The organism is Paraflavitalea sp. (genome assembly GCF_059502485.1).
In genome coordinates this window covers 173015-634387 of sequence record NZ_JCACET010000008.1, presented here as the reverse complement: position 1 = coordinate 634387, position 461373 = coordinate 173015, and the positions used below count along the sequence as shown (strand labels likewise).

391 protein-coding genes and 4 tRNA genes (2 of these 395 only partly in view) are annotated in these 461373 nt (G+C 46.6%); 224 read left to right on the top strand and 171 right to left on the bottom strand.

Translation table 11 applies throughout. From position 1 onward, the window contains the following. From AC5JBY_RS05355 to AC5JBY_RS05345, 3 genes are all read right to left on the bottom strand, one after another. Window positions 1–1021, bottom strand: the start of a protein-coding gene (locus AC5JBY_RS05355; protein WP_495903530.1) for a family 78 glycoside hydrolase catalytic domain. It extends 1709 nt beyond the left edge of the window; the window shows 1021 of its 2730 coding nt (coding positions 1–1021); it begins with the start codon at window positions 1019–1021; its stop codon lies beyond the left edge, outside the window. Between the two features lie 110 nt (window positions 1022–1131). Then, window positions 1132–1620, bottom strand: coding sequence for a hypothetical protein (locus tag AC5JBY_RS05350; protein ID WP_495903529.1), 489 nt, complete (start codon window positions 1618–1620; stop codon window positions 1132–1134). Between the two features lie 31 nt (window positions 1621–1651). Next, the gene (locus AC5JBY_RS05345; RefSeq protein WP_495903528.1) at window positions 1652–2107 is read right to left on the bottom strand and encodes a protein-disulfide reductase DsbD domain-containing protein; all 456 of its coding nucleotides are present in this window, start codon (window positions 2105–2107) and stop codon (window positions 1652–1654) included. Window positions 2108–2497: 390 nt separating this feature from the next. Between AC5JBY_RS05345 and AC5JBY_RS05340 the strand changes: the two genes are divergently transcribed. Then, entirely contained in the window at window positions 2498–3478 is a 981-nt protein-coding gene (locus tag AC5JBY_RS05340; protein ID WP_495903527.1) for a GlxA family transcriptional regulator, read from the top strand. On the opposite strand, the gene AC5JBY_RS05335 is transcribed toward AC5JBY_RS05340, so the two are convergent. The 4 genes from AC5JBY_RS05335 to AC5JBY_RS05320 all read right to left on the bottom strand — a co-directional run bounded on the left by AC5JBY_RS05335 (window position 3471) and on the right by AC5JBY_RS05320 (window position 8548). Beyond that, window positions 3471–4517, bottom strand: coding sequence for an LLM class flavin-dependent oxidoreductase (locus tag AC5JBY_RS05335; RefSeq protein WP_495903526.1), 1047 nt, complete (start codon window positions 4515–4517; stop codon window positions 3471–3473). The genes AC5JBY_RS05340 and AC5JBY_RS05335 overlap by 8 nt on opposite strands. Window positions 4518–4735: 218 nt before the next feature. Continuing rightward, window positions 4736–5128, bottom strand: a complete 393-nt coding sequence (locus tag AC5JBY_RS05330; RefSeq protein WP_495903525.1) for a helix-turn-helix domain-containing protein — start codon at window positions 5126–5128, stop codon at window positions 4736–4738. A gap of 143 nt (window positions 5129–5271) precedes the next feature. Next, window positions 5272–7833 (bottom strand): ABC transporter permease, encoded by a 2562-nt coding sequence (locus AC5JBY_RS05325; protein ID WP_495903524.1) that lies wholly within the window; start codon window positions 7831–7833, stop codon window positions 5272–5274. A gap of 31 nt (window positions 7834–7864) precedes the next feature. Beyond that, window positions 7865–8548 carry an ABC transporter ATP-binding protein gene (locus AC5JBY_RS05320; protein WP_495903523.1) on the bottom strand — a complete coding sequence of 228 codons (684 nt, stop codon included), beginning with the start codon at window positions 8546–8548 and terminating at the stop codon, window positions 7865–7867. Between the two features lie 172 nt (window positions 8549–8720). Here AC5JBY_RS05320 and AC5JBY_RS05315 point away from each other — a divergent pair, with 172 nt between their 5' ends. The 4 genes from AC5JBY_RS05315 to AC5JBY_RS05300 all read left to right on the top strand — a co-directional run bounded on the left by AC5JBY_RS05315 (window position 8721) and on the right by AC5JBY_RS05300 (window position 15068). After that, window positions 8721–9413 (top strand): arylesterase, encoded by a 693-nt coding sequence (locus AC5JBY_RS05315; protein ID WP_495903522.1) that lies wholly within the window; start codon window positions 8721–8723, stop codon window positions 9411–9413. A 186-nt stretch (window positions 9414–9599) separates the two neighbouring features. Next, entirely contained in the window at window positions 9600–11075 is a 1476-nt protein-coding gene (locus tag AC5JBY_RS05310) for a DUF3375 domain-containing protein (RefSeq protein WP_495903521.1), read from the top strand. Beyond that, complete coding sequence (locus AC5JBY_RS05305) at window positions 11072–11653, top strand: DUF4194 domain-containing protein (RefSeq protein ID WP_495903520.1); 582 nt, start codon at window positions 11072–11074, stop codon at window positions 11651–11653. The genes AC5JBY_RS05310 and AC5JBY_RS05305 overlap by 4 nt, the downstream gene beginning before the upstream one ends. Then, window positions 11637–15068: an ATP-binding protein gene (locus AC5JBY_RS05300; RefSeq protein WP_495903519.1), complete on the top strand. Its 3432-nt coding sequence runs from the start codon at window positions 11637–11639 to the stop codon at window positions 15066–15068. The genes AC5JBY_RS05305 and AC5JBY_RS05300 overlap by 17 nt, the downstream gene beginning before the upstream one ends. Before the next feature lie 134 nt (window positions 15069–15202). On the opposite strand, the gene AC5JBY_RS05295 is transcribed toward AC5JBY_RS05300, so the two are convergent. Continuing rightward, window positions 15203–16606 (bottom strand): DNA recombination protein RmuC, encoded by a 1404-nt coding sequence (locus tag AC5JBY_RS05295; protein WP_495903518.1) that lies wholly within the window; start codon window positions 16604–16606, stop codon window positions 15203–15205. A gap of 88 nt (window positions 16607–16694) precedes the next feature. On the opposite strand from AC5JBY_RS05295, the gene AC5JBY_RS05290 reads away from it, so the two are divergent. From AC5JBY_RS05290 to AC5JBY_RS05270, 5 genes are all read left to right on the top strand, one after another. Next, the gene (locus tag AC5JBY_RS05290; RefSeq protein ID WP_495903517.1) at window positions 16695–17594 is read left to right on the top strand and encodes a LytR/AlgR family response regulator transcription factor; all 900 of its coding nucleotides are present in this window, start codon (window positions 16695–16697) and stop codon (window positions 17592–17594) included. Between the two features lie 182 nt (window positions 17595–17776). Continuing rightward, window positions 17777–18580 carry an alpha/beta hydrolase gene (locus tag AC5JBY_RS05285; RefSeq protein ID WP_495903516.1) on the top strand — a complete coding sequence of 268 codons (804 nt, stop codon included), beginning with the start codon at window positions 17777–17779 and terminating at the stop codon, window positions 18578–18580. A gap of 396 nt (window positions 18581–18976) precedes the next feature. Next, window positions 18977–19049: transfer RNA gene (locus AC5JBY_RS05280), tRNA-Leu, on the top strand. 7 nt (window positions 19050–19056) lie between these two features. Then, a tRNA-Cys gene (locus tag AC5JBY_RS05275) sits at window positions 19057–19132 on the top strand. Between the two features lie 39 nt (window positions 19133–19171). Then, window positions 19172–19262: transfer RNA gene (locus AC5JBY_RS05270), tRNA-Ser, on the top strand. A 116-nt stretch (window positions 19263–19378) separates the two neighbouring features. On the opposite strand, the gene AC5JBY_RS05265 is transcribed toward AC5JBY_RS05270, so the two are convergent. From AC5JBY_RS05265 to AC5JBY_RS05255, 3 genes are all read right to left on the bottom strand, one after another. Beyond that, complete coding sequence (locus AC5JBY_RS05265) at window positions 19379–20344, bottom strand: tetratricopeptide repeat protein (protein WP_495903515.1); 966 nt, start codon at window positions 20342–20344, stop codon at window positions 19379–19381. Window positions 20345–20422: 78 nt separating this feature from the next. After that, complete coding sequence (locus AC5JBY_RS05260; RefSeq protein WP_495903514.1) at window positions 20423–20584, bottom strand: hypothetical protein; 162 nt, start codon at window positions 20582–20584, stop codon at window positions 20423–20425. 49 nt (window positions 20585–20633) lie between these two features. Continuing rightward, window positions 20634–21194, bottom strand: a complete 561-nt coding sequence (locus AC5JBY_RS05255; protein ID WP_495903513.1) for a DUF6934 family protein — start codon at window positions 21192–21194, stop codon at window positions 20634–20636. 109 nt (window positions 21195–21303) lie between these two features. Here AC5JBY_RS05255 and AC5JBY_RS05250 point away from each other — a divergent pair, with 109 nt between their 5' ends. Genes AC5JBY_RS05250 through AC5JBY_RS05230 form a run of 5 tightly spaced genes read left to right on the top strand, consistent with a single transcriptional unit; the run spans window position 21304 to window position 28537 of the window. Further along, window positions 21304–22608: an SWIM zinc finger family protein gene (locus AC5JBY_RS05250; RefSeq protein WP_495903512.1), complete on the top strand. Its 1305-nt coding sequence runs from the start codon at window positions 21304–21306 to the stop codon at window positions 22606–22608. 5 nt (window positions 22609–22613) lie between these two features. Beyond that, complete coding sequence (locus AC5JBY_RS05245) at window positions 22614–24101, top strand: DUF5691 domain-containing protein (RefSeq protein ID WP_495903511.1); 1488 nt, start codon at window positions 22614–22616, stop codon at window positions 24099–24101. 4 nt (window positions 24102–24105) lie between these two features. Beyond that, window positions 24106–25182, top strand: a complete 1077-nt coding sequence (locus AC5JBY_RS05240) for an ATP-binding protein (protein ID WP_495903510.1) — start codon at window positions 24106–24108, stop codon at window positions 25180–25182. Between the two features lie 26 nt (window positions 25183–25208). Then, window positions 25209–27401, top strand: a complete 2193-nt coding sequence (locus AC5JBY_RS05235) for a DUF5682 family protein (protein WP_495903509.1) — start codon at window positions 25209–25211, stop codon at window positions 27399–27401. Next, on the top strand, window positions 27398–28537 hold the full coding sequence (locus tag AC5JBY_RS05230; RefSeq protein WP_495903508.1) for a VWA domain-containing protein: 1140 nt from the start codon (window positions 27398–27400) through the stop codon (window positions 28535–28537). Before AC5JBY_RS05235 ends, AC5JBY_RS05230 begins: the two co-directional genes overlap by 4 nt. A gap of 111 nt (window positions 28538–28648) precedes the next feature. Here the strand turns inward: AC5JBY_RS05230 and AC5JBY_RS05225 are convergent, their stop codons facing one another. Together AC5JBY_RS05225 and AC5JBY_RS05220 are read right to left on the bottom strand one after the other, a co-directional pair. Next, window positions 28649–29245, bottom strand: a complete 597-nt coding sequence (locus AC5JBY_RS05225; protein ID WP_495903507.1) for a hypothetical protein — start codon at window positions 29243–29245, stop codon at window positions 28649–28651. A 216-nt stretch (window positions 29246–29461) separates the two neighbouring features. Then, window positions 29462–29833 (bottom strand): hypothetical protein, encoded by a 372-nt coding sequence (locus AC5JBY_RS05220; protein WP_495903506.1) that lies wholly within the window; start codon window positions 29831–29833, stop codon window positions 29462–29464. A 324-nt stretch (window positions 29834–30157) separates the two neighbouring features. Between AC5JBY_RS05220 and AC5JBY_RS05215 the strand changes: the two genes are divergently transcribed. Both AC5JBY_RS05215 and AC5JBY_RS05210 read left to right on the top strand, forming a co-directional pair. Further along, entirely contained in the window at window positions 30158–30994 is an 837-nt protein-coding gene (locus tag AC5JBY_RS05215) for a protein NO VEIN domain-containing protein (RefSeq protein ID WP_495903505.1), read from the top strand. Window positions 30995–31397: 403 nt separating this feature from the next. After that, window positions 31398–31982, top strand: coding sequence for a hypothetical protein (locus tag AC5JBY_RS05210; RefSeq protein WP_495903504.1), 585 nt, complete (start codon window positions 31398–31400; stop codon window positions 31980–31982). Between the two features lie 221 nt (window positions 31983–32203). Here AC5JBY_RS05210 and AC5JBY_RS05205 read toward each other — a convergent pair whose 3' ends face one another. The 4 genes from AC5JBY_RS05205 to AC5JBY_RS05190 form a co-directional block, all read right to left on the bottom strand. After that, window positions 32204–32680, bottom strand: coding sequence for a hypothetical protein (locus AC5JBY_RS05205; RefSeq protein ID WP_495903503.1), 477 nt, complete (start codon window positions 32678–32680; stop codon window positions 32204–32206). An 80-nt stretch (window positions 32681–32760) separates the two neighbouring features. Further along, window positions 32761–33108, bottom strand: coding sequence for a DUF3127 domain-containing protein (locus AC5JBY_RS05200; RefSeq protein ID WP_495903502.1), 348 nt, complete (start codon window positions 33106–33108; stop codon window positions 32761–32763). A gap of 109 nt (window positions 33109–33217) precedes the next feature. After that, window positions 33218–34048, bottom strand: coding sequence for a DUF6159 family protein (locus tag AC5JBY_RS05195; RefSeq protein WP_495903501.1), 831 nt, complete (start codon window positions 34046–34048; stop codon window positions 33218–33220). Between the two features lie 828 nt (window positions 34049–34876). Further along, a complete protein-coding gene (locus AC5JBY_RS05190; RefSeq protein ID WP_495903500.1) occupies window positions 34877–35461 on the bottom strand; it encodes a peptidylprolyl isomerase in 585 nt (194 codons plus the stop codon). Between the two features lie 208 nt (window positions 35462–35669). On the opposite strand from AC5JBY_RS05190, the gene AC5JBY_RS05185 reads away from it, so the two are divergent. Continuing rightward, a complete protein-coding gene (locus tag AC5JBY_RS05185; RefSeq protein WP_495903499.1) occupies window positions 35670–37295 on the top strand; it encodes a L,D-transpeptidase family protein in 1626 nt (541 codons plus the stop codon). On the opposite strand, the gene AC5JBY_RS05180 is transcribed toward AC5JBY_RS05185, so the two are convergent. Continuing rightward, the gene (locus AC5JBY_RS05180; protein ID WP_495903498.1) at window positions 37296–38078 is read right to left on the bottom strand and encodes a murein L,D-transpeptidase catalytic domain family protein; all 783 of its coding nucleotides are present in this window, start codon (window positions 38076–38078) and stop codon (window positions 37296–37298) included. 687 nt (window positions 38079–38765) lie between these two features. Here AC5JBY_RS05180 and AC5JBY_RS05175 point away from each other — a divergent pair. Both AC5JBY_RS05175 and AC5JBY_RS05170 read left to right on the top strand, forming a co-directional pair. Beyond that, entirely contained in the window at window positions 38766–40073 is a 1308-nt protein-coding gene (locus AC5JBY_RS05175; protein ID WP_495903497.1) for a patatin-like phospholipase family protein, read from the top strand. 159 nt (window positions 40074–40232) lie between these two features. Beyond that, window positions 40233–41306: a DUF4421 domain-containing protein gene (locus AC5JBY_RS05170; RefSeq protein ID WP_495903496.1), complete on the top strand. Its 1074-nt coding sequence runs from the start codon at window positions 40233–40235 to the stop codon at window positions 41304–41306. A gap of 74 nt (window positions 41307–41380) precedes the next feature. Here the strand turns inward: AC5JBY_RS05170 and AC5JBY_RS05165 are convergent, their stop codons facing one another. Together AC5JBY_RS05165 and AC5JBY_RS05160 are read right to left on the bottom strand one after the other, a co-directional pair. Then, the gene (locus tag AC5JBY_RS05165) at window positions 41381–41740 is read right to left on the bottom strand and encodes a hypothetical protein (protein WP_495903495.1); all 360 of its coding nucleotides are present in this window, start codon (window positions 41738–41740) and stop codon (window positions 41381–41383) included. Window positions 41741–41979: 239 nt separating this feature from the next. Then, the gene (locus AC5JBY_RS05160; protein WP_495903494.1) at window positions 41980–42582 is read right to left on the bottom strand and encodes a hypothetical protein; all 603 of its coding nucleotides are present in this window, start codon (window positions 42580–42582) and stop codon (window positions 41980–41982) included. Between the two features lie 255 nt (window positions 42583–42837). On the opposite strand from AC5JBY_RS05160, the gene AC5JBY_RS05155 reads away from it, so the two are divergent. Further along, window positions 42838–43428 (top strand): transposase, encoded by a 591-nt coding sequence (locus tag AC5JBY_RS05155; RefSeq protein WP_495903493.1) that lies wholly within the window; start codon window positions 42838–42840, stop codon window positions 43426–43428. A gap of 203 nt (window positions 43429–43631) precedes the next feature. Here the strand turns inward: AC5JBY_RS05155 and AC5JBY_RS05150 are convergent, their stop codons facing one another. Continuing rightward, window positions 43632–43988, bottom strand: coding sequence for an arsenate reductase family protein (locus AC5JBY_RS05150; protein ID WP_495903492.1), 357 nt, complete (start codon window positions 43986–43988; stop codon window positions 43632–43634). A gap of 158 nt (window positions 43989–44146) precedes the next feature. Here AC5JBY_RS05150 and AC5JBY_RS05145 point away from each other — a divergent pair, with 158 nt between their 5' ends. From AC5JBY_RS05145 to AC5JBY_RS05130, 4 genes are all read left to right on the top strand, one after another. Next, window positions 44147–44629 carry an RNA polymerase sigma factor gene (locus AC5JBY_RS05145; protein ID WP_495903491.1) on the top strand — a complete coding sequence of 161 codons (483 nt, stop codon included), beginning with the start codon at window positions 44147–44149 and terminating at the stop codon, window positions 44627–44629. Beyond that, window positions 44616–45287 (top strand): hypothetical protein, encoded by a 672-nt coding sequence (locus AC5JBY_RS05140; RefSeq protein WP_495903490.1) that lies wholly within the window; start codon window positions 44616–44618, stop codon window positions 45285–45287. Before AC5JBY_RS05145 ends, AC5JBY_RS05140 begins: the two co-directional genes overlap by 14 nt. A 99-nt stretch (window positions 45288–45386) precedes the next feature. Further along, complete coding sequence (locus AC5JBY_RS05135; RefSeq protein WP_495903489.1) at window positions 45387–46253, top strand: sugar phosphate isomerase/epimerase family protein; 867 nt, start codon at window positions 45387–45389, stop codon at window positions 46251–46253. A gap of 113 nt (window positions 46254–46366) precedes the next feature. Further along, complete coding sequence (locus AC5JBY_RS05130) at window positions 46367–47698, top strand: Gfo/Idh/MocA family protein (protein ID WP_495903488.1); 1332 nt, start codon at window positions 46367–46369, stop codon at window positions 47696–47698. A 73-nt stretch (window positions 47699–47771) separates the two neighbouring features. Here the strand turns inward: AC5JBY_RS05130 and AC5JBY_RS05125 are convergent, their stop codons facing one another. The 5 genes from AC5JBY_RS05125 to AC5JBY_RS05105 form a co-directional block, all read right to left on the bottom strand. After that, window positions 47772–48560: a 3-keto-disaccharide hydrolase gene (locus tag AC5JBY_RS05125; RefSeq protein WP_495903487.1), complete on the bottom strand. Its 789-nt coding sequence runs from the start codon at window positions 48558–48560 to the stop codon at window positions 47772–47774. Between the two features lie 263 nt (window positions 48561–48823). Further along, window positions 48824–49561, bottom strand: coding sequence for a 3-keto-disaccharide hydrolase (locus AC5JBY_RS05120; RefSeq protein ID WP_495903486.1), 738 nt, complete (start codon window positions 49559–49561; stop codon window positions 48824–48826). 320 nt (window positions 49562–49881) lie between these two features. Next, window positions 49882–50262, bottom strand: a complete 381-nt coding sequence (locus AC5JBY_RS05115) for a c-type cytochrome (RefSeq protein WP_495903485.1) — start codon at window positions 50260–50262, stop codon at window positions 49882–49884. A gap of 50 nt (window positions 50263–50312) precedes the next feature. Then, a complete protein-coding gene (locus AC5JBY_RS05110) occupies window positions 50313–51365 on the bottom strand; it encodes a sugar phosphate isomerase/epimerase family protein (RefSeq protein WP_495903484.1) in 1053 nt (350 codons plus the stop codon). Window positions 51366–51388: 23 nt separating this feature from the next. Beyond that, complete coding sequence (locus AC5JBY_RS05105; protein WP_495903483.1) at window positions 51389–52555, bottom strand: Gfo/Idh/MocA family protein; 1167 nt, start codon at window positions 52553–52555, stop codon at window positions 51389–51391. A gap of 278 nt (window positions 52556–52833) precedes the next feature. On the opposite strand from AC5JBY_RS05105, the gene AC5JBY_RS05100 reads away from it, so the two are divergent. The 7 genes from AC5JBY_RS05100 to AC5JBY_RS05070 all read left to right on the top strand — a co-directional run bounded on the left by AC5JBY_RS05100 (window position 52834) and on the right by AC5JBY_RS05070 (window position 60730). Beyond that, on the top strand, window positions 52834–54117 hold the full coding sequence (locus tag AC5JBY_RS05100; RefSeq protein ID WP_495903482.1) for an MFS transporter: 1284 nt from the start codon (window positions 52834–52836) through the stop codon (window positions 54115–54117). Between the two features lie 75 nt (window positions 54118–54192). Further along, on the top strand, window positions 54193–55089 hold the full coding sequence (locus AC5JBY_RS05095; protein WP_495903481.1) for a hydroxypyruvate isomerase family protein: 897 nt from the start codon (window positions 54193–54195) through the stop codon (window positions 55087–55089). Window positions 55090–55202: 113 nt separating this feature from the next. Continuing rightward, complete coding sequence (locus AC5JBY_RS05090; RefSeq protein ID WP_495903480.1) at window positions 55203–56882, top strand: GMC oxidoreductase; 1680 nt, start codon at window positions 55203–55205, stop codon at window positions 56880–56882. Between the two features lie 22 nt (window positions 56883–56904). Continuing rightward, window positions 56905–58620, top strand: a complete 1716-nt coding sequence (locus AC5JBY_RS05085; RefSeq protein ID WP_495903479.1) for a GMC oxidoreductase — start codon at window positions 56905–56907, stop codon at window positions 58618–58620. Between the two features lie 25 nt (window positions 58621–58645). After that, window positions 58646–59218 carry a gluconate 2-dehydrogenase subunit 3 family protein gene (locus tag AC5JBY_RS05080; protein ID WP_495903478.1) on the top strand — a complete coding sequence of 191 codons (573 nt, stop codon included), beginning with the start codon at window positions 58646–58648 and terminating at the stop codon, window positions 59216–59218. 99 nt (window positions 59219–59317) lie between these two features. Further along, on the top strand, window positions 59318–60181 hold the full coding sequence (locus AC5JBY_RS05075; protein WP_495903477.1) for a TIM barrel protein: 864 nt from the start codon (window positions 59318–59320) through the stop codon (window positions 60179–60181). Window positions 60182–60301: 120 nt separating this feature from the next. After that, window positions 60302–60730 carry a YybH family protein gene (locus AC5JBY_RS05070; RefSeq protein WP_495903476.1) on the top strand — a complete coding sequence of 143 codons (429 nt, stop codon included), beginning with the start codon at window positions 60302–60304 and terminating at the stop codon, window positions 60728–60730. Window positions 60731–60736: 6 nt separating this feature from the next. Here AC5JBY_RS05070 and AC5JBY_RS05065 read toward each other — a convergent pair whose 3' ends face one another. The 3 genes from AC5JBY_RS05065 to AC5JBY_RS05055 are packed head-to-tail and all read right to left on the bottom strand — an operon-like array spanning window position 60737 to window position 63856. Next, a complete protein-coding gene (locus AC5JBY_RS05065; RefSeq protein WP_495903475.1) occupies window positions 60737–60973 on the bottom strand; it encodes a hypothetical protein in 237 nt (78 codons plus the stop codon). A gap of 18 nt (window positions 60974–60991) precedes the next feature. Next, the gene (locus AC5JBY_RS05060; protein WP_495903474.1) at window positions 60992–61795 is read right to left on the bottom strand and encodes a glycoside hydrolase family 25 protein; all 804 of its coding nucleotides are present in this window, start codon (window positions 61793–61795) and stop codon (window positions 60992–60994) included. A 54-nt stretch (window positions 61796–61849) separates the two neighbouring features. Beyond that, on the bottom strand, window positions 61850–63856 hold the full coding sequence (locus AC5JBY_RS05055; protein WP_495903473.1) for a M1 family metallopeptidase: 2007 nt from the start codon (window positions 63854–63856) through the stop codon (window positions 61850–61852). Window positions 63857–63971: 115 nt separating this feature from the next. Between AC5JBY_RS05055 and AC5JBY_RS05050 the strand changes: the two genes are divergently transcribed. From AC5JBY_RS05050 to AC5JBY_RS05035, 4 genes are all read left to right on the top strand, one after another. Continuing rightward, window positions 63972–65003, top strand: a complete 1032-nt coding sequence (locus AC5JBY_RS05050; RefSeq protein ID WP_495903472.1) for a radical SAM/SPASM domain-containing protein — start codon at window positions 63972–63974, stop codon at window positions 65001–65003. 123 nt (window positions 65004–65126) lie between these two features. Beyond that, window positions 65127–65573: a MarR family winged helix-turn-helix transcriptional regulator gene (locus AC5JBY_RS05045; RefSeq protein WP_495903471.1), complete on the top strand. Its 447-nt coding sequence runs from the start codon at window positions 65127–65129 to the stop codon at window positions 65571–65573. A gap of 12 nt (window positions 65574–65585) precedes the next feature. Then, window positions 65586–67133 (top strand): glycoside hydrolase family 10-like protein, encoded by a 1548-nt coding sequence (locus AC5JBY_RS05040; RefSeq protein ID WP_495903470.1) that lies wholly within the window; start codon window positions 65586–65588, stop codon window positions 67131–67133. Window positions 67134–67196: 63 nt separating this feature from the next. Then, a complete protein-coding gene (locus AC5JBY_RS05035) occupies window positions 67197–68414 on the top strand; it encodes a DegT/DnrJ/EryC1/StrS family aminotransferase (RefSeq protein WP_495903469.1) in 1218 nt (405 codons plus the stop codon). Window positions 68415–68523: 109 nt separating this feature from the next. Here AC5JBY_RS05035 and AC5JBY_RS05030 read toward each other — a convergent pair whose 3' ends face one another. Next, entirely contained in the window at window positions 68524–68871 is a 348-nt protein-coding gene (locus tag AC5JBY_RS05030; protein ID WP_495903468.1) for a hypothetical protein, read from the bottom strand. 152 nt (window positions 68872–69023) lie between these two features. Between AC5JBY_RS05030 and rpoN the strand changes: the two genes are divergently transcribed. Together rpoN and AC5JBY_RS05020 are read left to right on the top strand one after the other, a co-directional pair. Beyond that, window positions 69024–70511 (top strand): RNA polymerase factor sigma-54, encoded by a 1488-nt coding sequence (gene rpoN, locus AC5JBY_RS05025; RefSeq protein ID WP_495903467.1) that lies wholly within the window; start codon window positions 69024–69026, stop codon window positions 70509–70511. Further along, window positions 70511–71185 carry a hypothetical protein gene (locus tag AC5JBY_RS05020; RefSeq protein ID WP_495903466.1) on the top strand — a complete coding sequence of 225 codons (675 nt, stop codon included), beginning with the start codon at window positions 70511–70513 and terminating at the stop codon, window positions 71183–71185. The genes rpoN and AC5JBY_RS05020 overlap by 1 nt, the downstream gene beginning before the upstream one ends. An 80-nt stretch (window positions 71186–71265) precedes the next feature. On the opposite strand, the gene AC5JBY_RS05015 is transcribed toward AC5JBY_RS05020, so the two are convergent. The 3 genes from AC5JBY_RS05015 to AC5JBY_RS05005 all read right to left on the bottom strand — a co-directional run bounded on the left by AC5JBY_RS05015 (window position 71266) and on the right by AC5JBY_RS05005 (window position 74728). Beyond that, window positions 71266–72039 (bottom strand): murein L,D-transpeptidase catalytic domain family protein, encoded by a 774-nt coding sequence (locus AC5JBY_RS05015; protein ID WP_495903465.1) that lies wholly within the window; start codon window positions 72037–72039, stop codon window positions 71266–71268. Between the two features lie 90 nt (window positions 72040–72129). Further along, entirely contained in the window at window positions 72130–73167 is a 1038-nt protein-coding gene (locus tag AC5JBY_RS05010; RefSeq protein WP_495903464.1) for an AI-2E family transporter, read from the bottom strand. Between the two features lie 169 nt (window positions 73168–73336). Continuing rightward, the gene (locus AC5JBY_RS05005; RefSeq protein ID WP_495903463.1) at window positions 73337–74728 is read right to left on the bottom strand and encodes an MATE family efflux transporter; all 1392 of its coding nucleotides are present in this window, start codon (window positions 74726–74728) and stop codon (window positions 73337–73339) included. 297 nt (window positions 74729–75025) lie between these two features. Between AC5JBY_RS05005 and AC5JBY_RS05000 the strand changes: the two genes are divergently transcribed. The 7 genes from AC5JBY_RS05000 (at window position 75026) to AC5JBY_RS04970 (ending at window position 83645) form a co-directional block, all read left to right on the top strand. After that, window positions 75026–76273 (top strand): efflux RND transporter periplasmic adaptor subunit, encoded by a 1248-nt coding sequence (locus AC5JBY_RS05000; protein WP_495903462.1) that lies wholly within the window; start codon window positions 75026–75028, stop codon window positions 76271–76273. 9 nt (window positions 76274–76282) lie between these two features. Further along, the gene (locus AC5JBY_RS04995; RefSeq protein ID WP_495903461.1) at window positions 76283–77746 is read left to right on the top strand and encodes a TolC family protein; all 1464 of its coding nucleotides are present in this window, start codon (window positions 76283–76285) and stop codon (window positions 77744–77746) included. A gap of 24 nt (window positions 77747–77770) precedes the next feature. Beyond that, window positions 77771–78436 carry an ABC transporter ATP-binding protein gene (locus tag AC5JBY_RS04990; RefSeq protein ID WP_495903460.1) on the top strand — a complete coding sequence of 222 codons (666 nt, stop codon included), beginning with the start codon at window positions 77771–77773 and terminating at the stop codon, window positions 78434–78436. A 68-nt stretch (window positions 78437–78504) separates the two neighbouring features. After that, window positions 78505–79740: an ABC transporter permease gene (locus AC5JBY_RS04985; RefSeq protein ID WP_495903459.1), complete on the top strand. Its 1236-nt coding sequence runs from the start codon at window positions 78505–78507 to the stop codon at window positions 79738–79740. Between the two features lie 32 nt (window positions 79741–79772). Next, a complete protein-coding gene (locus AC5JBY_RS04980) occupies window positions 79773–80954 on the top strand; it encodes an ABC transporter permease (protein ID WP_495903458.1) in 1182 nt (393 codons plus the stop codon). Window positions 80955–81001: 47 nt separating this feature from the next. Continuing rightward, window positions 81002–82375, top strand: coding sequence for a sigma-54-dependent transcriptional regulator (locus AC5JBY_RS04975; RefSeq protein ID WP_495903457.1), 1374 nt, complete (start codon window positions 81002–81004; stop codon window positions 82373–82375). Beyond that, window positions 82359–83645, top strand: a complete 1287-nt coding sequence (locus tag AC5JBY_RS04970) for a sensor histidine kinase (RefSeq protein WP_495903456.1) — start codon at window positions 82359–82361, stop codon at window positions 83643–83645. The genes AC5JBY_RS04975 and AC5JBY_RS04970 overlap by 17 nt, the downstream gene beginning before the upstream one ends. A 199-nt stretch (window positions 83646–83844) precedes the next feature. Here the strand turns inward: AC5JBY_RS04970 and AC5JBY_RS04965 are convergent, their stop codons facing one another. The 5 genes from AC5JBY_RS04965 to AC5JBY_RS04945 form a co-directional block, all read right to left on the bottom strand. Then, window positions 83845–86991: an AsmA family protein gene (locus tag AC5JBY_RS04965; protein ID WP_495903455.1), complete on the bottom strand. Its 3147-nt coding sequence runs from the start codon at window positions 86989–86991 to the stop codon at window positions 83845–83847. Between the two features lie 167 nt (window positions 86992–87158). Then, window positions 87159–87593, bottom strand: a complete 435-nt coding sequence (locus tag AC5JBY_RS04960; RefSeq protein ID WP_495903454.1) for a BP74-related protein — start codon at window positions 87591–87593, stop codon at window positions 87159–87161. A 72-nt stretch (window positions 87594–87665) separates the two neighbouring features. Next, window positions 87666–88391: a head GIN domain-containing protein gene (locus AC5JBY_RS04955; protein WP_495903453.1), complete on the bottom strand. Its 726-nt coding sequence runs from the start codon at window positions 88389–88391 to the stop codon at window positions 87666–87668. Between the two features lie 156 nt (window positions 88392–88547). Next, complete coding sequence (locus AC5JBY_RS04950; protein ID WP_495903452.1) at window positions 88548–89420, bottom strand: DUF4249 family protein; 873 nt, start codon at window positions 89418–89420, stop codon at window positions 88548–88550. A gap of 12 nt (window positions 89421–89432) precedes the next feature. Continuing rightward, entirely contained in the window at window positions 89433–91811 is a 2379-nt protein-coding gene (locus AC5JBY_RS04945) for a TonB-dependent receptor (RefSeq protein ID WP_495903451.1), read from the bottom strand. Between the two features lie 300 nt (window positions 91812–92111). Between AC5JBY_RS04945 and AC5JBY_RS04940 the strand changes: the two genes are divergently transcribed. Together AC5JBY_RS04940 and AC5JBY_RS04935 are read left to right on the top strand one after the other, a co-directional pair. Beyond that, window positions 92112–93020, top strand: a complete 909-nt coding sequence (locus AC5JBY_RS04940) for a DMT family transporter (RefSeq protein ID WP_495903450.1) — start codon at window positions 92112–92114, stop codon at window positions 93018–93020. 146 nt (window positions 93021–93166) lie between these two features. Further along, window positions 93167–94234: a sensor histidine kinase gene (locus AC5JBY_RS04935; RefSeq protein ID WP_495903449.1), complete on the top strand. Its 1068-nt coding sequence runs from the start codon at window positions 93167–93169 to the stop codon at window positions 94232–94234. A 1-nt stretch (window position 94235) separates the two neighbouring features. Here AC5JBY_RS04935 and AC5JBY_RS04930 read toward each other — a convergent pair whose 3' ends face one another. Next, window positions 94236–94727 carry an acyl-CoA thioesterase gene (locus AC5JBY_RS04930; protein ID WP_495903448.1) on the bottom strand — a complete coding sequence of 164 codons (492 nt, stop codon included), beginning with the start codon at window positions 94725–94727 and terminating at the stop codon, window positions 94236–94238. A gap of 65 nt (window positions 94728–94792) precedes the next feature. Next, entirely contained in the window at window positions 94793–95392 is a 600-nt protein-coding gene (locus AC5JBY_RS04925; protein ID WP_495903447.1) for a TetR/AcrR family transcriptional regulator, read from the bottom strand. A 270-nt stretch (window positions 95393–95662) separates the two neighbouring features. On the opposite strand from AC5JBY_RS04925, the gene AC5JBY_RS04920 reads away from it, so the two are divergent. After that, complete coding sequence (locus AC5JBY_RS04920; protein ID WP_495903446.1) at window positions 95663–96496, top strand: endonuclease/exonuclease/phosphatase family protein; 834 nt, start codon at window positions 95663–95665, stop codon at window positions 96494–96496. A gap of 102 nt (window positions 96497–96598) precedes the next feature. On the opposite strand, the gene AC5JBY_RS04915 is transcribed toward AC5JBY_RS04920, so the two are convergent. Then, a complete protein-coding gene (locus AC5JBY_RS04915) occupies window positions 96599–99508 on the bottom strand; it encodes a DEAD/DEAH box helicase (protein WP_495903445.1) in 2910 nt (969 codons plus the stop codon). A 144-nt stretch (window positions 99509–99652) separates the two neighbouring features. Between AC5JBY_RS04915 and AC5JBY_RS04910 the strand changes: the two genes are divergently transcribed. Then, window positions 99653–99868 carry a CsbD family protein gene (locus tag AC5JBY_RS04910; RefSeq protein ID WP_495903444.1) on the top strand — a complete coding sequence of 72 codons (216 nt, stop codon included), beginning with the start codon at window positions 99653–99655 and terminating at the stop codon, window positions 99866–99868. Here AC5JBY_RS04910 and AC5JBY_RS04905 read toward each other — a convergent pair. Further along, window positions 99865–100101, bottom strand: a complete 237-nt coding sequence (locus tag AC5JBY_RS04905; RefSeq protein ID WP_495903443.1) for a DUF3820 family protein — start codon at window positions 100099–100101, stop codon at window positions 99865–99867. The two genes, AC5JBY_RS04910 and AC5JBY_RS04905, sit on opposite strands and share 4 nt — an antisense overlap. Before the next feature lie 117 nt (window positions 100102–100218). Here AC5JBY_RS04905 and AC5JBY_RS04900 point away from each other — a divergent pair, with 117 nt between their 5' ends. Next, window positions 100219–100401 carry a hypothetical protein gene (locus AC5JBY_RS04900; RefSeq protein ID WP_495903442.1) on the top strand — a complete coding sequence of 61 codons (183 nt, stop codon included), beginning with the start codon at window positions 100219–100221 and terminating at the stop codon, window positions 100399–100401. A gap of 61 nt (window positions 100402–100462) precedes the next feature. Here AC5JBY_RS04900 and AC5JBY_RS04895 read toward each other — a convergent pair whose 3' ends face one another. Then, the gene (locus AC5JBY_RS04895; RefSeq protein ID WP_495903441.1) at window positions 100463–101491 is read right to left on the bottom strand and encodes an LLM class flavin-dependent oxidoreductase; all 1029 of its coding nucleotides are present in this window, start codon (window positions 101489–101491) and stop codon (window positions 100463–100465) included. A gap of 116 nt (window positions 101492–101607) precedes the next feature. On the opposite strand from AC5JBY_RS04895, the gene AC5JBY_RS04890 reads away from it, so the two are divergent. Together AC5JBY_RS04890 and AC5JBY_RS04885 are read left to right on the top strand one after the other, a co-directional pair. Then, window positions 101608–102765 carry a sensor histidine kinase gene (locus AC5JBY_RS04890; RefSeq protein WP_495903440.1) on the top strand — a complete coding sequence of 386 codons (1158 nt, stop codon included), beginning with the start codon at window positions 101608–101610 and terminating at the stop codon, window positions 102763–102765. Further along, entirely contained in the window at window positions 102758–103492 is a 735-nt protein-coding gene (locus AC5JBY_RS04885) for a LytR/AlgR family response regulator transcription factor (RefSeq protein ID WP_495903439.1), read from the top strand. The genes AC5JBY_RS04890 and AC5JBY_RS04885 overlap by 8 nt, the downstream gene beginning before the upstream one ends. A 363-nt stretch (window positions 103493–103855) precedes the next feature. On the opposite strand, the gene AC5JBY_RS04880 is transcribed toward AC5JBY_RS04885, so the two are convergent. Next, window positions 103856–104644: a hypothetical protein gene (locus tag AC5JBY_RS04880; protein ID WP_495903438.1), complete on the bottom strand. Its 789-nt coding sequence runs from the start codon at window positions 104642–104644 to the stop codon at window positions 103856–103858. A 238-nt stretch (window positions 104645–104882) separates the two neighbouring features. Next, window positions 104883–107294: an ATP-dependent helicase gene (locus AC5JBY_RS04875; protein WP_495903437.1), complete on the bottom strand. Its 2412-nt coding sequence runs from the start codon at window positions 107292–107294 to the stop codon at window positions 104883–104885. A gap of 268 nt (window positions 107295–107562) precedes the next feature. On the opposite strand from AC5JBY_RS04875, the gene AC5JBY_RS04870 reads away from it, so the two are divergent. Continuing rightward, window positions 107563–109797: a helix-turn-helix domain-containing protein gene (locus tag AC5JBY_RS04870; protein ID WP_495903436.1), complete on the top strand. Its 2235-nt coding sequence runs from the start codon at window positions 107563–107565 to the stop codon at window positions 109795–109797. 7 nt (window positions 109798–109804) lie between these two features. Here AC5JBY_RS04870 and AC5JBY_RS04865 read toward each other — a convergent pair whose 3' ends face one another. After that, window positions 109805–110281: an META domain-containing protein gene (locus AC5JBY_RS04865; protein WP_495903435.1), complete on the bottom strand. Its 477-nt coding sequence runs from the start codon at window positions 110279–110281 to the stop codon at window positions 109805–109807. 123 nt (window positions 110282–110404) lie between these two features. Then, window positions 110405–110575 (bottom strand): hypothetical protein, encoded by a 171-nt coding sequence (locus AC5JBY_RS04860; protein ID WP_495903434.1) that lies wholly within the window; start codon window positions 110573–110575, stop codon window positions 110405–110407. A 267-nt stretch (window positions 110576–110842) separates the two neighbouring features. Here AC5JBY_RS04860 and AC5JBY_RS04855 point away from each other — a divergent pair, with 267 nt between their 5' ends. From AC5JBY_RS04855 to AC5JBY_RS04845, 3 genes are all read left to right on the top strand, one after another. Next, window positions 110843–112435: a Na+/H+ antiporter gene (locus AC5JBY_RS04855; protein ID WP_495903433.1), complete on the top strand. Its 1593-nt coding sequence runs from the start codon at window positions 110843–110845 to the stop codon at window positions 112433–112435. Window positions 112436–112533: 98 nt separating this feature from the next. Continuing rightward, window positions 112534–113403 (top strand): helix-turn-helix domain-containing protein, encoded by an 870-nt coding sequence (locus AC5JBY_RS04850; protein WP_495903432.1) that lies wholly within the window; start codon window positions 112534–112536, stop codon window positions 113401–113403. A gap of 29 nt (window positions 113404–113432) precedes the next feature. Then, window positions 113433–113582 (top strand): hypothetical protein, encoded by a 150-nt coding sequence (locus AC5JBY_RS04845; RefSeq protein WP_495903431.1) that lies wholly within the window; start codon window positions 113433–113435, stop codon window positions 113580–113582. Here AC5JBY_RS04845 and AC5JBY_RS04840 read toward each other — a convergent pair. After that, window positions 113579–116017 carry an outer membrane beta-barrel protein gene (locus AC5JBY_RS04840; protein WP_495903430.1) on the bottom strand — a complete coding sequence of 813 codons (2439 nt, stop codon included), beginning with the start codon at window positions 116015–116017 and terminating at the stop codon, window positions 113579–113581. The genes AC5JBY_RS04845 and AC5JBY_RS04840 overlap by 4 nt on opposite strands. A gap of 308 nt (window positions 116018–116325) precedes the next feature. Here AC5JBY_RS04840 and AC5JBY_RS04835 point away from each other — a divergent pair, with 308 nt between their 5' ends. Both AC5JBY_RS04835 and AC5JBY_RS04830 read left to right on the top strand, forming a co-directional pair. After that, window positions 116326–116763 carry a hypothetical protein gene (locus AC5JBY_RS04835; protein WP_495903429.1) on the top strand — a complete coding sequence of 146 codons (438 nt, stop codon included), beginning with the start codon at window positions 116326–116328 and terminating at the stop codon, window positions 116761–116763. 161 nt (window positions 116764–116924) lie between these two features. Further along, window positions 116925–117620 carry an alpha/beta fold hydrolase gene (locus tag AC5JBY_RS04830; protein ID WP_495903428.1) on the top strand — a complete coding sequence of 232 codons (696 nt, stop codon included), beginning with the start codon at window positions 116925–116927 and terminating at the stop codon, window positions 117618–117620. Window positions 117621–117714: 94 nt separating this feature from the next. On the opposite strand, the gene AC5JBY_RS04825 is transcribed toward AC5JBY_RS04830, so the two are convergent. Next, entirely contained in the window at window positions 117715–118596 is an 882-nt protein-coding gene (locus tag AC5JBY_RS04825) for an OmpA family protein (protein ID WP_495903427.1), read from the bottom strand. Window positions 118597–118885: 289 nt separating this feature from the next. On the opposite strand from AC5JBY_RS04825, the gene AC5JBY_RS04820 reads away from it, so the two are divergent. After that, window positions 118886–120478 carry a M1 family metallopeptidase gene (locus tag AC5JBY_RS04820; protein ID WP_495903426.1) on the top strand — a complete coding sequence of 531 codons (1593 nt, stop codon included), beginning with the start codon at window positions 118886–118888 and terminating at the stop codon, window positions 120476–120478. 310 nt (window positions 120479–120788) lie between these two features. Continuing rightward, window positions 120789–121808 carry a recombinase RecA gene (recA, locus tag AC5JBY_RS04815; protein ID WP_495903425.1) on the top strand — a complete coding sequence of 340 codons (1020 nt, stop codon included), beginning with the start codon at window positions 120789–120791 and terminating at the stop codon, window positions 121806–121808. Window positions 121809–122421: 613 nt separating this feature from the next. Here the strand turns inward: recA and AC5JBY_RS04810 are convergent. After that, window positions 122422–123045, bottom strand: a complete 624-nt coding sequence (locus AC5JBY_RS04810) for a T9SS type A sorting domain-containing protein (RefSeq protein WP_495903424.1) — start codon at window positions 123043–123045, stop codon at window positions 122422–122424. Between the two features lie 169 nt (window positions 123046–123214). Here AC5JBY_RS04810 and AC5JBY_RS04805 point away from each other — a divergent pair, with 169 nt between their 5' ends. The 3 genes from AC5JBY_RS04805 (at window position 123215) to polA (ending at window position 128957) form a co-directional block, all read left to right on the top strand. Then, the gene (locus tag AC5JBY_RS04805) at window positions 123215–123676 is read left to right on the top strand and encodes a methylglyoxal synthase (protein WP_495903423.1); all 462 of its coding nucleotides are present in this window, start codon (window positions 123215–123217) and stop codon (window positions 123674–123676) included. Window positions 123677–123749: 73 nt separating this feature from the next. Beyond that, window positions 123750–125798, top strand: coding sequence for an excinuclease ABC subunit UvrB (gene uvrB, locus AC5JBY_RS04800; RefSeq protein WP_495903422.1), 2049 nt, complete (start codon window positions 123750–123752; stop codon window positions 125796–125798). Window positions 125799–126083: 285 nt separating this feature from the next. Then, window positions 126084–128957, top strand: coding sequence for a DNA polymerase I (gene polA, locus AC5JBY_RS04795; RefSeq protein ID WP_495903421.1), 2874 nt, complete (start codon window positions 126084–126086; stop codon window positions 128955–128957). A 136-nt stretch (window positions 128958–129093) separates the two neighbouring features. Here polA and AC5JBY_RS04790 read toward each other — a convergent pair whose 3' ends face one another. After that, window positions 129094–129507, bottom strand: a complete 414-nt coding sequence (locus tag AC5JBY_RS04790) for a hypothetical protein (protein ID WP_495903420.1) — start codon at window positions 129505–129507, stop codon at window positions 129094–129096. 84 nt (window positions 129508–129591) lie between these two features. After that, window positions 129592–132009, bottom strand: coding sequence for a mechanosensitive ion channel family protein (locus AC5JBY_RS04785; protein ID WP_495903419.1), 2418 nt, complete (start codon window positions 132007–132009; stop codon window positions 129592–129594). A 210-nt stretch (window positions 132010–132219) separates the two neighbouring features. Here AC5JBY_RS04785 and AC5JBY_RS04780 point away from each other — a divergent pair, with 210 nt between their 5' ends. The 6 genes from AC5JBY_RS04780 (at window position 132220) to AC5JBY_RS04755 (ending at window position 135879) form a co-directional block, all read left to right on the top strand. After that, window positions 132220–132453: a hypothetical protein gene (locus AC5JBY_RS04780; RefSeq protein ID WP_495903418.1), complete on the top strand. Its 234-nt coding sequence runs from the start codon at window positions 132220–132222 to the stop codon at window positions 132451–132453. Continuing rightward, window positions 132447–132752, top strand: a complete 306-nt coding sequence (locus AC5JBY_RS04775; protein WP_495903417.1) for a type II toxin-antitoxin system RelE/ParE family toxin — start codon at window positions 132447–132449, stop codon at window positions 132750–132752. The genes AC5JBY_RS04780 and AC5JBY_RS04775 overlap by 7 nt, the downstream gene beginning before the upstream one ends. Before the next feature lie 124 nt (window positions 132753–132876). Then, complete coding sequence (locus tag AC5JBY_RS04770; RefSeq protein ID WP_495903416.1) at window positions 132877–133380, top strand: asparaginase domain-containing protein; 504 nt, start codon at window positions 132877–132879, stop codon at window positions 133378–133380. 119 nt (window positions 133381–133499) lie between these two features. Next, entirely contained in the window at window positions 133500–133778 is a 279-nt protein-coding gene (locus AC5JBY_RS04765; RefSeq protein WP_495903415.1) for a hypothetical protein, read from the top strand. Between the two features lie 38 nt (window positions 133779–133816). Further along, a complete protein-coding gene (locus AC5JBY_RS04760; protein WP_495903414.1) occupies window positions 133817–134248 on the top strand; it encodes a hypothetical protein in 432 nt (143 codons plus the stop codon). Between the two features lie 311 nt (window positions 134249–134559). Next, window positions 134560–135879 carry a DEAD/DEAH box helicase gene (locus AC5JBY_RS04755; RefSeq protein ID WP_495903413.1) on the top strand — a complete coding sequence of 440 codons (1320 nt, stop codon included), beginning with the start codon at window positions 134560–134562 and terminating at the stop codon, window positions 135877–135879. Between the two features lie 34 nt (window positions 135880–135913). Here the strand turns inward: AC5JBY_RS04755 and AC5JBY_RS04750 are convergent, their stop codons facing one another. After that, complete coding sequence (locus tag AC5JBY_RS04750; protein ID WP_495903412.1) at window positions 135914–137671, bottom strand: ABC transporter ATP-binding protein; 1758 nt, start codon at window positions 137669–137671, stop codon at window positions 135914–135916. A gap of 316 nt (window positions 137672–137987) precedes the next feature. On the opposite strand from AC5JBY_RS04750, the gene AC5JBY_RS04745 reads away from it, so the two are divergent. Then, window positions 137988–139406 carry a serine hydrolase domain-containing protein gene (locus AC5JBY_RS04745; protein WP_495903411.1) on the top strand — a complete coding sequence of 473 codons (1419 nt, stop codon included), beginning with the start codon at window positions 137988–137990 and terminating at the stop codon, window positions 139404–139406. A 5-nt stretch (window positions 139407–139411) separates the two neighbouring features. Here the strand turns inward: AC5JBY_RS04745 and AC5JBY_RS04740 are convergent, their stop codons facing one another. The 4 genes from AC5JBY_RS04740 to AC5JBY_RS04725 form a co-directional block, all read right to left on the bottom strand. Then, a complete protein-coding gene (locus tag AC5JBY_RS04740; RefSeq protein ID WP_495903410.1) occupies window positions 139412–139693 on the bottom strand; it encodes a hypothetical protein in 282 nt (93 codons plus the stop codon). 33 nt (window positions 139694–139726) lie between these two features. Then, window positions 139727–140194 carry a hypothetical protein gene (locus tag AC5JBY_RS04735; RefSeq protein ID WP_495903409.1) on the bottom strand — a complete coding sequence of 156 codons (468 nt, stop codon included), beginning with the start codon at window positions 140192–140194 and terminating at the stop codon, window positions 139727–139729. Window positions 140195–140256: 62 nt separating this feature from the next. After that, entirely contained in the window at window positions 140257–140481 is a 225-nt protein-coding gene (locus AC5JBY_RS04730; RefSeq protein WP_495903408.1) for a CDGSH iron-sulfur domain-containing protein, read from the bottom strand. Window positions 140482–140568: 87 nt separating this feature from the next. After that, window positions 140569–141675 (bottom strand): sensor histidine kinase, encoded by a 1107-nt coding sequence (locus AC5JBY_RS04725; RefSeq protein ID WP_495903407.1) that lies wholly within the window; start codon window positions 141673–141675, stop codon window positions 140569–140571. A gap of 215 nt (window positions 141676–141890) precedes the next feature. Here AC5JBY_RS04725 and AC5JBY_RS04720 point away from each other — a divergent pair, with 215 nt between their 5' ends. The 10 genes from AC5JBY_RS04720 to AC5JBY_RS04675 all read left to right on the top strand — a co-directional run bounded on the left by AC5JBY_RS04720 (window position 141891) and on the right by AC5JBY_RS04675 (window position 152237). Further along, window positions 141891–142487 (top strand): DinB family protein, encoded by a 597-nt coding sequence (locus AC5JBY_RS04720; RefSeq protein WP_495903406.1) that lies wholly within the window; start codon window positions 141891–141893, stop codon window positions 142485–142487. Window positions 142488–142509: 22 nt separating this feature from the next. Continuing rightward, window positions 142510–143583 (top strand): winged helix DNA-binding domain-containing protein, encoded by a 1074-nt coding sequence (locus tag AC5JBY_RS04715; protein WP_495903405.1) that lies wholly within the window; start codon window positions 142510–142512, stop codon window positions 143581–143583. Window positions 143584–143602: 19 nt separating this feature from the next. Next, window positions 143603–144295 carry an NUDIX hydrolase gene (locus tag AC5JBY_RS04710; protein ID WP_495903404.1) on the top strand — a complete coding sequence of 231 codons (693 nt, stop codon included), beginning with the start codon at window positions 143603–143605 and terminating at the stop codon, window positions 144293–144295. A gap of 499 nt (window positions 144296–144794) precedes the next feature. Further along, window positions 144795–145709: an NUDIX domain-containing protein gene (locus tag AC5JBY_RS04705; RefSeq protein WP_495903403.1), complete on the top strand. Its 915-nt coding sequence runs from the start codon at window positions 144795–144797 to the stop codon at window positions 145707–145709. 41 nt (window positions 145710–145750) lie between these two features. After that, window positions 145751–147193 (top strand): nicotinate phosphoribosyltransferase, encoded by a 1443-nt coding sequence (locus AC5JBY_RS04700; protein WP_495903402.1) that lies wholly within the window; start codon window positions 145751–145753, stop codon window positions 147191–147193. A gap of 59 nt (window positions 147194–147252) precedes the next feature. Continuing rightward, window positions 147253–147801, top strand: a complete 549-nt coding sequence (gene ybiA / locus AC5JBY_RS04695) for a riboflavin biosynthesis intermediates N-glycosidase (RefSeq protein ID WP_495903401.1) — start codon at window positions 147253–147255, stop codon at window positions 147799–147801. Window positions 147802–147826: 25 nt separating this feature from the next. After that, on the top strand, window positions 147827–148654 hold the full coding sequence (locus AC5JBY_RS04690; protein ID WP_495903400.1) for a TIGR02452 family protein: 828 nt from the start codon (window positions 147827–147829) through the stop codon (window positions 148652–148654). 38 nt (window positions 148655–148692) lie between these two features. Beyond that, window positions 148693–150687 carry a TonB-dependent receptor gene (locus AC5JBY_RS04685; RefSeq protein ID WP_495903399.1) on the top strand — a complete coding sequence of 665 codons (1995 nt, stop codon included), beginning with the start codon at window positions 148693–148695 and terminating at the stop codon, window positions 150685–150687. 12 nt (window positions 150688–150699) lie between these two features. Next, window positions 150700–151692, top strand: a complete 993-nt coding sequence (locus AC5JBY_RS04680; protein WP_495903398.1) for an AAA family ATPase — start codon at window positions 150700–150702, stop codon at window positions 151690–151692. Next, the gene (locus tag AC5JBY_RS04675) at window positions 151689–152237 is read left to right on the top strand and encodes an RNA 2'-phosphotransferase (protein WP_495903397.1); all 549 of its coding nucleotides are present in this window, start codon (window positions 151689–151691) and stop codon (window positions 152235–152237) included. The genes AC5JBY_RS04680 and AC5JBY_RS04675 overlap by 4 nt, the downstream gene beginning before the upstream one ends. Window positions 152238–152301: 64 nt before the next feature. Here the strand turns inward: AC5JBY_RS04675 and AC5JBY_RS04670 are convergent, their stop codons facing one another. Beyond that, window positions 152302–152556 carry a hypothetical protein gene (locus tag AC5JBY_RS04670; RefSeq protein ID WP_495903396.1) on the bottom strand — a complete coding sequence of 85 codons (255 nt, stop codon included), beginning with the start codon at window positions 152554–152556 and terminating at the stop codon, window positions 152302–152304. Between the two features lie 246 nt (window positions 152557–152802). Here AC5JBY_RS04670 and AC5JBY_RS04665 point away from each other — a divergent pair, with 246 nt between their 5' ends. Both AC5JBY_RS04665 and AC5JBY_RS04660 read left to right on the top strand, forming a co-directional pair. Beyond that, window positions 152803–154446 carry a M28 family peptidase gene (locus tag AC5JBY_RS04665; protein WP_495903395.1) on the top strand — a complete coding sequence of 548 codons (1644 nt, stop codon included), beginning with the start codon at window positions 152803–152805 and terminating at the stop codon, window positions 154444–154446. Between the two features lie 233 nt (window positions 154447–154679). Next, a complete protein-coding gene (locus AC5JBY_RS04660) occupies window positions 154680–155246 on the top strand; it encodes a hypothetical protein (RefSeq protein ID WP_495903394.1) in 567 nt (188 codons plus the stop codon). Here AC5JBY_RS04660 and AC5JBY_RS04655 read toward each other — a convergent pair. The 5 genes from AC5JBY_RS04655 to AC5JBY_RS04635 form a co-directional block, all read right to left on the bottom strand. Beyond that, complete coding sequence (locus AC5JBY_RS04655; RefSeq protein WP_495903393.1) at window positions 155233–155502, bottom strand: hypothetical protein; 270 nt, start codon at window positions 155500–155502, stop codon at window positions 155233–155235. The two genes, AC5JBY_RS04660 and AC5JBY_RS04655, sit on opposite strands and share 14 nt — an antisense overlap. An 85-nt stretch (window positions 155503–155587) precedes the next feature. Further along, window positions 155588–156100, bottom strand: coding sequence for a hypothetical protein (locus AC5JBY_RS04650; protein WP_495903392.1), 513 nt, complete (start codon window positions 156098–156100; stop codon window positions 155588–155590). A 48-nt stretch (window positions 156101–156148) separates the two neighbouring features. After that, the gene (locus tag AC5JBY_RS04645) at window positions 156149–156637 is read right to left on the bottom strand and encodes a regulatory protein RecX (protein WP_495903391.1); all 489 of its coding nucleotides are present in this window, start codon (window positions 156635–156637) and stop codon (window positions 156149–156151) included. Window positions 156638–156661: 24 nt separating this feature from the next. Next, on the bottom strand, window positions 156662–157765 hold the full coding sequence (locus tag AC5JBY_RS04640) for a trypsin-like peptidase domain-containing protein (protein ID WP_495903390.1): 1104 nt from the start codon (window positions 157763–157765) through the stop codon (window positions 156662–156664). A 62-nt stretch (window positions 157766–157827) separates the two neighbouring features. Next, window positions 157828–159138 (bottom strand): type III secretion system chaperone family protein, encoded by a 1311-nt coding sequence (locus AC5JBY_RS04635; protein WP_495903389.1) that lies wholly within the window; start codon window positions 159136–159138, stop codon window positions 157828–157830. Between the two features lie 176 nt (window positions 159139–159314). Here AC5JBY_RS04635 and AC5JBY_RS04630 point away from each other — a divergent pair, with 176 nt between their 5' ends. The 3 genes from AC5JBY_RS04630 to AC5JBY_RS04620 are packed head-to-tail and all read left to right on the top strand — an operon-like array spanning window position 159315 to window position 162692. Beyond that, the gene (locus AC5JBY_RS04630; RefSeq protein ID WP_495903388.1) at window positions 159315–160091 is read left to right on the top strand and encodes an inositol monophosphatase family protein; all 777 of its coding nucleotides are present in this window, start codon (window positions 159315–159317) and stop codon (window positions 160089–160091) included. Window positions 160092–160127: 36 nt separating this feature from the next. Further along, the gene (gene thiL, locus AC5JBY_RS04625) at window positions 160128–161162 is read left to right on the top strand and encodes a thiamine-phosphate kinase (protein WP_495903387.1); all 1035 of its coding nucleotides are present in this window, start codon (window positions 160128–160130) and stop codon (window positions 161160–161162) included. Window positions 161163–161180: 18 nt separating this feature from the next. Then, window positions 161181–162692, top strand: coding sequence for a S41 family peptidase (locus tag AC5JBY_RS04620; protein WP_495903386.1), 1512 nt, complete (start codon window positions 161181–161183; stop codon window positions 162690–162692). Between the two features lie 10 nt (window positions 162693–162702). Here the strand turns inward: AC5JBY_RS04620 and nagA are convergent, their stop codons facing one another. Both nagA and AC5JBY_RS04610 read right to left on the bottom strand, forming a co-directional pair. After that, window positions 162703–163800, bottom strand: coding sequence for an N-acetylglucosamine-6-phosphate deacetylase (gene nagA / locus AC5JBY_RS04615; protein WP_495903385.1), 1098 nt, complete (start codon window positions 163798–163800; stop codon window positions 162703–162705). Between the two features lie 7 nt (window positions 163801–163807). Further along, the gene (locus tag AC5JBY_RS04610; RefSeq protein ID WP_495903384.1) at window positions 163808–164617 is read right to left on the bottom strand and encodes an amidohydrolase; all 810 of its coding nucleotides are present in this window, start codon (window positions 164615–164617) and stop codon (window positions 163808–163810) included. Between the two features lie 110 nt (window positions 164618–164727). Between AC5JBY_RS04610 and AC5JBY_RS04605 the strand changes: the two genes are divergently transcribed. Continuing rightward, window positions 164728–165279 (top strand): cupin domain-containing protein, encoded by a 552-nt coding sequence (locus AC5JBY_RS04605; RefSeq protein ID WP_495903383.1) that lies wholly within the window; start codon window positions 164728–164730, stop codon window positions 165277–165279. A gap of 95 nt (window positions 165280–165374) precedes the next feature. Here AC5JBY_RS04605 and AC5JBY_RS04600 read toward each other — a convergent pair whose 3' ends face one another. Further along, complete coding sequence (locus tag AC5JBY_RS04600; RefSeq protein ID WP_495903382.1) at window positions 165375–168080, bottom strand: MGH1-like glycoside hydrolase domain-containing protein; 2706 nt, start codon at window positions 168078–168080, stop codon at window positions 165375–165377. Window positions 168081–168744: 664 nt separating this feature from the next. Here AC5JBY_RS04600 and AC5JBY_RS04595 point away from each other — a divergent pair. The 4 genes from AC5JBY_RS04595 to AC5JBY_RS04580 all read left to right on the top strand — a co-directional run bounded on the left by AC5JBY_RS04595 (window position 168745) and on the right by AC5JBY_RS04580 (window position 173848). Next, window positions 168745–171822 carry a ligand-binding sensor domain-containing protein gene (locus AC5JBY_RS04595; protein WP_495903381.1) on the top strand — a complete coding sequence of 1026 codons (3078 nt, stop codon included), beginning with the start codon at window positions 168745–168747 and terminating at the stop codon, window positions 171820–171822. A gap of 58 nt (window positions 171823–171880) precedes the next feature. Beyond that, window positions 171881–172513: a response regulator gene (locus AC5JBY_RS04590; RefSeq protein ID WP_495903380.1), complete on the top strand. Its 633-nt coding sequence runs from the start codon at window positions 171881–171883 to the stop codon at window positions 172511–172513. A gap of 127 nt (window positions 172514–172640) precedes the next feature. After that, window positions 172641–173480, top strand: a complete 840-nt coding sequence (locus AC5JBY_RS04585; protein ID WP_495903379.1) for a hypothetical protein — start codon at window positions 172641–172643, stop codon at window positions 173478–173480. Window positions 173481–173596: 116 nt separating this feature from the next. After that, window positions 173597–173848 (top strand): hypothetical protein, encoded by a 252-nt coding sequence (locus AC5JBY_RS04580; protein WP_495903378.1) that lies wholly within the window; start codon window positions 173597–173599, stop codon window positions 173846–173848. A 90-nt stretch (window positions 173849–173938) separates the two neighbouring features. Here AC5JBY_RS04580 and AC5JBY_RS04575 read toward each other — a convergent pair whose 3' ends face one another. From AC5JBY_RS04575 to AC5JBY_RS04560, 4 genes are all read right to left on the bottom strand, one after another. Continuing rightward, the gene (locus AC5JBY_RS04575; RefSeq protein WP_495903377.1) at window positions 173939–175210 is read right to left on the bottom strand and encodes a chromate transporter; all 1272 of its coding nucleotides are present in this window, start codon (window positions 175208–175210) and stop codon (window positions 173939–173941) included. A 26-nt stretch (window positions 175211–175236) separates the two neighbouring features. Then, window positions 175237–176145: a serine hydrolase gene (locus AC5JBY_RS04570; RefSeq protein ID WP_495903376.1), complete on the bottom strand. Its 909-nt coding sequence runs from the start codon at window positions 176143–176145 to the stop codon at window positions 175237–175239. A gap of 132 nt (window positions 176146–176277) precedes the next feature. After that, window positions 176278–176853: a nicotinate (nicotinamide) nucleotide adenylyltransferase gene (nadD, locus tag AC5JBY_RS04565; protein WP_495903375.1), complete on the bottom strand. Its 576-nt coding sequence runs from the start codon at window positions 176851–176853 to the stop codon at window positions 176278–176280. A gap of 25 nt (window positions 176854–176878) precedes the next feature. Then, entirely contained in the window at window positions 176879–177106 is a 228-nt protein-coding gene (locus AC5JBY_RS04560) for a FeoA family protein (RefSeq protein ID WP_495903374.1), read from the bottom strand. 144 nt (window positions 177107–177250) lie between these two features. On the opposite strand from AC5JBY_RS04560, the gene ybeY reads away from it, so the two are divergent. Both ybeY and mnmG read left to right on the top strand, forming a co-directional pair. Continuing rightward, on the top strand, window positions 177251–177691 hold the full coding sequence (gene ybeY, locus AC5JBY_RS04555) for an rRNA maturation RNase YbeY (RefSeq protein WP_495903373.1): 441 nt from the start codon (window positions 177251–177253) through the stop codon (window positions 177689–177691). A 1522-nt stretch (window positions 177692–179213) separates the two neighbouring features. Continuing rightward, window positions 179214–181076 (top strand): tRNA uridine-5-carboxymethylaminomethyl(34) synthesis enzyme MnmG, encoded by a 1863-nt coding sequence (gene mnmG, locus AC5JBY_RS04550; protein WP_495903372.1) that lies wholly within the window; start codon window positions 179214–179216, stop codon window positions 181074–181076. A 77-nt stretch (window positions 181077–181153) separates the two neighbouring features. Here the strand turns inward: mnmG and AC5JBY_RS04545 are convergent, their stop codons facing one another. Together AC5JBY_RS04545 and nadA are read right to left on the bottom strand one after the other, a co-directional pair. Beyond that, window positions 181154–181627, bottom strand: a complete 474-nt coding sequence (locus AC5JBY_RS04545) for a GAF domain-containing protein (protein ID WP_495903371.1) — start codon at window positions 181625–181627, stop codon at window positions 181154–181156. Between the two features lie 30 nt (window positions 181628–181657). Further along, on the bottom strand, window positions 181658–182668 hold the full coding sequence (gene nadA / locus AC5JBY_RS04540) for a quinolinate synthase NadA (protein WP_495903370.1): 1011 nt from the start codon (window positions 182666–182668) through the stop codon (window positions 181658–181660). Window positions 182669–183826: 1158 nt separating this feature from the next. Between nadA and AC5JBY_RS04535 the strand changes: the two genes are divergently transcribed. The 4 genes from AC5JBY_RS04535 to cydB all read left to right on the top strand — a co-directional run bounded on the left by AC5JBY_RS04535 (window position 183827) and on the right by cydB (window position 189170). Further along, window positions 183827–185953: a peptidylprolyl isomerase gene (locus tag AC5JBY_RS04535; RefSeq protein ID WP_495903369.1), complete on the top strand. Its 2127-nt coding sequence runs from the start codon at window positions 183827–183829 to the stop codon at window positions 185951–185953. A 139-nt stretch (window positions 185954–186092) separates the two neighbouring features. Then, the gene (locus tag AC5JBY_RS04530) at window positions 186093–186599 is read left to right on the top strand and encodes a DUF2480 family protein (protein ID WP_495903368.1); all 507 of its coding nucleotides are present in this window, start codon (window positions 186093–186095) and stop codon (window positions 186597–186599) included. Between the two features lie 146 nt (window positions 186600–186745). After that, a complete protein-coding gene (locus tag AC5JBY_RS04525; protein WP_495903367.1) occupies window positions 186746–188125 on the top strand; it encodes a cytochrome ubiquinol oxidase subunit I in 1380 nt (459 codons plus the stop codon). A 10-nt stretch (window positions 188126–188135) separates the two neighbouring features. Beyond that, window positions 188136–189170: a cytochrome d ubiquinol oxidase subunit II gene (cydB, locus tag AC5JBY_RS04520; RefSeq protein WP_495903366.1), complete on the top strand. Its 1035-nt coding sequence runs from the start codon at window positions 188136–188138 to the stop codon at window positions 189168–189170. On the opposite strand, the gene AC5JBY_RS04515 is transcribed toward cydB, so the two are convergent. From AC5JBY_RS04515 to dnaN, 9 genes are all read right to left on the bottom strand, one after another. After that, the gene (locus AC5JBY_RS04515; RefSeq protein ID WP_495903365.1) at window positions 189171–190172 is read right to left on the bottom strand and encodes a sugar phosphate isomerase/epimerase family protein; all 1002 of its coding nucleotides are present in this window, start codon (window positions 190170–190172) and stop codon (window positions 189171–189173) included. Window positions 190173–190234: 62 nt separating this feature from the next. Further along, a complete protein-coding gene (gene corA, locus AC5JBY_RS04510; RefSeq protein WP_495903364.1) occupies window positions 190235–191338 on the bottom strand; it encodes a magnesium/cobalt transporter CorA in 1104 nt (367 codons plus the stop codon). 91 nt (window positions 191339–191429) lie between these two features. Then, window positions 191430–191993, bottom strand: coding sequence for a hypothetical protein (locus AC5JBY_RS04505; RefSeq protein WP_495903363.1), 564 nt, complete (start codon window positions 191991–191993; stop codon window positions 191430–191432). A 150-nt stretch (window positions 191994–192143) separates the two neighbouring features. Beyond that, window positions 192144–193217, bottom strand: a complete 1074-nt coding sequence (locus tag AC5JBY_RS04500) for an iron-containing alcohol dehydrogenase family protein (RefSeq protein ID WP_495903362.1) — start codon at window positions 193215–193217, stop codon at window positions 192144–192146. 551 nt (window positions 193218–193768) lie between these two features. Next, complete coding sequence (locus AC5JBY_RS04495) at window positions 193769–194683, bottom strand: ROK family protein (RefSeq protein WP_495903361.1); 915 nt, start codon at window positions 194681–194683, stop codon at window positions 193769–193771. 17 nt (window positions 194684–194700) lie between these two features. Next, complete coding sequence (kdsB, locus tag AC5JBY_RS04490; RefSeq protein WP_495903360.1) at window positions 194701–195420, bottom strand: 3-deoxy-manno-octulosonate cytidylyltransferase; 720 nt, start codon at window positions 195418–195420, stop codon at window positions 194701–194703. Window positions 195421–195464: 44 nt separating this feature from the next. Then, entirely contained in the window at window positions 195465–196547 is a 1083-nt protein-coding gene (locus tag AC5JBY_RS04485) for a serine hydrolase domain-containing protein (RefSeq protein ID WP_495903359.1), read from the bottom strand. Window positions 196548–196599: 52 nt separating this feature from the next. Beyond that, window positions 196600–197439 carry a sterol desaturase family protein gene (locus AC5JBY_RS04480; protein WP_495903358.1) on the bottom strand — a complete coding sequence of 280 codons (840 nt, stop codon included), beginning with the start codon at window positions 197437–197439 and terminating at the stop codon, window positions 196600–196602. Window positions 197440–197605: 166 nt separating this feature from the next. Beyond that, window positions 197606–198721, bottom strand: a complete 1116-nt coding sequence (gene dnaN, locus AC5JBY_RS04475; protein WP_495903357.1) for a DNA polymerase III subunit beta — start codon at window positions 198719–198721, stop codon at window positions 197606–197608. Between the two features lie 120 nt (window positions 198722–198841). On the opposite strand from dnaN, the gene AC5JBY_RS04470 reads away from it, so the two are divergent. From AC5JBY_RS04470 to mtgA, 5 genes are all read left to right on the top strand, one after another. Further along, window positions 198842–200008 (top strand): glycosyltransferase family 2 protein, encoded by a 1167-nt coding sequence (locus tag AC5JBY_RS04470; RefSeq protein WP_495903356.1) that lies wholly within the window; start codon window positions 198842–198844, stop codon window positions 200006–200008. 163 nt (window positions 200009–200171) lie between these two features. Then, window positions 200172–201698, top strand: coding sequence for a GH3 family acyl-acid amido synthetase (locus AC5JBY_RS04465; protein WP_495903355.1), 1527 nt, complete (start codon window positions 200172–200174; stop codon window positions 201696–201698). Between the two features lie 125 nt (window positions 201699–201823). After that, window positions 201824–202462, top strand: a complete 639-nt coding sequence (locus tag AC5JBY_RS04460; protein WP_495903354.1) for a LysE family translocator — start codon at window positions 201824–201826, stop codon at window positions 202460–202462. A gap of 105 nt (window positions 202463–202567) precedes the next feature. Next, a complete protein-coding gene (locus AC5JBY_RS04455; protein ID WP_495903353.1) occupies window positions 202568–203167 on the top strand; it encodes a hypothetical protein in 600 nt (199 codons plus the stop codon). A 74-nt stretch (window positions 203168–203241) separates the two neighbouring features. Beyond that, entirely contained in the window at window positions 203242–203946 is a 705-nt protein-coding gene (gene mtgA / locus AC5JBY_RS04450) for a monofunctional biosynthetic peptidoglycan transglycosylase (protein ID WP_495903352.1), read from the top strand. 6 nt (window positions 203947–203952) lie between these two features. Here mtgA and AC5JBY_RS04445 read toward each other — a convergent pair whose 3' ends face one another. The 6 genes from AC5JBY_RS04445 to AC5JBY_RS04420 all read right to left on the bottom strand — a co-directional run bounded on the left by AC5JBY_RS04445 (window position 203953) and on the right by AC5JBY_RS04420 (window position 208584). Further along, window positions 203953–205620: an ArnT family glycosyltransferase gene (locus AC5JBY_RS04445; RefSeq protein ID WP_495903351.1), complete on the bottom strand. Its 1668-nt coding sequence runs from the start codon at window positions 205618–205620 to the stop codon at window positions 203953–203955. Window positions 205621–205657: 37 nt separating this feature from the next. Then, window positions 205658–206200 (bottom strand): AAA family ATPase, encoded by a 543-nt coding sequence (locus AC5JBY_RS04440; protein WP_495903350.1) that lies wholly within the window; start codon window positions 206198–206200, stop codon window positions 205658–205660. Window positions 206201–206230: 30 nt separating this feature from the next. Next, on the bottom strand, window positions 206231–206872 hold the full coding sequence (pnuC, locus tag AC5JBY_RS04435; protein ID WP_495903349.1) for a nicotinamide riboside transporter PnuC: 642 nt from the start codon (window positions 206870–206872) through the stop codon (window positions 206231–206233). An 8-nt stretch (window positions 206873–206880) separates the two neighbouring features. After that, complete coding sequence (locus AC5JBY_RS04430) at window positions 206881–207408, bottom strand: SRPBCC family protein (RefSeq protein WP_495903348.1); 528 nt, start codon at window positions 207406–207408, stop codon at window positions 206881–206883. A 114-nt stretch (window positions 207409–207522) separates the two neighbouring features. Further along, window positions 207523–208119 carry a NifU family protein gene (locus AC5JBY_RS04425; protein ID WP_119052538.1) on the bottom strand — a complete coding sequence of 199 codons (597 nt, stop codon included), beginning with the start codon at window positions 208117–208119 and terminating at the stop codon, window positions 207523–207525. A 72-nt stretch (window positions 208120–208191) separates the two neighbouring features. Continuing rightward, window positions 208192–208584: a MerC domain-containing protein gene (locus AC5JBY_RS04420; RefSeq protein WP_495903347.1), complete on the bottom strand. Its 393-nt coding sequence runs from the start codon at window positions 208582–208584 to the stop codon at window positions 208192–208194. A 127-nt stretch (window positions 208585–208711) separates the two neighbouring features. Here AC5JBY_RS04420 and AC5JBY_RS04415 point away from each other — a divergent pair, with 127 nt between their 5' ends. Then, the gene (locus tag AC5JBY_RS04415; protein ID WP_495903346.1) at window positions 208712–209362 is read left to right on the top strand and encodes an SCO family protein; all 651 of its coding nucleotides are present in this window, start codon (window positions 208712–208714) and stop codon (window positions 209360–209362) included. A 31-nt stretch (window positions 209363–209393) separates the two neighbouring features. Continuing rightward, complete coding sequence (locus AC5JBY_RS04410) at window positions 209394–209813, top strand: Fur family transcriptional regulator (RefSeq protein WP_495903345.1); 420 nt, start codon at window positions 209394–209396, stop codon at window positions 209811–209813. Between the two features lie 279 nt (window positions 209814–210092). On the opposite strand, the gene AC5JBY_RS04405 is transcribed toward AC5JBY_RS04410, so the two are convergent. Further along, window positions 210093–211817, bottom strand: a complete 1725-nt coding sequence (locus AC5JBY_RS04405) for a M3 family oligoendopeptidase (protein ID WP_495903344.1) — start codon at window positions 211815–211817, stop codon at window positions 210093–210095. An 87-nt stretch (window positions 211818–211904) separates the two neighbouring features. Further along, window positions 211905–212534 carry a DUF5606 family protein gene (locus AC5JBY_RS04400; RefSeq protein ID WP_495903343.1) on the bottom strand — a complete coding sequence of 210 codons (630 nt, stop codon included), beginning with the start codon at window positions 212532–212534 and terminating at the stop codon, window positions 211905–211907. Window positions 212535–212777: 243 nt separating this feature from the next. Between AC5JBY_RS04400 and AC5JBY_RS04395 the strand changes: the two genes are divergently transcribed. Next, window positions 212778–213191 carry a hypothetical protein gene (locus AC5JBY_RS04395; protein ID WP_495903342.1) on the top strand — a complete coding sequence of 138 codons (414 nt, stop codon included), beginning with the start codon at window positions 212778–212780 and terminating at the stop codon, window positions 213189–213191. Between the two features lie 55 nt (window positions 213192–213246). Here the strand turns inward: AC5JBY_RS04395 and AC5JBY_RS04390 are convergent, their stop codons facing one another. Both AC5JBY_RS04390 and AC5JBY_RS04385 read right to left on the bottom strand, forming a co-directional pair. Continuing rightward, window positions 213247–214002: a LytR/AlgR family response regulator transcription factor gene (locus AC5JBY_RS04390; protein ID WP_495903341.1), complete on the bottom strand. Its 756-nt coding sequence runs from the start codon at window positions 214000–214002 to the stop codon at window positions 213247–213249. A 1-nt stretch (window position 214003) separates the two neighbouring features. Further along, window positions 214004–215080 carry a sensor histidine kinase gene (locus AC5JBY_RS04385; RefSeq protein ID WP_495903340.1) on the bottom strand — a complete coding sequence of 359 codons (1077 nt, stop codon included), beginning with the start codon at window positions 215078–215080 and terminating at the stop codon, window positions 214004–214006. Window positions 215081–215173: 93 nt separating this feature from the next. On the opposite strand from AC5JBY_RS04385, the gene AC5JBY_RS04380 reads away from it, so the two are divergent. Next, window positions 215174–215596 carry a DUF1761 domain-containing protein gene (locus AC5JBY_RS04380; RefSeq protein ID WP_495903339.1) on the top strand — a complete coding sequence of 141 codons (423 nt, stop codon included), beginning with the start codon at window positions 215174–215176 and terminating at the stop codon, window positions 215594–215596. Window positions 215597–215679: 83 nt separating this feature from the next. Here AC5JBY_RS04380 and AC5JBY_RS04375 read toward each other — a convergent pair whose 3' ends face one another. The 3 genes from AC5JBY_RS04375 to AC5JBY_RS04365 form a co-directional block, all read right to left on the bottom strand. After that, a complete protein-coding gene (locus AC5JBY_RS04375; protein WP_495903338.1) occupies window positions 215680–216342 on the bottom strand; it encodes a DUF1579 domain-containing protein in 663 nt (220 codons plus the stop codon). Window positions 216343–216489: 147 nt separating this feature from the next. Next, the gene (locus tag AC5JBY_RS04370) at window positions 216490–217581 is read right to left on the bottom strand and encodes an amidohydrolase family protein (protein WP_495903337.1); all 1092 of its coding nucleotides are present in this window, start codon (window positions 217579–217581) and stop codon (window positions 216490–216492) included. Window positions 217582–217723: 142 nt separating this feature from the next. Continuing rightward, window positions 217724–218377 carry a DsbA family protein gene (locus AC5JBY_RS04365; RefSeq protein WP_495903336.1) on the bottom strand — a complete coding sequence of 218 codons (654 nt, stop codon included), beginning with the start codon at window positions 218375–218377 and terminating at the stop codon, window positions 217724–217726. 322 nt (window positions 218378–218699) lie between these two features. Here AC5JBY_RS04365 and AC5JBY_RS04360 point away from each other — a divergent pair, with 322 nt between their 5' ends. From AC5JBY_RS04360 to AC5JBY_RS04350, 3 genes are all read left to right on the top strand, one after another. After that, window positions 218700–220349, top strand: coding sequence for a phage tail-like protein (locus AC5JBY_RS04360; protein ID WP_495903335.1), 1650 nt, complete (start codon window positions 218700–218702; stop codon window positions 220347–220349). Between the two features lie 26 nt (window positions 220350–220375). Beyond that, window positions 220376–222763 carry a beta strand repeat-containing protein gene (locus AC5JBY_RS04355; RefSeq protein ID WP_495903334.1) on the top strand — a complete coding sequence of 796 codons (2388 nt, stop codon included), beginning with the start codon at window positions 220376–220378 and terminating at the stop codon, window positions 222761–222763. A gap of 171 nt (window positions 222764–222934) precedes the next feature. Continuing rightward, the gene (locus AC5JBY_RS04350) at window positions 222935–224401 is read left to right on the top strand and encodes a T9SS type A sorting domain-containing protein (RefSeq protein ID WP_495903333.1); all 1467 of its coding nucleotides are present in this window, start codon (window positions 222935–222937) and stop codon (window positions 224399–224401) included. Window positions 224402–224563: 162 nt separating this feature from the next. Here the strand turns inward: AC5JBY_RS04350 and AC5JBY_RS04345 are convergent, their stop codons facing one another. Then, window positions 224564–224755, bottom strand: coding sequence for a YtxH domain-containing protein (locus tag AC5JBY_RS04345; RefSeq protein WP_495903332.1), 192 nt, complete (start codon window positions 224753–224755; stop codon window positions 224564–224566). Window positions 224756–224884: 129 nt separating this feature from the next. Further along, on the bottom strand, window positions 224885–227407 hold the full coding sequence (locus tag AC5JBY_RS04340) for a hypothetical protein (RefSeq protein WP_495903331.1): 2523 nt from the start codon (window positions 227405–227407) through the stop codon (window positions 224885–224887). 522 nt (window positions 227408–227929) lie between these two features. Between AC5JBY_RS04340 and AC5JBY_RS04335 the strand changes: the two genes are divergently transcribed. Next, on the top strand, window positions 227930–228718 hold the full coding sequence (locus AC5JBY_RS04335) for a hypothetical protein (RefSeq protein ID WP_495903330.1): 789 nt from the start codon (window positions 227930–227932) through the stop codon (window positions 228716–228718). Window positions 228719–228796: 78 nt separating this feature from the next. Here the strand turns inward: AC5JBY_RS04335 and AC5JBY_RS04330 are convergent, their stop codons facing one another. After that, window positions 228797–230194, bottom strand: coding sequence for an aminopeptidase P family protein (locus AC5JBY_RS04330; protein ID WP_495903329.1), 1398 nt, complete (start codon window positions 230192–230194; stop codon window positions 228797–228799). A gap of 107 nt (window positions 230195–230301) precedes the next feature. On the opposite strand from AC5JBY_RS04330, the gene AC5JBY_RS04325 reads away from it, so the two are divergent. Continuing rightward, on the top strand, window positions 230302–232428 hold the full coding sequence (locus AC5JBY_RS04325; RefSeq protein ID WP_495903328.1) for an alkaline phosphatase family protein: 2127 nt from the start codon (window positions 230302–230304) through the stop codon (window positions 232426–232428). A 104-nt stretch (window positions 232429–232532) separates the two neighbouring features. Here the strand turns inward: AC5JBY_RS04325 and AC5JBY_RS04320 are convergent, their stop codons facing one another. Genes AC5JBY_RS04320 through AC5JBY_RS04310 form a run of 3 tightly spaced genes read right to left on the bottom strand, consistent with a single transcriptional unit; the run spans window position 232533 to window position 238015 of the window. Beyond that, complete coding sequence (locus AC5JBY_RS04320; RefSeq protein ID WP_495903327.1) at window positions 232533–233060, bottom strand: hypothetical protein; 528 nt, start codon at window positions 233058–233060, stop codon at window positions 232533–232535. Between the two features lie 30 nt (window positions 233061–233090). Continuing rightward, window positions 233091–234767, bottom strand: coding sequence for a SusD/RagB family nutrient-binding outer membrane lipoprotein (locus tag AC5JBY_RS04315; protein ID WP_495903326.1), 1677 nt, complete (start codon window positions 234765–234767; stop codon window positions 233091–233093). Window positions 234768–234787: 20 nt separating this feature from the next. Next, window positions 234788–238015: a SusC/RagA family TonB-linked outer membrane protein gene (locus AC5JBY_RS04310; RefSeq protein WP_495903325.1), complete on the bottom strand. Its 3228-nt coding sequence runs from the start codon at window positions 238013–238015 to the stop codon at window positions 234788–234790. A gap of 487 nt (window positions 238016–238502) precedes the next feature. Between AC5JBY_RS04310 and AC5JBY_RS04305 the strand changes: the two genes are divergently transcribed. The 4 genes from AC5JBY_RS04305 (at window position 238503) to AC5JBY_RS04290 (ending at window position 247322) form a co-directional block, all read left to right on the top strand. Next, complete coding sequence (locus AC5JBY_RS04305) at window positions 238503–239702, top strand: exo-beta-N-acetylmuramidase NamZ family protein (RefSeq protein ID WP_495903324.1); 1200 nt, start codon at window positions 238503–238505, stop codon at window positions 239700–239702. A 48-nt stretch (window positions 239703–239750) separates the two neighbouring features. Continuing rightward, window positions 239751–241556: a 7TM diverse intracellular signaling domain-containing protein gene (locus AC5JBY_RS04300; RefSeq protein ID WP_495903323.1), complete on the top strand. Its 1806-nt coding sequence runs from the start codon at window positions 239751–239753 to the stop codon at window positions 241554–241556. A 118-nt stretch (window positions 241557–241674) separates the two neighbouring features. Continuing rightward, entirely contained in the window at window positions 241675–245919 is a 4245-nt protein-coding gene (locus AC5JBY_RS04295) for an FG-GAP-like repeat-containing protein (RefSeq protein ID WP_495903322.1), read from the top strand. 170 nt (window positions 245920–246089) lie between these two features. Next, window positions 246090–247322 (top strand): RCC1 domain-containing protein, encoded by a 1233-nt coding sequence (locus AC5JBY_RS04290; RefSeq protein ID WP_495903321.1) that lies wholly within the window; start codon window positions 246090–246092, stop codon window positions 247320–247322. A 688-nt stretch (window positions 247323–248010) separates the two neighbouring features. Here AC5JBY_RS04290 and AC5JBY_RS04285 read toward each other — a convergent pair. The 7 genes from AC5JBY_RS04285 to recQ all read right to left on the bottom strand — a co-directional run bounded on the left by AC5JBY_RS04285 (window position 248011) and on the right by recQ (window position 257331). Next, on the bottom strand, window positions 248011–250134 hold the full coding sequence (locus tag AC5JBY_RS04285) for a Z1 domain-containing protein (RefSeq protein ID WP_495903320.1): 2124 nt from the start codon (window positions 250132–250134) through the stop codon (window positions 248011–248013). 130 nt (window positions 250135–250264) lie between these two features. Then, window positions 250265–250696 (bottom strand): very short patch repair endonuclease, encoded by a 432-nt coding sequence (locus tag AC5JBY_RS04280; protein WP_495903319.1) that lies wholly within the window; start codon window positions 250694–250696, stop codon window positions 250265–250267. Further along, a complete protein-coding gene (locus AC5JBY_RS04275; RefSeq protein ID WP_495903318.1) occupies window positions 250668–252674 on the bottom strand; it encodes a BbrUII/HgiDII family restriction enzyme in 2007 nt (668 codons plus the stop codon). Before AC5JBY_RS04275 ends, AC5JBY_RS04280 begins: the two co-directional genes overlap by 29 nt. After that, entirely contained in the window at window positions 252671–253729 is a 1059-nt protein-coding gene (locus AC5JBY_RS04270) for a DNA cytosine methyltransferase (RefSeq protein WP_495903317.1), read from the bottom strand. The genes AC5JBY_RS04275 and AC5JBY_RS04270 overlap by 4 nt, the downstream gene beginning before the upstream one ends. 291 nt (window positions 253730–254020) lie before the next feature. Continuing rightward, a tRNA-Phe gene (locus tag AC5JBY_RS04265) sits at window positions 254021–254093 on the bottom strand. Window positions 254094–254180: 87 nt separating this feature from the next. Further along, window positions 254181–254975 (bottom strand): DUF3050 domain-containing protein, encoded by a 795-nt coding sequence (locus AC5JBY_RS04260; RefSeq protein WP_495903316.1) that lies wholly within the window; start codon window positions 254973–254975, stop codon window positions 254181–254183. Window positions 254976–255033: 58 nt separating this feature from the next. Then, window positions 255034–257331, bottom strand: coding sequence for a DNA helicase RecQ (recQ, locus tag AC5JBY_RS04255; protein ID WP_495903315.1), 2298 nt, complete (start codon window positions 257329–257331; stop codon window positions 255034–255036). Window positions 257332–257811: 480 nt separating this feature from the next. Here recQ and AC5JBY_RS04250 point away from each other — a divergent pair, with 480 nt between their 5' ends. The 5 genes from AC5JBY_RS04250 to AC5JBY_RS04230 all read left to right on the top strand — a co-directional run bounded on the left by AC5JBY_RS04250 (window position 257812) and on the right by AC5JBY_RS04230 (window position 262306). Continuing rightward, window positions 257812–258792, top strand: a complete 981-nt coding sequence (locus AC5JBY_RS04250) for a KpsF/GutQ family sugar-phosphate isomerase (protein ID WP_495903314.1) — start codon at window positions 257812–257814, stop codon at window positions 258790–258792. 9 nt (window positions 258793–258801) lie between these two features. Beyond that, a complete protein-coding gene (locus tag AC5JBY_RS04245) occupies window positions 258802–259911 on the top strand; it encodes a mannose-1-phosphate guanylyltransferase (RefSeq protein ID WP_495903313.1) in 1110 nt (369 codons plus the stop codon). Between the two features lie 67 nt (window positions 259912–259978). Further along, window positions 259979–260695: a 3'-5' exonuclease gene (locus AC5JBY_RS04240; RefSeq protein WP_495903312.1), complete on the top strand. Its 717-nt coding sequence runs from the start codon at window positions 259979–259981 to the stop codon at window positions 260693–260695. A 17-nt stretch (window positions 260696–260712) separates the two neighbouring features. Then, window positions 260713–261105: a RidA family protein gene (locus AC5JBY_RS04235; RefSeq protein ID WP_495903311.1), complete on the top strand. Its 393-nt coding sequence runs from the start codon at window positions 260713–260715 to the stop codon at window positions 261103–261105. Between the two features lie 49 nt (window positions 261106–261154). Then, window positions 261155–262306, top strand: a complete 1152-nt coding sequence (locus AC5JBY_RS04230) for a methionine aminotransferase (protein ID WP_495903310.1) — start codon at window positions 261155–261157, stop codon at window positions 262304–262306. A gap of 12 nt (window positions 262307–262318) precedes the next feature. Here the strand turns inward: AC5JBY_RS04230 and AC5JBY_RS04225 are convergent, their stop codons facing one another. Beyond that, window positions 262319–263902 carry a hypothetical protein gene (locus AC5JBY_RS04225; protein ID WP_495903309.1) on the bottom strand — a complete coding sequence of 528 codons (1584 nt, stop codon included), beginning with the start codon at window positions 263900–263902 and terminating at the stop codon, window positions 262319–262321. Window positions 263903–264396: 494 nt separating this feature from the next. Here AC5JBY_RS04225 and AC5JBY_RS04220 point away from each other — a divergent pair, with 494 nt between their 5' ends. The 3 genes from AC5JBY_RS04220 (at window position 264397) to AC5JBY_RS04210 (ending at window position 267139) form a co-directional block, all read left to right on the top strand. Next, complete coding sequence (locus tag AC5JBY_RS04220; RefSeq protein WP_495903308.1) at window positions 264397–264888, top strand: GNAT family N-acetyltransferase; 492 nt, start codon at window positions 264397–264399, stop codon at window positions 264886–264888. A 90-nt stretch (window positions 264889–264978) separates the two neighbouring features. Continuing rightward, on the top strand, window positions 264979–265593 hold the full coding sequence (locus AC5JBY_RS04215; RefSeq protein ID WP_495903307.1) for an HAD family hydrolase: 615 nt from the start codon (window positions 264979–264981) through the stop codon (window positions 265591–265593). A gap of 400 nt (window positions 265594–265993) precedes the next feature. After that, window positions 265994–267139 (top strand): hypothetical protein, encoded by a 1146-nt coding sequence (locus AC5JBY_RS04210; protein WP_495903306.1) that lies wholly within the window; start codon window positions 265994–265996, stop codon window positions 267137–267139. Between the two features lie 126 nt (window positions 267140–267265). On the opposite strand, the gene AC5JBY_RS04205 is transcribed toward AC5JBY_RS04210, so the two are convergent. The 3 genes from AC5JBY_RS04205 to AC5JBY_RS04195 all read right to left on the bottom strand — a co-directional run bounded on the left by AC5JBY_RS04205 (window position 267266) and on the right by AC5JBY_RS04195 (window position 271296). Beyond that, a complete protein-coding gene (locus AC5JBY_RS04205; protein WP_495903305.1) occupies window positions 267266–267874 on the bottom strand; it encodes a hypothetical protein in 609 nt (202 codons plus the stop codon). 118 nt (window positions 267875–267992) lie between these two features. Next, the gene (gene feoB / locus AC5JBY_RS04200) at window positions 267993–270113 is read right to left on the bottom strand and encodes a ferrous iron transport protein B (protein ID WP_495903304.1); all 2121 of its coding nucleotides are present in this window, start codon (window positions 270111–270113) and stop codon (window positions 267993–267995) included. A 199-nt stretch (window positions 270114–270312) separates the two neighbouring features. Continuing rightward, on the bottom strand, window positions 270313–271296 hold the full coding sequence (locus AC5JBY_RS04195) for a 2-hydroxyacid dehydrogenase (RefSeq protein ID WP_495903303.1): 984 nt from the start codon (window positions 271294–271296) through the stop codon (window positions 270313–270315). A gap of 150 nt (window positions 271297–271446) precedes the next feature. Between AC5JBY_RS04195 and asnS the strand changes: the two genes are divergently transcribed. From asnS to rho, 13 genes are all read left to right on the top strand, one after another. After that, a complete protein-coding gene (gene asnS / locus AC5JBY_RS04190) occupies window positions 271447–272883 on the top strand; it encodes an asparagine--tRNA ligase (RefSeq protein WP_495903302.1) in 1437 nt (478 codons plus the stop codon). Between the two features lie 104 nt (window positions 272884–272987). Continuing rightward, window positions 272988–273545 (top strand): ExbD/TolR family protein, encoded by a 558-nt coding sequence (locus AC5JBY_RS04185; protein ID WP_495903301.1) that lies wholly within the window; start codon window positions 272988–272990, stop codon window positions 273543–273545. Between the two features lie 127 nt (window positions 273546–273672). Beyond that, a complete protein-coding gene (locus AC5JBY_RS04180; protein WP_495903300.1) occupies window positions 273673–274617 on the top strand; it encodes an isopenicillin N synthase family dioxygenase in 945 nt (314 codons plus the stop codon). A 259-nt stretch (window positions 274618–274876) separates the two neighbouring features. Next, window positions 274877–275296 carry a hypothetical protein gene (locus AC5JBY_RS04175; protein WP_495903299.1) on the top strand — a complete coding sequence of 140 codons (420 nt, stop codon included), beginning with the start codon at window positions 274877–274879 and terminating at the stop codon, window positions 275294–275296. A 51-nt stretch (window positions 275297–275347) separates the two neighbouring features. Next, window positions 275348–275938 (top strand): penicillin-binding protein activator LpoB, encoded by a 591-nt coding sequence (locus tag AC5JBY_RS04170; RefSeq protein WP_495903298.1) that lies wholly within the window; start codon window positions 275348–275350, stop codon window positions 275936–275938. A 43-nt stretch (window positions 275939–275981) separates the two neighbouring features. Then, a complete protein-coding gene (locus AC5JBY_RS04165) occupies window positions 275982–277397 on the top strand; it encodes a COG3014 family protein (protein WP_495903297.1) in 1416 nt (471 codons plus the stop codon). A 370-nt stretch (window positions 277398–277767) separates the two neighbouring features. Continuing rightward, complete coding sequence (locus AC5JBY_RS04160; RefSeq protein ID WP_495903296.1) at window positions 277768–278190, top strand: PadR family transcriptional regulator; 423 nt, start codon at window positions 277768–277770, stop codon at window positions 278188–278190. After that, window positions 278187–280466, top strand: coding sequence for a PspC domain-containing protein (locus AC5JBY_RS04155; protein WP_495903295.1), 2280 nt, complete (start codon window positions 278187–278189; stop codon window positions 280464–280466). The genes AC5JBY_RS04160 and AC5JBY_RS04155 overlap by 4 nt, the downstream gene beginning before the upstream one ends. 165 nt (window positions 280467–280631) lie before the next feature. Next, complete coding sequence (locus AC5JBY_RS04150; protein ID WP_495903294.1) at window positions 280632–281471, top strand: hypothetical protein; 840 nt, start codon at window positions 280632–280634, stop codon at window positions 281469–281471. Window positions 281472–281548: 77 nt separating this feature from the next. Next, complete coding sequence (gene gcvT / locus AC5JBY_RS04145) at window positions 281549–282634, top strand: glycine cleavage system aminomethyltransferase GcvT (protein WP_495903293.1); 1086 nt, start codon at window positions 281549–281551, stop codon at window positions 282632–282634. A 118-nt stretch (window positions 282635–282752) separates the two neighbouring features. Continuing rightward, window positions 282753–283229, top strand: coding sequence for an SRPBCC family protein (locus tag AC5JBY_RS04140; protein WP_495903292.1), 477 nt, complete (start codon window positions 282753–282755; stop codon window positions 283227–283229). Between the two features lie 88 nt (window positions 283230–283317). Further along, on the top strand, window positions 283318–284061 hold the full coding sequence (locus AC5JBY_RS04135; RefSeq protein ID WP_495903291.1) for a 2-phosphosulfolactate phosphatase: 744 nt from the start codon (window positions 283318–283320) through the stop codon (window positions 284059–284061). Between the two features lie 335 nt (window positions 284062–284396). Next, window positions 284397–286094 (top strand): transcription termination factor Rho, encoded by a 1698-nt coding sequence (gene rho / locus AC5JBY_RS04130; protein WP_495903290.1) that lies wholly within the window; start codon window positions 284397–284399, stop codon window positions 286092–286094. 79 nt (window positions 286095–286173) lie between these two features. Here rho and AC5JBY_RS04125 read toward each other — a convergent pair whose 3' ends face one another. Next, window positions 286174–286875 (bottom strand): hypothetical protein, encoded by a 702-nt coding sequence (locus AC5JBY_RS04125; RefSeq protein WP_495903289.1) that lies wholly within the window; start codon window positions 286873–286875, stop codon window positions 286174–286176. 150 nt (window positions 286876–287025) lie between these two features. On the opposite strand from AC5JBY_RS04125, the gene AC5JBY_RS04120 reads away from it, so the two are divergent. Next, window positions 287026–287727, top strand: coding sequence for a hypothetical protein (locus tag AC5JBY_RS04120; RefSeq protein ID WP_495903288.1), 702 nt, complete (start codon window positions 287026–287028; stop codon window positions 287725–287727). Window position 287728: 1 nt separating this feature from the next. Here the strand turns inward: AC5JBY_RS04120 and AC5JBY_RS04115 are convergent, their stop codons facing one another. The 4 genes from AC5JBY_RS04115 to AC5JBY_RS04100 all read right to left on the bottom strand — a co-directional run bounded on the left by AC5JBY_RS04115 (window position 287729) and on the right by AC5JBY_RS04100 (window position 291449). Further along, window positions 287729–288883: a hypothetical protein gene (locus AC5JBY_RS04115; RefSeq protein WP_495903287.1), complete on the bottom strand. Its 1155-nt coding sequence runs from the start codon at window positions 288881–288883 to the stop codon at window positions 287729–287731. 93 nt (window positions 288884–288976) lie between these two features. Further along, a complete protein-coding gene (locus AC5JBY_RS04110) occupies window positions 288977–289219 on the bottom strand; it encodes a 4a-hydroxytetrahydrobiopterin dehydratase (protein WP_495903286.1) in 243 nt (80 codons plus the stop codon). 79 nt (window positions 289220–289298) lie between these two features. Continuing rightward, window positions 289299–289733, bottom strand: a complete 435-nt coding sequence (locus AC5JBY_RS04105) for an IPExxxVDY family protein (RefSeq protein WP_495903285.1) — start codon at window positions 289731–289733, stop codon at window positions 289299–289301. Between the two features lie 54 nt (window positions 289734–289787). Beyond that, the gene (locus AC5JBY_RS04100) at window positions 289788–291449 is read right to left on the bottom strand and encodes a M20/M25/M40 family metallo-hydrolase (protein WP_495903284.1); all 1662 of its coding nucleotides are present in this window, start codon (window positions 291447–291449) and stop codon (window positions 289788–289790) included. Window positions 291450–291826: 377 nt separating this feature from the next. Between AC5JBY_RS04100 and AC5JBY_RS04095 the strand changes: the two genes are divergently transcribed. Next, entirely contained in the window at window positions 291827–295612 is a 3786-nt protein-coding gene (locus AC5JBY_RS04095) for a DEAD/DEAH box helicase (RefSeq protein ID WP_495903283.1), read from the top strand. Between the two features lie 260 nt (window positions 295613–295872). Beyond that, window positions 295873–298860: an outer membrane beta-barrel protein gene (locus tag AC5JBY_RS04090; RefSeq protein ID WP_495903282.1), complete on the top strand. Its 2988-nt coding sequence runs from the start codon at window positions 295873–295875 to the stop codon at window positions 298858–298860. A 223-nt stretch (window positions 298861–299083) separates the two neighbouring features. Here the strand turns inward: AC5JBY_RS04090 and AC5JBY_RS04085 are convergent, their stop codons facing one another. Then, window positions 299084–299254, bottom strand: coding sequence for a hypothetical protein (locus AC5JBY_RS04085; RefSeq protein WP_495903281.1), 171 nt, complete (start codon window positions 299252–299254; stop codon window positions 299084–299086). 145 nt (window positions 299255–299399) lie between these two features. Here AC5JBY_RS04085 and AC5JBY_RS04080 point away from each other — a divergent pair, with 145 nt between their 5' ends. Together AC5JBY_RS04080 and AC5JBY_RS04075 are read left to right on the top strand one after the other, a co-directional pair. Then, window positions 299400–299957 (top strand): hypothetical protein, encoded by a 558-nt coding sequence (locus AC5JBY_RS04080; RefSeq protein WP_495903280.1) that lies wholly within the window; start codon window positions 299400–299402, stop codon window positions 299955–299957. Between the two features lie 101 nt (window positions 299958–300058). Then, window positions 300059–302875, top strand: coding sequence for an outer membrane beta-barrel protein (locus tag AC5JBY_RS04075; RefSeq protein ID WP_495903279.1), 2817 nt, complete (start codon window positions 300059–300061; stop codon window positions 302873–302875). A gap of 213 nt (window positions 302876–303088) precedes the next feature. Here AC5JBY_RS04075 and AC5JBY_RS04070 read toward each other — a convergent pair whose 3' ends face one another. Then, window positions 303089–303916: a GLPGLI family protein gene (locus AC5JBY_RS04070; protein WP_495903278.1), complete on the bottom strand. Its 828-nt coding sequence runs from the start codon at window positions 303914–303916 to the stop codon at window positions 303089–303091. A 127-nt stretch (window positions 303917–304043) separates the two neighbouring features. Between AC5JBY_RS04070 and AC5JBY_RS04065 the strand changes: the two genes are divergently transcribed. Both AC5JBY_RS04065 and AC5JBY_RS04060 read left to right on the top strand, forming a co-directional pair. Further along, window positions 304044–305531, top strand: a complete 1488-nt coding sequence (locus tag AC5JBY_RS04065; RefSeq protein ID WP_495903277.1) for a sensor histidine kinase — start codon at window positions 304044–304046, stop codon at window positions 305529–305531. Further along, window positions 305528–306220, top strand: a complete 693-nt coding sequence (locus AC5JBY_RS04060) for a response regulator transcription factor (RefSeq protein ID WP_495903276.1) — start codon at window positions 305528–305530, stop codon at window positions 306218–306220. Before AC5JBY_RS04065 ends, AC5JBY_RS04060 begins: the two co-directional genes overlap by 4 nt. Window positions 306221–306247: 27 nt before the next feature. Here the strand turns inward: AC5JBY_RS04060 and AC5JBY_RS04055 are convergent, their stop codons facing one another. Then, window positions 306248–306562, bottom strand: a complete 315-nt coding sequence (locus tag AC5JBY_RS04055; RefSeq protein WP_495903275.1) for a hypothetical protein — start codon at window positions 306560–306562, stop codon at window positions 306248–306250. Window positions 306563–306881: 319 nt separating this feature from the next. Here AC5JBY_RS04055 and AC5JBY_RS04050 point away from each other — a divergent pair, with 319 nt between their 5' ends. Both AC5JBY_RS04050 and AC5JBY_RS04045 read left to right on the top strand, forming a co-directional pair. Further along, on the top strand, window positions 306882–307607 hold the full coding sequence (locus AC5JBY_RS04050; protein ID WP_495903274.1) for a DUF6088 family protein: 726 nt from the start codon (window positions 306882–306884) through the stop codon (window positions 307605–307607). Then, window positions 307604–308593: a nucleotidyl transferase AbiEii/AbiGii toxin family protein gene (locus tag AC5JBY_RS04045; protein ID WP_495903273.1), complete on the top strand. Its 990-nt coding sequence runs from the start codon at window positions 307604–307606 to the stop codon at window positions 308591–308593. The genes AC5JBY_RS04050 and AC5JBY_RS04045 overlap by 4 nt, the downstream gene beginning before the upstream one ends. Window positions 308594–308634: 41 nt before the next feature. Here the strand turns inward: AC5JBY_RS04045 and AC5JBY_RS04040 are convergent, their stop codons facing one another. The 3 genes from AC5JBY_RS04040 to mqnC all read right to left on the bottom strand — a co-directional run bounded on the left by AC5JBY_RS04040 (window position 308635) and on the right by mqnC (window position 315436). Then, complete coding sequence (locus AC5JBY_RS04040) at window positions 308635–312999, bottom strand: response regulator (protein WP_495903272.1); 4365 nt, start codon at window positions 312997–312999, stop codon at window positions 308635–308637. A 132-nt stretch (window positions 313000–313131) separates the two neighbouring features. Then, window positions 313132–314271, bottom strand: coding sequence for a hypothetical protein (locus tag AC5JBY_RS04035; RefSeq protein WP_495903271.1), 1140 nt, complete (start codon window positions 314269–314271; stop codon window positions 313132–313134). A 40-nt stretch (window positions 314272–314311) separates the two neighbouring features. Beyond that, window positions 314312–315436: a cyclic dehypoxanthinyl futalosine synthase gene (mqnC, locus tag AC5JBY_RS04030; RefSeq protein WP_495903270.1), complete on the bottom strand. Its 1125-nt coding sequence runs from the start codon at window positions 315434–315436 to the stop codon at window positions 314312–314314. Between the two features lie 195 nt (window positions 315437–315631). On the opposite strand from mqnC, the gene AC5JBY_RS04025 reads away from it, so the two are divergent. From AC5JBY_RS04025 to AC5JBY_RS04000, 6 genes are all read left to right on the top strand, one after another. Continuing rightward, window positions 315632–316834: an aspartyl protease family protein gene (locus tag AC5JBY_RS04025; protein WP_495903269.1), complete on the top strand. Its 1203-nt coding sequence runs from the start codon at window positions 315632–315634 to the stop codon at window positions 316832–316834. 129 nt (window positions 316835–316963) lie between these two features. After that, complete coding sequence (locus tag AC5JBY_RS04020; RefSeq protein ID WP_495903268.1) at window positions 316964–318202, top strand: M16 family metallopeptidase; 1239 nt, start codon at window positions 316964–316966, stop codon at window positions 318200–318202. Window positions 318203–318301: 99 nt separating this feature from the next. Further along, window positions 318302–319588 carry a M16 family metallopeptidase gene (locus tag AC5JBY_RS04015; RefSeq protein WP_495903267.1) on the top strand — a complete coding sequence of 429 codons (1287 nt, stop codon included), beginning with the start codon at window positions 318302–318304 and terminating at the stop codon, window positions 319586–319588. 45 nt (window positions 319589–319633) lie between these two features. Then, window positions 319634–319990, top strand: coding sequence for a phage holin family protein (locus AC5JBY_RS04010; protein ID WP_495903266.1), 357 nt, complete (start codon window positions 319634–319636; stop codon window positions 319988–319990). A gap of 596 nt (window positions 319991–320586) precedes the next feature. Next, a complete protein-coding gene (locus tag AC5JBY_RS04005) occupies window positions 320587–323622 on the top strand; it encodes a SusC/RagA family TonB-linked outer membrane protein (protein ID WP_495903265.1) in 3036 nt (1011 codons plus the stop codon). A gap of 19 nt (window positions 323623–323641) precedes the next feature. After that, window positions 323642–325192: a RagB/SusD family nutrient uptake outer membrane protein gene (locus tag AC5JBY_RS04000; protein ID WP_495903264.1), complete on the top strand. Its 1551-nt coding sequence runs from the start codon at window positions 323642–323644 to the stop codon at window positions 325190–325192. Between the two features lie 58 nt (window positions 325193–325250). Here the strand turns inward: AC5JBY_RS04000 and AC5JBY_RS03995 are convergent, their stop codons facing one another. Beyond that, on the bottom strand, window positions 325251–325997 hold the full coding sequence (locus AC5JBY_RS03995; RefSeq protein WP_495903263.1) for a hypothetical protein: 747 nt from the start codon (window positions 325995–325997) through the stop codon (window positions 325251–325253). 57 nt (window positions 325998–326054) lie between these two features. On the opposite strand from AC5JBY_RS03995, the gene AC5JBY_RS03990 reads away from it, so the two are divergent. Both AC5JBY_RS03990 and AC5JBY_RS03985 read left to right on the top strand, forming a co-directional pair. Continuing rightward, complete coding sequence (locus tag AC5JBY_RS03990) at window positions 326055–328070, top strand: alpha-ketoacid dehydrogenase subunit alpha/beta (protein WP_495903262.1); 2016 nt, start codon at window positions 326055–326057, stop codon at window positions 328068–328070. Between the two features lie 113 nt (window positions 328071–328183). After that, the gene (locus tag AC5JBY_RS03985; RefSeq protein ID WP_495903261.1) at window positions 328184–334054 is read left to right on the top strand and encodes an alpha-2-macroglobulin family protein; all 5871 of its coding nucleotides are present in this window, start codon (window positions 328184–328186) and stop codon (window positions 334052–334054) included. A 66-nt stretch (window positions 334055–334120) separates the two neighbouring features. Here AC5JBY_RS03985 and AC5JBY_RS03980 read toward each other — a convergent pair whose 3' ends face one another. From AC5JBY_RS03980 to AC5JBY_RS03970, 3 genes are all read right to left on the bottom strand, one after another. Then, a complete protein-coding gene (locus tag AC5JBY_RS03980; protein WP_495903260.1) occupies window positions 334121–335695 on the bottom strand; it encodes an N-acyl-D-amino-acid deacylase family protein in 1575 nt (524 codons plus the stop codon). A gap of 82 nt (window positions 335696–335777) precedes the next feature. Then, window positions 335778–337952 carry a penicillin acylase family protein gene (locus AC5JBY_RS03975; RefSeq protein WP_495903259.1) on the bottom strand — a complete coding sequence of 725 codons (2175 nt, stop codon included), beginning with the start codon at window positions 337950–337952 and terminating at the stop codon, window positions 335778–335780. Window positions 337953–337961: 9 nt separating this feature from the next. Further along, a complete protein-coding gene (locus tag AC5JBY_RS03970) occupies window positions 337962–339176 on the bottom strand; it encodes a dipeptidase (protein WP_495903258.1) in 1215 nt (404 codons plus the stop codon). Window positions 339177–339223: 47 nt separating this feature from the next. Between AC5JBY_RS03970 and AC5JBY_RS03965 the strand changes: the two genes are divergently transcribed. Both AC5JBY_RS03965 and AC5JBY_RS03960 read left to right on the top strand, forming a co-directional pair. Then, window positions 339224–339712 carry a GNAT family N-acetyltransferase gene (locus AC5JBY_RS03965; RefSeq protein WP_495903257.1) on the top strand — a complete coding sequence of 163 codons (489 nt, stop codon included), beginning with the start codon at window positions 339224–339226 and terminating at the stop codon, window positions 339710–339712. Window positions 339713–339742: 30 nt separating this feature from the next. Further along, complete coding sequence (locus AC5JBY_RS03960) at window positions 339743–341143, top strand: S41 family peptidase (protein ID WP_495903256.1); 1401 nt, start codon at window positions 339743–339745, stop codon at window positions 341141–341143. A 96-nt stretch (window positions 341144–341239) separates the two neighbouring features. Here the strand turns inward: AC5JBY_RS03960 and AC5JBY_RS03955 are convergent, their stop codons facing one another. Continuing rightward, window positions 341240–341428 carry a CsbD family protein gene (locus AC5JBY_RS03955; RefSeq protein WP_495903255.1) on the bottom strand — a complete coding sequence of 63 codons (189 nt, stop codon included), beginning with the start codon at window positions 341426–341428 and terminating at the stop codon, window positions 341240–341242. A 191-nt stretch (window positions 341429–341619) separates the two neighbouring features. On the opposite strand from AC5JBY_RS03955, the gene AC5JBY_RS03950 reads away from it, so the two are divergent. Next, window positions 341620–343098: an FAD-binding oxidoreductase gene (locus AC5JBY_RS03950; RefSeq protein ID WP_495903254.1), complete on the top strand. Its 1479-nt coding sequence runs from the start codon at window positions 341620–341622 to the stop codon at window positions 343096–343098. A 9-nt stretch (window positions 343099–343107) separates the two neighbouring features. Here AC5JBY_RS03950 and AC5JBY_RS03945 read toward each other — a convergent pair whose 3' ends face one another. From AC5JBY_RS03945 to purN, 6 genes are all read right to left on the bottom strand, one after another. Next, window positions 343108–345297 carry a penicillin acylase family protein gene (locus AC5JBY_RS03945; RefSeq protein WP_495903253.1) on the bottom strand — a complete coding sequence of 730 codons (2190 nt, stop codon included), beginning with the start codon at window positions 345295–345297 and terminating at the stop codon, window positions 343108–343110. Window positions 345298–346421: 1124 nt separating this feature from the next. After that, window positions 346422–346967, bottom strand: coding sequence for a DUF8685 domain-containing protein (locus AC5JBY_RS03940; RefSeq protein WP_495903252.1), 546 nt, complete (start codon window positions 346965–346967; stop codon window positions 346422–346424). A 57-nt stretch (window positions 346968–347024) separates the two neighbouring features. Next, complete coding sequence (locus tag AC5JBY_RS03935) at window positions 347025–348548, bottom strand: serine hydrolase (RefSeq protein ID WP_495903251.1); 1524 nt, start codon at window positions 348546–348548, stop codon at window positions 347025–347027. A 28-nt stretch (window positions 348549–348576) separates the two neighbouring features. Next, window positions 348577–349872: a serine hydrolase domain-containing protein gene (locus AC5JBY_RS03930; protein WP_495903250.1), complete on the bottom strand. Its 1296-nt coding sequence runs from the start codon at window positions 349870–349872 to the stop codon at window positions 348577–348579. A gap of 38 nt (window positions 349873–349910) precedes the next feature. Next, the gene (locus tag AC5JBY_RS03925; protein WP_495903249.1) at window positions 349911–350579 is read right to left on the bottom strand and encodes a hypothetical protein; all 669 of its coding nucleotides are present in this window, start codon (window positions 350577–350579) and stop codon (window positions 349911–349913) included. A 163-nt stretch (window positions 350580–350742) separates the two neighbouring features. Then, window positions 350743–351690, bottom strand: a complete 948-nt coding sequence (gene purN / locus AC5JBY_RS03920; protein ID WP_495903248.1) for a phosphoribosylglycinamide formyltransferase — start codon at window positions 351688–351690, stop codon at window positions 350743–350745. 384 nt (window positions 351691–352074) lie between these two features. Between purN and AC5JBY_RS03915 the strand changes: the two genes are divergently transcribed. From AC5JBY_RS03915 to AC5JBY_RS03845, 15 genes are all read left to right on the top strand, one after another. Further along, window positions 352075–353340 (top strand): c-type cytochrome, encoded by a 1266-nt coding sequence (locus tag AC5JBY_RS03915; RefSeq protein WP_495903247.1) that lies wholly within the window; start codon window positions 352075–352077, stop codon window positions 353338–353340. Window positions 353341–353462: 122 nt separating this feature from the next. Further along, a complete protein-coding gene (locus tag AC5JBY_RS03910; protein WP_495903246.1) occupies window positions 353463–356651 on the top strand; it encodes a TAT-variant-translocated molybdopterin oxidoreductase in 3189 nt (1062 codons plus the stop codon). Window positions 356652–356742: 91 nt separating this feature from the next. Next, entirely contained in the window at window positions 356743–358191 is a 1449-nt protein-coding gene (nrfD, locus tag AC5JBY_RS03905) for an NrfD/PsrC family molybdoenzyme membrane anchor subunit (RefSeq protein ID WP_495903245.1), read from the top strand. A gap of 23 nt (window positions 358192–358214) precedes the next feature. Then, window positions 358215–358802, top strand: coding sequence for a DUF3341 domain-containing protein (locus tag AC5JBY_RS03900; protein WP_495903244.1), 588 nt, complete (start codon window positions 358215–358217; stop codon window positions 358800–358802). A 17-nt stretch (window positions 358803–358819) separates the two neighbouring features. Further along, the gene (locus tag AC5JBY_RS03895; RefSeq protein WP_495903243.1) at window positions 358820–359473 is read left to right on the top strand and encodes a c-type cytochrome; all 654 of its coding nucleotides are present in this window, start codon (window positions 358820–358822) and stop codon (window positions 359471–359473) included. Between the two features lie 35 nt (window positions 359474–359508). Then, window positions 359509–360744, top strand: a complete 1236-nt coding sequence (locus AC5JBY_RS03890; RefSeq protein WP_495903242.1) for a quinol:cytochrome C oxidoreductase — start codon at window positions 359509–359511, stop codon at window positions 360742–360744. 67 nt (window positions 360745–360811) lie between these two features. Further along, on the top strand, window positions 360812–361954 hold the full coding sequence (locus tag AC5JBY_RS03885) for a cytochrome c oxidase subunit II (RefSeq protein WP_495903241.1): 1143 nt from the start codon (window positions 360812–360814) through the stop codon (window positions 361952–361954). 55 nt (window positions 361955–362009) lie between these two features. Then, window positions 362010–363830 (top strand): cytochrome c oxidase subunit I, encoded by a 1821-nt coding sequence (locus tag AC5JBY_RS03880; protein ID WP_495903240.1) that lies wholly within the window; start codon window positions 362010–362012, stop codon window positions 363828–363830. Window positions 363831–363850: 20 nt separating this feature from the next. After that, entirely contained in the window at window positions 363851–364753 is a 903-nt protein-coding gene (gene cyoE, locus AC5JBY_RS03875) for a heme o synthase (protein ID WP_495903239.1), read from the top strand. A 69-nt stretch (window positions 364754–364822) separates the two neighbouring features. Next, window positions 364823–365389: a cytochrome c oxidase subunit 3 gene (locus AC5JBY_RS03870; RefSeq protein ID WP_495903238.1), complete on the top strand. Its 567-nt coding sequence runs from the start codon at window positions 364823–364825 to the stop codon at window positions 365387–365389. A 32-nt stretch (window positions 365390–365421) separates the two neighbouring features. Continuing rightward, on the top strand, window positions 365422–366096 hold the full coding sequence (locus AC5JBY_RS03865; protein ID WP_495903237.1) for a cytochrome c oxidase subunit 3: 675 nt from the start codon (window positions 365422–365424) through the stop codon (window positions 366094–366096). Window positions 366097–366137: 41 nt separating this feature from the next. Next, entirely contained in the window at window positions 366138–366602 is a 465-nt protein-coding gene (locus AC5JBY_RS03860; protein WP_495903236.1) for a cytochrome C oxidase subunit IV family protein, read from the top strand. 133 nt (window positions 366603–366735) lie between these two features. Further along, entirely contained in the window at window positions 366736–367548 is an 813-nt protein-coding gene (locus AC5JBY_RS03855) for an SCO family protein (protein ID WP_495903235.1), read from the top strand. Window position 367549: 1 nt separating this feature from the next. Continuing rightward, window positions 367550–368131 carry a DUF420 domain-containing protein gene (locus AC5JBY_RS03850; protein ID WP_495903234.1) on the top strand — a complete coding sequence of 194 codons (582 nt, stop codon included), beginning with the start codon at window positions 367550–367552 and terminating at the stop codon, window positions 368129–368131. Window positions 368132–368156: 25 nt separating this feature from the next. Beyond that, window positions 368157–368627, top strand: a complete 471-nt coding sequence (locus AC5JBY_RS03845; protein ID WP_495903233.1) for a hypothetical protein — start codon at window positions 368157–368159, stop codon at window positions 368625–368627. A gap of 1 nt (window position 368628) precedes the next feature. Here the strand turns inward: AC5JBY_RS03845 and AC5JBY_RS03840 are convergent, their stop codons facing one another. From AC5JBY_RS03840 to AC5JBY_RS03825, 4 genes are all read right to left on the bottom strand, one after another. Continuing rightward, the gene (locus AC5JBY_RS03840; RefSeq protein ID WP_495903232.1) at window positions 368629–369033 is read right to left on the bottom strand and encodes an MGMT family protein; all 405 of its coding nucleotides are present in this window, start codon (window positions 369031–369033) and stop codon (window positions 368629–368631) included. After that, window positions 369008–369217, bottom strand: a complete 210-nt coding sequence (locus AC5JBY_RS03835; RefSeq protein ID WP_495903231.1) for a C1orf53 family protein — start codon at window positions 369215–369217, stop codon at window positions 369008–369010. Before AC5JBY_RS03835 ends, AC5JBY_RS03840 begins: the two co-directional genes overlap by 26 nt. Then, the gene (trmB, locus tag AC5JBY_RS03830) at window positions 369189–369902 is read right to left on the bottom strand and encodes a tRNA (guanosine(46)-N7)-methyltransferase TrmB (protein WP_495903230.1); all 714 of its coding nucleotides are present in this window, start codon (window positions 369900–369902) and stop codon (window positions 369189–369191) included. The genes AC5JBY_RS03835 and trmB overlap by 29 nt, the downstream gene beginning before the upstream one ends. Window positions 369903–370003: 101 nt before the next feature. Then, on the bottom strand, window positions 370004–370762 hold the full coding sequence (locus AC5JBY_RS03825; protein ID WP_495903229.1) for a hypothetical protein: 759 nt from the start codon (window positions 370760–370762) through the stop codon (window positions 370004–370006). A gap of 671 nt (window positions 370763–371433) precedes the next feature. Here AC5JBY_RS03825 and AC5JBY_RS03820 point away from each other — a divergent pair. Both AC5JBY_RS03820 and AC5JBY_RS03815 read left to right on the top strand, forming a co-directional pair. Then, window positions 371434–371901: an Lrp/AsnC ligand binding domain-containing protein gene (locus AC5JBY_RS03820; RefSeq protein ID WP_495903228.1), complete on the top strand. Its 468-nt coding sequence runs from the start codon at window positions 371434–371436 to the stop codon at window positions 371899–371901. Between the two features lie 97 nt (window positions 371902–371998). Then, complete coding sequence (locus AC5JBY_RS03815) at window positions 371999–372418, top strand: hypothetical protein (protein ID WP_495903227.1); 420 nt, start codon at window positions 371999–372001, stop codon at window positions 372416–372418. Between the two features lie 55 nt (window positions 372419–372473). Here AC5JBY_RS03815 and AC5JBY_RS03810 read toward each other — a convergent pair whose 3' ends face one another. The 4 genes from AC5JBY_RS03810 to AC5JBY_RS03795 all read right to left on the bottom strand — a co-directional run bounded on the left by AC5JBY_RS03810 (window position 372474) and on the right by AC5JBY_RS03795 (window position 376918). Continuing rightward, window positions 372474–373571: an ABC transporter permease gene (locus AC5JBY_RS03810; RefSeq protein ID WP_495903226.1), complete on the bottom strand. Its 1098-nt coding sequence runs from the start codon at window positions 373569–373571 to the stop codon at window positions 372474–372476. A 24-nt stretch (window positions 373572–373595) separates the two neighbouring features. Further along, a complete protein-coding gene (locus AC5JBY_RS03805) occupies window positions 373596–374750 on the bottom strand; it encodes a glycosyltransferase (RefSeq protein WP_495903225.1) in 1155 nt (384 codons plus the stop codon). A 4-nt stretch (window positions 374751–374754) separates the two neighbouring features. Further along, on the bottom strand, window positions 374755–375570 hold the full coding sequence (locus tag AC5JBY_RS03800; protein ID WP_495903224.1) for an alpha/beta fold hydrolase: 816 nt from the start codon (window positions 375568–375570) through the stop codon (window positions 374755–374757). Between the two features lie 100 nt (window positions 375571–375670). Next, window positions 375671–376918 carry an SGNH/GDSL hydrolase family protein gene (locus tag AC5JBY_RS03795; protein ID WP_495903223.1) on the bottom strand — a complete coding sequence of 416 codons (1248 nt, stop codon included), beginning with the start codon at window positions 376916–376918 and terminating at the stop codon, window positions 375671–375673. 218 nt (window positions 376919–377136) lie between these two features. Between AC5JBY_RS03795 and AC5JBY_RS03790 the strand changes: the two genes are divergently transcribed. The 5 genes from AC5JBY_RS03790 to AC5JBY_RS03770 all read left to right on the top strand — a co-directional run bounded on the left by AC5JBY_RS03790 (window position 377137) and on the right by AC5JBY_RS03770 (window position 381601). Next, the gene (locus AC5JBY_RS03790; RefSeq protein ID WP_495903222.1) at window positions 377137–377577 is read left to right on the top strand and encodes a MarR family winged helix-turn-helix transcriptional regulator; all 441 of its coding nucleotides are present in this window, start codon (window positions 377137–377139) and stop codon (window positions 377575–377577) included. 32 nt (window positions 377578–377609) lie between these two features. Next, window positions 377610–379403 (top strand): acyl-CoA dehydrogenase FadE, encoded by a 1794-nt coding sequence (locus AC5JBY_RS03785; protein ID WP_495903221.1) that lies wholly within the window; start codon window positions 377610–377612, stop codon window positions 379401–379403. A 181-nt stretch (window positions 379404–379584) separates the two neighbouring features. Beyond that, the gene (locus AC5JBY_RS03780) at window positions 379585–380766 is read left to right on the top strand and encodes an N-acetylmuramoyl-L-alanine amidase (protein WP_495903220.1); all 1182 of its coding nucleotides are present in this window, start codon (window positions 379585–379587) and stop codon (window positions 380764–380766) included. Between the two features lie 17 nt (window positions 380767–380783). Next, window positions 380784–381194 (top strand): Dabb family protein, encoded by a 411-nt coding sequence (locus tag AC5JBY_RS03775; protein ID WP_495903219.1) that lies wholly within the window; start codon window positions 380784–380786, stop codon window positions 381192–381194. Next, window positions 381191–381601, top strand: a complete 411-nt coding sequence (locus AC5JBY_RS03770) for a DUF2251 domain-containing protein (protein ID WP_495903218.1) — start codon at window positions 381191–381193, stop codon at window positions 381599–381601. Before AC5JBY_RS03775 ends, AC5JBY_RS03770 begins: the two co-directional genes overlap by 4 nt. A 59-nt stretch (window positions 381602–381660) precedes the next feature. Here AC5JBY_RS03770 and pgl read toward each other — a convergent pair whose 3' ends face one another. The 4 genes from pgl to AC5JBY_RS03750 form a co-directional block, all read right to left on the bottom strand. Next, complete coding sequence (gene pgl / locus AC5JBY_RS03765) at window positions 381661–382383, bottom strand: 6-phosphogluconolactonase (protein ID WP_495903217.1); 723 nt, start codon at window positions 382381–382383, stop codon at window positions 381661–381663. 30 nt (window positions 382384–382413) lie between these two features. Continuing rightward, on the bottom strand, window positions 382414–383955 hold the full coding sequence (gene zwf / locus AC5JBY_RS03760; protein ID WP_495903216.1) for a glucose-6-phosphate dehydrogenase: 1542 nt from the start codon (window positions 383953–383955) through the stop codon (window positions 382414–382416). A 36-nt stretch (window positions 383956–383991) separates the two neighbouring features. After that, window positions 383992–385407: an NADP-dependent phosphogluconate dehydrogenase gene (gnd, locus tag AC5JBY_RS03755; protein WP_495903215.1), complete on the bottom strand. Its 1416-nt coding sequence runs from the start codon at window positions 385405–385407 to the stop codon at window positions 383992–383994. Window positions 385408–385564: 157 nt separating this feature from the next. Beyond that, a complete protein-coding gene (locus AC5JBY_RS03750; RefSeq protein WP_495903214.1) occupies window positions 385565–385975 on the bottom strand; it encodes a c-type cytochrome in 411 nt (136 codons plus the stop codon). A gap of 292 nt (window positions 385976–386267) precedes the next feature. Here AC5JBY_RS03750 and rbp point away from each other — a divergent pair, with 292 nt between their 5' ends. The 3 genes from rbp to AC5JBY_RS03735 all read left to right on the top strand — a co-directional run bounded on the left by rbp (window position 386268) and on the right by AC5JBY_RS03735 (window position 388444). Continuing rightward, the gene (rbp, locus tag AC5JBY_RS03745) at window positions 386268–386570 is read left to right on the top strand and encodes an RNA-binding regulator (protein WP_495903213.1); all 303 of its coding nucleotides are present in this window, start codon (window positions 386268–386270) and stop codon (window positions 386568–386570) included. A 90-nt stretch (window positions 386571–386660) separates the two neighbouring features. Further along, window positions 386661–387032: a YccF domain-containing protein gene (locus AC5JBY_RS03740; protein WP_495903212.1), complete on the top strand. Its 372-nt coding sequence runs from the start codon at window positions 386661–386663 to the stop codon at window positions 387030–387032. A gap of 143 nt (window positions 387033–387175) precedes the next feature. Beyond that, on the top strand, window positions 387176–388444 hold the full coding sequence (locus AC5JBY_RS03735) for a M23 family metallopeptidase (protein ID WP_495903211.1): 1269 nt from the start codon (window positions 387176–387178) through the stop codon (window positions 388442–388444). Window positions 388445–388448: 4 nt separating this feature from the next. Here the strand turns inward: AC5JBY_RS03735 and AC5JBY_RS03730 are convergent, their stop codons facing one another. Continuing rightward, window positions 388449–389258 carry a hypothetical protein gene (locus tag AC5JBY_RS03730; RefSeq protein ID WP_495903210.1) on the bottom strand — a complete coding sequence of 270 codons (810 nt, stop codon included), beginning with the start codon at window positions 389256–389258 and terminating at the stop codon, window positions 388449–388451. Window positions 389259–389292: 34 nt separating this feature from the next. Continuing rightward, window positions 389293–391443 carry a S9 family peptidase gene (locus AC5JBY_RS03725; RefSeq protein WP_495903209.1) on the bottom strand — a complete coding sequence of 717 codons (2151 nt, stop codon included), beginning with the start codon at window positions 391441–391443 and terminating at the stop codon, window positions 389293–389295. 134 nt (window positions 391444–391577) lie between these two features. Here AC5JBY_RS03725 and AC5JBY_RS03720 point away from each other — a divergent pair, with 134 nt between their 5' ends. Beyond that, window positions 391578–391925, top strand: coding sequence for a carboxymuconolactone decarboxylase family protein (locus AC5JBY_RS03720; protein ID WP_495903208.1), 348 nt, complete (start codon window positions 391578–391580; stop codon window positions 391923–391925). A gap of 69 nt (window positions 391926–391994) precedes the next feature. Next, on the top strand, window positions 391995–393026 hold the full coding sequence (locus AC5JBY_RS03715; protein WP_495903207.1) for a 2-oxoacid:ferredoxin oxidoreductase subunit beta: 1032 nt from the start codon (window positions 391995–391997) through the stop codon (window positions 393024–393026). 951 nt (window positions 393027–393977) lie between these two features. On the opposite strand, the gene AC5JBY_RS03710 is transcribed toward AC5JBY_RS03715, so the two are convergent. Beyond that, entirely contained in the window at window positions 393978–394868 is an 891-nt protein-coding gene (locus tag AC5JBY_RS03710; RefSeq protein WP_495903206.1) for a cupin-like domain-containing protein, read from the bottom strand. 162 nt (window positions 394869–395030) lie between these two features. Here AC5JBY_RS03710 and AC5JBY_RS03705 point away from each other — a divergent pair, with 162 nt between their 5' ends. Continuing rightward, on the top strand, window positions 395031–395642 hold the full coding sequence (locus AC5JBY_RS03705) for an L-threonylcarbamoyladenylate synthase (protein WP_495903205.1): 612 nt from the start codon (window positions 395031–395033) through the stop codon (window positions 395640–395642). A 37-nt stretch (window positions 395643–395679) separates the two neighbouring features. After that, a complete protein-coding gene (locus AC5JBY_RS03700; protein WP_495903204.1) occupies window positions 395680–396291 on the top strand; it encodes a GNAT family N-acetyltransferase in 612 nt (203 codons plus the stop codon). A 223-nt stretch (window positions 396292–396514) separates the two neighbouring features. On the opposite strand, the gene AC5JBY_RS03695 is transcribed toward AC5JBY_RS03700, so the two are convergent. Next, window positions 396515–396829: a hypothetical protein gene (locus AC5JBY_RS03695; protein WP_495903203.1), complete on the bottom strand. Its 315-nt coding sequence runs from the start codon at window positions 396827–396829 to the stop codon at window positions 396515–396517. 96 nt (window positions 396830–396925) lie between these two features. Then, entirely contained in the window at window positions 396926–397543 is a 618-nt protein-coding gene (gene rnhB / locus AC5JBY_RS03690; protein ID WP_495903202.1) for a ribonuclease HII, read from the bottom strand. A gap of 190 nt (window positions 397544–397733) precedes the next feature. On the opposite strand from rnhB, the gene AC5JBY_RS03685 reads away from it, so the two are divergent. The 5 genes from AC5JBY_RS03685 to AC5JBY_RS03665 all read left to right on the top strand — a co-directional run bounded on the left by AC5JBY_RS03685 (window position 397734) and on the right by AC5JBY_RS03665 (window position 404056). Continuing rightward, entirely contained in the window at window positions 397734–398540 is an 807-nt protein-coding gene (locus tag AC5JBY_RS03685) for a sulfite exporter TauE/SafE family protein (protein WP_495903201.1), read from the top strand. A gap of 340 nt (window positions 398541–398880) precedes the next feature. Next, on the top strand, window positions 398881–399579 hold the full coding sequence (locus AC5JBY_RS03680; protein ID WP_495903200.1) for a twin-arginine translocation signal domain-containing protein: 699 nt from the start codon (window positions 398881–398883) through the stop codon (window positions 399577–399579). Between the two features lie 26 nt (window positions 399580–399605). Continuing rightward, window positions 399606–400595 carry a c-type cytochrome gene (locus tag AC5JBY_RS03675; RefSeq protein WP_495903199.1) on the top strand — a complete coding sequence of 330 codons (990 nt, stop codon included), beginning with the start codon at window positions 399606–399608 and terminating at the stop codon, window positions 400593–400595. A gap of 30 nt (window positions 400596–400625) precedes the next feature. Continuing rightward, window positions 400626–401753: a COX15/CtaA family protein gene (locus AC5JBY_RS03670; protein ID WP_495903198.1), complete on the top strand. Its 1128-nt coding sequence runs from the start codon at window positions 400626–400628 to the stop codon at window positions 401751–401753. 59 nt (window positions 401754–401812) lie between these two features. Beyond that, the gene (locus AC5JBY_RS03665; RefSeq protein ID WP_495903197.1) at window positions 401813–404056 is read left to right on the top strand and encodes a patatin-like phospholipase family protein; all 2244 of its coding nucleotides are present in this window, start codon (window positions 401813–401815) and stop codon (window positions 404054–404056) included. A gap of 63 nt (window positions 404057–404119) precedes the next feature. Here AC5JBY_RS03665 and AC5JBY_RS03660 read toward each other — a convergent pair whose 3' ends face one another. Then, window positions 404120–405016, bottom strand: coding sequence for a diacylglycerol/lipid kinase family protein (locus AC5JBY_RS03660; protein ID WP_495903196.1), 897 nt, complete (start codon window positions 405014–405016; stop codon window positions 404120–404122). Between the two features lie 143 nt (window positions 405017–405159). Between AC5JBY_RS03660 and AC5JBY_RS03655 the strand changes: the two genes are divergently transcribed. Then, window positions 405160–406449, top strand: a complete 1290-nt coding sequence (locus AC5JBY_RS03655; protein ID WP_495903195.1) for a hypothetical protein — start codon at window positions 405160–405162, stop codon at window positions 406447–406449. A gap of 131 nt (window positions 406450–406580) precedes the next feature. After that, entirely contained in the window at window positions 406581–407018 is a 438-nt protein-coding gene (locus tag AC5JBY_RS03650; RefSeq protein ID WP_495903194.1) for a nuclear transport factor 2 family protein, read from the top strand. Here the strand turns inward: AC5JBY_RS03650 and AC5JBY_RS03645 are convergent, their stop codons facing one another. From AC5JBY_RS03645 to AC5JBY_RS03635, 3 genes are all read right to left on the bottom strand, one after another. Beyond that, window positions 407019–408812, bottom strand: a complete 1794-nt coding sequence (locus AC5JBY_RS03645; protein WP_495903193.1) for an alpha-amylase family protein — start codon at window positions 408810–408812, stop codon at window positions 407019–407021. A gap of 35 nt (window positions 408813–408847) precedes the next feature. Then, a complete protein-coding gene (locus AC5JBY_RS03640) occupies window positions 408848–409897 on the bottom strand; it encodes a 3-oxoacyl-ACP synthase III family protein (protein ID WP_495903192.1) in 1050 nt (349 codons plus the stop codon). 392 nt (window positions 409898–410289) lie between these two features. Further along, window positions 410290–411291: an alpha/beta hydrolase gene (locus AC5JBY_RS03635; protein ID WP_495903191.1), complete on the bottom strand. Its 1002-nt coding sequence runs from the start codon at window positions 411289–411291 to the stop codon at window positions 410290–410292. 324 nt (window positions 411292–411615) lie between these two features. Between AC5JBY_RS03635 and typA the strand changes: the two genes are divergently transcribed. Then, window positions 411616–413430, top strand: coding sequence for a translational GTPase TypA (gene typA / locus AC5JBY_RS03630; protein ID WP_495903190.1), 1815 nt, complete (start codon window positions 411616–411618; stop codon window positions 413428–413430). A 99-nt stretch (window positions 413431–413529) separates the two neighbouring features. Here the strand turns inward: typA and AC5JBY_RS03625 are convergent, their stop codons facing one another. After that, a complete protein-coding gene (locus AC5JBY_RS03625) occupies window positions 413530–413862 on the bottom strand; it encodes a hypothetical protein (RefSeq protein WP_495903189.1) in 333 nt (110 codons plus the stop codon). 202 nt (window positions 413863–414064) lie between these two features. Here AC5JBY_RS03625 and AC5JBY_RS03620 point away from each other — a divergent pair, with 202 nt between their 5' ends. Continuing rightward, window positions 414065–414331: a hypothetical protein gene (locus AC5JBY_RS03620; RefSeq protein WP_495903188.1), complete on the top strand. Its 267-nt coding sequence runs from the start codon at window positions 414065–414067 to the stop codon at window positions 414329–414331. Between the two features lie 73 nt (window positions 414332–414404). Here the strand turns inward: AC5JBY_RS03620 and AC5JBY_RS03615 are convergent, their stop codons facing one another. After that, a complete protein-coding gene (locus AC5JBY_RS03615) occupies window positions 414405–414569 on the bottom strand; it encodes a hypothetical protein (RefSeq protein ID WP_495903187.1) in 165 nt (54 codons plus the stop codon). Next, complete coding sequence (locus AC5JBY_RS03610; protein ID WP_495903186.1) at window positions 414566–415090, bottom strand: hypothetical protein; 525 nt, start codon at window positions 415088–415090, stop codon at window positions 414566–414568. The genes AC5JBY_RS03615 and AC5JBY_RS03610 overlap by 4 nt, the downstream gene beginning before the upstream one ends. 124 nt (window positions 415091–415214) lie before the next feature. Between AC5JBY_RS03610 and AC5JBY_RS03605 the strand changes: the two genes are divergently transcribed. Next, on the top strand, window positions 415215–416078 hold the full coding sequence (locus tag AC5JBY_RS03605; RefSeq protein WP_495903185.1) for an RDD family protein: 864 nt from the start codon (window positions 415215–415217) through the stop codon (window positions 416076–416078). 15 nt (window positions 416079–416093) lie between these two features. Here AC5JBY_RS03605 and AC5JBY_RS03600 read toward each other — a convergent pair whose 3' ends face one another. Continuing rightward, window positions 416094–417380 (bottom strand): histidine kinase, encoded by a 1287-nt coding sequence (locus AC5JBY_RS03600; RefSeq protein WP_495903184.1) that lies wholly within the window; start codon window positions 417378–417380, stop codon window positions 416094–416096. Window positions 417381–417708: 328 nt separating this feature from the next. Here AC5JBY_RS03600 and AC5JBY_RS03595 point away from each other — a divergent pair, with 328 nt between their 5' ends. The 6 genes from AC5JBY_RS03595 to AC5JBY_RS03570 all read left to right on the top strand — a co-directional run bounded on the left by AC5JBY_RS03595 (window position 417709) and on the right by AC5JBY_RS03570 (window position 426085). Then, window positions 417709–420723, top strand: a complete 3015-nt coding sequence (locus tag AC5JBY_RS03595; RefSeq protein WP_495903183.1) for a two-component regulator propeller domain-containing protein — start codon at window positions 417709–417711, stop codon at window positions 420721–420723. 48 nt (window positions 420724–420771) lie between these two features. Beyond that, window positions 420772–421521 carry a LytR/AlgR family response regulator transcription factor gene (locus AC5JBY_RS03590; RefSeq protein WP_495903182.1) on the top strand — a complete coding sequence of 250 codons (750 nt, stop codon included), beginning with the start codon at window positions 420772–420774 and terminating at the stop codon, window positions 421519–421521. Window positions 421522–422173: 652 nt separating this feature from the next. After that, window positions 422174–422620, top strand: a complete 447-nt coding sequence (locus tag AC5JBY_RS03585) for a hypothetical protein (RefSeq protein WP_495903181.1) — start codon at window positions 422174–422176, stop codon at window positions 422618–422620. A gap of 176 nt (window positions 422621–422796) precedes the next feature. After that, the gene (locus tag AC5JBY_RS03580; protein ID WP_495903180.1) at window positions 422797–423189 is read left to right on the top strand and encodes a hypothetical protein; all 393 of its coding nucleotides are present in this window, start codon (window positions 422797–422799) and stop codon (window positions 423187–423189) included. Between the two features lie 202 nt (window positions 423190–423391). Next, window positions 423392–423610: a hypothetical protein gene (locus AC5JBY_RS03575; protein ID WP_495903179.1), complete on the top strand. Its 219-nt coding sequence runs from the start codon at window positions 423392–423394 to the stop codon at window positions 423608–423610. A gap of 57 nt (window positions 423611–423667) precedes the next feature. Continuing rightward, complete coding sequence (locus AC5JBY_RS03570; RefSeq protein WP_495903178.1) at window positions 423668–426085, top strand: zinc-dependent metalloprotease; 2418 nt, start codon at window positions 423668–423670, stop codon at window positions 426083–426085. Here the strand turns inward: AC5JBY_RS03570 and murA are convergent, their stop codons facing one another. Both murA and AC5JBY_RS03560 read right to left on the bottom strand, forming a co-directional pair. Then, window positions 426086–427390 (bottom strand): UDP-N-acetylglucosamine 1-carboxyvinyltransferase, encoded by a 1305-nt coding sequence (gene murA, locus AC5JBY_RS03565; RefSeq protein ID WP_495903177.1) that lies wholly within the window; start codon window positions 427388–427390, stop codon window positions 426086–426088. A 105-nt stretch (window positions 427391–427495) separates the two neighbouring features. Further along, a complete protein-coding gene (locus tag AC5JBY_RS03560) occupies window positions 427496–428230 on the bottom strand; it encodes a DUF4290 domain-containing protein (protein ID WP_495903176.1) in 735 nt (244 codons plus the stop codon). Between the two features lie 210 nt (window positions 428231–428440). Here AC5JBY_RS03560 and gldC point away from each other — a divergent pair, with 210 nt between their 5' ends. The 17 genes from gldC (at window position 428441) to yidD (ending at window position 443026) form a co-directional block, all read left to right on the top strand. Further along, on the top strand, window positions 428441–428788 hold the full coding sequence (gene gldC, locus AC5JBY_RS03555; RefSeq protein ID WP_495903175.1) for a gliding motility protein GldC: 348 nt from the start codon (window positions 428441–428443) through the stop codon (window positions 428786–428788). 10 nt (window positions 428789–428798) lie between these two features. After that, window positions 428799–429251: a GatB/YqeY domain-containing protein gene (locus AC5JBY_RS03550; protein ID WP_495903174.1), complete on the top strand. Its 453-nt coding sequence runs from the start codon at window positions 428799–428801 to the stop codon at window positions 429249–429251. Then, complete coding sequence (locus tag AC5JBY_RS03545) at window positions 429251–429790, top strand: CvpA family protein (RefSeq protein ID WP_495903173.1); 540 nt, start codon at window positions 429251–429253, stop codon at window positions 429788–429790. The genes AC5JBY_RS03550 and AC5JBY_RS03545 overlap by 1 nt, the downstream gene beginning before the upstream one ends. A gap of 154 nt (window positions 429791–429944) precedes the next feature. Next, window positions 429945–430721 carry an alpha/beta fold hydrolase gene (locus tag AC5JBY_RS03540; RefSeq protein WP_495903172.1) on the top strand — a complete coding sequence of 259 codons (777 nt, stop codon included), beginning with the start codon at window positions 429945–429947 and terminating at the stop codon, window positions 430719–430721. A 158-nt stretch (window positions 430722–430879) separates the two neighbouring features. Continuing rightward, window positions 430880–431539 carry a CBS domain-containing protein gene (locus tag AC5JBY_RS03535; protein ID WP_495903171.1) on the top strand — a complete coding sequence of 220 codons (660 nt, stop codon included), beginning with the start codon at window positions 430880–430882 and terminating at the stop codon, window positions 431537–431539. A 77-nt stretch (window positions 431540–431616) separates the two neighbouring features. Continuing rightward, entirely contained in the window at window positions 431617–433056 is a 1440-nt protein-coding gene (locus AC5JBY_RS03530) for a POTRA domain-containing protein (RefSeq protein WP_495903170.1), read from the top strand. Between the two features lie 91 nt (window positions 433057–433147). Beyond that, window positions 433148–434026, top strand: coding sequence for an NAD kinase (locus AC5JBY_RS03525; protein ID WP_495903169.1), 879 nt, complete (start codon window positions 433148–433150; stop codon window positions 434024–434026). Window positions 434027–434096: 70 nt separating this feature from the next. Further along, on the top strand, window positions 434097–434963 hold the full coding sequence (porG, locus tag AC5JBY_RS03520; protein WP_495903168.1) for a type IX secretion system protein PorG: 867 nt from the start codon (window positions 434097–434099) through the stop codon (window positions 434961–434963). 158 nt (window positions 434964–435121) lie between these two features. Next, window positions 435122–435883 (top strand): undecaprenyl pyrophosphate synthase, encoded by a 762-nt coding sequence (gene uppS, locus AC5JBY_RS03515; RefSeq protein WP_495903167.1) that lies wholly within the window; start codon window positions 435122–435124, stop codon window positions 435881–435883. 111 nt (window positions 435884–435994) lie between these two features. After that, complete coding sequence (locus AC5JBY_RS03510) at window positions 435995–438724, top strand: BamA/OMP85 family outer membrane protein (protein WP_495903166.1); 2730 nt, start codon at window positions 435995–435997, stop codon at window positions 438722–438724. A 24-nt stretch (window positions 438725–438748) separates the two neighbouring features. Then, the gene (locus AC5JBY_RS03505; protein WP_495903165.1) at window positions 438749–439261 is read left to right on the top strand and encodes an OmpH/Skp family outer membrane protein; all 513 of its coding nucleotides are present in this window, start codon (window positions 438749–438751) and stop codon (window positions 439259–439261) included. A gap of 123 nt (window positions 439262–439384) precedes the next feature. Continuing rightward, the gene (locus tag AC5JBY_RS03500; protein ID WP_495903164.1) at window positions 439385–439942 is read left to right on the top strand and encodes an OmpH/Skp family outer membrane protein; all 558 of its coding nucleotides are present in this window, start codon (window positions 439385–439387) and stop codon (window positions 439940–439942) included. Between the two features lie 99 nt (window positions 439943–440041). Next, a complete protein-coding gene (murI, locus tag AC5JBY_RS03495; protein WP_495903163.1) occupies window positions 440042–440866 on the top strand; it encodes a glutamate racemase in 825 nt (274 codons plus the stop codon). A 123-nt stretch (window positions 440867–440989) separates the two neighbouring features. Next, complete coding sequence (locus AC5JBY_RS03490; RefSeq protein WP_495903162.1) at window positions 440990–441907, top strand: Riean_0653 family protein; 918 nt, start codon at window positions 440990–440992, stop codon at window positions 441905–441907. 222 nt (window positions 441908–442129) lie between these two features. Beyond that, window positions 442130–442285 (top strand): 50S ribosomal protein L34, encoded by a 156-nt coding sequence (gene rpmH / locus AC5JBY_RS03485; RefSeq protein WP_026309617.1) that lies wholly within the window; start codon window positions 442130–442132, stop codon window positions 442283–442285. Between the two features lie 116 nt (window positions 442286–442401). Continuing rightward, a complete protein-coding gene (locus AC5JBY_RS03480) occupies window positions 442402–442818 on the top strand; it encodes a ribonuclease P protein component (RefSeq protein WP_495903161.1) in 417 nt (138 codons plus the stop codon). Next, window positions 442793–443026 (top strand): membrane protein insertion efficiency factor YidD, encoded by a 234-nt coding sequence (yidD, locus tag AC5JBY_RS03475; protein ID WP_495903160.1) that lies wholly within the window; start codon window positions 442793–442795, stop codon window positions 443024–443026. Before AC5JBY_RS03480 ends, yidD begins: the two co-directional genes overlap by 26 nt. A gap of 55 nt (window positions 443027–443081) precedes the next feature. Here the strand turns inward: yidD and AC5JBY_RS03470 are convergent, their stop codons facing one another. Further along, window positions 443082–443699 (bottom strand): hypothetical protein, encoded by a 618-nt coding sequence (locus tag AC5JBY_RS03470; RefSeq protein ID WP_495903159.1) that lies wholly within the window; start codon window positions 443697–443699, stop codon window positions 443082–443084. Between the two features lie 85 nt (window positions 443700–443784). Beyond that, window positions 443785–444393, bottom strand: coding sequence for a superoxide dismutase (locus AC5JBY_RS03465; protein WP_495903158.1), 609 nt, complete (start codon window positions 444391–444393; stop codon window positions 443785–443787). Window positions 444394–444602: 209 nt separating this feature from the next. On the opposite strand from AC5JBY_RS03465, the gene AC5JBY_RS03460 reads away from it, so the two are divergent. Further along, window positions 444603–445328 carry a 3-keto-disaccharide hydrolase gene (locus AC5JBY_RS03460; protein ID WP_495903157.1) on the top strand — a complete coding sequence of 242 codons (726 nt, stop codon included), beginning with the start codon at window positions 444603–444605 and terminating at the stop codon, window positions 445326–445328. Between the two features lie 80 nt (window positions 445329–445408). Here the strand turns inward: AC5JBY_RS03460 and AC5JBY_RS03455 are convergent, their stop codons facing one another. Together AC5JBY_RS03455 and AC5JBY_RS03450 are read right to left on the bottom strand one after the other, a co-directional pair. Further along, window positions 445409–445846: a nucleoside deaminase gene (locus tag AC5JBY_RS03455; RefSeq protein ID WP_495903156.1), complete on the bottom strand. Its 438-nt coding sequence runs from the start codon at window positions 445844–445846 to the stop codon at window positions 445409–445411. Between the two features lie 52 nt (window positions 445847–445898). Further along, a complete protein-coding gene (locus tag AC5JBY_RS03450; protein WP_495903155.1) occupies window positions 445899–446279 on the bottom strand; it encodes a helix-turn-helix domain-containing protein in 381 nt (126 codons plus the stop codon). A gap of 353 nt (window positions 446280–446632) precedes the next feature. Here AC5JBY_RS03450 and AC5JBY_RS03445 point away from each other — a divergent pair, with 353 nt between their 5' ends. The 3 genes from AC5JBY_RS03445 (at window position 446633) to AC5JBY_RS03435 (ending at window position 448937) form a co-directional block, all read left to right on the top strand. Then, window positions 446633–446938 (top strand): hypothetical protein, encoded by a 306-nt coding sequence (locus AC5JBY_RS03445; RefSeq protein WP_495903154.1) that lies wholly within the window; start codon window positions 446633–446635, stop codon window positions 446936–446938. Window positions 446939–446970: 32 nt separating this feature from the next. Continuing rightward, complete coding sequence (locus tag AC5JBY_RS03440; protein ID WP_495903153.1) at window positions 446971–447987, top strand: fumarylacetoacetate hydrolase family protein; 1017 nt, start codon at window positions 446971–446973, stop codon at window positions 447985–447987. Window positions 447988–448055: 68 nt separating this feature from the next. Next, on the top strand, window positions 448056–448937 hold the full coding sequence (locus tag AC5JBY_RS03435; RefSeq protein ID WP_495903152.1) for a flavin reductase family protein: 882 nt from the start codon (window positions 448056–448058) through the stop codon (window positions 448935–448937). 46 nt (window positions 448938–448983) lie between these two features. Here AC5JBY_RS03435 and AC5JBY_RS03430 read toward each other — a convergent pair whose 3' ends face one another. Then, complete coding sequence (locus tag AC5JBY_RS03430) at window positions 448984–450474, bottom strand: PH domain-containing protein (protein ID WP_495903151.1); 1491 nt, start codon at window positions 450472–450474, stop codon at window positions 448984–448986. Then, a complete protein-coding gene (locus AC5JBY_RS03425) occupies window positions 450452–450988 on the bottom strand; it encodes a PH domain-containing protein (protein ID WP_495903150.1) in 537 nt (178 codons plus the stop codon). Before AC5JBY_RS03425 ends, AC5JBY_RS03430 begins: the two co-directional genes overlap by 23 nt. A gap of 158 nt (window positions 450989–451146) precedes the next feature. Here AC5JBY_RS03425 and lysS point away from each other — a divergent pair, with 158 nt between their 5' ends. Beyond that, complete coding sequence (gene lysS, locus AC5JBY_RS03420; RefSeq protein ID WP_495903149.1) at window positions 451147–452667, top strand: lysine--tRNA ligase; 1521 nt, start codon at window positions 451147–451149, stop codon at window positions 452665–452667. On the opposite strand, the gene AC5JBY_RS03415 is transcribed toward lysS, so the two are convergent. The 5 genes from AC5JBY_RS03415 to AC5JBY_RS03395 form a co-directional block, all read right to left on the bottom strand. After that, window positions 452664–453485, bottom strand: a complete 822-nt coding sequence (locus AC5JBY_RS03415) for an SDR family oxidoreductase (protein ID WP_495903148.1) — start codon at window positions 453483–453485, stop codon at window positions 452664–452666. The two genes, lysS and AC5JBY_RS03415, sit on opposite strands and share 4 nt — an antisense overlap. Before the next feature lie 811 nt (window positions 453486–454296). Continuing rightward, window positions 454297–455610 carry a TolC family protein gene (locus AC5JBY_RS03410; RefSeq protein WP_495903147.1) on the bottom strand — a complete coding sequence of 438 codons (1314 nt, stop codon included), beginning with the start codon at window positions 455608–455610 and terminating at the stop codon, window positions 454297–454299. Between the two features lie 48 nt (window positions 455611–455658). Continuing rightward, complete coding sequence (locus tag AC5JBY_RS03405; protein WP_495903146.1) at window positions 455659–457245, bottom strand: DHA2 family efflux MFS transporter permease subunit; 1587 nt, start codon at window positions 457243–457245, stop codon at window positions 455659–455661. 126 nt (window positions 457246–457371) lie between these two features. Beyond that, window positions 457372–458427 (bottom strand): HlyD family secretion protein, encoded by a 1056-nt coding sequence (locus tag AC5JBY_RS03400; RefSeq protein WP_495903145.1) that lies wholly within the window; start codon window positions 458425–458427, stop codon window positions 457372–457374. A gap of 19 nt (window positions 458428–458446) precedes the next feature. Beyond that, entirely contained in the window at window positions 458447–459079 is a 633-nt protein-coding gene (locus tag AC5JBY_RS03395) for a TetR/AcrR family transcriptional regulator (RefSeq protein WP_495903144.1), read from the bottom strand. A 387-nt stretch (window positions 459080–459466) separates the two neighbouring features. Here AC5JBY_RS03395 and AC5JBY_RS03390 point away from each other — a divergent pair, with 387 nt between their 5' ends. Together AC5JBY_RS03390 and AC5JBY_RS03385 are read left to right on the top strand one after the other, a co-directional pair. Then, window positions 459467–461101 (top strand): hypothetical protein, encoded by a 1635-nt coding sequence (locus tag AC5JBY_RS03390; RefSeq protein WP_495903143.1) that lies wholly within the window; start codon window positions 459467–459469, stop codon window positions 461099–461101. Window positions 461102–461364: 263 nt separating this feature from the next. Then, a protein-coding gene (locus AC5JBY_RS03385) for a porin family protein (RefSeq protein ID WP_495903142.1) crosses the window boundary here: on the top strand, window positions 461365–461373 show its 5' portion. Its footprint extends 552 nt past the window's final position; 9 of the gene's 561 nt are visible here — the first part of the coding sequence; its start codon is at window positions 461365–461367; its stop codon lies off the right edge, out of view.

The following is a 461373-nucleotide window of genomic DNA, read 5'->3' as shown; positions in this document are numbered from 1 at the left end:
GCACCGGCTTAAAGGTTTCATGTTTCTTCACCAGTTCGTTGTAGGTGGCCACCAGCACATCTTTAGAGAAATCGGCTTTCTTTACACCACTCCATGTTTTATCGTCGTAGCCGGCAATAGCCCACCCTTTCTTTTCCTGCCGGGCGTCGATGGTTTCTCCATGATAAATTTCGGAATAGCGGATAGCTCCGGTGGAAGACTTCCAGCTTTCGTCGGTTATGATGTTTTCAGTAGAGCCATCGGTGTAAGTAATGTTCAGTTGAAACAGCAGGGCGATATCTTTTCCATACAGGTCTTTGCGTCCTTCCCATACCAGGTTGCCCCGGTACCAGCCATTGGCAAGGGTTACGCCGATAGCATTGCTGCCGGTTTTCACCAGATCGGTTACGTCGTACACCTGGTATTGTAAGCGTTTGTTATAACTCGTCCAGCCCGGTGTGAGGTAGGCATCTCCCACTTTCTTTCCGTTGATCTGTGCTTCGTACAGGCCATGTGCTGTGACGTAGGCCATTGCCGATTTGATCTTTTTCTTACTGTTGAACTCTTTGCGAAATAATGGGGAAGCCCGGAGGTTGTCTTCTTCGAAGCCCGGCACAATCCATTGGGCAGACCAGTCGGCCGATTTTAACAGGCCCATTTGCCAGAAGGCGGGTGTACTCCAGGCTGAAGCCTGCCCGGCATTGTCCCATACCCGCACCTGCCAATAGTAGCGCTTGCCGGAACTTAACGCTTCGCCATTGTAGGGAACGAGGATAGATTGATCGGAAGTGACTTTACCTGTAGTCCAGGAACTCTTACCGCGAGCAAGTTCTTTGGGATCGCTGCCTACTCTTAATTCATAGGCTGTTTGCAACACATTCCTTTTGGGAGAAACCAGCTGCCAGCTAAAGTGAGGCTTTGTGATGTCGAGGCCAATGGGGTTGCTTAGGTTTTCGGTGGCGAGGTTTTGTACCTGTACTTGCGCCATAGACAATGAGATACCAGCTGCAAATGCAGTAATAACGGCAATGAATTTCTTCATATAGCTTGTAATGTTCTTAAGTTAGCAAAATCTTAGCAAAGCATTGATTTCGAATATACAGAGCCTGTACAAGCTGGCTATCCTGCCGTGTCCTGCATTCGCTGATGTGTTTACAGGATATTTTTCAACTCTTCCTTTAACGCTGCTATGGCTTCAGCGTATCTGGCATGGCTCTTCAGTGTTTTGGCCGAAGGGTCGGCTTTGAGGATCTTACGTAATATGTTGGGATGTTCTATGCCTTCCGGAGTTACTTTATAAGCATCGATGATCAGCCGGGGCTTATTTTCGTCCTGGTGGGTATGAATGTCGAATACATGGTTGTTGGTCCGGAACCTCTCTGTACGGATCAATATCATATTCAGGCTTTTCTCTCGCCCTCCACCCGTTACTATTTGAATAACCTCCACCGTTATCTCCTTATTTGAAGCTTTGTCCAGTGGTGGCAGCTTCGCTTGCTTTGGGGCTGTTGCTTTCTTAACAGGCGTGGCTTTCTTTGGAGTAGATACTTTTTTACTTGTAGCAGGCTTCTTTTTAGCAACTGGTTTCTTTTTAGCAGTTGCTTTTTTCTTTGGTGCTGCTTTCTTTTTTCGTGGGGGCATACGCTGATTATGAAAGTAAAGTTAAGATGGTTTAAAGAACGGGAATATCGAACTCCACTGTTTTATCGGGCAGGCATCGTGTATCGTTGCAGGCGATGTAGGTGATTGATCCACGCAGGTTTGTTTTTACGGCTGCTTTCAGGGAGAATTTCTGCACAAACTCCAACTTGTCGCTATACTGATACTGTATAATGCCCAGGTTTTTATCCTCGTATTTTTCTTTCTTCCCTATTTCAGCAGCCTTGCCATTAATAATGATCAGCGGATTTTTTGTAAAGCTGATCTCGGTAGGTGCTGCTATTGCTTCTTTGGGTTGTATCTGCGAATAGATATGCCAGGGTGCATCGATGGCTGTCACTATATGCAGTTCATAGCTTTTATCTGCCAGTTTCTTTACTTCAAACTTCACGTGCACCGGGTCTTGCTGAGCATGGATATTCAGCGCAACTACTATCAGCAACAGCAATGAAAGGCATTTTTTAATCATATAAGGGGTTGTTTATGGGGGTCTTTTTTAGAGCGAATAGGCTTCGGAAAATGACTTCCTAAATATAATCATTAGCCGCATGTTTTTCGGTAAACGGCTTGATCTTTCAACGATTGCTTCAAACAGTACGAAATACCTGAAGTCTATGCAATGCACAGATTCTCAATTGTTTCTTTTCGAAAATAAATCTTCCGGAAATGTGAACCTTTTGCCAAATCTATTCAACCCATATGTGAACCATGTGTCAGGGATGTGTCTGTCATTGGTAAACACCCCCGTTTGACACATGGTTGGCACATGCCTGACACATGGAAGAACGAGAGAAGGGGGTGAAAGCGACTTTGTTGCAGGAAGCATACAATCAGCAATGTGAATTCTTAATTTTAGCGTATGAAATACATTTCTGTTTTGATTCCTGAGGGGGATATCAGCCTGAGTAATGTGGAGGGCATACACCACATTTTCGCAGAGGTGAACAAAGCTTATGCACGTGCCGGGAAGGCGCCTGCTTTCTCTTTTCAACTGGTGGGCAAGCAACGGAGTAATCTGATGAAGGAGGACTTTTTCAGTGTTCATACCAAATTCCTGATCACGGAAGATTTCAAAACCGATCTGCTGATCATTCCTGCATTGCATGGCGATATTTTCAAAAGCATGGAGGTCAACAAGGGGCTTTTGCCCTGGATTGTAGGTCAATATTCGAAGGGGGCTGAGATCATGAGTTTGTGCACCGGGGCTTTCCTGCTGGCTTCTACCGGCTTGTTATCGGGTCATAGTTGTGCTACGCACTGGATCCACGCCAATGATTTCAGGGAACGTTTCCCGGATGTGAACATGGTGGATGATAAGATCATGACTGATGAGAGTGGTATTTATACCAGTGGCGCGGCTTATTCTTACCTCAACCTGATCCTGTATTATATCGAGAAGCATACCACCCGTGATATGGCCATTTTGATCGCCAAGATTTTTGCGTTGGATATGGGCCGCACGAGCCAATCGCAGTTCATCATTTTCCAGGGCTACAAGCACCACAATGATGAGAGTATCCTGAAGGCGCAGGAGTTTATTGAAAGCAACTACCAGGAGAAGATCTCTGTAGACGAGATCGCTACTCACGTTGCTCTGGGTAGAAGGAACTTTGAGCGACGCTTCAAGACGGCTACTTCCAACTCTGTTTTTGAATACATGCAGCGGGTGAAGGTAGAGGTTGCCAAGAAGCAACTGGAAAGCGGCCGGAAAACCGTGAATGAGGTAATGTATGAAACCGGCTACACCGATATCAAGGCTTTCCGCGATGTATTCAAAAAGGTAGTGGGCATGTCGCCGGGTGAATACCGGGACAAGTACAATCGCGCCGTCGCTATTTAACCAGCTTTGGGGCTAACTCCTTTCTTACCACCGGAGCTACTTGTGTACCGAACAGTTCTATGGCGCGCATGACCTGTTTGTGTGGCACCGGGCCTACGCTCATCTGCGCCAGGAAGCGGGTATTTTGAAACAGCTCATACTGGTATAGTATCTTATCAATGATTTGTTGGGGGCTTCCTACCAGGAGGGGACCGCGCGGGCTGCGCATGGCTTCAAACTGTTCGCGGGATAAAGGAGGCCAACCACGCTCACGTCCAATGCGGGTCATAATTGCTGCATAGGAAGGATAGAATTGGTCAGCGGCCTGCTGGCTATCGTCTGCAATAAATACATGGGAGTTGATGCCTACCTGCAGTGAATCCAGGTCATGGCCGGCTTGTTTTGCCGTGTTACGATACAGCTGAATAAGTGGTGCAAAGCGGTGGGGCTCGCCGCCAATGATGGCCAGCGCCAGGGGCACTCCCAACTTACCGGCTCTTGCAATAGATTCGGGTGTGCCGCCTACAGCTATCCAAATGGGTAACTTCTGCTGATGAGGGCGTGGGTAAACGCCGAGGTTATTGATAGCCGGACGATGTTTCCCTTTCCAGGTAATCTTTTCGTTTTCGTTCAGCCTCAATAACAGCTCGAGCTTTTCGGAATATAATTCATCGTAATCTTTCAGGTCGTATCCAAAGAGTGGGAATGATTCTATGAAGGAGCCGCGGCCTGCCATGATCTCGGCACGACCGCCCGATATCAGATCAACAGTGGCGAAGTCCTGGAACACGCGCACGGGATCGTCGGAGCTTAATACTGTAACAGCACTGGTGAGTCTTATTCTTTTTGTTCTTGCTGCTGCGGCCGCCAGCACAACGGCGGGTGATGAAACGAGGTATTCCACCCGATGGTGCTCGCCTACTGCAAATACATCCAATCCCACCTGCTCGGTCAACTCTATTTCTTCCATGAGGTCCTGCATGCGTTGGTGGGCACTGATCACTTTTCCTGTCACCGGATCGGGCATGTGGTCTACGAATGTGCAAATACCTAATTCCATATTGTTTGTTTTGACTGCTGCAAAGTTCAGTGTTATAACAATAACAAGTTCATTTGAGTGAGGCGGTGGGTGGTATACTACGGGGAACCGAGAGGAAGTTTAGCCGGAAAGACGAAAAGGCGGCAAGAGCCGTCTTCGACGGTAATCGGGTAAATAACAAATGGAGTCCCGAGAGACTCCACTTGTTTGTTTTTAACTATAAGCCGACGATAAACTCGTTATTCCTGCATCATGGGCCTGGCCATTTGCTGATGTTGTTTGATCAGCTGTGCCCGGTATTGCGAAGGGGTCATTCCTTCAAATGCTTTGAACCATTTGGTAAAGTTTGAAGGGTCGTAGGTAAGTATCTGTGCTACGTCTGCCACTGCATACTGCGTATCCTGCAGCAGGTCTTTGGCGATGACCAATATCTTCTTCTCAAAGAAATAACACGGATGCTTGCCGGTATGTTCTTTAATGACGTTGCTAAAGTGGCCGGGATGTATAAACAGCTGCTTTGCAAAGTCTCTCAATTCGAACATAATATCTGTCCTTCCCTCTACGATGTCTTTTAAATGCTCATCGATGAGGGTAAGGTAGTTTTGAAAGATCTCTTCATTGCGGCTGATCATATTGGCGGCCTTTCTATTATTAACGAATGAGTATGGTTTTTGTTCGTTCTGAGTTCCAATCGCCGCATGAAGGCATTGATTGTTAACGTGCTATCCTTTTGCAGGGTGAGCCGCCCTTTGAGGGCGACCCACCCTGCAAAAACTTACACTTCCCTTCTCAGTACCTCTAGCGGTGGCCTGTTGACCACGCTGCGGCTATTGAAAATGCCGATGAGAATGGTAAGCAGGGAGATGGCGACGAACAGGATGGCTACAGGCCACCAGTCGGGCGAAAAGCTTGTTTTGAAACTATAGCGTGCCAGTGCCCAGCTACCTACAAGAGACAACAGGATGCCGGTGGCTGCTGCCAGCGCACCGAGGAAAAAATATTCCAGTGCTGTAATGATGAGTATCTGCCGGCGGCTACCGCCCAGTGTGCGCAGTAATACGCTTTCCTGCATGCGCTGGTATTTGCTGATGAGTACGGATGCGATGAGAACAATTAATCCGGTAATGATGCTAAAGCCAGCCATGAAGCGTATTACAAATCCTATTTGACTGAGTACATCATCCAACACTTTCAGGATGAGGTGGAGATCAATGATCGAGATGTTGGGATAGTTGCGCACTACTGTTTGCTGGAACCGTGCAGACACTTCCGGAGAAGGCACACGTGTGATGAGCACGTGGAATTTTGGTGCAGGTTCCAATACGCCCGGCGGGAATACTACCCGGAAGTTGGTTTGTACGCGCTGCCAGTCAACCTTTCGCATACTTCCTACTACTGTTGGCACCAATGCGCCCTGCACGTTGAAGAGTATGCTGTCGCCCATTTTCACATTGATGCGCTGGGCGTATTGTTCTTCCATTGAAATGGGAACTATGTCGCCGGGGTATTTAACACGCGGTGATAATTTTCCGGCAGTGAGCTTTTCGGAATCGGTGAGTGAGTCGCGGTAAGTGACCCGGAATTCCCATTCGAATGCACGTTCGGATATTTTGGAGTTGGTATCTTTCTTTACATCGGCTGCTGTTTTTCCATTGATGGCTTCGATGCGCATGGTTACGATGGGCACCTGCTGCAGGATGGGTAGCTGGAAGTTCTTTGCCAACTGGGTAACGGAATCTTTCTGGCTGTTTTGGATATCGAACAGCACCATGTTGGGCTGGCTACCGCTTCCGGTTAAGCTAACCCGGTTGATGAGTATCGTTTGGATAAAGTACAAGGTGCTGATGAACAGGGCGCCCAGGCCAATCGTCGTAATGAGGGTGAGGGTTTGGTTGTTGGGGCGATAGAGGTTAGCAAATCCTTGTCGCCACAGGTAACTCCACGAAGCAGGAAAGAAGCGACGAACCAGGAACATCAGCAGGCGTGCGATGCCTGCCAGTATGAGGAACGCGAGGAGTATGCTCACTGTAAAGATCATGGCCTGTATCCAGCTATGTACCTGCCACCACGTAAACACTATTACGAATGCCAGGATCAGCAGGTATACCAACCACCTGAACGGATCACGGAAGGAGCGGGCAGGTTCTAAGGATAAGCGCAATGTGTAGAGGGGTGATACTTTGCGCACAGAAAGCAGCGGCAGCAAGCCAAAGAGTGCGGCAATGATTGCTCCGAGGGCAATGCCTTTTCCAATGGATGGCCAGGATATGCCGGCTGTTATTTCAATGGGCAGAAAATCTTTCAGTACGGATGGGAGTACTTGTTGTATCAACGTGCCCAGTATAGCACCGAAGATGGCACCAATGGTACCAATGCCCACAATCTGGATCAGGTAGATCAGGAATGCCTGCACGGAGTTAACGCCCAGGCAACGCAGGATAGCAATGGAGCTGATCTTCTCTCTGATGTAAATATGAATGGCGCTCGCTACACCAATGCAGCCCAGCAACAGGGCTATAAAACTGATGAGGGTAAGGAACTCATTCACGTCTTCGAATGAGCGGCCCGTGTTTCTTTTTCTTTCTTCTACGGTATCGAAGTCGAGTCCTGCTTTTTCTAATCTCGGCTCTAAGTCTTTTACAACATCGGCCACTTGTGATGACTCGTTGAATTTATAATAGAAGTTGACGCCTACGCGACTGCCTTTTTGTACCAGTCCGGTTTGGTCGAGGTATTTGAGTGGGATGTATACCGGTGGGGCTACTGTGGTGGAGAGCCCTGTGCGGCCGGGTGCTTTGTTGAGCACGCCAGCGATGGCAAAGGTTACATCACCAACCTGGATAGAATCGCCTACCTGTGCATTGAATTGCAGCATCAATGTTTTATCGACCAATGCCTGCTGCGCCAAGCGGAATCCTTTGCCTGCCGCTACCGGCGTTGTTTCCAATGCTCCATAATAAGGGAAGTCGCCCTGCAGTGCGCGCACTTGCACCAGACGGGTGCCGCCACTTTTGGAGAAGTAGATCATAGAAGCGAACGTGCGCTCTTCTGATCGCTGGTCTCCCAGTGAATCTAACAGGGGGCGCATCTTTGGATTGACCGGCTTATTGCTTTCCACAACAAGGTCGGCGCCTACCAGGGTTTGGGCCTGCTTGTCGATATCCTTGCGCACGTTATCGCCCAATGAAAAGGTAGCTACCAAGGCGGCTATGCCCAATATGATGGATGATACAAACAGGAAGAGGCGGGAGCGGTTGCGGCGGCTATCACGCCAGGCCATAAGGAGGAGCCACCGGAAATTAAGTTTCTTCTTATAGATAAATCTGTCCCTATCCATTAGCTGTGTTTCAAGATTCTGTCAATGCTGATTAGTTGTTCCGTTCGTCTCCTACCAGGTGGCCGCCTTTGATCCTGATGATGCGCTTTGTTTGGGCGGCCAATTCGAGGTTGTGGGTAACGATGATGAGGGTGGTGCCGGCTTCCTGGTTCAAGTCGAATAGGAGCTTGATAACCTTATCGCTGGTCTCTGCATCGAGGTTGCCAGTGGGCTCATCGGCAAAGAGTATGCGGGGTGCATTGGAAAAAGCGCGGGCCAGTGATACGCGCTGTTGCTCGCCGCCCGACAATTGCATTGGGTAATGGTGTACCCGGTCGGCCAGACCTACTTTGTCCAGCAGCTCCATGGCGCGTGGACGTATATTCTTTTCGCCTCTCAGCTCCAATGGTACCATTACGTTTTCCAATGCTGTAAGCGTGGGCAGCAATTGAAAGTTCTGGAAGATGAACCCTACATAGCGGTTACGGACCTGTGCCCGTTCGTCTTCGCTCAATTCGTTGAGCCGGATGTTATTGAGCTCTACGGCGCCACTGCTGGCACGATCGAGCCCGGCGCAAAGGCCCAACAGGGTTGTCTTTCCACTGCCGGAAGGTCCAACGATCGACAGGGTGGAACCTGCTTCTACTGAAAAGTTGATGTCATTGAGGACATGCAGGGTGTGTCCACCTCCCTGATAAGTTTTGCTTAAATTCCGGATATTCAGAATAGTCTCCATAAGTTTGTTTAGTCGTGCCGATCATTGTTATATTACCATTACCGGCACAGAATTTACAGGCATTGTTGTTGAAGGCTCGTGGTTCACCACTTCCTTGAAAATACACCATTAAACGAACATAAAAAGGCGCTACATGTTTAACGGAACTATAAATCGTGCATCAAATATTTATATGCTGAAAATATTGCTGATAAGCGGCATCGTGAGCGTGCTGGCATTAACGGGTTGCAAAGACAATTCTTCCTCCAAAGACAATGGTGCTACTACTGCCGATAAGAAAGCGGCGGCTGATTCTTCTACTGTAGCTACTGACTCGGCTAAACATATTGTGTTTTTTGGCAATAGTCTTACTGCCGGTTATGGCATCGATCCTACGGAGGCTTTCCCGGCTGTGATCCAGGAAAAGATAGACTCGCTGAAGTTGCCTTACAAGGTGGTGAATGCCGGCTTGAGTGGTGAAACTACTGCAGGTGGTAAAGGTCGTATCGACTGGTTGCTGCAACAGCCGCTTGACATTTTCGTGTTGGAGCTGGGTGGTAATGATGGGCTTCGTGGCATACCCGTGAGTGAGACTGGTAAGAACTTACAGGAGATCATTGACCGCGTGAAAGCAAAATATCCTCAAGCCAGGATCATATTGGCTGGCATGCAGGTGCCTCCCAATATGGGCAGCAAGTATGCCGGTGAGTTCAGGGCTGTATTCAAGTCGCTGGCTGATAAGAATAATGTTGCCTTGATCCCTTTCCTGCTGGAAGGTGTAGGTGGCAACCCGGAACTTAACCAGGCTGATGGTATTCACCCCACTGCCAAAGGCGCCCGGATTGTGGCGGAGAATGTTTGGCAAGTGTTGAATGGGATGCTTTAAATAGGATTCAAGCCAGAGGCTTGAAAATAGGCGTCACCAGCCGGAGGCTGGCGACTTAGAGCCGCCGGACGGTTACACAGTCATATTTCTTTTTCCCCACTGGTATAAGCATATAATCCACATTTGGCCGGAAGTGATCGCTGAGCCGAATACATGCTTAGATTTGTCGTTACACCATTTTGTGGAATGACGCATCCGTTTTTTACTTACCAGAAGTTTATTAAGGATACTGTGGCGCTGAAATTGTTGCGAACGGGCAATGCGGCATTGATCCTCAGCTTCTTACATACTGCCTTCAGGGACGCTGATAAGATCTACATCAGCAGTGCTGACCTCACCCAGCACCTCGCCAATTACCTACAGGAGATCGATTATACCGACGCCGACCAGGAAACGGCCGTCCGGGAGCTGGGTTATTCGTATGAAGACAAGGCCCGGAATTATATCAACCGCTGGACGGATGAGGCCTATTTGCACAATTTTATCGACGATAGCAGTAAGCAGGTAATGTACCAGCTAAGCCGCCATACGGCCAAGGCTTTCCAGATGTATGATCTTTTGCAGGAACGGGAATTCGTGGGTACGGAAAGCAAGTTTGAAGACTTGTTCCAAAAACTGCAGGCGCTGGTAACAAACAGTAACAGTAATCCCGATGAGCGCATTCTGCAACTGGAAAAGGAGAAGAAGGAGCTGCAGCAACAGATCAATGAAATTAAACGCAGTAATACTGCTTCCACTTTTGAAGGCTACCAGGTAAAAAGCCGTTGGGAAGAGATCGTGCGACTCAGCAATGAACTGACCGGTGATTTCAAAGAAGTAGAAGACAATTTCAAGAATATATATCGACAGATCAGCCTGGAGCATGCTGATGCCAAACTGACCAAGGGGCAATTGTTGAAGCTCACCTTCGATGCGCTCGATGAACTGCGTAATAATGATCAGGGCAAGAGTTTTTATGCTTTCTGGATGTTCCTGATGAATGATGAAAAGCAGGAGGAATTAAACTTACTGACTGATGCCGTGTACCGGGTGTTGGAAACACACCAGGTTACTACTGAACATCAGAGCTTGCGCAAGTTGAAGACGCGCCTGCATTATGCTGCCAAGAAGGTATTGGACACCAATGAACTGCTTGGTTATAAGCTAAGCCGCATTGTTGCTGAAAAGGAACAGGCTGACCGGCGGGCTTTGAAAGAAACTTTGCAGCAGGTGTTTCAGGCAGCTATTCAGCGTATCGAGAAGCCGGGATCTGAACGGGAGTTTTATATCACTGTTGATGACCGGGCAGATATCAAGATGCCGCTGGAAAGAAAACCGGGAGAGAAACCAGTGGAAAGTAAGTTTGACGCTGTTCCAAAAGCTGCCTCTATGCAATTGGATGCAGCTACCGCTCTTTCGGGTTTGTATAATGACGAGCAGATCGATAAAGGCATGTTGTTGAAGAACATTCAGAGCTTACTGAAGAAGCAATCGCAGGTGAGCCTGAAGGAAGTGGTGGAAGCCTACCCGCTCAAGAAAGGGCTTGCTGAATTGCTGGCTTATATTACGTTGATCCAACAATATGATAAACACGCTGTGAACGAGGGGGCTACTGAAGATATTTTGTTTGACCAGTCGCAGCGGAAACATTTACGCTTACCTCAAATTATTTTTAATAAATGAGTGTGACATTGCTACCATACGCGAAAGCGATCGTGCAGTTGCTGAGGGGTCCGGTGTACAGTGATGACCAGGAATACTGGAATAATTTGCTAAAATACCAGATAGAAATTACGCAGCATTTCAATGGGCTGGGGCTCGACACCGTGATCCAGAAAGAGGATGGTTATGCTTTTATTCGTCAGGTTGAGCTGGATGACAGGGGTTCTACGATTGGCCTCATCAGCCGCCGCCCGCTGACGTATGAAGTGAGCTTGTTGTGTGTGCTGCTGCGCAAGCTGCTGGATGATTTCGAGATCAGCAATACGGAGAATAAACGTTTTTACCTGAAGCGTAAGCAACTGCGTGCCGAGCTGGAAACGTTTTTCAAGGAAAAGAGTAATAAGGTGAAGTTGCTCAAGGACCTGGACAGTTATATCAACCAGGTGCTGGACCTGGGCTATATCAAGATAACAGAGAGTGATGCCCAATACCGGGACGAGGACACGTTTGAAGTGCGCACGATCATCAAAGCTCGTTTTAGTAATGATGTGTGCCTGGATTTTTTAAATCAACTGAAAGAAGATGCTAAGTCTGTTTAGTACTGATAGCAGCAAGGCTGGTTTTCGATTGCACAAGATGCAGTTGTACAACTGGGGAACTTTCGACGGGGTGGTGTATACCATCAGCCCGGAGGGAGAGAACAGTTTGTTGACTGGCGCCAATGGTAGTGGTAAGACCACGCTTGTGCACTCGATGCTGACGTTGCTGGCGGCGGAGCGCCGGATGCGGTCTTTTAACCAAAGTGCGGAAGGAAAGACCAAGAATGAACGTAGTGAGGAAAGCTATGTGCTGGGTGAGTATGGTGAGGAGACCGATAGTGATACGGGTATTCAGACAGCCCAGCGGCTGCGCAATGATAAATCGAAGACGTATTCTATTGTTCTTGGCACTTTCAAAAATGAGGACCGGTTTGTGACGCTTGTTCAATGCCGCTGGTTCAACGGTGGTGAGCTGAAGAAGAGCTTCATGATCGCCCATGCCGAGCTGACTATAGAGGAAGACTTCCGGCACTTCGATGCGCAGGGCAACTGGAAGAAAGTGTTGCGACAACGCTTTCCCAAGCGCGGCAGCAAGGAACTGATCGAGTTCTTCGACGGTCCCAAGGAATACAGCCAGAAGGTGCGGCATTACTTCGGGATGCGGAGTGAGAAGGCGCAGATGTTGTTCAACCAAACGATCAGCTTGAAGATCCTCGGTAGCCTGGATGACTTTATCCGCAACCAAATGCTGGAGGAGAATGACATGGAGCTTGAGTTCATCAACCTGAAGGAGCAGTTTAAAACGTTGAGTGATACGCACACGGCTATCGAAAAAACCGTGAAACAGATAGAGCTGCTGTTGCCTGTTCAGGACTTATTCCTGAAAGAACAGGAGCTCAGCAAGCAATCCAAGTATTACGAGAACCTGCAACAGATACAACCGTATTACTTTTCTTCCCTGGAAAGTAAGCTACTGACAGAAGTAATTGAAGAGACCAACCTGCAACTCGGTGCTGCGAAGAAGAAGAAACAAGAGTTGGAGCAGGATATCGCTAATACGGATGAACGCGAACGGAAGATCGACAGTGATATCCGCAACAGTGATATCGGACGGCAGATAGCTGATCTTGAAAACCAGCTTCGTCAATTGGAGGTAAAGAAGAGGCAACAGCAGGAGCAAAGTGATAAGCTGAATGAATGGTTGCGCGGTGCCGGTTATGGCATTCAGCCTTCCAAGCTGGAACTGGAGCGCTACCAGGAAAAATCGACGCAACAGCTGTCTTCCCTGGACAATGAAATTGCTATTGCACGACGTAATCAGTTTAAATCGGAAAACGTGCTGCTGGCGCAGCAACAGGAATATGATCTGCTCGAAAAGGAGATCGATGTTTTGCGTCAACAAAAGAATAATATTACGGGCAGAGTAGCGCAGATCAGGGCGGAAATCCTGGAGCATTGTGGCGCTTCGGCTGACGAGATCCCTTTCATCGGTGAACTGATCCAGGTGTTGCCGGAGGAAAGTAAATGGGAGCCTGCGCTGGAAAACCTGTTGCATGGCTTTGCGTTGCGGCTCATTATCCCTACCAAGTATTATCAACAGGCTACCAGCTTCATCAATGAGAATGACCTGCGTGGCCGCGTTGTATATCATCACTATCATAAGGATGAAGGTCTTGGCCGCATGATGAAGGCGGATAAGGAAAGCATCCTGCACAAGCTGGAGATCAAAGAGGATTCTCCTTATGGCAACTGGGTGTATGAGCAACTGCTGCAGTCGTACAACTATGCGGCTGTTCAAAATGTGAAGTTGCTGCAGCAGTACGACCGGGCCATAACCGTGCAGGGTCTTACGAAGAATAAACACCGGCATGAGAAGAATGATAGTCCGGAGGCCAAGCGACGTCAGCAATATGTATTGGGCTGGGACAATACGCCCAAGATCAAATCACTGGTGAAAGACCTGGCGGAGATCGAAAAGCAAATCGACGAGAGTAAGCGGCAGGTCAAGAAACTGGAAGCAGCCATTAAAGAGGTGGAGCAAAAGCAAAAGACGCTCGGGCAAATTCTCGGTGTCAAGGACTTTGAGGCGATCGACTGGAAAGCTACTACTACCACTATTCAGCAAGTGACCAAGCAACTGCAAGACCTGCAGAAGGGTAATAAAGCGCTCGATGCTCTACGCAAGCAACAGCAGGTGCTCCGGGAAGAATTACGGCAGCTGCGTCAGGAAAACGAAAGGCTGACTGAGAAGTCAGGTGGATTGAAGCAACAGGTTGATGCCTGGAATCTTTCTGTGCAGCGTGCTACTGATATTCAACGTCGCTATGCTGGTGCCGATGTGGAAGCGCACCTTCCGCTGATAGAGCATTATGTAAAGGAAGAAATCGATTATACCATCGACCTCGACGTGTTGGAAAAGGTGCAGAACCAAATCCGCACTTCTATCCGCAAAAAGGTAGATGTTTATGGTGGCGATGTAAATACTACGGTTCGTCACCTGGAGCAAGCGATGCGTAAGTTCAAGAACCCGGATGATGCGGCGCTGCATCAACGGTTTCCCGATTGGAAGAATGATACTTTCTCTCTCAGTGAAGGGGCCGAGTTTGTGATGGAATATGTTGTATTGCTCAACAGGTTGCAACAAGAGGAGCTAAAAGATCAACGGCAACGTTTCAAGAAGTACCTGAATGAGGAGATGATCAACCGGATGAGTAGTTTCAAAGAGAACCTCGATGCGGAAGCAGCCAAGATCAAAGACAATATCGGCAAGCTAAACCAGGCATTGAAGAGTATCACTTACCGGCAGAACCCTCAAACGTTTATTCAGCTCGACTGTAAAGAGGACCTGAACCAACAGATCAAAGACTTCAAGTATCAACTCAATAATTGGAAGCCCAACCTCGCCGAGTATCAACGAACGCAGGATGACAGTATCCTTGAAAATAGCTTCATCAAAATCCAGCAACTGCTGGATGACCTTACCAAGCAAGAGAACTGGCGCCGGGAAGTGTTGGATGTAAGGAACTGGCTGAAGTTTACGGCAAAGGAAATCAAGGCTGAAGACAAGCAAACGGTCCACCGTAGTTATACTGGTACGGAAAAGCTAAGTGGTGGTGAGCAGGCACAGCTTACTTATACCATTCTTGGTTCTGCTATTGCCTATCAGTTTGGCATTCATAGTGAAGGTTATGAAACGCGCTCTTTCCGGTTCATTTGTGTGGATGAAGCGTTCAGTCGCCAGGATGAGGAGAAGGCGCGCTACCTGATGGACTTATGCCGGCAGCTGCACTTGCAATTGATGGTGGTTTCTCCTGCCAAGGCTGATGAGGTGAAGATTGTAGAGCCGTATATTTCCAAGGTGCATTTTGTGTATCGCAGGAATCACCGGGATAGTGTGGTATACGACATGAGTATTATGCAGTTTCAGAAGGACCGGGAGAAGTTTATGAGCAAGAAAAAGGTTGCCGAGGCATAGTTGGGCTAAAGCCCAATAGATATTGGATCCTTGTATCCCGGCCCTAAAGGGACCGGGCAATTCCTTTTACTTCGAAATCCTCTGCTTCACAAACAGGTTACGCATTTGACCTGACACATTATTAAATAAGGAGATTACTCTTCGCTCTGATCTTCGGGGGTTGAATCGATCACGCCGCCGAGGAGGGTGGTGGATTGGTCAGCGGGGAGCTCCTGGACGTTGCGAAGCTTTCTTTCGATGGCGCGGGAGCGGGTGCTGGCCTGATCGATGACATTGCTGGCTTCCTGTAGTTTCTTCTGTGTCTTTTCCAATATACCGCCAAAGTTGCCAAACTCCGTTTTGACTGCGCCTAATAGCTGCCATACTTCACTGGACCTTTTCTCGATTGCGAGGGTGCGGAAGCCCATCTGGAAACTGTTTAGTATTGCCGATAAAGTGGTGGGGCCGGTTATGATGATCTTGTATTCTCTTTGCAAAGACTCGAACAATCCCGGTGTGCGCAACACTTCTGCATACAGACTTTCAAATGGCAGGAACAGTATCGCGAAGTCTGTCGTATTGGGTGGGTCAATGTATTTGGAGGAGATATCGAAGGCGCATTTCTTTAATCCCTTGATAAAGTTGCTGCGGTGTTCTTCAATGGCTTCAGGTATTGCTTTTTCGTAAGCGTCTGTTAGTAGTTCAAAATCTTCCTTCGGAAACTTTGAGTCAACCGGCAGCCACAGTGCTTTCTGGTTATCGCCTTTGGCAGGCAGCTTAACTGCAAACTCCACCAAGGCATTGGAGCCTTCTTTTGTCTTTACGTTCTTGGCATACTGATCAGGGGTAAGGATGTGATCGAGAATACTTTCCAACTGGTATTCGCCCAGCACACCACGGGTTTTTACATTGCTTAATACACGTTTGAGATCGCCTACGCCGGTAGCCAACTGCTGCATATCGCCCAATCCTTTGTGTACTGCTTCCAGTCTTTCGCTCACCAGCTTAAAGGATTCACCCAGGCGACTTTCCAAAGTCTTTTGTAGTTTCTCATCTACTGTGGCGCGCATTTCGTCCAGCTTCTTTTCGTTGCCGGATTGGAGGTCTGTTATTTTCTTTTCCAGTGTTTCTCTTAGTTGGTCCAATCGCTGCGAGGTCGCTGTATTTTGGTCGGCCTGTTTATTGAGGAGTGCAAAGAAGTTTTCTTTTTGCGTGGTGTTGAAATCGGTAAGTGATTTCGAAAAGGCTTCGAGCTGTTCTTTCTGGCGGGCGGCGCTTTCTTTGGTGATGCCTGATAATTGTTCGCCAAAGGCTTGTAATGCTCTCGAGAGTTCTGCGCGGGTATCTCTGTTAACGGTATTAGCTTCTGCTCTGTTGATGCTGATCTCCGATTTCACGGCAGCTTCTATGCGGCTGACTTCGTTGGCCACGCCATCTACTTTGTAGCGGATATCTGTTAGCTGGCTGTTATCTTTTGCCCCCGATATTTTTACCAGGAGCATGGTTATAATGATCAGCAGCAGGATCGCTACTGCGAGGAGTATATAGGTTATTGTCATGGCGGTATCTGTTAAGCGGTACGATATTACGTGTTTTAGTGGGATAATTTTTTTGTGGTAATTGGTGCGAGTCGTTAAAATTGCAGTGATGAGTTATCTACTTTCTTTGTTCAATAAGCCGTATCCGTTGCCCGAGAGCAGGGGCAGCCAGCTTAAGGTGGCTACCCTACTCAGTGTGGTGGTGTTTTTGTTCTTATTCTTGTTTAAACCTTTTAACCAACATGAGAATACGATCCAGGCTTTGACCACTGGCCTGGTGGGTGGCGTGACCGTCTTCGTCGTCATCCTTTTCCACTTCTTTGTTTTGTTTCCGCTGTTTCCCCGTTTTTTCCGGGAGGAGGGGTGGACTGTTGGGCGGGAGCTATTGTGGACTTTGTTTATTATCATCACCATTGCCCTGGCTAATATGGGAGTGATCGCTATATGGGGTTCTTTCTCGTTCAGCTGGCGGAATGTATTGCTTGTGACTTTCGATACGGCTGTGGTGGGCATGGCACCGGCCGCGGTAAGTATTATGATCAACCAGGCCCGGCTGTTGCGGCGATACCGGAAGTCGGCCAATACGCTTACGCAGGTGCTGCACCAGGAGGCGCCTGTCGTCTCCTCTGTTGTTGTCCCTGTTGTTGCCGAGCCGGCATTGATTACGCTGACGGCGGAGAATGGAAAGGAACCCGTGACCGTGTCTCCGGATCAGTTGCTGGCGATCACTTCGGCCGACAATTATTGTAAGTTATATATTATGTCTTCGGGTCAATTGAAGGCCGTGATCCTGCGCAGCAGCCTAAAAAGGCTGGAGGGTTTATTGGATGGCCGCGCGCAGTTTTGGCGCTGCCACCGGACGGCCATCGTGAACCTGGCGGCTATCTCAGCCGTAAGTGGGACAGCTCAGGGGTACCGGCTTCACCTGGAATCGATGGATGAAACCATCCCCGTATCGAGGAGCCTGAATGCCGAGCTGCGGGAAAAACTGCAGTCTATTGTTCCCTGATCGCTTACAACATGCAGCCATTCGCCCCAGCACTCGACTAAATCGTAATCATTTGATAGTGAATCGTTCCATTCACCCCAAAGGGCATGCAAGTGGCCCCATGCATTTGGCAAAGGGTAGTTGCAGGGTGTAGTTTTACACCGGCGATTATGCCTCCCCTTTTACAAACTATCAAATTAAATATGAAAAAGTCTTTATTCTTCCTGCCGCTGTTTTTGATGATCTGCCTGGTATCTGTTGCCCAGTTTGATGACAAGTTCTATTTCCCGTCCAAGAACGTAAGGCCTATTGACAGTACGCTACACGCAGAATCTTTTACACTGCGCACTGATACTGTTTCCCTAACAGGTGTGTTCCTTACGCCGGCCGGTAAGCCCAAGGCTACTGTTTTATTCTTTCATGGTGCTGGTGGCAACATCTCTTCTTATTTATATATGATGCGGCCATTGGTGGATGCTGGCTACCAGGTTTTGATGACCGACTTCCGGGGTTATGGAAAAAGTACCGGTACTCCTACTCACGTGAATATTGGCAAAGACGGGCAGCTGTTCTTCGATTATTTGTTGAACCGGAAAGAAGTGACTGGTACCCGCGTGATCGTGTTCGGCGCTTCGATCGGTACGCAGATCGCGACGAAGATTGCGCGTGATAACGTGGGCAAAGTGGATGGGCTGGTATTAGAAGGTGCGATGGCTTCTTTCACTGATATTGCTATGCACTATGCCCCCAAGGAACAGCATGCCATGCTCAAACAGGTTATCGTGAGCCCTTACGGTGCAAAAACTGATGTTGCACAAATTGGTAAAGCTCCTTTGTTGATGGTCCATAGTAAAGATGACAAGGAGGCGCCTATCGATCAGGCGGAGGTTGTTTATAATGCTGCTACTGGTGTCAAGTCGTTTTGGTATTGTGGTGGTGGTCATCTGGAAGGCATGAAAGTAAATGCTGCGGAGTATGTGAAGCGGATCGATCAATTGCTGAAATGATATTCTAACAGGGTCGTGTATATGATCTTTGATAATTTTTCTGTAATTATTTATGCTTCTTCTTTGTTAGTTGATTTCTTTTATTACTTTTGTGACATGATTCGCAATAACACATATTCACTGTCCCTCTCGCTCAGTTGCTATAGTAGCAGCCTGAAGGGCAGTTGTATGTATGCGCATCTTCAACCAAGTAAGTAAGCACATTACATAAACACATTAAAGCCCTTCAGGATCAATACCTGAAGGGCTTTTTGCTTTAGGATTACTTTGACGCTTAAGCGCCGAAGCAGATATGTCATGTCAAGATGAAACACCATTTAGAATGCAAGCCGGAGGCTTGCAAATAGGCTCACTCGCCAGAGGCGAGCGAGTATTGGAAGCGGATGTGTCATGTTCAGCCCTTTAGCCCAACGGAAGAGGCGACTGTCTTAGGAACAGTGTAGTGTGGGTTCGAATCCCACAGGGGCTACTACTATGAGCAAGTACCCAATGTTGTCAGCGGGATTGGTCTGCAAAACCAATTTAACACGGGTTTGATTCCCGTCTTGCTCTCCTGGAAGGTTAGCATAACTGGTAATAATAATTGTTAATGGAGAGCAGGCAGATATTGGTTTGCTGCGGCATCCTGCTAAGATGTTCCATGCCGAAAGGTGTGGTGAAGGTTCGATTCCTTCGTTCTCCGCTTACGTAGTGTTTGTTTTATAATGGGGTGTCGGTAACGATGGAGGCGTTACGGCAGACTGTAAATCTGCTACATTAGAAACACAGAGCGTTCGAATCGCTCACGCCCCACTTGAATTATTGTACTCTTGATGTGTTAACGGGTGCGGTACAATGCTTCTTTACCAATTCTTCGACTGCGTCGCCATATTGCTCAGTGAAGCCCAGCTTCAATGCTTTTTGAAAATCTGAGCAGGCTTCTTTGTTCTTTTTAAGGGCGAGGTATACTTCTCCCCTGTTTTTAAAGGCATAGGAATTGCCTGGTAATTGCTGAATGGAGTTGTTAATATCTTCCAGTGCACCATCAAAATCGTTGAGCTTAAGTTTTATGTACCCACGGTTATTCAAGGCGTATGCTTCATTGGGTTTGAAGGATAGTAATTTATTGCTGATCGCCAGTGCATTTTTGTAATCACCCAGTTCGGAATATAGAAAAGCAAGGTTACCGTATCCTCCTTCAAAGGTGGAATCCAGCTTTATTACTTTCTCCAGGTGTGCAATGGCTTCTTTGGGTCTGCCAACATCTGGCAATAGGGCGCCGAGGTTTACCAATGCGGCTATGCTGGAAGGGTTTAATTTCAATACGGCTTCAAAGTCTTCTACTGCTCCGGCAGCATTTTTCATTTGGTGTTTTGTCTGTCCCCTGTTGACCAGGATCGCTTCTTTGTGGTCGGCGGAATCCGTGCAACGAAGGGCCAGGTTATAATCTTTCAGCGCGTAATCGTAATAATCCAGTCGTGAGAAAAGATCGGCGCGGCGCAAGTAGCCTAACCAGTACCTGGGGTTAGCCTTTATGCAGCTTGTATAATCACGGATGGCACTTTCATAATCTTTTATCTCCTGGTAGGCTAATCCCCGTAACTGGTATGCCTCGGCGTTGGAAGTATCGGCTTTCAATACTGTTGTGTACATATTGATGGCCTTGCCGTAGTTTCTTGCTTCGATGTAGCTGGACGCACTGTCCAACATCTTCTGGTAATTCTGGGCGGTTGCTTGTGCTGCAATGATAAAAAGGCAAATCAGGGTGGGTATGGTCTTTTTCATATCGTATCGGTCTTGGGGTTAGTTACCCCATAAAAAAACCCGCTTTTGGCGGGTTTATTGTGTGGAATATATCGTTGGCTATGCTTCTTTCAATAATTTCATGAAAAGGGCTGCCTGCTCTTTGGTTTTTATTACCTGGTGCAGGGAGGAACTTACCGCTACTCTGGCTTCGGCTTTTTTACCGCTTGTCTTCGCTTTTTTGGTAAGCGCCGCCACTTTACGTTCGATTGTCTTTTCCATGATCATCAAATTTACGTTCTTTTTCTGGTTTTTTGAATACCTTCCGGCGTTACTGCTTCAGGTTGAAAATGAAGTAGTTGTACATCTCATCCTGTGATATCTGCGCTCCTTTTTCTATTCGGAAGGGATAGGGCATAATATCTTCAAAATCAAACGGGTTGTCGTACTGGGTCTTTCCAAAGCGGGTGATCCGTACGAAGTATTTAACGCCAAACATGCGGAAATGCTGATTGAGGTAGCTAAAATTTCTTTGGAGGGCCCGGTAGTAGAAGTATGCGCGGGCATTGTCTGAGCCATCGATGCCCAGGTAATGGTCGGGGTTGGTTTTCAGGTAAGCCAGGGCGGAGAACAAGATGGTAGAAAACACTTTTGAATAATCTGTATGTGTGAGCTCGGCCTTATCGTCAATCTTTCCTTTTGCGTTTTGGGGTCCAAAGGACAGGTTGTATACGTTGGGAAGCAGGGCATGTGACTGGTTGCTGATCTTAACGAGTAAGGGCAGGGAGCGACCGCTGTCCAGTTTTGTTTTGAATGTGCTGACGCGCAGGTCTGGTGATATATTGTCTATGTCATAGAGGTTATTGAAATCTATTTTGGGCGATGCGGCCATAGTTAAAGGTTTTGGTAAGCGTGGTGTGCAAAATATAGAATTATTAAATTTTGAGGGGTATTTATCTTAGTCCCTCTTTTACATAACTTCCCTTTTTAAATTATATCTCTTGCAGTTATCCGAAGAACAGGTTTTGGCTTTAGCTCCTGACGAATCATCCAAGAAATCTGGTAAGGACTTATCGAATCCCAACAAGTGGGTGAGTAAAGGCGCCAGTGACATTGCGCTGTGGGGCGAATGCCAGGGCAGTGGCAGTAAGCCGTATCAGACTCAGGTAGACCTCTCCAATATTGCTTTTAAATGTTCTTGTCCCAGTAGAAAGTTTCCTTGCAAGCATGGGATTGGTTTATTGTTATTGTATGCCCGACAACCGGGTAGTTTTTCTGTTGGAGAACCTCCCAACTGGGTAACTGAATGGTTGGGCAAGCGGACTGAAAAGCAGGAGAAGCAAGCGGAGAAGAAGGACAAGCCTGTTGATGAAGCTGCTCAGGCCAAACGGCAGCAGGCACGGCAACAGAAGGTGAGTGATGGCATCCAGGAGTTGTTGTTGTGGATGAAGGATATTATCCGGAGTGGGTTGTTGAACATCCCTGAAAAGGGGGCTGCCTATTTCGAAACAATATCGCGCCGCATGGTGGATGCACAGGCGCCCGGGCTCTCCAATATGGTAAAGGGGTTGGGTGAAATCAATTTTTACCGGGAAGGCTGGCAATCTGATTTCCTCGATCAGCTGGTGCGGATCTACCTCGTCATTTCTGGCTATACTCATGTCGATCAACTGCCTGAAGACCTTCAGCAAGACTTACGTACGTCTATTGGTTTTACGCAAAACCAAGAGGTGCTAAAAGAGCAAGCCGGTGTTCTGGATACCTGGCTCGTCATGGGCAAACAAACTACCGAGGAGGATAATATTACTGTTGAAAGGAACTGGTTGTATGGCATCAATTCCAATGCTTACGCGCTCGTGTTACAGTTTCTCGTACGTGGCCAGGCGGCTACTTCTTTATCTTTAACGCCGGGCTTGTTTATCGAGGCTGAACTTGTGTATTATCCTTCTGTCGTTCCTCTGCGGGCTATTATTAAAAAGCAGATCAACTCTTCATCTACTTCGTCTTATAAAAGCTTTTCCAACTGGCAGGAGGTAGTAGCCGCTGAGACGCATTTCAGCAGTCGGCTGCCTTTTAGAAGTGAGCGTCCTTATATTATCGAGCAGGTAAGGCCTGTTCAATTTAACCAGCAATGGTGGCTACAAGACTCTTCGAATGAATTAATGTTGATCGAATCTGATTTCAGGAATATATGGAAGTTGCTGTCTTTAAGTGGAGGGGCTTTCCTGAACATGGCTGTGATCGGCAAAGAGAAATCGTTCTTACCGATTGGGGTATGGCATAATAACGTGTATAAATTTTTATAGGTTGTATGGAATGGTGGCATGATCTATTAAATTCTGCTTTGCTGGGTACTGAAAAGAAGCAAGCTTCTGCTGAACGGCTACCGGCCGACCTGTCGGATGCAGCTACGCTGGTGATGGAAGGTAAGGGTGCAGATAAGGAAGAACAGTTTTTGCAATTGGCTGCTCTGGCGTTCAACTATCGTCAGTGCGGTGTATTGCCGCTACAAAAAGAGCCGGTAAGCATACCTGAAGCAGAACCGGAAGAGCTTTCTTATTGCTCTTCTTTTTCTATGCAGGTATTGAAGGATATCCTGGACCAAGAGAGTATTCCACTGCTCGCCTTGTGGCTGCAGCAATGTGCGCATAAGCAACTGGTGATACAACCAGATCTGCTGCCTGTTGTGTTATCGCTGGGCGTGCAACACAAGTATTTGCAGCCGCTGCTGGGTATGTGTTGTGGTAAACGTGGGGCCTGGTTAAGTCGCTTTAATTCCGATTGGGATTTTTCTATTGCGGCTTCTGATGATGAAATCTGGCAAACCGGCTCTCTCGAACAGCGGAAAGCCGTTTTGCAAAAGGTACGGGCTACTCATCCCGCTCAAGCGAGGGAATGGCTGCAACAGACGTGGCCCCAGGAGGATGCCAATACCAAGGCTGCGCTTCTTCCTTTTCTATCTAATAATATTAGTGATGACGATATTCCTTTTCTTGAAGGTTTAGCTACGGAGAAGGGTAAAAAGGTGAAGGAAGAAGGGATGCGGTTGCTGAAGTTAATTCCTGGCTCTGCTATTATTCAACAATACTGGCAGGTGGTTCGGCAGTCTGTTGTTTTGAAAGAAAAGAAATCTTTACTGGGCAAGGCAAAGTCTTATCTGCATATTCAATTGTCTGACGTTCCTGAGGAGGTCTTTAAATCTGGTATTGAAAAGCTCAGTAATCAAAAAGATACTTCTGATGAAGCGTTTATTCTTTATCAATTGATCGATTTTATTCCTCCGCACTTTTGGGAGTCGCATTTCAATCTTGCTCCTGATAAAATAATTGATCTGTTCCTGGAAAGTGATGAAGCTTCGAGGTATTTGCCTGCTATCGGCATGGCTACCGGAAGGTTTAAGAACGCTGCGTGGGCACCTTTGTTCATGGGGGATAACAACCGGTTTTATACTGATATCCTGCCATTGTTGTCGAAGGGGGATCGCGAAGCTTATGTTTTACATCACTTCGGTCGCGTGGGTGATATGGCCGTTAATCTTCTCACTAAAGAAGATGTTGAATGGAGTATGGCGCTTACCCGCCGGGTGATCGAGCATACTGCCAAGAATCCTTATCAATTCAACCGGGGGTTCTATAATCAACATATTCATTTGCTGCCCGTGGGTATTGCTACTGAATTGAAGAACTATAAGGCCGACGAAAGTTATAATCAATCTGCCTGGGATGGTATCAGTAGTTATGTTGTTTCCTTATTGCACTTAAAGTCTCAATTGTTTCAATCTTTTAACGATTTAAAATAATATCATGTCTGCTATTTTACGCCAGCACGCCGAAGAGCTGTTTGCCCAGGAACTGGAAGAATTACAAAAACAGGAGAGCGGAAAGCGGCCAGCCAACTGGAAGCTGACGCCTGCGTCTGTGGTTACTTATCTTACCGGAGGCAAGCTGAAGAATGGTTTTGAGGTAACGCCCAAGTATATCGGTAATAAACGCCTGATGGAGATTGCCGTGGCGACGCTTACTACTGACAGGGCTTTGTTGTTGTATGGGCTGCCTGGCACTGCTAAAAGCTGGGTAAGTGAGCACCTGGCTGCGGCTATCAGTGGCGACTCGGCCATGATCATACAGGGTACTGCAGGCACCAGTGAGGAAGCGATCCGCTACGGCTGGAACTATGCCAAGTTGCTGGCTGAAGGGCCTACTGATAAGGCTGTGGTGGAAACGCCTATGATGCGTGGCATGAAAGAGGGAAAGATCGTACGAATTGAGGAGTTGACGCGGATAGGCGCCGACGTTCAGGATACGCTCATCACTATTCTTTCTGAAAAGATGCTTCCTATTCCTGAATTGAATAAATCGGTACAAGCGGTTAAGGGTTTTAATGTGATCGCTACTGCCAATAACCGGGATAAGGGTGTGAACGAATTGTCGAGCGCGCTCAAGCGCCGTTTCAATACCGTGATCCTGCCCGTGCCTGATTCTATAGAGGAGGAGATCGACATTGTGAAACGCCGGGTAGAAAGTTTTGAAAAGGTCATGGAGTTGCCGGCTGAGCCTCCTGCGCTGCAAGAGATCAGACGGATCGTGACCATCTTCCGCGAGCTGCGTAATGGTGTGACGATGGATGGTAAAACCAAGATCAAGACGCCGAGTGGTACGCTTAGTACTGCTGAAGCTATTTCTGTTGTGAATAGTGGTCTGGCCATGGCTGCCTATTTTGGCGATGGTCAGTTGAAGGCTGCCGATCTTGCGGCGGGCATTGTGGGCTCTGTGATAAAAGACCCTGTGCAGGATAAGCTCGTGTGGCAGGAATACCTGGAGACTGTGGTGAAGCCGCGGGAGGAGTGGAAAGATATCTATCGTGCGTGTCGGGAATTGTAAAATGTTCAACTTAGGAGTTTCTTATTATGGGTGTTCATATTCTTGGTATAAGGCATCATGGACCTGGTTCTGCTAAAAATGTAAAGGCTTTCCTGGAGGAGGTGAAGCCTGACATCGTGTTGGTGGAAGGTCCGCCGGAGGCGGATGGGTTACTATCATGGGCCAATCATACCGGGCTTACGCCGCCTGTGGCTATCCTGGTTTATCAACCTGATGATCCGCAGCAGGCTTCTTTTTATCCGTTTGCTGAATTTTCTCCTGAGTGGCAGGCGATTCAATATGCGCGTGCTCAACATATTCATGTTCGTTTTATAGATCTGCCTGCGGCGCATCAATTTGCCCTGGAAAAGGAAAAGCCAAGGGAGGCGGTTGTAAAGGACCCTGTTGGTTATCTCGCTGAAGCTGCTGGCTATAGTGATGGTGAGAAATGGTGGGAGCATATGTTTGAGCACCGTCAGGATTCTGAACAGGTGTTTGAAGCGGTGTCTGAAGCTATGCAGGTGTTGAGGGAGTCATTGCCTGTGCAGGAGGATCAACGGGAATTGTTTCGCGAAGCGTGGATGCGTAAATGCATCCGACAAGCTGAGAAGGAAATGTTTCACACCATCGCGGTGATCTGTGGCGCCTGGCATGCTCCGGCTTTGCAATCTATGCCTAAGCAAAAGGAGGATAATGATCTGCTGAAGGGGTTGCCGAAGGTAAAAGTGGAATGTACCTGGGTTCCCTGGACTTATAGTCGTTTGAGTTTTTTCAGTGGTTATGGTGCAGGGATCCATTCGCCCGGTTGGTATGACCACGTGTGGACGCACCCAGCTGATGATGGTACGCGGTGGATGGCCAAGGTGGCGCAACTGTTCCGTTCGAAAGATATGGATACATCTGTGGCGCATGTGATCGAGGCGGTGCGGTTGGCAGAATCGCTGGCTTCGCTGCGGAACCTGCCGAAGGCAGGGTTGGAGGAGCTGAATGAGGCCACCTGGAGTGTGCTGTGTAATGGTGAAAGTGTTTTGCTGCAATTGATCCATAATGAACTGATCGTAAGTAACCGGATCGGTGTGGTGCCGGAGGAAATTCCCAAGCCGCCGCTGCAGTTGGATATTGAAAAGCTGCAGAAGCGTTTGCGCTTACCGGCTACTGCCGACTGGAAGGATTATGTGCTGGACCTGCGTAAGGATACGGACCTGGAGCGCAGTATTTTTCTGCACCGGCTGCAATTGCTGGAGATCCATTGGGGTGAGCAACAGGGTGTTTCTGGTAAAGGCACTTTTAAAGAAGCGTGGCGCCTGCAATGGGAGCCTGAATTATCGATCCGCATTATTGAAAAGGGTAATTGGGGTAATACGGTAGCGGAAGCAGCCGAAAAGTTTGCTTTGGAAAAAGGCCGGTCTGCCGACTCGCTAACCGCCGTGTGCGAATTGCTTGAGAAGGCTATTCCGGCAGAGGTAGATAAAGCTGTTGCCGGCCTGATCGACCGGATCAACAACCTTGCAGCAGCGAGTGGTGATGTGCTGCAGCTTATGGTGGTAGTGCCTTCGCTGGTAAGTATTTCCCGATATGGCAACGTTCGTAAAACTGATAGTGAGCTGGTGCTTGGTATTGTGGACGGTATGATCACGCGTATTTGTGTGAGCCTGCCTGCGGCCACTACCAGTGTGAATGAAGACGCTGCGCAGGAATTGTTGGAGCTATTTTTTAAGTTGAATGATGCCGTGAATTTGTTGCAGCAACCTGGTATTTCTGCTCAATGGCATCAATCGTTGCAAATAATCGCTGCTTCGCTGAATAGTTCTCCGGCGATCCGCGGCTATGCCACACGCCTGCTCGCTGATCATAAATTGCTGGAGGGTGAAGAGCTGAGTAAGGCCTTCAGCTATGCGCTGTCAGTAGCTAATGCGCCTGATGTTGCAGCTGCCTGGCTGGAGGGTTTTTTAAAGGGTAGTGGCACCATCTTGCTGATCGACCAAGGGCTCTGGAGCCTCATAGATAGCTGGGTTGCTTCTTTGCAGGCTAATGTATTTACACAGGTTTTACCGCTATTGCGCAGAACGTTTGCCAACTTTTCTCAACCTGAACGAAGGAAGCTGGGTGAGAAAGTAAAGTCTGGCTCTACCGGTAATGCATCTCCTGTGGCTGTAACTGGTATAGATGCTGAAAGGGCGAAGCAGGGTATTCCTGTTGTTCTGCAATTATTAAATCTCTCTCAAACTACGCATGCATGACGAATGAAGGGCATATTCGCAAGTGGCGCCTGATATTGGGTGGCCAACAGAATGACGGCACCGGGTTTTCTTTGCAAGACCAGGATGTGTTTATCGACAAGGCGCTGGAGGCGTTGTATGATAATGACCGCAAGGGGTCGCTGGGGCCTTCTTCGCCCAACGTGGCGCGCTGGCTGGGTGATATCCGTTCTTTCTTTCCTTCGAGTGTGGTGCAGGTGATGCAGCAGGATGCGATGAAGCGACTGAACCTGACGCAAATGTTGTTTGAGAAGGAGATGCTGGAAAATGTTGAACCCGACGTTCACCTGGTTGCAACTTTGATGACACTTAGCCGGGTGATCCCTGATAAAACCAAAGACACTGCCCGGCAGGTGGTGCGTAAGGTGGTGGATGAATTGTTGCGCAAACTGGCGCAGCCTACTCAGCAGGCTATTGTGGGCAGCCTAAACAGAAGTGCCCGCAATAACCGACCGCGTCATCACGAGATCAATTGGCCTGTTACTATTCAGAAAAACCTAAAGCATTATCAGCCTGATTATAAAACGATCATTCCCGAGCGGAAGATTGGCTATGGCCGTAAACGGTCTTCGCTAAAGGATGTGGTGCTATGCCTGGATCAGAGTGGTTCTATGGGGTCTTCGGTTGTTTACTCTGGCATCTTTGGCTCCGTGATGGCCTCTATCCCTGCTATCAAAACCAAGATGGTAGTCTTCGATACTGCAGTGGCTGATCTTACGGAAGAACTGACCGACCCGGTAGAGCTGTTGTTTGGTGTGCAACTGGGTGGGGGTACTGATATCAATGCTGCGCTCACTTATTGTAAGCAGATCATTACAAAGCCGCAGGATACGGTTTTGGTGCTCATCACCGACTTGTATGAAGGTGGTAATGAGGCAGAGATGCGCAAACGGGCTACAGAGCTGGTAGCGGCTGGCGTGCAGGTTGTGGTGTTGCTGGCGCTGAGTGATGATGGTGCTCCTGCTTATGATCATCAAAATGCTCAATTCCTTTCTAATTTAGGTATTCCTGTTTTTGCCTGTACGCCGGATAAGTTTCCAGACCTGATGGCTGCAGCTTTGAGCAAGCAAGATGTGGGGATGTGGGCTGCGCGGGAAGACCTTGTTCTAAAGAAATAATTTGCCGGGAAGGCTGGAAGGCGAGATGTATTTGTTTTTAGCTACTGCTTTCTCCCAGCTATAGAATTCAAATGCCCACTCGCTCGAGGTGGGCATTTGCGTTATTGGGATCTATTTCCCGGCTATTACTGCTTTTTCTGCTTCTTTACTGATGGCTGCTTTGTGTAGCACCAGTTTTTCTCCTGCTGTGTCGAAGGAGACTTCTATCCAGCCATTGTATCGTTTGTTGTCTTTTACGATCTGAATGGCGAGGTATTGGTGGTGCACTTGTTTCCAAGCTCCTTCCCAATATGGGCTACCGGTTTCAGGCGTGTTCTTGAGCGCCATTTCTACCTGTGATACCTGGTACCATTCATGTCCGGGATAGGCGCCTACCGGAATGGTTTCGCCCAGGTTAAAAGCGTGAGAGGTATTGGCATCATTAATCAACATGTTGCTGTGAATATAGGAACCTGCAAAGAACAGTACTTCGTCTTCTTTCTCGATAGGGTCTCCAATGTACCAGGTGGCAAAGCCAATGTCGGCTGAGCCGTCTTTGTCGAGGTCTATTACTTTTCCTTGCTGGAACTTGAGTTCCTGGTTTTGCAGATCGGTATAGATCATTTCCGGTTGTTGGTCTCCGGGTTGTTTAGGTGATTTGAGGGCATTATCCTTCTTGCACGCGGCCAACGATGCGAGGGCCAGCGCCATAACATACACTTGCTTCATGGCTATATTTTATGCAATTAACAACCGTGGGGTGGGTGTTCGTTGCACGCCATGTATGGGGTGGCAAAAATTAGGAATGAGTTGGGAAATGGAAGCTGAAAACTGGCCGTAGCGAGTGAAAAACGGTCTAGCGGCTGGTCGTAAAGGGGAGCATAGGGAAAGCAGAAGTACGAAAATGTATAGAGTAGCATTTTCGTACTTCCGGTTCCGTTTGTATTATTCTTCTTCTGTTTGCTCGGTTTCGGGCTCAGCAGAAGGCAGCGGCACCGGGTTCTTGGTCTTGTTAACTATTTGCAACACAAACTTGGGGGTGAGGGTAACCTCGTAGGTGTTGTGCTTGAAAAGGTATTTGGTATCGTTGTTTTCGAGCAATACCGTAACGAGGTCTCTCGCGAGCTGGGAACTGCCGATGGTGTTGGCGGCTTTACCTTCCTCGAACAGGATGGTGAACTTATAACCAGCCTTACGGGCAATGCCCAGCTTCTCAAAATCGATGCGATTGAGGGTTAGATCCTGATTGTCCGTGATGGACTTTTTCAGCAGTATCTTAATGATCGGCAGGTACTTAGCCCATACTTGTGTGTACATCTATTCGTTGTTTTTACTTGTTTCGTATGCCTGGCAGGCTCGTTTTGGTGCGGTTCGGTGCTTAGAAATTTCCAATAAGATAAAGTGCAGTTACTGCAAAGTTGCGTATAAATACGATGAAAATCAATGGAGCAGGAGAAATATTTATTTGTAAGTGGGCACAATACAGAGAATTGCTCAGTAAAAGAGATGATTTTGGCGCTTACAGGCATGATAAATACCTTTTAAAGAAAGAGTACTGATCGGAGGACTCCTGGCCAAAATGCGAGGTTTTTGCTACTTTGCTTCGTATCGCAACCAATTTTTCCTTTAACAGGAACCGATATGGATTGGACTAAAAGAGAAGTACAGCTCATTGTAGCGGATTATTTTAGCATGCTGCAAAAGGAGCTTTCGCAAGTTAAGTATAGTAAAACAGAGCACCGCAACGCTTTACGTCCTCTGTTGGAAAACAGATCGGACGGCTCAATAGAATTTAAGCACCAAAATATTAGTGCAGTTTTGCTAAAAATGGAATTGCCTTTTATTAAGGGTTATAAACCTATGCCCAATTTTCAAGGCATATTATCTGAAGAAGTGGCTCGCTATATCAGAAGCCATCTATTCGTTCTGGAAAAACAGTTCCAACAGTTTGCAGATGAATCTGCCATATCAAAGCCATATCAATCTATAAATTTTGAAAAGGCTGTAGGTGAAGAGCCGACACAATTAGAATTAAAGGAGCCTACATCTACCTATCGCCGTCGCCCTATAAAAATTAATTATTTAGAAAAAGAGCAAAATAATCGTTTGCTTGGCGAAGGGGGTGAAAAGTTTGTGTTTGAATATGAGCGTTGGCGCCTTGTAACAGTTGGTAAGGCAATTTTAGCTGAGGAAGTCAAATGGGTATCTAAGGAATCGGGTGATGGGCTGGGTTATGATATTCTTTCAAAAAATGAAGATGGGTCAGATAAGTATATTGAAGTAAAAACTACTAAGCTTTCAAAAGAAAGTCCTTTCTATGTGACACGGGGTGAATTAGACTTTGCTGCTGAAAATTTCAATAATTTTTTCTTGTATAGGGTCTACAACTTTGCTACAACCCCTCAATTCTTTGTGAAGCAAGGAAAGTACGAGGACTTCTGCAAGCTACAGCCTGTTACATTTATAGGTCGCTTTTGAAGTCGCCATAACGTAATACACCAATCGATTTCAGCCGTAGGGGTGATTGTATATCAAAGAATTTATTTGTTTTACTGAATCTAACCTGCCATTTTATCAGTATATTTAGGTAGTCATTTTAAACCTCTTTCAAGTATTGAGAACTGACGCCGGCACATATCATCTCTTTTCTCTCCGGAACGCTTCCGGTAGCCTTTGGGGCGCCTTGAAATAGCGTCCGCTTACTTGCGGTTTACTTTCAGTTTACTTGCGGTTTACTTACGCCTTACTCGTAGCCATCTTTATCTGTGGTCCATCCATGGTTTATCTACGGCTTATCCCCGGAGTTAGCATTACAGAAATTGTGGGTTGAATAACTAATCTGGCTTAACATTCCCTTGTACTCCAAGTCAACGAAAGGCTATTGCCTGCCAACATGGCACTTCTTTTTTTGTGTATCTTTAAAGAATATACCCCGAATACCTCCACGATGAAAAGATTCATCCTTTTGTTGTCAGCCCTGCTTCCGGCAGTTTTGCTACTGGCGCAAGCAGATAGCTCTGTTTATAATCCTTCCGGGGGTAAGGCTGGCATTGCCGATGTTGCTGACTCAGACCCCGGCTTATTTATGGTTATGATGATTTTCTTAATAGGTTTCCTGGTTGCCGTTATTGCCTGTTTAGCATTGGCAGCTGTCCTGGCGCTTTTTATTTTTTTGTTGACCGCCGCTGGCATTGTGTCTTTCTCGATTTTTATGGCCTGGTACCGGCGATCTATCTATTCCGGGGTCAAATGGTTTATATACCTTTCTTTCTGTTTTGCCGGTATGGCGGGTACTGCTTTCGTGTGCCTATTAGCGAATGGGTTTGGCAATGCCAGTTATTCTTTGAAAACGATGTTGTCCTGGGGCATTCCAATCGGGGTAGTCGGTGGCCTGGTAGGAGGATGGACCTTGCTCACTGTTTCCAAGATATTATTAAGGCATTTTTTTGTGAAAGATAACGTGTAAAAGCATTTGCTTCGATAGGGCCAAAGGCCCTGGAATAGGGCTGCGAGACTACAAGTCTCGCAGAGCTGCGAAAAAGATGTGGCGTAAGCTCCCCGTTTACTCAATGGGCACCGATTAAACACTCCTATATCGTTGTAACCCTTATCTTTGGATTAATAAAGCCAAGGCTATAGGAAAGCGGCGATATAGGGGGCGACGTGCGAAAGCTATGTTGCCCCTTCTTATTTCATCAATTTCTCCACTTCCCGCTTGTAATCGTATTGTTCGTCTTCGTGCATGGTTTTGAGGGCAGCGTTCACTTTTTTGAGCTGGCTGTGGTACAGGTTGTCCATGGCGGTGCTTTTGCGGAAGTTGATGCCTGCTCCCTGCAGCAGGGTGCAGAAGTGTATGAGCAATTCTACTTCGGCCAATTTGCTACCGGTAAAGCGGATGTGTTTGTTGGCAATGCGGAGGGTTTTGCGGATCGTTTTTTTGGCCAGGAAAATCTGGGATGTATTGAGGGCTTCGAAGGCTTCATCCATCTGCTGTTTTACCACGGTAATGTATGCGGGCAGGTCATGGGCCTCAAATAAGAGGTAGGTGAGCAGCTCTTTGTTCTCTTTCTTGAATTTGGAGAGGCGTAAGCATAGTTCTACCAATTGTTTGACGGGCAGTTGTTGTAGTTCATCTTTCAGTTCGTGTACTGTAGCTGCTTTCATGATTGAGCGAATCTAAATAAAATACCGGCTATAACGTGTGTGTGTTATAGCCGGTATTTTTATGGTGTGCTTGTGTGATCTTAGAATGGCAGGTCATCATCTGCTCCACTGGGAACGTTGTGGAAGGTGGGAGCTGGCTCGGAGGCTGGTGCACCGCCGGCTTTGTTTCCTGCTACGATTTTCCAGGCTTTTACGTCTGTGTACCAGCGGCCATTGAACTCACGGCTTTCTACATCGAATGATACGGTAACCTGTGCGCCAGGTACTACTCCGCTCATGTCGATTTTATCACCCCATACTGCTATACAAACCTTTTTAGGGTATGTATCGGCTGTTTCCAGGATGAAGTCTTGTTTTTTCCACGTTCCGTTTTTGCCCTGTCCTGTTTGCAGTGGCAACATCTGTAAGATCTTTCCGCTGATATCCATAAGTGATTTTGGGCAAATTTAAGGAAATGGCCGGTTGGGTTATGATTATTTTGTACACACAAAAGCCGGTCTTGTGACCGGCTTTTGCATATTCTTTTGTATGTGGTAATTATGATTTGTATACGAACAGGTTCTCAACAAACTGGTCGTTGAAATGCTGTACCGGATCGCCATTGATCTTGTGGTAAATGGCGCTGATAAAGATGGTTTGTGCAGCGCTCAGGATCGCCATCACGACAAAGGCGCTTAACAGCCCTAATGCAACGCCTACTGCAGGATGAATGGCCAATCCCAGTACAAATAATGGGATCGATATACACAGAATGGCGAGTACCTGGATCACGGTAAAGTTGAAAGTAGCAGCAGCGCTTTCGCCCCATTGTTCTTTCATAATGCCTGCGGAGCGTTTGAATGCGCCGAGCGGGCCGAGGTTTTCGTAAGCGATCACCGGTACTACAAAGAAGGTTGTTACGCTCCAGGCTATTCCGAGGAGACCAATGATAATTCTTCCTAACCAGCCTGTGTTTTCTTGTATGTATCTTAAAAGGGTGCCTACTGTAGCGGCAAATAAGGCCCAGGAGAAGATGGCCCCAATGCGGCTAATGCTAAAGTCGATGCCTTTGCGCAGGGTAACTTCTTCGCCACGGAAATAGAGTCGCGTACAATGTGTAAGCGCTACGTTGAAAAACACGACTACAAAGTAGTTGATGAGGTAGTAGCCAAGCAGGGACACGATGTAAACCCAATCGTCGAATTGTTCAAGGCCATAGGTATCCCAACCGGCGAGGCCAAACATGACCAGGAAGAATGATCCCATGATGAGTATCATGGATATTCCTGAAAGGATGGGAAAGAGAATAAGTTGTTTATTTTCCTTCAGTACTTTAAAGCTGTTCATGGAAATCTGCCAGCCATTGGACAAGCGTGTGAAGAATGACATATAGTGGTTTATTTAAGGGTGTACGATTATTCCAATATACGACATTCATTCACGATTTCCAATATGCGCAGGAAGCGCATGAGGGGTTAGCTTTTAGGTATTAGCCTTTAGCTTTTGTAGCGGCGATGTATTCGGCCAGGGTTACCCCATGACAGCTCGTACATGACTGAATAGGTCAAGTTATTTGGCGGTTAGCGCCACTCAATCGCGGAAGACAAAACAATCCATGTGTAAGGGGCAATCGATTACCGGAGTATAGCGTACCAGCTATGTGTGTTTTGGCAGCTTATGTGTTTGTGTAGAATCCCGCAGGACTTAGTTAAAAAAAAATGGTCACCTGTAGAAACAGACGACCTCTAACGATTGCTTGCCATATGAAAAAACGTAATGATCTAATTTGAGTGGTAGCCTCTTGCTACCGTTCTTAAGCTTTTCTTATCCTCTTTTCTTTTTCTTCTCTGCTTACCTATCGTCTCCGTTTCTGATGTAAAAGTACAGCGACTTTTGTTGCGGTGTAAATCAAGTTTTTGGCATTTTAATGATCTCTAAGGTCTTAAAGAAAATATAAAACCCTCTGCCAGTAAGGGTTTCAGCCATTTTTGCCCCTCATGCCCAACGGTTTTTTGACTATAAATAATAATAATTTGCTATTTATTGAGCCCAGAGCATATTTTGCTCTCTCAGGGAGTTTACCGAAGAGAATGTCTTTATGAATTATTAATTAAATAATTGCTTATTAATGAATTGTAAATCCAAAAATGATCTTCATGATTAAACTCAATTGCATTATGATTTATTAGCATTTGTTAAAAATGCTTATTTCCCTTCCTATAATTTTTTTATGCTATAAATAGGAACAGGGGGGTCAAAGCGCTGTTCATCCTCGGGCATATTGTAAATCCGGCGTACTATGTCCATGCCTTTTACGACCTTGCCGAAGGCGGCATAGCCTTGTTTGTCGGGGTTGTTTTCGCCACCGAAGTCGAAACCGGGTTGGTCGCCTATGCAGATGAAGAATTCCGTGTTGGCCGTGCCGGGCTCCAGGCGGGCGAGGGAGATGACGCCATCTTTATGAAGAATTTTTGTTTGTTCCGTGGTCTCATGGGGTATTCCAGGCAGTTCGGGCCTTTTTTTACCATATAGTCCACCTTGTATCAGTTCGGCCTTGGGTGCATTGGATGGCTGGTTATCGGCATTGAGCACGCGGTAAAAGCTTCCGTCTTTATAATATCCTGCTTCGATGTAGGACAGGAAAGCGGCTACAGATTTTGGCGCCTGATCGGGATAGAGCTCTATTTCGATGTCGCCTATTTTGGTTTCGATCTCAACGTGGGGGTTCTTGTATTTGTTGGAGGAGCAGGCGGCGAGTAGTATCGAGAGTGCTACAAATATGTATCTGAAAGTTTTAGGCATTATAGCTGGTTTTGTGTCGATTTTAATCGTCCTTAAAGCAAAGCCAGAGGCTTTGAAATAGGCGTCACCAGCCAGAGGCTGGCGACTGAGGTGCAAATTAGGGAAGTTCTGTTTTATGTAGCGGGTTCACCACAGCTATATTGAGCTTATATAATTGAAAATCATAGTGGAATAGCTGGAGGCATGTGTTTTGAATGCGGGAGTGGGTATGCATAAACAACTTTTTGTATTAACCGCCACCGTACTTTTTTTTGCTGCCTGTAGTGATGAGCCCGGGCAGCAAGGTGGTACCGCCCGCGTCGATAACAACCTCACTCCACGGAATTATAGTATTTCCAAAGCGAATTCTTATAGTGATCTTTTCCTTGACAGCATGTCTATGGAGGCTTTTATTGCCGAGCAAAAGCTCAATGACACTTTAAGCTCAGGCATGCGCAACTTTTATAATGCGCGTAATTATCAATATGCCTGGTTTGCAAGTGACGGAATTACGGAACAAGCGCTTGCTTTCCGAAACTTGTATGATTATACCAAGGATAGTGGCACTACGAGGAAAGCGCTTGACCGGCGCCTTGAAAGCCTGATGGCCGATGATAGCTTGCATGTCACATCTGGTGATGCAAGCATCCGTAAAACGGAGTTGTTGCTTACCTGGCGTTATGTGAATTATGTTTGGGACAGGTATGATGGTAAGAAGGCACGCGCTTCAGCTCTGGAAGCTTTGCTGCCAACTAAAAAGCAATCCGTGATGGAACTGGCCAAGGCTGAGCTCGACATCAAGGATGTTCCGAATGATAATTACAAGGCTTTGCAGCAGCAGCTGGGTAATTATGTGGCGATAGCAGAAAAAGGTGGCTGGTCGAGTATTCCTGCTTCCAAGAAAAAACTAAAGCAAGGCAGTATCGATACAGTTGTTGTGTTTATTAAAAAGAGATTGCAAGCCTCCGGACAGTTTGCTACAGCCGATACCAGCAAGGTCTTCAATGATGAATTGGTGAAGGCTATTAAGGTTGTTCAATCCAATTATGGTTTTACTGCGGATGGGGTTGTATCTCCTACGCTGATCAAAGAGCTGAATGTTCCTGTATCGAAGCGGATCGAGCAGTTGCTGGTAAACCTGGAACGCATGCGCTGGATGCCCGCAGAGCCTTCAGGGAATCTGATCTGGGTAAATATTCCTGCTTTTAAGTTGTATGTTCAGGATGGTACTAATCAATTATTCAATATGGATGTGGTGGTTGGTAAAGAGGGGCATAGTACTGTTATGTTTTCCGGCAGTCTGAACCAAGTTGTGTTCAGTCCCTACTGGAATGTTCCAGAGAATATTGTGAAGAAAGAAATCCTTCCTTCTATTGAAAAGAATTCCAATTACCTGGCTGAAAACAATATGGAGATCACGGGTGAGGAAGAAGGTGTGCCTGTTATTCGCCAGCGGCCTGGTGATAAGAATCAACTGGGTAAGATCAAGTTCCTTTTCCCCAATAGTTTCAATATTTACTTTCATGATACGCCTTACAAGGAGTTATTTAACCGGGATAAACGTGCTTTCAGTCATGGCTGCATCCGGCTGCGTGAGCCGGTAAAGCTGGCTGAATACCTGCTGGTGAATCAGCCGCAGTGGACGCCTGAGAAGATCGACAGCGCCATGAACAGTGGCAAGGAAAAGTATGTCCGGGTGAAAGACCCTGTTCCCGTGCTCATTTATTATTATACGGCCTGGGTTGATGGCAATAAGCAGCTTCAATTCAGGGACGATATTTATGGTCACGATGAAAAGCTGGGGCGTAAATTATTTATGCCTGGCACTGTTGATGAGACTTTAGCTAAGCAATGATTAGCTGATGGTGTCGGTGGTGATGGAATCGGTAGCCATTAGTGTGCGCATCTGCATCAATATTTTGGATTGGGCCAGGTAGTGCTGGTCGTTTCCATAGATAAACATACAGCTGCCGTTCTTGATGGTATTGATGATGGCTTTAGTAAGCCGCGCAGGTATAGCGGGACAACCGAGGCTGCGGCCAACATAGCCTTTTATGGCAATTACTTTTTCACTTACATAGGCTGATCCATGCATCACAATTTTGCGCATGAACGCGTTGTCGTTAATACCTTCTTCCATTCCATCGAGCTTCAATGAATATCCGTTCGATCCACGGTAGGTATCTCCTGTAACATAAAAGCCCAGGCTACTTTGATTGCTTTCGGGCCTGTTAGAGAAATGGGTAGCCATGTCGGTTCCGGAATTCCTACCGTGTGACACGTATGTATTGTAGATCAATTTACCCGTTTTCATATCAATAATGAACAGGCGTTTTTGGGAGGAGGGGATACTAAAATCTGCAATGGTGAGGTATCGTGTGTTATTGAGTTCGCCTGATTGCTGCAAACTATTGTAGCCTTGCATAGCGTATAAGAATGCTTCGCGTGAAAGCTTCAGTGTGTCCAATCGAAGGCTATCGTATAATACTGTTTTGCTCACTGGCCTGGGGTCTGCTACCGGAGTTGCCTCTTTTACAACGGGTTTAGCAACGCCTGTAAAGGCTGTGGTTCCCCATACTACTGTTACGCATCCAATCAATGCTACTAAAAAAATAAATGGTTTTGCTTTCGGCTGCATGGATTTCAAGTGTGATTTATGATGAATTGTTTCGTTTGTCTTCTGCATAAGACGTTCTGCAGCGCTGATTGGTTCGCCCTGGTGGCGTGTTAAACAAACTTTAACAGCTTGTGCTTATGTGTGCTAAGTAGTATTCATTACTGTAATACAAATGTTCGTTTGTGTAGTGAGCAGATATAGCGTTGCGCGCTGTCTAATGCAGGTATTTGTTCTACAGTTTGTATTTCGTGTTTGTGTAGAATAATCGCCCGTTATTATTCAGCAGGTGCTGTCATAAATTTTAATTACCTGATTTTCAGTAAAGGCTCCTTTTGTAATTATTTGGCATGAATTTTACAATGCATATAGTACAATCGAACGGTGATTTCCCAGGAAAAAAGTCAACTACTTGAAAAAGGAGTCGATTAACGAAAGGGAATAAGCGTTCATGAAAAGTGTATTCCCTACGGAGTGCACTTTTCGCTTTTATATAGTTCTCCAACTGTTTGTTTAATCTTTGTTAGACTTCTGCGCGATCATGCTAACATTATAAACTAATTGACTATAACTCACTCATTTGTGGTATGCAGGCATTTAAAGATTAAGTAATTATACTATTGCCGGTGTTTTAAAAAAGCGTCAGTTTAGCAGGGCCGTTTGTTTCCTTGCACCGCATATCTGTCATTGTAACATAATTGAATAAAGCTTATGGCTGTTGAAAAAAAATTAGGTCTATCCTTATCGGGTGGAGGATATCGCGCTGCTGCTTTTCACCTGGGCACTTTGCGGAAGCTGCATGAGATGGGCATTTTGGAACGTGTCGATGTGATGAGCACTATTTCAGGGGGATCTATTACTGGTGCTTATTATTGTTTGAATAATAAAGATTTTGATGCTTTCGAGAAGTATATGTTTGAGGCATTAGGATCTAAGAATGTGATCAAGCAAGTGTTTCTTTCTTTTACTTTCATCAGGACATTGTTGTTCCTATTGCTTTTCCTGGTGCCAGCGATCTATGTTTTGTTTACTTCTTATGCATGGTTATCGCTCATTCTGATTGGCTTGATGTTGTATTTATTCGTGCGTTTTCAATTTGCTATATTTCCGGTGAGCAAAGAAGTGGAGCGGGCTTATGATAAATTCTTTTATCAGCAGGCTACCTTATCAAAGTTATCCAACAAGCCGCTACTGGCGATTGGCTCTACCAATTTACAGACTTCACGTCCGTTTACTTTTTCCCGGTTGAAAATGGAAGACTCGTCATATGCTTATATGGAATCTCCTGTGCGGTTCAAGAACGATGATTTCCCCATTGCTCGTGCTGTGATGGCTTCTTCCTGTGTTCCTTTTGCTTTTACGCCTGTTCATATCGACAAGCAGTTTTATGTGAACCCCGAGGATATTCTGCGTGTAAATCCTCAATTGGTGGATGGGGGTGTTTATGATAACCAGGGTATCCAGAAGATCACACAAAAGGGCAGCATGTATGGTTGTGATATTATCATTACCAGTGATGCGGGCGATAAGTTGCCTTTTGAAGGGTCGTATAATAACCTGGTGATCTTACTGATCCGGACCATGGATGTGTTTATGGAAAGGATCAAGAAATTCCAGATGATCGAAGATATTTATGGCAACGCTGCCACCGAGAAACGGCAGATCGCGTATTTATCGTTGGGATGGAACCTGGAGCAATGTATTCCCGGGTTTATCAATAACCTGGCTGATGGGAAAATCACAGAGGAGGTTATCGAGGCGCATCAATTCAAGCCTGAGTGGGTGGCCGACCCTAACCGGTATCGCAGGGAGCTTACTACCTATCTTGAAAACGAAGTGGATTATAAAACCATCCTGCAACGTAATCTAAAACCACCTCAACTTACCATCGCCCGTAATGTGGGTACCAACCTGACTCCTTTATCCAAAGAGGAGCTCACTTATCTTGCTATACAGGCTGCCAACCTCACAGAATTACAGGTAAGGTTGTATTGTCCTACGCTGGTATCGCCTGTGTAATTGGAGTCCTTTCGCTTCGTTAGCAGATTTCTCACCCTGTATACTGGTTGTGGAGACAGGTACGTACGGCAGGGTTCGAAATGACAACGTAAAAATAGCCGGGCAGTAATATTGCATGTACTTGTTATATTTCAATCTAAAAATGGATATTGCAGGTTTATGCAACGACAGGCGGACGATTTAGTAGCAAAGCTGCTCCCGGGTATTCAAGGAGCTATTCTTACTGCATTTTTATGTATTTCCTCTTCCTTCAAGGGCTGGGCGCAGGCTGATACATCAAAAAAGTTTGACCGGGCTTTTTATGAGTCGTACACTGACCTGATCACTTCCCGGGTTTATTTTTCTCAGAAATATACATCCTTACGTATCCGTGGTTCGGAGCGTATCAGGGACCTTCAATATCGCCCTAATACTACGCTGAATTTTGGTGTGGGCGCCACTTATGGCTGGTTTACGTTGAACCTTGCTTATGGCTTCGATTTTTTAAACCGTAGGGATGAGTCGAAGGGTAAGACGCGCTACCTGGACCTGCAATCTCATATTTATACCCGCAAGATGAGCATTGACGTGTTTGGTCAATTGTACAAGGGGTTTTATGCTTTTCCCAAAAGGCTTGTTCCGCAAAATGAAGATGGGTGGTATACGAGGCCAGATGTCAAGATGCGGCATTTTGGAGCGGCGGCTTATTATATTTACAATTGGAAAAGGTTTTCGCTACGGGCTGCTACGCTGCAGAATGAATGGCAGAAAAGGTCTGCAGGAAGTCTGTTAATCGGTGCAGAATTTTATTACGGTACCAACAGGGGTGATAGTGCGTTGGTGCCGGGGGCATTGGCTGATATGTATGAAGCTGCCGGTGTGACCAAGATGCGTTATTTCGATATTGGCCCGGGCGTGGGTTATGCTTATACTGTTGTTGTGAAAGAGCATTTTTACGGTACCGGAGGTCTTACTGTAAGTTTTCCTTTCAGTTTTCAAAAGCAATGGTATGATGACGAATCTGATCACCGTGTTTCTATAAGCCCTGACTTGCTTTACCGTGTCGGGGTTGGTTATAATAGTGATCGCATGAATTTTAGTGTAATATGGGTAAACAGCAGTGTTCAAACTAAAGGGGATAAGGGTTCATATGCCATCCGCACTGGTAATGTGCGCCTCAATGCTGCTTACCGGCTGGCTCCCGGACCTAAGCTGAAGCGTAAGTTGAAATTCTTCGAGGTGGCGGCTCCATAAAGAGGAACCCCTCCCAGGGAACTGGAAGGGGTAATGATAACATGCATATATGAGATTTTGTCATCATTTTCTTTTTAGTTCTTTATTGCGTTGACCACCCATCCCTCATTTTCTTTTGTCTGCTTTTGTTTTTCCCAGGCTACCACGGCGGTCTCCAATACGCTTTTGAGGTTCATTTTTACTTTTCTTCTTTGCAGTTTTAATACTACTCCTTCCACTTTCTCTTTGTATACTTCTACGTGGTCGTTATTGTAGAAATGGATCGTGTATTGTTTGGGAACGTTTACATTGGATTCTACTACCCAATATCCTTTTCCCGACACATAGCGTGGTACAATGGGGCCTCCTGTGGGTTGATCATCTTGTGCAAATACTGCAACGTGCATCATCATCAAGCAGATGATCGCGATTAATTGACTGGCTCTTTTTTTCATGTCTATACTTTTTCTTGTAACGAATGTTGTAACAGGCATAAAGTTATTCGCTATAAATGCGGAGAAAACACAAAGTGGATTAACTGGGTGTGTTGTGTGACAGATGCACGGAAATGGTTTCCTAAGTGTAAAATCGTCGACGAATGTCGTTAGTCGATGGGTTGAGCTGTTATAAAGAAAACGGGTGAGCCGCTTTGGAGCGACTCACCCGTATTTACGCAAGTTGTCTTTTGTTTATACTATTCAAGTTCTTTGAGCCAGGCCTGTGCTTCTTCGCGGGCGGCTTGTATTACTGCTTTGCCGGCACGGAAGCACATTTTCCATTCGCCGCTTTTTGATTCGTACTCGGGGTTGGCAAACATGCTACCGTTGAGCTGTGCATCAAAATCTACTGTAGCTGAGATATCCAGAAATGCTTTGAGTCGTTGTTTGATCAACTCCTTGCTATCGGAAGGATACTTTTTTTCATCGTCGGCTTTGTTGAGTTGTTTGTCAACAGCATTGTCGATCATCTTCATCGGATTGGGTATGCCCAATTTTCTTTTTTGTCTGTATCCAAGGCGTTCATTTCTCCACTTCGTGTACTTCTTCTGAAATTCGGGGGTCTTTGAATACTCCTTTGCGAACTTGATCAACTGCCGTGTGCCTGCTACTCTCATTTCTACCGGCAGTGATTTTGCTTTTTTCAGTACCTCGTAAGAGGTTGAAATGGCACCTCCTCCAAATGAGGAAACGACGTTTTCTTTGGCATCGTCTTCTGAGACGCTGAGGTCTTCAAAAATGTTTGTTACGGTGGCGGCCATTAATGCTATGGCCAGCACCAATACGCTAATTGTTTTCATGGCTAAAATGTTGTTACCAGGTTAATTTTTTAATCCGGGTTGGTTATTTTTTACTCTGCAAACGTATCGGATCGGGCAGGACTTTACAATCGCACAAACATGTGAAAAATGCTGTCTTAGCGCCAAAAAATGGATTATATGTGATTAAGGGCTCGTTTTCCGGTAGTTAACCGGGCCGTAGAACGGAACGGTATTTGTAATTTTATATTCGCAATTCTAACTGGTTATCCGGATCATTGTTAAAATCGAGCCACTATGAAGGAAGATATCAACAGTGCAACCAACCAGCAAGCCTGCCACTATATTACTTTCAATACGGTGGATTGGATAGACGTGTTTGTCAAACCTATCTACAAGCAGATCATTACTCAAACGCTGAATGAGTTTATTACTCACAAGGGGCTTACTGTTCATGCCTGGTGCCTCATGTCGAACCATCTACATTTACTGTTGCAAGCCAAGGATGGTACTGGTTTATTTATGATCGAGCGGGATTTTAAGAAGATCACTGCCACGCGTATTTTGGAGGCCATCGAGTTGGAACCTGAGTTGCGTCGTGAATGGATGTTGTGGCGTTTTGAGCATTGCACACAGAGTTTAAAGAGGATCGAGAAATACCAGGTGTGGCAAAGTTGCAGCAATCCTGAGTTTGTAGATTTCAAGCAGCCTTTCAAGGTGCGAGAGCACCTGAGTTATATTCATGAGAATCCTGTTCGTGACAAGATCGTTTTCCTGCCGGAGGAATATGTGTACAGCTCTGCCGGGGATTATGCCGGGCGGAAGGGGCCTGTGCAGGTAAAGCTGATCGACATGGAGGGATTGATCAGGGGACTGATTAAGAGTTGAGTGGTGAGTGAACTTTTGCGTCGATAGGAATTGGGCTAAAGCCCAATGTGGGCATTTGATCTTTGTGTCCCGGCCCTAAAGGGACCGGGCAATTCCTTCTGCTTCGCCCCCCTCTGCTTCGCAAGCAGATTTCTCACTGCGCCGTTACTGCATACTACTTTACAGTTGCGAATGGCTTCGTTCGAAATGACAAAACCGAGCGTTTACTTTTTGATAGCGGTTTTGAGGGCCTGGACGGTCTTTTTATCGTTGCCGACAAATATTTTGTCTTTGAGGATGGTAACGGGGCGTTTGAGGAAGGTGTATTCTTCCAGGATGAGGTCACGGTAGTCGTTTTCTGTCAACTTTTTATCTTTCAATCCCATCTCCTTGTATTTGAGGGCGCGGCGGCTAAAGAGGGCTTCGTAGCTTCCGGCCATTTTCTTCATCTCCTCTAATTGGGCGGTTGTTATCTTCTCTGTTTTAATATCCTGCATGGCAATTCCTGCCTTGTCGACCCCGGTTTCTTTGATGATGGCCTGGCAAGTGGTGCAATTGGCGAGATGATACATTTTTTCCATGGGTCGCAAGTTAACTGATTGGTTTCAAAAGTGGTATGTATTGGTTGGTTAAACAGATGTTGGAACTGTAATATTTTCCGACATTCGCCGACCAATTAGTATCTTTTCGCTAAAACCACCCATAGTTGCAGTCCAAGCCTGACCAAAATGAATTTATTGTGTTAGTAAATCAACACAGGGGCATGTTGTACAAAGTATGTAACCTGTATTGTTCATCGGAGTACGATAAGCAGGATCTTTTCCAGGAGATCGTGATCCAATTGTGGAAGGCTTATCCACGATTCAGGGGCGACTCCAAGTTTGGCACCTGGCTTTACCGTATTGCGTTGAACACGGCTATCTCGGATCTGCGCAAACAAAAGAAGCATATTCAGAGTGTAGAACCAGACCAGCTGCCAACGGAGATTCAGGATATTCAGTATAATAAGGAAAGGGAAGAAAAATTACAGCAAATGTACCGAGCTATTCACCAGCTCCCTGAAATTGAAAGGGGTATTGTGATGCTGTACCTGGAAGACAAGAGTTATGAAGAGATGGAAGAGATCCTGGGTATCAATCAGAATAACCTACGGGTAAAGATGAACCGGATCAAGGAAAAATTACGTAAACTCACTAAAGTTGTTGAACATGGATTTGGATAACCTCAAAGAGATCTGGAAGGACCTGGACGAGAAGGATTTCCATCCTGGAAAGGGAGAGGGAATGCGGCCTGTTGTGGCTAATCATGAGGAGGAGATTGCTGCCATCCTGCGCAAACGTTCTCAAAATCCGATTGCGAAGATCAAGCGCAACCTGGGCTGGGAGCTGGCTTTGATCCTTGTGTTGTATACGTTGTCTATGGCTTATTACTTTATTGCCTGGCATGGGCAGTATTGGGAAATCTCCGTCTTGCTGGGCATTATCGGCGCTTCTTTCGTTGTATATTATTTCCGCAAGAATAAGTTGTTGAACGAAATGCAGGCGGTGGATAGTGAGGTTAAGCTGAACCTGAAGAAGCGGCTGCATACTTTGGAGAAATACACTCGCTTTTACTCTGTATCGGGTATGGTGCTCACTCCTTCTGCTTATTTTGTAGCCGGCCTGATCGTTTTATTCAAGACTCCTCCCCGCTCCGATGATAAAATGCCTCCTATGTTTACGCATATCACAGGGCACGACTATTTCGTTTTGTTTACTGTATCTGGTGTTGCCCTGGCGATTGGCAGTTATTTCCTGAATATCTGGTATGTGAACAGGTTGTATGGCAGGCATATCAATAAGCTGAAGAACTTATTGAATCAGATTGAGGACGAAGGATAGGTCTTTTTATCTCTATTTCGAGGAGTGGCTGTTAAAATAATCCTGCTTTCGGATTGTGGTAGTATTTTTTAGTAATTTGAGCATCTTAATATTAATACGATGCCTGCTACCCGTCGCGATTTTATAAAACAATCTTCTCTACTTGCTGCTGGTTTTTTCCTCCCTACAGAAGATCTTTTCAAAAAGAAGCCCGTAGGTGTTCAGTTATATACGCTCCGCAATGAAATTGGCAAAGACCCCAAAGGCACTCTCGCCAGGGTGGCTCAATTGGGTTATAAACAGGTTGAAACTTTTGGTTATGGCAACCGGAAGTGGTTCAATCTCTCTCCTGCTGAATTATCTGCTGTTTTAAAACAGAATGGTCTTACCTCTCCAAGCGGACACACTTATCCCGGCAGCTTTTTCCTGAAGGGTGGTTGGGAAGATGAGTGGAAAAAGGCTGTAGAAGACTCCAAAACACTTGGCCAGGAGTTTATTACCATTCCCTGGCTGGAAGAGGCTTACCGTAAGGACCCCGATAATTATAAAAAGATTGCCGAAGGCCTGAACAAGGCAGGCACTATGGCCAAAGATGGCGGCCTGAAACTGGCTTATCACAATCACGACTTCGAGTTTACCGCTCTTGATGGCCAATCTGGTTTTGATATTCTCTCTAAAAATACCGACGCCAAGCTGGTTCAGTTTGAACTGGACTTGTATTGGGCCGTAAAGGCAGGCCATGACCCGGTAAAGTTGTTTGAAGCTCACCCCGGCCGGTTCTGCATGTGGCATGTGAAGGACATGGACAATACGGACAAGAAGTTCTTTACTGAAGTGGGAAGTGGTGTGATAGACTTTAAGCGCATTTTCAAGAACGCGAAGTTGAGTGGTATGAAATATTTCTTTGTGGAGCAGGATCAATGTCCTGGTTCACCTTTCGATAGTATTGCGAAGAGTATTACCTACCTGAATGGGAAGATACTTTGAGACCAGCAATCGGCAGTGCGTTTGCTTCGATAGCAGATTTCTCACTCCGCTTCGCTGCGTTCGAAATGACAACATGGACTTTATAAACCTACCTTTTAATAAAACCACCGATTATGAGCCATCGCAGAAAGTTTCTGCAGCAAACGGCAGCCCTGGTTACGGGCGCCACTGTATTGTCGTCTTTCGATTCTCGTCCTTTCACCATATTCCGCAACCGCATTTCTCCGGCCGACCAGCTTAATATTGGCGCTATTGGCATCAATGGTATGGGTTGGTCTAATGTGAATGCAGCCTTAAAGGTGCCAGGTGTAAATCTTGTAGCTATCTGTGATGTTGATTCGAATGTGATAGATAAGCGCAAGGCTGACCTTGTGAAAATGAATATCGATGTTTCAAAGGTGTCGGTCTATTCTGATTACCGCAAGTTGCTGGAGCAAAAGGATATCGATGCTGTAATTATCGGTACGCCGGACCACTGGCATGCGTTGCAGATGATCCATGCCTGTGAGGCTGGTAAAGATGTTTATGTTGAAAAGCCCGTGGGCAACTCGATTGCTGAATGCAGGATCATGGTAGCTGCTCAACAGCGTTATAATAAGGTAGTGCAAGCTGGTCAATGGCAACGGAGTCAGCAGCATTTCCGCGATGCTGTTGATTTTGTGCATAGTGGTCAGCTTGGCAATATCCGTACGGTGAAGGTATGGTGCTACCAGGGCTGGATGCGTCCTGAACCTGTGCGCGCTGATAGCGCGCCGCCTGCTGGTGTAGATTATGCTGCCTGGCTTGGGCCTGCAGCAACCCGTCCTTTTAATGCCAGCCGCTTTCATTTTCATTTCCGCTGGTTCTGGGATTATGCCGGTGGCCTAATGACTGACTGGGGTGTTCACCTGCTGGATTATGCGTTGCTCGGCATGAAGGCTCCTACGCCTAAAACTATTGCAGCGCTGGGTGGTAAGTTTGCCTACCCTGACCTGTATGAAGAAACGCCTGATACGCTGACTACTTTATATGAATTTGATGGCTTCAATCTCGTATGGGATTCGGCCATGGGTATTGACAATGGTTCTTATGGCCGTGATCACGGTATTGCTTTCATCGGCAATAATGGTACACTGGTATTAAGTCGTGGTGGCTGGGAAGTGCTCGAAGAAAGGCAGAGCAAGAACAAGGTTTCCAAGCCAATGGTAAAGCCTTCTGATAATGGATTGAATAAGCACTGGGAAAACTTCGTTGAAGTAGTGAAATCGCGGAAGCTGGATGATCTGCATTGTTCTATTCAAGCGGGCGCCCACGTGGCAACGGTAGCTCAGATGGGTAATATTGCTTTCCGTACTGGTCAGAAGCTAACCTGGGATAAGAGTAAAGAGGCGTTTACGGATAGTAAGATCAATAAGGAATACCTGATGAAGGAATATCATAATGGGTATAAGTTGCCGAAGGTGTAGTGACAGGACTATCTTATAAAGAAAATGGGTGAGCCACCTTTGGAAGGTGGCTCACCCATTTTCTTTAAGTATGTTATTTCAGTCTTTTGATCTTTATGTTGCGGTACCAAACGGGATCGCCGTGGTCCTGGAGGGCAATGCGGCCTGATGTGAAGGAGCCGAATGTTTTCCATTCTTTGAATTTGCTCCCGGCAATCATTTTGCGCCAGTTATCGTCCCACATTTTAGTAGATAGTACTTTAACTCCATTAAGGAAGAATTCGAGGGTGCTGTCTTTGGCAATGATCTCTGCCTGGTTCCATTCTCCAATTGCTTTAACAGTTTCCGGCGAACTGGTAATAAGATCATAGAGATCACCGGCACGGTGTTTAATGATCTTACCATCTTTGTGGCCGTTATTGTCCAGCACCTGCATTTCGGGGCCTGAGTGATAGGTCTTTTCTATTTTAGGATCTTCTTTTACATAGAACATCACGCCGCTGTTTCCTGCTGTATCTACTTTCCAATCGAGCTTGAGGTGGAAGTTATCGTATTCTTCATCGGTAACGAGATCGCCTCCGCCTACAGTTTTGTCGTCTTTCTTCTGTGCGGGATCGAGGTGGAGGGTGCCTTCTACCACTTTCCAGGCAGAGCCATCGGACAGGGTTTTGAATACATGCCAGTTCTTTTTGGACGTGCCGTCGAAGAGCAGCTGCCAGCCTTCGGCCTGCTCGGTAACGGTGAGGCTATTGTCTTGAGGTGGTGTAATTGGTGTTGCGGCCACGGTGTCTTTTTTTGAAGGATCAGTAGTAGCTGTTTGTTCGTTTGAATTACAGGCACTAAAAACTGAGGCCAAGAGGCTTACAGCAAGCAGGAATCGCATAATGTAGATTTTTTTGTGTATTCAAGATACATGTTTGGTATTAATTTTTAATGGGTGAGATTACTAATTTCTCTCCTACCGTTTGCTTCGAAAGCAGATTTCTCACTCCGCTATCGCTCCGTTCGAAATGACAAACAAGGGAAGATCCGTTCGAAATGACAAAAAAGGGATGACTCGTTCGAAATGACAGAAGGGATTTATAAAAGCAAACGGCTGCTCCTTGTGGGGAACAGCCGCTCGATTGTTGTATTATCTTTCCTCTTTTAGAGGTTTTTAACCTTGATGTTGCGGAAGTATACTTTGTTGCCGTGGTCCTGCAATACGATGTGACCTTTTTTGAAGGCTCCGAAGTCGGGCGTATTCTTGAATTTGCTTTGTGCTTTCATCGCTTCCCAATTGGCATCCCACATGGTGGTGGAAACTACTTTAACGCCATTTTGATAAAGATCCAGCTTTCCTTTGTTGAGTACAATCTCTACTTCATTCCACTGTCCGATAGGGCGTACATTTTCTGGTTGTGCGGTGATGAAGTCATACAGGTCAGCAGCACGGTGCTTGATGTTTTTAGCATCGGGGTGCCTGTCGTTGTCGATGATCTGCATTTCGGGACCTGTGATGTATGCGTAACGGTATTTCAAATCTTCACGGGCGAGGAAGATGATGCCACTGTTTCCGCCTTCGGTGAGTTTCCATTCCAGCTTGAGGTGAAAGTTCTCAAATGAGTCGGTAGTGATCAGTTCACCGGAACCTTCTCCTCTTGGCCCACGGGCTGCTGGTTCATAATAAAGTGTACCAGAATCTACCTTCCAGGCAGAACCGTCGGTACGGTTGTTAAAAATATGCCAGCCATTTTTGGTGGTACCGTCGAACAGGAGTTGCCAACCTTCTTTCTTTTCTGCTGTAGAAAGGGTATTGAGGGCTGCGGTTCCGGTAGTTTTTTTAGAGGAGCTGCAAGCAATGGCGCTGGATAATATCAACAGATAGCAAAACCGTTTGAGCATTGGAAAAAATTTGGGTTCAAGGTAAGGGAAAAAATGAATATTCTTTTATTATTACTTGTTCTTTTTTGCTTTTGAGCGGCATGAGCGTCTATGGTGCTTTTTTTCTCGTTCTTCGCTTTGCGAGTTGGCGCCTACGGCGCTTTGCTTGCTTCGCACTTTTACGTTGATAGGGCCAAAGGCCCTGGAATAGGGCTGCGAGGCTGCAAGCCTCGCAGAACAAAATAGACGAAATAAAACAGGTTTTGCTATAGGCTGGTGCGGGACCGGCGTATAGCAAAACCTGCAAGTGTTTTCGAGCCTATTGAAACTGTCGAAGCTGATTATTTTTTAAGTGCCAGGATGGCTTTCACCATCTCTGTAGCATCTTCTTTGCTCAATGTGGGGTGGGGTGTCATAGGCACTGCGCCCCATACGCCTGAACCGCCAGCGATAATCTTATTTACCAATGTATCGATGTTGGCTTGTGTTGCTTCATATTTAGCAGCTACGTCGGAATAGGCTGGCCCGATGTTCTTCTCAGTCATCTTGTGGCAAGTGGTGCAGTCGTTGGTAGCAATGAGTTCGAGTCCTTTGGTGTTGTCAACAGCCAAAACATCGGGTTTCTTCTCTTCCTTTTTTTCTTCTGTAGCAGGCTTCTGCTCTCCACCACCGCAGGCTGCGATAGAACCGGTGATCAGGAAAGCCACTATCAACTTTTTCATCTGTATATTTTTTATTTATGACAATCAGGTGACGGAACGGCCGCAATTTACTACAAACCTAATACGGAACGATTAAATTTTTCGTCGCTGCCGGTACCTGCAAAATCATCGAATGCTTTTTCTGTCACCCGGATGATGTGGTCTTTAATGAATGGCGCGCCTTCTTTGGCTCCGTCTTCGGGGTGTTTGATGCAGCACTCCCATTCCATGACAGCCCAGCCTGCATAGTCGTAGGCTGTGAGCTTGCTGAATATGGACTTGAAGTCCACTTGTCCATCGCCCAGGGAACGGAAGCGGCCAGCGCGGTTGATCCAAGACTGGTATCCTCCGTAAACGCCCTGCTTGCCGGTGGGATTAAATTCAGCATCTTTTACGTGGAACATGCGGATGCGCTCGTGGTAGTTGTCGATGTATTCCAGGTAATCGAGGCACTGCAATACGAAGTGGGAAGGATCGTAGAGCAGGCAGGCTCTTGCATGGTTGTTGGTATGTTCCAGGAACATTTCGTAGGAAATACCGTCATGCAGGTCTTCACCGGGATGTATTTCGTAGCAGAGGTCTACTCCGCACTCATCGAAATGGTTGAGGATAGGCAGCCAGCGGTTGGCCAACTCTTTGAATCCTGTTTCTACCAATCCGGCAGGACGCTGTGGCCAGGGATATACCGTAGGCCATAAAAGGGCACCGCTAAAAGTAGCGTGTGCGTTCAGCCCCAGATTTTGAGATGCTTTCGCTGCCCATTTAAGTTGTTGTACGGCCCATTCGGTCCTTGCTTTAGGATTATTGCGTACTGATTCGGGCGCAAATCCGTCAAACAGGGTATCGTAAGCAGGGTGCACGGCCACCAGCTGTCCTTGTAAGTGGGTGGACAGTTCGGTGATCTGCATGCCGGCTGCTTCTATTTTTCCTTTGTATTCGTCGGCGAAGGTTTTGCTTTCGGCCACTTTTTGGAGGTCGATGCAGCGGCTATCCCAGGTGGGAATTTGTACGCCTACAAACCCAAGGCCTTTTGCCCATTTGCAAATGGTATCAAGGGAGTTGAATGGCGCTTTATCGCCCATGAACTGGGCGAGGAATATGCCGGGTCCTTTTATTGTCTTCATATAGCTTATTAATTAGCCTGGAGTTATACTTTAAATTCTGTCCATTTAACGGTAGAGGCGCTGCTTTCTACCACGTTGTCGATGAAGGCCATACCGCGGATGCCTTCTTCCACACGAGGGAAGTCGAGCATTTCTTTGGTTGCCTCTTTGCCATCGATGCGGGCTGTGAGGGTGAGCGCGAAGTTGCGGTAGATGTTACCGAATGCTTCGAGGTATCCTTCGGGGTGACCGCCGGGCGTGCGGCAGTTGTGGGTGGCATAGCTGGACAGGCGATCGGTGTATCCCGCTCCTGCGCGCAGTATCTGTGTAGGCGCATCGAGCCATTTTACCAACAGGGTGTTGGGTTCGTGCTGTGCCCATTCGATGCCTCCTTTTTCTCCATAGATGCGAATCTTCAGTGCATTTTCTTCTCCTGCTGCTACTTGTGAAGCCATCAACACACCGGCAGCGCCGTTGTCGAATTTCAGGAGCACGTTGCCATCATCGTCCAATGCACGACCAAGTACCATAACGTTGAGGTCAGCGCAAAGGTGGGTGATCTTCAATCCTGTAATATATTCTGCCAGATGTGCAGCATGGGTACCAATGTCGCCCATGCAACCACTCTTTCCTGATTTTTTGGGGTCTGTTCTCCAAGCGGCCTGGGCATTGCCTTCTCTTTCGCTGAGTTTGCTGAGCCAGCCTTGTGGGTATTCAACCCACACTTTCCTGATCTTTCCAAACTCGCCGCCTTGTACCATGGCACGGGCTTGTTTTACGAGTGGGTATCCTGAATAGGTATGCGTAAGTGCGAGTATGAGTCCTGTTTCGTCGACTTTCTTTTTAAGTTGCTTGGCTTCATCGAGTGTGAATGTGATGGGCTTTTCGATGACTACATGGAAACCATGATCGAGGGCCATCATTGCTGGTGCAAAGTGTGCAAAGTTGGGTGTAACGATGGTGATGAAATCGATGCGCTTGTCGGCCGGCATCTGACTTTCTTTCTTGATCATGTCCTCATAGTTGAGGTATATGCGATCTTCGGGCAGGAAGAGCATTTTGCCTGAATCGACTGCTATTTCAGGATTGATGCTAAGCGCTCCTGCTGCGAGTTCTATGAGTCCGTCCATATTGGCTGCAATGCGGTGAATGGCACCAATGAAGGCATCTTTTCCTCCGCCAACCATTCCCATTCGAAGTTTTCTGTTCATGTAAAAATGATTAGAAAGTATTATAAATTATTGAAAGAACAATGTGATTTAAAAATAAAAAATTTACATTTACGACCGTATATTGAAAATCGTTCAATGCTTTTATAACGGGTGCTAAAGGTAAGCAGGTTATAATCAGTTTTGCAAATTAATAGAAGATTAATAAATATAAGCCAAGCGCTGTAAGTCGCGAGCTATGTCGTTTGAGCAGATTCTGCTCAATTTCAATGTTAAGGTGGATATCCTAACGATATTATAAATAAAAAACACTCCTTGCCATGCAATCAACCATCCAACGTGGTCAATTATTCTGGGCCAGTTGTTTAGCCCTTTTGGTAACATCATTGTCTTTCGGTATTCGTGCAGGTCTTTTAAATACCTGGGGTGAGCAGTTTCAATTAAATGCTGAACAAATCGCTACTATTGCTGCAACTGCTTTCTGGGGTTTCCCTTTAGCTGTTGTGATTGGTGGTATGGTCGTAGATGCTATCGGCATGAAGCGGTTGCTGGTACTGGCCTTTGTATTTCACCTGGCTGGTATCCTTCTTACCATTTTTGCTTCAGGCTACTGGAGCCTGTTTATTTCAACTCTTCTTATTGGCATTGCCAATGGTACTGTGGAAGCGGCTTGTAATCCACTGGTTACCTCTTTGTATCCCGACAATAAGACTACGAAGCTGAATCACTTCCACTTGTGGTTCCCTGGTGGTATTGTAATTGGCACTTTGATTTCCTACTTTTTTGGCAAGGCTGGTTTAAACTGGCAGATCCAAGTAGGTATGATGTTGCTCCCGACAATAGCTTACGGCTATCTGTTCTCAAGGTTAAAGTTTCCTGTTACTGAACGTGTGGCTTCCGGTGTTTCCACTGGTGAAATGTATCGTTCGCTGGGGAATCCGCTTTTCATTTTTATGTTTATCTGCATGTTTGGCACTGCGATCACTGAGTTATTTACCGGTCAGTGGATCGATCTGTTGTTAAAAAATGTTACTGATAATCCGATTCTGATACTGGCTGTATCAACTGGTGTAATGGTATTGGGCCGCGGTTTGGCTGAGCCCGTTGTGCACCGATTGTCGCCTCAGGGTGTATTGCTTATTTCAGCTATCCTGGCCGCTGCTGGTATTTATTTACTTGGTCACACGACAGGTAATATGGTATTTGTAGGTGCTCTTGTTTTCGGTATGGGGGTTTGTTATTTCTGGCCAACGATGCTTGGTTTTGTGGCGGAAAACCTGCCTAAGACTGGTGCTGTGGGCTTGAACCTGATGGGTGGTGCGGGCATGTTTGCCGTATCAATTTATATGATATTCATGGGTGGTTATTATGATAAACTGGTAGCCGAAAAATTACCTGCGGGTGCCGTGCTAGCTGATTACAATGCCGCTCCTGCTGGTTCTGAAATGGCCAATGCTCTTGGCGAAGCAAAGAAGGCTGCGGGTCCTGGGGTGCTGGATGCAACGCTCATCATTCCCATCGTGCTGACTGTTGCTTTTGCGGGTCTGCTTATTTATATGCGCGGCAGAAAGAAGCCTCAGCAACTGACTGTGGCTGGCGCTTAATGACGCATATGTTAATGATGTGTTTTTAAGGACTTATGTGGTAACATTTTCGTACATTCAATATCAACGTTTCTCATGTCTAACAACCAATCACGCCGGCTTGCCTTAAAGAATATTGTGGCGGGAACTGCAGCCCTCGGCACTACCGGTATGTTATCTTCTTTTACAGCTTGTGACGACGAGTCTAAATCTATCACTTTGAAAGGAAATATTAATCACTCTGTATGCCGTTGGTGCTACAGCAGTATTCCCCTGGAAGAATTTGCTGCAGCGTCTAAAAAGATGGGTATTGTAGCTATTGACCTTGTTGGTCCTAAAGACTGGCCTGTATTGCAAAAGTATGGCTTGTACTCCTCCATGTGTAATGGGGCTGAGATCAACCTGGTTGACGGGTTCAACGACAAGAAGTTCCACGCTCAGCTGATCAAGAATTATTCTGAAATGATCCCGCTGGTAGCTAAGGCTGGTTATAAGCAACTGATCTGTTTTAGTGGCAACCGCCGTGGCATCGATGATGAGACTGGTTGGAACAATTGCGCGGAAGGCTTAAAGCAATTGATGAGCCTCGCTGAACAGCATAAGGTAACGCTCGTAATGGAACTATTGAACAGTAAAGTGAATCACAAAGATTATCAGTGTGATAAAACTGCCTGGGGTGTAGAGCTTTGCAAGCGCATCGGTTCTGAAAACTTCAAATTGCTGTACGACATTTATCATATGCAGATCGATGAGGGTGACGTGATCGCCACGATCCGCAGCAGTCATCAATATATTTCTCATTACCACACTGGTGGTGTTCCCGGCCGTCATGAGATCGACGATACACAGGAGCTCTATTATCCTGCTATCATGAAGGCTATTCTTGCTACCGGCTTCAAGGGCTATGTGGCGCAAGAGTTCATCCCCGACCGTAAAACGAATGAAGAAAGGTTGGCTTCGCTGGAGAAGGCAATCAGCATTTGTGATGTGTAGGACGGCAATCGTGAATCGGCAATCGGCAGTGCTTTTGCTTCGCAGACAAGAATTACTGTGAGGGATTAGGGTACTGCAGCTAACGAACGACAAACATTTAAACTTCGAATATTATGGCAGAGAATGCATACGACGCAATCGTCGTGGGTAGTGGTATTAGTGGTGGTTGGGCGGCGAAAGAGCTTACCGAGAAGGGATTGAAAGTTTTGTTGCTGGAGCGGGGTAATGATATCGAACATATTAAAGGTTATGTAAACGCCAATAAAGATCCCTGGGAGTTTCCTCACCGGGGCGGTAAGACTCAGGAGATGATCAAGGATTATCCTGTGCTCAACCGGGACTACCCACTGAATGAAACGAACCTGGATTACTGGACCAATGAAAAGGATTGTCCGTATACAGAAACCAAACGTTTCGATTGGTTTCGTGGGTACCATGTAGGTGGTCGTTCGCTGATGTGGGGAAGGCAGAGTTACCGCTGGAGTGACTTTGATTTTGAAGCGAATGGTAAAGAGGGTATCGCCATCGACTGGCCTATTCGTTATAAAGATATTGCGCCGTGGTACGACTACGTTGAAAAATTTGCAGGCATCAGCGGTAATAAGGATGGTATTCCACAGTTGCCAGATGGACAGTTTCAGCGTCCTATGGACCTGAACTGCGTGGAAAAGGATGTAGCTGCACGTCTTAAAGAGCATTATAAAGGTCAGCGACTGCTGACCATTGGCCGTGTAGCCAATCTTACAGAGAAATTACCTGGCCGTACCAATTGCCAGTACCGTAATAAGTGCTGGCTGGGCTGTCCGTTCGGTGCCTACTTCAGCACACAATCTTCTACGCTGCCAGCAGCAAGGGCTACCGGCAACCTGACGTTAAAGGAGTTCTCCATTGTAAACAGGGTCTTGTATAATAAGGATACCAAGAAGGCAACGGGAGTAGAGGTAATAGATGCTACGACCAATAAAACCATCGAATATACTGCCAAGGTGATCTTCCTCTGTGCTTCGGCCATGAACAGCACCTGGGTATTGTTCAATTCTGCTACTGATATCTGGCCTGGTGGTTTGGGCAGCAGCAGTGGCGAGCTTGGTCATAACCTGATGGACCACCACTTCCGTATTGGAGCTTCTGGCACGGTAGAGGGTTATGATGACAAGTATTATTTTGGCCGGCGCCCTACGGGCTTTTATGTTCCGCGTTTCCGCAATCTCTTTGGTGAAAAAAGGGATTACCTGCGTGGTTTTGGTTACCAGGGAGCGGCCAGCCGCTCAGGATGGAGCCGCAATGTGGCTGAGTTGAATATTGGTGTTGACCTGAAAGAAGCGTTGACCGAGCCCGGTCCCTGGACGATTGGCATGACAGCTTTTGGAGAAACGTTGCCTTACCATGATAATAAGATAACGCTGAATAAGAATGTGAAGGATAAATGGGGTCTGCCCGTGTTGGATGTAGACGCCGAGATCAAGGAGAATGAGAAGAAGATGCAGAAGGATATGGAACAAGATGGTGTGGAGATGCTGGAAGCTGCCGGCGTAAAGCAGGTAAAGGGCTTCAAAAGTGATTATGCGCTGGGCATGGGTATCCATGAAATGGGTACTGCACGTATGGGCAAGGATCCAAAGACTTCTGTATTGAATGCGCACAACCAGGTGTGGGATTGCAAGAACGTGTTTGTTACTGATGGGGCTTGTATGACCTCTGCCGCCTGTGTGAATCCTTCGCTTACTTATATGGCGCTGACGGCGAGGGCCGTAGACTTTGCAGTAAGTGAACTGAAGAAAGGCAACTTATAACTTCTTTATACTTTTTTAATCTATGCCCGGGGATTCAACGAACGTTAACATTAACAACAAGGCCACTGCCCAAAACACCTATGACGCAATAGTAGTGGGTAGTGGTATCAGCGGCGGCTGGGCCGCGAAAGAGCTTTGTGAGAAGGGTCTTAAAACGCTGCTCCTGGAAAGGGGCAGGGACGTGGTGCACATCAAGGATTATACAGATACTGATAAGGCTCCGTGGGAATTGCCTCACCACAATAATCTTACGCAGGAGGATCGAAAAAATAGTCCTATTCAGAGTAAGTGTTATGCTTTTAACGAGGTATCGAAGAAGTTCTTTGTAAATGATATTGAGAATCCTTACAACCAGGTAAAGCCTTTTAACTGGATCCGGGGTTATCACGTTGGTGGCCGTTCTTTAATGTGGGGCCGCCAGAGTTACCGGTGGAGTGATATTGATTTTTCTTCCAATGCCAAGGATGGTTTCGGAACCGACTGGCCCATCCGCTATAAGGATCTTGAACCGTGGTACAGTTATGTAGAACGGTTTGCCGGCATTAGTGGTAACAAGGATGGACTGATGCAATTGCCAGACGGCGAGTTTCAGCCAGCAATGGAGATGAACTGTGTAGAGAAGCATGTGGCTGCCCGGATCAAAGAAAAGTTCAACGGCCGCGCCATGATCATTGGCCGCACGGCGAACCATACCGCTAAGGTAGGAGACCGTGGTCCCTGTCAATACAGGAGCCGCTGTCATGAGGGTTGTCCGTTCAGTGGTTATTTCAGCAGTAACGCTGCTACGCTGCCTGCAGCAAAAAAAACCGGCAATCTGACTTTACGGCCTTTCTCGATCGTATTGGAAGTGATCTATGATAAGGACACTAAGCGCGCCAAGGGTGTGCGTATCATGGATGCTGAAACCATGAAGACGGAAGAGTATTATGCCAAGATCGTTTTTCTGAATGCTTCGACGCTCGGCACAGCCTCTATATTGCTGAACTCTGTGTCGGATGCATTCCCGAATGGTTTGGGCAATACCAGTGAGCAGGTAGGACATAACCTGATGGACCACCATTATGGTATTGGCGCCCGTGGCGATATTGAAGGTTTTGAAGACAAGTATTTCTTTGGCCGCCGGCCGAATGGTATTTATATCCCGCGCTTCCGCAATATCAATGAAGACAGCAAGCGTACGGATTATGTGCGTGGCTTTGGGTATCAGGGTGGCGCCAGCCGTGGACGTGTAAATTCGCATGATGGCATCGGCACTGAATTAAAGGAAAGTTTGCTGGAACCAGGCGAATGGTCGATGAGCATGGGTTCGTGGGGTGAGCACCTGCCTTACTACGATAATAAGGTGACACTGAATAAAGACAAGAAGGATAAGTGGGGACTTCCCACGCTGGATATCGATTGTGAGTTCAAGGAGAATGAGATGAAGATGCGTGAAGACATGAAGGCCAGTGCCGTGGAAATGTTGGAAGCTGTAGGGGCCAAGAATGTAAAGCCTTTTGATAATATGCCGCCTCCGGGTTTTTGTATCCATGAAATGGGAACTGCCCGGATGGGTCGCGATCCTAAGACTTCGGTGCTGAACAAGTGGAACCAGATGCACGATGTAAAGAATGTGTTCATCACGGATGGATCGGCCATGGCTTCTTCGGCTTGTCAGAATCCTTCGCTCACTTATATGGCGCTGACTGCGCGGGCAGCAGACTTTGCGGTGGGTGAATTGAAGAAAGGGAATTTATAATTGTACATTATTAAATTAAAATAATATGAACAGAAGAGAAGCTGTATCGAGGGTAGCCCTGTTGTTGGGCGGCACCGTGATCGGGGCTGAGTTTTTTCTGTCGGGTTGTAAGGCCAGTGATGATAAGATCACGACTTCGCTGGACTTCAAGCCAACTGATATTGCCTACCTGGATGAAATAGCTGAGACTATTATTCCTACCACCAATACTCCTGGTGCGAAGGCTGCCGGCGTGGGAACGTTCATGACCGTAATGGTGAAGGACTGTTATGATGAGAAGAACCAGAAGATATTCCTGGAAGGTATGTCGAAGCTGGATGAGTTGTGCCACAAGACGCATGACAAGTCTTTTATGGGTGCTACAGCTGAGCAGCGCAAGGCTGTGCTGATCGTTCTGGACAACGAGCAAAAGGAATACAACAAGAATAAAAAGAAGGATGATCCAGCACATTACTTCACGCAAATGAAGCAATTGACGTTGCTGGGTTATTTCACTTCCAAGATCGGTGCTACGGAAGCATTGCGCTACGAGGCGATCCCCGGCCGCTATGATGGCTGTATGCCGTATAAGAAGGGAGACAAGGCCTGGGCGACGTAGGAGGAATTAGCCGTTAGCTATTAGGAGTTAGCTGTTGGCTGTCGCTAATGGCTTTGTGATAAAATACTTATTCTTTTAATTTACAACTTTCGTTATTCTATGAGTTATAACCGGAGACAGTTTTTGAAGACAGGTGGTGTGTTGGCATCTGCGATGGCCATGGGTTCTGCAACCGACCTTTTTGCAGCCAATAAACCACTGAAGCAGTTTGGCCTGCAATTGTACACGTTGCGTGAGGATATGCCTAAAGACCCTCAGGGTGTTTTAAAGCAGGTAGCAGCTTTTGGCTATAAGCAGATTGAGGGCTATGAAGGTCCGAAGGGTATTTACTGGGGCATGTCGAATAAGGAGTTCAAAAAGTTTGCTGATGGACTTGGCATTACTATGATCTCCACGCATTGTGATATCAATAAAAACTTTGAGCAGAAGGCTGCCGAGGCCGCCGAGATTGGTATGAAGTACCTGATCTGTCCTTATATCGGACCTCAGAAGACGCTTGATGATTATAAACGTTATGCAGACCAGTTCAATAAGTGTGGTGATGTGTGCAAGAAGAACGGAATCCGTTTTGCTTATCATAACCACGGTTATACTTTCACAGCGCTCGATGGTGTGATGCCTCAGGATACGCTGATGCAAAACACAAACGCTGATACAGTAGATTATGAAATGGATATTTACTGGGTGGCCACGCCGGGTGAAGATCCCATTGCGTGGTTGAAGAAGTATCCTAAACGCTTCCGCCTATGCCACGTGAAGGACAGGATGAAGGGCGCCGATCCGAAAGAGCATGATGCTTCTGTAGACCTGGGTAAGGGTTCGCTTGATTTCAGCAAAATCCTGAAGGAAGCACAAAAGCTGGGCATGCAATATTATGTTGTAGAGCAGGAGCGCTATGAGGGCACTACGCCGCTGAAAGCTGCGGAAGTAGATGCGGCTTATATGAAGAAGTTGAGCATTTGACGGCAATCGACAGTCGGCAATCGGCAATGCGTTTGCTTCGAAAATAAATACAGGCCTTCCCGGATTGAGGGAAGGTCTTTCCATTTGTAAACAACGTATCTTTCAGCTACAATCTTCGTTATGAGAAATCTCCTGCTTTTATCCTTTATTGCTTTTTTACTGCCGATGGTTACGTTGGCTCAATCTGCTGATGAAAAGGCTGTGCGTCAAATTCTGCACGAACAAACGGAAGCCTGGAATAAGGGCGACCTGGTGACTTTTATGAAGGGGTATTGGGAAAATGACTCGCTGATGTTCGTAGGCAAGAATGGGGTTACGTATGGCTACCAGAATACGCTCAATAACTATAAGAAGAATTACAATGGCCCGGACCAGATGGGTACGTTGACTTTTAACCTGATCAAGGTGGACCAAATAAGTAAGGATTACTTTTTCGTAGTGGGTAAGTGGAACCTCAAACGTAATGCCGGTGATATCAGTGGTCATTACAACCTGTTGTTCCGCAAGATCAAGGGCAAATGGGTGATTGTGGCCGATCACAGTAGCTAAGTAATCTTATCCGTGGGGGAATTTCTTTTTCCAAATTCGGACATTGATCCAGATGAGCGCCGACAGGCTGCTAACCATCCATACGTAGAACAGCATATTTCCAATGGTCACGCTTTTCTCAGGCACCATCAAGCCTGTATAAGTGCCGATACCTAAATTACTAACCAGCCATACCAGGCCCAGGGATAGTGACCATACTACCCGCCTCAGGAAATCCCGTGGATCGTCTTGTGCATAAGGCATGGGATAAAATTACTTTTTTTAGTTGATGAGCAGGCTTTTGAATTCGGTGGAGTCGCCATTGAATACATTGAAGTCCACTTTATACAGGATGCCGTTTACATGGCCCTGCTCACTGTGTTGCCAGAAATGCCAATCGCGATAGATGCGGGGTTTTTCTTTTTGCAGGTAATGGGCCACCCAAAGTGGGTAGTGGTCAAATTCATCTTTCAGTACCTGCTTATAGAAATCGACGTTGGTGTAGATGATGGGTTTTATGCCGTAGTAGTTCTCTACTGTTTCCAACCATTCTTTTACCCGCTGGCGCAGTTTATCGCCTTTTACGCCATAGGTCTGCTCCACATCGAGCACCGGCGGCAGGTCGCCCGGCAAGAGTTCAACTGTAGAGATAAAGTTTTCGGCTTGTGTTTTACCGCTTTTGGTAGCTATAAAGAAGTGGTAGGCTCCGCGTGTGACGCCTGCTTCTTTTGACTTTTTCCAGTTGCGCTTGAAGAGACGGTCTTCATTTCCATTGCCTTCGGTGGCTTTGATAAAGGCAAAGCCAATCTGCACGTCTTCTACCTGCATGCCTTTCACGCTTTCCCAATCGACTACTTCCTGGTATTTGGAAACGTCGATGCCGTGTATGCCATAGTTGGTGGGTATTTCTATTCCGAAAGCCTGGTAACGTACAAAGTGGGCTCTGCGGGCAATCCACCATTCGTATAGCTGAAAACCGAGCATTACCAATATACCCGTGAGTACAAGGGTGATGAGTATTTTCCAACCGATATTTCTTTTTTTATTCTCTGCCATGCCCGCGGTTGCAAATATAGTTGTCAGCATTTCTTTTTCGATGGATTATTCCGTTGGAGAAATGATAAATGTGTGTGAACAATCTCAGCGCATGATTTTGTGGGTAACCTCTATGCTTTTTTCGCTTTTCAGCCTGAGGTAATAGATGCCCCGGGCAAGCTGCTGCAGGGGAATGTCGAGCTGTTCGTTGCGTCCCGGCATGTCAATCTCTTTCCGGTACACCAACTGGCCGATGCTATTGAATAAGCGGAGGGATAGCTTTTTATCGGTCGGGTTGATCAGTGAAATAAAAAGTCTGTCCGGGGCAGGATTGGGATATATTTTCAGTTGGTTGACTGTTATGTTCCCGGTTTCTTTTTGGGAAGTATTTCCTTTTGTCACCAACCGCAGGTTAGGGTCTATGAGGACCGTATCGGCGGCAAAGCCTACATTGACGGAAAACTCCTGCCCACTGTATTGGTGATTGACAACAACGGTTGTGTCGCGTGTAGCATTTTTAAATTTGATGGCCACCGGCATATCGTAAAAGGAAACGGAGGGATGGGAAGTGGTTTGCTTTAGTTTGACGGTAGCCCAATTGTTCAGGTTCTGGCTCCAGGTGAGCTGGTAGCTGGGATGTCCTTCTCCATAGACCCATTTGTTGAAAAAGTTGTCGAGGTTTTTACCGCTTACCGCCGTCATTACTCTTTTAAGATCGGCAGTACGGGCATAACCGTATTTAACTGCAGGGTCGTCGAGATAGGTGCGGATGCCTTTGAAGAAAGTAGAATCGCCCAATACCCAACGCAGCATGTGTGCTACCATGCCTCCTTTATTGTAAGTGAGGCGACCACTGAATAGCCGGGTGAAATCCGTTGTGTCGGAGACCCACACCGACCCATCCGGAACATTGGTGATACTTGTTATGAGGTTGGCAAGTTGTGTAGGGTAATATTCAGGGGCATAAAGCTCACTGTGGACCAGTTCTACGAAGGTTGCAAACCCCTCATTGAGCCAGAGATCCTGCCAGCTACCACAGGTAACTTTATCTCCAAACCACTGATGACCCAATTCGTGGGCTACCAATCCTTCCCAGCGGGCTGTAATAAAGCTGTTGGTTTGGTGTTCCATTCCTCCTCCCAGCCCCCATTGGGTTTGGCAATACTGTTCCAGGTGAAAGGGGTAAAGACCAAATAGCTCTGAAAATTTGGGAAGGCATCTTTTTACCTGTGCTGTGGCTGGTTTATAATAGTCTACATCGAATGTAAAGGAGTACATCAATAGCGGCATCTGGCGGTTGCCCAGTTGAACACTGTCTTTTGCAATGGCATATTTTGTAATGGCGAGCGCCACCAGGTAGGTGGCTATGGGATACCGGTGTTTGAAGTAGCTGGTCGTCTGGCCTGCTGCTGTTTCTTCCTTAATCAGTAAGCCGTTTGAAGAGCTTGTATAGCCTTCGGGAATGGTAACGTTGATATCAATCGAGTCGGCTTTATCGTTGAGCCCATTCTTGCAGGGCCACCAACCAGCGGCTCCATAGGGCTCCGAGAGTGTCCATATACCATAGGCTCCCCGGTGGAAGCCCTGGAAAAAGTTACCAAACCCATGGGAGACGGGAACTCCCTGGTAAAAAATGGTTACAGAATCCTTCTGGTTGGCACTGATGGTAGCGGGCCATTTAATGATGAGCCCGTTATCGGCCGATTGGTAGAAGTTTATTTTAGTATTGTGGTATTTAACGCTGTCGACAGTAAGGGTATTAACCAGGTCGAGTGTTATACTATCGGAAGCCGACCGGGTGGTGAAGTGAGGGGTAATATTGCCGTTGATGTACCTAACTTCGGGACTCAGCTTCCAGTTGCACTGATAGTAGTGGATGTCGAAGTTGTTGGAGGCTACGGAAAAGGCTGCAGTACCATCTGCTCCCTGCGCATCGAGTCGTCGTTGCAGGGATTGTTTTTCGTATTGGGCTATATCGTATGTCGATTGTGGTCCCCATTGATTGGAGGCTGCAGGCGTCTGTGCTTGCGCGAAAGGGGTAGCCAACAGGAAAAGTATGTATAATTTTTTCATAGTGATGGTGGATAATGCCGAACTGTTGTTCCGGGTCATTTTGTACAATTTACTGTTTTTCACCCGGTGAGCGTCCAACAATACCCTAATTTTAAACGTTACGGCATATAAAACATTGCACATTAGGGAAGTACCCCTAATTTTATATTAGCAAATGCCCTCATTTAACTGGCACGATAGTATTAATTTAATATCCAAGCTTACTTTTCGCCGCATGTGGAATGCGGGTAAGGTATTGAGTAGCTACTACTTAAGTAAGTGGACGCGTAAGCCTGTTCAATGGGGATACCCCGTATCTATTTCTTTTGAACCTACGACATCCTGTAATCTCCGTTGCCCGGAATGTCCCAGCGGCCTGCGGGCTTTTACCCGTCCAACGGGCATGCTGCAAAAGAATTTTTTCCGGGACACGATTGACCAGCTTTCGGGTGACCTGTTATACCTTATCTTTTATTTTCAGGGTGAGCCTTATCTGAATCCTGATTTCCTGGACATGGTAAAGTATGCTTCGCAAAAAGGCATCTATACCGCCACTTCTACCAATGCGCATTACCTGAATGACGCCAATGCCCGCAGAACAGTGGAGAGCGGTCTCGACCGGCTGATCATTTCCATCGATGGCACTACGCAGGAGGTGTATCAGCAATATCGTGTAGGAGGCAAGCTGGAAAAGGTGTTGGCGGGCGCACGGAACATCATGAAGTGGAAAAAGGAGCTAAAAAGCAAAACGCCTTTTGTATTTTTCCAGTTCCTGGTGGTGAAGCCCAATGAGCACCAGATCGAGGATGTAAAGCGATTGGCGGCAGAGATCGGCGTGGATGATGTGCGTTTCAAGACTGCCCAGGTGTATGATTATGAGCAGGACCCCAATCAGCTGATCCCTACGCTGGACAAATACAGCCGCTACCGCCGGAATGAGGAAGGGGAGTTCGAGTTCAAGAACTCATTGCAGAATCACTGCTGGCGATTGTGGCATGCCACGGTGATCAGCTGGGACGGGCTGGTGGTTCCCTGTTGTTTTGATAAGGATGCCCAGCATACCTTGGGCGACCTGAAAGGAAAGCCTTTTAAAGAAGTATGGCATAGTGATGAATATGTAAACTTCCGCCGGCAAATTTTACAAAGCCGCAAGAATATAGATATCTGCGCCAATTGTAGTGAAGGCACGAAAGTGTGGAGTGAATAAGGCAAGGTTTTAGCTGTTAGGCGTTAGCCTTTGGCTGCTATTGCAGCAAGTAATTGTTTTTAGTTCCTACCCTATTAACGCTTCGAATGATTTGTACTTTTAGAACCCAACTACTGACGCAATATGAGTTTAGAAAATGATATTCAACAGGCGAAGTTTCGCAATGAGCACCACAAGGTATCGGTGAATCTCATTTATACGTGTAACTGGCTGATGGAAAAACACAAGCATCTTTTTGAAAAGGCTGATATTACTCCTCAGCAGTTCAATATCCTGCGCATTTTACGTGGTGCAGGCACTCCTTTATCGACTTTGCAGATACGGCAACGGATGCTGGACAAGATGAGTGATACCAGCCGGATCGTGGACAGGTTGGTAAAAAAGGAATTAGTTGTTAAAGTTATCTGTAAAACGGATCGCAGGCTGGTAGATGTGACAATATCTGAGAAAGGATTGAGTTTATTAGATAAAATGGACGGTTGTAATGAAGAGATGGACGCTTCGGTTGGAAGCCTTACGCATGAAGAGGCCATTGCATTGAACCGGCTGCTGGATAAAATGAGAGGTTAGTTAATCCGAATTATGAAACATTACTTTTTGACTTTTGCTGCCTGCCTTTGGGCATCCGTTACCGCTTTTTCACAACCCGTTTATGAGTTCAGGGGTGCATGGATAGCTACTGTAGACAATATCGACTGGCCCAGCCGGGGCAACTATAATACTGAAAAGCAAAAGGCTGAATTCATCGCTCAGCTGGATATGCACAAGCGGAATGGCCTCAATGCCATGATCGTGCAGATAAGGCCTGCTACTGATGCTTTTTATCCATCTCCATATGAGCCATGGAGCCAATGGCTTACCGGCAAGCAGGGCAAAGCGCCTGCGCCTTACTATGATCCTTTACAGTTCATGATCGAGGAAACGCACAAGCGTGGCATGGAATTCCATGCCTGGTGTAATCCTTACCGGGCAGAGTTCAGCATCGGCAAATCGTCTATTGCTGCCAACCATGTGACCAAACTGCATCCCGAATGGTTCGTGGCTTATGGTCGTACACGTTATTTTGATCCCGGCAATAAAGAGGCGCAGCAGTTTGTGGTGAAGGTGATCCGCGATGTAGTGCGCCGCTATAATATCGATGCTATTCATTTCGATGATTACTTTTATCCTTACCGCATTGCCGGAAAGGAGTTTCCCGATAATAAGAGCTTTACGAAGTATGGCAACGGCATGGATAGGGAAGAATGGCGCCGGAGCAATGTAGATTCCATTATCGTGATGCTGAGCCGGGCCATCAAGGAAGAAAAGAAGTATTGCCGGTTTGGTATTTCGCCTTTCGGGGTTTGGCGTAATCAACGTGATGATCCGGAAGGAAGCGCCACTACTGCCGGCGTGACGAATTATGATGATCTGTATGCTGATATTTTGTTGTGGCTGGAAAACGGCTGGATCGATTATGTAGCGCCTCAATTGTATTGGGAGTTTGGTCACAGAGCGGCTCCGTTTGAAATATTGCTGGACTGGTGGAGCAAGCACACGTATGGCAGGCATTGCTATATCGGGCTGGCGCCTTACCGTGCTAACAGTAATGCTGCCTGGCGCGACAAGTCGATGCTGACGCGGCAGATCGCAGAGATACGTCAGTATCCCGAAGTGCAGGGTGCTATTTATTTCAGCAGCACGTCGTTTGTGAACAATCCCAATGGCTGGAGTGATAGTCTCCGGTTGAATTATTATAAAGAGCCTGCTTTAATTCCCGGAATGAGCTGGATCGATTCGCTGCGACCCGTGGCGCCTGTGGTAAAATCTTTCACAGTCGTTGACAGTTCTACTTTCGATATCACCGTGGTGAAGTCGGAACTGGAAAAAAGGCCTATCAATGGTTTCAAGGCTTACTTAAGTGCCGAGACCACGTCAGCTTTCATCAATTTTTACAATGCCAAGCCCATCGATGTAAAGCCGGGCACAGAATCCTGCGTATTTCGCATACAGCTGCCAGCCAATAAAAAATATGCACGCATTTTCCTGACTACACAAGACGATGCAGGCAATGAAAGTCTACCGTATGCCGACTGGCCTTTGCCACTGCATTTCGAAAAGCTGGAAAACGAAGCCTGGATCGTGCGGTAGAGTAGTATTGTTTACCTTTGCGGGCAGATCCAATTCTTATTTCTGAAATTATAAATTAGTTATATGCCTGGTTTTGAATTATTTGGCGCATCCGAGCGCAAGCATGTGAATGATGTAATGGAAACGGGTATCCTGATGCGGTACGGTTTCGATGGTCCACGTAAGGGTATCTGGAAAGCAAAGGAACTGGAGCAGGCTATCTGCTCAGTATTCGGCTCCAAATATGCGCAACTGGTTTCCAGTGGTACCGCCGCTCTCACCACTGCCTTGAGTGCGTTGGGCGTGGGCTATAGCGATGAGGTGATCATGCCTTCGTTTACGTTTGTGGCGAGCTTTGAAGCTGTGTTGAGTGTAGGCGCAGTGCCCGTGATGGTAGATGTTGATGATACGCTGACGCTGGACCCTGCGGCTGTTCGCAAGGCTATTACGCCTAATACCAAATGTATTATGCCAGTGCACATGTGCGGCAGCATGGCCGACCTCGATGCGCTGCAAGCTATCTGCAAGGAACACAAGTTAATCCTGTTAGAAGATGCCTGTCAAAGCATCGGCGCTCAATATAAAGGGAAATACCTCGGTACTATCGGTGATGCCGGCACTTTTTCTTTTGATTTCGTAAAAACAATCACCTGTGCCGAAGGTGGTGTAGTGCTGACTAATCGTGAAAGTGTATATACTGACAGTGACGGTTATAGTGATCACGGCCACGATCACAAGGGTGTTGACCGTGGTGCTGACCTGCATCCTTTTATTGGCTACAACTACCGTATTTCTGAATTGCATGCTGCAGTGGGTCTGGCCCAGGTGGAAAGGCTGCAAGAGTTTCTTTCTATCCAACGTAAGAATCATGCTGCACTGAAAGCTATTTTATCTCAGGTGCCTGAGATCAGCTTCCGCCGCATTCCCGATCCTTCAGGTGATAGCTGCACATTCCTCAGCTGGTTTCTGCCTACGCATGAGATCACAGAGGCTGTAGTGAATGAACTGAAGGCTCAAAATATACTGGCGGGTAACTTTTACTGGTTCAATAACAACTGGCATTATATCCGCAAATGGGATCACCTGAAGCAGTCTATTACTTTGAATGCCCTGCATCCCGATCTGAAGGCTGCTGTGATCCATCACGCCAATAAAGACTTTTCTGCCAGCGACGCCATCATGAGCCGCTGCATCTCTACTGCCATGAGCCTGCTTTGGACGCCTGAGCAGATCAAGGAAAAGGGAGACAAGATCGTGAGTGCGGTGAGGAAGGTGCTTGCTGCGCAAAAGGCGACAGTGTAAGGTATGTGAGCTGTGAGAAGTGAAACGTGAGACATTTGATTTAGAGCAAATTACTTAGCTATATAATCAAGAGATGGTGAATAGTCTTTGGGAAGGCTGTTCACCATTTTTATTTGCCTTCGAGGGTATTGCAATCTTTCAGAGAGCCGAGGCGGAAACGTAGTGGCAGGCCGGCCGCTTTTTCGAAATGGAGTTCCTGCCGGCAAAAGAAGCCAAAGTTTTGTGTGTAGAAGTTGTTGCTGATGGTGGACGTTGCTCCGGGCAGTTTCGGTGGCCATAAGGGCTGTACCGCATTTTTTGATGTAAGCCAGGCTATGGTATCGGATGGGAGCGTTAATTTGTTAAAATGTAATGTTCTGGTGGCATACCAGGGCCGGGGGTTGGCCGCCAAAACCAGCCCTGGCACTGCAATTGATGGTGGCTGTGCGAGTTTTTGCTGCGCCTGCAAGTTTAACATTTGAAAAGAAAATGCCAGTGCAACAATAATTTTATAAAATCGTTGGTTCACGTTCATTACTTTTGTACTTAAATTTACGGCCTGATTTTTGTGGTTGCCGCCGATTTTCCAAATTTTCTGGCTCTGAAGCGGTAAAAAACCCCTGACGAACAATGGCATTGAGTCAAAGCTTACAGCAAAAGTTATTACAAAAGTTGTCCCCTCAGCAGATTCAGTTGATGAAGCTGCTGCAGGTGCCTACTGCCAACCTGGAGGAGCGGATCAAAGAGGAGCTGGAGGAAAACCCTGCGCTTGAAGTTTCGGACGAAGATCATGATGATCAGTTTGATAATGAAACAAAGGACGAGTTCGAAAGTTCAGAGGACGATTTTGAGCCAGATGGAAGTGAAGAGGAATACGACAATATCGATATCAGCGAATATGTGGGTGATGATGACGGGGAGATCGCCGAGTATAAGATGAAGGACGACAATTATCCCGAAGTGGACGATAATAAGGTTGTTCCTTACCGGATCGAGACGTCTTTTCACGAGCATCTCCTGGAGCAGTTGGGCATGTTGAAGCTGGATGACCGGCAGCGGCGGATAGCCGAACAGATCGTTGGTAGTATCGATGATGACGGATACCTGCGCCGCGAGGCTTCTGCCATCGTGGATGACCTGGCTTTCCGGCAAAATATCGATAGTAATGAGCATGAAGTGGAAAGTGTGATCAGGCTGATACAGCAATTCGATCCAGCCGGCGTGGGCGCCCGCAACCTGCAGGAGTGTTTGTTGCTTCAATTGAACCGGCAAAAGGTCCTTGGCAAGAAGGTGGACACCGCCATAGACGTGCTCTCCAACTACTTCGACGAGTTTACCAAGAAGCACTACGATAAGATACAACGGGGACTGAACCTGAGTGATGAAGGCCTGAAAGAGGTAATCGGTCATATCATCCGTCTTACGCCCAAGCCTGGCGGCAATCATGGCGATATCAACAAGGCCGAGAGCTATGTGGTGCCCGACTTCTTCATTTTCAATAATGGGGGTAAGCTGGAACTGACCCTCAACTCCAAGAATGCGCCCGACCTCCGCATCAGCGAAGGCTACCGGGATATGCTGAAAGAATATGACAGAGGAAGCAAGAAGGACAAGCGGCAGAAGGAAGCGGTGATCTTCATCAAGCAAAAGATAGACGCGGCCAAATGGTTCATCGATGCCATCAAGCAACGGCAGCATACGCTGACGAGTGTGATGGAAACCATCATGGACTATCAGCACGACTTCTTCCTGACCGGTGATGAAACGACTCTGCGTCCCATGATCCTGAAGGACATCGCTGAACGTACCGGGCTGGACATCTCCACCGTAAGCCGGGTAGCCAACAGCAAGTTTGTACAAACAGAGTTTGGGACGTACCGGCTGAAGTTCTTCTTCAGCGAATCGCTCAGCACCGATAGTGGTGAAGAGGTAAGTACCCGTGAGGTGAAGAAGATCCTGAGCGACCTGATCGAGGGGGAAAGCAAAAAGAAACCGCTGAGTGATGAAAAGTTAACTGATATGCTCCAGGAAAAAGGCTATAATATTGCACGTAGAACGGTAGCCAAGTACCGGGAGCAGTTGAATATTCCCGTTGCGAGGTTGCGTAAAGAATTATAATGGAAAATATTATTGCCCAACAGCCTTCTCTGAACGGGGGAGCACATTTCCGGCAGCCAGCCATCGTGCGCTTTCTCGCTCACCTGTTCTCATATGTATTTCACCCGGTATTGATCGCTTCGTATGTAACTGCCTTCCTGGTATTTTTACATCCCCTGGCTTTTGCCGGTTATGATTTCCGGGACAGGTTCCTGGTGCTGGCGGCAGTATTTTTCAGCAGCACTTTCTTACCGGCTTTCTCTGTTTTCCTGATGGAAAGGCTGGGTTTTGTTTCTTCTATTTTCCTGCGTACGCAGCGTGAACGGATCATTCCTTATGCGGCTGCTATTATCTTCTACTTCTGGATCTGGTATGTTTTCCGCAATCAACATAGAACACCTATCTTCTTCGTACAATTTTTATTGGGCACCTTCCTCGGCGTATGCGGCGCCTGGATGTGGAATATCCGTCAAAAGGTAAGCATGCACGCTACTGCCGTGGGTGGTATGGTGATGTTCTTTTTATTGCAGATACTGACCGGAAAGGAAGTAACCGGACAATACTTTGCAGTGGCGCTGTTGATCGCCGGTATTGTTTGTACCTCCCGCCTGATCGTCAGTGATCATAGCCGCCAAGAAATATATGTGGGATTTTTTACCGGTGTAGCAGCCCAGGTAGTGGCCTGGTGGATATAAAAAGAAAAGCCCAACCATAGGGTACGAACCTATATTGAGCTTTCCCGCCTTCAAACCATCTGAAGTTTACTTGTCCAATCTTAGCCGTTCAATATGTTGGACTTTGTCAGATAGTATTTTGTAGGATGGTAGATGAACATACATGAACCTCCTTTGATTGTTTCTATAACCTGATCTAATTCATTTACCGGAACAGCAGGACACCCGAGGCTGTTGCCTAAAAACGGGTTTTGCTTCAACCATCGTTTTCCCACATAATTAGAACTGTGGATGACAATCCTGCGTTCAAACGCCTTATCATTAATTCCCTGTTCAAGACCATCTATATTGAGGGAAAGCCCATTTGCTCCCTGGTAGGTATTGCGTGTAATATAAAATCCGAGGCTGCTTTTAAAAGATTCCGGTTTGTTGGAGAAAGACCGGGCAAACTCTTTGCCTGACCGTTTTCCGTGGGCAACGTAGGTGTTGACCAATAAGCGCTTGTGGGCAAGGTCGATCACGTACAGCCTTTTCTTGCGGGATGACTGGCTGAAATCGCAAATAGAGAGTACACTATCATTCGGCAGCACTTCTTCCTGCGTGAGCTTTTTATATCCCTTCAAGGCGTATTCAAGTGCTTCTTTTTGAAGTCCCAGCTGCTGAAGGTGCAGACTGTCGTATAAAAAATCCACCTCTTCCCTGAACATCTCGTCCGTGGACTTAACTACTGTATGTTGTGGTGATGTATAAAGTATTAAAACTGTGTGGCTTGGAACGCCGGCCTTCTCTTTATTATTACCCGACATAAATACCGGGCACATGGCAAAAATGCATAATAATAAGCCTGTGAGTATAGATTGTAATGGGCGATGCATGGTTGCAGGGTTACGGATACATAGTCATTTACCGTTTTATAAACGGTGGGCAGGATGAAAATAGTATGAAGGATTTTCCCCACCCCAGGGTCATTTTGTCCGAACGTCGTTGGGATCAACCTTTTGGCCAAACTCGCTGGCGTAAATCTTGATCATAAGCAAGAAAAGGGAGATCAAAATGGGGCCGAAGATGAGGCCAATGAACCCAAACATGCTGACACCGATAATGACCCCAAAGACAGTGATCAGGGGGTGCACATCGCCCAGCTTTTTCTGTAGCCAGAAGCGAGCAACATTATCCGACACTCCTATTACTCCAAATCCATATATGAGCATAATGACGCCTTTACCGTTGTCGCCAGCAGCAAAAAATAGCAAGCTTACAGGAATATAGGCTACCGCAGCCCCTACCACGGGCAACATGGCGGCAATGCAGGTGATCACAAACCAAAATATTGGCTCCTGCACGCCTAAAATCACATAGCCTACCAGGCCGATTAAGCCTTGTATCAATGCAATCAGCGGAATGCCAATGGCATTGGAGTTGACCAGAAGGTTAAGGTCGCGGCGTAATAAAAGGATATTCTCGTCTTTAAGTGGCACCCATTCGTAGAAATGGGATTCCATTTTGCGCCCGTCCACCAACATGAAGAATAATATAAAATACATGATCAGGATGGTCGTAAGGGTATCGAAAGTGGCGCCCAATATCTTCGGGAGTGTTTCGGCGCCTATGGTAGAGATCCGCCGAATGTTCTCATCGGTCAGGATGTCTATATTGTATCTTTTCTCATATGTACTGATGAAGTTCTGAATAGAGGTCAGGATGTCGGAGGAATGCTCGATGGCAAATGCTATCCGGGAAGTCATCATATTGGCCAATATCAATATGGGCACCATGATGACGAGGAAGGAGGTCAGCATGAGCAACGCGGCTGCCAGGTTCTTGTTCCATTTGTATTTGCCCTGGAGAATGAACATGTATTTGCGCATAAGCACATACAGGGTGTAGGAACCAAGGAAAGCAGGGATAAAGGTTTTGAGGTGTATGAACAGGACTACGCCGATAAAAATAATGGTGATCAGGATTAGTATCTGGCGGATAGCGTTATTAGAGATCGAATTCATAATATAGTTTCTGGTTTCCTGTTTTTGGTTGTTTCGTGTTTTGACTGAAGTAGCAAGGTTGTTGTTTTTGCTGGTTTTCAGCCATTACCCCCATTAGCAAGTTCTTAAATTTACTCAACAGGCTGCACTTTGGCGAACTAAAAACAAAAAACCAGAAACTATCAACTGCTTATATTTTCACTTTTTTCCAGGCTCCGCGCCGGAAGATGATCACACCGGCAATACTTATGCCCGCCTCCGCAGTGAGTATGGCGATGAAAACACCGGTAGGTCCCCAGTTGAGCGTGATGGCCAGCAGGTAAGCTACCGGAATCTGGAACAGCCAGAAGCCAAAGAAGTTGATGAAGGTGGGGGTCTTTGTATCCCCGGCACCATTGAAGGCGCTCGTAACCACCATTCCTACTCCATAGAATATGTAGCCAAGGCTAACAATATGTATCGCTTCTGTGGCAATTTTTACTACGCCGGCATCTTTATTCATGAAAGCCGTAATGTAATCGGACGTGAACAGGAACAGGATTATGACCAGTCCCATAAAGATGGCGTTGTACTTGGCCGTTTTCCAAACCGATTGCTCGGCCCGCTCGGGTTGCTGGGCACCCAGGTTCTGTCCTACCAGTGTTGCGGCCGCATTGCTCATGCCCCAGGCCGGCAACAGGAAGAACATCAATATGCGGATGGCCAACCCATAGCCGGCTACCGCATCATCTCCAAAACGAGTGATCAACCGGGCCAGGAACATCCAGCTGGCTGAAGCAATGAAAAACTGCAGGAATCCCACCCAGGAGATATCGAACAGCGTCTTAAAAATGCCCAAATCGAGCTTAAAATGCTCTCTTTTGATGCGAATTATACCTTTTCCCTTGAATAAATGATATAATTGATAGGAAACGCCTATTCCCCGGCCAATGGTGGTGGCGATGGCTGCACCCGTCAATCCGTAATAGTGGATCAGGATGGGGCATAGAATAATGTTGCACCCGTTGGCAATCCACAGGGACCACATGGCAATGACTGCATTGCCTGCGCCGCGGAAGATACCGTTGATCAGGAAGAGCAGCATGATCACTACCGAGCCGCCAAACATAATGCGGGTGTAGGGTGTGCCCCATGCGATCACTTCTGCCGAGCCGCCCATCATTTGGAGAATGTAGGGGGCACAAAAGGCACCTGCCACGCTGATCACCAATGTGATAATCAATGCGAGGTTGATGGCCTGGGCTCCTGATTTAGCGGCCAGATTCATATCTTTTTCACCCACGCGGCGGGCTACTACAGCCGTGGCGCCCATGCTGAGGGCAATGGCTACCGAGTATATGATGGTGAGTACGGATTCTGTCAATACTACTGTCGATACTGCCTGCCGGGGGTGTTCGGTTCGGCCTAAAAAGAAAATGTCTACTACTGCGAAGACACTTTCCAACATCATTTCAAGGATCATGGGAATGGCGAGCATCAATACTCCTTTCCGGATGCTGCCTTGTGTAAAATCCTGGTGTTCTCCTTTCAGCGCCTGTTTAATAAATGTAAATACAGACGTTTTGCTGGTTGTTTGATTCATGGCGTAATACTCCTTTCTGAGTTGAATGAATATAATAAATATAGCTGTGAAGACCGCCGTAAGAGCGGACAAAGGGGGTAGTGCAATAAGTTCGCTGCTTACTTAAGCGAGGTTTTCGGCGAACGTGGAGACTATCATATTACAATGGAGTTGAGAAAATCAAAAGTAGAGAAAATCGATCAAAATGTCCGGAATCGGGCATTTTTCATTTTGCGTTTTTTGATAACGCCGTGATTATAAGCTTAATGCGATTGGTACATGGCTTGAAATACTATTGTCCAAACTGAAAGTAAAGCCATGGATAGTGCCATTTCCCCTACCATTCTTCGACAACGTAAAAGAAAGATCATCGGCTGGGTTATTGTTATCACGATCGCCCTCGCGGGCGGCATATGGCTATTGCGCCACTCCCTGTCTTCCACTGTTAAACGCTCAGCTATCACTACTGCCGTGGTGGAAAAAGGCGATGTGGAGAACACCATTCCGGCTACCGGCGAAATTCTGCCCGAGTTTGAAGAAGTGATTACCAGTCCCATCAATGCTGTGATCAAAAATGTGCTGCTGGATGCCGGTACCCCCGTGAAAACCGGCCAATCGGTATTGGAGCTCGACAAAGAGTTTACGCGCATCGAACTGGAAAAGCTGAAGTTTCAACTGGAGCTGAAGCAAAACAACATCAGCCGGTTGAAGCTGCAACTCGACAAAAGCTTTTATGACCTGCAAGCGAACGACTCCATCAAGCAATTACGGATCAACAGTCTTGAAGCCGCCGTGCAAGATGCCAAGCGGCTGTACAAAGCCGGCGGTGGTACACGAGAAGAAGTAGAACAAGCCGAACTGAACCTGAGGGTGGCCCAACTGGAAAAACGCCAGCTGGAGCATGAGATCAAAAACAAACAGATGACCATGCGCACCGACATGCGGGAGTCGGAGATCGGTGCACACATTCAACGCAAAGACCTGGACGAACTGGAGCGCAAACTGGTGCAGGCTGATATTGTAGCTAACCGTAACGGGGTTATTACCTGGGTCAATAAAAACATTGGCTCCAAGATCAATGAAGGAGAATCACTGGTAAAGGTAGCCGACCTCGGCAGTTACAAGATCGTGGGCACTATTTCCGATGCCTTTGCCGAACAAGTGCATACCGGCATGCCTGTAATAGCCCGCATCAATGATTCGCTGCTAAAGGGAGTCGTGATGAATATCCATCCAGCTGTTCAAAACAATATTCTCTCTTTCGATGTGCAGCTTGATAACCGCAATAGCAAGTTGCTGCGTCCGAATATGAAGCTCGATATCTTCCTTGTAACGGCTGTGAGCAAGGCCACCATGCGTATTGCCAATGGCCCTGCATTCAAAGGCGGCGCCGCGCAAGACATTTTTGTGGTGCAAAATGGTAAGGCTACCCGTCGTACTGCGCAGGTAGGGTTATCCAATTTCGACTATGTGGAGCTGAAAGACCAGGCAGCGCCGGGCGAAACGGTCATCATTTCGGATATGAGCCAATACAAACATGTTAAGGAAATCACCATCAAAGACTAAGCGGCATTTATGAACAGGACATTTTATACAGGCATTGTACTTACATCATTGTGTTGCCGGTCGATGGCTCAGTCAACTACAGACACTTTGCGGCTCAATCTGCCGCAGGTGGTGGAGATGGCAAAAAACCAGTCTATTGCCGCCAAGCAGGCAGCCACACTGAAAGAGAATCGGTACTGGCTTTGGCGCACGTATCAATCCAATTACAAACCTCAACTGGTATTGGATGGCAGGCTGCCGGGTTATAGCAGAACCTATCAGGAGATATTGCAACCGAATGGCACGATCGATTTTCAACCGGTAAGGAATAATAACTCCTCATTAAATCTATCGCTGGAACAGAGTATTGCGCAAACTGGTGGAACCATCTTTGGTACTACACAACTGCAACGCTTCGATGATTTTGACCGGAAGAATACTTTGTACAACAGTGTTCCGTATGCATTGGGTTATGCCCAACCTTTGTTCAGGTTCAATAACCTGAAATGGGATAAGCGCATCGAGCCGCTGAAATACCAGGAGAGCCGGCAGGAGTATATCGAATCCATGGAGCAGATCTCTATCAGGGCAACAAGCTATTTCTTTGACCTGCTGCTGGCGCAGGTAAATCTGCAGATCGCTGAAACGAACCTCAATAATACCACCAATATTCTTCGCATTGCCAATGAGAAGTTTGAGCTGGGCAAAGTGTCGCGCAATGAGATCCTGCAATTGCAGCTGGAGTTGTTGAAGTCGCAGAAGTCGGTGGCCAGCGCACGCCGTGAGATGGAGATAGCCGTGCTGAACCTGCGCGCTTATTCAGGGCTGCCCGGTAATGAAAAGATAGCGCTCGACCTGCCCGGCCATGCCATCAAGCTGAAAGTAACAGCCGACCAGGTATTGACCGAAGCTTTTGCCAACCGCTCTGATGCCATCTCTTTTCAACGTAAAGTGATAGAGGCGAAGCGGGATGTTGCCAAGGCCAAGGGTGATAATAGCTTGAATGCTACGCTTACTGCCCAGCTGGGTTTTTCCAATAGCGCTCTTAATTTGCCCAATGTCTACAAATCACCCAAAAACCAACAGCAGCTCCAACTCGTATTTGATATCCCTATTCTCGACTGGGGCCGGTCACGCTCGCGGTTAAAGACTGCACAAGCCAACCAAAAGTTTGTGGAATATGAAGTGGAGCAGGCGCAGCAGGTTTTTAAACAGGAGATATTCACACAGGTAACTTTGTTCGACATGATGCAGGATCAGTTATCGCTCACCGCACAGGCAGACAGCATCGCTTCGGAAAAATACCAGATTGCGCGGGAGCGGTATGTGTTGGGCCATTTAAGTATTACCGACTTAAGTATTGCTTTCCAGGAGAAAGACCAGGCCAAGCGTGATTATGTTTTCGCTTTACGTGACTTGTGGGGGGCTTATTACCAACTGCGTTACCTTTCGCTGTATGACTTTGAGAAGAATGAAAAGATCATTTATAAATAATTTTAAACCAGATAATACAACCGTATGATACAATTACAAAACATTGAAAAAGTATACCACACCAGCACCGTGGAAACGCTGGCGCTGAATAATGTGAACCTCACTATTCAGAAAGGAGAGTTCCTGTCCATCATGGGTCCTTCGGGCTGCGGTAAAAGCACCCTGCTCAATATCATGGGACTGCTCGACGCACCGACTAAAGGTGAAGTAAAAATAGGCAATGAGTCTACTGTCAACTTATCCGACAAACAGATGGCGCATTTCAGGAATAAGAAGCTGGGCTTCATTTTCCAGAGTTATCACCTTATCAATGACCTGAAAGTGCTGGACAATGTAGAGCTGCCTTTATTATACCGCAACAGTTCGGCCAAGGAAAGAACGCAGCTGGCAAAGGCGGCCCTGGAGAAAGTGGGGCTCAGCAACCGCATGAAGCATTTCCCTACGCAGCTTTCCGGTGGTCAGAAGCAAAGGGTGGCCATTGCGCGTGCCATTGTAGGTGAGCCTGAAATTATTCTCGCCGATGAGCCTACCGGTAACCTTGACAGTGCTATGGGTAATGAGATCATGGATATTCTGCTGGAGCTGAACAGCCGGGATAAGTCGACGATTGTGATGGTAACGCACGATGAGAACATGGCGCGGAAGACGCACCGGCTGGTGAGGTTGTTTGATGGATCACAAGTAAGCTAAGAATAGCTACAAGCCAATTTCTACTTGAAGTATAAGCCTATAAAGATTAACAAGTACAACAACTCCTTATGTTAAAGAATTATTTTAAAATAGCTATTGCAGTGCTGAAGCGGCGTAAATTCTTTACGTTCATCAGCTTGTTTGGCATCAGCTTTACGCTGACGATCCTGATCGTGCTGACGGCCTTCCTGGATCACCTGATCAGTCCGCAATATCCTGACACCAAACGTAACCGCTCTTTGTATATTACCGTGGCGCAAATGGAGGATGACAAGAAAGGTTATTATAGTAATGGGCCATTGAGTTATTATTTCCTCGATAAGTATGTTCACAGCCTGAAGACGCCTGAAAAGGTAGCCATCTCTTCCATCTTTACACCAACGAATACGTATGTGAACAACAAGAAACTGGTGATCAATGTGAAGTATACCAACGTCGAGTTTTGGGATGTGCATGATTTCGCATTTCTGGAAGGAAGGTCTTATACAGACCAGGAGATCACCAATGGGGATCGCGTGGCTGTTATTACCGAAAAAACAAAGCTGGCTTATTTCGGGGAAGCAAGTGCCGTTGGCAAATACATCGAAACTGACAACGTGAAATACCGCGTGGCTGGTGTGGTGAAGAATGTACCTATCACCATTCTGTTTTCTTATGGCGATATGTTTTTGCCTTATACGCTCGCCAAAACCGACCGTAACAATAAAGAGTATAGCGGCATGTATACCGGTATGATCCTGGCCAAATCCAAGGCAGACCTGCCACGCATTCAGGAAGAATATCGACAGGTAGTTGCCAAGGTGCCCCTGGAAGGTAAAGAGTACAATAAGTTTTACAGTAATGCAGATACCTACCTAGCCAGCTTTACGCGTACTATGTTTGGCAAAGAGCAGGACTCGGGCAAAAGCAAGTTCATCATGTGGGTAGGCATTTTTGCTTTGTTCTTCATGCTGCTGCCTACGCTGAACCTCATCAATATCAACATCAGCCGCATTATGGAACGATCTTCTGAGATTGGCGTACGCAAGGCATTTGGCGCTTCGTCCAAAACACTGGTGTATCAGTTTATCATCGAGAATATCATTCTCACATTGATCGGCGGCATACTGGGCATCGTATTCTCTGTTATTATTCTCGCGGTGATCAACAACAGTGAGCTGTTACCTAATGTCATCTTAACAGTGAATATTACTGTATTGGCGTGGGCTTTGTTGATCTGCCTGGTATTTGGGTTGTTCTCAGGCGTGTACCCAGCCTGGCGCATGTCGAGGCTGCAAGTGGTTGCAGCGCTCAAAGCGCAATAGTATTTTATTTATCATTTTTCAATTGTCCTGATATGTTGAAGCATTTGTTCAAGCTGATCTGGAATAAAAAGAAACAGAATTTCGTGCTGATGCTGGAAATACTGGTTTCCTTCCTCGTGATCTTTGCGGTATTCACGATGGTGGTTTATTACTATAAGAATTACCGCAAGCCGATAAACTTCGAATATGAGAACGTGTGGGCTATACAGTACCAAACGGAGGAAAGGCCGGGACGCGATGATTCCCTGATGATGTTTCATGATGCGCTCCGCAACCAGTTAAAAGCGATGCCAGAGATAGAAGCGGTAAGTTTTACCAGTCATAATATCCCTTTTGCAATGAGCTCATCGCAAAACAGTGCCGAGTATGAGGGGGTAAGGGCTACCGGGGTCAATGATTATACGGCAGAGGATGATTACGACAAGGTATTGGGTCTTACCATGCAATCGGGCCGGTGGTTTTCGAAAGCAGATGCCGGCCAGAAATACAAGCCGGTAGTGATCAATGAGTCATTAAAAGAAAAACTGTTTGGCAACAAAGAAGCGATAGGAAAGCTGCTTAATAAGGAGTCGGCCAATCCATTTAAGGTTATTGGCGTTGTCAACGACATCAAAGACAAGGGTGATTATAAGTCATCAGGGTATGGCATGTACCGGAAAGCGGATACGAGTGCCTATCACTGGATGCGGGTGATGCTGGTAAAGGTGAGCCCGAAGGTCAATACAGCTTTCGAAGGTCGTCTGTACAGATCGCTGTCGAGCTATTTAAAGAATGCCACCATAGAAATAGAGCACCTCAGCGAGAAGCGTACGTCCATGAATAATTTTACGCTGATTCCTATGATCATCCTGATGATCGTTGCCGGCTTCCTCGTACTGAATGTGGCGCTTGGCCTGTTTGGGGTGTTGTGGTATAATATCAACCGGCGAAGGAGTGAGATCGGATTGCGTAGAGCTATTGGGGCTACCGGACAATCTATTTCCCGTCAACTGGTGAGCGAAGCGCTGATCCTTTCTACCATTGCGTTGATCGTCGGTTGCTTTTTCGCTGTACAGTTTCCATTAATGCATGTGTTTGATATGGAGACAGGGGTATACCTCACGGCTATAGGTTTATCGATATTGTTTATTTATGTGTTGGTCATGATCTGTTCTTTTTATCCGGGCAAGCAGGCTGCGACTATTTACCCGGCTGTGGCATTGCATGAGGATTAGGAAACAGAGTGCTCAAATACCCCTAACTTGAAACTTTTTACGGGCGTATGATCTTAATTATAGATGATGATATTGCGGTAAGGACCTCGTTGTTGTTGCTACTGGAACAGCAAGGGTTTGCTACTGCTGCTGCGGATTCGCCCGTCGCGGCAGTAGCCATATTGAAGCAACAGGCGCCTTCGCTAATCATCCTTGACCTTAACTTTTCTATCGACACTTCAGGAGACGAGGGCATGTTGATGCTGCAGCAGATCCGGAAGATGCACCCGGCCGTGCCCGTTATCCTGATCACCGGCTGGGCCACCATCGAGCTGGCTGTGAAAGGCATGAAGCTGGGGGCTAATGACTTTATCAACAAGCCGTGGAGTAATGATCACCTGCTTCAATCGGTCAATACTTTGCTGAACCTGCAGGAAAAGAAGTCAGAACACTTGAGCCGGAAGAAACTGGACAGCCTCTACAACTTTCAACATATCATTGGCGAAGACGCGGCCATGCTGGATATACTCGAAACCATCGGGCGGGTAGCCGGCACTGATGCCTCTGTGCTGATCACCGGCGAAAGCGGCACCGGCAAAGAGCTGATTGCAGAGAGTGTGCACCAGAACAGCCTGCGGAGCAATAAGCCGTTTGTGAAGGTGAACCTTGGCGGCATCTCTACTTCCCTGTTCGACAGTGAGATGTTTGGCCATGTGCGTGGCGCTTTTACAGATGCACGTTTTGACCGTACCGGCCGCTTCGAGCTGGCTAATAAGGGGACTATTTTTCTGGACGAGATCGGCGACCTTGACCCGAGCAGCCAGGTAAAGCTGCTAAGGGTGTTGCAGGACAGAACTTATGAGGTGTTGGGCAGCAGCCGTACCAAAACAGTGGACGTGCGGGTGGTATGTGCTACCAACCGGCTGCTGGCTGAGATGGTGAGCAAAGGGAGTTTCCGGGAAGACCTTTTGTACCGTATTAATCTCATCACCATCCATCTGCCCGCTCTAAGGGAGCGGCCGGGCGATATTCCTTTGCTGGTAAACTTTTTCGTGAACAACCTCCGCGAGATCTATAACCGCCCCAGCCTGCAGGTGAGCCGGGAAGCGATGCGCTGGCTACAGCAACTTCCCTTGCCCGGCAACATACGTCAGTTGAAAAACCTGGTGGAACGGTCGGTGCTGGTAAGTAAAAAGGATTACCTTGATGTAGAAGATTTTCAATCACAACTGGAAACCTCACCGCGGCAAAAGGGTAATATCGAATTGCCGGAAGTTGGCAGTATTACCCTGGAGGATCTGGAGATAAAGATGATCCGCAAAGCGATGGAGTTCCACAAAGGGCGTATTACCCGTGTGGCCAAAGCATTGGGCATTACGCGCAGCGCCTTGTACAGGCGGCTGGAGAAATACAATATTCCTTACGATGAGACTTCGGACTAAATACATCCTGTTTGTTGGTATTATTCACCTGGTTACGCTGGCTCTTACGTTCATTATTTTCGAGGATAACAAGGTTTTGTTCATTGCATCGGAGGTGCTGGTGCTTGCTTCGATTGTTGTGGCCTGGCGCCTGTACCGGCAACTACTCAGTCCGCTCAAAACATTGATGCAGGGGGTGGATGCTATCCGCGACCGGGACTTCAATGTAAAATTCCTTGCTACCGGTAAATACGAAATGGACCAGCTCATAAATGTTTATAATGCTATGATCGATGAATTGAGGAACGAGCGCACCAGGCAGGAGCAGCAGCATTTTTTCCTGGAAAAGCTGATCAACACTTCTCCTACGGGTATTATCATACTGGATTATGATGAATGTATCCACCAGCTGAACCCAAAGGCATTGCAACAGCTTGGTCTCGAAGAAAAGGATCTGCTGGGCAAGCCAGTTCATGCCATCTTCCACCCCGTATTGCAAGAGATCAGCAGGTTGTCGTCCGGAGAAAGCAGAACGCTTACTGTAAATGGGATAGAGACGTATAAGTTGCAGAAGTCGCATTTTATAGATCGTGGCTTTGCGCGGTATTTCATCATGCTGGAAGAACTGACGGTGGAAATACTCGCTGCGGAAAAGAAGGCGTATGGAAAAGTGATCCGTATGATGGCGCATGAAGTAAATAATACAGTAGGGCCGGTAAACTCCATTTTACAATCTACGCTTCACGCGCATGAGAATAGCCCCACTATCAGCAATGCTTTGCAGGTAGCCATCGACCGCAACCAGAACCTGAACTTGTTCATGCGCAATTTTGCAGACATCGTACGGCTGCCGGAACCACAGAAGAAACCTACTGACCTTCATCAGTTGTTGCACAATACCAGTAAGCTGATGGAGCTGAAGGCCGGAGAGAAGAAGATCGACTTCCAGTTTGACCTGTCGCCAACTCCTATAGATATTTTTGCAGACACTTTACAGCTTGAACAGGCGCTGATCAATATCATCAAGAATGCCATGGAGGCAATTCTGGAGCAAGGGACTATTACTTTCATTACCCGCGCACTTCCCCGGGAACTCATCATCCGCGATAATGGTAAAGGCATTGCGCCTAATATTGCCGATCAGCTGTTCTCTCCTTTCTTCAGTACTAAAAGAGATGGACAGGGAATTGGGCTTACGCTTACAAGGGAGATATTACTGAATCATGGTTATGATTTTTCACTCCGGACTGTTGAGGCTGGTGTGACAGAGTTTAGTATCAGGTTTGAATAGAGACGGCAATCGTGAATCGGCAGTCGGCAGTGCGTTTGCTTCGACTTTCTTTTGCTTCGACAGCAGATTTCTCACTACGCCGTTACTTCCTGCTTTTTTAAATCTCTAATGGCTTCGTTCGAAATGACAAGAAGGAGGATCACTTTTCGAAATGAAAAGATAGTCGTGCATTTGAAATGATACACAAATGTGTTTTGTTTTACAATGCGTCGCTTTCCGCTTCTTCTTTGTCTTCGGTTTGTTCGAGTTCGCCGTTCTTCCCGCGGCGTAAGCGCACTACCGGTTTTTCCTGTGTGCCGGTTACGTTTACAGGAATACCAAGGATACCTAAAGGAGGAAGACCTATTCGCAGCTTCAGATTCAGCTTTCCATCGAAGCTGGTTTGTCCTTCAAAGCGCAGCCTGAAAGGGGGTACGCGCATCCGCGTGCGCTCTACCGTGATCAGGTTGTTATTGATAGAAGACTTGATATCTACTTTAGCCAGGTCGGGATTGTCGATCTCTTTGTTTGTCTCTTTGCTTACCACACTCAACAGCTTCCATCCTTTCATTTTTACTTTCTTTACAGAGAGTGTGCCGCCGCCTTTTAAGGAGGGGTACACAGGGCTCATGTTCTCATCCAGCCGACCGGCAAGTTGGTAGTCGAGAGAGATAATACCCTCAGCTTTAGCGGCAGCCGGTACCAGGTCGTGAAACAATTGTACCTGGTTGTAGGCTTTCTTCACATCAAATTCTTTCGCCTCGATATGATAGTCGAACACTGCTTTGCGGGGTGTGAGACTTTTGTAACTTCCATTCATGACCACTGGCGCATCGACCAACTGGAAGCCGGTTTCTTTTAGTTTGATGGCTCCGCTGTCGATCGTTACCTGTCCTTTGAAGTCTTTGAGGTCTATGCCGTTGTAGTGTACTTTACGGGCATCGGCTTTAAAAGTGATGGCCAGGTCGGTGGGCACCATTACCACACCCGTAGTTGCAGGCGCAGCTACACTATTACCAGCCGGGGCAGCATCTTTGTTGTCAGCAAAGGCCATAAACTCATCTACCAGCAGGTAGTTGGTGTTCATATCAAACTGTCCTTTCAGTGGTGTGCCGCGCTCCATCATGTAGTTGATCACATTGGAGAGGTATCCATTGAGCGTAGCCTCGCTTTTGCCGTAGGTTACTTTAAAGGCGTCGAACCACATCTTATCCTGCTTGAACCTGAACACTCCCGAACGGATCAAAAAGGGAGCAGGGAAGAGATCGGCATTCAGTGTTACATCACGCAACTTCATGGTGCCGGAATTGAACAACCGGTCATAGTGGCCTGTAGTGGCGTCGCTTTGCAAACCGCGCAAGGCCAGGTTGGTCTCGATAAATCCTTTCAGGTCGTAGCCCTGGCGGGCAAACACCCGGTATATTTTACCGACGTCCAGTGTTCCCTTGGAAGCAATGTTGTATTTAAGGTTGTCGAAGTTTTGCAGGTCGGCTTTTACAAAGAAGGGCTGTCCTTCAAACTGGAAAGATACCGGCGTGATCTGTACGGCCAGGTCTTTCATAGAGCCCTGGCGGCTGGTGACCACTGCGCTCACTTGTATATGTTCAAGCGGAGCGGGATAATATTTCGTTTGAATGCTGCCGTCTTTTACACTGAAAGTGGCCTGCGTTACCGGGAAGAGTTTCTTAGCAGGGTTGTACTTGCCACTGGTTTGTACATCGATATTCAGGTTACCGGCCAGGTTCATGCTGTCCAGTGGATAAAAGTTCTTGATATCTCCCAGGTTGAAAACGCTTTGCAGCTGCGCGTTGATGGGAAAGTCTTTGCTATTCTCAATCTTCAAGAAGCCTTTGATGAAATTGTTCAATACGGAAGCATTGATTTGCTCCAATGACAGGCTGGTGTTTTTATAATTGTGATCGGGACAGGATGCGTTGAGGTCGAAGCTTATGTTGTCTACTGATTGTGGCAGAGAACTGTATTTAAAATATCCATTGGCCAGTGAGGATCGAATAGAGAATTTGGGAATGCTGCTAATTACCGTATCGGCGCCTCTTACTCCTTTAGGCACTACTGATGTAGCATACTTTCCTTCAGCCAATAAATGAACTGTGTATTTTCCTTTCAGGTCAAATGTCTGAAGACCGAAAGCCTTATCCCATTTCTCCAGGTCCATCTCACTATTTACTTTGGCATATACGTCTGGTGCACTCAATCCTTTCAGGCGAATGACTGAACTAAAGTAATCTTTATCGATGTTGAAGAAAATGGAATCGACGGTCAACTGCAAGCTATCAGGGTTCAGCTGTGGCAGCTTCGATTGCAGGTTCAGGAACAGGTTGGTGACCGGCGATGGCGAAGCAGCATGTGCCACATAGCCATTTCTAATCTTCACATTCAGGGCCAGGTCGGGCATTACGCTGCTGTCGGCAATGTATTTTCCTTTCAGCGTGGCATCTATATCACCAAATCCTTTTACATCTGTTTTGTCAAGCCATTGATTGATCTCGGGAGGCAGGCCGGTGAGGATATCGTGGAGATCGCTTTCTTTCGATTTGAGCGTGAAGTCCATGTCGTAGCCATTACTCAGAAACTCAAACTTACCATTGAAGCGGAGCGGCAGCTTATTAATGGTAAGATCATTCTGCTCAAAGAAGAGGGCCAGCGAATTGGTGTTGATCTTGGTGATCAGTTTAGCATTAATCTTTTTGGAAACTACGTAGGGCTGGTTGTCGTAATAGAAATCCAGTGAATCCACCTGCATGTTTGTGTGCAGGTCAAAGATCGCTTTGCTCAGATCGCCGGTGCCTTCATAGAAAAGTCCTTTCATATTAAGCGCCATCGGAATGGACTGGTCGTTATAGACCAACTGACTTTTCTCGATCAGTATCTTCTCAATCTTCAATGCTACACTGGATGTGTCAACCGTTTTGGCTGTATTATTGGATTTGGATTGATATATGTTGTAGTTGGCGTGGCCTTCTTTATCGACCTGTATGTTGATGTTGGCGTTGGTGAGGAATATTTTGTCGATGCTGGTTTGGCTGGTGAACAGGCTCAAAACGTCTACTCCTAATGAAACTTCTTCCGATTCTACCAGGGTTGCTTTTTCAAACGGGACAGAACCTTTTACGGACAGATCATATAAAGTAAGTGTGAGGGCGGGAAAGTGGCGAAAGAAAGAGAGGCGTGCCCTGGAGAAATCAAGCTCGGCGTTGATGCTGCTCCTCGCCCACTCCTTGATCTTGGTAGAAACAAATCCCGGAAAAATATAGGGTAACAGGAACATCAGCAGCAGGGCAATGCCAAAGGAAAGGCCACTCAGTTTCAAGAGTTTAACGGTTATCCTTTTGAAGGACGATGACATAACAAGGTATTTAGGTGTGCGCGGGTACTATCTCCGGTTCAAAAGTACGATACCGGTACCGGTTATGCCGACTACAGTGGGAATATTTTTATTATGTGTTGGGCACCCTCATGGCCAACACAGAATAACCTTTTGACCAGGGGTGCCCAACACTTAAGAATAGTTTTTCATCGAATCTCACGTTTCACATAGGAGCCCCAGGGGGCAAACCTCTTCATCGTATTTTGCCAATAGCTTTTGTTCAGGTCGAGATCGGTATAGGCCCTGCCATCATATATCTCCACACTCAGGCTGGCAAAGAACCAATCTTTTTCATCGAAGTGCCAGGAAAAGGAATGGGAGCCATTTTTATTGTATCCACCATCTCCTGCTATTAACGCTCCGTTCAAATGGCTTCTTTTATCAACAGACAACAGCAATTGTTGTTCAATCTGATTTATCAACGCCGGATTGGATGTTGCTACTATAAAAGAACTGTCTCTCCAATCGGATGGCGTATGTTTCATGCCCACTTCAAAATAACGCAGTGTTCCTTCTTTATCTTTCTTACAGGAAGTAAATGCCAGTAACACAATAGGAATCAAATACATCATTGCTCTCATACACTAAGGTTTGTATTATTGACAGTTCCCGGAAAGGAGCCGTTGCACCTTAGTGTGGCTTTAGCATTTCCTTTATTGCACTTTCTTCACTGAACCGGAGCCAGAGATATGTGTGCTTATGGAAGGGGTTCCTTTATAATACACTGAGCCGCTTCCGGAAATATGCGCCTCCAGATGATTGGCAACGGTAGCTTTGATATTGCCTGAACCGCTGATATGGGTTTCTATGTCCTTGAAAGCGACTCCCAGCATTTCAATGCCACCGCTGCCACTTATGTTCAGGCCACCATTATTGGCTGTTCCCGTATTTACCTGTATGTTACCTGATCCTGATATATAAGCATCTATCTTACCTGTTACGTTCACTTCTGCCAGTGTGATAGATCCGGAACCACTCAAGCCCAACCACAACAAGGGGGATTGCAAAGCGCTGGAGCTGCTGATGTCTCCTGAGCCGCTTATGCCCAGGCTGTTGAATAATGGTGCACTCACTCTGATAATGATCCTGTCATGATTTCCTAACCGCTTGTCGTTGTCGAACTTGATGCGCAGCTCGTCGCCCGATATATTCGTGCGTATCATGTCAAGGATATTTTGCTGGGCGTCGATGGTCAGCTTAAAGCCCGGCTCCTGGGTTACGTACAGAATGGCTGGAATGTTCAGCGATACTTTTGTAAAATTTGCAACAGTTCTTGACTGATTAACTGATGGCCCTTCTCCGTTTATTTTCTTTCTGCAAGAAGTGGCGAACAACAACAGCGACAAGGCGCTCAGCACGAGGAAACTTCTCTTTTTCATGTTTTTGTTTTTTTAGGCTATACTTAAATGAATCTTTATGTCTGTCTTTCCTGGCCAGTAGAGGTAACACCTTCCCATTCTACGCGAGCAAAAAGGTGTCACCTCCCCTTAAACCCTTCGACAGGCTCAGGGTGACAGCTTAATTCAATGATATTGTTATTGAATTGTTTTCGACAATTCGGTTTCGGCTACTGTTCCAAACCAGCCATAGATCTTCGTTTGGCTGCTGGCTTGTTTGTTAAAGATGTTGGAGGGTACGTTCTGTAAAACTTCGGCGAATAAACCTCCGCTGTACAACTGGTCAATAAGCTGGTCGAGGAAGTCGTACGTAGGCTTGCTCATGGAGCGGATCATGACTTTTACCACATCTCCTTTCTGGTAGGGATGCTCTTCGGAAGTGATGCCTTCGCGGAATGGTTCAATAAAAATGTAACCATCAGAAGCGTCTTCATAAAAAGAAGCATCGATCGCCACCATTTCTGTTACATGGTAGTTGAGCGAGCCGTTTTTATAGGTGCGTATCCAGGAATAATCGGTACCACCGGGCAAGTCTTTTGCATGCATTTCGGCATAGTAACCTACTTTTTCATCTCCTTCTATATCGTCTTCTCCACGATATTCTACTGATATGGAATCGATCTTTGTAACACGTTTCAACACATCAGTGGCTTCAAACTGCTGGCCATCCCAGTTGATGGTGAGTTTATAAGTATGGCCAATGATACCAATGGCGGCGGCTCCTGCATCGTATTGATAGGCGCCATTTTGATACGTAAAGTTGTACGTTTTGTTATCTGTGACATCGGTAACAACGATCTGTGCGCCGCTAATGGTTTCCGGTTCTTTATTCTCCAGGTAATTGACAGCACGCAGAAATTTGATCGTTTGCTTGCCGGGTTTGTCGGTAATCCATGCATCTACATATGGCAGCTTTGCTCCATCGGGCAGTTTGATGTCTACTACTTTTTCGCAGGACGAAAAGGTGTACAGGGCTATGAGGGCAACTATATATAATCGATAATTTTTCATTGCTAATACTTTTTAGAATTTAAAGTTCCAGGTAATGGAAGGGATGATAGAACCCAGGATCGATAGTTTCACTGCTTCTTTCTTTTGGGGCTCATCTTTGTTTTGCTGGAAGTAAATGGTGTAAGCGTTTTGACGGGCGTACACGTTATAGATACCAAACACCCATTCCTGTTTGAACTTCCTGTCCTGACGGCCTTTCATTGTCGCGGATATATCCAGGCGGTGGTAAGCGGGCAGTCTGTAATTGTTTCGCTTTTCAGTACTGTTGTAAGGGATTGGAATGCCTTGAATATCGAGGCGCACATCCGGGAATGTTGCCGGAGTACCAGAACCGAGGTTGAACGTGGCAGAGAAGTCCCACTTCTTATTGTGTGAATAAGTCAGTGCTGCATTTACCACATGGGTACGATCGTAGCGGCTGAGGTACCATTCGCCCTTGCTGATGCCGGGTGTTTTCCTTTCAGACCTTGACAGGGTATAGTTTACCCATCCCTGCCACTTGCCGGTCTCTTTCTTCACTTCCAGCTCCAGTCCCCATGATCTACCTTTACCAGTCATCAGATCGGCTTCTACTAGCTGGTTGAGCTCGAGGTTGGCATTGTCTATATAATCTAATACATCGTCCATCTTTTTATAGAACACTTCTGCGGAGAACTCCACCGGCAGTCCATCAGGAATGGTAACAACTCCTGCTGATACCTGATCGGTAACAGATGGCTTGATGTTGTTGGTGCTGGGGAAATACAGGTCAACCGGTGTGGGCGATGCTGTATTCGACAGCAGGTGCAGGTATTGTGAGCTGCGGGCATAGCCGGCCTTGATAAATGTATTCTTCTTCAACTCATATCGTACAGAAAGGCGGGGTTCGATGAAGCTCCAGGACTCGACAGCTTTTTTGCTGGTCACTTCTTCTTCGCGATCGAGTGGTTTACGCACATTGGCGGTAGTGTCGCGGAAGTAATAAACAGTCGTGTTGCCCAGATAAGCGTAACGATTAAGCCTTACGCCACCCTGTATCTGAAATTTGCGGGTGAGCTTCCAGGTATCTTCGACATGGGCGGCCATTTCGGAGCCATATCTTCTCTTGAGCAGGATCTCATTCTTCACGCCTTCGCTTTCTGCTTCTCCTTTACCGGGATAAAAGTTGTAGTACGTTACATTTACACCCGTTTTCAACTGGTGTTTATTATTAATAAACCAGGTAAGTGTGGGTTTTACTCCGTAGGTTTGAATGTTTGAATTCCAATCATACTTTTCACTCACATCATCATTGGTAGAGGAACTGAAGAATAGTTTGTAATCATATTTTGAATAGAATACGCTGGTATTCAGGAACAGCTTTGGCGTAAACAGGTGGTTCCAGCGGAAGGTGCCGGTGGTATTGCCCCATTCGAAACCAGCTTCGCTACCAAAGCCAAACACATCACGTCCGAAGTAGCCACTGAGGTAAATGGTGTTCTTGTCATTGATCTCCAGGTTTCCTTTGGCAGTAAGATCATAGAAGTATAATTTATTATCGCGGTCTTCTGCTTTCAAGAAAGGTTTTGACAAAACGTCGATGTAAGAGCGGCGACCAGCTATAATAAATGATGATTTGTCTTTTTGAATAGGGCCTTCTATAGACATACGGCTGAAGATAGTACTGATACCGCCATTCACGGAAAGCTTCTGGTTATTGCCTTCTTTCATACGAATATCCAGCACAGAAGATGTGCGGCCACCATACTCAGCCGGGAAGGCACTTTTGTACAGGGTCACGTTCTTTACCGCATCTGGATTGAATACAGAGAAGAAGCCCAGCAGGTGTGAGGAGTTGTAAACGGGGGCCTCGTCCATGATAATGAGGTTTTCGTCTACATTACCACCACGTACATTGAATCCGGATGCGCCTTCACCTACGGAGGTGATGCCTGGCAACGTCAACAGAGCTTTCACTACATCGGGCTCGCCCATAAAGGCAGGAATCTTTTTGATCTGCCCCATGCTCAGCTGTTGTATGCCCAGTGCCACGGTATTGGTTCTGCGCAATCTTTTCTCACCAGTTACCACCACCTGATCCATTTCAGCAGCGGCTGTTTGCATGGTCACTTCCAGTGTTTTGCTGGCAGTGAGATCGATCTCTGTTTTATAAATACTATATCCGGTATAGCTTACATTGACTGTGTATTTGCCTGCGGGAAGGGTAACGGAAAAATAACCATAGGAATTGCTTTGAACGGTAGCGCCTACAGGGCTCACCGTAATGGTGGCATTGATCAACACTTCGCCACTGCCTGCGTCGCGCACATAGCCGCTGATGGTCAGTGGTTTTCCTCCCTGTGCTTGCATGGCTACATGAAAAGTTAGCAGGGTGAGGAATAAGGATAAAAAGCGAATGGTGGAACGTAACATACGAGATTTTTGTTTGGAGTATTGACAACGAGAGAATCTCTTACCCCTACGTTGCATATACTATTTAGAAAATATTAACAAAGATGTTTTGAAATAGCAGCGAATGAACGAAGTAAGCGGCGCAAAAGTATATCATAGCTTATATAAGAATAAAGGGGCATCACATGCAAACCACATTATAAGTCTCTCCTCTCATCATATAGTTAATGATTTGATGTTTGGCCATTACAGTGTTATTTTTGCGGCCGCTCTTATAGCGTTCTTAACCTCCTGTTATATCAGGGATCAAAACATATTTGTGTGACAGAACAAGAAGTGTCATTGAAGGCTGATCAGTCAAAAGCTATTCTGCTGTTTTTTGCCGGTCTGGGTTTCGCGGTATTGTGGCCCTCTGCTTCTACGGCGACCAAAATAGGGCTACTTTCTGCACAGCCATTCGTTATTTGTATTGCGCGTTTCTTCCTGGCAGGGGGAATTATGTTATTGATTACGCACGGTATCATGCGTAAACGCCTGCCGCAGGGTAAGGAATGGAAGCAGATCGCTATTTATGGGTTATTGAATGTTTCTATCTACCTCGGTGTTTATATCGTAGCTATGCGGGAGGTTTCTGCAGGTTTGGGTGCACTGGCCATCGCAACGAACCCGGTAATCATCAGCCTCATGTCTACCCTGCTGTTCCGCCAGCGTCTGAAGCCTGTTATCATTGGCAGTTTGCTATTGTGCAGCGCTGGTGTAGTGCTGGCCGCCTGGCCATTGATGCATAATAGTATGGCTACTCCTTTTGGCATCAGCCTGCTGATGAGCAGCATGCTCGTTTACTCGGCAGGTACCTTGTACTTTTCACGCCAGCAGTGGAGCGATCTTCATATCTTAACTATCAATGGATGGCAAACGTTACTGGGCGGCATCTTTCTTCTTCCTGTAGCGATCTTTACTTATGAGCCTGCAAAAAATGTGTGGGACATTCATTTCCTTGGCGGTGTATTGTGGCTAGCGATCCCGGTATCTATTGGCGCCGTACAGCTTTGGCTGTATCTGTTGCGGGATAATGCCGTGAAAGCTTCTTTCTGGTTGTTCCTCTGCCCCATATTCGGTTATATTATTGCCAATGTGATGGTGAATGAGCCTATCGGCTTGTATGCTATCGTAGGGATGGTGCTGGTAATTGCCGGTCTTTATCTCGTGCAAAGGAGCAAGCGGGCGTAATGCCTCGTTTTCAACTACATGTATACCCCTAAAAGGGCATTAGCAGTTTATTCTATATTTCTTTAATTTTATATGCTTCTACGTGCGACTCTGGCAGTAGCACAACAAATGCCTGTTCTATGCAAATTGCTCCCAACTCTGTGACAATGGATCTCAAATGGCAGGAGAGTGAAACGTGGTTTCGCTCGCTGATCGAGAACAGCACGGATATTATTATCGTGATCGACAATACCGGCAATATCGTATATGGCAGCCCCTCGATAGAAAAACACTTTGGCACCGCACTGACCGAGCTTACCGGCGCCAGCGCTTTCGATTATATTTATCCTGATGACATACCGGAGCTGACAGAGAAGTTTTTTGAAGTATTAAACAGTCCCGGAGTATCTATCCCTGTTCAATCCCGGGCTTATGCCAAGGATAACCGGATGATCTGGGTGGAAGGGATCGTCACCAATATGCTCGCAACGGAAGGGGTGAATGGCATCGTGTGTAATTTCCGGGATGTAAGTGAGCGGAAGAATACGGAGCGGCTGATCGAGGAATCGGAAGTATTGCGCCACCAGTTAATGGAGGAAAAGATCAACAGGCAGAAGGAGATCATGCAGGCGGCTATCGAAGCGCAGGAAAGAGAAAGGGCCCATATTGGCCGGGAACTGCACGACAACGTGAAGCAGTTATTAAGTACTGCCAAGGTGTGCCTGGAATATGGGAGAGAGAATGTGGCGGCAGAACATCATATGATCCGGCGTGCAGAAGACATGATCTGCACCGCTATTGCGGAACTCAGGGAATTGTCGAAGTCGCTCATCCAGGCATATGAGCGGGAAATCGGGCTGCAGCTTTCTATCGAGAACCTGCTGGAAAGTGTTCGCATCGGTGGCCGCTTCAATGTCTGGGTCAACTTCTCTCTACCTGATGAAAACAAGCTGGACGATAAGTTCAAGATGGCCTTGTTCCGCATCATCCAAGAACAGCTCAACAATATCCTCACACACGCAGAAGCAACAAATATCACTATTACGATACATCAGCAGGATAGTACGTTAAGCCTTAGCGTGGAAGATGACGGTAAGGGCTTCGACGTTCACCAAAAACGCATGGGCATCGGCATCACCAATATTATCAACCGGGCTGAAATATTCAGTGGGCAGGTCGATATCCATTCGGCACCCAGCCAGGGATGCCGCCTCCAGGTAAACTTCACTATATAGATCAGGCTGCCGCAGCGCCTGTCTTCAACTCGGCCTGTAATTGTTTTACTCTTTCAGACAGACCGGCTGCGAGATCAACCGTGTGCAGGTCCATGATACGGGCCAGCTCCATAAACTCGGGTGTATGGTTCTTCCGTTTCCCAGTTTGTGGGTCGATACAGGTGAAGTTGGTCCACATTACGGCCTTGAGGGATTGCTTTTTTTCGTCGTACATCAGCATTTCTACCAGCAGGTAGGCTTCGGTCAACTCGATAAGCCGTGAAACGATCGTTACCTGTTCATTGTAATAAGCGGGCCGGAGGTATTGGATCTCGTGGGTCTTTACCACCCAGGCAAGTCCCTGCCGGTGAAATTGGGGAAGGCTAACCTGGTAAAACTGGCCCAAATGATCCTCCCGGGCATTGAGCATGTAGTCGATATACCGTGCATTGTTAAGGTGGCCAAGCGGGTCGCAGTCATTGAAACGTACCCGGTAAGTGCTTTGTAATTCCATGGTTGATACTTGTATTTGAGTTGTTATTTTAGACCGATTGGTCTTTTTATGGGCAAAAAAAATTCTTATTCCAGGATATAGCGGTCTTTCATATACTCTTTCAGGTTGTCCAGCATGCGGTTCAGCATCGACACATCGTCCGACACTTTTGCCATCATAATCCCGCCTTCGATCTGCGCGTAAATGATCTCTGCTTCCTTTTTTATGTCGATTTCGGGCTTTATTTCGCCATTATCGACCCCTTTTTTCAAGATTCTTTGTAAAGAATGGAGCATTTCCAACAAGGCTTCTCTGGCTTTCTTTTTCAGGAAAGGGTAGCTGTCGTCAGCATCCAAGCCTGTATTCATGAGCGGACAGCCGCCTTCAATGGGTGGGTTTACGGTGTAGTTCCGGTAATACTGTAAAATGGCGTACAACTTTTCTATGGCTGTTTTCTTTGGCCCGACCCGCGCACCGATGTCTTCTTTCAGACGCTGGTAGGAATATTCGAAGGCTGCGGCCGCAATCTCATCTTTGTTTTTAAAGTTGCCGTACAGGCCACCTTTGGCCAGGCCCGTTGCTTCCATGATGTCGTTCATGGAGGTGCCGGCATAGCCCCGCTTATTGAAAAGCGGCGCCGCTTTTTCAATAATATACTCCCGTGTCTTCTCTGCTTTGGTAGCCATGGGGACAAAATTAGACCGATTGGTCTAATTTGGCAAGTATTTTTTTCCCTCCTTTTTCAGAGGTGACACCTTCGTTTGCGTCGCCGGCGAAAGGTGTCACCTCTTAGCGATCTTCGTGTGGCGGGCTTATTCCAAGTGGTTAACAATGATTTAATCCCCTGACCAATACCGGATGACCGGGTATAGGCTGTTAAGTTCACAGGTTGCGTTATGTTTGCACTGTTCTATTAACTATCAACTGATTAACTAATTTCTCAAGCTTAGACGCTCATGAAACGCATCTATTCAATCATCTGCCTGGTGGTATTATTTACCGCAGCATCGCATGCACAGGATATTCGCATCGCTACTTACAATGTTCGTTATGACAACAAAGGGGACAGTAGTAATCTTTGGGTAAACCGCTATCCCGTTATCAAAGCGCTGGTAAGCTTCCATGATTTCGACATTTTTGGTACGCAGGAAGCGTTACGCCATCAAATTGACAGTCTCAGCGCCAACCTGCCCGAGTATGCCTGGTATGGTTTGGGACGTGATGACGGTCAGGCTAAGGGTGAGCACTCTGCCATCTTTTACAAGAAAGACAAATACAAGCTGCTGGGCAAGGGTGATTTCTGGCTGTCAGAAACTCCGGAAAAGCCCGGACCTGGTTGGGATGCTCGTCTTAACAGGATCTGCTCCTGGGTTCAGCTGCAGGATGTGAAGAGCAAAAAGAAGTTCTATGTTTTCAACGTGCATTACGATCATCAGGGGGTAAAGGCACGCCAGGAAAGCAGCAAGCTCATTCTGGAAAAGATCAAGACGATTGCCGGCGCTAACCCCGCTCTCCTGACAGGCGACTTCAATGGCAATCACGGCAGCGAATGGTATAAACTTATTGCTAATTCAAATGTGCTGTTCGACACCTACAGACTGGTGAAATCACCCTACGCCAACAACGGTTCTTTCAATAGCTTCAGGGTGCCGAGCAGTACTGATATCATCGATCACATTTTTGTGACCAAACAATTTTCTGTGAAGAGGTGGGGTATCCTTACCGATAGCTATTTCGGTAAATATCCTTCGGATCACTTCCCGATCGTGGCGGATGTGACGTTGAAATAGTGAGGAGTGAGGAGCGTTTGCTTGGCATACGACTGAACTGTATTCATGATTAGAGGTGACACCTTTTGGAAAGGTGTCACCTCTAATCATTAGTAGGATGTATTAGCTGAACAGGAAGTCCACGTCTTCGGCGGTCATGTTCTTCACAAAGCCGGTATCTTCCGTGATCAGTTCTTCTGCGAGGGCTTTTTTGCGTTGCTGCAGTGCCAGTATCTTTTCTTCGACTGAGTCTTTACAGATCATTTTGTAAGCAAATACTTTGTTTTGCTGGCCGATGCGGTGTGTACGATCAATGGCCTGTTGCTCGGCAGCAGGGTTCCACCAGGGATCGACGAGGTATACATAGTCGGCGGCGGTAAGGGTTAAGCCCACGCCACCTGCTTTGAGACTGATGAGGAATACCGGCAAGTTTTCATCTGTCTGGAATTGCTCTACCAGCCCCTGTCTATCAATAGCCTTGGTGCTGCCATCGAGGTAGAGGAAGGGAATGCCGCGCTCTTTCATGGCGTTGGCAATCAGCTGGAGCATACCGGTGAACTGAGAAAACACCAATGCTTTGTGGCGGCCCGTATTGTTCTCTATCTCGCGCAGCAATTCTTCCAGCTTCACTGATTCATCGGTATAGTTGTTATTACCACCGTTGAGCAACTTAGGGGCGTTGCATACCTGGCGCAAACGGGTCAGGCCTTCCAACACCAATATCGTATTGCTGCCCATACCTTCCTGCTGAATGCGTTCCAGCAGGTTCTCCCGGTAATAGTTCTTGATCTCATCGTATACACGGCGCTGCTCTTCGCCCATTTCGCACCAGAGGGTAATCTCTGTTTTGGCCGGTAGGTCTTTGGCTACCTGCTCTTTTGTCCTGCGCAAGAGGAAGGGATAGATCAGTTTGCGCAGTTGCCGGGTTTTCTCTGCATCGCCGTATTTATCAACCGGCACTGCAAAGTTTGTTTTAAAGAAGTTGTGGCTGCCCAGGAGGCCGGGATTTGCGAACTGCATTTGGGCGTATAGATCGAATGTATTGTTTTGGATAGGCGTACCGCTGAGGATAAGCCGGTTGCGGCTTTGCAGTTGCATCATGGCGGCAGCAACCTGTGAAGAAGGGTTCTTGATCACCTGGCTTTCATCGAGGACGATGTAGCCAAAGGTAAATTCCCTGATCGTTTCTATATCGTTCCGCACACTGCCGTAGCTGCTTATGATGATGTCATAATTTTTCCAGTCTGCCGATTTTCTTTCGCTGCCGTGGTAGATAAAGTATTTCAACTCCGGCGCAAATTTCTTTAGCTCATTTTCCCAATTGTACATGAGTGAGGTGGGACAAATCACCAGGTGTGTTTCGTCCGGGTATTTCTCATGTACATGTTGCAGGAAAGAAATTGTTTGCAGGGTTTTACCAAGACCCATGTCATCGGCGAGGCAGCCGCCCCACTGCATTTCATCGAGCATGCAGAACCAGTTAAAGCCAGCCTGCTGGTAATCGCGCAACGTGGCCCTGATGGCGGAAGGGACAGCAAAGGCGTTGGGTGTTTGCTGCAGACGCTCCCATTTCTGACGGCTCGTTTCTACATTGCCCTGCACTGTGAGCTGACCATTCTTCGCGAGGTCTTCTGTGAGTGTCCAGTGTAGTTTGGATAAACGCAATCTATCTTTTTCGATCTCTCCCATCTGCAACAGCAATCCAAACTGTGCCTGCCATTCTTCCGGTATCTCGCCTAATGTTCCATCTTTCAGCAGTACAAAGGGTTGCTTGTTCTGTATTGCTTTCTGCAGTTCCAGCAGTGAGATCGTCTGATCGCCGTAGGAAATATGCACTGTAAGATCGAACCAGTCGATGCTCTTGCCTTTTTGTATAAACTCAATCACAGGTGGATTGGCATTGTAGCGGAAGTGCTCCATGGACTCCATGCCATAAACTGGTATATTGCGATCATTGAGTTTCCGGTAGAACTTTACAAACCACTGGCTCTTTTCTGCATCGGCAAAGGGCAGGTAGAAGTAGCCGTTGTTCTGCTGGCTAAACTTCTTGTGCTGCGCCTGTATAAAATCGAGTGTTTCTTTTTCTGTGTTGAAATCCTTTACAATGCTGTAGCGGCCTTCGGGTGTATTGATCTCTTCTGTGGCTGCAGTGGCGTTGTCCAACTCAAAATCGCCGTACTGCCAGCGTGCGCGGATCATGAGGAAGCTGCGGTTCAGTTCGCTGAGGTGTATGCGGCATTGTGGGGAAACGGCAATTGTTTCCAGCTTTTGCAGCATGGTGCGGTCTACCGGGTATTGTTGTTCCAATACCGGCAACTGCTTTTGTATAAAGCTTTCTTCGCCTGTAGCGGGAATATCCAAATAACCTTCGGGATATCGTTCTACCAGTGCTGCATCTTCAGGGCGCAGCAGGAAGAATTCATTCTTATCGCGCAGCAGGAAACCGTGACGTTTGAAATCGGTGAGAGAGTATAAATAGTCATTGATCTTTACTTGTACCAACATGCGCATTACTTCGGCTGGCGTGCGAATCAATTGCAGGGAGATAACCGGGCTGTAGTTGCTGACGCTTCCGGGCTTCACCACTTTGGTCGTGCTCAGCATTTCATCGGGTGCTTCGTAGTACCATTTCAGCAGGGAGGAAAAGGGCTTTACATCCTGGAGCGCCTGGTAGAAATAGCGGAACATTTTGTGCCGCACGAAGGTGTCCTGATCAACGCCGGTGATGGCGTCTTCCTGGTAGCGCTGTTGCCATTTCTCCTGTTCCTGTTTTGCCGAGATTCCGGTAAGTTGTTTCAGGATGCCTTGTAGCACATAGGGTGTAGGCCGGAGGCCTTTGACCGCTACTTTATCCAGCAAGGGTTGCTTAGTGATGCTTTGGGGTTGTTTGGGATCTTTGAGCGCAACGGCTTCCACATAAAAACCCACGTGTTTGCGGGGGTCCAAGTTCAGGAGCAACCCGGAAATTTCCAGTGGTTTCTTGTATTGTTCGGTGATAATGATCGTCTTCTGTGCCGGCTTTTGATTCTCCATATCCGCCGCAATTTGATAAAAACTTTCTGATGGGACAAGGATGGGTTATGCACATTGGGTGCAACGGTGTCAGCTTTCAGGCATTTGCTATTAGCGATTGAAAAACAGCCAATTGGGTGGCCTGGGGATTGCATACAAGATTGTATGGAAACAACTAAACTTACCTTACACGCTTCCTGGGAGGAAGTAAAGGAAAAAATCAAGGAGCGGAACATTGGTCTTACCGATGAAGATCTTGTTTATGAGCCCGGCCAGGAGGATGCTTTGCTGGAAAAGTTGGCCAAGAAGATGAAGAGAAGTAAGGAGGAGGTGAAACAGTTTATTGAGAGTATTTCTTACAACAAGGATGTGGCATCTTAATGTTTTTTCTTCAAGGGTTCCAGCAGGTATACAAGGCCGTTTAGCCTGATCTCGTACATCGTTTGCAGCAGCATACCCAGCTTGCCTTTGGGGAAGCCTTTGCGCTGGAACCATTCGAGGTAAGAAACGGGCAGATCGCACAGTATTGTGTCTTTGTATTTACCGAAAGGCATTTTCATGGTTACCAGTTGTATCAACAGTTCTCCGTTGGGTTGCAGTGCCTCTGTATGCATGTTTTGCAGGTGTTAAATATTTTAGAATCATACTACAGGTGTCAAAAAATATCTGAACCAAATCCACGTTGTTGTTGTATAATTTATTAGTTTACAATAACAACAAGTTTTTATAGTATGAGTAAGTCAAAATCCAAGAAGGGTAAATCGCCTAATAAGGCGCAACCTCTTTCCGGCATGGTGGTCAAAAGTACATCATCATCCGGTCAATCAAAAGGATCTTCCATGATCCCCAGCAAGACATTTACTTCCGGTAAAAAGGGTGGTAACGCAAATACCACTCCGAGGAAGGCAGGATAAAAATAAAAACAGGAAACGGGAATGTACTATTCCTGTTTCCTGTTCTTGTATTCAGTTATACTCAGGCGAATTGCCGGGTTTGTCTTTCAGCCAGTTCAAAAATCTCCGAGAACAGTTCATAGCTACGGAATCTATCTTCCGCCTCTTCTGCAAATGTAGCGATCACCACTTCTTCCACATCGAACTCAGCAGCCAGCGCGGTTACTTTTTCTTTTACCACATCAGGCGTACCAACGATCATGCGGGCCCGGTTGAATAGTACACGTTGCCATTCAGCTGGTGTATAATTGTAGGCTTTTGCAATTTCATATGTGGGTATATCATTGAACTTACCTTTTTCAAAACTCAGCAGGCGGTAATCCATCACGGCCTGTACTTCTTCCACCTTCCGCTCATTATCGGAGCAAAAGGCAAAGATGCCCACATTGGCTTTGGGAGTAGCCAACGCCTCTGAGGGTTGAAAACGTTTCCTGTAATTCGCTACGGCTGAAGCTCCGCCAACCGGATTGATGAATTGCGCATAGGACAGGGCCATGCCCGCATGGGCTGCGAGGTAGCCGCTCTCTCCGCTGGAGGTAAGCATCCACAGTTCCGGTACCGTATCGATCGTGGGTATTGCTTTCACCATGCCTTCTGCATTGCCTTCGCCGGGTGTTTCGGTCAGGAAATCCTGGAGGTCCCTGATCTGCCGGATATATTCCTGCGGATCAAAGGAGTTGGAAGGGTTGAGCAGGCGTGCCGAAACACGGTCGCCACCGGGCGCCCGGCCTAATCCTAAATCAATGCGATTGGGATAAAGTGCTTCGAGGAGGCGGAAGTTCTCGGCCACTTTCATGGCGCTGTGGTTGGGCAGCATAATGCCTCCGGAACCAAAGCGGATATAATTGGTTTCGCTCGCGAGGCGGGCGATCAATATTTCGGGTGCGGCCATCGCCAAGGTAGCGGAATTATGGTGTTCCGACAGCCAGTAGCGGGTATATCCCAGGCGATCTGCCAGACGGGCCAGTTGTACGGACTCCTGCAGGGATTCTACCGCGTTGCTGCCGCGGCGGATGGGGGTTTGATCTAATACACTTAATTGCAATGACATAGTAGGTAAATAACAGCTGAGGACTAAAAATGTTTGTCGACTAAAAGGACGTTTATGGCGACGCGGAGATGGCTCGTCGGTAAAAGCCGGCGTATCTTTAGGGTGTAAGTGTGTATATGAATAAATATCCCTTCATATTTTCCAATGAGCCCAGGTACCGTATCAGGCGTCACGTGGCGTTCTGGCTGTTCTGGTGGATATTTCAGGGATTTCTATATGCTTTTACGCCTGCGCGGTTTGGTCTTACTTATATTCAACGGCTTCCGGTATCGCTGGTCGAGTCGGCCGTCTTCTTAGTGGCTCATATTTTCTTATCGTATACGTTGATGTATTTCGTGTTGCCACGATACCTTTTAAAAAACAGGTACCTGCTCACGGGCTTCTGGGTATTGGTTGCTTTCCTTGTTACTGCAGCCATCTCGTCGCTTCTGTCTATGTTTGTACTCGGCCCTGTCTTGCGTTTTGTATTTCCATTCTGGGCTGATTTTAAACTTCCAGATAGCCGGTATCCTTTTTTCCTGGGTTTGCTGGCAGGTTTACGAGGTGGCATCACCATTGGTGGCCTTGCGGCGGCGATCAAATTGATGAAGCATTGGTATATCAAAGAGCAACGTAACCTGCAATTGCAGAAGGAGAATGCAGAGTCGCAGCTGCAATTGTTGAAGGCGCAGGTGCATCCGCATTTCTTATTTAATACACTGAACAATATTTACTCTCATACGCAGGGTGTGGCACCGGTAGCTTCACAATTGGTGATGGGTCTTTCGGACATGCTGCGCTTCATGCTGTATGAATGTAACCAGCCTCTGGTGCCGTTGTCCAAAGAGCTTACACTCATCAGGGACTATATTACGCTGGAGAAAATACGGTATGATGAGCAGTTCGATATTCATCTCGATTTTCCAACCGAAACCAACAACCTGCATATAGCGCCTTTGTTGTTGTTGCCACTGGTAGAAAACTGTTTTAAGCATGGCACCAGCAATATGCTGGAGCAACCCTGGCTGTCGATGCAGGTAAGCCTGAAAGAAGATGTGATGGAGGTGCGGCTTATGAATGGTAAGCCTAAAGAGCCCAATGATCAACAAGCTTCTTTCGGGATTGGTATTCATAATGTTCGTAAGCGTCTGGAATTACTATACCCCGGCAAGCATGTGTTGAAGATCATGAACGAGGAAGAGGTTTTTGTGGTGAACTTGTCGTTGCAATTGGAAAGACTTAACACAACGCGCAAGAAGGAAGAGCCTACTTTTGTATTGACAACGCATGACTGAGTTAAAGACCATACGATGCCTTATCGTAGATGATGAGCCGCCGGCCCGCGAGGTGATCAGGCGGTATGTACAAGATGTTCCCACTCTTCAATTGGTTGGGGAATGCTCCAATGCCGTACAGGCACTGGCGGCTTTGCAACAACAAGCAGTTGATCTTATTTTTCTCGATATCAGGATGCCTCAGCTGGATGGCACTACCTTCTTAAAAACACTCAAGAATCCTCCCAAAGTTATTTTCACTACAGCTTATCCGGAATACGCGCTTGAAGGTTATGAGCTGGACGTAGTGGATTATTTGCTGAAGCCGGTCCGCTTCGACCGGTTCCTGAAAGCAGTTAACAAGGCGTTTCCGTTGGGAAGTCAGCAGACAGATACAGTTGCAGCTTTTGTGGCATCGCCTATTCCGGAAGAAAAGAAGAATGAATCTTTTGTTTATTTCCGTGCCGACCGCAAGATGCAGAAGGTAATGTTGCATGAAATTTTGTACATCGAAAGCATGAAGGATTATGTGAAGATCGTTACTTCCGGCGGTGTGATCATTACCAAGCAATCTATCACTTCCGTAGAGGCGATGTTATCGGAAAAGCTATTTGTACGCACGCATCGTTCTTTCATTGTTGCTATCGATAAGATACGCTCCTACACTAACGAGCTTATTGAGATTGACAAAGCAGAAATTCCTATTGGTAAGTTGTATAGGAATGGGGTAATGAAGATGTTGGGTTGAGGGTGCCAACTTCCCTGCTGTTTTTGGTGAAAACTGCACTTTTTAGTCAACTCCACTATTTGAATACACTATCTATACTTCTGACATAGCGTTGACATACTTCTGCTATACTACAGCCCTACACCCGGTCTTTCGCCATTCGCTGTGAAATTTCTTTTTTGTCACTTCTGCTGTCTGATTGTCATCAATAGTGTCGTTAATCAAATGTAGTGCTAACAGTCAATGGGTGCAACAGTGGGGAGGGCGAAAGCCTGCCAAGTAGGATAAATCGGGACAACTTATCCCTTTCAGGAATTTCGATACTTTTCAGGACAACATTTTACTTAGTCTGGCCGCTTGAGCGGCCTGACTAAATAATCGTTCTTAACCAATTTCTTCTTGCAGTAATAACGCAGTACAGGCATTGGCCAGTAGCAGCCTTTCTTCTGCACTTGTTTTTCCCAGGAACACCATGCCTTTATCGATCAAGGAAACAGCGGCTATTGCTCTGCCGGAGGCATCACGAAATTCAAATCCGAGATTTGCCAAGGCGGTGCCTGTCTTTCCGTTTTTCTCCATCTGGGTAACGGGCACTATTGTGTAATATTTGTCTTTGCTAAGCGTAAGCATGCCAGTATATGTCTTACTGCGGGCATGTGCGGCCTGGTTGTCGATCAGCATTTCCCAGGGACGATCGTTGTCTTTGGTATAGATCTGTACGTAGTAGGTGCTTTCGGACCAGCCGGCAAGGCCCAACAGGTCCATTCCAATGTTCAAAATGCTGTTATCATATTTGCCGATGCTCAGGTCTTTGGCGTTGAACCTGGTGACGCAATATGTCTGGCTGTTTTGTTTTCCATCGGAGAGTTCAAAGCGGATCGTTTGCTTGCGTTTTATGTATTCTATGGAAATGAGGTTTTCGAACTGGGCTGCAGTGGGGCCTACTTTTCCAATACCGAAACCAGAAGAACCGCCTTTCGTCCAGGAGCGCTTGATGTCGGTTGTATAGTATTCACCAAAGCTCATTTTTTGTTTGATGAGTATTCCCTGCCGTCCCGCAACGGTGTATTCATCATGTTCCTGTTTTAAGGAATCGCTCACTGCCATCTTAAAAGGAGTGCAACTTGCCAGCATAGCTGTTCCAATCGCCACTGCCCACATTGCTTTTGTCATAACACGAGGGTTTTTATTTTATGACAACGAAATTAGGCTGGCGTGTTACGGCGGGCAATCGCATGTTTATGTGGTCGGGCGTGATTTAACAAGTTCTTTCGAAACACGAATTGGGGCGAATTACACGAATTAAAAGACAAAGGGTGAGCCGCCTTTGAAAGGCGACCCACCCTTTGGACTCAAAACAAAAGGGAGCCGTTGACGACTCCCTTTCTTTATATTATCTTATTAGTATAGCCTATTGAATGATGCGCAGCTTGGCGTAGTTCAGCATGATTTTCTTTTCTCCGTTCAGCTCGAATTTCACGGTGGCTACAGGATTGTGTGCAGAGCCTTCCATCTTGGTGACCACACCAAAACCAAATTTCTGGTGTTCTACTTTTTGGCCTTCCTGCAGGCTGGAAGTATCGCTTGCCACGAAATCAGGACTGGGTACATGGTCTACTGATTTATTTTGTGGCTTAGGTGTTACATATGAAGGAACTGCAGGCTTCTTTGAGGGCGGCGCGCCATATTTCTTTTCAGCATCGGCAGCTGATTGTCTGCCGCCACCAGCACCCCAACCTCCACCGTTCATGCGGTCGAAAGCGCTGGTGTTGTTACGATTTGACAATCCCTGGTTCCTGAATCCTCCACCGGCATAGCTGCGATCGAGATAATCTTCGGGCAGCTCATCGAGAAACCGGCTGGGCTCATTTTGTACCAACGATCCAAAACGATAGCGTGTATTGGCATAAGTGATCCACAGTCTTTGCTTGGCGCGTGTGATCACCACATAAAAGAGGCGACGTTCTTCTTCCAACTCTTCCCGGGTGTTAACTGCCAATCCGTTTGGAAATAGCATTTCTTCCAGGCCCGCAGCAAACACGCAACCAAACTCCAGCCCCTTAGCGGCGTGGATGGTCATCAACTTCACGGTATCTGCATTGGGGTCTTTATCATCAGCATCTGTGAGCAGGGTGATCTGCTGCAGGTAAGCACCCAACGTAATTTCACCCGTACCGGCTGCCTCGTTTTCAGAAGTCTCCAGCATGGTGCCTTCTTCATCGATCTGGGCCAGCTGTTGCTGCGTATCTACCCATTCTTTAATGGAGTTCAATAACTCCTGGATATTCTCGTATCGCGCAACACCTTCGGTGCTTTTATCGTTGAACAGTTCTTTTACAATGTTGGTCTGCTTGCCCACATGCACTGCTACTTCGTACGCGTTTTTAACCTTAAGCATGCTGGCAAAGCTCTGGATCATGACTACGAAGTTCTCAATGGACTCCAGTGTATTGCCTTTAAAGCCTGCTTCGTTTGCTCTCACCAGTACTTCCCACATGGAGACATTGTTCTGATTGGCAAACAACACAGCTTTATCAACAGTGGTTTTACCAATGCCCCGCGCCGGGAAGTTGATGATGCGCTTCAGGGCTTCTTCATCTCTTGGGTTGACAATGATGCGCAGGTAAGCTACAAAGTCCTTGATCTCTTTACGGCTGTAGAAGCTCGTCCCGCCAAACATCGTGTAGGGTATGTTCATCCGGCGCAGCGCTTCTTCAAATGCACGGCTTTGTGCGTTGGTACGGTACAGGATTGCAAAGTCGCGGTTATTGTAATGGTTCCGCAGTTTTTGTTCCTGTATGGTATCTGCCACATATTTTCCTTCATCGTTATCAGTCATGGTGCGTACCAGCCTGATCTTTTCTCCTTCTTTGTTATCTGTCCACAGGGATTTAGGAATCTGTCCCTTGTTATTTTTAATTACTTCGTTGGCAACGTTGAGGATGCTTTTGGAGCTGCGGTAGTTTTGCTCCAGCATTACCACATGGGCGTCGTCATAGTCTTTTTGAAACTGGAGGATGTTCTGAATGGTAGCGCCACGGAAGCTATAGATACTTTGTGCATCATCGCCCACCACGCAGACGTTTTCATTCATAGCGCCCAGCAGTTTGATGATCTCATACTGGGCTGGGTTGGTATCCTGGTACTCATCGATCAGGATGTATTTAAACTTACGCTGATACTTGCTCAGTGATTCCGGAAATCCTTTCAGCAGCTCATAGAACTTCAGCAGCAGGTCGTCGAAGTCCATGGCGCCGTTCTTGAAGCAACGCTTTACATATGCATCATAAATCTGGGCAATAGCGGGACGGTTACTACGCAGGTCTTCCTGCTGGATGGCGTAATCGTTAGCGTATTCCACCGGTCCTACCAGGGCGTTCTTGGCACTGGAGATGCGGTTATAAACCGTGGAGGGTTTATAAAGCTTATCGTCGAGGTTCATTTCATTAACGACCGTCTTGACCACGCTTTTCGCATCGTCTGTATCATAAATGGTAAAGCTATTGGGATAGCCCATGAGGTGTGCTTCGCTGCGCAGGATACGGGCAAACACGCTATGAAAGGTTCCTACATATAGGTTCCGGGCCTCGGAGTTGCCGAGGATCTTTTCAATCCGCTCTTTCATTTCCTTGGCGGCCTTGTTGGTAAAGGTGAGGGCCAGGATATTAAATGCGTCCACGCCTGAGTTCATGAGGTGGGCGATGCGGGTGGTAAGTACTTTGGTTTTTCCACTGCCGGCGCCAGCCACAATCATCAACGGGCCTTTGAGGTGCATGACAGCTTCGCGCTGCCGCTCGTTCAACTCTTTTAAATAGTCTTGCATAATTGATTAATAACCACCCGGAACGGGTTGGTCAAGCCTGCAATTTACGTTATACCGGGGGATTAGGAGGGGACGGGGAAAACTTATTAAAAGATGGGTGACTGGTCACAGATTGTGACCTTTGAAATTCCTTTCACTTTTTTCGAGCCAAAGGCCCGGGAATAGGGCTGCGAGGCTGCAAGCCCTCGCAGAGCGAGCGTTCTTAAAGATTAACCGTTTTACGGATAAAAGGGAGGTGATGGGGTCATATTGACTAAATTGCGCTGGTATGTCGGGTACAGATATTTCGAATGAATATTTTCAGCTTGCGGCGCAGTTTGTGAATCAAACGAACCGTCATCTTTTTCTGACAGGAAAGGCAGGAACCGGTAAAACGACTTTCCTGCGGTATATCCAGCAGAACAGTGCGAAAAAGATGGCTATTGTAGCTCCTACCGGTGTGGCAGCCATCAATGCAGGAGGTGTGACCATGCACTCTTTTTTCCAATTGCCTTTTGGTCCTTTCATTCCCGTGAAACAAAGCGGCTGGAACAATTCTTCTACAGAGGTTACCGATCAACATAGCTTATTCAAGAATATCCGCTTCAATAATGCCAAGCGTGAATTGCTGCGCGAGCTGGAGTTGCTGATCATCGATGAGGTAAGTATGGTGCGGGCCGATATGCTCGATGCTATCGACACCATCCTTCGCCACTTCCGCCGGCAACCGCTGGTTCCTTTTGGCGGGGTGCAGGTATTGTATATTGGTGACCTTTTTCAATTACCGCCTGTAGTGAATAACAACGAATGGGACGGTATTTTACGGCATCATTACAACAGTCCTTTTTTCTTTGATGCGCAGGTGGTCAAGGAAGCGCCGCCTGTATACCTTGAACTGAAAAAGATATACCGGCAGAATGAGGCTGCGTTTATCGAGATCCTGAATAACCTGCGTAATAATATTGCGGGCGAGGATGATCTTTATGAGCTGCACAAGCATTATTATCCCGGCTTCATGCCCGACGAGGATGATCATTACATCACACTTACTTCGCATAATTATAAGGCTGACAAAATCAATCAGTATCAGCTGGCCCGACTGCAAGGGGAGATATATGAATTCAAGGGAGAGGTTAAAGGGGAGTTCAATGAAAAGGCTTTGCCCGCTGAAATGTCTCTTTTACTGAAGGTTGGCGCTCAGGTCATGTTTATCAAGAATGATAAGGGTGAGTTCAGGCGTTATTACAATGGTAAGCTGGCTACTATTCAAGCTATCTCAAAAGACAAGATAACTGTTTCGTTTCCGGGTGAAGACGTTGAACTGGAGATTGAAAAGGAGACCTGGAAAAATATCCGTTACAATTACGATAGAGAAAAGGACCGCATCGAGGAGGAGGAGCTGGGGACTTTTAAGCAATATCCCATCAGGCTGGCATGGGCCATCACTATTCATAAGAGCCAGGGGCTTACTTTTCAAAAGGCTATCATCGACGCAGGCGAGTCATTTGCGCCGGGGCAGGTATATGTAGCGCTGAGCCGGCTCACTTCTATGGAAGGGATGATCCTTTATTCACGTATTCAACCTCACTGTATCAGTACCGATGAGCGCGTAATTGCTTTTACTCAATCGGAACTGGCCGCAGATGTATTGCAACAGCAATTACAGGAGGAAAGAAAAGCGTTCTTAGGTCGCTTTATCGTTCAGTGCTTCGATTGGACAAAGCTGACTGCTGCCTGGGATACTCATTTTGAAGGGTATGAAGAAAGGCAGATCCCTGAAAAGAATGCTGCCGTGGCCTGGGCCAGGACTATGCTGGGTAAGGTAAATGATCAACAAGCAATAGCCGGTAAGTTTACCCCTCAGTTGGAGCAGCTTGTTACGACTGCAGAAACCGATGGTTACGTAGCTCTGCAACAACGATTGCAGGCTGCCACGGGTTATTTTCTTAAAAACCTCGAGGAAACTGATGGATTGCTTCAGCAACATATCGAGGAGGTGAAGGTGAAGCAGAAGGTAAAGAAATATGTGAAGGAGTTACAAGAGTTGAAACTACTATTCCAAAGGAAAAGACTTTTACTGCAACAGGCCATACAAATAGCCGATGCCCAAGTAAAAGGAGTTAAGGCTGATGACTTGCTGCAAATAGTGGAAAGCCAACGGAAAGAAGCCGGAGAGGTAAATGAGGAAACAACAACATCGATAAGCAAGCCTAAAAAAGGAGAGACCAAGTTCATTAGCCTGCAATTATATAAAGAGGGAAAAAGTATTGGGGATATAGCCACACAAAGAGGAATGTCTCAAGGGACTATTGAAGGCCACCTTGCGCATTTCATACCTACCGGCGAAATAGATATCAAGGACCTTGTTCCGGAACATAAAATGGTAGCTATCCTGAAGGCGCTGGAAGAAATTGGTGGCAATGCCCTATCTCCTATAAAAGGAAAATTAGGAGATGCTTTCTCTTATGGAGAAATAAGGATTGTGATCCAATACCGTAACTGGTTGCAAAGAGAAAAGGTATAAGTCTTTGTTAAGTGCCTTTGCTTATAGGCCCATGGTATGGTTTTCTTGTCCACCGTGACAACTCGGTTTGGTTGAACATCAACACCAATACACTATCTTCTCGCTTATATCTGTTGGTACTAAGTAGTGTTTTCAGAAAAGCTGGTTCATTATAACCCGGGCATGCCATTTTGGTCAGCATGATGCGTTCGCTAATCGTCAGGCTGCTATCTGTGCGTTTGAAAGAACCATTCATGCGGTTGCATCCCGTGTGGCCAGTGAAAGTTCCTTTTGCTACGTTGAATTTTATGGTTGGATACTTTCCCGCGGCCGTATCGGAAGCCAGTACCGGCAGCAGGAACCATTCTCCATTAAGGGCTGTATCGGCGGGGGTATATACAGCTTTACCCGTAAAATCATGTTCTTTGGTGGCCTGCCTGTTCCATTCTACTCCGCCTGCCAGCAGCGAACAGGCCACCATTCCTGTTAAAAGGATGTTTTGCATACTGGTAATTTTTTATAGTTACGACATTGTGAAACCTAAAAAGGATGGCACAATAAAATCGTGCCATCCTACTCTACACAATCTAACCAACACGTTAGTTATTCCTTAATAAATCCTGGAGATCTATTGATTTTGCGCGCTATCCGGCTTTGCCGTTGTAACACTATCAGGTTGTGCATTGTTGTTTATGGAACTACTATCAGTAGTCGGCTGGTCACCAGCAGGCTCTGGTGTTCCGCAAGACGCTGCTACCAACAGGCCAACAACGCCGAATGTGATTAATATCTTTTTCATAAAATGTGCTTTGAGTGTTTTTCAAATAGTTTCCAATACTTTCTCAATAACTTTGCCACGCGGTTTCATTATTAACGTCTTTCACTTTAAACCTACTTACTATTAGTACATTAGGTGCGTCGACTTTAATTTTCCTATAAGTATGATTTTTAAGAAATTGTAGTTCTTGTTCTACAGGAAGGGATTGTTGGGGTTGATTGACCCTACATGGGTTTATTAAAATATTCTAAATTGATCTGTAATCGTTAATTCCATTAACTGTTCTCTATGCTCCAAGACAACCTGCTGCTTATTATTTCGCTTCTGCTGGTGGTTTCCATGTTGACCATGCTCAGTGAAAAACTGCGTATATCTTATCCCATATTGCTTGTGATTGCCGGTTTGGGTATCGGGTTTATTCCCGGTGTTCCTGCCATCACGCTGGAGCCTGATCTTGTGTTTATTATTTTTCTGCCTCCGTTGTTATATGCCGCGGCCTGGAATACTTCCTGGAATGACTTCTGGCGGTTCCGGCGGCCTATTGGTTTATTGGCTTTTGGATTGGTAATATTTACTGCTACGGCTGTTGCGTTTGTTTCCAATGCGCTTATTCCCGGCTTTACGCTTAGTATGGGATTTTTATTAGGGGGTATTATTTCTCCGCCGGATGCCATTGCAGCCACCAGTGTATTGCAACAACTGAAGGTGCCTAAAAGAATAACTGCCATATTGGAAGGGGAAAGCCTTATCAATGATGCTTCGAGCTTGATCGTATTCCGTTTTGCCCTTGTTGCTATTACAACAGGTCAATTCGTTTTGTGGAAAGCGGGGGTTGACTTTTTACTGGTAGCGGTGATGGGTACCATTATCGGACTGGCTATTGCTCATATCGTTTATCTCATTCACCGGTTCTTGCCCACTACGCCCAGTATCGATACGGCCATTACGCTTATCTCTCCTTACCTGATGTACATCGCTGCGGAGCATTTTCATTTCTCCGGAGTACTGGCAGTAGTAACCGGCGGTCTGTTTCTTTCTTTCCGCTCGCACGAAGTGTTTTCTTATAATACCCGGATACAGGCGGTGAGTGTGTGGGAAACGCTTGTGTTCCTGCTGAATGGTGTCGTATTCATCATGATCGGGCTGGAGCTGCCTTATATCATCAAGGAGCTGGGGGAAAATTCTATTTGGGATGCCATCAAGTATGCTGTGGTGATCAGTATTGTAACGATCATCATCCGTGTTGTGTGGGTATTTCCTGGGGCTTATATTCCCCGCGCGCTCAGTAGAAAAATAAGAGAGAAAGAGCCCCGGCCTGATTGGAAGTCAGTTTTTATTGTGGCCTGGAGCGGTATGCGGGGTGTGGTTTCTTTGGCTTCTGCGCTGGCTGTTCCCATTACCATGAGCAATGGTCAGGCATTCCCTAACCGCAACCTCATCTTGTTCATCACTTTTGTGGTGATTCTTTTTACGCTCGTATTGCAGGGATTGAGTCTTCCGCTATTAATACGTCTCCTTAAGATTGAAGAACCAGAGTCGGAGGCGCATCATGAGCATGCTATCCGGTTAAGGCTGGCTACTGCCGTTCTGGAGCTGTTGAATAAATCTTATGCGGAGGAGTCTGGCACTATTGAAGCTTTTGTAAGGTTGAAAGAGCGTTATGCGCGGATGGCTGATATTGCCAGCAGCAGACTAAAAGAGGATGAGAAAACGCAGCTCAGCGGCTCGTTTGTACCCAAATACCGGCAGATGCTGCTGGAGGCTGTGCAGGTGCGCAGGGCCGAACTGAGCAAAATGGCCCGTACTAAAGAATTTCCGGATGAGATGCTGCGTAAAAGGGAGGCAGAACTGGACCTGGAAGAAGCGCGCCTGAGAAAATAAGTGCAGTCTAACCGGTTATACTATCCTATTGCTGATCATCTTTTTCCCGGATGGGGGTAAAGTGTAATTGCTATAGTTTTATGTGATACGATGTTTCTGTGCAGCATGTAGAATTTTTCCATAAGGATCATTTTGAGAACAACTATCACCGCACGCCTGCCCCGGCTGCCTTGAGTCATTTCATCGATTTCATCTGGGAAACGGACTTTGGTCATTTATGGCAAACTTATCCGGGCGGTTTTTCGGATGCACTGTTCCCCAATATTGGTTATACCTACCTCGTTAATCTTGGTACTCCTTTCGTGATGCAGGTTGCTGATCAGTCCTTCGATATGAAATCGGACGGGTTTCTGCCCCGGCACCGAAGTATTGAATGTTATCACCGGCCAGGTAATCAATTGTTTGGCATCAAGTTTAAAATATCGCCGGTGCTGTTCCTGAAGAAGGTCAATTTTGCAGAGTACCGCGAGTATATTTTCCCGCTCAGCTATCTTGTAGATCAATCGCTCATCGATGCTATTAAAGCTGCCGGCTCGTTTGATGAAAGGGTAAGGATCATCAGCAACTATTACCAGCCTATTGTGCAGGAACATGCAGGTTCCCTGCAGGAAGTACATATCGTTACTGAGATCCTTGACCGGTGTTTTAGGGATAATGATTTTAAGACTACCATTGAAACGCTGGCGCAACAATACAAGGTCTCCACCCGCACGCTACAGCGTTATTTTGAAAGGGCTACCAGTATCAGCAGTAAAAATGCCTTACAGATCATGCGCATCCGTAAAGCGGCAGCGCATGTAGCCAGCTCTCCCGATACGTTTCATTATTCCATTTATGGCTACTACGACCATAGTCATTTTTATAAGCACCTGAAACAGTTCCTTCAAAAGGGCACTTTGCAAAACCTCCAGCCCCACTTGCAATTGTTGCAGTCTTTACACAAAAAGCCCCGCACGGACGGCATGTAAATTGTGCGCGCATATCCTAAACCAGTGGTATGATACGCAAACTAAAATCCGGTGAATACCGCATTTATTCCCGCAAAAAAGACCCAAAGACAAACAGGCGTCGCAACCTGGGAACGTTTGACAGTCTCGATGCGGCCAAGAAACACGAACGGGAAATTCAATACTTTAAAAAGAATTAACTCCCTGCTCTTCTTCTTTCTTCTTCTGAAGCGGTAGACCTTCTTCTTGCCGCTGTTACTGTGTTTTTGCCAAAGCGGTACGTGAATGACAGGTTGGCCACTCTGGACTCACGCTTCGCATGCCAGTGTTCAATGTAATTGCTGAACTCAACTACAGCGCGTGGCAGGTTGGTCCAGAATATATCGGTTACATTCAAGCGGATAGTGCCTTTCTTATTCATCACTGTTTTCTGCACGCCGGGTGATACCTGCCATTGAGGATCAAGTTTCATGAAGCCATATTGTCCACCAGTGTTTACACTCGCATTTAATTCCAAGGTCCATCCTTTGGGCAGGGTGAATGTATTGTTGGTACTGATGTTGGCAGCCGGACGGCCATTATCCAGGGTTGTATTGGCCAGGTTGCCGTTGTAATGGCCGTAATAGAGGTTGGCGTTGTTGATTGCATTCCACCATTTGGTAAAACGGAAAGGTGCAGCTACCGTTAGCCCGTAATAGCTGTAGCTATTGAGGTTTACCGGTATCTGCACCGTCACTTTGTCTTCCGTTTCACTGGGTCTGATGACCACAGTGGTGTTCTGTTTTGTATGACTATACGCAAGTGTGAAACTGAGTTGTTTTACTGTATAACTTAATTCGTAGGACCAGGTGAGCTGGGGTTTAAGGTATGGGTTGCCGGAACTGTAGGTGCTTGGGTCCAGGAAAAAGCGGAAGGGGTTCAGCTCAGAATAATTAGGGCGGTCGATGCGCCTGCTCACTGAAATACCCAGGGCTTTTTCTGCAGCCAATTTGTACGTCATGAAAACGCTGGGGAATATCTGCAGGTATGACGAGTCGAAACCGATGTTATTTACCTGCTGAAGGCCTTCCATATTTGTTTGCTCTGCACGCAGCCCAGCCATCAGAGATATCTTCTTAAACTCCTTATTAAAGTTTATATACAGTGCGTTGTTGTTTTCTTTATAGTTGAAGCGGTTGCTCTTTGAAGAGTCGTATTGTGGTGTGTTATTGCTTACGTCATAGAATACTACATCATTATCTGTTTCTACAAAGCTGGTTTTGAAACCGGCTTCGAGGCGCGTGGTTTTGTTGAGCGGATGGGTATAATCTGTTTTTACCGTAGCGATCGTGATCTTCCCTTCCTGATCTCCGGTTAGTTTGTACTCCGGCTTGATCGATTGTCCTCCTAAAGAATAGAACCCTGTAATAAAGCGGGAGTCGGAGTTGTTGTTGAATATGCCATAATCCACATCGGCAGTTAGCTCACGGCCAGTGCTGTCGAAAGTGTATTTATAATTGATGTTTCCCAATGCATTCTTAAAGCGGGTCTTTTCTGTGGTGTTGGTGATGAAGCTTGATTCCGGGTCTTTAACATTGTTCAGTACCAGTGAGCGGTTGTTGTTGGAACGGTTCAGGTTGGTGAGTGTCCCATTCAGTACAAAACCAATGATCGACTTTTTATTGGGGAAGAAATCTGCGCCGAACCTTGCTGTATTGGTGTTGATGGGAATCTTCATGTAGTTGTCCTGGTCGTAGGCTCCATCGTAATTACCATCTTTAAAGAACTCTCTTTTGAGCATCAGGTGGTTCAGGTTTTTACGGTACCCGTAATTGTAGCTGCCGAACAGGTTTACTTTTTTATTGCGGTAGTTGAAAGTGGCGCCCGTATTGGCTTTGGGAAAAACGCCCTGTCCGTAACCTGCAGTAAGGGTACCATTGACTCCTAAACGCTGGTCTTTTTTCATCCTGATATCTATGATGCCCGAGTTGCCAGCAGCATCATAGCGGGCAGAAGGATTGGTGATTATGTCGATGCGTTCAATGCTGTTGGATGGCAGGCTGCGTAGCATGTTGATGAGATCGGCGCCTGACATGGGTGTGATCTTTCCATCAATCATAATGATGACACCCTGCCGCCCCCGCAGGCTGATGATATCGTTGGGGTCTATTAACACACCGGGTGAGCGCTCCAGCACATCTAATGCGGAGCTGCCCACGTTGACAATGCTATTGTCAACATTCACCACGATGCGGTCGCTCAGTTTTTGTATAAAGGGTTTGCGGGCCGTTACTGTCACTTCTTTCATTTGTGCAGCAGTAGCGGGCGTGAGGGAAACCGCCGGCAAATTGATCTCCGGCTTTTCGGCTGTCAGGGTTAGGGGCTGTGTGAAGTGCTTCGCATAGTTTATCATGGTTATTCTCAGTAGATAAGCGCCGGTTGGGATATTATCCAACTCTGCCAATCCATCTTTACTCGTGATGGCTGCTTTTACCAATGTTGAGTCTTTGCTTTTTAGCAACTCTACTGTAGCGTTTTCCAATCCCTGTTGCGCTTCATTGAATACCTTAATCGTGATCTTACCACGCTGGCCATTTTGGGCCATTGCAGTTATCACCGCCAAAAAACTCACCATCGCCAGGATCAATTTGCGCATGCTTAGCAATTAAGGGAAGCAAATATTCAGATAAAACGAATGGCTTCGTAGGACTTCTATACAGGCTGCGAAAGGGAGGCTTTAAATGGCCGGAAAAGGGAAAGGGGTTGTCGTTTTTTTACATCGGGGAAGCTACGAAGGCGGAAGGGATATAGGCTTTGGCAAACACCCTTTTCGAATGTTTCGCACTTATAAAGTGCTAAAAATTAAACAGAATGAGGAGTTTTTGTGATTACAGCGTAACATGGATTACCATTCATTTCATCAACCAATCCGGCGAAATCAAGGGTCCGGGCAAAACAATTTTTATGAAACAGCGCTTTTTAGTCTTGTTACTCGTAGCCTCTCTGGGAACTATTACCACACAGGCTCAACTTCCGAAGGTGTCTAAACCTAATATCGGCAACCTGCTTACTCAATTTGCGGGTGCTTTGAAGCCAACTTCTTTCCTGGGAAGCTGGGCAAGTGGCGGCAAAACCGACTGGCTGAGTACAGCTTCAAAAGTTGTCGACGCTGCCGGCGCTGCTAAAAGTGTTTCTTCGCTTGCCGGTTTCATCAAGCCTGATATGTTCAAAAGCGGCTTCAGTGTGGACGGCCTGCTAAAAACAGCTAACACCGTGAGTACTCTTTCCAGTGCGGCCGGTTTACTGAAGAATCTTGAAGGCGGCCTGAAGCCTGAGGCGCTTGTAAGCGGTTGGGCATCCAAGCGTCCCGGCTGGCTCAGCGCATTGAATCTCCTGAAATAATTAGTTCCTTCAGATCAGGGTGAGCCGTCCCGTCAACGGACGGGAAGGGCGACCCACCCTTCAACAACGCTTCGACGAGCTCAGCGTGGCAATTTAATCCGTACTCTTTTTCATTTTTGCTCTCCGGTTCCTGTCCCGTCCTCCTTTGCTATCTTTATTTTATGCAACATATTTTGTTACTGCATGGCGCTATTGGCGCCAAGGATCAATTGCTGTCATTAGAAGAAAGTCTCGCCGATGATTTTTATGTCCACCGCATCAACTTCAGCGGGCATGGTGGAGAGCCGATGCCGGATAAACCCTGGTCAATCCAACTGTTTGCGCAACAAGTACTGGCTTATATCAACAGTTATGTGCCTGCGGGTGAGCCTGTATACTTGTTTGGCTATAGTATGGGCGGCTATGTGGGTATGTATATCAACCGGCACCATCCGGGAACGCTGGTGAAGTGTATCACGCTGGCCACCAAGTTCCATTGGGATGAACAGGGTGCAGCCAAAGAGGTGCAGATGCTCAATCCTGAAACGATACTTAAAAAGATACCGGCTTTCGCTGCGCAACTGGAAAAGCGGCATACGCCACATGACTGGAAGGTTGTTCTTGAAAACACCGCCAGCCTATTGCTGGCTATGGGAAAGAATAATCCTTTGAAGCCGGAGGATTATGAACAGATCACCACGCCTTGTCTGCTATTGTTGGGCGACCGCGATAAGATGGTGACGCTCGATGAAACTGTGGGTGTATACAAAAAGTTACCGACTGCTCAATTGGGTGTGTTACCGGCAGCGGGTCATGCGCTTGAACAAGTTGATATAAAGTTGTTGAGCTCGCTGATAAAAAAGTTTGTGCAAGCTTAGTATAAGATAGAAACAAAAATGGTGGGTCTATCAATGAAAACGGGTGAGCCGCCTTTGGAAGGCGACCCACCCGTTTTTATTTAGAAAGAAATAACTATTTCTTGGTTTCGAGCAGTTTAAAGAACTGATCCAGTTGTGGCAGAACAACGATTCTTGTACGACGGTTAGTCGCTTTGCTTTCCGGAGAGTCATTAGGTGTCAGCGGAGAGTACTCACCACGACCGGCAGCAGACATCTTCGCAGGATCCAGACCGTATTGGTTTTGCAGGATTCTCACTACAGAGGTTGCACGCTTAACGCTCAAATCCCAGTTGTCGAGCAGTTGACCACCGCCTTTGTAAGGCACGTTGTCTGTATGGCCTTCTACCATGAATTCGATGTCAGGCTGATTTTTCAACACGGTAGCTACTTTACCGAGTACAACTTTGGCCTGGTCTGTTACATCAAATTTGCCGCTCTTGAACAACAGCTTATCGGAGATATCGATGTATACTACACCTTTATCAACTTTGATGTTGATGTCTTTGTCATCGAGGTTGCCGATGGCGCCTTTCAGGTTCATCACCAGGGCCATGTTTAAAGAATCTTTACGCGCCATTTGTTGTTGCAAAGTCTGGATGTAAGAATCTTTGGCACCAATGTTTTCCATTGATTTCTTGATGCTTTCAGCTTGTGAACTGGAGATTACAGAAAGGTCTTGTAATTGCTTTAATGCCTGGGTATTGTTTTCTTTCAGGTAAGCGAGTTGTTTGTTGAGGGCATCGATCTCAGCCTGGAGGGCAGCTTTTCTGCGGCCTTCTTCTGCTTTTTGGTCTTCGCAAGATCTCAGCTCTGCCTGTAATTTGGCAACGGCGCCGGATAAAGAGTCTTTCAGTTGAGTGTACCTTGTTTGTTCTGCTTTAAATTTTTTGGTGCTGACGCAGGAAAACAGCACGACAGGGGTTAATGCTACTAACAGAACGTGTCTGAACTTCATATAAATTGGGTTTTTAATTGATTAATTAGCAATCTTTCACACATAACATTCATACCTCATAACAGTAGTGTATGCAAGTAGTGTGCCTGATAAAGGGGTTCAAAGGTATAATATCATGATAAAATACCTATGAACGATTAAAGTGCTCTTTCATTTTAAGGTCTTTTTAAGATTTTTTTAATAAATCTGCACTAATCACTAATGTATATCCAATAAGGAAAAGGCACAAACTACGCAAACCCTTATCAGACGGGGCTATAAAAATATTACCTTACTGCAAAACCTTTCTATGCGTTCGATCATTTGTACCTCATTTGCCTTCATTTTTACCATTTATAGTGTGGCTGCTCAAAGTATACTATCGGGTGGAGTATTGAAACCTGAACAAGCCAATATGGATGTAAGGCATTATACTGTTGCGCTAACTGTTGACCCACGCGAACAGTCTATTGATGGCAATACAACCATTAACGTTGTATTGAAGCAGCCAACTTCTGTTTTATTATTTGACTTGTTGAATTCTTTTAAAGTGAGCAAGGTGTGGGTGAATAATAAAGAGGCTGCGTTTGCTCATGAGAAAGACCTGATCAATGTTACATTGCCTGCTGCGCTCTCTGGTACAGCCACTGTAAAGGTTCAATATGCGGGAAAGCCTCGTGTAGCCGTAAGACCTCCATGGGATGGCGGGTTTCAATGGGCCAAGGATTCGACGGGTAATGACTGGATCGCTATTAGCTGTCAGATGGAGGGCGCCAAGATCTATTTCCCTTGTAAGGATCATCCATCTGACGAACCTAATGAGGGGGCGGACCTCATTATCACAGTTCCCAAAGGTCTTGTTGTAGCCGGGCCTGGATTGTTGCAAAAGGTTACTCATAAGAAAAGTCAATCTACCTATCACTGGAAAACGAATTACACGATCAACAATTACAGTATTCTTTTCAATATAGGAAAGTACAAAGTGGTAACCCGTCCTTATACTACTGTCAATGGTAATAAGGTTCCTATAGAGTTTTACGTATTAGAAGAGCATGTTGACAAGGCTGCTCATCATCTTGAGGTTTTTGAACGGAGTATCCGCATGCAGGAGAAATATTTTGGTGAATATCCCTGGGTAAAGGAGAAGATCGCTATTGCTGAAACGCCTCACCTGGGTATGGAGCATCAATCTATGAATGCGTATGGCAATAAATTTAAATATGCGAAAGTAGGTGGAGAGGATTTCGACTGGCTGGTACATCATGAGTTTGGTCATGAATGGTGGGGTAATAAGGTGACTGGCAAAGACTGGGGTGATATGTGGGTGCAGGAAGGCATCTGCAGTTTTGGCGATGTATTGTTCTTACGGGAAGCGGAAGGTGAGGCTTCTTATCTCAAGCGGATGCAGGATTTTGGCCGGCATACTCAAAATCAAAAGCCGGTGGTGCTGGGCACCAATATCAATTCGGACGATGCGTATCATGGCGATATTTATGGCAAGGGGGCTTTCTTTATGCACACTTTGCGTTACGTGACTGGTGACGAGTTCTTTTTCCCGGCTATTAAAAAGTTTGTGACTGACGCCCGGTATACTTATGATAACCTGGTAACGACGGATGATGTGGAACAGTTTTTCAGCCGGGAGTCGGGTACCAATCTGAAGCCGCTGTTTGATCTCTATTTACGCACTACCAAGAAGCTGGAAATCCAGGTAACCAGAACAGGTGATATTAATTATAATATTAAATTATTAAACTATGATGGAGTGTTACCGCTGGACATTACTACCAGTGGGGGCACTAAAAGGCAAATGATCAGTAATAAGGGTGACACGCTGGTAAGCCAGTCTTTGCCTGTGGTGGATGAAAAGGGGTTCTATCTCAAGCGTGTTATTTACGAGTAGTAGGAAACCCTCAGACGCCTGGTGGTTAGAATTACCACAAAGTGGTATTGCCGGGTTTCTGAATTTGCAGTCCCTTTGTGCCATGGTTTTCAACCATCGCCTTTTCCTGAATTAGTTCTAAAATTTCCACCCACGGTAGTTTTCTGCTGTGGTCTCCCCGCTACGAACACCTTGGTAGCGGGTTTTTTTTTGCCCCTTTTTGGCAGGCACCAAAATAATTAGCTAAGATTTGCTAATAAAATTAGTGTTGATAAGATAATTTCCCCTACATTTGACATTCGATTAATTTGAATACTAAAATCAACCCATTATGTCTACAAATAACGAAAAACTCAAAGCGCTGAAGCTGACGATTGACAAAATTGAAAAGGACTTCGGCAAAGGAAGTGTGATGATGATGAATGAAAAGTCTACTGAGCCTACGGAGATAGTATCCTCGGGTTCTATTGGATTGGATTCTGCGCTGGGAGTAGGCGGCTTTCCCAAAGGCCGTATTGTAGAGATATATGGGCCTGAGTCTTCCGGTAAAACCACTATCGCTATCCACGCTATCGCGGAAGCACAGAAAAAAGGCGGCATGTGCGCTATTATCGATGCGGAGCATGCTTTTGACAGTGGCTACGCGCAAAAGCTGGGTGTGGATGTAGATAATCTGCTGATCTCTCAGCCTGATTATGGTGAGCAGGCGCTGGAAATTGCCGACCGCCTGATCTTATCCGGCGCACTCGATGTAGTGGTAATCGACTCTGTTGCCGCCCTGGTGCCTAAAGGTGAGCTGGAAGGTGAAATGGGTGACAGCAAAATGGGTCTCCAGGCAAGGTTGATGTCACAGGCGCTTCGTAAGCTGACGGCTACTATCAATAAAACAAATACCATTTGCATCTTTATCAACCAGCTTCGTGAGAAGATCGGTGTGATGTTTGGTAATCCAGAAACGACTACCGGTGGTAATGCACTTAAGTTCTACGCATCTATCCGCCTCGATATCCGCCGTATGGCTCAGATCAAGGATGGTGATGAAGCAATCGGTAACCGTGTAAAGGTGAAAGTAGTAAAGAATAAAGTAGCTCCTCCTTTCCGTGCAGCTGAGTTCGATATCGTATTTGGAGAAGGTATTTCCAAAACAGGTGAGATACTGGATATGGGTGTTGAGCTGGGCGTGGTACAAAAGAGTGGCAGCTGGTTTAGCTACAATGGCGACAAACTGGGCCAGGGACGTGATGCTGTTAAGAAGTTATTGCAGGACAATCCTGAACTCTCCAATGAGATTGAAGGAAAGATCCGCGCGAAAATAAAAGAAATGCAAACCGGTGCTGCACCCACTGCATAAACTTTGTTATAGTAAGTGAATACTAAGGGGTTAGTAAATGAAAGGTCCTGATTCTTCAGGACCTTTTTTATTTAGTTGTGATGATCCTTCTCTTTAGACCAGGGTGAGCCGCCTTTGCGCGGCATTGGCAATGCTGCAGGGCGACCCGCCCCTCAATTAAGCTACAGGGAGACAGTTTAATTCAACGGCATTGGCCATAACTCCTTTGTCTTACCTGGTTGCATTATTATCAGTGGGGGTTCTTTGAATCGATCTCTGGGGAAGTGCTTATTGGCTTTGTTGCTTTGCCTGGTGGAGTAGTTCTTTTAATCGATATCCGGGGACGGACATGCTTAGTGGTTTTGCTTTCCAAAAGTAGCAGAAATAAAAAAGGGGTCTGAATAGACATTCAACCCCGCTTTAAAATCCAATATCCTATGAAAAACCGAGGTAAAAATAAGGGTGAATTTTGACATGTGCAATACCATTTTGTGGTTATAGTAAAAATACTCTGTGAAAGAAGTAATAACTCGGATAAAAGGGGACATAATTCCCCGTAATAAGGGATAACACTTTCCAACTTTTTAATATACAGGGGGAAAACTGACCTGGCTAACTGATATACTACCGGTTGTTAGTTTTTAAGGAGCCTTTCCTGGGTGGTAATGCCTGTCGTAAGATTACTAATTCTGAGAATGTACATACCCTTTTCGAGGGATGCTACATTGAGGGTTTGCAGACCCTGCAGCTTGTTGTGGGTAAGGCGAACTTTTCCGTTTTGATCTACTACCTGCACATCGAGGAGGAACTCAGAGCGGATGATCAGGATATTATCTACAGGATTAGGATAGAACCTGAAAGTTATATCTCCGGCGATAATGGCGGGAATCGTTTTAGAGTATTGAGTGGCGCCCTGTTTACCGGCAAAACGGACACGGTATACGTTGCGTCCTTTGGCTGGCGCATCATCGATCCATTCGTACCAAAGACCGGAAGATGATTGTTTAAGTACAGAGATCGTTTCAAAGTCACGGCCGTTGCAGCTACGTTCTACCGCCACGAACTCAGCAGTATTGCTGTTTACCATTCGCCAGTTGAGGATGACTTTTGAGCTTTCTTTGATAGCTGCTACCAGGTCGGTGAGGTAGATTGCTGAATCAGGAACGGTGGTAGCCGTTTCTTCCGGAGGGGCTCCGGCTGAGCTATCCTGCGCAACGACACAAAAGTGTGTGCACAGGCTTACCAAGCATATCAGCAAACCTTTGTACATAGAATTTAATGGGAACTTAAATGGGAAATAGTTATTAACAATTACTGTGCCCGAATGTGGAAAACGCGATATCGCACTGAAAATTATTCCTCTTACGTTAAAGTTTCTTCAAAATCACTTTACCTTTTCAGGCCAAAACCTTTAATACAATAAAGCTATGTCGACAACAAGGCGAATTGATGCCCGTAAGCGGATCGCGCTGGTAGCGCATGATAATAAGAAGAAGGACCTCATTGACTGGGCAGAATTCAACAAGGTTGTGTTAGCCAAACATGAACTGATTGCAACCGGCACTACCGGCAAGCTGCTGGAAGAGAAGTTGGACAGACCAGTCAAGAAGTTGTTGAGTGGACCGCTGGGTGGTGATCAACAAATAGGCGCCCTTATAGCAGTTGGCGAGATCGATGTCATGATCTTTTTCTGGGACCCCATGGAAGCGCAGCCTCATGATAGTGATGTAAAGGCTTTGCTGCGGGTGGCTATTGCCTGGAATTGTATTGTAGCCTGTGACCGATCGACGGCTGATTTTGTATTGACGTCTCCGCTGATGCAAACTGACTATGCTGCTACGCTCACTGATTATACTGATTATCTGAAGAGGAGGATTGAGAATAAATAAGTTGATAGTCAATTGCTTACTGCATTGGAATAATGCCAACTTATGTGCACGATAATTGTTATAGTTAAACTATATGCCTTTTAATTTACACGCGCCTTTTCCTCCGGCCGGAGATCAGCCGGAAGCCATCCGGCAACTGACTGAAGGAGTTCTGAACGGTGAAAAGCACCAAACCCTGCTTGGGGTTACGGGCAGTGGTAAAACGTTTACCATCGCCAATGTGATCCAGCAGGTTCAACGTCCTACACTGGTCCTTACGCATAACAAAACGCTGGTGGCTCAATTGTATGGGGAGTTCAAGCAGTTTTTCCCCGAGAATGCTGTTGGCTACTTCGTCAGTTACTATGATTACTACCAGCCTGAAGCTTATTTGCCTGTCAGCGATACTTATATTGAAAAAGATCTCAGCATCAATGAGGAGCTTGATAAGCTGCGCCTGCATGCCACTACCGAGTTGCTGAGTGGCCGCAGGGATATTATTGTGGTGGCCAGTGTGAGCTGTATTTATGGTATCGGTAATCCTGCCGAGTTTGAAAATGGTATTATACGTATTCACCAGGGGCAGGTCCTTTCGCGCCAGGGATTCCTACACGGACTCGTCAATGCTCTTTATATAAGAAGTCAGACTGATTTTACACGCGGATCATTCCGGGTTAAGGGTGATACCGTGGATATCAACCTTCCTTATATGGACTGGGGATACCGGGTAACTTTCTTTGGTGATGAGATCGAGAGTATTGAAACGCTGGAGATCTCCAGTGGTAAGCGGATCGGGATGGTGGATAATGCCGCCATCTTCCCGGCTAACCTGTACCTGGCGCCAAAAGACATGATCCAAGAGATTCTACATGAGATACAGGACGAGTGTGGAGCGCAGGTGGATTATTTCAAGCAAAATGGTAAGTATATAGAAGCTCAACGCCTCAGCGAACGGGTGAATTATGATGTTGAGATGATCCGGGAGCTCGGTTATTGTAACGGGGTGGAGAACTATTCCCGTTTCTTCGATAGGCGCGTGCCTGGTACAAGGCCTTTCTGTTTATTGGATTACTTCCCTAAGGATTTTCTGTGTGTGATCGATGAGAGTCACCAAACGATTCCGCAGATCAGCGGTATGTATGGTGGTGACCGGAGCCGCAAGCTTATCCTGGTGGACTTTGGTTTCCGTCTTCCTTCTGCACTGGATAACCGTCCGTTGAACTTTCATGAGTTTGAACAGATCGTAGATCAGAGTATATATGTGTCGGCTACGCCGGGAGATTATGAGCTGGACAGGAGTGAGGGTATTGTTGTAGAGCAAGTGGTGAGACCTACCGGCCTGCTGGACCCTCCTATTGAAATAAGGCCCAGTGTGAACCAGATCGACGACCTACTCGATGAAATAGATAAGCGTGTGACCAAGGGTGATCGTGTGCTGGTGACCACGCTTACCAAGCGGATGGCCGAAGAGATGGACAAGTACCTGCACCGCATCAATATCAAATCGAAGTATATCCATAGTGAGGTGGATACGCTGGAGCGGGTTGAAATTCTGCGCCAGCTGCGGCTCGGAGAGATCGACGTGCTCGTGGGTGTGAACCTGCTACGGGAAGGTCTCGATCTTCCGGAGGTTTCCCTCGTAGCTATTCTCGATGCAGATAAGGAAGGGTTTCTGCGTAATGAAAAGTCGCTGACACAAACGGCTGGCCGTGCCGCCCGTAACGTTGATGGTCTGGTGATCTTTTATGCCGATACCATGACTGAAAGTATGCAGCGTACTATCGACGAAACTACCCGCCGCCGGGAAAAGCAAGTGGCTTTCAACATCGCTAATAATATTACACCCCGTACTGTTACCAAGTCCAAGGAACAGGTGTTTGCTCAAACATCGGTTCTGGATATTAAGGGTTATGACACCAACAATCCGTATGCAATCGCGCCGGATGGAGAGCTGGTAGTTCATGCTGCGGCAGAAGAGCAGGCGGTTTATCAAACTATTCCTCAGCTTGAGAAGGCTATTGGTAAAACCAAGAAGGAAATGGAGAAAGCTGCCCGCGATCTCGACTTCATGGAAGCTGCCAGGCTGCGGGATGAAATGTTTGGTATGCAGAAGAAGCTGGAGGAGTTGAAGGGAGCTAAGTAAGTCGGGAGTCTTTAGTTCAGAGTCGGGAGTCTTTTGCTTTGGTGGCGTTTACTTCGATGGCGTTTACTTCGCAAGCAGATTTCTCACTTCGCCGTTACTGCATAAATAATTCAAGTTGCTACTGGCTCCGTTCGAAATGACAGAAGAGGGAATTGGCTTCGATTGGTCTAGCTACTTTGGGTGGCCTGACGGCAGTGTAGATATGCCTCTATTTTGTCGCAAAACACCCGCAGAAACAGGGCATTTTTCCGCTTCAGATGTGACCATTGTTGTTAACTTAGCAGCATGAGTCAAAAAGTATTTCTTCTCGACGCTTATGCGCTGGTATTCCGCGCTTATTATGCGCTGATTCGTAATCCCCGTATTACTTCCAAAGGAAAGAACACGAATGCGCAGTTCGGTTTCATCAATACGTTACTTGATCTGCTCAATAATCAGAAGCCTTCGCACATGGCAGTGGCTTTCGATACGCATGCTCCTACAGAAAGGCATACGGAATTTGCCGATTACAAGGCTAACCGGCAGGAAGCGCCCGAGGACCTGACTGCTTCTATTCCCGATATCAAACGTATTATCCGCGGCTTCAACATCCCCATTGTTGAGCTGGATGGTTATGAAGCTGATGACGTTATTGGTACCTTAAGCAAGCAAGCCGCTAAAGAGGGCTTTGATGTGTACATGGTAACGCCTGACAAGGATTATGGTCAACTGGTAGACGATAAGGTTAAAATCTATAAGCCCGGTTATCAAGGAGGGGATGCAGAAATACTCGGTGTCAAAGAGGTGTGTGAGAAATGGAATATCAAGGAGGTGCACCAGGTGATCGACATATTGGGTTTAATGGGTGACGCTGTTGATAATATTCCTGGTATTGCCGGCGTGGGTGAGAAAACTGCCGCCAAGCTGCTTAATGAATATGGTACGCTTGAAAATGTATTGAATAACGCAGATAAGATCAAAGGTGCGCTTGGTGAGAAGGTTCGTAATGGCAAGAATGCTGCTATCCTTTCCAAGAAGCTCGCCACTATCATTACCGATGTACCTGTAGCTTTTCATGCTGAAGACTTCCGGGTAAAGGAAATGAACCGGGAGCTGTTGCGTGAGGTGTTTATGGAACTGGAATTTAAAACAGTAGCTAAAAGAGTACTCGGAGAAGAAATTTCCATCACAGGAGCTAAGCCGACTGCTCCGGAAGGGGTGCAGACTGATCTGTTTGGGAATGTGGTGGAGAGCAAGAAGAAGAATACAGAATACAGAATTCAGAATCCAGAAGTAGGTGCAGAAGGCTCGAGCGATGGTGAAAGGGTAGAGAGTGGTGAGGCTATTGTAGCTGGCAAAACTATTCATAATACACCTCATAAATACATTGCCATTACCGGCGAAGATGCTATAAAAATACTGGTGAAGGAATTGTTGGAGCAGCCGGAAATATGTTTTGATACTGAAACGACCGGTATCGATGCGAATGATGCGGATATGGTGGGAATGAGTTTTTCTTATACGCCGGGTGAGGCTTATTATGTTCCTGTACCTACGGGTGATGTTGATGGAACGAAGGCTATTCTGAAGCAGTTCGAAAAGCTCTTCAATAAAACAACGGATATAACCTGGGTAGGTCAAAACCTGAAGTACGATATGCTCGTGCTTAAATGGTATGGTTACGAGTTGAAGGGTAACACTTTCGATACCATGCTTGCGCACTATGTGATCGAGCCGGATGGCAAGCGCAGCATGGATATCATGAGTGCCCAGTATTTAGGTTATGAACCAATTCACATCGACGAGCTTATCGGCAAGAAGGGAAAGAACCAGGGTAATATGCGTGACGTGGCGCTGGACAAGATCACTGAGTATGCCGCTGAAGATGCTGATATTACGCTGCAACTGAAACAGGTATTTGCACCACAGCTGAAGAGTAAAGATGTAGAGCGCGTTTTCCATGAAGTAGAAAACCCACTGGTGAAGGTGCTGACCGATATGGAGTTTGAAGGGGTAAAGGTAGATGTGAACTTTTTGAAGGATTATTCCACTCAGCTCGAGAAAGAAGCTAAGCAGGCTGAAGAAAATGTGTACCAGCAAGCGGGTTTAAAGTTCAATCTTGCTTCGCCCAAACAGTTGGGAGAGGTGTTATTTGAAAAGCTGCAACTTGATCCTAAAGCTAAAAAGACCAAGACTGGTCAATATGCTACGGGTGAAGATGTGCTGCTGAAGCTGGCCAGTCAAAATAAGATCGTAGACGATATTCTTGCGTTCCGGGAGTTGACGAAGCTGAAGTCGACTTATGTGGATGCGCTGCCCGAAATGATCAATCGTAAGACAGGCAGGGTGCATACATCTTATGCACAGGCTGTAGCTGTTACTGGTCGTTTGTCCAGCAATAATCCTAATCTGCAAAACATCCCTGTAAGGACAGAAAGGGGCAAAGAAATCCGTAAGGCTTTTATTCCGCGGGATAGTAACCATATTCTGCTGTCTGCAGATTACTCGCAAATAGAATTGCGCATAGTGGCTGCTATCAGTGGCGACCCGGCCATGTGTGATGCCTTCAAGAATGCTAAAGACATTCACACTGCTACTGCCGCCAAAGTATACGGTGTAGATGAAAAGGATGTTACGAAGGAGATGCGTTATAAAGCGAAGAGTGTAAACTTTGGTATCATCTATGGGCAAGGGGCTTTTGGCCTGGCAGATAACCTCGGCATCAGCAGGACTGAAGCCAAGGAGATTATCGATACTTATAAAAAGCAGTTTGCCAATATTCAGAAGTATATGGATGATACCATCAATTTTGCGCGGGAAACGGGCTATGTGCAAACGCTGATGGGCCGTAAGCGCTGGCTGCGTGATATCAACTCCTCCAACTTTACTGTAAGGGGTTTTGCAGAGCGCAACGCCATCAACTCTCCTATTCAAGGTACAGCTGCTGATATGATCAAGCTGGCGATGACCAGCATTCATGAGACGTTCAAGAAGCATCAATTCAAGTCGAAGATGATCCTGCAGGTGCATGACGAGTTGATCTTTGATGCTACGCGTGATGAGGCGGAAATCATCAAGCCGATCATTCTTGATTGTATGCGGAAAGCGCTGCCGTTGCCTAATGATGTGCCTGTAGAAGCTGAGATCGGTGGGGGGGAGAATTGGCTGGAAGCGCACTAATGACTTTCATTGTAGCCAAAGGCTACAGAATAGGACTGCGAGGCTACAAGCCTCGCAGAGCGGAAAGAGAATCGTCATTTAACTGATATAGTTTCTTAAGGCTGGCCGTTGGGGCAGCCTTTTTCTTTGGGCATACTTAGTGGGCGCCGTTGGCGACTTTGTGTTGCCTGAGTGCTTTTTGGATTCGTTGGTGATAGGTGACCTGGTCGTCGAGGGCTTCGCTCATGAGCCGGATGTCCAGGTTTTTGGAGTTGAGGCCGCGCAGGCCAGTGTAATTGTCATCACTGAATAACTGATCGCGGGCTGCTTCCAGTTCTGTTATCTTCTTGCGGAATGTATCACCTTCTATAAAGGCTTTATCCAATGCATTATTTTGTTGGGCGAATTGCTGCAGGTCGGAAATGAGTTGGGCATTGAGGTTTTTAACCTGTTCAAATTTAGCAATGAGTTCTTTTCTTTCCCTGGCAGGTTTTGTTATGAACATTGGTCTGTAAATAGCCAGGTATCCCACTGCTATCGCTACCAGTATAATAAGCACTAATGGTTCCATTGGTCAGCAATCCGATGTTGAGGTAATATAACCGTTATGGAAAAGCTACGATTTTTTTCATTCGGGGCAATGTTTTGTGGATTATTAATTAATGTGCAGGTTAGCCGCTTTTAGTTTTTCGTGGAGTAATAGCAACACATCGCTTTTGGCTTCTTCCGATTTGAAAACGTCGGCGCACCAAAAGAAGGCGCGTAGGTCGAAGCCATCGTCGTTTACTTTGGTAAATAGTATTTGGGGTTCGCGGTTGTCGAAGACAAACCGGGAAGACTGTATGGCTTCTTTGATCGCGGAGGAAACGACTTCCATGTCCTGGCTACCGCTCACCGATAACTCCATTTCAAGGCGTATCTGGTTGTTGGTGTGTGTCCAGTTCACGATCTGGTGAGAAAGGATGTCTCCGTTGGGGATAATCACTTCTGCACCGTTGGGGGTGAGGAGGGTACTGGAGCGCAAGCCTATTTCGCGGACGCGGCCAGCTTTGTCTCCTACTTCTACCGAGTCGCCTATTTGTAATGGTCTGTCGAAGATGAGGATGATGCCTGATACGAAGTTGTTGACGATGTTTTGCAAGCCCAGACCGATACCTACGCCAAGGGCGCCCAGTACGATGGTGATCTTATCTACCGGCACACCCGATGCTGCTACCGCCAACAGGTAGCCAAGGCAAAGGAGGATAAGGCGTGCGATAAGCAGCCGGGAGCGTTGTCCTTTATCATGCATATCATCGTCGTTGCCCGTATCGCCAAAGAAGTAGCCTACGTATTTCTGCAGCAGGTGGGCTATCCAGATGATCAGGAAGAAGAGTAGTACGCCACCGACCGTAAAGAAGGCGCTTCCGATGTGACGGGGGGCTTCGAGGAAGGCTGTGAGTCCGTTCAATACTGTTGTATATATGTTCAGGTTGGTCGTAAATACAATCAGCCACAATACCACCACCAGGAAAAGGATGGGGCGGCGGAAGCCGTTGAGTACGGGCTGGAAATCGAGCCGTGCGTGTACCCCCCGCTTTAAGCGGCTGGTAATAATCTGGAGGAGGATGGACTCCATGGCTATTTTGCTGAATACAGCCAACCCGATCGCCTGTGTGAAGGCAAAGATGGCGGCGGTACCGAATATCTGTGCCAATGAAAAGCGGCCCCAGATATTGAATAGGATGGAAAGCACATTCATCACATTGTGCAGAATGATAACAAAGCGCAAGAATCCTTTCAGGTGCAGGTGTTCTTTCATTTTCGACAGGAAGAGTACGCCAAAAATGATTGAAAGGACATTGAGAAGGATCAGCCAAGCCCGTTGCCAGAAGCTCGGATCTATGATGTGGTGTGTGAATGAGAAGCAGATGTAGAGGATGGCCATGGCTATCCAGTACCAGAACAGGTTGCGCGGCCATTTCTTCCAGCAGATGATCGAGAGGATAATCAGCAACAGGAACTGCATGGACTCGATGTAAGCAGCCGGGGCATGCAGATCGAACAGCGGGGCTATGCAGAACATGATCACAAACGCTGAAACGATGTACCCGGAGGGCAGGTAATCGAAGCCAAGGTCTTTGACGGCGGGCATGCCATCAAGGCGCTTCAGGGTGCGGATGTTGCGGTATATCCAGATAAAGAACAGCAGCCCGATCAGCAGCAGGAATAATCTTTTGTTGCCGCTATCCTTGAAGTAATAGCGTATGGCTTTGCGCTCGGCATCGTAGGCCTTGCTAAAGGATGAGCGGGCGGATTGAGATAGTGAAGTTGTGTCTTTTTCCCAGAGGTAGTTGTATTCTTTGCCAAAGATGCGGGTGGCGGAGGTATTGAGCAGGGTGTTTACTTTTTCCAATAGCTGGGCTGTGGTAATAGCATTGGAAGAGTTCTTTGTTTGCAGGAGGTTGATGGTGGCCAGGCTTTCGCGGAGGTGGCGGGTGCTGGAGCGCCAGTTTTCGCGCATGTCTTTTAGTGGTGTGCTGAACTGCTGGCGCAGGACTGAATCGCGCATCAGTTGCCGCAACACTGTATCGGCCATAAGGGTTCTCATGCTGCTGCGCAGACCATCCAGTCTGCGCTCGGTGCTGTCGAGCATTTCACGGTTTTCTTTTCCGTCGCGCTGTATGTTGAGGAGCAGTGTGCGGAACACCTGCAGGTTGCGCAGGTTGAGTGCCCGGCTATTGTTGAGCACATTGTCTTTCAGCACAGCCAGGACCGAATCGTTGTCCGTCATTTTCTCCTGGATGTTCTGGATAGCCAGTCCGAGCTCGCTTTTGTTCTCGATGTTATCAAGAACGACATAGGTCTTTTCTATTTGTAGCTGGTAGTCGCTGCTGGTGAGCTTTGCGGAGTCGGCAAAGAGGGAAGACATGCCTCCGCGCCTGAAGCGGGAAGTATCGGATGCGCGGCGGGAGGAGTCGCCGCGGCGGCCGGCGCTGTCCTGCCGGAAATTAGTAGAATCCTGTGCGGTAGCGGTCAGGGATACTAAAAAAAGGATATAACCTGCCACCTGGTGGCGCCAGCGGTTTTTCATGTGTTGATTTTTTGCTGGTACTAAACTATATGCTACTTGTTACTTATCAAAGAAAAGTTTGAGAGCCCGGATGTTGAATAATGTTTAATTATTATATTTACCTGTCTTATTTATGCTGCTTTATGAGTTTATTCTGTAAAGAAACGGTTGCAAGGCAAGGCCCTTTTCGCAGTTAGCTTTTTAAATTAAATTTGTAAAAACAGCAGTGTTATGGCAAAAGCATTAGAGCAGGAAATGAGCAAATATTTTATGCAGCTGGATGAAGCTGATAAAAAATCAGTTCTACAGCTTATTAAAACCTTTATACAAAAGAAAAAAACCAGCCACAAAGATGCCAGCACAATAGCAGCTTATAACAAAGAGCTGGATGAGGCTATGGAGCGTATCAATAAAGGTGAGTTTACAACGCTGGACGAGCTGGAGAAGGAAATGCAACTATGGTAAAAAATAGTTTGGTTGTTGTTATAGACAATAACGCAAAAGTCCAATTAAGAAAAGCCTATGAATTCATTAAAGAAGACTCTCCTCAAAATGCAGAGAAAGTAAAGCAAAAGATCTATCACTCCTTTAAGGCTTTGCTTAAAAATCCACTTCGCCATCCTCCTGACAAGTACCGTTCAAACAATGATGGCTCTTACAGGGCTTACGAGCTTTATAAGTATCGTATTTCCTATCACATCTCTGCCCAAGAAATCAGGGTAATCAGAATACGGCATACCAAAATGAATCCCGCCCTTTATTAGCGTTTAACAGTTCTGCCTACTTCTTAAACAGTTACCAAGTAATTGGGAAAGACGCTTGATATTTTCTAATTGTAAAATGGTCCATTTTTTATTGCTTTAATTTCACCGGTTCAAATGTGTGTTTATGCCTATTAAACCTATCAGGGTCTTTATTACCGGTGGTACTTTCGATAAGGAGTATAATGAGTTGAATGGTCAACTGTTCTTTAAGGATACGCAGATGCATGACCTGCTGGAGATGGGCCGTAATAAGGTGCCGGTAGTGATCAGGACTTTGATGATGATCGACAGTCTGGACATGACTGCCCAGGACCGCGAACTGATCGTTCACCAGTGTATTCAATGTGAGGAGGATAAAATCATCATTACACATGGCACTGATACCATGGCTACCACCGCCAAAGTACTGGCTGAACATATCAAGAATAAAACGGTCGTGCTTACCGGTGCGATGATCCCTATTAAGTTTGGTAGCTCGGACGGGCTGTTCAATATGGGCTGTGCCATGGCTTTTGTACAATCTTTGCCTCCCGGTGTATATGTGGCCATGAACGGGCGCTTTTTCAACTGGGACAATGTTCGCAAGAACAGGCAGACGGGGATTTTTGAGGAAGTGTCTGAACCATGATTTTAGGGATTTTTAGGATTGAGAGGAAAGGACGTTGAATTTTAATGTACTTTTCAGGTAGGCAATAACGATGCATTCCTGAGAGCATTCGTTATTCAATCCTAAAAAAATAACACCCCTTGTTCAACAATATTGCTCCTGATAAAAAGAGACATTTCTATGCCGGCATCCTCATGGGTGCTGTGTTGCAGGGGTTGGGTTGGTGGTGGCTGCCTAACAATCTTGCTTTATCTATTCTTATCGTTATTGGTCTGGTGATCGTTATCAGTTATGGTTTTGAACTGTTCTCCCTGATTACCGGCATGGGTGTTTATGACTTCATGGATGCCGTGTTTTCTGTTCTTGGCGGCATATTCGGTATGGGGGTGGCGCTATTGGTCTGCTGCTGGTTGTTGTGATCAACTGCCCGGTTTTTCTTACTTTCGGGTGCCAAAGTATGTTACAAAAAAAGAAGGTTGATGTCGATGTGATCAAGGATGTGCTGGACGCCATGTTAGTTGCCCGGCCTGATTCTACTTTTGTGAAGAGTCTTGCTTTCCAGTATGAGGAGCGCGGAGGCCTGAGCAAAAAGCAGCTGGAAGGGCTTTATCAGAAGGCTTTGAAAGTAGAATCTATTCCTGAGAATAAACTGGCCACGCTGGAGGCTGTGATCCGGAAGAAGCCTACTAAATATAAATCTGCTCCACCTCCTCCTACTCCACTGTACAATAAGGATGAATATGTCGGGAATATGATCGAGGCTATTCTGGCTAAATATCCGCAGCACAAACGGGTGCTTTTCTTCCAGGTAAAGTATAATAATAATGAGACGCTTTCTCCTCCGGAAGTGACTGAGCTGGAGAAGTTTCACCGGTTGTTGAATAAGTAAGCACAAGTGCTCGTTGTCACTTTTTTAGTCTTACTTTTTCGCGTGGCACGCTGGGCTTTTTGTCACTTTCTTTGCTCCCGCAGGGCGGGACAGGCTTTGATGCAAAGAAAGTAACCAAAGAAAAATCAAGTCAGGCCCGATCGCTCCGCGCGGCCTGACGGGCTAACGCCTCTCCAAGGTGTAACATTCCTTCTTTATTGCAGGCTCCCAGACACTTAAGCATAACGACGTACTTATTTTTTTTGGGGTCTGTTTCTTGTGCGTGCCAGCGTCAAAAATACCATGCCCGGGAATTGCCTTACTTTTGCGGGATGCAATCTTCTTTTTCTATCGAGCAATCACTTACCAATTTAAAGATCGACGCGCTGAATGAGATGCAGCAGGCATCGCTGGAGGCTAATAAGCAATCTGACGGGGTGGTGTTATTATCGGACACCGGTTCCGGTAAAACGCTGGCTTTCCTGCTGCCCGTGGCCCAACTGCTGGACAAGGATAAAAAATATACGCAGGCATTGATCGTTGTGCCTTCGCGGGAGCTGGCGCTGCAGATCGAGCAGGTATTCAAAAAGATGGGTACCGGCCTAAAGATCACTTGTTGTTATGGCGGCCACTTGCGTGAAACGGAAGAGAACAACCTGAAGCAGGCTCCTGCGCTCATCGTAGGGACGCCGGGCCGGCTGGGTGATCATATACGCCGCGGCAATATCACTACGGCTCATATCGAGACGCTGGTACTCGATGAGTTCGATAAATCGCTGGAGCAGGGTTTTGAAGAGGAAATGTCGTTTGTGGTAGGTTCGCTTCCTGCTTTGAAGAAAAGAATTCTTACGTCTGCTACGGCAGCGGTAGAGGTGCCTGCTTTTGTGGGTCTTCAAGCGCCTGTAACGATTAATTTTCTGACTGGCGAGAAATCGCCTGCGCTTGCCGTGCAGCAGGTGCGGAGTGAGGATGTTGATAAATCCGAGACGTTGTTCCGGCTCATCTGCGCGCTGGGCAACCGCTCTACCATTATTTTTTGTAATCAGCGTGAGTTTGTGGAGCAGTTAAGTACTTTTCTCAGGGATAAAGGCATTTATAATGTCTGGTATCATGGCGCCATGGAGCAGCAGGAGCGCGATAGTGCGCTGTGTAAGTTTCGCAATGGTACTTCGAATATACTGGTCACTACTGACCTGGCTGCGCGCGGTCTGGACATTCCCAATATCCGCTACATCATCCATTATCAAATTCCTACTTCTGAAGAGTCTTATACGCATCGTAACGGGCGAACTGCCCGCATGGAAGCCAGTGGTACTGCTATTTTATTGTTAGGTCCTAAAGAATATGTACCTCCTTATATCAGTCCTGAGCCTACTGTTATTGAATTACCTGCCACTGCAGAATTACCTTCCAAGCCTGTATGGACTACGTTGTTCATTGCCGCCGGCAAGAAGGACAAGGTGAACAAGGTGGATATTGTAGGTTTTCTTACTAATAAGGGGCAGTTGAAGAAAGAAGATGTTGGCCTGATCGAAGTGAAAGACTTTTTCTCTTTTGTGGCGGTGCGTAAAACGAAGGCGGGTCATACGCTGCACCTTATTAAGGGTGAGAAGATCAAGAATAAGAAGGTGAAGATCGAGGTAGCGAAGTAGTTGCGGCAATCGGCAGTCGTTTACTTCGACAAAATTACTCTGAGATTTCCATGCGTCTTTCGCCGATCTGCTGGCGCCACATGGCGTAGTAGAGTCCTTTTTGGGCAAGGAGTTCATCGTGTGAGCCGGACTCTGTAATCTTTCCTTTTTCGAGTACATAGATCGTGTCGGCATGCATGATGGTGCTGAGGCGGTGGGCTATCAGTATCGTGATCTGCTGCCGCTGCGCGGATATGTCGCGGATTGTTTGGGTAATCGCTTCTTCTGTCAGGGAATCCAATGCTGAGGTGGCTTCATCGAAGATCAGGAGCCGCGGGTGGCGTAATAATGCGCGGGCTATGGAAAGCCGCTGTTTTTCTCCTCCGGAAAGTTTTAGTCCGCCTTCTCCCAGTATGGTGTTCAATCCTTTACCAGTGCGTGTAACCAATTTGGATGCCGAGGCTTTTTCCATTGCTTCGAGCATGTCTTCGTCGGTGGCGTCGGGCTTTACGAATAAGAGGTTTTCGCGGATCGTGCCGGCGAAGAGTTGTGTGTCTTGTGTTACGAACCCAATTTGCCGCCGCAGTTCATTGTAGCGGATCAGGGTGGCCGGGATGTCATTGAAGTAGATCGTTCCTTCCTGTGGTTTGTATAGCCCTACCAACAGTTTTACCAGGGTTGATTTGCCGGAGCCAGATGGTCCCACAAAGGCGATCGTATCGCCGGTGTGTACGGAGAAAGATATTCCGTCCATCGAGTTTTGGGTGGCTGTGTTGTGTCGAAACACTACATTCTCAAAACGCAGGTCGTTGAGCAGATTCAATGCAACCGGTTCGGGCGGCCGTTGTTCGATGGGTTTGCTCATGAGGGTATCGAAGGTTTGCAGGGAGGCTTCTGCTTCGCGGTAGAAGATGATGATGTTTCCTACGTCCTGCAGGGGACCAAAGATCGTATTGGAGATGAACTGCATGGTGATGAGCTCGCCTGTACTCAACACTCCTCCGAATATCAGCCAAAGGAGTATGAATAAGATGGACTGTTTCAATACATTCAAAACCGTGCCCTGGAGAAAGCTCAGTGTGCGTGTTTGCCGGGTCTTTTCCATTTCCAGCTGGAATATGCGAAAGGTGTATTCTCTCAGTCGCCTGATCTCCGGGAAGGTGAGGCCGAGGCTGCGTACCAGCTCTATGTTGCGGAGTGATTCTGTAATGATGCCCGCCATGCGGTTGGTTTCGCGGTTGATGGAGCGCTGGGTAGCTTTCATTTTACGGCTCAACATGCCGGTAAGCGTTCCCAATACCAGTACACCGATCACGAAAACCGGGATTAGCGCCCAATGTTTGGTGATGGCATACCATACGAGGAAGCCCATGCCTACGAGGGATGAGAACAGGATATTGATAAAGGAGTTGATAAACCTCTCTGTGTCGGTCCGCACTTTCTGGAGGACAGCCATTGTTTCTCCGCTTCGTTGCTCTTCAAACTCATTGAAGGAGAGGCGGAGTGTTTGGCGGAGGCCGTCGTTGAATATCTGCATACCAAATTTCTGGACGGCCAGGCGCGTGAAGTAGTCCTGGAAGGCTTTGGCCACTCTTGCCAGCAAGGCTACTCCTATGGCTACACCCAGCCACCACAATACACCTTTTATCAGTTCCTGCCGGGGGCGCAGGTTGATCTGTCCGGCGTAGTCGTCGATGATCTTTCCGAAGATGATCGGGTCGATCAACGACAGGACCTGGGCTACGGCAGCCAGGGTCAGTGACAGGAGTACCAGCCAACGCTGGGGACGCAAATATTTCCAGAGGATGTGCATGTTTGTTTAATGTCGGTTTTTTCCTTTAGACCGGGGTAAGCCGCTCCCGCGGAGCGGGACAAGCTCTTCGAGGGCGACCCACACTTTGGTTCGCTGTCGGCAAGATCGTGTTGCAAAGCCGGAGGCTTTGAAATACCCGTCACCAGCCAGAGGCTGGCGACTGATCCGTTCTTTGTATTGAATGTACGTGTAAAAGTTTGTGCGTCTTGTGCCTGAAGGCATTCTTTTACATTTGATTACACTTTTTTAATTTAATTTTCTCATGGGTTGGTTTTTGGGTGTTGTCCTTTTTCCAAGACTATAAATAACCTCTTATATGAAAAGATCGTTCCTGTTTTTATGCATGGCCAGCTGTTCATTGATCGCATCGGCGCAAAGCTGGTCAGATACTGCGGCGGCCATAGAGAAAATATTCAGCCGGTACAATAGTAATTCTGTGCCAGGCGCCGAGCTTGCTATCAGCAGGAACGGTCAGGTAATCTTTTCGAAGGCGTGGGGCATGGCAGACCTGGAGCATACTACTCCGCTCACTACTAATTCTGTTTTGGAAGCAGGGTCTGTCTCGAAGCAGTTTACCGCTGCTGCCATCTTGCTGCTGGAGCAGCAGGGTAAGCTTTCGCTGGATGATGATGTTCGTAAGCATATTCCTGAATTGCCGGATTATGGTAAGGTGATCACACTGCGACACATGATGCAGCATACCAGTGGGTTGAAGGACTGGGGAAGCATCATGGAACTGGCTGGCTGGGGAAGAGGTTCACGGGCCTACACGAATGAGTATGCTTTGTATGTTGTCTCTAAACAAGAGAGTCTCAACAATAACCCGGGTGATGAATATATCTACAGTAATTCCAATTATAACCTGCTGGCCGTTATTGTGCAGCGTGTGACCGGTTTAACGCTGGCTGCTTTTACCGAAAGGAATATTTTTCAACCTGCAGGGATGAAGCACACCGGATGGCGGGATAATTACAGAAAGGTGGTGAAGGACCGGGCGATCGCTTATTCAAAAAGCGGCCAGTTGTATTTTACCAATATGCCTAATGAGAATGCTTACGGTAATGGTGGCTTGCTTACTACTGCTGAAGACCTGCTGACCTGGAATCAATATTATCTGAGCGGGAAATTTGGAAGTCCTTCTTTGCTACCTAACCAAACAGCTACCCGCCCGCTCAATAATGGAAGAAGAAACGGTTATGGAGCCGGTCTTGTCACTGATTCCATCAATGGCTGGAAGGCCATCTCTCATACCGGCGCCACTGCCAGTTACCGCGCTTACCTGGAGCATTTTCCGGACGCTGGTTTGTCTATTGCCTGGCTCAGTAATACTTCGGCTTTCGATAATGATACTTTCAACCTGAGCAATGCGGTGCGGAAATTATTTCTGCCTGACCGAAGGATTGCGAGAAGCAGACCGGCTAACTCATCTTCGGATTCTGTAAAGGCTATACTGGGGGACACCAGTGCCGCCAATATGGAAAGTTATGTGGGTGTGTATTATTCGCGCGAGGCAGAAGCGACGTACAATCTTGTATATAAAGGCGGCAAGTTATTACTGGAAATAAAGCCCATGTTTACTTTCATTCTTACGTCTGCTCCTAAAGATGTTTTCAATTTTCCTTTGGGTCAGATCACTTTCGTGCGAGATGGGCAAAAAAAGGTGACTGAGTTTAGGGTTTCTATTTCGCGGGCGAGGAATGTTGTGTTCAGAAGACAAACTACGGAAGCGCGCTAACAGCTCTACTCTCCAATGGATATGCTACCGGCAATCCATACTATTATCAAAATGATCAGTGCCGGCAAGATGCCCAGGATGAATGCTACCCAATGTGTGGGTGCATGTTTTTTCTTATAGCTGCGGTAAAGCAGGTAGAGGTCTGCGAGGTAATAAGCAGCGATACCTGCTCCGAGCCATATGGCAGCCTCATCCTCTTCCATCATTCCTGCTACAATAAGGAAAACTCCAGCAGCCAGACAGGCGATACAGGTTATGATCGTAAGTATCCTGAGTGTAAGTAGCATAATGAATGATTAATAGAAATGGAGGCAAGCGCTTTAGTACAGGTCAACAATAATAGTACTCAATGTATTAAAAACAAAATGATCGCCCGCCTTTTTGTGTTGTAATTGCTGAGCGAGCGGCGCCTGTGGCGAGAGGAAGAATATTATCTTATTGTCTATCGTTTGTTTGCCCAGTCCTGCAGCAATAAAGAATGCCATTTTTTCTCCCTGTATCAAAGCGCCGGTTGCAGCTGTTTCATAGAGGTTGTCTACATTGACTGCATGAAGGGCAGCCAGTTCTTTGGCCTGTTCTGCCAACTGACGGGCGTGCATATCTTTTTGCAGGTGGCCCATGGCGCGGGATGTTTCATACTTGTCGCCGGCCGAGCTTTTCTCTTCCTGGTTGGCTGCCTGCTGGGCTTCTTCCATCTGTGCTTTCGCAGCGGCTATGCGTTGTTCAATAATGGCCAAGCCCGCCTGCTTGAGGTTTTGTTTGTATTGTATCTTTTCCGCCCGGGTCATATCGCAAGTTACGGTTCAGATCAGTTCTGAAAGTTTATCGCTTCAGCCCTGTCGCCTGATAACTATTGTTTTTTGGGAGGGAGGCTGAATGCTATGGCGTCGTGCTCAAAGTTGCCTTTGTGGGCGCCATCGCAGAAGGGTTTGTTTTTGGAGTGGCCACAACGGCAGATGGAAATGATCTCGCGTCCGCCCAAGTCGTATTTATCGCCATTTCTGTCTACGATTTCGAAGTCGCCTTCTATTTTAAGGGAGCCATTACTATTGACCGTAATTTTTGTAGTTGCCATGTTGGTAGAATTAGGGCGGCGAAAGTAATACAAATAAGGGAACTGCAAAGTGACCAGATAATAACTTGTTGTTATGGGATGGGCCGTTTAGGAGGGCACTGGTATGGGCTCGAGTACCTGCTGACCATCGGCCAGGGGCTCTATCAGCGGGATGATGACTGTAAAGTACTCCTCATCTTTCTGTATCGTTATTTCGGGCAGCTGGAGCATTTTATAGCGGGTATTGATCGTCTGCAATCCGAAGCCCATGGATTCTACCGAGCTTTCTCTTTTTACGATCGTGTTTTGTACCATGAGCCTGTTGCCTGCGGTGAGTGTCAATTCGATCTCGAGTGGGTTTTCTTTTTGCAGGCTGTTGTGTTTTACTGCGTTTTCTATCAGGAGCTGCAGGGTGAGGGGTGGCAACAGCCAGTCTTCGAATTTTTTATCTACCCGAATGGTGAGGTTGATGCCGCTGCCGTAGCGGGTTTGCAACAGGTGGTAATAGGATTGTATGAACTGGAGTTCCTGTCCAAGGGTCGTAAGCTCCGACTGGTTGTTCCTTAGCAGGTAGCGGAATACTTTGGTGAGCTCGTCGAGGAAGGCCTCTGCACGGACAGGGTTTTCGCCGATGAGGGAGGAGAGGGAGTTGAGGTTATTGAACAGGAAGTGGGGGTTTACGATGCCTTTTAGCTGGTTCAGTTCTGCCCGGAGCTTCTCTTTTTCGAGTTGTTCTTTCTCTTTTTGCGTGTATCTCAGTTTGGCGTAGTGGTACAGGGTCTCGAAGCCTGCTAACAGGAAAAAGAAGATAAATAGGGCATTGAAGAAGGAATAGCCCCAGAGGCCGACTACCAGTTTGACCCCATTAATTGTTACGGCCGAGGCGACCTGGAATGTCGTATCTATTTTGCCTGATATGATGGCCATGCGGAGTACGGTGCTGATGGCCAGGCAAATGGAAGTGTATGCCAGGCCGATGGCCATTACTGTCCAGATTCGGAAGGGGGGCCTGAATAATGGTTGTTTCCACCTGCGGCTGTTGTATATGAGGTAGCGGCTGCCCTCGCAAACCAGTATGATGCAGGCCAGGGACACCAGGGTGCGCAGGATCTTCGGGCGATCGGCATAGATGCATACTTCGTTGGTATACAATACCAACAGGAAGGGAAGCAGGATGATAAGCACCCGGAACCATTTATCGCGGACTTTTATCAATGCAGCAGGGTTTTAATCCGGAGGGCGACATAGTTAGCCATGTTACAAAGAAAAAAGACCTTTGGCGGGTGTCGGTTACTTTCTGTATGAATTGTGTTTTTGGTTGAATGAATTGTAAAATGCCGGGCTGCCGAAATATTTTAAAAAGTAGTTTTTGCTACTGACATACTGCTGTCACTACCCGGTTGTTGCTTTGTATCATAAATCGGCAGCTTATGTTTTTCTCCACCATTAATCAGACCAGTTTACTCACGCAATTGCAGGATATGGCGGCTTATAACTTATGGGCGATTTCCCGGCTAACGGATTGGCTTAGAAGCAAGCCGGCTGTTTTGCTGGAGGCAACTGCAGCGTCGAGCTTTCCGGGTGTAAAGGCCACGTTGCTGCATATGCTGGATGTGGAAAGGGAGTGGCTCGACCGGTTGCAACCAATGCCGGTATCTCGATGGCAGGAGGCGGACATGGGTCTTGCGGCTGTGTTGGATGCATTGGAGAAGCAGGCGGGTGAGTGGAATGATTATGTGCAATCGTTGTCGGATGAGGAGTTGGAGGAGGACTGTTATTGTAATGTTCTCTTTGGTGAGGTTTGCCGCCCGAAGTATGAGATCATCCAGCATTGTTTGAATCATAGTACTTATCATCGTGGACAGGTGGTGACTATTGGTCACCAGGTGGGTTTGAAGGATGCGCCCATGACGGACTATCTGTATTATGTATTGAAGGTGAAAGAAAGTGCTACGGTGCGTCGTGAGCAGTCTGTTGGTTCTTATTCGCAAAAAAGCTTTCTTGCTGTCAACTTTTTCAGTAAATAGCTTATTGGTCAATTACATCGATATGAAGAAATCTGCCATTGGACAGCTTCGTTTATTTAATCAACAGTTTTTGCAGCCTTCTTTCCAACGTGCGGGGGAACTGGTGCACTGGATGGGTGCTATGCAGGCGCAGGATTATCTTGGCGCCAAGTGGAGTGTTGGTCTGCGGCTGCCGGGCTCTACTGACGCCACTATTGAACAGGCCATTGCTGACGGAGAGATCATCCGCACGTGGGGTTTGCGGGGCACCTGGCATTGGATGGCACCGGCTGATGTGCATTGGATGTTGGGGTTTATCGCGCCTAAGATCTTGCAGAAGCAAGCTTATCATCTCAAGCAGGAGTCGCTAACTGCTTCTCATGTTAAGAAGAGTAATAAAGCGTTGGTGAAAGTGTTGGAGGGTGGGCAGGCGTTGACACGGGAGGAGCTGACTGTTGTGTTGTCGAAGCATGGTATTAAAACTTCTGCTTATGGTGTTGGGCATTTATTGTTGCATGCTTCTATGGAGCAACTGATCTGCATGGGGCCGCGACGTGGTAAGCAGTTTACGCATGTGTTGCTCGATGATTGGGTGCCTGCGGCAAAAAGGGATGAACCGGCTGACCCGCTGGCAGAGCTGGCTTTGCGTTATTTTACCAGTCATGGGCCTGCTACTGTTAAAGACTTCATGTGGTGGGGTGGGTTGACGCTTACAGAAGCGAGGAAAGGTGCTGAAGCTGTTCAGGAAAAACTGGAAAGTATTGTGGTGGAGGGAGAGACGTATTTATTACCTGCTAATATGCCTACGGTACAAAAGAAAAATATCATTCAATTGCTACCGGGTTTTGACGAGTATCTGTTGGGTTATACTGACAGGAGCACCATCATTAATGCGCAACATGCTAAGAAGCTCGCAATGACAGCCAATGGTCAATTCAATGCTACTATTGTTGTGAATGGCCAGGTGGATGGTATCTGGAAAAGAACTATTGGTGCTAAAAAGGTGGAGATCGAAACTTCTTATTTTGAGGATGCCGGTAAGGGTGTGCAGCAGGCTGTGGCAACTGCTGCCAAGCGGTATGCAAAGTTTCTTGGATTACCTGCTGTTTTGGGTTAGGTTGTATATTGCACGTTGAATGACCAGTTTCGATCAGCATATCAAGGTTGCAGTGGATGCCGTTGTTTTCGGCTATTCCAAACAGGAAGGTGTATCGGTTTTATTGATCCAACGTAAGTATCCTCCTTTTCAAAACAGCTGGGCCATTCCGGGTGGATTTGTGCTGGAGCACGAATCGCTGGAAGAGGCTGTAAGGCGCGAGTTGCAAGAAGAAACTGGTATTTCTGTGAACTATCTCGAGCAGCTTTATTCTTTTGGTAATCCCGGTCGCGACCCGCGGCAGCGGATTGTTTCGATCGCTTATTTTGCGCTGGTGAAGTCTTCGCAGTTCCAGCAATTGAAGGCCAGTACTGATGCAGAGCATGCGCAATGGTTTGGTATCAACGAACTACCTCCGCTGGCTTTTGATCACCAGGATATTTTAGGGGTAGCGATCGAGCGTATCCGGGCCAAGATCCGGTACCAGCCGATCGGTTTTGAGCTACTGGATAAGATCTTTCCTTTCTCGGACCTGGAGCATTTGTATGTTAGCCTACTGGGCCGGGAAATCGACCGCCGTAATTTTTCGCGGAAGATGCTGGCGCTGGGCATCCTCGATGAGACCAAGGAATACGCCAAATCGGAGGGCAAGGGTAGGCCCAGCAAACTGTTCCGGTTTAATGAGCAGCGTTATCAGCAGCTGGAAAAGGAAGGGATGAACTTTGAGATTTAAGCAAGGGGCTTTAGAACAAATTGCCAATATGGCATGTTTTTCGTATAGTTATAGGAGTTGATTTTTATGCCCATAACCGTCTTACCATACTCTTCTATTTCGTCTCTCTCCTGCCCGATTACCGGGTTTACAAAGTGGTCCGCTTAGCTTTGGTTTAGCTTAAGTTTAGTTTTGGTTTAGCTTTGGCTTAGTTTATCTCTTCTTCAAGATGCCATCATCTATACATCATCTGCTTAGCATTCCCTCCGGTTCTCCCTCCGGAATTGGTTTCTATCTATGACAAACAGGCATTATATCTCGTCCATGATCCTGGCAGAGGCGTTCAATCGCTCTCTTTTGTGGTTTTAACTCGTTTTATTCGCTCCTTCCCATTCAATTGATTTCCTATTTCATTCATTATCAATAGTATTTCTGTCAGGCAAATATTTTGCGTCTATTTTACGCAAAATATTTGTTTGTTTCGATTGGGGCTTTTATATTTGTGTAGAAATGACGCAAAATGAAGAACACAGGAGTAATCATAGCACGCTTTCAGACGCCTTATTTACACGAAGGCCATAAGTATTTGTTGCAAGAGATCAAGCCCAACCACAACAAGATCGTGGTGGTGTTGGGGGTTTCGCCGGTGAAAGGCAGCCGCCGCAATCCTTTTGATTTTTATACGCGGGAGCGTTTGCTGAAGCAGTTTGCTCCTGAGCTGATCATCCTGCCGCTGAGTGACCACCCTGATGATGCGGTTTGGAGTGAAAGACTGGATAGCTTATTGTCTAACACTTTTCCGCAGGAGGCTTTTGTGTTGTATGGCAGCCGTGACAGTTTTATTCCTTATTACAGTGGGCATATGAATGTGGTAGCTCTTCCTGAATTTGGCGAGCATTCTGCCACCACCATCCGTGATGAGAATGCCGACAAGGTGTTGGACTCTGTGGATTTTCGCATGGGTATCAATTATGCGTATCACAATAAGTATGATGCTGTTCACCCTACTGTAGATATTGCTGTTTTCCGCAATGGTGGCCGGGAAGTGTTGCTGGGTAAAAAACCTGGCGCGGCTCAATGGCGGTTTCCTGGTGGTTTTGCTGATCCTGCTGATGTAAACTTTGAGGAGGCAGCAGCGCGGGAATTGCAAGAGGAGTGTGGTAACCTTGTAACAGGCGCTATGCAGTATGTCGGTTCTGCCCGGATCAATGACTGGCGGTATCGCAGAGAGGCTGATAAGATCATGACTATGTTTTTTAAAACGGAATATGTTTCCGGTGATGCGGTGGCTAATGATGACCTCGTAGCGCTGGCATGGTTCAATACTGATCTGCTGCCTGGCATGGTTGCGAGCAATGAGATCACTGCTGAACACCATATACTCGTAAATATGCTGGTAAAACTCAAAAGTTCTACTGACCAAGTGAATAAATAATCAATTTTACTCTTATTCTTTTATTTTAAAACAACAACGTGATGAAAACCCAGGAGAACATTTTATTGCTTGCGGATGCTTATAAGTATTCTCACCACAAGTTGTATTATCCCGGTACTACTAAAATTTATTCTTACCTCGAAAGCCGTGGCGGCCAGTTTGACGAGACGGTTTTCTTTGGTCTCCAATATTTCCTGAAATACTATTTGCAGGGAGAAGTGATCACGACTGAAAAGATCGATGCGGCTGCAGGCTTTCTGCAAGCAGTGTTTGGACGTGACGATGTTTTCGACAGGAGTAAGTTTGATCATATTGTCAAGAAACACGGTGGCAAATTGCCCGTGCGTATCAAGGCTGTTGCCGAAGGTTCTGTTGTTCCTGTGAATAATGTGCTTGTAACGATCGAGAATACCGATCCTGAATGTTTCTGGCTGACCAACTTCCTGGAGACGTTGTTGATGCAGGTGTGGTATCCCTGTACGGTTGCCACTGTTTCGAGGGAGATCCGGAAGATCACGACGGAGTATTTCCAGGAAACGGCTTCTACTGCTGCGATGGCGTCTATCGATTATGTGCTGAATGATTTTGGTTTCCGGGGTGTGAGTTCTGTGGAAAGTGCGGGCCTTGGCGGTGCGGCTCACTTGTTGAGTTTCTGTGGCAGTGACAATATCATGGGCAGTGTGATGGCTACTCGTTATTACGATGCGACTAAAGTGTACGGCGCCTCCATCCCTGCAACGGAACACTCTATCTGTACTTTGCTTGGAGAAGAGGGTGAGGTGGAAATATTCAAACATATTCTGAAAACCTTCCCCACGGGTGTGGTGGCCTGTGTGTCTGACTCGTACGATATTTTCCGGGCCTGCAGTGAATACTGGGGTGACGAATTGAAAGAGCTTGTGTTGAGCCGTGACGGTGTACTGGTGATCCGTCCTGATAGTGGTGATCCTGTGTTCACTTTGCTGAAGGTTTTTGATATCCTGTTTGAGAAGTTTGGTTTTACGATCAATGAGAAAGGTTTCAGGGTATTGCCTCCTCAAGTACGCGTGATCCAGGGTGATGGTATCAATGTGGATTCTATCCGTCACATTTATAATGCGCTTAAGATTAACGGTATCAGTGCGGAGAATCTTGTGCTGGGTATGGGTGGCGCCTTGCTGCAAAAGGTGGACAGGGATACGCAGAAGTTTGCTTTCAAATGTTCTTATGCCGAAGTGGGTGGTGAAGCTGTAGATGTTCAAAAGAATCCTATCGAGATCGATTCGCATGGTAAACTGGTGCAGTCTTTCAAGAAGTCTAAGGCTGGTCAATTGAAACTGATCCGTACTGAAGGGGGTTACCAGACTATTCGTAAGGAGCTGGCTCCTGGTGAAGAGGATCAATTGATCACGGTGTTTGAGAATGGTGAGCTTGTTAATCAAGTAAGTTTTGAGGCTGCGCGGGAAAGGGTTGCGGTTGAAAGTAAAGAGCAGGTTACTAATTAAGCTGTGTTAGAGCCGTCGAAGAGGCTTGGGCAGGGGATCTCTACAACTGTATATGATTTATGAAATATTCTTTGGATTTATTGAAGCAGGGTATCGAGGCGGGCCAACCTGTTGAGTATTTCTTATTCTGGGGGCATACGCAAAAGCAGGATGGCGTGGTTGATAAGTCTTGTCTGAGTCAGTGGTTCCCCGCTCCTTTCACTGTTGATGGTGTTACTTATGCCACTGCAGAACACTGGATGATGGCAAAGAAGGCTTTACTGTTTGGTGATCAAGAGGCTCTTCAGGAAATACTTGCAACGCCAAAGCCTGCTGTTGCCAAATCAATTGGCAGGAAGGTGAAAAATTTTGATGCCGAAGCTTGGAAAAGGGCTGGTTATGGTTTTGTTGCAGAGGGTTCTTTTCACAAGTTTTCTCAACATGCTTTTTTGAGGGAGTTTTTGATAAGAACGGGAAAAAAAGTCATTGTTGAAGCGAGTCCATTTGACGCAATCTGGGGGATTGGCTTATCGCAAAACTCGAAAGAGGCGATGAACCCTTTTAAATGGAGAGGAACGAACCTGCTGGGTTTTGCGCTGATGGAGGCGAGGGACAGATTACAGATTTAATTAAAATTATTTAAAATGATGTTGTATGAATCAACGTGCAAGGGTTGCAATAGCGGAAGACACGCTGCAACTCATCGATCAAGGTTTTTATATTAATGCCAAGGGCGGCAGAGTAGATATAAGCGCTGCTTTACAACACGCGGTTGACAATACCCGGTTGTTTACTCCGGAAGAGCTGGAGGATATACGGGATAAGCGTAATGACAATGATGGTTATGATACTGTGTATGAAGTGACGAATGAAACCACACTGGATGCTGTGCGGCGGCTTGCCGGAGAAGGCGCCTCTGATGTGATGTGTCTGAATTTCGCGTCTGCCAAGAATCCGGGTGGCGGGTTTTTAGGTGGTGCTATTGCGCAGGAGGAGTGTATTGCCCGGGCTTCGGGTCTGTATGTTTGTCTGCTTAAAGCTCCTGGTTATTATTCGTTTCATCGCAAGCAGGGAACTTGTTTGTATTCCGATCACATGATCTATTCTCCACGTGTGCCGGTGATGAAGGACGAGGAAGGGAATATGCTGGATGATGTTGTTCTTACCTCCATTGTCACCTCTCCTGCTGTGAATGCAGGTGTGGTTACAGAGAATGAGCGGTCGAATATCGATCGGATCATTCCGGTGATGCGGGTGAGGATCGCCAAGCTGCTGGCTTTGTGCAAGCACTTCAATCATGACACGCTGGTGCTGGGCGCCTGGGGTTGTGGTGTATTCCGCAATAATCCAGAAGACATTGCTGCTTTGTTTCATGAAGCGTTGCATGGAGAGTTTGCTGGTCAGTTCAGAAAAATTGTATTTGCGGTTAAGACGAATAAGGAAAGTATTATCGAGCCTTTCAGAAAAAGATTTCAATTATGACAGGGCCCAAGTATTGATGTACCCACCTTGACATTGACATGAAAAAATTATCCTTTTTTACCGGAGCCTTTCTGGTGCTCCAGGTTTCTTATAGCCAGACAAAAAAAGACACTGTTTCTTTATTGGAAGAGGTGGTGGTTTCTTCTCCTTTTACTTCTTCTGTTCAATCGCCGGTGACGATGGGTTATTTTTCGCGGAAGGAGCTGGAGCGGCGGAATTATGGCCAGGAGCCTTCGACGTTGCTGGCGCAATCTCCTGCTGTGACTTTTTATACGGATGCCGGCAGTGCTTCGGGTTATTCTTATTTCAGGATCCGTGGTATCGATCAGACAAGGATCAACATGAGCCTGAATGGTGTGCCGCTGAATGAGCCGGAAGATCAGGGTGTTTATTTTTCCAACTATCCTGACTTTCTTGAATCGGTTTCTGGTATTCATATTCAACGGGGTGCTGGTTATTCGAAACCCGGTGTGGCCGCATATGGTGGTAGCCTGTATTTTGAATCGGTTCGCTTTGCCGATAGTGCGAGCGGCCAGGTTTCTGCTGGTTATGGTTCTTTTAATTATTACCGGTTGAATGGGAGTATCAACACAGGTTTAAAGAACAATATGGGTGTTTATGCGCGTGCGTCGCATTTGCATTCTGATGGTTACCGCGATCATTCGGCCAATAGTTCAAGTTCTGTATTTATCAATCCTGGCTATTGGGGCGATAAGCATAAGGTGTATATGATCGCTTTCCTGGGTGAGCAAAAGAATGAGCTGGCGTGGATCGGTGCACCGATGGACAGCATCAACAAGAATAAAAAGTTCAACTCCAACAGCAACCAGGAGTATGACCGGTTTTTGCAGGGGCATGTGCAGGTTCATCATGAATGGCAGTTGAACAGCCGCCAGCAGCTGCACAGTGGCGTTTTTTATAATTACCTCGATGGTAATTATGATTTTGATTATAATCATTTCTCTGGTCTGCCATCGACTGACGAGTTGTACAATTATGCTTTCCGGTCTAATTTCTATGGCGCTTTTTCTTATTTCTCTCATACAGCCAAAGGTTTCCGGTGGTATAGTGGTGTGCAGGGGCAGTGGTATCAACGCAGGCACCGCGGCAGTGAGAAGGCGCTCGGTGTTTTGTATACCAATACCGGTTACCGGAATGAGGGGAGTGTTTTTACCAAGGCTGTTTTCAGTACCGGCCGCTGGGACCTGCTGGGTGATGTTCAATATCGCTACAGCAGTTTTACTTACTCCGGTGCCGAGGTGATGCCAGGGCAATACTGGAACTTTTTGAACAGCACGCTCGGTGTCAATTACCGTGTTGGTGATGAAACGCGGCTTTATTATTCGATTGGTCATACGCACCGTGAGCCCACGCGTAATGACTTGTTTATGGGGAACGATGACCTGACTCGGGATGGCAACGGCGATCTGTTGTTCAACCCCGTAAAGCCTGAGCAGGTAATTGACCAGGAGCTGGGTGTTAAGCATTTCTCGCGGAGGGTGTATGTCTGTGCTAATTTGTATTACATGCGGTTTCGTCATGAGATCACGCTTAATGGTCAGATCGGGCCTACCGGCGTGCCGCTGCACAGCAGTGCTGCCCACAGTTACCGGAGTGGGATAGAATTGGATGCTGCCTGGAAGTGGGAGAATGGTATCGAGTGGCGTAATCAATCTGCTGCTTCGCTGAACCGGATCAAAGAGGCGGGGGTAGACCTTCATCCTGTTCTTACTCCTGGCTTTATCAGTAACCAGGAATGCAGGCTGGTGAAAAAGCGCTGGCAGGCCGGGGTTGGTTTCCGCTATCAGGGGGAGTCGTACATCGATTATGCCAATACTGTGAAGCTGCCCGATTATTTCATAGTGAATGCGGATGCCAGCTGGCAGCTGGGTCGTGTAACTTTATATGGTGTGCTGAATAATATTACGAACCGGGTGTATTTTACCAATGGGTTGATCGCCGGATCGGGTGTACCTGGTTATTTTATTCAGGCGCCTATCAATTTTTATGCGGGTGTAAGGGTGAAGTGGTAATTGTATTTCTGTATGATGAAAAAAGGATTGGTTCTGGGCAAGTTCATGCCGTTGCACAAGGGGCATCTGGCGTTGATCGACTTTGCCCTGTTGCATTGTGAGCAACTGGTGGTGATGCTGTGTGTTTCGGACAAAGAACCGATTGGTGGCGCAGTGCGCAAAGGCTGGCTTGATAAGCATTATGCACAGAACACGCGTGTGCAGATCGCTTTGGTTGAATATGATGAAGCAGTGCTTCCCAACAGTTCGGTATCATCAAGGTCTATTTCTGCGTTGTGGGCTGCTTATATACGGGACCATTTTCCGGGTGTTGAAGTGTTTGTTTCTTCGGAGCCTTATGGTGAGTATGTGGCGGAGTACCTTGGTATCGTGCATCGTTGTTTTGATCAGGAGCGGAGGGTTGTACCCGTATCTGCCAGTGCCATACTTCGCAATCCTTTTGAGCACTGGGAGCTTATTGCTGCGGCTGCGCGCCCGTGGTTTGTGAAGAAGGTGTGTATCAGTGGCTCTGAGTCCACCGGTAAATCAACTTTAACGGAAAGGCTCGGTGCGTATTTCAATTCGGCTTTTGTGCCTGAGATGGCCCGGGATGTGATCGAGACTACCGACGAAGTCGTATTTGATGATCTGCTGAAGATTGCCATGCTGCATGCTGCGACGATCAATGAGCGATTGCCTTTGGCGAACAGAGTGCTCGTGTGTGACACGGATGTGCTTATTACCAAGTCTTATTCGCGGTATCTGTTCAACCAGCCGTTGGTTGTGCCAGACTGGATTGAAGATGCTAACCGGTTTGATCTGCACTTGTTTCTGGAAACGGATTGTCCGTACGTTCAAGATGGTACCCGGTTATCGGAAGCTGAACGTAATGCATTGAGTGGTTATCATGAGCAGGAATTGAAGAATGCCGGCATCGACTATGTAAAGATTGGTGGCAGCTGGGAGGAGCGGTTTGAACGTGCGAAGGAAATTATTATTCAACGATTTTTCAATGTAAGTATATGAATAAAGATTTAACCAGGATCAGCAAGTTTATGAGCCTGGTGTTGCGGCATAAGCCGGAAGAGATTGGCCTGGAGCTTCATGAAGGAGGCTGGGCCCATGTAGATGAGTTGATCAGTAAGATCAACCAGCATGGCGTATCGCTGGACCTTGCGTTGTTGCAGGTTGTTGTGGATACCAATGATAAAAAGCGTTTTGCTTTTAATGATGACAAGAGTATGATCAGAGCCAGTCAGGGGCATAGTGTGGATGTTGATCTTCAGCTGCCCGTGGCAGAAGCGCCTGCTATCCTGTATCATGGAACAGCGGCTCACCTTGTAGATGCAGTGCTGGCGGAAGGTCTGAAGCGACAGCGCAGGCATCATGTGCATTTATCGGCTCAACCTGCTACAGCTATTTCAGTGGGTGGGCGGCATGGTAAACCTGTTTTGCTACAAATCGATGCGCAAGGGATGCAAGCGGCTGGTTATGTATTTTATCTTTCTGCCAATGGTGTTTGGCTGGCAGATGAAGTTCCTGCGGCTTTTATTCGTAAAGTTGATAAATAGCAATAAAAAACGCGGAGCCGTATGTATGGCCCCGCGTTCAGTTTTTCTGAAATTGGATATCTTTTTAGGCTGCTACGCGATGGTATAGCTCGCGGCCAATTTGTTCGTCAAGTTTATCGGGTACATGATTAGCAGCATTACTGCTGTCAATAGCTGTCAGACGATTGAGGTCTTTATCCCAACCATATATATGTACAGGGCTATCATTGATGCTCACCCTGAAACGTGTTTCTGTTGATAGTGTTTGGTATGGGGTAGCTTTTACTACAAGTGGTTTACCGTCTATCGTCAATTCGAAGATTTCTGTTCTCGTTTTCATAACTCCTCCGTTTTTTATAATTATGAATTCATGTATAGTATTTCAATAAGCGTGCCGCTATGTGCCAAATCCGGGTTATAAAGCGGTGCTTTTAATGTGTATTTAATAATAGTATTTCAATGGGGCAGCTGTTTATCTGTATTGGGCGTTATTCGGGTAAATAGTGTTAGAGGTTTGTTAACTCCCGATGTGCATTTAATTCCCGTTTTGTCTTACCTTTTACCCTTAATAAAAATCAAATTGTATATGCGGTCTTATCTTGTACAGTTTTCATTGGCGGCTTCCTTATTGGCAGTGGCCTGTGGTGAAAATAAGTCAGCTGCTTCCGGCGATGACGGCGTGGCTGCCATGAGTGTCGATAGTCTCGGCAAATATATTAGCGTGCTGGCGTCTGATGAATTCCAGGGTCGCAAGCCTTTTACTGAAGGGGAAACTAAAACCATCAACTATCTGAAGGAACTGTTTACCAACGTGGGCCTGGAGCCCGGTAATGGCGATAGCTATTTCCAGGAGGTTCCGATGGTCAATATCACTACGGCTGCTGCTGCCTCTATGCAGGTGCAAAGTGGTAAGGGCAATTTTACGCTGAAGGGTTTCGATGATTATGTTATCTGGACAGATAAGACTGATTCGCTGATCACGCTGGATAAGAGTGATCTTGTTTTCGCGGGTTATGGAGTGGTGGCTCCTGAATACAAGTGGAATGATTATGAGGGGTTGGATGTAAAGGGCAAAGTTGTGTTGGTACTGGTGAATGATCCTGGCTTCAACAGTGGTGACAGTTCCTTATTTAAAGGTAAGACCATGACTTATTATGGTCGCTGGACGTATAAGTTTGAAGAGGCTGCGCGGCAGGGTGCGAAGGGTTGCCTGATCGTTCACAATACGCAGGCGGCCAGCTATCCTTTTGCTGTTGTTCAGAACAACTGGAACGGTTCAAGGCTTCGCCTCGACAACAGGGGCAAGAGCGAACAGCTGTGCGACGTGATCGGCTGGGTTTCTGGTCCTACAGCCAATAAATTACTGGCTGCTGCCGGACAGGACAGCACGCTGCTGGCAAAGGCTGATGTGCGGGGCTTCAAAGGAATGCCGCTTAATGTGAAGTTGTCTACCACCATGCAGGTGAAGCCGGTTTATAATAAATCGCACAACGTGATCGGTAAGATCACCGGCAGCAAGAAGCCTGACGAGTATATCATCTATACTGCGCATTGGGATCACCTTGGTATCGGTAAACCCGATGAAAAAGGTGACTCTATTTATAATGGGGCTTTCGATAATGCCAGTGCTACTGCTGGTTTGATCGAGCTGGCGCGTGCTTTCAAGAGTTTATCTGAAAAGCCAGAGCGTACCATACTCTTCCTGTCTGTAACTGCAGAGGAGCAAGGGCTGTGGGGTTCTGCCTGGTATGCTCAAAATCCTGTTTATCCTGCTGCCAAGACTATTGCCAATATCAATATGGATGGTTTGAGTCCGTTTGAAGCGACTAAAGACATCATCGTGGTTGGTCAGGGGCAATCTGATCTGGAAGATTATTTGAAGGAAGCTGCAGAGAAGGCTGGTCGCTACGTAGCTTATGAAAATCATCCTGAAGCTGGTTATTATTATCGCTCCGACCATTTCAACTTTGCCAAGGTAGGTATTCCGGCACTGTATACAGAGCGGGGTATCGACATTGTAGGCAAAGGAAAAGAGTATGGTGAAAAGGTGCATGAGGAGTATCGTGACAAACATTATCACCGCCCTTCTGATCAGTATGATGCTGCTACCTGGACTTTGGCCGGTGGCATGGATGACCTGAAGTTGTTGTTCCAGGTGGGCAAGCGCATCGCTTTTGGTGACCAGGTGCCTGGATGGAAAGAGGGGTCGGAGTTTAAGGCGAAGAGATAATCTGAACCATGATTTGTTGGATTTTGAGGATTGGGAGGAGTAATAGGTTAAGCAGACTTTTGCTTAGTTTTTAATAAACAGATTTATACCAGCCCGGCACGATGTGCCGGGCTTTTTATTGGGTAATGATGTGTTGATGTAGGTGGAAACACATAATCGTTTTTCTTGCTGTTTATAAAACCGGCCAGCGGTTGTTACCGTATGTAGTTTTGCGGTCAAATCCAATGGTCTTCATGAAATATCCTGTATTCGCTATTCTGCTATTGTTATGTGGTTTCATTGCCTGTGAGAAATCAACTATCCCCGAAGGCTTCAAAGCATACCTCATCCCCAAAGGCGCTCATTATGCTACGGAAAACAATTACCGGGCAGTCAATAAAAATGAAGTTCGTTTCATAGCTGTTTTTGATAGTTCCTGTATCTACTCTTCGAAAGACCCCAAGAACTCAGGGGATATCAATAAGCTGTATGGCTTTAGTGATTGTGGCGCTTTGCATCATGAAAACAGTGCACGGGTGGGCTGGACGTGGAATGGCCGCGCCATCGATCTGTATGCTTATTGTTATAAGGATAGCATACGCAGCAGCAAACTGCTGGGCAGCGTAGCGATCGGCACGCCCTGCGAGCTGGCCATCAGGCCACAGGCTTCTCAATATGTGTTTGAATTAAAAGGCTTTCCCTCCGTGTATATGCAAAGGGGTTGCGCCACCTCCAATATTTCGGGCTACCAATTGTATCCTTACTTTGGTGGTGATGAAACGGCTCCACACAATGTTCATGTCTACATCAAGGACTTATAAGGGTCCGGGTTACTTCTCCCTTGGATTCCCAGCGGTCTTTGATGATCGTGCCATTTAGTAATTGTTTCAGCCGACGGGCGAATCGCTCTCCACAAATATGACCGCGGTCATCTTTTTTGCCCAGGAAGGCTACCACCGGCAGGCCATCTCTATCGGTTTTAAAGGCCAGGTCAAAGCGCTGAAACCTTGTTTCGATGAGGGATGATGGCTCATACTTTTTGTTGAGGATCTTTAAGATTTGTTCTCCGAGGTCCATAGTTGTACGTTTTAGTTGTGATCATTTAAGTACAGTTTATTCGTAACGACTAAGGAGCGGGGCTTATCTAAATGGTAAGCATAAATTATACCGTAATGTCGAGGACTGGTTTGTAGGCTTCATCAGGCGCTTTTGTTCGCGCAACGACCGGTTTTTTGGAGGCTTTGTTGTCGAGCCATTTGGCTACTCCGGCTGCAATCAACCCTCCTGTGAGGTAAAGGCCAACAGTGACCCAACGACGTTTTCCGGTGCTATTGGTAAATTTTGGATTTAAGCCGAGAACTCCGGGCAGTTTGAGTGCTCCTATCCCGGCGCTCAGGCCTAACAGGCCTCCGGTAGACATGGCTTTTTTCATCCTTGTGCCGGCGAGGCTGTAAAACAATGTGTTGCCAATTATATCTCCCACCATCGCTGTGGTGTATAGTTTATCTTTTGCTGGCGCCGCATGGCCCGTTTTCTCCATTATGTGTGCGGTAGCCTGTTCCCCCAGCTTATCGAGCCGTGGAGCAGATGGGTCATTTTTCCGAATCAATTCGTGTAAAATGGTAACAGCTATAGCACCGGCGAGTCCGCCTGCCAGGGAGGTAAGTAGTTTCATAGCCTCTTTTTTTTTGTAGAGCCTAAAGAATGATGCCAGGGGGGCGTATCATTCGTCTTTTTTCTGGATGGTAGAAATGGCCTGTTTGATCAGCTCGGGTTCGTAGCCTTTTTGGAGGAGGTAGTCGGTGGTTTTGCTCAATTTTACGTAGTGGTTGACGCCTTCGCCTTTGATGGTAGCCCATTTTTTAGTGGCCAGTTTTTGGAGTGTACTGAGGTAGTCTTCTTCGTCTATTTCTTTGAGGGCTTTTTTGATGCAGTATTCGCTCACACGCTTTTGCTTGAGCTCGTATTTTATTTTCACGCGTCCCCATTGTTTCATGCGGAAGCGTCCGCCCGCAAACTGGACGGCGAAGCGTTCTTCGTTGAGGTAGTTTTCTTCGATGAGCTGTGACAGGAGTTCTTCCACCTGTTGTTTGTACAGGCCAAAGGAGTACAGTTTCTCTTTCACCTCGGTGTGGCTACGCTCCTGGTAGCCACAGTAATGTTTTGCTTTTTGAAAGGCTTGTTCCTTTGTAAGTTGTTTACGGTTGAACATCGCCCCAAATGTAGGACTCTCTGTTTATACTTCTTCCAAACGGTCTACGCATCCATGTTCGTTCTTGAGCAGATCATCGTAGTGATCAGCATTTTTGAAGAGTGTATTGAACATGCCGGCGCCAATCTCTTTGGAAATGTCGAGGTCGTATATGATGCAGGATAGTATAATGTTCTGGCTGGAGCAGCTTAATACCATGCCGTTCATCCGGTAGTTTTCCTGCAGCAGAAACTGGTACAGGGGTTTGATCTTTGTTCCGTCTGGTGGCAGCTGGCACAGGTAGGCGTCTCCTGCTATAAAATAGTTATCGGGATTATAAGTGATCTTGATCTTTGCACTGCCTTCTTTCACTTCCCAACGGTTGGCTCCTGATCTTGCGAGCTTCACATCTTTGCCGAGTTCTTTCAGGATGTCTTCGATGGTTTTGGCTACGCCGATGGGCTCTGCTTCTTTCTCCGGCATTTCGGGCAACTTCACTTCGGTGCCGCAGGCCGGACAGTATTTTGCGGAGTCAATCGTGTCGGGCAACACCAGCGAGTCGCAGCTTGGGCAACGTGTAGAAGGTGTGCCTTTGTGTGGTGCGTACAATTGTAATGCTGTCTGCAGGTAATATACCGGCAGTGCAAATCCCAGGTTGTCGCCACCACGGATGATAAATGAATTGACGCCAATTACCTCGCCCTGGTCATTTACCAGCGGGCCACCGCTGTTGCCGGGGTTGATGGCTGCGTCTATTTGTATAAACTTAAGTCCTTCGCGTATGCGGTCTACTTTTGAAATCACACCTTGTGTGGCCGTATAGTTCAGGCCAAAGGGATGCCCAATGGCTATTACTTCATCTCCGTCTTTCAAGGTTTCATAACGACCTAATGGCAACGCTGGCAGCTCTATTCCTGCAGGTGGCTGCAGGAAAGCGAGGTCGTGCTTGCGGTCCGTGTACCATACGCGAGACAGGGCTTTTTCAAACGTCTTACCGGCGATGGTCACTTCGGGATTGTCTGCTACTACGTGATCATTGGTGATGATGAGGTCGTATTCGCGCAGGTAAAATCCGGTACCGGTGCCTGTTTGTGTGGCTATTTGTATGATGGCTGGGTGAAACCGTTCTATTACTTCCTGTGTGGGCATCGATATAAGTTTTCGAACACGCCAAGTAACACCTTTTGAAAAGGTGTCACCTGGCGTTCTATTTAATCAAAATTAAGTGCTGTGATTTCTGCGGTGAATGTGGTATTGAAGTTTACCAGTGAATCGAAACGCAGGTTGTTTACTTTAAAGTCGAGTTTGGTGTATTTGTCTTTCCAAACTGCTACAATGTCTTCTATCCGCTCGCGAATGCTGTCTACATCGAATTGGTTGTTGGGTGCATCGTACCAGGCAGCTGTAAATCCAAGCTCTCTGAAATAATCTGCATGGTTTACCTGCATGAACAATTTGAACAGCTCACTCAATGGCCGTGGGAGGCTGTATGAGTACTGACAAAATGAAAATCCGTATTCCAGGATAACGTTGGCAATGAGCGGGTACTGGTTTTCGCGGTACCACATCATATTGGTGGCGGCCGCATTGATGGCATCTATTATTGCTTTGTGGTTTTGCGGCGCCACTATGGAGAATGTATGTTTCGAACGGAAGAAGAAGGGATCTACTTCTTCTTTGGGTTTTGTCAACAGTTTGCGGTAGGCTTCTATCATTGCCTGGTTGCGCTCTGTGACCTGTTTTTCGTCTTTCCGGAAATAGATGTCGATGATCTTTTCCAGCTCCAGTTGCAGCTTGCCTTCGGGGCTCAGCATGTAGTCGATGCGGAAGGCCAATGTGAGCAACAGGTAAGATACGGCGCCGGAAAACTTATCGGCGTCGAGGCTTGCTGTATAATCGATCGTATCCTGTATCCACTTTGTGAGGTATTTGTAGCGTACTGCTTTTTCTGCTGCCGGCATTTCGGCAATGTGCTCTACGTCGATGGTTTGGAGTGATGAGAACTCCTGCACCAGCAGGTCGTCGAGCTTATCGGCTTTGATGGCCAGTTCTTTTAACCCGTAGTAGAGTTTATTGGGATTGGCTGATTTGATGTTGCTATCGAACCGCATGCAGAGGCGATCTCCATCGAGGGCATAGCGGCTGTAGTAGAGGTTGAAATTCATTTCGAGCAGGCGGCGCATAACGGGCACGCTGGGTTGCGCCATGCGGGCCAATGTTACTTCTGCCACGAGGCGTTCCTGGTTGAACTCTCCGCGTACAATCTTAGAGCCCTGGTAGAGGTGGAAGCGGCCTTCAGCGCCGTTGCGTTCCAGCACTACGTTTTGGGCTGCTTCATCGCGCAGGTAATCGAAGAATGCTTCTACGCTTTCGGGGTATTGTTGTTGTTTGAAGAGGCTGTCTGCATCGTTCCAACGGTTTACTTTGGCTACCGTCTTGTTGTTGTCTGAATACCGGCCAAGTGGAATCGTTGGATCTTCTGCTTTCTTCTTTCCCCAGCCAAATAGTTTATCGAACACCATAAAATGAGTTTGTACTGCTCCCGCGGAGCGGGATAAAAAATTGCGCGATTGAAGGTATTCAATTTCGTGCCATATTCACAATCCCCTGAGGATAATTAGTTTATTGTGTCTGAACCATGATTTTTGGGATTTGATGGATTGCAGGGAAAGGTGGCAATCCCCCTTATCTTTGCGGAATGCTAAAAGAAACGCTTATCAACGCCACCGAGGCAGGTGCGGATGTGATCAAACACTACTTCAACAATAAAAACCTGCAAATCAGTAATAAAGAGGGAGTTAACAACCTGGTGACGGAAGCGGACCATGCTTCTGAAAAGGCTATCATCGATGTCATCAAACAGGCTTTCCCCAACCACTTTATTATGAGTGAAGAGGTGGGTGAGATCATTATGGACAGCGAATATAAATGGATCATCGACCCCATCGATGGCACCGTGAATTATGCTCATGGTATTCCTTTGTGCTGTATTTCCATTGGCCTGGAGCAAGCTGGTAAAATGATCCTGGGTGCTGTTTATAATCCTTTCCTCAAGGAGTTTTATTTTGCTGAACGTGGTCAGGGTGCTACATTGAATGGCCAGCCCATCGAGGTAAGCGGCCAATCTGATCTGATGAAATCATGCCTGGTAACAGGTTTTCCGTATACTTATATCAATAATGCCAACGGCCCGCTGGAAGTGTTTTCGCGCTTCATCCGCCAGGGCATCCCCGTACGCCGGCTGGGTTCTGCTGCGATCGATCTTTGCTGGGTGGCTGCCGGCCGTTTCGATGGGTTTTATGAGCATAAGCTGCAGGCCTGGGACAGTGCTGCCGGCTTTTTGATGGTTGAAGAGGCTGGTGGCAAGGTGACTGATTTCAAGGGTGATCATTATTCTCCTTATCAGCCGCATATTGTTGCTACGAATGGCAAGATCCACGACGATATTCTGCTTTGGATCAATGATAAAGTATAGTTCTGTTTTAAAAGCATCTACTTAAAAGCGAAAGTTATGAGCGAAAGGACTGAAATAAACGACCTGGGTGAGTTTGGACTGATTGACCACCTCACGAAGAACATCGAGATACAAAATGTTTCTACTGTGTTGGGGGTGGGTGATGATGGCGCCGTGATCGATCATTTTGGCAAGCAAACGGTGATCTCCACGGATATGCTGGTGGAGGGGGTGCACTTCGACCTGGCGTATACGCCGCTGAAGCACCTGGGGTACAAGAGTGTGGTGGTGAACCTGAGCGATATCTACGCCATGAATGCCACGCCTACGCAGATCACGATGAGCCTTGCTTTCAGCAACCGGTTTGGCCTGGACGCGCTGGATGAATTTTATGAGGGTGTTTATGCCGCCTGCGAGAAATACGGTGTTGACCTCATTGGTGGGGATACCTGTTCGTCGCAGAAGGGTTTCATCATATCGGTTACAGCTATTGGAGAGGTGACGCCGGATACGTTTGTTAAAAGGAGTACTGCTCAAAAGGGCGACCTGCTGTGTTGCAGTGGTGACCTTGGTGCTGCGTATGTAGGTTTGTTGTTCCTGGAGCGTGAAAAGCAGATCTATCTTGAAAATCCCAAGATACAGCCCGACCTGGAGGGAGAATCTTATGTGATCGGGCGGCTGCTGAAGCCGGAAGCCCGGAAGGATATTATCGATTTCCTGGCAGAAAACGATATCCGCCCTACTTCCATGATGGATATCAGTGATGGGCTTAGTTCGGATATTTTACATATTTGTCAAGATAGCAATCTGGGGTGCCGTTTGTACGAAGAAAAAATACCTATTGCCGAGGAAATGCGGCGGGCAGCATTTAAATTTGAGATCGACCCTACGGCCTGTGCCTTGAGCGGCGGCGAGGATTATGAATTGCTGTTTACCCTGCCACAATCTGATTACGAAAAACTCGTTCTTAATGAGCAGATCAGCGTGATCGGTTATATGACGGATGCGGAGGAAGGTACCAAGATCTTAACGAAAGGTGGTGGCACGCACAATATAACGGCACAGGGCTGGAATGCATTTAAGAATTCCTGAGCTTAAACGGTTTTTTGCATGAGGATGTGGTTACCCGGTTTTACTGTGCTTGTTGTGGCGATGTTCTCCATTGGCTGTGCTTCTTCCCGGAAGCCTTTTAACCCCGATAAGAAGTATGCTGCTGCGCAGTTGCAGCAGGATTATCATTATTTCCGCAGCATATTGGAGGAGTCGCACCCCAGTATCTATTGGTTTACTTCCAAGGATAGCATGGACCACTATTTCAATGCCGGCTACCAAAGTATCCACGATTCGATGACCGAACCTCAGTTCAGGAACCTGCTGGCTTATATCACTACCAAGATCCGTTGTGGTCATACCACCGTACGTTTTTCCCAAACTTATAGCGACTATCTCGATACGGTAAGCCTTCCCGTGTTTCCGCTGCACCTGAAGGTGTGGCCTGACTCCATGACTGTTGTCACGAACCTTAACCGCAAGGATTCTATTTTAAGAAGAGGAACCATCGTTACAGCGGTTAATGGCTATACTACGGCTCAGCTCACGGATACTTTCTTCAATTATATTTCCGGCGACGGTTATACGCAATCGGGCAAGTACCAGGTTTTGAGTAACCGGGGCAGCTTTGGCAACTTATACCGCAATATTCTCGGTCTTACGGACAAGTTTACCATTCGTTATCGTGACAATGAGGGGCAAGAGCGGGAAACAGTGATCCCTATTTATGACCCGCGCGCCGATACGCCCACCACGCGGAGTACGGAGAAACCGCCGGCGGGCAAGCCCCCGCGCCAGGCGCCTCAGCCTCCTATGCTGAACGCCGTTCGCAATGTACAGATCGATACCACGCTTTCTTCGGCTTATATGACCGTGAACACTTTTGCCCGGGGCAATAAGCTCAGGGGCTTTTTCCGCCGGTCGTTCCGGGAATTGAAGCGTCGTAATATTCAGCATCTCGTGATCGATGTGCGTTCGAATGGTGGTGGTGACGCTGGTATTTCTACCAAGCTGACGCGGTATCTTATCAACAGGAAGTTCAAACTGGCAGACTCGCTTTATACTCCCCGCCGCACGAGTCATTATACCAAGTATATTCAATGGCAGCCTGCCTACTGGCTCATGATGCAGGCGATCACGCGCAAGCATAAGGACGGGCTGTATCATTTTGGTTATTTCGAGCGGCATTATTTCAAGCCTCAAAAGCGTCATCACTTCGATGGCAATATCTATATCATTACCGGTGGTAATTCTTTTTCTGCCACTACTTTATTTGCCGGCGCTTTGAAGGGTCAGGAAAATGTAAAGATCATTGGAGAGGAAACAGGCGGTGGTGCTTATGGTAATTCTGCCTGGATGATCCCCGATGTTACGCTGCCCAATACGGGTGTGCGCTTCAGGCTGCCGCGCTTCCGGCTCGTGATGAATAAAGACCTGGTGAAAGAAGGCCGTGGTATCATGCCCGATATCGAAGCGGCTCCTACTGTAGAAACCATACGCCGTGGGATTGACCCCAAGGTTGACACCGTGCGCAAACTCATCATGCAGAAAAGTGGTGTAGTGCACCATTAATTGACTTCTTCTACACTATTGTCTGCTGCACTTTGAAGGTATCATCAAATACGACCATGCTGGCTTCGTAGCCTTTTTCGATCTTACCGAGTTTTTTGTCTTTGATGAAGTTGGCAGGGTAAGTGGACGCCATGCGCAGCGCTTCGTCGAGCGGAATGCCCACTTGTTCTACGCCGTTCTTTACGCATTGCATCATCGTCAATGCAGAACCTGAGAGTGTGCCATCGGGCAGATCATAATGATCGTTTTTATAGATGTGCTTATATTCTCCTACTATTGCTTCGGCCACTGCGTCTGTAATAAAGAACAGGCGTTCTTTCATCAGTTGCTTTGCAATCTTTACTGCCGTGTAATTAACATGTATGCCATCGCACACGATGCTGCTTTGTGCAGTGGGGTGATTAAAGATGGCGCCTACCATGCCCGGCTCCCGGTGCTGGAAGGGGGACATGGCATTGTAGAGGTGTGTGGCCAAGGGTATGCCTTTATCAAAGGCTTGTGTTGCCTGTTTGTAGGTCGCGTTGGTGTGACCGGCGGAAACGAGGATGCCTTCCTGTATCAATAAATCAATCAGTTTGGTATGGCATTGTTCCGGCGCCAGGGTCATCATTTTGAATATGCCTTTCCCTTTTTCAAGCAGCATATTTATTTCCTGCGCGGAAGGTGTTTTTATACAGTTCTCCAGGTGTGCTCCTTTCTTGACCGGATTGATGTAGGGCCCTTCGAGGTGTAATCCTAACAAGCCTTTGCCGCCCTGCTCCTGGTAGGCCTTCGCTACTTCCATTCCTCTCCCGAATTTTTCTATGGTGTTGGTGGCCATCGTGATCATGAAGTACGTGCAGCCGCCGGAAAGACAATATTGATAGGTCGCTTCAAGGGAAGCGATACTTAGTTCTTCGGAAAACAGTTTGCGGTTGCCGCCGTAGATCTGGAGGTCGATTAAAGCAGGGGCTACCGAAAGACCCTTCAGGTCTATCTTTTCGTATTGTGCAGGAATGGCATCTTGCTGTATGATGTCAACGATCGTGTTGTTGGCGGTGAGTACCGCTTTGCCTGTTTCTACCCTGTTTCCGGTATAAATGGTGGCGTTGGTATATGCGATGGACATGTTAGGCTTATGATTGTATGATAAAGTTATCAGCGTCTTCGAGGAAGGGTAGTTTGTGGCGTATCTCTTCCAGCTTCTCTTTTTGCAGGGTGACCGTGTGTATATCTTCGTCGTGTGCCTTGGTGTACATCACTTCGCCCATGGGATCAATGATCATGCTGTCGCCGCTGTGGTATATGTCATTGCCGTCTTTGCCCACGCGGTTTACGCCTATTACGTAGCTCTGGTTTTCAATGGCCCTTGCCTGCAGTAATGTTTTCCAGGCATGGTTGCGGCGTTCGGGCCAGTTGGCAACGTATATCATCAGGTCGTATTCTGTTTCGTTCTTCTCTGCATCGGCTTCTGTGAGTGGTGTTGCCTGGCGTGCCCACACGGGAAAGCGCAGGTCGTAACAAACCAGCAGGTTGATGCGCCAGCCTTTCACGGAGGCGATCAATCGTTTATGCCCGGGGGTATAGTGTTCATCTTCTCCGGCATAGGCAAACAAATGGCGTTTGTCGTAATAGCCGTATTGTCCGTTGGGCAACATCCATATCAGGCGGTTATAATATTTGCCCTCTTCTTCAATAATGAGGCTGCCGGTAAGTATGATCCTTTGCTGAGCGGCAATTCTTTTCATCCACGCAACGCTTTCTCCTTCCATCGTCTCTGCCAGCAATTCGGGTTTCATGCTAAAGCCTGTGCTGAACATTTCGGGGAGTATCACTACTTCCGTTTTTTGCAGCTGCCGGATCTTTTGTTCCAGCATTTGCAGGTTGGCGGCTTTGTCTTCCCAATGGAGACTTGTTTGTATCGTGGTAATGGTGAGTGTAGACATATCGAATCGGATATCTAATTGTCAATTCAGGGTATAAAAGTACCACTTCAACCGTTAGCAAGCTAATCGGCCGATTGCTGCTGTTATTTTCGCTTTTCAATTTATTTTCTATGGCATTCAGGGGTAAAGTGCTATTAAACCCGCTTACGGGACAGGATATTATTTTTCTTCAAACATCAAAGGACACGGCAGGCCGGTTGTTGAAAATGCAGTCGGTGTATAATACGCAATCACGCGAGCCTATTGCACATTATCATCCTGAGCAGGAAGAGGATTTTACCGTGCTGGAAGGCGAGCTTAGTGTTAAGATCAATGGTCAGCTGACCGTTTATAAAGCGGGTGAACATTTTTATATCCCGAAGGGAACTGTTCACAGTATGTGGAATGCATCGGTTAGCAAAACGATCGTGAACTGGGAAGTGAGGCCCGCTATGAATACGGAATATTTGCTTGAAACAACTGCCGGCCTGGCGAATGATGGGAGAACGGGCGCCGATGGAAAGCCTGGCCTGCTGCAGATTGCTTTGATCGCTAAACGGTACAGCGACGTATTCAGAATAGCCAAGCCTCCTTATATCGTGCAGCGGATATTATTTACTTTATTGAGTCCTTTTGCGCGACTGGCCGGTTACAAGGCTTCTTACCGGGAACATCTGGATTGATGGAGGATTATTTTATCAATGTCATTGAATTAAGGTGAGCCGCCCTGCCGCCCGCAATAGCAATGCCGCAGGGCGACCCACCTTTAAACTTATGATTACACTGTCGCATTGTCTTTGACAGTATCGGCCGTGTCGTTTTCTGCGATTTCTTCTTCGTGTTTTTCGGAGACTGTTTTTCCCCGTTCTTTATCTCCCAGGATGTATACCAGTTTGGCTACGAGTGCTGTCCAACCTGTTTGGTGGCTGGCACCCAGCCCACTACCGTTATCACCGTGGAAGTATTCATAAAACAGGATGAGGTGTTCATTGCCGGGACGCTCATAGAAAGGACTTTCCTCTCCATTGGTTGGGCGTTTTCCTTTTTCATCTTTATCGAATAGCTTGATCAGTCGCAGGGTAAGTTCATCGGCCACCTGTATCAGATTCATTTGCGTGCCTGACCCAACAGGGCATTCCACCAGCAGGTCGTCGCCATAGAACTCGCCAAAGCGGCGGATGGATTCGATGATGATATAGTTGATCGGCATCCACACGGGCCCGCGCCAGTTGGAGTTGCCGCCAAAGAAATCGGAAGTAGAGTCGCCGGGGTCGTATTGTACTTTGTAATCAACTCCATTGATCGTGACCTCATAGGGGTTTTGCTCGTGGTACTTCGACAATGCCCTGATGCCATAGTCCGAGAGGAACTGTGTTTCATCCAGCAGTCGCTCCAGCAGTTGCACCAGTTTTTCGCGGGGCACCAATGAGAGCAGGATCTCCTGTCCACCTGTCCGTTCTTCGTTGGGCCAGAAGCGACCGTTCTTCAGGCGGTAGTTCTCGAACCAGGTAATGCGTTTTTTGAAATCGCCCAGCTTGTCCAGTATCTTCTTTTCGATGATGGATACGGCGAAGAGGGAAGTCAGGCCCACAATGGAATAAACGCGCAGGTGGAGGGGCGCCGAGCCTGCGATGGACAACGTATCATAAAAAAACTTATCGTCTGCATTCCACATGCCTTGCTCGTTGAGCGCTTCGGCGATGAGTACAAAGTGTTCGAAGAACTTGGTGGCCGTGTCTTCAAATGCCTCATCTTTCATCGCAATCTCCATGGCCATGTCCATCATATTCAGGGCATACATGCCCATCCAACTGGTACCATCGGCCTGCTCTAACTGCATGGTGCCGGGGAGCACGCTGCTGCGGTTGAATACGCCAATGTTATCCAGCCCGAGGAAGCCTCCTTCGAACATGTTGTTTCCGTTGGAGTCCTTGCGGTTGATCCACCAGGTGAAGTTGATGATGAGCTTCTGGAATATGCGTTTCAGGAAGGCGATGTCGCCTTTACCGGTACGGTTCTTTTCTATGCGGTACACCTGCAATGCGGCCCAGGCCTGCACGGGCGGGTTCACGTCGCCGAAGTTCCACTCGTAGGCGGGTAACTGGCCATCGGGCTTCATGTACCATTCGCGCATGATGAGCAGCAGCTGGTGTTTGGCGAACGTGGGATCTACCATCGCCAGGGGAATGCACTGAAATGCAAGGTCCCAGGCGGCATACCAGGGGTACTCCCATTTGTCGGGCATGGAGATAATATCCTGGTTCTTCAGGTGTTTCCAGTCGGAATTGCGACCGTGGAGCTTCCCGGGATTCACATCGGTGATGCCGTCGCTGGTGGTAAGCCAGCGCTCCACATCGTAGTGGTAGTATTGTTTGCTCCACAAAACGCCCGACAAAGCGAGGCGTTGTATCTTTTTCCACTCAGGGTTGGTGGTGGTTTTCAGCACTTCGTCATAAAATGCATCTGTTTCTTCTCTCCGGGCGTTGAAAATACTGGTGAACCCTGTGGCGAAGGGGTTATCGAATATTTTATTGCTCAACCGCAGGTAGGTCGTTTTGGTAGCGCCGGGTTCGATGCGGTATTTATATACCGGAGAAAACTTGGTGCCTGTTTTCCTTTGGCGGAGGGCATTCAGGTCTTCTCCTTTTATGATGGCTTTGTGGAAGGCGTCTTTGGTAAAGGGCGTGGTAGGGGGCTGACCGGAGACAATTTCGTGATTGGTCTCGTTTTCAGTCATGAGGCTATCCGACGCCGGCATATAATATAGGTAATAGGCGCCCAACCGGGGGTGGGTGGCCTTTACCGAAGTTTTGTCGCGCCGCGTGATATGGGGCTTTTTCTCGGATTGGTCATAAGACCAGCGGTTGTAGAACCATAAAACGGGGGCGAGGGTAATGTCGGCTGCTTCCGAGTACCGGTTCGTGATATCGATCTTAATGAAGATGTCCTTGGAGTTTTCCTTGGCATAGGTAACCAGGACGTCGAAATACTGGTCTTTGTCGAAGATGCCGGTATCGAGTATTTCATACTCGGGCTCCTGCCTTGACCGGCCGCGGCTTTCTTCTTTTAGCTTGTTGTAGGGAAACTCACGCTGCGGGTACTTGTAGAGGTACTGCATGTAGTAGTGTGTGGGCAGGTTGTCGAGGTGGTAATACAACTCTTTTACATCCTCGCCGTGGTTGCCTTCGTAGTTGCCCAGGCCAAACAGGCGTTCCTTGAGTATGTGGTCTTTGCCGTTCCACAGGGAAATGCCGAAGCAAAGGTTTTGGAAAAAGTCGGAGATGCCGGCCAGTCCATCCTCTCCCCAGCGGTATGCGCGGCAGTGTGCATGATCGAAAGGGAAGTAGTTCCAGGCATCGCTGTTCATGCTATAATCTTCCCGCACAGTGCCCCATTGCCTTTCGCTGAGGTAAGGGCCCCATTGCTCCAGTGGTATCTTTTTAGTTGAATTGACGGTTAATCGCTGATGTTCTGCGGTAGTCATGGTGTTGTTTTCGTTCCACAATATCTCTCTTGCAATAGCGTAAAAGCTATTTATTAGGCAAACAACGCTAAAAGGATAGGTTTTATTAAGTGAATTTACAGCTTTACGCAGGGATAAAAAACAAAAAGGCCGCTCCTTCGAGAAGCGGCCCCTACCAAAACTACTGCTTATACTACTTCTTTATTCTTTAAAATGAACCGGGATGGTTCATATGATCTCAAAAAATAAGGTGCCGGCCACCCTCTACCGACACCTTAACAGACGCACAAAATCTAACTCACACCTTGCTTGCCTGTGTTATAGCTCCTTTGGAAAAGTTTAATGGCTGAATATTTAAAAGCAATCACCAACAAAAATCCTTCACCCTCTTACTGCTGATGATTGCTTTCATCAGTTTTCATGGTCATCATTCATGACATAGCAAATGTGCGAATTATCGGACCCCCTAACAATAGCATGAAGATGTGAGAATTAATACTTACAGCTGTTCGCTTTTGCGCTGAACTTAGCATGTGTTGCGATTCATGTCTCTTTTCTTCCATTTATCCCCTTTTTGGCTGCGCTGGTACTACTTAGTGGTATCACATATCTGTGTGGTTTTGGGCAAAAGTTCTTCAAAAGAAAAAAGGGATGGTTATTTTTGATAATACTTACGCCCACTCCCTTGTTACGATCAACGGTTTATACCATCCTGCTCTTTTGTTTGCCCTCCATGTTGTTGGCGCAGCATCGCAAATATGTTTTCAACAGGCTGTCTTCGCGGGAGGGCCTTGCTTCCAACCATGTGTACAGTATTCTGCAAGATCAGAAGGGTTTTACCTGGCTGGGCACTGCCAACGGGCTTCAGCGTTTCGATGGACGTAAGGTTGTTATGTTCCGGCCGCCGGTAGGAGATAAGAATTATCTGCCTGCCGTGCCTATCAAGCAAATTGCCGAAGATGTCAATCATCATTTCTGGGTGAGGACTGAACAAGAGGTAGGGATCTTTGATCCGGTGACTTTCCGTTATAAAAAGGCTATCGTGAAAACCGGTATGGATGTTCCGCCGCGATCGGAGTCTTTCCTGTGGATGGATAGCAAGGGTAATATTTTCCTCATCATTACCAAGGTAGGTGTACTGGCTTATGACTGGAAGTCGAATACGTTCAGCAAAGATGAAGGCCGCATACGTATTCCTAAAGGCTGGAGTGTGCGGCGACTGATGGAAGACCCCAAGACCGGCAACTATTGGATGGGCGCCGATTCGGGATTGGCGATGTACAACGTGCAAACAAAGTCGTTGAGTTATTATGGTCACAATGCTGACCGGGTGGCTCTGCTCGACGATCCGCTTTTTACTGAACCAGTAACGGTGATGTTCATAGACCGACAGTCGCGCTTCTGGCTCACGATCTGGAATCCGCGAAGTATCGAAAAGTTCTTTTGTTATGATATTACTACCGGTCGCATGACAAAGGATACTGCCGGTTTATTTATTCATACTGCTGCTTACAAGGAAGTCAATGCTTTTACACAACAGGCCAATGGCGCTATCTGGGCTTATGGTGACAGGTTGCTGATGGAGCTCGACACGCTTACCAAACGTTTTCAATATATCCGCAATGATTATGTAGATGATTACGATATTAAATATGACATGGTCTATTGCATGTATGAGGACCGTGAGCAGAATACATGGATCGGCACTGATGAGGGGGTTTATATTTTCAATCCTGCCCGGCAGTTGTTTTACAGTATGGTGTTGCAGGATGATCAACCGGATAACAATAAAAGAAGTCTGCAGGTAAATTCTTTCCTGGAAACAACTAATAATAGCTTGTTGATCGCCTCCTGGGGATTGGGCACTTTTTCCTGCGACAGTAATTTTCTTCCTCATAAAAATAATGTGCTGAAGGGTGTACCAGCTGATGATAAAAATTATGGCATGCAATGGGACCTGCACCAGGAAAAGGCAACAGGCCGTATCTGGGTGGCGTGTCAGGAAGGGCGCATCATTGTACACGATCCTGCTACCGGCGCTTCTGCCTTTTATAAACTACCGCTGGCAGAGCAACGTACTATCCGGCAGATCTCTGAAGACAAGGATGGTAATATCTGGCTGGCCACGCAGTATGGTCATCTCATCAAGTGGGACGCTTCGGCGGGGTATGGCAAAAACTTTCTGCAAGGATTCAAGCTCGTACAATCTATCAATACGATTGTATACAGGATGGTAGTAGATAATGACGGATTTATTTGGTTATGTTCTCATATGAAAGGGCTTTACCGGATGGACCCGCGCTCTGGTGAAATGGTGGCTCACTATGATTCAAAAGGCGGGCCTGAGCGTTCGCTTTATTATGATATTGTAAATGACATCTTCCAATATAACGATAGCTTGTACTTCGTCGCTACCGGCGCGCTGAACCTGCTCAATAAGAATACCGGTGCAATTCAGCAGATCACCTCTGATGACGGATTGCCTTCGATGAGTGTGAACAGTATTGAAAAGGATGGTGAGGGTAATTTATGGCTGGGTCTTGCTGATGGTATTTGCCGGTATAATTATAAGCGGAAGGTGTTTACTCTTTTTACGCAGAAGGATGGTATCATATATTCAAATTTTAAATATAATGCCAGTATCCGGTTGCACAATGGCAAGCTCGTTTTTGGCAACCCGCACAACTTTGTTTACTTCCAGCCTGAGCGGGCTTACAGTTCGGCTCCTCCACTGGATGTTACTATTACGGATTTTAAGTTGTTCAATACTTACCTGCCGCCGGATTCTATCATGAAGCTCAACAGGGTAGAACTGAATCACTCGCAAAATTCCCTGACCATTGAATTTGCAGCGCTGAGTTTTTTACAACGGGATAAGATTGTTTACTATTATCAATTCGAAGGGATCGATCAGGAATGGATCAGGGCTGACAAAGGGTTGTTTGCCAATTATACTTCTTTGCCATCGGGGCATTATACGTTCAAAGTGAAATGTGAGAATGCGGATGGTATCGAATCGAAAAGTATTACCACGCTTAAGATCTATATCCGGCCTCCTTTCTGGAAAACCTGGTGGTTCCTTTCGCTGGTAGCTATTGCCGTGGCCGGGTTGATCTATTTCATCCACCGGTTGCGGGTGAATCAACTGCTCGGTATGGAAAAGGTGCGCACCCGTATTGCCCGCGACCTGCATGATGATATGGGCTCTACGCTGAGCACCATCAATATCCTGAGTGAGATGGCCAAAATGAAGGTGATGAAGGATGCGGAAAAAACCAGCGAGTACCTGGGTAAGATCAGTGACAACAGCAGCCGGATGATGGAGGCGATGGACGATATCGTGTGGAGTATCAATCCTATGAACGACAGCATGCAGCGTATCACTGCGCGCATGCGCGAGTTTGCGACCGGTGTGCTGGAAGCGCGGAATATCGATTTCACTTTCCGGGTAGATGAGCAGGTGCAAGACCTGAAGCTGGATATGGAAGCACGCCGCGACTTTTTCCTGCTGTTCAAGGAGGCTGTTAACAACCTGGCGAAATATTCCCAATGTAAAAATGCACTTATCGACATCTCGATCCTGAAGGAGCGGTTGATCATGAAGATTGTAGATGATGGGATCGGGTTTGACGTGCAGCATGCCGACTCTGGCAACGGCCTGATCAACATGAAGAAAAGGGCGCAGTCGCTGAATGGTACACTGGCCATAGAATCGAAGCCGGGTGGGGGCACGAAGGTGTTGCTGGATGTTCCGGTGACATAATTATGTGATTGCTGCTGGCGAAATAAATGTATATTTTTGTTAGATAAATTGCCATTTGATGATCAATGTCATGTTATATGAGGATAATCCCCAGCTGAGAGAGGGTTTGTCGATGCTGCTCAACGGCTCGGATGGGTTTGAGGTAATTGGTGCTTTCAAGAACTGCAATAATGTAGTAAGTGAAGTGGAAGCATTAAGACCTGATGTGATCCTTATGGACATCGACATGCCGGGCACCAATGGCATCGACGGTTTGAAGCTTATTCGCCAGGCGAACATCAATGTCAAGATCTTGATGTTGACTGTTTTCGATGACAACAAGAATGTGTTTGAAGCTATTAAGAACGGGGCCAACGGCTACTTACTTAAAAAGACTCCTCCTGCCAAGCTGCTGGAATATATACAGGAAGCGCATACCGGCGGTGCGCCTATGACTTCTTCTATCGCTACGCAAGTATTAAAAATGTTTTCCCAAGCCCACAATGATGTGGGTAGTGATTATCATCTTTCTGAAAGGGAAAAGCAAGTGCTGCAATGGCTGGTCAATGGTTATAGTTATAAAATGATCGCCTCAGAAATGTTCATCTCTATCGATACGGTCCGTTCTCACATCAAAAAGATCTACGAAAAGCTGCATGTAAATTCCAAGAGTGAAGCTGTAGCCAAGGCTTTCAAGGATAAGATCGTTTAATCTATCTACACTACTTACTGTTAAAGTCTGTTAATCACATTTACATGCGATTGATAGGGGTGCTGCGTTTTATAGTTTTGCGGTGTCAATGTGTATATGTATTTATAATCAATTTTATCGTATAGCCATGTTACATTCATTTCGCCGCCTGTTGGTGGCCTTGCTCGGTTTTGTGCTACTTTCTACCACAGCCTGCAAAAAAGACAAAGATCCTCATACGCCAGTGCCACCTGCTAAGCAGAAAAAGCTGGTGAAAATTCAAGAGTCTCCTGATGATTACACCAGCTTCGATTATAACACTGATGGAACGCTGCAGAAGATGACCGTTTCCAACCGGTTTGAAAGTGGCTTAATTGTTTATAGTCTTACGCTGCAATATGGCGCCGATAAGAAAATCGATCAGGCTGTTTACAATAATGGTAATAAACTGAAATTCTTCTATGAGAATGGGCTGCTTACCAAAACAGAGCTTGCGGATGATAAGGGAGTATTGCTCAACGTTTACACTTTTATCTACGATTATAAGAAACGATTGACTACCTATACAGTGTTTGGCCCTTTCCCACTGGATGATGGCGCGCCCGGCACTTCTTATAAGCCTGTGTTGAAAACAGAATATGCTTATTTCAATGTGAATGATTCACTGGTTCATGAAGCTGTTACCTACAAGCGCAATCCTGTTACTAAACAAATGGACAAATGGCTCATTGTGCGGGCTGATTCTTATGATGACAAAAAGAATCCTTTGGCTGAGCTGGGCGATCTCAGTCTGGCTTTATTCCAGGAAGTGAGCAAGCGTAATGTTACTTCCGGAGGAATATATGATGCCGACTATATTCTCAAGGAGTATACAGAGAATGATTACACTTACCGTGGGGATGGTTATCCATCGGCCAACGTGCAGAAATCATTGGATCCGCGAGGAACTATACCCACTATCTTAAACATTACTTACACCTATCAGTAATCATGTGATGCCGCGGGGTGCTATCCCCACTTTTGGTGAGTCTATTCACATCTTTATGTTATTGTACAAGGCCTCCGCGCGGGTTAGCTTTGTGAAGCAAATTAAAAAGTATAATCATGAAACAGTCGATGCAGGTAATTGCGATGGTAGCATTTCTCGGCTGCTTTGCTGTACTGGTCATAGCGGCTGGTAGTGGCAAAGCGAAGTCACAGGAAAATTGTAGTGAAGAGTGGAAGAAGGGGATGAAGCATGAGAAGAAGACCGTGAAGTCGGAAGCTGGTATTACAGCGGGTTGCATGGCCACTTGTTCCCGTGAAGTAAAGCAGGATGTTGTTTTTCCTGTGGAGTTATTCCACGCAGTACTTTAATTATTGGACGGATATTATATAGATCGTTTTTTTAATCAGGCAGTTTTCTCAAGGGTGGTTTACAATCCCGTCTCAACAGGACGGGATTTTTTATGCCCATATTCCCGAGAGCCAGCCCAGCAGTAAACAAACGAAAACAATGACGGGAGAGGGGAGGCGTGAAAAAGTGAGGAGCAGCCAGGTGCCTATGATCACGCCGATATTCAACAGGCTTACTGTTTTAAATTCCGTGATGGTGATGTCTTTCATCATGTAGCAGGTGGAAGCTACCATTATTCCTACTACTACGGCATTGATTCCTTCCAGTGCCCGGAATACTACTGCATAGCGTTGCAGGTTGTGCCATATGGGGAAAAAGAATAATACAAGCAGGGCGCTTGGTAAAAAGATAGCGACCGAAGCTATTATACATCCCAGTATCTGCCAGGCCGGGCCATTGTCGTTCATGGCCATGCCGCCCATGTAGGAGGATATTGAAAATACCGGTCCGGGGATGGCACGAACAATCCCTGCTCCGGTATAAAAATCATCGCGCTCGATACTGATCACATTTTCTTTCTTGTATTGGTTGCTCCGGATTACCTGTTCCGATTTCGGCCTTTCCACATATTGCTCGTACATCATCGGTATCAGCACCTGGCCACCACCAAATACCAGGCTGCCAAAACGGTATGTATTCTCAAGGAGGTTGAGGGGCCTGCGGTTGGGCCAGTCCTGGGTCCGCGCCAATTCACTCACTACACCCGCACTGATGAACAGGATGGCGAATAACCAGATGTTGCCCCACTTGATCTTTTTGGGCGGCACTCCTTTTTGCGGGATACGCTTATCGCTGAGGTTGGTCACAAATCCACCGGCCACTATCAGGATGGGAAATACCCACGGGCTTTTGAACAGAAAGAACGTGACGATGGCGCTCACGATCAGGATCACTTTGGTGATGGTGTTGTGGATGGCCAGTTTGAACGATTTGGTAGCGGCAAATGCCAGGAAGCCAACAGCCATCGGCTGTATGAACTTGAACACACTGACGTTTTGGGCGCGGGCATCGAAATAGGGCAACAAAAATGAGAAGGCGCCCATCAGTATGCAGGCCGGCGATATCCAAATAAGTAAGGTCAATACGGCCAGTGGCACTCCGCCTCTTTTGTACCCGATGAGGGTAAGAACCTGGGTGGAAGAGGCGCCGGGCAACAGCTGGCAAAAGGAGTTATAGTCCAGTACTTCTTTTTCGGTTACGTCCTTCCGTTGGTGCACGAATGTTTTCATCACCATACCGAAGTGACCCTGTGGGCCACCAAATGCTGAGATGCTATGAATGAAAACAGCTCGAAGAAAGGGGATATGTCGTAACAGTACCATGAACGGGCGAAAGGTACTAAACTTCGCTATTTTTCCGGCTTCCACTTCGAGCGGGGTTCGAAATGCTGCCAGAGGAGTGCCGATAGTTTACGGCATAGTGTCCAGGCTTCGTTGGTAGAAGCCCAGCTTTGGTCTTCGAGGTTTTTGGAGCTGATCGTATATACGTATGGTCCGCTGGGGGCCATTACCAGCAGGGTTTCATTGCGGGACTGGTTGACCTCGCCGGTTTTAGAAGCTACAAATATGTAGGGTGGTATTTGAGAAATGCCGTTCACATCATGATAATTTCTACCCAATACCCGCAGCATCCGTTCACTGGCTTTTGGGCTGACGACTTCGCCCCGGTAAATCTTTTCCATGAGGGTCGATATTTCGCGAGGTGTGGTTTGTCCCCAGCCAAACTGTTTACGGTTTTCTTCCCGACCTGGTGTCCGGGAGTTTACGCGGGTAAACCGGAGGCCGAGTGAATCCAGTATTTCATTGATGCGGGCGCCTGTGCCCGCAAGGCTCTGGAGCCAGAGGCTGGCCGTGTTGTCGCTCATGGTTAGCATCAACATCATCACTTTGCTCAGTTCTATCTTTTCGCCGCTCTTGAAGGAGCCGAGGATATCCACGCCGGCATACAGTAAGGAGTCCTTATATTCAAGGTCCTGGTTGTATTGGAGTTCCCCTCTTTCAATTTTATCCATTACGCCTACGAGGATGGGCACCTTTACGATGCTGGCAGTGGGGAAGAGGGTGTCAGCCTGGAATTGGGCAGTCTTACCTGTACGCAGATTTTTTACATAGATGCCTACCACGCCTCTTACCTGTTGGGCTTTTACCAGTTCATTTATTTTTTCCTGCAGTTTGCGGTCGGTGCGTGTTTGTGCAGCCAGGTTACTACTCATGATGGCGAGTAACAGGAAAGTGGTTAAACTCTTGCAGGAAATCATGCTGAACAGGGTATTTTGGCGCCCTTTTCTAAATATAAGGGGTATACACGAATTATCGCCGGAAAACCTTGCTGGGACTGGGTTTTCACTATTTCGTTGTAACTAACCGTTAGTAATACCTGTAGTATTGGATTATGTTCTATAATAGCCGTTACGTTCTATCTCTTCGGCCACTTTATCGGGCACGAGGTAGCGGATGGACTTGCCTTCTTTGATCGTATTCCTGATGTGGGTGGCTGAAATTTCGAGGAGGGGCGCTTTCAATACTTCCACGCGGGCGCCTTCGTACGTAGTGGTGACCTCATGGCCGGGCCGTTTGTATACGTAGACCGGGTAGTGGGTAAGAATATGTTGATAGTTTTTCCAACGGGGGAGGTTTTCAAAGCTATCGCTACCCATGATGACCGCGAATTGGTGCTGCGGATATTTTTCGCTGAGGTAGGTGAGGGTATCGACGGTGTAGGAAGGGCGGGGCAGGCGGAACTCGATATCTGTGACTTTCAATTCGTGGGAGTCCTCAATAGAGAGTTGTATAAAATACAAGCGATGAAATTCATTCAATAAGCCGGCCGAGGGCTTTAGTGGATTCTGCGGCGACACCACAAACCATACCTGGTCGAGACCAGTATGTTGCACAACATGTTGTGCAATAATGAGGTGACCGTGATGTATGGGATTGAATGAACCGAAGTAGAGGCCAACTTTCATACCGGCAGATAATGGTGAGTTGCAATTATACCAATTCCTCTATAAATATATTGTCTGCTTCGTTGAGCCGGAGGCTAAGGTTGTAGCCAGCTACGCTGATGGAGATAGGATCGCCCAAGGGAGCAATTTGCTCTACTCTAACTGTTTCACCAGGTACGCAGCCCATTTCCATGAGTTTAAGGAAAAGATCATTATCCTCGAAAGACATTATCCGTCCTCTTCCTCCTGACCTTAACTCTGATAATCTTTTCATTTTGCTTTGTTTATATTCAACCTGCCTGACATTTATAACAAGCGGGAAGCTAAATTGATCAATCCCGAAGCATGGGGGCATTCGTTCATCGGGTAACAAATGTAGCTTTGTATTTCAATACATCTCTTACGATTTTCGAAACTTATGAATGCAGCTCCCGTTACTTTCCACTTCCTTAAGGCCATCTCGCTTTCGAACAGACAAGCTTTGAAAGCCTTCATTCCCACCATCTTCAAAAGGGAGAAGGTCTCTTTCAGGTCGCTGACTTATATCTTTTGTTCTGATGACTATCTGCTGGATATCAACCGCCAGTATCTGCAGCATGATTATTACACTGATATCATCACTTTCGATCTTTCTGCAGGTGAGGGAGGTGTAGCGGGTGAAATCTATATCAGCGTGGACCGGGTCAAGGACAATGCCCGGCAATTCAATACTACCATGGGGGAGGAGCTTCACCGGGTGATCTTTCACGGGGCTTTACACTTGTGTGGGTATAAGGACAAGACGACCAAGGAGGAGAAGCTTATGCGTGAAAAGGAAGCCGAATACCTCGTGCGCTGGAAGAAGAAGGTCAACGGTTAAGTTCTTTCTCCACCATACTTACTGCGGGGAAGAATCCTCTATTCTTTTCTCCCTTTCCTGTTTTTCTTTGGCATTCTACAGAAAGGGGATCTGCTCCGCTATCTCTTTTCGTATATTACAGGTATACACTTCTTCTATGGCCAATATCGGTCTTCTCCAGAACTCTTATTTGATCAAACCTGCTACGGGACAGGGTTTGCCAGTTGGCGAAAATATATTTGCGCTTCCCACCTGCATTTGAGCCCTGTTGTCTTACTATTGCCTTACTACTGGCTTACTATCACCTTACTATTGTCTTGCTTTTACGATGCTGTATCTATAAGTCTGCCATTAGACAGCTATACCGATGCTACTTTTTAGCTATAAAAGAGTCTGCTCTTTCCAATACCCAAGGATAACCTTTGGGTTCCTTTTTACCACTTCCTACTCCAGGTGGGGGCGCCAGCTTCCCAGCCGTTTTTAGTGAAAATGGCTCTTTTTGACTTGTTGTGCTATTAATACGGGATTACTACGGCTTTACCACGGCTTAAGTACGGCTTGTCTATGGGTTAACTATGGCTTATCTGCTTGCTATACTTACCCTATTTAGCACTTTACTTCTTCCTTCATCTACTACAAACTTAGGGCGGAGATAAGGTCACTGGCAAATAGCCTGACCGAAGTGTCCGTAAAAGACCTGTTATGACCGGTCAAAACAGGACATTCCGGTCATTGGGTCGACTTTGTAATAAATGATTTTGAAGTTACTCTATGAAAAGGAATCAGTTGAGCAAGTAAGGAAGGCTGTATATGTAAAGGATTATTTACCAGTTCTGGTTTATATACCTCCCTTGCTTAATGCCTATTGCTATGAATGAGAGACGATCAAGTTGCCCCAAAGGGTGAAAGGAAGGCTCCGGAAGACCAGGGTGAGCCGCTCCCGCCGGGCGGACAAGTCCTTAGAGGGCGACCCACCCTTGGACAGGGCAGCTTAATTCAACGACATAATCCTACTATTAAGCTTGATCCATTTCCTCCGGCTTGGTTTAATTTAATGATCCATGGGTATTCCTATTCCACACAATGCTGTCTTTACAGGGTAGGGTGGTTTGCTTACAGGGATACCTGAGCATATCAAACAACTTCTTTCAGGCAATATGGATTAAGCGCATCCACATGGTGAGATCAAATTACAGGGAAAATGCAATCTATATCTACCTGTTTAAAGCCTCCCTGTATAATGTATATTCTATCAGGGTGCTGCGGAAAGGGTTTCAAATACCTAACATACTAAGTAGGACAGCGTTTCGTTCCACGTGGAACAGGGAGGATTTAATTAGTAAGATTATGGTAGTCATACTTACCAAGGTTTAGTCAAATGGAATTATAGTGTCCTACCACCGTTTGCGGTCTGGCCGCTGGAGCGGCCTGACTAATTATCTCGAAATTATCTAAGAGCATATACCTACCACCTAAATACAAGGTTTCACGTGGAACAGGTTAACCCTTGAAACATCCGGGGTTAATGTAACTTTGCACCCTTATGTTTCCAGAATACGATGTAATAGTGGTAGGCGCCGGCCACGCAGGTTGTGAAGCGGCAGCATCAGCAGCTAACCTTGGATCAAAGGTTCTCCTGGTGACTATGAACATGCAGACTATTGCGCAGATGAGCTGTAACCCAGCCATGGGTGGTATTGCCAAGGGTCAGATTGTACGGGAAGTAGATGCTATGGGTGGTTACTCAGGTATCGTTTCCGATAAGAGTATGATCCAGTTCAGGATGCTTAATAAGTCAAAAGGTCCTGCGATGTGGAGCCCCCGGTCTCAAAATGACCGTATGCTCTTTGCTGCTACCTGGCGGGAGATGCTGGAGAACACTCCTAATGTTGACTTTTACCAGGACATGGTAAGGTCTATCATCATTAAAGACAACCGGGCCTGTGGTGTAATAACAGGTCTTGGCCATGAAATAAAGGCTAAAGCTGTAGTGGTAACCAGCGGTACTTTCCTCAATGGGGTGATCCATATAGGAGAGAAACGCTTCGGCGGAGGCAGGGTAGCAGAGAAAGCAGCCACCGGAATCACTGAACAGCTGGTTGAACTTGGCTTCGAAAGTGACCGCCTTAAGACCGGAACTCCTCCCAGGGTAGATGGCAGAAGCCTGGATTACTCCAAGATGGAAGAACAAAAGGGGGATGATGAGATCGTTGGTTTCTCTTTCAAGGATGTACATAAACCCCTCGAACAAAGAAGTTGCTGGGTAACTTATACCAACCAGGTTGTTCATGATATACTTAAAACTGGTTTCGACAGAAGCCCTATGTACACCGGAAGGATAGAAGGAGTTGGTCCCCGTTACTGTCCCAGTATCGAAGACAAGATCAATCGCTTTGCAGAAAGGGACCGTCACCAGCTTTTTATAGAACCTGAAGGATGGAATACAGTAGAGATCTATGTGAATGGTTTCTCTACTTCGCTTCCTGAAGATGTTCAATACAAGGCCATGCAAACTGTTCCCGGTTTCGAGAACGTACGTATGTTCCGCCCGGGTTATGCTATCGAGTACGATTACTTTCCACCTACTCAGCTGACACATGCCCTGGAAACTAAACTCATTGCTAACCTTTTCTTTGCCGGCCAGATCAATGGAACCACCGGTTATGAAGAGGCAGCTTGCCAGGGATTAATGGCAGGTATCAATGCGCACCAAAAGGTGAGGGAACTGGAACCTGTTATCCTCAAAAGGAGTGATGCTTACATTGGTGTTCTTATCGATGACCTGATCAGCAAGGGTACTGAAGAGCCTTATCGTATGTTCACTTCCCGGGCAGAATTCAGAACGTTGTTGAGGCAAGACAATGCAGATCTCCGGTTGACTGAGATGAGTTACAGATTGGGTCTTGCCGGACAGGACAGAATGGAGAAGGTTATAGAAAAGAGGAATGGTGCTGAAAAGATCAGGGCTATTCTGAAAGATCTTTCTCTTGATCCTACTGAAGCTGATGCTTTTCTGCAGGAAAGAAATTCTGCTCCTTTACCTCATAAGCAAAAGAGCTTGCAGGTATTGCTTCGTCCTAATATCTCTTTACCGGATATGATCGCTCATCTGCCTACTATACAAAATGCGCTTACTGGTTTCTCCCCGGAATCTATTGAACAGGCAGAGATCCAGATCAAGTATGATGTCTATATCGAGAAGGAAAAGGAGATCGTGAAAAGAATGAGCCAGCTGGAAGACTTGCTTATTCCTGAGAACTTCGATTATGAAAGGGTAGCTGCTTTATCGAATGAAGCGTTACAAAAATTCAAACGTGTACGTCCTCGGACGTTGGGCCAGGCCAGCCGGATCAGTGGTGTGAATCCAAGTGATGTGCAGATCCTGATGGTGTATATGGGTCGATAAAAGATCTTACTAAAGAAAACGGGTGAGCCACCTTTGGAAGGTGACCCACCCGTTTTCTTTTATTGAACTCCTACTTTTTAGAATTGAATCGCAGCTACTATTTCTTCGAGATAACGTTGATCGGTTGTATCAAACTCATCTAACTCAGCACTGTCTACATCCAACACTCCAATCACTTTTCCATCGCGCATCATGGGAACAACAATCTCTGATTTAGATAAACTGCTGCAGGCAATGTGTCCGGGAAATTGTTCCACATCAGGAACTATGAGTGTTTGTTTTTTCTCCCAGCTGCTTCCACATACTCCTTTACCATAACGGATCCGTGTACACGCAATTGGTCCCTGAAATGGCGCCAGTACCAACTCCTCTCCTTTCACTAAATAAAAACCAACCCAGAACCAGCCGAATTGTTCTTTGAGTGCAGCTACCACATTGGCCAGGTTGGCAACCAAATCTGGTTCACCATCAATCAATGCTTTGATCTGTGGCACCAATGATTCGTACTGTTCTTGTTTTGTTCCTTTCGACACTAATAAATCCTCTGCCATTATATTAAACTTAATTATAATTAAATAAAATTACAATCCATACTTCGCGCTGATCTCTAACATACGCTCGATGGGTTTACGGGCAGCTGTGCGCAAATGTTCGTCCATTGTAATCTCCGGTGTTTCGTATTCCATACACAGGTATAGTTTTTCCAGTGTATTCAGTTTCATGTGTGGACAATCGTTGCAAGCGCAGCTGTTGTCCGGAGGAGCCGGAATAAATGTTTTATCGGGTGAAGATTTCTGCATTTGGTGCAAAATCCCTGTTTCTGTGGCTACGATGTATTCTTTGGCGCTGTCTTCCTGGGTGTACTTCAGCAAACCGGTCGTAGAGCCGATATAATCGGCGATCCTGAGAATTGGCTCCTCACATTCGGGATGGGCTATGATCTTCGCCTGAGGGTGCCTTATTTTGAGTTTGGTGATCTTCTCGAGGCTGAAGATCTCATGCACCATGCAGGCACCATTCCACAATACCATATCGCGGCCTGTTTTCTTGATCAGGTATCCTCCCAGGTTTTTATCGGGTGCAAAGATGATCTTTTGGTCTGCGGGCACACTTTCCACAATTTTCTGTGCATTACTGGAGGTACAGATGATATCGCTCAGTGCTTTGATGTCAGCTGTGCAGTTGATGTAGGATATGACGATGTGATCGGGATGTTTTGCTTTGAACTGCCTGAACAACTCAGGTGGCGCACTATCGGCCAGTGAACAACCTGCTTTCAGATCGGGGAGCAGGACCTTTTTATTCGGGTTCAGGATCTTGGCTGTTTCGGCCATGAAGTGTACACCAGCAAACACAATGATATCGGCATCCGTCTTTTCTGCTTTTTGGGCCAGGCCCAGGCTATCCCCAATATAATCGGCCACGTCCTGGATATCGGGCTCCTGGTAGTAGTGGGCCAGCACGATGGCATTTTTTTCTTTTTTCAATCTTTCGATCTCCGCAAAAAGATCAAGGGTGGGGTCTACGTCCACATCCAAAAATCCTGCGCGGGCAACATTCTGTTTTGCTTCTCCTATGTGTATATCTTCCATAGTATTTATTATTACCTATATTATTTTATAAATAACCTATTACTATTACGGCTGTGGATTCGTGGATAAAACCTACGCCACAATTTTTGGTAAAGTTACAACAACCGCTTTATCCACTGTTTTCCACAAATCATTAACAATCATAATCTCGCGCTGGTTGCACTTTAGCGCTGCTTTTCCACGGCTGTGGATTAAAAACGCCCGGTATAAATAAATGCTTTCCACATCACAATATGGGTGTTAATGAAGGTAGAATAACCGGGGGTTTGTGTACAGCTGCCGAAAGCGCTGGTGCCGGCGGACAACTTTTGATCCAACTATCCACGATTTCCGAGGGGCCCGATCCCGGGTTTTCCACTGCTTTTGGCAGTTATGCACGAAATCGTGGGGACACTGTCTTCACAAGGGCGTTTCACGGAAAAAAATCCTGTTTCCAACACAATAATTCACAAATTTCTGCAAAGAGCTTTGGCGGACGGCAATTCCCGCCATTGCGGGACAAGCTGTGAGTCGGCAATCGGCAGTGCCTTTATTTCGAGTTTGGGCTAAAGCCCGGTAAAAGATCGACTTTTAGCGTCCCGGCCCTAAAGGGACCGGGCAATTCCCTTTGCTTTGAGGCTATTGTTTAGACAATCGCTTCGAAATCTTTTGTTTCGCCCTCCCTTCGCTAAAGCTTCGGCGGACGAAGCAAAATCTGGCGTCGTGGCTCTAAAGGGACCGGGCAATTCCTTTTTGCTTCGATCCTTCTTCGCTGAAATTTTCTGTTTCGCGGCCCTTTACTTCGCAAGCGGATTTCTCACTGCGCCGCTACGGCGTACTACTTTACGGTCGCGAATGGCTCCGTTCAAAATGACAAAGAAGGGTGGGTTTCGTTTGAAATCAACAAAACGGAGGCCTGTATTCAAAATGACAGCGTAAAATGTGGGGTGGACGTTCAAAATCTAAAAATCCGGAACCTACGAGGCTAATATCGGGAATTTTTGCGGGGCGGGGTGGTTGGTGGATTAATAAGCTGCTTATTCAGAATTTATTATTGCGGAGTCTTCATAAAACGCTGTGTTGGTGCATATTTGACCCCGTTTTCCACAATTTGTTCATAATATTTTTTACCCTATTTTTGCCATCCCCATAAAACCAACGGGAGTAATATAATATTATATGTCTATCATTCAGACCATCCGCGACAAAGCTGCGTGGATTATTATTGGAGCGATTGCTTTAGCGTTGATCGCCTTTATCGTACAGGATGCCTTCAGTGGAAGATCGGGAGGATTGTTCAGTGGTCAGTCTACTACTATTGGTAAGATCAATGGTACCAAAGTAGACTATATGGATTTCGAAAGAAGATTGTCTACTGCTGAAAATAACTATCAGCAGAACGGTCAGAACATCGATGAAAACTTCCGCCAGCAGATCCGTGAGAGTCTTTGGAATGAATATGTAGAAAATGCCGTTCTCAACAAAGAGCTGGACAAACTTGGTTTTGTGATCAGCAACAAAGAGAAGGGTGATATATTATATGGACCTAATCCTCCTCAGCAACTGCGTCAGCAGTTTGGTACTCCTGATGGTGGTTATGATGCGCAGGCTGCTTTCCAGGCTATCAATGGTCTGAAAAAGAAATCGCCTGAGTACAACAACTTCTGGGGTGAATTCGTACCGGCGCTTGAAAAGCAACGTATCCGTGAGAAGTTCATCGGTATGATCAGCAAGAGCTATTATGTACCAAAGTGGCTTATAGAAAAAAGGAATGCCGAGAACAGCCAGCTGGCCAGCATTTCTTATGTTAACGTGCCTTACGGAACTATCGCCGACTCTACTGTAAAGGTGAGTGACGATGATGTACGTAAATATGTAGATGCACACAAAGAAGGTTTCAAGCAGGAAGAAGTGCGTGGTGTTGAGTATGTTCTTTTCAATGCTGCTCCCAGTGCTGCTGACTCTGCAGAAGTGAAAGACCGTGTGGCAAAGCTCAGGGATTCTTTTGCTACTACTAATGATATTAAAGGATTCTTCCTCCGCGAGAACAGCCCGGCTCCTTATTATGAAAGCAACATTTCTCTGAAGGAGATCAAGATCCCCAATATCGATTCAATCGTTAAAACTCCTGTAGGTGGTGTGTATGGGCCTTACCTCGATGGTAATTCTTATACGCTGGCCCGCATGGTAAGTGTGAAGATGTGGCCCGACACTGTAAAGGTTCGTCACATATTAATTGCTACTCACCAACAAAATCAGCGGACAGGTGAATTGCAGCCTGTTCGTTATGACAGTACTGCCAAACGTATTTCCGACAGTGTGGAACTGGCTATCCAGGGTGGCGCTGGCTTCGATTCACTTTGTGCTAAATATTCCGATGACGGTAATAAAAATGAAGGTGGTGTTTACGACAAGGTAACAACTGGTCGTATGGTGCCTGCTTTCAATGATTTCATCTTCGGCAAACCCGTAGGTTCAAAGGGTGTGGTGAAAACTGAATTCGGTTATCACTACGTGGAGATATTAGCACAAAAGGGTTCTTCTCCTGCGTATAATATTGCTTATTTGTCTCAACCTGTTTATCCAAGTGAGCTTACCACTAATACTGCTCACCAGAATGCTTCTACTTTTGCTTCTGAAAGCCGCAGCAGACAGGCGTTTGAGGATAACGTGAAGAAAAAGAACCTTAACAAGTTCAATGCTTACGATATCCGTCCGATGGACAACAGCATCCCTGGTGTAGGGAATAGCCGCGAGCTGGTGTTGTGGATGTATCGCGAAGCCAAACTGGGCGATGTGGCTCCTCAACCATTCTTTGTAGGTGATAAGTATATCGTACCTGTATTGGTGAACAGCTATGAAAAGGGTACTATGCCTATTGAAAGGGCTCGTCCGCTGGTAGAGTACAAGATCCGCAACGAGAAGAAGGCTCAACAGATCGCTCAGAAAGTAGGTACGCCTGCTTCGCTCGATGCGGTGACTAAAGTGGTAAACCAGCCTGTTCAGCAAATGGACAGTGTTCGTTTCTCTGCTTCTTATATCCCCAACCTCGGTAATGAGCTTAAGCTTATCGGTGCTTCTTTCAATAAGAACAACCAGGCTAAAGTATCGGATGCCATTTATGGTGAATTGGGTGTGTACTATATCAAGGTGAATAATATCACTGCGCTGCCCAATGCCGGTTCTCTCGATGTGAAATTGCAACAGCAGATGGCTGCGCAGCAACTTCAGCGCGCCAGCTACCTGATCATCGAGAACCTGAAGAAAGCGGCCAGCATTACGGACAACCGCTACAAGTTCTATTAATCGGTTATAACATATAATATTATACAGGCGCCCCGTCGATTTCGACGGGGCGCCTTTTTTGCAATAATTCCTATGTCTTTTGCTTTCAGGGGCAACCAATAAGCTTTAACTTTGTTAATATTCCAGAAACAAATGCACCATGAGTGAGGAGATCATCAATAAGGTAGCTACGAGTGGTTTGATCACGCTGGACCTGGAGGAATACTATCCCAAGGAGGAAATCCTTGTGTTTGATCTCAAGCCTCATTTGTTCATGGAACTCATTTTGAAAGAAAAGGATTTCCGCGCCGCTTTACAGCAGTTGGATTGGAGTGTTTACCAGGATAAGGTGGTGGCTGTAACTTGTACAGCTGATGCTATTATTCCTATGTGGGCTTATATGCTGGTGGGTACTTATCTGCAGCCTGTGGCGAAGGACATCATTTTCGGCAACGAACAATCTGCGCGACAACAACTTTTTCTGCAAAATATAGCAGCGATCCCGGCCAATGATTATGCTGATCAGCGGGTGGTGGTGAAGGGATGCGGTGATGTACCGATCGGAGAGTATGCGTATCTCGAGATCACCAAGAAATTGCGGCCTGTGGCGAAAAGTATTATGTATGGGGAACCTTGTAGTACTGTCCCCATTTTTAAAAAGAAATGATTTGCTAACGTCCTGCCTTATGGCGGGACGTTTTTTTATATAGTGTTGCTTGTCACCCAAACACTAAGGTGAGCCGCCCCGCTCTGCTGTAAAGACTACACGGCAGGGCGACCCACCTTCAACTGAGCAATTAAACATCATTTCCCATGGATGTCGAAATACTGTCGCGTATTCAGTTTGCATTTACTATTGCGTTTCATTACATCTATCCGCCGTTAAGTATTGGCCTTGGATTATTGCTTGTCATCTTTGAAGGTATGTATCTTAAAACCGGTGATAAGCGTTATGAGCAGATCACCCGTTTCTGGATAAAGATCTTTGCGCTCATTTTTGGTATTGGTGTAGCTACGGGTATTATCATGGAATTTGAGTTTGGCACCAACTGGGCTACTTATTCCAAATACGTGGGTGATATATTCGGTAGTGCGCTTGCCGCCGAAGGTATTTTCGCTTTTGCGCTCGAGTCGGGCTTTCTTGGTATCCTCATCTTTGGCTGGAACAGAGTAGGGCCGAAAGTGAATTTCTTCTCTGCTATTATGGTATTTCTCGGATCTATGTTTTCTGCGGTGTGGATCGTGGTGGCCAACTCCTGGCAACAAACGCCTGCAGGTTTCAGGATTGTGGGGGAAGGGATGGAAGCACGGGCGGAGATCACCGACTTCTGGGCGATGGTTTTCAACCCATCGAGTGTAGAACGGCTTACGCATGTGTGGATCGGGGCATTCCTGGCGGGCGCTTTTCTGGTGTTGAGTGTGAATGCCTGGTATATTCTTAAAAACAAACACCTGCATATTGCCAAGCCTTCTTTTAAAATAGCGTTGATCACTGCTACCATCTGTTCGCTGCTTCAATTGTTTGTGGGGCATAGGAGTGCTGATGGTGTTGCTAAAAATCAACCGGCGAAACTGGCTGCGCTCGAAGGTCATTATGATTCTCTCGCCACCGGCGACATGTATTTGCTCGGTTATGTGAATAATAAAACGCAGCAAACAACCGGCATCCGCATACCGGGCGGCCTCTCGTTTTTACTGCATGGCGATTTCAAAACGCCTATTAAAGGATTGAATGCTTTTCCTGAAAGTGACCGACCCAGGCAGGTGAATGCGATTTTCCAGTTTTATCATATCATGGTGGGTATTGGCATGTCGCTTATTGCGCTTTCTGTTTTTGGGACCTGGCTTTATTATCGCAACAAGTTGTTCGACAAGCGATGGCTGTTGTGGATCTTTGTGTGGGCGGTGTTGCTGCCACAGATTGCGAACCAGGCGGGATGGTTTGCTGCAGAAATGGGCCGCCAGCCCTGGGTGGTTTATGGATTGCTCCGGACTTCCGATGCTTTGTCGAAAGCGGTGACCGCGAACCAGGTACTTTTTTCTCTTATCATGTTCATGGTGGTGTACCTGTTGCTGCTGGTACTTTTCCTTTACCTGCTTAATCGTAAAATACAGCACGGGCCTGTGGATTATGGCACGAAGGAAGATATTGAAGAGGGAAGCAAACGTGATAACCCATTACTAACTCATTAAACCGGCAGACATGGAAACTTTTATCGGACTTGATTATAATGTATGGTGGTTTCTCGTTTTTGGAGGTGTTATCAGTGGGTATGCGATTCTCGACGGTTTTGATCTTGGCGCGGGGGCTTTGCACCTGCTGCTGAGAAAAGAGCAAAGCCGGCGGATAGCGCTCAATGCCATCGGGCCTGTGTGGGATGGTAACGAGGTGTGGCTCGTGATAGGTGGTGGCGCTTTGTTTGCCGGATTCCCTATAGCTTATGCTGCTATCTTCTCGGCGTTTTATGTGCCGTTCATGGTTTTTCTAATGGGCATCATTTTCCGGGCTGTGGCTATCGAGTTCAGGAGTAAGGAGCCTATGTTGTGGTGGAGAAAGACCTGGGACATTATGTATTGCGGGGCCAGTATTGTGATTGCGCTTTCGCTGGGCCTTATGCTGGGCAACGTGGCTTTTGGTATTCCGCTCAATGAGCAAAAGGAGTTTGCCGGTAACTGGCTAACGTTCTTTAATCCGTTTTCTATTATGGTAGCCATCACGACGCTGGCGCTGTTCATGATGCATGGTGCTATTTATCTTACGATGAAAACGGAAAAAAGGCTTTATGCGCGATTGCGTATCCTGGCGAGGAACTTCATTATCTTTTTCGTGATGAGTTTTGTGATCACTACTTTGTATACATTATTATATGTGCCACACCTCAGTGATTTCTTCCGCGAGCATCCGATCGGCTTTATTGTTCCCGTGCTCATGGTATTGAGTATTGCCAATGTGCCGCGGCAGATCAAAAAGGGAAAATACCGTTATGCTTTTATCAGTTCTTCTGTCACCATTGCTTTGTTGCTTATCATGGTGGCCCTGGAAGTGTACCCGTATCTGCTGTACTCGACGGTGAATCCCAAGAACAGCATTACTGTGCACAATGCGGCGTCTTCTTATAAGACCATGAAGATATTGCTTACCATTGCCGCGATCGGTACGCCGCTGGTAGGGCTTTATACTTCCTTTGTGTTTTGGACTTTTAAAGGAAAAGTAAAGCTGGATGAAATGAGTTATTAATTATGACAGGGTGGCGCCGACTTTTTCGAGCAGGGCTTTTGTTTTGCGGATGCCTTCTACGGGATCGCCTTTTTCGCCCTCGAATTCGATGCCGATGTAACCGGTGAAGCCGGCATCTTTTACTATTTTGAGCATTTTGTAGTAATCTGTTTCAATGCAGTTGCCCTGTGCATCGAACTCAAATGTTTTGGCGCTTACACCTTTGGCATAGGGCATCAGTTCCTGCGTGCCTTTGTAGCGGTCGTACTCTTCGAGGCACTTGCCTCCGTACATCCCTATTTCATGCTTGATGCAGAAGTTGCCGAAATCGGGCAGGGTGCCTACATTGGGTTTGCCTACTCCTTTCATTACGCCAGCCAGCCAGCTTCCGTCGGAAGTGTAGCCGCCGTGGTTTTCAACAATGACGTTGATGCCTGTTTTGGCGCCATACTCACCTAAGCGGCCCAGGCCGTCGATGGCTGCTTTTTGTACATCTTCGCGGCTGCCTTCGCCATGGGCGTTTACGCGAATGGTGGCGCAGCCCAGGAATTTGGCGGCATCTACCCATTTATAATGGTCTTCTACTGCTTTGAGTCTTTCTTTATCGTTGGGCGAACCCAGTGATCCTTCGCCATCCACCATGATCAGGTGATTCTTTACGCCATTGTCGGTGCAACGTTTCAACAACTCGGTGAGGTATTTCTCGTCTTTTGCTTTGTCTTTGAAAAACTGGTTCACGTATTCCACTACACTGATGTCGTAATCTCTTTTGGCTACTAATGGAAAATCGAGGTTGTCCAGCTTTTTTTCAAAAAAGGCTTTGTGGAGCGACCATTGTGCCAGGGAAATCTCGAAGAATAATTTGGCGGTAGCAGCGGGTGGAGTAGTGGAAGATGAATCGGTTTTACTGTTTTCGGCAGTAGTGGTTCCATCACTGCAGGCAGCTAATCCGGTTGACACGGCTCCGAAACCGGCAGCGAGGCCACCCAGTTGTTGTAAGAAACGGCGACGATTGGTTGACATAAATTTTTTTATAGGAAGCAATTGAATTGATCTCGGTAAAATGAATGTACAACAATATTGGCCTAAAACCATCCTCTCTTTCTAAACATCCACAGCATCCACATCGGGATCAACAGCATGAGGCCCACGGCAATGAAAAAGCCCCATTTATTATGTATGGAGGGGATGTGCTCGAAGTTCATGCCGAATATGCCACCTATAACGGTGGCGGGCGCCAGCAGGCAGGTAACGATGGCCATTACTTTCATGACCTCATTCAACTTCAGGTTTACATTGTTGATGTAGAGGTCCTGCATGCTCGTCATGATATCGCGGTAGTTCTCACTGAGGTCGTAGGCCTGGATGATGTGGTCGTAAACGTCTTTGAAGTATTTGGTGGTACGATCGTCGAGCAGGTCGCTTTCGCTGCGGATGATACCGTTTATCAGGTCGCGGACGGGCGCGATGTTTCTTTTCAGTACGATCATTTCCTTGCGGATCTGGTTGATGCGGGCCAGCGATTTGGTATTGCTGCGGCGAATGACTTCTTCTTCTACCAGCTCTACCTGTTCACCCAGCTTTTCCATTACCTGGAAGTAATTGTCTACAATAATATCCAGCATGGCATACAGCAAGTAATCTGCTGAGCGCTGCCGTATTTTACTGTTGGCCATTTTCAGCTTGGTACGGATGGGGTCGAATACATCGCGGTTTGCATCTTCCTGGAAAGAGATCACAAAATCCTTACCTAATACAATGCTGATCTGTTCTGTTTCTACCGTGCGGGAAGTGCTGTTGAAGTACAGCATATTCAGCAAGCAGTACAATACGCCTTCCACTTCATCCATCTTTGGGCGCTGGTGCATGCTGAGTATGTCTTCGACTAACAACGGGTGTATTTCGAAGTGGGTGCTAATGGATTCTACATCCAGCTTTCTGATGCCATCAATATTGATCCAGCTGATCTTATTGTTGTGTTTGCAGGTGAAAGCTTCCGTGACCGTATCGAATCTTTGTTCTTCTATTGCTTCGGCATTGTAATCGTAAATGGTAACGACGATCTCCTTCGCTTCTTCCCGTTCGGGGGCTGCGGTAGGATTGATGTGGAATATCTCTTTTGTGCGGTGGGTACCGAACAAAATGGGCAAGCCAAGATAGCGTAGGTATTTCTGCGGACTCATAGACATATAATCCCTGAAAAATTAAGCATAATAATCATACCTAAAAAATAATGCCCCGTATAACGGGGCATTGTATGGAATGAAAAAATTGAGCAGGTTAATCGATGCTGTTTAATTCGAGGTCCACTCCGTGTGAATTGCCTTCTACTTTCAGCAATGCAGGGAATGAAGGATTGTTCAGTATCCAGAGCTTGGTTGTACCACCGGGACCTTCTACCAGGATGGCGTCATATGTTTTGCCACCCACTCTCAGTCCTGATTGATCACCTTGCTTAACGGTAAAAGTCTGGTCGTTGTACACAAACTTTTTGTCCTGTTGCAAGCTGTTCCATTGTGCTTTGGAGATGAGAAGTACTGTTGATTCTTCAGACAGCTCTTCGTCGGTTCCTGCAGTGGGCTGGCTCCAGTAGCCACGGGAAGCATTTTCCAGTGATTTCTTTTTCATGACCCAGCCGCCGGTTCCCATGCCATCGATGGCCCAGCCGATTTTCACGTACTCGCTACCCAAAGAATCCACTACCGCTGTAAAAGGAATGGTTTGTCCACCGGTGAACAGGGTATATGTGAATTTGGAGCCTTTCTTAACAGCAGGATTTACTTTGTCCTGTGCAAAGCCTGCGACAGCGCTCAGCAGGCATAGTGCAAATAGTATTTTTTTCATGGTGCGTTTGGTTGTTGTTTCAACGAAAGTACCTTAATCAAAAACTCCTGCCAAGCATGACCGTACGATACAGCTCTTTTTTGACCCTAAATAACAAATTCATAAGATGAGCCGACAACCCTTCGACAAGCTCAGGGTGACATTGGTTTCTTACAAGCGCTCGTAGAGCTTTCTCAGTTTCTCACGTGTCATGATCTTTTCCCAGTCTACACCTAATGCATTTTCCCACAGGGGTTTCATGCCCAGTGATACGTTGATCATGGTGTCGAACTGTTCATCTGTCAAGCCTTTGCAGATGCCAGTGGGGATATCGATCTTGTTCTTGTCTACCATGCGTTTGAATTCTTCCACACCGGCGGGGTAATATTCTTCGAGGTGGTTCATGACGATACAGTTACCGATGCCATGTTTGGTACCCAGCAGGTAGCTGAGTCCATAACTCACGGCATGGGCTACGCCTACCTGTGAATAAGCTATGCTCATACCGCCTGCATAAGAGGCCATCATCAACTTATCGTCGCACTCTGCGTCCCACTGGTCTTTTTCGAGGAAAACATATTGGCAAAGTTCGAGTGCTTTTTCGCCGTAGGATTTGCTGAACTCATTGAGGAAAGTGCCTTCGAGGCTTTCAATGCAATGGATGTAGCAATCCATGCCTGTATAGAATCGTTGGTTTACCGGAGCGTTGGCCGTTAATTCGGGGTCCAGTACGATCTGATCGAATGGTGTGAAATCGGAGTTCATGCCCAGTTTCCGGGTAGGGCCTGTCAATACTGTGGTACGGGAAACTTCTGCACCCGTGCCGCTCAGGGTAGGAATGCCGGCTTTGTAAACGCCGGGTAACTTAACCAGGTCCCAACCCTGGTAATCGGCTGATGATCCCGGGTTGGTCATCATCAGTGAAACTGCTTTACCGAGGTCCATCGCTGAGCCGCCACCGATGGCAATAATGCCGCTCACCGTTCCAAACTCGCTTTTCAGTTCAGCGGCCAGTTTATCTACGTAAGTTGTTTTTGGTTCGTAAGTAACGTCTACAAATATTACTTTGTCTTTGCCTCGCAGGGGAATGCGGTTTACGAGGGGTTTTCCTTCAAAGAAGTGATCTACAAAGAAGATCATGGGTGCATCGCCTTTGCGGCGGGGTGCTAATATTTCGTCGAGCTGATCAAAACTACCGCGGCCATACACCACGTAGTCCACCATTTTAAAGTTTCTGAACTTCATCCGTATAATTATTTACTGTATTGGATTGATAGCGTGAAGGTAAGTGTAGAAAAGAAAGTAACAAAAACCGCGCAATGGGTTGGGAGAAATGGTGAAGCAGAAAAGGAGGATGGCCTTGAGAAAGTAAAACGCAGCCAACTGCTGCGTTTTTGGAGAGCCTAAACCAAAATGCTGAGTTTCGAGTGAAAGAATAACCGCGTTTCCTTCCGGCTTATACGCATAAACCGGAAAATATCTTAAGTTCGGATTTACTATATTTTATTGGATTGAGAGAAGTGGGATAAGGTTCGGATTCCCTATCACGTGAGACCTGTGGATAAACGTTTTAGCTGTTTTTCGCAGGATAGCGGAGTGGAATAAAATTAGTTATTTTTATTTCATGTAATCAAAACGGAACATGAAATTTTCAAGAAAATTGCAAATTATCCTCAAAAAGAGCGGCTAATTGCAACTTTACTGCAGTCTACACGCCTAACGGATTATTTATTGCCGCAGAAAGCCGCAATAAAATTATATAGGCTTAAATATCTATATTTTTTATGCGTAATGGGTTACTCTGCAACCAGGGCCGCTGCTCCAAAAACTCCAGCACTATCTCCCAGGGAAGGCTTTAATACGGGTACTTCCACCCCGTTATTAAATATGTGTTTTTTCAATGATTCGACGCCTTCTGTATAGACTACATCGATGTTGCCTACACCACCGCCCACAACGATCACATCCGGATCGAGCAGGTTGGTGATCACCGAAACTGCCTTGCCAAAGAAATGCGCCAGGCGCTCCATGGTTTGTACTGCTGCTTTATCGTTACCCGTCTTGCCAGCGGCTACGATGTCTTTCAAGGATAGGGATTGGCCGCTGATGCTGGTATAGTAACCCTGCAAAGCCGGGCCTGACAATACTTTCTCTACACATCCTATTTTACCGCAATAGCAGGGTCCGCCTGATTCATCTAAAAAGTTGTGCCCCCATTCGCCGGCGATCCCATGGCGCCCATTCCACACCTGTCCATCGATCACGATGCCGCCGCCTACGCCAGTGCCCATGATGATGCCAAAGACAACGCGTGCATCCGGTGCCTGCTGTCTTACTACGCCCCAGCGGGTTTCGGCCAGTGCAAAGCAGTTGGCATCATTGGCCAACACCGCCGGTACCTGCAAGGCTTCTTCGATGTCTTTTTTCAGGGGTTTTCCGTTGAGTGCTGTGCTGTTGCAGTTCTTCATCGTTTGCAGACGGGGGTCCAGTTCTCCGGGGGTACCAAAACCAATGCTGGTGGCTGTTAGTCCCGATTCCTGCTGCATGAGATCGATGAGTCGTTTGATCTGCTGTACAATGTGCGGATAACCTTTGCCGGCTTCCGTATCTATGCGTGTGCGTAGTATAGGCCGTGCATCATGTGCGGAGGGTAAAATAACTCCTTCGATCTTGGTGCCGCCGAGGTCGACACCCCATAAAGGATTACTCATGGCAAAGCGGTTTATAGTTAAAGCAACTTCGATGCTCTTTCAAGGTCTTCGGGTGTATCGATCTCTACGCCCATGTAATCTACCACGATCATGCGCAGGGGAACTCCGTATTCCAGGTATCGCAGGCACTCTACTTTTTCTGCTGCCTCGAGAGGCGTCATAGGCCAGTTGGTGAAATTGAGCAATGCCTGTTTGCGGAATGCGTATACACCAATGTGTTCGTAATAGGTAACGGGTACTTCTTTGTTGCGGGGGTAGGGGATCACGCTCCGGCTAAACATCAGGGAGTTCATGTTCCTGTCTACCGCCACTTTCACAAAGTTGGGATCATCTATTTGTTCCTGTTCATGCAGTACCTGCATCATAGATGCTACCTGCACGGAGGGATCGTTGAAGCATTGCAACAATTGCTGTAAAGGCTTCGACTTGATGAAGGGTGTATCGCCCTGCACATTGAGTACAATATCCACCTCCATATCTGCTACTGCTTCTGCTATACGGTCGCTGCCGCTCTCATGTTCTTTCACACTCATTTTTGCCTTGCCTCCATGGGACACGATCTCCTGGTAGATCACCTCGCTGTCGGTGACTACCCATACTTCATCAAATAATCCTGTAGCTACTGTATTGTCATAGGTATGCCGGATAACTGTTTTATCCTTCAATGTCTGCATCAGCTTGGCCGGGAAACGTGTGGCTGCATAGCGTGCAGGGATCATTGCTATCACTTTTGCCATAATAAACTTTTCGGAGCGTAAAGATAACAGTTGTGCAGCACTACTTATTGCTGGCAATAATATTCGCCCAACATCCTGCCGAGGTTCAATACGGCTGATTTGCCCTTTCCGGTACCACTGTTGCACAGTACGATAATGCCAATATTTTTTTCTTTGATGATCATGGTGTAGTTGCTGAAGGTGGGGCTTTTGCCGAGGAAGTGATTTACCTGCAGCTTGTTCCATACTTCGCTTTCCCAGCCCATGGCCTGCCCTGGTATCGGTGACAATAGTAATAGGGCTGACAGGTTGCTGATGTTTGATTTTTTGTGTTGCAGGGCCTTGAGCATATCCTGCATGAAAACAATATAGTCTTTCAGCGAAATATTCACATCTGTGGCTGGTGCAATAACAGGCATGGTCTGAATGCCGCGTTCAGGTTGCAGGGTGCCGGCAATATCCCGGTGGCCGTATGGCTGCAGGCTATCGCTCAACCGCGGCAAACCAAAGTGAATGGAAATGTTCAGTGGTTTATTGATGTATTGGGCCACGAGGTCTTCCCAGGATTTATTCATGGTTTTTTCCATCATGGAAGCGGCGATGGCCGTACCTGCGGCAGAATAAATGGGCTGGGTGCTGTCGACGATCAGTAATGGTGGTGGCTTCATCACTTGTGTGGCAAAGGCCCTGCGTTGTTCGGGTTTACTGCCTGTGAATACAGGGAGGCCAATAAAATCGTCCGGCTCTGTATAGGTGCGAATGCCTGCCCGTTGAGACAGTAACTGTCGCAGGGTTACTGCGTGGTATACCTTCATCGTTCTGCCGTTTATTTCGGGCAATGCCTTTACGACAGGGGTATTCCACTGGAGTTTATTGGCTTCAACCAGTTTAGCGGCCAGGTAAGCAGTAAAAGCGGTCGTGTTGGTACCGGTATAAAACCGGTCTGTAATACGGATGCTATCCTTTTTCCGGAATTCACGTACGCCTGAAGATCCGATGTCTATTATTTTATCGGCATCGAATACGGCGTATACAAGCCCGGGTACACCACGGAATTTACGGATGCTATCGGCCATGAGGGAAAAAGCCTGTGAGAAAACCGGGGTACAACAAACCATCAATAAAACAAAACTGCACAACTTTTTCATGTTAACGGTTTCAATGGGAACAGGGTTCTGTTAATAATTGATAACAGTATTCTTAATAGTCGGTTTTGATGGTATTGTCAAAAGGAAGTCGGAGTTGATAGGTCAGGTTTTCATCGGTAGCCCCATCCAGGACATCCAGTCCGTACTGAAGCTTTCTGGGATCTTCATAGGCGAAGGTGCCAAAGATACGATCCCACAGAGAAAAAATATTAGCATAATTTGTATCTGTGTAGGGGCGCTTATAATGGTGATGAACTTTATGCATATTGGGTGATACCAGTACCCAGCTGATGGGTTTGTCGAGCCATAAAGGCACCCGGATATTGGCGTGGTTGAAATGGGTGAAAATGGCGGCCACGCTGCGATACAGGAAATACATGCCGATGGGCAGGCCGATCAACAGGACGCCGACAATCGTAGACATTTCCCGGAATACCCATTCGCCGGGATGGTGGCGGGTGCCGGTGGTGACGTCTACTTTGGTATCGCTGTGGTGGATCATGTGAAACTTCCACATCCATTTTATTTTATGCATGGCATAGTGGGGGGCATACTGTCCAAAGAAATCCATGAAGAAAAGGCCGAGCAGGATATTGGCCCAGAGTGGCAGCGCCAACCAGTTGAGCAATCCGATATTGTTTTTAGTGACCCATGCGCATATGGCAATGGTAATGCTGCCCAGCAATAAATTCAGGATAACTGTGGTGAGCAGGAAAAGCAGGTTAACGCCGGCGTGTTTGTAACGTTTGAAAGAGAATCTGTATAATGGGTAGTAGCCTTCGAGGACCCAGAAAAAGATCATACCTCCCAACAGGATCGCTATTCGTTGCCAACTCTCGATATTTTCCCAGAAATGCATGAACGACTCCATAGGCAAAAAAGATCGTTTCATTAGTAATTTACGGTAAATATCCCGAACGAGAAACAGGGGCAGGACCGGCCAAAAGAGGGGTTGAATACCCTCCCGAAAGGGCAGTTAAGACAAAAGAAAAGCCGGATACGATATCCGGCTTAGTATTGTTTAGACCTGTTTCCAGGTCACTATGTTATTTGCTCAATTAGCTGTTCAGCATCAGTGGCATAACCAGCATCAGCATTTCTTCGTTCTCATCCTGTTCTGTTGGCTTGATGATACCAGCTTTTGTAGGAGTAGAAAGTTCTACTACTACATCGTCGCTTTCTGCCGCGTTCAGCATTTCGATGAGGAATTTGGCGTTGAAGGCGATGGCCAGGTCTTCTCCGTCGTAGGAACATTTCATGCGCTCATTTCCTTCGAATGAGAAGTCAACGTCCTGTGCAGCCAGCTGCAGCTCACTGCCGCTGATGTTCAGAACTACCTGGTTGGTGCTCTTGTTGGAGAACACGCTCACCCGGCGCAGGGCGCTCTGGAAGTCGGACTTATTAACACTCAGTTTGTATGGATTGTCTGCCGGGATGACCACTTTATAATCGGGGAAACGGGCATCTATCAGGCGGCAACTCATCTGCGTGGTGCCGTGTTTTACAAAGAGGTGGTTGCTGTTGTAACTTACTGTAAGCTCATCTTCGTTGACCGGTAACGCTGCTTTCAGCAGGTTGAGCGGTTTTTTGGGAACGATGAGGGAGTCGTTTTTGGGGCAGGCTACGTCTTTGCGTTTGTAGCGTACCAGGCGGTGTGCATCTGTGGCGACAAATTGCAGTCCCTTTTTATCCATTTCAAAGTATACGCCTGTCATGGCCGGACGCAGGTCGTCGCTGCTTACAGCAAACAGGGTTTTATTGATGGCTGTTACCAGGGCGGCAGAGCTAACTGTAAAGGAAGAGGTGTCGTCTGCTGCTGGTTCTTTGGGGAAGTTATCTGGATTTTCGCCCATTACCTTGTACTTACCGTTATCGCTGGTAATTTCTACGCTGTAGTTCTTATCGATGTTGAAAGTAAGTGGCTGATCCGGGATATTTTTGAGTGAATCGATCAGGATCTTGGCGGGAATACATACCCTTCCGGTGTCTTTTGCTTCCACTTCCATCTGCACTCTCATCACCGTTTCGAGGTCGGTGGCTACTACAGTGAGCTTGTTTTTGTCGATTTCAAACAGAAAATCCTCCAAAATAGGCAGAACCGTGTTGGCGTTGATAACGCCGCTAATCTGTTGTAACTGTTTCAATAAAGCCGAAGAAGAAACGATGAACTTCATAAGCTGGTTAAAGATTTGAGCAAATATAGAATTATGAACAATACGCCCCAGCGTATATTTTTAAACAGAGAAGTCACAAATCCATCAATTTGAACCGCTAAAGTGTATTTTCGACCCGCCATGCTGCTATCGGTCGTCATTGTGAATTATAATGTGAAGTATTTCCTGGAACAGTGTCTCTGTTCTGTGGGAAAGGCTATTGCGTATGATCAGGGGGCCGTGGGACAGGGCCTTTCGGACCAGGTGGAGGTATTGGTGGTGGATAATTGCTCTACTGATGGCAGTGTGGACTGGCTACGTCCTCAATTTCCTTTTGCGCAGTTTATTGCCAATACCGAAAATGTGGGTTTTTCACGGGCTAATAACCAGGTTTTGGGCAAATGCCGGGGGAAATACGTGCTTTTTCTTAATCCGGACACCATTCTTCCCGAAGATTGTTTTCAACAATGTCTCTCTTTTATGGAGGCTCATCCGGATGCCGGTGCGCTCGGGGTGCATATGATCGATGGCAGTGGCCGGTACCTGCCCGAATCCAAACGAGGGTTTCCCACGCCCTGGGTGTCGTTTTGCAAAATGAGTGGGCTTACCCGGCTTTTTCCGACCTCGAGGTGGCTGGCCAGCTATTATCTTGGGCATTTGTCGCCAACTGGCATCCACCAGGTGGACGTATTGTCGGGGGCTTTTATGTGGATAAGAAAGGGGGTGCTGGATAAGACCGGCGGTTTTGATGAACGTTTTTTCATGTATGCCGAAGACATAGACCTCAGTTTCCGCATTCAACAGGCCGGGTATGTCAATTACTACCTGCCTGCTCCGGCGATCATTCACTTTAAAGGGGAAAGTACGCGTAAGGATAAGCGCTATATAAAATTGTTTTATACCGCCATGATCCAATTTGTGCAGAAGCATTACAAAGGGATTGGGGCATGGGGGTATACGAAATTGCTGCAATTGATCATTGCCAGCAAAGGCAATACAGATGAAGTAAAAAAAGCGAAGCAACCTACGATAAATGATATCCGGTCATTTGTCATAGCCAAAGATGAAATGGTGGGTTCGCTAAAGGAGCAATTAAATAGTAAGCGGGTATTAACACAGGAGATGACTTCTGCAGATGAACTGATCTATATAGAAAGCCTCAGGCTAACGTTTAAGGACATCATAGATGCTGTGCAAAAAAATAAAGGGGACCAGAAAATCCGCATTCACGCTTCCGGAAGCTGTAGTATAGTGGGAAGTGATTCGAAAGATAATCAGGGAGTGTTTATTGTTTTGGAAAAGCAATAGAGTGGCGTTTAAACGGCGGGGTGACTGCCTTTGTTATACTTGGAAAAGTTAAAGTATAGCCGCCTTTTTGGCGGTTTATCCCCAGCCGGGGGGCATTTATGCATTACAATTCCACCTAATCCCTTAATTTTGAATTTGCCTGACCAAACCGGCTTACTACTTAATGGCATTAATCGATATTTCCTTACCCCCCTCTATAGCGAAAGCCTTGCGATTGCCAGCCCGTTCTCCCCGGCGGCAACAGCTCAGGGTATTGAGGAAATTGCTCAAAAAAGCCCGTTTTACGGAGTTTGGGCAGACGTACCGGTTCGATGAGATCCTGCTGAGTAAACATGCCGGCAAGAAGTTTCAGCAGCTTGTTCCCACATACGACTATAATAAAATATACGATGCCTGGTGGCATAAGACGCTCGAAGGAAGGCCTGATATCTGCTGGCCCGGCAAGATCAAATTCTTTGCCCTCAGCTCCGGTACTTCCGAGTCGGCCAGTAAATACCTGCCTATTACCAACGACCTGATGCGTGGTAACCGGATTGTGATGATCAAGCAATTGCTCACGCTCCGTACTTACCATGATATCCCGGTAAAGAGTATTGGCAAGGGATGGCTGATGCTGGGTGGCAGTACTGATCTTCAAAAAGGACCTGGTTATTATGCCGGTGACCTGAGTGGTATCACCGCCAAAAAGGTTCCCTTCTGGTTCTCTCCGTTTTATAAGCCGGGTAAAAAAATAGCCCGTACCAAAGATTGGAACAGTAAGATCGAAGCGATCGTAGAAGAGGCTCCCAACTGGGACATTGGTTTTGTGGTGGGTGTGCCTGCCTGGATTCAGATGTGCATGGAAAAGATCATCGAGCGTTACAAGCTGAAGAGCATCCATGACATGTGGCCTAACCTTGCCTTCTTTGTGCATGGGGGTGTATCTTTTGAGCCTTATAAAAAAGGGTTCGAAAAGCTGGTGGCCAAGCCGCTCACTTATATCGAAACATACCTGGCTTCTGAAGGCTTTTTGGCTTATCAGAACAGGCAGTTTGCCAAAGGCATGCACCTTTCGCTGAACGATCATATCTTTTTTGAGTTCATTCCTTTCAACGATAAGAATTTCGACAGTGATGGCAATATTGCCGAAAATCCTGAAGTGTTGATGATCCATGAAGTGGAAGAGGGGAAGGATTATGCTATTTTGATCAGCACTACTGCCGGCGCCTGGCGTTACCTGATTGGCGACACGGTGCGTTTTGTGGACAAAGAGCGTTGTGAGATCATTATCACCGGCCGCACCAAGCATTTCCTTAGCCTGGTAGGGGAGCACCTCAGTGTGGACAATATGAATAAGGCGGTTCAGGTAGTGGCCGATGAAATGAATGTCTGTATTCCTGAATTTACAGTAGCGGGTGTGCCGCACGGTCTTTTCTTTGCGCACCAGTGGTGGATAGCTTGTGATGATCAGGTGGATGCAGAAATAGTGCGGCAAAAGATCGATCAAAAGCTGAAGGATCTGAATGATGATTATGCAGTGGAAAGAGGCAGTGCTTTAAAAGATGTTTATCTCAAAATACTTCCGGAGTCCAGCTTCATGGAATTTATGCGCCTCAAAGGTAAAATTGGCGGTCAGCATAAGTTTCCCCGCGTAATGAAGGGTAAAATGTATGAGGACTGGGTAAAATTCCTGGAAACAGGCGCCCTTTAAATCCTGGATCTATACCAGCCATATCCTACTTATATGTAAAAGGGCGGGTATGTAACTTGTTCTTTTTCACTCGTCTTATTCTTTGTAAATTGACGTTTTAATTAGTTATTACTTCTTTTTAGCGCATGTGGCAAGCCATCATCAATGGAATAATGCTGGGGTGTATCCTTGCCTTATCGGTAGGGCCGGTGATCTTTACGGTGATCAAACAAAGTCTTAATAATGGTCACACGGGAGGGTTTTGCTTTGTTGCCGGGGTATGGATGAGCGATATAGTGCTGGTTGTTATCAGCAATGCTTTTTCTGCACTGGTAAGTGAGTTATTGGAGTACAAAGATATTATCGGTTATATCGGCAGCGCCTTTCTTGTAGTCATGGGTATTTTTTATCTCTTCTTTAAAAAGGTAACGCTGCGCACTGATGCGGAAGGAAAGATCGCACGCTTTCGCAAGCGGGATATGGTCAAAATATTCTCCAGTGGTTTTTTTATCAATACGCTTAACCCGAGTGTTTTTATTTTCTGGCTGGGCACGGCTACAGCTCTTGCCGCCAAGTTCAGTTTTCAACAGCGGGTCATTATCTTTTCTGTTTGTCTAGCGTTGAATATTGCAGCGGATGTTTTTAAAGTGCTGCTGGCGGGAAAACTCCGTAAGAGGCTTACGCTGCATAATATCAATGTTATTAACAAAGTGTCGGGTGTAATACTGGTTGGCTTTGGTATGGCATTGTTGTATGGCACTCTTTTTTTATCAAAGGAGATATGATCTTAATCTGAACCATCAGGGTTTTGTGTTGTAATAACAGGGTTGTAATAGTCTTAACAAAACCTTAGTTCATTTAATTAGCTTACCGCTGTAACTTGGCCTTGCATGAAAAAAACTTTACTTCTTATAACGGTTTTGTTCAGCTCGCTGCTTACTTTCTCCCAGCAATCGGATTTTATCGTACTTAAAAAGTGGAATAACCGCACCATTAAGACTTTCTACGTTGGTTCTTTCATATCGGCCCAAACTCACCGGGGGTTTAACATCAATGGGTTTATCACCGAGATCAGGAATGATTCTATTTATATCAGGCAGGAAGAACGGCAATTGATGGGTACAGAATTTGGCTCCACGCTGGATACTGTGAAGTTCACCATCGGCATCGATTACCGGGAGATCAGCAAGTTTAATTATACCAAGAATTATAAGTGGGGTGGCAAAAAGGGGTTTGTGCAGGTGGCGCTTCCCAAGATCATGATGCTGGGTGGTGTAGGGTTTATCATCCTGGAAACGGTAAATACCATATACCGCAAGGAGTCTTTCAATGATGACGGTAAACTGGCATCGCTTGGAGTAGCAGCAGGTGTTGCAGTAGCTGGCTATTTGTGGCAACACTGGCAGGACAGGAGCAACAAGGCTGGTGGTAAATATAAGGTTGTATATATGAAGGCGGCTGACATAAAATTTCTACAAAACAAGCAGTAGCCGCTAAAATTCGTGTTGGCTTTCCGACTTCTGTACTTTCGGGTTATCTTGCACCCCAAGCAATTTAACCCGGCATGGCCATCAAAACGAAGGGATTGGGTCTCCGGATTTGGAGAATCCTGAAACGAGTCTTTATTTTCCTCTTCTTTTTCCAACTGTTTTATATCCTTCTGCTCAAGTGGGTGGACCCGCCATTTACACTTACACAACTGGGCAGTCTCCTCAGCGGTAAAGGTCTCAAACGTGATTATGTATCTATCAAAAACATGTCGCCTTATGCGCGCCTTGCCGTTATTTGTTCTGAAGACCAACTGTTTCCGGACCACAATGGTTTCGACTGGAAACAGATCGATAAGGCCATGAAGAATAATGAAAAACGTCCTAACCGTATCAAAGGGGCTTCTACTATTAGTCAGCAGGTAGCCAAAAATGTATTCCTGTGGCAGGGACGTAGCTGGTTCCGGAAGGGGCTGGAGGTTTATTTTACTTTTATGATCGAATTGGTCTGGGGCAAAAAGCGCATCCTGGAAATGTATCTCAACGTGGCAGAAATGGGCAAGGGGGTTTTTGGTATTGAAGCTGCTGCGCAGGCTTATTTTAAAAAACCGGCGCAAAAGCTCACCCGTCAGGAGGCTGCTATGATCGCTGCCAGTCTGCCCAATCCTAAAGAATATACAGTAAAGCCCTTATCAAGGTATGTTGCCTGGAAATATCCGTGGGTGTTGCGTCAAATGAACAACCTGCAGGATGATGATGATATTCAAAAGCTGATTCAATAAATCTTACTATTCCACTTTCATTCTGACCCCGATGCTGTTCATGGAGGGGCTTTTAGGTATGCAGCTACTGATGGCAAACCGGAAGATGTATTTACCGGGCGGCAAATCAACAGGTGCCTGTACGCTGAAAGATTGTCTTGGTAGGCCAATGTTGCGCACTGTTAACCCTGAAGGGAAAAAATGAACTTTTTCACGCTCATCTTCAAAGGCCAATTGTATAGAGGCTGTGTCGTAGGGACTTTGCTGAAAAAAGGGAAAATAGTTGAATGGTGCCTCAATGATGCCTTGTACGACCAGTTGTTTATTTATTAATACAGGTTTTTCTTTGTACCGTATGTTGACCCTGGAAAAAGAGAAGAAAGGCGCGTATACATGGGTGGCCTGATCGCTCAGGCTTTTAAGGGGATCGATCTGTGTTACACTGTCATACACACCTACGGCCAGCACTTTCTTACCGATCATCTCATCTTCAATAGGCCAGAAATTGTAGTTGTTTCTCCGGTATTGAATATTATTCATGGAGAAAGTAGGTGTTTGCGCATAGAACCAGTATTTGGATGCATGCTGATAGGAGCCAATAAACACTACAGGCATGCCTTGTGCGCGATCTTTTATCTCCTTCACCCAGACTTTGTTCTCATGAAATTCGTCTTTTGGAAACCAGCTTGCGCGGGGTATCAGGGGAAACATGTAGATGCGTATCAGTAATACGAAGATCAATGTAATGGGCAGGCTTTTATATAGCCAACTGCGCCAGGATGGCTCCCGGCGTAGGTATTGATGGCTCAATACGATCAGGGCAACAAAAGCGGGCACCGTCCAGTTGGCTTCTATGCGGCCTCTGAGGCTGCTCAGCAGGAAGAATGCGTAAAAGCCTATCAGGGAATACTTCAATGCGCGTTCAATGGCTGCGCCGGGTTTATAATCGAACGCCGCTTTCAACAATAGCCATCCCATCAATGGACCAGCCAATGCCAGCTGACCAACGAGGTATTCGATGGTATAGCGTGTATCATACGAGCTGGCGCTTCGCTCAAACAGGTGAAATTGTATGGAAGGGAATCCGTGGGTGTACTGCCAGTAAAGGTGTGGCGCAAATACCAGCAGGGCTATTGCTGTTACGATATAGGTTTGGTAGCGGGTAAATAATTTAGGATTGGAGGCGAGGGTGCATAATACGATCAACAGACCATGGTACTTGCTATACAGCATGGCTGCCACACTTAGCCCCAGGAGTACCGTTCTTACAATCGTCATGTGTTCCGTGAAGCGCTGGTAGAGCCAGAAGAACAAGGCTACGAAAAACAGCAGCGGAATATCGGGCACTGCAAGAATGCCACCTATTTGTACTACGGCTATTGTGCAGACGATGGCGTAGAAAAGATAGTCGTCTTTTTTGGCCAGTAGCTGTTGTGTAAGAAAGATGGCGGCTGTATTTAGTATTACTATGAAAAAACGAACGCCCAGTTCATTGGGAAAAATAGCGTAGCCGGCTTTGATCAATAATGCTATGACGGGTGGGTGGTCAAAATAACCCCAATCGGGAAACTGGGCGTATATCCAGTAATATGCTTCGTCATCAAATAACTCTGTGTAACCTGCCTGGATAAGGTTTACCAGAAACCAGGCGATGTAGAACAGCAGTCGATGATTTCTCTTGATAAAACTAAGCATACCGGGCAAACGAAAAGCGCAAAGCTATGCTATACATTCAGTGTTTAAGCATTTCGTTAACAGCTTTAACAGCTTTTTGAAATCGTTGTTCGTAGTCGCCTGAGATATTTATCCAGGGTACTGATTGGTTTAACATGATATCTTTATAGATATAATACAGTTCCCGTCTACTTTCCAGGTCGGGGTATTCACGTAATTCATCTTTGATCCAGGGTAGGTCTGTGTCGCATAGTAAATACAGGTCGTAGTTTCTTTGTACGATCTGGTCCAGTATCCACGCATGACATTGTCCAAATACATACTCACACCACACTTTCATCACATAGAGATCTGTGTCGACAAATAGCAGGGGAGGTTCTTTCTTATCTGTTTCTAATGATGAAAGGTATTTTTCTTCCAATGCAACCTGACCTTTGGCAATGGTCAGCAGGTCATCGTACTGATAACTGGTGCCATGTTTCAGCAGGTATTCGCGGGCATATTCCGGCACCCAGGCAGTAGCATAATGCGCGGCCAGTTGTTCGCACAACGTACTTTTTCCAGTCGACTCGGGTCCTATTACTACTACTTTTTTTATCATGGGATACTAAACTTCAAATATACTATGTAATCAGGCTGCGTATGCCTGCTTTGCTTCCCGGGCGCGCCTGTTCCACTCGGCCCATCCAAAGCCTGCCATCATCAAGAGGATAAAATAAAATACACTGGTGGAAACATATCCTTTTACGAAGTACAAAGGAATGGATGCAATGTTGGTTGCTATCCACCAATACCAGCTTTCCACTTTTTTCTTTGCCATGAGCCACATGCCTGTATAGGCTGTTGCTGAAGCCAATGCATCTGCCCAGGGGATGACTTCCTGTGAGAATTCTTTTCTTAGCCAGATGAGGGCGATGAAGATGGTAAGGTAGCATACGCCAAAGAACAGGAAATGCTGTAACCACTCTTTTGGGGTAGAATGGCGTATCACTACAACATGTTGTTTGGCTGCGTCTTTTTTGGTCCAGAGTGTCCAGCCGTAAATGCTCATAACCGTGTAATAAACATTTACACTCGCCTCGCCGGGCAGGTGTGCAATGAGGCTGAGGTAAGTATAAATAATGGTGCTGACCAATCCTACGGGGTATACCAGTATGTGTTCGATCCGGGAAAACCAAACGCTGGCAATGCCGGTGAATACGGCAATGTATTCAAGTGCGGAAGTGTGCAGAATACCGTCTACAAACCGCTGATAAATTTCAGATATGCTCATGTGGTCGATTACAGGCCCTCACAAAGTTTTTTAAGATTACGCAACCCTTCCTCGAACTGCTTATTCAGGGTTTTATTCAGGACGGGGCTCATCAGCCTGGCCATTGGATAAGGAAGATCGCCATTGTTTTGCCAGGTTACTTTTGTTTCTCCGTTGCCCCATTCTTCAAAGAGCCAGTTGTCGCTGGCAATGCTTTTCCAGGGCTTTATGAACTCGAGGTTGAAGTGAACATGTTTTTGATCGATGGCGCGCAACACCAACCTTCCTTCTCCGATCTTTTTTCCGCTCCACCAGTATTCATGGCCAGGGTTTTGGGGTGTGCCTTTGATCTCCATCTTGCTGCCGGGCTCTTTCATTTGCCAGGGATTCCAGCGTGCGTAATAATTGAGATCGGCTACCCGGCTCATTACTTCCTGCACAGGCTTTAATATTACCAATGATTTCTCTATATGGTACCTGGCAGGCATAAAGAGCGCCAGCACCAATAATGCTACGATGATACCGACCACGCCAAAAATAATGTACAATACCAGCATAGGCAGGCTGTTTAGCTGTAATTTACTGCAAGCGGGCAATAAAGCCAAGTTGCTGAAATACAAAACCCCCTTGTTGTGACAAGAGGGTTCGTTTATCATTCATTTATTGTGGTCTTATTCTGCTTCGGCCACTACTTCTTTTACCTCGGGGATCATTCGTTTCATCATGCCTTCGATACCTGCTTTCAAGGTGATCATGGAAGAGGGGCATCCGCTGCAGGAGCCTTGTAACATCAGGTTTACTACGCCATCATCATAGCTTTTGAACTGGATAGCGCCGCCATCCATTTCCACGGCTGGTTTTACGTAGTTTTCCAACAGTTCTTTGATGCGCTTTACCACATCATCGTCATCAGCTGATACCGCATTGCTGCTCTGTGGTACGATAACCGCTACTTCTTCTTCATTGATCACTGCTTTTCCTTCTTCGAGGTATTCTTTGAGGAACTGGCGGATAGTTGGTATTACGTCAGTCCATTCTGTTTCTGTTGTCTTGGTGAGTGTTACAAAGTTGCTGGCGATGAATACTGCCCTGATGAAAGGGAAGCCAAACAATTCTGTAGCGAGGGGGGAGGGCTTAGCGCTTTCTACATCTGGGAAATCAATGCTTTTGCCCGGATATAATAGCTTATTGGCCACAAACTTCATGGTTTCCGGATTGGGAGTCATCTCTGTATAGATACTGATAACCGGACTGCCTGTTTTAATCATAATTCCCAGTATTTTATAGTACAAAAATAACAAACCCCGGCCAGCATTTGTTCTTTTTATTCCGCTGTGTTTTTAATGATCGCAATCATCGGCATGGGCGTGATCGTGAATGCGGCAGGCGCGGTAGTTGATCACATGGGCCGATACGATGAAGAGAACGGCAAAGGGGAGTAGCCAGAATTGATAATCGTGCCATATCTGTTTGGCAATCAATAATATAATGCCAATCGAGAATACAATGGCCGGTGTAAAGCTGTGGTGATGTTTGCGGTAGCCGTGCCAGAGGGAATACATGCCAATCACGAAGGCAATACATATCATCCCGTATTCCAGGGCGACGTTCTCAATGATGTTGATACCAAAAACAGGCAGGCTTGTGAGCAGGAGGGGTAAAACTGCGCAATGGATAGCACAGGCTACAGAAGTAGCGATACCAAGTGCGTCCCAGTTAAACCTGAAATTCATGGCGCGAAGATAGGGAAAACTTTCTTATGCAACCAAGTTGCAAACGAAGTATTAAAATAATTTTGATTGCTCTGTACGGTTATCCTTTCCAAACAGCCCTAAGCTGTGTTTTCCTAAATTTGCAGCCATGCGTAAAAAGATCGTATTTTATATAGGTTTTTTCCTTGTTCTCGTCGTTGGCTTTTATTTTGTACTCACTAAGGTGATACCCGGTTATGGTAAAGTAAAGCTTCCCGTTTTAAGCTATGTCCTTCCTTTTCAATTCGTTAACCAGGATGGCAAGATTATTACCGAAAAGGACCTGGAGGGTAAGGTGTATGTAGCGGAGTATTTTTTTACTACCTGCAAGAGCATCTGCCCCATGATGAATACGAACCTGAAGCCTATTCATGAGGCTTTCAAGGGTGATTCACGGTTCCTGATCGTATCGCACACCTGCGACCCGGAAACGGATAGCAGCGCGCGTCTTAAAGTGTATGCCGATTCTATCAAAGCGGACACGCAGCGTTGGTGGTTCCTGACAGGCCGTAAAGACAGCTTGTACAGTACTGCCCGCACCAGTTATTTGCTCGATGATCCAAAGAACAATCTGCAGAATATCGATGATCAGTTTTTGCATACACAGTTCTTTGCGTTGGTTGATAAAGCTGGTCAGGTAAGAAAGATTTATGATGGCTTGAGTAAAAAGGAACTGGAAGAGCTGAATAAGGATATTAAAGATCTGTTGGAAGAGCCCATCGCTCAAAAACGATTTAGTAATAACCTTTTTGGCAACTGATAATAACCGTAATGATTTAAAAAGTTTAAACATGGAAACGCAGATCGATAATATATTAAAACGTAGTCAACTAAGCGTTACGGGTAGCCGCAAAAAGATCCTGGAGTTGTTTTTAGCGACTAACGGTGGTGCACTTGCGCATGGTGATATTGAAAAAAAGACTGGTGAGAAGTTTGACCGCGTGACTGTGTACCGTACGTTACAAACCTTCCTTGAAAAAGGAATTATACATAGTATTCCTACGGCTGATAATTCTGTGCGGTATGCTATGTGCAAGGAGAATTGTGCTGGTGGCCACCACCATGATAACCACGTACATTTCATTTGCAGCGCCTGCGGAAACACAACTTGCCTGGAAACGGTAATGATCCCTGAAGTAAGGTTACCAGAAGGATTTCAACCTGAGCAATTCCAGATGGTAGTAACGGGTGTATGTAAGAATTGTCAATAAACGAAGATTAATTGATCCTACTCAATTCCCTGTCCTGGGCTGTTTTAGCAAGAAATTTATTGATTGGTTGACCTGTGTTTCTGGTCGGATTCGGGTATAAAAAGAAAGCCCCGATGTAGAAACACCGGGACTTTTGGTTAAGGCTCTGATTAGTAGCTATTTTATGATGTTCAGATGATTGCTCATCTTACTATCGTAGACAAGTATTCCTTACAAAGATAATTGTTACATCGAATAAACCATATACCACTAACTGGGTATTTTTTTACCGCCTATTCATCAACGTTTTATTGCTTCCATTTCCTCCTGCACAAACTTCATTAGCACTTTTATACGCTCGGGTGAGAAGTTGAATTCCAAACCCGCGGCTTTATAAAGTTCGGGTAGGGTTTTGGTTCCGCCCAGACTTAAAGACTGTATATAGTTGTCTAACGCTGCATCCTTATTTTTTCTGAATTGCATCCACAAACCAATGGCTCCCAATTGTGCAATGCCGTATTCGATATAGTACAATGGTACCTCGAACAAGTGTAGTTGCCGTTGCCAGCTATAGGTGCGGTAGTTATCCAGTCCACTGAAATCGATTACATTGGAAGAAAATTCATTTAGTATTTCCATCCAACGAGTTGCGCGTTCTGCTTCTGTATGATTGGGGTGTTCGTATACCCAGTGTTGGAATTTATCGATGGTAGCGATCCATGGGAAGATCGTAATTACACGTTCGAGCTGATGTTCTTTTGCCCGTAACAGGTCATCGGGGTTGTCAAAAAATACGTTCCAGGCATCCATGCTAAACAGCTCCATAGCCATACTGGCTACTTCGGCTATCTCCATCGGGTATTCTTTGAAGGAGCTCAGTTCTAATGGGTGAGCAAGGAATGAATGTACAGCATGTCCGCCTTCGTGTACCATCGTCGTTACGTCGCTCATTTGTCCTGCAGCGTTCATGAAAATGAAAGGTGCGCCAGTTTCGGCGAGTGGGCAATTGTATCCTCCGGGCGCTTTTCCCTTCCGGCTATCCAGATCGAACCGCTTCATCTCATTCATCTTACGCAGGCAATCGGCAAAGAATGGACGCACTTCCTGGAAGCAACGGATGCTTTTTTCCAGTAGTTCATCTCCTGATTTGAAAGGAGTCAATGGCTTGATACCGGCTGGCTGTGCTTCAAGGTCCCACGGCTTTAGTGTATCGAGGCCCAGTTTATCTTTTTTCCTTTTATATATTTCATTCACTAACGGAAGCACATGTTGTTTAACTGCTTCGTGAAACTGGTAACAATCTTCTTTGGTGTAATCGAAACGACCCAGCTCTTTGAATTTATAATCCCGGTAATTATCAAATCCGGCATTTTTTGCTACATGGTGGCGTTTTTCGATCAGCTTTGTATAGAGTTCGTTCAATGCTTCTTTATCCTGTATTCTTCTTTCGTTGACTTTGCGGTAAACGGTTTCACGCAAGGTCCGGTCGGGGCTTTCCAGTAGTTTGGATGCCTGTTGCAGTGTGTACTCCTGGCCATTCACTTCCACCGTCATCTTGCCTGAGATCACACCATATTGTTGTTGCAACACGCTTAATTCAGACTGAAGGGGAATGTTCTCTTCGCGGAAGAGTTCAATATTCTTACGAACGCCGCGCAGGTAGGTGAAATATTTTTGTTTATCCAGCTGTGCTGTGTAGGGAGACTCGACCAGTTTGCGGTTCAGCTTGTCTGCATACAATTGTATTTGTGGTTGCAGGTTTGTAACAAAGAATACGAATGCTTCTTCCAGTGCTTTATTCTCTGTGTCGCAGGTCATTTTTATTTGGCGCCAGCATGCGTCTTCACTTACGACCGCCTCCAGTTCGCTCATATCCAGCAGCCATTTTTCCAACTCTTCGTTATTTCCTATGGGCCTTTCCTGCAAGTCTTTGAAATAGGGTTCGAGGGTATTCCAATCTGTCACTATAAAGTCGGCGGGCAAAAACTGCCTGGGTAGTTTCTTAATATCTGCGCTGTAATTCATAGATCATTGTTTAAATACTAAAGCTACAACCCCGGGTGCAAAACAAGCACCGGCAGTTGTAGCTTTTGTGGTAAATAGTTAAAAAGTCTATTTCTTGGTAGATTTTTTAGGGGCGGCTTTCTTTTTGGCCGGTTCTTCGCCCGCTTCTTCTTTTTTGGCCTTAGGCGCAGCTTTCTTTTTTGGCTTTTCTGCCGGTTCTGCTGCTTCTTCAGCTGGTTTTTCCTTTTTGGCGGCTGCCTTGGTGGCGGCTTTCTTGGCAGGGGCCTTTACGGGCTCTTCTGCTGCCGGCTCTTCCACAGGTGCTGCTACTTCTTCGGTAGGTTCCTCACCAGCTTCGCGGAGCTTGATTTCCACGTCGTTAGCCTGAAGAACACCCAGCCATTTCACCATTTTCTTCATATCGCTGGCATATACGCGCTCGAAATCCAGATCGGGATAAGCTTTCTCGAAGTATTTCTTCAAAGCGCCATTGTCTTTGCCATCGGGGAGCTTTTCTCCGCTGTTCTGCATGGCCTGGAAGATCTCTGCCAGGTTCACGTTGTCACGCACGGTATATATCTCAATACTTTCCAAATGGGAGAAGTTATGTACCCGGCTGGATACAAACCGGGTAGTCTTATCGTCCAGTGAACGAACGATAGCGCCATCGCTTTTGCTGCTTACTAACTCATACAATCCGGGTAATCCTGTTACCGCTATGATTTTTCCATATTCCATATCGGGCTGAAATTTTAAAGGATATGCAAGATAAACGGATTTCGGCAAACCCTGTTCCAAAAATTGGGTATCCTCGTATTTAGGGGCCTTTTTAGGATTTATGGCTCCGGATTTGCATATTTCCGGCAGGAAGGCCGGGTTGTTAACCGCCGGTTAAATTAATGGGTCAGCAGCGCAGGTTTTTGCCGTCTTTGCCTTCCAATTAATACAGTCAATATTTAAAACACATAAACAATTATTGCAATGAAAAAAGCAATCTTCTTGTTGATAGCTGTAGCCTTCGCCGGTATCTATACTGCCAATGCTCAAGGCGGTGGTGGCGGCAATTTTCAACGTCGTACTCCTGAAGAACAACTGAAAGCGGTAAAAGAAAAGCTGGGTGATCTTAAACTTACGCCCGATCAGACAACTAAGTCTGACAGTGCTTTTATGAAGTATTTCAGAACCCGTGACAAGGTATTTGAAGAAATGCGTGCTGGTGGCGGTCAGATCGATCGTGATGCAATGCGTGAAAAGAATCAAAAGCTCACTACCGACAGGGATGATGAGCTGAAGAAGATCTTCGACGAAGCGCAATTCAAAAAATGGAAAGACGAAATTGAGCCTTCTCTGCGCCCTCAACGTGGTGGTGGCGGCGGAGGTGGTAATCGTAACTAATTGTTACGATGCCCCGATGATATTATGCCCCGGTCAATAGGCCGGGGTTTTTGTTTTATTGACCCATCCACTGTTTGAAGGCTGTTACATTTTCCTGGCTGATCACGATCTCTTCCTGCAGCGCAGGTTCTACCTCGAGCAGCAACTTGCTTTTGGGATATGTTTTGATGCGTTTGATAGCGCTCATGTTGAGCAGGTATTTACGGTTCACCCGGTAAAAAAGAGATGCATCAAGTTGTGTTTCTATATCGCTCAGCGATTGATCGAGGATAAACTTTTGCCCCTTATTGTCGACCATACAAACCAGCTTGTGGGTGGCATAGAAATAGGCAATGTCTTCTGTTTTGATACTGATATAATCTGCACCGCGCTTTACAAGGAAGCGTTTTTTGTAACCGTTCTCAGCGGACTTCTGTTGCCAGTTGACCAGGTTTTGATAGCTGGCCGCAAAATGCTGTTTCAGTTTTTCATACTTCTTGAGTGCTGCTTCCAGCTTGACCTGTTTGATGGGTTTTAGTAAATAATCAATGCTGTTGTGTTCAAAGGCTTCCTGCCAGTATTCATCGTAGGCTGTGGTAAAGATCACCGGGCAGCTGATCGTGGTTTTTTCGAATATCTTAAATGAGAGCCCATCACTCAGCTCAATATCCATAAAGATCACGGCGGGTGCAGGATGTGCCGACAGCCAGTCTGTTGCCTGTTGAATGCTTCCCAATACATTCAGCACTTGTATAGCGGGATCGCAGGCCTGCAGGGCTTTCCGTAGTTTTTCGGCGGCTGGTTTTTCATCTTCAATGATCAGTACATCCATATCAATCTATTTTTAGAACAGGTAAAGAAACAGTAAACTCATATTCTGTGGCATCTACTGTAATCTCTTTACCGGTAGTAAGTTTATAACGTTCGTCGAGGTTGTTCAACCCGATCCGGGAAGAGGGCTTGCGTAACGCTTTTTTATGTACGCGGTTATGAACAATTAATACCTCCTGCTGCAGCTTGATGTTCACCACCAATGGAGAAGCATCTGAAAATTCATTGTGCTTGATCGCATTTTCCACCAATACCTGTAAAGAGATAGGCGGGATCAGGAATTGATCCATGTCACTATCTGCAATGGCCGTGTTCAAGTGAACAGCTTTTTCAAAGCGGATCACCAATAGTGAAAAATAGTCGTTGAGGAATTGGATCTCTTCCCGCAACAATACCAATTCGCGGCGTTTGTTCTGGAGGATGTACCGGTATACATCTGCCAGGTTATCGTTGAATTGTTTGGCCCTTTGGGGTTTCTCCTCGATCAGGTGAGACAGGGTATTTAACGAATTAAAGATAAAGTGAGGATCGATCTGGTTTTTGAGGGCTTCCAGTTCTGCTTCCACTTTTGCCCTCGCCAGCTGTGCATTCTTGAGCATTTCATTTTCAGATTCTTTTACCAGGAAGAATGTCTCATATACGTGCACAATGAATACTACGCAGATCATAATGATCAGGGTAGATTCTGTGATCACATTCCAGTTAATGATGCCGGCTTTGAATATCTGGTACCACCCCATTAATAATAATATACTGATCGGGATGGTATAAAAGGACACTGAAAAGATCAGGACGACCAGTTTACGTATCGGTTTATTGAACCAGTTGAAGTAGCTGCGTAGGGTAAACAACAGGTAGCGATTGCCTTCCCAGATCAGGAAGGCCAGGCCAATGGTGTAGGCATAGCTGAGTTTGATCTGCCAGTTGGAAAAGGTGTTATGGTCTACCATACCTGTGATAAGAGGAATGGCAATACCGAAAAAGGGTATTAGTATCAGCCGGAAGCCGATATCATTTACCTGGTTGGCAACCGGAACTTTCGTCGCCGCAGTGTTTGGTTTCGTCACCCCATTTTCCATGCCGGTTCGCTTTTCGTTGGGATGGAAAAATTAGTGAAATAGATTCGATAAATAACGATCATTTTAAAAACCCTTAAAGCATAACAAATGGATATGAACTCTATCAACTGGCTGGCCATTCTGGTGGCCGGAATTTCCGCCTTTGTATTGGGCGGGGTATGGTATTCTCCCGCCTTGTTTGGCAAGGCCTGGATGAAGGAAAATAACATGACGATGGAAGATGTGCAGAAGGGCAATAAGGCGAAGATATTCGGCTGGGCCTTTGTGCTTTCGCTGGTTATGGCCGCCAATCTTGGAATGTTCCTTGCCGATCCTAAAGAGCCTTGTCCCGGAGCTCCTGTTGCCAACATTTCCTGGGGCGCCACTGCTGGTTTCCTGGCTGGCATCTGGGTGTTTTGCAGCATCGCTATTGTGGCATTGTTTGAACACAAAACAGCGCGTTACATTTTTATCAATGGGGGATATTGCATTTTGGCGTTGGTGCTCATGGGGGCGATCATTGGTGCGTGGAGATAGTATTTATAGCCATAAAGAACGATTCAGTAAAAGAAACAGCCCGCTCAATAAGCGGGCTGTTTTATTGTTTCAGGTTCTATCAACTATTTCTTCGTATACACGATCTCCATGGCTTTGTATTCACTTCCGCCTGCTGGAGTATTGTACATTTCCATTTTCTGGGTTTTATCATCGACGAAGGTCATGATCTCGCGCATCTTGCACTCTTTTCCGGTTGTTGGATCGAGCATGCTGCCGGTAAAAGTTATGCTCTTCGATGCTTCATCCCAGGGACCTTCTAAATTCATAATCCCTGTGCCCATATTGTCAACCCAGGTGCTTACGAATACTTTTTTGGAGTTGTCATAACCAACAATGCTTTGTCCCTCGAATGGCATACCACTGAATGATCCGGTAAACTTGGCTTCCTGGTAGCGGCCACCCATGATCATACGGTTGATAGCAGTGCCTTTACTTTCTGTAGGCGGAGCGCCGGGCGCCATCCATGAAGTTATTTTGGCATCCCACTTTCCGTCCTGTGATTTCAACATCTCATGCGGCTTGCCGGGTGTCATGTAGGCTTCCCAGGCTTTCATCATGGCTGCAGAATCCATGGGTGGTGCGGCAGCTTCCGCAGTAGTAGTTGAGCTATCGGATTTGGTAGTACTGGAATCACTTTTGGGTGCGCTATCTGTCGTTGCTGCATCATTACAGGCCACGATGGCGAGCGCAAGCGTTGAGTAAAAAATAACGGTTAGCCGTTTCATAATAAATGTGTTTTAAGAAAGGTAATCAAATTACCTGCCTGCCCCACATTCTACCCCTATTAAAACGACGATCCCGGAAATTTTCAGGATGAAAAAAGTCGCGTTTAAGACGCGACATTACATAAGCGACATGCTAATGGCTGACCACTAATCTGGAAACTGTGTTTTGTCGATGTTCGGAATGATCCGCAAGGCATTTTTGTAGTACACTTTTTTCAGGATAGCATCCGGCAATCCCATTCCATACATGGCCCAAAATGCATGGTATTTTTTGTGGTAGGGGAAGTATTCGTCTTCAGTTTCCAGTACACGAAAATAAGTGGCATATTCTTCGGGCACCCAGCTATCTTTTCCAAACAGTATTCTGTCCTGGTATTGCTCAAAAAATTTGCGGGCAGCTTTGGGTTGGCGGCCCAGTTCGGCAATTACGGCGCCAAACTCAACTACTACGTTGGGCATTTCATTGAGCAGTGAGCCCAGCTTTGCCAGGTCGTTGGGATACCAGCCAAAGTGTGCAGCAATGAAAGTTGTTTTTGAATGCTTTTTAAACATACGGTGCTGTTCTTCAATGAGCGTTTCCCAGGAAGCAGGGTCTGTGTTGCTGCGCTTCCGGCCCGGATGGGTGGCGAGCTCCAGCCAGCGTTCATTCTTATCATCCTGTGCATCCCAAAAAGGTTTGGGATCAGCTGTGTGGATCAGTACCGGTATTTTCAATTGGCCGCATTTAGCCCAGATGGCATCCAGCCGTGGATCGTCTACTGTTACACGACTGCCTTTGTTGTCTTTTACAGAAAAGCCGAGGTTCTTGAATATCTTCAGGCCATTGGCTCCTGCCTTTACATCGTCTTCCAATTGCTTCACTGCTTTCTCGGTCCAGCCAGTTTCTCCGATGCCGGAGAAGTTGATGTTGGCAAATACGATAAAGCGCTTGGGCGAAGTGGAACGAACGGAACTGGTCATATCCTGCAGGCGATCTCCGTTGCCGCCACTCAGGTTCACCATCACTTTCATGTTGAGCTTATCCATGTCCTGCAGCAGGCGGTTGATATCGTTTGGCCGCAGGCTGTTTTGGTGGTTGTGTACATCTATAAATGGATACTTGGCTTTTTTCAGTGGATGTTCCGGCACTACCAGTGTGGAAATGGGGCTGTATTGTTCGAAGTCCATTCCCCGGCCCGATTGGGCGCGGACAATAGCTGTCATTACCAGTAACGAAAGGATCAGGGATAATTTCTGCATGTACAAGGTTTTGAGTAGGGCAAGCTATGGGAACAATTATAAACCGGGAAACCAGTCATCAAACTTTTACAAATTTTGTGCTTCCCGCTGGTAAGCACCTCTTCTTTACGGTCTGGCCGCCCAAAGCGGCCTGACCGGTTAATCAGGATGTTTTTGCAACCTCCTGCAACACAGCTTCTATCCGCTCTTTCAGCGCGTCGTACTCCGTAAAGCCTCTTGCCAGCAGGTAAAATTTGGATTCCGATGCCTGTAATAAAACGGCCGGGAAGCCAGTTACCTGGAGTTGTTTGCAAAGCGCAAATTCATAATAGGCCTTCTCTTTATAAGCTTCACTGTGGAGGGATGCATAAAACTCTGCTGCGGGAATATTGTATTGTTCCAGCAGGTGGCGGTAGGCCTCATCATCGCAAAGGTCCCTGCCTTCGAAATTGAGGGCATACTGCAGATCGGCTGCAAAGGCTACCTGCTTATCGGGGTAATATTCTTTAAAGACACACATCGCGATGGCAGGCTTTTCGGAATTAAGGAACCAATCGCTATCCTCGGGGTTGTTGATATGCCAGAGAAAGTCGGACCCGAATTTGATGCCTGTCCGCTCTTCCACTACTTTATATGCCTGGCTGATATAGCCGGCCATCGTGCTGATGGGCTGAGGCTGATCGGGAATGATCATCCCTCCTGAAAGCACTTCAAAGAAGAACTTGTCTTTATACTCTTCGGCAATCCGCTTGATAACCGGACTAAAACCATAACACCAGCCACAGTAGGCGTCGTAACAATAGAAGATCGTCATCATTTTCAGGTAATAAGCCGACAAAATTACGACCTAATTGCAACATGAACATTAAATGATGCCCGTATCCGGTCGACAGTGTGCCGGAGAAAATAATTTAATAATAACGTCAGAAAAAAGCTCGGCTTGGTCTGATGCGGGCATTGGTTAACGGCCTGCTGATCGGTTTCGGGTATTAGTTATGTTTAGTAAGTAGTAGCTATTAAAACGCCTTAATAAAACATCCTAAAAAGGTTAAAGATTAGTTATAATACACATACATTTATCATGCGTTTACGTTTCTTCACCATTATAACAACATTCAATACCTGTAAAACTGTTTCTTATGAAACGCAAGCTTACTCTACTCCAAAAGGCAGCATTATTTTTATTGGTTATCATCGGAACGGGCATCACTGCCAATGCCCAGTTGAAGATTGGCGACAATCCTACGAGCATTCAGAAATCTTCTATTCTTGAGTTGGAAAGCTCACGGCAGGGTTTGCTGTTGCCAAGGCTGGCGGATACAGCGGCTATCAATGCGCTGACGCCTCCTGATGGTATGATCATTTACCTCAACTCAGACAAAAGCTTACGTCTGCGTAGCAACGGTGCGTGGAAAAAGATAGCTGATCTGTCTGAAGCAAATTCCAACTGGTCGCTTACCGGTAACATGGGTACCAACCCCAGTGTGAATTTTATTGGAACGATCGACGGGCAGCCGTTGGTAGTTCGTACCAACAATGCAGAACGTCTTCGTGTGGATGCTGCGGGCAATGTTGGTATAGGTACCAATAACCCTACAGCCAAATTGAATGTGGATGGTTCTGTAAAATTGCAAAACCTTGCTACCGGTACTACTGAAACTGATGTGCTGGTGCTGGCCGCTGATGGTTCTGTTTACAAGAAAACCATTTCATCTGCAGCTTTTGAAAATGCTATCCGTGCTATCAATGGTATTCAGCGTCAAACACTGTCTGTCACTGCACAGGCGAGCGATACCTCTAATAATGTGTTGGTCCAGAACAGGGATGCCGATAGCACCATCGCACTTTATCTGCCTGTACAAAATGGTTCCTCTGCTTCCAAGCCGTATGGCTTCTTAACGTATGCCGACTGGCAAAAGATCCAAAGCGGTATTCAAATGCTGGCTATTGGTGCTGTAGCTACAACACCTAATATCAACGGCGCTTCTATTTCTGCCGATTCCACTTCCCGTACGATAACGTTGCATCCTGCTGATGCCACCAATCCCGGTATTGTAACTGCAGGTGCGCAAACATTTGGTGGAGATAAAACATTCAACAACAACGTTAATGTTAACGGCACATTACAATTAAACTCCCTGGCCAATAATGCATCAGCAGACTCTGTGCTGGTTGTGACCAATGGTGTGGTGCAAAAAAGGCAAGTGAGTGCTGCTGCTTTTGGCAATGCCATTCGAAGCATCAATGGTAACAGAGACTCTGCGCAAGGTTTTGCGTTCAAAAATACCGGCACTGATCTTACTATATCTACCAATGGCACAGATAGTGTTTTCCTCAACGTGCCTAATGCAGCTGCCGCAGCAAGGGGCGTGGTCTCTACTACTGCACAAACATTTGCCGGAACAAAAACGTTCCAGGACAGTGTAGCCGCTGCCAAAGCGATCCTCGTGGGTACAACCGGTAGTGCCAACTCTACTGTTCAGGTAGAAGGCTCTCTGTCGCTGGCTATCACAACTATTTCCACCAGTTACACAGCGGCTGTTACTGACAATACGATCCTGGCCAACACCAGCTCTGCAGCCATCACTGTTACTTTGCCTGCTCCTGGTGCTATTAAAGGACGTATCTATACCATCAAGAAGATAGGTACTGGCGGTATAGACAATCAGCTTACCATCAGCCCTAATGGCGGCACAATCGATGGTGGTTCAGCTTACACTATTTATAACGACTGGACTTATGTGACGCTGCAAACGGATGGCAGCAACTGGTATGTGATCAAGAAATAAGGTTGGACCTTGCTAAAGCTGTTGTTATGTCACTTGCCAAATTACTTGGTGCAGGGCTTGTACTATTATTATGTTTCCACACAGGGTTTTCCCAACAACTCAGGTTGGGTAATAATCCTTTCACGGTAGAGAAATCGGCCGTGCTGGAGTTGCAGTCCAACAACCAGGGTTTATTGTTTCCGCGGATCACCGACACGCTGTTGATCAATACGCTCAATCCGCCGGATGGCATGGTGATCTATTTCATGCCGCTCCGGCAGTTGCTGGTTCGCGCCAATGGCTTTTGGAGAATAGTACAGAGTAACGGTGCTATCACAAGTTTGAACGGTCTTGCCGGCGCCACGCAGACTTTTGCTACAGGCACTGCCGGTACTGACTTCAATATTGCTTCGGCAGGAACAGTGCATACGTTCAATTTGCCGAGTGCCTCTGCCACAGCGAGGGGGCTGGTTACTACTGGTGCACAAACCATTGCCGGCAGTAAAACATTCTCCAGCGCCCCGGTCTTTTCTTCCTTTACCCAGGGCTCGGTGCTTTATGCGGGCAGTGGTGGGTTGTTGTCGCAAAGTAATAGCAGCTTTTTCTGGGATGCTACCAACAGCCGGTTAGGTATTGGCACCAGTGCTCCGGCATCGGCACTGCATGTTACCGGCACTAATCCGCTTACGTTGACAGGTCTGGTAACGGGCCTTGCCACTGATAGTATTTTGACGGTACTAAATGGTGTGGTAAAGAAGATACATCCTTCTGTGCTCACATCTTCCAGCAGCGGGTGGTCGCTCACTGGCAATGCAGGAACGAACCCCGGCACTAATTTCCTGGGCACTACCGATGGACAGCCTTTGATCATTAAAACAAACAACACACAAGTAGGTCGATTCGATGCCAACTCGCTGGCCCTCGGCATAGGAGCTACGGTAAACAATGCAACGCACTCGTTTGCCTTCGGGAATAATGCGGCAGTTGCCTTTAGTATTACTAACGCATTGGCGTTGGGTGGGAGTGCTGCAGTGAATGGTTCCAACTCCTTTGCTATCGGTACCAGCGCCGTTGCCAACAGCCCTACTTCTTTTGCGTTGGGCAATGCTGCTACTGTCGCGTTTGGTGTCACTGATGCCATGGCGCTGGGTACCAATGCAACGGCGAACGCCTTGAATAGTATTGCGATTGGGGGTAATGGCAATGCTTCTTTTAAAACAACAGCAGCTGGTATAAGTGGTATTGCTATTGGTAAAGCGGCCACTGCCAATGCCAGCTATAGTATTGCGATCGGTGACTCGGCTATTGCAGGCTTTGTATCGGGTCCTCCTATTGCTATCGGCAGAAGCGCTTATGTGAATGGCGCCAACTCTGTAGGCATCGGCACAAGCACCAATATTTCCAATGTCTCTAATGCGACAGCAATAGGAGCTAACACATCAGTATCGGCCAGTAACTCTACGGCCATTGGATACAATGCTTCGGTGACGGTGAGTGATGCGATCCTTCTTGGCGACAAGTCTAATCCCAATCTTGCTGTAGGGATTGGTACAGATAATTTCACCAATGGAGCGCGTGAAAAACTATTGGTAGATGCTGGCAATGTCAGTACTTCCTATAATGTTATCAGTGGAAAGGGGAATGTAAACAACTATCTACAGCTCAATATCCAGAACCGCTCATCGGGCGATGTGGCCAGTTCTGACCTGGTGGCTACTGCCAACAATGGAACGGAAACTACTAACTACGTAGACCTGGGTATAAACTCAAGTGGTTTTACCAATACCACATATCCCATCATAGGTGGCGCCAACAATGCTTATCTCTACAGTACCGGCAATGATTTTGTGATCGGTAATGGTACGCTCAGTAGGAACCTTTTATTTTTTACAGGCGGCTTTGCTGCTGCCAATGAGCGGATGCGAATCACAGGAACTGGTAGTGTTGGAATAGGTACAACTGCACCTTCTACTTTATTGCACGTACGAACAGGTACAGCCAACGATGGAGGGCTACGTCTTGAGAACCTTACCAATACTGCACCGGTTACAACTGGAACAGCAGTATTAGGCGTTGATGCCACTGGAAAAGTGGTGCGGGCTAAAGTCCCTTTATATTACAGTGGCACCGGTACCACCGCCAATACAGAAGAGGTAACGAAAATATGGGTGGCTGAGATTGCCAATAATGCAACAGGAACACCCTCTGTTACTATTCCTGCCAATGTAGCCTTTAATACTATTTTAAGCATACAGGTAACAGCCAAAGGTGGAACAGGCGTTGCCAATGCGCCTATTGTTAGTGTAGCAAGTAACACTACAAGCGTTATTAATTTACGTGTAGTGGAAAGTGCTGGTATTCTAATTGGTGGCGAAGCATTAGCGGCGCATGGAGAAACTGCTACCAGAATTTATATACGTGTTGAAGGGAACTGATTTATCTCTCATTCTAATAAACCGAATCTGTCCAGGCAAGTATTACATATTATTACTTTTATTTTTCTGCTGTTTGGTATATCACCTGTTGGATTTGCCCAATCAGGCTTTTACATTCCTAATCAGGGCAAGATCTTTTTTAACGGAGATACGGCTACTATTTTTTCCAATGTGCAAAATGGTGGCAAGCTGGGTGTGGGCAAAAATGCTGTAGTGAACTTCAAAGGCCGTGTTTGGGAAAATGAGCCGCAATCGTCATTGACTGATGAAAGCCACAATGGAGAAGGAATCATCGGTATAGGCGGCTTGATCAGATTTCTCTCTACCGACACCACCCGGCAATTTCTTAATGGCGGGTATAATGCTGCCAGCCGCTTTGGTCCTGGATTCCCGAACCTGCAAATACAGAACAGTAATGGTGTAAGACTTATCGGCAGTACTGCCAAAGTGCGAAATGAATTGAAGTTGACGAACGGTCTCGTTTACCTCGACAATAATATACTGGTGGTTGGTAATGAAGAGAACTCCGGGAAGATCACAGGCTTCGATTCCGCCCGTTATATTGTCACCGGTAATGCACCCGGCACGGGCATGCTGGTCAGGGAAAATGTCCGGGCTACTGATAACATTGTTGTATTTCCTGTAGGGTCGCATGCTCATCAATACACACCTGCCGGCATAAGAACCAAATCACTTTCAGGCGATGACTTCTACGTTACTGTTTTCGATAGTGTAAAAAGACTGGCAACAACTGGCGCCAATCTTAAAGAAGAGTCTGTAAACAAGACCTGGGAGATAGGCAAGCGCTTCCGTCCCAACCAGGACGAGGTAGAAGTAATATTGCAGCACCTGGTGGCCGACGAGGGGGCTGTTTTCAACGCAGGCAGACGGTTTAGTTATATTTCCCGGTACACCAATGGTGTATGGGACACCGGCCCGCCGCTTATTACACCACAGATCGGTTACCTGAGTACTGGCCCGTTGTTATTGAATGCAGGATTGAATGAGCGGACATTGGATGGTATTATGCCGACCTCAACCTATTATACCAAGTTTGTGGGTAAGGGTGATCCGGGCATTAATAAAACCAAGGTATGGTTAAGCGGTTATCGCATCAATTATCAAAACGTAAAAGTATACTGGACTACCAAACCAGAGGTTAACAATAATTACTTCGTAGTGCAGCGTAGGTATAGTAACCAAACTGATTTTGTTAATATCGACACCGTAGCTTCAAAAGCTCAAAATGGCAACAGCCAGAACTTCCTGAACTATGAGCTCAATGACCCGAATAGTTATGGAGCAATTACCTACTACAGGCTGATGCTGGTAGACTTCAATGGAAGGGAGACCTTCTCTAATGTAGTACCTGTAGGACGCCTGGCGGGCGGCAACCAGGTGCTGGTATGGCCTAACCCAAGCAACGGCAGGTTCTTTGTGGGTATCGGTCCTGCTATGACCATCAAGAGCATTGTGGTCTTCAATGTGCTGGGTCAAAAACTGAAAGAAGAGCCGGTGAATGACAGAAGCATTATCGAAATGTATTTGCCGATACCGGGCACTTATATCATTGGATTCGTATCACCAGGCGGAAGGTTTGTAGAATCTCAGAAATTGTTGATCAAGGGCTATGATTAATTTGTGGAGCAGCCGCCCCAAAAGGACATAAAAAAAGAGACTGTCTTATAAGTCCCTTCTTTCCCCGAAATGCTATTCCGGCTACAATCCTGGCCGACTTTTAAGACAGTCTCTACGATAATTAAAGAACGATATATGTTGAGTAATTGTACGCTGTGATTATTAGCCTACTTCCATCTCACCGGTAGTAGTATTCCTGCGCAAACCCTTCTTCATCTTATTCACCAGATCATCGGCAGTATCCCTGATCTTTCTTCTTGTTTCTGTTCCTTTGTCAGGTGCAAATAATGTGCCTACCAGTGCACCTACAGCTGCTGCAGCAACCATCCCAATAAGAATATGTTTTGCTTTCATAATAGTAAAGTTTAAAACGTGAATAATAAATCTACACTGCTGTAAATACCAACACTGTGCCAAACCTATAAATCAATAATCCCCACCTGTCCGGCGGGGATTACTGTGTATGTAGAGTAAGAGATGTTATTATCCTCTGCGGCCTGGTCTTTCTGAACCGCCGCCGCCATTGCCACCACCTCTTGAAGGTCTGCCACCGCCCTGATCACCACCACGATTGCCGCCTCCGCCATTATCCCTGCTGCGCTCAAAAGACCTTTGTTGAGGAGCTGCCGGAGCTGCCTCACGTTGTTGACGAGGTTGCTGTGGCTGTTGGGGCTGTATTACCCTGCCGCCACCGGAGTTACCGGGATTGCGGTCTGAACCCCTGTTCTGCCATTGGCGATTGTCGTCGTTGCCGCGTGGTTGGTTGACCCTTGGCTCACGGTTGCCGCCGGGAGCAGGATTGTTATTCCTGTTGTTCCAGCGGTTATTATCATCACGCTGACGATTATTATTATCTCTTATAGTACGTTCCCGGCTACCTGGGGTTGTGATGGCGCCTGGCGTTCTGTTGCCATCACCATTGCCCCTGTTGTCTCCTGACCTCCATTGGCGGTTAGGACGTTGTGAACCATTGTTGTTATTGTTGTCGCGGTTGGATGGCCTGTTGTTACCAAAACGGTTATCCCGTTGGTCGTTAGGCTGGCGATTGTAAGTCCTGTTTCCATTATTGTTATTGCCACCACGATTGTTATTATCAAAACGACCACTGCGGTTGCCGTTGTTATTATTATAATTCCTGTTGGCATAACCCTGCCTGTTGAAATCACGTCCCCTATTGTTGATAGCCACCCGTTGATTATCCCTGGTCACTACACCACGCCCACCACGGTAATTGTAAATGTTGTTGGTGCGGTTGATCTGCACAATGTTTATGTTGGTACGGCTGCGGTATCCATTGCTGTAATAACCACCTCCGTAATAGCCACCACGGCTGCGATAGGGCGTATAGCAATAAGAAGGACGATACACGCGGGGGCCCCACCAGCCACCATATCCATAACCCCAGGGGCTGCCAAAACCTATGCTGCTATGGAACCAACCGGCGTTGTAGTTGAAGCCGAAGCCCCAGCCAATCCATGGATTGTAGCGGATACCAAAGCCCCAGGTATAAGGACGTGGGAAATAATAGTGCCTGAACCAGGGCCTGTAATAGTAACCTGTACCATATACGATCGTAGGACCGTAAGCGAATGTATTAAGATAGCCAGGTGTGTAACCCATCCACACATAATCGGGCGTTACATCATAGATGTACACATACTTCATGTTATATACTGGGTAGCGGGGAGGGATCAGGGCTACAGCTGAAGGTCTTACCACAGCTACAGACCAGGGACCTACCGCGCTATTCGATTCAAACCAGATACCATTGTCTACAGAGTAGTAACGGCCTCTCCAGCGGATTACAGAAGCGGAAGTGTTGACCGCATAATCCATTTCAGTTCCATCAATGTCTTCAAATTGCGGGTCGCCATCATACACTACATCAGCTTTTGCTTGCTGCCTGTCTACCTTAGCGGTTTGTGGCACTTCTGCATCGGCCAAAGCATCCTGTGAAGCGGCTGTGCCTGCTACACTGGCAAGTACATTATCCTTGGGTGAACCTTCTTCGATACTGGCAAAATCCTGTGGTAATTTATCTGATGCCACAAACTGCCATTGACCACTCAGTGTTTTGGACTTGTACCAACGGCCAGAGATCAATACATAATATTGTTGTGACTGCACGTCCATGAAAATATCATCTTCTGAATTGGACACGTACAAGAGGTCTGTTCCTGATACCGGGGCGAAATTGGCTTCTCCCTTAGACTGGATCAGCTCGGCCGGTTCAGTACTTACAACTATTTTATACATGACGTTTTCGTCAGTCTCTTTTTCTGTTCCATTATCCTTGCTGGCATCATTTACCTGTTGTGCAATAGAATTCAGGTTTTGTGATACCTGCGTGGTCATAGCGTAAGGACCAGTGGCAGAAGAAGCCGTATACCAGTGTTTACCACCGTAGAGGTAAAAACGGCCATCACTATTCTTGATGATCGTGAAAGGCGTGTTTACTACTGCATCTACACCCCACTCGCTATTGCGTTGCAATTGTGGAGCGCCATCGATCAATACCAATATAGAAGGAGTATTGCTGTATAATACTTTAGGTGGTGTATTGCTGATCTGCTGAGAAAGTTGTGTTTGCTGATTATTCAGATCAAGCGATGTTTGCAGATCGCTCTGTGCGAAAGTGACACCTCCCTGGTTGATATATTGCTCGAGGGCATCGGCATAACTATCCAGGTTATTGTCATCACCAGGCAATTTGATATTCTCTATTTCAGCTTGCTGGATCTGTACGCGGCCACCATTGTTATTGGTAGTAGCTTTTAACCAGGCCATCCCGAAAACAGGATCTGTTTTACCACTCTCCAGTACAGAAATAGCAGCCTTTGCTTTCAGGTTATTGCCTGAATAAGATTCCGGCTGCCACTGGTACAGTTTAATCACTGCGCCTTGTGAGGTGGTGACGGTTTTGGGCCATGCGTCCTGTGCGGCAACAGAAAAGCCAGACAGCAAAGCACTGCCCAGCACGCACAATAGAGTATAGAATGATTTCATAAAGGAGCAATTTACTTTGAATAATCCCCGGTGGGTTTTGTTATCAGTAATCAAGTTACATCTGTTAGACGACGAAAGCTATTAAGGGTTTATGAAAGTCGCAAACGTTTGCAAAACATTATCAAAAAGGGGTGTTAAGGAGAGTAGGAGAGGTGCTTAATTTATTGTGTTTGAGGGTATAATTTATGCTGCTTATTAAACAGAGATTAAAAAAAGGGCCCGTGAGGGCCCTTTTCATTCCCATATAATCATTAGTGCTACTTAGATCAGAGCTTAACCACGATTAGTGATAAAAGAAAAGCAATTCAAATATAGGGAATCAGCGGTAATATAACACCTCAATGCCAAATATTTTTAGGACAAAAATGACCCGACTATAAATACAGACAGTTTATTCGTTGTTTCAGACAGTTCATACCGGTTGCTTATTTCTACGCCTGTGAAGGCTGTTAATATTGCGCTCCAATCGCTTCAAGGCATGGTGCCGGCGGCGAAGTATAACCATTTAAAACAAAAAATGTCATGAAAAAAGTATTCGTATTGGCAGGCTTGCTGTCTGCATTGGTATTCACCTCCTGCAAAAAAGACAAAGACAGTAATGATGATAACAACAATGGTGGAGGCGGTAACAATCCTCCTGCCAAGCTTGTTAACAAAATGACTGAAACAGAGAACGGCGTTAACACGGTTTATAATTTCACGTACAACGATGCTAAAAAGCTTACCCGCTTTGCAGCCGCCGATGGAAGTGAGTATGTGAACTTTACTTATGATGCAGCCGGCAACCTGACAAAAGTAGAATCTGTGGAAGAAGACTTCAAGAATGTATATACCTACACCTACAACAACAATGTACCTGTAACAGGCGCGCTTAAAACCTGGGAGGTGATGAATGGCCAAGTCGGCGACCTGATAGAAGATGATGAGTTGACTTATACCGTAGAGAATGGTCAGGTATCAAAGATCAAGCTTTATATGAAGCAGGCTGATATAGAAGTAAACATGAACCTGACTTATACCAATGGTAACGTTACCAAGATAGAGTCTGCGCCCAATAGTGTTTATACCTATAAAGCAACTTTTGCTTTCGGTAGCAAGAAATCTCCTTTCCCCCAATTATCAAAATATGTATTGGACCAGGCTGGTTTCTCACTCATGTTCAGCTCGAAGAGCGAGTTACTTACTGCAGCATATGATTTCCCCGGCACAGCGTTCGATTATACCCTCACTCATCAGTATACGTACGATGCAAATGGTTACCCGCTTACATCCAATGATGGCGATGTACTGGTAAAATACGAATACCAATAATCATTAAACCTTATTATAACAAAGCGGCCCTTCTGAAAGATCAGAAGGGCCGCTTTGCTTATTGTTGTTTCCGGAAAATTATCCTCTGAGCGCTTCGATCTCTTCCGCTGTTTTAGGAAGGTATTTGCCGAGCTTACGATTGCCATCAGCAGTTACCAGGAAGTTGTCTTCTATCCGGATGCCGCTGAAGTTGCGGAAAGATTCCAGGGCTTTGTAATTGATAAAATTGGTGTGCTTCTTTTCTGCAGCCCATTGATCGATCAGCGTGGGGATAACGTAAACACCCGGTTCAACGGTGAGTACATAACCCGGCTCCACGGCACGTCCCAGCCTTAGTGATTTCCAGCCAAACTCTTTGCTTTTTTGCAGATCGTCTGAATATCCTACATATTGTTCGCCAAGGTCTTCCATGTCATGCACGTCCATGCCCATCATGTGGCCCAGGCCGCATTGGAAAAACAAGGTGTGTGCGCCGGCTGCTACTGCTTCAGCAGCATTGCCTTTCATAATGCCCATAGCGGTGAGTCCTTCTACCAGCTTTTCACAGGCGCCGGCATGTACATCGCGGAAGCGTACGCCCGGCTTGAGTAAGCTGACAGCGTGATCCAAAGATGCCACCACTGTATTGTATACTTCTTTTTGCTCGGTAGTAAACTTTTTTCCAACCGGGAAGGTTCGTGTCAGATCGCCTGCATAGTGCAGGTCACTTTCTGCACCTGCATCCAGCAACAACATCTGACCTTCGCGGATCGTATTACCATAATAATGGTTGTGCAGCGTTTCGCCATTTACGGTACAAATGATCGGGTAGGCGAGTCTTCCCCCTGCTATGTAAGCAGCTTCCTGTACTTTGGCTGCCACTTCAAATTCCTTCATGCCTGCCTTTGCATATTTGATGCCGGCGAGGTGCATGTCGGCGCTGATGGAAACCGCTTTTTCTATTTCGGCTACTTCTATGTCTTCTTTGATCACGCGCTGGCGGATCACCGATTTGATCAATGGCAGGGAAACCTGGCTATCGACATCCTGAACAGGTATTTGGAACCAATCAGCCAATCTGATCTTATTTTCTGCACGATAGGGAGGCAGGATGTGAACCGTGCGTCCGGCACCCCGTGCTTTGCGCACCCAGGTGGCGATATCGTTATAAGGAGCGGTCTGCGTAACACCTACAGCACCTGCCATTTCCTTCAGGGAGGGCAGGGGCCCAGTCCAAACGATATCATCGATGCTCAGTTCGTTGCCGAAGATGACCACCTCACCGCTTTCTGCGTCCAGAATGGCTACCAGGCCGGCCACATCCAGCCCGAAATAATACAGGAAAGTGCTATCCTGCCGAAAGGGGTACCAGTTATCTTTATAGTTCATGCCGGTCTCTTCATTGCCCATCAATACGATGAGGCCCGAGCCCATGTTTTGCAGCAGCGCCTGCCGCCTGCTTTTGTATACGGAGGTATCGAATAAATTAAAATGCATGCGGCAATTTATTGAGTTTTTGGGATTTTCAATCGCACCAACATTAACGCCTTATTAATCCATATTACCCGTGGCAGGATATCCTGAATTGCTTTTAATTTTGCGCCATGAGAAAATCTGGCCTATTTACTTGTTGCCTTCTTTTATTGGCTGCATTTACTACTGAGGCCCAGCAGGCCAGCAGCACGATCAGGTTCAAGACCATTGAAGAACTACGCCAATTCCTGGTGCGCAGCGAAAACCGTTACCCGCTGGTAAGTGCCCACCGTGGCGGCCCGGAAAAAGGGTTTCCCGAAAATGCCATCGAGACTTTTGAGAATAGTATTCGTTACCAGCCCCTTGTCATTGAATGCGATATCGCTCTTAGCAAGGATTCGGCCCTGATAATGATGCACGATGATAAGCTGGACCGGACTACTACCGGCACTGGCCTTATTGGCGATTATACCCTGGACGAGTTGAAAAAGCTCAACCTTAAAGACAGTGACGGGAACGTTACTGCTTTTCATATCCCCACACTTGATGAGGTGTTGTTGTGGGGAAAAGATAAGGTATTGTACACCCTGGATGTAAAGCGCGGCGTGCCCTTTGCGCGTGTTATAGAAGCGGTGCGTCGTTGCAAGGCCGAAGCCTACTCTGTGATCATTACTTACAATGCCGATCAGGCGAAGGAAGTGCATGAACTGGCGCCGGATCTTATGATCTCCGTGTCTGTGTCGAGCAAAGAAGCGTATGACAGGCTACAGGCCAATGGAGTTCCCGACAACAGGATGGTTGCTTTTGTAGGCGTGCGTGAGCCGGACTCTACTTTGTACAATTTTCTGCATGAGCGAAAGATCATGTGTATTGTAGGCACGATGGGCAACCTCGACAGGCAGGCGGCCACCCGTGGTGATAAACTTTATTATGAGCTGATCGATCGCGGCGCGGATATTCTTTCCAGTGACAGAACGATAGAAGCTGGTAAACAATTGCAACAATATGTGCGTGACCATCGCATCCGTTCACGGAATGTTTATGTTTCCAGGCAGGAAGCGCCAGTAGATACCACGCAAAAGTTGGTGCCGGGTCGCGTAAATAGCGAAGCCAGCAGGAAAAAGCCCTATGTTATACTGATTTCCCTGGATGGCTTTCGCTACGATTATGCAAACAAGTACAATGCCTCCCATATTCAGGCACTGGCAAAACAGGGCGTTAGTGCGGCATCCATGAAGCCTTCTTATCCCTCGGTTACTTTTCCCAATCACTATACCATTGCAACGGGTTTGTACCCTTCGCATCATGGCCTCGTGGCCAATTGGTTTTATGACGGGTCGAAAGATCGCTCCTACAGCATGAGCAATAAAAAAGAAGTGGGAGATAGTAGCTGGTATGGCGGTACACCCTTGTGGGTGCTGGCAGAAGAAAATCAATTGCTAAGTGCGAGTATGTTCTGGGTTGGCTCGGAAGCAGCAGTAAAAAATACGCGTGCAACTTATTCCTTCAACTATACTGAAAAGATCAGTGTAGACAGGCGAATAGCGATTGTAAAAGATTGGTTGTCCCTGCCCGAAGACAAGCGTCCACACCTGATCACTTTTTATATCAATGAGCCTGATCATACCGGGCATACCTATGGCCCCGATGCGCCTGAAACCGCTGAGGCCGTGCGTATGGTGGATACGGCTATTTATCGCCTGACGCAAGCAGTAAAAAGTACTGGCCTGCCCGTAAACTTTGTATTGGTGGCCGATCACGGTATGACAACGGTTGATACTATAAGCTGGATGTCTTTTCCGGCTGCTATTGACACCACTCAATTTATTATTCAGTCTTCTGGCACTACTGTAAGTCTTTATGCAAGAGACAAACAAGCAATAATGCCTTTATATAAACAGCTGAAGCAAGAAGCAAAAGATTACCAGGTGTACCTGAAAAAAGAAGTGCCTGCTAATTTGCACTATGGTGCTGCCGATGATCGCTACAATAGAATAGGCGATATTTTACTGCTGCCCACCTGGCCCAAAGTATTTGCCGGTCAAAAGCCCAAACCGGGTTATCACGGGTTTGATCCTTCCAAAGTAAAAGACATGCATGCCATTTTCTATGCCTGGGGGCCTGCTTTTAAGAAAGGCATTACCATTCCCACATTTGAGAATATACATGTATATCCTTTAATAGCCGGCCTGCTTGGATTGCCCATCACAGAAAAGATAGACGGCAATAAGAAAGTGTTGCAAGCTGCGCTGAAGTAACCAGCTTATTAAGCATACCTGGCTCCAATAAAAAAGCGGCCATCATTTAATGATGACCGCTTTTTTTAATTGCTGAAAGATTCAGCTGTTCTATACACAAGACATTACTTAATGTAATAGGTAATTCTCTCTCCGAAGTTAACACCAGACATACCGATCACACCAGAACCTGAACCGGCAACGCCGGAAGCAGGGAAGGCTTCATATTTCTTGCTGCCAACATAAATGTCGGGCGCAATTTCGATGGTGTCTTTTGCTACAAGTGCTCCAACCAGGGTTGCTAATTCTGCCGAAGTGATCGTAAAGCTGGCAGGTAAAGTGGCAATATCTCCTTTAAACAACTTTGCCGATCCGGTAACACCGTTTCTTTTCCTGACTACTACGTCGATCTTAGTAGGTGGCGTTGTATTGTCGAAATACAAAATCGTTTTGAACTTGCCCTGGAAAGTTGGCAGGTCGGCAACGTTGACGTTAGCTGTGAAACCACCAGCTTCAAGATTGATGGAAACAGCAGGAACGCTTTCGATGTTGATGTTCTTAGGGATTGCTCCATCGTCTTTTGAGCAGGATACAAATGCAATCGTTGTAGCGAATGCAACGGCTGTAGCTATATTTATCTTTCTCAGTTTCATGATTTAATCTTTTTAATAGTAAGAAATGGATTAAGGCTGCCAGAATACTTTATAGTTTTCAGGAGTCTTTTGTGGCGGCGCATTTTTGTTTAAGCCGATCTCCGAATTGCTAAATGGTAAAGACCAGGGATATTTTCTATCGTTTTGCACAGGAGTTCTGGTTCCGTCAGGAGCAACCACGGCGCTTACAGTACCTTCTGGTGCCGGTGCAAATAATACAGGGTATTTGGTCCTTCTGTAGTCGGTGTAGTTATCAATAGGATTTTCGATCCTGTTGATCCATTTCTCTGTCATAACTAATTCCATCTTTTTGGCTGCGCTTGCTGCATCAAAAGCGGTGAGTACACCGTTTTTGTAAGTCGTAGTAGCGGCCAGTCCGGCGATTGCGGGAACTGTTTGTGCAGAGCCGGCAGTGCTTGGTTTAACGTAGTTGGCTACTATATTGTCTACCTGGCCAAATGACGCATCCAGTGCTTTGCTGAAAGCGGCTTTGGCATCACCGGTGATTGTTCCGGCAAGGATCAGCTCAGCTTCGAGGTACAGGCGGTCGGCATAAGTAATGAACTCGTGCGGACGGGCGCCGGTGCCTGCTGCTGCAACACCAATCGAGTTAACAGCTCTTGCGGCGCTATCATTGAAGCGGCCACCTGCAGGGTATACACCAAAGAGAGAATAAGTCTGGCTGTTGGAACCATCGCGGCAGGAGCCTGCAGAACCGAAGATGATGGTAACAAAACCTCCGTCGCGGTATTCCGTACAGTTTTCAGGTGTTGGGTTAGTGCCACCTGGGGCTGATTTTTGATTGTAGATATAATAAGGGATCCGTGGATCGGCAAGGCCGGTCAGGATGTCTGGATTCCATCCTTTCATGATCTCATACAACCAGGGGCTGAATAGCTGGCCACCACGCTGTGTAGCGGTATAGTCGCCGTAAGCAGGGTGCCTGTCATCAGTTGTGCCGAGCGGACCGTAAGGCATCATAAAGCTTTCGGCCTGCGTGTTGATCAGGGTAGCCGGATTGCTGAGCAATGCCGCAACCTGCGTCTTAACGTCCTGTACCAGCCTTACCTGTGTATACAGTTTCAGCTTGAGGGTATTGGCGGCTTTGATCCACATTGCTGTGCTGCCTTTGTAGATATAATCATCTGCGCCCGGCTTTACAGGGTTAGGTGTTGTATTGTTGATATCAGCAATACCCTGATCTATCAAAGCAAACAACTGTGGATAGATATCGATGCCTTTATCGAATTTAGGCTGTGTGATACCTGAGTCGAACTTGTCGTACTCAGAAAAGGGCACGTCGCCATAAACATCTACCAGCATGCTTACTGTATAAGCCTTCAGAATTTTGGAAACACCTGCGTATACAAAATTCTTTTCAGTAGTTCCACGGGCGATGATCACGTTAAGGTTGGAAAGTGCACTGTACAATCCCTCCCAGCCGGAAGAACCAGCACCATACCTGTCTGCGCCTACACGGCCAGTCATCTGGTGGGTATAAACCGACATCGTGTTGCCCAGACCAGTACCCAGTGCCAGGTTGCCGGCAATATTGCGCTCGGCAGCACTCAGTACATAGGATAAGCTAACAGAGGCTGGAGTGGGATCGTTGACGTTTTTGTTTACATCGAGAAATTTCTTACAGCCTGCGCCTGTCACAAGGACCAGTGCAGCTGAAAAAGCGTATATAAATGAATTCTTTCTCATGATTGAATTGTTGCTTTTAATTAGAAGGTTACGTTTAAGTTAACACCGAATCTCTTGGAGCTGGGAGCACCGCCGGTTTCAACACCTTGTGTACCACTTCCTACTACAGAGTTCATATCGGTATCGAAACGGGTATGCTTGGGCACATTGGGAGACAGGTACCACAGGTTGCGACCGTTTATTGCGAGGTTGATGTTAGATACTTTGAGTTTGCTCACCCATTTTGTAGGCAGGCTATAGCTCAGGCTTACCTCTCTTAACCTGTATATAGTACCATCGAATACTGCATATTCAAACGCACCGTTCGTAGCGAAGCTGGCGCCGGTACCTGCAGTGAAGAACAGGTCATTAACAGTAACCCTCGTTTGGTTGGGTACGGTTTTTCCACCCACCAGCATAGGCGCATAGTGCTGGAGACCATCTGCACCTACAACGGGATTGGGGTTGCCGTAAATACCAGAGATAACGGCCATCCTTTCTCTGTCTTCAGTATCCCTGGTTACACCTCTACCCAGCATACCGTTGATGGTTTCAGAGTAGAAATCTCCACCTTGTGTCCAATCTACCAGCACATTCAATGTAAACCCTTTAAAAGAAACAGTGTTGGTAAAGCCTACTTTGAAGTCGGCATTAGGATCGCCTACCATACCGTCATTGGGCTCAACCAATGGCATACCAGACAGCGGATGGATCAGCAACTGACCATCATCTGAGCGGGCAGAATAACCACCTCTTAAGAAGCCATAAGGTTTTCCTGGTTCTATCCAGTTATAACCACCAAGCTGGCTTCTTTGGAGTCCTTCTATCAGCTTCTCAACGGTGTTTTTGTTTTTGGTGAAAACAGCGCGGATATCCCACTGTATGTTTTTAGTTTTTATAGGATTCAGGTCCAATGCCATTTCCCAACCTGTATTGCTGATCTCTCCAAGGTTAGTATAGAACCTGTTGTAACCTGTTGTTTGAGGAAGTGTAATGGCATAGATGAGGTCAGTAGACTTTCTGTCGTACCAGGTTACTTCCACACCGATACGATTGTTGAAGAACCGCATATCTGTACCCAATTCCAACTCGGTAGTGAACTCAGGTGTGAGGTTTGGATCGAAAGTAGTGTTGCTTCTTGTAGAAGTTGGCTGACCCAGGAAACCTGCTGCGCTCAGGCCGAAAACAGCTTCCATGTTGTGAGGGTCCGCATCATTACCTACGCGGGCATAGCCTGCACGGATCTTACCGTAGTCGAACCAGTTGGATTTAAGATTAAGCGCTTCAGACCAGATAAGTGATCCGGAAATACCAGGATAGAAATAAGTTGCATTCTTATATGCAAGCGTAGAGGTCTGATCCGCTCTGCTCACTACGTTAAGGAAAGCCATGTTTTTATAACCGAGTGACGCATCAGCGTAATAACCTACCAGCCTTCTTTTACTTCTCCTGTCGGCGTCAAATCGTTGGCGACGGGTATTGGTAATAGCAAATAAGCCGGGAATTACAAAGTCAGCACCATAGAGCTGCTGATTGCGGGTATTCCTTTCGTTGACATCCAAACCCACGTTAACATCGAGCGTAAAGTCTTTGCCGATCTTGGGATTCATAACAGCCACCAGCTTTCCGTTGACCTCCTGTTGCCTGTTTACTACCTCAAGCATATTACCTCCAGGGTTATCAGCACCACCATAAGAAGACTTGTCGATGATCTGATCCCTGAACAAGGTGTAATTATTGACACCGGCGTTCATATCAAGCCTGATCCAGTTATTGAACTTATAAGAAGCCCTCATGGTTGCTACCAGACGATCATCAACAGAAGTGATAACGTTGTGGTAAGCTGCCCAGATTGGGTTGGTATATTGGCCGTCGTTGAAACCGATTTGTTGTCCAGCTATGTTTTCAGATGGGTAACCTGCGATATCCCAGTTACGGGCCATGGTATAGGTACGACCCCACTGTGACAGGAAGCTTTGAGCAGCACCGATGAAACCACCTACTTGTTTAGACCGTGCATAAGATGCATTGGCGCCGATGGTCAGTTTTCCGATAGCCGTTTGGCCGCCTACGCTCATATTGCTTTTACGGTAGCTGGAGTTGGTGATGTAGCCATCCTGGTCAAGATGCGACAGCGTGGCACTGAACAGTGATTTGCCTTCGCCACCATTCATGCTAACGGAGTGCTCCATCAGGTTACCGGTAGTGAAAAGATCTTTTACGTTATTGGGATAAGCTTTATAAGCAGCTCTTCCATTTGGAAAGAGTTGCGGATAAGAAGCAAACATGGTAGCCCAGGTGCTGGCAGGAATAGAGTCAACACCTGAAGCAGAAGTACCGATTACCGCACCTGAAGCATTATAGATAACGCCTTTTCCAAACCTGGCTCCCCAGGAACCGTTTGAGCTTTGTGTTCTGAAGTTGGCACCAGCGCCGTACAGGTTCTGGAATTCAGGAATGTTGGCTACTTTCTCGATGCTATAGCCGGCCCTGTAAGTTACGTTGAGTGATTTGGCTCCTCTTCTTGGGTTGCCTGATTTAGTGGTGATCAATACAACACCACCGGCGGCCCGTGAACCATATAGGGCAGCAGCAGCAGCGCCCTTCAGGATATTGACACTTTCGATGTCGTTAGGGTCAATGTTATTGATACTGGAGCCGTAAGTACCACCACCGCTGAATGGGTTGGAGGTATTTATTACGTTGTTGCTGTAAGGAACACCATCCACCACGATCAAGGGATCGGCACCACCGAATGAGGATACACCCCTGATCTGAATACGGGAGGCTGCACCAGGTGCACCCTGACCAGCGCGGATATCCACACCGGGAACTTTACCAGCCAGTGTGTTCAACACGTTTGGTTCAGAACGCTGCAGCATGGTTCCGGGGTCTACTTTCGACACCGCATAACCGATCGCCCGTTCTGTTTTCCTGATACCCATGGCTGTTACCACTACTTCAGACAAGGCATCTTTACCCGCATTAAGGGTAACGTCCATGGAAGCGCCTGATACGGGCACTTCCTTAGTAACATAGCCTACGCCAGACAAGACAAGAATATCTCCTCTCGAAGCGGAGATCCTGTAACTGCCATCTGCGTCTGTTGATGTACCTGTGGAATTTTTGCCTTTGAGAACTACTGAAACAAAAGGAATGGGTGCTCCTTTTTCATCTAAAATCTTGCCGGAGACGGTCAGGACTTGTGAGTTACCGGCGAATGCAAAGCAGAGCATCGCCAGTAAAAAACTGGAGAGTTTTTTTCTCATGTGAGTTTTGGTTTGTAAATGAATAACTTAATAATCCGAAATGAATATAAACAGATTTATCAAGAAAAGAACAATTTATCGTTGAGGCAGATCAATTATTTAAAGGAGAACAAATAACTACTTACTAAACAATAAGTAATAAGTATTAAAAAATACGTCTGTGAGCATTAAAAAATGGAGAAATACTCGATAAGTATAGTATTTACCACATAGATAAATTATGTTTATATGATGAATTAAGGAGGAAAAAGACCCTTTTGCGGCTAACAGTAAACTATACATGTAGAGACTTCATGAAAAGTTCATCCATGTGTCTTCCTTGCAGGTTAAAGCGCACTTGAAGCATAAATTAACCTCACATGGAGCATGAATGGGGCAAAACAAGCACCGGAAATGCAAATTCTAATTGTTTAACATACAATGCGTTTTTCTGCTGGTAATACAATGAAATTTAGTACCTATCTTTCTTGCTAAACGTTCTGATTGTATGCGCCTGTTACTCATCATTAGCTTTCTTTTCCTGTCCATAATTCCTTCGCAAGCACAGTCTGCCAAAAAGAAACCCATTCTTACCGGCGCGGAGCAGGTAAATAAATACCTCCCTTACCTGAAAGGCAAACGAGTGGCGATGATGGCCAATCCGACTTCTATTATTGGAAAAAAGCACCTGGTAGACAGTCTGCACGCACTCGGCGTAAATATTGTTAAGGTATTCGGCCCCGAACATGGGTTCAGGGGTAATGTAGGCGCCGGCGTAGAAATAAAAGATGAAGTGGATGCTGGTACAGGCATTCCGATTATTTCTTTATACGGCGCAAAGAACAAACCGAGCAAACAGGACCTTGCCGATGTAGATATCCTCATCTATGACCTCCAGGATGTAGGTGTCCGGTTTTATACCAATATCAATGCCCTAGTCCGGTTGATGGACGCCTGTTATGAAAGCGGCATAGAAATATTGATTCTCGACCGCCCCAATCCAAACGCCTACCTGATTGATGGTCCCATACTCGACATGAAGTACAGATCTGGCATTGGCATGTTTCCCATTCCTATGTCGCATGGATTGACGGTGGGTGAATTTGCGCGTATGGCCAACGGCGAAGGCTGGCTGACCAATAAAGTAAAATGCAAGATCAAGGTGATACAGGTGGCGAATTATAACCACGATATGGAATATGTGCTGCCTGTTAAACCCTCTCCCAACCTGAACACGCAACAATCCATTCTGCTGTATCCTTCCGTTTGCATGTTTGAAGCCACTTACCTCAATCACGGCAGGGGAACGATGTTTCCTTTCACCGTTTTTGGTAGCCCGGAATTAAAAGGTATCTATGAATTCTCTTATACGCCTACGAGTATAAAAGGCATGTCGGCGACTCCGCTGTTCATGGACCAGGTTTGCTATGGCATCGACCTGCGCAACTATGATGTGAGCCTCCTGCGCAAAAGCAAAAAGATCAACCTGCAATGGATCATGGAACTGTATAAGGCACATCCCCACAAAGAAAAATTCTTTGATAATAAGTTGAGCCGCGAAATGAACACCATTGAAATACAGATTGGCTCCGGTCTTTTCCGCCAACAGATCATCGATGGTAAATCGGAAGCAGAGATCCGGGCCTCCTGGGAACCCGGGTTGAGCCAGTATAAGGTGATGCGTAAGAAGTATTTATTGTATCCATAATAGGTATATACGCTATTTTTGGTTTTTTGACCAACAAGTAACCCCTGCTTGAAGAAGATTGTCGTTTTATGGCTGCTCGCCTTATGGCGGGTGGTCGCTATTGCCCAACCCGTTCATCAACTTGGCAACAACGCTGTTGCGCAGATAAACAATTACGCAGTTTTACCTGATCATGGTTATAGTTTCAACACGATCCTCACCGATAAAACGCTGCCTTTTATCATCAATGATTCCCTGCGACGGGGCAAGACCGCGGGTTACTGGCTGAAAATAATTATTGATAATCCATCACAGCAGGCAAAGAACTACCAGATACGGCTATTTCCTGGTATGCATAACCGGTTGTATTATTTCGACGCCAATGCACAAACCTGGGTGGAAGAACGGGCGGCCATGATGCCGGGATACGACTATGGCTGTATCAATCTGCGCGGGATGGCCTGCGTATTGCGGGCAAAAACAGCCAATACTATTTATATACATATCGACCTGCAGCACCTCGGGCCGTTCAACTATTCGTTTAAGCCGGACATTATAATTGAGGCCGGTGATCATGCCAGTTTGCAGGAACAGCTGATCTGGATCACCTGGATCACTTCCATGGCGATCCTATTGCTTTTTTTGCTGAATAATCTTTATGTCTACTTCAGTTTTAAAGATAAAACCGTTCTCTACTATTGTATCGGACAATTGGGTGGCATGATCTATGTCACCGCTCACAAACAGGTCTTCCCGGTGTTTTTTCCCAACCTGGTGTTCAGTACCGGGCTGCATGCTGGTGGAGTGCCTGGCTGGTATGGCCTTAATGACGTGCTTTTGCACATAGGCGTGTTGGTGGCTATCTACGGCATTGTGCAATACAGCCGCGCGTACCTGAATACGAAGCAGTGGTTTCCCCGGCCTGATGCCATACTGAGATGGGTAATGAAAGCCTATTTGCTATTGAGTGTTGTTTTCATGTTCATCAATACTGGCTTTTTTTACATAGAACAGTATATCTGGATATTGGACGATGCACTCACCTTTATAATTTATGCTACTATTTTATATATCAGTGTGGCAGGCTACCGGCGTCAATTACCTGCCGCCCGCCCCTTTTTAATAGCCAGTGTAGTAGGCGTAGTAAGCCTGCTGTCTATCCCGCTCTATCACCTGCTCACAGATCATAATGGTATGAGTGATCCATTTGTGCGGACCCTGTTGACCGACCTGGTTAGTATAACGCAAACCTTTGGGTTTTCAGTAGCCCTGGTAGCCCGCACCCGGTCGATACAAAAGGAGCTATCGGCCAAAGAAAGAGAGGCCTTGCAACTGGAAGCCGATCTACAGGAGCTTGGGTTGAAACATCAATCGATAGTACAGGAAAACCAGGAGATCAATACCGGGATGCTGCAGGAGAAAAGCCGGAACGAACAATTACAGGAAAAGCTGGAAGCCAATCAGCGGGAGCTGGCTTCCTCTGCCTTGTATATTGCGCAGAAAAACGAGTTGCTGGCCAGGCTGAAAACACAGATCAAAGAATTACATAAACTATATCCTGAAAACAAGCACCAGGGGTTGCAGGATATCGAATCTACGCTCCAAAGCAGCCTGTACCTCGATGCCGATTGGCAAAAATTCAAATTGCATTTTGAGCAGGTGCACCCGCACTTTTTCGACAACCTGCAGGCCAGCCATCCCAACCTCACCAAAAATGAAGCACGACTCTACGCCTATTTTCATATTAAACTTTCTACTAAAGAGATAGCCGCACTGCTCAACATTGATCCCGCCAGCGTGCGACGGGCCAAAACAAGGCTCTACAAAAAAATGGGCATCAACAATGCCAACAAAGCTGATGATGACTCAGCATAAGCATTATAATCAGCGATTTATTAATGCTGTCTACACTTTGTCTACGCCTGGTTTTACGATTTCAGGGGGGTAATGAATTGCTTTGCAGGCTACAATTACCCTAATCCCCTGACTGTATATGAAGCAAGTGTTTTTACTGTTTTGCCTGATTTCCATATTGCCGGTACCACGAAAGAACAGCACAACTGAACATATCAATGCTGTTCAGCCTGTGGCGTTAAAAACGTCCACGGTGGATACCAACCAGTTAAAGCAAAGCGACTGGTACGGCGCTGCCATGAAAAATGTGGCACAAAGCGAATACCATATTCACCAGGTAGAAAACACCAATATATATAGTAGTCCTAACCGCAGAAACAACCTGCGTTTTAAGTATGACGAAAACGGGTTTAGCGTAGAACCCAGGACCATAGCCAGCTGGAAAGTGTCTTTTACCCTCGATAAAAAACAAATAGGCGATGGTCGCTGGCAGGTAAACGGCAACCAGGCCGAGTACATTACCGATAACATCACGGTACAATATATCAATAACGAGGAAGGCATGCGGCAGAATTTCATTCTTCAAAAGCCTTTATCGGATGATAGCAATATAAAACTGCGCTTTAGTGTACAAACAAAACTGGCGCAGCGATTCAGCAAGGATAGGCTGCAGTTTGCCAATAAAAAAAGCGGTATTGTATTAAGCTACGAGCAGTTAAAAGTGTGGGATGCCAATGGCAAACCCCTCGAAGCGGCTTTTGAAAAAGGCAATAATGATTACTGCATTCATGTAAATACCCAACAGGCCAGCTATCCCATCACCATCGACCCGCTCAGTATCACCCCAGCTGCTATGATAGAAAGTAACCAGGTAGGCGCCTATTTGGGTTATTCTGTAGCCAGCGCCGGCGATGTCAATGGCGATGGGTTCAGCGATGTGATTGCGGGAGCTTTTGGATACGACAATGGTGAAACCGACGAAGGGGCCGCATTTATATACCATGGTTCGGCCTCAGGCATCAGCACCACTGCCGCCGCCATGGTAGAAAGGAACCTGTCAGGTGCCTGGTTGGGCTGGTCCGTAGCCAGTGCCGGCGATGTAAATCGCGATGGGTATAGCGATGTGATCGTGGGAGCGCCCTTTTACACCAGTGGCCAGTCCAATGAGGGAGCCGTCTTTGTATACCATGGCTCGGCATCGGGCATCAACACCACCGCAGCCACCATGGTGGAAAGAAACCAGGCAGGTGCCCAATTGGGTTTTTCAGTAGCCAGTGCCGGTGATGTAAATGGCGATGGGTATAGCGATGTGGTTGTTGGAGCACCCTATTACGACAACAATGCTTACGTCGATGAAGGGGGCGCCTTTGTATACATTGGTTCGCCAATTGGCCTTAGCAACACCAGCGTTCCATTAAAATGTGACCAGGCAGGCGCCCAATTGGGTTTTTCCGTAGCCGGTGCCGGCGATTTCGATGGCGATGGTTACAGCGATGTGGTTGTGGGAGCGCGAAATTACACCAATGTTCAAGCCGAGGAGGGGGCCATCTTTGTATATTATGGTTCAGGATCAGGGAACTACATCACTACTGGCGCAAGAATAGAAAGTAACCAGGCAGGCGCCAATATGGGCTGGTCCGTAGCCGGTGCGGGCGATGTAAATGGTGACGGATACAGCGATGTACTGGTCGGGGTGCCTTCTTACGAAAATGACCAAACCCGTGAAGGCGCCGCGTTCATATATCATGGTTCGTCATCGGGCCTCAATACTGCCGTTGTCCTTAAGATAGAAGGTAACCAGGCAGAATCCAGTATGGGCCGGTCGGTAGCCAGCGCCGGAGATATCAATGGCGATGGGTATAGCGATATCATTGTGGGAGCGCCCAATTACGACAATGTCGAATACGATGAGGGCGTCGCCTTTGTATATCATGGTTCGGCATCGGGTGTCAGTATCACCGCGCCTATCATGTTGGAAAGTAACCAGACAAATTCAATTTTCGGTTATTCTGTAGCTGCGGCCGGCGATGTCAATGGCGATGGATACAGCGATATCATTGTAGGAGCGGGCTATTACAACAATGGCCAGGGCGGGGAAGGAGCCGCCTTTACCTATCATGGTTCGCCATCAGGCATCAGCCTTACCACAGCTGTCATGATAGAAAGAAACCAGGCAGGCGCTACTATGGGGCTTTCCGTAGCCGGTGCCGGTGATGTCAATGGCGACGGGTACAGCGATGTGATTGTGGGAGTGCGATATTACGACGGTGGCCAGGACAATGAAGGTGCTGCCTTCGTATATCATGGTTCGGCATCGGGCCTCAACACCGCCTCAGTCACCATGATAGAAAGTAACCAGGTAGACGCCAATATGGGCTGGTCTGTAGCCGGCGCCGGGGATGTCAATGGCGATGGATACAGCGATGTGATTGTGGGGGCGCTCTATTACGACAATATCGAAACGGACGAAGGGGCTGCTTTTATATATCATGGTTCGCCATCGGGCATCAGCACTATCGCAGCTGCCAGGGTAGAAAGCAACCAGTTAAATGCACAAATGGGCCGTTCTGTAGCCGGCGCCGGTGATGTCAATGGCGATGGATACAGCGATGTGATTGTGGGGGCGCACTATTATGACAATATTGAAGCCGGTGAAGGGGCCGCGTTTATATATCATGGTTCGGCTGCTGGCATCAACACTACCGCAGCTGTCAGGTTAGAAAGTAACCTGCCAGGCGCCAATATGGGCTGGTCTGTAGCCAGTGCCGGCGATGTCAATGGCGATACGTATAGTGATGTGATCGTGGGGGCACCCTTTTACAGTAATGACCAGGGCCTTGAAGGGGCTGCCTATGTGTACTATGGTTCGGCCTCGGGCATCAAGACCACCGCCGCCGCAAAGGTAGAGGGTGACGTGGCAGGCGCCAATATGGGCGCTTCTGTAGCCGGTGCCGGCGATGTCAATGGCGATGGGTACAGTGATGTGGTGGTGGGAGCCCCCAATAGCAACGGCGGTTCCTATACTACTGAAGGCGTCGTCTTTGTATGTTATGGTTCGCCATCGGGTATCAACACGAACCTCAATTTCGCTCCCAGTATGCAAAGCAACCAGTCAGGTGCACAAATGGGTCGTTCTGTAGCGGGCGCTGGCGATGTCAATGGCGATGGATATAACGATATCGTTGTGGGGGCACCCTATTACGATGATGGCGAATTCGACGAAGGCGCCATATCTGTACATTATGGTTCACCATCGGGCATTAACGTCATCGGCTCCATGATACTAAGTAACCAGATGACCTCCTATTTTGGTTTTTCCGCAGCCTGCGCTGGTGATGTCAACGGCGATGGATACAGCGATATCATTGTGGGCGCGCCCTATTACGACTATGGTCAAGTCGACGAAGGCGCCGCTTTTATATACCATGGCAATAACACCGGGATCGGTAAACGCAATAATCTTACTTTATACAATACCGATTTAACTACTCCCCTAAGACGGAGCAATAAGGGCGCTCCCAATTTTGGCGCAGGGCTTTTTGCAAAATCTTTCCTGGGCAGAACCAAAGGGAAACTGGTTTGGGAAACAACAGTAAACTATTATTATTTTAACGGGTTACCCATAACCAACAGTGTCTTTTACACATCACAGCAAAGCAGCTATACTGATCTGGGAGTAACAGGTACGCTACTTAAAAACCTTGTAGACAAACGAGTGCCGAGCAGGTATACCAAAGTAAGAGTAAGGGTAAAATATGATCCTGTAACTGCTTTAACCGGACAGGTATACGGCCCCTGGCGGTATGTGTCTGCACAAGTAGCCGGCTTATCTTTAGGAGCTTTGCCAGTTGATTTGATCTCTTTTAAAGCCGCCTGGCTGCAAAAAGGCAAAACGGCGCAAATTAGTTTTATTACGGAGAATGAAAGCGCCATCTGCTGCTACGAGATTGAAAAAAGTAATGACGGTATTCACTTTAACAAAATAGGTAAGGTAGAGGCGCTGAATACTGCCATACGGCATACCTATACTTTTACAGACCATGCAGCTACCAGCACAAAACAATATTACCGGTTAAAGACCATTCATATCAATGGGGACATTGAATACAGCAACATACAATTGTTGCAAAGTAACCTGGCTACAGAAATTGTAGTGTTCCCCAATCCGGCTACCAACCTGTTGCAACTGCGATTAAATAACACGTACGAAAAAATAAATGTGCAGATCATGAACGGCGCCGGGCAGGTAGTAAAACAATACACGAATTTGTCAGCAGTCAATCAACTATTGCAAATACCCGTGAGCACTTTGGCAAGTGGCACCTACTTCTTATACCTGCAAAGTGGCAGCGAAAAACAGGTATTACAGTTTGCAAAAGAATAGAGAAACCATACCCCCGATAGGAGATGCAGCCCTAAACGCCCTCCCGGTTTATCGGGAGGGCATTCTTATTTTAAGGATGTCTTCTTCAGAAAAACACATGCAACGCCCTGTAATTTTTGCTTGTCAAGAAAAGTATATGTCGGTCTATTTTCCCAACAACTTAGCACTGCATGAACCCCCGCCTACTTATATTTTCATTTCTATTGATTTTTTCCTTTTCCTGCGGAAAGGAATATAGTTGTGAAGGCTGTCTTCCAACCACTCCGGCGCCTCCGACCCCACCCCCTCCGCCGGTTGATCCTCCTCCGGTAACTATCAATTGCGAGACGATTAACAATCTTGTCACTAATGTCAGCTTTGCAGCCCAAAGCTATCATAGCCTGGCTGTGTTGCCTGATGGTACAATAAAATCATGGGGTGCGAATTTTCACGGATGTCTTGGTGATGGCACAACAACCCACCGAAGCACTCCGGTATTGGTGGCTGGCCTGACCAATATCATTTCTGTGGCTACCGGAGAGGCGCATTCATTAGCACTTGGCAATGATGGAAACGTCTGGGTATGGGGCAACAACGAAATGGGACAATTAGGAAATGGTACAAATACTGATTCGCATATACCTGTAAAGCTTTCTTCGCTCAGCGATATTGTAGCAATCGGCGCAGGGTATGATTTTTCGATCGCGCTAAAAAAAGACGGCACTCTATGGGCCTGGGGCAACAATGTATGGGGCGTGCTCGGTGATGGTTCTTATACGAATAAATCATCACCGGTACAGGTAACTCTTTGTAAAGTCGTTTCTATATCGGTTGGCGTGGCACATGTGGTCGTGTTAAAAAATGATGGTACTGTCTGGACATGGGGATGGAACCTTAACGGGGTATTGGGTGACGGAAGCGCCGATTCAAAACGTTCAATTCCTGGTCAGGTACCCGGTCTTACGAATATCAAATCTATTGCTGCCAATGGCTCCATTCATACTATGGCATTAAAAAACGATGGTAGTTTGTGGGCATGGGGCGATAACAACCATGGTCAATTGGGAAACGGGACAGGCCAGCATCAATTTACACCAATACAATTATCAATTACAAATGTTGCTGCCATTGGAAATGGCGCACATAGCTCATTTGCTATACAGCAGGATGGTAAAGTATGGGCATGGGGCTGGAACCTTGCTGATAATCTGGGTATTGAAATACTTAATTCCTACCATGCCCCCAGCCCCCTTTATGTCAGCCAGTTTACCGATGTCAAAGCAATTACAGGAGGTTACACACATACATTGGTGCAGAAAAATAATGGATCGGTTTGGTCTATGGGAGGAAACGCTTCTGGACAGTTAGGTGATGGCAGTTCTGTTATTTATCGATGGGAAGCTAAACCTGTTCCGGGGTTGTAAATGAAAAAACGGCTACCGCTTTCGCTGTAATCGCTTCATTTTCTTGGTGGTGTGGAGCGGGATCGAACCGCCGACACAAGGATTTTCGGTTTAAAAGCCATGGCTTAATTGGGTTTCAAATAAAAATATGGCTGCCAGCCAGATACGATTTTTTATAACAATACTTAGTACAAGTAAAATCATAAAATGTAGTAATTCTTTCTCACCTCATCATTCCTCAGTCTTATATGTTTCTCCATAAGGATTAGTCAATATTTAGTGAGCTTACTTATCATTATTATCTGCTCAAAACTTTATCCGCAAAAGCTGAGGAATTTCTTGCACTGAAAAACTTTCCATGATTTTGTTAGCACAACGGGTTGCCTGATAGAGGGTTAACGAGAATAGCCTCCTCTCGTAATGAATTTGCTATCATAATGGCAATAAATATTATCATAAACTAAAACAGAAACCGTGAGTCTATGTTAGAGTGTCGATTTGAAAAGCTACAGTTAATTACCTTATATCGCCAAATCCGATCAAATCTCATCGTGTCGGCTATTGAATATATGCCAGAATGCCTAATGGACATCATTCTTGTTTGTGGAACACAAACTTAATATGCAGGTTTATGTGGATGGTGCAACCATCAATCAAAAATTAGAGTATTTGCAAAAAGCTCAACTGAAAACGCCGCCAATAGTTTCATTTAAGCTTTGGTAAAAATAAAGACCCGTGGCAGCTTATTTGGTACAACAATGGTCGGAAAGAAAAATGGAGGCATTTTTTCTGCATCTGCAAACGGCTTAGGGGTCACATCCATAATCCACAACGTCGTATGTTCATCAAGTCTTGCATCATTTTGTTCTTTTCCACTCAATGTACCAGAGGAAATAGACCCATCTTCCAACACTGTTCTATCAGCGGATCTATATTTTAATCGAATACGAGAACCTAATCTCTGATATAGTTTATCCAAAACCGTTTGAATTGTTCTGTCGTTCCATGTATTTTGCGCACGGGTTTTGATTATCTCCAACATCTGATATGCTTCCGATAGTGAAATCAGTACCCCTTCTTTTCCCACAGTTTTTAGTTTTACTAAGTCTTGATCGGATATGTTAAATGCATTAAACAATAAATCCCATATTGTATGTATAGATCTTGCGGTTTGAGGCAATTTCATTCTATTTGGATAGACTTGCATGCCCGCTACTACTGCTACTACGTTTTCAGCATCTAACACTCCTTTTCGAGTTGGGTTCAATCCAATGGATGTATCTATCGGGAATGTTTTAGGGTCATCCACATGTTGTTCGATAAAACCTCTCAAAGCCTCATCAGACGAGAAAATGTCGCAGAATCTATAGTACAGCGGAAACGTCGTAAACAGTTTGGTGTATGCAAGTGTATCTTCTCTATAACCGAACATCCGGGCGTGTTGATGCATTGTATCCATTTGTGAAACTTTGGAATGTCTCACATAATAAGTCACAAGAAGATTTGGAATTGCTATCCCACGTCCTAAAGTATTGCCCCCGATTAAAAAGTTGAACCCTGGCCTATATTCGATTCCTGTCCTATTGTTATTTGCTGCATTAATTACCAAAATACTCGGTCGTAATAGGATTTCTTTTATAGTTGATTTCAATACAGGTAGCGCGGGTGTTTCATTTCTTCCAAGCTGCATTTGCAATGCTCTATATTGAGTGTTTAATGCAGCCAATATATCCAGAGTATCTTCTTCACCAATTAATACTCTTTTGATTGCTGTAAGATAAGAGAGTATTCGTCCTTTAGCACGTGCCTGTTCATCGTTTCTCAAGCTTGGATGGCAAAGAAACTGATATCCTTTCCCGTCCGAAGGAAGACCCTTATTCAATTTTGCGGCAGACGCAGAGAGTAAAAAAAATAATATTGCATCTCTTAAGCCTTCGGGAAATCGGCCACTTGCTCTTAAAAGCCTACTCTTATCTAAATTTGGAACAATCGAAATCAGATTATATTCGTTTTCTTGAGGCTCGGAAGTTTCGAAAAAATAATTACCGCCGATATAACCAATACCCGGCGGCAGCATTTCTATGAAAGAAGGCTTATTATCTGACGATGCAGTTTGAAGTAATACCGCTTGTGGAGTACCTGTTACAGCCACATAAACACAGGCCGGAAAAGCCGATCTGATTTTAAAGATCAACTTGTTAATTGTACTTTTTTCTAAGGTAAGATCACCAGTTTTCGACCTTTTGTAAGTATTGGTATCTAATGAAGCCTGATCCCCTTCATCGTCGAATATCAACAGTGGATATTTTTGCGCATCTATGGATTCCAAAAAATGAAGAACATTTGCGAGGCTTTTATCTCCTTTTGAAGTAATTATTACGATGCGGCCCTCTGGAGTTGAAAGGTCTACTTGAGCGTGTTCAATAAAGTCATCAAGTTCATCATCTTTTGTGAACGCACTAACTCCTACTAGATGTTTTATAAAATCCAGATGTGTTTGATTGACAAGGTCGTTATTGTTACTTGTCATAACCAAGGCTAACCGAAATCCATTGTCAAATGCCATAGCAGTGCTGGTAATCATCGCTCTGGTTTTGCCACTTTGTATGCGACCATATATCAAGCCGTTAGGACCTAATGTCCTTTTCCTAAAGCTGTTGGGAATACCGTTTCCATGTTCGCCTACATGGCCTTCGCCAACATCGTTGTTGTAAGCAGTGACAATTTTATTGATAATACTACTTGCATTCGCTGTAGCGGTAGTCACTTGCTGTCCGACCAAGCCTAAGCTTCGTAAGGTGGCCATGTAAAAATCACCTGCGTTGTTTATCATATCTATATTATAAATCCTTGATTAAACACATGCCGATTCTACAGGATCTTGCACCATTTTTTAGTAGGTACATACAAGATAAATGAAATGTTTCTAGGAACGAATATTGTATGTAACCGTGGGTATCGAATTAATTACTTTCTAGGAAATTGAAAATATTCTTTTGGAGAGCATTTAAGTCCTTTACTTCGCATTGCCAAATAATCAAAACTTCCCAGCCAGCTTCTTTTAATAATTTAACATTTTTCAAATCACGCTGGATATTGGCTGAAAACTTGGCCTGCCAGAATCTTATTCGCGTTCCGGGAGTCGTTGTATGCTTACAGCCTTCATGACGATGCCAAAAACAGCCATGCACAAAAATAACTTTCTTTCGTGAGTGGAATACAATATCTGGGGAACCCGGCAACGATTTTTTATGGAGCCTATATCTATATCCGTTACCATATAGTAATTTTCGAACAATGATTTCAGGTTTTGTGTTTTTACTCCGAACTTTGCCCATGAGAGCGCTTCTCTCACTTTTACTCAGCTTATCTTTCTGTCGTTTCTTCTGAGGCATAATTGTCGATGGCTCTTATTATTTCGCTTAAAGTGTCAACTATATCTCGGTTTTCCATATAATCCTGATATGTTTGCCGAGCATCGATCAGTAATTGTTCGTAAAAGACTACCCTGCATTGGTGAATCTTTAAAGATTCTTGCCATCTGTGCCTCATGGCATCGGTTGTCCAATCACTAGGTTCTTTCCCAAGCAGTATGACAATACTAACTTGCTCCGAACCCCTGCCTTGTTGCCGCAATAGCTTGTCCATGCCGGATAAGTATTTATCTGTTTGAACGATGAGCTGTGCAGTGGTAACCGAACGTTCAGGCCTTTTGAGTTCAATTATTATGTGTTGACCAGCACTTTTTCTATATCCAATATCCAGGCGGCCGTCGCGTTCTTCTTGACTTAAGCTTGCAGTTTCTTCTTCAATCATTTGAGTTACTGGCCTTTCCATGAGTTCGCTGCCGTCAGCGCGCTCCCACGCTGGGTCAAGCAGCCACAAGTGGTCAAACAAGTATTCTTGAATGGCCTTTTCGAGCGCATTGATATCGACTTTTTCTTCAAGTACTTTAATTACTTGGATTCTCTGCTGAACGATCTGGCCGTAAAGAGTAGCTTCAAGATTGTCTAAATCTTCGAAAATGCTTATCGCCGTTTCAAAATTTTCATCGGTAATTCTTTCAAGGGCATCAAGGTTTTCCTTGGCTCGATAAAATTCAAAAGCCAGAATCGAGTGTTTTATAAGCTGCTTTTGTTCATTTAAATCGTCGATTCGGATTTGATTGATTTTGCCAACCCACTTTTTCGCTTTTGTTCTTGATGATTTTGGTAGTCCATCCATCCAGTCTTTAACTGCAGGTATTTGGAGTGCTCTTTGGGCCCCTTCTTCCGCTTTTAGTCTTTTCCATTCGCTCTGTATATGCTTGAGCTCTGTAGCAAGAAAAGCTTTGATTGCTACAAATCTTTCATCGTCTTCGACTAGCTGTTGTCTACTGCTGGTCGCCGCGTCGTCGTCTTTAGATGATCCAGGGCCATCATATGTATCAAGAGAGTCGACTCTCAATTCGCCAATCAGGTAACTTACGTATACGCCGCGCTCAGAAAAATTACTAAGTATGTCTTCTTGAGCCATTTTACCTCGTACGAAGATGGCAACTCTATTTAGGTTTTCTCCTTCCTCGTCCTTCAGATGTTTTACTTCTCTTACAGTCCCTAGCCAACCGGATATTGATACGCCAGCATTATTGCTGGCTTCAGTTCTATCGAAATGCTGAGCGTTTATAGAGTATTGTACAACTTCATTTTGTTGGCCATACGTCCACAAATATTGAAGTTTGTCGAAATAGTCTCGGTCGGAGGCCGTTACTTCTTGATTATCTACTAAGACCCTAAATTCTTCAGATGCTCCTATGACTGAAAAACGACGTGCTAATCTTTTCTTTAAAGCTGAAGTAGTATGGGCCGTTTGTCGTTTTCTCAATTCAGAGAGCGTAATTCTTGTACCGTTTTTAAAATCTATGTTATCTGTAGATAAAGGCTCTGGATTGTAAACTCCTTCTCCACCAGCCTGTTCGATTTTTTGCCGGATGTCTTCAAGCTTCATTCTGAATGCGCTCTTGATGCCATTCTTTACGGTTTCGATTTCAACACAATTTGCAATCGAAAACAGGGATAATTTTCCAATGCCTTTTCTTCCCATTGGTTTTCGGCCTTTGGGAGTGTTGCCTGGCTGCTCATCCCTGCGACGATAACCAACTGTTAAAAACCGCTTGTTTATATCATTAGGCAGCATACCTATGCCCGAGTCTTGAATGACAATTTTTTCATCATTCCTATGCCAATTTACATGAACATCGTTTGCGTCTGCATCCCAAGCATTAGCAACAATTTCCGAAAGCACCGCAGGCACATTGCTGTACAGACTAATTCCCAAATGCTCTAGCACATTCAGGCTAATCGTTAGCGAAAATTGTGGTGCAGGTGGTGTCATGCGCACTCGTTGATGTGCAGTTGGATAGATTTTGCGATTGCTTGACCCAACTTTACAGGGACAGCATTGCCAATCAGGCGTCCCAATGCGGTAAGGTTAAGCTTTGCATCTTTTTTGATGAATTTATATTTTTGGGGGAAGCTTTGAAGAATTGCGGCTTCCCGTAATGAGATCGCTCTATTCTGTTCTGGATGGCCGAATCTTCCATTGCCATACCCATAACATTGGGTGGTCATTGTTGGTGCTGGCTCATCCCAGGACATTCTTCCATACACACTAGAATAGGTTTTCCCGGATTCGCTTAGATGACACTCTGCGATCAGTTCTTCAGGCCAATCTTTCCAAGAGCCGCCGGGCTTTGATGCCTTGATTCGTTTAAGATTAATCTCCGTCAAAGCTGCTGCTGTGTGCATTTTATCCTCAGGATGAGTTTGTCCAGCCTTTAGGCTTGGAGTTTTTCCAATAGCTTTCCGAACAGTCTTTGGCTTTTTTGTGGTTGGAGGGATCAACTTCAATTCTCCTAATTTCGATCCCAGCAGCACAAGCCTTTTTCTTGTTTGTGGCACACCATAATCGGAGCTATCTACAACATCGAACCAAACATTATATCCCTGGCGTTCAAGTGACGATACGAATTTTTTGAATATAGGATGTTTCATGAGAGCAGGAACATTTTCCATAGTTACTATTTGAGGTTCGCTCTCTCTTACCAAGCGTGCAAATTGATCGAGTAGTGTCCATTTGTCGTCTCGTTCCAATTCATATCTATGCGAGTATGTAGAAAAGGGCTGGCAGGGAGCACATCCTGCCAAAATCCTAATTTCTGCTTCGCCGTAGAGGTTGACCAAATCTTCTCCACTTACCTTGGCGATATCCGCTTTAATAAATTTGCCATTGTTGTTGCTTGTGTAGGCGTATTCACATGCAGGATCCAAATCGATTCCTGCAACAACTCTCATTTTTTGCGCTACAAAGCCATGAGACAAACCGCCTAAGCCACAAAATAAATCGACTACAGCTGGGGATTTTTTTCCTGTTTGGACCTTTTTAGCCATCCAATCATCTTTTTAGTAAAATCACAGATTATATAAATACATCAATATGAACTAGAAAGCAATTTACTTTTATTTCAAGTTATTACAAGGATTTTTACTAACGGCTGTTAATATCCTCATTTATTATGAGTGCGGGGTAAGGTAAACGGTTAACCTATGCAGTAATAACATGGAAAAACATCAAGGGAGAGCCTATCGCCTCTGTGTTATAACCCATTAGGTTTTTAAACATGTTATACCCGCATGAAAAAAGCGACTATAACTTTCGTTATAATCGCTTCATTCTGTTCGTGGTGTGGGGCGGGATCGAACCGCCGACACAAGGATTTTCAGTCCTTTGCTCTACCGACTGAGCTACCGCACCTCCTGCTTCCCTTTTCCTGGTTCAGGACCGAAATCCGTAACCTTGATTAGGGGTTGCAAAAATAGCAAATCCATGGAAATCAAAAAATTAATTATTGATTTTAGCCTGTTTATTTATCAGAATTTGTTCCAATGCGCCATCCCACAATAACTTCCTCAGTTTCAACGCCTGTAAAGCAGCCGCAGTAGCCTGCTCCCAGGCGGTCTCATCTTCCCCACACAACTCCTGCACCATTTCCATCGCCAGCATACTGTGATGGTCCCCATCCACCTCGATATGACGCTCCAGGTAGTACTTGAAAATCGAAAGCTGGCCGGGGAACTTCTGCTCCAGATCCTTCACCAGTCCATAAAACATATCCGGGATCAGGTCTTCCCGTCCGAAGGTGAATACGGCGGCAACGGCGGCTACATCCTGCTGGTCCAACGTATCGAAAGTAAACCGCACAAACTGCTGTACAGCCGGGGGTAACTGCAGCTGCTGCAGTGCAGCTTGCACTTTCATGCCATCCTGCAGTAAACTCAACAATTGCTGTATGCCAAGGGTAGGAGCACCCAGCTGTTCCATGGCTCGACAATACAATTCATAATGACTGCACCGGTTGCCCTGCTCATCCACATCACTTTCCTCGCCGATCACAATTTCATTGATCAGGTAGCGGGTATTGGCACTACCTACCGGCACCCAGGGATATTTAACACAGGTGAGCTGTTGTTGCAAACCTTTCAGCAGGCTCATAAAATCCCACACAGCAAATACATGGTATTGGGTGAAAATGCGGAGGTCGTCCAGCGTAGTGATGGTATTGTATAAAGGATGCTCTACAATTTGCTGGCGGGCCGGACTAATGGCAGCTTTTAGCTTGTCGATATGTGGATGCATAAAATAAAAAAAGTTGCAGCGCAATGCTACAACTTAATTATATAAATAAGATTAGAAATTACATGCCATACTGCGCCAGGAACTTGATGCGCATGATCTTCAACTGCTCCCAGGTGTAGTTGCCATCACTCAATTCTTCAGCAGCTACCTGCAAGGAAGAAGTCTCGCAGCCTTTGAAATACTCAAGTATCTCTTCCTGTTCGTGCTCATCCAGCATTTCATCGATGGCGTAATCCAGGTTGAGCTTGGTACCACTGGCGGCGATGGTCTCCATTTCTTCCAGCATCTCGTCCATCCGCCAGCTTTTATTCTTGGCGATAGTTTCCAGCGGTATCTTTTTATCGGTCTGCTGTATAATATATACCTTATTGCCACTCTTGTTCACCACACTCTTCATCACGAAGTCATCCGGGCGCTCGATATTGTTATCTTCTACATACTTGGCCACCATCTCTATAAAAGGCTTTCCATAACGAATGGCCTTACCCTTGCTCACGCCAGAACACTTTTCCAGCTCCTGGAGGTTGGTAGGGTATAAGGTAGCCATGTCCTGCAGTGAAGTTTCGAGAAAGATCACGAAAGGAGGCAGCGCTTTCTTCTTGGCTTCCTTCTGACGCAGCTCTTTCAACATCTCAAACAGCTTCTCGTCGGTGGCAGCTGTACCAGTCGGGCCTTCTGCACCTTCATCATCATCCGCATTGGCCTCTTCGTACAGGTTGTTGAGGATGATCTTGAACGACTTTGGCTTTTTGGCAAACGCTTCACCAGCCTTGGTGATCTTCAGCACACCATAATCTTCGATCTCCTTGCTGAGGTATCCAGCCAGCAACAACTGACGGATCAGCGTGCTCCAATAATGATCGGGCTCATCTTTACCAATACCAAACTCTGCAATGCCTTCGTGGCGGAACATGCTGATGTTGGGGGTCAGACGACCTATAATAATATTTACCGTATAGTCTGTAGCAAAACGCTCATCCAGCGCTTTCACAGTCTTCAGCACTTTCACGGCATTTTCCTTCGCTTCTACTTCTTCTTTCGGATGCAGACAGTTGTCGCACTCGCCGCAATTCTTATCCGTATACTCTTCTCCGAAATAGCTCATCAACACTTTACGACGGCACACACCACTCTCCGCATAAGCTACCGTTTCGTTGATCAGCTGGGCGCCCACTTCACGTTCGCTCAACGGCTTATCGCGCATGAGGTGCTCCAGCTTCGCCACGTCTTTATGAGAATAATACAGGATACACTTGCCTTCCAGGCCATCACGACCTGCACGGCCAGTCTCCTGGTAGTAGTTTTCAATACTCTTGGGAATATTGTAGTGGATCACAAACCGGATATCTGGTTTGTCGATACCCATACCAAAGGCGATGGTAGCAACAATCACCTGCACTTCCTCGGTGAGGAACAGGTCCTGCCGCTCGGCGCGCAACTTGCTGTCGAGCCCGGCGTGATAAGCCACCGCTTTGATGCCGTTGGCCATCAGCATGTCGGCCAGCTCTTCCGTTGTTTTACGGTTCAGCGTATAAATGATGCCGCTTTTACCTTTCATCTGAACGATAAAGCGCACAATGTTCTTGATCGTTTGATCCTTCTTGATCTTTGGCTGGATCTCGTAGTACAGATTCGGCCGGTTGAAAGAAGAGATGAAGATGGCCGGATCATTCAGGTGCAGGTTCTGGATAATATCACTCTGTACCTTGGGTGTAGCCGTAGCCGTAAGAGCGATCACTGGTACATCAGGGTTGATCTGCGTCATCATCTCCCGCAGCCTCCGGTATTCCGGGCGGAAGTCATGTCCCCATTCTGAAATACAGTGCGCCTCATCAACGGCGAAAAAAGATATTTTAAGTTCGGCAAAGAATTCGAGGTTTTCCTGCTTGGTGAGCGTTTCAGGCGCCACGTACAACATCTTTGTACGCCCACTCGTGAGGTCATCCTGTACTTCCCGTATTTCTTTCTTGCTTAATGTAGAGTTGAGAAAGTGTGCTACATCATCTTTGCTGCTGTAGCCGCGTACCAGGTCTACCTGGTTTTTCATCAAAGCGATGAGGGGGCTTACGATGAGGGCCACACCTTCGCTGATCATGGCGGGCAGTTGATAACAAAGACTTTTGCCGCCGCCTGTAGGTTTGATAACGAATGTATCCTTTCCGCTGAGTAAGCTTTTGATAATAGCTTCCTGGTTGCCCTTGAAAGCGTTGAAGCCAAAATGCTCCTGTAACGCTTCGTGCAGGTAAGAACTGGTTATAGTGCCATTAGATTTGGCAGATCCGCTTTTCTTAGCAGCGGTGCTACTTTTAGAGGCCTTTTCTGTCTTAGTTGCCGTTTTCTTGGTTGTTGTTCCCATGCTCAAATAATTTCCTTCACACGTTTTGTGACATAAATCTCCATAAGATAAAAGGTTGTAACGTTTCAAAATAGCGGCACTTCGACTGCGCCGGACATACCCGTTATAAACGAATAACGTCAAAGTAGCATCTCATGTTTGGCCAGGTCGTCAGATCGGTGGTTAGCGTTGGTTAGATTACTGTTCCTGCTTAATGGATCAGATTCGTTTTAAAGGGTGGCGAATTTAACCCTTTTTGGCCGTTCGCCAATCAATAACGCCCGCTTTAACAAATATGATATAATTGATAAGCGCTGATTTTTTGCACCTATTCCCTTGTAAATCACATAAATTACTGAATTTTAATCGTTTTACAAACGGTTTGTTAAGCGGTTTATCCACCAAAGCGGACGGTATACCCGTTATGGGCTCAAACCCTACCCGGTAACGTGCTGTTTTTGTGGGCCAACAATTTTCAAGTAGGTTTGTCATTTATAAATTATGTCTGTAGCATCTACCATTGATATTAAGTCAGTTGCGATCAGGACCATCACCCAGGAGGCCGAGGCGGTAGCCTCTTTGAAGCCTATGATCAATGATGATTTTGAGCGCGCTGTCCGGGCTATTATGGACACACGGGGGCGGCTGGTGGTAAGCGGCATTGGCAAAAGCGCCATTATTGCCCAGAAGATCGTGGCCACCCTCAACTCTACCGGCACGCCGGCCATTTTTTTACATGCTGCCGATGCTATCCATGGCGACCTGGGCATGATCCAACAGGAAGATGTTGTGCTCATCATCAGCAAAAGTGGTGAGAGCCCCGAGATCAAAGTGTTGGTACCCCTGGTGAGGAATTTTGGTAATACGCTCATCGCGATGGTGGGCAACACCGAAGCTTATCTGGCCAAACAGGCTGATATGATATTGAATACAACCGTATCACAGGAAGCCTGCCCCAATAACCTGGCGCCTACTTCCAGCACAACAGCACAATTGGTGATGGGCGATGCCCTCGCCGTGGTGCTGATGGAGCTGAAGGGATTTGGCTCAGATGACTTTGCCCGCTTTCATCCTGGCGGCACGCTGGGAAAAAAGTTATACCTGCATGTTTCCGATCTGTATGTAAACAATGAATGCCCCAAAGTGCTGACGACTGCCACGCTGAAGGAAGTCATTGTAGAGATATCTAAAAAAAGATTAGGTGCTACAGCTGTTGTAGATACGAATAATCAACTACTTGGCGTTATTACGGACGGTGACCTGCGCCGCATGTTGGAGAAGAGCATAACCCTGCAGTTGGAAGAAATTAAAGCAGCAGACATAATGACGAAGAATCCTAAAACGGTCGATGCAGATGCATTGGCAGTAGAAGCGTTGGACCTCTTGCGTCAATATGATATTACCCAGCTGGCGGTAACAACAGGTTCCACCTATCTTGGCATTATTCATTTGCATGATCTCGTAAGAGAAGGACTCATTTAGATTTGAACTATGACAAAATCACAAAATCCTGCGATAGGCAATAAGCATCATTACGTAGCAATTATGGCAGGAGGTATCGGCAGCCGCTTCTGGCCCATGAGCCGTACCAATTATCCCAAGCAATTCCTGGACATCCTGAATATTGGCAAAACGCTTATCCAGTCTACCTATGAGCGATTCGCGTCCTTTATTCCCAAAGAAAATATCTTCGTCGTTACTTCCAACGAGTATATCAATATAGTAAAGCATCAGTTGCCCGAGATGCCGCTGCAGAATATTCTGGGCGAGCCTTCCCGGAAAAATACAGCACCTTGCATTGCTTATATCTCTTTCAAGCTGCAGCAGCTCGATCCGCAGGCTTCGCTGATCGTAGCGCCGTCGGATCACCTGATCCTCGACCCTGTGGCTTTCACTAAAGTATGTCTTGAAGCTCTGAGCTTTGTCAATAAACACAACGCCTTTATCACGCTGGGCATTAAGCCTACATATCCCAATACCGGGTATGGCTATATCCAATACGAGCAGCATGCCGTGTCGGATAATGTATATAAAGTGAAGACTTTTACAGAGAAGCCCAGGCTTGAACTCGCCAAGACCTTTCTGGCCACCGGTGAGTTCCTGTGGAATGCAGGCATCTTCGTGTGGCAGGTAAAGAACATCCTGGCGGCATTTGAAAAATACCTGCCCGAGATGTTTGAAGTGTTTGCTGCCGAAAAAGATAAGTTCAATACCCCCCAGGAGATATCCGCACTTAACAGCATCTATCCGCTCTGCACCAATATCTCTATCGATAACGGTATCATGGAAAAGGCCGACAACGTGTACCTCATTCCTTCTTCCTTTGGTTGGAGTGATCTGGGTACCTGGAACAGCGCCTACGAGAACCTGGAAAAAGATTACCTCGGCAATGCGGTAGCCGGCGACCAGGTGATGGTATTCGATGCCCATAATAATATGGTGCATGCCAAGAACGAACGCCTGGTACTGTTGCAGGGCCTGGAAGACTTCATCGTGGTAGATACCAAAGATGTACTGCTGATCTGTAAAAAAGATAAAGAGCAGGAGATCAAAGAGTATGTAGCCGAAGTGAAGAGAAACAAAGGCGACAAGTTCCTGTAATTAGCTCCAAAATATAAGGCTGTGTCATACCGGTAAGTTTCTTACCTTTTGCCCTTATTTGCTGCTTATGCTCACAGCCTTGAATAATATTCTCTTCCTCGACATCGAGACGGTTTCCCAATACCCTACGTATGAAGAAGTACCTGAAGAATGGAAAGAGCTGTGGGGCCTGAAGGCAAACTACCTGATACGTAATAAGGACGAAGAGACCGTTGAAAGCGTGTACAACCGCGCCGCTATCTACGCCGAGTTTGGCAAGATCATTTGCATCAGCTGTGGCTTTATATATGGCAACGGCGAGTCCAAGAAGCTTGTATTGAAGTCTTTCTACGGGCACGACGAAAAAGAGCTGCTGCAGCAATTCACTGAAATGCTGCGCCGCTGGGCCACCGACAATCATAAATACCTCTGCGCCCACAACGGCAAAGAATTCGACTTCCCCTACCTGTGCCGCCGCCTCATCATCAACAGTGTTCCCATTCCTCCCGTGTTGCATATCAGCGGAAAGAAGCCCTGGGAAATAGCCCACCTCGACACCATGGAAATGTGGAAGTTTGGAGATTATAAAAGCTTTACATCCCTTAATTTGCTGGCCCATACCCTTGGTATCCCTACGCCCAAAGATGATATCGATGGTAAGATGGTAGGAGAGGTGTACTGGAAACAAAATAACCTCGAACGCATTGCTGCCTATTGCCAGAAAGATGTGGTCACCGTGGCCCAGGTATATCTGCGGTTCAATGGCGAAGGCCTCATCAAACCGGAGCTTATAGAAATTAAGTAATTCAAAAAATTATAGCCATGTCCAATCGTATTAATATTTCTTCCGGCGCCAAGTGGGAAGACATTGTAGGATATAGCCGGGCCGTCAAGGTCGGCAATGTGGTGGAAGTAACAGGCACCGTAGCCGTTGATGAAAACAGCCAGCTGGTAGGGAAGGGCGACGCCTATGCACAAACCCACTTTATCATTGGTAAAATTGAAAAGGTATTGCAACAAGCGGGCGCCAGCCTGAAAGATGTGGTGCGCACCCGTATGTTTGTCACCGACATCAGCCGCTGGGAAGAATATGGAAAAGCCCACGGGGAATATTTCAGTACCATCAAGCCCTGCACTTCCATGATAGAAATAAAAGGATTGATAGAGCCGGATTATTTAATAGAGATAGAAGCTACTGCTGTTATCAATGGCTGAGCAGCTGGTCCCGGAGTATAAATAGCATTTTCATTTTCAAATTTTCACATTGTCACAGTTTCAGATCGAATCCAAGTTACCCGATGTAGGCACTACCATCTTTACCGTCATGAGTGCCCTGGCCACCGAACACAAAGCCGTTAACCTCGGACAAGGGTTTCCCGATTACCCCATGCCGGAAGCCCTGACCGCGTTGGTAGATAAAGCAATGCAGGAAGGATTTAACCAGTATGCCCCCATGCCCGGCTGGATGCCGTTGCGGGAATCCATTGCTGAGAAAATACAGTTCCTGTACAACACAAAAGTCAACCCCGATACAGAGATCACTATTACACCCGGTGGCACGTATGCTATTTATACAGCATTGACCACCGTGTTGCAACCCGGCGATGAGGTAATCGTATTTGAACCGGCTTATGACAGCTATATTCCAAACATCACGGTGAACGGGGCCGTACCTGTGTTGATCGACCTGAAATTTCCTGATTACCGCATCGACTGGAATGAAGTGCGAAGCAAAATAACACCGCGTACGCGCATGATCATGCTCAATACGCCACACAACCCCACCGGGGCCGTGTTGCGGGAAGATGATATCGAGCAGTTGCGTGCTGTGGTGAAGGATACCAACATACTGATCCTTTCCGATGAAGTATATGAACACCTGATCTTTGATCAGATACCCCACCAGAGCATGTTGCGCTACCCCGACCTGCTGCAGCGCAGCTTTGTGTGTTTCTCATTTGGGAAAGTGTACCATTGCACCGGCTGGAAACTGGGCTACTGTGTGGCGCCTGCCGCATTTACCAAAGAGTTCAGGAAAGTACATCAGTTCAATTGCTTCAGCTGCCATACTCCCTCACAGGTGGCGCTGGCGAGCTTCTTGAAGAATAAGGAGTCTTACCTGCAGCTGTCGCCGGAGATGCAGCAGAAACGTGATTTCTTCAGTGAGCTGATGAAGGACACACGCTTTACGCCGCTGGCCAGCTACGGCAGTTACTTCCAGTGCTACAAATACGACCGCATTAGTGACGAAGGCGATAAAGAATTTGCTATCCGCATCACCAAAGAATATGGCATTGCCACCATTCCCGTGTCGGCATTCTACCAATCGGGAAAAGACAATAAAGTAATCCGGTTCTGCTTTGCCAAGAAAGAAACAACCCTTGAGCAGGCTGTAGAGCGTTTGCGAAAAATATAATATAAATGTCTGTTACGCCGATTGCTTTTGTACCTCTTCCAGTTCCGGGTAGTTGCGCCTGCGACGCTTCAGATATTTATTGTAGATAACTTCGCTCATAGGCTTGCCCGATACCTTGCTTTCCACCCAGGAAATGATATCGAGGTAGGCAAAGGCCCGCGTTTCGTAACGGTCTTTCTCCAGGTGCCTGATCTTTTCGAGGAACTTCTCCAGCTCTGGCTTCAGCTGGCGGGGCGATAAGCCAAAGGAATGACGCAGGAAGCGGAACATCTCTTCTTCCACCACTGTCAGGTTCTCCATTTTGGCCATGAAGCGGTATACCGATTTCGTGAGCGACTCCATCAGTTCGAAGTTGCCCAACTCATAATGCGCCAGCAGGTGCAGCAGGCGTGCATAACACTGCAAGTCGCTGCGGATCTCCGTGCTGCCGTTGATGATCTTCTGTACGTAGTCTATCGACTTATTATAATCGCCGCTGCCGAAGTAGAGCGTCGATATTTTATAAGTGAACACCATGATGCGGTGATAATCCACATACAGGGAATATTCTTCGAGGTCTTTTTCAATCTGCGGCACTTCTGTCAATCCTTCTTTGAAAGTGCCACGCATGAGGTGCCAGTTCAACTTGGCACTGTTGATATAAATGGAAGTGTGCGTTCTGAAATTGTCGTGGATATTGGCCACAGGTGTCCTGGCATACTCCTCAAACTTATTCAGCGTGATCTCGAACTTCTCGAAGTTGCGCAAGTCGAAATGTGAATTGAGCAGGTTGTGCATACCCTTGATGTAGTGACCGGTCTCTACCGTGATCATGAACGGATCGGCATCAAACAGGTCGATCCACTTCTGACTGTAGCGGTAATACATTAAGAAGTCCTGCCGCACGAAGGCATACCAGCAATAACTCTGATAGAGGTATAGCTTTTCGTAGAAGCCCGTAATCTCATCATTGGGCGGGAGGTTTTGGATGAAGAACTCCCTGATGCCGGCTTCATCTTTTTCATTGCGCACGTGACCGTTCTTGATATACCAACGGTATAGCTTCAGCGCCAGATTGGAAAGGCGTGTTACGCGGTCTATATGTCCACTGATCTCTAAGGATTCCTGTACCAGTTCATCTGTTTTCTCCTGCGAGCTGCGCGTGATGTGAAGCGTCTCGATCTTTTTCTCCAATGAGATCACCTGTGCCAGGAAGTTGAACTTCTGGTTGGAGCGGGCAATTTCTTTCACGCGCTCTAATATCTTCAACGCCTGGATCTTTAATCCCTTCGTGTATAGTATACGTGCATAGTCCAGTTGCTCTGTCAGTTGGAGATCTACATTCTCAGCGGTCTTCAATAAGCGCAAACTCGCTAACAACTGTTTGTAAAGATGCGTCTTGAGATTATTGAGTTGCGGTTTCTGAATGGAAGGAAGCTTTTTCAATAACAGTTTTTCATCATATTCATTCAACTTATCCAACGCATCAAATAACTGTATGATTTTCAGGTCTTCGTTGCCTGAGCTTCTTTTTATATAGAGTTTAAAATGTCTTTTCTCCGACTTTTCTAAAGAGTGAACTAACTGGAATAAGGTATCTGTTAATCTGTTGGCCATCATTATGAAATTTTCCTGAAACACAGTACCAGAAAGGGTTTTGTGCTTGTGTCACCCCTTTGGCATAATCAAATCCCTCATAAGATGTTTTGAATTAAGTGAAACCTCATCTTATTTTTGTTTCAGCAAAGACAAGATGAGGTTTTGAGTATCGCTGGCAAGTGAGTTAGAGGCCGGGGTGAAACAGAAGCAAAAATACGTTCACCCGTACAAATAGAGATAGATTTTATTACCTTTTTTCATATGGCAAGCAATCGTTAGAGGTCAGCTGTTTCTACAGTGGACCTTTTTTCTTTTAAAAAGGCCCCGCGAATATAGTCTATAAAAGATTTCCATGTTAACTTTTCTTTAAAATCAGCGAAAATCCTTGCTTATATCGTATTTCCTGCAGTTTCCCTTCACGCGTAATCACTTGTAAATCTTACGGAATATCATTTCAGTGCTAAATATCTGACCGGTCACATTTATTTGTGCCCGGATTTTTAATTTCGGGTATGATCACGATTGAACCCATGCTGGCCGACCAGGCACCCGTTCTGCTGGATATTTATCGCCAGGGCATCCTTTCCGGGATGGCCACCTTCGAAACCGTTGTTCCCGAATGGCCTGTTTTCAACGCCAAGTACCTGCCCCACTCACGTATTGTTGCCAAAGAAGGCGAAGAGATCACAGGCTGGGCGGCCCTCTCACCCGTTTCCTCGCGCGATTGCTATCACGGCGTGGCAGAAGTAAGCGTGTATGTGGCCCAGGCCCACCAGCGCAAAGGCATTGGCCGCATCCTGCTACAGGCATTGGTGGAGGAGAGCGAACAAAACAATATCTGGTCGCTGCTCAGTGTGATCCATGAAGAGAACAGGGCCAGTGTGCACCTGCATGAACAATGCGGTTTCCGGTACATTGGTTACCGCGAGCGCATCGCACAGCTCGATGGCATATGGAGAACGACGGTGATGATGGAGCGGCGCAGCAATAAAGTGGGCGTATAAACTATTGATCACTTCAACAATAATATAACAGCGGGCCTTTTTTGCTGCTACTGTAAATCAATTATTTTCGTTGCACAATTTCAAATGAGCATGAGCCGGATAGATACAATTGTTTTTGACCTGGGTGGTGTATTGGTAGACTGGAACCCTGAGTATGTTTACAGAACTATTTTTGATAAGGAAGAAGACATGCGCTGGTTTTTCAAGAACATCACTACCAGCGATTGGAATGAAGAGCAGGATGCCGGTCGTTCATTGGCAGATGGAACAGAGTTGCTGGTACAGCAGTTTCCGGATCATGAAGCCAATATCCGCGCTTATTATGGCCGCTGGGAAGAAATGTTGGGCGGCGCCATACAAGGCACCGTCGATATTCTCCATCACCTGAAGCATAATACCGATTACCGGTTATATGCGCTTACCAACTGGAGCGCAGAAACTTTCCCCATTGCGCTGAAGCATTATGATTTTCTCCACTGGTTTGAAGGTATCGTGGTATCGGGCGATGAAAAGACGCGCAAGCCTTACCTGCCTATTTATCAAACATTGCTTAGCCGGTTCAACATCGATCCTGCCAAAGCGATCTATACCGACGACAACATGCGCAACCTTCACCCCGCCAAAGAAGTGGGCTTGCATACCATTCACTTCCAGTCGCCGGAACAGTTCAAAAAGGAATTGATAGAGCTGGGCGTGACAGTCTAAGTCCAACGGGTTGCCAATCCTTCCGTTGGCGGTCTCCCCGGAATAATTATTGAAACAGCCATGCTTTCTACAGCGGTCAGGAAGCCGGATGGCTTGCCCTGGTTTTTGCTTGGGATCAAAAATAAACCCAACTAAAAATAATTTGTATATCAACTCTTTATAAGGATAGATGCAGCATATCTTATAAAGTAAGCTGCATCTATGCTGGGTCAGTGCTGTATATATGCTGCATCTATGCTGCATCCTATTGTAACCCATTGGAAATGTGGATCGTAGCTTTTTCGTAAAAATGGGGCCGAAAAGCCTTTTCCGGACCCCTGAAAAAGCCTTCTCATTTTAAGAATCCACTAACAATCTTTTGAGGTCTTTTCTGGTCAGAGTAGGGAAGGAGATATAATTTATGAAACACCTGATAACCTCTTTATCGCTCGCCGTAGTCGTATTGTTAACTTCTTGTGGCAGTCAGAAATTCCAGGCTTCTTTTACAGAAGATAAGCCGTTGTATGCGGCTGTGAACGAACTGGTAAAGCACCCCAATAATATCAAGGCACAGAATGACCTGAAGGAATTGTATGCCTTATCGGTAGAACGCCACGAACAGGCGGTAGCTGTTTATAAAACCAGCACCGATGAAAGACGCTGGGATAAAATGCTCAATGAATACAACGCCTTGCAGCAAATGTATACCCACGCACAATCAGTACCTGCTTTGCTGAAGCTGGTGCAACCCAAAAGTTATTTGCAGGAGCTGCAGGACATCCGTGAAGATGCCGCCGAATACTTCTATAACAAGGGTGAGCAATTGATGGCTGCCAACAGCCGTGAACAAAGCTTGCAGGCCAATGAGGCTTTCCGCAGATCCAACAGCTATGTGAATGGCTATAAAGATGCCAAGCAATTGATAGCACAGTCTTATGAACAAAGTGTGGTGAATGTGATCGTGAACCGTATTCAGGATGACAACCTGTTCTTCACCACCTGGGGTAATACCGGTATCCGCTATCGCCCCGAAGATTACCAGGAATCATTGGTACGTGAACTGGGTGGCCGTAATGCCACTATCGTACCGGCCCGTTTTTATACCGACCGTGATGCAGACCGTGAAAACATCGATGCCGACTGGGCTGTGGATGTAAGATGGAGAAGCGTTGACGCCGATGCATCCGTACCCTATCAATTTAGCCGCAACGTGTCGCGCAGCATTGAAGTAGGTAAAGACTCGGCCAACAAGCCCATCTACAAAACGGTGTATGCTACCCTGCACATTACCCGTCGCACCTTCAGTGTAAACGGAGCGCTTGATTACAATGTGCACGACCTGGTAAACAACAAAGGCATTGACCAGGGCCTGCTGACGCAGAACCTGAGCTGGGACGATAGTTATGCTACTTATACCGGCGACTCACGCGCGCTTGACAACAACGACTGGTTGCTGGTGCGCAACAGGAACAGCAACTTCGGTCCTTCGAAAGAAGAGATCCTGAATACGCTGATGAAGAGAATGTATCCCGACTTACGTCGTCGCCTGGAGCAGGCTACCAGCTAATAAATAATTGGACGGACGATAACTTTCATTTTGGTTTAAATGGTGGAAAAGAGAAAGGAGCCCTATCGTGGGCTCCTTTCATGTTGATTGATGGGTTTGGAATGAAATAATCGTTAGAGATCAATATTATTCGCGCATGGCAGAACTGATGATAGGTGCCGCGCCTCTTGTTTTTACCAGTAATGATTTTTCCCCTGTCTTCGCGGTCTCTCTGCTGAGCATGGTCTGCACATTGGGCGACTTCCGCTTGCTGACATAGTAACCCGCGAAAATGTCCCGCTCTTTTTCTTCAAAGGAGGGATTGTATAAAGTAAGCTGGCGCCACTTGCCTTGTGTTTCTTCTATATAAAAGCTGAGGTCATCGAAGTAGAAACTGCCATTGCCATTTACCGAAGCATAGAAAAAGAGTCTTTTGGCTTCAGGGCTCACCGTGCCAACTACTGTGTAGATGGTCCATTCCTGTTCGACCCTGGTTTCAAGTGTAAAGTTGCTGTTGATAAAATCGTCCTGACCTTTGCCTACGCCAATGCCGTGGATGCGCACCTTCGACATGGTGTCGGTAGGGTCGGCTTTTACGGCTATTTCATAACGGAAGTTTTTACCCTGCAGCGAGGCAGTGGGCACTTCTTTCACGAAATAGAACTCTTCGGCGTAATGGAAAAAGGCGGCGGGGGTTTGTGCATAAGAAATTAATGCACAGGATGTTGCAAAAAAGATAAGGGCTATCTTTTTCATGGGTACGGGATTTAGGTATCCCTATAAACGACCAATGGGAAAAGTTGTTGCGTTGGCCTGCCTGCCCGGAACGGTTATTGACGCGGCTCAAATGGGTTAAAAAGATCGATAATGTATACTATTTGAAGAGTTGGAAGGCGATCAGGCTCATTACATAGGCCAGTCCGGTCATATAGATCAGCTGAAGCAGGGGCCATTTCCAGCTTTTGGTTTCCCTTTTCACGATGGCCAGCGTGCTCATGCACTGCATGGCAAACACATAAAAGATCATCAGTGAAAGCCCTGTTGCCAGGGTATATACCTTACTGCCGTCGGGCCAGGTGGCGGAATTCAGTTTTCCCGTAAGGGTGCTTTCTTCTGCATCGGCGCCTCCCTCCACACTGTACAAAGTGGCCATCGTGCCTACAAACACCTCGCGGGCTGCAAAAGAAGTGATCAGCGCAATGCCGATCTTCCAGTCGTAACCAAGCGGTTTGATAGCCGGTTCGATGCCCTTGCCCAGTATGCCCGCATAAGAATTGCCCAGCAACTCCGTATTCTTTTCACGCTCCAGTTCATCACCCTTATCGGGGTTTTGTGCAATCAGTTGTTCATACTTTTCATGCACAGCGGCCATCCGTTCTTTAGGCCCATAGGTACTCAGTGCCCAAAGAATAAGGCTGATCACAATGATCACTTTACCGGCATCTACTACAAAGATCTTTGCCTTGCTTACCATCGTTACCAGTACGTTGTTCCAGCGTGGCGCACGGTACGTGGGCAGCTCCAATATGAAGTAGCTTTTCTCTTTTATCTTGATGAACCACTTCGCTACATAGGAAGTAACGAGCGCCATTATCAGTCCCAGCAGGTACAATCCCATCATCACCAACCCTTGCAGGCCGATGAAGCCCAGGAAGGTTTGTTTGGGAATTACGAGCGCGATCAATATGGTGTACACCGGCAGGCGGGCGCTGCAACTCATCAGCGGTGTCACGAAAATGGTGAGCAAGCGTTCTTTCTTATTCTCGATATTCCGGGCGCTCATGATGGCGGGTACTGCACAGGCAAAGCCGCTGATCATGGGCATCACGCTTTTTCCATTGAGGCCTACCTTGCGCATCAGCTTATCCGTGAGGAAGCTAATACGGGCCATGTAGCCGGTATCTTCCAGTATGGTGATCAAGCCAAACAGGATCATGATCTGCGGAATGAAGATCACGATGCCACCCAGGCCGGCCACCAGACCATTCACCAACAGATCGCTCCACCAGGCTTCCGGCAGACTTTTACTCAGAAAACCGGTAAGCGCGCCAAATCCGCCATCGATCCAATCCATGGGGAAAGAGGCCAGCCAGAACACGCTTTGGAACAACAGAAACAGCACGCCCAGCAGGATCAAATAACCCCAGGTGCGGTGCAGCAGTATGTCGTCCAGCTTTTCGGTAAACAGGGTTTTCTCCAATACGGAAGGCTCCGATACCGACTGCTTCAGAATAGCACCGATGCGTTGGTAACGCTGCAGGATTTCTTCTGCCTGCGTTTTGGTATGGTTGAATTTATTGGAAACTTCAATGGATTCGATCTTATCCTGCAAGCCATTGCTGAGGACAAACGATTCGTGGTTGATCAGGTAATGGATCGCTTTGTAATCGCTCAGGTCGGCCACCACTTCTTTCACTTCTTTCACGGCGGTTGGCGCCAGCGCTTCATTATTGATGAAGTCGCGCACCGGCATTTTGTACATGCTCAGTGCTGTTTGCTCGATCGCTTTTTTCAGTTGTGGGATGCCTTTGTTCTTGCGGGGGTTGATGGGAATGACGGGAACGCCCAGTTCTCTTTCCAGTTCGGCCACATCGATCTTGATACCCTTTTGCTTGGCCAGGTCCATCATGGTGAGGCCAATGACCACCGGTATTTTGAGGTCGATGATCTGGGAAGCGAAGAGCAGGTTGCGTTTCAAATTGCTGGCGTCGGCTATCAACACCACCATTTCGGGGTCTACCTCTTTGTCCTGCTGCATCAATACCCGGTAAGCCACCCATTCGTCTTCGCGGCGGGGGTATAGGCTATAAGTGCCGGGCAGGTCGATAATGGTAGCCGTCATGGCATCGGAGATGGCCGAGCTGCCGACTTTCTTATCTACCGTTACGCCGGGGAAGTTGCCTACTTTCTGGTTCATCCCGGTCAGGGCGTTGAACAGTGAGCTTTTGCCACTGTTGGGGTTGCCTACCAATGCAATTTGAATCGATTCCCTCATGATAAAATACTACCTGCCCCGCTTTAGGCGGGGTATAAGGCCGCGAATTTACCGAAATGAATGGCAGAGCCTTTACGAATTGAGTAAAAAAGGGGGGCTTAGGCTCTATTTGTGAGATTCTTAGCAAAGACCAAGGTGAGTCGCCCTGCAGCCCGGCAAAGCAGCGCGGCAGTGCGGCCCACCTTTCCAGCCAGTTGGCTTAAGCAATCTTATTGGACAATGGCTTTCCTTGTTCGAAATCGTTGATACTCTGTATGGTAGTCTGTGCGATCTGCGTCAGGGCCTCGTCGGTGAAGAAACCCTGGTGGGCCGTTACCAGCACGTTGGGAAAGCTCATCAGCCGCATGATGGTATCATCGTGGATGATCTCTTCCTGCAGGTTGTGGAAGAATAGCTTTTCCTCCTGCTCGTATACGTCTATGCCAAGGTAGCCCAGTTTGCCTGTTTTCAGGGCCTCGATGGCGGCCTTGGTGTCGACCAGGGCGCCCCGGCTGGTGTTGATCAGCATGGCCCCGTTTTTCATCATGTTCAGCGTGAGGGGGCTGATAATATGTTTGGTTTGATCGTTAAGCGGGCAATGCAGGGAAATGATATCGCATTGCGGCAACAGCTTTACGAGGGGCAGGTATTCTACTCCCTGTGCCTCCATATCCCTGTTGGCAATTACATCGAAGGCCAGCACCCGGCAGCCAAAACCTTGCATGATACCGGCAAATACCTGCCCGATCTTGCCGGTACCGATAACGCCCACTGTTTTACCGTGGAGGTCGAAGCCGGTGAGGCGCTCCAGTGAGAAGTTGCCCTCGCGCACGCGGTTATAAGCTTTGTGTGTTTTGCGGTTCAGGGTGAGGATGAGCGCCACAGCATGTTCGGCTACCGCGTAGGGCGAGTAGGCCGGCACGCGCGCCACGGGGATGTTGTGGGCTTTGGCGGCTGCGAGGTCTACATTGTTGTACCCCGCACAGCGCAGGGCAATGAGTTTGATGCCTTGCGCAGCCAGTTGATCAATGACAGCTGCATTGAGCTGGTCGTTTACAAAGGCGCAGATCGCGGTAAAACCGGTTGCGAGGTTTACTGTTTGTTCGTTGAGCGGAGCTTCAAAGAACACCAACTCGTGGCCTGTATTGTAGCGATTGAAATAGTTACGATCGTATGACTGGGTGGAAAAGAAGGCGATTTTCATTGTCTGAACCGGGATTTAATGGGATTTACAGGATTATCCGGGAAATAACGCGCCATCAAAGGTATCGGATAATCACATTGCACCCTCAATCCTTATCTTTGCCGTCCTGCAATAAAAAGCAGTATTGGTAATCGTATTAAGACAAATATCATGTTTAACAAACGGGTAAAAATCAAGGATTTGCTGGCTTCCGAAGCAACGGGCCACGAGGTAGTAGTAATGGGTTGGGTACGCACTTTCCGTAACAACCAGTTTATAGCGCTTAATGACGGTTCTACCAATAATAACCTGCAAGTAGTTGTTGAACTGGGCATGCTCGATGAAGCCACCCTGAAGCGCATCACGACCAGCGCTTCTCTGAAAGTAACCGGACAGGTAGTTGCTTCGCAGGGCAGAGGACAGAGTGTAGAAGTAAAAGCTACGTCTATCGAAATATTGGGCGACAGTGATGCGGAGAAGTATCCTTTGCAACCCAAAAAGCACAGCCTGGAGTTTTTGCGTGAGATCGCTCACCTGCGTTTCCGTACCAACACGTTTGGTGCTGTGTTCCGGATACGTCACTCACTGGCTTATGCCGTTCACAAGTTCTATCATGAAAAAGGATTTGTGTATATGCACACGCCCATCATCACGGCCAGTGATGCAGAAGGCGCCGGTGAAATGTTTCGTGTAACGACACTGTCACCTGATAACCCGCCAAAGAATGATGATGGTACGATAAACTACAAAGAAGATTTCTTTGGACGTTCTACCAACCTCACCGTGAGCGGACAGCTGGAAGGTGAGCTGGCGGCTATGGCCTTTAGTGAGATCTATACGTTCGGCCCCACATTCCGGGCTGAAAACTCCAATACAGCGCGCCACCTGGCTGAGTTTTGGATGATAGAACCTGAAATGGCGTTCTATGATCTCGAAGACAATATGAACCTGGCCGAGGAATTTATTAAATACCTCATCCGCTTTGCGATGGACAACAACCGCGAAGACCTGGAGTTTCTGGCAGGAAGGCTGACTGAAGAAGAAAAGCAATTGCCGCAGGACAAGCGCAGTGAAATGGGACTTATCGAAAAGCTGGAGTTTGTACTGAACAACAATTTCGAGCGTATCACTTATACAGAGGCCATCGATATATTGCTTAGCTCTCCGGCTTATAAAAAGAAGAAGTTCCAGTATGAAGTGAAGTGGGGGGTGGACATGCAAAGTGAGCATGAGCGTTACCTGGTGGAAAAGCATTTCAAGAAACCGGTAATCGTTACCAACTACCCCAAAGACATCAAATCATTCTACATGCGCGAGAATGAAGATGGTAAAACGGTAGCAGCTATGGATATCCTGGCGCCCGGCATTGGTGAGATCGTTGGTGGTTCTCAACGGGAAGAACGCCTCGACAAGCTCTTAAAGAGAATGGAAGAGATGCATATACCGGCTGAAGAAATGTGGTGGTTCCTCGATACCCGCCGCTTTGGCACCGTGCCGCACGCTGGTTTTGGTCTTGGCTTTGAGCGCATGGTATTGTTTGTAACCGGCATGACGAATATCCGTGATGTGATCGCTTTCCCACGTACGCCGAAGAGCGCAGAGTTTTAATCGCTGATTAAACGAAGAAATATAAAAAAGAGAGTCGCTGCAAAGCGGCTCTCTTTTGTTATGGAAACTTTTTACTGCAGCGTCTCAATATAAAACACAACTATATGGCTGAAATAACCACCGCCACCACCGGCGACAAACCCGGTGTGCGCCGCAGTAAAAAACATTCGACCCGTGTAGACCTAACGCCCATGGTAGACCTTGGTTTTCTGCTCATCACCTTCTTTATTTTTACCACTACGATGTCGGAGCCCATGGCATTGGACCTGCTGATGCCCGATGATACAAAAAAAGTAGTTGACCCTACAAACGTTGGTGAGAGCGCGGCATTGACAGTTGTTCCAATGGCTGATAATAAGATCTTTTATTATCATGGCTCTTTGAAGGTGGCCATGGAAACCAGTGCTTATGGTTTTGTCAACTACTCTTTTAAAGATGGTATTGGCCAGGTTATTCGCGACAAGCAACTGGCCATGGACAGAGCGGGTAAGGTGCCCCGCAAAGACCTTACCCTGATGATAAAGCCCACCGGGCAGGCCAATTATCAGAATGTTGTCAATATTCTTGACGAAGTAAAGATCAATGATGTAAAGCATTATGCCCTGATGGAGGTTACTGATGGAGAGGAAAAGGCCATTGTAGAAAAGAATGGCAAATTATAGTACCTGTTAGCCCCCTACAATTCATGCGCCTAAAATAGTTACACACATTAGCCATAAGAATTTCGTAAATTGTAATTTACATCCCCGCCCGAGAAGCGGGGATGTATTTACTAATAAAACCTTTGTTATGGCTATACCTGTCGTCAACCTCGCCGACTTTACTTCCGGCGATCCACAACTGAAGCAAGCATTTGTTCGCCAATTGGGTAAGGCTTATGAAGATGTAGGCTTTGTGGCTGTGAAGAATCATGGCATTCCTGATGAGCTTATTGCTGACCTGTATAAGTATGTGCAGCAGTTCTTCGCGCTGCCTTCCGATACCAAGCGGCAATATGAAGTGCCGGGGTTGGCCGGCCAGCGGGGTTATACTTCCTTTGGTAAAGAACATGCAAAGGGTAGTGATGCACCCGATCTGAAAGAGTTTTTCCAGTATGGACAGATCGTGGAAGATAATGATCCAATAAAGAGCGAATATCCCGATAACGTACAGGTAAAAGATGTAGCCGCTTTCAATGTAACTTTTGAGAAAGCTTACCGTGCTTTTGAAAAGTCGGGCAGGGCTTTACTACAGGCCATTGCTATATACCTGGGCCTCGATGAGCATTATTTTGATGAGCATATTCATAATGGCAACTCCATTTTGCGCGCCATTCACTATCCGCCCATTACGCAGGAGCCAAAGTCGGCTATCCGTGCCGAGCAACATGAGGATATCAACCTCATTACCTTGCTGGTAGGCGCTTCTGCCGATGGTCTGCAAATCCTTACCAAGCAAAATGAGTGGGTAGGGGTTACTTCACTGCCCGAGCAGATCGTGGTGAATGTGGGTGACATGCTGCAAAGGCTTACCAACAACAAGCTGAAAAGCACTACACACCGTGTGGTGAACCCGGCCCGCGAAATGTGGCACACTTCCCGCTTTTCCATTCCCTTCTTCCTGCATCCCAAAGGAGAGATGAGCCTCGCCAGCCTGGAAAGCTGTATCGATGCTGCGCATCCCAAAGCTTATCCCGACGCTACCGCCGGTGAATACCTCGATGAGCGGCTGAGAGAGATTGGATTGAAGAAATAGAAATTATTTTATATATTTGTATCGCATTGGGTTGCGGCCCAGAGCCTAAGCAATAGGGATGATTACTTTTTTGAAGTGATCATCCCTACTTGTTTATAGGTAGTTCTCCCATCACATAAACATGTAATTTTATGTGTACCGCTTGCGAAAGCTGGGCTTTAACAGTACCTTGCACTACAAGAGGCTCAATTTAACGCCTGCTTAACGCATCGCAGATTAGTTTTGTATTGTTAATTGGTTACCTCTAAAAGCTAAGACTATGAAAAGTATTTTACTTACAGCTTCTCTGGTGGTGGTAATTGCCCTCACAGGCACAGCACAAAACTCCGAAAATCTACAGGAGCAGAATCCCAGTTTTATGATTAGTCAGGCCCGTTATATGAAGATGGCCGACTCTATCAACAGCTGGCATGGCACCACGTTGCAGGAAACTTATAAAGCCATCGATTACCTGGAAGATAAGAGAGAGCAGCGCGCCAACCGCAGGGCATGGCGTCATGAGATAAGAATGGAAAGGGCCCGCAACAGCGGCTGGTACAATGGCTATTATAATGATTACAATTATTATCCCTATAATAGTTTCAATAATCGTTCCTGGGGCTACAACCGCCGCTGGAGCAATTATGCCTGGAGCACCCTGCCCCTCGCTGCTTCCATCGGTTGGTGGTGGAGCCGTTAATAGCCTCAACTAATCAATTAAATTCAACGCACCTTTTATAAATCTTTCAATATGAAAAGACTTTTATGGATTGTTACAGCCGCTGTAGCTGTAAGTGCTACCAGTGTATCCTGTTCGCGCAAAGTAACGCGTATCGATCCCAGTGAGCAGATCGATCTGAGCGGACGCTGGAACAATACGGACTCGCGCGTAACGGCTGAAAAGATGATCGACGATATTTTGGGCGATAAATGGGTAGGTGATTATCAGCAAGGACATAACGGCAACAGGCCTGTAGTGATTGTAGGCTTCGTGACCAACAAGAGCACCGAGCACATCGATGCGGAAACATTTATAAAAGATGTGGAGCAGTCCTTCGTGAAATCCGGCAAGGTAAGACTGGTACAAGGTGGTAAGAAACGTGAAGAGCTGCGTGCTGAAAGGGCCGACCAGCAAACGAATGCCACTACCTCCAGCATGAAGAAGTTTGGTATGGAGCAGGGCGCCGATTTCATCCTGCAGGGTTCTATCAATTCCATTGTCGACTCTCAGAAACGTAAGAAAGTGGTATACTACCAGATCAACCTGGAGCTGACCAATATGCAGAGTAATGAAGTAGTGTGGATTGGTGATAAGAAGATCGCCAAATACGTGACCAACTAAGTTGTGTCAGACCTTAAACACGTGAATGGCAGATCCTACCGGCATGGCATTATCATGTAAACATATGGTAAGAGCATTGGCTGTTCTGACGCCGATGCTCTTTTTATTTTCCTGTGCTACGTACAACACCCGTATTGCCAGTTACTACACGCAGGTGGCGGATGGTAACTACAAACAGGCTGACGCAGCACTGGAAAGCAACCGGCTTATTAAAGCGCGGCGCAACCAACTATTGTACCTGCTGGAGAAAGGAAAGATCACCCATCTGCTGAAGCAATACGACAGCAGCAACAACTATTTCAACCAGGCCGATAACTTCATGGAAGATGTGCGCACGTCGGCCAGCGATATTGCCTTGGGTACGTTGCTCAACCCCATGATGCAAACGTACAAGGGAGAGGATTTTGAGAAGTTCATGGTGCATTATTACAAAGCGTTGAATTATCTCTACCTCGGCCAGCGCGATGAAGCATTGGTAGAGGCCCGCCGTATTTCCCTGCGCAGTTATGAACAGCAGGACAAGAACAAGCGCGAGAACCGATACACCGATGATGCTTTTTCGCTCATGCTGCAGGGCATCATTTATGAGCAGGCCAACGATATCAACAATGCTTTTATCTCTTACCGCAACGCGGCTGATATTTACCTAAAGAATAATAACCAGTATTACGGCACGCCCATTCCAGAACAGCTGAAGAAAGATTTGTTGCGTACCGCCGAAAGAATGGGCTTCCACGATGAAGTGCAGCGTTACGAAAACCTGCTGCACACAAAATTTGACGCGACCCCGCCGCCCGAAGGGGGTGAGTTGGTGCTGTTTTGGGAGAATGGCCTGGCCCCGGTGAAGCAACAACAGGACTTCTTTTTTGCGCTCACCAAGGATGGCTTTGGCAACTTCATGTTTACCGATCCCACCGGTGCTTTTAATATTCCGTTCGACTTTGCCAGCACCAATTACAACCGGGACAATCTTAAGCTCGATGAACTTCGGTCGATACGGGTAGCATTTCCTAAATACCAGGAAGTGCCTGTTTTCTACCGCAGTGGCGATGTGGCGCTCAATAATGCCGATTATCGGTTTGAGCCTGCGCAAGACATCAATACCATCGCGTTTGCGACGCTGAAGGAGCGTTTCCTGAAAGAAATGTCGCTGGCGCTAAGCCGGTTAGCGATTAAAAAGCTGGCCGAAGCCGCCGCCCGGCCCAAGAAAGACGACAAGAACAAGGATACCAAAGAGGCCCTTGCGCTGGCTATCCAGGTGTTCAACTTTGCTTCCGAAAAGGCCGACACCCGCAACTGGCAAAGCCTTCCCCATACCATTTCCTACATGCGCGTGCCCCTTAGCCGCGGGGTTAATGTGCTGCAAATCAACTTCTCCGGGGCTGCCAACAAGTCTTTCAACCTGGTAGTGGAGGGCAATGGCTCCCTGCAGCTTCAAAATGTCTGCACTTTGCGCTAATACCTTGTATTTGAACTGATTTTATGCTGTTAGGCCGCTACATAGCCTACTGCCAACCTATCTATACCCGGTTTCTTCCATTCATCCTTTGTCAGAAACCGTTCATCCAATCCGTAAAAATTTATTTAAATAGCTATTGGCCCACAAAAGCCTCATCTGTACTGCATTTCAGGCAAAACTTATTAGCAGTTTATGAAAATTACCTTTCGACGGTAGGTACTTTGTGTTGCATAGTACTAAAATTCCCCCTACCTTTACATCGTAAATGATAACTTAACTGGTAGCCAGGGGTCAAATTACAAGTATAGCCATCAAACAGAAAGTATAGCCATGAGCCCCGGCTGCCAGTTTTTAAAAACAAGCGCATCGTATGAATATAGAGAACACACAGAGCCAGATGCGGAAAGGGATACTGGAGTTCTGCATTCTGTCCATCATTCGCCGGGGCGAAGCTTACCCGAGTGATATTGTGGACGAAATGCGGGGTTGCAACCTGCAGATCCTGGAAGGTACCCTCTACCCGCTACTAACCCGGCTAAAGAATGCCGACATGCTCACCTACCGATGGGTAGAAAGCAACTCCGGCCCGCCCCGCAAATATTTTTCGCTCACACCAAAAGGCCAGGAGTTTTACAAAGAACTGGAAGCCACCTGGAACGAACTGGCTCATGCGGTGAACCAACTCACCAGCAAAAAAGAGTCACTGGTGTCTACCGCCGGCAATGTTTCTTTTGGGGCCGATAACGCCAACATACCAACTAACACTTCAACCGACAAACAAGACGAACAATGAAAAAGGTAATCAATATAAACTTTCAGGGCCGGGTGATTCCCATCGAGGAAAGCGCCTTCGAGATCCTGAAGCAATACATCGAAAGTTTGCGACGGTATTTCGCTAACGAAGAGGGTCGAGATGAGATCATCAACGATATTGAAAGCCGTATTGCTGAACTTTTTTCAGAGCGCATCAAGAAGGGTGCTACCTGTATTACCGATGAAGATGTAAATGCAGTGATCGCCAGCATGGGCCGCCCGGAAGATTTTGAGGCAGAAGCTGCCAGCAATGCTGAAACCAATGGTGGTAGTACTACACAACAGCAACAGTCATCATCTTCTTCGCAAGGTCAGTCTTCTTCTACTGGTTCTTCGGCTTCTTATAACTATAGTTTTAACCGCTCTGGCCGTGGCCGCCTGTACCGGAATGCCGATGACAAGATCGTGGCTGGTGTAGCCAGTGGTCTCGCCAATTATTTCGGTATCGACCCCGTGATCATGCGTATCCTGTTTGTGGTGCTGTTTGCACCCCTGTTCTGGGTATACATCCTGCTGTGGGTGATCATTCCTTCACAATCGATGGAAACCAACATCACCAAGCGGTTGTACCGCAGTGCTGATGACAAGGTGATCTCCGGTGTGTGTGGTGGTCTGGCAGCTTATCTCAATGTAGGTACCTGGGTGCCCCGGTTGATCTTTGCTTTGCCGCTCATTATCGGTCTGGCTTCGGGTGTATTCAATAATATGTGGTGGAGCCATGACTGGGATTTCTGGTGGGGACCAAAAGTGATCACTGGTTCATTGGGTAGCTCATTGTTCCTTGCTTATATCGTATTGTGGATCACTGTTCCGATAGCGGTTACCTCTGCAGAAAAGCTGGAAATGCGTGGTGAGAAGGTTGACCTCAATTCTATTCGCGATACCGTAAAGGAGGACCTCGAGGGTTTTAAGTCCAGGGCTGAAAGGTGGGGTAAAGAAGTAAAGGAATCGGCCCAGCAATGGGGCGAAAGAGCCAAAGAGTTTGGAAATACGGCCGGAGCCCGGGCCAAAACGTTCTCTGATGAAGCAGGCCCTGTAGCGCGCAGCGCTGGTAGCGGCATCGGTCATGCGATCGGCGTGTTGTTCAAAGCCTTCTTTCTTTTCATCGCAGCTATTATTGTGGTAGCCCTGTTCACTGCCATCTTTGGCGGCATCTTCGGTGGCTTTACCATGTTTCCTGTAAAGGACTTTATTTTTACCGGCATCAGCCAAAATCTGCTGGCCTGGGCCACACTGATACTGTTCCTGGGTATACCTGTGGTAGCGCTCATCACCTGGCTCATCCGCCGCATTATGGGTGTTCGCTCACGCAATCATTACCTCGGCTATGTGTTTGGCACTTTATGGTTTATTGGGCTTGTATGCCTGTTGATATTGGGAGGTTCGATCGGTCGTGAGTTCAGGGCTTCTGCCGCTCCTGTGGAAGAAGCTGTTCAGATCACACAGCCTGCTGCCGGCAAACTGTATATCGATGTAGCCAACACGTATGATCGTTATTACGGTAGTGATTGGTTTGGCATCGATCGCGAAGACTGGCCTTTCTATGCAGTGAATCCTGATACCTTGATGCTGAATACCATCCGGGTGAATTTTCAGAAAAGCGAAGACGGCGACTTTCATGTACGTCGTGTACGATTCAGCCGTGGCAAAGATCCTGTAGCTGCACGGAGTCTCGCCGAGCGCATCACCTTCAACGTAGAGCAGAAAGATAGTACGTTGTTGCTGCCCAAAGCTTTTGCAGTAAGCCGTAATGAAAAATGGAGAAATCAGCAGGTGCTGGTGATCGTAGAAGTGCCTGTAGGCAAGCGCATCGAGATTGATCGCCGGATAGGGGATTATGAATGGTTTAGCATCAAATACAATCGCCGTCGTGGATGGTATAATGATAATGACTGGGACGAGTCTTTGCACTGGCAAAGTGAAAAAGAGTTGATCATGACACCTGAAGATGGCCTGCAACGGGTAGATAAATATGACGCCAGTGAATTGCGTGGTGGCCGTTTCAAGCTGAAGATAAAAGACGGCGATAAGGAAATAAAAATTGAAGGCGAGATCAAGAAGGATACCGGCAACGAGTACCGTTATCGTCGCGGTGAAAAAAAGAAAGTCGATTCTATTTCTGCTGACAGCAATAAGATAAAAGCCACTGCTTCCAATACGGAAGCTGATGGCGAAGATGATTCTTCAACAGGTTCTTCGCGCGGTGCGCTGGCCGAATTGAGCGGTCCAGTGGGTGTGCTGGCGAGACTGTTTTAAAAAGTTTGGCCTGGGATCTTCTATCCGCGGCCAGGTTGAAGTTGGAACAACGGGGCCGGTTACACTACGGCCCCTTATTTTTTCTACCCACTGAAAGCTCTATAGCGATCCTACTTAGCTGCCTCCTGTGTTAAGCGTATTATTAATCGCTTAAAAAGTATAGTCATGAAAAAAGTATTTAAAATAGCCGTATGGTTATTGGTGATTGTTATTGTCCTGTTGGGAACGGTTTATCTCATTGCCTGGCGATCGCCACAATATTATACGTTGAAAACAGTAGTGATTACCGGCGATTCTATTACTCCTTTTTCCAGTTACCCTTTGATCGCCGGTCATCCGAGGCCCTATATCATAGAGGGAAAGAATTTTGTGATCATAGGGGCCACGCATACACGTGATCCTAAACACCCGGAGATAGATCAGATCGAAGAGAGATGGAAAGCCCTGAAGCCTACCGTTGCATTGGTAGAAGGGCGCCTGGGCTTTTTGTTGCCTGGCATCATGAACCCCGTAAAGGAGTTGGGCGAAGGCGGGAAGGTGCAACAGCTTGCCAAAGCTGATGGCGTGCCTCTATATAACTGGGATTACTCCAAAGATGTACTGGCTACACAACTGCAGACAACATTCAATGCAGAACAGGTAGCATTGGCGCAGATCCTCAATCCTTATTTCAGTAACCTGCGATTTGGCAGGCCTGCCTCTCCTGAAAACTTTGTTAGGGAATATTTAGGGCGTGCCAGGTTTGTGGGTCAGCAAGAACATTTTAAGACAGTGGCGGATGTAGACCGGTCCTGGAAAAAACATTTCCCGGAAAGCAAGGACTGGCGTGAGACTTCGGATGAAACTGCTTTACCGGGTTACCTGAATGATATGATGGTGCGTACCAATGACCTGCGTAACCGCAGGCTGGTAATGATAGTGAAGGAGCTGGTAGTCCGGCAGGAAAGAGTGTTTCTTATTTGCGGTTCAAGCCATGCTGCCTGTGTGGCTCCCGCGTTTCAATAAAACCTTATTATATGCCTGTTTTCTTTTTATTGGCGACCTTGGTGGCAACCTTTATTTTTGCCGCTCAAAATGATCAAATGAAGAATACTCCTTTCACGCAAAAGCACATTTCCCTGGGCGCTAAGATGGCACCGTTTGCCGGTTATAACATGCCCATTTCGTATACTGGTATCAATGATGAACATGCTGCCGTGCGCAACAATGCCGGTGTATTCGATGTAAGCCATATGGGAGAGTTTATCCTGAAAGGAGAGAAGGCGCTGGACCTGATCCAACGTGTTACTTCCAATGACGCCTCCAAGCTCACAGCCGGCAAAGCGCAGTATAGCTGTCTGCCCAATGCCACTGCGGGTATCGTGGACGATCTGCTGGTGTATTGTATCGAAGAGAACAAAGTGTATATGCTGGTAGTGAATGCTTCCAATATCGAGAAAGACTGGAACTGGATCAGCCAGTTCAACACAGAGAATGTGGAGATGCACAACGTAAGCGACAAGACCTGCCTGCTGGCCATTCAAGGGCCTAACGCCACGAAGATGCTGCAGCCGCTTACTGATATCGATATTCTCAATATGAAGTATTACACCTTTGCCAAAGGCAAGTTTGCCGGTGTAGACAATGTGCTGGTAAGCGCTACGGGTTATACCGGTGCGGGTGGTGTGGAGATCTATTTTGAAGATAAAGACGGCGCTGCCGATAAGATATGGGATGCCATTTTCGCTGCGGGCGGTCCGCAGGGTTTGAAGCCTATCGGCCTGGGTGCACGTGACACCCTGCGTCTTGAAATGGGCTTCTGCCTGTATGGTAATGACATCGATGATACCACCTCTCCGCTGGAAGCAGGGCTGGGATGGATCACCAAGTTTACCAAGGACTTTACAGCTAAAGATATTCTCGAAGGACAGAAGAAAGCCGGCGTTTCCCGCAAGCTGGTAGGGTTTGAAATGATCGACAAGGGTATTCCCCGTCATGATTATGAGATCTGCGATGCAGGGGGGAAGTCTATTGGTAAAGTGACTTCGGGCACGCAGGCGCCCAGCCTGGGCAAAGCGATCGGTATAGGTTATGTGGAAACCGCGCTGGCACAGCTGGACAATATCATTCATATTAAAGTGCGCGATAAATTATTGCAAGCCAAAGTGGTGAAATTCCCCTTTGTTTAGCAGGTATTAGCTGTTAGGTGTTAGCCTTTAGCTAATGCCTAACAGCCAATAGCTAATAGCTGTTTCTTGGCTTGCTTCTTGCTGTTTATATAGCTCCTCATAGCAAACCATAGCACCCATGCCCACTATCCACCTCACCACTTTTATTGCCGCTCCCATAGAAAGGGTTTTTGACCTCAGCCGCAGTATCGAGCTACACAGAAAATCAATGGCGCATACAGGTGAACAGGCTGTAGCGGGTACTACCATGGGCTTAATCGGGTTAGATGAAACGGTGACCTGGAAAGCGAAGCACCTCTACAAAATGCGTGTCATGAAGGTGCGCATCACGGAGATGAAGCCACCTTACTCTTTTACCGATGAAATGGTGGAAGGTTCTTTCCGGAGCATGAAGCACGAACATCATTTCAAAGCGATCGAGAATGGCACACTGGCCATCGACTTCTTTAATTTTGAAACGCCGTATGGGGCATTGGGGAAAATAGTTAACAATGTTTTTCTGCGACGATATATGGAGCGCCTGTTGGAACAGCGCAACCAAATGATCCGCGAATATGCAGAGAGCGATAAGTGGAAATTTATATTGCAACGATAGCTGTAAGTGCTTCTTACCTCCTACTTCGTGCCTCCAACCTCCGGCTTTTTCCGTAACATTGCACCAGATTTAAACTGTATTCCCGGGCATGACGACGACTAATAAACCTACGCTATATACTTCCTTATCCCCCGCCTTATTGCACCTGTATGATTTGAACAACTCCATTGTGGTGATCATCGATGTGTTGAGGGCTACCTCCACTATTGCTACTGCTTTGTTCAACGGTGCTAAATGTGTAATTCCGGTAGATAGTGTTGCCAGGTGTATCGAGCTGGGCAAGCGTATCGATTCTATCACGGCCGGTGAACGTGACGGTCAAATTGCCGAAGGCCTGGAATACGGTAATTCGCCTTTTGAATACCCCGAGGAATTTATCAAGTCAAAGACCCTGGTGCTTACAACCACCAATGGCACGAAATTGTTACACATGGCACTGGAGCGTGGTGCAGGGCAGATCATAACAGGTTCATTTCCCAATCTGTCGGCGGTGTGTGATTATATTGTTGAGCAGCAAATGCCTGTGATATTGGGCTGTGCGGCCTGGAAAGACCGTGTAAACATTGAAGACACGTTGTTTGCCGGTGCCGTGATCAGCCGTGTGAAGGAGCATTTTACCATCAATTGCGACTCTTCGCAAATGGCGGAAACGATGTATGATAAAGCGCAGAAAGACCTCTATGGTTTTATGCGGGAGAAGAATGCCTCCCATTATCATCGCCTGACCGGCTTTGGGCTGGAGAAGGATATCCGCTATTGTGTAACACCGGATGGCGCCAACATACTGCCCTTCTATGAAGATGGAAAGCTGGTGGTACATGGTCGCCGGTAGTGGTTAACCATTGTTTAGTGCAGGTAAACCTGCTGCCCTTCAGATGCGGCTTTTTGCCATATAACGCAGGCGGTGTCTGGGTATTAAGCAAGTTGGGCAAGCCCGTTTTTTGGCCATTTGTTAACAGGAAACCCCTACTCCGGGGGGCAAAAATTTTTACTTTTTATAAATTTGATGTATTATTGTGCCGGAATAGGACTGATAAGTCATACCCGATTCTCTGCTAACTCATCAGTTTTTGTGCATTCCACTCAGTATAAACTCATTTCAAAAGATTTTTTTTCAACACACTAAAGATTGGTTTCTGATCAAGTGTTAAACTCTCAAGTTTCGTTATGTACGATATTCTCCAACTGAACGACATGCTCGTTCCCGAACTGCTTGATATAGCTGAGCAGTTAAAAATTCCCAACTCTAAGAAGCTCGATAAGCAGGGTCTCATCTACAAAATCCTCGACAAACAAGCCGTCCTGGCCAGCGATGAAAAAGGCGCTCCCGCAGAAGATAAAGGCAAGCGCAAACGCATCATCAAAACAACTACCGCCAATGCTACAGAGGAAGCAGACGTTATGAGCACTGGCGAAGACAAGAATAAAAAAGAGGTGAAGAAAGAAGCGCCTAAAAAGAAAGCTGCTGAGAAAGTAGTGATCGCTAAAAAAACGGCCCGCAAGAAAACGGAAGATGAACAACCTGTGCTGGACATGCCCCCGGTGATCGAGGAAGAAGATGATGAGGATGATGAAGAAGCCATTCAACCGCAGCATCAGCAAGGTGGCAACAATATACACCACGAAGATGAAGGTGGTCAACACGATGACCATCAGCCCGCTAATGGCAATGGAAACGGTGGCAATGGCAACCAGGACCAGCAGCATAAAGCATATCCACGCCACCGTGAAACGGCCTTCAACATTGAGTTTGATGGCGTTATCCTCGCAGAAGGTGTACTGGAAATGATGCCTGATGGCTATGGTTTCCTCCGCTCTTCCGATTACAACTACCTTTCTTCTCCCGATGATATTTACGTATCTCCTTCTCAGATCAAGTTGTTTGGTCTGAAGACCGGTGATACTGTTTACGGCGCTGTACGTCCTCCCAAGGAAGGAGAGAAATACTTCGCTTTGTTGAAAGTGGAAACCATCAACGGTAAAGCACCGGAAGATGTGCGCGACAGGGTTCCTTTCGATTACCTCACGCCTTTGTTCCCTTTCGAGAAGCTGAATATTTTCACTGCCCCCAACGCTTACAGCACGCGTATCATGGACCTGTTCACACCTATTGGTAAAGGACAGCGTGGATTGATCGTGGCGCAGCCCAAGACCGGTAAAACGGTGTTGCTGAAAGAGGTGGCCAACGCTATTGCGGCCAACCACCCCGAGTGCTACCTGATGGTGGTACTGGTAGATGAGCGCCCTGAGGAGGTGACCGATATGGAGCGCAGCGTGAAGGCGGAAGTGATCGCTTCTACTTTCGATGAGCCTGCCGAAAAACACGTAAAAGTATCTACGATCGCCCTGCAAAAGGCTAAGCGCCTGGTAGAGTGCGGTCATGATGTTGTGATATTGCTGGATTCCATAACCCGTCTTGCACGTGCACACAATACCGTAGCGCCAGCTTCCGGTAAAGTGCTCTCCGGTGGTGTGGAAGCCAACGCGATGCAAAAGCCCAAGCAATTCTTCGGTGCTGCCCGTAAGATCGAGAACGGTGGCTCTTTAACGATCCTCGCTACTGCGCTGATCGATACCGGCTCCAAGATGGATGAGGTGATCTTTGAAGAATTCAAAGGAACTGGCAACATGGAATTGCAACTGGATCGTCGCCTGGCCAACAGAAGGATATTCCCTGCTATTGACCTGGTGGCTTCGTCTACACGTCGCGACGACCTGTTGTTGGAAAGAGAAGTGCTGCAGCGTATGAATCTGCTCCGTGTGTATCTCACCGATATGAATACGGAAGAGGCTATGCACGAGCTGCTGCGCCGTATGCGTGGAACCAAGGACAACCATGAGTTCCTGGCCAGCATGAATGGTTAATAAAAAAGCTAAGTATAAAACAAAAGACCCCGCTAATAACGGGGTCTTTTTTTATGGGTGTAATTCGTTCTTGTCAGTGTTATTTGATCTGTACGTCCTTTAGTCTTTCTGTTTTCCAGTAGCCCTTTAATGAACCCGCTGCAGTGGTATCGGGAAGCTCATATAAGTAAAAGGTTTTGGTAGGCAGGTGGTAACGCCATAGTGTAGCGATCTCCTGATCTTTTTCGTTTCTGTGTACGCCCATCAGCACCAGGGTGTTGTTGTCGAGCCACAGACCATCTTCGATGGAGCCACCCGGCCCGAGGAATACCACCTGGGTTTTCGTGCTATCCTTCAGGTTTACCAAACTCACTTCCGTATCAGGGCCTATTCCATTACCGGTAAAACGGCCTTTGCTATCTCTCTGAATGTCGATGTTATAACTGTCGAGGTCAATGAACATGGACTTGTCGGGTGAATATTTAAGGAAGGGGCCATAGGAGGCAAAATAGTTTTTATCGGGTTTGAAAGGACTCACCGGTAAGGAACTGTCCGCCCAGGAGCTGGTCATGCTGAATTTGCTCCAGTCGAATCCCGGCGACTTCTTTTTAGCATAATCCAGGAGACCGGAGGTGCTGAAGGTCTGAATAGTCTCATCGGAAAGCAACGTGTCGATTGTTTCTTCTACTGAGTCTTCCTGTACAATGGCAGGATCAGTGGCCTGCGGCTCTTTGTTGGCATTGTCTTTACAGGCTACTGCAAGTAAAACACTCAATAAACAGGTATAGAATAGGTATTTCATGTGTGTGTATTGCTTCAAGTTACAATTATTGCTATTGGCAAGGCTGCCTTTAACTTCACTTTAATAACGCCAAAACCACATACTTATGTTATAGTTGGCCGTATCTGCAAACCTTTTCTTTGCCTAACCAAAAGACTGCTAAAAACGGATATGGCAAAGATCAGGTTCAGGCGCGTTGAAAGACGGCGTTCTCTTATTGCATACGGTGTATTGCTGTTGATAACATTGCTTACGCTCACTATCGCAGCCATCCGGCAGCCGGGTGGTTTTTCTGCTGAAGTTCTTTTGATCGTGCTGGCAGGCTTTGTGGCGGTTGGTTTTCAGCGACAGGCGGGTTTCCCCGAATTGCTGCAACGTACTATTTCCAACAGGCTGCGTTATGTGCTGCCTTTATTGACCGGGTTGCTCTTTGCCCTGCCCGATGTGATCCTGGTGAAGTTCATACAAAATCCGGGCCCCTACGACACGTTACCACCTTATTTCCAACCCTTTCCTTTTTCGGTGCTCCATTATGCTACCGGCGCCATTTATTCGGAAGTATATTTCAGGTTAATACTCTTTACGCTCCTGATGGCGTTGGCGCGGAATTACCTGTCCGTGCGTTATCACGATATTGTTTTCTGGACGTTGGCGGTGCTCACTTCTCTATGGGAACCGCTGGCGCAATGGCCACAGGGACCATGGTGGTTTATAATATACTGCGTGTTATCAGGCTTTGTCTTCAACCTCCTGCAGGCATGGTATTATAAGAAAGCAGGCTTTCTGGCCGCACTGAGCGTGCGCCTGGGCCACTACCTGTTGTGGCATGTGTTGCTGGGCCTGTATGTGGAGCTATTTGAGGTAAGTAAATAACTCAATACCGGGGCTGCCGGTAACCATGGTCTCCGCGGGTCATAGCGCCTCCCCATACCAGGCCAAAGGTAATGGGGTTGCCGGTTATATCGGTTCCACCTTTGTTACGATAGTTGGTTACATTGTATTTTCCCTGCAGGCCTAAGAATGCTGTCTTGCTTTTGTTATAGAAGAAACTATACTGAACGCCACCATTGAAGTTATAATTGAATATAGAAGTGGGTTTCATCTGTTCACTGTCTTCGTTGTAGGGATTATACACATCAAAGCCATCTGCACCTGCGCCCAGTGTTGCTTCCAGGAGGTGTGTTTTGTTGCCCACGATCTTTCGGCCATACTCCAGCCCCAAATAACCACCAAAGAAGTGATCGGTGTCGTACAGCTGGTTATTACGTTTGATCTGGTAAGTGTTTGTAGACTTTCCAAACTTGAAACTCATGGCAAATATGAGGCGATTCTTTCCGTCGCGCCCGCCAAACTCCAATCCGAAGTAGGGATGATTTCCCAATAGGGTAGCGGCGCCTGTGGGTATCCAGTTTCCGCCTGTCAATGCCATGTATATAAGTCCCCGTTTGCGCAATGTCGCTTCATACTCACTATAATATGTTACGAGAGCCGTATTTTTAAAAGTCGACCTGTCGAGGATCTTTTTGGTGTTGCCCGTGTCGGCATACAGGTAGCAAAAATAGCCTTCCAGTTTGGACGTGTCTACTATTGGCAGGAGGGAACGGGCCAGCTCTTTGGTAAAGGCATTGTAAGCAATTAATGCTTTGTACTCTTTGGGGTCGAACCACCAACCTGGCGAATTACTGCCAGTCAGGTCTTTAATCTCTTTAAATCTGTCGATATGATGAATAATGTTATTATCGTATAGCAGCTCGGAGAAGTTTCGGTTTTTGATGGCCACCAGTATTTTAATGCGTTGCAGCTCTTCTGAGTTTTTGCATTTGTATTCCCAGAAAGAAATGGCCCTTATAACCGAATCGATGGGCTGTTCGCGATAGATGTTGGGAATGGCTTCGAGGGCATTTAGCCTGACATCTTCACAACGTAAAACGGGTTTCATCAGTTGGCTCTCCACTGTTTGGGCATGAAGTGCAGTACCGGTAAGCAATAGTAGTAAACTGCTATACAGTAGTTTTCGCAGCAGGTGCATGGTATCAGGTTTTGGGTAAACCAAGATACTCATTCAGTACTTAATAAAAGGCTAAGATTTCGCGAATCTTATTGCTCCGTGTGTTTCAGCGGGTTAGTGCTGAACGCCAATCAGGGCATCGATCTTCTTCGATAGTTTAGTGTCTTTATCCGTTACCACATCGCCGGCATCGTGGGTGTTCAGCCATATTTCAACGGTATTATATACGTTGGTCCAACGTGGGTGGTGGTTCATTTTTTCTGCTTCTATGGCCACGCGTGTCATGAATGCAAAGGCTTCGGAAAAATCCTTGAACTGGAATTTTCTATAGAGTGCATTGTTTTCTTCTTTCCACATATAAATAATTTATGAATGACAGGTGTTAGCGATTAGCCTTTGGCTGTTAGCTAACACCTAATGCCTAACAGCTAATACCTCAAAAAATCAAGTGTCCTTTGTTCTTGATCTTCTCATTGGTAAGCTCAGTAACGAGCTGTACCGGTCCGATGCCTTTGATGGCACCCATGAGGTTGCTCAGAAAATCATCGGCCACCAGGTCGCCCTTCAGCAACCACAGGAAATCGAGGTGCCTGAATTCGGGCAACAGGTATTCACCGTCGAACTGATTATGGTATAAATAGTGTACCAGGGAGCTGTTGGGTTCGCGGTACTCGAAAATGGAGAAATAATAATGCCGCTGTTTTTTGAACAGCTGTATCTCGATGTCGTTGTTGATGCGAAAGTCGAAGCGCAGCAATTGGTTGAGCTGCCAGCAAAACTGGTAGTTCTTAACCGGCGCCACAATACCCATGAGGCGGGTATTGTCGAAGAAGTCGTCGGCCAGATCGTCAAAGTCGAGCTTGAGCTTCATTGTTGTACGTTCGGTTGCTGCCTTTTCAACCTATCAACTTATTAACTTGTCAACTTAAAATTCAACCTCCGCTTCCAGCGTCTCTTCACCACGCTTATACTTCACCTTCGCTTTGTCTCCTTTTTTGAACTTGGAAAGCGCCTGCATATATCCTTCCATGGAGGTAGTGGAGAAATCACCCAGTTGCAGAATAACGTCGCCTGTTTTGATCCCTGCTTTCTTAGCCGGGCGGTTGTCGCTTACGCCATCTACCCGCACGCCACTGCCGCTGAAAGTATAATCGGGCATGATACCCATGGTAACGCTAAAGCGGGTAGAGGTAGTGGTTTGTACCTCGCGCGTCTTGGTGAAGGCCAGCTTTCCTTTGAGGTTGGCAGCCTGCACAATCTCTTCTATGAGCTTGATGATCTGCCATTCGCCGGTATAGTTGATCTTGTCTGCATCGTCGGATGGACGGTGATAATCGGAATGTAATCCGGTAAAGAAGAACAGTACCGGAATATCTTTCCGGTAAAAAGAAGTATGATCGCTGGGACCGGTGCCGCTGCTATCGAATTTGAGCGTCAGGGGTTGTTTTTTGGTATTGAATTTACCCAATGACTCGCCCCAGAATGGGGAAGTGCCGTAGCCACCAACGGTGACGGCTTTGCTGGAATCGTTGAGGCGGCCCACCATGTCCATGTTGATCATGTAGCTCACGCGCTGCAGGTCGATGGAAGGATGGTCGGTAAAGAATTTGGAACCATTCAGTCCCAGCTCTTCTCCCGAAAAGGCGAGGAACAGGTAGTTATTATTCTTGTTTTTGGATGCTTTCAGCAGTTTGGCCAGCTCTATAAGCGCTGCTGTGCCGCTGGCATTGTCATCGGCGCCGTTGTGGATCAGTTTTTCGCCGGTGCGCAGCATAGAGTTGTTGTCTTCTCCATAACCGAGGTGATCATAATGCGCGCCGAGCACTACCGTGGTGCCGGCCCCGTTATCGAGGTAGCCCACTACGTTGTTGCCGGTACGTTTTTTATCAACGATGTTTACCTTGATCTTTATATCATAGGTTGCCGATTCGTCTTTCAGGTAGCTCTTTTTTACTTTATCGGTGATGTAAAGGATGGGGATACGCGAAGGCTCCGGGCGGTCTTTGCCGTCATATTTCAGTCCATCGGCAATGGAAGAGCTGTTGTAGATAATGAGCGCATTGGCGCCTTTATCGGCTACTTTAACAGCTTTATTGCGAATGGCCTGTATTAGGTCGAAGTGAGGATTATCCTTGTTTTCTTCCAGCGTTTCTTTCAGGTCGAAAAACCAGGGCACGTCCCGTTCAGGCAGGGCGATGGATACTGCTTCTTCAAAACTGCTGTTGGGGCTGCCTGCCAGGGGGAAGAACTCTTCGTGGAGCTTCAGCTCATGGTTGTTGATGAAGAAGAAAGTGGTGCTGTTGACCTGCTTGCCATCGTTGATCTCGAATGCCTGGAACCAGGTGTTGTTATCGCCTTTGGGTTGCAGCCCGGCTTGCTGGAACTGGCTGCTGATGTATTCGCGGGCCAGCTTCTCCCCGTTGGTGCCTGCCCGGCGTCCTTCCAGTTTGTCATCGGCCAGGTAGCTGATATGAGCTTGCAGGCTGGTAACGCCTGCCTTGTCGGCTTTTTTCAACTTTTGGGCAAATGTTTGGGAGGAAAGAAGCAAAAAGGCAAGAAACAAACGCAAGGTTCGGGTCTTCGTCATATATAGCTGTTTTAACGGGAGATATAGCGCCACAAAGGTATAGTTGTCAAAGGCCATACCAATAAATGTTAGGGGAATTTTATAAAGAATTTCCGCCTTTCAAAAGCCGGTAGTAAGCGTTATTTTGGGGAGAAGCAGCTTTAAAGTGATGTGAAATGAGAGGGAGGGATTAATAAAGATGATTTTGGCATTAATAATTGATTTTCCCCTTTATAAGCTCGTCTTTTTTCCTTTACTTTTGCAGATTGCCCCTTTCGGAACGCTCAATTGTCTGTTTGCCGTGGCAGGATGGCGTAAGCCACTGATTTTAAGCCATTATTGAAAATTTGACAATTATCAGTTGTGTTGCAAGGGGACCGTAAACTATAACGCACAGCATGGCACTACCCCATCTCATAAAGTACGTCTATACGAATGGAACAGATGAAGTAATCCGTCGCGGTAAAAAGATACATGCTATCGGGTATGTGGAACTGGTGGATTATGATGAACTGACCGACTCTGTGGTGTTCCGCGTAAAAGACGACAGTTACTCTACTTATTACAAGGTCAATATCCAGAAGTTCAAGGACCCGCGCACCTTATCGGTTCGTTGTGCCTGTCCTTATAACCTCGGTGATATCTGCCGGCACGAAGCGGCGGCGCTTATCCAGTTGCAGGAAATGCTGGATAAGAACATGTTGAAAGCTGAAGACGCAGACTACGACCAGCGCCATACGGTGGTGAAGATGAAGATCATCGACCTGAAGACACTGCGCTTGCTTTGTTCGCCCGAAAGCTATGCCGCCGCAGAGAAATACCTGCGCACGCAAAGAGTCGATATCGAATATGCCAAAGATGAAGTGGTAAAAGCGCGGGTAAACATCGAGGATAAAGACTGGATGGTCGTGATCCGCAAGAACGAAGAAAGAAACTTCGATACGAGTTGTGAATATGAAGACAAGCTGCACCCGCTGTGTTTGCCCAAAGTGATCGTATTCCTGCAACTGCTCAACAGTTACGGCCCCTTTTATTTCGATACGATCCGCAACTGGGATAAGGAAAAGAACAAGCTGCTGGAAGCATATGGCTATAGCCTGAGTGATAACCTCGAAGGCAAGTTCGAATTTACGTACAAAGACGGCAAGCCTTTCCTGCGTGTGCTCGACACCAGCATTAAACGCATTGCACCCACGGGGTCTTCACGCCCTTCATCCAAGCCTTTGCCGGTGGAGGTAGAAACGCCGCAACAGCAGGCAGGTGAAGAAACGCCCGAAGGTGCCGAAAAAGCGCCCGATGCGCCGGCCCAGCGCCTGGGTATTGTATTCAATTTTAACCAGAAAGGTTATCCCGGATTTTCTATCGATGGCGTTACCGGCGAATCCAATGAAGAAGTGAGCGCTTATGTAGGTAAAGTGGAAAAGCTGGACCTGTCGAAGTTTATCAATGTGGATGTCTATAACGATCATGATAAACACCTGATCGCTCCGCTGCGTAAGATGCAGGAAGGAGAAATTACCAAGTACCTCAACCGCAATTCTCCGTTCAGCGGCATCTGGGAAAATATCATTCACCACGAAGAAGACGATTTACCGGAAGAGACGAAAGCGCTGATGGTGGAATACCTGCACCCGAAACTCAAGAAGATGTTCTCGGACATTGCAGCCAGTCCCTTTGTGTTTTACCTCAACGGTAAGAAGCCTTTCAAAACAGACAACCTGCATTCTGTAGGTATAGTAACCGACCATATTACGCCTTACTTCAAGGTGGTGGCCAATAAGAACAATTATGAAGTGGAGTGCTGGGTGAAGCTGAACGGTCAGCCGGTGCCGGTTACCGAGAATGCGCTCAACAGCAGCCTGCTGTTCTTCTACCAGGACAATCTCTTCCTCTGGAATACACCCGAAGAAGTGAACCTCGTTACGCGGTTTCATGGTAAGGGTAAGATCACGGTGCCCAAATCACAATGGGCTGAACAATTACGTCAGCTGGTATTGCCATTAACGAAGGAGTACCATGTTGAATTTGATTCTTCACTGGTCAGCGAGATCAAAGAAGGCGATCCGGAGAAACGTATCATATTACAGGAGAAAGGCGATTACCTCGTGTTCCAGCCTTTCTTTTCTTATAAAGGATTTGAAACAAAGCCGGGTGGCAAAGATGAATTGATCATCCCCGATGGCGACAAAGTGTTGATCGTTCACCGCGATAAAGAAAAAGAACAACAATTCATTCAAAAGCTGGAAGCATTACATTCCAACTTCATCCGTCCTGAGGGTGGCCAGCAACTGGCTCTCAAAGGCAATGATGTATTGAAGAATAACTGGTTCTTCCTGTTTGTGGACGCCATGAAGGATATGAAGGTGCCGGTGTTTGGCTTCGACGCGTTAAAGAACTTCCGTTTCAATACAGCCAAGCCACAAACCAAGATCCACATCAGCAGCAACACCGATTGGTTTGATGCGCGCGTGGATATCGTGTTTGGTGAGCAGAAAGTAACCGTTGCCGATGTGAAGAAAGCATTGGCCAACCGCCAGCAGTTTGTACAGCTGAATGATGGTACATTAGGTATCCTGCCCGAGGAGTGGATCAAGAAATACTCCTTGCTGTTCAGGGTGGGAGAGGGCAAGCAAAACCAGCTGCGCCTGTCCAAATACCACATGAGTGTGATCGATGAGCTGTATGATGGACGCAGTGAGGAAGAGCTGGTATTGAAGCTCGAAGAGAAATACGATCAGTTAAGAAGCTTCAATAAGATCAGGGAAATTCCAGTACCGGAACACCTCGCTCATATTTTACGTCCTTACCAGGAGCATGGTTTCCACTGGCTCAATTACCTCAGTGAAATTGGATGGGGTGGTATCCTGGCAGATGACATGGGTCTTGGTAAAACCGTGCAGGCCCTGTCGTACATGCACTACTACCGCAAGCACCATGGTCATTTGAAAGCGCTGGTGGTTTGCCCCACAACGCTGATGTTTAACTGGGAAAATGAAATTCGCAAGTTCACACCTGAACTTACTTATTATATACACCATGGTGGCGAACGTACCCGTAACAAAGAGCAGTTTGCCAATTCGGAAGTGGTGATCACTACTTATGGCACTTTGCGCAGCGATATCAAGCTGCTGGTGGATATCCAGTTCGACTATGTGATCCTTGATGAATCGCAAGCCATCAAGAATCCGGCGAGTAAGGTAACACGCGCAGCTTGTTTGTTGAATTCAAAGAACCGTATTTGTCTCAGTGGTACGCCGCTGCAGAACAACACGTTTGATATTTTCGCGCAGATGAACTTCCTCAACCCGGGTATGCTGGGTAGCCTGGAGTTCTTCCGCCAGGAGTTTGCTATTCCGATCGATAAGTTTGGCGAGGCTGATCGCAAAGACCATTTGCGTAAGCTGCTGTTCCCCTTCATCCTGCGTCGCACCAAAGAGCAGGTGGCCAAAGACCTGCCCGAAAAGACAGAGACGATCCTCTATTGCGAAATGGACGATGAGCAACGTAATATATATGATGCTTACCGCAACGACTTCCGTGATAAGATCCTGGGCACCATCGAAAGCCAGGGTATTCAACGTTCACAGCTCACCATCTTGCAAGGCCTTATGAAGCTGCGCCAGATCTGTGACTCACCGGCTATCTTGAATGAAACGGAGAAATTCCCCAACCACTCTATCAAGCTCGAAGAGCTGGGCCGTGAGATCACGGAAAACATCAGTGACCACAAAGCGTTGGTGTTCTCTCAGTTCCTCGGCATGCTGGCATTGATCAGGGAGAAGCTGAAAGAGCTGGATGTGGATTATGAGTATTTTGATGGCAGCACTTCTGCTGTTGACCGCGAGAAGGCGATCCAACGATTCCAGAACGATAAGAACTGCCGGGTGTTCCTTATTTCATTGAAAGCGGGTGGTGTGGGTTTGAACCTGACGGCGGCAGACTATGTATATATTGTCGATCCCTGGTGGAACCCTGCCGTGGAACAACAGGCCATCGACCGTACGCACCGGATTGGGCAGACGAAGAACATCTTTGCTTATCGCATGATCTGTAAGGATACCATTGAAGATAAGATACTTCAACTGCAGGACAGGAAGCGCCTGCTGGCCAAAGACCTCATCACCGATGACGAAGGCTTTGTGAAGAGCCTTACCAGGGAGGATGTGGAATACCTGTTCAGCTAATCATGATAAGACTACGAACAGACCTGATGGGTTTAGCCGGGGCCAGCGGCCAGCAAAAACCCGTCAGGTCTCTTTTCAGGGCTGGTCAGCCAATTTCAGATCAACAACTCGTTACCACTTAATCACTTCATCTCCACGGGCCTGCAGATGGCATATCAATTTCTGTCAGGTTCTGGTTAATTTATGGCGCCGGGCCTACACAAGTTTGTGTTAAACGCAGCGTCTAACCCTGTATATTTCGAACTTTTTATACAACCTGCATGAGCAAGATATTGACCCTGTTGATTTTATTGACCGGATTAGGCACTGCCGCCTTCGCACAAAAAGGGAGCGTAAAGGGCAAGCTTACTGATTCTACCTATAAAGAAGTACTGTCCGAAGCGACAGTTTCCGTATTGAATTTCAAAGACTCTTCTGTAGTTGCTTATACTATTTCCAATGCCAAAGGCGAATTCGAGATCAAGAACCTCGACACCGGCACTTACCGCCTCAATGTTTCCTACCAGGGCTACCAGCAGCTCAATAAAAAGATAACCATCACATCCGACACATCGGCAATAGATCTTGCCATTGTTTACATGGATAAGAAGACAACCCTGTTGGATGAAGTGATCGTGGAGGCGCCACCTATTTCAGTGAAGAAGGATACTGTGGAGTTTAAAGCCAGTGCTTTCAAGACCAAGCCCAACTCTACGGCTGAAGATGTATTTAAAAAGGTACCGGGCCTTCAGGTAGATAAAGATGGTAATGTAAAAGCACAAGGTGAAGATGTGCAGAAGGTATATGTAGATGGTAAAGAATTTTTCGGCAGCGACCCCAAGCTGGCTACCAAAAATATCACAGCTGATATGATCGAGTCGATCCAGGTGTTTGATGATATGAGCGATCAGGCAAGGTTCACCCGTATCGATGATGGTAGCCGTTCTAAAACGATCAACATCCGTTTGAAGAAAGATAAGCGTAAAGGTTATTTCGGCCGTGCTGTATTGGGTGGTGGTTATAGCGAAGAGAATAAGGACTTCCGTTATGATGGAAGCTTCAACTTCAGCCGCTTCAATGGCGACCGTCGTATCTCTATTCTTGGTCAGGCCAATAATATTAATAAGCAAAGCTTCAACTTCAACGATATTTCCGGTGGCGGTGGCAACCGTGGCGGCGGCGGAGGCGGTGGCTTCGGTGGTGGTGGATTTGGTGGCTTCGGCGGTGGCGGCGGAGGTTTTGGAGGAGGCGGTGGTGGCCGCGGTGGCGGTATGGGCTTCGGCGCGCTGAGCAGCGGTGCTTCCGGTGGTATCACCAAAACATTATCCGGTGGTATCAACTACACCGATAAATGGTCATCCAAAGTAGATGTAACTGCCAGCTATTTCTATTCCAATACAAACAATCATGCTGAGCAAACCATCCGTCAATCGAGTGACCTCAGTAATACGATAAGGGGTAAGATCGTTACCGATTCTGCTGCTGTACAGGATGAATTTGCTTCTACGGATACAAAGAACCAGAATCACCGGTTCAACCTTCGTCTGGAAGCAGCGATCGATTCCATGAACTCGATCCTGTATACGCCTTCGGCTACCTACCAGCGTTCACAAACCTTCAACTACCTGGTAGATACCATTTACCGTTATTCTCCTGCAAACGGTGGCAACTACCTGGCCAATACGATCCTGACCAACAGTTCAAACGAGCGGGAAAGCTATAACGTTAACAATAACGTGTTGTACCGTCGTAAGTTCGCTAAACCGGGCAGGACCTTTACTTTAGGATTGAACCATAGCCTAAACCGTAGTGAAACGGATGGCAAAACTTATTCGCCTATCCGTTCATATGATTATGCTGGTAAAGTTATCCAGGACTCCCTGCAGGATTTCATCAGCAATTCGTTGACGAAGTCATCCAATGCGGTTGTCAGCACTTCTTATACAGAGCCGATCGATCACAATAAGTTGATCGAGTTGAACTATGCTTATACCAACACCCATAGTACTTCCGACAGGGTTGCTTATAATTATGACAGCACCAGCAAAGGCTATACGGTGAAGAACCTGGCACAGAGCAACTATTTCGAGAATGACAATATCAAGCATCGTGCTGGCGCCAACTTCCGGGTACAAACTACCAAATACAACTTCCAGTTGGGTGGCGCTGTAGAGTTCTCCGATCTTACCAACCGTACGGTACGGCCGCTTACATCGAAGGACACTACTGTGCAGCAGAGCTTCTTCAACTTTCAGCCTATTGCCCGTTTGAACTTTACGTTCACCCGCACAAAGAACCTGCGTATCTCGTATATGGGCCGCACCAATCAGCCATCTATTACACAGTTGCAGGATGCGCCTGACTTCACTAACCAGTTTTCGGTTACCAATGGTAATCCTTTCCTGAAGCAGGAGTATTCCAACTTTGTGAATGTGAACTATAGCTCTTTCAACATCTCTACGTTCAAGCTCTTTACTGCCAACCTGAACTTCAGCAATACCAGCAATAAGATCGTGAACGATGTGGATACCGTTCCTGATTATTTGAAGAAGTATAATAATACGCCTGGTGCACAGTACATTGTTCCGGTGAACCTGAACGGTTCTTTCAATGCCTCTTCTTTCGTTACGGTAGGTTTACCATTGAGAGGCAAACTGAAAGGTAGCAGCATCAACCTTACCAACAACGCGTCTTATTCACGTAACGCGGCGATCCAGTCAAAACAAACTTATTTCACCAACAACCTCGGTATTACGCAAACCGTGCGTTTCAATCTTGATATCAAGAACCTGAATGCCGGATTGGAGGGAAGCCTTACTTATAATAACATCAAATATTCAGGCAACATCCGGAATGCCCAGGAGCAGAACTACTACACGCAGAACTATTCAGTGGACCTCGCGTATACTTTCCTGAAACACTTTGTGTATTCTTCCGACTTCGACCTGAATATTTATAGCGGCCGTGGTGCAGGTTTCGACCAAAGCATTCCTTTGTGGAATACCAGCCTGGCTATGCAAATATTCAAAAAGCAGAACGGAGAGATCAAGTTCTCTGTGAATGACCTGCTGAATCAGAACCAGAGCATTTCACGTACAGTAGATGGTTTGAACATTCGTGATAGCCGTTCGCTGGTGCTGAAACGCTACTTCATGCTGACATTTACTTACAACCTGAACCGTGCCGGCGCCCCCAACCAACAAGGTCGTGGCGAAGGTGGTCCAGGCGGCATGCCACGTCAAATGCAACGCTTCAATCGTGGCGGCTAATCCAAATAAGTTTTAATCCATCCCTTCACAAGCATAACAGGCCTCCGCAAGGAGGTTTTGTTATTTCTGAGGGTGTGCAGACAGCACAAAAAAGCCCCCACTTGCGCGGGGGCCCAGCACATACTGATTGTGGTTTCAGAGGTAAGTGCCGAAAAAGTTGAACCAATAAGGTACACCCGTCCGCTTTGGCGAACCGGCGCATTATAAAGTTATGTAATATCTATTAGCGTTGGTGCAAACGATATTTGGTAGGAGTGCCTGTGATAGGAGAGCGGCCAACCATCAAAACTGCCAACAAACTCTGTAAGAACTTGAAAATGTTGGAAGAAGGGCGGTACATGTCTTTACAGATCTTGGCCCGGTGAGTGTCGTAATACATGGTGTTCTTCTGCATGGAATAATGGATTTTGGGATCAAAGTTTAGGTATAACCCACCATCAACGCTGCCTTAATTCTTTTATTGTGTATGTGACCAAAAAGTAGATTTCCTATTTCAGGGGCCGGATAGATTGTCTATTTTTCGGGCCTAAATCCGTGCCATGAAAAAGATCTACCTGCTCTTGTGGTTAGCTGCCTGCAGCGCCTCGCTCCAGGCGCAGGGTGTGTTCAGTAATAAGACCACCGCTGCCCTCCAAAAGGTGATTGAGGATTATCCCAACCGTTTTAAGAATATCAAAGGCGACCGGCTTACAGCCCATACCCGCGCCGTGGATTATAAAAGCCGCGTAGAGATTGCCGGCGCTTTCAACTGTATCGTTACTGAATATTCCGCCAGCCCCAAAGACCAGTATAGCTGGAGCTGCGAGTTGTCGCGCTCGGCCAATTTTGAACAAGCCAAAGCCAGCTTTCATGATCTGTATACCCAGATATCCAATACCATTATCAAGATCGGAGGCGAAAAGCCTTTTATCCTGAACGGTAAATATGAGGTGCCTGCCGGTGAAAAGAAGACGACTACCATCCGTTTTGAACTACTATCTGCTCCGGAAGCAGTTCAACCCCTTAAAGTAGAACTTACACTCTATCACACCACCGAATGGAAAGTGATGCTGGTTGTTTATGATCAGCCGCAATACGATGTAGCAATGCAACAGTGATTTATTAACCTTCATTAACATTAAAGCAAGGCTGGTTAACCTGCTTTCCTGCCGCGTACTAATATTTTCGTAGATATAAAAACTCCGAAAATACGACCGGTATGAAAAAGATCTACCTGCTTATTATAGTCAGCCTTTGCTCCCTGGCCACACAGGCGCAGAAAAATGGTAATATCAAAGGGCTGCTGTATGATAGCCTGGCAAAACAACCGGTAGCTTCTGCTACCATTACCGTCCTCAAGAAAAAAGATTCCTCGCTTGTTACTTTCACTATGTCCGACAGCAAGGGCCGCTTCGAGCTCACCGGCCTGGCCGATGGTGATTATCGTCTGTTGATCACCCATGTCAATTACCACGGCAGCAGCAAAAGCATTACGCTGAATGAGGCCGACAGAAGTAAAGACCTCGGCAATGTGTTGATGCACGATGCTGCGCAGGTGCTCAGTGAAGTGGTAGTAACTGCCGAGGCCCCGCCTGTTACGTTGATCGGTGACACGGTGCAATACAATGCCGGTTCTTTTAAAACACCACCCAATGCCAATGTGGAACAACTGTTGAAGAAGATGCCGGGCATCCAGGTAGAGAAAGACGGCACCATCAAAGCGCAGGGCGAAGAAGTAAAAAGGGTGATGGTAGACGGTAAGGAGTTCTTTGGTACCGATCCCAAGATCGCTACGCGCAACCTGCCTTCAGATGCGATCGATAAAGTGCAGGTATATAATAAAGCCAGCGATGCTGCGCAGCTTACCGGTTTTGATGATGGCAACGGTGAAAAGACCATCAACTTAAAATTGAAGAAAGATAAAAAGAAAGGACTCTTTGGCAAGGCCACCGTGGGCGGTGGTAATGAAGGCCGGTACGAAGGCCGTTTCAACCTCAACTCCTTCAAGGGTGCGCGACAACTATCAGTAATCGGTATGGGCAACAACACCAATGCCGAAGGGTTCTCTTTTATGGATATGCTCAGCTTTTCCGGTGGACTTTCCAATGTAAGCCGCAGCGGCGGGTCCGTCACCATCTCCAGCAACGATCCTTCCATTGGTGGTTTTGCAGGCGGTAATAACAATAACAGTATCCGTACGATCTGGGGTGGTGGTATCAACTACAATAATATCATTGGCAACAGCACCGACTTTACCAGCAGTTACTTTTATAACCGCTACAGTCCAAGGATTGAGAAAGAGACGAGACAACAGAATTTCCTGTCGGATGGATCTGTACTGAACCGATTGTCGAAAAGCAATAGCAACAACATCAACAACAGTCACCGGCTTAATATGAGCGCCGACATCAAGCTGGACTCTTTCCACTCCATTAAGATAACGCCATCGTTGGGATATCAATCCACCGATAACAGCAGCTATAGTGAATATGAAACCCGCCGCCAGAATAATACCCTTGTCAACCAGGGCTTCAACAACAATCGTTCTACCAGCGATGGATACAACTTCAGCAACAATATCCTGTTCCGTAAAAGATTCCATACCCGGGGAAGAACGTTTTCATTGAGCCTCACAACGAACCTAAATGCCAGCGACGGCGAAGGCAACCAGCTTTCTGTAAATAAGTTCTTCAATCCCGATGGCAGCCCGTTCAGGACAGATTCCATCAACCAGCGCAGCGAGAACAGCAGTGACCTGAAGAGCTATAATGTGCGGGCGGTGTATACGGAGCCTGTTACAAAGAACTCTTTGCTGGAGTTCAGCGCCAGCAACAGCCTCAGCAAAAGTACTTCTGAAAAGACTACCTGGGACTATGATAAGATCAGTGGTAAATATGATGCTGTTAATGCGGCGCTTTCCAATCACTTTGAAAACACATACGGGTACACGAATGCAGGTATACGGTGGCGCAGCCAGTTCAAGACATGGAATTTTGCCGTGGGTGCCAACTGGCAAAAGGCCGACCTCGAGGGTAATATCATTGCCGGTACAAAGGATAGTACGATCAACCAGACCTTTTACAACATCCTGCCCTCTGCCCGCTTCCAGTATAATTTCACCAAGTTCAAGAATCTGCAGATCAACTACAATGCTACTACCAATCAGCCATCCATGTCGCAATTGTCGCCCGTGCCGGATATCAGCAATCCGCTTAATATCAGGCTGGGTAATCCTGACCTGAAACAGGAGTATACACACATGGCTACCATCAACTTCATGTCGGTAAATCCTTTCAGGAATAAAAACCTGTTTACCTTCTTCACCGTTCGGCAAACCAATAATAAGATCGTGAATTATGATACGATCGATGCCTTTGGTGTAAAGCGTACGAGGCCGGTGAATGTGGATGGAGTGTATAACATTAATGGTACGGTGAGTGTGGGCCTGCCGGTTCGTTTCCTCAAAGGGAATATTAACTTTTCTACCGGCCTTGGTTACGACAAAAACAAACAATTTATCAATGGCGTGGGTAACACGATCAATACATTTACCGTGGGGCCTAATGTTCGTCTTGATATGAACCCAACTGATAAGTTTGATGTGTCGCTCAACGCAGGCATCAATTACAACAAAAGTGATTACTCCCTGCAATCGAGCCTCAACACCACTTATTTCTCCCAGAACTATGGCGCTGATATCAACTGGCAATTGCCAAAGAGCTTTTACTTCAGCACTGATTTTAGCTATACAGTCAACAACCGCCTGGCCGAAGGCTTTAACCTGCGCGTGCCATTGTGGAATGCTTCTATCAGCAAGCAGTTCCTGCGCTTCAACAGGGGAGAGCTGAAACTGACAGCATTTGACCTGCTCAATGAGAATGTGAACATCAGCCGCACCAGCAACAATAACTACATCGAGGATAGCCGCATCAGAACGCTGCAACGCTACTTCATGCTGAGCTTCACCTACAGCCTCAGCAAGATGGGCCTTGGTCCTGTCCGGCCTGATGGCGGCGGCATAAGGATCATGCGATAGATAGCCATGAAAAAGTTCAGTTTTGGTTCGGGTCCCCGCTTAGCAGGGGGCCTTTTTGTTTGCAGCTGTCATCCTGGTCTAAAGGAGCTTGTCGACGGGTTTTCAGGGAAGAGAAAGAAAGTCAACCAATAAAAAAACAGGAGCCGGATTATCCGGCTCCTGTTTTAATTATCAACTAAATCCAATAAATCTTTAAATCAAGGTTCAGACAAATTAATTCGCCATCCTGAAAGTTGCTCCCCTGCCACCATTGTTACGTTGCATTTCTTGCATGAGCTTGTTTTGCTCTTCCCTGAACTCCTGCTGCGTAATCTTCTTACCACCTTTAGGTTCTTTAATAACAGCTACATCAACTTTAGGGGATACTTCAACTGCTTTATATACCGTGCGTCCGTTGTTGATGTCGATTGCCAGTATCAGGCCGGGCAATTGTCCCTGTACTTCCGGGCCTGCAGCTACCGGTATAGCGGGGGTAAACCAGGCTGTGATATTAGCCGTGTCGGGCATTTCTTCGCGTTTTATCTGTCCGTTGATGATGCTGGACTGCATACGCATAGTAATACGTTGAGCAGTGGCTTGCTGACAGGCATAACCCAGGATCGTTCTTGTTTCACCGGTAAGTTTCCAGTTGAGCTTATTGATAGAGTCGCTGACCAGGAATTTTTTGGTGCCCAGTTCCCGTTGATCAGTAATAGTGCCTTTGGCAAGATCGGTAAAGGTGGCATCGTCTGCACCTGCTCCCATCATCCTGATTGAAACACCGCCCCTGGCCTGGCCACCACCATCCACGGTATTGTTGAATACCTGTTCGTCGGTTTCTTCCTGGGGCAATTGCTTGCGCAGCGACTGGTTGTTGGCAAACGATACCTCTATTTTATCAGTTCTTGTGCGGGGTATTTGCCGTTGCATTTCTTCGGGCATCCCGGCTATTCTTATCTGCATTTCTATGGTACGTTCGTAGATGACTTTACCTTCGGTTTGCTGGGCTGCTGCTGCCTGCACGCTCAAGACTGCCGCGAGGCCTATTGCGATTCTTTTCATAACGTTGATTGATTTTAACCAAAGCTACTATGGTGGCCTCGCGGGGCAGGTTAATGCACCTTGGTTTAATGTTAATTAAGGTTAAAACGGGATAACCTTAAAAAAGCAATCACCTATTTTTGTACTCATGCCGGCTCAAAAAACATCTTTCTCTTCATCCATCTCCGGGGCTTTAATGCTACTGGCCATCCTGGCTATTGTGGCCTTCCAGGGCTACTGGCTGCGCAAGAACTACCGGGATGAGGTAGAGAACCTCCACCTGCGTACGAACACCCTGTTCAGGGATGTGGTGCAGGAAAGCCAGATCGAGCGGCTGAAGCTGGATACCAATTTCAAAATAAGAGTATCGTCCCGGTCCGAGCCTGGCGTCAGCGCCAGCTTCCATTCGTTCAGAATGCCTGATTCCCTGATCGGGAAAAGACGGGTGGGCTCTGTTATTTATTCTCTTGGAAAAACGGTCAGGAATATCAGTCGCGACAGTTTGAAAGGACAGATCGACTCCATACGCATCGTAACCCAACCCCGCGCCGTTGGTGGTGTTGCACGTGAGGGATTTGATATAGTTCAGCTGTTGAGAAATGTTGATTCGTTGCAGGACTCCGTAACAGTGAAAGAAGTCACTACAAAGTATGCATCGGTGCTGGCTGCTGAAAAAATCGATATCCCCTTCGAGATTATTCGTGGCCCCGGTGAAACATTTAATGAAGATGGTCCACCACCGCCATTCAGAATGAGACTGGATAACACCAATAAGGTTACCCTTGGTTTTTCACACCCATATTCTTTTACGCTGGAGTTACAGAATACGATACCCTATGTACTTAAAAAGCTAACACCACAAATACTGGTGTCAGCATTCCTGATAGGTCTTACCATTTTTTCCTTCGTGCTCATGTTCCGTAGTCTGCGGCGGCAGCGCAGGCTCACGCGGCTCAAGAATGATTTTATCAGTAACATTACCCATGAGCTGAAAACACCTATCGCTACAGTGAGTGTTGCCATTGAAGCCCTGCGTAATTTCAATGCGCTACATGATCCAAAGCGTACAGAAGAGTACCTCGATATTTCGGCCAGTGAGCTGCAAAGGTTATCGTTGCTGGTGGATAAAGTGCTGAAGTTGTCTATGTTCGAAAAGCAGCAGATCGAATTGAATGGAGAACCCTTCGATTTGAAAGAACTGGTAGAAGAAGTGGTAGCTTCCATGCGCCTTCAATTCGAGAAGTACAGAGCCAAAGTAAGCATTCAGGCGCAGGGAGAAGATTTTATGATCGAAGCCGACCGCATGCACATCACCAGTGTTATTTTTAACCTGCTCGATAATGCGCTTAAATACAGCAAGGCCCATCCCACAATACAGATAGACCTCAATTCGCTGTCCAATACTATTGAGATGAGCGTTACCGATAATGGGATTGGCATTTCGCCTGAATACCAGCAAAAGATATTCGATAAGTTTTTCCGTGTTCCTACCGGCGATACGCACAACGTAAAAGGATATGGACTGGGACTCAGTTATGTGGCCTATATCCTCGACCGTCATAAAGGCATCATCAATGTAGAAAGTCAGCCAGGCATTGGCACCCGCTTCACCACTAAACTTCCCAAGCCAGCATGAGCAAAACAAAAATCCTGTATGTAGAGGACGAAATGTTTCTCGGCAAGATTGTAAAAGAAAGTCTGGAGAGCCGCGGCTTCGATGTGGTGATGGAGAGTGATGGAGCCGATGTTTTGCAAACGTTCAAACGCATCAACCCGGAGGTATGTGTGCTGGATGTGATGCTGCCCAACAAAGACGGTTTTACCATTGCCGAAGAAATACGGGCCATCGATGAAAAAGTACCCATCATTTTTCTGACAGCCAAAACCCAAACCGACGATCTCGTAAAAGGATTTTCTACCGGGGGCAACGATTATATCCGCAAGCCGTTCAGTATGGAAGAGCTGATTGTGCGTATCGACAATGCGCTGCGCTACCGCAATAATAGCCGGCCTGCCAGTGCTCCGCAGGATGAAGTGAAGATGGGTAAGTTCGTATTCCACCTTACCCGGCAAACGTTGTTGGCAGGAAAAGAAGAACGCAAACTGTCGTTCAGGGAAAGTGAATTACTCAAAATATTATACGAGAACCGCGATAAGATCATCGACCGGAAAGATATTCTCACGCTGTTGTGGGGAAATGATTCCTTCTTCAACTCCCGCAACCTCGACGTATACATTGCCAAACTGCGCGGCTATCTCAAAGACGATGACAGCCTCGCCATCATTACCATCAAGGGTATTGGCTACCGGTTTATTACCGCCTGAAAAAAGACAACAAAGGCAGAGAGCTTATTAAAAAAAAGCAGACTTTTTATTCACGACTACCGACTGCCGATTGCCGGCTGACTTTCGCACGTACTGCCATATCCACATGATGGTAAAGCTGGGAATGAAATCCGTAAAGGGAAGTATTTCTTCGGCAAAGTTGAACAGGCCGCCAAAGGCGCCTCTCCATCCACCAAACATACGGTAGAAGATAATGGCCGAAATGGGCGCCCACACAATATCCCCCAACTCACCGAACACCGGTATGGAGTAAGTGGCGTAACCAATGATATCCATGAGGATACAGATCAGTAAAGAAGCCTGGGATGTGTTTTTGCGCATGGGTTTACTCATTAAGTAGAGTCAAGACGATAATTAGCCCCTGAGCGTTGTATCGACACCTGAATCAGTAAGGCCGCAGCCCCAACGGGATTATTATCTACCCAGGTTTTGCATGACCTGGTTGCTTTTAGTTAATCGGCGAGTAACAGGGTCCTCAAATAGACAGTTTTTGAACCCAATAGTGCTTGATTTAGAGGCTTTTGCCGAGTCGCAGGACTGATATTTTTACACTTTTCTTATTGTTTCCCAGGTCAATCAAATGTCCAGTTTTTTAATTAAAAAACTGGACATTTGATTATATTTGTGCTATCGTATTCTCATGACAACAACACAAACGATCATAAACAGGATTGAAAAAATGCCCACAGGGCAGGTTTTCGCCTATACGGACTTTTTAAAGGAGCCAAGCCAACGAGAGGCGACTATCAAAGCGTTGAACCGGATGGTTGCTGCAGGAAAGTTGGCGAAACTGGCGAAGGGTAAATACTATAAAGCTGAACAGACCGTATTCGGAACATTGGAGCCAGATCAGTATCAAGTAGTAAAAGACTTATTGGAAGATGATGGAAAGATCATCGGCTATCTTACGGGATACTCAATTTATAATACGCTGGGTTTGACAACCCAGGTTAGTAATACAATACAGATCGGTAAGAACGATATTCGACCTCAATTCAAGCGGGGCCGATATACGATTTCTTTTATCCGGCAGAAAAACGAGATCACTAAGGATAATATACCACTGTTGCAAATCCTTGATGCAGTCCGTTACATTAAAAAAATACCGGACACCACTTTCTCATCATCTTACCTCAAGTTCTCTAACTTGATTAAAGACATGGCACCAGAGACTAAAAGAGACATTACAAAGCTGGTGATGAAATATCCAGCCGCTACAAGATCTCTTGTCGGGTCTATCCTTGAAAACGTTGGAGATAGTAAACTTGCAGATAAGATACGCAAGACCCTTAACCCCGTGACCATGTATAAAATACCTGGTGCAACAAGCATCATTTCCAACGCCGAAAATTGGAATATACAATGAGACTTCACGAGAACGAAGAACTGTTCAGGCAGGCCATCCAAGCTACGGCACAGGAAAAGGGCATCCCGGAGATATTCATAGAAAAAGACTACTGGGTAACATTTGCCTTGCATACTATATTCAATAGTGAAATCGGCCCGGAGGCTGTTTTTAAAGGTGGCACGTCACTTCTAAAATGCTATGGCCTGATAAAACGGTTTTCGGAGGACATTGATCTTGTCGTTTTGAAAAGAGAGGGCGAGTCGAATAACCAACTAACCAATAAGATTAAGGCAATCAGCGCCGTCGTAGCTGGAGTGTTACCGGAAGTTCAGTTACCAGAAGTAACGCAGAAAAAAGGCATGAACCGGAAGACTGCCCATACTTACCCCAAAAAGTTTTCCGGTGAATATGGACAAGTCAGGGATATGATTATCGTGGAAGCGACCTGGCTGGGCTATTTCGAACCTTATACGGAAATGTCGATAAGCTCTTTTATTTATGAAATGATGCGTAGCAGAGGGCAGGAAAAATTGGCCGAAGAATACGGCTTATTGCCTTTTACGGGCAAGGTTCTGAATCCGACCCGGACAATTTGCGAAAAAATCATGAGCCTTGTACGTTTCTCCTATACAGAAGACCCCATAATCGATCTAAGCAATAAGGTTCGTCATGCTTATGACCTGCACCAGTTATTACGTTACCCGGAGTTTTCTGATTTTTTCCATTCAGACGATTTTGTACAAATGATTTTGAAGGTTGGGCAGGATGATGTCGCCAGTTACAAATCCAATAACCAATGGCTAAAGCACCATCCTAACGAAGCGTTGATCTTCAAAGAACTTCCTAAAATATGGAAGGAAATTAGCACGTCTTATCAAAGACAATTTAGACCAATGGTGTTTGGTGAGGATTTTCCGGCAGCAGCAGAAATTTTGCAAACCCTTGAAACCATCAAACAGCGACTTGCCGGGATTGATTGGACGGTTACCGTAGAAGATGTGTAAGTCTTCTTTCGCAAATCCGCAATTTAAACTTTCGAAAAAGTTTACACCAGTAACGTCCTGCTTTTCAATACACCCACGATCTCTTCCATGCGGAAAGGCTTGGAAACATAGTCGTCCATGCCGGCGGCGAGACACCTTTCGCGGTCACCCTGCATAGCATCGGCCGTAAGGGCAATGATAGGCAGTTGTTTATACTGTTCACCCATCGCACGGATGTGGCGGGTGGTGGTGTAGCCATCCATTTCGGGCATGTTCACGTCCATGAAGATCAGTACGGGATCATAGTGCGGTAAAATTTCCAGCGCCTCTTTGCCATTGTTGGCACGCACGATGTCGAAGCCCATTTTGCGCAACACTTCCGTGATCAGCAGCATGTTGATGGGGTCGTCCTCCACTACCATGATGGTAGCCGCTTCTGCGATCCTTTCTAAATTGACAACCGATTGGTCGGGCTTGTGGATCTCGAGGCCCGGCGTGAACATGGCCGTGAGCATGGCGTGCAACTCATACATTTTTACCGGCTTGGAAAGCATCTGCGTGATGCCGAGCTTATCCGCTTCGTGCTGGAACAAATTCCTTTCCAGTGAAGAAAGCATAAGTATGGTGGGTTGTGCCTCTCCGTTTGCTTTCCGTTGATTCAGTTCCTGCACCAGTTGCAATCCATCCATCTCCGGCATGTGGTGATCGGTAATGATGAGATCGAGCGGTTCACCGGCGCCTTGCATGCGCTCCAGCGCAATCAGTGCTTCGCGGCCGCTGCCTGCTATTTCACAGGGAATGTTGAAGTATTGGAAGATCTCCTGCATCAGCTTGCGGTTGGTGCTGTTGTCGTCTACTACCAGCACTTTGCGCAGCGGCGGTTTGTGTTCGGGAGCTATCTGTGTATGCGCTTTCACTACTTCGAGAGGAAGGTGAAGCGTGAAGACGCTGCCCCTGCCCAGTTCACTGGTCACGGTGAGGTTACCATGCATTAGTTCAGCAAGGCTCTTGGATATCGTAAGACCGAGACCGGTGCCACCATATTTTCGGGTGGTGGATGAATCGGCCTGGGTGAAGCTTTCGAAAATCTTGCGCAGCTTTTTGTCTGATATACCAATGCCGGTGTCTTTTACCGACAATTCGATATCGAGGTAAGGCTGGCCATCCTTTTGGTAAATGCCGCCCGCCTTCATCAGCGATATCAGGATCTCACCTTGCGGAGTAAACTTGATGGCATTGCCCAGCAGGTTCACCAATACCTGGCGTATCCGCACAGGGTCGCCGCCAAACTGAACAGGTAGCTCGGGGTCGATATGGCAGATCAGCTCCAGGTTTTTCTCGAAAGCCTTTACCATCAGGATGTCTACTGTCTCTTCTACCAGTTCATCCAGGCGGAATGGAATATGCTCGATGTGGAGCTTGCCGGCTTCCAGTTTAGAGAAGTCGAGAATATCGTTGATAATATCAAGCAGGCCGTTAGCCGATTTCTTTACGTTGCCCAGGTAGTCCCTTTGTGTGCGCTGCAGATCGGTGGTCAACACCAGGTCGGTAAAACCGATGATACCGTTCATGGGCGTACGCAACTCATGGCTCATATTGGCCATGAACTCACTCTTCGCCTTGCTGGCCTGTTCTGCCTGGTCTTTGGCTTGTACCAGTTCCTGCTCCATCTGCTTACGCTCGATGGCTGCTGCCAGCGTCGTGGCAAAAGATTGCAGGATGGAAAACTCCGTGATGGTCCATTCACGTTCTTCCCGGTCGCTGAAGCCTACAATACCCCAAAACTGGTGCAGGGTGAAGATGGGAACGATTGCTGCCGACTTCATCTGCATTTTTTCGAAATAAGCACGGTCAGCATCTTCCGGAATATCCTTTACATGTCCACAGTAAGGCTCTTCCCGTTTCAGTGTTTTCCAGATGGTGGCCTCTTCATTCATCAGCAGGTTTTGGTAAGCGGGGTCTCTGTGCATCAGTTCACCTGTGTTGCTGTCCCAATGCAATAGCTGGTGCGAATACCATTTATTTTCCTGGTACCTGTATTCATTCTTATACACGTTCACGGCACTCACCTGCAGCTTGATGCCCAATACCTGGATGGCTTCGCCGATGGCTTCTTCGAGGTGGTTGTTACTGATCAGCTGGTGAGTAGCTTCTGCCATGGCCTGCAACAGCAGGTCTTTGTGCAGCAGACGCTCTTCGGCCCTTTTCTGTTCTGTGATGTTGTGCGCAAAGCCCAGTACGCCCCACACGGCGCCATCCTGATCACGCAAAGGCACTTTCACGGTAGTCATCACCTGCGCTTTGCCATTTAAGAAAGAAGGCTCCTCCTGTATGAATTTGGCTTTGCCGGTTTTGATTACTTCATTGTCATCACTCCAGAAGCCGCGTATATTAGTGTCGGTGTCGCCTTCAACAATTTCTTTCGGAAAGCCGATCTCGATATCATCCTTGCCAATGAAATCTTGCGGATTGCGGTTCATGCTATCGGCAAACGATTGGTTCACCAGTAGGAAGCGGTGGCCAAGGTCCTTGATGAATATCCAGTCGGGGGTAGAGTTGATCACGGTGCGCAGCAGCTCTTCCGATTGTTTTACTTCTGCCCATAGTTGCTCACGTTCTACTTCTGAGCGTTTACGTTCGGTGATATTGCGGGAAGTACAGATCAGTCTTTTTACAGCCCCTGTTTCATGTACAGGCTTGATGATGGTCTCCAGCCAGATGTAATCTTCCGATTTGGTGCGCATCCTGTAGCGAAGCGTCAGGTTTTCCAGTTCGGAGATGGCGGGGCCGCCTTCCTGTTGCATGAACTTATGTACATCATCCGGGTGAATATAATTCAGGGCAGAACGGCCTTGCACTTCTTCCGGTGCGTAACCCAACACTTTTTGTACCGAAGGAGAAACGTAAGAGAAAGTTCCGTCGAGCAGATTAACGGTGATGATATCTTCCGAGTGCTCGGCCAGCAGGCGGAACTGCTGTTCCCGCTGTTGCAATTCCCGTTCTGCTTCTTTTTGTACGGTTATATCCTGTGCAATACCAAAACCACTGGTGGCGTCTACCATCTTGCCCCTGATGTACAGGTGACGGTAATTGCCCTTCTTCGTAATGATCTGGCAGCTGAAGTTCGTTTCGTAATCGTGGTTATACTTGTTGTGGATAGAGTTGGTAAGTTCCCTGATCACCTGGTTGTGCTGTTCGGGTATCACATATTCGTGCAGGAACTCTTCGAAGGTCATCGTAAGCTCTTCCTGCGTTTCATGCTCCAGCAGGCTGCTGAACTCCTTACTCATGGTCATTTCCTGCGAAAAGAAGTCGAGCTTCCAGCTACCCATCTGCGCATAGGTCATGGCATAAGAGGCGGTGCGGATAGCTTCTTCTTTCAGCTGCTCGGCCATTACTTTATCCGTCACATTGATGCCTATACCCTGTATTTCAAACGCACCCTTTTCATTTTGCAGGGCGATGAACTCCCACTCGGTCCACTGGAACGTTTTAGTATGCTGAATAGGTTTGCGGATAAGCAGCTTAATTACCTTGCCAGGATTTTTCCAGCACTCCTCCGCCATTTGCTGACAGCGGTAAAGGTCTTTGGGGTAGATCGTATTGTAATACGGCTCACCCATCAGAAATCTGTCATTATAGCCAAATGTCTCGAGGAAGCGGGGGTTGGCGTAGGTGAAGTTGCCGTCGTTATCGATGCGGATAACATAGTTCGTTTGAGAATTCAGGATGGAAGAGAAATATGTTTTCTCCTTCTGCAACTCATTTTTGGCTTGTTGCAACTCCTCGTAGTTGCGCTGGTTGGTGCGGAACATAGGTTCCAGAACCAGGAATACGAGGCAGATAAAAGCTATGATGAGCGTAATGAACTTACCGGTGTTGATGGTGGAAGCCTCGCCCAGTTTTTCCATGATGATGCGGGAATACCTTTGGGCGATCGTATTCATTACTGCCGTGTACTTCTTTTCATTGTGCAATACCTCTTTCCGGAAAGCTGCCCGGTTGGTGTTCAGCGCCAGGCTATCGGATGCGACCACTCTTCCATTGACATCTACGATCCCTTTAAAGTGTTGCTGGGCATTGGCAAACTGGTGCCTGATCTCGAATTGATGTTGGTGGGAAAGCGTGTTGACCTTTTCCTGCAGGAAAGCGTTGTTGGAGGCAAAAGTATCGACGGATGATTGCAGCTCGTGGCGTAGCTCCTGCATTTCCTGTTCGGTAAGGCGGGGCCTTGTCAGCAGAATGATGTCTTTACTGATCAACTGGCTCAGGGCACGTTGCTCATTGGCAATATGGCTCACCTGCACGAATTGCTCATTCTCCTGACTGCGCAGGTGAATAAGGTAATAACCCGTGAAGTTGAACAACAATACTGTCGCCAGCAGCACAATTGCAATACGTACCAGCTTGCGGAACGGATTTTTCATGGTTTTGATGGGATATTCGACGAATAAATAACTGCAAAACAATACTTTCTATTGAATACGCAAGTACATTTTTTTAATATAATAGGTATTTCTACTGAAAATTGTTGACAATTATCATGAAAGTGGGTAGTGTTAGAAGCTCACACCACTTTGAATGCGGTTCAGGAGGAGGTTGTAACAGTTGCGGATAAGGCGGTCGGCGATCTGGTTGCGGCTGGGTGGGCGGTCATCAAACCGATTATTGATCAACTCCCAGTCGGCGGGTGTCAGCGCCCGCTGGTCGCCTTTATAAGTAGCTCTTTCCTGTTGCCACACGTAGTTGTCGGGGAAATTGTCGTACAAAATATTCCGGCCGGTAGCCCAGTCATAGATCCGGCATTCGAGCGAGGCATTGCTTTGCAGCACGCGGCGGCTTACATATACCGTGGCATACACGGTGGTGTATACGGGCTTGGGCGGATTGCTTTTGGTGCTGCCCGTTTGAATTTGGGCCGAACGTTGAATAGTGTAATTGTTGGAAGCAAGCTGACCGATGAAAATAGACGTGAAGTTGAGGTCCACTACCCGGTCGGCCCGCATATGTTGACCGCTGGCCTCCCAATCGGTAAAGAAACGCACATGCTGAAAAGCACGCATATTGAGGTCGCGTACCATTTGCTGTTGCAGCCAGTCGTTGGAAAAGCCCCAGTAATTGAATCCATACCGGTCGTAACGCACGGGGTTTACCACTACGCGGATCTGGCTCTTTTCTTCCGCCTCCCGCAGTAAACTGTTGACATCTTTGAAGCCGGGCACCGCATTATCGGCTTTGCTGAAATAATCATACGCCTGCTGTGCATATTGGCGGTTGTTATAGTTGAGTGCGCTGAGCCCCTGGTTATAATATTCCGTCGCTGCTTTTTCTTTGGCGCTGGCAATGGCCGCAGAGGGGTCTTTTATAGTAGGTAGTGCCTGGCTGGCTGCAGGAGAGGCTTTGATGGCCTGATACATTTGCAACAACACTTCCCGCTCTTTGGCTATTTCCATCCAGCGATCGCCCAGGCTGCCGTTGTACTTATTGGCAGTGATGATCTCTTTGCGTTTGTCCAGTGCTGTCTGATAAGCTGTAGGCAATAGGTCGGCTGCCTGTTTATCCTGAGGATTTTTATTGAGCCGTTCGATCAGGTCAAAAACGGTCTTGTCCTCGAAAGTATATCGATTAGACAACCTGTTGCCCGATCCGCAGGCCAACAGGCAAAGCAGAAAGATGCCATAAAGAAGACGGGTGGTCATAGACTATATGAAGATAAACAATAATCTGTCACCCTGCATATTAGTAATCTATTACCTGCTCTTCAATAGCGGCGGGCATTTGCCGGAATTCATATTGCTGGTTCCGCAGCTGTGGTTCGAAACCTGCTTCGCGGATCGCCTGCTGAATACTTTTATAGGTGAAACGGTGAGGAGCACCGGCAGCGCTTACTACATTTTCTTCCAGCATGATACTGCCAAAGTCGTTGGCGCCGCCATGCAAAGTGATCTGTGCCGTTTGCTTGCCCACGGTGAGCCAGGAAGCCTGGATGTTCTTCACGTTGGGCAGCATGATGCGGCTGATGGCGATCATGCGGATATATTCATCAGCTGTAGTAAGATTATGTACACCGCGGATGCGTGTGAGCAAAGTATCTACATCCTGGAAGGTCCAGGGAATGAAGGCAAGGAAACCTTTGGCATGTTCGGGCTTGCGGCTTTGCACTTCGCGCAGCTTCACCAGGTGCTCGAAGCGTTCGCGCACCGTTTCCACATGGCCAAACATCATGGTGGCAGAAGTGGTGATATCCAGCTTATGCGCCTCATGCATAATGTCGAGCCATTCCTGCGACCCGCATTTACCCTTCGAGATCAACCGGCGCACACGATCCACCAGTATCTCGGCGCCGGCGCCTGGCAGGCTGTCCATGCCGGCCTCTTTTAAAGCCTTCAGCACTTCGTGGTGTGTGGACTTTTCCAGTTTGGTAATATGTGCCACTTCGGGCGGACCGAGGGTGTGTAATTTAAGGTGGGGGTACAGGCTTTTCAGCTCGCGGAAAAGGTCAACATAAAACTGTAAACCCAGCTTCGGGTGGTGGCCACCTTGTAATAACAGCTGATCGCCACCCCAGCGGATGGTTTGCTCGATCTTCTTTTTATAAGTATCTATATCGGTGATATAGGCGTCTGCATGGCCCGGTATCCGGTAGAAGTTGCAGAACTTACAATTGGCAGTACAAACATTGGTAGTATTGACATTGCGGTCGATCTGCCAGGTTACTTTATTATACGGTACTTGTTTTTTCCTCAACTCGTTGGCCACGTACATCAGCTCGCTAAGTGGCGCTTCCTCAAATAAATACATGCCTTCCTCGATGCTCAGGAACTCAAACTGCAGGGCTTTCGAATAGAGATCGTCTGTTTTCATAACAACACATTAAACAACAAAAGTACTAAACGATCGGTTTTGCCCAGCCGTCACTATTTTTTATTCTAATGGCTATTACGTTTGCTGTAAATCAATTAACTTATGACCAATTACCGGTATTTGTCGTTTGTCAGTCGAAACCTGCCATTCAAAGACAAAATCAAGGGCTTGCCGGAGAAAATCGTAAAATAGCCTATGCGATTGCGCACCATTACTACACTGCTCCTGGTGATAATAGCCTGCAACTACCTGTCCGCACAGGAAGTCTTTGCCCCTGCCCCAGCTAAACGGATTACGACTTTTGGTTTCAAAATGCTGACGGGCGGCATCATTACCCTGAAAGCCAAGTTGAGCCAGTTTCCCGATTCACTCAATTTTATCCTCGATACCGGCAGCGGTGGCATATCACTCGATTCTACCACAGCCGCACAGATCAAAATTCAGACACAGCCCAGCGACCGCACCATCCGGGGCATTGCCGGCAGCATGATGGTACGCTTTGCCTACAACCAAACCCTCTACCTGCCCGGCCTCACGGTAGACAGCCTGAATTTTCACGTCAATGATTATGATATCCTCACCAGCGCCTATGGCGAAAAGATAGACGGCATTATTGGCTTTAGCTTTTTATCACGCTACCTGGTAAAGGTGGATTACGATAGTTCCAAGATCCATGTGTACACCAAAGGTTCTGTGAAATACCCCCGCGGTGGTTTTTTGCTGAAGCCCCAGCTACAGTACATTCCCATTCTCAGCAGCGAGGTAAAAGATGCTCGCGATATTACGGCCCGCTTTTATTTCGACACCGGCGCAGGCATGTGCCTCCTGATGACCTCCGATTTTGTGAACGACAGCGCCGTAGTAAGCAAACGGCGCAAATGGTATGCTACCCAGGCCGAAGGGTTGGGAGGTAAGGCGCCTATGAAGCAGGGAGTGGTCAAGCAATTGAAACTGGGCCCGTACAAGTTCAGAAATGTACCCACCTATATCTTCGATGACGAGTTCAATGTGATCCAGTACCCTTCGCTCGGCGGCCTCATCGGCAATGACCTGCTCCGCCGGTTCAACCTGATCATCAATTACGAACGTTCTGAGATACACATGCTGCCCAACAGCCACTTCAAAGACGTATTCGACTATGCCTATACCGGCCTCGGCATGTATGTGGTGGAGGGGGAAATATTAGTAATAGATGTAATGCCCGGATCACCGGCAGAGCAAGCCGGCTTCAAACCCGAAGATGTGATCATAGCGGTGCAGAACAACTTCAGCAAAAACATCCAGGCCTGGAAAAACCTGATGCAAACCCCCGGCGAAAAGCTTAAAATATTGGTACTCAGGGATGGAGGACCGTTGGTGCTCACCCTCAAGGTCAAAAATATACTTACCGGCAAATAGCTGGCATCTACTGAACATAATACCCCAACTTGTCGTTAATTTGCTGTCCCTCTAATGGATAATACAGGCCCGGTCGATCAGCCGGTACGCCGATGTAAGATCTGCGGGGTTAAAACAAGCGAGAATTCCATGATACATTTTGAGAAGTTTACATTGTCCAACGGCTTGCGCGTAGTGGTGCATGAAGATCCGGCCACCCCAATGGCTGTAGTTAATATTATGTATGATGTGGGCGCACGGGATGAAAATCCCGGTAAAACCGGTTTCGCCCACTTGTTTGAGCATTTGATGTTTGGTGGCTCCATCAATATAGAAGATTTTGAAACACCCCTTCAGATGGCAGGCGGCGAGAACAACGCCTATACCACCAATGATGTGACCAATTATTACGTACAGCTGCCAGCCGAGAACCTCGAAACAGCCCTCTGGCTGGAAAGCGACCGCCTGCTATCGCTGGCCTTCGATGAAAAGAGCCTCGACGTGCAGCGCAAAGTAGTGTCCGAAGAATTTAAAGAGCACTATATCAACAAACCCTATGGTGATGCGTGGTTCAAGCTCCGCGAAATGGCATACCCCACCCACCCATACCGCTGGATGACGATCGGGAAAGAGCTGTCGCATATTGAAAACGCTACCCTCGAAGATGTAAAAACATTCTTCTTTAAACATTATCGTCCCATCAATGCGATCCTCGTAGTAGGTGGCAATGTGAAAACAGCGGAAGTAAAGAAGCTGGTAGAAAAATGGTTTGGCGATATTCCTGCCGGCGAGCAATATGTGCGCACGATACCCGATGAACAGCCCCAGACTGCCCCGCGCAGAGAAGAAATAAAAGCAGATGTGCCACTTGATGCCCTGTACAAATGCTGGCATATGGATGCCCGCATGGACCACGGCTATTATGTGGCCGACCTGATCACAGAAGTGTTGGGCGGTGGCGGTTCATCCCGTTTATTCCAGTCGCTGGTAAAAGAAAAGAAGCTCTTCAGCCATATCGAATGCTACCACTTTGGCTCTGTCGACAAAGGTCTGCTGGCCATTGAAGGCAAGCTGGTAAAAGGTGTGAAGATGGAAGATGCAGAAAAAGCGGTGGAAGAAGAACTGGAAAAGCTCAAGAAAGAAGGCATCACCGATAAAGAACTGACGAAGGTTAAAAATAAGACCGAGTCGGCCATTGCCTTTGAAGATATGAGCGTGATGACGCGCACCAACAACCTGGCCTTCTATGAACTGCTGGGCGATGCGTCGCTCTTCAATACCGACCGCGAAAAATACTTCGCCGTTACCCGCGAAGACATTTTACAGTACAGCCGGAAGATATTCGACGTGAATAACTCCAACACACTGTGCTATTATAGCAAGAACTAATCTGTTGAAGGGTGGGGCGTCCCGTACTTTAGTCGGGACGGCTCACCCTTCGACAAGGGGACAAGACTTTTTTTAAACATTTAGTGATTCGATCGAACAATGCTAAACAGAACAATTGCACCCGTAATAAAAGAACCGGTTGATTTTAAGATAAACCTGCCCGGCTGTCAGAAACATACACTTTCCAACGGAATAGAAGTATATACAGTCGACATGGGCAGCGAAGAGACCCTGATGGTAAATTGGGTGTTCTATGCCGGCAACTGGTACGAAGATTCAAAAGCAGTAGCAGCTGCTACCAATTTCCTGCTGAAAAATGGTACTTCCAAACGCAAGGCTTTCGATATCAATGAGCATTTCGAATACCATGGCGCTTACCTCAACAGAGGTTGCTATAATGAAACGGCAGAGCTTACGCTCCACTGCCTCAACAAGCACACCAATGAGCTGCTGCCGGTAGTGGCCGAGCTGATCACCGATGCCACTTTCCCTGAAGAGGAGTTGGCCATCTACAAGCAGAACGCGCAACAGCGCCTGAAAGTAAACCTGCAGAAATGTGAATTTGTGGCCGGCCGGCTGATCGATGCGTACCTGTTTGGAGAGAAACATCCTTACGGTACGTACAACAACGCAGAAGACTATGATGCCATCCGCCGGGAAGACATCGTAGCATACTATGATAAATATTACCGCAATGGCCGCTGTGTGATCTTCGCCGCTGGTAAGTTGCCCGCCGACCTCATCAGTGAATTGGAAAAACATTTCGGCTCCCTGCCGCTTCATTCTCACCGGCAGAACGTTGCCATCGTAAAGCACCCCGTACAGCCTGCTCCTCAAAAGAAGAGTCACATTCTCAATGATACCGAAGGCGTACAGGCTGCCATTCGTATTGCCCGTCCTTTCCCCAACAGGCATCACCCCGACTTTCAGAAAGCCATGGTATTGAACAGCCTTTTTGGCGGCTTCTTTGGATCACGGCTGATGGCCAACATCCGGGAAGACAAAGGATACACTTATGGTATTTACAGTTACCTGTTGAATCACATCCACGACAGCGGCTGGATGATCAGCACCGAAGCTGGCAGAGATGTGAGCGAAGCTACCGTGACCGAAGTGTACAATGAAATGGCACTGCTGCGCGAAGAACCGGTAGACGACGAAGAACTACTGATGACCCGCAACTATATGATCGGCTCTATCTTGGGCGATCTCGACGGCCCATTCCAGGTAATCGGTCGCTGGAAAAACCTGGTGCTGAACAACCTTGATGAAGAATACTTCAACAATGGTCTTCAGGTGATCAGGACCGTAACAGCAGAGGAATTGCAGGAGCTGGCCAACAAATACCTGCAGCCCGAAGACTTTTATGAGCTCGTAGTTATATAGGAACTATGTGCTAACTTCATAGCTATTGCACCAAAAACAATAGCTATGAATTTTATCATGCGCATCATTGTCACCTCGATCATTGCCTTTGGGTTGTCCTACATCCTCAGCGGCGTACACATCGATTCATTTTGGGCTGCCATCGTCTTCGCTATTGTGCTTGCTGTACTGAACGCTATTGTTAAACCCATACTGATATTACTCACGCTTCCCCTCACCCTATTTACTTTTGGACTATTCCTCTTTGTGATAAATGCTGCCATCATATTGCTTACGGCTGAATTCGTAAAAGGATTCAGGGTCGATGGCTTTTGGTGGGCTTTGTTATTCAGCTTGCTGCTATCCATTATCACGTCGGTACTGTACAGAGAACAGCGTCGCGACCGTGAACGGTCAAATTAAAATAATTATCATGATTTGAGTGTGGTGAGAGCGCTGTATAGCTTGTCCACGCTGCATTACAGAGCGATTAATGCAACCGGGAATGCCTCATATTGAACAAACAAATATTTGATATTTCTCTGTCATTAACCTATTTTTAACAACGTCATCCCAATCTGCTTGCACATATGCACATTAAAGCGATTGCCTGCTTTAATCGTAAGTCATCAGGAACATTCAAAGCCATCAGAAACAAACACTCCGGCTTGTCATACGAAGCACTCACCTGACCCTTCTACTATATATATCGGTCCCAACCGTACCGGCACTGATTTGTACGACTAAAACCAAACTAACGCATGAGAAAAACAACACACCTCTCATGGTGCAATGCCTTTGCACCATCCGCCAATCATTTCCTGTATAATTCACAGAAGTACCGCAAAAAAATGGCGTAGCTGATTGGCTACCCCTTTATTGATTGTTGCTGCTAACCCACACGGCTACTGTACAGTTACCCGTGGTGTTATTGCTTTGGCCTGTCGCAAGGCACTTATCTGTTTGCTAAACGGACAGAGATCCTACGTCCATTCCTCAACCAAAACAAAAAGGCACACATGAGAACACTGCTTCTATACCTGTTATGTCTCACAGTTACGGCTAACAGCTTGCTTGCCCAGTCACGGCAAATAAAAGGCACCATCACCGATAAGCAGGGCCTGCCGCTTTTCGGTGCTACCATCAAGATCAAAGGTGCCAACAAAGGAACCTCATCCGGTCAGGATGGCACCTTCTCCATTACAGCCGATGCAGGCGCCGTATTGATCGTATCGGCCATTGGCCATGAAACACAGGAAATAAAAACAGGCACAGCTGCTGCCATCACTGTTACGTTGGCCGATGATGTAAAAACATTGACCGATGTGGTGGTAACTGGTGTGGCACAGGCCACCAGCAAAGAGAAATTATCCTTTAGCCTCACCAAAGTATCTGCTGAAAAAATAAACACAGCACCAGCTCTCGATCTTTCCCAAACACTGCGCGGAAAAGTAGCAGGCATACAGATCACCCAAACACAGGGCGATGATGGCGCTTCGGTATTCCTGCGTGGCGCCAAATCAATGTTTGGCAACATCTCACCCCTCATCGTGATCGATGGCTTTGTGACCAACTTCAGCTTGTCCGACCTCAACCCGCAGGATGTGGAATCCATAGAAGTGGTCAAAGGTGCCGCCGCTTCTGCTTTGTATGGCACCCGTGCCGAAGGAGGTGTAATACAGGTGATCTCTAAAAAAGGCAGAGGCACCAAAGGCGTTGCCATTACGGTAGACAATGAAGTGGGCATAAACAATATTCAAAGAACGCCGGAGCTGGCTACCATGCACTATTATGTGCCCAACGACAGCGACCCTTATGGATTTGCTTATGCAGCAGGCAGCACCACTTCACGCATCGCCAACTACAAGCCCAACGGCTTCTCTGTAAACCTCAGCCCGTATAAAAATTCTTACAACAACACCGACGCACTCCTGGGCGATAATAAATATTACAGCAACTATGTATCCATCGCTACCTCCGGCGATAAATACAATGCCTTCTTATCTTTCAGAAATCAATACACCGGCGGCGTTGCCGAACCGATAGATCCGAATAAGAAGAAGTCATTATCTCTGCGTCTCCAGTTCAGGCCCACGCCCAAACTGGAAGCAGAAGCCTATATCAATTACTTCAACGAAATAAAACCATCCGCCGCGGTGACCGCCAACGGACAGGGCACCTTCTTTGCGGCCAGTCTGCAGTGGGAGCCATTCATCAACCTCGCTGCTAAAAATGCCGCAGGCAATTACAATGTGCGGCCCGAAGGCTGGAATATACAAGGCGCCAACCTCACCAACCCGATGTATGAATGGAGCAAACGCGAGTACACCAACAATACCGATAACTACCTGGCAGGAGGTAAGCTGCGTTACAAGATATTGAAGAACCTTTCTGTGGAAGCATTGGGCTCTGTACGTAAACAAAACTATACAGCTTCCGACACCTACCCCCGCGGCTTTGAGACCGCTACCTCCAGCGAGTCGCTGAATAATGGTAACGTATCACTGGGCTACAATTACTACCAGATGATCAATGGGCAGGCACAAATCAACTACAACACCCGTTTTGGAGAAGATATCACATTGGGCGTAACCGGTAAGATGGTCTACGAAGAATGGTATGAAAAAGAGTTCGGCGTATCGGGATACGACTTCAGCCGCAGCTCGGACATTTATGTCATCGGCAACACCCGTACCGATACAAGAAGCGGTTACGGATCGGATATGTTCATCAACCAAACGGTGAACTATGGTTATTACCTGAACCTGCAAACCTCCTGGCGCGATAAAGTATTCCTCGACGCGTTGGCACGTATTGACCAAAGCTCCCGTTATGGAATAGATGAGCAAACGGCTTTCTTTCCCCGCGTGTCATTGGCCTACCGGCTCACACAGGACTTTAATCTCGGCGATGCGATCACCGAATTAAAAGCCCGTGTGAATTATGGCGCCGCAGGTAGTGTGCCCGCCTACAACCTGAAGAATAGCCGCGTATCGGTATCTGCCAGTGGCTTCACATTGAACCAGCTGGCCAGTACTGACCTGCAACGCTCCATCACCCACGAATGGGAATTTGGCATCGATGCGGTGTTGTATAAGAAGATCAACGTGCAATTGAACTATGCCATCGCCAGAAGCGAGGGCGATGTAGTGCGGCCACCGGCATTTACGCCCTACGAAGCAGCCGGTGTATACAAGAACTTCGGCGTTACCAAATCCAACTCCCTGGAACTGGAGGTTAACGGAACCGCTGTTGATACCAAAAACTTCTCCTGGGACTTCGGCCTTACATTCGGCCGCGTAAGAAGTGAGATCAAAAGCCTGGGTGTAGGACTGCCAGCCTTTACGGACGGACTATTCTGGAAAGATGTGGGTGTAAGCCCCTTCGCGATGTACGGCAATAAAGTGCTCACGAGCCTTTCTGAATTGGAAGTAGACAAAGCCACCGGCAAAGTGATCAATGCAGCAGGCGGCGCGTATACGCTGAATGATTTTAGCATCAACAGCCGGGGCTTTGTGGTGCTCACAAGCCAGATAGGTACGAAAGATGAAAAGCCATTATTATTACAAAAGAATGGCGCCAGCCTCTCTACTGTGATCGGCGATGCACAACCTGATTTCCAGGTAGGCTTTACCAATACATTTACATTCTTTAAAAACCTCACCTTATACGGCACCATCGACTGGCAGCAGGGAGGGCAGAAATACGATCAAACCACCCAATACCTTTCCTTCGATGCACGTAGCGGCATCTGGCAGGATTATGCTTCGTCAGGCTTACCCCTTACCTTTTTACAAACACTGTATAATGGTAACTCCTATACCAATTTTTGGATAGCCAATAGCAGCTACGTAGCCCTCCGCGAACTTTCACTCAGCTATCGCTTCCCCGGCCCGAAAAAGCAAAAAGTATTCAGGGACATCAGCCTTTCAGTCATCGGCAGAAACCTGTACACCTTCACCGATTTCAAGGGCACCAACCCCGAAGGCAGCCATGAATACTTCCCCTATCCTGTATACAGGACTTTTTCAACCAGGCTGATCGTGAATTTCTAAACGACATAAAAAGAAGAATATGAAAAAATATATAGTTATACCTATACTGCTGATAGGAGTATTTAGCTCCTGCAAAAAGCTGCAGTTCGACGATCCCACCACCTACACACTGGAGGAGGGAATATCCAAAACGCCAGACTACTATTACAAACTGGCAGCCGGTAATTTTTCCAATGCATTGTGGAATACCAATTCCGCCTACAACTTTGGATATGGCATCAGCGCCCTGGCCGATCAGACAACAGTTACCAACCGGGTGCAGGAATGGTGGGACTTTGCCATAGAGCCCCGCAAGCGGCTCAACAATAGTTTGTCCTACGCTGGGTATTCTCATTTCAGCTCCCCCTACAGTAGCTTCTATACGCCCAACCTGAATGCGAACGTGATCATCGAAGCGTTGGACAAAGGAGAGAAGGGTATCGACGACAAAGGAAAGGACCGCACCAGCGAGATATACGCCATTGCCTATTTGATCAAGGGCATATCATTGGGATACCTTGGCGCTATTTACGACCGGGGCATCGCAGCCAATAAGAACCTCGGCCCCACAGGCGCCAAGGATCTTCCCAATTCATACAAGCAGATGATCGATACCGCAATGGTCTTTTTCGACAAAGCCATTGCTGCAGCCAACGAGACTACCTCCATGACTGTCTCCGATTTTTATATCAACGTAACACTTAACAAAGCACAGTTTATCCAGTTGGCCAATTCCTTCGCTGCCCGTTTGCTGGCGAGCGTGCCCCGCGATAAAGCAGAAGCAACGGCCCTGGGCGCCGCCTTTTGGAATAAAGTATTGAAGTATGCAAACGCCGGGAATACCACCGATCTGATGTCTTCGTATGTAAGCGGAGGCTACTATAACTACATGGTGCATTATGGACTCACGGAAGCGGGCGGCGGCCCTTACCTGCCGGCTGATATCAAAGTTGCATACTTCGCAGACAAAACAGGCACCTATCCCAGCAGCTATCCACTGGATGAATCAGTGACGCTGGCGCCTGTTCAAACAGATGATGCACGCTTTGCCCAGTACTTCAAGTACACCACCAACTTTGGATACCTGCGCGTGGACCGCGGCCGCAACTTGTTTTCCAATTACAAACACAACCGTTGGTCGCAGGCCGGCGCCAATCCCAACTCTACCACCATAACAGGCTATCCCAACCCGATTTTCCTGGCCGAAGAAGTGCGCCTGTTGAGAGCAGAAGCCAAGATGTGGATAGGAGATATCCCCGGTGCAGCAGCAGAGCTGAATGCACCGGGCGCCGATAGAATTGCTAAAGGAGGATTGCCGGCTATTGCAGCAACAGAAGCGGCGGTAAGAAAAACATTGCACTATGAATACGCCATCAGCATAGATGTATCTGGCAGCGCCATCAACCCTTGGGTGTTCATGCGCAGGAATGACCTGTTGCAGCCCGGTACGCCTACCGAGTTCCCCAACCCTGAACAACAAATGCTGTTAACGCCTGAATCCGTGTACACATTTGGCGGCCTTGATTACGCAGGTGAGAAAGGAAAGTTTGGCGAGATCGCTACCGCCACCAAAGCCAGCGGCTGGAAATAATCCTACCCTATATACATAAGGCAGGGGGAGTGTTCATGTGCACTTCCCCTTTTTCATTTTAGAAATACGAAGAATCCCAGTTGATCGCTCCCTTTGCCCTTAGCTGGCCTTCCGACCGCTTGAAAAACTTTACCAGCAGGAAGCTGACACCCGCCATCAGCAGCAACAGCGGTATGTCCCATGATGTATTGTGGGCCTGCCCCGCCAGGTGCCTGCCTTGCAGGATCAGCAGCATGATGCCATACCATATGCCAAAAGTCAACACCGTTTGTAAATAGATCCCGGCATACGTTTTCCAGGAAGGGCGCGATACCCGGACTTTTTTGTCCAAAACCCGCGCAACATCATCATCCCCTTCAGGAGGAGCAACAGATTTTTTCCGTTCGAAGATCCGGGTCAGTTCATACACCGGCACAGCAAAAACCGCGATCAGGTACAGGCTGCCCGTTTGTTTATAATTGGTGGTATCTATATTGGAAACGATCATGACGGCCGAAGTATAAAGCATCACGCCAAAAATGGCCGCATGCAACAGCACACTGGGAGTTATATCGAGCAGGTTGACCCGGAACCGCCCCCAGGTATCAGTTTTGATGATGGGATCATTTTCAAGCAGGGAAAGCACTAAAACGATCAGCGACCAGACGACCAGTACGGCGGCGGTGAGCAACAATACAACCAGCAGACTCTTGCATTGAATATTAAAACACCTGGTGCGCCAGGCATACCAGCCCAGCCCCAAACCGGGCAATAATGAGGGCAAAATAGTGATAAGGCTGCGGGCGATCCGCCGTAATAAATTCATATTGTAAAATTAAAAGATAGCCTTCCCCGGCTACCTTACGATATATATCTTTGGTGTATGCAATTTAACCGTAAAGATCTATCCAACGAAACCCTGATCCATTTTTATAAAGACCTCTTGCTTCCCCGCATGATAGAGGAGAAAATGCTGGTACTGTTGCGGCAGGGAAAGATATCCAAATGGTTTAGTGGCATCGGGCAGGAAGCCATTGCAGTAGGCGCAGCGCTGGCCCTGGAGCACGACGAATGGATCATGCCATTGCATCGGAATCTCGGCGTGTTTACTACCCGCAAAATGCCGTTGAGTAAATTACTGATGCAATGGCAGGGCAGTCAGGAAGGATACAGTAAAGGACGCGAAAGAAGTTTTCACTTTGGCAGCAAAGAACACCACATCTGTGGAATGATCTCACACCTCGGTCCCCAGCTGGCTATTGCCGATGGAGTAGCCCTTGCTCATAAATTGCGTAAAGAAAATAAAGTAGCCCTCGCATTTACCGGCGAAGGAGGCACCAGCGAAGGTGATTTTCACGAAGCACTCAATACAGCAGCAGTGTGGGACCTGCCGGTTATCTTCCTCATCGAGAACAACGGATATGGGCTGAGCACCCCCGTTAGCGAACAATACCGTTGCGAAAGCCTGGTAGAGCGTGCCAAAGGCTACGGCATGGAAGGAACAAAAATAGACGGCAACAACCTGCTCTCTGTATACGATACCATCAAAGGCGTGCGCGACTATTGCCTCGAAAAACAAAAACCCTATCTCATAGAATGCGCCACCTTCCGCATGCGTGGTCACGAAGAAGCCAGCGGTACTAAATATGTGCCACCATACCTGTTCGAGGTATGGGAAATGAAAGACCCCATAAAAAACTATGAGCAATTCCTGCTGGCCGAACAGGTATTGGATGAAGAACAAATAGTGACCATAAAACAAGACATTAAGGAATACATAGAAGTAGAGCTGTCCATCGGATTTAATACCGCTCCCATTTTTGCTGATACCGAACAGGAGCTGGAAGATGTCTATGCTCCACGCTCAACAAATGCTCAGGCTGTTAAAGTGATAGATAATGCACTTCCCACTCTCCATTCCCCATTGACCACTCATCCCGAGAAGCGCCTCATCGACGCCATCAAAGAAGGCCTGCACCAGTCGATGGAGCAGCACAGCAACTTCCTCCTCATGGGACAGGATATTGCCGAGTATGGTGGTGCATTCAAAATAACCGAAGGCTTCGTGCAGGATTTTGGCAAAGAACGCGTGCGCAATACCCCCCTTTGCGAAAGTGCTATCATAGGCAGTGCACTCGGCCTTAGCCTCGAAGGATACAAGAGCATGGTGGAAATGCAGTTTGCTGATTTCGTGACGATGGGCTTCAACCAGATCGTTAACAACCTCGCCAAGATACATTACCGCTGGGGCCAGTCGGCTGATGTGGTTATCCGTATGCCGGCAGGTGGTGGAGTAGGGGCCGGACCATTCCATTCGCAAAGCAACGAAGCCTGGTTTGCGCATACACCTGGCCTTAAGGTAGTATACCCTTCCACGCCAATGGATGCAAAAGGGCTGTTGATCGCAGCCATCAACGACCCCAATCCCGTTATCTATTTTGAGCACAAAGCCCTCTACCGCAGCGTGAGCGGTCCGGTGCCACAGGAATACTATGAAATAGAAATTGGTAAAGCCCGTGTAGTACAGGAAGGCGTTGATATCTCCATCATCACTTATGGAAGCGGTGTTCACTGGGCTACAGAATATGCCAACAGCCACGACTATATTTCATTCCATATCCTCGACCTCCGCACACTGTTGCCATTGGATTATATCGCTATCCGCAATGCAGTGGCCCGCACCGGCAAAGTACTCATACTACATGAAGACACCCTGCTGGGAGGCATTGGAGGAGAACTGGCTGCCTGGATAGGAGAGCACTGCTTCGACCTGCTCGATGCACCTGTGATGCGCTGCGCCTCCCTCGATACGCCTGTGCCATTTAACACAGAACTGGAAAACAACTTCCTGGCAAAAGCACGACTGGATGAGTATATCCGGAAGCTGATTAACTATTAACCTCAACAATATTATCAGAAAAGCCATTCAAAGTATTGAGTGGCTTTTTTATTGTCCCAATGCCTTGTGTAATCAGGTTATCTTGTGCATCTTCATCCAAACAACCTGCTTGCATGAGCCGTAAAACCCTGTGCCTCTTACTGTCCTTATGGTCCCTTTCTGCTGTTGCCCAGCACAACCTGTCGGGCAGCCGCCAGAAAAGCGCCATGACCTATATATACCGCATTACACCAAAAGAAGCCTTGCTCTTATACCGCTCAAACATGGACGAGCTGGACAAAAAGCACCTCCATACAAAAGTGGATTCTTTTGCTACTGATAAAATAGAAGAACCTGAACTAAAGCCCGGTAACTATCTTTTTATACAGGCAATCAACAATGAACTGGAAGGAGAATTAAAAACCATCGACGACCTGCAGATCAAGCTGCTGAGTAACGACCGCGACCTGCTGATCGCCTTGCATGATAAGAACGGCAAAACCATAAAAGATGCACAGATAGAAGCCGGAAGAAAAAAGATGGTCTATGATGACAGCTTGCATCTATTCCGGCTAAACAAAGAAAGAAGACCACGAACCATTAAGGTCTACCACCAGGGCACGCTACACTATTATCCACTCCGTAATACAGGAAGAGACTTTTGGTTTAAGCTATCCTGGTCTTTCCCGTTGCGCTATGTCATACAGCCTGTCAGGCGATTGATAAACCCGGGCCGGTTCAGGCGCTACCGCAACTATTTTAGCGGAGGCACGGCTTATGAAAAGAAGTTTACCGGGTTCATGGCCTTCAGTAAACCAAAGTATAAGATCGGCGACACCGTAAAGCTGAAAGCCTGGGTGGCTACCCGGAAAGGTAAACCGGTAAACAGACCTTTATTACTCCGCCTCACAGATTATAGATTTGAGAAAGATACCATCCTTACCATCCTCAAACCTTACAGGCCCGGCGGCTATGAATACAACTTTGTAATAACAGATAGTCTTGATCTTACCCTCGACCTGGACCATGGCATTACCCTCGAAGAATTAAGCAGCCGTAAATACAACCTGCACGAATATGATGGAGATTTAGAGGAGAGAGAATATGCATTGAAGCGCTCCGTGCTCATGCGCGGTAGATTCTACCATGAAGAATACGAGTTGGGCGCTGTTACCTTTAAAGCCCGCAGCGATAAAAAAGGACATAACCGGGGGAACCTGGTAGCAGTTTATTGCAAAGCCACCGATGAAAATGAAATGGCAGTAATGGATGGCCGGGTACAACTACTGATAAAACCTTCGAGGTACGGGGAAAAAGAATTTTACGGTTCCCAGGTATTCCTGTCGGATACATTGTGGAATCATGAACAACCCCTGGAAAGTGTCGGCGAGACGAAGATCATCATTCCCGATAGCGTCTTCCCCGCCGCCTCTTTCAAATATGAGATCACCTGTATTTTTCTGAACAGCAATAACGAAGAGAAGACGGTCACCTTGCAACAAAGCTTTTCTGCAGAACACCAGCAGGTAAAGTTCGACCAGCAGGAAGACAGCGTACATATCTCCCTTTGGGAGGCGGGCAAATCGATACCTGCCAGCGCCACATTACTCACCTATGCCGGCAGCGGCAAAGTGATAAAAGAAGAGCCGGTACAATTGCCAACGACTATCCGCCTCGATCCCTTTGCAGAATTCTATGAAATAGAAAATGATTCCTTGTATGAGGATTTCCATCCCGATAAAGAGCAGGACATTATTAGTTGTCGCACTTTACGTACACGTGACTCGGTGATGATACAGGTAGTTAACCCACGGCGCCTGCCTTTCTGGTATACCATCTTTGCAGGCAATAAGGTCATAAGCCGTGGCTACAGCGATTCCCTGTTGTTTGTTGACCAGGTACGTACATCAAAGAGTTATTCTATTTCGCTCCAGTATATTTATGGCAATGCCGCCAAACAGGAAAACTATACCATACCCTTTAAAGAGAAAGCCCTGAATGTACAGGTCAACCAGCCCAGCCAGGTATACCCCGGACAGCAGGTTAAAGTAGATATCGCCGTAACAGATGTGGACGGAAAACCAGTACCCGACGCAGATGTAACAGCCTATGCCTTCACTAAAAAATTCAATAGCGCAGCCGCTCCGCGTATCCCATATCTCGGAAAAACCTACAGAGGCCGCAAAATGTACAATCAATTTTATCACCGGGAGTCTACGCTTGATCATGGCTCACTCCAACTGAACTGGGAACGCTGGAGCAAAGAAATGGGACTGGATAGCATAGAGTATTATCGCTTCTTGCATCCGGCTACGATATATACCAACACGGAAAAGGGCAATCACAACATTACACAAATAGCCCCATTTGTAGTGTTTAGGGGAAACCTGCAGCCCGTGCAACTTTTATACATAGATGAAGAACCTTATTTCTTTAGTCAGGCACAACAGCTCCAGCAATACAGCTTTGCCGTGAAGCCGGGCAAACATGCACTAAGGATAAGAACGCCCAACCGCCTTATCTACCTCGATAGCATCTGGGCCACGGAAGGCATGAAAACGTTCCTCTCCATCAATGCCGATACATCCAACAAAGCCATCCGGCAGCAGAAAATGCCCGACACACTCACCAACCAGGAAAAAGCACTGTGGAGCAAGTACATGATCCTGATAGAAAACAACTTTGGCGAAAAGCTGGCCACCGTTGAACAAAATAACAGGATTACAATAGTCAACCTCGCTGGCAGGTTACAAACAGATGGAGGATATTATGTAGATAGGTACGGTATTCAAAATATATTGACAGGACCCTTGGCGCCCATCACGACAAACCTGCAGGTTAAAGAGAGATTCGTTCAATCATTTCAATCAGAAGGCAGCTACCTCTTCAATATTGCGCCAGGATTGATCAAACAAAAGCAACTGCCATATGGTAGATATCCCTTTGACAGCCGCTTGTTCTGGGATTCACGAAAGCCTTCTTTTAAGGATTTTGTTCTTACTGCTACAGCTGTAGATAGCTTGTGGCAGGATTTTCTGGATCACCGCAACGCTACCGAAGAGCTGTTCCGTAATACGCAACTAAATGCTACAGGAAATGGATGGTTACAGATCGATCGTCCATTGGATGCACAGCATGAGGAGGTTTTTGTAAAATCAGTTATTCTGTTCCGCTACGATGATCCCGACTTTGCCCGCATCTATAAAGGCAATACACGGGATATGGGATACGTGCAACCTGGCATGTACCGGCTGATGTTATTGCTCAGGGGAGATCAGTATTATATAAAAGACAGTATGCTGATTAAAGCGCATGGTATTAATTATTATGCCCCGGGTATCATTACACCCCGCCCGAAAGACAGCACGAGTACAAAAATTGCAGTCATCCTCAATAACCGGGAATCAAACTGGCATAGCTACCACCAGACAGAAGACCTGGATAACATTAAAACAACCTTTCATAACCAGTACCTCGATCTTTCACATTATTCAAAAACGATCAGTGGCCGGGTTATTGATAAAAGAGGCGACCCGATACCTTTTGTAAGGATTGTTGTAAAGGGCACTGGTATAATAGCTGCTACTGATACAGGGGGCTATTTTAAATTGCGTGTACCGGAAAGAGGTACGATCGAATTTGCCGCTGTTGGATATAATTCTGTCACGAAGAAAATTACTGCAGAGAGCACCTATGATATAAGAATGGCAGAGGCAGAAAACGCGCTGCAGGAAGTAGTGGTAGTTGGATATGGCACGCAGAGAAGATCAATGAATACAGGATCGGTTACTTACCTTAATTCAGAAACCATGACCCTGAACAGAACGGGTCTCACGTTCCGGATCCAGGGCCAGAATTCAATACAGGTCGATAACACCGGACCGCTGGTATTGCTGGATGGCAATCTGGTTATGGGTGATTGGAACAGTATAGATAAAAATCTCATCGCGGAAATAACTATACTAAATAATGCTGATGGACAAGCGATCTATGGTTCGCGTGCGGCTGCTGGTGCCATCCTGATCACAACAAAGAAAGGGCAGCTGGAAAAAGAATTGGCACGGGAAGAAGAAGCAATTCAACCAGGTAATACCTTAAGAACAAGGTTCCGGGACGATGCTTTCTGGCAACCTGCCCTCCGGACCGATCAATACGGAAAGACATCCTTCACCGCCACTTATCCCGATGACATTACCAATTGGCGCACGGTTGTCATTGCAATGGGCAACAACAGGCAAACAGGCATTGCGGAAAACTCCGTACGTTCCTTCAAAGCATTGACAGGGGTTATCGCCCTTCCCCAATTCGCAGTAGCGGGCGACTCGATACAAGTGATCGGCAAAACCATGAACTATGGCCTCGACACCATCAACGTAAAACGAACATTCAGCATCAACGGAACAGTACAGCAGGAAGCGCCCATCAGGGTCACCAATGCCCGTATAGATAGTTTTATGGTCGCGATTGCGCAACAGGATTCTGTTAAGTTTAAATATACCATTCAAAAAGACGACGGATATTTCGACGGAGAAGAAAGAAGCATTCCTGTGTTCAAACAAGGCGTACAGGAAATCAAAGGCTTCTTCACTACCCTCGAAAACGATACAACCATTACGCTGCAGCCCGAAGCAGCCCTGGGCAAAATGACCATCCATGCAGAAACCTCCGTATTGCCGGTATTACTGGATGAAATAGAAACACTCCGCAATTATGAATACCTGTGCAACGAACAGGTAGCATCCAAGCTAAAAGCACTGTTACTGAAGAAGAAAGTATACGGCTACCTTAAAAAAGATTTTAAAGAAGAAAAGAATATACGCGAACTGCTTGCCCGCCTCAACCAAAGTAAGTCGGAAGGATTGATGTGGGGTTGGTGGAGCAACAATACCCCCGTACTGTGGATAACACAACATGTAACAGAAGCACTGCTGATGGCAGAGCAGCAGGGATACACAGTTAATCTCAACAAACAAGCCCTTATCGATTACCTGGTGCTCAATTTCAATCAGTACCAGCTCACGGAAAAGATCACAACAGTGAGATTGCTGCAGCTCCTTGCTGCAAAAACAGATTATAAGAAATACATCGACACATTGGATAAGTACGTAAAGAAAGAAACGCTGTATGAAAAACTACAGGTACTACAATTGAAGCAGGCGGCGGGCTTGCCGGTCCTGCTCGATACCTTCATCACGAAACAACAGCGAACCATGATGGGCAATCTGTATTGGGGAGAAGAAGAGAACAGATATCACTTCTTCAACAACACCATACAGAACACCCTCGCGATGTACCACTTGCTAAAGCGTGCAGGCAATCAGGAGCAACTGTTGAAAAAGATCAGGTATTATTTCCTGGAAAAACGAAAAGACGGCAAGTGGCGCAACACCTTTGAGTCGGCGCTTATATTGGAAACGATCCTGCCCGATCTGTTGAATAACGAAGCAGCTTTACAACCTGCTTCACTGACGATCATAGCAAACCAGGCAAACGTTATCAATACATTCCCGTACACAACAACGATCTCCGGTACCGATAAGCTAACGATTACAAAACAAAAAGGAATGCCGGTCTACTTCACGGCTTACCAGCAAAACTGGAACCCTGCCCCCAAAAAAGTAGAAGGCGATTTCATCGTGCAGTCCTCCTTTGAACACAACGATCAAACAAAAGCAACATTAAAAACAGGAGAGCCGGTTACCTTAAAAGTAGAGGTAACCGTGAAAGCAGATGCAGACTATGTGATGGTGGAAATACCGATACCTGCCGGTTGTTCCTACAGAGACAAAAACCAGTCATGGCAAAACAATGAGGTACACCGGGAGTATTTCAAAAACAAGGTGAGCATCTTTAGTAGCAGCCTGCCTAAAGGCAAGTACAAGTTTACAGTGTCACTGTTGCCACGCTACACAGGAAGCTATCACCTCAACCCTGCCAAAGCTGAAATGATGTACTTTCCGGTATTCTATGGCAGGGAGGAAATGAAGAAGGTCAGCATAAGATAGATTCAAAGTCGTAAGGGTGGGTCGCCCTTCCCGTCCGTTGACGGGACGGCTCACCTTTACAATACGTTATAATTTAGCAGGTCCATAAAGCGCTACACCGCTCCTTGTTTTGTTGTGTTTTCCATCCTCAACAACGAGCTTGCCGTTTACGAGGATGTATTGAAAACCTACAGAGTATTGATGCGGTTGTTCAAAAGTAGCTTTATCACTAACCATGCTCTCGTCGAAGATGACAATATCGGCGGCCATGCCTTCCTTCAGCAGACCGCGGTCTTTGAGTTGGAACTTCTGAGCTGCGAGAGAGGTCATGCGGCGTATCGCTTCTTCCAGCGACATTACTTTGGCCTCACGCACATAACGGCCCAGAATGCGCGCATTGGTGCCGTACCCACGGGGATGTGGCATGCCTCTGCCCGGCACGGGTATACCGGCATCGGCGCCCGCCATGCAGAAAGGATATTTCATGATGTATTTCACATCGTCCTCATGCATACTATGATAAACCATCTGAGCGCCGCCCTTCTCCACCATATCCATAATGGTCTCCGCTTCATAGCTGGCCTTTCCTTTACGGCCCATCAGTTTGTTGATTTCGGTAATGCTTTTGCCATTATAAGTACTGTCAGATGAATAATTGGCCACCACTGCGTAACTGTAGTTCTTAAACTTATAGCGCGCCAATTGCTCCAGCATCTCTTTCTTGATCTGCGCCCTGACAATAGGATTATGTAAACGTGCTTTCACAGAATCCTGACCACCAGCCAATGCCCATTCGGGTAATCTTACACCAAGGTTAGTACTGCTGGCAGTATAAGGATATTGATCGATGGTCACGTCCCAGCCTTCAAGCCTGGCTTGCTCGATCAGGCCAAGTGTAATATTACTCTTACCCCAGTTACTCCTGCCACCGATCTTGAAATGCGATATCTGTACAGGAACATTGGCTTCCTTGCCCACTTGGATGGCTTCATTGATCGCTTCCACGGCACTGTTCTCTTCATTGCGGATATGCGAAGCATAAATACCATTGAAACGGCCTGCTGCTTTCGCAAGACTTACCACTTCAGCTGTATTGGCAAAAGCGCCCGGGATATAAATAAGACCGGTAGACAAACCGACAGCACCTTCTTTCATGGCCTGTTCCACCAGGCTGTCCATCCTTAGCTGTTCTGCAGGAGAAGGCAGGCGGTTATCACGTTTCATGATCTGTTCGCGAACAGTGTTATGACCAACGAGAGAAGCCACATTGATAGAAGGATGCAAACTGTCCACACGGAAAAAGAACCGCTTCAGGTTAGCGGCAGAGCTGCCGCAGTTGCCGGTGACGACTGTTGTCACCCCATCATAAATATAATTATCGGCAGTAGGCTGATCAAAAAGGCCGCCTTCGATATGCCCATGCACATCGATAAAGCCAGGGGCAACGATCAGCTTCTTCGCATCGATTATTTTAGGAGCAGTATAATTCGTGAGCTTGCCAATGGCGATTATCTTTCCATTCTTCACGGCTACATCCCCATAAAACCAGGAATTGCCGGTGCCATCGATCACCTTGCCGTTACGGATAATAACATCAGCCGTCTGTTGTTGTGCCATCACACAAACCGGCATCAAAAAGATAAGGAACAATAACTTTCTCATAATATCGCAGCAGTTTATTAATGTTAGTAATGATCTCTATCGAAGCAAACCCATTGCCGATTGTCGACTGCCGATTGCCGTTTTATTCCCCCGGATGATAAGTCCGCTCTGCATTCCTCAACACATCCGGTTTATAGAACAGCACATCCTTGAACTTCCCTTGCGTATACATCTCCGCCTGATCACCAAAATGAGAAGAAGCAGGATCACTGCTGTTGCCGCCAGCAAGCAAAGACTTTGCTTTCACCGTTTTTCCAAACTCAACCGCACAGATAAAACTATTACCATTATACCCATAGCGCTTTTTAGTACCATCCATCACCCGGCTCACAAAAGAAGGAAGACAACCCCACGTAGAAGCAGCCATGCCCGAAGGTATACTGGGTTTGCTGTCATCATACGTTTCCTGCAATTGACCGGATAAACGTTGATAGCGGTTGATATCACCCCACGGAGTATTCCAGGTGCCATAGCGCCTGTCGAGGTTACGTACAGCGGCAGCCAGTGGCATCAACAACTGTTGAGGAACAGCCCTTTTTACGAAGACAGAAACCTTCGTTACAAAATCCGGAGCATTCACCCCATTGATCATGGACTGTAAAGTTTGTCCCCATTCAATAGCAAGTGAAGTCGCTACGGAGTTAGCGGCAGAATGCAGGTCCCATTTACCAAGTACCGCAACAGGCTCGGCAAGCAAAACATGCAATGAGTCTGAAGCCGGAAGCGAAGCAAAAGCCTTCACAACTGCCAGAACCAATTCTTCAAAAGCAGAGAGGTAAGTATCATAACCCGCTGCAATTAGTTTATCAGGTGTAAAACTATTTTCCTTACTCAGTACCCGCACAGCATTGATGCCCCGGAAGTTCTCGGCCTCGGTCGACATATAAGCAGGGTAGTCAGCTTTCCGAGGACTGCTACTGCCCGATGAGGTGAAAGGAGTAGAGTTACAATTCTGTATCCAGCCACTGGCAGGATTGTACAAGTGTATAGTTTCATCCAGCTTATGGAGGCCCTTCCATTCAGTAGCCTTGATACTGCCATCCACAGGCTTCGACCAATCGAAACTGGTATCGCGCCGGGGAACAAAGTTGCCATGCCAGTAAGCAATATTGCCTTTGTCGTCCGCGTACACGGTGTTGTTGGAAGCATTCGACAATAACTCCATGTTCTTTTTAAACGAAGCAAAGTCAGTACTCTTGGTCCGTTGCCAGGCCTGGATCAAACCATTGATATGACGGTTCACCGCCCGCACGCTGATCCATTGACCATTACGTTTGGCCATCACAGGACCATGATGCGTGGAGAAAGTAGTAACCTGTTTGTTGCTCATGATATTTCCATCCTTATAAGCAAGCGTAAACGTTTGTTGCTTCACGGGTCGCAACTGACCATCATACTTATAAAAGAAACCATTGTCCTGTTTCACTACCTGTTCGGCATACGTATCAGCTACATCGGCATAGCCCGACGTGTGCATCCAGCCACAGTGTTCATTGAATCCCTGGTACACGAAAAACTGACCCCAGGTCACAGCACCATAAGCGTTCAATCCTTCCTCACTCACCATATGCACTTCAGGACGGAAGTAAAAAGTTACGTGTGGATTGATGTATAAAATGGGGTTACCGGATGCTGACAGCTTGGGGGCTATCGCAAATCCATTCGAACCGGTATGAATATCTTCAAGATTGGGAGCGGTCACGGAAACAGTTGAATTATCGCCTGTATAAAAACGTTGCAGTTCACCGCTGGTTACACCCCCGGTGTTGATAGCCGAAATACTGCCGTCAGTCCACATAAGCGGATACCACGGCTCAAAATAGCGTAGCAGAGCAGGCTTTACTTCCGGGTGCTTGTACAGGTAATAGTTCATCCCATCGGCCCACGCATTCAACAGCTTTTTCAACCAGGCAGGACTTTTACCATAGTCCGCCATAGCACCAGCTGAGTCGATCACCAGTTTAGTAAACAGGTCATTATAAATATTATTGACACCATTTACTTCAGCGGTCCTGCCAAGGATATCGATATAATTACTCTCAACCCGTTTGAAATCATCTTCACATTGCGCGTACATCAAACCGAACACGGCGTCTGCATCCGATTTACCATAAACATGCGGAATGCCCCATTTGTCACGGATGATGGTCACCTGCTTAGCCTGCTGCTCCCAGCGTGTGATCATTGCTTTTGAAAAACCTTGTGCAGCCACCTGGCCACATAGCAACAGGAAGAAGAATAATTGACAAATACGCATCACTTGCAGTTATTTTACAGTATTGGCTTTGAATACCCGGATAAAATTCTCACCGAGTATTTTACGGATATCTTTTTTGCTATAACCCCTTTTTACAAGTTCTTCGGTGATCAAGGGAAAGCTGGTCACATCATCCAGTTGTTGCGGTGCAGAACTGATGCCATCGAAGTCGGAACCCAGTCCCACATGATCTGTTCCCACGAGCTTTACAATATAGTCGAGGTGGTCGATGAGCAAAGAGAGCGGTGGACGTAACACTTTCACTTCATCTGCATACTTCTGAAAAAGATAGTTGTCGGCAAAATAGGGGTCCGACACAGTATTACGGATGGAATCCCTTTCCGCTTTATGTTTCTGCGTAAAAGCACGGTTACGCGCTACAAAACCGCTATCTAAAAAGCCGGAAAAGAAATTGAGGTGAATAACACCACCATTCTTGGCAACAGCTTTAATTTGATCATCCTTCAGGTTGCGAAACACAGGGCAGATACTATACACACAACTGTGTGATATCAGCACAGGCTTGCTGGTGGTATTGATGGCGTCCCAGAAAGTTTGTTCACCCACGTGGCTGAGGTCCACCATCATGCCCAACTCATTCATGCGGCGCACAATCTGTTTTCCAAAGTCGGTCAGCCCCTTTTTCCGGTCCTTCATATCCTGAGCGGCAGAGTCGGCGCCAAACTGCTGGCGCGAGCCCGGCGTTTCATCCATCGCAGATGTAGCCCACGAAGTAGAATTATTCCAGGTAAGCGTCATATAACGAACCCCACGTTTAAACAGGCTGTCGAGATAATCGAGCCGGTCTTCGATCATATGGCCGCCTTCGAGGCCGATCATCGCAGCGAGCTTTTGCTGCTTCACCACTTTCTTCAGTTCAGCAGGCGTAGTCACCAGGGCGATCTTATCGGGATTGCGTTTAATAACGGCATACAACGTATCGATCTGTTGATTGGCACGATTGAAACCTTTGCCAGGACCATACGAACCATCACTCCACACAGAGAAAATTTCTACATCCACGCCACCCTCTTTAAAGCGCGCAAGATCGGAATGGGTCTTCCCCTTCAATGGCTGATCAAACGATACCTTCTCATCGATCGCAGAAGTAAGAATATCATTATGCGTATCTACAAGAATAGATTTGAAATGAAGTTTCCTTGATTGCGCCTGCAAAAAAACGCAACAAAAAAGGACAGTACTAAGCAGCAGAAGTTTTTTCATGTGATGATAATAAACTGCACTAAATTTAGTCAACACTTTACAAATACATGCTGCAAATTGTGCTGATCGGAGAAGAAAGTCCTGAATTGGATAATATCCGCAACTTATTTCGCGAATATGAGCAAGAGTTGGGAGAAGATCTGTGCTTTCAAAGCTTCGAGGCAGAACTAAAAGCCCCCTTGGAGAAATATGGACCGCCCACAGGAACCTTGCTGTTGGCATATTGGGAGCGGGAAATTGCAGGTTGTATTGCGCTAACAGCCATGAAGGAGCCGGCAACCTGCGAAATGAAGCGTTTATATGTAAAACCAGCCTTTCGTAAATACGGCATCGGAAGAAAATTAGCAGAAGAACTGCTAAAGCATGCAGTCGAAAAAGGCTACACGACCATGAAGCTCGACACATTGGAAAAACTACAGGCTGCCATCCGTTTATACGAACAATTGGGTTTTGAAAAGACTGCCCCCTATTACGATAACCCCTTGCCGGGAGTAGTATATATGGCAAAAAAGCTGGATACCACAAATTCATTGTAACATATCGCAAGCTCGTCCGTCTTAAAGGATATGAAAAACATCCTTTTTGCCCTGCTACTGCTGCAGGCAACCAACACTACTGCACAAATAGACACGGTGTCCAACCTGAGCGATACCGAAAAATTGTATGGCCTCTCTGTCTTTTGGAAAGAAGCCGCCTACAACTTCGCCTATTTCGATAAAGCGAATATCAACTGGGACAGTGCTTATCAGGCATTTATACCAAAGGTCCTGGCCACCCGCAACACCTGGGACTATTATAAAGTAATGAAGCGATTCTGCGCCCTGCTGAAAGATGGCCATACGAACATGTATCCACCCAACAACAAACTGATAAAAGGTGGAGCCCTGTATTCGCCATTGTTGTTTTCCTGGCTCGATGGTAAGGTCATTATCACGAATGTCGCTAAAAAAGATTCTGTAGCTATCCCACTGGGATCGGAAGTTGTAGCAGTCAACGATATACCGGTGATCACTTACCTCGAAAATGAGGTCATTCCCGGCATTTCGGCTTCAGCCAACCATCAGCTTTGGAATGATGCGGCCAGGCAATTGCTCTCCGATGTCGATACAAACACTTTATTCAACCTGACACTAAAAACACCGGCAGGTAAAACGATTACCCACACCACACGCCTGCGCACCATCCGCTACAACTGGGCCTATCCATTACCCAATACTCCCTGGAAAAGGTTCCGTTACGAAAAGCTGCCCAAAGACATAGCCTACCTGCAGTTCAATACGTTTGGTGCAGATAGCGTGGTTGTTGATTTCAAACAAAGGTTACCGGAACTATACGAAGCAAAAGCAGTTATTATAGACCTGCGCAACAATGGCGGAGGCAATACCAGTATAGGAACAGCCATTCTCAAATACTTTACCGATCAGAAATATATAAAAGGATCTACCTGGCGTAGCCGGGAGCACATAGCATCCTTTAAAGCCTGGGGCAAATTCATTAAAGACGAAGAGCTGGAAAAACACCTGAAAGAAAATCCGTTCAACAGGATAATGATACAAAAGACCTATGATATCTCCCGGGGTAAATACTGGCACTATGGCGACACATCCTCTACCTACAATGAAGTCACCGATAAAAAGATAACAGTACCCTTGGTAGTATTGATTGGTAACAACACCGCTTCTGCTGCAGAAGATTTTCTAATTTCTCTTGATGATCTCAAAGGAAGAGCAGTAGTGATAGGCGAGAGGACATACGGCAGCACCGGCCAGCCATTATCGCTTGATCTGCCCGGAGGCGGCGCTGCAAGAATATGTACCAAGCGTGATACGTATTCTGATGGAAGAGAGTTTGTCGGCTACGGCGTTAAACCCGATATAGAAGTGAAGCGCACCGTCGAAGACTACATAAAGAAAAGAGATGCCCAGCTGGAAAAAGCCATCGCATTACTGAGTGAGAAAATAAAATAAATTCTGTCACCCTGAGCTTGTCGAAGGGTCGTAAAAGCGAAAGGGAGTCCCTCAAAAGACTCCCATTTCTTAATGTATATATAGAGTGGATGTTGTTTAGCCAAGCGACTTGAGCCATTTAACGAGTTCATCTTTACCCTTACCGGTCTTTTTTTGAAGACGGCCCAGCAATTCATCGTCTTTACCCTCTTCATATTTAAGGTCATCATCAGTCAGGTCAGCATAGGCTTGTTTTACCTTACCCTTCAATACATTCCATGTTCCTTTTAATTCAAGCTTATCCATAATTGTAAGTTTTTGTACAGATGGATATAAAAAGCCCATGCCAGCAGGCCTGCATAAAACAGGCAATTATGATGTAGAATTATTTCTACTAAAGCAATCCCGTTTGTTGATCATCCACCAATCCTTTTGCATATTTTAACAAATCTGTGCTGCTGATTTTAATACATTGGAGAAATAAATGAACCCTCCGCATGAAAAGGAAAGTTACCCCTAAGCGAATACTGCTTTTCATCCTGCTTATAGTATTGATCCTTATAGCCCGCCCCACCTGGCACATCCTGTATACATGGTACAAAGATCCGGCACCGGCCAGCCAGCATAAGAGAGGGTATGCAAACGATGCGGGTAAACTAAGCGAAACACATATAGATACGATCATCAAAGTAGCAACCGGCCGGCAGGCGGCAGAAGAACAGCTGGTGCAAATAATAAAGCAGGCAGCGGCAACCGGTAAAAAGATTTCCATTGCCGGAGCACAACATTCGATGGGAGCTCATACGATCTTTCCCGATGGCATCATGATCGACATGAAAAGCTTTAATACGATGGAGCTGGACAGCAGCCGCAACCTGTTGGAGGTGGGTGCAGGCGCCCTTTGGTCACAGATCATTCCATACCTCGATAAACACGGTAAGTCGGTAGCAGTCATGCAATCCAACAATTCCTTTTCCGTAGGAGGTTCCATTAGCGTCAATTGCCATGGCTGGCAACCCAACGCACCGCCCATTGCCGGCACGGTGGAATCCTTTCGCCTGATAGGCCCAACAGGAACGATCACCACCTGCAGCAGGCAGGAAAACCCGGAATTGTTTTCCCTGGTCTTGGGCGGTTATGGATTATTCGGCGTCATATTGGATGTTAAACTGCGGGTAGTGGATAACAAGATGTACCGGCTACAGCAGCATGTCATCAACAGCGGTGACTATATCCGCAAGTTTGATGAAGTAGCCCGTAGTGCAAAAAACGTGGGCATGGTGTATGGCCGCGTCAATATCAACCCCCGCAACTTTATGAACGAAGCCATTCTGTCGGTATTTACGATCGATAGCCTGGCTGAGATGGAGCCACTAAAAGAAACGGGATACACAGGCATACGCCGTGCTGTATTCAGAGGGTCGGCCAATAGTGATTATGGAAAGAACCTCCGGTGGAAAGCAGAAAAGTGGGGCGCCAGCCTGGTGTCAGGCAAAAAATTCCCCCGCAACCAACTGATCAACGAAAGCGTGGAAGTATTTCAGAATACCACGCCCGGCTACGCCGACATACTCCACGAATATTTTATACCCAAAGATTCAGTAACACGCTTCATTGAAATATTGAGGAACACAATTCCGCAACACAAAGTAGACCTGTTAAACATCACACTGCGCAACGTGGAGAAAGACGAAGACACATATCTAAAATATGCCCGCGAAGAAGTGTTTGGATTTGTGATGCTCTACAACCAGGCCACCACGCCCGAAGCAGATGCTGCCATGAAGACTTTGACCCAACAGCTGATCGATGAAGCCATTGCTTTGCGTGGCGCCTATTACCTGCCCTATCGCCTGCATGCTACCCGCGAACAGCTATACAAAGCATATCCGATGGCAGGGGAGTTCTTTGCAAAGAAAAAAACCTACGACTCGCTGGAGCTTTTCCAAAACCAGTTTTATAAACAGTATAAATAGGGACCGGCACTATTCACCGGGATGATAAGTCCGCTCGGCATGCTTTTCAACGTCCTCTTTGTAAAACCAGGCATCTTTAAACTTACCTTCCACATACAATGGCGCTTGGTCCAGGTAATGCGAAGAAGCAGGATTGGCGCTTTGCCCGAAGTACATAATAGAGCGCGCCTGTATACGCGGACCAAATTCAACGATAGAAGTATACGTATTACCACGCGTGCCATAAAACTTTTGCTGCCCGCGCGTTTGACCATTACCAAAAGCAAACAGCGAACCCAATGGGCTGGGCACAGCAGCTACAGGCCAGCTGGGTTTGTTATCGTCAAACCTTTCCGGAGAACCTTCCACCCGTTGCAGGCGGTTGATATCACCCCAGTTGATGAAAGCAGTACCAAATCGGGCAATCAACGCATCGACAGATTTGCCGAGCAGCTCAACAGCCACATCGCCAGGCATGGGCAACTGGTTACCCTGCAGATCAGTGGCATTATCATCACCAGCCGTTTGCCGCGGTTGATTCCTGTTCCAGTTATCATACTGGATATACCACATCACAGCAATACTGGTAGCCTGGCTGGTTAGCGTATACCGGTAATTCCAGCGGCGCAGCGTATCGGCCACGGCACCTAACTTTTCTTTCAGCGCAGGCGAAGCAGCAGCCATACTATCATAAGCCTGTATAATTTGCGGCAGCCATCCGGCCATCATAGGCAGGTGATTGCTCACGACTAATTTTTCAAATTCAGTAAAAGATATCTTCTCCGGTCCGGATAACAAACGCACTGCTTCTACAGCACGGAAAATATGCTTATCATAAGCCATGTAAGCTGGATAATCACCTTGCTTAGGGCTGCTCACAGCTCCTGCTGCCATATAAGGAGTGGAGTTGCAGTTCTGTATCCATCCCGAAGCAGGATTGATGACATGCGCAATCTCTTTGAGCCGATGCAATCCCTGCCATTCAGTAGCCGGGTTGCTGCCGTCAACAGGCCCGCGCCAGTCAAATTGAGTAGAGCGTTTAGGAACAGCATTGCCATGCCAGTAAGCGGTGTTGCCATACTTGTCGGCGTACATGGTATTGGGATAACCCAAAGCCCTTTTATTCATGGCGGCAGTAAACTGCTTCAGCTTCTTCGAGCGGCACATTTGCCAGCATTGCTCGATATAACTCGATTGCGTACCGGTAACATTCTTAATGGTCACCAGCAATGAGTCACGCCGGGCCACTACGGGACCATGATGCGTTTTGCGTAAAGTCACAACTCTATGCTGAATGCCGTTAGCCGTTTTATAACGAACCGTGTCTTGCCAGATGGTAGCAGTCCGGTAACCATTGCCATAACGATATTGAGCAGCATCAGTAGGATGATCAAAACGTTCAAGATATACATCCGTAAAATCAACGCCGGAGTTGGTATGCGCCCATCCGCTGTAAGCATTGAAGCCACTCCAGATATAGAAATTACCAAAGATGGCAAACCCTGATACATTTAAACCCTGCTCACTGATCAGATGACACTCATACCGTTGCCCGCCACCAAAAAAGTTGACGTGCGGATTGATCAGTAACATACTGTGCCCACTGGTCGATTTCGACGGCGCGATTGCCATAGTATTGGAACCATTTTCACGCTCCTCGATCCCGGTATCATTACCTTCACCTTCGGCCCGGGGCAATACAGTATTATTGTAAGCCCGCACTTCTGCGCCGGTGATACCATGCCCGGAAGGATTATCAGTGCCCGGCAGCAGAAAGAACCAGGGTTCATAATACTGAAGCAAACGGCGGTTGGTATCAGGATGTTTGTACAGGTAATAATTGATGCCCGCAGCGGCACTGTTACAAAGATTTCTGATCAGGGAAGACGCGTTGGCATAATCAACCTTTGCCTTCCTTATACATTCAAACAAAGCAACCGAAACATCGCCTTGCAGTCGACCCTCACCATACACTTCACCGGCACGGCCAAGCCCACTGATAAAAGACTCTTCCAGCTGACGAAAATTATCTTCACACTGCGCATACATCACGCCAAAAGCACAGTCCGCATCTTTTTTACCATAAATGTGAGGCACACCCCAGTTATCACGAATAATAGTAATGCGTTGCGCTTGTTGCTGCCAGTTACTGACCTCCTTGGCACTGAATTGAGCCAATAATTGTAGAGGAAGAAGAGACAAAAGAAGAAACTTTTTCATGTGAGATGTACCCGCTGGATTTTGGGCAAACAAGATACGAAATGCAATATTTTGAAAAGGTGCAGTAGTACGCGTGTGAAGTGGTTAATTAAGTGTCCAGCCGGCCCTTGGCAGGAAGAAAGCTGCAAAAAAGAGCCAAAAAGCATAAAAAAAGCCCTAACTGGAAAGTTAGGGCTTACACTAATCAAATACCATTAACCATTAAACCTTATCCTATGAAAGAACAAAGATAGAGCGTATTCTGATCGATGGCTAATATTGGGTACCAGTGTTTTAGCCCACTAAGGGGAAACATTTAGTTGCGGTAATGAAAAGTTGATATATATACAACCAGGACGCCGGAAAGCAGAAAAAATAAAACCTTGATTCTATTCTTCCTTACTTCCCGTCTTCCCGGCGCAGACTCAACCGACAACGGAGTTCCTGCTGAAACGGGGCCCCGGCAAAACCACCAAAGATTGCAGGAAGCATCTTCGTTGGCTGTTGTACAGATGGCTGTCAAAAGTTTGGTCCTTGTATAGAACCATTCTTTAAACAATCACTGAACAACGATTGCCGGAGTAGGAGCGAGGTAGCAGTGTACTACCGTTGCCGGTGCTGCTTTTCGATCTGCTTGTAAGTAACGGTACATTGAGTTGGCCGTGGCCAGAGGCAACAACTGAATGTAGCGCTACAAACAAGGATTGAACAAAGTTGGTCATGACTAACTGTTCAATGCAAACGTACAACACCGAGATACCCGTTTCCAAATTAATTTGGCCACGATTCGGAATAATGGGAATATTAGGAATTTTAGTTACTATTTTTCTTATTATTCCTAAAATTCCCAAACCGCAACAGAAAAATTTGGAAACCGCATTACCGGTATTGTATATTCGGCGCTTGCTATTAGGAACGGACAACAGAATAGAAGTAGGAAAATTTCCGGAAAAGGTAAGAAAAGAGGAGTCGGAACGGAAAATCAGGTGAGGATACAGGATAGATAGTCCATGGATGGTCCATAGATGGACCGTAGATCGACCATAGATAGTCCATACTAATAGCACGAAAGGGTAAAAGTGATGTAATTTGCAAAAAAGGGCAGGGCAGGACGCGCCCTTTATGCAAATACAGGTTGAAAACCATTAATCCTCTTTCGCACCCTTCTCGCCCACAAACCACTGTTCCTTGTTTCTAAACAAAACGTTGAAAGTGGTGAGCGAACCATAAATCCGGGTAATGTATTGTTGCAGGTTTACTTTGTCAGCATCACTCAATTGCTTATGCGCATTGATCTGCTGCTCCAGCACCCGCAGCCTGTCGCGCAGCATCACGATCTTGTGAAAGAAAGCCTCGATGGGAATGTCTTTAGGCTTTTGACTTTTATCCGCCGGCTGCAACAACATAGTGCCACCTTGCCAGCGATCGCCGAGCGGAACGTTTTCTGTAACACCACCCCAAAGCCTTAGTATCTTGAGCAACGATTTCTCTACATCTGAATGCGTTTCGATTTCTTCCGTCACATTTTCCGGGATGATCTCATCGAGGTTGGTGTCATTCTTATCCACCTCTTTAATACCGTGATTAATAAACGAAATAAGATAAGTGGCAAAGCGAACACCTACAATAACACCGGGGCCATAATGCGTATGTTGCAACCGGGTACCAATTCCTAAAGTAAGTTGATCCATAATAACAGTTAATATGTAATATTTTTCTTGTCAGGCTGAGCTTGTCGAAGCCCTACATTATTTCTTATAAAACTCATACGGTGTAAACTCCACAAAGTCAGCCATCGTAACAGTTACTGATTTCACCTTGCCTTTGTCAATAACAAAAGGCCACACCTTGATACCATACAACGCTTCACTCCACGTAGCCAGGAAGCGGTTACCGCCCAACGGCTCTAGCGTAACATAGCGGCCCTTGTGATGTTCAAAGCGCGCCACCAGTTTGCCATCTTCAGGTTTGATACTCATCTTGTCATACACCTCGTGTGTATAATCTCCGGCATAAGCAGCCAGCGCAAGAGAAGCGGTAGGTTTGGTGGCAATAGTATCCTGCTTCTTTTTCAGCCACTCCTCCGTTTGCTTTTCCTGTGCTTTGTTATACCCGATGTATACATTACTGTAATTGCGATAAGGCAAACCGAGATAAGCATCCATGATCTCATAACGCAGGGCCTCATAAAAATTGTTGGCGTCAGTATTCGTGAATACGATAATCCCGAGCTTTTCTTCAGGCACCATGGCCACGCTGGTCACAAATCCATTTACACCACCGGTATGACCAACGAATTTGCGTCCGCTGTATTCTTCCAGGAACCAACCCAATCCGTACAGAGAAAAGTGCGCCTTGTTATACATATGGCCGCCATTCCCTAAAATAGAGTGGGGCAGCCGGGTTTGACCAATAGCACTGCCAGGGATCACCTGCTTATCATTGTACTTGCCATTATTGAGTTGTGCCAGCACCCAATGACTCATATCACTGACAGAAGAGCTGATAGCACCTGCAGGCGCCATATTATCGATCCTGCCATACGGTATCTTCTTCAGCACACCCTTGTCTACTGTGTGCGCAGCAGCTTTGTTGGAGGCAGTATTGATAGACGCCGACAAGGCCAGCGTACGTTTCATGTCCAGTGGAGTGAAGATCCTTTCCTCCAGGAACTGTGCCCACGTTTTACCACCGGTAGCCTTAGGGATGATCTCGCCGGCAGTCATAAAAGCAGCATTGGTATAACCCCATTTACTGCGGAAACTGTACAACGGTTTCACTTTGCCAAACTTCTCCCGCACCTCTTGTAAAGTGAGGTCCGAATCGAAATACATGAAGTCGCCCTGGAAAGTTTCAAAACCTAATCGGTGACAAAGCAGGTCCCTGATGTTGGCCTCCTTGGTAACCCACGGATCATACAACTTGAAATCAGGCAGCCATTTTTGAACACGATCATCAAGCGACAACTTTTTATCATCATCCAAAATAGCCAGCGCTGTAGCAGTAAAAGCCTTAGAGTTGGAGCCGATCATGAACAATGTATTAGTATCTACCTTATTATTAGTACCAGCCTCCTGTACACCATAGCCCTTCATCACTACTACTTTCCCATCTTTGATCACACATACGGCCACGCCCGGTATTTGCCAGTCCTTCATCGCCCGCTCAACATAAACATCCAGGCTGTCCTTGATAAAGGACGGAGTATTATCCTGCGCATAAACTGCCATACTAAGCAGGCTGCACAAAATGAAGTAGAATGTTTTTCTCATGATGTTAGTTTTAGGTTCACTCAACAGCTCAATCATTGATCGCCTGATACACCAGCACCTTATATAGGTTACTCAAACTGCCCCATTTGGTAGGATATACATTTCTATACAATAGCCCAACCAGCTTTTCCTTGGGATCAACCCAGTAAGTAGTGGCAAACATTCCGCCCCAATCAAAAGTACCTTCCTGCGTAGGCATAGCAGCACTGCCCCTTTCAGTAGTGATGCCAAAGCCCAGGCCAAACTTGTTGGTGCCACGCGAAACATCGCCGATCTGGTTCATGGTCATCATCCGAACAGAGTTGCGGCTTAGCAGGCGCTTGCCATTATATTCACCACCATTCAGCAGCATTTGTAAAAAGACGGCATAATCATAAATCGTAGAAGATAAACCGCCGCCACCGGAAAAGTAAGTACCCTCAGTAGCAGGGTAGTCACGGGAGAACTCACCATTGATACCAATGTGTTCCGGCATGGCTTTCACCCGTTGGGTAGCGGTATCATCCGTATACAACATCACGAGCCGCTTGTATTTATCTTTAGGCAGGTAAAAATAAGTATCCTTCATGCCCAGTGGTTCGAAGATGCGCTTGTGAAGGAAAGCATCCAGGCTCATCCCGGAAACCACTTCAACCAAATACCCCAATACATCGGTATTAAGGCCATACGTCCACTTCTCACCCGGCTGGTGAAACAGCGGCAGGCGGCCAAGGATCTTCATCTTATCGGCCAGCACGATCTTGTCGACACCAATGCCACCAACTACACCTGTTTTGGCATAGATGGCATTGGCTTCGGGAGTACCGATCTGAGCGTAGCCAATGCCAGAGGTATGCGTAAGCAGGTCGCGGATAGTGACCTCCCTTTTGGCGGGAATAGTTGTATAACTTGAATCGGCCTTGTTGAATTTGTCCAGCACGGTCGGCTTCCTGAACTCAGGGATATAATTGGAAATAGGATCGTCCAGCATAAACTTCCCTTCCTCATACAACATCATCACAGCCACACTGGTAATAGCCTTCGTTTGCGAAGCAATACGGAAAATGCCATCCTTCTGAAGCGGTGTGTTTACATCCTTGTCATAACCCACACTCTTATAATAAGCGATCTTGCCATTGCGGATAATAAGCGCCACAGCACCATTCATACGCCCCTTATCAACATATTCCTGTAATACCTTATCGATGCGTTGTAAACGTTCTGCGGAGAAACCCGCAGCAGCAGGAGTGGCCGCCGGAGTAATAACAACCGGGATAGGTTTAGATTGAGAAAACGAGATGCCTGTAACAAGGCAACAGGCAATCAACCATGCTGTTTTTTTCATATATGCCAGTAAGTTGGAATGAGGATTCAAGATAGGAATTATTCTTCCTTCTTCAACTCACCCATAATAAGCTGTAAACGGTGGAATTTTTCGAAGCTCTTTTTGATGTACAACTGGAATTCATATTCCGTGGCTTGTTGTACCAGGTATAATGGTGGTCGGTACTGCACCATGAAAGTGTCCAGGTCGGGACCGCGCAGTTTGGTGAGCTTGATCACCAGCGCACGGCTGAAGCGGTGATCGATATATTTATCGATTTCCTCCTGTTCCAGCCTTCTTCGGAAAGACATCATATCGCGGTTGCGCCGGAAACGGAAGATATTGATGAACTCACCAAGGTCCATGCCTACACCGGTAGGAGCGGTACCGGAAGTGATAGGTAAAGAAGATACGCTAACACCCGGCTTTTCAAAATTGAATGCCTTGGCATAATCGAGCCGGTTCTGGATGGAATCCCGTTTATAGTTAGGCAACTTCACCAATACCTGCTTCAGCTCCGTGACATTTACATGCAGGGACACTTCAAACAACTGCATGTTGCGGATATTCACCACGGCATATTTGGGAGTAGGTTTACCCAGATAAGAAAACCAGATGGAATCCGATTCAGGCACCACCAGCGAGTAGCGGCCCAGCGAATCTGTAATCGTACCAGCCCCCGAGTTACTCATCACACTCACAGCCTGCATGGGATTGCGCTGCGACATATCATACACCCGGCCGTTTACCCTGACCTGGCCTACGGCGGTTGTTGTGGCTGCTATACACAGCAACAGGCATGATATAATTAGGGCCAGTCTATACAAAAAAGTAGAATTGAGGTTGTGATATTACGGTAAGATTGCGACATAGAAGGTGCCAGATGTCAATTTAACGTTGCTTTTGCAGATGGGCCACCACTTCCGCTATAACACGCGGATAATGCGCGTGTTCCAGCAAGTGAACCTTCTGCGCAAGCATAGCCGGCGTGTCCCCTGGCTCGATGGCGCAGGTCGCCTGGAAAATAATAGCACCGTTGTCGTATACATTGTCCACATAGTGGATTGTAATGCCACTTTCAGCTTCTCCGGCTGCAATGATGGCCTCGTGCACATGCATGCCATACATCCCTTTGCCGCCATAGCGGGGCAACAGCGCCGGATGGATATTTACGATCTTATTAGGATAGGCCGCCGTAAGCGTGGCCGGCACTTTCCACAGAAATCCAGCCAATACAATAAAATCAATGCGGGCCGCTTTTAACTCATCCACATACCCATTCCCCCGGAAAAAGGGCTCCTTTTCGATCAGCAGAACTGGAATACCCTCCCTTTCGGCAATACCCAGTACCCCTGCACCAGGTTTGTTACAAACAATAAGCGCTATGCTGATCGACTGGCTGCCCCGGAAATGATCGATGATCTTTTGCGCATTGGAGCCCGCACCCGAGGCAAAGATGGCGATACGCACGGCTGTCGTCTGATGGCCGGTGGCCGGTGCTGATCCTGTAGAAGGTTGCTGAGTTTCCTGTATCAATGTATTCGTTTTCACCTGTTCTGTATGCTTACCCCGGATCCTCTGCCCCATCTTCCTCAGGTAGCTTCTGAAAAAGTTGAACTGCCCGGTCGGAATGCTGATAAGGATCACGCAGAAAGGCCAGAGGATGGTAACGAGAATAATATAAAGAGGAATGCGGATAACGGCCGATTCGATATCTAATAGACCCAAAAGCTGGCGGCCAAGATAACCGCAAAGACTTCCACCAACAGCAAAAGTTACCAGGATGAGCAGCAAGCGCCATCCGCTAACCTTCCATTTCTGTTGAAGCCTTTCAAACATGCACGCAAAAGTGCGGTAAATTAACCATAGATAAAACAGATTCAGTCAGATACCGAAATAAATTGACCCCCTCTACAATAAAAGGTTGGACATCTTACGTTTACAATGATTGCAAACATTTTTGTGACACAAAAACCATGATATGTTTTTAATTACACATCCGTTAAGTGTAAATTTTACATCCCTTCATTCCCAAAATCGGCTGACAAAAACATGACATAAATGTCATGACAGAATGAAAGATGATACTAAAAATCGGCTGAAACCCGCGCCCAGCCTACGTTAAAAAAAATTTAAACATGTTGATATTTTGTTGAAATCCTGACTTATTTTTGCAGCCAATTCAGGAAATTTTTCCACATAATCTCATCATATTCAACTGATATGATCGACCATAGACCAATTGTTAAAAGAACCCTTCTCAGTGCCTTATTGATCGTTGTATTGTCGTTCGGAAACAAGATGGCAGCGCAGGATGGAAAAGCGTTATTCGATAATAACTGCGCTACCTGCCACAAAGTGGATAAAGACCTGACCGGACCCGCCCTCAAAGGAATTGAAGACCGTGTAAAAGACAAGAAGCTTCTGCACGAATGGATTCGCAACAACTCCAAAGTATTAGCCTCTGGCGATAAATACTTTAACGACCTGTACAACAAGTGGAACAAAACTGCCATGAGCGTGTTCCCTTCATTGACAGATCCTGAAATCGATGCCATCCTCAAGTACATCAAAGACTATAAGCCTGCAGTAACAACTGGTGTTCAGGGCGACGGAAGTGCCCCCAGCGGTAAAATGGATTCAAGCGATGACGCCATCATGTACGGCGTATTGACGCTGATCCTCGCTGTAGTAGCCTTTGTGATGCTCCAGGTAAACAGCAACCTGAGAAAACTGGCCGATGATAAAGAAGGCATCCCTTCAGGAGAGCCCATTCCTTTCTACCGCAACAAAACCTATATCACCATATTCACCCTGTTCTTATTTGTGGTAGCAGGTTTCTTCTTCGCCAAAGGCGCCATCGGTTTGGGACGTATGAAAAACTACCAGCCCGAACAACCCATCTTCTACTCCCACAAAGTACACGCCGGTACCAACCAGATCAACTGTTTGTATTGCCACGGTAGCGCATGGGAAGGCAAGCACGCCACCATTCCTTCAGTGAATGTGTGTATGAACTGTCACCTCACTATCAATGAATATACTGGTGCCCCTATCTTCCGCGAAGATGGCACAGAAGTGAACGGAACTGCAGAGATCCAAAAGATCTACGCTGCTGCCGGATACGATCCCAAAGCAAAAAAATACACAGGCAACACCAAGCCCATCGAATGGATCAAGATCCACAGCCTGCCCGACCACGTATACTTCAACCACTCACAACACGTAAGAGCGGGTAAAGTACAATGTCAAACCTGCCACGGCGAGATCACAGCTATGCACGAAGTATACCAGGCCAGCGAACTGAGCATGGGATGGTGTATCAACTGTCACCGCGAGACCAAAGTGGATTTCAACAACGAAAAAGGCGAAGGAAATAAATTCTATAGCATTTACGAGAAGTACCACAATGAGATCAAAGCAGGTAAGAGAGACAGCGTAACAGTGGCTGATATCGGAGGCCTGGATTGTCAAAAATGTCACTACTAAAATGCTAATGTGCGATTTGTTCGCACAGCGTAAGATCACAGTTTGAAATGTTTCTTACCCTAAAACAACCAAAAGAACCATTTTCAAATTTTCAAATTGCCTAATTTTTCAAATTAATATAAATGGCTAAAAAAAAGTACTGGCAGAGTTTTACAGAGCTCAATAACAGTGAAGCCCATCAGCAGTTGGCCAAAGATGAATTCCCCGAAGCATTAGCCGAACAGGATAATGGCAAAAGTTTAGCCGATTCTTCCGCTACCCGCCGGGATTTCTTGAAATATCTTGGTTTCAGCACTGCTGCTGCTATGGTAGCTGCCAGTTGCGAAACGCCTGTACGTAAGGCGATCCCCTATGTAAACAGGCCGCAGGACATTATCCCCGGTGTGGCTGATTATTACGCTACTACCTACGTTAGCGGTGGAGAAGCCATCCCCGTTATAGCCAAAGTACGCGACGGACGTCCCATCAAAATAGAAGGTAACACCTTATCATCCTATACAAAAGGCGCTACTACCGCCCGCGTTCAGGCATCTGTACTGGACCTGTACGATACAGCACGCCTTAAGCATCCCATGGCAAACGGCTCTGCAGCCAGCCATGATGCCATCGATAAAATGATCACCGACGCACTCGCAGTGCTGGGTGGCGCTCCTGTTGTTGTACTCACCAGTACGATCACATCCCCCTCTACCAAACAACTCATCGGTGAGTTCCTGGCGAAATACCCCGGTAGCCGCCACGTACAATACGATGCAGTTTCATATAGCGGCCTCCTGCTGGCAAATGAAGCCACCCACGGAGTAAAAGCCATCCCTTCATACCAGTTTGAAAATGCCAATGTTATTGTGAGCATCGGCGCCGACTTCCTCGGTACCTGGCTCAGCCCCGTTGAGTTCCAGCGTGGTTACGGTGCAGGCAGAAAGGTGAACGAAAAGAACCCCACCTTGAGCAAGCACTTCCATTTCGAAAGTATGATGAGCCTCACCGGCGCTAACTCCGATGAGCGTTTCACACACCGTCCTTCCGAAACAGGCGTGGTAGCAGCAGCCCTGCTCAGCGCAGTAAGCGGTCAGGGTGCAACCGGCGTAACCGGTAAACTGAAAGAAGGCATCGAAAAAGCAGCGAAAGAGTTGGCTGCCAACAGAGGCAAAGGCCTCGTGGTTTGCGGCAGCAACAATCCCAACATACAGATCATTGTAAACGCGATCAACGAAGCCATCGGTTCTTATGGATCGACCATCAGCTGGGCTTCTCCCTACCTCGGTCACCAGGCACTTGATAGCGAGATCGCTACCCTCACAGCCGACATGGAAGCTGGTCGCGTAGGCGCTCTCCTCGCATACGATGTGAACCCCGTTTATGAGTACTTCGACGGCGAAAGATTCAAAAAAGCCCTTCAGCGTGTAAAACTGTCTATCTCCTTCAACGATAGGCTGGATGAAACCACGAAGGAATGCAAATACATCCTGCCCGCTCCTCACTTCCTCGAAAGCTGGGGCGATGCAGAACCCAAAGCTGGTCAGTTTAGCATGATCCAGCCTACCATCAGCCCCTTGTTCCAGACAAGGCCATTCCAGGATTCACTCCTGAAATGGGCAGGCAACACAACCACTACCTACGATGTGTTCTTCAGAAACTTCTGGGTTACACGCCTCGGTAGCACCGATCTGTTCAACAAAGCCCTGCAGGATGGTGTGGTAGAAACCCTGCCCAATCCGGCAGCACCAGCCTTCAACGGCGGCGCTGTAGCACAAGCTGTGGCAGTCGCTTCTGCCCTCAAAAAAGCAGGCCCTGTAGAACTGGTTGTTTACCAGAAGATCTCCCTCGGAGACGGTAAACAAGGCAACAACCCCTGGTTGTTGGAAATGCCCGATCCTATCACCCGCGTAAGCTGGGACAACTATGCCATCATTTCTCCTCAAATGGCGAAACAATATGGCATCAACCTGAGCGATCGCTGGGAAGCAGATAAATACGAGATCAACCCCGAAAAACCGGTGATCAAAGTGAAAGTAGGTACCAAAGAAGTATCACTTCCTGTGATCGTAATTCCAGGTATGCAAGCCAATACCATCGCCATTGCAGTTGGTTACGGGCGCGCTAAAGAGATCGGAAGATCAGTAGTGACCATGGATGGAACATCACTGGGTAAGAACGCCTACCAGTTCCTCAGCTACAATGGATCAACCATTGAGTGGACAGCTGCAGATGTTACCGTATCCAAATCTGACGAGATCTACAAAGTAGCCATGATGCAAACGCACAACAGCTACGAAGGCCGTCAGGAAGTGGTGAAAGAAGTTACCCTGAAAGAATTCCAGCATGATCCTAAAGTGATCTACAACGAAAGAGCGAAAGAACTGGAGCCATGGGGAGGCATCAACGATTACGAGAAAGACGGAACATTATATCCTCAATACGCTCGCCCCGGTATCAAATGGGGAATGAGCATCGACCTCAACAGCTGTTACGGTTGCGGCGCCTGCGTGGTAGCTTGTAACGCTGAGAACAACATCCCTATCGTGGGCAAACGCGAGGTAATGCGCTACCACGATATGCACTGGCTCCGTATCGACCGTTACTTCAGCGGTAACCCCGAAGATCCGGAAAGCATCCAGACATTGTTCCAGCCTATGCTGTGCCAGCATTGCGACAATGCACCTTGCGAGAACGTGTGTCCGGTAGCAGCTACCAACCACAGCTCAGAAGGTCTGAACCAAATGACTTATAACCGTTGTATCGGTACAAGATATTGCGCCAACAACTGTCCGTTCAAAGTACGCCGCTTCAACTGGGCCGATTATACAGGAGCAGATAGCTTCGCTGATAACCAACGCCCGCTGGTGGAAGAAGGCAAACTGGACGATGTGGTGCTGATGATGAACGATGACCTCACCCGCATGGTGCTGAACCCAGACGTTACAGTACGTAGCCGTGGTGTGATCGAAAAATGTTCATTCTGCGTACAACGCTTGCAGGAAGGTAAACTCAAGGCTAAGAAAGCCGGCCGTCCGCTGGAAGATGAAGATGTGAAAACAGCTTGCCAGCAGGCTTGCGCTGCCGACGCTATCGTGTTTGGTAACGTTAACAACCCGCAAAGCGCTGTTAGCCAGGTTCGCCAGCAAAACAGCCTGCGTCTCTTCCATGCACTGGAGCAGATCCACGTATTGCCAAGCGTAAGCTACCTCGCTAAAGTGCGTAACACGGATGAGATCAGCAACTATGGTGTGTTGACCGGTGAAAAGATTGAACTGGCTGAAGCGCATAGTGCACACGGCGAAGAAAAGAAAGAAGCTGCCCCGCATCACTAAAAAGGCAGTATACGAAGCGTTGAAAAGGAAAGGTCTAAAAAACTAAAAAATTCAGCTAAAGCCTAAAAGCTGATAGCTAAAGCTAATAAACATGGCAGCAAAGTACGAATCGTTAGTAAGAAACCCGCTGGTCGATGGTACAAAGACCTATCACGACGTTACGGAAGATATAGTACGTCCCATTGAAGCTCCCCCTTCACGTGCATGGTGGATCGGCTTCATTATCTCCGTAGTGTTGTTGTTATTCGGCGTATACTCCATCTACCGTGAGGTAACCTATGGTGTGGGTCAGTGGAACCTGAACAAAACTGTAGGTTGGGGCTGGGATATCACCAACTTCGTATGGTGGGTAGGTATCGGTCACGCCGGTACATTGATCTCAGCGATCCTCTTGCTCTTCCGTCAGGGATGGCGTACAGGTGTAAACCGTGCTGCGGAAGCCATGACCATCTTCGCGGTAATGTGCGCGGGTCAGTTCCCGATCTGGCACATGGGGCGTGTGTGGATGGCCTTCTTCGTACTTCCTTACCCCAACACACGCGGTCCGTTGTGGGTAAACTTTAACTCACCACTGTTGTGGGACGTATTCGCGATCTCTACTTACTTCACCGTATCATTGTTGTTCTGGTACTCTGGTCTTATTCCTGACCTCGCTACCATCCGCGACCGTGCTAAGCTGAAGTGGAGAAAACATATGTATGGTGTACTTTCTTTCGGTTGGACCGGTTCTACCAAGCACTGGCAGCGTCACGAAAGCCTCTCACTGGTATTGGCTGGTTTAAGTACCCCGCTGGTATTGTCAGTACACACCATCGTATCCTTCGACTTCGCCACCTCCGTAATCCCCGGTTGGCACACCACGATCTTCCCGCCCTACTTCGTTGCGGGTGCGATCTTCTCCGGATTTGCGATGGTGCAAACCCTCCTGCTGGTAACACGTAAAGTGTTGAAGCTGGAAGACTACATTACAATGGAGCACATCGAAGTGATGAACAAGGTTATCGTGTTGACAGGTTCTATAGTAGGTATCGCTTACCTCACCGAGTTGTTCATCTCCTGGTATGGTGCTAACAAATATGAGAACTGGGCCTTCTTCCAGAACAGGCTGAACCTGTCAAGCCCTTATGGATGGAGCTACTGGCTGATGATGGGTTGTAACGTGATCTCTCCACAGATCTTCTGGTTCCGCAAAATGAGAAGGAACATCGTAGTTACCTTCTTTATGTCAGTGATCGTAAACATCGGTATGTGGTTCGAGCGCTTTGTGATCATCGTAACCTCTATCTATCGTGACTATATCCCCAGTAGCTGGACTACCTACTATCGCCCCACAGTTTGGGAAGTAGGATTCTACATGGGTACATTCGGGTTGTTCTTCACCTGCTACTTCCTGTTCTCGAAGTTCTTCCCGGTAATTGCGATAGCGGAGATCAAGCACATCCTGAAAAGATCAGGAGAGAACTATAAGAAGAAAATGGTGGAAGTGGATAACAAAGAAGCCGACGAGTATTTCCACGAAACACAACATGCACATCATTAATCAGAAATTTTTAAAATCACTATATGGCGGTTAAAAAATTTGTAGTGGGTTGTTTTGAAGAGGAGGAAGTGTTATTCAATGCAGTAAAAAAAGTACGTAAAGCCGGTTATAAACTGCATGACGTATATACCCCCATGCCGATCCACGGTTTGGATACTGCTATGGGCCTGCGTGATACCAGCCTGCACACTGCAGGATTCGTATACGGTATCTCAGGAACTACAATTGCCCTGAGCAGCATCACCTGGATATTTACCACAGACTGGCCGCTGAACATTGGTGGAAAGCCCCACTTCGCTTTGCCAGCCTGGGTGCCCATCACTTTCGAGTTTACCGTATTATGTGCTGCGGTAGGGATGGTATTGACCTTCTGCTACCTCTGCCAGCTCGCACCCTTCGTAAAAAAGCACCATTTCCACCTGCGTGCTACGGATGATAAGTTTGTAATGGTTATCGAATGCACCGATAAGACCAATGATTCAGAAGTAAGCGCATTCCTGTCCGGCCTCGGAGCTACAGAAGTGAACGTACAGCATGCCGAAACCGGCTGGTGGCTGGGTCGTTACGACAAGGAAAGAAAACTTTACGCAGACAAAACAGTTACAGCATAATCTGAATATTCAGTACGATGAAAAAATTATCAATCATAGTTGTTTTAGTAGCCCTGGTAGCCTGGAGTTGCGGCGATAAAAGGAGCCCCGGACGTGTATATATGCCTGATATGGCCTATAGCCGTGCTGTGGAAACCTATACCTCCCTGGATACTTTACACGCACAAGGCATTAACTACAATGCATTGCCTGTTCCCGGTACCATTAAGAGAGGAGAGTTATTTCCTTTCCCTATCACCCAGGACAAACAAGGTGAGTTGGTAAATTATGAGCAGTCTAAGCAAGTAGCCAACCCGCTGCCCAAGCTGAGCGATGTACAGACTACAGAAGCAGAAAGATTGTACCTCATCAACTGTGGCATCTGCCATGGTAAAGGACTGGATGGCCAGGGTGTACTGCACAAAAGAACGGATGGTTCCGATGGCCCTTACGGAGCTGCTCCTGCCAACCTGGTTGGCAATGCAACCTACGTGAATATGCCAGCCGGACAGATGATGTACTCTGTTACCTATGGTAAAGGACAGATGGGTAGCTATGCTTCCCAACTGAGCACCACACAACGTTGGATGGTGATCCAGTACATCAAGGCTAAGCAAGCCGAAGCAGGTGGTGGTACCGCCGCTGCTGCAGATACAACAGCTAAGGTTGCCGCTGATACAACCAAAAAATAACTGACACGAGATACTGAAAATATAAATAGTTGATAATGGCTTCAAGAGAATTTTTTGAAATACCCAAGCGATATAAGACCTGGTCAACAGCTCTGATAGGAGTAGGTGTATTGTCACTGATCATCGCATTTATCGCTTACGGAAGAGGAGAACATCCGCAATTATTCTGGGGCGGTCTGCTGCAGAACAGCGTATTCTTCCTGCTGGTAGTAAATGCTTCCATGTTCTTCATTTGCGCTACTACCCTCGCAATGGGTGGCTGGCAAATGTCTTTCAGAAGAATTCCTGAAGCTATCTCGACTGCCGTTGTACCGCTCGGAGTGATTACTGGCGTTGTATGTCTTTGCCTGGTATTGATTCCCGGCACACATATCTACCACTGGCTGCATCCCGAAGGAGACAAGATCCTCGAATACAAGAAAGGGTTCCTGAATGTTCCCTTCTACGTGACCTGGAGCATTCTCACCATCGTATTGTGGATCGTGCTGGGTCGCAAAATGCGTCAGCTTTCCCGCTCGCTCGACAACAATCCTTTACCGGATGTTGAGTCAGGCCGCAAGTATATCTTTAAGAACACCGTTTGGGCTTCTTTGTTCCTGGCTTGGTTTGGTTTGACTGTTATGTCTACCATTCCCTGGTTCTGGCTCATGAGCATCGATGCACACTGGTATTCTACCATGTATAGCTGGTACACTTTCGCAAGTTCGTTTGTATCCGGCATGGCCCTGATCGCTTTGTTTGTGATCTACATGAAGAACCAGGGTTATCTCGAATATACTAACCATGAACACCTGCATGACCTTGGTAAGTTCATGTTTGCGTTCTCTATCTTCTGGACTTACCTGTGGTTCTCTCAGTACATGCTGATCTGGTACGCCAACATTCCGGAAGAAACAGTATACTTTAAATCACGTATAGCTGCACAGGGTCACGAAGCAGGTGCTTATAGCGGCATCTTCTGGTTCAGCTTTGTCATCAACTTCCTGGCTCCCCTGCTCATCCTGATGCGTCGGGGTTCCAAGAGGAACTATACTACCATGGTATTCATGGCGGTAGTGATCATCATTGGCCACTGGCTCGATTTCTACCAGATGATATTCGCGAGCATCGATCCGCACCATGTGAATGTAGGCATGTTGCTGCTCGACTTTGGTATCGCTGCAGGTTTTGTAGGCATCATCCTGAATGCTACAGGTAAAGCGCTGAGCAAAAACCCGCTGATTGCCAAAAACCATCCGTTCACGAAAGAAAGTATAATACACCACACGTAAGGGTATCGACACACGTGCGTTGTTCAATAGCATTTAAATAGGTCTGAATTAAATTTATTGATAGATCATGACAACTACTGGAATACTTCTGTTAGCGATTCTTATCCTCGGCTTTCTGATCACTTTTCAGATTGCTAAGGCCAGTGAGTATGTATCTGTGCTGAAAGGGGAAAAGAAAGCTTTCGAGCAAAACAACAGGATCAATGCATTTTTGATGGTAGTGTTCCTGGTGTTGGGATTGATAGGCGTTTGGTGGTGCAATAAAATGCTCTATCCCAAGACCCTGATGGTGCAGCCGGCTGCCTCCGACCATGGTGAGAACATCGACATCATGTTGAAGATCACCATTGCCATCACAGGCGTTGTGTTTTTGATTACACAGGTATTACTGTTCTGGTTTGCTTACAAATACCAGCACAGTGAAAAAAGACAGGCATTCTACTACCCGCACAACAACAAGCTGGAAATTATCTGGACAACCGTTCCTGCAATTACCCTTTGCGTACTCGTAGGTTTTGGTCTGTTCTACTGGTTCCGTATGACAGGCGATGCTCCCCAGGATGCTATGCAGGTAGAGATCACCGGCAAGCAGTTTGGCTGGATCTACCGCTACCCAGGTAAAGACAATAAATTCGGTAAAAAATATTATCGCAATATCGACGAAGCAGCCAATAACCAATTGGGCTTGCTGTGGACAGATACTACCATTATCAAGAAAGACAGGAATGGCAACGTTGCTGGAACAGCTAAGCTGACAGCTGATCCCGATGGCTTCGATGATATCATCGACAACACCGCCATGTACCTGGTAAAAGGTAAGGCTGTAAAATTGATCATCAATTCACGTGATGTGATCCACGACGTAGGCTTGTCCCACTTCCGCCTGAAAATGGACGCGGTGCCCGGTACACCTACTACCATGTGGTTTACCCCCCTGTACACTACAGAGGAAATGAAGAAGATTACCAACAACCCCAAATTTGAGTACGAAATTTCCTGCGACCAGATGTGTGGTAACGGACACTACTCAATGAAGGGTATCATAAAAGTGGTTACACCGGAAGAGTTTATCCTGTGGAGAGCGAAACAAAAACCGGCCTACGCCATTGCATTCCCGGCGCCAGAGCCAGCAACAAAACCTGCCGTTGATAGCGCAACAGCAACCGGTGCAAAAGACACCCTTAAAACAGTAGTAAGCAGCCATAAATAATATGGCCGTGTGTAGAAATTGAAAAAACATCGTCAAGTCTAATAAATAATTTATCATGAGCAACGAAGCATTGCACGGGCATTCTGAGGTAGTTACCACGCACGATGTGCATCACGATGAGCATCATGTTCACCACCATAAAGAAACCTTTATCACCAAATACGTATTCAGCCAGGATCACAAAATGATCGCTAAGCAGTTCCTGATTACGGGTATGGTGTGGGCTATCCTCGGTGGCTTGATGTCCGTCCTGTTCCGTTTGCAATTAGGTTATCCTGATCAAACCTTCCCCTGGCTGGAAGACGTCCTCGGTCGTTGGGCCAAAGGCGGAAAGATCTCTGCTGAGAACTACTACGCACTGGTTACCATGCATGGTACCGTACTGGTGTTCTTCGTATTGACAGGTGGCTTGAGCGGTACCTTCGCCAACTTCCTCATTCCGTTGCAGATTGGTGCCCGTGATATGGCGTCACCCTTCATGAACATGCTGTCCTACTGGTTCTTCTTCGGTGGTAGCATCGTAATGCTTTCTTCGCTCTTTGTTCAGACTGGTCCTTTCAGCGGTGGTTGGACTGCCTACCCTCCATTAAGTGCACTGGGAGATGCTTCACCCGGTTCAAAGATTGGTATGGACCTCTGGATCACAGCAATGGCTTTGTTCGTTGTGTCATCACTCCTTGGTGGCTTGAACTATATCTCTACAGTACTCAACATGCGTACGAAAGGTATGAGCATGACCAGGATGCCACTGACGATGTGGGCCCTGTTCTTCACGGCTGTACTTGGCGTATTATCTTTCCCTGTACTGCTGTCTGGTTTCATCCTCCTGTTGTTCGACCGTCACGGCGGCACCAGCTTCTACCTGTCTGATATTTATATCACCGCTACAAAACAAGCCTTGCCCAATGAAGGCGGTAGTGCGATCCTGTTCCAGCACTTGTTCTGGTTCCTGGGTCACCCCGAGGTATACATCATCCTGTTGCCTGCGATGGGTATGGCATCTGAAATTATCTCCATCAACGCACGTAAACCGATCTTTGGTTACATGGCGATGGTGGGTTCTATATTCGCGATCACCATCCTGGCCTTCCTGGTTTGGGCGCACCACATGTTCGTTACCGGCTTGAACCCCTTCCTCGGATCGGTGTTCGTGTTGCTCACCCTCCTGATCGCTGTACCTTCAGCCATCAAGGTGTTCAACTGGCTTACGACGATCTGGAAAGCCAACATTAGGTTTACCCCCGGTATGATGTTCGCCCTCGGCTTTGTGAGCCTGTTCATCTCTGGCGGTCTTACAGGTATCTTCCTGGGTAACTCTACCCTCGACATTCACCTGCACGATACCTACTTTGTAATCGCGCACTTCCACATTGTAATGGGTGTGTCTGCCTTCTTTGGTATGTTCGCCGGTATTTACCACTGGTTCCCCAAAATGTATGGCAGGTTCATGAACAACACCATGGCCTACATCCACTTCTGGGTCACCCTCGCAGGCGCCTACCTCATCTTCTGGCCAATGCACTACGAAGGTCTGGCCGGTATGCCCCGCCGTTACCTCGATTACTCAGGCTGGGAATCATTCAAGCATTTCGCAGATCTTAATAAATTCATCTCTACAGTAGCGATGATTGTATTCGCAGTACAGTTGATGTTCGTGTTCAACTTCTTCTACTCCATTTTCAAGGGTAGGAAAGTAACAACCATGAATCCTTGGGGTGCCACCACCCTGGAGTGGACTACGCCGATCAGGCCTGGTCACGGCAACTGGCCTGGTGAAATACCTGAAGTACACCGTTGGGCTTATGATTACAGCAAGGATGGACGTGATTTCATCCCGCAAACAGAGCCCATTGGCCCTAATGAGAGTCATCACTAAGTAGAATAAAACAGAAATCATTGACGCAGCAGGAAACCGTGAAGCAGACCAGTTCTTTAACAATAGCCGGCAAGGTGCGGGACTATATGATGCTGATTAAATTCAGCCTCAGCTTCATGGTGGTGTTCTCAGCTGTTATCAGCTACCTGCTGGCCCCGAATATAGTCGTATACGACTGGGCAATGATCATCTGGCTCTTTGTAGGAGGCATGCTCGTAACAGGCAGCGCCAACGCAGTGAACCAGGTCGTGGAAAGAGATACAGATGCCATGATGAAACGTACCGCCAAACGGCCCGTTGCATCCGGCAGAATGACGGTGGCAGAAGGATGGGCATTCGCCATTATTACGGTACTGGCAGGCCTGTTCATACTGGCATATTTCTTTAACTATCTGTCGGCAGTAGTAGCAGCCATAAGCTGGTTCATCTACGCCTTCATGTATACCCCCCTGAAGAAAGTGAGTGCGATAGCAGTGCTGTTGGGGGCTGTGCCAGGCGCTTTACCCTGTTTGATCGGATGGGCCGCAGGCCAGGACGATCTGAGTGCAGGCGGCTGGGTGCTCTTTGCAATACAGTTTTTCTGGCAGTTCCCGCATTTCTGGGCCATAGCCTGGATTGCACATACCGACTACAGCAAGGCAGGCTTTAAGCTGATGCCAGCCGTAGAAGGACCGGGAAGATACTCGGCCGTACAATCGATCATCTATTCTCTGGTATTGATACCAGTAGGAATATTACCTTACCTCATCGGAATGAGCGGTATGGTAAGCTTCTGGATTGTACTGGCAGCCAACATTTTCATGATATGGCAAAGCGTACGCTTATACCGTGAAATGGAAGTAAAAGCAGCCAGGCGGGTAATGTTCAGCAGTTATATTTATTTGCCGATCGTGCTGCTGGCACTATTGGCCGATAAACTCTAAAGAATAAGTCAGCTTTGCATAAAGCGGGATAGATGTTGTGAAACAGATTAATATTTGAACTGATTTAGAATGAATATCGTGAGTTCGCGTCAACAAAAAATTCACCCCCACAAGTTTACCTTGTGGATAGCAATAGGCAGCATCATTATGATGTTTGCAGGGTTGACCAGCGCCTATATCGTAAAAGGCGAACAGCCCGGGTGGACAAGTGTGGTAGTACCAAAGCTCTTTTATTATTCAACAGGCGTAATGCTCCTTAGCAGCCTTACCATCCAGATGGCGCTCAAATCGTTTAAAGAGCGCGGCATGCAACAATACCGCGCGCTGCTTACAGTAACCGCAGTATTGGGCCTGCTGTTCATCGCCATGCAGATCATCGGGTTTTACCAGTTGTTCAATTCCGGTGTGAAGTTGGAAGGAGGGTCTGGGGCAGGACAGTTCCTGTACATTATTTTCGGATTGCACGCCCTCCACGTATTGGGCGGAGCGATAGCCTTACTGATCATGTTCTTTAAGGCATTCAGTGCGAAGATCAGGAACTACAATTCCGTTCCGGTAGAAGTGATAGCCACCTACTGGCATTTTGTAGACCTGTTGTGGATATACCTGTTCGTATTCTTTTTGTGGAAAGTATAAAACATTTTTTGAGTATAAACTAATAGTAACACATGGCACAAGCAGTACCAGCGAATCAAAAATGGTGGGGTGGCGGAAGAAGTCCCTTTAATGTGGAATATGGCAAGCTGATGATGTGGTATTTTCTGATGAGCGATGCCTTCACCTTTGGCGCCTTCCTCATTGCATATGGCACTGTACGGTTCTCCAGCAATGGCTGGCCCGACCCTAACGTGGTATTCTCCTCATTCCCCTTTGCAGGGCATGCACACCTGCCACTGGTATTTGTGAGTGTAATGACGTTCATCCTGATCATGAGTTCCGTAACCATGGTACTGGCGGTAGGAGCTGGTCACAGCAACGATCGCAAGGCCGTATTGAAATGGTTATTCTGGACAATCATTGGTGGAGCCGCATTCCTCGGCTGTCAGGCATGGGAATGGCATCACTTACACGAGCAAGGCGCCTGGTGGGGTATGAACCCGTTCCATAACTTCGACGGGTCTGAAGCATCTACCAACTTTACCAACTTCTTCTTTACCATCACAGGTTTCCATGGTTTCCACGTATTCTCTGGCGTTATCATCAACATTATCATGTTTATCATGACCTACAGAGGAGTATTCGACCGCAGAGGCCACTACCTGATGATCGAGAAAGCTGGTTTATACTGGCACTTTGTAGACCTGGTTTGGGTATTCGTATTTACCTGCTTCTACCTGTTCTAATTTAGATTTGATCAACGCTAACCACAGCAATACAATTTATTATGGAAAATTTTGAAACATCACATACAGCAGAGCACGGACATGGGGAAAAGCACAGCTTTGATACAAAAGCCATCTGGAGAACGTTCTGGATCCTGTTGGTAATTACCTGTATCGAGTTGATCGTGGGTATGTTCATTGCGCCCCACTTCCATTCCCTGAAACTGATGTTCAACGTCCTCTACATCATTTTCACACTCGCGAAAGCATTCTATATCATTGCCGAATTCATGCACTTACGTCATGAGATCAAGAACATGATCATGACCGTGGCAATACCGGCCCTGCTGTTCATCTGGTTCATTACAGCGTTCCTGTGGGATGGCGATTCTTACAAGAATCTCCGCAACAACTATGATCCACATCACAAAGAACAGTCTACGATCAAGGCTGAGACGAAACCAGCACATGGAGAACATGGCGCCAGCGAAGGTCACGGAGCTGAAAAGCCTGAAACAGTACACTAAGCTACCCGTAATAGGTATCTAAATAATTAAGAGCTCCCGCCACCAGGCGGGAGTTTTTTATTTACGGGCTTTTCTACCCAAAACCAGCATTGCATCGTTTCCTGTGGTAACTTTGCGCAGCAAAATAAATACCGTGAGCCAGAAAGCATTATTAGCCTTATGCATCGCCATCCTGCTGCCGGTAGCCAGTTATTTCATCGTAAAATCGGCCAGCCGCGATGCCATCAGCATGCCGCGCAAATACTATCCCGAAAACACGATCGATACCGTCATCAACGGTAAGAAAGTAACCGATACAGTTTGGTACCAACTGGCCAACGGCACATTCACAAACCAGTTAGGCAAACAAGTGTCCCTCGATCAGTTACGGGGACGTATCATCATTGCCGATTTCTTCTTTACACGCTGCCCCTCCATCTGTCCTACTTTAACCCATAATATGAAAAGCCTCCAGGAAAGCCTGAGGCTGAAAGATGTCACCAAGCGCATCGATACCACTTTTGTACAATTCCTTTCCTTTAGTGTAGACCCCGAAAGAGATTCTGCAGAAGTATTGAAGAAGTATGCAGACAAATATGGGATCAACCATGATGTATGGTGGTTGTTGACAGGCCCAAAGAAAGATATCTATGACTTTGCGTTGAACGAAATAAAACTCCCGGCCCAGGATGGAGGCACCGTTGATTCACTGTTTATACATACCGAAAAGTTTGTACTGATCGATAAGAATGGAATTATCCGTGGTTATTACAATGGGTTGGACAGCGTGGCACTGGCTAAGCTGGCGGAAGACCTCACCCTGCTGATGCTGGAAAAAGACAAGAAGAAACCTTCCCCCGTACTGGCCGAGTTGCTTTCCTTATGGCCTATTTACCTCATGGTAATGGCTGGTGTAGCCCTGTTTGTATGGATTGTACGCAGACCAGGAAAAAAAACACAATCATAATATGTTAGCCCCCGTATTGGAAAAAAATGATAAGAAGGCCTGGTGGCTGATTGGCACTGTCTCCTTTGTGGTATTTGCTGCTGTGGTGGTGCTTAGTCGGGTGAAGCTGGAAGTAGATCTCGGGTTCGATGTGCACCTCTTTGCTGCAATCAATGCCGTTATCAATTCTATCGTTACCGTATTACTGGTGGCGGGGCTAATAACTGCCAAACGTAGGAGTTTTGTAGTCCATAAAAAGATCATGATCGTAGCCATGATCCTTTCTGTACTCTTCCTCGTATCCTATATCTGCCATCACCTCTTTGCCGGAGAAACACGGTTTGGCGACCTGAACCACGATGGCAATATAACCGATGAGGAAAAAGCCGCTGCAGGTGGTCTGCGCACATTCTATTACATTATACTCGGCACCCATATTCCACTTGCAGGTATTATTCTTCCTTTTATTCTCTTCACTGCTTACAGAGGCTTGACTGCCGAATTTCCCAAACACCGTAAACTGGCGCGTATTACATGGCCTATCTGGTTCTATGTGGCATTCACAGGCGTATTGGTATACCTCTTGATAAGCCCTTATTATTAAAGTACGTTAGACCAAATTCGACTCCATGCAAAAGGACACATTCAGAATTATAAAACTGGTTCATCTGGGCGTATCAGTGTCATTGCTGCTATGCATTGCCATATTTTTATTCGTTGTGCAATCCGGACATGCTAAGGGAGAAGACACTTCATTGGCGAGAACATTACAAACAGTAGCAGTAGTACTTTCTGTAGGTATATTGTTGATTGGCTTCAACCGGTTTAAACGTGCTATGATGGCCGCTCGCAACAACGCTGGAAGTGGAGAAGAAAGAATGCGTCAATACATGACAGCTTGCATTACCTGGTGGGCCATGATCGAAATACCCGGTTTTTTTGCGGCCATCTGCTATTTCCTTACACAGAATTTTGCCTTCATAGTATTAGCCGGCACCCACCTCCTGATATTACTCATCTTCATGCCCCGGAAAGAAAATATCATTGTATTACTAAACCTGAGCACCGACGAAGTTGCAAAGCTTGAAGGAAAGAATTAACTCAAAACAACTCCTCCGCCGGGTCCCAGAACAGCTCCTTAAAATTTACTACGGTATCCTTCTTCACTTTAATGCCCTCTTTCTCCAACAGCTCCTTCATACGGGTAGGTGTAGCGAAATGATGCTTGCCACTCAACATGCCATTACGGTTCACAACACGATGAGCAGGAATTTTAGGCTTTACCCTGTCGGCCCCATGCATAGCCCAGCCCACCATCCGGGAAGAAGATTTCGCGCCCAGGCAGGCGGCAATAGCACCATAAGAAGTTACCCGGCCCTTGGGGATTTGTCTGGCTACCTCAAATACGAGTTCAAAGAAAGTTTCCTTGCGTCCGGTAGGAGTGAGAGAGGCCAGCTTTTCCTGAGAAGGCAGCTTGGGCTTACCGGTTGTCTTGCGTGTAGCCATTCGATTTTCTTTTATTAAGCAATTCTGTACGACGGGGCTCGGGCACACGGATATAGTCATAAGGACAATGCAGGCAGCCATTCCCGCAACATTGCCCCCGTTCCAGGTGATACTTGGCAGTTAGCACCACGTATCCCTGCTCGTTGTAATAATAATCAACTCCTTCTATCAGTTCCTTCTTCAAGCAACAATTCTTTTAGCGCGTCATTCTTATCAGGTAAAGGATCAGCCGGTAAGCTGAACTGCAGGTAATGGATGCGGCTGCTCTGGGCAATATCCAGCCCCTCGTAATGTGTTTTGATCTTCAGCTCTTCGGGGATGTTCGCATTCCCATACACATCGTCCATATCCTGGATCAGCGGCAGCCCATGCAGGTCGATCACCCATTTGGTAAAGCGGTACAGGCTGGGCGAATCCGTTTTCAGGTTGATATAACCCCCTGGTTTAAGTATTTGTTGGTACAGCCGCAGGAATTTGGGATGCGTAAGACGCTTTTTGGCTTTACCGGTACGCAATTGAGGATCGGGGAAAGTGATCCATATCTCAGAAACCTCACCAGGAGCGAAATAACTGCCTATCTGGTCGATCTGCGTACGTAGGAAGCCCACGTTGGTCAGGTTCTCCTGTAGAGCCTTTTTAGCCCCCACCCAGATGCGGTTACCCTTGAGATCCACCCCCAGGAAGTTCTTGTCAGCATGCAGCCTGCCAAGCCCTACAGCATACTCCCCCTTGCCACAGGCAAGCTCCAGCACGATAGGATTATCATTATGAAAAAAGTCCTTCCATTTACCCGGCATGTTTTCCGGGTACTGCAGCACATTCGGGAAGGAGGTCATCTCTGCAAAACGAATTAACTTCTTATAGCCCATAAGCCGCAAAAGTAGCTAAAACAAAAAACCCGCTGAAAAGAACAAAAGTTCTATCAACGGGTTGTGCCGGCCGCAGAGGTGCCCATGTGAACTACCGATAATTAATCATTATCGTTGTTGTCACAAGTATATTCTATCTCAGTGATTGGAGTATTGAAGAAAGCCGGGGCCCCTTCATTCCTTGGATCAGCAGGATAGGAAGTCGGTAGATTTTTAGAGTTGTAAGTCAGCGCTGGATAGAAGTTGTTCTTGCTGTAGTCGCGCATCATGAAAGCCAGTACCAGGCTGGTGCGCAGGTAGTTGGTTTTGTTGTCGTACGTACCCCCGGATCTCACGAGGTTATCATTGGAGTTATAGGTATAAACCTTCTCCTGAGTGGTGGAAGGATAACCTACCAAATGGTTAATTACTTTAGATACCCTTCCTTTTGAATCATAGCTGTATTCATTTACAAAAGCCTGGTAGAAAGAAGCAGGATTGTTGATATCAGTGCCCGCAAACAAGGTCGTATCGCGTACAATGAAATTATTATTGTCATAAAAATACCGGGTATAGTACTCGATATATCCAGGACCATAATCAGCTATAAAAGTCTTCAACCGTTGGTTATTGTCATAGGTAAAAGAATAGTTGGGACGACCTGTCGTGGTGTTGCTTTGGGTAATTTTTACAGGATCACCCCAGGCATTGTTGGTAAAAGTGTAAGTGCTCACCTCAAAAGGATCGGTTTCATAGAACCGGTACTTGGAGGTGATCTTTTCAATCTTACAGGCGACTTCAAAATGAGCCCTTTTTTTACAGGAAATCGAGAAGAAAACGGCGGCTAAGGCTAATAGCCGGAGAAGGTTTAAAATTCGCATACAATCAATAGATTTAAATGGTTGATAATAAAATGGTGATCGAAGTTAATTATTATTTTAAATTAACAAAAACTCATAAGTTATTTAATTATGAATAATATGTGATGATTAATGAGAGGTATGGGCATGAAAATACAGTCAGGGCATGGGCCTGTTAATGGGCATAGAAAGATTGGAATAAAACGGAGTATTGGAGTAAATAGAGGAGTATTGGAAACGGGAGACGTTTCTGATTCGGAGATTTTCTATAGTCTGAAAGAGGAAATAAAGATAGGGAAGCCTTGGTAGTTTACCAAAATGGGAATAAAAAAGAAAAACCCTCCCGGAAGAATCCAGAAGGGTTTTATGTGTTGCTTGCTCTGGCTGTAGAGGGAGGATTCGAACCTCCACGGGGCAGTTAGCTGTAGCGCAATCTGTGGTGGTCAACCCCAGTCATCCCGAAGGACGGCATTACACTACGTTTATCCTGTGGTCCCCACCCCCGAGACAAGGGGGCATGTCTGCCAAGTTCCATCACCCCACAGTATTAGATCGATGTAAAGAACGATTACAGTGCAATATTAAAGAAATTAGCCGGATCGTTGAGAATTATTCAATAAAAATTTTGAAAGTTTCGATATTCTACAAATATTTGCACAATTGTTTGATGTTTTACAAAAACGATTGCGAAAATGGGAGCTAAATTGAATCTTGATAAACTCGATTTGCAGATTATTCACGAAATGATGGATAATGCTGAGATTTCCTACGCCGATCTTGGAAAAAAGCTATTCGTATCTGGGGGTACCATCCATGTACGCATTAAAAAGCTACAGGAAGCAGGGATAGTGAAAGGTACTAAATTAAACGTGGACCTGAAGCAAATGGGCTACGATGTGATTGCCTTTATTGGCATATACCTCGAAAAAAGCTCATTGTACGATTCCGTAGCTAAAGAACTCCAGAAAATACCAGAGATCACCCGACTCAATTATACCACCGGCAACTACAGCATGTTTGCGGAAATTATCTGCCGCGATATTAACCAATTACGCTTTGTATTACACGATGAATTACAGAAGATCAAAGGCATAGAGCGCACCGAAACCTTTATCTCCCTCGAAGAAAGCTTTAATCGGAACGTACAGGTGATGGCTTGATAAAATCACTGCCGGCCGTACAATAAAAATGAAGTTTAAAATAAGCCAATTTAATATTAGCTTTAAAGCAGGTTCATTTCAATATACCTTTTGCAACATGAAAAAGATCGTATTATTAAGCCTTACTGTTTTGTTCTTTCTGGCCATTATGCCTGCTTGTAAAAAAGGCGGCGGAGGTGGTGGCGGTGGCAGTTGCTCCGAAACAGCCTTGCAGGTAAGCACCTCACCAGCCAATAATTCCACCGAGCCTGCCGCACCGGGCCCTAACTTTCCGTTACAGATAAACATCACTGCAGGATTGCCCGCAGCAGGTGTTACCATCGAAGTAACCGCAGGTCCCGAAGCTGGTGGCGCTAATTTCTTTACACAAACATTGCCGGATGTGAAAGCAGCCATCAGTAATTTCAGCATTACTGGCACACCTTCCACTACACCCAGCATAGTGAGAATCACCATAACATCCAAAAGCTGCGCTTCCAACAAATGGACCGGCAGCTACCGCTATTCAAAGAAATAGACATTATTTATACAAAGTTGCCAGTGATCGGTTTCCGGTGACTGGCAATTTTCTTTTATGCTTTAACCTGTAAAGCATCCCGCAGGCCATTGCCCAGCATATTGAAGGCCAATACAAGCAGCATAATGGCAAACCCTGGCGCCAGCGCCAGCATGGGATTATGAGTAATGATGAAGTTATAATTCTCTTTGATCATCAGCCCCCAGCTTGGTTGTGGAGGCTGAACACCTACACCCAGGAAGCTTAAGCCAGCCTCTATTACAATGGCCGATGCAAAATTAGAAGCCGCCACTACCATCACAGGCCCCATTACATTGGGCAGCACATGACGCGCAATGATCCGCGGATGGCCATAGCCCAGCGCCCGCGCTGCTTCCACATATTCCATCTCCCGCACACTCAAAACCTGACCACGTATGATACGCGCCACATTCACCCACATCGTCAGACCAATAGCAATAAACACCTGCCAGAAACCTTTACCCAGCATCAGTGTAATGGCAAATACCAACAATAAAGTAGGGATGCTCCAGATAACATTGATAAACCACATGATCGCATCATCCACCCATCCCCGGAAATAACCGGCCAGTGCCCCCAGCAATACACCAATGCTCAGCGATATTAATACAGTAACCAATCCTACACTGAGACTTACACGCACGCCCACGAGCAACCTGCTCAGGATATCGCGCCCGTATTTATCGGTGCCCAGGTAAAACTTTTGGGAAATGATCCTATAATCCTCCTTGTTGCCGCCTTCTTCCCAGCGTGTTGCGTGCAAGGGATAAGCTACCCGTTCAGTCACACCCTCATCGATAAACTGCTGAATAATGAGACTATCACCTGCTTGCTTGTAGCCAGAGATAGGGATATATTGATAATAATCTTCTCGCCCATCCAGAAGACGACTAAAGAAAGAGACGTCTTGAATAGTGCGCTCCTTGGGTAGCAGCAGGAATTGCTGTGTATAACCAGGCTTCTGCCCACCGATCTCCACGATCATTCTGTTGGCATTGGGAGTGCCATCAGACGCCAGAAAATGAGCCAGCAAAGCAACTACCAAAGCAAGCCCAATGATCACGATGCCAAACATCGCGCCTTTATTGCGCTTCAATCGCCGCCAGGTACTTCGGGTCGTGGCAGTAGCCATTAGTGAATATAAAGTTTAGTAAACTTAAGGTTGCTTGCTGATCGTCCTTCCCTTCCATTCATACTTTCCAAACTTTCCCAGCCATCCTGCAATAATAGTATATACGATATGAATTGGTTGTAAAAAAGGAAAATACTTCATCAGCGATTGCTGACCGAAGAAGATAGCTGCAGCATGAACAAAAGGAAATTCGATCAGCACCTTGGCCAGCAGCAAGATCAGGCAAAAGAAAAGCCAGATATTTTGCCAGAAAGCAGCTACAGCAGAAACTACGAAGCAAACATTGACGAGATATACCAATAAGAGCGTCCAGAAGATGCGCTTATCATCATACCGGTCAGCCTTGCTGGCCCAGCGGATACGCTGGTGAAAGAAAGCCTTCCAGCTTGCAGCAGGAGCGGTCGATACAATAGCTTCCCTGGCCTTTAGGTAAAACACACGGTCGGGATATTGCTTAAAGATCTTATGCATTAATAACATATCATCACCGGAAGGAATATTGTCGATACCCGCAAAGCCATTTACCTCCTCGAACGCTTTCTTTTCATAAGCAAGGTTGGCCCCATTGCACATAGAGTGAAAACGCTTGAATACAGACGCGCCGGTAATACCCTGCAGCGTAATAAAATCCAGCGACTGAAATACACTCAACAATGAACGGCGCGAAACAATTTTTACTGGCGCAGCAATAAACTTCGCTTGGGTTGCTTCATAAAAAGCTGCAATACTTTCAAGCCAGTGCTCACCAAAAAAGCAGTCCGCGTCAGTAGTAACGATCAGGCTGCCCTTTGATTCACGGATGCCGGTTTCAATAGCTTTTTTCTTAAAAGACTGCGTAACTGCTTCACTGTCGAGATGAGCAGCGAGGTTAATAGGCTTTAAAGGCAATTCCGGGTAAGAAGCCTGCTGCAAAATAGACCAGGTATTATCAGTCGAATGATCATTGACGATGATTACTTCATACAGCGATGAAGGATACCGCTGTCTGTTCAGGGAGTCGAGCAGTGTAGGAATATTGCTTTCCTCATTGCGCGCTGCAACGATCACCGAAATAAAAGTGCTGGGTTTGGTATCAGGCAGCTTGAACACCGGTAATTGGTTCCACGCCCGGTGATAATAATTAATAAGAATGGCATAAGCCACCATCAGTAAGAAAAATATGAAAAGGAATATTGGCATGTAATTAAGATGCTAAAAGTTCAAGGATCACCGCCACGTTCTTTTCCTGCAACACCTGGTGACCGGTAGGAATTACCTGCAACGTACAGAAAGATTCAATACCACGGCGGAATTTTTCCCCTCGCTCATGACGGATAATACGATCGTATTGCCCATACAACAAACGAACAGGAATTGAATACTGTACAACTGCTTTCTTTATGACAGGAAGATGAGGCTTAATGTTGCGCATACACGTCCAGCGATTATATAATTCCTCGCGCACCTGTTGATCATGAATATAATAACGGGTGAATTTGTAAATACTTTGGTTGATAAGCCCCAACACATTACCGGTTTTTAACAGCCACATGAACCACTGCGGATGCCGCATGGTAAAACGGAACAGGCGGTTACCAATAAACGTACGCGTGGCCAGCCAGTACCATATGTTCACCTTAAGCCCATCAGGCGCCAGCAAAATTACTTTGTCGGTTTGTGCAGGTATCTTTTCCAGCAGGCTCAATGCAACCCTGCCGCCCATGCTGAAACCGGCAAGCGTGAGTCGCCCCATATTACCCCCATGCTCTTGGCAAATGCTGTTGATGATGGCAATCAGATCATCAGCAGAAAATTCAAGACCCTCATTCCAGGTTGTGCCACCATGAAACGGCAGATCAATGGCCAGCAGCCGGTAACCGGCAGGCAGGTAAGATTCCAGAAAACGAAAAGTTTTCTCCGACTCTCCATAGCCATGCAAACAAAGCAGCAGCTTTTCACCACTGCCGCCATAGCTGTAATGAATTGTTGACGACCGGTAATTGATAGAAGCAGATTGCATAAGACACCTGCGATAAAACTACAACATTATTACTAAGTATAATAAGCATACAGCAGGCCCTTGCGAAGCCTGCTGTATAAGAATGGGAGCAATATGATATTTATTTGCTGAACGACTTGGTAAACGATTCCCCATGAGCACCGATAACACGCACAAAATATAATCCGGCGGGCAACTGTACTACTGGAACAGAAACCTGATTAACACCATTACTTACAGATCGTGTAAATCGTTGCAGGGACACACCGCCGCTATTGCGAATGTCGATAGTAATAGCTTGCGCTTGGGCGGCAACGATCTCCAGCTGCAGCCTTTTATCTGCCGGAACAGGATAGATTCTTTGTACAGCCAATGCCGGCAATGCATTCCTGATTATTACGGTCTTTGAATAATACGTGCGGTCCCTTTCACGCACGGCAAGGCGGTAATAGCTGGTGCCCGGCAGTGGCGATTGATCAGTGAAAGAGTAGGAGTGAAGCCCCATTTGATTATTCACGGGCAACTGTTGCAGCAATTCAAAGTCCTGCCCGTTCTGGCTCCGTTGCACAGCAAAAGAGCCCAACGGATCGTCATGCTCAGCCTGCCATTGCACCGCCACCCTTTTATCCTGTAAAGCGGCGGAGAATTGCTGCAATTTCACAGGCAGCGTAATGCCGAATACATTCTTTGCCCTTACCCTCTCAAACAATTGCCGGTGCCCCGCATTGTTGAAGTGTATATTATCACCCGCAGAGTACATGGGTAGAATAGTAGTATCAGCCGGATTATACATCCCGTCCCAGAAATTAAGCGTATTGGCTACGGTAAAACGGTTGATTATAGAATCCTTTATGTCGGCCAACTTGCGCTTCATGGCCGAAGAGGCGAACGCCCCATCTGTTCGTGGCTGTGAAGTAGTGATATAACACTTATTGCCAAGCCGGGTAGCCGAATCATAAATAACCTGCAGGCAAAACATGATCTCGGCAATACTATATACGGTGTATTGATTGGTGGGATAATTAACAATAACCACCCCATTGGCAGGAATAGCCATGCCGGACAAGAGATTTACAGCCTGGGTAACATTATCAGTTGGAAACGGACTCTCACGCATCGGCGGTGGCGTATAACTCGATGGCATACCCCGGTAGCAGCTGGAGCCCGAAATGCCAATATTATAAACAGTATCTACTAAGCCAAGCCCGTTTTTATAATAAAAAGAAAAACGTCTCATCCAGGAACTGTCTAATGGGAATGCACCCTGGCCGGCAACGGTGGAAGACCCCATGCCTACCAATCGCATATTTTGGGCAGATACTGGTACACAAAAAGATACACATACCAGGAGTAGGTAAAGACGTGTCATACGAGGTTGGGTTATCGTTAATAAATAGACGGATACCAGATGGTCGAGGACATTAGAGAGGATATCAGTATAAAACCATTAGAGGGTGGGAAAGCGAAGCTAACGATTTTTCGGCTGCCTTCCACCGGCTACACGTTTCCCCTTAGCAATTTAATTGTCGGAAAACTTGCGGATAAATAAGAAAATACGTAAGTTTGGATAGTTGCACAAACAACTATATGTCAAACAACCAATTCAGAAAAGGCGAACTGTACAGCTTTATTACTGGTAAAGCATCTACAGCCATTGCCCGGCGACTGCAGAAGAAGTTCAATACGGCAGAGTTGAACGTAACCATAGAACAATGGAGCGTTCTATACCATTTGTGGAAGCAGGATGGCATCAGCCAGCAGGAACTGTGCAATGCTACATTCCGCGATAAGCCCAGCATTACGCGGCTGGTAGATAATCTCGAGAAACTGCAACTGGTAAAGAGAGTTTCATCAGACGCCGACCGCCGCATGAACCTCATCTTCCTTACCCGGCAGGCACAAAAGCTCCAGGAACAAAGCATGGGGCTGGCCGAAGAAACATTGAACGAAGCCCTGGAAGGAGTACCGCCGGAACGCATTGAGATTTGTAAAGAAGTACTACAAATAGTTTACGATAACTTAAAATAGCGCTTACCCACTTACAACTAAAAACTTTCCATATGAGCAGCACAACACAACAACAAGCAGGTTTGAAAGGCGGCGAATGGCTGATCAAAGAAGGTTCCGCTTTCGACACCTTCATCCCGGAAGATTTTAATGAAGAACAACAGATGGTGAAAGACATGTGTACCACCTTCCTGGATGCAGAGATCTTGCCGATCATTGACCGCATTGATAAACTGGAGCCCGGCCTGATGCCCTCCCTCGTAGCCAAAGCTGGCGAGCAGGGATTGCTGGGAGCTTCCATTCCGGAAGCTTATGGAGGCCTGGGTAAAGACTTCATTACCTCTACCCTGGTTAATGAAGGATTGGGTGGTGGCTTTTCATTCTCAGTGGCCGTAGCTGCTCATACTGGTATCGGCACATTGCCGATCTTATACTTTGGTACCGACGCACAAAAAGAAAAATACATAACTAAACTGGCTACCGGCGAATGGAAAGGAGCCTACGGTCTTACAGAGCCAGATAGCGGTAGTGATGCACTCGGTGCAAAAACAACGGCCAAGTTAAGCGCCGATGGCAAACATTACTTGCTCAATGGCCAGAAATGCTGGATCACCAACGGCGGATTTGCTGATGTATATACCGTATTCGCCAAAGTAGATGGCGATAAGTTCACTGGTTTCATCGTAGAAAGAAGCTTTGAAGGATTTACACAAGGCCAGGAAGAACACAAAATGGGTATCAAAGGATCCTCTACCGTACAACTCTACTTCCAGGATTGTAAAGTGCCGGTTGAAAATGTACTGGGCGAGATCGGCAAAGGCCATATCATCGCCTTCAACATCCTTAACATAGGACGGTTGAAGCTTTGTGCAGCTGCATTAGGCGCAGCCAAAAGAGCAAGTAATACTACCATACAATACGCCAACACCCGCGAACAATTCAAAACGGCAATTGCCAACTTCGGAGCTATCAAACACAAGCTGGCCGAAATGGCGATTAAGATGTGGGTGGCCGAAAGCGCTTTATACCGTGCTTCCAAATGGATCGACGATAAAGAACAGGAACTATTGGGTGCTGGCAAGCCATTCAACGAAGCGCTACTGGGAGCCGCAGAAGAATATGCCATCGAGTGCGCAATATTGAAAGTATTTGGCAGTGAAATGCTGGACTTTGTAGTCGATGAAGGCGTGCAGGTGCACGGCGGTAACGGCTTCAGCGATGAATACATCATTTCAAAAGGATACCGTGATAGCCGCATCAACCGTATTTACGAAGGCACCAACGAGATTAATCGCCTGCTCACAGTGGATATGGTATTGAAGCGTGCCATGAAAGGCCGTCTGGACCTCATGGGACCGGCGATGGCTGTACAAAAAGAGTTGATGAGCATTCCTGATTTTGGCAGCGGCGAAGAAGAAGCATTCGCTAAAGAAAAGAAAGCCATTGCCAACTTTAAGAAAGCGATCCTCATGACAGCTGGCGCAGCAGTACAGAAACTGATGATGAAGATCGAGAGCGAACAGGAGATACTGATGCACATTGCAGACATGGCTATAGAGACATTCAATGCCGAAAGCGCTTTACTCAGAGTAATTAAACTGGCAGACAAGAAAGGAGAAGCCGCTACCCAGTTCGAGCTGGATATCATGCGCACCTACCTCTATGATGCAGCCGACAGAATTAATAAACATGGTAAGGATGCGATCAACTCCTTTACGGAAGGCGACGAGCAACGAATGATGTTGCTGGGAATAAAACGCTTTACAAAAGTAGAATCCTTCAACAGCAAAGAAGCACGCCGCAGAATTGCTGAGAAGCTTATCAAGGACAATAAGTATCCATTATAAGCACGCAACATTAAGTAACTGATCTACACGATGCAGGGTGGCAGCGCAAGCTGCCACCCTTTTTATATGTCCCCCTGCAAAAGCAGGCAGAAAAAGGCGCACAAATATTTCAAAATACACATGCGTTGCCAGCAATTTGTTGCAAACGAATTTGATATCAGATTGAAGTGTATTTTGCTGTATGAAACAAACTGCACTGACCGTTTTCCTGCTCTTTGTATTGATCAACATTCATGCACAGGACACCATACCCACACACTTTTATGTGAAGACTACTGGCCAGCTTCCCTTTCTTGAATATGGCTTGGGCGATGATCGTCTCGGAGGTGCTAAGATGACTTACCTCGACACCAATGTGGTGCTTAAAGTAGTAGACTCAGTAGGGACAGATTACAAAGTGCAGCTCTCCCGGTATCATACAGCATATGTTGCTAAGTCAAATGTGAAACCAACCGATACATCATTACACATCAAGCCTTATTACCTCACCAATAGTTGGCGCGTATACGGCAATGCTACCCACGACTTCGTTACTGTAAGTATGGAAGAGAAGTTGCCTTACCGCGCGATACAACAAATCAGTCCTTCACGACTGGTAGTAGATATCTTTGGAGCTACTTCCAATACCAACTGGATCACACAAGTAAAGACAGTAAAAGAAATTAAGAACGTCTGGTACGAGCAGGTCGAAGATGATGTAGTAAGAGTATTCATTGAGTTGCAACACCAGCAACATTGGGGACACTATATTTCCTACGACAGTGCAGGCAGGCGGCTCATCATCCGAATTAAACGACAGCCGGAAAAGTTAAAAATAAAGAACCTGGTCATTGCGGTAGATGCAGGACATGGTGGAAGCAACGCCGGAGCATTGGGTACAAAGACCAAAGTGTACGAGAAAGAATACACCCTGCAGTTTGCGCAGGCTTTGCAAAAATACTTGAGCCGCAAAGGAGTAACTGTTTATATGACCCGCACCACAGACGTTGATATCAGCATGCCCGATCGTACCCTCGCCCTCCGCCAGCAAGACCCTAATTTATTAATTAGCCTGCACCTCAACTCCGCCGGCAACCCGTCCGCCAAAGGTACCAGCACCTATTATCGCTACATTGGCTTCCGGCCACTTACCCAATTCGTGCTGGACAGGATGCTCCAACTGGGTTTGGATAATTACGGAAATATCGGCAACTTCAATTTCGCTTTGAGTGGCCCTACAGAATACCCCAATTGCCTCGTGGAAATAGCATTCCTGAGCAATGCAGAAGATGAAAGTAAGATCAGGGACCCCGCCTTTCACAAGGCAGTGGCCAAAAAGATTTATAAAGGAATAAGGGATTGGCTCAAAGCGAATAGGAAGTAAAAACAAAACCTTTTGATATGAGCACCACCCGTCGTGAGTTTATTGCTAATACCGGTAAAGCTGTAGTTGCCGGCGGATTGATTACATTAGCGGAAAATAATACATCCGAAATGGCCGAAAATAAGTTCATCCACCACGTATACTTCTGGTTAAAGAACCCTGACAGCAAAGAAGACAAGGCAAAGCTGGTTGCCGGACTGAAAAAGCTCTCCGCCGTTAAAACCATCAAATGGTTCCACATTGGTGAGCCTGCCTCCACCAGCCGCGAAGTGATCGATGGCAGCTATTCAATCTCATGGTGCACGATGTTTGACAATGGTCCCGACCAGGACAGCTACCAAACAGACCCCATTCACCTGAAGTTCGTAGAAGAATGTTCATCCTTGTGGACAAAGGTGATTGTGTATGATTCCATAGATGCCAAATGAGAGGCTATCTACTCGTCGAAAAACAAATAAATCCCGGTGAGGATACATTCATAGAAAGCCCGTCCAGCGAAAACAACTTTGCCGTTGTTTTTGAGGACGACACTACTACGGGTTATTTCTATGCCCTTGAGTTAACGCCCGGAACGGGGGAACAGCGTATACTGGATGCCCTGCACATATACAATACGGAAGAAATAGCAGACGAAGACAAGCCCTTTCACCTGAAAATAATATGGTCAAGAGATTGGCTCAAATGTGCATTGATCATCAATGCACATTGTCATGCCATCTTTGATTTTGAAAACCAGGGAGGCTACAACCTCAATGAATTTCCGCCACCCAACACCATCTGGACAAAGGGCGACAGGAAATTGACCAACGATCTGATCAATGCTATTTTTACATAAGAAGACCTGACAAGTTTCGTAGTAAGAGAAACCTGTCAGGTCTTATCGTATAAGTTCAATTATTGCACACCGGAAGCCGCCGCTTCATCTACAAACCAGTGCAACTCACCAGAGGCAGGTTGAATGATCTGCGAGGGATATTGATCCACATTACGCGCACCTTTCAATACTTCCTTCAGCGCATTAGCTTTATTACTGCCAAAAGTGAGGAAAGCCACTTTGCGGGCGTTGTTCACGATAGGCGCAGTCAGCGTAATACGGTACATTTCCTGCGGCGCGAGATAAAAAGCCTTTACCCACGCAGTCGCTTCATGAATAACAGCTGTATGCGGGAAAAGCGATAAAGTATGACCATCATCACCCATGCCATTCAGCACAAGATCAAACGTAGCACCTTCAGCCGGAAAATATTGGCGCAATACCTTTTCATATTCAGCAGCAGATTCCTCGGGTCCAATATCAGTCCGCATGATGTGCACCTGATCCTTGACCACAGGCACATGATTCAGCAACTGTTCAAAGGTCATACGGGCATTGTTGCGGCTATCCGTATAAGGAACGGCACGCTCATCACCCCAGAAAATATGCATCCTTTTCCAGTCGATCCTTTCCTTGTAAGGAGAAGAAGCCAGCAATTCATACAAATGCTTGGGAGAATTGCCGCCGGTAACAACCCAGGTAAAACGATCTTGCGTAGCTAAAGTTGATTCAATATTACTGGTGATCCATTCGGCCAATTCCCGGCTCACCGCGTTTGAATCCTTTTGAATATGAAGCTGCATGCAAATAGTCGATAATGAATGATCAATAAGTTACTTCGTGCCCACAGACGATGTGCTGTTAGACTGCTTTTGAATAGGCAGGTTCACCCAGTTATGACCATCGCGGGCTATCAATGCCTCTGCATCTTCAGGGCCCCAGCTATCAGGAGCATAGTTCGGGAAATCCACAGGAGGCCTTGCTTCCCAGGTTTCCAGGATCGGCATGATGATCTTCCACGCAGCTTCCACCTGGTCCGAACGCATGAACAAGGTAGCATTACCTTCCATCACGTCCAGCAACAGCGTTTCGTATGCTTCTGGCTCTTCCTCATCATAAGAGTCTTTATAACTGAAGATCATGTCAACCGGGTTAAGCGTCATCGACTGACCCGGGCGTTTAGCCTGGAAGCGAAGACGGATATCCATTTCAGGTTGAATGCTGATAGTAAGCCTGTTGGGGCGCCATGTTTCAGCCGCTTCCGGAGGGAAAGCGTAAAAAGGAGCGGGACGGAATTGAACGGTAATGATTGTCGACTTTTGGTTCATCCGCTTGCCGGTGCGCACATAGAAAGGCACATCCTGCCAGCGCCAGTTGTCGATATAAAACTTAACAGCCGCAAAACTGTCTATCGGTGAGGTCGGTGATACATTCTTTTCCTGGCGGTAGCCGGAAACCTGCTTGCCCTTCATCCAGCCATCGGAATATTGGCCACGTACTGCATACTTTTGAACCTCTTCAGGCGATATCCTGCGGATGGCATTCAGCACATCCACCTTCTTGTTGCGGATCTCATCAGCTTCAAAAGAAACAGGCGCTTCCATCGCGATCATACACATCAGCTGCAAAATGTGATTCTGCACCATATCACGCAGCGCACCAGAGCTTTCATAATAGTCACCACGACCTTCGGCGCCTACCGTTTCAGCAGCGGTGATCTGTATATGCTCGATGTAATTCTTGTTCCAGATGGGCTCAAACAAGGCATTGGCAAAACGCAGTGCCAGGATGTTTTGAACAGTCTCTTTACCGAGATAGTGATCGATGCGGTAGATCTGCTTCTCGTCAAACATGCTCGACAATAACTGGTTCAGTTCATGAGCACTTTTCAGGTCATGGCCAAACGGCTTCTCCACCACGATGCGGGTACACTTGGTGTCGGAGCAAATATTCAAAGGACCCAGCTTGCTGGCAATATCAGGCACCAGCTGCGGGGCCACAGCCATATAGAAAATAACATTGGGATGTTCGCCAAACTCCTGCTCTTTCTCCTTTACGATGTCGGCGATCTTTTGATAGTCGGCTTCATTCGAAGCGTCCATTTGCAGGTACGATACATTTTGGGAAAAAGTAGCCCATTTGCCATTCTGCTCACCTTTACGGCGGGAGAACTGTTGGATGCCATCCAGCAAATGCTTGCGGTAATCTTCGTTAGAGTAAGGCCTTCTGCCGATGCCTACGATGCTAAACTTATCGGGCATCCAGTTATCGATAAACAGGTTGTATAAGGCAGGAGACAGTTTGCGGTGATTCAGATCACCGCTGCCACCAAAAATGAACAAAAGGGAGGCTGGTGGACGTTTGTGATGTTGCATGGTTAGTTAATTTAAGTCTGGAAGCTATCCTTCCGACTATTTATTCCAGATCGTATGAAAAGTTCCTGGCTGGTCGATACGTTGATAAGTGTGAGCGCCAAAATAATCACGTTGCGCCTGCACAAGATTAATAGGCAACTGACCACTGCGGTAAGCATCGAAATAGCTGATCGCAGTAAGCAGGTTGGCCGCTGCATAATTGTTTTGGATCGCAGAAACAGCTACAGCGCGCAGGTTTTGCTCCTTGCCTTGCAGCAATTGAGCGATCTGCTCATCTAATAATAAGTTTTCAAGCTGCGGGTTCTTAGTATAGATCTTGGTAAACAGGTCGAGCAGGGAAGAGCGGATGATACAACCACCGCGCCATACGCTTACCACTTTTGGCATGGGAATTTGCATATCCAGGTCAGTAGAAGCCTTGTGCAGCAAAGCAAGACCTTGCGCATAACTGATCAATACACCAAAAAACAACGCATCATGAACCTGTTGGATAAACTCCTCTTTAGGAGTGCCGATCTTGCCAGCCTGAGTCTTATACAGTGATGCCGCTTTTACCCTTTCCTCCTTGATAGAAGAAATATTACGCATGGTAACCGACATATCGATAGTTGGAATAGGTACGCCGATCTCCATAGCGTCTTGCGATGTCCATTTACCCGTGCCTTTCGCGCCAGCCTTGTCAAGGATCACATCCACCAGGCGTTGAGATGACTTATCGTCGGGCTGCAGGAAAATATCGGCAGTAATTTCTACCAGGAACGATTGCAGGTCGCCCTTGTTCCAGGAGTCAAATACCTTGTGCAATTCATCGTTGCTAAGACCAGCGCCGCGGTGCAGCAGGTCATAACATTCACTGATCAGTTGCATAATGGCATACTCAATACCATTGTGCACCATCTTTACATAATGGCCGGCAGCACCCTTACCAAGGTGAGCCACACACGGTTCGCCATTCACTTTGGCAGCAATGGCTTCCAGCATAGGCTGCACGTGAGGATAAGCCTCCTGATCGCCGCCTGGCATGATGCTGGGGCCTGTACGCGCGCCCTGCTCACCACCGGAAACACCTACACCCATAAAATGAATACCCTTTTCCTTGCAGTAAGAAACACGGCGTAAAGTATCAGTATAGTGAGAATTACCACCGTCGATCACGATATCACCCTTTTGGATCAGGGGCAGCAGACTTTCAATAACATCGTCTACCGGTTTGCCGGCGGGAACCAGCATCATGATCTTGCGGGGAGTAGAGAGCTGACTGATCATTTCTTCCAGCGTTACCACCCCTTTTACCGTAGTGCCGGGTGTGGCAGCCGCCTCGAAAGCCGTTGTCTTCTGATTGTCTTTATCAAAGCCGATTACTTTAAATCCGTGATCAGCCATATTCAGTAACAGGTTCCTGCCCATTACGCCAAGGCCGATCATTCCAAAGTCGAATAGTTGTGCAGCCATAAAATTATGAATGAGGAACAAAATTAGGTAGTGCAGATGGTATCAAAAAAAAGAACTATTGGCTATTTTATGTGTTTACTTGTACCAGGAACCGTAAAAAATACAAAAGCCTGCTCTGCATCGGGCAAAACAGGCTTCGTTAAACTATTGTAAACAGCTACTTTTTAGCAGGGACACTGCTTTCAGGATGCTCCTTGCCATGGTGGCAGGTCATACATCCTACAGGAGCCACAGCAGTGGTGTCGCCTTGCTTATAATGGAAATATTTTTTGTTGATCTTGGCCGTCATACGATACATATCGCGGGCCATTTCCTTTTCCGGCTTGTCATCACTGGCAAAGTCCATCTTCTTGGGATCGTCCTTACGGGGCGAGTGGCAAAAACTACAACGTACACCCAGCGCAACCTTCCATTCATCCATGACTTTCTCCAGGTCATCATGACTGATATTCCTGGGCAGCACCTTCAAATTCTTGAAAGTCGGTTTAGGAGGCTTACTCGCAGCAATGCCCGCCAATACCAGGATCACTAACATGAACAAAACAGTCGTCTTCTTCTTAAACAACATAGTTTACAAGCTTTTAGTGAATGAAAATAAGGAAAGGCAATGGCTTACAAAACAAAAAAATTACAATTCTCTGACATTTGACGAGAAGTAGACTGATTGCTTGTATTAACAAAGGATTATTATACGACGATCATTTTGAACATAAAAGGTTGTATATTTGCGGCGTCAATTTGAGGTTTAGCATTTAGTAAGTGAATGATAGTCTGCTACGCATCTCTGCTAATAGTTAATTTGTCTTTCTTACGCTGCTTTTTCTCTCAGATCTTTTATATAATTTAACCAGTATTTTGTTATGAACATTTATGTTTCAAATTTAAGTTTCAACGTTACCGATGAAGACCTGCAGGATTTCTTTGCTGATTACGGTGAAGTTTCTTCTGCCAAAGTAATTACCGACAAATTCACCAACAAAAGCCGTGGATTTGGTTTTGTAGAAATGCCCGATGATGAAGCCGCCCGCAAAGCAGTAGCTGAACTGGATGGTGGTATCGTAGAAGGCCGTGCTATCAAAGTAACTGAAGCTCGTCCCCGTGAAGAGCGCAGTGGTGGCAACGACCGTCGTTCATTCTCTCGCAGCAACAACAACCGTTACTAATCGGTTTCACTGAAATAAATGAAGACCCTCCAACACTGGAGGGTTTTTTTATGCCCTGCCATGTTGCGTTATTTCATATCTTCCACAGCTATGAATCTGATAGGAAACCTCATCTGGCTCATCTTTGGTGGACTCTGGTCGGCACTTGGTTACGTTGTAGGAGGCTTTGTGCTTTGCATCACGGTGGTAGGTATACCCTGGGGCTTACAATGCTTTAAACTGGCTGGCGTGGTACTATGGCCATTTGGCAAGCAGATCGTGCCCAAGCCGGGTGGCACCGGTTGTCTCTCCCTCTTTTGCAACATTATCTGGCTGCTTTGCGGCGGATTATATACGGCATTCATACACCTTGTATTTGCCGCCCTGCTATTTATCACGATCATCGGCATTCCCTTTGCCCGTCAGCACCTCAAACTGATGGAGCTTTCCTTCATGCCCTTCAGTCGTAACGTAATTGGCTAATACCGATAACTCGTTGCCTTGCTGCCTTTTCACAAGATTTTAATCCCCCGGGTTTTTGCCAAACATAAGAAAAGCCCTAACCTTGCGTTATTGCCCATAGGAGATCAATTACAAGCCTCATCCCGCGTACAACCAACCAAAAGATGCAAAGACGCCATTTCACCTGGACCTTCCTTTCCTTTATTATAATGTTGGCGGCAGCCTTCACTTCCTGTAACGGCGGCGATAAACCAGCCACCAGCAATCCCGCTGATTCCCTGTCGAAAGTGGCCAGCACACCACCAGCGCCACCACAAAAGAAATTCGGCTTGCCGGTAGACTCATTTGCTGTGATCGAAAAAACGATCCAGCGCAATGAATTCCTGGCCAACATCCTGGAGTTGTACCAGGTAGATGAGCCCACCATTGCCCTGCTGGCCGTTAAATCAAAAGGAGTATTTGACATCCGCAATATCCGAGCAGGCAATCAATACACGGTGTTCTGTACCAAAGACAGCCTGCAGAAAGCCCTTTACTTTGTATACCAGCCCAACGCTATAGATTATATAGTATACGACCTGCGCGATTCCATCAGCATCTATACAGGCAAAAGAGAAGTGACCACCCGCACACTTACTGCCTCCGGCAAAATAGAAAGCTCATTATACGAAACCTTTAAAAAAGCAGGCGCCGATCCCGGCCTGGCCATGAAGCTGGCAGACATATATGCCTGGTCCATCGACTTCTATTCCATCCATGAAGGCGACTGGTTCAAAGTGGTGTATGAGCAACAATACATCAAGGACGAACCCGTTGAACTGGGTACCATACAGTCTGCCGTGTTTTCACATGACGGAGAACCCTTTTATGCATTTTATTTCCAGGGCGACACTACACAGCCCGGAGAATACTATGACGAACAAGGCAAAACACTGCGCCGTTTCTTCCTGAAAGCCCCGCTGAAGTTTAGCCACATAACATCCCGCTTTACCATGCGACGTTTTCACCCGGTACAAAAACGTTGGAAAGCCCACCTGGGTACCGATTATGCTGCCGGCACAGGTACGCCGATCATTGCTACGGGCAACGGAGTTGTCACCGAGTCACAGTTCTCCCGCTTCAATGGAAACTATGTAAAGATCAGGCACAACAATACCTACACCACACAATACCTGCACATGAGCAGGCGCGCAGTAAAAGGAGGACAACATGTGCGGCAGGGACAGGTCATTGGTTACGTAGGCAGCACTGGCCTCGCTACAGGCCCCCACGTATGCTATCGATTCTGGAAGAACAATAAACAAGTAGATCCTTTACGGCAAAAATTCCCTTCAGCAGAACCCATCTCACAGTCCAACCTACCCGTATTTGACCAATACAAACAGGAACAAACCCAGAAGCTGGAAACGATTAAAATAGAAGCTATCCAATAAAGGATTAGTAATAACTAAAAGTTGTTCGGCTGGTCGCGCTTTGACCGGTACTCGGACCACCAGTAACTTGCATGGCAGCGTTTCGCTCCAAAGGCAAAGAGTCCCTGTAAACATAGCTTTGCTGAACCACCCTTTCATTGATACCAGTGATCAGCTTCATCCGTGTTGGATTATTGATTTGGAATCTGACCGTTGGCAGAAAGATCATGTGATCAAAAAACTCCTTGTACACATCAAATCCGTCCACATTCCTTTTATCATCATACGCTTCAAAAGTAACAACTGAAGTATTACCAGTAGCTGTGTAGGTAGAGGTCATCTGGGATAGGTTGCCATTATCATAGTAGGTAAATTCCTTGGTCTTTTCAAAAAGGCCAGTAGCGATAGGTCGCCATTCCATCCGGCTTACCCGGCCGCGGTTGTCATAACGGATAAACGTTGTTTGCCGTAAGCCAGAGAAATTATATTCCAATACGCTGCTAACCTGGTCACCGGTATAGCGATAAAGCAAATAAGTACTGTCCGGCAAACTCGTTCGTACACTATCGATACGCCCATGCTTATAGAAATAAAAATAAATGCTAAGGCCGCTCGCAAAATTTATGCTTGTCACATACCCCGAATCATCATACGTAAAACCATAATAAGGAGTAGGGGAGTTTTGTATCGATAGCTCACGGAGCCGTACATTCTGTTTATCAGAAATAGGTTTAGGAGTTGGTGAAGGAGTTACATCCTTATTACGGCAGCATGCAACAGACAGCAACACAATGACGGACAATAAGCCCGTATTGGCAGCACAAATAATACGCATAAAATGTTAATTGAATACTATAGCGACAGAACCACTATTTGATCCATCGCTCAAAATATTCCCATGTACGCAACAATTGATCTATCCGTTGCCTGTTATCACCACTTCGGGTGATCTCGTGCGTAGCATTGGGATGGCGCACATACTCCACTGGTCTGTTCAGTGCCTTCAGGCTATGGTACAACATTTCACTTTGCACAAAGCCGGTACGCCGGTCATTATCACCGTGGAAAATAATATAAGGAGTAGTAATGTTTTGCACATAAGAAATAGGCGATTCCCTTTCCAGGATGGCTTTCACTTCTGGCTGCCAGGGATAACCGCCAAAATAATTAGGCACCAGGCGCCAGGCATTGCCTTCACCAAAGAAAGTAGCCAGATCGTATACTCCGCGCTGAGAGCAGGCAGCCTTGAAACGCTTGTCATGAGAAATGATCCACGCTACAAGATAACCAGCGTATGAACCTCCCGTTACTACCAGCTTCGAAGTGTCGGCCCATCCTTCGGCAACGGCCTTATCGAGCGCAGTTAACACGTCACTGGTAGGCCCGGCGCCCCAATCGTTGATATTGCCCCGCAAAAAATCGAGACCATAGCCACCACTGCCACGGGGATTGCAATACACCACGCCATAACCTTTGCTGCAGAAATATTGGAATTCATGCCACATGCTGCTTTCGCCAGGGCCCCACATAGCCGAAGGGCCACCATGAATATTCAGCACTACAGGATATTTTTTGCCGGGCTCATAATTGGTTGGCTTCATCATCCAGTATTCCACGGTCATGCCCTTGCTGTTGGTAAACGTTTTCTTTTCAGGAAACGATAACTTCTTCTGTTGCACCCAGTCATTGAAATTGCCGATCTTTTTCGCATTTTGAGCAGCACCATCTGCCAGGTATAATTCGAAAGGGTTGGCCACTTCCGTTTTTACAAAGACCAGCTTGTTATTTTCAATACCGAAACTGCTGATACCACTGTTCACATCAGTCAGTGGATCTACCTTCTTCGTTTTCACATCGACACGATAAATAGGTGCGCCACCATTACTTTGAGCCGTGAAGTACAGGTACTTTTCATCAGCGCTCCAGGTTACGCCACCCTTGTTGCGGTCGAAAGGGATAGAGACAATATCATTAGCTGTTCCATTGACAGGCATGATCGCCAGTGTGGGAATACTCACAAACGAAGTGTTGCCATACTGAAAAGCCAGCCATTTGCCCGAAGGAGAGAGGCGGGGATTGGAATACACCTTTCCTTCCTCACCCAATAGCATACGAAAGTTGGAGCCATTGGTATTCACCACATAGATTTGGCTCTCGAGAGAACGATCAGGATGCTGAAGCGAGTCGACATCCCCGGCCAGGATCACCTGCTTTCCGTCCGGAGTAAAATCGGCACTGTTAAACCGGTTAAAACCCTTGGTGATCGCTATAGGCGTAGCGCCGGGAACAGCACTGACCACAAAATAATGAGTGAAACTCATATCAGACGATACATTCGTCTCGTCGAGGAAATTGAGCTTATTGAACACACGGGCCTTGCGGTCATTGACATTATTGTCAAGATAAGCCCTCACCTCTTCAAGGCTGCCATCAGGATCAGCCTTGGCAGAAGAAGCCTTTAATTGCTCATTCTTTTGAAAGCCGGGTTTCTCGAAAGGCCATAATGGAACCTGCTTGCCGGGATTGAGCAGCGAGTCTTTCAGGAGCTCTTTTAATGGCACGCCGGCGGCAAATAAAAGCAGCTTACCGTCCGGGCTCCAGGTAGGAGAGGAGGCGCCATACTTGAACCTGGTAAGTTGAATAGCTTCCCCGCCGTCCAGCGACAAAACGAAGATCTGCGCCCTGCCGTCAGCGGCGCGCACAAAAGCCAGCTGCTTGCCATCGGGGCTCCAGGCTGCCTGCGAGGCATTCTCCTTTGAAGTTAATGGCCTGGGAGCCGCGCTGCCATCAGTAGGCACCATCCACAACTGGTTCGTGTATTTATAATCGAGCTTACTATCTCCATCGGGTTCAATGCTGGTAACACTGAAAGCGGCTTTGCTGCCGTCATGACTGAGCGTAACACCACCCAGCGATTTTATCTTGAGCATATCGGTCACCTTAACCGGCTCCCTGCCCTGTCGAGAATAGGCAATTATAGACAGCAGCAACAGAATAGCGGTATTGGATAATTTTCTCATGTAAGTTTTGATTGAAAAATGAAAATACAAATTCATCTTTATTTGACGCTACCGCTGAACAATGAAATTAGGTTGTCACCCTGAGCCTGTCGAAGGGCTACTCTTCCTTAATTTTGACCAATAATTAAATACATATGAGCCAGTTAGTAAATGAATTCAATGAATACCGCACCAAAATGAACGAGGTGATACTGAGCAAGAATAACCTGGTGATGAAACGGTTGTGGAACCTCGACACCAACACCTATGAAGATGGCGCTTTGGACAAAAAGACAAAGGAGTTATTGGGACTGGTAGCCAGCATGGTACTGCGTTGCGACGATTGCATCAAATACCACCTGGGCAAATGCCATGAGCTGGGCGTCAATACAGACGAGATGTACGAAGTGTTTGCGGTAGCCAATATCGTAGGCGGCACTATTGTTATCCCCCACACCCGCCGCGCCGCGGAATACTGGGAAGAGTTGATCGCCGGAAATTGAGAATGTGACGGTTGTTTATTGCTCGCGGCTCAAAGCTCGTAGCTCGCCGCTTTTTCGTAAATTCATGATATGAGCGAAACCACAACAGCCCCCGTATTAACGGCCAAAGACTTTGCCACCGACCAGGAGGTCCGTTGGTGTCCTGGCTGTGGTGATTACTCCATCCTGGCACAGGTCCAGAAGATCATGCCCGGATTGGGTATTCCCAAAGAAAACATCGTCATCATATCAGGCATCGGATGTAGCAGCCGCTTTCCCTACTACATGAACACCTATGGTATGCATTCCATCCATGGGCGTGCTACGGCAGTAGCCAGTGGCCTCAAAGCTGCCCGGCCTGAGCTGAGCGTGTGGATCGTTACAGGCGATGGCGACGGATTGAGCATTGGAGGCAACCATACCATCCACCTGCTGCGCCGCAACTTCGATGTCAACATCATGCTCTTCAACAACCAGATATATGGGCTCACCAAAGGACAATATTCACCCACCTCAGAAGAGCAAAAAGTAACCAAGTCTACCCCCTACGGTAGCATAGATCACCCCTTCAACCCACTGGCGTTGGCCATGGGTGCCGATGCCACCTTTATTGCCCGTACCATGGACCGCGATCCTAAGCACCTGCAGGAATCGCTTATCCGCAGCCACAAACATAAAGGGTCATCCTTTCTGGAGATATACCAGAATTGCAACATCTTCAATGACGGCGCCTTTGAAGCATTCACAGAAAAAGGCACCAAGCCCGATAATACCCTGTTCCTCGAACAAGGCAAGCCGCTCATTTTTGGCGCCCAAAAAAATAAAGGCATTAAGCTGGATGGATTTAAGCCGGTCGTGGTAGACCTGGCAGAGGGAGCAAGCACAGATGACCTGTGGGTACATGACGACCGTGACTTCTACAAAGCACAAATATTGGTACGCATGTTCGACGATCCCCGGATCGAAGGACACCTTCCCCGGCCCTTCGGTGTTTTCTACGAAACCGACAGGCCTTGCTATGAAGAGATGATGGAACTACAGATTCAGGACGTGATCAAATCCAAAGGCAAGGGCGACCTGGATAAGCTCTTACGTGGTCATGAAACCTGGACAATTACCTGATAAGGGTTGATAAAAATCAAAAGCGATAAATGGGGTACTTTTACCCAATCCGGACAATACTTCACTACGTATACTTAAGTGTACACACTTAGACGTGTACCCCAATTCCCCAATCCGCACCCACCAGGTTTTGTAATTAGATTTAATCCGTACCCTATACTTATAACCTTTCAATCTTATCTACGGTCGTGCTCCTTTATAACCACAAGGCTTATAAGTCGTTCATTTTGTGCTTTCCACGCAATCCTCGATGATCATTCCTTTCGCAAATAAAAAAGCCAGCGATGGAAATCGCCGGCCTGTGCTTACCTCTGAAACCACAAAAAGAAAGAAGGTAACTATATATTGACTATATATAAATTCAGTTTAAAGGATCCCACATTGGTCATGAATTGGATTATGAACATCAGTGAAGAATACATAAAGCGGCTCACTGTGGCAGATAGATGCCAGAAAGACCTTCTTTTTGTTCAGATGAGCACTTTTGGTACTTCACTCAATTTTTACTGCCGCAACTAATAAGAGCATAAGCAGTTGGTTTTGGCTAACGACAACATTTGATATTACTGTTGCCAAAACTCACAGGGTCGTAAACAACGGTGACAGAGGTAAAAAGCTTAATGTTTTATAAGGGTAACGAACGAACTATTTATTCAAAATATATTCGTGCTTTCTTTTTTGATCTTGGAAATTGGTATAAACCTGGAAATTGGATGGTTGGAATGAGGAGATTGGAGATTCAGGTGCTTTACAGGTGTGAATAGTGGTTCAGCACATAAGCAGGGTAAAAGTAAAGACTGTTTTCTTAAAAATCAATATTTTCTTCAAGAATTTTTAATGACCAGTGTAATTAAACCCATTTATTATGAAAGATCAATTACATAATTAGGGTGCTTACCGGTCAAAAAATACAGCCCGTTATGTTTAAAAAGCGGGCTTGTTTGACCATCGTTAATAAGAGACCGGATGAAGGCTGATTTCCTTCTCCGCAGCTTTAAATACTTTCTCTTTCTTATAATCATACCACCACTTGGGCGCGGTTTTCTTCATCAGCGTATCGATGCTGCGCATACCAAACAAGTTCCAGGCGCCCTGCAGCTTGCCCGTGAAAGAAGATTGCAAAGCCCTTAAGCTCATCGCAAAGCCACTATCCAGGTACTCCATGTGATGCCAGTAACCCGCAGGCATGAACAACGTATCGCCATGCTCCAGGATTACCTCGTAGCCATTGGCCAGCCTCAAAGCAGGGAATTGTTGATAATCAGGATGGCCATTTTGGTTGTAGTGCGAAAAGTCGGCCAGGCTCAATACCTCGAAAGGCTTGCGGTATAACTTATGCTGCTCCTCAAAAGGAAACAGCAACACCCTTTTCCTGCCCGAAAACTGCGTATGCAGAATGTGCGACATGTCGATGTCGAAGTGCATATGCGTAATGCTGGTGGCGCCCCCCGTAAACAACATGGGATACCGCTTCACGAAACCCTTCATCAAATGCTCAGGCCAGGTAAAATCCTGGGCCAGTTCCGGGGCATGGTCAAAAATGTTGAACAGGAAAATGCGCCAGCCGGCAGGGCCCTGGCTGATCATATCGATGTACTCGCCAAAAGTTTTGTAATCGTCGGCCGTATTGATGGGGGTATAAGCGTCACTTTTTACGTTGTTATACAGGCCTACACGTTTATCGCCAACCTTCTCTTTAAAGAAGTTCCAGTTCCATTTGGTATAGGCAGGCCAGTTCTTTGCCAGGTCGTTGATAACTACTGGCTTCATGGGTTTATAGTAATGCTGCTGAAACTCTTCTCCGCTGATGGTGTCTACTCTCTCAACAGGTTGTAAACGCATGGAAAAAATTTTGCGCAAAAATAATATTAAATCCAGGTATGATGTACTGGCTACCCGGAATATGTTGACAATGTGACAACTGCAAACCCCCAATTGTTGTCCCATTTTTTGCCCAGGTGCGAAATTTTACGCTTTGTTGACTTTTAGATATAATTTTAAAGTATGTTGTTACATCTACACCCGGATAATCCACAGCCCCGTAATATTCAAACAATTGTGTCGGGATTGTCCAAAGGTAATGTGATCATTTACCCTACCGATACCATTTATGGCCTGGGCTGCGATATCTACCAGCAAAAGGCCATAGAACGGATTTGCCGCATCAAACAAGTCAATCCCCAAAAACAGCAACTGTCGTTCATCTGTCATGATCTTAGTGACCTCAGTCAATATACTAAAAGCATTTCTACACCTTTGTATCGGATGCTAAAAAGCTATTTGCCAGGACCTTATACTTTTATCTTGCCTGCCAGCAAAGAAGTGCCAAAGATCCTCAAAAGCAAAAAAGACACCGTTGGTATCCGGGTGCCCGACAACAACATAGCCCGCGCCATCGTCAAAGAACTGGGCCGTCCCATCCTGAGTACTACCCTCCCGGGCGACATGGTCGAGGAATACACCGACCCCGAACTGATGTACGCCAATTTCGAAAAACTGGTCGACATAGTAGTCGACGGCGGAATAGGTGGTATGATGCCCTCTACCGTTATCGACTGTACTGGCGAAGAGCCAGTCATTGTTAGACAAGGCGCAGGAGAATGGGTGGCCGGATAAATGGCTGTATATTCGCGCGGCCTAATCAACAATAGCCATGTCTACCCCATCAAGCGAATACAAGCAATACTTTCCCGCCACCTTTGAACTGGAAACAACCCGTGTTTTATTACGGCTGTTGCAGCCCGGGGACTTTGATACACTCCATGCCCTGGCTCAGTCAAAAGACATATGGAAATACTTTGTCCAGGAGCTCGATGATGCACAGACACTCCACAAATGGATAGCAGACCTGTTGCAGGAACGGGAACAGGGAAAAAGAATGCCCTTCGTGGTCATCGATAAAGACACGGGAAAAATAGCCGGCAGTACCAGCTACCTCAACATTTCCTTTTTTGATAAACGACTCGAAATAGGCTCCAGCTGGCTGGGCAAAGACTATATGGGAATGGGTGTAAACAAACACGCAAAATTCGTATTGTTGAGCTATGCCTTTGGCGTAATGAAAATGGAACGGGTGGAGATCAAGACCGACAACCTGAATGAACGCGCCAAAGCGGCACTACTGAAAGTGGGTATGATACCTGAAGGCGTATTGCGCAGCCACATGCAGATGCATTCCAACCGCCGCCGTGACACCATTTTCTTCAGCATCCTCAAAAACGAATGGCCCGAACGCATGGCCAGCTTCTTCCCGGAAATGATATAAAGTACAAAACGAGGTGATACCTTTTCCAAAGGTGTCACCTCGTTTTGTTTGGAAAGAACGAAGAAAAAGGAATTGCCCGGCCCTTTAGGGCCGGGATACAGTGATCTATATTTAAAGGGGCTTTAGCCCAATTAACTCAGGTCTTCAACACTGGTCACAAAAAATCCCCCGCGAAGCGGGGGACCTGAACAACCATTCCGATCATTGTCAACAAAAAACAAGATTAGTCAAAGCGCCTGTTACCATTGTGCTTGAACCGGTAAATGTTACGGCTGGCCCTGCGTTGATCATGACGAAGGATCTTCCGTTCGCCACGGCTGAGGTAGCCATCATTCCTTTTAAACCGGTGATATCGTTGATGCAGGTGACGTTGTTGTTGATGTAAGCGGTAAGCCTCGCCCCTTGTCAAACCACCACCACGCTTTCCCTGTTCGATACGCTGATGCTGTATACGGTCTTTGCCGCGAATACCCTGCGCATGAGCGCCTATCGAAAGTCCAAACAGGAGTACCAAACCAAGGATCAGTTTCGTCTTCATACTGTATAATTTAAATGCAACAAAATAGATACAGTAGTAAGACTGCAGACGGTCTCCACAGTTTAAAAGAGAGAACGCCGGGAACTGTTATAAAAACTATAAATCCAGCGCAAGCTGGGGAGGCAGGCATTGAAAAGATTTGCGGTGGTAAGGGCTCATGCCGTGCTCTCCGATCGCAAGGCGATGTTGCGGCGTACCATAACCCTTATTCGAATCCCATTTATATTGCGGATATTCAAGATGAAGTCGTTTCATATAATCATCCCGGTAAGTCTTGGCCAGGATACTCGCAGCGGCAATAGAAGCATAAATACCATCACCTTGAATAATACATTCGTGAGGAATGGAAGAGTAGGCTGTAAAACGGTTACCATCGATCAGTAGCAACTCAGGCTTAGTAGTGAGCTGGTCAATAGCCAGGTGCATGGCTTTGAAAGAAGCCTTCAAAATATTGATGCTGTCGATCTCTTCATGGTCCACAATGCCTACGGCAAAACTCACAGCTTCTTTTTCAATGATGGGCCTCAATGTATACCGGTGCTCTTCGGTCACCTGTTTGGAATCATTCAGCAGCGGATGATGGAATTTTTTAGGCAGGATAACGGCAGCGGCAAAAACAGGCCCGGCTAAGCAACCCCGGCCAGCTTCATCGCAGCCAGCTTCCAACAATACTTTCTGGTGAAAAGATTTGAGCAACGCGTAAACTTTGATCAAAAATAAGGGATGGAAACATTGCAGGATCGCTCCGGGAAGCATAAATTACCCACATCTTCACACAAAAGGGGATGCGTCACCTCGCAAACTAACCTTACCTTGCGCACCGTTATAGGTTGTCACCCGATGCAATGTCACCCTGAGCTTGTCGAAGGGTTGAAGGTCTTTACAGGTGTATGGATTACACAATATGGAAATAGCAGGATACATAATAGCAGTGTTGATCGGCCTGTCGCTGGGGCTGGTAGGCGGCGGCGGCTCTATTATCACTGTGCCGGTGCTGGTCTACCTGCTGAAAGTAGAGCCGGTATTGGCCACCATGTATTCTCTGTTCGTAGTAGGCACCTGTAGCCTGGTAGGGTCAGTCAAAGCATACAGAAAAGGATTGGTGGATGTGCCGGTAGTCTTTGTGTTTGGCAGCGCATCCATGCTCTCCGTGTTCATCGCACGCCATCACCTCGTACCACTCTTACCCAATTACTTTTTCTCCATTGGCCATGTTGTAGTTACGAAAGCAGTATTCCTTATGTTACTGTTTGGTCTGCTCATGCTGCTGACCTCCATTTCGATGATTCGCTCATCAGGTAAAACATTGACTATAGTACCCGCAAGCGATCAACCGCGAAAAATGCGGCCGCTCTTTCTGCAGGGAGCTGCTGTAGGCATTGTAACCGGACTATTAGGAGCAGGTGGCGGTTTCCTCATCATACCGGCATTGGTACTGTTTGGTAAGCTGCCCATGAAAACAGCAGTAGGCTCCTCTCTTACCATCATGACCTTCAGCTCACTCTTCGGTTTCTTCAGCACCATGGCCCAGTATACCATCAACTGGACATTACTCTTAAGCTTTACAGCCATCGCCGTAGGAGGCATCTTCGTTGGAACAGCTTTGTCCGACAAAATATCCGGGAGCTCACTAAAAAAAGGATTCGGCTGGTTCGTATTCATGGTCGGCCTTCTCGTGTTGCTACGGGAAATATTCGTCCATGAAAATTGAGTGTCGAACATCGAATGAAGATTACTCAGTCTTCAAAAATCTTAGTAATTTTAAAGTCGGATTTACACAGCTACATATACAATACAAAAGCCAGGATTTTTTCTTCCTTCATGTAATGAGCTGACGAATCAACCTTACGTCACCAGCATTACAAAATCCTCTGTCAGGCGCCTTCCTTTTACTTTATCCATTTGATGGGATCATTAGTTACAACAACCAGTCAGACCATTGTCCATTAACCCGTAGTCCCCGCTTTCGGGGATGTTGCATTGCACTTTCAGGGATTGTATACCCCTGAAGGAGTAAGGAATTTTGTGTCGTTCATTTAAAAAATATAGTTATGCAAAACAACGAACTGAACGTATCATCACGCCGTGGATTCTTAGGAACCCTTGCTACAGGCGTTGCAGCCCTTGGAGTAACAACATTGACATCATCATTCACCTCGATGCCTGCGCGCACATTTACACCAGGTGAAATAGCAGATGCAGAAGAGTGGTTCAATAAAATAAAAGGCAAACACCGCATCGTATTCGATGCAACACGCCCCCACGAAATATTTCCATTCGCCTGGCCGCGCGTGTTCCTCCTCACCAATGCAGCAACCGGTACACAAGAAAAAGATTGCAGTGTAGTAGTGATACTGCGCCATGATGCAATAGGATATGCAATGAAGAGCGACCTCTGGGCTAAATACAACTTCGGAGAACTATTCAAAGCAGAAGACCCTGCTACCAAGCAGCCTGCCACACGCAATCCATTCTGGCAACCTAAAGCCGGCGATTTTAAAGTGCCTGGATTTGGACCAGTAGCAATAGGCATAAACGAACTGCAGGAAAGTGGTGTCATGTTCTGTGTATGCGATGCGGCCATGACGGTTTACAGTGCAGCAATAGCAGGGAAAATGAACCTGGATGCTGCAACAGTAAAGAAAGAATGGGTGGCCGGATTGTTGCCCAACATCCAACCGATGCCTTCCGGTGTATGGGCAGTCAGCAGAGCGCAGGAACATGGATGCTCCTATTGCTTTGCAGGATAATACCCCACAACTTTTAAAACCACTGTATGTCACGCACAATGCAGGGATGGATCCTGCTCACAGGCGTAGCGGTTATATTATTCACCATACTTATCAACGCGCATTCAACAGGCCCTCAGGTAGCAAAGCCGGCTTTGCCGGAAGCGTCTGAGTGGCCCTGGGAAGCGCCCGATACCGCCACCATACCACAAACTGAAACAGGAAAGCTCATCAGGTATGGACGGGTTTTGATTGTCAAAACGGCCCATTACCTCGGGCCGCAAGGCCTAGTGCAGCCCATTTCCAACGGCATGAATTGCCAGAACTGCCACCTCGATGCCGGCACCCGGCCCTGGGGCAATAACTACGGCGCAGTAGCAACCACCTACCCACGATACCGCGAGCGCAGCGGCACAGTGGAGTCGGTAGAAAAGCGCGTCAATGATTGCCTCCAGCGTAGCCTGAATGGTAAAGCGCTCGATAGCAACAGCCGCGAGCTGAAAGCCATGGTTGCCTACATAAAATGGGTGGGGAGCGAGGTACAAGCCAACAAAAAACCATTGGGAGTAGGCATTAGCAATCTGCCTTACCTCGACCGCCCGGCCGATAGTACACAAGGAGCATTCGTTTATGCGCAATACTGCCAGCGTTGCCATGGAAATAATGGACAGGGATTGTCCGACAGCCTTCAACACGCAGGCTATTTATATCCGCCATTATGGGGCACACACAGCTACAATACCGGTGCAGGTCTGTATCGGCTTAGCAAATTGGCCGGATACATAAGAGACAATATGCCCTACGATGAAGCATACCATTGCAAGCCTGTGCTTACCGATGAAGAAGCATGGGATGTGGCCGCATTTATCAATTCACAGACAAGGTCTGCAAAGACCTTCTCCAAAGATTGGCCCGACATCAGCACCAAACCAGTTGATCATCCTTTCGGGCCATTTAGCGACACGTTCTCCACGCAGCAACACAAATATGGGCCGTTCAAACCCATAGAAACACAAAAGAAAAAAGCAAAAACATAAGCGCCCGCAAACCGTACCTTTGCGGGCGCTATGGATACAAACCTCCAATACCCCTCGCCAGATTCAATACTGCCCGATTTAGATGCTGCGCGCGAAGCAAAAGCCCGCCGCTATGTATCCAACTGGATACTCATTGGCGTATTCATGTTGCTTATCCAGGTCGTATTGGGAGGTATTACCCGTTTAACGGGCTCGGGATTGTCCATTACCGAATGGAACGTAGTAACAGGCGCCCTGCCACCATTGAATGAAGACAAGTGGACACAGGAGTTTAACAAATACCGGCAAACACCACAGTACCTGCTGCTCAATTCAGATTTTACTTTATCCGACTTTAAATTCATATTCTTCTGGGAGTGGTTTCACCGGTTTTGGGCGCGGTTGATCGGCGTGGTCTTCGTGGTGGGATTTGTATACCTCGTAGCAAAAAAATACCTGAAGCGCGAGATGCAGCAACCGCTGATCTTTCTCTTCATCTTTGGTGCATTCCAGGGAGCCATCGGTTGGATCATGGTGGCCAGTGGTCTCACAGGTGATGCGGTGTACGTGAAACCTACCCGCCTGGCCCTGCATTTTATCTTTGCGCTGGCCCTTATCAGTTACGCTTACTGGTTTGCCCTGCAGCTCCGCGTAAAACCACAACAACGGATCGTGGTGCCTGCCTTGCGCAAATGGACGGGGTGGATTATCGGATTGTTATTCGTGCAGCTTATTTTTGGCGCCCTCATGGCAGGCCACAAAGCGGCCCTCACAGCACCCACCTGGCCCGATATTAACGGAGATTTAATACCGGACAACCTGCTTCGCGAAAGCCCCGTTTTACTGAACTTCTTCGAAAATAAGATTACCATACATTTTGTACACCGCACACTGGCCTACCTGATATTGATACTCGTGGTCATATATACCATCAAGGCGTTTAAAGTAGCACCAGCAGGCGATACGTTCCGTAAAACCCGCATAATGCCGGTGCTTTTCGTAACGGCACAAGTAATATTAGGGATCGTTTCGGTGCTCGTTAGCCCAGGTATCATGCCCCAAAAATGGGGATTATTCGAATGGATGGCCCAATTACATCAGATAGTAGGTATGCTATTATTGTTGAGCTTTGTGGCCATGTTATACCTGCTGCCCAAACGAATACCTGCAGCAACATAATCAAACTGGCAACTTTTCGTTTTTGATAGTAAATTGAGCACGAAAAGTATCCTTGCAGCATGAAACCCTTTATACGCGGATTATATTGTTCCTTCCCCATCCAGCTATTCCTGCTGCATTTTAGAAAATTTCAGGTACTCCTGATCTTCTGGTTTGTACTATTCAGTACGGTGAACGGTACATTCATGAAAAGGTTTGGAGCCGATTCCCTTTACCTGGCCCCGGAATATATGGGCGAAGTCAACGCATTGAGCGCAGCATTTGTAGGCGTGGCTATCGGCATCTTCATCATGAGCTGGAACATTACCACCTTTATATTATTCAGCCGCCACTTTCGGTTCCTGGCTACTACTTCCAACCCATTCCTGAAATACTGCATCAACAACGCCATCATACCACTATCCTTTCTCATCTTCTACTTCAGCAAGGCTGCCAGGTTTGCCGGCGTAAAAGAGTTGATGACCACCAGCGGGATTTTTTTGCTGATCATAGGGTTCCTCGGAGGATTGATCGTTATTATCTCCATCTCCTTATTCTACTTCTTCAGGGCAGATAAAACCATCATCCGCCGGCTTACCCCGGTTATTAGCAATCCCCAGCTATTCAAAGCCCAGTTCAGACGGGGAGAAGATAAACTGACCCAGAGCCGGCTCGTAAAAGTAGAGTGGTACCTCAATTCCATATTCACATTGAAGAAAGTGCGCGATGTATCACACTACAGCCGCGAATTCGTGGAAACCATTTTCAGTCGCCACCACTTTGCTGCAGTACTATCCGTCTTTGTAGCATTTATCTTTCTCATAGTAATGGGATTTTGGCTTGATAATCCCCTCTTCCAGTTGCCCGCCGCTTCCGGTATTACTATATTCTTTGCGATCCTTATAGCAGTTTCCGGCGCGTTTTCCTATTTCATGCAAAGCTGGAGTATACCCGTATTGGTATTGCTTTTCTTTATACTGAACCTGCTGTACGATTACAACATCATCGATCCCAGTAACAAAGCGTATGGGTTGAACTATGCCAATAAGAACGACCGGCCTCCCTATACCCGTGAACACCTTTACGAATTGACTGCCCCTGAAAAAGTAAACCGCGACAAAGACAACATGATCCGCATCCTTGAGCGATGGAAAGCGCGGCAGGATAGCAAAAAGCCAGTCATGTTTGTGATCAATACCAGCGGGGGAGGCAGCCGTAGCGCCGCCTTTACCATGAACGTGCTCCAATGCCTCGACAGCCTGAGCAATGGAGAACTGATGAAAAAGACAGCCTTCATTACAGGTGCTTCCGGTGGCATGTTAGGCGCTGCTTACTTCTGTGAGCTGAGCCGCGAAAAAGCAAGCGGAAAGAACATACGACTGCAGGATGATAAATACGTAGACGATATTTCCGGCGATCTGCTCAACGCACTCTTCACCTCCTTTGTAGCCAGAGACCTGGCATCACCCGCACAGAAATTCAGTGTAGATGGTTACGAATACGTAAAAGACAGAGGGTATGCCTTTGAACAAAAGCTGGACCAGAATACACATGGCGTCCTCAATAAACAACTAAAAGACCTCTACGAAGATGAAATAAATGCGCGCATGCCCCTTATGCTGTTCAGTTCAGTGATCACGCAAGACAGCCGCAAAATGCTCATCAGCACACAGCCCGTGAGCTTTATGATGCAGCCGGTGTACGATACCAATAAACTATCGGAAATAGAGCCGGATGCAGTGGATTACCAGTCCATGTTTGCCGCACAGGACCCCATGAACCTGCGCCTGCTTACCGCCTTACGCATGAATGCCACCTTCCCATATGTGTTGCCCAATGTGTGGCTGCCTACCAATCCGGTCATCGATGTCATGGATGCGGGGCTGCGCGATAACTATGGCCTGGAAACTTCTATTCGCTTCCTCCAGGTATTTCAACAATGGATCAGAGAAAATACAAGCGGAGTAGTGTTGATACAGATACGCGACAGGAAGATTGCCGGCTGGGATCCTTTCGAAACAGAAAACATTACCGAAATAGCTACCAAGCCGGTGTTGCTCTTGCAAAACAACTGGTACAAAATGCAGGAGTATTCACAAAACGATCTGCTCTGCCTCACACAGCAGATATTTGGGAAACAATTCTATAAGTTATCCTTCCAGTACCTGCCCAAAAAAGAAGATGCGCGGGCTGCACTTAACTTTCACCTCACCAAAAGCGAGAAGCTGGATATCAACGAAGCCCTCTTCAGTATCGACAACCAGCGAGGCTTCCAGTTCTTCCAGGAACTCTTAAAGCCTCGTACCTCTCCTCCTGCGAGATAGTTAAACATATCTGCGAAGCAAAAGCCCTTTCAACCCATCAACTTTTCAACCTGTCAACCTTCCTCAAAACCCGTGGATCAAATTAAAATACTGCGGCAGCACTTTGATATTTAGTTTCACTGGTGTATCACGTGGTTCACCATCGATGTGCATAGGAGCATGCCCAACATTAGATATACTGAGCTCCTGCGTCTGGAAATAGATCACCGGAGAACGTAAGGAGTTTTCGATACGGCGCAACTTCCCCGCCAACACCTGCTTCATCACGGTGAGTAACAACAGCGGCTTGGCGATCTTCTTTACAATTACCACATCCAATAAGCCGTCAGACAATACTGCCTTGGGTGCAATAGTAAAATTGTTACCAAACTGATTACTATTAGCGATACTCACAAAAAAAGCATCGGTGGTAAACGTGAGCTTATTAGCTTCTATCTTGAATAAGTAAGAGCCGGCAGAAAAGAAGTTGCGGGTAGTGAGAGAAGCGTAAGTAGCGAGGCCACGTTTAGGTTGCTTCGCAAACTGGTGGGCAACCTGTGCATCGAAACCAAGACCACATAGCATACAGGCAAACTGATCATTGACCATAAAAGCATCCGTTAGCCGGGCTTTACCTGAAAAGACAACATCCAGCGCCTTCTCACTGGCTTTCGGAATACCGGCAGCCAAAGCCAGCCCGTTACCCGAACCCATTGGGATAATGCCGAATTGAACACCTGTATCAGTCAGTGCATGCACTACCTGGTTCACAGAGCCGTCGCCGCCACAAACAACAATATCAGTATAACCTTCTGTTAATACCTTTTTCCGTACAGCGATATATTGAGCATTTACATCGGTATCCATAATTTCAAAAGGGATACCGGCAGCCTTGGTGCGCCGGGAAATCAACTGCTTCAGCGAACCCTTACCCTTCGTACCGGAAATGGGGTTAACAAGGAAAATGATCTTTCTTGACATGCGGGGCAAAATTCTAATAATTCTGGCAATCAAACGTTAACAAAGCAAGAATGTTTTATGGATGACAGATTCCCATGGGGAAAATTTACCACGTGCCTCTCCGGTAAAACAGCTAAATTCAGGCACACAACCAGCTAACGCCTATGACCCAGACTGTCAATTATTTCCAGTGGACCTTCGGCCAGAAAGTAGCCGTACGCTTCTTCTTCCTGTTCTTTATCCTGTACATCATCCTTAACCCAAACGGTGTGTTACCCAAAGTAGATCTGCTCTTTAACATCTACATAGAGGTATTCCACAAACTCATACCCTGGATAGCTAAACACATCCTGCACCTTTCTTACGACATTACGATCTTTACGAATGGCAGCGGCGATACAACCTACGATTTTGTAACCCTCCTGTTTATCTTTATAACAGCACTGACAGGATGCATCATTTGGTCGGTACTTGACCGCAAACGCGCCAGCTACAATAAACTCTACTACTGGCTCACGGTGATTGTGCGCTACTACGCTGCCTTTACCATGCTCACCTATGGGTTTGTAAAAGTGTTCAAGCTACAATTCCCATTTCCTTCACTCCACAAACTGGTACAACCACAGGGCAATGCTTCACCCATGGGACTGGCATGGACATTCATGGGATACTCCAAAGGGTACAACTATTTCACCGGCTTTGCAGAAGTGTTGGGAGGATTGCTATTGCTGTTCCGCCGTACCACTAAAGCCGGAGCTATCGTTACCTGCCTCGTGATGGGCAATGTTATGGCGATGAATTATTGCTTCGACATACCCGTTAAGCTGCTTTCTACCATGATTGTCATTATGAGCCTTTTCCTGATGGCTAAAGACATGAACCGGCTTATCAAATTCTTCATCCTCAACAAACCCACTGATCCCAGCATTACAGCTGCGCCAGCCATCCGCAAAAGATGGTTGCGTTATACCCTGCTCGGTGTCAAAATATTATTGGTGGGCTATACTCTTATCTGGACAGTGAAGGACAGCTACGGAGCACTGGACCAATACGGCGATTTAGCACCTAAGCCACCATTATACGGCATTTATGATGTACAAAGCTTCGTAAAGAACAACGATACCATACCACCATTGAAAACAGATGCCACGCGGTGGGGCAAACTCATTGTTGATTATACAGAATACGCACAGATAAGAATGATCAATGATAGTGCACAAGGATATGCCTTTAAACCCGATACCGTGGCTAAAAAGCTCATTATATACTCTTACAACGACACAGCCAACAAAGCCACCTTTGCCTATACCTGGCCTGAAAAAGACATCCTACAATTAAACGGCAGGTGGGGCAACGATTCCCTGGTCATCAGCATGAAAAAATTCGACCTGAACAACTTCCGGCTGATAAGCCGGGGATTCAATTGGATCAACGAATACCCGTACAACCGATAAGTAAAATGACGTTGCAAAAAATCCATTTTTGTATGTCAGTGATTTAAAGCTCGTTGCCTGAATGCCTTGTTGCCTCGCTGCCTTTTTCCGTATTGGCACGAGATTTTCAAGTACACCCCAAAACGAAGTATATGTCAGACCCCCTTTATGCAACCAACGATGTAGACAGTACCTGTAGAGAATTATTACAACAGGCGTACACAGCATTCAATGCCCGCAATGTAGAAGCAGCGCTGCTGTGCATGGATTCAGACATAGACTGGCCCAACGGTATGGAAGGCGGTTACCTGTATGGACACAAAGCAGTACATGATTATTGGGTGCGGCAATGGCATATGATCGATCCCCACGTAGAACCCATGAGCTTTAGTATTGGTGATGACGGAAATATCGTTGTAGAAGTGCACCAGGTAGTGCGTGACCTTGAAGGAAACATCATTTTGGAAGAAACAGTATACCATGCATATTTAGTAATGCAAGGGGTGATCAAGCGAATGGAAATACGCAAAGCAACCCCACTGGTTGAAACCACAGAAAGTAATACTTTACTCGCGGAAAGCGATCATTGATCAACGAACTTTATACCACCGGTAACCGTATCCTTCAAGGTTATAGCTGAAAGGTGCATTGGCAGAAATAAATATTTCTTCGCTCTTTAGCAGGTTATCCAGGGTCTGCGTTTCCTTGTCAGGTTTGATCTTTACTTCCTGCGCCTGCTCACTAAAGTTGTGAAAAGTGATCAATGATTCACCTTCCCAATCATACTGCATGGCCAGTACATGCGAAGAGCCGGAAGGAATCAACTTCCAGGCGCCACGGCCCTGTCCGGGTAAAGAATCCCGTAAGCCGATCATGCGAATAGTCCAGTTCAATAGAGAACCCGAATCGGTAAGCTGGTTGCGCACATTCACCAGCTTGTAACTATAATCGCCGGTATCTATAACAGGCCGCACAGTGTTGGACGCTTTGGAAAAGCCACCCTGGCTACTGTCGGTCCACTGCATCGGCGTCCGTACCGATTCCCTTTCGGTCAGCGTAAGGTCATCACCCATACCAATCTCATCACCATAGCCGCTGATAGGTGTACTCGGCAACGCAAACAATAAACTATAAGCTAGTTCCAGTTTCCTGCGATCATTATTCAACATGGGCGCCAGCCGGCGACGAATACCTCTGTCATACAACTGCATAGAACTATCCGGACCAAAAGCCTGGTAAACTTTATCACTCTCCCTATTATTCAATTTGCTGAGATCAAGCTCATCATGATTGCGTAGGACCTGAGCCCACTGTGATCGGAAAGGAATATCGCGCGTAGCATTCAATGCATCAGCCAATCCATCAACTTCACCTGTAGCCAATGCATAAAACAAATACTGATTAGCATAAGAATTAAGCAGCATGTGCAAACCATTACCATTCTTACCGAAATACGACTCCGATGCTGAAGGCATCACATTCGCTTCACCCATAATAATAGCGTCGGCGCGCTTTGCCTGAACCACATGCCGCAGCTCTGTAAGCAAAGTATATTGCTGCTCAAACCTTTCACCCTTGGTTTCCGGTATCTCGATAAAAGATGATGCTCCATACAGCCTGAAGCCGGCAACACCCTTGTCCATCCAGAAATTGGCAACGCGGATAACCTCCGCCACCACACTGTCGTTTTGCGTGTTGAGGTCGGGCTGAAAATCATAAAAGCGATGATGATAATAAGCGGCTGCAACAGAATCGTACGACCACGTAGAAGATTGTACACCGGGAAATGCCATTCCCTGATTTATGTTATCAGGCTTTTCTTTCGACCAGACATACCAGTTGTGGAAAGGGTTGCCGGGATTACGTCCCTGCACAAACCAGGGATGCTGATTGGAAGTATGATTAACAACCAGGTCCATGATGATACGCAAGCCACGTTTATTCGCTTCCTGTATCAGTTTGTTGAAATCTGCCATCGTACCGAGACGGCCATTAACACCATAATAATTGCTGATGTCATAGCCATCATCTCTATTGGGCGTTGGTTGAAAAGGAGCCAACCAGATGGCATCGATGCCCAACCCCTTTAGATAATCCAGCTTTTGAATAAGCCCCTTGAAGTCACCGGCACCATCACCATCACTGTCCCGGAATGTTTCTACATCGAGCGAATAGATCACACTACTCTTGAACCAGAAATTATTGATACTGACAACCGTGTCTTCACCAGATTTACGTTTCTCTACCTTTACATGCGCAATAAACCCGGCGTCGTTATTGACTACATCCCGCCGCCCTTTAGTACGCAGCCGGGTAAGCCACACGGCGCCGGCAGCTAATAGGATCACGGCCAGCGAAAGCAAAATGATCTTCTTCCTTTTCATGGTATTCGATTGAGCCTAAAGAACCTTGCCAACACTTACCACTTCAGCAAAGCGCTGGCCCAGGTAAAGCCACTACCAAAGGCAGCAAGGCATACCAGGTCGCCATCTTTGATCTTCCCTTCCTGCCACGCTTCACACAAAGCAAGTGGAACAGAAGCGGCAGTAGTATTACCATAACGTTGAATATTATTATAAACCTGGTCATCGGAAAGACCAAGCTTCTGCTGCACAAACTGGGCAATCCGCAGGTTGGCCTGGTGGGGGATAAGCATACGCAGATCGTAAGGTTGATAGCCATTGGCAGTAAGTGCCTCCATGATTACTTCAGGAAACTTCACCACCGCCTTCTTGAATACCGAAGGACCATCCATGAAGGGGAAGTTCTGCGCATTATCAACCATCGCATGACTCATGAACATATCCGCAATTTCGGCCTCATTGAAGTCAGCCAGCTTTTGCTCAGTCCAGTGATTGGCATGCGTGCCCGGATTATACATGGCAAGGATCTCAGCACTTTCACCATCACTATGCAGGTGCGTACTTAAAATACCCTGATTTTCATTTTGCGTGGGTTGCAATACCACAGCCCCGGCCCCATCACCAAAGATCACACTTACATTCCGGCCACGCGTGCTGAAGTCGAGCCCGAAAGAGTGCTTTTCACTGCCGATCACCAGCACATTCTTGTACATGCCACCACGGATGAATTGGTCCGCCACACTTAAAGCATACACAAAACCACTACACTGATTTCGCACATCCAGCGCCCCGATCTCTTTCATCTTCATGGCCCGCTGTACCAAAACACCACAACCCGGGAAATAATAATCCGGGCTAAGCGTAGCAAAAACAATGAAGTCGATATCCTGGGCAGTGATACCTGCGCGTTCGATGGCAATTTTGGCGGCTTCCACGCCCATAGTGGTCGTCGTTTCCTGCGTGCGGTGCGCATAGCGGCGCTCCTTAATACCGGTCCTTTCCTGGATCCACTCGTCACTCGTTTCCATATACCGGGTAAGGTCCTGGTTGGAAACCACATTATCGGGAACATACATGCCGATACCGGCAATCCTGGAACGTATCATATGCAAGACATTTTAGATGAACAAGTTAAGCAAAAGAAAATTGTACGGGAAATGAAACAATTGCAAACAGAACCATTGGGAGGGTTAATCCATGCTGGGAGACGCTTGGCAGATGCGCCCACTTTCCTGCTCAGGTGCCCCGCAGGTCAAGACACCCAGTGGGAAGCCAGAGGCAAGCCAGTAACAAGATAGTAGTAAGACAGTAGCAAGAAAAGAGAGGTTTGGAGATGCGCATCAACGTGAGAAAGGTGCTCTTGTAGTAGTGTCAAAAAAGGCTGTTAAATAATTGTTTGACATATAATTACATATTACATAGGCAATTCAAAAAGAGCTAAACTAAGCAATAAAAATCAGTACAAAGTAAAAGTGAGTACTATGTAACTTGTTTATAATTATTGCTTTATAGCGTTTACGCCCAGAATGTCCGTCATAAAACGGGCAATTTCCCGCTCCACACCCGCTACGTCATTCGACTTGATCCAGGAGCCCATCACATGATTGCCGGTATTGGGCATAGCTACCGACCGTTTTCGGGCAGCAGGAGTACCCAACTCGTCAAACATTTTTAGCGCAGCGCTCACCTTTACAACACTATCCTGGTGAACCTCATCCTTGAAATAATACAACAGCAAAGTAGGCTGCTTCACCTTCTCAAAGGTAGCCTTATCCATGGATGTTTCCACGAGTTCTTCCAGGTTTACAGCAGCCTCCAGCCGGTAAGGCGCACTCCAATATTGACGATATACCGGACGCTTGTCTTCCGGGTCAATAAACTTCGATCCCTTTACCAGCCGGGCAATTTGTAACCCCCAGGGGTTATTCAGCAACCAGGCATTGGCATCGTTGATGGCAATATTGGGAGATAAGAGGACCAGCGCATAAATCTGAGGATACTCAGCAGCCAACTTCAATGCCAGCGTACCACCGGTAGAAGTGCCCACGAGGATAACCTTTTCACCCAGCTTTTCGCCAATGGCCAGCGCTTCCTTGGCACTTTCCCAGTATTTATCAGACGTTAGATGTACCAGCGCATCTGTCGTATCGATCCCATGCTCGGCCAGGCGCGACAAATACAGGTTGCAACCAAATTGTTTGGCAATATCCTTATGAACAGGATCACCCTCTGCTTGTGAGGCAGAAAAACCATGCAGGTAAACCAGTGAATAAGCCGTTTTGGATTTGGTGGAATCATTGGCCCAGATGATACGCGCTTCGTTATCCGGTTTCAGCCGGTGTTGCGCTTCCTGCGTTTTTATATAAGTCTGCAAAGAGTCGGCAGTCGCAGGCACCACAGGCATTTGAACAGCATAAGTAGGGTTGGAAGGCTTGGGCCCCATCAGGTAAACGATCACAATAACCAGCAGTGTGATCAGCCACCATTTCTTTTTGCGCATGAGGTAATTGAATTTGCCGTTAAATTAAAGCAAAATTCCCATCATCCATATGATCCGATTCTCTGTTATTATAAGCACTATAATCACATCGCTGAGAAGCTTTTTATAGGTATCAAATTCCCGGACATTCAGCCCCTTACTCTGAACTCCAGACTCTCGACTCCGAACTCATAAATAAAAACGATTAATTAAATAATAAGTTTCCCCGAATCCTTGTCCCAGACGCTGAATTAGCGTACTTTTGCGCCTTCTTTTGCCCGTTGAAAACCTGAAAAGTAGCTAATCGCTTGCTGGCCAGTGAATCAACTTGATAATGAGATAATTATGGAAATCAGAAATATAGCGATTATCGCCCACGTAGACCACGGAAAAACTACCCTGGTAGACAAGATCTTACACGCCACCAAAGTATTCAGGGACAACCAGGATACAGGTGAGCTGATTATGGACAACAACGACCTCGAACGCGAACGAGGTATTACCATCTTCAGTAAGAACGCTTCTGTAACCTACAAGGACGTTAAGATCAATGTGATCGATACCCCTGGTCACGCCGACTTCGGCGGAGAAGTAGAGCGGGTATTGAAAATGGCCGATGGCGTGTGCCTCCTGGTAGACGCATTCGAAGGCCCAATGCCACAAACACGTTTCGTGTTGCAAAAGGCGTTGCAATTGAACCTGAAGCCAATCGTGATCATCAATAAAGTAGATAAGCCCAACTGCCGCCCTGACGAAGTGCACGACGCGGTATTTGAGCTCTTCTTCAACCTCGATGCTACAGAAGAACAACTGGACTTCCCTACCTTCTACGGTTCCGGTAAGAACGGTTGGTTCAACGATTCCCTCACGCAGATTGACAACATCAATCCCCTGCTCGATGGTATCCTGAAGCACGTGCCACCACCCAAGGTGAATGAAGGACCCCTGCAAATGCAGATCACCTCACTCGATTACTCTTCCTTCCTCGGCCGTATCGCCGTAGGAAAAGTTGCTCGTGGCGTAATTAAGGAAAACCAGCCGATAGCCCTGATGCAAACCAATGGCACTATCAAGAAGTCAAGAGTTAAAGAATTATACGTGTTCGAAGGCATGGGTAAGAAGCGCGTTACGGAAGTAGTAGCCGGTGACCTGTGTGCAGTAGTAGGTATCGAAGATTTCGGTATCGGTGACACCATCGCCGATGCAGAAAATCCTGAAGCATTACCGGTTATCAGTGTGGATGAGCCTACTATGAATATGTTGTTCTCTATCAACAACTCACCCTTCTATGGCCGTGATGGTAAGTTCGTTACCAGCCGCCACCTGCGTGATCGTCTGATGAAGGAAACAGAAAAGAACCTCGCCCTCCGCGTGAAAGAAGCAGAAGGTGGTGGTGATAGCTTCCTCGTTTACGGTCGTGGTATCCTTCACTTAGGTATCCTCATCGAGACCATGCGTCGCGAAGGATATGAGCTGACTGTAGGTCAACCCCAGGTAATCGTGAAAGAAATCGATGGCGTTAAGTCTGAACCATACGAAAACCTGGTAGTAGACGTACCACAGGAGTTCGCTTCCAAAGTAATTGATCTGGTAACCCGTCGTAAGGGCGAAATGCAGATCATGGAAACCAAGGGAGAAATGCAACACCTGGAGTTCGAAATACCTTCCCGCGGATTGATCGGCCTGCGTACACAAATGCTGACCGCTACAACCGGTGAAGCAGTAATGGCGCACCGCTTCGTAGATTACAAGCCCTGGAAAGGTATGATCCCCGGCCGTAACAACGGTGTGTTGATCTCCAAGATCTCAGAAAAGACAACAGCCTACTCCATCGATAAGCTGCAGGACAGAGGTACCTTCTTCGTTGATCCAGGCGAAGATATCTATGCCGGACAGATCGTGGCAGAGAACATCAAGCCAGGCGACCTGGTGGTGAACGTAACGGAAGCCAAGAAGCTCACCAACCACCGCGCCAGCGGTAGTGATGATGCTACCCGCATTGCTCCCAAAACACTGATGACACTGGAAGAATGTATGGAATACATCCAGCAGGACGAGTGCATCGAAGTAACCCCCAACTTCATCCGTATGCGTAAAGTATTACTGGATGAAAACGAGAGGAACAAAGTGTCTAAGGCAATGAAGGCTGAATCAGTATAGTAAACATTTTACGATATAAGAAAAAGGCTGTATCATCGATACGGCCTTTTTTTATTTCCTGCATTCAGGACTCTCATTTAGCAGCCTTTTTCGTGTTTCTTATTTCTGCGGTGGCATTTGGCTATCCACCTTGTTTCGATGCAGAATAAAAGCTGCTTCTGTAAGTGTTTCAATATTTTTATACAAGAACAGAAGGCTGCCACGGGCCTTTCCTGTTTGGTAAGTACCATTTTCGCTGGCAAGAGCCGCTTCCAGCCAGTCCCACAGGCATTCCCGTATATCCTGCAGGTGATAATTGCTGAAAAACTCCTCCAGCACTGTAATTGGATTTTGCTGCTGCTCCTTACTCAAAAGGGTGAGTTGATTAATGGCAGGCTGATCGGTAGCCTCCAGAGATGTTTTCTTACGAAGCTGTTTTGCTTTACTGGCCATTAGTGGTAAATGAATTGATTTGAAGGTTTTGCAAGCTATTGTGAATGAGTAGAAATCTTAGAATTCTACTCACATATTGTAATTATAAAATACTAACAGTCCTTAAAAATAATACACTTTATCTTAAAAAAAGTGACGAGGGGTTATTTTTTTATAACATTAATGTCCTTTCCTTCTATCTTTCGCGAATATCAATCAAACAGTGAACGATAGAAGATATAATGCATTAAAAAGCTATATTGATTCAGGAGCCATCAAAAGCTTTACTGAAATTTTTGATATTATTCCAAAAAGCACCATCGTTAAGGATGCAGGTATAAATTACACGAGGATCACCAATAAGATCAACAACCCTGAAAAGTTCACTGTCAAAGACATTATAATAATATCTCAGTTGATTGGGATAGATAGTCGAAAGCTATACCATCTGATCGCTTTGGCTACTGAAAAGCCCACCCGTAAAAAGTAGTTTATTCCCAGAGTCGGAAAAAGGTATTGTGAGGAATAGTAGATAAAAAAAGCCGTATCAGAGATACAGCTTTTTATTTTGAAGTTAACTTTTTCGCAGAACTTGTTGCCTTACTTCGGGCAAGCGCTTTTTTAATATCCACTCTTACTTTCTGTAAATGCTTTTCCAATTGAGTTTTACTCATTTGAACGCCTATTGGTTCATCACTCAACTCGTAAAAGGGATCGCGCTTCTTCATTGATTATCTTTGTAGTATAAATTTACTAAAAATCTGGCTTCTTTAGTAAAAATCGCCATATCAGTCTTGTTAATCATTATTGCTCCCAGAGTAGCCTCATAATGAGCTATTAGCCTTGTTTTAGGCGTAAAGGAAACAATACCATCACAAGCGTTTTCGAAGCTTTCTTTACAGACATGTGCAACAAGATTTCCAGGCACGCCATGATAAAGCTTGTTTTTACTTATGTTAAAAGGAGCGGATTCAATTAATGGTATGAAATAGAATCCATCAACCTTTTTATAGCTGATAAGACCATGTATTAATTGGGGATCAACAGCGGTTACAAGTTTCATTATTTTTCTTCCATCCTGATTACCAAATTCCTTTCGCCAATTAAAAAGCCATCCCTTTTTCTTGGTTATCAGTGGTAAATCAGCTTTTGTTAATGGCAATACGCTTGTTTCATATGAAGTTCCTGTTAGTACGTGCTCTATAGAATTGGTGAGTTTATCAATCAGGATATCGAACGTTGGTTTCATAGCATTAGTTTGGTAACAAGGATATATACGGATATAATACCTTTTTCGATTATATAATACTATAAAACCATTACTTTGAAATAGCAAAAGAAGTTTCTATTTTGTAGCGTTTATACATATCCTTATGAAAAATAGAGACCAATACATTGCCGTAGGCGCAGTGGCAGTAGCTGAAGCCTACAACATATTCAGAAGCTTCGAATACTACAAGTACTTCTTTACCAACTTCAGGTTATTTAGCGGAGGCATATATGCCATACAGGAAGTGTTCAGCATGCTATTCCTGCTTTTTCAGTTAACCCTCATTGTGGTATTCTTTGCCGCTGAAGGAGAATACCAGGATAAAACATACAAACTGTTGCGCTTTATCTTTCTCATGTCTTTAGCCCTGTACCTGCCTTACACCCTATACCTATATATCTTTAAAGCCCGTGAGGTCTTTTTTGGCGATCAAACAAACATTGTCATAATGCACTCGATCGGAGTTGTTATCTCCCTGGTTTGCGGATATCTGCTTTTACGCGCTAAGCCACAAAGCCAGCCGGAGAAAGTTGACCTGTCGAATTATGAGTTGGTCAACTATACCTCCACAGGACACCGCTTTGTACACCGGTTGATAGATGCACTCTTTATATTGCCGATCTTCTTCTTCTGGGGACGGATCTTAGATGTGAACAATCAATATGTCCTGCAATTAGTATTTATACTGGTTTACCTGGTATACTGTTTTGTAGCTGAATTGCTTTTCCGGCAAACCCTGGGTAAGATCGCTACCAATTCCTGCGTCACCACCATTGGCACAGAATATTCCGCAGGCAGGATATTGGTGCGCACACTCGCACGCCTTATTCCCTTCGATGCCTTCTCTTTCCTCTTTAAAAGGAACTGGCATGATACCACCAGCGACACATCAGTGGTATATGTCAACAGTTGGGAAAAAGCCTTCGATGAATCGAACATGACCGACACTGCGGCGGTCGCTAAGTAGAAACAAGAGCGGAAATTAGTTGGAGGTATTCTTAATGTCCAGCGACACGATCACCCTTGTGCCGGCAGGTTCACCGTGCTCATCGATCAGGTCTTTGATCACGGCCTGCACCTGCGAATGGTAGATATCATTGATGATCTGGATACGCTCATCGGTTAATTTGATACCCTGCTTTTGCAACGTGGCAATGCGGCCGGTCCTTGACTTGGCAGACGCGGCACGGCCAATACCATTGTCCTCGATGCTCATAAACAGTTTATCATGATTGAGCCAGTAATGCAGGTACAGTTCACCCCGTTCGCCCTCTTTAGGCATTAAACCATGCCAGATGGCATTCTCGACAAAAGGTTGCAATAACAACGGAGGCACCATCAAGGAACCCCTGTTGATGTCATGACTCACGTTCACGATCACATCAAACTTGTTATTGAAGCGTAACTGTTCCAGTTCAATATATAGCTCAAGTGATTTGATCTCCTGGTCGAGCGATACCCATTCCGATTGAGCACTGTCGAAAATAAGCCGGATTAGTTTGGAGAACTTGGTCAGGTAGCCCGACGCCTTCATGGGCTCATTCTTCAGGATGAAATTGCCGATAGAGTTAAGACTGTTAAACACGAAGTGAGGATTCATTTGCAGGCGCAACACAGCCAACCTGTTTTCTGCGATCTTACGATTATTCTCATGTAACCTTATGGCAGTGGCCCGGTATGCATCTTCTACTTGCGAGCGGATGATCTTATTGGCGCAGAGAGAAGCAATCGTATTCAGGATGAACAAATGCTTGGGTTGAAAGAAACCCTTCATATGATGCTCGGCATCGATGATGCCCAATACCTTGCCCTGGTAAATAATAGGGACAGTGATCTCCGAAAACCGCTGGTCGTCGTCCACGATATAGCGCGGGTCGGTGCTGGTGTCGCTGATAATTTCGGGCAGGCCGCTCACGGCCACACTGCCTACAATACCCTTCCCGAGGGGGATCTCGATAGGCTCGAAAATTTCATAATCCTTGGGGTTCTTGGGGCCATAAGCAGCCTTTTGTACCAGCACCTTCCGGTCCTCATCGACCAGGTAAACTACACAGTCTTCAAAATTGAGGTGAGAAATACAGTTCTTGGTAACGTCCCAGAGGATTTCGTCGATTGTATTCTTGCCAAAGAGGGATGTAGCGAAATAATTGATAGTTCGTTCAATCTCAAGGTCATCGGATTGATTGACCTTGCGCTGCTTCATGAGTAGCCATCCCAGGATGAGACTACTGGCCAGCAGCACAGCTATTATCAGATAGTAAATTGTCAAAGTTTGTTCTTGGATTTTAATAATTTGCCTAAACCGTTCTGAAAAGTAGTACACAAATGCGGATAATTGCAGCCTATTGAGTGGCTGGTAGCATTTTTCCAGTATTCTAACCGTTTAAACCAATATTTCGGAAAGCATAAACCAGTAATTGAAGATCAATCATTAACTGGCAACACAAAATTGCCAAAGACTCATAAAACCAGCCAGTTACTCACTAATTAATGGGCATACACGCATAGTTTGTTAGCTTTACCCGGAAAGCCTATCTTATTACACTTAATCGTTATTTCTGAGCCGGTTTCTTACAGCAGGGATTATACTGATACTGTTGGCCCACACCACCGTAACAGGCCAGCGTATCAACTTTTCCCCCCTCAACACCTCCAATGGCCTCACTGGTAACAATGTTCGGTCAGTAGTTGTCGACAAAAACGGATTCCTGTGGGTTGGGACCAACGATGGCCTGAACGTCTATGACGGCTACACCGTTACCAATTTTGTGAAAGCGAAATACCCCGAAATAGCTTCCGATGTAGTCCTTCACCTTTTCAACGACAGGCATAACCGTACCTGGCTTGGTACCTACAGCGGAGCCACCTGGGTAGATGAGGATCGTACTTTTCACCGGGCTGTTATTCGCGATACAGTTACTAAGTTCCGCTGTCCAACCATATTTGAGACCACCATGTATGGTACCATACTACATACAGGAAAAGGCGAGTATTACTTCGACAGCACCACCAATAAATGGAAAGAACTGGAGTGGGTGCCGGATGAGATAAAGAAAGGCAGCTTTACAGATGCCGAGCCCTTTGCGCAGGACAAGATCATATTTATTACCAACAACCTGGTTACCATACTGGATTATAAAACCCGGAAGATCATCTTTCGGCAAACATTCGATCGACCTTTAAGTGCCTGCCCGGCCAGCGATACAACCATTGCCGTGGGAGTAAAGACAGGTACAGTGACCATTGTAAACATTAACTCGGGCAAGACAATAGCCGATTATCAACTGATCAATACATTAGGAGGTAAAACGATCAACACCTACCTCACAGAAGTACGTCAGGCTGCCAATGGCGACCTGTTGGTAGCTACCGATTTTGCCGGCCTTATCATCATCGACAGCAAAGGCAATATCACCCGTCATACCCATGATCCCCTGAATGCCGGCACCATCTCCGGCAACAATACCTATCGTGCGTTTGCGGGTACAAAGGGAGAAGTAATTGTAGGCACACAGGCATCCGGTGTCAACATGGCCAATATTTTCAACCGGCCTGCCATGTACACCCGCATCTTCAAAGATGAGAAAGGGGATCTCTACGATGATTACATCACCCGCATTGTAGAAGATGGCAACGGTGTCTTCTGGCTGGGAGGCAATGACCGGCTGATAAGGTGGGATAAGAATACCAATCAGTCAACTTTCTATCATTACTACCTTCAATCACCTGATGGCATACGGCCATTGGAAATGCGGGCATTGGCTAAAGACAAGTCGGGCCGACTGTGGTTAAGTGCGGCAGGGGATGGGTTGTGTACATTCGATAAAGCTACCGGTCGCTTTATAAAGGTCAAGCCCGATACTTCCCTTGGCAAAACAGTTTCCACTCCCTATATATATGAGCTGCTGGCACTGGCAGAAGGCCCTATATGGGTAGGAACCATGGGCGGGGTGTATGCCATCGATCCTGTTACGATGAAGGCCACCTCCTTCGACAAGCATCCTGTATTGAGTCAGTTGAATGGCAAGATGATCATCAGCATGTTTGAAGACAAGGCACACCGCGTCTGGATGGGTACACACGGCAACGGCGTGTATTGCTATGATAAGCAGCAAAACAAGATGGAACATTTCGGCATGCAGGAAGGCATGCCCAGTGACCTGGTCTTTGGTTTTACGGAAGATAACTTAGGTAATGTATATACTGCTACCTCACGTGGGTTCGTCATAATACCACCCAACCGGAAACTACAGGTATATAGCGTTCAGAACGGATTGCGCTATGAGCGTTGTGAAACGGTGTTAAGAGATAAAGAAGGAAACGTATGGGTATCCAACAACCGGTCACTTATAAAATACAATCCGGTTACCAAACAACTTACCCATTACGAAGAAAACTCAGGACTGAGTATCGACGGGTTCCGCAGCAATACAGCCATCATGGCTTCCACTGGCGAAATGCTATGGGGCAGCGAAAGTGGCGTTAACCACTTCTTTCCCGAAAGACTGCTTATTGCGCCCTCGCTTTTGCAGGTGAGCACGTATGCCATCGACACCGATGATACCACTCAATACGTAAGCAGCAATAAATATTTTGCTATACCCTTCAGTAGCAATGACATCACCCTGCATTTCACAGCCATCAACCTGAACGGATCGAGAAACATAGAATACCAGTATAAGCTGGAAGGCTACGATAAAGAATGGCATTCAGGCACCGATGTGCGCGAGGCCCGTTACCCTTCTTTGCCAGCCGGTAGCTATACCTTTCGCGTAAAAGCAAGCGTTGACCGGGTCAACTGGACAACAGCCAACAATGAACTGTCACTCTACATAATACCGCCGGTTTGGCAACGCTGGTGGTTTATTGCAGCGTCCGTGATATTGCTGGGATTGGTCATCTATGCAGTTTACAGATACAGAATACAGCAAATACGGGAAAAAGAAAAGCTCAAGACGGAATACAACCAGAAGATCGCCGAAATAGAAATGAAGGCTTTGCGTGCGCAGATGAACCCCCATTTTATCTTCAACTGCCTTAACTCCATTAACCGCTACATAGTAAAAAGCGATCACACCACCGCATCACTGTACCTTACCCGGTTCTCCAAGTTGATCAGGCTGATACTGGATAACTCCAACAGCAAAAATGTATTGTTGTCCAATGAGCTGGAAGCGCTCAGGATCTATATAGAAATGGAGTCGTTGCGCTTTAATAACAAGTTTACCTACAACATAGTCCTCGACAAGGACGTACATGCCGATATCATGGAGGTGCCACCACTGATCATACAACCCTACGTGGAAAATGCGATCTGGCATGGATTGCTCCATAAAGAAACGGCCGGCCACTTAAGTATACACCTCAGCCTGATCACTGACAATATGCTGCAGTGTGTGATAGAAGACGATGGGGTAGGGAGAGAGAAAGCAAGAGAATACAAGAGTAAGTCGGCTACTACCAAAAAGTCATTGGGCATGAAACTGACCGAAGACAGGATATCCATTCTCAATAAACATGCTTCGCCCAATGCAAGCATCACGATCATAGACCTGGTAGCAGCAGATGGAGAACCCGGTGGGACAAAAGTGATATTAAAGATTCCCGTATAAACAACCAATACTAACAATCCAATTGCTTTAACAAAAAATTGAAAGAAAATGATACGTTGCATTATTGTGGATGATGAAAACAATTGCATAGAGATGCTGGAATGGTTACTAAAAACCTATTGCCCCCAGGTTACCATCGATGCTATGTGCAATTCAGCCGAGCAGGGACTGGAGGCGATCAATAAGCACAAACCTGATGTGGTGTTCCTCGATATTGAAATGCCCCGCATGAATGGTTTCGATATGCTGGAGCAGTTTGATAAACTCACCTTCGATGTAGTATTCACTACAGCATACGATAAATTCGCCATCAAGGCATTTCGTTACAGCGCCCTCAACTACCTGTTGAAGCCGATAGACCCGGATGATCTGAAAGAAACCATCCGCAGATTGGAAGAAAAGCAATCGATACCTACGCGTGAACAGATAGACCTGCTCTTGCAGAACGTTAAACAGGTAAGTAAAAACACCATACCCCGCATTGCACTCACTACCAACGATGGGATGATCTTTGTATCTACCCAGGATATCATATACTGCGAAGCAGAAAGCAACTACACCAACATAGTACTGGTAGGCGGCAAAAAGATCATGGTGTCGAAAGTGCTGAAAGATATTGATGAAGCATTGGCCGGCCCCGACTTCTTCAGGGTGCACAACTCATTCCTCATTAACCTGAACCACATCAGAAAGTTTGTACGCGGAGAAGGTGGCTATGTAGTAATGGACGATGGTGCTACCATCAGCATCTCCCGTTCACGCAGACAGGAGTTTATGGAGTTGTTCTCTAAGTTCTAAACCGATAAATAATTGCATTCTCCCCAATCGCCCTATAGGTTATTCCTGTAGGGCGATTCTCTTTATAGGTGCTATACTACCCATTCAGTTGATGGTAACATAGCCTCGTTTACCAATAGTGAAAAGCGTAAAGAGAGGTGGTAATTGTTAAGAAATCTTAAACAAAACACACTTGTTATAGATTTCATTTAAACAAAAGAATATTTCTTTTTTATTTTTTGATTTGCACAATATACTATTTCAAAGAGTAGATTCCTGGGTGTATCATCTGTTCGGTTATGATACAGTTAGTTAGTATGTTATTGAATATCAGTAAGCTGAACAATGATCGGCTGAAACCCTGTGCCAGCCTCACTTTTGCCGCTCATAAACATTCTATAGGCATAAATACGCATTTCAGTAAGCAAACAATACCGTTCACTCAAAGAACACTTGCACAGGAAAAAATCCTTACTAACTTTGCGGCGCAATCTGGTACTAAAGCTCGAAGCTTTCAAATAAAGAGCAATTGTTAAAGAAAGTATAAGAGTAAAAAAAGTTCACAAAGATTGTAACATTTACAAAGAAGTGACGTCTGATATAGTGTGATGCATCAAGAACAAGGCAACACTTCAAAAAACAAATAGCCATAAAAGCAAAAAAAACATTTAAAATGAAAAAGAGTATTTTAACCTGGGTATTGTTGCTGACTGTAAGTATCAGTAGCACATTTGCCAACAACAAAATTGAAAACGTAAACGAAACAGTAATCAGTTCTTTTAAGAAAGACTTCGCTTCTGCACAGGATGTTACCTGGGAGAAGTCAAAAGAAGTTTCTAAAGCAACCTTCAAACTGAACGATCAGGTGATGTTTGCTTACTACGCAGAAGATGGTAACCTGCTGGCGGTGATCAGAAACATTGTTTCTACACAACTGCCCATCAACCTTCTGAGCGACCTGAAGAAGAACTACGGTAGTTTTTGGATCAGTGACCTCTTCGAGATGGCATCTGACAATTCTACTTCTTATTATGTAACCCTCCAGAGCGGTGATCAGACAGTGGTGTTGAAATCTTATAGCTCTACAGGTTGGGAAACCTTTAAGAAAGAAAAGAAATAACAATAAGGATCTGATTTGTTGTAATTGAAAACGTCCCGCCAATCGGCGGGACGTTTTGTTTATTATATACTACGCGTTACATAATGTTTACTGCACTTCACTCAAAGTTGCTTTACACACGTACATGCACCTGCTACCTTCGCACCGAATTATTAATCATTTAATCTTATTTAACAATGAAATTTTTAAAGATTGCGTGTGTGACGTTGGTGATGTTTCTGGTATTTGCCTGTTCAAAAAGTAATGACAAACCTGCTGCTGCCAGCATAGAAGGAATATGGTCAGGGAAATACGGCACAGGTGATAACAAACCCTCTTCATTTTACAGCTTCAATATTAAGAGTAATGGAGTGATCGAAGAACTGGATGCTAATGGTGCAGTTAAAGGAACAGGTACGTGGAAGTTAGAGAACAAAATTCTGTCAGCCACCTACAAATACACATCGCCATCCACCAGTAAATTTTCTGTACTTGGTGCATTCAATGCAGAGCAAGGAAAAATACTGGGCAACTGGGGATATGGAACAAGTGTAACAGATGGCGGTACCTGGGAAATGACAAAGAACTAATAAGCAGCCTATAGCCATAAAGAACGTGTTTTTTTACAGGGTCGTTGGAAGGTTCAATCCGTCTTCGTTCAGAAGGCGGATTTTTTTTTTACTCGCTCGCCTCTGGCGAGTGAGCCTATTCTGTAGCCTCTGGCTACACCTAATTTCTACTCACTTGTCCATTTCCGCTTTTGAGCGTACTTTTGTGGTCAGCTTCAGAACTATGAAAAAGCGCCACCTGATATTACCGCTAATAATAATATTGCTGATCTGCGTCGTAGATGCCTCAGCACAATGCTCCATCTGTACAAAAACAGCAGCCCAGCTGGGCGAACGACCCGCTAAAGCCCTCAATACAGGCATTGTTTACCTTGCTTTTACACCCCTGGCCATTATGGGCTACTTAGGATACCGCTGGTGGAAAAGTAACCGCATAGCCTAAGCAGCACGCCGTTACAGCTTGTCATTTTCTTATCTTGTTGAACCAAAACAAGCTGCAATGAAATATACCTGGCTATCCTGCCTGCTTTTACTGTCCCTATTTACCACAGCACAGAAGCTCCCCACGGTTGAAGAAAAGACCAACGGGTTGAAGAAATACCCCGGCTACCTCGACTTTTACTGGGACGAGAACCTGGGCAAGATCTGGCTCGACATCAATAAGCTGGATTCGGAGATGATCTACGTTACGTCATTGCCTGCCGGATTGGGCTCCAATGATGTTGGCCTCGACAGAGGGCTGCTGGATGCCACCCGCATCGTTAAGTTTTCCAAAGTAGGGCGCAAGGTGCTGATGATTGTCCCCAACTATGATTACCGGGCCGTTACCAATGATGTGGCAGAGCGCCGGGCAGTAGAACAGTCTTTTGCACAATCAGCTATCTGGGGATTTACAGTAGAAGCTGAAAGCAATGGGCACGTATTGGTAGATGCTACCGATTTTGTGCTGCGCGATGCTATCAGAGCTGCCAGTCGGTTGAAAGGCGCAAGACAAGGGAACTATACATTAGATAAGAACAGGTCAGCCATTTATCTGCCCCGCACCAAAAACTTTCCCAATAATACAGAGATAGAAGCAACCATCACACTCGTGAAAAATGATGGAGAAACAGGCCCCTTCGTTGGAGCAGTTACACCTTCGCCGGATGCTGTTACTTTACGGATGCACCATTCTTTTGTGCAGCTTCCGGATAATGATTACCAACCAAGGTTGTTTGATGCACGTTCAGGTTACTTCGGCGTTTCATTCTTTGATTACAGCACCCCGGTATCATCGCCCATACAACAATACTATATCTGTCGCCACCGGTTGAAAAAGAAAGACCCGACAGCAGCCATCAGCGATCCGGTAAAACCAATTATTTATTACCTCGACAACGGCACACCGGAACCCATTCGCAGCGCTTTGCTGGAAGGCGCTTCCTGGTGGAACCAGGCATTTGAAGCAGCCGGCTATCGCAATGCATTCCAGGTAAAACTGCTGCCCGATAGCGCCGATCCGATGGATGTACGATACAATGTAGTGAACTGGGTACACCGTGCTACCCGTGGTTGGTCATATGGTAATACCGTTACCGACCCGCGCACTGGAGAGATCATCAAAGGACATGTGACACTTGGCTCGTTACGTGTAAGGCAGGATTACCTGATTGCACAGGGATTGCTGGCTCCCTATGAAAACGGTGTTCCTGTCGACGATAAAATGCTGAAAATGGCGTTGACTAGGCTGAAGCAATTATCGGCGCATGAAATAGGCCACACATTGGGATTGATGCATAACTATGCATCCAGTGTAAGCGATCGCGCCAGCGTAATGGATTATCCGCATCCGGTGGTTAAGCTAACAGCTGCAGGAGAAATAGATCTTACCAATGCCTACGATCAAAAGATAGGAGCATGGGATAAAGCAGCTATCACCTTCGGTTACCAGGATTTCCCACAGGGAACAGATGTCAATAAAGGACTGGACAATATATTGCGTGAAGCAGCGCAAAAAGGATTGCAATACATTGCCGACCGCGATGCACGCGCTGCAGGTGGCCTGCACCCGCAAGCACACTTGTGGGATAATGGCGCTGATGCAGTGACCGAATTGAAAGAAGTAATGAAAGTAAGAGCCAAAGCATTGGCACAGTTTGGAGAAAACAGCATTCGTGCTGGACAACCAATGGCGATGCTCGAAGATGTACTGGTGCCGGTATACCTGTTTCATCGCTACCAGGCAGAAGCCGTCACAAAAGTAGTAGGCGGTATGTATTACACCTATGCACTCCGTGGCGATGGACAAACCGTTACAAGACCGGTAACAAAAGCAGAACAACAGAAAGCCCTCAATGCACTGATCGATTGTCTGGATCCCAAATTTCTACGCATACCCGACAACATCGTTAAGCTGATACCGCCTCGCCCGGCAGGATACAACTTTAACCGGGAGTTATTTAAAAAGAGGACAGGTCTTGCCTTTGACGCGCTTGCCCCGGCAGAAACAGCGGCCGACCTTCCCTTGTCATTTCTATTCAATACCGAAAGGCTCAACCGTATGGTACAATACGAAGCGCAGCAGGGAGGATTAGGCGTTGCTGAAATGATCAATACTTTGATCAGTAAAACGTGGAAAGCACCACATAGCAGCGGCATCGAAAAGCTGATCCAACTGCAAACAGAACAAGTATTGCTAACCTATCTGTTGGCAGTATCGATAGATGATAACGCATCCTTTCAAACCAAAGCGATTGCTCAAAAGGCACTCAGTGAATTGAAGACATATATAGAAGCGCAACAAAAGATCAGCAAAAATGCAGACTACACAGCACACCTGATCTATTCGATCGAACGAATGAAGGCCCCGGAAAAAGCCAAGCCAACCATACACAAAGAGATACCACCCGGCGCTCCCATCGGCTGCGACGTGGAATAATTAGACTCTTTTTATATCGGCGCCAAGTTTGCGTAAGCGTTCATCAATGTTTTGATAGCCACGATCGATCTGTTCGATATTTTGAATCGTGCTGCGTCCATCTGCGCTCAAAGCTGCGATCAGCAACGATACACCTGCCCGGATATCAGGACTGCTCATGGTAATGCCACGCAGATTCTGTTCACGCCCCAGGCCGATAACAGCAGCGCGGTGCGGGTCGCAAAGAATAATACGTGCACCCATGTCGATGAGCTTATCTACGAAGAACAGACGGCTTTCAAACATCTTCTGATGGATCAACACACTACCCTTGGCTTGCGTAGCCACCACCAGCACAATACTGATGAGGTCGGGCGTAAAGCCTGGCCAGGGATGATCGTAAATCGTGAGTACAGAGCCATCGAGGAAAGTTTGAATTTCATACATGTCCTGCGCAGGAACATGAATATCGTCACCCACGAAATTCATCTGGATACCCAGCTGTTTGAACTTCTCAGGAATAACACCGAGGTTGTCGAGACTTACATTCTTGATGGTAATATCGCTCTGCGTCATGGCTGCGAGGCCAATGAACGAACCGATCTCGATCATATCGGGCAACATACGGTGATCTGTGCCACCTAAGTAATCAACCCCTTCAATCACCAGCAGGTTACTGCCGATGCCGCTGATCTTAGCGCCCATACGGGTCAGCATCTTACAAAGCTGCTGCAGGTAAGGCTCGCAGGCGGCATTATAAATAGTAGTCGTGCCTTTGGCCATTACAGCGGCCATTACAATATTAGCGGTACCGGTTACAGAAGGTTCATCAAGTAATAAATAAGCTCCTTTCAGGTTAGGCGCTTCCAGGTGAAAAAAGCCATCACCCGATTCATAATTGAAAGAGGCGCCGAGTTTTTCAAAGCCGATGATATGCGTATCCAGTCTGCGACGGCCGATCTTGTCACCGCCCGGTCTGGGAATAAAAGCTTTGCGGAAGCGCGCCAGCAATGGGCCGGCCAACATCACAGAGCCGCGGAGACGCCCGCTTTTCTTTTTATAATCCTCACTGCGCAGGTAGTCGATATTCACGTTGTCGGCCTGGAAAATACAGGTGTCACGCTGAGGCCGCTCGATCTTCACGTTCATTTCGCCCAGCAGCTCGATCAACAGATTTACATCGAGGATGTCCGGAATATTGGTGATGGTAACCTTTTCAGGAGTTAACAATACTGCACTAATAATTTGCAGCGCTTCATTTTTAGCGCCCTGAGGAATGATCTCGCCCTGTAGTTTTTTACCGCCGGTGACTTCAAAAGAAAGCATAGGTTGGCTGGAAGTTGAAAGGTGATTGAATTAAAGGAGTGCAAAATAAAAAAAAGTTGACCAGCCCGCTGGTCAACTTTTCAATAAATCAGTTATTGGAATAAATTACTTATACCGTTTCTTGAACTTGTTGTTACCGCCGCGATCACCGCCTCTGTCCCGGTCATTGCGGTCATTCCTGTCGTTACGGCCACCGCCGCCGCCACCGCGATTCTGGTGTTGGAACTTCTGGTTGCGCTTATTGCGATAATCGCCATAGCCACCACCGCCTCTGCCATCACGCTCACGGCCTTCATTAGGACGGTGCTGACGAACATAGGGTGTATTGGTGAATGTCAACTGGCCATCGGTCAGGTTGCTCAATTCACCTTGTATAGCATCATCATGCACAGTTTCCTTGTGCCAGTTGTTATAGGCCAGCTTCATGTAATAAGCTACCGCATTGGCAAATCCCTGGCGCTTGTCAGGATTCTCTTCCTTCAGTGCCTTGTTGATCACCAGCTCCAGGTTTTTACCCAGGTGGCTGAATTTGGGATAGCGCTTCGGATAAGGAAGCGGCTTAGGTCTTGCCTTCAGTGTTTCGCGTGTAGGAATGGGATAAGGAGATTCTACATCCAGCTTAAAGTCTGAGATGAGGAACAAGTGATCCCATAATTTATGACGGAAGTCTTCTACGTTCTTCAGGTGTGGGTTCAGGAACCCCATCAATTCGATCACCGCATAAGCATTACGCTGGCGGGCTTCCCGGTCTTCCAAACTCAACAGATATTCAATCATCTTCTGAATATGGCGGCCATACTCCCGGTAGATCAAATGATTACGGGTCGTATTATATTCCATTTCCCCAAATGTTTTTACCATCTTACAAAAGTAGCAAAGTAAGTTTACAAAAAGAAAAGGCCTTTTTAAGCATTAAACCTGATTTAACAAGGGCTTATAAAACCAGTAGAATGGGGTAGAAGAGGCCGCTGGCAGTCTTTTGTTCGGCAAAAAGCATTATTCGACGTATTTTTGCCTTCCTATTCACAAAAAATTGATACTCAATAGAACATGAAAAAATCCACTATAACGATCGATGTAGCACTCGACGAAAAGAATGTCCCCGAGTCAATTAGTTGGAGCGCTACAGCCAGTACAGCCGATACTGCACGTGCAGCCAAAGCCCTGATGCTTTCCTTCTGGGATGGCAACGATAAAGCAGCCCTCCGTATGGATCTCTGGACCAAACAAATGATGGTGGATGAAATGGCTGATTTTTATTACCAGACCCTGATGACTATGGCCGATTCATTCGACCGGGCTACCCACCAGGAAGAACTGGTAAATGATATCAGGGTATTTGCTAAAAACTTCTACACCAAGTTCCAGGAAATCCAATTAAAGGAAAATAAGGCATAAAATAAGCGTTATGGCATTAGAACAACTAATCACAACAGAGCTCAAGACAGCCATGCTGGCCAAAGATGAAAAAGCATTGCGTAGCCTCCGGGCTATTAAAGCCGCGATACTGCTGGCTAAAACATCTGAAGGCGCCGGCGGTGAGTTGAAAGAAGAAGATGAGATCAAGCTGTTGCAAAAGCTGGTAAAACAACGCAAAGACTCCCTCGAAATATTCCAACAACAAAACCGCGCCGACCTGGCACAAAAAGAGCAGGAAGAAATTGAGGTAATAGAAAAATTTCTGCCCAAACAATTAAGCCCGGAAGAACTGAAGGCCCTCCTCGTAAAGATCGTTGCTGAAGTAGGTGCCACTTCACCGGCAGATATGGGTAAAGTGATGGGCGCGGCCACCAAGCAACTGGCTGGTAAAGCCGATGGGAAAGCCATCAGTGCGGCGGTAAAGGAATTGCTGGCAAAATAATGGTGATTGATATAATTTTTTGCATTTTACTCCTGATGGCTGTCGTCAAAGGATGGCGGCGGGGACTTGTCGTTGCAATATTCTCAGTCATAGCTTTAGTGGTGGGTCTGGCTGCGGCCATGAAACTGTCCACAGTAGTGGCTGCCTGGTTGAAAGATTCTACCAGCATATCTGTACAATGGTTGCCTTTTCTTTCATTTGCCATCGTGCTGATAGGTGTTATACTGCTCATTCGTTGGGGAGCTAACCTGATTGAGGCATCTTTGGAAGTAACATTGATGGGTTGGGTAAACCGTCTGGGGGGAATGGTGTTATATATATTAATATACACACTCGCCTTTAGCGTGTTGTTGTTTTATGCGTCACAACTAAAGCTGTTGAATGAAGAGGCAATTGCTCAGTCGGTTACCTATTCTAAAATACAGCCACTGGGCCCGATGGTTATAAATACATTTGGCAGGCTTGTTCCATGGTTTAAAGATATGTTCACAGAACTGGAAGGCTTTTTTACTCAAATTGCACAACAGGCCCCACAATAAAATAGTTATTTTGAGAGAGGGCAAATGGGCCTGTAAAACGCAAAATAATCAGTAGTTTACAGCAAAAATTGCATCGCTAAAAGCCGGGGATGTGATATTTGAGGTAAAACGTTTATTTTAGCGATTAATTGACTGAATTGAACCGATTTAACAGATGAATTACGAGATCAAACAAGTGGATAAGTTCAAATTTATTGAAGAAGGTGAGGGAGAACCGTTGATTTTGTTACACGGTTTGTTCGGCGCACTGGGCAACTTCAATGATTTGATCAAATATTTCAGGGATCATTACAAAGTAGTGGTGCCCATGCTTCCTTTACTTGATCTTGATCTGCTCCATACTTCAGTAGGCGGATTGCAAAAATATGTACACCGCTTTCTTGAGTTCCGCGATTATAAGAATGTACACCTGCTGGGCAACTCACTGGGCGGCCACGTTGGTTTATTATATGTATTAAAACACCCAGAGCGGATCAAATCGCTGATTTTAACCGGCAGTTCCGGCTTATTTGAGAATGGAATGGGTGACACATATCCCAAAAGAGGGGATTATGAATATATTAAAAAGAAAGCAGAAGTAACCTTTTACGACCCCCAAACCGCCACCAAAGAAATAGTGGATGAGGTATACGAAACGGTGAATAACCGCCTCAAAGCTATTAAAGTGATTGCCCTGGCGAAAAGCGCCATCCGGAATAATTTAGGCGAAGAACTCAATCAGATCAAGCAACCTACGTTATTAATATGGGGCAACAATGATGCAGTAACACCTCCATTCGTTGCGCGGGAGTTTCAGAAGCTGATCCCCAACAGCGAATTGCACTTTATCGACAAGTGCGGTCATGCCCCCATGATGGAAGTACCGGATGAATTCAACCGGATACTTCATAAATTTTTGACAAAATTAAATGAGCCGGCAGCGGTAGCCTGATTTTTATCGTCTATATAAGTACACCCATTGTTCCGAAAGGGTAACCACCAATAACGACTGCTCGCATAGAGGGCAGCAAGTATTTGCCTTTTGACAAAGTTTGTCTGGCAGCCCATCGTTTTCATCAAAAAAATATTTACAGGTAAAACCCTGAATCAGTGCTAAACAAAGAACTAATATCTGCGACTATCCCTACACTGAATCTTAAAGATTCGGTGTACCAGGCCCTTGAGCTGATGTCAGAGTTCCATGTAATGCAACTGGCTGTAGTAGCCGATGAAAAGTACCTGGGACTTGTTTCAGAAGACGACCTGATGAATATGGATGAAAACCTGACACTGCAGGCGGTAGAATCCCACTTCTCCAAGGCAGCAGTGCGGTCGGGCGCCTATTTTATGGAAGCCGTGCAATTGGTCAATGATCACAACTTATCCATCATACCCGTAGTAGAACCGGAAAGCGTTTTTGCCGGTGTTATTACAGCAACCGATCTGCTGAAACAGCTGGGTAAAGTTACCGGCGCCAGCGAGCCCGGCGGCATCATTGTGCTGGAAATGGAACAACGTAGCTTCTCCTTTTCCGAGATCAGTAAGCTCGTCGAAACCAACGATGCACAAATTACCCAGCTCAATACCTACTGGGACGGCAATAACGGATCATTCCTGGTTACCCTCAAAATCAACAAGTTCGAGATCTCCGATATTATATCTACCTTCCAGCGCTATGAATACCAGGTAAAGTATTATTTTGGCGAAGAGCTATATGAAAACGAGTTACGCAGCAACTATGATCATTTGATGAATTACCTCAGTATTTAAGGCCAATAGCCGGATTCTGCTATCTTCGTTTCAAGTCATCCATCACTAAAAACTGATACCTGCAACAGTTTGCCTGCATGCGGATACCAAAGAAATATTATACAGTAGCGATCCTGTTGCTGGGAAGTCTGCTGCTGCAGGCCCAGCCCACAACACCAGATTCTACAACGGTTGCTGCACCAGTTTCCGCAATACAGGCCCCCCAGCCAGCTCCATTCGTCGTAGGCATCATTTACATTGAAGGAAACAAGCGCACCAAATCTTATATCATTAAAAGAGAATTGCCTTTTAATACAGGCGATTCAATCTATCTCCCCGACCTGGTGAAAGGGTTTGAGATCGGGCGCCAGCAATTGTTCAATACAGGATTATTCAATGAGGTGATAGTTGCGCTGAAAGCATTCCGTGGGTACGAAGTAGATATCATCATCCAGGTAAAAGAGCGCTGGTACCTTTTTCCTCTTCCTTACCTGAAACCGGTAGACCGTAATCTCTCCGAATGGGCACGGCAGGGATATGGATTAGACAGGATCAACTATGGCCTTAAGTTCACCCAATATAATTTTTCAGGTCGGAATGATAAACTGAGATTTTATCTCATTTCAGGTTATACAAAACAGCTACAATTCCAGTACGATCAGCCTTATGCCGATAAAACCCTGCGACATGGCTTTGGCGTTGGCTTTTCTTATTCATTCAACAGAGAAGTCAACTACGCTACTGTCAATAACCAACAAATGTTTATCGATTCCCTCACAGATGGCATCAGCCGTTGGGAAGGGAAAATAGAATATTCATACCGTCCGGGCTTGCGTACATTTCATGCGGTCCGTTTATCGGTCTTTAAACAACGTGTGGATAGCCAGCTGATTGAACTGAACCCAAAATACTTTGTGGATCGCAGCATTTCAGTTACGTATCCTGAGTTGGCCTACAATATGAAGTATGTGAATGTGGATTATGTACATTTCCCATTGACAGGCTGGGTAGTTGAGGCCGGTATTCTGAAGCGGGGCATCAATAAGGATATGAACATGTGGCAGATCAATGCCAAAGCCAACAAAGGCTGGCAGGTCGCTAAAAAAACATATTATGCTTTGCAGGCGGCGGGCGTGTTGCGGGTTCCCTTTGATCAGCCCTACATCAATCACCGCATGTTTGGTTATGGCGATATGTTCCTGCGTGGATTGGAAAGATATGTGATAGATGGTGTTGCTGCAGCTATGGCCCGTAGTTCCCTGCGGCACGAATTGTTCCGGTTCAATATCAGGCCACCCATGATCAAATCACGTACACACGACAGAATTCCTTTTCGCATCTACGCCCGTACATTTGGTGATATGGGGTATGCATATAATAAAAACTTCAGGGATAACTCCCTTACCAATCGTATGCTATACACCGGTGGGTTTGGCGTGGACATTGTTACATTTTATGATTTCATATTACGCTTTGATTATAGCTTCAACCAATTAGGAGAAAACGGGCTATTTTTGCACGTCAAAAACGATTTCTGATTGTTGCCCGATCATTCCCTTATCCAATATCCCAAAGTCCCATATCCTGTATTTTTGCTGAATTGTATATTCTGTATTCTTGAATTTTATTATGAAAGTAGCCATCTACAGCCGGGTAATCGATTACGATCAGAAAGGAGAAGTCCAACAATTGTTCGATGAACTGGGCAAAGAAAATATAGAGCTCGTTATATACGAACCCTTCTTTGAGACCATCCGGTCCTCTTTTAGGTTTCCCGATAAGATCTCCATTTTCAAAGACTCGAACGACCTTACGTCTGCTATAGACTTCCTGATCAGCCTGGGCGGTGATGGCACCCTGCTGGATACCGTAACCCTGGTGCGAAGTAAAAATATTCCCGTATTGGGCATCAATTTCGGCCGGTTGGGTTTCCTGGCGAGTATTGGCCGCACTGAACTTTCCACAGCCGTACAATCTCTGGTAAAACGTACCATCGTCATCGACAAGCGGTCGCTTATACACCTTGACGCGAACAAGCCACTTTTTGGTGACGTGCCTTATGGTCTCAATGAATTTGCTATTCACAAGACGGATACCTCCCCGATGATCAAGATCCACACTTATCTCAATGGAGAGTTTCTGAATACCTATTGGGCTGATGGTGTGATCGTTGCAACGCCTACGGGTTCAACGGGGTATTCCTTGAGCTGTAATGGTCCGGTAGTGTTCCCCGAATCGGCCAGCTTTGTGATCACCCCTGTCGCTCCCCACAACCTGAATGTTCGTCCAATTGTGGTGGGTGACGACAACATTATTTCGTTTGAAGTAGAAGGCAGGACCGATCATTTTATCTGTGCCCTCGATTCCCGCAAGGAAATTGTGGACAAAAAAGTGCAGTTGGCCGTTCAGCGTGAGGCCTTTACACTAAGCCTTGTAAGATTAAATGAAAACAACTTTTTACAAACCCTTCGTAATAAGCTCTCCTGGGGCCTTGACACCCGGAATTAACATTTCATACAGAAAGAAAAAGCCCCTGGCGTACGTTAAACTCAAATACTTTAATCATTATATTGCGGGTATGAACAAACTGGCTGTTGTTATATTGTTGCTCCTGGGTGTGTCATCAGTAGTTCCAGCTACTGCTCAATATGAGGCTATACGGCAAGAGGGTGAATTTGGTATTTCAGCCGGCGCTGCACACTATTTTGGAGACCTCAATACGAGGGCTCAGCTCAACCGCCCCAAGCTGGCTGTTGGCGCTTTTTTCCGCAAACAATTCGGTAATTATATCGGCTTACGGGTAGGCGCTCATTTCGCCCAACTCGGCTATTCCGATGTATACAATAAGAGCAATGCTTACCAGCGCAGCAGAAACCTGAGTTTCAATAGTAATATTTTTGAGCTGGCGCTGCAGGGAGACTTCAACTTCTTCAAGTTTGTTCCCGGCGATCCCGCTTATGCTTTTACTCCCTATGTTACGCTGGGTGTAGGCGTATTCAGCTATGACCCCTATGCTTATCTCAATGGCCAGAAAATATTTCTGCGTCCGCTAGGCACTGAAGGACAGGGCCTTAACATCCCGGGATTTGAAGACCGGAAGCCCTATAACACCATGGCTTTCTGTATACCACTGGGAGCCGGTATCAAATATGCGCTCACAGATAAGATGAATATAGGCTTTGAAGTAGCTTACCGGTTTACGATGACTGATTACCTGGATGATGTGAGCAAGACCTATGTAGGCATCGATAATTTTCCGCTGATGCCCGATGGTTCTTATTCTCAGGCAGCCCTGCTGCAGGACAGGTCATATGAAACCGCCCCTGAGCGAATCGGTAATCCGGGCGTTCAGCGTGGATTCGCCAAGCAAAAAGACCAGTATGTGTTTGCAGAGGTTACCCTTTCTTTCAACCTGACCTCCTACCGCTGTCCAACCGCCAATTAAACAGAATTGTCTGCAAAATATTCAAAACCGGCTCCGAAAGGCCGGTTTTGTGCTTTTCAGGGGCCTGGGAGCGGACCTTATTGCAATATTAAAAAACCTCAAAAGTAGCTTCCCACCTATTCTTTTCGTAACTTCGTGCCCTTCAAAAAAATGAGGTAATGCAGAGCCTTAAGGAGCAAATTAACCTGCAACGACTGCCACATCATATAGCCATCATTATGGATGGCAATGGGCGTTGGGCGCAGGAAAAGGGCCAGGATCGTTTATATGGCCATTTCCATGGTGTGGAAAGTGTGCGCAATATCGTAGAAGGTTGCGCAGAGTTGGGTGTGGGATACCTTACGCTCTATGCCTTCTCGACTGAAAACTGGGACCGTCCGGAATATGAAGTGTCCGGCCTCATGGAACTCCTGGTGGATACCATCCGCAAAGAGACAGAGACGCTTAACAAGAATAACATCAAGCTGCATGTTATTGGCGACATGAAGATGTTGCCGGAATACGCTCAAAAGGAGCTGAAAGAATCGTTGGATATTACCGGTAACAACACGGGGCTCAACCTTATCATGGCCCTTAGCTACAGCAGCCGTTGGGAGTTGGTGCAGGCTGTAAAGCACATTGCGGAAGATGTAAAAGCCGGAAAGATCGATCCGGAGACCATCGGACAAGAAACCTTACAAAAATACCTTACCACCAGTAATTTCCCTGATCCGGAGCTCATGATCCGTACCAGTGGAGAGTACCGCATCAGCAACTTCCTGCTTTACCAGTTGGCCTATGCGGAGCTGTATTTCACCAATGTACGCTGGCCGGATTTCCGTAAAGAAAACCTTTATGAGGCTATTCTTGATTTCCAGAGCAGGGAAAGACGCTTTGGAAAAACGGGCGACCAGATCCAACAGGAAGCCGTAAGTCAGTAGCCCGCATTATAAATCCCGATAAATAGTTTGAAACCCATCTCCGTTTTAACAACACTTTTAAGTTAATCTTAAGTAAATCCCTTTAATTTGCCCCAGCTTAAACAACCCGGAATGCAGCGTACGTTTACTTTTTCCGCTATTCTACTGGCTCTTGTGTTCTTTTCTGTAAGACCGGCATCAGCCCAGGAGAAAACAGATACGATCCCTACCTCTATTGATCCGGAGCTGGAGGCACTCTCGACTGCAAGAAACCCTAAAGAATATACTATTGCAGGTATCAAGGTTACAGGTACCAAAAGATATGATGAGCAACTGCTCATTTCTATTGCAGGTATCAATGTAGGTGATAAAGTGTCTATACCCGGCTCTGACCAGTTCAGCAAAGCGATCACTAATCTTTGGAACCAACGACTTTTCTCCAACATACAGATCTATTTCACCCGCCTGGATGGATCCAACTTATACATTGAAATACAAGTAACAGAACGTCCGGCATTGTCTAAATACTTTTTTAAGGGAGTACGCAAATCAGAAGAAGAAGACCTTAAAAACAAACTCAACCTCGTTATTGGCCGCGTGGTAACAGAAAATACCAAGATCAGTTCTATACAGCTTATTCAAAGCTATTATACCGAAAAAGGATTTCAGAGCGCAACAGTGAATATTGAAGAAGCGCCCGATCCTGCATTGCCCAATTCTAACATACTCACTTTCTTTATTCAAAAAGGAAATAAAGTACGTATCGAAGAAGTTGGCTTTGAAGGCAATGAAAGCGTAAGCTCTATGAGGCTGAAGAAGAAGATGAAAGGCACCAAGGAAAAGTCAAGGCTTACCTTGTTCCCTTCCAGGGATTCTGCTGATACTGTAGGCCAAAAGCGCGCTACCTTCAAAGAATACCTGAAAGAAGGTGGCTTCCTCTCCTTATCTAAAACAAAAGATTTCCTGGATCCTTATTTCAGGTTTAAGCTTTTTAGCTCAGCTAAGTTCAACGATAAAAAATTCGAGGAAGATCTCGAGAATGTGCTGACCTATTATAACTCGCTTGGCTACCGCGATGCAACTGTAGAGGCGAAACCACAAACCTATACGAAGAAAGGAAATCTACGCGTAGGTGTTAAGGTCAACGAAGGCCATCGTTACTATTTCGGTAACATTACCTGGAAAGGCAATACCAAATATTCCGATTCTATTCTTACTGTCCTGATGGGCATCAAGAGAGGCGATACCTACAACCTGGAGATCCTTAACAACAAGCTGGGTAAGCAAGCTTCACCGGAAGGTGGCGATATCAGCAGCTTGTACCTGGATGATGGTTACCTGTTCTTCAAAGCAGATGCTGTTGAAACGGCGGTATATAATGATACCATCGATTTCGAGATCCGTATGATGGAAGGTCCTCAGGCCACTATCAAAAACATTACCATCTCAGGTAATGAAAAAACCAAAGAGCACGTTGTTCGTCGTGAGATACGTACATTACCTGGTGATAAATTCAGCCGTACGGACCTGATCCGTTCCAATCGTGAGATTGCCCAGTTAGGCTTCTTCAACCAGGAGAAAATTGGTATCAACCCAGTTCCCAACCAGGAAGATGGTACAGTGGACATTCACTATACATTGGAAGAAAAATCTTCTGACCAATTGGAATTGAGCGCCGGTTGGGGTGGTGGTATCGGATTGACTGGTACCCTCGGTGTATCATTTAATAACTTCTCTATCCGGAACATCTTCCGTAAGACAGCCTGGGATCCGTTGCCTACAGGTGATGGACAAAAACTCAGTCTGCGTATACAGTCCAACGGACGTGCTTATCAGTCATACAACTTCTCATTTACGGAGCCCTGGCTTGGTGGTAAAAAGAGAAACTCGTTGACCGTTAGCTTATATAATAGCATATTCCGCACGGGCGGTATCGACAACAGCGGTCGCTATTTCTTCAGCGATACCAACAGACTTAAGAACTTTGGTGTAAGCGTTTCATTGGGTAAACAATTGAAATGGCCTGATGACTATTTCACATTGGTATATTCATTGGCATTTACACAATACAAACTGGATAACTATCCGTTGTTCACACAAGATTTCAGGAATGGTACATCCAATAACCTGAGCTTTAAAGTAGCACTCAACCGTAACTCTGCGGGTCCTAACCCCATGTTCCCAACCAGTGGTTCCAACTTCCTGGCGAGCTTGCAGTTTACGCCACCATATTCGCTGATCAATAAAAGTATAACAGCCGAGGATAGTTATAAGACGCCGGAATACCACAAGTGGCGTTTCAATGCAGAGTGGTTCATCCCGATCGGTAAGCCCATGGGCGCCGACAGGAGCCGCCAGTTTGTATTGCGTGCCGCAGCCAAGTATGGCTTCATGGGCCGGTATAATAATAAACTACCTTATTCACCATTTGAGCGCTTCCAGGTGGGTGACGCCGGATTGGCCAATGGTAACTTCATCCTGGGGTATGACATCATTGCACACCGTGGCTACCCCGTGTATGAAAACTCTGATCCTAAGATCAACCCCGATCAGCAGAACGCCAGCCAGTTCTTTACTATGTTCAACAAGTACACACTGGAACTGCGCTATCCATTTACTACCAATCCCAACAGTACTATCTATGGTATGGCATGGTTTGAAGCTGCCAACGGATGGTATGACTATAAAGACTACAATCCTTTCCGCCTTCGTAGAAGTGCCGGTGTGGGTATGCGTTTCTTCCTTCCTATGTTCGGATTACTTGGATTCGATTATGGTGTAGGCTTCGATCGTCTTAAACCTCAGGGCAAATTGCGTGATGCTGCCCGCTTTACCTTTATGCTTGGTTTTGAACCTGAATAGGTCTGAATCTTAAAATAAAGAACTATGAAAAAAATAATGTTCATCTGTATTTGCCTGCTGGCATTTACCACCGTTTCGCTTGCACAACGATATGGTATTGTTGATACCAAATATATCCTTGATAAGATGCCTGATTACAAAGAGGCACAAAAGAAGCTGGATCAATTCAGCATTCAATGGCAAAAAGAGATCGACGATAAACAGGCTGCTCTCGACAAAATGTATAAAGATTTTGATGCCGAGCAAGTCATGCTGAGCGACGAGCTGAAGAAGAAAAGAGAAGACGAGCTTTTTGTGCGGGAGAAGGAATTGCGTGACCTCCAGCGTAAACGCTTTGGTTTTGAAGGTGATCTGTTCAAAAGACGCCAGGAACTGGTGAAACCCATACAGGACAAGGTTTACAACGCTATCCAGAAAATAGCTGTGAACCGTGGCTTCGATTTTATTTTGGATAAAAGTGAAGGAATTACTGTTATCTTTGCCGACCCCAAACTGGACCGGAGTGAGGATGTATTGAAGGAATTGGGTGTTAAATAAACGTGAAAACTAAGTCAGGGGAACAACTACATACAGGTATTTTTCAACTTAAATTTTAATAAAACAAAACCGTACACCTAAAGCAACAGGCTTTGGGTGGCCTTAACAACAAAATTGAAACGCATGAAAAAGTTTTTTACAGGTGTGTTGTTTGCCCTGGGTCTGATGGTGGCTGGTGAAGTGAATGCCCAAACAAAGATTGGGTACATTAGCTCTCAAGAGGTGGTGAGCATTATGCCTGAAACCCGTAAAGCCGACTCGCTGCTTACTGATTACCGTAATGCACTCGTACAGAATGCTACCGACAAACAAAATGCTTTCTACGCAGCAATAGACAAATTCAATAAGGACTCTGCTACGCTCACTGAGGCTGTTAAAGTGGTAAAGAGAACTGAGCTTACCAAGATGGGCCAGGAGCTGGGTGGTGAAGAAGAGCGTATCCAACAGCAATTGCAACAAAAACAACAAGAGCTGATCCAGCCAATCAACAAAAAAGCATATGATGCTATTCAGGCTGTAGCTAAAGAAAACAACTATGTGTTTGTTTTCGAAAAAGAAGCTCTGCTTGTAGCTCCTCCTGCTGAAGATATTTTACCGCTGGTAGCTAAAAAACTCAATATTAAGTTGCCTACAGCTGGTGGCGCCAATCCTCCTGCTGCTAAACCAGCAACTAAGCCGTAATCAATAACTCATTTTGTACCGAGGGTTTAGCCAGATTGCTTTGCAGTCCGACTAAACCCTCGGTTCTTTTTATAAGGCCTTATTCGCTTAATTTTGGTTATGGAGAAATCTCAGCCTATCGGCATTTTTGATTCTGGTTATGGTGGCCTCACCGTCATGAAAGAAATCCTCCGTAAGTTACCCCAGTATGATTATGTGTACCTGGGTGATAATGCCCGGGCTCCTTATGGCAACCGTTCATTTGATACCGTTTACCATTATACCTTACAGTGCGTAGAATGGCTTTTTGAGCAAGGTTGCCCTCTTGTGATCCTGGCTTGCAATACTGCTTCTGCCAAAGCCCTGCGTACTATTCAACAGAACGACCTGCAGCGGCTTAATCCCCACAATCGCGTCCTGGGCGTAATACGTCCCACTACGGAAATTATAGGGCAGTTTACCCAGACCGATAAAATAGGCATATTGGCTACAACTGGTACGGTGCAGTCGGGCTCCTATACCATCGAGATCGAGAAGTTTTATCCGGAGATCAATGTGTCTCAGGAGGCGTGCCCTATGTGGGTGCCACTCATTGAGAATAATGAGCATAACAGTGCCGGTGCTGATTACTTTGTGCAACAGCACCTGCACAACATTGTAGCTAAAGATAAAGATATCGATGTGCTGCTCCTGGCCTGTACGCATTACCCACTGCTAATGAACAAAATACAGCAGTTTCTGCCTTCCGGTATAACAGTTCTTTCGCAAGGAGAGATCGTGGCGAATAGCCTGGTAGACTACCTGCACCGTCATCCGGAAATGGAGCAACGTTGCAGTCGGCATGCTACACGTACTTTTTACACTACCGATTCTGCGGAAGATTTTGATAATCATGCCAGTATTTTCTTTGGACAACCCCTGAAATCACACCACCTCGCTTTATAAAAGATTACGGCATCGTATTTGCAAAATTTTTAATTGCTGTACTGCGATATTTCCACGTAAAACAATTTAATTGCATACGTAATATATCCTTAAAAAGCTACCTCAATTAAATATCCTCGTATCATGAAACAACTGATCCGTTTGCTAATGTGTTGGATGGTGATATCCTCTATAGTTTCCTGCCAAAAAGAATTAAGTGAAGAGAACGGTAACCCCGGTGCGGCAAAGGGGAATTTGAAGATGAAGATCGACGGGGTACAATGGATAGCCGATAAGAGTGCCACAGCAACAATAGAAAATGGTACGTTGACCATTACCGGTCTTGATAATGGAGGAAAGAGCCTGCATATAGAGCTGGTGGATAATGGCGCCGCCAATTATTCATTGAATCAGCAAACGGTGGATTACGCCACTGTAACAGATACCAAAGAGGCCAATCCTGTAGCCTATGCTACTGACGAAGGACAGGATGCTAATGATGCCGGTGGCGAAGTAATAATTACCAATATCGACCAGACCAATAAGACCATTTCCGGTACGTTTTCTTTTAAAGCCTACCGTGATGCTGATAATAAACAACTGGTCATTACAGAGGGTAGTTTTGAGAAGCTTGCCTACACGGGGGGTGAACCCTCCAATCCGGGAGGAGGCGCAGTAACGCCTACCTTTTCTGTGAAAATTGATGGCGCCGGTTTTACTCCAGCCAACCTGAATATACAGCGGGCTTCCTCTATGATCGTAATAACTGCTACGCAAACAGCCGGAACCTCTGCCAAGGTAGTCATGCTTACCATGCCTGAAGCTATAACTGCGGGCACTTATGATCTGCAAACATCCGGCTCTTATATTGGTTCTTACGCAGGCGGGTCTGCCACCGGCGGATCTATTTTCCTGTCTATTTCAGGTAAGCTTACGATTACAGAACATGATAAAACCAACAAGGTCATTAAAGGAACTTTCTTCTTTGAAGGCAAAGACCAAATAGGCTCTGCGCCTAATGTCCAGCTTACCGAAGGAGCCTTTACCGTGCAGTATCAGTAGTGTAAAATGGCCGTAAGAGGCACATAATCAATAATGTAGCTGCTTTATAAAATTTATTGGCACCTATGCCTTTCATCTGCCGTCCTTTTATTACCTTTGCCGTCCTTTCACAAACCTGTAGGTGTGGTGACCCGCAGGCCTGAAAACCGAGGAATTTCTTCGGAGAAACCCGGATCGCTTCTCCCGATCCCATTTCAAAAAAGTGAAAAAGTGTAAGATATTATGAAACGTACATTCCAACCTCATCGTCGCCGTCGTAAAACCGTTCATGGTTTCCGTAAGCGTATGCAAACAGCTAATGGTCGTAAAGTACTGGCAAGCCGCCGTGCAAAAGGCCGTAAGAAGCTGACTGTTTCTGATGAGAGAAAACTGAAATAGTCTTCCTTCATCTGTTTTGGGGTAATAATCCCGGAGCAGTGCCGTAAGGACCTTAAAATATTAGCTGATAGCCCTGTATTAAGCATAGTCGAAATACAGGGCTATTTTATTTTTGTATGGTGAAAAAGCTCACATTAGGTAAAAAAGAACGCCTTAAAAGCCGGAAACTGATTGACCAGCTTTTTAAGGAGGGCAGGAACTTTAACCTGTTTCCTTACCGCGTTTATTACCTTTTTCCCCAGGCAAAAGCTGCAGACCTTGATGTTAATCTGCAATTTGGAGTGGGGGTCAGTACCCGGAACTTTAAGCATGCTGTAGATCGCAATCGAATCAAGCGGCTTACCCGGGAGGCATATCGCTTGCAAAAATTACCCTTTCAGGAGTTATTGGAGTCAAAGCAATTGTCCGTCGCTTTATTTCTTATTTATACTGGCAAGGAGTTGCCAGCTTATGAAGTGGTGAGTGAAAAGATCGCCGTAATTTTGAGTCGTCTTATAAAGGCTGTTAATGAAATTCCTTCTTCGGCTACTTAGTCTTCCTTTTCTTGCACTCATTAAAATATACCAATGGGTGATCTCGCCTATTCTTGGCCCGAACAAATGCCGCTTTACGCCTACTTGCTCTCATTATGCTGCAGAAGCTTTAAAGAAGCATGGACCCTTTAAAGGGTTATGGCTGGCTATTAAGCGTATCAGCCGTTGCCATCCCTGGGGTGGGAAAGGTTATGATCCTGTTCCTTAGAGGAGCAAAGGTGAATGGCAAGTTGTACTTACCATCCACCACTACTCACTCATTATTATTTTTGAAGTCTCTTGATCAGGTCATTCAATGACTCGCGTTTCTGAGTATTGGTGAAGAATTTATAGAACTCAGGCGCTTTGCCGTCTTTATCGGCCTCAACTTTACCAGGAATAGCATTGTAGGGGCCTAAGATCTTAGCACCCTGATTAGCGCTTACCTTTTTGATAGAGCCAGGAGTAAGGAAATAAGTTTTATTGGCATCGCTGGCATTTTGACCCAGGAGTAATTGTTGGGTGCTGTCGATGATGTGTTCCAATTGCACATTGCTGATAGAAGTAGGCATGCCGCTGGAACCAAAGTTCACGATGCTTCCAATCAAGGTATCTTTCTTCAGGTTCAGCAGATAAATGCCGTTATCGGGTAGATCGAAAGTCAGGTCTCCTGCAGGACTTTTTACGGTAACCTTTACTGCTGCATCACCGCTGTATGTCAAAATCTCTTCATTATGCTGGTTGCCGGGTTCCAGGTTGATGGTTTCTGGTTTGGCTTTATCTATTTGCATTTTACCGCTGGTCATTACAACCAGTGTTTTTCCACCTTTGCTACCACCATCTGAGCAGGCTGAAAATAGTACGATAGACAGGCATACCGTAAGAAGGGAAAGTAATTTCATGTGTAAACAATTGAATGGTTTGTAGGATAAAAAACAATCCCGGCGTTGATACCGGGATTACTAAGTAACGGAAATTTTTTCATTCTTATTTTGAAGCTGCAGCAAAACGCTCAGCTACTTTAGTCCAGTTAACTACATTCCAGAAGGCTTTCAGGTAGTCGGGGCGCTTGTTCTGGTACTTCAGGTAGTAGGCATGTTCCCATACGTCTACACCCAGGATTGGTGTGCCTTTTACTTCTGCTACATCCATCAGGGGATTGTCCTGGTTGGGGGTAGAAGAGATTTCCAGCTTGCCGTCTTTTACCAGCAGCCATGCCCAGCCACTACCAAAACGGGTAGCGCCTGCAGTATTAAACTTTTCTTTAAACTCATCCAAAGAGCCAAAAGTTGCGTTGATGGCATCGGCCAGTTTGCCGGAAGGAGCGCCACCTGCGTTGGGTGCGAGGCTTTCCCAGAAGAAAGTGTGGTTCCAGTGGCCACCACCGTTATTGCGAACAGCCGGGCTAATAGTGCCTGCTGCTTTTACGAGCTCTTCCAGGGATTTATTTTCATTGGGAGTACCGGCAATGGCTTTATTCAGGTTATCTACATATGCCTGGTGGTGCTTGCCGTGGTGAATTTGCATCGTCAAAGTGTCGATATGCGGTTCCAGAGCCTCATGTGCATAAGGAAGCGCAGGTAATGTGAATGCCATAGCTATTAAGTTTTAAAATGTTTAATAGTTCCGTTAAATCGTGAAAGGATAACAAATTTACAGGTCATTGGTTGATTGACCAATTCAAATACCAGTGGTCCAGCGAATTAATAGCTTTATAATAAACCTGCTGCCATAGAATCATCCCCGGACATTTGATTTTTATAGTAACTTACTGTCCCTTTTTGTACTCACTCAATTCAATGCTTATGTACCTATCCAAATCAAAGATCATTATCTCTTGTTGTATCATATGCCTTTTCAGTGTTGCTTTAGCAGCTTTTGCGCCATTCCAAACCAAAGACAATACATTGACAGCTGCCGAGAAAAAGGCTGGCTGGGTACTGTTGTTTGATGGTAAAACTACCAACGGCTGGCGACCTTACCGGAATGAGAAGTCCGAAGGGTGGGAGGTTGTTAATGGCCAACTGCACTGCAAAGAGGGGCAGCTTGCTCATCGGTCTGATCTTGTCACTGCCGGGCAGTACGACAACTTTGAGCTTGCCTTCGACTGGAAGATCAATAAAGGCTTCAATAGTGGTGTAATATACCGGGTGGAAGAAGGCGACAGAGCCTCTTATGAAACCGGCCCCGAGTATCAGCTTATCGATGATGAGGGGTACCCTGAGAAACTGGAAGACTGGCAAAGAAGTGGCTCCGACTATGCTATGCATCCTCCTACAGCTCTTACTGCCAAACCTGCCGGTGAATATAATCAAACGAAGATCATCGTTAACGGCGCCCATGTAGAGCATTGGCTGAATGGCAAGAAAGTGGTTGACTTTGACCTGTGGACGCCTGAGTGGAATGAGCTTAAATCAAAAAGCAAATGGAGTGATGCCAAGCTGTATGGCATGATTAAAAAAGGACATATCGCTCTCCAGGACCATGGAGGAGGTATATGGTTTAAAAATATCAAGCTGCGTAAATTGTAGGCATATCTTAATATAAAAGCCATCTACCAAACGGTGGATGGCTTTTGTATTTAAAGTGCTTATTGCGATGTTACTACGCACTATCTTTTGTCCTTGAAAAAATTCTTCATAAGTGCTGCGCAATCGTCTTTTAGTATGCCCTTTACCACCTCTGTTTTGGGATGAAAAGGCCAGTTATCGCCTGTGATCCTTTTGTGCCCGTTCTTCTCATCATCAGCACCCCATACTACTCTATTAACCTTACTCCAATACAATGCACCTGCACACATGAGGCAAGGTTCTACTGTAACATACAATGTTCCTTCCGGGATATACTTGGCTCCCAGGAAATTAAAGGCTGAGGTAAGGGCTATAACTTCTGCATGTGCTGTAGGGTCATTGAGGCGTTCCACCTGGTTGTGTCCGCGAGCAATGATCTTGTTATTCAGCACAACTACAGCACCTACCGGTATTTCTCCGTCGCTATACGCTTTTTGCGCCTCTTTCAGTGCCTGTTGCATAAAGAATTCATCGGTCATACCCGCGAAGGTAAAACCTCTGTAGCATCCGGAGGTAAGCTATATCCTTAATTTAGAAGGGCGAACTCTCCCGGGCATTCTTAATCATCCCTATTTCGTTCTCCAATCTCTCCAACCTGGTCTTCAAATAATCCAGGCCGGCCGTATTGGGCTCTTCCACCAACGTTATCGAATCACTGTATGCATACTTCTTGTATTTCCTGCCCTCAAACTTTTGCTCAACATCCTCCGCAATCAACTCGTCCAACGTAACTCCAAAAAACCTGGATATTCTAATCAGCCCATCCAGTGAAGGCGCCGTTCTGCATTGCTCATAATTAGACCATGTAGTACGCGAAAAACCAAGACTGTCGTACATTTCGTGCTGCCTCAGTTTTTTCTCCTTACGCAAGAACTGAAGGTTCTTTCCAAAAAAATTTAAAGACTGATCCATAAATTTTAAATTTGTTACTAAAAAAATTGGCAGACCGGAAAAGAGTGAATATATTTGTGATTATAAATATATTTAATAATTTTAAATTGAGTGCAGCAGAAAATAAATAACATTTTTACCGGGTAAGTAACAAAATTCATCATCCATACAACTTAGCTACCCGCTACAACGATACCTTCAAGCTGCTGCATAGATGATACCATTCTAAAATAGATGTATATGCATAACCTGCATATCACCCTAACCAGGGTGCAGCTACTACTATGTATATGTATTTAGGCGGCTTTAAGCCGCGGTAGATGCTGTTTCCTATACTTCTAATTCATTTCATCATCAATTTAACATAACGAGCCATGCAAGCCTCTATCAAACAAAAGCGTAAACACAATCAATTGCTTCGCCTTACCAAAGAAGAACGGGAGCAACCTGCGGCCGTCATTAACTATTTTTTTGAATGCTACCATTTAACGGATCTGCGGGAACTTCTGTGGGATTGGTTATTAACAGCTCTTGGATCTGATAATGGCACCTATGCCAGGGGGCGTGAGCGAAGCAACCTCATTTTCCTATACGAAAAGCTGGAGTCATTAGCCGAAGCAACCTACCTGATGCACCAGGATCAACCTGATAAAAAAGGTAAGCGAAAAAAGAAAAGATAAACAATATCTTGCAGCCGCTAAATGTTGCTGCTATGAAACTCGTTTCTTATCAAGAAGAAGGCCATGACCGCCTTGCTATACTCGTAGATGGCTTATTGTATGACATGGAAAGCCTGCATCCGGACATTCCTCATAACATGAGCATGTTCCTGAACTATTGGGAAGATGTGATTCCCATGGCGCAGGGTGGTGAAATGATGATACGGGAAGGAAGGATCGACCGGAGTAAAGGATTCCTGCCTGAGTCGAAGGCGCTGATGGCCCCTGTACCTTTTCCTACTTCGTGTCGTGACGGTTATGCTTTCAGGCAGCATGTTATGGCTGCACGCCGTAACCGTAAAGTGCCCATGATACCGGAGTTTGACCAGTATCCCATTTTTTACTTTACCAACCATCTTGCTATACAGGGCCCTGGCGATATATTCTGTATGCCCGATCATTTCCGGAAGCTGGATTTTGAGCTGGAAGCTGCTATTGTTATTTGCAAGAGCGGACGTAATATACGTGCCGAGGAAGCTGATCAATATATCGGCGGCCTGATGATCATGAATGATATGAGTGCCCGCACCCTGCAAATGGAAGAAATGTTGCTAAACCTGGGGCCTGCAAAGGGCAAAGATTTTTCAACTGTTATAGGCCCCTGGCTGGTGACGCTGGATGAACTGGAGCAGTATGAAATTCCTGCCAAGGAAGGCCATGTAGGTAAGAGCTGGAACCTTCGCATGCAATGCCGGGTAAATGGCCAGCCATTAAGCGATGGCAATGTGGGTGATATGGATTGGACCTTCGCTGAGATCATCGAGCGGGCTTCTTATGGCGTTACATTATACGCAGGTGACGTTATTGGTAGTGGTACTGTTGGTACCGGCTGTTTCCTCGAACTTAACGGCACCGGTAAGCTCAATGATCCCAATTATACCGAGCAATGGCTGCAGGCAGGGGATGTGGTTGAAATGGAAATCGACGGGTTGGGTATACTCTCCAATACTATTGTAAGGGAAGATGATGAATTTTCCATCCTGGCAAGAAAGAAGGCAAACCAGGCGTAGTTGCTCAATGGTTTGTTAAAGGTATTGTGTAACCGGTTGTCTCTGCAGTTTATAACAAAAGCTGTTTTATGGTTCTTGATCTTACTACTCTTACTACTGTGCAAAAGCAAAACTACCTGCAACACGCTATTGCGCCCCGGCCTGTATGTTTTGCCAGCACCATCGATAAGCAGGGGCAGGTAAATCTTAGCCCTTTCAGCTTTTTCAACATGTTCTCTACGCAACCGCCTATTGTTGTGTTTTCTCCTTCGCGCCGGGTAAGGGATAATAGCACCAAGCATACTTTGGAGAATGTGCTGGAGGTGCCTGAAGTAGTGATCAATATTGTAGACTATGCTATGGTCCAGCAAATGAGCCTGGCCAGCTGCGAATTTCCCAAGGACGTCAATGAATTTGTAAAAGCCGGCTTAACTGCCGAACCTGCTACTGTTGTTGCTCCGCCGATGGTGAAAGAAAGTAAGGTGAAAATGGAATGTGTGGTTCGGGAAGTAAAAGCCTTAGGTGACGAAGGCGGTGCAGGCAATCTCGTTATCTGTGAAGTAAAGATCATGCACATCGATGATGCGATACTGAATGAACAAGGATTCATCGATCAGCGAAAACTGCATCATATAGCCCGCCTGGGTGGCGACTGGTATTGCCGGGTGGATGAAAGCAATTTGTTCCAGGTTGAAAAACCCAATGTGAAACTGGGGATCGGTATCGATGCGTTGCCTATGCCTATTCGTAATAGTAATATTCTTACGGGTAACAACCTCGGGCAACTGGCTAACGTACACGATATGCCTGTTGTAGACCCTGCATTTCACGACGACAAGTTGAAGAATATTATTCAATACTATGCTGTTAGCCCCGATGAAATGGAAAAGGAGTTGCAACTGTACGCCAAAGAATTATTGGACAGCGGAAATGTAGCTGCAGCCTGGCAGATATTGCTGGCGAATAATTAAGCTAATTGCTGACGCTGTTATTTATTATTAAGGAGGCTCTACTCACTTACATCCAGGCCCGTTCCGCTCTCTCTACCTCATACAAGGCGTAATCCTGTATTTGTTGTGCCAGCTTCAATGGTATATAAGGGATCGTAATTTTGCCACCGGCCGTGGAAAGATAAATGGTGGCCAACTCTTTTCTACGCTGATAAATAGATTGTTCTAAAAATACCTGCTGTGTTTTGTACCAGCGGACGATCTGTGTTTTTCTACCCCAGATACCACTGTTCACCTGTAACGCATCAGGCGCTACGTACAAACGGAAGTCCCGGCGGAAAACGAATGCGTGTAAAGCAATGACAGGTATCCACCCTGTAATCAGGAATAGCCATGGATTCCATTTTATCAGCAATAATACTGTCAATAATATAGCTACCGGTATTATTCCTATGAATAATGTCCGGCGGGCTGTATACGCTGTATGAATACCATAATCTGCAGTGGCGAGTGGCTGCACCAGTGCGTGGTAATGGGCTAATAGTTTATCAATGTAACCAAGTTGGGTAAGCGGCACTTTCACCCGTTGTTTTCTATTGTTCTGGTCATCGCTCATGACCTGGTGAAACTCCATATTGTATAAACCAATCTTACGGCGTATCCAATTGGCCTCCCAGGATATATACTGTATTTTTGAAAAGGGCACCAGGTTTTGCCTCGTATTGATAAGGCCTGCTTTTACTTTATATCCTTGTGAAGTTTCTGTGAGCTGGAAGTCGAAATAGTTGAGCAAAATGCGCATCATGGATACAAACACTGAAATGAACAACACAAACGCCACGACCAACGACACAGATGTTACCGACACGCCTACTGCCGAAGAAGAGTCGCGTACTGCTTTGAAAACTCTATCACCAAAAATCTCTCCGAGGTTTTGCAACTGAGTGATGCTGAACGCCAGCACAATGAAAAATGCCTGGATATGGTTGGCTGAAAGCCCCAGTTTTAATAAATCGCTAAAAGATAAGCGCATCACCGGTATATCTCTTGCTGACGGGCGTGTGGCAGTTTCTTCTGCAGTGGTGACTTGTTTTTCACGCAGTAGAAACTCTTTCAGTTGTTCGGCCTTACGGACTTCGATGGCATCTATAACAGCTTCTGTTTTTTCACTGCCCGCCGTATCGATCTTTACTTTGGCTACATTGGCCAGCTGGTGCAACAGGTTTTGTTCAATGTGAACGGTTTGTATTTTCTGGAGTGGGATGGTAATTGTTTTCTTACTGATGAATCCTTTCCGGATGATCAGCTCTTCATTAGCTATAAAAAAGCGGAAGTAATAGTAGTTTACCAATGAGCTTACCAAAATGATTGCCGGCAGGGCAATGACTGCAATCTCATAGTGGTCCATGCCCTTCTTGTTCTCTTTTACCAACAGCAGTACCAATAGGGGCCATACCGTTTTGATAATGGTCACTGTGGCTTTGAAGAGGATGATCAGTAAGCCTGCTTTAGCCTGCCGTTGCGGGGTGCTCCAACTATTCTCCGGTAGTGGGTTCATGTTCATCGGCTATCTTTTTGTTGATCCACTCTTTTAAGGTCCAGGCTGCGGTTTCCTGTAGTCCCCGTATCCGCAGGTCGGCTTCGCTGGAACCGGCAGTGTACAGTACGAGGCTGGCCAAGCCGTATCTCTTTTCCAAAGGGCCGATGGTAACGGCGCTGTGCTGAATGCGGTTGAAAGGACAGGTATGGGTACTTTGAATGATCCACCCGCTGCGATAAATGACATCTTTTTCCCGGATGGCGTAGGCTTTGGTGGAGAATGCTTTTTCCTGCAGCCAATACCAGGCAGCCGCTATCAATAGCCAGCCTCCTATCAACAGGCTGGCTCCCAATACCTGCTGCAAAGGTTTGACAAAATATAGTAGTGTTGCTACCGATATCGCCAGGATTGCGCATAGGATGCGCCATTCCCAACGCAATACCGAGAGATAGGCTGGTTCAATGGGGGTGAGGGAGGCATTTTCCACCCGGGGAAGGTTTTCAATATGTACCTGGTCGTTCAGCAATTCCATGTGCTAAAAGTAGTGCTTAATGTTTATTGTTGGCGGCGGCCCAAAAGTGGGGGTAATGGCCCGGTAATAATACCGGCAACTTGCTTGAATTACTTATTTTTGCAGCCGCTTTACCGGCGGGCTTCCCGCATTGGTAGGTAAAATTTCAATTTTATTACATGCATTTATCAGAACAGGAAATTATCCGGAGAGAGAAATTGAAGGAATTAGAGCAACTGGGTATCGATCCTTACCCGGCTCCTTTATATCCCGTTAATAATACGGCTGCTAATATCAAAGCGCTCTACAAAGGCGAAGAGAACAAGGCTGATTTTGCCAATGTTTGCCTCGCTGGCCGTGTTATGAGTGTACGGGATATGGGTAAAGCCAATTTTGCTGTGTTGCAGGACAGCACCGGCAGGATCCAGTTGTATATCAAGCGTGATGAGATTGCTCCCGGGGAAGATAAATCACTGTATGATAAAGTGTGGAAGCACCTGGCTGATATTGGTGACATTATCGGCGTGAAGGGTTATGTATTCACTACTAAAACTGGTGAGACTTCTGTACACGTACTGGAGCTTGTGATGCTTACCAAGGCACTGAAGCCACTGCCCATCGTAAAAGAAACGAAAGAAGGTGAAACTTTTGATGCAGTTACCGATCCTGAGTTCCGGTACAGGCAGCGTTATGCCGACCTGATCGTGAATCCGGAAGTGAGGGACACTTTTCTGAAGCGCACCAAACTGATCAATACTATTCGTGATTTCCTGAATGAGCAAGGAGCTTTGGAAGTAGATACGCCTGTATTGCAATCCATTCCCGGAGGTGCCATTGCCCGTCCGTTCATTACACACCACAATGCGCTGGACGTGCCTTTTTACCTGCGTATTGCTAATGAGTTATACCTCAAGCGCCTGATCGTGGGTGGGTTTGACTGGGTATATGAGTTCAGCCGCAATTTCCGCAATGAAGGGATGGACCGCACGCATAACCCAGAGTTTACGGTGCTTGAGTGGTATACTGCTTACAAGGATTATTTCTGGATGATGGAGATCACCGAGCAGTTGATGGAAAAGATAGCAATCGCCCTGCATGGTACTACTGTTGTACAAGTAGGTGATAAATCTATAGATTTCAAGGCTCCCTTTAAGCGTGTAAGCATTTACGATTCTATCAAGGAGCATACAGGTGTAGATGTAAGTGAGATGGATGAGGCGGCCTTACGGGAAGCCTGCAAATCACTGGGCATTTATCCCGAAGCCAGTATGGGTAAGGGTAAGCTGATCGATGCTATTTTCGGTGAAAAGTGCGAAGGCAATTATACGCAACCTACGTTCATTATCGATTATCCGGTTGAGATGAGCCCGCTTACTAAAAAGCACCGTAGCAAGCCAGGCCTGGTAGAGCGCTTTGAGTTGATGGTGAATGGTAAGGAAATTGCCAACGCCTATAGTGAGTTGAATGATCCCATCGATCAACGGACCCGTTTTGAAGAGCAGGTGAAGTTGATGGAGCGTGGTGACGACGAAGCTATGTATATCGATTATGACTTCCTGCGTGCACTGGAATATGGTATGCCTCCCACTGCCGGCATTGGTATTGGCATCGATCGTTTATGCATGCTCATGACCAATCAGCCCAGCATCCAGGATGTGCTGCTGTTTCCGCAAATGCGTCCGGAAGTCTATAATGGTTAAATAAACAGGTCCATCATTAATTTCTGATCAGGGTTTACAGCGTAGTGTGTGAAGTCTGTAACACCCTGTTCTTTCAATATTTCTTCGTCAATAAAGAAGTTACCGGTACATTCATAGGATGGCCGCTGCAGGATGTGGAAGGCAGCGTCTGCTACGATGTCCGCGGTGCGGCTACGCTGCATCAGGAAGTCGCCTCCCAGCAGATTTTTAACCGCGGCAGTGGCAATGGTCGTTTTAGGCCATAGTGCATTTACGCCAATGTGGTGGGCGCGCATTTCTTCTGCCAGCCCCAATACTACCATACTCATTCCATATTTACTCATAGTGTAGGCGAGGTGTTTGGCAAACCAGGCCGGGTCCATATTGAGGGGCGGGGAGAGGTTCAGTATGTGTGGATTATGCGCTTTTTTGAGGTGGGGAATAGCTGCCTGGCTCATGAAGAAGGTACCTCTTACATTGATGCCGTGCATCAAATCCCAGCGTTTGGGCTCAGTGTGTTCTGTAGGCGACAGGTTGATAGCGCTGGCATTGTTGATCAGGATATCGATGCCTCCAAAGGCGTCTACTGTGCTCTTTACGATATGCTGAATGCTTTCTTCGAAACGAATGTCTCCCTGCAGGGGAAGTACCTTGCCTGGCCCTGCTTTTGCAATCTCTTCGGCGGCTGTATAGATAGTGCCCTCCAGCTTGGGATTGGGTTCGACTGTCTTTCCTACTATTACTGTATTGGCTCCTTCGCGCGCGAGCCTCAATGCTATTGCTTTTCCTATGCCCCGACTGCCTCCGGTAATCAGTACCGTTTTATTTTCAAACAACATATAACAAGCGATTTTTAGATGTACGTCTTTTTATTACAACTATAAATATAACGGGTTTATTATAGCTTTAAAAATGTAGAGTGGTTGTACTAAAAAAGCTCACAGTAATTTTACGATAGCTTCGGTATTTAACGAAATTTTACAACGCAGCAATTATCCTATTGCAAATTAAGGGGTTGAGCTCTATGTTTGTATTGTTGATCGCTTGATACAAGGACGCCAATATCCAAAAAACCGAATCCAATATCCAATACCAAATCCTTTGAAAAGAGCCAATGTCTAACCTCCGGGAAGGACATCCGAAATCCAAAATCCGAAGAACGACCACACAGTTCTGTATCAGTTGATGAATGTTCTTAAAGTCCAAAATCCAAGAAATCCAAGTTATCCAAGATCCTACGAAAGAAGTAAAATTTGTACCTATTGATGACCCAGTTTTGTTGGTAAGGTTTCGTACAAAAGTTTTTGAACAGTCCTGAAGTTGCTTCAGGACTGTTTTATTTTAATGCAATCCCGGATGCTTATACCTGTATCGGACCAATAAAAAACGGCCACACTCAGGTGAATGCGGCCGTCCTCACTCAAAACCATGATCTGCAAAAGAAAACAGACCTATATAAAGAACGTATTTTTCATGTAAATGGTTTTCATAATATCAAATTGTATGTAAAAAATTTAATACTCGTTCTTTCTTGTGTAAGAATTCCTACATTATCATTATACAGATGGGAAATAAAAACGGCCACGCAGAAGCGTAGCCGTCACCTTTAAAACATGGTCCCCTCTCAGTAAGGACCAACTTCATCAACGATCATTGAAATATCTTTGAGCCTACTACTTTGTGGCTTTCCAGCTTATCGAGTTGTGACTGATATTGGAGTTGCACCAGCTGTAGTTTGGCATTTTCCACATTGGTTTGTGCATCTAACAGTTCTACGTTGGTGATAAGGCCTTCTTTAAAGCGTACCTGCGCCAATTTATAGGCTCTTTCTGCCTGTGTTACCAACACATTCGTGTTGCCCAGCTTTTCCTGCAATCCTTTATAATCCTGCTGTACGGTTGCCAGGTCTTTCTGTATGTTCGATTCCAGGGTTTGCATGGACTTTTTAGCTGTCTCTATCTGTACCTGGCTGAGCTTTTGGCGCAGCTTAGGGCGATCTGAAGAGAAGATAGGGATAGAGAGGCCTACTCCTACTGTACCGTTCAACCTAAACTGATCAATATCCGGTTGTATACCGTTTCGAACACCACCGCTGGCAGAACCCATGAGGTTGGGTCTTGAACTTATTGAGGCTTCTTTCTTGTCGAATTCGTATACGTCTATTTGTTTTTGGATGAGCTTGGCATCTGAATTACCTGTCTTCCAATCCCCCACTTCCAATACGAGATTTAACGCATCTGCCCGATAGGGATCATCGCCAATGGAGGCAATCTTACCTTTGGCATCGACTCCGGAAAGCCATTGCATCAGTACGTATTGTTTTTCTGATTGGGTTTGCAGATCGTTCAGGCGATTGGTTGCGTTGGCTGTACGCACCTGCGTAGTGAGCAGGTCATATTCGAGGGCATCACCATTTTTGATCTTGGCTTGTATCAAGCGTTCGTTTTCTTTCAGGGAGCCGATCTGGTCTTGCTGTACCTGTATGCTTTTTTGCAGGAACTGTATGTTGTAATAGATCTGTGCTACCTGGTAGGCGATTGCGTTTTTAGTGTTGTCGACTGTTTCGAGGTTCAATGCCCGCTCTGCTTCGTTTCTGTCTAACTGGAGTTTTATTTTTCCAAAGTCATAGATTAGTTGTCTAACGCTTACGGCAGCGTTGTAGTTATTGTAAGGCTGGAAGGCTAGGGAGGTTTTCCCTGCGGGCGTTTCAAACTCTACTTTAGGTGACGGGGCTATGAATGTGTAATTAATATCAGCACTTGCGTTGGGTAAATAGCCTGCCTTGATGATCTCTTTCTTTACATCGTCAGCTTTGAGCTGCTCTTCCAGTTCTTTGATGCGGGGATAGTTGGTCACTGCCGCCTGTATCAATGTTTTTAACTGTTCGTCTTTTATGGGCGTTTCCTGTGCTGTTGCTGTTTGCATAAGCAGCACCAATAAGGCCCCACCTATTATTCGTTTCATACTTCTTTCTATGTTTATGCTCTTCGTCATGTTTGTTTCTGTCTTGGTTTAATGGGCTGCTTCCATTGCTTCTTTAACTGCTTTGGCATCTTGCTGGGCCGGTTTCTTTTTTACCCGCAGGAAAACCACCAGGGGCAATACCACCAGGAAGAATATTCCGATCAACCTGAAGGTGTCGAGGTAGGCGAGGTAATAAGCCTGTTTGTCTACCGCGAGGTCGATTATTTTATGTGCTTTGGCTGTAGCGGTGGCTACGTCACCAGTTTGAGCGATCATATTGTTGGTGATAGCGCTTACTCTTTCTGTAAAGGCTGGGGCGCCATCGTAGGTATTGGCCACCATATCGTTCCGGTGCTGTGCATATCGCTGGCTGATAAAGTTGTTGGCCAGGGCAATACCAAAAGCTCCTCCGATCTGGCGTATCATGTTATTGAGGGAGATGCCTGCTGCATAATCTTTGGGCGGCAAACCAGCCACTGCCTGGTTAATGAGCGGCAGCTGAGACATTGAGATTCCAAAGGCGCGGATAAGCAATGGCAGGAAGAAGGCCCAGCGCCCTACATCGGGGCTTACGCCAGCGCTCGTCCAGCAATAGATGGCGAACAGGATAAAGCCTACAATGATAAATGGTATAGGGGATACGCCTTTGCTCATCATGCGGCCAATGATGGGCATCATGACCACGCCTGCCAATGTAGGTGGCAACAGGGATAAACCTGTTTCGAGAGCTGTATATCCCAATACGCGCTGTGCCAGTACGGGGTAAACAAACACAGAGGTGAAGAGACCGAGGCCTGCAACAAAGGTGAAAACAGTAGTGAACGCATAGGCCCGCTTTTTCATTACACGCAAGTTCACTACTGGTGTTGATGTCTTTAATTCCCATACAATAAATCCGACTACGCCTATTACTGCCAGCACCGCACTGATCTTGATAGCATCACTGCTAAACCAGTCTTCCGATTCTCCTCTCTCCAATACGAATTGCAGACAGCCAATGCCTACCATTAATAAAGCTATTCCTATATAGTCTACCGACATCTGGTCTTTCTTCTTGCCTTCGCCTTCCTTCTTATCTATAAATACCAGGGCCAAGATGGTGGCTATTATGCCTACCGGCAGGTTCACGAGGAACATCCAGGGCCATGAAAAGTGTTCTATGAGGTAACCGCCTACGGTGGGCCCGAGGGTGGGGCCTAATATCAATCCCATGCCGAAGAGACCTGCTGCCATGGGTCTGTCTTCGGGTTTAAAGGCATCAAAGAGAATGGCCTGTGAAGTGGAGAGCAGGGCTCCTCCACCAATACCTTGTATGAAGCGCCAGATGATCAATTCCACGAGACTGGTTGACTGGCCACACATATAGGAGGCCAGTGTGAATATGATCATGGATACGATGTAGTAGTTCTTGCGGCCAAAGTATTCGGCCAACCAGCCTGTCATGGGTATGATGATCACATTGGCAATGGCGTAGGCTGTGATGACCCAGCTTACGTCTTCAATGTTTACGCCCAGGCTGCCAGCCATCTCGCTCAAACCCACGTTGACGATAGATGTATCTATCAGTTCCATAACGGCAGCCGTTACGGTGGTGAGTACTATTATAAATTTGGCAAATCCTTTTGGACTGGACATACTGTTTTTATTAACCTGTGTCTTAATCTGTCATTTTTGAGTAGAGGATCCCCTTACGGCATTCTTTACTAAAAAATGAACGTCGTTTCTTCAACCCGATGGTTGAAGGTTATCGGCCTATGGTCGTTAATTCAGTGGAACGCTTACAAAGACGCTGAGTCCTGCTCTTAATATTTCTTTGTATTGGGTCATATCGTTAATGGCAATCTTAACGGGTATGCGTTGTGTTACTTTTACGAAGTTGCCGCTGGAGTTATCCGGTGGCAGCAAGGCAAACCGTGCTCCGGTAGCATCGCTCAGGCTTTCTACTGATCCTTTCAACTTCAGGTCGGGATAGGCATCTACTTCGATGTCTACGGGCATGCCGGGATGAAGCTTCGTGATCTGGTTCTCTTTAAAGTTGGCTACAATCCAGTAGGTAGTATCGTTCACGATCGTGAACAAAGGGGCACCTGACTGTACGTATTGTCCTAAAGAGATGTTCTTCTTGCCAATTTTTCCTGCCTGCGGTGCATAGATCTTTGTGTAGGAGAGTTTCAGTTTCTGCTGATCGATCTGTGCTTTCTTTACTTCTATATTGGCTGCTGCTTTTTGTACGGCTGCCTGTAATACGCTGATGCGGCTTTCTGCACTGGCGAGGTCATTGTGGCTGTTGTCGAGCTCTTTCACCAGGGTTTCGTAATCGTACTTAGCATCATCGAGCTGTTTTTGTGTAACGGCTGCTTCTGAAAAGAGGTTCTTGTTGCGTGTGTAGTCTTTTTGTGCTTTTTCCAGTTTTACCTGGTTGATATCGATGTCTCCTTTGTTTACACGGAGTGACACCAGGGCGTTGTTGAGAGAGGCTTTAGCGTTACTGAGATCGGCCTGTGCTGCCTGGTAATCGGCTTCCAACTGGAGCAACTGTGTTTGGAGTTCTGCATCATCCAGCTCTACCAGCAGCTGACCTGCTTTTACGGAGTCGTAGTCGTTTACTACTATGCTTTTAACGTAGCCAGCTACGCGTGGTAATACCGGGATGAGTTGTGTTTCTACCTGTGCATTGTCTGTGCTCTCGTGGCCCAGTGCAAATTTCACTTTTGTGTAGCCAAAGTATCCTGCTGCTATCAGTACTACTAATATTATAACCAGCCGTATTGGTGACTTTTTCTTTTTTGGTGTTTGGGTGGTTGCTTGCGTTTCCATAACTATACATCTTTTAATATTATTCTCCTATCAGGTGTGCCCGGAATAGGTCTTTCAGGTGTGCTTTTAATCTTTGTGTTACTTTTTTCTCGTATTCTACTTCGTCTGTGTTGTCAATTTTCAGGAGTACGCAATACAGCTTTTTAGCATTGATAACCTGTGTAATTGTGCCCATCATGGTGGCGAGTGTCATTTCCACATCTACTTTGCGAAATGCCTGTTTGCGCTGTCCTTCTGCAATGATCTTCTTGATACGCTCGAGGTTCTGCATTTTGATATTGGTGATGAGTTCTTTGATCTCCTGCGAACGCCCTGTGTTATACTCCTGGCCCATAATGCTGTGAAAGCGACGGTTATTGATAATCCGTTCTACGTAAAAGTCAATTATCCATTCTATCTTTTCCCAGGGCGTTTGCAATTGATCATTTGTCTTGTTTTCCAGTGCCGATATAGAATCGCTGAACCTAAATTCTATTAATTCCTTTAAGAGGTTTTCTTTCGATCCGAAATAGTAGGAGATCATCGCCAGGTTAACTCCCGCCAATTGTGCTATGTCCCGTACGGATGTGCCATCAAACCCTTTCTCTGCAAACAATTCTTCTGCTACTACCAGGATATGTTCCCGTTTATCTACTTTTTCTACTGAGCTCATTTGGCAATGCTTTAATTCTACCACAAAACTAAACAAACGTTTAAATTAAACGACTGTTTAATTAATTTTATTTGTTATTGATTTGTTATCTGGTGGATAAAGCAGGGGCAAAAATGTGTTTAAGTAGCTGTTAATCAGCTATAATAAGTGGGCATAGAAAAAGATAGTCCACTAACGCCTGTTAGCGGCTGATTAGGGCTAAAACAAGCTTTTCTTTTATTGTTGTTGTGCTTTCACTACCCTGAATGGACAGCAAAAAGCGTCCATCCCAATGCTAAGATGCACGGCCTGGAGGATAAATACATGTAATATAACCGTTATGAGTACCCTCTTGTAAGAACCGGGTAATCGTCTAATTTTGTGCATTATTAATCAAAATCTGATTCTATGAAATGGAGCTTCACCCTGCTCTTAGTGTGTCTATGTTTTTTTATTTCTCCCTTGTCTTATTCTCAAACGGTTCAATACCCAGAGTTTTCTGTTTCGATTTACCGGTATGCGCAAGACCAGCGTTTCAGTGATCATAAGAGTATTATTTATGTTCCTGACATCGATGAAGGGCTTTTGAGCAGTTTGTTTCCGATGAAGTCTAAACCCCGCGGATTTAGTAAGGACGATAAGGATAATGGTCCCAATATTGATTCTTTCCGGATGAGTATTGCCAGCGAGTTCTCAAAGGCTGGTATCGAGTCTCAGTGGAATAAGAATCCTGACCTGGCTGTGGTTATCATCGTGAATAGCTTTTCTGCTTCTGTGATCAATGCCGGTAGTTTTGGTAACAATACCTATAATCTGACGGGTACGGCAAAGCTGGCGGTTATGAATGGCAAGAATGAGTTGTATTTGCTGAAGGATATAAATCTTTCGGAAATGGTACAGCAGGAAGTAAATAAGTTCATTAAGAATGACTTTACTAATCAGCTGGCTAATGTTAAAGCGGTAGAGAACTATACTTTGCTGTTTCAGGCTTTGAAGAAGATAGCCGGACGCGCTGAGGATACTTATATGAATAGTTTCAGGAGCCGGACCATTACATTACCCAGTGTGTACAGGGCGGCAAAGAAATATCCTGAGCTCGTGTTCTTCGATTCGCTCAACAGCCGCCTTGTGGCTGATCTGAATAAGAAGGCTGTGACTAATTATAAGGAGTTCATCGTGCCTTATGAGGCTGAAGTAACCAGTTTCATCAGTAAGGAGTTTCCAAAGGGTTATGATCCTAAGGATATTAAGGTAGCGGGTAATTATACGCTGGCTTTCCTGTACTACCTCGCTTATGATACTGTGAAGTTGCGTCAATCGCTCGACTTCCTGTATGAGAATGGCACGAAGTTTTTAGGTAACAGGATAGAGTATAACGATCGAAAACCTTACCTGACAGAAGCCTCCGCTTATTACAGTTCTATCAATGCGCCCAAGATAAGTCCTGATTCTACTTCTGGCGATGTCAAGTCTATTTTTGGCGGATCAGAGAAGAGTTCGGAGGGGTGGCTTGTGCTTGAGAAGGGTGATACTTTAAAGGGTAAACATATTATCAAGAAATTGAGTAGTGGTATTGTTAGTCTTGACAATCCCAATAAAGTAATCTTTGAGTATACGAATGAGAAGGGCAAGACTGTGCGAAAGACTTTTAAGTACAGTGATGTAAAAGTGCTCTGTTTTAATAAGCGGGTATTCGAGAGTCATAAATTCAAACCCAATATGGCGCAGGTTGGTGCTTTGAGCATGGACTTGTTAAAGACGCGTGATTATATGTTGGAGGTAATTTACAACAGTGAGAAGATAAAGGTATTTAAGGACACTTATGGTGATGAACCTACTAATGCCATTTTGTTTGCGCGGCCCGGCGAAGCTGAACTGGCTAACCAGGGTAAGGACTGGCAAAAGAAAAAGCCTGAGATGATGAAGGAGTATTTTAAGGATTGTCCTACTGTTTTGGCAGCTCTGGATAAAACGGGCTATGATCTGAATAACGAAAAGGGGTATGTACAGTTAGCAACTGATTATAGTTCCTGTAAGCAGTAACAGGTATCTGCTACCATGTTGTAAAAAGAAATTTAGTTTTAAGTTTACAAACCGGCTTCACGATGAAGCCGGTTTTGTTTTTATACTACTGCTTGTACATTTTGTTTCCCAATTCCACATTCGCATGTGTGCCTGTTGTTTAATAAGCAATATTGTACTTCATTAATCAGGGCAGTCTTATTTGACTGGTAACCATTGTGCTATCACTTTAGTGGTTGGTGTGGCATGTGCTTTGATTTAGTGCCGGTGTAAAATCAATCATTATGAAAAAG

What these genes read in the sequence shown, in the direction of transcription:
- AC5JBY_RS04305 (WP_495903324.1), top strand. Translation starts at nt 238,503, where the DNA reads ATGCGCCTGTTACTCATCATTAGCTTTCTTTTCCTGTCCATAATTCCT.
- AC5JBY_RS03400 (WP_495903145.1), bottom strand. Translation starts at nt 458,427, where the DNA reads ATGGAAACGCAAGCAACCACCCAAACACCAAAAAAGAAAAAGTCACCA.
- gcvT (WP_495903293.1), top strand. Translation starts at nt 281,549, where the DNA reads ATGAAGAATACTCCTTTCACGCAAAAGCACATTTCCCTGGGCGCTAAG.
- AC5JBY_RS03825 (WP_495903229.1), bottom strand. Translation starts at nt 370,762, where the DNA reads ATGCGAATTTTAAACCTTCTCCGGCTATTAGCCTTAGCCGCCGTTTTC.
- AC5JBY_RS03910 (WP_495903246.1), top strand. Translation starts at nt 353,463, where the DNA reads ATGGCTAAAAAAAAGTACTGGCAGAGTTTTACAGAGCTCAATAACAGT.
- AC5JBY_RS04545 (WP_495903371.1), bottom strand. Translation starts at nt 181,627, where the DNA reads ATGGCAGAGGATTTATTAGTGTCGAAAGGAACAAAACAAGAACAGTAC.
- AC5JBY_RS04390 (WP_495903341.1), bottom strand. Translation starts at nt 214,002, where the DNA reads ATGGATGTACTGATCATTGAAGATGAAAAACCAGCCGCCGAAAAACTA.
- lysS (WP_495903149.1), top strand. Translation starts at nt 451,147, where the DNA reads ATGCATTTATCAGAACAGGAAATTATCCGGAGAGAGAAATTGAAGGAA.
- AC5JBY_RS04310 (WP_495903325.1), bottom strand. Translation starts at nt 238,015, where the DNA reads ATGAGAAAAAAACTCTCCAGTTTTTTACTGGCGATGCTCTGCTTTGCA.
- yidD (WP_495903160.1), top strand. Translation starts at nt 442,793, where the DNA reads ATGAAATTCCTTCTTCGGCTACTTAGTCTTCCTTTTCTTGCACTCATT.
- AC5JBY_RS05055 (WP_495903473.1), bottom strand. Translation starts at nt 63,856, where the DNA reads ATGACCCGGAACAACAGTTCGGCATTATCCACCATCACTATGAAAAAA.
- AC5JBY_RS03700 (WP_495903204.1), top strand. Translation starts at nt 395,680, where the DNA reads ATGTCTACCCCATCAAGCGAATACAAGCAATACTTTCCCGCCACCTTT.
- AC5JBY_RS04760 (WP_495903414.1), top strand. Translation starts at nt 133,817, where the DNA reads ATGTTACAAAAAAAGAAGGTTGATGTCGATGTGATCAAGGATGTGCTG.
- AC5JBY_RS04845 (WP_495903431.1), top strand. Translation starts at nt 113,433, where the DNA reads ATGATACGCAAACTAAAATCCGGTGAATACCGCATTTATTCCCGCAAA.
- AC5JBY_RS04035 (WP_495903271.1), bottom strand. Translation starts at nt 314,271, where the DNA reads ATGACCACCCGTCTTCTTTATGGCATCTTTCTGCTTTGCCTGTTGGCC.
- AC5JBY_RS04855 (WP_495903433.1), top strand. Translation starts at nt 110,843, where the DNA reads ATGCTCCAAGACAACCTGCTGCTTATTATTTCGCTTCTGCTGGTGGTT.
- AC5JBY_RS04285 (WP_495903320.1), bottom strand. Translation starts at nt 250,134, where the DNA reads ATGATAAACAACGCAGGTGATTTTTACATGGCCACCTTACGAAGCTTA.
- AC5JBY_RS04080 (WP_495903280.1), top strand. Translation starts at nt 299,400, where the DNA reads ATGAAAAAGATCTACCTGCTCTTGTGGTTAGCTGCCTGCAGCGCCTCG.
- AC5JBY_RS03655 (WP_495903195.1), top strand. Translation starts at nt 405,160, where the DNA reads ATGACCCAGACTGTCAATTATTTCCAGTGGACCTTCGGCCAGAAAGTA.
- AC5JBY_RS05115 (WP_495903485.1), bottom strand. Translation starts at nt 50,262, where the DNA reads ATGAAAAAGTTGATAGTGGCTTTCCTGATCACCGGTTCTATCGCAGCC.
- AC5JBY_RS05265 (WP_495903515.1), bottom strand. Translation starts at nt 20,344, where the DNA reads ATGAAAAAGACCATACCCACCCTGATTTGCCTTTTTATCATTGCAGCA.
- AC5JBY_RS05230 (WP_495903508.1), top strand. Translation starts at nt 27,398, where the DNA reads ATGACGAATGAAGGGCATATTCGCAAGTGGCGCCTGATATTGGGTGGC.
- AC5JBY_RS04655 (WP_495903393.1), bottom strand. Translation starts at nt 155,502, where the DNA reads ATGGACCTCGGAGAACAAATCTTAAAGATCCTCAACAAAAAGTATGAG.
- AC5JBY_RS03575 (WP_495903179.1), top strand. Translation starts at nt 423,392, where the DNA reads ATGAAAAAGCGCCACCTGATATTACCGCTAATAATAATATTGCTGATC.
- AC5JBY_RS04405 (WP_495903344.1), bottom strand. Translation starts at nt 211,817, where the DNA reads ATGAATTACAGCGCAGATATTAAGAAACTACCCAGGCAGTTTTTGCCC.
- AC5JBY_RS04090 (WP_495903282.1), top strand. Translation starts at nt 295,873, where the DNA reads ATGAGCAAGATATTGACCCTGTTGATTTTATTGACCGGATTAGGCACT.
- AC5JBY_RS03870 (WP_495903238.1), top strand. Translation starts at nt 364,823, where the DNA reads ATGAATATCGTGAGTTCGCGTCAACAAAAAATTCACCCCCACAAGTTT.
- gnd (WP_495903215.1), bottom strand. Translation starts at nt 385,407, where the DNA reads ATGGCTGCACAACTATTCGACTTTGGAATGATCGGCCTTGGCGTAATG.
- AC5JBY_RS03865 (WP_495903237.1), top strand. Translation starts at nt 365,422, where the DNA reads ATGGCACAAGCAGTACCAGCGAATCAAAAATGGTGGGGTGGCGGAAGA.
- AC5JBY_RS03675 (WP_495903199.1), top strand. Translation starts at nt 399,606, where the DNA reads ATGTCACGCACAATGCAGGGATGGATCCTGCTCACAGGCGTAGCGGTT.
- AC5JBY_RS04370 (WP_495903337.1), bottom strand. Translation starts at nt 217,581, where the DNA reads ATGCAGAAATTATCCCTGATCCTTTCGTTACTGGTAATGACAGCTATT.
- AC5JBY_RS04745 (WP_495903411.1), top strand. Translation starts at nt 137,988, where the DNA reads ATGAAAAGATCGTTCCTGTTTTTATGCATGGCCAGCTGTTCATTGATC.
- AC5JBY_RS04315 (WP_495903326.1), bottom strand. Translation starts at nt 234,767, where the DNA reads ATGAGAAAGAATTCATTTATATACGCTTTTTCAGCTGCACTGGTCCTT.
- AC5JBY_RS05030 (WP_495903468.1), bottom strand. Translation starts at nt 68,871, where the DNA reads ATGTTAAACTTGCAGGCGCAGCAAAAACTCGCACAGCCACCATCAATT.
- AC5JBY_RS03840 (WP_495903232.1), bottom strand. Translation starts at nt 369,033, where the DNA reads ATGGCTACACGCAAGACAACCGGTAAGCCCAAGCTGCCTTCTCAGGAA.
- AC5JBY_RS04170 (WP_495903298.1), top strand. Translation starts at nt 275,348, where the DNA reads ATGAAAAGACTTTTATGGATTGTTACAGCCGCTGTAGCTGTAAGTGCT.
- AC5JBY_RS04885 (WP_495903439.1), top strand. Translation starts at nt 102,758, where the DNA reads ATGACTGAGTTAAAGACCATACGATGCCTTATCGTAGATGATGAGCCG.
- AC5JBY_RS05205 (WP_495903503.1), bottom strand. Translation starts at nt 32,680, where the DNA reads ATGAAAGCAGCTACAGTACACGAACTGAAAGATGAACTACAACAACTG.
- AC5JBY_RS04040 (WP_495903272.1), bottom strand. Translation starts at nt 312,999, where the DNA reads ATGAAAAATCCGTTCCGCAAGCTGGTACGTATTGCAATTGTGCTGCTG.
- mtgA (WP_495903352.1), top strand. Translation starts at nt 203,242, where the DNA reads ATGGCCATCAAAACGAAGGGATTGGGTCTCCGGATTTGGAGAATCCTG.
- AC5JBY_RS03505 (WP_495903165.1), top strand. Translation starts at nt 438,749, where the DNA reads ATGAAAAAAATAATGTTCATCTGTATTTGCCTGCTGGCATTTACCACC.
- AC5JBY_RS04735 (WP_495903409.1), bottom strand. Translation starts at nt 140,194, where the DNA reads ATGACCCGGGCGGAAAAGATACAATACAAACAAAACCTCAAGCAGGCG.
- AC5JBY_RS05180 (WP_495903498.1), bottom strand. Translation starts at nt 38,078, where the DNA reads ATGCAGCCGAAAGCAAAACCATTTATTTTTTTAGTAGCATTGATTGGA.
- AC5JBY_RS04710 (WP_495903404.1), top strand. Translation starts at nt 143,603, where the DNA reads ATGACCAGTTTCGATCAGCATATCAAGGTTGCAGTGGATGCCGTTGTT.
- AC5JBY_RS05010 (WP_495903464.1), bottom strand. Translation starts at nt 73,167, where the DNA reads ATGAATTCGATCTCTAATAACGCTATCCGCCAGATACTAATCCTGATC.
- AC5JBY_RS04425 (WP_119052538.1), bottom strand. Translation starts at nt 208,119, where the DNA reads ATGATTAAAACAGGCAGTCCGGTTATCAGTATCTATACAGAGATGACT.
- AC5JBY_RS03715 (WP_495903207.1), top strand. Translation starts at nt 391,995, where the DNA reads ATGAGCGAAACCACAACAGCCCCCGTATTAACGGCCAAAGACTTTGCC.
- AC5JBY_RS04485 (WP_495903359.1), bottom strand. Translation starts at nt 196,547, where the DNA reads ATGAAAAAGTTGTGCAGTTTTGTTTTATTGATGGTTTGTTGTACCCCG.
- murI (WP_495903163.1), top strand. Translation starts at nt 440,042, where the DNA reads ATGGAGAAATCTCAGCCTATCGGCATTTTTGATTCTGGTTATGGTGGC.
- AC5JBY_RS03785 (WP_495903221.1), top strand. Translation starts at nt 377,610, where the DNA reads ATGAGCAGCACAACACAACAACAAGCAGGTTTGAAAGGCGGCGAATGG.
- AC5JBY_RS04820 (WP_495903426.1), top strand. Translation starts at nt 118,886, where the DNA reads ATGCGTTCGATCATTTGTACCTCATTTGCCTTCATTTTTACCATTTAT.
- AC5JBY_RS04325 (WP_495903328.1), top strand. Translation starts at nt 230,302, where the DNA reads ATGAGAAAATCTGGCCTATTTACTTGTTGCCTTCTTTTATTGGCTGCA.
- AC5JBY_RS04340 (WP_495903331.1), bottom strand. Translation starts at nt 227,407, where the DNA reads ATGAAATCATTCTATACTCTATTGTGCGTGCTGGGCAGTGCTTTGCTG.
- AC5JBY_RS04630 (WP_495903388.1), top strand. Translation starts at nt 159,315, where the DNA reads ATGCTAAAAGAAACGCTTATCAACGCCACCGAGGCAGGTGCGGATGTG.
- AC5JBY_RS03545 (WP_495903173.1), top strand. Translation starts at nt 429,251, where the DNA reads ATGGTGATTGATATAATTTTTTGCATTTTACTCCTGATGGCTGTCGTC.
- AC5JBY_RS04430 (WP_495903348.1), bottom strand. Translation starts at nt 207,408, where the DNA reads ATGCTGGTATTGTACATTATTTTTGGCGTGGTCGGTATCATCGTAGCA.
- AC5JBY_RS04095 (WP_495903283.1), top strand. Translation starts at nt 291,827, where the DNA reads ATGGCACTACCCCATCTCATAAAGTACGTCTATACGAATGGAACAGAT.
- cydB (WP_495903366.1), top strand. Translation starts at nt 188,136, where the DNA reads ATGGAAACTTTTATCGGACTTGATTATAATGTATGGTGGTTTCTCGTT.
- AC5JBY_RS03530 (WP_495903170.1), top strand. Translation starts at nt 431,617, where the DNA reads ATGCGGATACCAAAGAAATATTATACAGTAGCGATCCTGTTGCTGGGA.
- AC5JBY_RS04345 (WP_495903332.1), bottom strand. Translation starts at nt 224,755, where the DNA reads ATGAAAGCAAAACATATTCTTATTGGGATGGTTGCTGCAGCAGCTGTA.
- AC5JBY_RS05340 (WP_495903527.1), top strand. Translation starts at nt 2,498, where the DNA reads ATGAAATACATTTCTGTTTTGATTCCTGAGGGGGATATCAGCCTGAGT.
- AC5JBY_RS03860 (WP_495903236.1), top strand. Translation starts at nt 366,138, where the DNA reads ATGGAAAATTTTGAAACATCACATACAGCAGAGCACGGACATGGGGAA.
- AC5JBY_RS04975 (WP_495903457.1), top strand. Translation starts at nt 81,002, where the DNA reads ATGATCTTAATTATAGATGATGATATTGCGGTAAGGACCTCGTTGTTG.
- AC5JBY_RS04280 (WP_495903319.1), bottom strand. Translation starts at nt 250,696, where the DNA reads ATGCCTCAGAAGAAACGACAGAAAGATAAGCTGAGTAAAAGTGAGAGA.
- AC5JBY_RS04445 (WP_495903351.1), bottom strand. Translation starts at nt 205,620, where the DNA reads ATGCTTAGTTTTATCAAGAGAAATCATCGACTGCTGTTCTACATCGCC.
- AC5JBY_RS03710 (WP_495903206.1), bottom strand. Translation starts at nt 394,868, where the DNA reads ATGCGTTTACAACCTGTTGAGAGAGTAGACACCATCAGCGGAGAAGAG.
- AC5JBY_RS05305 (WP_495903520.1), top strand. Translation starts at nt 11,072, where the DNA reads ATGAGTGTGACATTGCTACCATACGCGAAAGCGATCGTGCAGTTGCTG.
- AC5JBY_RS03730 (WP_495903210.1), bottom strand. Translation starts at nt 389,258, where the DNA reads ATGCGTATTATTTGTGCTGCCAATACGGGCTTATTGTCCGTCATTGTG.
- AC5JBY_RS03430 (WP_495903151.1), bottom strand. Translation starts at nt 450,474, where the DNA reads ATGAACCCACTACCGGAGAATAGTTGGAGCACCCCGCAACGGCAGGCT.
- AC5JBY_RS03560 (WP_495903176.1), bottom strand. Translation starts at nt 428,230, where the DNA reads ATGGAATATAATACGACCCGTAATCATTTGATCTACCGGGAGTATGGC.
- AC5JBY_RS04925 (WP_495903447.1), bottom strand. Translation starts at nt 95,392, where the DNA reads ATGGCTACCAAAGCAGAGAAGACACGGGAGTATATTATTGAAAAAGCG.
- AC5JBY_RS04645 (WP_495903391.1), bottom strand. Translation starts at nt 156,637, where the DNA reads ATGTTCAACCGTAAACAACTTACAAAGGAACAAGCCTTTCAAAAAGCA.
- AC5JBY_RS03415 (WP_495903148.1), bottom strand. Translation starts at nt 453,485, where the DNA reads ATGTTGTTTGAAAATAAAACGGTACTGATTACCGGAGGCAGTCGGGGC.
- AC5JBY_RS05150 (WP_495903492.1), bottom strand. Translation starts at nt 43,988, where the DNA reads ATGGAAAAAATGTATCATCTCGCCAATTGCACCACTTGCCAGGCCATC.
- AC5JBY_RS03405 (WP_495903146.1), bottom strand. Translation starts at nt 457,245, where the DNA reads ATGTCCAGTCCAAAAGGATTTGCCAAATTTATAATAGTACTCACCACC.
- recQ (WP_495903315.1), bottom strand. Translation starts at nt 257,331, where the DNA reads ATGGGAACAACAACCAAGAAAACGGCAACTAAGACAGAAAAGGCCTCT.
- AC5JBY_RS03460 (WP_495903157.1), top strand. Translation starts at nt 444,603, where the DNA reads ATGTACCTATCCAAATCAAAGATCATTATCTCTTGTTGTATCATATGC.
- AC5JBY_RS03950 (WP_495903254.1), top strand. Translation starts at nt 341,620, where the DNA reads ATGAAAAGGAAAGTTACCCCTAAGCGAATACTGCTTTTCATCCTGCTT.
- gldC (WP_495903175.1), top strand. Translation starts at nt 428,441, where the DNA reads ATGAAAAAATCCACTATAACGATCGATGTAGCACTCGACGAAAAGAAT.
- AC5JBY_RS05325 (WP_495903524.1), bottom strand. Translation starts at nt 7,833, where the DNA reads ATGGATAGGGACAGATTTATCTATAAGAAGAAACTTAATTTCCGGTGG.
- AC5JBY_RS03540 (WP_495903172.1), top strand. Translation starts at nt 429,945, where the DNA reads ATGAATTACGAGATCAAACAAGTGGATAAGTTCAAATTTATTGAAGAA.
- AC5JBY_RS04220 (WP_495903308.1), top strand. Translation starts at nt 264,397, where the DNA reads ATGATCACGATTGAACCCATGCTGGCCGACCAGGCACCCGTTCTGCTG.
- AC5JBY_RS04750 (WP_495903412.1), bottom strand. Translation starts at nt 137,671, where the DNA reads ATGCACATCCTCTGGAAATATTTGCGTCCCCAGCGTTGGCTGGTACTC.
- AC5JBY_RS05170 (WP_495903496.1), top strand. Translation starts at nt 40,233, where the DNA reads ATGCAACGACAGGCGGACGATTTAGTAGCAAAGCTGCTCCCGGGTATT.
- AC5JBY_RS04585 (WP_495903379.1), top strand. Translation starts at nt 172,641, where the DNA reads ATGTTACATTCATTTCGCCGCCTGTTGGTGGCCTTGCTCGGTTTTGTG.
- AC5JBY_RS05120 (WP_495903486.1), bottom strand. Translation starts at nt 49,561, where the DNA reads ATGCTCAAACGGTTTTGCTATCTGTTGATATTATCCAGCGCCATTGCT.
- AC5JBY_RS05315 (WP_495903522.1), top strand. Translation starts at nt 8,721, where the DNA reads ATGCTGAAAATATTGCTGATAAGCGGCATCGTGAGCGTGCTGGCATTA.
- rho (WP_495903290.1), top strand. Translation starts at nt 284,397, where the DNA reads ATGTACGATATTCTCCAACTGAACGACATGCTCGTTCCCGAACTGCTT.
- AC5JBY_RS04985 (WP_495903459.1), top strand. Translation starts at nt 78,505, where the DNA reads ATGTTAAAGAATTATTTTAAAATAGCTATTGCAGTGCTGAAGCGGCGT.
- AC5JBY_RS04980 (WP_495903458.1), top strand. Translation starts at nt 79,773, where the DNA reads ATGTTGAAGCATTTGTTCAAGCTGATCTGGAATAAAAAGAAACAGAAT.
- polA (WP_495903421.1), top strand. Translation starts at nt 126,084, where the DNA reads ATGAGTCAAAAAGTATTTCTTCTCGACGCTTATGCGCTGGTATTCCGC.
- asnS (WP_495903302.1), top strand. Translation starts at nt 271,447, where the DNA reads ATGTTTAACAAACGGGTAAAAATCAAGGATTTGCTGGCTTCCGAAGCA.
- AC5JBY_RS04330 (WP_495903329.1), bottom strand. Translation starts at nt 230,194, where the DNA reads ATGCATTTTAATTTATTCGATACCTCCGTATACAAAAGCAGGCGGCAG.
- AC5JBY_RS04215 (WP_495903307.1), top strand. Translation starts at nt 264,979, where the DNA reads ATGAGCCGGATAGATACAATTGTTTTTGACCTGGGTGGTGTATTGGTA.
- AC5JBY_RS03610 (WP_495903186.1), bottom strand. Translation starts at nt 415,090, where the DNA reads ATGAAACCAACGTTCGATATCCTGATTGATAAACTCACCAATTCTATA.
- AC5JBY_RS03660 (WP_495903196.1), bottom strand. Translation starts at nt 405,016, where the DNA reads ATGTCAAGAAAGATCATTTTCCTTGTTAACCCCATTTCCGGTACGAAG.
- AC5JBY_RS04395 (WP_495903342.1), top strand. Translation starts at nt 212,778, where the DNA reads ATGAAAAAAGCAATCTTCTTGTTGATAGCTGTAGCCTTCGCCGGTATC.
- AC5JBY_RS03940 (WP_495903252.1), bottom strand. Translation starts at nt 346,967, where the DNA reads ATGGATCAACTTACTTTAGGAATTGGTACCCGGTTGCAACATACGCAT.
- AC5JBY_RS03735 (WP_495903211.1), top strand. Translation starts at nt 387,176, where the DNA reads ATGCAAAGACGCCATTTCACCTGGACCTTCCTTTCCTTTATTATAATG.
- AC5JBY_RS03570 (WP_495903178.1), top strand. Translation starts at nt 423,668, where the DNA reads ATGAAATATACCTGGCTATCCTGCCTGCTTTTACTGTCCCTATTTACC.
- AC5JBY_RS05060 (WP_495903474.1), bottom strand. Translation starts at nt 61,795, where the DNA reads ATGCTGACAACTATATTTGCAACCGCGGGCATGGCAGAGAATAAAAAA.
- AC5JBY_RS03390 (WP_495903143.1), top strand. Translation starts at nt 459,467, where the DNA reads ATGAAATGGAGCTTCACCCTGCTCTTAGTGTGTCTATGTTTTTTTATT.
- AC5JBY_RS04945 (WP_495903451.1), bottom strand. Translation starts at nt 91,811, where the DNA reads ATGTTACGTTCCACCATTCGCTTTTTATCCTTATTCCTCACCCTGCTA.
- AC5JBY_RS04070 (WP_495903278.1), bottom strand. Translation starts at nt 303,916, where the DNA reads ATGAAAAGAATCGCAATAGGCCTCGCGGCAGTCTTGAGCGTGCAGGCA.
- AC5JBY_RS04020 (WP_495903268.1), top strand. Translation starts at nt 316,964, where the DNA reads ATGATACATTTTGAGAAGTTTACATTGTCCAACGGCTTGCGCGTAGTG.
- AC5JBY_RS03810 (WP_495903226.1), bottom strand. Translation starts at nt 373,571, where the DNA reads ATGGCTACTGCCACGACCCGAAGTACCTGGCGGCGATTGAAGCGCAAT.
- AC5JBY_RS03410 (WP_495903147.1), bottom strand. Translation starts at nt 455,610, where the DNA reads ATGAAACGAATAATAGGTGGGGCCTTATTGGTGCTGCTTATGCAAACA.
- AC5JBY_RS05195 (WP_495903501.1), bottom strand. Translation starts at nt 34,048, where the DNA reads ATGTCATTCTTCACACGCTTGTCCAATGGCTGGCAGATTTCCATGAAC.
- AC5JBY_RS05090 (WP_495903480.1), top strand. Translation starts at nt 55,203, where the DNA reads ATGGCAGAGAATGCATACGACGCAATCGTCGTGGGTAGTGGTATTAGT.
- AC5JBY_RS04605 (WP_495903383.1), top strand. Translation starts at nt 164,728, where the DNA reads ATGGCATTCAGGGGTAAAGTGCTATTAAACCCGCTTACGGGACAGGAT.
- AC5JBY_RS03815 (WP_495903227.1), top strand. Translation starts at nt 371,999, where the DNA reads ATGAAAAAGATCGTATTATTAAGCCTTACTGTTTTGTTCTTTCTGGCC.
- AC5JBY_RS03925 (WP_495903249.1), bottom strand. Translation starts at nt 350,579, where the DNA reads ATGTCGCAGCGCAATCCCATGCAGGCTGTGAGTGTGATGAGTAACTCG.
- AC5JBY_RS05235 (WP_495903509.1), top strand. Translation starts at nt 25,209, where the DNA reads ATGGGTGTTCATATTCTTGGTATAAGGCATCATGGACCTGGTTCTGCT.
- AC5JBY_RS04955 (WP_495903453.1), bottom strand. Translation starts at nt 88,391, where the DNA reads ATGAAAAAGAGAAGTTTCCTCGTGCTGAGCGCCTTGTCGCTGTTGTTG.
- AC5JBY_RS04075 (WP_495903279.1), top strand. Translation starts at nt 300,059, where the DNA reads ATGAAAAAGATCTACCTGCTTATTATAGTCAGCCTTTGCTCCCTGGCC.
- AC5JBY_RS05320 (WP_495903523.1), bottom strand. Translation starts at nt 8,548, where the DNA reads ATGGAGACTATTCTGAATATCCGGAATTTAAGCAAAACTTATCAGGGA.
- AC5JBY_RS03740 (WP_495903212.1), top strand. Translation starts at nt 386,661, where the DNA reads ATGAATCTGATAGGAAACCTCATCTGGCTCATCTTTGGTGGACTCTGG.
- AC5JBY_RS05105 (WP_495903483.1), bottom strand. Translation starts at nt 52,555, where the DNA reads ATGAACAGAAAACTTCGAATGGGAATGGTTGGCGGAGGAAAAGATGCC.
- AC5JBY_RS04420 (WP_495903347.1), bottom strand. Translation starts at nt 208,584, where the DNA reads ATGAATTTCAGGTTTAACTGGGACGCACTTGGTATCGCTACTTCTGTA.
- AC5JBY_RS03820 (WP_495903228.1), top strand. Translation starts at nt 371,434, where the DNA reads ATGGGAGCTAAATTGAATCTTGATAAACTCGATTTGCAGATTATTCAC.
- recA (WP_495903425.1), top strand. Translation starts at nt 120,789, where the DNA reads ATGTCTACAAATAACGAAAAACTCAAAGCGCTGAAGCTGACGATTGAC.
- AC5JBY_RS04560 (WP_495903374.1), bottom strand. Translation starts at nt 177,106, where the DNA reads ATGAAAAGATTATCAGAGTTAAGGTCAGGAGGAAGAGGACGGATAATG.
- AC5JBY_RS04195 (WP_495903303.1), bottom strand. Translation starts at nt 271,296, where the DNA reads ATGAAAATCGCCTTCTTTTCCACCCAGTCATACGATCGTAACTATTTC.
- uvrB (WP_495903422.1), top strand. Translation starts at nt 123,750, where the DNA reads ATGCCTTTTAATTTACACGCGCCTTTTCCTCCGGCCGGAGATCAGCCG.
- AC5JBY_RS05175 (WP_495903497.1), top strand. Translation starts at nt 38,766, where the DNA reads ATGGCTGTTGAAAAAAAATTAGGTCTATCCTTATCGGGTGGAGGATAT.
- AC5JBY_RS03790 (WP_495903222.1), top strand. Translation starts at nt 377,137, where the DNA reads ATGTCAAACAACCAATTCAGAAAAGGCGAACTGTACAGCTTTATTACT.
- AC5JBY_RS04320 (WP_495903327.1), bottom strand. Translation starts at nt 233,060, where the DNA reads ATGAAACTGAGAAAGATAAATATAGCTACAGCCGTTGCATTCGCTACA.
- AC5JBY_RS05185 (WP_495903499.1), top strand. Translation starts at nt 35,670, where the DNA reads ATGCATAAACAACTTTTTGTATTAACCGCCACCGTACTTTTTTTTGCT.
- AC5JBY_RS04600 (WP_495903382.1), bottom strand. Translation starts at nt 168,080, where the DNA reads ATGACTACCGCAGAACATCAGCGATTAACCGTCAATTCAACTAAAAAG.
- pnuC (WP_495903349.1), bottom strand. Translation starts at nt 206,872, where the DNA reads ATGAGCATATCTGAAATTTATCAGCGGTTTGTAGACGGTATTCTGCAC.
- AC5JBY_RS03980 (WP_495903260.1), bottom strand. Translation starts at nt 335,695, where the DNA reads ATGAGAAAGTTATTGTTCCTTATCTTTTTGATGCCGGTTTGTGTGATG.
- AC5JBY_RS04025 (WP_495903269.1), top strand. Translation starts at nt 315,632, where the DNA reads ATGCGATTGCGCACCATTACTACACTGCTCCTGGTGATAATAGCCTGC.
- AC5JBY_RS03615 (WP_495903187.1), bottom strand. Translation starts at nt 414,569, where the DNA reads ATGAAGAAGCGCGATCCCTTTTACGAGTTGAGTGATGAACCAATAGGC.
- rpoN (WP_495903467.1), top strand. Translation starts at nt 69,024, where the DNA reads ATGGCATTGAGTCAAAGCTTACAGCAAAAGTTATTACAAAAGTTGTCC.
- AC5JBY_RS04120 (WP_495903288.1), top strand. Translation starts at nt 287,026, where the DNA reads ATGGCAAAGATCAGGTTCAGGCGCGTTGAAAGACGGCGTTCTCTTATT.
- AC5JBY_RS03885 (WP_495903241.1), top strand. Translation starts at nt 360,812, where the DNA reads ATGACAACTACTGGAATACTTCTGTTAGCGATTCTTATCCTCGGCTTT.
- AC5JBY_RS05005 (WP_495903463.1), bottom strand. Translation starts at nt 74,728, where the DNA reads ATGAATCAAACAACCAGCAAAACGTCTGTATTTACATTTATTAAACAG.
- AC5JBY_RS04665 (WP_495903395.1), top strand. Translation starts at nt 152,803, where the DNA reads ATGCGGTCTTATCTTGTACAGTTTTCATTGGCGGCTTCCTTATTGGCA.
- AC5JBY_RS03750 (WP_495903214.1), bottom strand. Translation starts at nt 385,975, where the DNA reads ATGTTGTTTAAGAAGAAGACGACTGTTTTGTTCATGTTAGTGATCCTG.
- AC5JBY_RS04010 (WP_495903266.1), top strand. Translation starts at nt 319,634, where the DNA reads ATGAATTTTATCATGCGCATCATTGTCACCTCGATCATTGCCTTTGGG.
- AC5JBY_RS05345 (WP_495903528.1), bottom strand. Translation starts at nt 2,107, where the DNA reads ATGATTAAAAAATGCCTTTCATTGCTGTTGCTGATAGTAGTTGCGCTG.
- AC5JBY_RS05135 (WP_495903489.1), top strand. Translation starts at nt 45,387, where the DNA reads ATGCCTGCTACCCGTCGCGATTTTATAAAACAATCTTCTCTACTTGCT.
- pgl (WP_495903217.1), bottom strand. Translation starts at nt 382,383, where the DNA reads ATGCAGCTTCATATTCAAAAGGATTCAAACGCGGTGAGCCGGGAATTG.
- AC5JBY_RS04155 (WP_495903295.1), top strand. Translation starts at nt 278,187, where the DNA reads ATGAAAAAGGTAATCAATATAAACTTTCAGGGCCGGGTGATTCCCATC.
- AC5JBY_RS03995 (WP_495903263.1), bottom strand. Translation starts at nt 325,997, where the DNA reads ATGAATTTATTACGGCGGATCGCCCGCAGCCTTATCACTATTTTGCCC.
- AC5JBY_RS04185 (WP_495903301.1), top strand. Translation starts at nt 272,988, where the DNA reads ATGGCTGAAATAACCACCGCCACCACCGGCGACAAACCCGGTGTGCGC.
- AC5JBY_RS04105 (WP_495903285.1), bottom strand. Translation starts at nt 289,733, where the DNA reads ATGAAGCTCAAGCTCGACTTTGACGATCTGGCCGACGACTTCTTCGAC.
- purN (WP_495903248.1), bottom strand. Translation starts at nt 351,690, where the DNA reads ATGTTTGAAAGGCTTCAACAGAAATGGAAGGTTAGCGGATGGCGCTTG.
- AC5JBY_RS03705 (WP_495903205.1), top strand. Translation starts at nt 395,031, where the DNA reads ATGTTGTTACATCTACACCCGGATAATCCACAGCCCCGTAATATTCAA.
- AC5JBY_RS03670 (WP_495903198.1), top strand. Translation starts at nt 400,626, where the DNA reads ATGGATACAAACCTCCAATACCCCTCGCCAGATTCAATACTGCCCGAT.
- AC5JBY_RS04500 (WP_495903362.1), bottom strand. Translation starts at nt 193,217, where the DNA reads ATGAAGTTCAGAAACTTTAAAATGGTGGACTACGTGGTGTATGGCCGC.
- AC5JBY_RS03445 (WP_495903154.1), top strand. Translation starts at nt 446,633, where the DNA reads ATGCAAGCCTCTATCAAACAAAAGCGTAAACACAATCAATTGCTTCGC.
- AC5JBY_RS04225 (WP_495903309.1), bottom strand. Translation starts at nt 263,902, where the DNA reads ATGGCCAACAGATTAACAGATACCTTATTCCAGTTAGTTCACTCTTTA.
- AC5JBY_RS03685 (WP_495903201.1), top strand. Translation starts at nt 397,734, where the DNA reads ATGGAAATAGCAGGATACATAATAGCAGTGTTGATCGGCCTGTCGCTG.
- nrfD (WP_495903245.1), top strand. Translation starts at nt 356,743, where the DNA reads ATGGCAGCAAAGTACGAATCGTTAGTAAGAAACCCGCTGGTCGATGGT.
- AC5JBY_RS04840 (WP_495903430.1), bottom strand. Translation starts at nt 116,017, where the DNA reads ATGCGCAAATTGATCCTGGCGATGGTGAGTTTTTTGGCGGTGATAACT.
- AC5JBY_RS03935 (WP_495903251.1), bottom strand. Translation starts at nt 348,548, where the DNA reads ATGAGAAAAACATTCTACTTCATTTTGTGCAGCCTGCTTAGTATGGCA.
- AC5JBY_RS04150 (WP_495903294.1), top strand. Translation starts at nt 280,632, where the DNA reads ATGAAAAAAGTATTTAAAATAGCCGTATGGTTATTGGTGATTGTTATT.
- AC5JBY_RS03965 (WP_495903257.1), top strand. Translation starts at nt 339,224, where the DNA reads ATGCTGCAAATTGTGCTGATCGGAGAAGAAAGTCCTGAATTGGATAAT.
- AC5JBY_RS04060 (WP_495903276.1), top strand. Translation starts at nt 305,528, where the DNA reads ATGAGCAAAACAAAAATCCTGTATGTAGAGGACGAAATGTTTCTCGGC.
- AC5JBY_RS05015 (WP_495903465.1), bottom strand. Translation starts at nt 72,039, where the DNA reads ATGCATCGCCCATTACAATCTATACTCACAGGCTTATTATTATGCATT.
- AC5JBY_RS03640 (WP_495903192.1), bottom strand. Translation starts at nt 409,897, where the DNA reads ATGATACGTTCCAGGATTGCCGGTATCGGCATGTATGTTCCCGATAAT.
- AC5JBY_RS03510 (WP_495903166.1), top strand. Translation starts at nt 435,995, where the DNA reads ATGCAGCGTACGTTTACTTTTTCCGCTATTCTACTGGCTCTTGTGTTC.
- AC5JBY_RS04825 (WP_495903427.1), bottom strand. Translation starts at nt 118,596, where the DNA reads ATGAAGTTCAGACACGTTCTGTTAGTAGCATTAACCCCTGTCGTGCTG.
- AC5JBY_RS03890 (WP_495903242.1), top strand. Translation starts at nt 359,509, where the DNA reads ATGGCTTCAAGAGAATTTTTTGAAATACCCAAGCGATATAAGACCTGG.
- AC5JBY_RS03455 (WP_495903156.1), bottom strand. Translation starts at nt 445,846, where the DNA reads ATGACCGATGAATTCTTTATGCAACAGGCACTGAAAGAGGCGCAAAAA.
- AC5JBY_RS04935 (WP_495903449.1), top strand. Translation starts at nt 93,167, where the DNA reads ATGGATCTCAAATGGCAGGAGAGTGAAACGTGGTTTCGCTCGCTGATC.
- AC5JBY_RS04270 (WP_495903317.1), bottom strand. Translation starts at nt 253,729, where the DNA reads ATGGCTAAAAAGGTCCAAACAGGAAAAAAATCCCCAGCTGTAGTCGAT.
- AC5JBY_RS04580 (WP_495903378.1), top strand. Translation starts at nt 173,597, where the DNA reads ATGAAACAGTCGATGCAGGTAATTGCGATGGTAGCATTTCTCGGCTGC.
- AC5JBY_RS04530 (WP_495903368.1), top strand. Translation starts at nt 186,093, where the DNA reads ATGAGTGAGGAGATCATCAATAAGGTAGCTACGAGTGGTTTGATCACG.
- AC5JBY_RS04115 (WP_495903287.1), bottom strand. Translation starts at nt 288,883, where the DNA reads ATGCACCTGCTGCGAAAACTACTGTATAGCAGTTTACTACTATTGCTT.
- AC5JBY_RS05140 (WP_495903490.1), top strand. Translation starts at nt 44,616, where the DNA reads ATGGATTTGGATAACCTCAAAGAGATCTGGAAGGACCTGGACGAGAAG.
- AC5JBY_RS04205 (WP_495903305.1), bottom strand. Translation starts at nt 267,874, where the DNA reads ATGAAAAAGATAGCCCTTATCTTTTTTGCAACATCCTGTGCATTAATT.
- AC5JBY_RS03470 (WP_495903159.1), bottom strand. Translation starts at nt 443,699, where the DNA reads ATGAAATTACTTTCCCTTCTTACGGTATGCCTGTCTATCGTACTATTT.
- AC5JBY_RS05035 (WP_495903469.1), top strand. Translation starts at nt 67,197, where the DNA reads ATGCCTGGTTTTGAATTATTTGGCGCATCCGAGCGCAAGCATGTGAAT.
- AC5JBY_RS03580 (WP_495903180.1), top strand. Translation starts at nt 422,797, where the DNA reads ATGAAATTTTTAAAGATTGCGTGTGTGACGTTGGTGATGTTTCTGGTA.
- AC5JBY_RS04790 (WP_495903420.1), bottom strand. Translation starts at nt 129,507, where the DNA reads ATGGAACCATTAGTGCTTATTATACTGGTAGCGATAGCAGTGGGATAC.
- AC5JBY_RS05200 (WP_495903502.1), bottom strand. Translation starts at nt 33,108, where the DNA reads ATGGATATCAGCGGAAAGATCTTACAGATGTTGCCACTGCAAACAGGA.
- AC5JBY_RS03800 (WP_495903224.1), bottom strand. Translation starts at nt 375,570, where the DNA reads ATGCAATCTGCTTCTATCAATTACCGGTCGTCAACAATTCATTACAGC.
- AC5JBY_RS03955 (WP_495903255.1), bottom strand. Translation starts at nt 341,428, where the DNA reads ATGGATAAGCTTGAATTAAAAGGAACATGGAATGTATTGAAGGGTAAG.
- AC5JBY_RS03665 (WP_495903197.1), top strand. Translation starts at nt 401,813, where the DNA reads ATGAAACCCTTTATACGCGGATTATATTGTTCCTTCCCCATCCAGCTA.
- AC5JBY_RS05220 (WP_495903506.1), bottom strand. Translation starts at nt 29,833, where the DNA reads ATGTACACACAAGTATGGGCTAAGTACCTGCCGATCATTAAGATACTG.
- AC5JBY_RS05225 (WP_495903507.1), bottom strand. Translation starts at nt 29,245, where the DNA reads ATGAAGCAAGTGTATGTTATGGCGCTGGCCCTCGCATCGTTGGCCGCG.
- AC5JBY_RS05070 (WP_495903476.1), top strand. Translation starts at nt 60,302, where the DNA reads ATGAGAAATCTCCTGCTTTTATCCTTTATTGCTTTTTTACTGCCGATG.
- AC5JBY_RS04440 (WP_495903350.1), bottom strand. Translation starts at nt 206,200, where the DNA reads ATGATAAAAAAAGTAGTAGTAATAGGACCCGAGTCGACTGGAAAAAGT.
- AC5JBY_RS03490 (WP_495903162.1), top strand. Translation starts at nt 440,990, where the DNA reads ATGAAACAACTGATCCGTTTGCTAATGTGTTGGATGGTGATATCCTCT.
- AC5JBY_RS05215 (WP_495903505.1), top strand. Translation starts at nt 30,158, where the DNA reads ATGGATTGGACTAAAAGAGAAGTACAGCTCATTGTAGCGGATTATTTT.
- AC5JBY_RS04045 (WP_495903273.1), top strand. Translation starts at nt 307,604, where the DNA reads ATGAGACTTCACGAGAACGAAGAACTGTTCAGGCAGGCCATCCAAGCT.
- AC5JBY_RS05255 (WP_495903513.1), bottom strand. Translation starts at nt 21,194, where the DNA reads ATGGCCGCATCGCCCAAAATAGATTTCAATAACCTCTATGACATAGAC.
- dnaN (WP_495903357.1), bottom strand. Translation starts at nt 198,721, where the DNA reads ATGAAGTTCATCGTTTCTTCTTCGGCTTTATTGAAACAGTTACAACAG.
- AC5JBY_RS05110 (WP_495903484.1), bottom strand. Translation starts at nt 51,365, where the DNA reads ATGAAGACAATAAAAGGACCCGGCATATTCCTCGCCCAGTTCATGGGC.
- AC5JBY_RS04415 (WP_495903346.1), top strand. Translation starts at nt 208,712, where the DNA reads ATGCGTAAAAAGATCGTATTTTATATAGGTTTTTTCCTTGTTCTCGTC.
- AC5JBY_RS03985 (WP_495903261.1), top strand. Translation starts at nt 328,184, where the DNA reads ATGAGCCGTAAAACCCTGTGCCTCTTACTGTCCTTATGGTCCCTTTCT.
- AC5JBY_RS04590 (WP_495903380.1), top strand. Translation starts at nt 171,881, where the DNA reads ATGATCAATGTCATGTTATATGAGGATAATCCCCAGCTGAGAGAGGGT.
- AC5JBY_RS04515 (WP_495903365.1), bottom strand. Translation starts at nt 190,172, where the DNA reads ATGTCAACCAATCGTCGCCGTTTCTTACAACAACTGGGTGGCCTCGCT.
- AC5JBY_RS04160 (WP_495903296.1), top strand. Translation starts at nt 277,768, where the DNA reads ATGAATATAGAGAACACACAGAGCCAGATGCGGAAAGGGATACTGGAG.
- AC5JBY_RS03770 (WP_495903218.1), top strand. Translation starts at nt 381,191, where the DNA reads ATGAGAGGCTATCTACTCGTCGAAAAACAAATAAATCCCGGTGAGGAT.
- AC5JBY_RS04295 (WP_495903322.1), top strand. Translation starts at nt 241,675, where the DNA reads ATGAAGCAAGTGTTTTTACTGTTTTGCCTGATTTCCATATTGCCGGTA.
- AC5JBY_RS03720 (WP_495903208.1), top strand. Translation starts at nt 391,578, where the DNA reads ATGAGCCAGTTAGTAAATGAATTCAATGAATACCGCACCAAAATGAAC.
- AC5JBY_RS04860 (WP_495903434.1), bottom strand. Translation starts at nt 110,575, where the DNA reads ATGAAAAAGATATTAATCACATTCGGCGTTGTTGGCCTGTTGGTAGCA.
- AC5JBY_RS04535 (WP_495903369.1), top strand. Translation starts at nt 183,827, where the DNA reads ATGTCTATCATTCAGACCATCCGCGACAAAGCTGCGTGGATTATTATT.
- AC5JBY_RS03590 (WP_495903182.1), top strand. Translation starts at nt 420,772, where the DNA reads ATGATACGTTGCATTATTGTGGATGATGAAAACAATTGCATAGAGATG.
- AC5JBY_RS04235 (WP_495903311.1), top strand. Translation starts at nt 260,713, where the DNA reads ATGTCCAATCGTATTAATATTTCTTCCGGCGCCAAGTGGGAAGACATT.
- ybiA (WP_495903401.1), top strand. Translation starts at nt 147,253, where the DNA reads ATGAAATATTCTTTGGATTTATTGAAGCAGGGTATCGAGGCGGGCCAA.
- kdsB (WP_495903360.1), bottom strand. Translation starts at nt 195,420, where the DNA reads ATGGCAAAAGTGATAGCAATGATCCCTGCACGCTATGCAGCCACACGT.
- AC5JBY_RS04455 (WP_495903353.1), top strand. Translation starts at nt 202,568, where the DNA reads ATGAAAAAAACTTTACTTCTTATAACGGTTTTGTTCAGCTCGCTGCTT.
- AC5JBY_RS04905 (WP_495903443.1), bottom strand. Translation starts at nt 100,101, where the DNA reads ATGCATACAGAGGCACTGCAACCCAACGGAGAACTGTTGATACAACTG.
- AC5JBY_RS03465 (WP_495903158.1), bottom strand. Translation starts at nt 444,393, where the DNA reads ATGGCATTCACATTACCTGCGCTTCCTTATGCACATGAGGCTCTGGAA.
- AC5JBY_RS04495 (WP_495903361.1), bottom strand. Translation starts at nt 194,683, where the DNA reads ATGAGTAATCCTTTATGGGGTGTCGACCTCGGCGGCACCAAGATCGAA.
- AC5JBY_RS04950 (WP_495903452.1), bottom strand. Translation starts at nt 89,420, where the DNA reads ATGAAAAATTATCGATTATATATAGTTGCCCTCATAGCCCTGTACACC.
- AC5JBY_RS04715 (WP_495903405.1), top strand. Translation starts at nt 142,510, where the DNA reads ATGAAGAAATCTGCCATTGGACAGCTTCGTTTATTTAATCAACAGTTT.
- AC5JBY_RS04720 (WP_495903406.1), top strand. Translation starts at nt 141,891, where the DNA reads ATGTTTTTCTCCACCATTAATCAGACCAGTTTACTCACGCAATTGCAG.
- AC5JBY_RS04755 (WP_495903413.1), top strand. Translation starts at nt 134,560, where the DNA reads ATGCAATCTTCTTTTTCTATCGAGCAATCACTTACCAATTTAAAGATC.
- AC5JBY_RS05100 (WP_495903482.1), top strand. Translation starts at nt 52,834, where the DNA reads ATGCAATCAACCATCCAACGTGGTCAATTATTCTGGGCCAGTTGTTTA.
- AC5JBY_RS04700 (WP_495903402.1), top strand. Translation starts at nt 145,751, where the DNA reads ATGAAAACCCAGGAGAACATTTTATTGCTTGCGGATGCTTATAAGTAT.
- AC5JBY_RS03645 (WP_495903193.1), bottom strand. Translation starts at nt 408,812, where the DNA reads ATGAAAAGGAAGAAGATCATTTTGCTTTCGCTGGCCGTGATCCTATTA.
- AC5JBY_RS04365 (WP_495903336.1), bottom strand. Translation starts at nt 218,377, where the DNA reads ATGATGACGATCTTCTATTGTTACGACGCCTACTGTGGCTGGTGTTAT.
- AC5JBY_RS04385 (WP_495903340.1), bottom strand. Translation starts at nt 215,080, where the DNA reads ATGGAAAATGGGGTGACGAAACCAAACACTGCGGCGACGAAAGTTCCG.
- AC5JBY_RS04125 (WP_495903289.1), bottom strand. Translation starts at nt 286,875, where the DNA reads ATGAAATACCTATTCTATACCTGTTTATTGAGTGTTTTACTTGCAGTA.
- AC5JBY_RS05240 (WP_495903510.1), top strand. Translation starts at nt 24,106, where the DNA reads ATGTCTGCTATTTTACGCCAGCACGCCGAAGAGCTGTTTGCCCAGGAA.
- AC5JBY_RS05020 (WP_495903466.1), top strand. Translation starts at nt 70,511, where the DNA reads ATGGAAAATATTATTGCCCAACAGCCTTCTCTGAACGGGGGAGCACAT.
- AC5JBY_RS03895 (WP_495903243.1), top strand. Translation starts at nt 358,820, where the DNA reads ATGAAAAAATTATCAATCATAGTTGTTTTAGTAGCCCTGGTAGCCTGG.
- mnmG (WP_495903372.1), top strand. Translation starts at nt 179,214, where the DNA reads ATGTTTCCAGAATACGATGTAATAGTGGTAGGCGCCGGCCACGCAGGT.
- AC5JBY_RS04260 (WP_495903316.1), bottom strand. Translation starts at nt 254,975, where the DNA reads ATGCATCCACATATCGACAAGCTAAAAGCTGCCATTAGTCCGGCCCGC.
- AC5JBY_RS04290 (WP_495903321.1), top strand. Translation starts at nt 246,090, where the DNA reads ATGAACCCCCGCCTACTTATATTTTCATTTCTATTGATTTTTTCCTTT.
- AC5JBY_RS04970 (WP_495903456.1), top strand. Translation starts at nt 82,359, where the DNA reads ATGAGACTTCGGACTAAATACATCCTGTTTGTTGGTATTATTCACCTG.
- AC5JBY_RS04480 (WP_495903358.1), bottom strand. Translation starts at nt 197,439, where the DNA reads ATGAAACGATCTTTTTTGCCTATGGAGTCGTTCATGCATTTCTGGGAA.
- AC5JBY_RS04250 (WP_495903314.1), top strand. Translation starts at nt 257,812, where the DNA reads ATGTCTGTAGCATCTACCATTGATATTAAGTCAGTTGCGATCAGGACC.
- rbp (WP_495903213.1), top strand. Translation starts at nt 386,268, where the DNA reads ATGAACATTTATGTTTCAAATTTAAGTTTCAACGTTACCGATGAAGAC.
- AC5JBY_RS04410 (WP_495903345.1), top strand. Translation starts at nt 209,394, where the DNA reads ATGGAAACGCAGATCGATAATATATTAAAACGTAGTCAACTAAGCGTT.
- AC5JBY_RS04240 (WP_495903312.1), top strand. Translation starts at nt 259,979, where the DNA reads ATGCTCACAGCCTTGAATAATATTCTCTTCCTCGACATCGAGACGGTT.
- AC5JBY_RS04275 (WP_495903318.1), bottom strand. Translation starts at nt 252,674, where the DNA reads ATGACACCACCTGCACCACAATTTTCGCTAACGATTAGCCTGAATGTG.
- AC5JBY_RS04895 (WP_495903441.1), bottom strand. Translation starts at nt 101,491, where the DNA reads ATGTCATTGCAATTAAGTGTATTAGATCAAACCCCCATCCGCCGCGGC.
- AC5JBY_RS05075 (WP_495903477.1), top strand. Translation starts at nt 59,318, where the DNA reads ATGAGTTATAACCGGAGACAGTTTTTGAAGACAGGTGGTGTGTTGGCA.
- AC5JBY_RS04165 (WP_495903297.1), top strand. Translation starts at nt 275,982, where the DNA reads ATGGCATTATCATGTAAACATATGGTAAGAGCATTGGCTGTTCTGACG.
- AC5JBY_RS03725 (WP_495903209.1), bottom strand. Translation starts at nt 391,443, where the DNA reads ATGAGAAAATTATCCAATACCGCTATTCTGTTGCTGCTGTCTATAATT.
- AC5JBY_RS04670 (WP_495903396.1), bottom strand. Translation starts at nt 152,556, where the DNA reads ATGAAAACGAGAACAGAAATCTTCGAATTGACGATAGACGGTAAACCA.
- AC5JBY_RS05245 (WP_495903511.1), top strand. Translation starts at nt 22,614, where the DNA reads ATGGAATGGTGGCATGATCTATTAAATTCTGCTTTGCTGGGTACTGAA.
- AC5JBY_RS03635 (WP_495903191.1), bottom strand. Translation starts at nt 411,291, where the DNA reads ATGCGCAAAAAGAAATGGTGGCTGATCACACTGCTGGTTATTGTGATC.
- AC5JBY_RS03900 (WP_495903244.1), top strand. Translation starts at nt 358,215, where the DNA reads ATGGCGGTTAAAAAATTTGTAGTGGGTTGTTTTGAAGAGGAGGAAGTG.
- feoB (WP_495903304.1), bottom strand. Translation starts at nt 270,113, where the DNA reads ATGAGGGAATCGATTCAAATTGCATTGGTAGGCAACCCCAACAGTGGC.
- AC5JBY_RS05295 (WP_495903518.1), bottom strand. Translation starts at nt 16,606, where the DNA reads ATGACAATAACCTATATACTCCTCGCAGTAGCGATCCTGCTGCTGATC.
- AC5JBY_RS04335 (WP_495903330.1), top strand. Translation starts at nt 227,930, where the DNA reads ATGAAAAAAGTATTCGTATTGGCAGGCTTGCTGTCTGCATTGGTATTC.
- AC5JBY_RS04890 (WP_495903440.1), top strand. Translation starts at nt 101,608, where the DNA reads ATGAATAAATATCCCTTCATATTTTCCAATGAGCCCAGGTACCGTATC.
- AC5JBY_RS03435 (WP_495903152.1), top strand. Translation starts at nt 448,056, where the DNA reads ATGGTTCTTGATCTTACTACTCTTACTACTGTGCAAAAGCAAAACTAC.
- AC5JBY_RS03550 (WP_495903174.1), top strand. Translation starts at nt 428,799, where the DNA reads ATGGCATTAGAACAACTAATCACAACAGAGCTCAAGACAGCCATGCTG.
- AC5JBY_RS05165 (WP_495903495.1), bottom strand. Translation starts at nt 41,740, where the DNA reads ATGAAAAAAAGAGCCAGTCAATTAATCGCGATCATCTGCTTGATGATG.
- AC5JBY_RS04055 (WP_495903275.1), bottom strand. Translation starts at nt 306,562, where the DNA reads ATGCGCAAAAACACATCCCAGGCTTCTTTACTGATCTGTATCCTCATG.
- zwf (WP_495903216.1), bottom strand. Translation starts at nt 383,955, where the DNA reads ATGCAACATCACAAACGTCCACCAGCCTCCCTTTTGTTCATTTTTGGT.
- AC5JBY_RS03775 (WP_495903219.1), top strand. Translation starts at nt 380,784, where the DNA reads ATGAGCACCACCCGTCGTGAGTTTATTGCTAATACCGGTAAAGCTGTA.
- AC5JBY_RS04635 (WP_495903389.1), bottom strand. Translation starts at nt 159,138, where the DNA reads ATGGTGTTCGATAAACTATTTGGCTGGGGAAAGAAGAAAGCAGAAGAT.
- AC5JBY_RS04380 (WP_495903339.1), top strand. Translation starts at nt 215,174, where the DNA reads ATGAACTCTATCAACTGGCTGGCCATTCTGGTGGCCGGAATTTCCGCC.
- AC5JBY_RS04660 (WP_495903394.1), top strand. Translation starts at nt 154,680, where the DNA reads ATGAAATATCCTGTATTCGCTATTCTGCTATTGTTATGTGGTTTCATT.
- AC5JBY_RS04770 (WP_495903416.1), top strand. Translation starts at nt 132,877, where the DNA reads ATGCCTATTAAACCTATCAGGGTCTTTATTACCGGTGGTACTTTCGAT.
- AC5JBY_RS05080 (WP_495903478.1), top strand. Translation starts at nt 58,646, where the DNA reads ATGAACAGAAGAGAAGCTGTATCGAGGGTAGCCCTGTTGTTGGGCGGC.
- AC5JBY_RS05050 (WP_495903472.1), top strand. Translation starts at nt 63,972, where the DNA reads ATGCCCTCATTTAACTGGCACGATAGTATTAATTTAATATCCAAGCTT.
- AC5JBY_RS04355 (WP_495903334.1), top strand. Translation starts at nt 220,376, where the DNA reads ATGTCACTTGCCAAATTACTTGGTGCAGGGCTTGTACTATTATTATGT.
- AC5JBY_RS04675 (WP_495903397.1), top strand. Translation starts at nt 151,689, where the DNA reads ATGAATAAAGATTTAACCAGGATCAGCAAGTTTATGAGCCTGGTGTTG.
- AC5JBY_RS04650 (WP_495903392.1), bottom strand. Translation starts at nt 156,100, where the DNA reads ATGAAACTACTTACCTCCCTGGCAGGCGGACTCGCCGGTGCTATAGCT.
- AC5JBY_RS04965 (WP_495903455.1), bottom strand. Translation starts at nt 86,991, where the DNA reads ATGTCATCGTCCTTCAAAAGGATAACCGTTAAACTCTTGAAACTGAGT.
- nagA (WP_495903385.1), bottom strand. Translation starts at nt 163,800, where the DNA reads ATGTCCATCGCATATACCAACGCCACCATTTATACCGGAAACAGGGTA.
- AC5JBY_RS03440 (WP_495903153.1), top strand. Translation starts at nt 446,971, where the DNA reads ATGAAACTCGTTTCTTATCAAGAAGAAGGCCATGACCGCCTTGCTATA.
- AC5JBY_RS04640 (WP_495903390.1), bottom strand. Translation starts at nt 157,765, where the DNA reads ATGCCCACACAGGAAGTAATAGAACGGTTTCACCCAGCCATCATACAA.
- corA (WP_495903364.1), bottom strand. Translation starts at nt 191,338, where the DNA reads ATGTCTATGAGTCCGCAGAAATACCTACGCTATCTTGGCTTGCCCATT.
- AC5JBY_RS05160 (WP_495903494.1), bottom strand. Translation starts at nt 42,582, where the DNA reads ATGAAAACAATTAGCGTATTGGTGCTGGCCATAGCATTAATGGCCGCC.
- typA (WP_495903190.1), top strand. Translation starts at nt 411,616, where the DNA reads ATGGAAATCAGAAATATAGCGATTATCGCCCACGTAGACCACGGAAAA.
- nadD (WP_495903375.1), bottom strand. Translation starts at nt 176,853, where the DNA reads ATGAAAGTTGGCCTCTACTTCGGTTCATTCAATCCCATACATCACGGT.
- AC5JBY_RS04005 (WP_495903265.1), top strand. Translation starts at nt 320,587, where the DNA reads ATGAGAACACTGCTTCTATACCTGTTATGTCTCACAGTTACGGCTAAC.
- AC5JBY_RS05000 (WP_495903462.1), top strand. Translation starts at nt 75,026, where the DNA reads ATGGATAGTGCCATTTCCCCTACCATTCTTCGACAACGTAAAAGAAAG.
- AC5JBY_RS03795 (WP_495903223.1), bottom strand. Translation starts at nt 376,918, where the DNA reads ATGACACGTCTTTACCTACTCCTGGTATGTGTATCTTTTTGTGTACCA.
- AC5JBY_RS04930 (WP_495903448.1), bottom strand. Translation starts at nt 94,727, where the DNA reads ATGGAATTACAAAGCACTTACCGGGTACGTTTCAATGACTGCGACCCG.
- AC5JBY_RS04705 (WP_495903403.1), top strand. Translation starts at nt 144,795, where the DNA reads ATGAAGAACACAGGAGTAATCATAGCACGCTTTCAGACGCCTTATTTA.
- porG (WP_495903168.1), top strand. Translation starts at nt 434,097, where the DNA reads ATGAACAAACTGGCTGTTGTTATATTGTTGCTCCTGGGTGTGTCATCA.
- AC5JBY_RS03500 (WP_495903164.1), top strand. Translation starts at nt 439,385, where the DNA reads ATGAAAAAGTTTTTTACAGGTGTGTTGTTTGCCCTGGGTCTGATGGTG.
- AC5JBY_RS04920 (WP_495903446.1), top strand. Translation starts at nt 95,663, where the DNA reads ATGAAACGCATCTATTCAATCATCTGCCTGGTGGTATTATTTACCGCA.
- AC5JBY_RS03450 (WP_495903155.1), bottom strand. Translation starts at nt 446,279, where the DNA reads ATGGATCAGTCTTTAAATTTTTTTGGAAAGAACCTTCAGTTCTTGCGT.
- AC5JBY_RS05335 (WP_495903526.1), bottom strand. Translation starts at nt 4,517, where the DNA reads ATGGAATTAGGTATTTGCACATTCGTAGACCACATGCCCGATCCGGTG.
- AC5JBY_RS04110 (WP_495903286.1), bottom strand. Translation starts at nt 289,219, where the DNA reads ATGTGGAAAGAAGAAAACAATGCACTCTATAGAAAATTCCAGTTCAAG.
- AC5JBY_RS05125 (WP_495903487.1), bottom strand. Translation starts at nt 48,560, where the DNA reads ATGCGATTCCTGCTTGCTGTAAGCCTCTTGGCCTCAGTTTTTAGTGCC.
- AC5JBY_RS04065 (WP_495903277.1), top strand. Translation starts at nt 304,044, where the DNA reads ATGCCGGCTCAAAAAACATCTTTCTCTTCATCCATCTCCGGGGCTTTA.
- AC5JBY_RS04680 (WP_495903398.1), top strand. Translation starts at nt 150,700, where the DNA reads ATGATGAAAAAAGGATTGGTTCTGGGCAAGTTCATGCCGTTGCACAAG.
- AC5JBY_RS04050 (WP_495903274.1), top strand. Translation starts at nt 306,882, where the DNA reads ATGACAACAACACAAACGATCATAAACAGGATTGAAAAAATGCCCACA.
- AC5JBY_RS04180 (WP_495903300.1), top strand. Translation starts at nt 273,673, where the DNA reads ATGGCTATACCTGTCGTCAACCTCGCCGACTTTACTTCCGGCGATCCA.
- AC5JBY_RS05285 (WP_495903516.1), top strand. Translation starts at nt 17,777, where the DNA reads ATGAAAAAGTCTTTATTCTTCCTGCCGCTGTTTTTGATGATCTGCCTG.
- AC5JBY_RS04465 (WP_495903355.1), top strand. Translation starts at nt 200,172, where the DNA reads ATGGCATTAATCGATATTTCCTTACCCCCCTCTATAGCGAAAGCCTTG.
- AC5JBY_RS04525 (WP_495903367.1), top strand. Translation starts at nt 186,746, where the DNA reads ATGGATGTCGAAATACTGTCGCGTATTCAGTTTGCATTTACTATTGCG.
- AC5JBY_RS03805 (WP_495903225.1), bottom strand. Translation starts at nt 374,750, where the DNA reads ATGCCAATATTCCTTTTCATATTTTTCTTACTGATGGTGGCTTATGCC.
- AC5JBY_RS04995 (WP_495903461.1), top strand. Translation starts at nt 76,283, where the DNA reads ATGAACAGGACATTTTATACAGGCATTGTACTTACATCATTGTGTTGC.
- AC5JBY_RS04900 (WP_495903442.1), top strand. Translation starts at nt 100,219, where the DNA reads ATGAGTAAGTCAAAATCCAAGAAGGGTAAATCGCCTAATAAGGCGCAA.
- AC5JBY_RS04375 (WP_495903338.1), bottom strand. Translation starts at nt 216,342, where the DNA reads ATGAAACGGCTAACCGTTATTTTTTACTCAACGCTTGCGCTCGCCATC.
- AC5JBY_RS04085 (WP_495903281.1), bottom strand. Translation starts at nt 299,254, where the DNA reads ATGCAGAAGAACACCATGTATTACGACACTCACCGGGCCAAGATCTGT.
- ybeY (WP_495903373.1), top strand. Translation starts at nt 177,251, where the DNA reads ATGAATGCAGCTCCCGTTACTTTCCACTTCCTTAAGGCCATCTCGCTT.
- AC5JBY_RS04805 (WP_495903423.1), top strand. Translation starts at nt 123,215, where the DNA reads ATGTCGACAACAAGGCGAATTGATGCCCGTAAGCGGATCGCGCTGGTA.
- AC5JBY_RS04570 (WP_495903376.1), bottom strand. Translation starts at nt 176,145, where the DNA reads ATGATTTCCTGCAAGAGTTTAACCACTTTCCTGTTACTCGCCATCATG.
- nadA (WP_495903370.1), bottom strand. Translation starts at nt 182,668, where the DNA reads ATGGAAGATATACACATAGGAGAAGCAAAACAGAATGTTGCCCGCGCA.
- AC5JBY_RS04835 (WP_495903429.1), top strand. Translation starts at nt 116,326, where the DNA reads ATGAAACAGCGCTTTTTAGTCTTGTTACTCGTAGCCTCTCTGGGAACT.
- AC5JBY_RS04685 (WP_495903399.1), top strand. Translation starts at nt 148,693, where the DNA reads ATGAAAAAATTATCCTTTTTTACCGGAGCCTTTCTGGTGCTCCAGGTT.
- AC5JBY_RS03990 (WP_495903262.1), top strand. Translation starts at nt 326,055, where the DNA reads ATGCAATTTAACCGTAAAGATCTATCCAACGAAACCCTGATCCATTTT.
- AC5JBY_RS04775 (WP_495903417.1), top strand. Translation starts at nt 132,447, where the DNA reads ATGGTAAAAAATAGTTTGGTTGTTGTTATAGACAATAACGCAAAAGTC.
- AC5JBY_RS05130 (WP_495903488.1), top strand. Translation starts at nt 46,367, where the DNA reads ATGAGCCATCGCAGAAAGTTTCTGCAGCAAACGGCAGCCCTGGTTACG.
- AC5JBY_RS03915 (WP_495903247.1), top strand. Translation starts at nt 352,075, where the DNA reads ATGATCGACCATAGACCAATTGTTAAAAGAACCCTTCTCAGTGCCTTA.
- AC5JBY_RS03695 (WP_495903203.1), bottom strand. Translation starts at nt 396,829, where the DNA reads ATGAAGACGAAACTGATCCTTGGTTTGGTACTCCTGTTTGGACTTTCG.
- AC5JBY_RS03945 (WP_495903253.1), bottom strand. Translation starts at nt 345,297, where the DNA reads ATGAAAAAGTTTCTTCTTTTGTCTCTTCTTCCTCTACAATTATTGGCT.
- AC5JBY_RS05310 (WP_495903521.1), top strand. Translation starts at nt 9,600, where the DNA reads ATGACGCATCCGTTTTTTACTTACCAGAAGTTTATTAAGGATACTGTG.
- AC5JBY_RS05085 (WP_495903479.1), top strand. Translation starts at nt 56,905, where the DNA reads ATGCCCGGGGATTCAACGAACGTTAACATTAACAACAAGGCCACTGCC.
- AC5JBY_RS03480 (WP_495903161.1), top strand. Translation starts at nt 442,402, where the DNA reads ATGGTGAAAAAGCTCACATTAGGTAAAAAAGAACGCCTTAAAAGCCGG.
- AC5JBY_RS03525 (WP_495903169.1), top strand. Translation starts at nt 433,148, where the DNA reads ATGAAAGTAGCCATCTACAGCCGGGTAATCGATTACGATCAGAAAGGA.
- AC5JBY_RS04015 (WP_495903267.1), top strand. Translation starts at nt 318,302, where the DNA reads ATGCTAAACAGAACAATTGCACCCGTAATAAAAGAACCGGTTGATTTT.
- AC5JBY_RS04780 (WP_495903418.1), top strand. Translation starts at nt 132,220, where the DNA reads ATGGCAAAAGCATTAGAGCAGGAAATGAGCAAATATTTTATGCAGCTG.
- AC5JBY_RS03425 (WP_495903150.1), bottom strand. Translation starts at nt 450,988, where the DNA reads ATGGAATTGCTGAACGACCAGGTACATATTGAAAACCTTCCCCGGGTG.
- AC5JBY_RS03395 (WP_495903144.1), bottom strand. Translation starts at nt 459,079, where the DNA reads ATGAGCTCAGTAGAAAAAGTAGATAAACGGGAACATATCCTGGTAGTA.
- AC5JBY_RS03975 (WP_495903259.1), bottom strand. Translation starts at nt 337,952, where the DNA reads ATGCGTATTTGTCAATTATTCTTCTTCCTGTTGCTATGTGGCCAGGTG.
- AC5JBY_RS03970 (WP_495903258.1), bottom strand. Translation starts at nt 339,176, where the DNA reads ATGAAAAAACTTCTGCTGCTTAGTACTGTCCTTTTTTGTTGCGTTTTT.
- AC5JBY_RS05045 (WP_495903471.1), top strand. Translation starts at nt 65,127, where the DNA reads ATGAGTTTAGAAAATGATATTCAACAGGCGAAGTTTCGCAATGAGCAC.
- AC5JBY_RS03625 (WP_495903189.1), bottom strand. Translation starts at nt 413,862, where the DNA reads ATGGCCAGTAAAGCAAAACAGCTTCGTAAGAAAACATCTCTGGAGGCT.
- AC5JBY_RS05095 (WP_495903481.1), top strand. Translation starts at nt 54,193, where the DNA reads ATGTCTAACAACCAATCACGCCGGCTTGCCTTAAAGAATATTGTGGCG.
- AC5JBY_RS03960 (WP_495903256.1), top strand. Translation starts at nt 339,743, where the DNA reads ATGAAAAACATCCTTTTTGCCCTGCTACTGCTGCAGGCAACCAACACT.
- AC5JBY_RS04875 (WP_495903437.1), bottom strand. Translation starts at nt 107,294, where the DNA reads ATGCAAGACTATTTAAAAGAGTTGAACGAGCGGCAGCGCGAAGCTGTC.
- AC5JBY_RS04740 (WP_495903410.1), bottom strand. Translation starts at nt 139,693, where the DNA reads ATGCTACTTACACTCAGGATACTTACGATCATAACCTGTATCGCCTGT.
- AC5JBY_RS03850 (WP_495903234.1), top strand. Translation starts at nt 367,550, where the DNA reads ATGTTAGCCCCCGTATTGGAAAAAAATGATAAGAAGGCCTGGTGGCTG.
- AC5JBY_RS05330 (WP_495903525.1), bottom strand. Translation starts at nt 5,128, where the DNA reads ATGATCAGCCGCAATGAAGAGATCTTTCAAAACTACCTTACCCTCATC.
- AC5JBY_RS05155 (WP_495903493.1), top strand. Translation starts at nt 42,838, where the DNA reads ATGAAGGAAGATATCAACAGTGCAACCAACCAGCAAGCCTGCCACTAT.
- AC5JBY_RS04785 (WP_495903419.1), bottom strand. Translation starts at nt 132,009, where the DNA reads ATGAAAAACCGCTGGCGCCACCAGGTGGCAGGTTATATCCTTTTTTTA.
- AC5JBY_RS03650 (WP_495903194.1), top strand. Translation starts at nt 406,581, where the DNA reads ATGTCAGACCCCCTTTATGCAACCAACGATGTAGACAGTACCTGTAGA.
- AC5JBY_RS03585 (WP_495903181.1), top strand. Translation starts at nt 422,174, where the DNA reads ATGAAAAAGAGTATTTTAACCTGGGTATTGTTGCTGACTGTAAGTATC.
- AC5JBY_RS05290 (WP_495903517.1), top strand. Translation starts at nt 16,695, where the DNA reads ATGAGTTATCTACTTTCTTTGTTCAATAAGCCGTATCCGTTGCCCGAG.
- AC5JBY_RS04830 (WP_495903428.1), top strand. Translation starts at nt 116,925, where the DNA reads ATGCAACATATTTTGTTACTGCATGGCGCTATTGGCGCCAAGGATCAA.
- AC5JBY_RS04360 (WP_495903335.1), top strand. Translation starts at nt 218,700, where the DNA reads ATGAAACGCAAGCTTACTCTACTCCAAAAGGCAGCATTATTTTTATTG.
- AC5JBY_RS04100 (WP_495903284.1), bottom strand. Translation starts at nt 291,449, where the DNA reads ATGACGAAGACCCGAACCTTGCGTTTGTTTCTTGCCTTTTTGCTTCTT.
- mqnC (WP_495903270.1), bottom strand. Translation starts at nt 315,436, where the DNA reads ATGAAAACAGACGATCTCTATTCGAAAGCCCTGCAGTTTGAGTTCCTG.
- AC5JBY_RS05040 (WP_495903470.1), top strand. Translation starts at nt 65,586, where the DNA reads ATGAAACATTACTTTTTGACTTTTGCTGCCTGCCTTTGGGCATCCGTT.
- AC5JBY_RS05190 (WP_495903500.1), bottom strand. Translation starts at nt 35,461, where the DNA reads ATGCCTAAAACTTTCAGATACATATTTGTAGCACTCTCGATACTACTC.
- AC5JBY_RS04140 (WP_495903292.1), top strand. Translation starts at nt 282,753, where the DNA reads ATGCCCACTATCCACCTCACCACTTTTATTGCCGCTCCCATAGAAAGG.
- trmB (WP_495903230.1), bottom strand. Translation starts at nt 369,902, where the DNA reads ATGGGCTATAAGAAGTTAATTCGTTTTGCAGAGATGACCTCCTTCCCG.
- AC5JBY_RS05065 (WP_495903475.1), bottom strand. Translation starts at nt 60,973, where the DNA reads ATGCCTTATGCACAAGACGATCCACGGGATTTCCTGAGGCGGGTAGTA.
- AC5JBY_RS05260 (WP_495903514.1), bottom strand. Translation starts at nt 20,584, where the DNA reads ATGGAAAAGACAATCGAACGTAAAGTGGCGGCGCTTACCAAAAAAGCG.
- AC5JBY_RS03880 (WP_495903240.1), top strand. Translation starts at nt 362,010, where the DNA reads ATGAGCAACGAAGCATTGCACGGGCATTCTGAGGTAGTTACCACGCAC.
- AC5JBY_RS05350 (WP_495903529.1), bottom strand. Translation starts at nt 1,620, where the DNA reads ATGCCCCCACGAAAAAAGAAAGCAGCACCAAAGAAAAAAGCAACTGCT.
- thiL (WP_495903387.1), top strand. Translation starts at nt 160,128, where the DNA reads ATGAGCGAAAGGACTGAAATAAACGACCTGGGTGAGTTTGGACTGATT.
- AC5JBY_RS04400 (WP_495903343.1), bottom strand. Translation starts at nt 212,534, where the DNA reads ATGGAATATGGAAAAATCATAGCGGTAACAGGATTACCCGGATTGTAT.
- rpmH (WP_026309617.1), top strand. Translation starts at nt 442,130, where the DNA reads ATGAAACGTACATTCCAACCTCATCGTCGCCGTCGTAAAACCGTTCAT.
- AC5JBY_RS04865 (WP_495903435.1), bottom strand. Translation starts at nt 110,281, where the DNA reads ATGCAAAACATCCTTTTAACAGGAATGGTGGCCTGTTCGCTGCTGGCA.
- AC5JBY_RS03680 (WP_495903200.1), top strand. Translation starts at nt 398,881, where the DNA reads ATGCAAAACAACGAACTGAACGTATCATCACGCCGTGGATTCTTAGGA.
- AC5JBY_RS03605 (WP_495903185.1), top strand. Translation starts at nt 415,215, where the DNA reads ATGAAAAATAGAGACCAATACATTGCCGTAGGCGCAGTGGCAGTAGCT.
- AC5JBY_RS04730 (WP_495903408.1), bottom strand. Translation starts at nt 140,481, where the DNA reads ATGGCAACTACAAAAATTACGGTCAATAGTAATGGCTCCCTTAAAATA.
- AC5JBY_RS04505 (WP_495903363.1), bottom strand. Translation starts at nt 191,993, where the DNA reads ATGAAAAAAATACTATTTGCACTATGCCTGCTGAGCGCTGTCGCAGGC.
- AC5JBY_RS04470 (WP_495903356.1), top strand. Translation starts at nt 198,842, where the DNA reads ATGCTGCTATCGGTCGTCATTGTGAATTATAATGTGAAGTATTTCCTG.
- AC5JBY_RS04000 (WP_495903264.1), top strand. Translation starts at nt 323,642, where the DNA reads ATGAAAAAATATATAGTTATACCTATACTGCTGATAGGAGTATTTAGC.
- AC5JBY_RS04870 (WP_495903436.1), top strand. Translation starts at nt 107,563, where the DNA reads ATGTCGGGTACAGATATTTCGAATGAATATTTTCAGCTTGCGGCGCAG.
- AC5JBY_RS04990 (WP_495903460.1), top strand. Translation starts at nt 77,771, where the DNA reads ATGATACAATTACAAAACATTGAAAAAGTATACCACACCAGCACCGTG.
- AC5JBY_RS04620 (WP_495903386.1), top strand. Translation starts at nt 161,181, where the DNA reads ATGAGGATGTGGTTACCCGGTTTTACTGTGCTTGTTGTGGCGATGTTC.
- AC5JBY_RS03930 (WP_495903250.1), bottom strand. Translation starts at nt 349,872, where the DNA reads ATGAAAAAAACAGCATGGTTGATTGCCTGTTGCCTTGTTACAGGCATC.
- AC5JBY_RS04210 (WP_495903306.1), top strand. Translation starts at nt 265,994, where the DNA reads ATGAAACACCTGATAACCTCTTTATCGCTCGCCGTAGTCGTATTGTTA.
- AC5JBY_RS04880 (WP_495903438.1), bottom strand. Translation starts at nt 104,644, where the DNA reads ATGACAAAAGCAATGTGGGCAGTGGCGATTGGAACAGCTATGCTGGCA.
- AC5JBY_RS04575 (WP_495903377.1), bottom strand. Translation starts at nt 175,210, where the DNA reads ATGGTACTGTTACGACATATCCCCTTTCTTCGAGCTGTTTTCATTCAT.
- murA (WP_495903177.1), bottom strand. Translation starts at nt 427,390, where the DNA reads ATGCTTTCTTTTGAAGTCACCGGCGGTAAAAAACTACAGGGCGAGATC.
- AC5JBY_RS04135 (WP_495903291.1), top strand. Translation starts at nt 283,318, where the DNA reads ATGACGACGACTAATAAACCTACGCTATATACTTCCTTATCCCCCGCC.
- AC5JBY_RS04915 (WP_495903445.1), bottom strand. Translation starts at nt 99,508, where the DNA reads ATGGAGAATCAAAAGCCGGCACAGAAGACGATCATTATCACCGAACAA.
- AC5JBY_RS04960 (WP_495903454.1), bottom strand. Translation starts at nt 87,593, where the DNA reads ATGAGAGCAATGATGTATTTGATTCCTATTGTGTTACTGGCATTTACT.
- AC5JBY_RS03845 (WP_495903233.1), top strand. Translation starts at nt 368,157, where the DNA reads ATGCAAAAGGACACATTCAGAATTATAAAACTGGTTCATCTGGGCGTA.
- AC5JBY_RS04610 (WP_495903384.1), bottom strand. Translation starts at nt 164,617, where the DNA reads ATGTCTACACTCACCATTACCACGATACAAACAAGTCTCCATTGGGAA.
- AC5JBY_RS04460 (WP_495903354.1), top strand. Translation starts at nt 201,824, where the DNA reads ATGTGGCAAGCCATCATCAATGGAATAATGCTGGGGTGTATCCTTGCC.
- AC5JBY_RS04245 (WP_495903313.1), top strand. Translation starts at nt 258,802, where the DNA reads ATGACAAAATCACAAAATCCTGCGATAGGCAATAAGCATCATTACGTA.
- AC5JBY_RS04910 (WP_495903444.1), top strand. Translation starts at nt 99,653, where the DNA reads ATGGAAACAACTAAACTTACCTTACACGCTTCCTGGGAGGAAGTAAAG.
- AC5JBY_RS03780 (WP_495903220.1), top strand. Translation starts at nt 379,585, where the DNA reads ATGAAACAAACTGCACTGACCGTTTTCCTGCTCTTTGTATTGATCAAC.
- AC5JBY_RS04175 (WP_495903299.1), top strand. Translation starts at nt 274,877, where the DNA reads ATGAAAAGTATTTTACTTACAGCTTCTCTGGTGGTGGTAATTGCCCTC.
- uppS (WP_495903167.1), top strand. Translation starts at nt 435,122, where the DNA reads ATGCAGAGCCTTAAGGAGCAAATTAACCTGCAACGACTGCCACATCAT.
- AC5JBY_RS05300 (WP_495903519.1), top strand. Translation starts at nt 11,637, where the DNA reads ATGCTAAGTCTGTTTAGTACTGATAGCAGCAAGGCTGGTTTTCGATTG.
- AC5JBY_RS04690 (WP_495903400.1), top strand. Translation starts at nt 147,827, where the DNA reads ATGAATCAACGTGCAAGGGTTGCAATAGCGGAAGACACGCTGCAACTC.